This window comes from Ectothiorhodospiraceae bacterium BW-2 (genome assembly GCA_008375315.1).
GTDB lineage: Bacteria > Pseudomonadota > Gammaproteobacteria > Thiohalomonadales > Thiohalomonadaceae > BW-2.
In genome coordinates, this window is the sequence record CP032507.1 from 2,701,029 (window position 1) to 3,162,401 (window position 461,373).

Consider the following 461,373-nt stretch of genomic DNA (forward strand, 5'->3'; position numbering starts at 1 on the left):
CCGCTACCGCCGTGAGGAGCTGGCTATTATCGGGCTATCGAGCAGCGAAGATCAGCAGCTAATTGTGCAGATGCTCAAAATTGGCGCGAATGACTACATGAACAAGCCCTTTATACCGGAGGAGTTCTACTGTCGAGTCAATCAGAGCGTGAATATGATCCGTTATACTCGTCGTCTTAAAGAGAGTGCGGCTACCGACTACCTCACCCAAGTCTATAATCGGGCTAGTCTATTTGAGTTAGGGGAGGCACTCTATGCGAATGCGAAGCGTGGCGATATCTCGATCGCCACGGCGATGATCGATGCCGATCACTTTAAGTCGGTGAACGATACCTACGGCCACGATGCGGGGGATAGGGTGTTAATCTTGATGGCGCAGACGCTGAAGGCGACCCTGCGCACCTCCGATATTGTCGCTAGGTTCGGTGGTGAGGAGTTTGTGGCTATCGCGGTGATTAGGCAGCCGGATGAGGCGCGGATGGTTTTTGAGAAGGTGCGGCAGGCGATTGCTGCGATGAGCATCAGTTTGGATAATGAGACTAAGTTACAGATAACGGTAAGTATTGGGGTAACGACCGATCTACAACACTCACTAGAGCAGATGCTGCAGCTCGCGGATCAGGGGGTCTATCGCTCTAAGCAGTCGGGTCGCAATCGGGTGACGGTCATGCCGAGCTAGGTGAAGGGATGCTATGCTGTTTAAACGGCTGATTAGCTCTCTGTTCGGCACGAAAAAGCCGGCCCACATAAAGGTTGAAGTTAACCACACTATCGAGACCTTTCAACAGCTAAATCGGCAGCGACTGGAGCGGGCGTTGTCGATGCTCAAGCCGAGGCAGGCGATATTTATCGAACTCATTCCACTGCTATTTAACGCCAACCACGAAAACTGGCCCGGTTATGTCGGTCCCGATACCCCGATTGGGATCAGCGGCTTTGTGGCAGAGAAGCTGCTGTTAGATAAAATGGGTAATCTCTATGGGCAGGTTCGCTATAAACCGCCACCGCAGCGACCCATTTGGGCGCTCTATGTGATGGGTAGCGTCGGTACCCTAGCCCACGCGGCTGGCAGCGATTTTGACTTTTGGCTAGTTCACGATCCGCTACTAGAAGAGCCGGAGCTGGAGCTGTTGCAGCGAAAGGCGACCGCGATTGAGCAGTTTGCGGCCACACTCGATATCGAGGTGCACTTCTTTTTGACCAATCCAGATAAGATGCGTACCGGAGAGATGAATGAACTCAGTAGCGAAAGTAGTGGTTCAGCGCAGTTTCGGCTCCTAATTGATGAGTTCTATCGCACCATTTTGGTCGTCGCCGGAAAGTTACCCGCCTGGTGGCTAGTTCATCCCGATGATGAGGAGCGCTATGATGAGGTGGTAGATCGCTACCTACAGAGTAATCCCGACTATCGTGAGATGTTTGTCGATTTTGGGGCGCTACCGACCATTGGCCGAGAGGAGTTCTTTGGAGGAGTGATTTGGCAATTTGTTAAGGCGATCGGTTCGCCCTATAAATCGCTAATGAAGCTGTTTTTAATCGAATCCTATGTGGTCGGCTATGACACCACCCCTATTTTAAGTCGCCAATTCAAACAGAAGGTCTATCGGGGGGCGAGCAGTATGGATGAGGTCGATCCCTACTGTCTGTTGGCCAAACATCTGGAGCAGTATCTACAGCAAGATGGTGATGATCACCGGCTGATTATTCTGCGCCGCGCCTTCTACCTCAAAAATGGCTTAACCCTAAAGCGGGGGGCATCGATACCGGAGTGGAAGAAAAATCTCCATCGCCAGCTAATGGAGGAGTGGGGCTGGGGGGAGGAGGAGATCGCTGAGGTCGAAAACCGTAGCCTCTGGACACTGCGTCAGCTAGTCGATGAGCGCCACCTGATTAACCGTACCCTAGCCGACTGCTATACCAATTTAGCTCGCATTGTGCAGGAGAGCGGCAGCAGCCTATTTATTACCGAAGAGGATATGAGCCAGATTGGGCGTAAGCTGTTCGCTTTCTATGAACGCAAACGCAATAAAATCGAACTGATTCGCTTTAGCGTCGATCAGCCGCTGCTGCAGGAGAAGATCTCCATTCACGAGCAGAACGATGCAGAGATAGTTAGCTGGGGTTTCTACTCTGGCTATGTCGGTCAGCCCGATCTCGATAGTCCCCAGCTTATGTATCGTGCGACAACACTCGTTGAGGGGTTGGTTTGGTGCCATGTTAATTCGATTTGGCGATCGGAGACCCAAATAAATCTCTTTGTGAACCATGCGCCGATTAGCCAGAAACTGCTCCGCTTTATCGGCACCACATTAGAGCACTTCTTTCCGGTGACCAAGCTGAAAATTCCCGCCATTGAGCGCTTTGCCGATGATAATCGACTCTCGCGCCACTGTGGTCTGATTCATGTCGGTATCGCGCCGGCGACCGGATTTGATCCTAACTTGTGCCATGGCGGGGGGATGGGACGAGAGCCGCTCTGTTTTAGTGTGCGGCGGCAGTTTCTGCTTAAAAAGATCGACTGGATCTACTCGACCGACTATAGCGAGGTCTATCACTACCGCTACAGCGGTGCGGAGGGGTTGGCCGAGCTTATCTGTCACCACTTAAGCTGGTCTATCTCTGCAGCTGGAGCCCAAGTCGCGGCTATCAATTTGGTGAGCTTCGATGGGGAACGGGGCAAGGCGATTAAACTGCGGCTAGAGGAGCTGTTTGAGCAGCTAATCGACCTACAGTTGCAGTGGTACCACCGACAGCAGAGTAACTATCGCTTTTGGGTGCCGTTCGGTCGCCACTGGTACTGTTTTGAGTGGCAGGCTGGGGCCGATGAGCTGCGCTATCAGACACAGGAGGGGGATCTCGCCTTAATAGCTGCCCTAGCGACCCCCTCTCGGCCTACCCTCAGCCGTTTTGATCGCGAAGCGCTCTATCTCCACCCAGCTGCCGTCATCTACCAACAGCAGCAGCCTGATCTAGTCCAGCTATTTGCCATGTTAGAGGGGGAGGTGTGTGAGCTGTGGCTCTTAGATGAACTAGGGGGGCTAACTCGGTGGCAGCTCCCTAAACAGAGCTATCAGCACGAGGTACCGCAGTTCTACCACTTCCTCTGTTCAGCGGTCACGGCTGTTAACCACTATCCCTCAAAAACGGTACTGATACAGGAGGGGCTGTTTCGATTAATGCGGGATAGGCGTTATCGTTATCTGACTAAGGCGGTCAGTCTGCAGTCTAAAGTTAAGGGGCCTGTGGTGACGCTGCTACTCGGTACTACCGCCCAGGGGAAATTGAGCCAAGCGTTAAGGGTTGGCAAAGAGCGTTTTAGCGCAGGTAAACAGGGTAAGGGGTGGTTGGAGCAGGCGCGTCAAGCTGCTGTTTCGCGAGGGGGGACGGGGACGATTCAAGCGGTCTCTCTGAGTCAGTCGCTACAGCAGGCAACCGCTCGATCGCCTCTCTCGGTGGCTAAACTTGTTCATTATCGACAGAAGGTGATGGAGAAGTTGCTAAGTGGTCTTTAGCGGAAGCTGTCTCATCAAGGCGCTGGAGTAGCGTGGTGAGGGTCTGTAGCGCCTCTTGAAACTGGTAGTGGCTAATTTGACGCGCCAGCGTTGCCCCGAGTTGCGGTTGCTGTGTCAGAATCGATTGGCGGTAGTCGTTAAAGAGCGTTACCGCCTGAAAATCGTCCTGTTTGAGTCGCTCTAGTAGCGGTTGTAGCTGTTGGGATAGGGGCTGAGAAATCTGTTGAGAGAGCGCTGAGTCGGTGGTGGCTCGTGTCGTCTCAGGCTCGACATCGGTGTGATCGGTGTGAATAGCGTCGATACTGTTTAATAGCTGTTGGTGTCGTTGGCGGCAGTTGTCGAGTCGGTTTTTCAGCTCGTTCAGATCGAGCGCGGGCTGTTTGAGCGCCTGTTCTAGCGGTATGATCGCCTGCTGTAGGGCGCTTAACCCGAGGTTGGCCGCGACCCCTTTTAGATTGTGGGCCGATTTGGCCGCTAGCGTATAGTTCTCTTTGGCTACCTGTTGGGCTATTTTTGCTAAGGCGTGGCGCTGATGGTGGGCAAAGCTCTTAAGATGGGTCAGATAGCGGCTATAGTGTTGTCGCTGTAATAGGTGGTGGTTAGGATCGATCCCTTCGAGGCTAAATAGCTGTTCGGCTAAGAGTGCCTGACTCTCTGTCGATTCTGTCGGGGAGGGGCTGACTACCGCCGTTGCGGCGGGTTCTGTCTGCGGCACGGCGTAGCTTGAGAGCCACTTAAACAGCAGCGTGTAGAGCTGCGCTGGCCGTACCGGTTTGCCGATATAATCGTTCATACCGGCGCTAAGACACTGCTGGCGATCTTCTGCTGTCGCGTTGGCGGTGAGAGCTAGAATCGGCACTGTGGCGTAGTTTGGGAGTTGGCGCAGCGCTTGAGTCGCCTCTATACCATCCATGATCGGCATCTGCATATCCATTAAGATCAGAGCGTACTGCTGCTGTTTAGCGAGTGTGAGCGCTTCACGACCGTTATCGGCAATATCGAGCTTCAGATTGATCTCATGCAGTAGATCGCTAAGCACCTCCTGATTGGTTGGGTTATCTTCGGCTAACAGCAGGCGGCAGTGGGCATAGTGGTGCGATAGCTGGTACTCCTCATCGGTGTTGACGGTTATTTGAGACGGCAGCGGTGTGGTGGCGAAGGGCGAGGTGATCGAGGAAACCGAACGGGGGCTTCGCCGCGTTTTATAGGGTAACCACAGTGTAAAATAGAAGCAGCTACCCCGATTCGGGGTGCTATCGACGCCGATCTCGCCCCCCATGAGCTCGACTAGGCGGCGACAGATACTGAGCCCTAAGCCGGTGCCGCCATATTGGCGGGTGGTGGAGCTATCGGCCTGCTCGAAGGGTTGAAACAGCCGCTGTTGATCGGCAACTGAGATGCCGATGCCGGTATCGCAGACCGAAAATAGGAGCTGTAGCTGTTGAGAGCGCTGTTGTTGCTTGGCCACTTTTAGGGTGATGGTGCCGTGGGGGGTAAATTTGACCGCATTGGTAATGAAGTTAATTAATACCTGACTTAGTCGTAGTGTATCCCCATATAAAATGTCATCAAGTTCGGGATCGATGTCGATAATGAGTTGAAGATCGGTCTCGCCGATGCGAGAGAACACCATCACCTGCACCGATTTAATCAGATCGAGTAGCAAAAAAGGGTGTATCTCTAGCTCTAATTTGTCAGCTTCGATCTTTGAGATATCGAGAATATCGTTAATAATCGCGAGCAGATGCTCGGCGGCGTGCACAACCTTTCCTAGCTGTAGCTGCTGATTAGGGGAGGCGGCTCGTCGTAGCAGCAGGTGGCTGACGCCGATGATGGTGTTCATGGGGGTGCGAATTTCGTGGCTCATGTTGGCTAAAAAGGTGCTTTTGGCGCGGTTAGCGCTTTCGGCTGCCTCTTTAGCGCGGGCTAACTCGGCAGTTCGCTCTGCTACCCGCTCTTCGAGGTGGAGTTGAGTGGTATGGAGCTCGCGGGTTCGTTGATCAAACTGCTCTGCGAGCTGCTCTATCTCATCGTCACTCCCTATCGGGCTGCATCGATGATGGATGCCATCGGTAGAGGCGACCCGTTGACTGAGCAGTAGAATCGGTCGGGCGATACGGTAGCCGAGCCAAGAGGCGAACAGGAGCGCGATGAGGGTAATGAGTAGCCCGAGGAGCGCAATATCCTGTAGAGCGTTATAGACGGTGGCCATGTAGTGAGAGCGGGGAGCGGAGATCTCTAGCGAGAGCGCTAAGCTGTCAAATAGCGACTGTTTAGGATGAGATACCGTGTGGTAGGTGGTGAGGTAGTCGATATCGGCTTGAAAATTGTTGCGGTAGATAGTCTCCCCTCTAGTGATAACTCGGTGAGATAGGGTGGCGCTATCACTGAGAATAGGCTGAAAAATGCCGGCTAAATCGTACTCGACCACCAGTACTCCCTGACTGGTCTGGTAGTAGATAATCGGTACAAAGACCACCCAACTGCGGCGTTCGATATCGACACTCATCGCCGTTAGGGCGCTACTTAGGGTGGAGCGCAGCGCACTGGAGTCGCTATAGGTGGGGGCATTATCGAGACTGGAGTAGAGGGGACGGCCCTCATAGTCGAGTAGGGCAATCGCCTTCACATCTCGCTGTTCACTATAGTTGACCACGAGCTGCGGCAGATAGCCGCCGCGCCCTTCAGGATCGTTTAAGCCGTTAATGATAAAGGGGTTGGTGGCGAGTGTGGTCGCGCTCTCTAACAGATAGGTGAAGCGCTGTACAATAAGGTTGATATCTTGCGAAGCGTGGTTAATGAGCTCCCCTTCGAGATTGTGGGTTAATGTGGTCACTAGGCGGTAGCCGACCGCACTGCCGATGGTTAACATCGCCACGGCGACATAGAGTGAGAAGATCCAGGTGATACGGCGGCGTATCTTTTGATGACGAGGGGGGGAGGCGCTCATAGTGACAGAGATTTTGGCATCCACTCACCTTTGGTTAATCTTTAAAGCGGTCGGCTATCGTCTTAAACTCTGAGTAGCACTGCTCGAAGGCATCGACAAGCAGCGGATCAAATTGGGTACCTCTGCCTTGGCGGATAATCTTTGCCGCCTTATCATAGGGCATCGCCTCTTTATAGACCCGCTTGGTAATGAGAGCGTCAAAGACATCGGCGACCGCCATGAGACGGGCTGCGAGTGGAATGTGCTCTTTGGCGAGCCCTTCGGGGTAGCCCTTGCCATCCCAGCGCTCGTGGTGGTAGTGGGCAATATCCATCGCGACATGAAAGTGGGCGAGTGGGGCGTGGTTACGCACATCACGCAGCGCCATCCCGATAGCATCGCTGCCGAGGCGGGAGTGGGTCTTCATCACCTGCCACTCCTCGTCGGTCAGTGGCCCGGGTTTGAGCAGAATATGATCCGGAATCCCGACCTTGCCGATATCGTGCAGCGGGGCGGCCTTGGTAATGAGCTCTACCGCCTCATCGCTGAGACTATATTGGTAGTCGGTGCGGCTCTGTAGATGGCGGGCGAGCACATTGATATAGAATTGGGTGCGAATAATATGGTTGCCGGTCTCGTTATCACGGGTTTCGGCGAGACCGGCGAGTGCCCGAATACTGATATCTTGAATGAGCTGGTTTTCGGCGATCCTCTTCTCTACTTCGGCCTCAAGATAGTGGTTATAGTGCTCTAGCTCATCCCGTGTCCGTTTTAGCTCAATGTGGGTCGCGATGCGAGCGAGTACGATCGCAGGTTTAATCGGTTTGGTAATGTAATCGACCGCTCCTAGCTCTAAGCCGCGCTGCTCATCTTCGTTGCTCTCCATGGCGGTGATAAAGATCACCGGAATGTTGCGGGTAGTCGGCGACTGGTGTAGCTGTTCTAACACTTGGTAGCCATCCATGCCCGGCATCATAATATCGAGCAGGATTAGATCGGGTTTCGGATCTCGGTGGGCGATCTCTAGGGCGCGTCTGCCGTTGAGGGCTATCTGAACTCGATAGCGCTCTTCGACGATTTCGCCAAGGAGTGCCAGATTTTCCGGCATATCATCGACAATCAAAATGGTGGATCGGTTCTGGGTGGAGATAGGGTGTTGCATAATCAGTCTTATACTAAAGATTTGGGGCCAGCTGTGCTCAACCATAGGGGGGACTCTCTTGGTGAGAGTATAGGCTAATCGCCCCTACTGTGCTATAGCAGAGCGGCGTCTGTTTGTGGTAGATTGGTTCTCAGTTCGGTGGTTATGGGTTGGAAAAGATAATGGTGCGTTCACAACAGACAATTTTGGTGGTCGATGATACTCCGAATAATCTCGACCTGTTAGGCTCTATTTTGCGCCACGACTATCGGGTAAAGACGGCCCTTAATGGCGACACCGCCCTAAAGATTGCCCGTATGCAACCTAAACCCGATATGTTCTTGCTTGATGTGATGATGCCGGAGATGGATGGGTATCAGCTCTGCCGTCTGCTCAAGGCCGATCCCTCAACGGCGGCGATTCCGGTCATTTTTGTTACCGCTCGTAGCGACAGTGAGGGCGAGGAGCGCGGCTTCGCGTTAGGGGCGGTCGATTATATTACCAAACCGGTTAGCCCACCGCTGGTTAAGGCGAGGGTGGCGACCCATCTGGCACTCTACGATCAGCGTTGCGATCTGGAGCGGTTGGTGCAACAACGGACTGTCGAACTGACCGAAAGTCGGATGGAGATTATCAAACGCCTTGGCCGAGCTGCCGAGTTTAAAGATAACGAAACCGGCCTGCATGTTATCCGTATGAGCCACTATGCACGCATTATCGCCACCTGCATGGATCAGGCACCGGCGTGGGTAGAGCTGCTGTTCTTGGCGGCACCGATGCACGATATCGGCAAGATCGGCATTCCGGATCGGATTCTGCTCAAGCCGGGGAGACTCGATGCCGAGGAGTGGGCGGTGATGCGACGACACCCTGAGTATGGGGCCGGAATTATCGGCTCGCACCACTCTGAATTAATCCAAATTTCGCACGATATCGCCCTCACTCACCACGAAAAGTGGGATGGTAGCGGCTATCCACAGGGCCTAAAGGGGGAGGCGATTCCGTTAGCGGGCCGTATCTGCGCTGTGGCCGATGTCTTTGATGCTTTGACCACCAAACGCCCCTACAAAGAGGCGTGGCCGCTAGAGCGGGCGCTAGCTGTGATCGATGAGGGGCGAGGGAGCCACTTTGATCCGGCAGTGGTCGATGCTTTTCATCAGGGGCTAGAGCACTGTCTGCTAATACGGGAGCAGTATGCTGAACAGTCGTAGTGTTGCGCCGTGGTGGGCGCTGTGGCTGCTGTTAGGCGGTTCTGGCGGCGGGGCGTGGGCGTCACCGCTTGCATGGAGTGGTGCCGAGCAGGCCTATCTCGATAGCGCCGCCCCGATTCCGTTTGCGGTCGATCCTAACTGGTTACCGATCGAGGGGATTCACCCCGAAACGGGGGCCTATGAGGGGATCGCGGCGGAGATACTACAGCGCCTCTCCGTCCTGACCGGATTAACCTTTGAGCTAGTAACGACGCAGAGCTGGAGCGAATCGGTCGCGGCGGTGAAGGAGGGGCGGGCGCTACTGCTACCGGCCGTGAGCATCACCCCTGAGCGGCGTCAGTTTCTCCACTTCTCGGCACCGTTTTTAGAGCTAAAAAACGCGGCTATTATGCGCCAACAGGCCCCCTTTATCAGCACCATGCACGATCTGGCCGGCTCTAAAGTGGGGGTTAAACAGGGGAACTCGCTGCACCAATATCTAAGCCAATCTCATCCCGAACTGACGCTAGCACCACAGCAGGACTCGCTACAGGCGCTGCGGCGACTACAACGGGGGGAGCTCGATCTCTACATGGATACCCAGGAGGTGGCCAGCTACCTAATCAACCACCACCGTCTTGAGGGGTTAAAGATGGTGATGCAGCTCGACTTTCGGCGAGAGCTGCATCTAGGGCTCCACCACTCCCTCCCCCCAGAACTGCTCTCACTACTTAACAAGGCGCTAGCCGCTATCTCGCCAGATGAGCGCGGTGCCTTTTATAGCCGCTGGGTCAGCTTTCCTGGTAGTGGCGGTTACGACTACCGCCCCCTCTGGCGAGTCGTCACGGTGGCCGGTGCTGCGCTGCTATTCATATTGGGCTGGGTGTACCATCTACGGCGGACGCAGCGAGCGCTACAGCAGGAGATGGCGCGGCGGCACGAGAGCGAAGAGATGTTTCGCAATATGTTTGAAAATCATAGCTCAGTGATGTATCTGGTCGATACCGAATCGCTGCAAATTCTCGATGCTAACCGATCTGCGCAGCAGTTCTATGGCTATAGTCACGCAGAGTTTATCACCAAAAATCTGGCCGATCTGAATGTGATCTCGATGGAGGAGCTCTTTGCACTGCGCAAGGTCTATATCGACGATTTAGGTTGGAGTTATCAGCCGATTCAGCACACTTTAGCCTCGGGCGAGATACGAGATCTGGAGGTCTATACCAGCAAAATCGACTACAGCGGCAAATCGATCTACTTTACTACCCTGTATGATGTGACCGAAAAGCTGCGCTATGAGGCAGAATTAAAGAGCGCGAAGCGGGAGGCGGAGCGCTCTAATCAGGTAAAAAGTCAATTTCTGGCCAACATGAGTCATGAGATTCGTACGCCGATGAACGCTGTTATCGGTATGACCTATCTAGCGCTGCAACAGCCGTTACCACCGAAGGCGGAGCACTATCTACAGAAGGTACACCGAGCGGCTGAGTCGCTGCTACGAATTATTAACGATACTCTCGATGTTTCTAAAATCGAAGCGGGCAAGCTGACCATAGAGCGCACTCCATTTTCATTATTACAAGTGTTGCAAAACATAGAGAGTATGCTGGAGCTCCGTGCAGAGCAGCAGGGGATTACCTTTCGACTAGAGCTAGCGCCCTCGCTGCCCGATGCCTTAGAGGGGGATCCGCTGCGCCTAGAGCAGGTATTGCTCAATTTAGGCAGTAATGCGGTGAAGTTTACCGAGCAAGGGGGGGTGATGATTCGTGTTCGAACGCAGAGCATCGAGCCGCAGCGAGTCGTGTTACGCTTTTCGATTATCGATAGTGGCATCGGCATGACCCCCGAACAGCTAGGGCGGCTGTTTAAGCCCTTTAGTCAAGCCGATGGCTCGACGACCCGTCGATATGGCGGTACCGGCCTAGGATTGGCGATTAGCAAAAGCCTAATTGAGATGATGGGGGGGGCGATTTGGGTTCATAGCGAGCTGGGGGTAGGGAGTCGGTTCCACTTTACCCTACCGCTGATACCACTGGCTGAACTACCGCGTTCAGAACAGAGCGCGACGCCCAATCTTGGTAGCGCCTTTCAACTTTTGCATGGCAAGCGGGTATTATTGGTTGAGGATAATGAGATCAATCAGGAGTTAGTGAGCGAGCTATTACAACAGGTGGGAATTGAAGTCGGATTGACCAACCACGGGAGTGAGGCGCTACAGCTATTAAAACGAGAGCACCCCGATGCCATCTTAATGGATCTACAGATGCCGGTGATGGATGGGTATGAGACGACGGTAGCGATTCGTCAACAGCCACAGTGGCAGTCGCTACCGATTATCGCCATGACCGCTAATGTGATGCAGCGCGATCTAGATCGGGCCAGAGAGTGTGGGATGAACGATACGCTAGCTAAACCTATCGAGCCGCAGCGACTGATCTCGACCCTGCTGCGCTGGCTTGCGCCCGAGGCTACCGATCCTGCGACACCTCTGGTTAGGGAGGTGAGTGACAGTGACACCCCTCCCGACTGGGTAGCGGCGCTAACGCTGTTTGAGACGCAAACGGCGCTGGTCAATATGAAATATAAGTATCGACTCTACCACCGTCTGTTACAGCGCTTTTTACAACAGTTACAGCAGCTACTACAAGAGTTTGACCTGCTATGGCAACAGCAGTCGTGGGTATCGTTACGACTAAAGGTGCATAGCCTTAAAGGGGTGGTGGCGACTGTTGGCGTGGCGCGGCTGCAACCGATGCTGGCCGAACTGGAGCGGCAGCTAAGTGGCGACAAGGTCGAGAGTGGGGCAGTTGAATCGCTGTGGCAATCAGTGCGACAGCAGCTATTACCGTTAGTGAGCGAGCTTCAGCAGTTACCCTCGCAACCTGAGGCTGTCGAGCCTCCTGAGGAGCCGTCATTTGCTATGGATACGGCGTTAGAGCGGTTGCAGACGCTACTACAGCAGTATGATAGTGAGGCGATTGAGTTAGTGAATGGACTGCTCCCAAAGTTAGAGCGAACAGGCGAGGTGGCGCTAGCGAAGCAGTTAGCCGTGGCGGTTAATAGCTACCAATTTGAACAGGCTGATGAGATAGTGGCGCTGTGGCGTCGTCGTGGTGAATGGGTGAATGGGTTCTGACTAAAGAGGAGTTTCTGTTATGTTTGAGAGTGTGTTTTTTCAAATTGCGGTGATATTGGGTATGGCCGCAGTCGGTGGTCTGCTAGCGCAGCTTTTGCGCCAGCCGCTGATTGTCGCCTTTATTGCGGTGGGGATTATTCTCGGTCCCTCAGTGATGGGGATGGTGCAGCATAGCAGCGAAATTGAGCTTTTTGCTCGGCTCGGTATCGCGCTGCTGCTGTTTGTGGTGGGGCTGAAGCTGGATCTGCATATTATTCGCACCGTTGGACCGGTGGCGCTCGCTTCGGGGTTAGGGCAGGTGATATTTACCTCGGTCATTGGCTATCTCATTGCGCTCATGCTGGGGTTGTCGCCGGTAGCGGCGCTCTATGTGGCCGTGGCGCTGACCTTCTCTAGTACTATTATTATCGTTAAGCTGCTCTCTGATAAGCGGGAGGTCGATTCGCTCCATGGCCGCATTGCCGTCGGTTTTTTGATTGTGCAAGATATTGTGGTGGTGCTGGTGATGATTGGTCTGACCGCCTTCGGTGAAGCGGGCAGTGAGGTCCATCTTGGCTGGGAGGCGGTGCGAGTGGTGCTCAAAGGGGCGGTGATGCTGGTTGCAGTGGCGCTGTTAATGCGCTATGTGTTGCCGAAATTGCTGTTGCGGCTTGCCCACTCCTCCGAACTATTGATGCTATTTGCGATTGCGTGGGCGATGCTCGGCGCGACTGCTGGAGAGGCACTCGGTTTTAGTAAAGAGGTGGGAGCCTTTTTGGCTGGGATCTCCATCGCCTCGACTGCCTATCGGGAGCAGATTGCCGCTCGTCTAGTCAGTTTGCGCGATTTTTTGCTGCTCTTTTTCTTTATCGAGCTAGGGGCGACACTCGATCTCTCTATTCTTGGCTCTCAGGTGGGGGCGGCGGCCGTCTTCTCCCTGTTCGTATTAATTGGTAACCCTCTGATTGTAATGGTGATTATGGGGTATATGGGCTATCGTAAGCGCACCAGTTTTCTCGCCGGGTTAACGGTGGCGCAAATTAGTGAATTTTCGCTGATTTTGGCTGCGCTTGGCTTTAGTTTGGGCCATTTGACGCAGGAGAGTGTTGGTCTTATTACGCTAGTGGGGTTGGTGACCATCAGCGTCTCGACCTATATGATCCTCTACTCTCATCAGCTATATGAGCGGTTAGCGCCGTGGTTGTCGATGTTTGAACGGAAAGTGCCGTACCGTGAGCTAGATAGTTCGCCTGACGGGGTTGGGCAGGCTGAATTGATCGTGATCGGTCTTGGCCGTTATGGTGCGGCGGTGGCCGATAATCTTCAGCAACAGAACTGCTCTTTGCTAGCGGTCGATTTCGATCCGACGACGGTGGAGCGCTATCACAATCTCGGTTATCAGGTTCACTACGGGGATGCGGAAGACCCCGAATTTGTCGCTACCCTCCCGCTAGCGAATGCCCGTTGGGTTGTCAGTACAGTGCGGGAGCCGATAATTAACCGAATGTTGCTGCACGGATTACAGCAGCAGGGGTATCAAGGCAGTGTGGCGATCGCCTGCTCTGGTGAGCGAGATGCGGAGCAGTTTCGGCAGCAGGGGGTCGATTTAGTTCTGATTCCCTACTCTGACGCGGCCAAGGAGGCAGCGGATAAGCTGCTTCAAACCCAGTGAGTGTGGTAAGTTAACTGAGATGAGTAGAGGGGAATCAGAGTGCAACGGTTTAAAAATATTCTTTATGTCTATGAGCCCTCTGTCGCGCAGCAGTCGAGTATTGCCCGTGCAGTTGAACTAGCGCAACATAATCAGGCCCATCTGACTCTGTTAGCGGTGGTATCGGAACAGATAGCTGGGATTCGGATGGTTGCGGCCGAGGAGGGGAGACGCGATCTCAATGCGATACGGGTGGCGCAACAGTGTCAGCAGTTAGAGTCGTTGATGGCGGGGTATGATCAGCGGGGGAGTTTTGCCTACAAGGTGGTGGTCGGTACCCGCTTTTTAGAGGTGATTCGGGCGGTGTTAAGAGATAACTACGATTTGGTGATGAAACCGGCCGAAGACCCCGACTGGATGAATCGCCTCTTCGGCAGCGACGATATGCACCTGCTGCGCAAATGTCCGGTGCCGGTCTGGCTAATGAAATCGCAGGAGCGGCCAAGCTATGGTTCGGTGGTCGCGGCACTCGATTTTAACCCCTATCAGGAGGAGGAGGGTCAGCAGGCGCTTAACGATCTAATTTTGTCACTGTCGGGATCCATCGCCCTAAGCTACTCTGCCGAGTTCCATCTACTCCATAGCTGGGAGGCACCCGAGATGGGGCTGGTGCGACTGTGGGCTGACGATCCCGATTTAAGCGAAATGGTGATTCTAGAAGATGAGCGGCGACAGCACAAGGCGGGGATGGATCGAGTGGTTGAGCGACTTAACTCGCTAATAGGGGTGGAGGCTAGCCGCTATCTGGCACCGAAACAGCACCTACCTAAGGGCTCTGCCCGCAAGGTGATACCGTCGGTAGTGCAGATGCTTCAGGCTGATATTGTGGTGATGGGGACGGTGGCTCGCACTAACATTCCGGGATTTTTTATCGGTAATACCGCCGAGGCTGTCTTTGATCAACTACAGTGCTCGGTGCTAGCGATTAAACCCCCCGGGTTTGTGACGCCGGTGACGCTAGAGTAGGGCCGAAAATTGACCTACCCCCTTAGTTTTACCCGCTGCTGTCCCCATCTCCTAGCTCAGTTTTCGTGTTAACAGGAGTAACAGTATGGCGGATTGGCAGCCGTTTCTATCGTCTCACCCGGCAGTGAGTATGGGCGAATTAGCACATTTTAGTGGCAGTGAGAGCCCCCTTTGGGTCGATTTGTCCCATCTACAGTTGTGGCAACTACAGGGGGGCGATACCGAGCTCTTTCTACAGGGGCAGTTAAGCAGTAATGTGCAGAGTTTAGGCCCTGATCTCAGTCAACTGAGCAGCTATAGCACCCCGAAAGGGCGAATGTTAGCGATGATGCGTCTGCTGCGTACCCCCGATGGTTCGGTGTGGATGCTGCTGCCTGACTCGATAGCCGCGGCGACCCTAAAGAGGCTACAGATGTTTGTACTGCGCTCTGAGGTTAAGTTTAGCGACTATAGCGATCATCGGGTGCGGTTAGGGTTGAATGGCGAAGCGGCCGCGACGCTGTTACAGCGCCACTTCGGCACCCTGCCAGAGGAGGAGAATGGAGTGGCGCAGTTTGATAAGACGCAGCTACTACGACTCCCCTTTGCGCCCCACCGCTATCTACTCATCACGACGGCAGAGCAGGCGTTGGCTCTAATGCAGCAGCCGGACGCCGCCAATCTGCCCAGAGCCGAACGAGAGGCGTGGGAGTGGCTCGATATTAGCGCCGGCCTGCCGAGTCTCGATGCGGCAACGGTCGAGGCGTTTGTGCCCCAAATGGCCAATCTGCAACTGCTCGGTGGCGTTAGCTTTAAAAAGGGGTGCTATACCGGACAGGAGGTGGTCGCCCGTATGCAATATCTGGGCAAACTGAAGCGGAAGATGTATCGCCTGCATAGCGAGAGCGCTCAATGTCCAACTATTGGTAGCGAGCTCAACTCCCCCCACTCTAAAAGTGGTCAGTGGGTCGGTAAGGTGGTCAATGCTGCTCCAGCGCCGCAGGGGGGGGTCGATCTATTAGCCGTGGTCGAAATTGCAGCGATGGAGCAAGGGGGGGTAACCCTCGTCGAAGGGGGGAGCGAGGTGACGCTGCTGCCTCTTCCCTATTAGGCAGAAAGTAACCGTTCACGCTCCCTGCTAATTTTACCCCTCACCCCAACCCTCTCCCACTGGGAGAGGGAGATTAAGGAGGGAGAGTGAACGGTTACGGCAGAAAAGATAACCCTCATATATTTTATTATGTTCTTGCTTGTCTGCTGACGCTCAGTAACTCGATGGATATCGACGCCTAAACTGCCCCTACGGAGGATCGCCAGGCATGATAGGTACCGGCAATGGTGGCGATGTCTTCTGATGAACAAGGCCCGGGTTTCGTAGGGGCGGGTTTGAAACCCGCCCCTACACGCCGTGGATGACCGGAAGAGATGGTCGTCTAAAAAGCACGGTTTATACAGACTGGTCGTTAAATCGACTGCGCTGGCCCTAAATCGAGACTCTGCTCGCTCTCGGCTAGGAAGATAATCAGGTGATCCATCCGGCACTGCACTGCTATCTTTTTGCCGATAGCAATATTGTTATGGCTGGGGGTATTGAGAGTTAGTAGCGACCCCTCCTCTAACTGGAGCAGATAGCGTGACTCGGTACCATGAAAGCTTTTGCCGATGACAACAGCGGTAGGGTCGCTCTTGCTCCCTAGTTGCAGATCATCGGGACGAACCAGAAATGTGACCGACTTCCCCCCTAGCTCATTGGCGAGGTGGCGCTGGTTAAAGCGCAGCGTGCCTAACTCCGAAGTGAGGCTCTGGTTCACATGCAGCAGCCCCGGTAGCAGCGTAGCACTACCGAAAATATTGGCAACGGTACGGCTGTTAGGCGCGTGGTAGAGGTTATAGGGGCTATCCCACTGCAGTAGCTCACCATGATGGATCACACCCGCCATCGACGCGGTGGTTTTTAACGCATCGACATTGGTGGTGCCAAAGAGCACCGTTTTCTGGTATAGCTCCGCTAGCTGTTGCATATCTTGACCGAGCATAAGCTGTTCGGCTGGATTGGGCTGGTTAAAGGGCTCATCCCAGAGGATCAGGGGGTGGGGGGTGGCGAGCGCACGAGCGAGTTTGCTTCGTTGCAGACTATCCTCCTGTAGTTGATGGGGGTAGTGTTCACTATACCCTTGTAGATCGAGCTGCTCTAGCAGCAGTTGGCTTAGCTGAATCCGTTCCGTCCGTCTGCGTTGCAGTAGAGCTAGCTCGATGTTGGCCCGAATAGTCAGCTGAGGAAAGAGCGACTCTGCCGCCGGAATAAAGGTGGCTCGGCGCTTGCCAACCGGCCACTGATGCCGCTCAGAGGCGACATGGTCACCGGCGATAGTCAGCGTACCGCCCTGTATCGGTTCGAGGCCGATAATGGTGCGTAGTACCCTAGTGAGATAGCCACTATGACGACAGAAGAGTCCGGCAATCTGGCCACGGTTGACACTAAAGGAGAGGGGTTTAAGTGCCGGCCCCTCCGTTTCGGGAGTGAGTTGAAGCTGATCGAGTTTAAGTAGTCGTGGCTGTTGAGCCATCATAAGTCCCTCTTTTCGTTAGCGGTGCAAGATGCGAAACAGCGGCGCAAGTAGGGGCAGCAGTAGCAGGCCGGCTCCCAGCTGCATCACGATTGGCCAGAAGAGTTGGCTCGGCTCGTCGCTTAGCATGAGGCTGAAGCTATAGGTTGCTAGCGTTGGCCAGTCGGGGGGGAGCAGCAGGTAGCTTAAGGTGAGCTCTCTGAACAGCAGTATAGCACCGACCGAGGTAATGGTTAAAAGCGGGAGGGCGACTGCGGGCAGATAGAGGCGCCACAGCAGCAGGAGAGGGGAGACCCCGATGATGGCCGAAGCGGTGAGTGGATCGATCGGGAGATTTTGGTAGAGCAGCGTGTTGACCTTCTGCTGTAGATGGCGGTAGTAGAGGAGCAGATAGCTACCGAGAATCGCCATCCAGATGAGCCCCACCTGTAGTAGCAGGGAGGGGGGGGCACCGCTCAACCGTTCAGCCAGATCGAGGATCGGTTGACTCAGACTCGCTAGCAGCAGAGCGACAAAGAGGTGAGGCAGGCCGACAACAGGGGGGATATAGCGAGTTAGTTGTGTCTGTGGAGCGCGAATTCGGCTTAAAGAGATGAGAGCGGTCAGCGTTAGCACGATGAGCATCACCACCACCGGTGCGGCGCTGTGGAGCAGGAGTGGCAGCAGTGACGGCATCAGCGGCGGCAGGGGATGAGAGAGTCCCCAAGCGATGAGCAGTAGCAGGATCACCATCGCGATCAATCTAAATGGCAGGGGGACGGGGGTCTCTGATTGTGGAGTGGCGTGGCTTGCTAGTCGCTGTAGTGGTTGATGACTGAGCAGCGTGCGCAGTGACCAGAGCAGTAGCAGTGCGATGAGCAGTAGGATGAGGGCGGGAGGGAGCAGCAGTGAGAGCGGCCGCTCGCTTAGCCAGGATGCGGCTAGCGTGGTTGCCAGCGTTGGGGTGCCGGTGAGTGTGGGGGTGGCGTAGTCACTCAGCACTACCGCGATGATGAGCGCAATCCCTTGTAGCAGAGCGAGTTTGAGTTTGGGCCAGGTGAGTAGTTGCCACCGTTTGATGGGGGAGAGCTGGAGCTGCTCGGCCACCTCCGCTAGCGTTGGATTATTGCGCTGTAGCAGTAGCCGTGTCGGCAGATAGATAACGGGATAGAGGGTTAGGGTATAGGCCAGCGGGGTCAGCCAGCTATGGGTGCCGAACTGGCTCTGTAGTAGATAGGCGACCACAAACGAGGGGAGCGCTACCGGCAACAGTAGCAGGTAGTGGATCGCCTCAGGCGGGCGGTAGCGGTGTACCAGTAGCGCCAGCCCCACACCGATTATCGAACTCAATAGCGTCGTGGTGGTGATGAGTGCGAGGTGGTTAAAGGTAATCTGTTGCAGCGTCGTCCAGTCGATGGTCATAGGGTTGTCGCGTCGTATAATTTGGCAAAAGGGGTACGGATAGCGGGTTCAGTTGGCTATAATGGCCCTTTTGAGCCGAGGATTCAAAGTTCATGTTACTCGATATTACCCATGCCCGTTTAATGCATCTCGACTGGGAGATGGAACTGGAGGCGATGTTAAGCGGCAGAAAGCGGTTAAAATCGGTCTGTGGCTGGCATGAGTGTATTTTGGGGCAGTGGCTCTATCAGGAGGGGATACCTCGCTACGGTTCGATTTCCCATGTCGTCACTCTGGAGCAGGAGCATAAAAAGTTTCATGAGCTGGCGCAACAGGTGGTTAAATATTACCAGTCAGGTCACGGGGAGCGGGCGGCAGAGCTGTTTAAAGAGGTGCAGCGCCTGAGCAAAGAGATTATCTTTCTTTTGACGGTGATTGAGCGCCAAGTGGTGAAGCGGCGGCAGATGAGCTACATGGTGCGCCACCCGCTGAAGAGTCTTCAGCGCGTATTTCGTCGCCACTGAAGGTAAAGGCCTGTTTTCGGTACCAGCGGTAGGCGAGATAGCCACCGGCAGTGGCACAGCAGAGCGCTAGCAGCAGTGGCCCGCCAGCACCACCGAGCCCTAGCCCCAATTTAAGTCCCAACCCCTTTCCGGCCATATAGCCGCCACCGCCGCCAAAGCCTGCTGAGGCGACGACGCTGGTGTGGTGAGCCGCTCCCCAGCCGACAGTTGCCCCCCCTTTAGCCGAGGCCGACTCAACGGTATGAACTGCCGTCTGTGCCGCTTTCGAGAGTAACTTGGTCTCCTCGTCGGCGCGGCTATTGCGACTGTTCGTTAGCGGATGGCGCTTTAAGCTAGGCGTTGTGGTTGAGGGGGGGCGATTGGGGGACATAGCGACTCCATAAATTATCTAAGGGGTAGAGCGGTTGGATAACTGATCGGGTAATTAGGGTGTGACTATAGAGCAATGGGGGAGAGGAGAGAAGGGGTTAGGTTGATCAAGCACCCGAGACTCAGCCACACCAAGAGATAGACAGCGGCAAAATAGCTGCTATTATAATGGGATTTGTTTTCATTTGTCTCTATTACCCACTATCTCAGGAGGGGCTTCATCCATGTCTGAACAACTTACTCAACTCTCAAAACTTAAACCGGGGCAGCGGGGGCAGATTAGCGCCGTTGAGGGCGAGAAGGAGCTGCGCAGTCGCCTTGCCGCGATGGGGTTTCGCAAAGGGGCGAAGGTATCGGTAGGTCATAGCGCTCTGTTTGGTGATCCGCGTACCTATACGCTCGGTAGTTCCCACATCAGTCTGCGCAACAGCGAGGCGCAACATGTTCAAATTCAACTCAGCTAGAGAGGCACACACATGGAGAGCAGTACGACTAAGGGAACGCTACGGGTTGCGATGGTCGGCAACCCTAATACCGGACGCACCACCCTTTTTAATCGGCTGACCGGTGCCTCAGCTTCGACCGGTAACTACCCCCGAGTGACTGTTAATATCGAATCGCGCCATATTCAGTATCAAGGTTGGGATATAGAGCTGATTGATCTACCGGGAATTAACTCTCTAAGCTGCCGTACCGATGAGGAGCTAGCCGCGCGCCAGTTTCTGTTCGAAGAGCCGCTTGATCTGATTCTCAATGTTATCGATATGGGTAATATGGAGCGCAATCTGCTGCTCACCTCCCAACTCATTGAGATGGGTATTCCCCGTATCTACGCTCTGAATCTTAAATCGGAGGCGGCCCATAAAGGGGTGCGTATCGATACGACGGCGATGACTAAGATTCTCAACGGGCCGGTGGTAGAGATTGAGGGGCGTACCGGTGATGGTATCGAGACGCTGCTCAATGCGCTAACGAGTTGCGCCGATGCCGGTTGTCAAAACTGTAGCGTGGAGGCGTGTCGCGGCGGCAGCGTCAAAATTGGCTACGATGATCATCTGGAGGAGGCGATTGAGCGTATCGATGCCGCTATCGCTCGTCTCCACCCTAATGTGATGGATAGCTCTCAGTCGCGCTGGCTGGCGATTAAGCTGCTGGAGGGGGATAACACCCTGCTAAAGCAGGAGCAGGAGCATCGTGAGTTAATGGCCATGGTGGCTAATGAGCGGCAGCTACTGGAGGAGCAGCACGGCGAAGATGCCGAAATTATGCTCAATGATGGCCGCTACGGCTTTGTGAACGGACTATTGAAAGAGGTCAGCGAGCTCGATCTGGATGTTGCCCTAAATCGGATCGATGTCACGCGGGTGATCGATTCGGTACTGCTGCACCGCTACTTGGGGCTGCCGCTGTTCTTTTTTGTGATGTGGGTGATGTTTGAGGCGACATTTACTCTCGGCACCTACCCGATGGAGTGGATCGATGCGTTGGTCGGTTGGGTGAGTGCTGGCGTCGGTGCCATCCTGCCAGAAAGTCTCTTTAGAGATATGATGGTCGATGGGATTTTGGCCGGTGTCGGTGGGACGATTATCTTTTTGCCTAATATCGTGATTCTGTTCTTCTTTATCGCCTTTTTAAGTGAGTCGGGCTATCTGGCTCGTTCGGCGTTTCTTATCGATAGAGTGATGCACAGCTTCGGACTCCACGGTAAAGCCTTTATTCCGATGATTACCGGATTTGGCTGTAATGTACCGGCGATTATGGCCACCCGAACGATTGAAAATCGTAAAGATAGGCTGGTGGCGATGCTGGTCACCCCCTTTATGAGCTGTTCGGCAAGGCTGCCGGTCTTTATCCTCTTTAGTAGCGCCTTTTTTACCGAAAATGCCGGTGTGGTGCTGTTCGGGCTCTATAGTGCCAGTATTGTATTGGCGTTGCTGGTGGCGGTTGTGTTAAGTAAAACGGTGGTGAAGGGGGCGAATAGCGCCCCACTACTGATGGAGCTCCCCCCCTACCGTAAGCCGACCTATCAATCCATTATGATCCACATGGGCTCGAATGCGCTGGAGTTTCTGAAAAAGGTGGGGGGGATTATCGTTATCGGCTCGGTGATTATCTGGTTTTTAGAGACCTTCCCCCAAAATGTCCCGTTAAGTCAGGATTATGAGGCGCAAATTGTTCAGCTACAGAGTCAGTCGGCGAGTGAAGCTATCGAACAGCAGATTAACACGCTGCAGCAGCAGCAGCAGGCGGAGATCTATCACAACCGCTATTTAGGCCAGATAGGTCGGGTCGTTGAGCCGATTTTTGCACCACTAGGTTTTGATCTTAACGCCTCGATAGCACTGTTAACCGGCTTTGTCGCCAAAGAGGTGATTGTCGCTACCTTTGGGGTGCTTAATGCGAAGGGGGGAGAGGTCACCGAATCCGATGAGGGGTTAAGGGAGTCGATTGCCCAGTCGATGGATCCGGTATCAGCTATCGCTTTTATGGTCTTTGTGCTGCTCTATATGCCCTGTTTTGCGACTTTGGCGATTCTCTATCGCGAAACAGCCTCACTGCGCTGGACGCTCTTCTCGGTGGGGATGTCGATGGGGATCGCCTATCTGCTGGCGCTCTCGATTAGTGTTATTGGCGGACTCTATCTGTAGCGAGGAGGCGTGTCATTAGCTTTAAATGGATAGCAATTTTTTTGTGCTGGCCGATGACGCTTGCCCCTCTGCTGTTGTATGATGAGGGGCAGTAACGGTGGTATAGCTTGGCTCTACTGCGATTTTGTGATTTTTTCAGGAGTATAGTAATGAATTTAGCAACCTATTTGGCTTCAAGCACCAGTGGTATTGGTGTTTTTGGTGCGCTGGTGGGAGGCGCGGGTGCTGCGGCTAAGAATATTAAAGATAGTCGTGATGGCTTGGTAACACCGGTTGAAGCGGTGGTGGATACCTCTAAAGAGGCCGCAGGCGCTGGCGTGGCGACTGTTGTGAGTGCCGTTAGTGTCGGTGCTGCCGGGGTGGGGCTTGGCGCTTCGCTTGGCATTGCGGCAGTGACGGCTATCGGGGCTAAATATCTTTGGGATCGCTCCATGGAGCAGATCGAGAGTCGCTTCTTTAAGGGCGATATGGATCAGCTCGATCATATTGTGGCTAGCAGTGCCGATGAGGCGACTCGAAAAGGGCTGTCACTGTAACCCCTATTTGGGTCAGACCGCATGGATTCCCACTCGCTACTAGCCCCTAATCGACTCATCTTTTGTGAAAAGCGCTGGCAGCTAATCGCCTTTCTGCTTGCCGCTGCCGTGCTGCTCACCTTTTTTTGGGCCTTCTTTATTCTGGCCCACTATCTTGAGGAGTACAATATAGAGGACTACTCCATCAATATGGTCGATGGGGGGATGGGGGGAATGGTCAATATGGCCAACCGTTCGTCGATGTCGCTACAGGCGCTGGTCACGCCGGCGGTGGTGACGCTGGTGCGCCAAGATACCCCTAATATGCCACTCGCTTCGGGGGTGATTGTCCATCCGGAGGGGTTTATCCTTACCACCGCCCACTCTATCGATAAGATCGCTCGGATAGGGGTATTGGTACAGGCGGCAGATGGGGTTAAACGCTATAAGACCGAGGTGGTGAAAACCCACAAAACCCACGATTTGGCGCTGTTAAAAATTGTCACCAATGATAAGTTTCTGTTTCTTAAACTGGCGGATACGACTCAACTGACGGCCAATACCCAGCTACACGCTTTCGGTAAGAGCGCTAATGGAGTAGTCATGGCGCGCTCCGGTGTGCTACAGCAGCATGGCGTTAGCTTAACGGTGGGGCGGCAGACTATCTCTCATCTATTAACCACCACAGTCCCCTTTGTAGCTCAGCACTCTGGTGGGCCGATGGTTACCGAGAAGGCGCGTCTAGCTGGAGTGAATATTGTCGTGCAGCAGGGGGAGGGATTGGCAGGTTATACGATTCCCTCTCATGTGATTGTGGCTCACTTTAGTGATGTGTTGACCTTTCATGGCCTCAACCGACCGGTGCAGTCGAAGGTTGATCCTGCGCTACCTCAAGCGGATACTAACGGGGTCGCGGCTGCTTGGTGGCAACAGGCACGAGAACAGGAGGCGGCACCGGAGCAGCTACTCAATCGGGCGCTCAATCCCGACTTAGCGGCGATGAATGTGGCAGCTGCTGATAGTAAGCAGGTCGATAAAAATGCCCAAGTTAACCATATCGGCTCGGCAGGCGATGAGGTCACTCTGCTGGATCTGGAGCAGGAGAGCAGCTTTGAGCTTTGGGGTTATAAACTTGATGCCATGTTTGCCCTCTCTCTGCTCGGCGTTGCCGGCGGTATGTTAGGGGCGTTGATGCCGATGGGTGGGAGTCTGCTGGTAGTGACCGGCATGATGATGCTATTCGGTTATGGCCTCTATATGATTCGTCCGGCTATCTATGTGGTTAATCTCTTTACCTATGGTATTTCGGCGCACCACTACTGGAAGCGAGGACTGGTGATGCGGGAGCGACTGCTACCGCTGCTGCCGTGGATTCTGTTTGGCGTGGTTATCGGCTTCTTTATCGGGCACCACCTGTTTGATCATGTGGTCGGGATTATGTTAGGGGGGTTTGCGCTGGTGTTGGCCGCCCTCGCGCTCTACGATACCTACAATCGCTGCCCCCCTCAGCAGCCGGTAGTTGAGCTGCCAGACAGCAGTCGTGAGGCGAAGCTCGAACAGTTTATCAATAGCTCCGGTCTGACCACAGAGCGGGAGCAGCAACAGCGAGGTACTTGGCTAGATCACGCTATTATGGGGGGGCCGATGGGGCTGCTGACCGGTATCCTGAGTGTCGGTGGCGGCATTACCGAAGAGCACTACCAGCGCCGTCACGAGGGGCTGGCCAAAGAGAATGCGGTCGCTAATACGGTAGTGATGGTCTTTGTCGCCTCCTTAGTTGCCGCTTTGGTCTCTTTTAGCTATGGCAGCAGTATTGGTGCCTTCTCTTGGCAGACGCCGCTAACGCTGGCGATGATCTTAATCCCCTCTACCTATGCCGGGGCGCTGCTGGGCGTGCGCTGGTTTGGAGGGATCCCGCGTGAGATTCAGCGTTGGCTCTTCGCTTTGATTATGGTAATGATTGCGTTAACGATGTTCTTTGCGCAGTAGTCTATGGGATTAAGCCGTCACTATCGCTATCCTATCGGCAGGCTCGGGGTAGCTCTGCTGCTACTGCTAGCCCACTCGCTCTTTGCCGATGAAGATGGTCCGGCGAATGGGGGCGCTGGTAATGGTCAGGGGGTACGGCTCCATCCGACCAATCAGGAGATCGTCAATATCGCCCCCCCCGGCAGCGGTATCTTTATGGCGCGGGATATCGCCCTCTATGAGGGGCACTGGCAGGGGATGGATGTGATGCTGCTTGATGCCGAGCTACGGCAAAAATTGCTCTACCCTAAAGGGCTAAAAGGGGTGATTATTAATGAAGTGACCCTAAATGCTGCGCTATCGGGGATGTTGGGGGGCGATATTATTATTGCGATTGAGGGGGAACGGGTTCTCTCTTTAGAGGATTTTAAGCACCTGACCTATCAGTATCGTCAGCGAAACCATGTCGCGGTGACCGTGTTACGCAAGAGCGAGTTGCAAAATGGTGATCGATTTATTATGAATCGCCATATCTTCATTTTGCGGGCACGCAAAGAGGTGGGCATGGCGCAGATGGAGTCGGCGCCGATGATTGAGCCAGGCGATCCCCGTCCCCACCCTGATCGCGGCCCCTGCACCCGTTGCCATACTATCGGCGATGGCCGTTTTACTATGCCCGATCCCGATCTGATTATTTTACCGCCACCGGCTATCGATCCTATCGATATTCAGCGTAACAATCGTCCCCACAGTGATCGTGGCCCCTGTATCGCTTGTCACGCTGTCAATGGGCAGCAGCCAGCGACGGTGCCGGTACAGCCCCATATTCGAGCCAATTAGCTATTGTTAAGGAGTTAAGTGTGAGTATTGAGTCATCGAGCGAAAAAGATAGCCCCTGGGAGAGAGTAAAACAGAGCTGGGAGCAGCGCGTGCAGCCGCAGTTAGATCGCATTACGCCGCGCTGGAGAGAGGAGCAAGCGCCTAAACAGAGTCAGTTGCGTGAGGTTGAGGTTGAAGATTTGGCAACCGGGCTGAAAAATCTGCTGCTTGACGGCTCCAAAGAGGGGATTGGCTGGATAAAACAGCTAGGACGCTATACCGTCGTGGGTGCCCGATATGGGGTTAACGATACGGTTTCGCTCTATCATCAGGCGAGTGAGGCCCTGCTGCGTCGGGGAAAGTGTGGCGGGGTGTGCGCCGAGTGTGCGCCGGAGGAGCCGAAGAGTCAGGGGCCGCTCCCCTCCCAGAGTGATCGTGGTGGATAGAGGGAGCAATTAACAGATGGAACCCACCCCACTCACCTTTTGGGACTATGTGACGCTGGCGATTGCAGCGGTGGTCATTTTGCTCTATATCTATCTCCGTTTTAGCCGCTTTATGCGTCAAAGTCGAGCTGGCGTTAGCCGTTGTAGTCATGGTTGTTGCGCTCAAATTGGCGGCGGCTGTGGCTCTGGCTCTCATCGGGGTGAGGTCTGGGTCGATATTAACGCTTTAAAGTCGTCGTCCCCCTCAGGGCAGGATTGTCCCCGTAACCGGAGCTGATAGCGCGATTATGGAGCTATTGGCCAGCTGGTTATGGCAGCCGCTACTCAGTTTTATCTATCTGGAGCTAGGGGTGCTATTTCTGCTCGTGACCGGTTTTGCCGCTTGGCGCTATATGGGGTTGGCGTTTAGTGATCTGCTCCATCTGCGCCGCCACGAATCGCAGTTGCCAGCGAGCGATAACCCGCATCAACGCCATATTTCACAATCGAAAGGGTTTATGGCGGCTTTAGCCGCTACCGTTGGGGTAGGTAATTGGGCCGGGGTCAGTACCGCTATCCATCTCGGTGGTCCGGGGGCGCTGTTCTGGATCTGGGTCTCGGCGCTCGTGGGGATGAGTATGCGAATGTGCTCGGTCTGGTTGACGATGTACTATCAACCTAAAGATCCCGACTCGCCCCTGTTTGCCACCCCGATGAGCTATCTGGAAAAGTTCAGCGGCGGCCGTACTTGGCTACCGCTGACCTTTGCGGTACTGCTGCTAGTGCAGGGGCTCTTTAGCGCCTTTATCCAGTCGAACTCAGTGGCACATGCGATAGAGAATGAGGTGGGTGAGTCGCATCTGGTGGTGAGTCTGCTCCTGGCCACGCTGGTGGGTATCGTGATTTTGGGGGGTGTGCAGAAAATTGTCGCTGTGACCACCCAAATTGTCCCCTTGATGGTAGCTATCTACCTATTGGCCGGGCTCTATATTTTGCTTAGCGATCCGTTACTGACGCTAAATACGCTGGGCGAGGTGTTTACCTACGCCTTTACCCCCTACGCGGTTGGTGGCGGCGTAGCCGGTTATTCGGTGCTGGTTGCGATTCAGTTCGGTGTGGCGCGAGGGGTTTTCTCGCATAGTTCTGGTTTGGGGTTAGCGCCCTTTTTGCAGGCCTCTCATCAGGAACAGCGACATCGTAGTGCGCTATTAGCGGGGCAGGTGCCGGTGATCGATACGCTGATTATCTGCTCGGTGACCGGGTTGGTGGTGCTCTCTTATGGCGACTGGCAGGCTCTAAACGGTGCCTTTTTGACGGTGGAGTCGTTTGCCGTTACCTTTGGCAGTGAGGGACGACTGGTGTTGATTACGCTACTGCTCTTCTTCGCCTACACCACCTTGGTTACTTGGGCCTACTTTGCCGAGCGGAGTCTCCACTATTTGCGTATTGAGCGTGATACGGAGTTCCGCTGGCTCTTTATCCTCTGTGTCGCTATCGGCCCTTGGTTTCCGGTGACATTTATCTGGTCGCTAGGCGATCTGATTATCGGTGTGGCACTGCTACTGAATATGATCCCGCTGTTTTGGTTAACGCTACAGCATCAGCAGCAGATGCGGCGAGAGTTAACTGTTCGCTTTGGAAGATAGGCGCTTTTTGCGATACTCTTCCAGCATCTTTATTAGGCGCTCAAACGAAAACGGCTTAACAATAAAACCGTTTGCACCGGCACTAATAATTTGTCGTACCAGATCGGCTTTAGTCTCGCCGCTGACGATGACAACATGGCTCTCTGGGCTCTCTGCTCGCACCGCTTTTAAGACATCAAGACCGCTCATCTCTCCTGGCATGGAGATATCGAGTAGCAGGATATCGGGCCGATACTTTTGAAAAGCGGCGAGCGCTGATCTGCCATCTTTAGCGGTATCGGCAACTTCGCAGCTAAGTTTGCGGAGCATGTTATCGAGCAAGGAGCGCATGCTCTCCTCATCATCGGCTAAAACGATCTTAACTCCTTTGCCAATCTCTTCATTCATGACGATATAGTGCCTTTTGATTAAATAACCTCTCAATTATTGCTATTATCTTATCTATCGATAGTGATAGCAACAGGAGCGAAGATGAGTTGTGACGGCGAAGAGGGGGACAACAAGGGGACGGCGGTACGGCGGAGCGGGAGTCGTAGTGACTATCTCGCCTCAACACTACAACGGGTAAGTTATCTACAGCACGCCTTTGAGCAGCACGCCATCGTCAGTATTGCCGATGTGGCGGGGAATATTGTCTATGCGAATGAGAAGTTTTGCCAAATCAGTGGCTATCGTCGTGAAGAGCTGATGGGGCAGAACCACCGTATTGTTAAATCGGACGAACACCCCCCCGAATTTTTTCAACAGCTTTGGACGACCATTGTGAACGGGGAGATTTGGCACGGCGAGATAAAGAACCGTGCTAAAGATGGGAGCCCCTACTGGGTTAACGCCACCATCGTGCCGATTTTGGATGATAACGGCAGGCCGGAGCAATATATTGCGGTGCGTACCGATGTGACCGAGAATAAACTCAATGAGCAGCATCTACAGCGACAGCAGATGCAGATAGCGACTATTAATCAGGCGCAGTCGATGTTTATCTACAACCCTAATCCAGAGATTATCTTTAACGCACTCCTGCCCGATATGTTGCAGCTTACTTCGAGCCGTTTTGGCCTAATCGCCGAACTGTTTAACGATGGGTTAGAGGGGGAGCAGCTCTTAGTCTATGCGGTCAATGATGAGCAAGAGAGCCCTCAGAGACTCCCCTTGAGCGGGCTGTTGCAACAAGTGGTGGCTGAGTCTGGTGAGTGTGCGATTATCGATAACCATCTCTCTATCGACGAGCAAGCGGCGCTTCCGGACTGTTTCCCCCCCCTGACCAATTTTTTGGGCCTCCCGATCAAAAGCGGTGGCAAAAGAGTTGGTGCGATTGTGTTAGGGAATCACCCAGAGGGGTATGATGAGGAGTCGCTCACGCCGATTGAACCTTTGATCAATACCTGCGGTTACCTCTTTTTTGCTCTAAAGAGGGAGCGTGAACGGGTCGCCAAAGAGGTGGAGTTAGATCGAGCCAAACAGGCAGCTGAGGCGGCCAATGTTGCTAAAAGCCAGTTTCTGGCCACCATGAGCCACGAGCTTCGCACACCACTGACCACCATTCTCGGTTTTAGTGAGTCGCTACAGCAGACGCCGCTAACCGAACAGCAACGCGAGATGCTGCACAATGTCTATATATCAGGTACCTCACTACTCTCACTGATTAACGATATTCTCGATCTCTCTAAAATTGAGTCGGGTAACTTCACGATCGATCTGAACCCCTTTAATCTGCAACAGCTACTAAAGGATGTTATCGCCATCTTTACGGTACGGGCACAGCAGGAGCAGACACAACTGAGGCTACAGAGTGATGCGAACCACCCGGCGGCGAGTTGGCAGCTAGTGAGCGATGGTAATCGTCTGCGTCAGGTGCTGATTAACTTAGTCGGTAATGCCCTTAAGTTCAGCAAAGGGAACGAAGTGACCCTCTCACTACGCTATAGCGAGATAGTCGATAACCGAGTCGAGGTGGCGTTTAAGGTGATCGACACCGGGATAGGGATGTCGCCTGAGGTGATGGCGCGGCTATTTCGGCCATTTGAGCAGGCCGATAACTCGATTTCACGCCGCTTTGGAGGGACAGGGTTGGGGCTCTATATCTCACAGCAGTTGGTGAAGTTGATGGGGGGCTATATTGAGGTGAACAGTGTGGTGGGGGAGGGGAGCTGTTTTCAGTTTGTGCTGCCGATGGAGCTATATGAGCCAGTGGTCGAAAGGAGTCAAGGGAGGATGGACGAGTTGATACCGCCTCGTTTGCAGGGTCGAGTCTTAATTGTCGATGATACCCCCGAAATACGGCTACTGTTAGGAGGCATTCTCACCTCTATCGGAGTTGAGTTTGATAGCGCCGAAGAGGGTGAACAGGGATTTGGGAAGGCGATGAGCGGTAGCTACGATATGATTTTGATGGATATGCAGATGCCGGTGATGGATGGGATAGAGACGACCACCATGCTGCGTCAACTCGGCAACGATACCCCCATCTACGCCCTCACAGCCAATGTGATGCAGAGTCAACGGCAACAGTTTTTGGCAGCAGGGTGTGATGGCTTTCTCTCTAAACCGATTGAGCGCCGAGCCCTGTTCGCCGCTTTGAGCGAACATCTGCAACCGCGCGAACAGGAGGGTGGGGAGAGCCAGAGTCGCCGAGATGAGGGCGGGGATGATGCGGCGGCTGCCATGTTGGCCGAAGCTGGGGCGCTCTTTCTCAACTCCCTAGAGGATAAATTGAGCGCAATTAAGGCGGCGATTAGCGCCAACAGGTGGGAGGAGGCTGATAAGCAGGTGCATACGATTAAGGGAGGAGGCGGAACCTTTGGCTATCCCCGTTTAACCGCGCTAGCGCGAGAGTTGGAGCAGCAGTTGCGTCGTGAGAGAGTTAGTGTTAAGGGGGTTAGCTCAGCATTGGCGGCGCTATGCCGAGAGGGGGAGGCTATTTTGGCCGCTCGGTGTGCTAGAGTTGATCCCGAAACATAAAATAGACCGCCCCCATCAGACAGAGTCCAGCCCAGAGATAGTCGAGCTTAAGGGGCTCTTTCATATAGTAGAGCGAGAAAGGGACAAAGAGGCTAAGGGTAATCACCTCCTGAATAATTTTTAGCTGGGCAACGCTGAGTACCGTATAGCCGATACGGTTGGCCGGTACCTGTAGCAGATACTCAAACAGAGCGATGCCCCAGCTAATTAAGGCGGCGATAATCCACGGCTTGCTCCCTAGCTCCTTTAGATGGGCATACCAAGCGAAGGTCATAAAGACATTACTGCAAATGAGCAGAATGATCGTGGTCAGGATGGGGTGGTGAGCGAGCAAACTGGCTAGAGACTCTCTGTGAGGGGGCGGTTATGGCAGCCTGTTTTGTCCCTGTTGTGGCCATGGTGGAGTCAGAGGGAGCGCGAATGGGGCATGCACAATCTCATCAACTCGCGACTGTGGTAACACCACCGCTTGGTAGCGTTGGCCAAACTGCTCAATCGAGTGGACAAACCCCTGTAGATGGCGGTAGGAGCCCTGCTGAATATTGTGATAGACCTGGGTAATATCCTGATGGGCGCTGTTAGCCATCGCTTTATCGAGATCGTCGATATCGACCTCTTCAATCAGTGCGCCGACACGCAACGCCTCCAGTGTCGATTGCTCTCCCCGCTGAATGAGATCGCGGTAGAGGGTGGCTAAGTGGCGGTTCTGAAACTGGCCTGGGGCTAAATTGGCCGCAGGATCGGGAATTTGGTAGCGCTGTAATAGCATCAGCACCCTATCGGTGTGAATCTGTTCAGAGCGCGAAATCGCGGCAAAGATAGATAAACCCCACCGTTGATAGAGCTGTTGATAGACATCCCGAGCTAGTTTCTCCTCCTCTCGCATATAGCGCAGATCGCTCAACTCTTGTTGGGAGAGTGCGGCGGTAGTAGCGGCTGTTGCCGCGACCGGCTGGAAAGTGACCTCCGCGTTCAAAAAGGGGTTATTGATGCGAGTGAGTGATTCACTTATCGATTGATCTTCCTCCTTACTTAGGAGTAGGTGGGCAAAGGCGAGGCTAATGAGCACTACAATCGCCACGATAAAGTGGGGGATAAAGTCGCGCGGGGTGATGAGCATCGCTATTAGATCTTCTGCTCAAGAGCGACTAGCAGCTCAACGAGTCGATCTTTAGCCTGTTCGATTTGGCCATACTCATAGCGGGAGCGCATATAGAGCTGTTGGCGATCGAGCAGCTTTTCGACATGAAGATGGAGGTTACGATGGGCGTGGTCGAGCTGGTTCATCTCATTAAGGTGGGGGTATTTTTTTAATCCCTCCTCTTTCAACCATCTACCTAAATCGCACTCTTCACTGCGAATCGCCACACTTTGATCGAGTTGGCCTTGGTGGTTGATAATCGACTGCATAAAGGAGTCGAACCACTTTTCGTGAATGGTTCTGGCTTGCTGAATGAACTCACGATCCATAACGGGACTCTCCTAAGCGGGTTTATTAAGGAAGATTTAAGGTTAAAAGTTCCACTCTTTTACCGTGCGAGCGTGGTAGAAGCGGTAAGCAAGCAGCAGAACCAAGATGGTAGCATAGCCGAGAACATCGGTTGGATTCCAAGTGCGCACTAAAAGATAGTGGAGCACTGACAAAAAGGTGATAGCGTAGATCATGCTGTGGACTCGCTTCCAGTTTTTGCCCAGCTTCTTCATGGTGTCGTTGTTGGCTGATGTCGCTAGCGGAATGAGCAGTAGCCAAGCGAGAATACCTACGGTAATGTAGGGCAGTTTGACGGTATCGAGCAGGAACTCGCGCAAAATGAAGTTATCTTCACGCCAAATATAGACCATAAAGTGCAGTGTGGCGTAGAAGAAGGCAAACAGGCCGAACATTCTGCGCAGTTTAAGCAGGATATTCCAGCCAAATTGGCGTCGAATTGGGGTAACCGAGAGGGTGATAAGCAGAAAGACCAACGCGGCCTCACCGGTAATGCCGATAATCTCCCACGAGGGGTAGTCGCCAAAGTGGCCGCCGACAGCATACCAAATCATCTCGTAAAGAGGCGAGAGACAGAGGATGAAGGTAATAATCTTAATCAGTTGTAGTTTTGGATCTGTAGATTGCGCCGCCATAAGTTATCGCCATGGGTTATCGATTGGTTTATCCGAGTTAAGTTGCTACAGCGACGGATCATAACCGAATCGACAAGCCTTGCCAAATTTAGTTACCTTCGCGTTGTCAAATCGCCGTTCGGGTCGCGATTTGAGCGCAAGCAGGTAGTGTTTCTCCCTGAATCAATGGTAAACTAACCGCCTTGATCTTTAGGTCGGGTCAAGCTTCGTGATGGCTATCGGGGGGCTGGCTGGGCAATTGTGGTGGTAAAAAGGCGATTTTAAGAGACTTTTTGTGGCGCGAGCATTTATTTCACTGATTGTTATCATCGTACTGCTGATCTTTGCCTCGCAAAATATGGAGGAGGCGGAGATTCATGTCGTAACGGGCAAACCGATGGCGATCCCGATGATCCTAATTATCGCGGTTTCGTTTATCTGCGGCTATGCAGTGGCTATGTTTTCGTGCATCATTATCACGGCTCGTAAGCGCAAAAGCCGTGACGGTGACAACAAGCTACCTAGGCGTTATCCGCGCTAGGGGTCGGGTAGAGGGGGGAGATGAGTTGTCAGTTGTAGTTGTTTTGACTGGGGTGAATTAAGGGGTTATGAGATATTCCAAGTGTGTCCGCTGTGCTGGAATGGTGGGTTGGATTGGTCTGGTGGTCAATTTAACCTTGCTAATCCTTAAAGGCTTTGTCGGTGTGATTGCAGGTTCCCAAGCCTTGGTGGCGGACGCGATGTACTCGGCTAAGGATGTTGTCAGCTCCGTATTGGTGATTGTCGGACTCAAAGTCTCGAATCGACCGCTCGATCGAGAACACCCCTATGGCCATGGCAAGATAGAGTTTATTTTGTCGATGATTATCAGTATCGTCTTTTTAGCCGTGACGGCCTTTCTGTTTGTCCATGCGGTACAGGTGTTGATGGGGGATGGGGAGCACAAAGCGCCGCACCTAATTGCGCTATGGGTGGCGCTCATCTCCATTTTGGTCAATGTTTTCATGTATTTTTACACTCGCTGTGTCTCGATTGAGATTAACAGCCCGATGGTGCGAACGCTGTCGAAACACCACTACGCTGATGCGACCTCCTCAATCGCAGTGGCGGTGGGGATTATTGGCGCACACTACCTCAATATGCCGTGGATCGACACTTTAGTGGCGGTGTTTGAGACGCTCCACCTGATGTATCTGGGCAGTGAGGTCTTTCGTGAGTCGTACAAGGGGTTAATGGATAGCAGTGCGCCGGATGAGGTGCGTGACAAAATCCATACGCTAGTGAGGCGCGTTGACGGAGTTAAAGAGGTGGATGAGCTGCGTACCCGTCTGGTAGGCCAAGAGGTCTGCGTTGACCTATTGATTCAGGTCGATGCGGAGGAGACGGTCGAAAGTGCTGATCTGATTAGTGAGCGAATCGTTGAACGGCTGACAGCGCGAATACCCCATTTAGGCAGTGTGCAGGTGAAATTTACCGCACATGAGGTGACTCGCCACCATAGCGATGGATCCATTGATGAGACGAGTCGGGATAGAGGGCTACCTTCGGAGGGTGGGGCATGAGCCGCAATAGCGCCCTCTATCGGGCTGAAAATACGATTCTCTTCTGTCATCGCGGTTGGCGGCCAATAGCGCTGCTGCTGATTATGGCTATTGTCACCACTACCCTCTGGGCCTTCTACCTGTTGGGATATTCGTTGGATGATGTTCAGACCGATAACTATGCTATTAGCCACTTCCCGCCCCTGAAGCAGAGCATGGGAGGGATGCAGGTTGTGGTTAATAATCAGACTCTGGTCGCTCAGCTTGAACCCCTACAGGCTGCGGTGGCACCAGCGATTGCCCATATTCACAGCGATTTGACTCCGGTAGGGCAGCAGAAGTTGCCGCTGGTTCTCGCCTCAGGGGTCTTTGTTCATCCTAGTGGCTACTTGATAACCGCCGCCCATCCGCTGCAAAATCAATCTCCTCTTAAGGTCGATGTCAAGACTCGAAACGGCATCAAACGCTATGACGCCTCCATCGTTAAGCAGACGCTAGGATATAATCTAGCGATGCTTAAACTTGAGACTCAGGATCGCTTTCTCTTTTTGCCTCTAGCCGATACCGCTGAGCTGGGTACTGGGGTGCCACTCTACGCCTTTGGCTTGGGAATGCAGAGCACGATTATCGGCGCTCATGGCGTACTACAGCAGCGTGGCGTGGCGTTACGGGTAGGGCAGATGCCACTGTCACGCCTATTTCAGAGTGATGCTATCTATAGCTGGGAGCAGACCGGGGGAGCGCTGGTGAACAGCAGTGCCGAACTGGTCGGGATCAACCTCCCCATCGCTGATGCGGCGGGGCAGGTGAGTGGGTATGCGGTTCCCGCCCATGTGATCGCTGCTGAGTTTAGTCGCTATCTGCCGCCGGCTAAAAAAAAAAATAGCCCCCCTAAAACCGGAAGCGATGTCGCTGTGATCCCCTCGCCTCAAGCTGCGGCAGTTTGGCCAGTGCTAGGAGTGACTGTGGCTGCGACGACAGCAGTGGCCGATTCGGCACCGATTGCCGATAGCGAACACCAGTCGGGGTTTGTCGTTGCGGGCCACACACTGGAGTCGCTGGTTGGTTTAGGGTTGCTAGGGCTTCTCTCTGGGGTGACCGGTGGCATGGTGACGATGGGAGGGGGGATCATTCTAGTGAGTGGTATGTTTATCTTCTTCGGTTACGGCATGATGCTAATTCGTCCGGTCGCCTTTGTGACTAATGTCTTCACCTATGGGGCGGCATCAATTAAAAATCAGGCGGCCGGGCTGATTATGTGGCCAAAGGTGAAGCAGTTGACCCCTTGGGCAGTGGCGGGGGTGCTCTTAGGGCTGCTACTCGGGACTGAACTGGACGATACGGTCATTGGCTATCTGCTAGGTATCTTTGCGCTGCTTATTGCGGCTAAGACGCTGCATGAGGTGACGCAGCGTGATGATGAGGAGTTAGAGACTGTTATCGCCAACAGCGCAGCGCCATCGAAGCGGGGTGACCACTCTGCCTTGGAGGATGCGCTGCATCGTTCTGCGCCGGCTGCAGGTGAGCTTTCGCCTACGGTCAAAAATGGTCTTTTGGGGCTACCGATGGGGTTGGTCAGTGGACTGTTGGGGATTAGTGGTGGCGTTATTGAGGTGCCTCTACAACGCTACTATGCTCGCATTGCACTGCATAACGCCATTGCTAATAGTGCGGTGATGGTCTTTTGGGCGTCATTGACTGCTGCGGTTGTATCGCTCATCTATGGCAATAAAATAGGTGCTTTTGAGTGGGAGACCCCGTTTACTATCGCGCTGATTATGATCCCCACCTCCTATTTGGGAGGAATGTTGGGGGCGAGGTTGTTGTCACATATCTCCCCGGATAAGCTGAAGTGGCTCTTTGCTGGGTTGATGTTTGTGGTCGGCATTAAAATGTTATTTGCCCAGTAGGAGTTAGCTGAATGAATATTCACACGGATCTCTCCGATCTGATTGGGCTCTACCTCAGAGCCGGTTCTACGCTGCTGCAGCGATTAGCGGCAAGTATCGTTGATGGGTTTCACCAAATTTTTACTGTCGATGATGAGTTAAAATATAACTATTTTCGCGATAGAGGTATTGGTCATGCTAGAGGGCGGCGCTACCGCCAAGCGGCTGAGGTGTTAATCCAACTCTATAGGGTGCGGCCTGACGATAGCGAGATGGCGACCTATCTGGGGGTGAGCCTGTTAAAAGTTGGCGAGGGGCAGCAGGGTGTTGAGATTTTGCAGCGAATTCGTCAGCAGCAGCAACAAGGGGAGGATCTGAAGCGGATTAACACGATTCTGCTGGCCGCCTATCAACAGCTTGATGAGCGAGAAAACTACTTAATGTTGCTGATGGAGCAGGTAAAAGGGGAACCGCAAAAGCTGGAGCACTATCTAACCCTTGCAGAGGGCTACTGTTACTATGAGGCGTGGGTACAGGCGATTTCGGTCTATGAGAAGGCGCTGATTCTCGATAAAGATCACATCGCAACTCATGAAGGGCTGCTGCGCTGCTATCAGGCGCTAGAAGATCACGACGCTGAACAGCGCCAGCAACAGAAGTTATCTCAACTGCGAGGAGAGGGGGCTGTGGCCTCGAAAGAGGAGGCAGAGCCGCCGCTATCGCAACCGAATGATAAGATATTGCGGGAGTTACAACATTTGCAACTTACGCCCCGTGCGGTTGAGACAGAGACGGTGGTACGCTAGGCGCTGTTATGGCTGACTATGCCCCGAATCCTAACGAGCGGATAAGAGTGTCGCAACAGCGGTTGCGAGAGCTCTACCACGAGGAGGTTAATCGTCGTTTCCATGTGCCGAAGATGCCGGCGGTACGGACGATTATGGTGGTTTCGTTTTTGATGCTGCTCTTTTTAACCGCCACCTTCCTCTTTAAATATAACAGCTTTGTTACCATGCAGGAGGAGGTCTATGCCAAGTATGGCCACCTGCAAGGGGCGTTTCAGCGCCGCAGTAACCTGTTTGAGAATCTACTTAAGCTGACATTGAATCACGCCGCCTTAGAACATGCGGTCTTCTCCCATGTGGCGGATGTGCGCAAACAGATTATCAAAAAGTTACAGCTCCCCCCTGAGGTAGAGCAGTCGCTACAGCAGACATTGGTTTATAGCGACAATCCCCAGTTAACCGATATTGGTGATGCCCTCTCTGCGATGGAGAGTGGCGGATTAGAGGCGAGTATTGGTCGTCTGCTCGGGTTAGTGGAGAACTACCCCGATATTAAGTCGTCTGAAACTTATGCTCACATGATGTCTTCACTGGTGGAGATTGAGGATCGTATTGCTGATCGGCGGATGATCTATCAGGAGACGATTTTGATGTTTAATCGTGAAATCTCCCGTTTTCCTTGGTATATGTTGGCTAAATTGACCGAATTTGAGCGGTTTGACTACTTTCATGCTGAAGAGGGGGCTGATCGGCGTCCTGAGATCCACTCTGACCACTTTGAGATGCTACTACCAGTCGTGTCGAGTCATGGTGCCCATACCGGATCATCCAAAGAGGATAGAGCAGAGAGTAAGAGGCTACAAACCCTGATTCAGGCACCTCAAATGGATGAGCCCGAAGAGGCGCTAGCGGGCGCGATACCTCCCGACACCCGCGTCGAACCGAAGCCGCGAGGAGGAGACGAAGAGGGAGCGGTCGTGATCCAGATAGAAGATAACAGGGGAGAGTAGCGTTGTTCTGGACAGTTATCACCCGTATTGGCACACTATTTAGCTTTATCTATACCGTTAAACAGGTCAGTGATGAGCATCAGGATCGTCGGCAGATTGTAAAGCCGGAGAGAGTGTATGATACCAGAGAGGTCGCCCGAATTTTGGGCATAGAGCGCCAAGAGGTGATCAGCCTGCTGGAGTCGGGTCAAATTAAGGGGCGTCTGATTGGGCGCAATTTCCGTATTCCCGGTTACAACATATTGGAATATTTGAAAAAATGAAATTTGAACATTGCAGACAATGCCGTGATGAAGTGGTCTGGTGGGCCTTTTTCGTCAATATCGCCCAGATGATCTACAAAGGTTTACTGGGGGTAATGACAGGCAGTGCCGCTCTAATTGCCGATGCGATGCACTCTGGGGCTGATGTGGTTGCTAGTAGCGTAACGATGATGAGCCTGAAAATCTCCAATCGCCCAGCGGATGATCAACACCCCTACGGCTATGGCAATATTCAATTTATCTCCTCCTCTATCGTGGGAATTATTCTGATTTTAGGGGCGATCTATCTCATCTATGAGTCATTTATGGCGATTATGTTAGGTGACATCAGCTCCCCTAATGCTGCGGCCGTATTAGGCGCGGGGTTGTCGGCATTAACGAATGAGCTGATGTATCGCTATCAGAGCTGTGTCGGCAAGGAGAACAACAGTCCGGCGATTATTGCTAATGCTTGGGATAATCGCTCCGATGCGCTCTCCTCTGTGGCCGTGCTGGTGGGCATTGTGATTGCGGTGATGGGCTTTCCCATTGCCGATAACCTTGCCGCGATTGCGGTCGGTTTTATGGTTATTCGTATTGGGGTTGAGCTTAATACCGATGCCATTAATGGCTTGATGGACTCTTCAATGGAGATTGATGATCTGAAGCTAGTCTATGACGGTGTGAGTGAGATTGAGGGGGTGGAGGGGATCGCCTACCTGCGTGGCCGCAATATTGGTGAGGAGCTCTATGTTGAAATCAATATCAAAATTGATCGAAAATTGAGTGTTAAAGAGGCCGACCAGATTGGTGACTGGGTGGAGGAGAAGATTCGTTACGAGCTTGTCCATGTCAAAGATGTCTTGGTGCTCTACACACCCGTGGAGTTGGTTGGTCGCCGTAGCGACAAACCGTTGATTCCTTCACACGGGGGTTAAGCTATGCAGTCTAAGTTGGGAGTCGAACACGCTATTTTTGTGGTCGGGGTGCTGTTTTTTGTAGTGATTAGCGTGATAGCCCTAATCCCTGAATCGTTCCCATCGCCCCCCCCAGAGAGAGAGATAACGGCGACAACGGCTAACGAACAGCCTGCCAGTGCGATCGCTCCTGCCGCTACCAATGTGAACCGTTTTCTCTCGCCACAACAGTCGCAGGTGGTGCCAGCGCCGCAGCCACAGGGGTGGGCAGCTGCTCAACTACAGCCGACTCAGGCTGTTCAGGCTCAACCATACCATGGACGCATTCAGCAGCTACTTAATATGGGGCAGAATGGCTGGGGACAGCAGCATATTATGGTAAGTGATGGACTCAATGGCCAGATTGAGATATCGCTCGCACCGCAGTGGTACCTTCAGTTTCAGGGGTGTACTCTGGCAGAGGGGTTGATGGTTGAGGGCGAGGCGTTTAATTTCGATACCACGGGTGCGACTAATCTGCTCTATGCTAAAAATATTATCGTCAACGGAGTGCGTTGTCGGCTACGAACAGTCGATGGCCTAGCGTTATGGACTGATCAAATTGGCTAGATGGAGCTAAGTCGTCACAGATGGCAACAACGGGCGGGCGTGGTGCTCGTACTGCTGTTGATTGTTGGCTTTGTCGCCTTTTGGCAGATGGTGCTCACAGAGCAGCCGGAACGAGCACTGCATACCATATTTATGGGGCGTCTTCCTAAACCGACTGAGCCGGGGTTAATTGAAGGGGCTGGCGATTTGGTGATGCCCCAAGATCAGTTTCAACCGATGACAATTACCCACATTCCCAATATCACGATGCAGGAGCGGCTGCCTCACCCCTATGTTGGCCCCTGCATTAATTGCCATCTTATTACAGGGGGAGCAGAGCCAGGCTCCCAGTTTAAGACCCCCTACGGAGCTGTGATGGAGAGTTTAAGTAAAAATCTAATGAAGATGGGGCCACCGATTAAACCGGTCTCCAAACGCCCTCACCCCCCTGCGGGGCGCTGCATCAAATGCCACGATATCGTCGTCATGGTACCGGTCAAGAAGAGCCCCTTTATCTGGCAATAGCCAACTCTATTTTTTGTGTACGCCCGGCATGGGCATGAGCTAATGAGGTGAAAGTCCTCTGTAGGAAGGTCACCGTTATTCACTGAGGAGTGAAAAGACGATAACTACTAGCGAAAGGCAAGGGCTAATCCGCGAGGAGAGGTCTGAAGGAAGCCGGCCGCAAAACTGCGAGCTGATGAACAAGAACATCATCTGAGGCGTATTCTGGAGGCGAGATGGCACAAGACATCGAAGCCGTGTGATCTAACGGACAGCGTAAATGATGCAGCAGTGCAGAGAAAGTTCATGTTCTTATCCGGGGAGGTCTGCTTAACAAGCGATCGTGAAAAGACCTGTTGAGGTTCAGGTTTATCAATCTCGGCCCCTTTGAATCCATCGACGAAGGGAGAGCAAATAGATGGAAAGCGATAGCGCCTCATGGGGCAACCGATGAGGAGATTAAGCAGAAGTCAGCAGAGGCCATAGTAGCCAAACGCCTGCTGTAATGGGCAGGACAAGGTGAAGGGCTGAACATTTAGATAAAGGAGGAGCCATGAGCGACTTGAACGAACAAACGCCGACCGGCGGTGATGCGACTCAGCGTGGCGAAATGAAGCCAGCCTTTAGCTATAACCCGGATGGGTTAAGCTTCATCATGCTAAATGAACCGCCCTGTGCGGAGCCGCACGCAGGGTGGTGTGGGGAGGGCTGAAGAGATGTCAGCCCTTACCCGATCGCCTCGCCACGCCTTAACTCTCCCATGTTTGACGGGAAGGGGGATGGCGTGCGGGCTAAAAAATGCTTGTCAATGGGTGTTGCGGTCGCTATCATACTTGGGTGTAACGCTTTAAATGATTGTAATTACGAAACAAATTTTTTTACGAATGTAAATTGGTTGCATTTGATTGGCTTGTTCACTTTTTCGTTGTCTCCCCTTTCGAGCCACTCTCTGCTGGGGGGTAGGGGCAAAATTGTAAGATGAACAAGTCCTATTTAAGTAGTAAGGTTTTTAAGTTAGATGTTTTACCAAATGTGGGGGTAGATCTATGTTGGCAGGACAACAGAACGGTGCGGCAACCAATGCGATGTTGGGTAATTTGAATCGCCCCGAAATTGAGGCCGAGGCGATGCGTAATGCCGCGGGTGCCAAAATGGGGGCAGGCAATGCGGCAGGCGCTAAGGCGGGGGCGGCAGGAGGAGCTAAAGCGGGTGCCATGGGAGGCGCGATGCCGATGCCTGAGATGGAGATGGAGGCGGCTCGTAATGCTGCGGGTGCCAAAATGGGGGCAGGCGCTAAGGCGGGCACAGCCGGTGGAGCAAAAGGGGGAGCGATGGCCAAGGCGGCTGCCGCTAAAACGGCCGGTGCCACCGGAGTGAAGGGTGCCGCCGCCGCACCGGGTGGGGCGATGGCTGCCAAAGGGGGCGCGATGAGCAAAGGGGCGATGATTGCCAAGGGGGCAACGGTGAGCCCCATGGCGATGATCGATCCCTCTGCTGTGATAGGTAAGGGAGCGACTGTCTCGGCTGGTGCCACGGTGGGTGAAAGTGCCATCGTGGGTGAGGGCGCGACTGTCGGTAAGGGGGCCTCCATCGGTAAAGGGGTGACCTTGGGTGCCGATGCAACGGTTCGAGGGGGAGCCACTGTTTCTAAGGGGGCGGTTATTGGTCAAGATGCCACTATCGGAAAAATGGCGACTGTCTCCAAAGGGGCCGTTGTCGGCCAAGATGCAACAGTGATGAAGGGTGCCACTGTCGCTAAAGGGGCAGTGGTTAAGGATGGCGCAACCGTGATGGCCCAAAAAGGGGCCGCGACAGGCGCTATGAAAGGGGGAGCCGCTACAGGAGCTAAGGCGGGAGGGGTAGCTAAAGCCACCGTCGGAGCCAAAGCGGGTGCGGGTGGGGCGGCCAAGGCGGCTGCTGGAGCCAAAATGGCGACAGGTGCTAAAGGGGGCGCGGCTTGTATGGGCGGGGCAACTAAAGCGATGGGAGCCAAGGCCGCTATGGGAGGCGCAACTAAAATGGGGGGAGCCAAAATGGTCACCGCCGCAGCCACGATGTCAACAACGCCTAAGATGATGACAGTTGCCATGGCTAGCAACGGTAGCTCTGCTGTCGCTAATGGTACCGCTACCGCTTCCACAGCGGGTTGGAGTAGTAAAGGGCTTGGGCTAGGGCTAGGGATGGGTGTTTGGGGATTCGCTCTACTAGGGGGAGTCTCGGCACTGGCGGTCTATGGCTATGTGCGTAGCCGTAAAACCGAAGCGGAGCAGAGTTCGAAAGAGCAGGAGCACGCCTTTCAAGTCGAAGAGGCGCTCGATAGCGGCCTAGCCTAGCTCTCTGAGGAGAGCTAGGTGGTAGCCATCGATTAAGGCTTAACAGATTAAAGTTCAATAATAGTTTGAACCAATACAGGAGAAGATAAGTTATGGCCGTTGAGGTTGTTGTTCACACAGATCGCAGCATGCACTCCAGAATTATGTCGCTATTTAGCTACTTGGGGGTACTGGTGTTTGTGCCTCTGGTCTCAAATCGTAGCGATGAGTATGTCAATTTTCACGCGCGTCAAGGGCTGGTGATTTGGATCATCGGGATTGTGGCGATCTTTATGCTCTATATCCCCGGTCTGGGAAAGTTGGCCTTTGGCTTTTTGGCGTTGATGGTGATGATCTACTCCCTAATGGGAATTGTTTCGGTGATGCTGTTTCGTGCGTGGCGGTTACCGATTGTCTATAGGCTCTCAACTATGTTATAACTTGGCTTGGGCCGATAGGTCGGCCCGACTGGTTGTCTGCCCTAGTGTCTGGAGCTGCCCTCTGTTCGGGCAGCTCTTTTGTTGTCTGTAGCTACTTACTGTCCTTCGTTAACTGTTTATGAGTGTTGAAGATCACCATCGAAATGCCCTCTACCTGATTGCAGCTTTGTGCATGATCTTTATGACCATGATTTTGGCGCTGCAGCCTATCTATCTGCGCAGCGTGCTCAATATTCCGCTCGAAGATGCTGGCGCCATTAATGCTAATGTTCAGGTGCTGACCGAAATAATGGATCTGCTCGTTATCGGCTATCTAGGTTACCTCTCCGATATCTATGGCCGTACTAAAGTGGTCTTCTATGGTTTTATTTTGGCCGGCATTGCAGCACTCATTATCCCCTTTAGCCTTGAGGTGGGAGCCGTTATGGGGGTGAGTGGGTTAGCTATCTTCTACTTGATGCGGGTCTTTATGTCGCTCGGTACAACAGCGGTCTGGCCACAGTTAGCCGCTGCGGGGGGTGACTTCTCGACCCCACATAATCGGGCAAAGTTGATGGCAAATATGGCCTTTATGATGGCCTTTGGTGCAACACTGGTCTATGGTATTTTGATGCAACTCCCTAAGTATGCCGGCCTAACTGTCAGTATGCTGTTAATTCCTCTGGTCGCCTTTGTGGGGGCTTGGCTCTCACGCAAGATTTTGGTTGATGTCGCGACCCGCTATGAGGAGGAGGAGATTCCGTGGCGTAAGGTGTGGCAGTTGGTGAAGCGGGATCGGCGTCTTAGACTTACCTTTATGTCGGCGTTTGCTTCGCGCAACGATATGGTGCTTGTCGGCCTCTTTTTAATGCTCTGGTTTGTCTATTTCGCCGATGTGGTCGGTATGTCACACGAGGAGGCCGCCGCTAGGGGCGGGATGACGGTGGCGCTGATTGGCTTGGTGATTCTGCTCTCAATACCGTTTTGGGGGTGGTTTATTCAGCGTTATGGTCGGATTCCGGCGTTGGCGCTGGGGCTCTTCTTCTCTAGTAGCGGTTTTATGGCGATGTTTTTTGTGGTTAATCCCTATGACTGGGGGATATTTATTCCCGCTGTGCTGTTGGCGATTGGCCAAGCCGGTACCCTGTTAGCTCCTCAGGTTTTAACTGTCGATCTCTCCCCCTCCTCAATGAGAGGTACCGTGCTAGGGGCCTTCAATACCGTCGGGGGGATTGGGATCATCTTTTTTGTCCAAATCGGCGGCTTTCTGTTTGATCTCTTTGGCCCTTATGCACCGTTTGTCTTTACCGGCGTTGGAAATTTACTTATCATGCTCTACGCTATTACGCTGTTAAAGAGTGAACGAGAACCGGTGGAGACCGACTTGGATGCGCTGGTAGTTGATGATTCGCTCGATATGACTCAATCTAAATGATGACTCACAGGATACTGATATGCCGAATATAATCGTTGGACTACTGGCACTCTCCATGGGACTATGGGGGATGGCGGTATGGTGGTACTCGGTAGAGGAGTTTTTGCGTGGAGCGGTGCCGCTGCTCTTAATCCTGTTCGGATTGGTCGCGCTCATGGCGGGGGTGAGTCGGGTGAAGCGTTTCGATGATTCGGCGATTCGGAGGGAGCAGCAGCTGGATGACATCGATTTGATGCAACGCTCCTCCGCGAGAGAGGAGACGAACGATAGCTCTAAGATCGAAGGAGAGGATAGGTAGGGCACCATGATTGAACTGATGAATGAGAGCCGCAATGAGATCGACGAGGGGTTGAAGTGCGGCAAAGATAATCGCAAATATCTCTATATCATGGCTGCGCTGGCGATTATGATCTTGTCGGCGACCTACATCTACGAGTTTCACTACCTACCGGCCCGTCAAGCGGCGGCTCAGGGGATAACCCCGGTCAATGGATTGATGAACGCACCGGCAAATGGAGCCAATATCGCTGCCATGGCTCAACCTAGCACTGCTAATCAGATGCCTTTTATGGCGCAAAATGGCGTAGGTAACAGTTGGCCGCAAGGGGCCAATGTTGCAGCTCAACCCGGTACACCGCCGGTGATTGCGGCTAATGCCGTCCCTCCAGCCTCGCATCGACAAGATGGCCGAGCACAGATGGTCTGTAGTAGCTGCCATCTAGTACAGGGGGGCGGTACTCAAGGCCAAGGTAATAATGTAGCGGCCGTGATGCAGCCGATTGATCAAAATCGTCCAGCTAACCCTAATCCACAAGGGAATATGGCGCTGCAACAGCCGCAGCTCCCCCCTACTCAGCCCATGATGCCGCAGGGTGTGCAGCAAGGCAACCGGGTAGAAATTGAGGGACAGATTCCGTTTGCTCAAATCGTGCGTCGGGTGCGGCCGGGGATAGTCAACATTAACTCTGTGCGCACCCATAGCCCCTCTCAGGTGCAGCAGGATGGCGGAACGGCCCGTTTTGCTAACCCCTTTAGTGGTACTAGCGTCGAGAGCGTCGGCTCTGGGGTGATGGTTAGTATTGATGGCTTTATTGTGACTAACTACCATGTCATCAAAGATAGCGCCGGTATTGCAGTTACCGTGTTTAGTGATACTGGGACTCAGCGCTATAGTGCCGAGATTGTTAAGATTGATGAGCGGCGAGATATGGCGCTGTTAAAGATCCGTCCCGATACTTTAATGAAACCGATTCCGCTTGGGGATAGTTCACGAGTCGATATTGCCGATTCGGTATTGGCTATTGGAAGCCCATACGGCCTAGACCAGACGGTGAGTCGGGGTATTATCTCCGGTCTGCGCAAATCGGTGATGATCGAGAATGTGACCCATGAACAGCTACTTCAGACCGACGCGGCGATTAACCAAGGTAACTCGGGTGGTGCGTTGATCAATCGCGATGGTGAATTGATTGGGATCAATACCGCTATCTATACACCTAATGGTGCCTTCTCTGGAATCGGCTTTGCTATTCCAGTCAATAAGGTTAAAGAGTTTATTGCTGAGCATGTGCCGCCAGAGATGCAGGCAAGGGGAGGAGGGCGGCAACAACAGCAGGTAGTCGCTTGGCAGGGCGGCGGTGCAACCTTAGGACAGACGATTGCCGCTGTGGCCGCGCCACCGATTAGAGCCAATGCCACACCACCGGGAAGCCATAGTGATGGTCGTAACCAGATGGCCTGTACCACTTGCCATCAGATCGTCGGTGGGGCGAATCCGCCACAGGCTAATGGTGTTGCTTGGCCAGGTGCCATGGGGGGGGCGATGGGACAAAATGTAGCGGCTCAACAGGGGCCACCGATTACGGCTGATGCCCCGATTCCGGGGAACCACCGCCGCGATGGTCGCGATAAGGTCGATTGCGCCGTTTGTCACCAAATTAATGGCACCGGTCGCTGGAAGCCGGTCGCCTGGCCAGGTGCCATGGGGGGGGCGATGGGACAAAATGTAGCGGCTCAACAGGGGCCACCGATTACGGCTGATGCCCCGATTCCGGGGAACCACCGCCGCGATGGTCGCGATAAGGTCGATTGCGCTGTTTGTCACCAAATTAATGGCACCGGTCGCTGGAAGCCGGCCGCCTTTACTCAGGCACAGGGGGGAGCGGTACCGTTTCCCCTACCGATGGTGGTAGCGAATACGGTTGCGGCCCAAATCTACTTTGACGGAGCGGTATTGGAGCCCCTAACCCCCGTTATTATTCAACGAATTAATGCCCAAGTAGAGGATGGTGCCTTTGTGACGACGGTCTATCCCGATACCGCTGCCGCTAGAGCAGGTCTCCATGCCGGGGATATCATCTTTAAACTGAATGGCCGCTGGGTACTCAGTCCGGACGAGTTGATGGCCAGTACCGCGACCTATCAGGTGGGAGATAATCTCCGCCTAGGGGTCTATAGCGGAGGACAGCGGCGCAATCTCTACTTGGTCTATTCGGGGCAGCTACAGCAGCCTAGTCGCGGTGCAACAGCGACTTTAGCGCAGCAGCAGACGGGTGCTGGTAACGAGATGCGTTGGCTCGGTATGGAGTTAAAACCGGTGACTGATGCGCTAATTGTGAAAAATCCGCAGCTCATGGGTAAGCAGGGGGCATGGATCAGTGATGTGGATCGTAACTCGGTTGCTGAAGCGAATGGATTGCAAAAAGGTGATCTGCTGAAACGGATTAATGGTCAACCCGTCACCGATATGGCGACATTAGAGTCGGCGATTAACGGAGCTGATATATCGCAAGGAGTCCTGCTGCTGCTCGAACGCAACGGCCGCAACCTCTATTTGACACTACAGTAGGTAGAGCGGCGTGAATCGCGAACCCCGTTCTGAGAGAAGACATCGCCGTAAATCGACTCAAATAGGCCAACGAGTCTATCAACCAAAGCAACGGTCGAACACAGAAGCGCCAAAATATAGCACGATACCTGACGAGAAGAGAATGGAGACTGAACAGAGAGTGAGCGAGATTGAAGCACCCACTGAGAGGGCCATCAATCCGATGTTGAAGGGGATTCAAGCGAAAGAGCGGCAGGAGAGAGAGCTGCGAGAGCGTAAACGGCAGCTACCCCAGCGCAGTAATCTAGTTCCTGACTGGCAAAAACCGATTGCCGATGCAGCTCGTACCCTGTTAAAGCGTGCCGTTGCCGAGCCCCCTAAGATTGCGACGAGCAGTCGTAGTGCTGTCAGACAACAGCAGCTGCATAGTGCGATGTTAGTTAACCGTCGTCTCGAAGCGGTCACCCAAGCAACACCTGCGACGGTGAAACGGGAGCGTACTCCAGAGTCCGGTAACCCGTTTCGGTATCGCAAAGAGGGCGAATCGCAACAGCAGCAGAGTCGCCCACAGCAGCGCCGTCTTGAAGCGCAGGCGCTTTTTCTGCAGCGTCGTACTGTGGGGGAGGGGGACGGGAGCGAGAGACCCGAAGCTCATCCCGACAGCGAGCTTGATAGAGAGAGTTATCCTGTGCCTCAAAAGGGTGCGGAGGGTATCGACGCTGCTTTGGTGGCAACGGACGAATTATCTGCACCCGTCGCTGTTGCTGATGAGTTACCGTTGCTAAATGAAGAGGTGTCTATTGAGGAGGTGTGTATTGAAGAGCTCTCCTCTGATACCGCTGCGGTTTTAAAACCGGTAGAGGTTGATCCTGCGGCGATTGAGGCAGAACACGCTGAGCGAATGGCTTGGATGAGCCGCTATGCTGCGTTGGTTAAACAGCAGCAAGATGAGAATAAGCAGCAACAAAAAGGGGCTGAACAGGAGGAAAAGAGCGAGTTACCAGTGCAAGAGGGACAAGAGATAGTGGAGAAGAGAGAGTCAACAGAGAGTCCGCCCGAGGATCCCATAGAGGAGGAGAGTCTCTTGCTAGTTAATCAACCGCCGCACGAGGAGATCGAGCAAGAGCCAGAAGAGCCCGAAGAGCCGACGGAAGAGTATCACGAACCACAGCCTGAATATCGGGAGTTAACTCCTGACATTGAGCTGCTCTGTGATCATCTGCAGCAGTTCTATGGGCGGATCGAACGGTCTAGGGCTGAAAGTGGCATTGAAGTAGATAGAGGCGCTGAAACTGAGACTGAGCCTGAGATCGAGGGTGAGTTGGTAGAAGAGATCGAGATGACTGCTGATCAAGTTGAGAGGGAGGTAGAGATGGAGATGGAGAGTGACATAGACGATGAGGCTTTTAGTGATGCACTAGATAAGGTCGATTCGTTGCGACTCACCTCAATAGCAGAGCCTGAAGTCGAGAGTCAAGAGGTCAGGGTGACCTGCCAACCGATTGCGGTAGAGTCGGTCGGTAGTGGTATGTTGCAAATCGTCGGAAGTGTGGTAGCACCCTTTGCCGCAGCGAGCCACTATGCCGTCATGGGTGTGCGCTATTCGGTACAAGATAGCGCTGGGTTTGTTAAAAAGGCCGGTGGCCTGTTAAAAAAACGGAAGCAGACAAGTGCAACAGAGTGATCTTCTGATAGGTATCGATTTAGGTACCGCCAAAACTTCGTTAGTGACTAATCGCCAACACCAGGTGAGTTTTAGTTCCGTGGTAGGTTATCCGCGTGATCTAATTGGGGTACGACTGTTAGGTGAGTCACATATTGTCGGTAGCGATGCGCTAGGCAAGAGCTATCTTGACCTAGTCTATCCTCTGGAGAATGGACTACTCAAAGAGGGGGGAGAACGAGAGCGCGATGCGGCTCGACGCCTCTTTGTCCATATCGTTGAGCAGGCCGACATCAAAGAGGGGGAGCGGCTCTGTGCGGTGATAGGAGTCCCGGCGGGGGCTAGTAAGGTCAATCGGCGCATGGTGCTCGATCTTGCACGCGAACACTTCGATATTTCGTTAGTTATGTCGCAGCCGTTTCTCTCAGCGTATGCGATCGAAAAGCTGACAAATGCCATTGTGATCGATTTTGGAGCTGGAACGATAGATCTTTGTGCGATGAAGGGTCATGTACCGCGCTCGGGTGATCAGGTGAGTCTAATTCGGGCCGGCAACGAGATCGATGCAATCTTTGCCGAAAGCGTGGCGGTTCGCTATCCCCAAACTCAGATGAGTCAGTCGATGGCGCGTCAGATCAAGGAGCGGTTCAGCTTTGTTAAGCGGACTAATAGTGAACGGGTGATGGTTACTTTACGAGAGGAGGGACGACCGGTCGAGGTTGATGTGACCGATGAGTTGCGTCAGGCGTGTGAGTCGTTACTACCAGAGCTTCTGGAGCAGACCGAAAAGCTCATTGCCACTTTTAGCCCTGATGATCAGGCCGAAGCGGTAGCTAATGTTATCCTAACCGGTGGCGGGAGTCGGATCAGAGGGCTGGCCGATGCGATAGCCGATGGACTACAAGCCTATGGGGAGGTGGGGGTCACGACTATGGATGATGTGCTCTTTAATGGCTGTTTGGGGGCGCTTAAACTGGCTAGCGAACTTCCGCCCGACTATTGGGAGCAGATGGGCGAAGTGGCGTTGCGTTCTAACTAACCCCGCTCTCTAGGTGAGACTCTGCCGTGAATAAAACGGATACCCTTCCTGCCTGTGGGCGTAGCAACCGTCGCTATCTCTATATGATGGGGGTCGCGGCAGCGCTAATTTTGGCCTCTACCTATGTTTATGAATTTAAATATCTCCCCTATCAGGCTGACAAAACGGTGCTGGCGATCAACGATACCCGTTCCCCGTCTGTTCTCACCCCGAGCTCCCGACCGGTTGCGCTAGGAGTGGCTAGGGGAGGAGCAGAGCCATCGCCACAAGCGCCAGTTTATGTTGCTGGTGCTAAGTTGGTGCCGAACGATAACGGCGTTTTTGTCAGTGGAGTAGCGGCCAATTCCGTTGCCGCAGAGGCAGATATTCAAGCAGGCGATCTTATCTTTAAAGTTAACGGGCAAAGGGTCAACCATCCGCAACAGTTGTTACGCTTAGCTAGTGAGGGGGCGTTTGTCGGCGGGGATTCGGTTCGGGTTAGTCTCTATCGTCAGGGACGGCGTCTCAATCGCTACCTGCCGCTCGACCCCTTTCGTTAACTCTGCAACCGCGTGGTGATTTAGGTATGAGCGTGCTAGCAGAGCCTCTGTTACAGCAGCGATTTCTAGTCGCAGAAGAGAGTGATGCGCACAGTATGGCGGCGCAAATTATTCAGGGGGCGCTGATTACAGATAGCAGAGCTGAGATGGCTCCGTTTTGGCTAAATGAGCTGCCGACCGTTTCCATCGCGCTCGATAGTGGTTTGACACCGGGGAGTCTTTCGGTGGTGGTCGCCGTGGGGAGTGGGGCGAGTGCTATAACGAAGCAGCAAGAGCAGACGCTAGCGTCTAAGCGAGAAACGGTGGGCTGGTTAGAGGAGCTGCAGCAAGAGATGCAGGAGCTGATTCGAAGAGAATCGATTTGACTTGGTATAGCGTTTAACGCAACAGTAATTCGACTAAAACCGATATGAGGGAGAGATATGGAACAGCGTGATCTGTTTATTGGCATCGATCTGGGTACTTCCAGAAGTGCCATCATTACCAATCGTGGCACTCGGGCTAATTTTGTCTCTGCGGTGGGTTATCCGCGAGATCTGATTGGGGTACGCCTCCTAGGCGATAGCTTTGTCGTTGGCGATGAGGCGTGCGGTAAGAGCTATCTGGATGTGACCTATCCGCTTGAAGATGGTGTTTTTAAAGAGAGTGCGGATCGGGAGAGCGATGCGGCGCGTAAACTGATTGCCCACACAGTACAGATGGCTGATCCGAAAGAGGGGGAGCGAATTTGCGGCATTATCGGTGTGCCGGCCAATGCGAGTAATGTCAATAAAGAGATGGTGCTGCGCTTTGCGCGTGAGGTGATGGATGTGGCGCTGGTAGTCTCAGAGCCGTTTTTGGTCGCCTACGGGGTTGAGAAATTGGTGAATAGTATTGTGATCGATATCGGTGCTGGTACGACCGATATTTGTGCTCTAAAAGGGCAGCTACCGCAGCGGGATGATCAAGATAGTATGATTAAAGCGGGTGACTATATCGATAAACTGCTGATGGAGTCGATTCAGCGCCGCTATCCCGAAGTACAAGTGACCAAATATCTGGTGCGCCAACTCAAGGAGCGCTACGCCTTTGTCGGGGTGCCGGCCGAAAAGGTGGTGGTGACGCTGCGTCAAAACGGCAAGCCGGTCGAGGTCGATATTACCGAAGATATTCGTCTTGCCTGTGAGTCTATTATCTCGGAAGTGGTCGAACGGACTGCTAAATTGATAGCCTCGTTTGATCCCTCCTATCAAGAGCTGGCGGTGGCCAATATTATCCTTGCTGGGGGTGGGTCGCGCATTAGCGGTCTGTCACAGATGATTGGTGACGGTTTAGCCGAATTTGGTCGGGTCGGTATCAGTTTGGTGGATGATGTTATCTATGCCGGCTGTGAGGGGGCGATTAAACTCGCCTCGGAGCTTCCGCCGGAGTATTGGGAGCAGGTGGGAGAGACTAGCATCGGCTAGTTATGACAGCCATTGATAGCCTAATCGTTAGCCATTAACCAGAGTTGACAGGCGGCGCGACTCTGTCGCGCCCACTCTGGAAGCATCTCCTGCTTCTCCTCCGCGACTGCCTCGGCATAGCTGAGCATCACTTCAGGCGGGGCGCGGTGGTCGTGACTGACTCGGTGGAGGGCAATCTCAAGTGCCTGCTGCAGATCATCCGATGGGGTATCGCGGTGGCGGGAGAGAGCGTAGAGCGACCAAGCCATGGCGGGAAACCAACCAATTAGGGTAGTTTGTAGCAATAAACAGGCGACAGCAGAGAGAGGACGACCGAGCGTATAGAGCTGTAGCCAAGGGAGTAAGATAGCCAGAGCGATGCGCGTCGGCAGCGATAGCTTGACAAAGGTGAGTTGGTGAAGCTCGCGGCTCGGATTAAAGAGCCGCTTTAAATTGAAGCCTTTGATATCACTCTCGTCAAAAGGCTGAGACAGCGTACTCTACTCCACTTCGAAATCGTGTTTGCTAGCACCGCAGTCGGGACAGACGAAATCATCGGGAATATCTTCCCACGCTGTGCCGGGGGCGATACCGTGTTCTAGGTCGCCTTTTTCTTGATCATAGACATAGTTACAGAGCAGGCATTTGTGTCGCATGAAGTTAGGTCTCCTTTTAAAACCGTAGATGAGTCCCTAAGATAGGATGGCCGGAGGGGGATTTCAAGAGGGTTAAAAATAGAGCAGGGAGCAATTAACAGTTGCTTGATTTATACTCGAATATGTCTATAATTACGTGTTATGAGCAGTAGATACAGCATAGGTGAGTTTGCTAAGCGCATTGGGCGGTCAGTGCAAACCGTGCGGCGTTGGGAAAGAGAGGGGAAGTTGCAGTCCAAGCGCCTGCCATCGGGGCATCGGTATTTCGATGAGTCCGATGTTCGCCTGATGCTGGGCGGGGCGCCTAAGAGGCGAGATGTGGTGGTGTATTGCCGAGTCTCCAGTGCGGGACAAAAAGACGATCTTGCCTCCCAGGTCAAAGCGATGGAAACCTACTGTCTGGGCGCAGGGATTGCGGTCGATGAGTGGGTGCAAGAAATCGGCGGCGGGATGAACTTCAAGCGCAAGCGCTTTCTCGCTCTGGTCGATCGGATTCATCGTGGGGAAGTGCGCCTACTGCTGATTGCCCACAAGGATCGGTTGATGCGCTTTGGCTTCGATTTGTTGGCGCATATCGCAGCAGAAAATGGCTGTGAGATAGTCGTTGTGAACCAGGAGTCTCTCTCCCCTGAGCAAGAGATGGTTGAGGATTTACTGGCGATTGTGCATACCTTCAGTTGCCGACTGTATCGGATGCGCAAGTACAAGCAGCAGATCAAGGAGGATTTTCCCGATAGTCCCATTCAGTTACCAAAGGATGTGTGCGAATGAAGGTCACGCGAGTTTTGAACGCAAAACGCCCGAACAAGGGCAAAGTCGCCGCATTGCGCGAGCAGGCGCGTCGGCTTGGCCAAGTGCGTACCGAGGTCTGGCAGAGGTTTGGGTCGGTCGGTGGCGTGGGTCTCTCGGATCGCAAGATTCGCGATGGCTGGCTGAAGGAAGGTCGCGCCTTTCCGGTTTCCGCCAACGCTTGGAAAGAGACCCTACGCGATGCGAAGGGCAACATCACCGCCTGCATGGAAGCGGCCAAGGTTAAGGTTCGCCAATCTGTCTTTCGTCACACCCGGGACGAAGCCGAGCAAAAACGCCTGTTCACTGCCCTCAAGCGCAACGAATGGACGGGCGATTCTTATCTGCGCCGGCTCATGCGTAAGCACTGGCATCATGGCCATAACCATACCCATAACCAGATTATTGTCCGTTCAGATAATTACACTACCTTCCTCCTGGGTGGGTGCGTCTGGATCAAGATCCCCGGCCTTGTTAAAGGTCAGCGTATCGCCATTTTGCTCAATACCACGATCACGCCAACTGGCACTCTGCGCGTCATTATCAAAGACGATGACCGTATTGAGGTTCACACCACCGTTAATGTCGAAACCAAACAGGATTGCGGCAAGCGCACCCTCGGCATTGATAAAGGCTACTCCGAAGTGCTTGTGGATTCAGACGGCGATCACCACGGCCAGGAGCTCGGTCAAGTACTGACCGAACAATCCGATAAGCTAAAAGCCAAATATCAGCGCCGATCAAAACTGCGAGCGCTCGCCAACACGACCCGTAACCCGCATAAACGCGAGCACATTCGTCGCTTTAACCTTGGGCGCAAAAAGCTAAACCGGCAGATGGACAAAACCCATGCAAGCATCCGTGATGTGGTGTTTCAGTCGGTTCATAAGGTTGTTGATAAAGCCGCCGTGATTGCGGCGGAAGACCTCACCGCCCCGATGTCGGGCAAGTCCTTCGGCAAGAACGTCAATCGTCGGCTGGCAAGCTGGACGAAAGGCGTCATTGCCGAAGCACTTGATAGTGTTTCAAGCCGCAGAGGTTCTGCGGTCGTTCTGGTCAATCCTGCCTACACATCGCAAATTGATTCCCGCAACGGATGCCTACTCGGCAAACGCCAGGGGGATCGGTTTTACTGTTTCGACGGGGTTGTGTTGCAGGCAGACCAGAACGCTGCGCGAAACGTGCTGGCACGGTTGTCCGATCTTGACATCGATCGGTTCATGCCGTACCGACAGGTGAAGACGATCTTGCAAGCACGGACTGAGCGCCTCCGGTTGGGACTGCTCAACCAGGACTCCAGTTGCTCGCCCGTACGGGTGTTATCAACGGAGAGCGAATTACCGAAAAACTGCCATGAGCAACTTTGCTTAGGTTTTTAGGAACAGTAAAACATTGACATGAGTTCCAATACCACACATTCGACTGCAAGTGAGCTGGCCAAAGCCTTCATTGCCGAACTACTCGCCGAACTAAAAAAAGGGACGCTCATTCTGCCCACTCTGCCCGATGTGGTGGTGCGAATCCGTCAGGCGATTAATAATCCTGAGATTGCACTAAAGGAGATTGTTCAGGTTATCGGCAGCGATCCGGCGATTAGCGCGCGGCTAGTTCTGATTGCAAACAGCTCACTAATGCGAGGCTCGAAGCGGGTGGAGACGGTTGAACGGGCGGTTAATCGTCTAGGGCTGAAGATGGTGCGCGATGTGGTGACCGCTATCGTGATTGAGCAGCTATTTGAGCCGAAACACCCCGCGACCGCTAGGCGGTTGCGGGCGGTCTGGGAGCACAGTACGGCGGTTGCGGCGATCTCCTATATGGTGGCGAGTCGCTACACTCCCCACCTCTCAGCTGAAGAGGCGCTGCTCGCCGGCCTGATTCACGATATCGGTACGCTGCCAATTTTAACCCATGCCGAACAGCACCCACAGCTATTAAAAGACGAGCGAATCCTTGAGGCTGTGATTCGTAAATATCACACCTATTTAGGGCGGGTGATTTTGACCGCATGGGATTTCCCCGAACGGATTACGATCGCTGTGGCTGAGCACGAAATACTCGACCGCGAGAGTCGTGAAGGGCGACGAGCCGATCTGACCGATGTGGTGATTGTGGCCAATCTACAGAGCTATATCGGTACGGCTCATCCGCTAATGCAGCAGAACTGGAGCGGTGTCACTGCGTTTGGTCGTACCGGCATCGATCCTAATAGCAACCTACTTGATACCGCCGATCTAAACGAGGTCGTTGACGAAGCTAAAAGTCTGTTGCGCCACCGCGAGTGATTGCCGCCATCTACCCCATCCCTACCAACCGATAGCATAGCCGTAGCGGTCGAGAAGATAGTGACTGTTGACACTGTCGAGTCGGCCAAAGGTCAGATCGGGCTGTACATTGGTCACAATAAAGTCGGCGACCGCTCTATATTCGTAGAGCGAATTGCCCTTAGGATCAACATCGACCTCAATCCCATGAATTAGCGAGAAGCGATCTCCGGGTTTTAAACCACTCCGCATTCCTAGTTTTAGCACCACGCTGTTTTGATCCTGCACAATGAGGTGCGCCATAAGGGGGAGGCAGCTAGAGATAATTTGGGTCTGCTCTAGGTGGCTAGCGAGTAGCAGATCGCTCCCTTGTCCGGTTAAGGTACGATAGAAGCCGTGCTCTAACAGAGGAAAAACGGTATTGGCCTCGGTATCACTGATTTCAACGCCATTGATAAAGCTCTGTAGCAGCAGACCGGAGAAGCCATCATAGATATCGTATCGAACCGAGAGGTGGCGGTTATGCTCCCTAAATAGCCCCTTCGCCGGCTTAAGGCGAGTATCGAGCACCTCTCCCCCGACCACTAACTGGGCGTTAAACTCCCGCGCTAGAGACTGAATCTGCTGTCGGTTATCGACATCATCGACCCCATTAGGGGCCAAATTGCGTGGAGTTAGCCGCAAATGGAGCGCATCACGCACTAAAAACTGGCCAGTTTCGAGCAGCCGCTCCTTGAGTGCTCGACCGAAATGGAGCTGGTAGTCGGGCAGATCGGCAGAGCCGTGTTGTGGCTCCATACTAAAACCGGTCACCACAACGGCTTTCGGTAGCCTCGCTGAGCCCTTCTCTAGTCCGCGACAATCCTGTAGCGCCTTAATGGGGGGGATTAACTCAAGCTGAATCGCCTCTGCACCGTAGGTGGTGACGACCGTTGACGCGCAGCCGCTAAGGAGCAGCAGCGATAGCAGTAACAAGAGAGTCAGGGAACGGGGCATGGCGATGAACTCCAGTTTGCTCAAGATTTACTCAAAGAGCCTAATTAGGCGGGTTTTAGAGAGGATATCGTGCCAACTCCGCTGTTCGCGATCAACCCCTATCCACAAGAAACCGAGACCGAGCAGCGACCAGCTAACCAAGGCGGCGATAAATCGCATCGCGGCCATACTCCAGCTAAGCGGCTCACCATTGAGATTAACCACCTTAACCCGCCACGCCTTCATGCCCAGAGTCTGTCCGCCGTGGGTCCAAAACCCGCCGAGAAAGAGAAACGCCACCAGCAGTGTATAGAGAAAAAGCAGCGGATGGCCGGAGCCGGTTAGTTCAGGGCCAAGCAGCAGCAGTAGCAGCCAGTGGGCGATAAAGATCACCCCGAACAGCAGTAGGGAGTCGTAGAGCAGAATCGCCAGCAGCCGCCATAAACCACAGGTTGAGGGGGCGAAGGGGGGAGGGCTCATAGCAAAAGAGCGTGCGGTAATGGGGTAAGCTGAAACGGTCTCAAGGCGCTCTCCTGGCAAAAAATAGAGGTGGGTAGGCCTCTTGCAACGGCTCTCTACCCAAGATGGGGGCGATTATAGCCAATATTCGCGCTTTTGGGGTGCTACAGGGGCAATTTTATGGCAAAATCTGCCCCACTTCGAACAACCCGAAATGGATACGACACCTGCCATGTACGATGCCAAAGGCCTTCAACAACTTAACCGTGACCAACTGGTCAACCAGCATGCGCCACTGGTAAAAAAGATAGCCTACCACCTTATCGGTCGCCTGCCAGCTAGCGTTCAGGTCGATGATCTGATTCAGGCTGGCATGATGGGGCTACTCGACGCTGCGGTGCAGTACGATCAGTCGCAGGGGGCACAGTTTGAGACCTACGCCACTATTCGAGTGCGCGGGTCGATGCTAGATGAGTTGCGTCGCAACGACTGGGTACCCAAATCGGTGCATCGCAAGTCGCGGGAGTTGACCGAGGCGATTAACCGAGTCGAAGGGAGGCTCGGGCGAGACGCCTCAGATCGTGAAGTGGCGGCGGAGATGGGGCTGGCGCTGGAGGAATACCATAAGATTCTACAAGACCATACCAACTGCCGCATGACCAGTCTTGAGACTTTGACTGTCGATGAGGAGGGGGACGATCCGCTTGAGCGCCACGCCAGTAGTGACTTAACCCCCAGCGAACACCTAATAGATTTTCAGTTTCAGGAGGGGTTGGTCGATGCCATTGAACATCTGCCGGAGCGGGAGAAGCTCATTATGTCGCTCTACTACGAGCAGGACCTTAACCTCAAGGAGATTGGACTGATTCTGGAGGTGAGTGAGTCTCGAATCAGCCAGTTAATGAGTCAGGCCCATGGTAGGCTGCGTTCACGACTACGGGATCATATCCATTAGATCTTATGAATCTTGATGCCAATCTTTTCTCTATGGCAGTGGCGATAGGCGGCTATCTGCTCTATGGGGCGGTGCTACTAGCTTCGCTGTTCACAGCCCCTTGGCATAAGGTGCGTTCGCTGGAAAATCTCAATATTTTACTGCTCAGTACTGCGCTGCTCTCAGTGGTGTGGCAGTTAAAAATTGGGCTCCATCCCAGTCTCGGCTTTCATCTGTTAGGGGCGACCCTCTTTACGCTGATGTTCGGCTGGCAGTTTGCGTTAATGGCGCTAACGCTCATTTTGCTAGTGACCTTTGGGGTGAGCGATATGCTCTGGCCGGCTCTGGGCTGGAGTGGGCTGATTTCGGTCATTATCCCTATTCTGTTTAGCTATACGCTGCTAAAGGTCGCGCAGTCGCATCTGCCGCACAACTTTTTCATCTATGTGTTGTTAAACGGCTTTTTGTGTGGCGGCCTCTCGCTGCTGTTAGCGGTAGGTTCGACAGCTAGCCTGCTGCTCCTTACTGAGAGTTATAGCTGGGAGTTTCTCTCGACCAAATATCTCCCCTTTCTGCCGATGATGATGCTGGTTGAGGGGTTTTTCTCTGGGATGTTAATTACCAGTTTGGTCATTTTCCGCCCCGAATGGGTGAGTACTTTCGATGATAGACGCTATCTTTACGGTAAGTAGATAGTGTTCATTGAGCTCGCTATCTTGGTGGTTATTGTGGCGCTGGTGGTGTGGGCGATTCGTCCCCCGAGAAGATAGCTCTCTGTGTCGATCGTCGCCTCTCGCCTCTGGCTCTATGCACGGTTACTGCGACTTGATAAGCCGATTGGGATTCTATTGCTGTTATGGCCCACTATTTGGGCGCTACTCTTTGCCGCTGAAGGGAGCCCTTCACTCTCACTTTTACTGATCTTCACGGTGGGAGTGGTGTTGATGCGTTCAGCGGGGTGCGCGATGAACGACTTTGCCGATCGCCATATCGATGGCTCGGTAGAGCGGACGGTAGCTAGGCCGTTAGCTACCGGAGAGTTGCAACCTTTGGAGGCCGTGGCGCTCTTTATCGGCTTAAGTCTGGCGGCTTTTGCCTTGGTGTGGCAGTTAAATCAGCTAACTATCTGGCTCTCACTACCCGCGGTGCTGTTAGCTGGGCTCTACCCCTTTACCAAACGCTTTACCTATATGCCGCAGGCGGTGTTAGGGGTGGCGTTTGCTATGGCGGTGCCGATGGCGTTTGCAGCGACCCTAAATAGCGTTCCGCTAGCGGCGTGGTGGCTCTTTGCCGCTGTGGTTGCATGGGCTATCGCCTACGATACGATGTATGCGATGGCGGATCGACCAGATGATCTTAAAATTGGGGTCAAATCGAGCGCGATTCTGTTTGGTCGTTATGATCGGCTGTTAGTCGGGCTGTTTCAGGTGCTAGTTTGGGGACTGTTAACGCTCTCTGGTGCTCTGTTTGGGGCCACGCCGCTCTATTTTATGGCGTTAATGCTACTGTCACTCAGCTTGTTTGGCTACCAACAGTGGTTGATTCGGCAGCGTGAGCGAGCGGCCTGTCTGCGTGCTTTTTTGAATAACCACTACTACGGTTTGGGGGTTACGCTGGTGATTGTGGCCGACTACTCTCTAGGCCATCGCTGGTTAATATGAATCCGATAGAGCTTGGCCTCTTCTCTGGCCGTATTAATGCCATTTGTGCCGAAATGGGGGCCGTGTTGCAGCGTAGTGCCCTCTCCCCCAACATTCGTGATCGACTCGACTTCTCGTGTGCGCTGTTTGATGCAACCGGAGAGCTGCTGGGGCAAGCGGCCCATATTCCAGTTCACTTAGGGAGTATGGCCTATGCGATGCGAGATCTAGTTAGCCGCTGTGACTGGGAGATGGGGAGCATGGTGGTGCTGAACGATCCGTTTCAGGGGGGGACTCACCTGCCCGATGTGACGCTGATTGCGCCGCTCTTTATAGACCATCAATTAATCGCCTTTGTGGTCAATCGGGCACACCACGCCCATATCGGTGCCGTCACTCCCGGCTCGATGCCGCTCTCGACCACGCTGGAGGAGGAGGGGGTGTTACTCTCACCGCAGCGGCTGTTGCGAAACGGTGCTATCGATGAGCCGCTGTTTGAGTCGCTGATGGCCAAACTAGGTCACAATCAGCAGTCACGCGGCGATTTTCAGGCACAAGTGAGTGCCAATCGTATCGGCTTGCAGCGGCTGCAGCAGCGGGTCACACAGATGGGTTTGGCGGCCTTTGATGAGGCTGGGGTAGCCTTAAACCGCTATGGTGAACGGTTAGCGCGTCAGACGATAGCGGCAATGGCCGATGGCTGTTACCGCTTTAGCGATCAGCTCGATAGTGATGGGGTAGGCGATCAACCGCTGCGGCTACAGGTGGCGGTCACGATTGCCGGTGAACAGATGGAGGTCGATTTTAACGGGAGTGCGCCCGAGTGTCGCGGTAACTTAAATGCTCCGCTCTCAGTCGCGGCTGCCGGCGTTTACTATCTATTTCGCTGTCTCATGGCCACAGATACCCCCGCTTGTGGGGGGATTTTTCGTCCGGTGGCTATTAAAGCCCCCGCAGGATCACTACTCAATGCCAACGCACCGGCGGCGGTGGCGGCAGGTAATGTGGAGACGAGTACCCGAGTGGTCGATCTAGTGGCTGGGGCGCTGGCGCAGGTGGTGCCGGATAAGATGGCCGCTGCTAGCCATGGTAGTATGAATAATGTCGCGATGGGGAGTCGTCATCCTAGCTACCCCCCCTGGGACTACTACGAGACCCTTGGGGGGGGGATGGGGGCAGGTGCCACTGGAGGGGGGGTATCGGGGCGGCATACCCACATGACTAACACCCTCAACACCCCGATTGAAGTGGTCGAACAGAACTACCCGCTGCGGGTGAGTGAGTATCGACTGCGGCGCCACTCTGGCGGGGAGGGGGTTCGTCGTGGGGGGGACGGGGTGGTGCGCAGCTACACCTTTTTGCAACCGGCTGAGGTGACGCTACTGACCGAACGACGCCACTCCTCACCTTGGGGGTTACAGGGGGGAGGAGAGGGGTGTCGGGGAGAGAACGCGCTAAATGGTGAACTGCTACCAGATAAGTGCCAGTTAACGGTGCAGGCGGGGGATAAGTTGACCATTGCTACCCCCGGGGGTGGGGGGTGGGGCGTTTGTGACGCAAAAACTTAACCTATTTGCCATCATCTTGCCATAAAGTTGAGTTACCCTGCGGCCATGCGTGATATGCGGTTTTTTTAATTTAGCTAAAGGAAATGATTGATGTCTCAACTCCGTTCTAATCCCAACTCCCCCTTTAAACTACGGTCACTAAACCTTGCCATCATGGCCTCTCTATCTTTAGGTTTGATCGCCTGTAATAGTGACGATGATTCCCCAAAAACCGTCACTTCAGTCGCTTTCACCGAAACCTCCATTCCCACCGATAAAGCCGATTTGCTAAAGGGTGCGACTACCTCCAAAGCGGTTTATACCTATAGCGATGGTAGCACCGCTGAGTTTCCACTAAGCTACAACACCCTGTTCAAAAACACCGACAAGGTGGCCGGCAGCGCCAACGAAGCTGCGCGTCTGTATGATATGAACATGAAACCCTTGGTTGACTTACACGGCGATCCGGTGATCGCAGAGACCCCCGATGCCAATAGCCTACTCAATGTCGATGGTAAGCTATTTCTAGTCACCCACTACGAATATGACGGTATTCTTGCCGATGGCCAAAAGGCCTATAAAGTCGAAGATTGGTACTCGCGGATGCCGATGAGCATGACCTTAACCGATATCGCTCAAGGTAGCGACGGCAAACTCAGCCCAACTGCGCAAAAACCGATCGACTTCTCCGAAGTAAATGGTCTCTGGATTCCCTGTTTTGGCTCGCAGACACCGTGGAATACCCATTTTGGCTCAGAAGAGGACTACGATCTCTACTTCATCGATCCAACCGCCGGTGGCTATGGTGCCAGCACAGCTGCGGGTGTCAAAGCCATGAGTGAGATCTATTTCGGTAGCTCCAAACAGGCCAACCCCTACCACTACGGCTACATCACCGAAGTGGAGGTGAAGGGTGACAGCAGCTACGAAGTGAAAAAACACTACAACATCGGTCGCGGCACTTGGGAGATGGCGAAGGTCATGCCGGATCAGCGCACCATCTACTTTGGTGATGACGGTACCAATGTCTTAATGGCGATGTTTGTTGCGGATAAAGCAGCCGATCTATCCGCCGGTGCGATTTACGCGGCAAAATGGAATCAGACTAGCGATGCTAACGGCGGTGAGGCCGATTTGACATGGATTAAACTCGGTCACGGCACTTATGACGAAGCCAAAGCCCTTATCGACAGCGGCACTACCTTTTGGGATATCTTCGACATCACCACTCCAGAGGCCACACCTGATTGGGTAGCGCAAGGTTATAAAGAGATCCGCGCTGGACAGAGTAGTTCCGAATACATTCGCTTAAAAGCCGGTCAAGAGAAGGCTGCAATGTTCCTCGAAACCCGCCGTTACGCCGCCTATTTGGGTGCGACCACTGAGTTTAATAAAATGGAAGGTATCGCGCTTAACGAAAAAGACAAAAAGCTCTACATGGCAATGTCCTACATTGATAAAGGGATGAAAGCCGATGAGACCGCGCCAGCCGACCACATTCGAATCGCTAAAATCAACGCCGGCGGCACCTATGAAATCGGCATGGCGGCTGGTCAAAAAGATATCAGTGGCGCAGCGATTAACAGCGATTGGGTCGGTGTAACTATGTATGTACCTGAGGCCTTATTGGGTGAAGACATGGAGGCCGATGAATGGGGCAATGTCGCCGATCCTAACAAAGTGGCTAATCCTGATAATGTATTTTTCGCTGAAAAAATGCGTACTCTGTTCATCGGTGAAGACTCCGGTACCCACGCCAATAATATGGTATGGGCCTACAATGTCGATACCAAAAAGCTGACCCGTATCATGTATCTTGCCAGTGGAGCGGAATCGACCGGTCTGCAAGTGGTGGAGAATATGAATGGCCACGCCTATATCATGAGCAACAACCAGCATCAAGGCGATTGGGTGGGTGCCATGCCTGATGAGTTGAAAGCTGAGTTGGAAGCGGAAGCTAGAAAACAGTATGGCGTCAACCATCACGACACGCCTAACTACTATCTGGAAGCGCAAGTTGGCTATATCGGTGGTATGCCGGGGCTCTAACGCTGTCTAATAACCTAGCGAGTTGCTACAACTCGCTAGGTTTGCTATGTCTGTTAGGAGCTAAAATGCACGCGCTGCGCCCTTTTATCTACCCCATTTTAGGTATCGCCTTAGCGAGCTGCGGTGGCAGTGACGACGACGAAATCGCCCCCGTTACCCCCCCCTCCGCGTCCAAAAAAGCCCCCCTTATTGGCGAATATATCGATCGCATCACCTTTACCAATCCCTACGCCCACATTCCCGCCCAATGCTATATTGAGACCTCTGGCGGTACCCAAAACGCCTGCCTATTTTGTCACAGCAATGGTCTATTTAAACTCGGTTTGGGCAACAACAACCCGCAAGCCGGTTATGAACCGATTATCGGTAATCTGCAACTAGAATATGCCTTTGTCGCGCTGAACTATCCGCATCTGATTAACGGTAGCGTGATGCCGTGGCAGAACACCTTGCAGCCGGACAAGCTTCGCGCTGTGTTGACTGCGCAGGGCATCGATCCGACAAGCTGGCAGATGCAGGCCTATATTCGCGAAGATAACTGGACGGCGGCCTATCAGCAGCGCCCCGGCACTCCACTCGATTGGGAGAGTGGCGTAGAGAGCGACTGGCGCCTCTTTCCAGGCCTAGATCCCGCCGATCTACCCGCCGATAGCGATGGCTTTGTGCGCAGCAGTAAAGCGCAAAACGGCCATTTTCACGATGGGCAAGGCTATCAAACGGGTTGGCGGGCGGTTAATTTTATGCCTTATGGCATTTTCATCCCGCATAGCGGTAGCGTCTCTGGCATCTACCTGCGCTTGCCAACAATCTTTATGCAAAATGGGCAAGGGGAGTTTGACTTGGCTACTTATCAGGCCAATCTCGATTTAGTCGCCCGCGCTATTCAGGATCGTCTGCGCGATGAGGATAAAACCTATCAAGGCGCAGCGGCCAACATAGCACTACGGCGAGGCCTCTATCCGCTCGGTACCGAGATTGCCCACCCGTTGCACTATGTCGATGTTGCCGCTGATGGTACCCATCACGCCATCAGCCCCTTTCCTGGCACCCGCTCACGGCGAGTTAAGGAGATTCGCTATATGTATAAATACCAAAGTTTTGAGCCAGACAGCGTCACCCCTGGTAACAAAAACGAGGATGCTGCGGTGTATGCTCATCGTCAACAGGGTTGGATCGATAACGGTGCGGGTTGGTATCTGTCGGGCTTCATCGAAGCGGCCGACGGTGCGCTGCGCCCGCAAACCCCCAGCGAGCTGACCCAGTGTGTCGGTTGCCACAGCGGCAATGTCTATCAAGCGGGTGCGATCCATCCGCCGTTTAACTCCGGCACCGGTAATACCGTTGACAGCACTTGGAGCTTGCCGCGTCAGTGGCGCGATGGTGGCTGGGCGGAGATGGACTACTTCGGTTATCGCGCTAAGTCGCAAGTCGCTGCAGACGAGACGCCCGGCAACGCCACTCGAAGCGGCGATCCGCTCAATCGTGGCCACGGTCGCGGTGAATTTGCCTTTTTCCTAGATCATGTGGTGGGCGCGAGCCTGTACGGTGATATGCCAGCGGCAATGGAGAGCTTTTTTGCCACCAATATCCAGACCGGCAACGGCTATAGCGCAAATTGGCCGGCACTGGAGAGTGATAGCGCGGAGGGGCTGCTCGCCAGTCAACAGCTACGCCAAAGTTTGCTACGCGAAATGACCGCTCGCGGTGGCTATCTCGACGCCCAAGGGCGGATTCATGCTGAACTGCTCTATCCGCCGCCGGCAGCTAGCCTCGCTAGTGCGATGGGGTATCGTCAAGTGGTGGTAACGCAACGCTACGATTTTGGGAAAGATATGTTCCCAGATACCCCCTTCACCTTACGCTACTATCGCCGTGAGCAAGAGGCCTTTGCCCATCAGGATGGCCGTCCCTACCAGCTAGGTGAAGTGATCACCGATCGCCCGATCGATACCACCCCTGCTAGCTTTACCTATGGTTTTGGTATCGGCGAGACGCTGATTGATGAAGCGCTACCGTTTGAGCAGGGCGGAACCTACTACGACAACTATGTGCCGTTGTTAGAGTGAGATGGGGAGCCATTCACAGGCTCTGTGAACGCTAATGGCTCTTGCCGTAGCCACTTTTGAGTTGTAAAAAACGCTGCTTTTCCGCGTTAAACTTTTTAACAATCGCCTCGTGCTCTGCCTCCTTGTCGGCAATATAGCTGCGACGATTACTGATATCACCGCGCAAATTATCGATCTTCTTTTGCAGATTATCGTTCACCGGCTTGCCTTGGCGCTCTAAATTGGCGGCATCGCGGCGAGCCTCCTCTAGGCTCAGTTGCAGCTTATCGATAGTGTATTGGGCGCTGTCGATGTAGCCGCTAATCACGCTAATGTTGCGAGCCATCGCCTTATCGATGTCGTCTGCGGTTAGGTAGGTTGAGAGCAACATGTGATCAAAAGCGGCCTGCTCCCGCTGCAGACGCTCCTGCTCTGCCTGCCGCTGTGCCGCCTCCTGCTCTTGGCGCTGCTTTTCGGCGAGCTCTTCAGCGGTTAGCGCTCGGCTCTGCACCTCGGTGGTGATACCGCGCTCGTTCAGGGTACGGCTGCCGCTTTGACTATACTCTGGCGGTACATAATTACCGCACTCTCGCACGCCATCGTTGTTTGTCCAGCACTTAATAGCGGCGTTGGTATCGGCGAGGGGGAGAGTGAGTGATAACAGGAGAAGAAGAGGAGGGTATCTGTTCATAGTGGGGACTCACGGTTACAATAGGTTTAACGGATTTAAGCATAACGGGGGGGGATTTCGATGTCAATTCGACAGTGGCCCGCATCGGAGAGACCACGCGAGAAGTTGTTACAACGGGGGGCAGAGGCGCTGTCTGACGCCGAGCTGCTAGCGATCTTTCTGCGCACGGGGGTACGGGGTAAGAGTGCGGTCGAGCTAGCACGCGATATGTTAACCCACTTTGGCTCTCTGCGAGCGCTGTTGCAGGCCTCGTTGGAGCAGTTTTGTGAAGTGTATGGTCTGGGGGCGGCAAAATATTGTCAGCTACAGGCCTCTTTAGAGATGGCGCAGCGCCATCTGCAAGAGAGTATTCAACTCGGGGAGGGGTTTACTAGTCCGGCGATGGTGCGCCAATATTTAACGCATCGACTGCGCAGTAGCCAGCAGGAGCAGTTTTTGGTGCTCTTTCTTGATAACCACCATCGCCTACTAGCCGATGAGGTGATGTTTAAGGGGACGATTAATCAGGCGGCAGTCTATCCGCGAGAGGTGGTTAAGCGGGCGCTCGAACGCAATGCAGCGGCGCTCATTTTAGCCCATAACCACCCCTCGGGGATCGCCGATCCGAGTCAGGCCGATATCGATTTAACCCATCGGCTCAATTCGGTCTTAAGCGTGGTTGAAGTTCGAGTGTTAGATCACTTTATTGTCGGTGATGGCGAGGTGGTGTCGATGGCGGAGCGGGGGTTGATCGGGTAGGATGGGTATCACTATCACTAACACACAATGGGAGAGGATCTAGTGCAAAAAATCGACATTCTATTTGTCTGCATGGGGAATATCTGCCGCTCACCGCTAGCGCACGCTATTTTTGAAGAGGAGGTGCGGCAGCGAGGCTGGCAAGAACGGGTAGCGGTTGACTCTTGTGGTACCCACGCTTACCACATCGGCAACCGACCCGATCCCCGCTCGTGTGAGATTGCCGCCCGTCATGGTCTCACGCTCGATAACCAGCGAGCCCGCCAGGTGATGTTGGGGGATTTTGAGCGTTTTGATTACATCGTTGCGATGGATAACGATAACTATCACCACCTGCTGCAGCTAGCGCCGGAGTCGATGCGGCAACGGGTACATCGCCTGCTCGATTTTGTCACCGACAGCCCGATCCGAGAGGTGCCCGATCCCTACTATGGGGGGGCAGATGGGTTTAATAATGTCTATCAGCTAGTGACGGCGGGGGCGACAGCATTAGCCGATCATCTAGCTGAGCGGTTTAAACTTTAGTGGCTACTGTAAATTTTTAATTAGCTGGTCGATCTCTAGCTGCGCCTCTTCTAGTAGCTCTAGGGTAGCCCCACTACCGAGCCTGCTTAGACTGATTTTTTGATAGGCGGGGATCTGTTCTAACTGGCGCAAACTCTGCTCCCGATTAGCGTCGTTGATGCGACTATGGAGCCTAGCAATTAGAATCAGCTCAGATAGATCGACCCCCTCCTGAGGGTTGGTATAGTCGAGGTGGCTGCTCTTAGAGGGGATGTCGATATAGGCGCTATCGAAGCTCCAGAACTTGAGCAGCAGCGTCCCTAATGCCCCTTGATAGTGCTGCGCTAGATGGTGTAGCTCTTCGGCGCTCAGCGCGTGGGGGTGGCGCTCCAGATAGCCGACCAGTGGCAGCGTGCCGATGTTGTGTAGCATGCCGCCGAGCATCGCCTGATCGGGGCGAATGCCGATATTGAGTGAGGCGAGGACATGAGCAATCGCCCCGACCCGACAGCTACGCTGCCACGCCGACTTGACCAGTTGATTAATTTCAGCAGAGCGCTGGCGTTGCCAGGCATTTTTTAGCGTTAGGCTGGTGACCACATTGCGCGTCACCCCTAACCCTAGTTTGGTGATGGCCCCGCGACAGTCGGAGATGGTCTCGGCACCGCGATAGCTAGCGCTGTTGGCCATTTGGATGAGTCGAGTGGAGAGGGAGGGATCTAGCTGAATTAGCCGCGAGATAGTATCTAGATTACTCTTATCGTCATAGAGGCTTTTACGAATTCGAAAAGTGAGCTCTGGCAGAGTCGGCAGCTCGACTTCACCATGACGGAAGTCGCGCTGTAGCTGCTCTAAGAGCGCTTTAAGTGGCGATGTCATGGTTCAGTATCTGCATCAGCGAGCGAATTTCGTCATCGGCCTCCTCTAGGAGTTGAATCGTAGCATCGGCACCGAGTTTGCTGATACTGAGCTTATGGTAGGCTGGCATCCGTTGCAGCTTCTCTATGCTCGCCTCGCGCTCCTGTGGCTGTTTAATGCGCAGGTGGACGCGGGCGACAACGACAATATCGACTACCGAGATACGGCTCGAACCGGAGTCGTAGTAGGGGTTACGGCTTAGCTCAGGCACGGAGGTTAAGTCGGTATCAAACTGCCAGTGGGCGAGCATCTTCTGCCCTAACCGCCCCTGAAACTGGCGAATGAGCTGGTTCATGGCGAGGGTGTGCTCTAACAGCTCATCGGCATGGTGCTCAAAGTAGCCTAACAGCGGTAACATGCCGATATTGTGAATAATTCCGCCGAGCATCGCCCGATCAGCCCGCATACCGGGGGTAAATGAGCCGATAATTTGGCAGAGGGCACCGATATGGCAGCTTCGTTGCCACGACTGCGCGACCATCTGGGTTAGGCGCGGATCGCGCACGCTCTGATACGCCTTTTGCATCATTAAAGCGGTCACGATGTTGCGCGTCGCCTCTAGCCCGAGCAGGGTGAGCGCCCCTTTGCAGTCGGCTACTTTAGCGGTGCCCATAAAGCTGGCGCTATTGGCTAGTTTAATGAGCTGCGAGGCGACACTGCCATCGAGCTGCACGGTTCGGCCTAACTCCTCAATGGTTTTACCCTCATCGTAGAGCGCCTGACGGATATGGAACAGCACATCGGGCATGGAGGGGAGCTCAATTCGCCCCTGACAGAGCTCCTCCTGTAGCCGTGCGGTGTGGTAGTGGATTAGCTCTCTGCTTAACATAGCCGCTGGGTGTCGCTTAGAAGGGGAGCCCTGGCATCTTACCCTGTAGCTGGCGCATCATCTTCTGCATATTGCCCCCTTTGCGCATTTTGCGCATCGTCTTTTGCATCTGGGTGAACTGCTTTAACATCTGGTTAACATCCTGCACCTGGGTACCTGAGCCGGCGGCGATGCGTTTTTTGCGCGAGCCTTTGATAATGGCCGGAAAGCGGCGCTCCTGCGGGGTCATGGAGTTAATGATCGCCTCCATGCGGCGAAACTGCTGGTCGTTAACCATCCCTTTAGCCGCTGCGGGCATCTGGTTCATGCCCGGCAGCTTATCCATTAGCGCCCCGATACCGCCGAGGTTTTTTAGCTGCTGTAGCTGTTCGAGAAAATCTTCTAGGTCAAAATCTCTGCCTTTACGAAACTTCTCCTCCATCGCCTGAGCTTTTTGGCGATCAACCTTGCGCTCAACCTCTTCGACTAGCGAGAGGACATCCCCCATATCGAGCAGTCGCGAGGCGATACGATCAGGGTAGAAGGGCTCTAGCGCTACTACCTTTTCACCAACCCCCATAAACTTAATCGGTTTGCCGGTGATATGGCGTACCGATAGCGCCGCACCGCCGCGAGCATCGCCATCGGTTTTGGTCAGAACCACGCCGGTCAGTGGCAGGGCGTCACCGAAGGCGCGGGCGGTGTTGGCCGCATCTTGGCCGGTCATACTATCCACAACAAATAGCGTCTCGGTCGGGGCTGTCGCTTGATGGAGCTGTTGAATCTCCGCCATCATCGCCTCATCGATATGGAGGCGACCGGCGGTATCGATAATCACCACATCGAGGAGCTGCTTGCGGGCGCTCTTTAGTGCCGCCTTGGCGATATCGACCGGCTTTTGGTGGCTCTCGCTAGGAAAAAAGTTGAGCTCGGTCTCATTTGCCAGTCGCTTTAACTGCTCAATTGCCGCCGGACGATAGACATCGGTACTGACCACCATGACCGACTTTTTTTGCCGCTCTTTAAGCCAGAGACCGAGTTTGGCGACTGAGGTGGTTTTACCTGCCCCCTGTAGCCCCGCCATCAGTACCACGACGGGCGGTTGAGCGTTTAGATTAAGCTCGCTATTTTCAGAGCCCATAATCGTCACTAGCTCATCGTGGACTACCTTAATTAGCGCCTGACCTGGGGTGAGGCTCTGTAGCACATCTTTACCCACGGCTCGTTCACGCACCTGTTCAATAAAGACTTTGACCACCGGCAGGGCAACATCGGCCTCTAGCAGCGCTTTGCGCACTTCACGCAGCGTCTCTTTAATATTATCTTCAGTCAGACGACCGCTACCACGGAGTTTGCGTAGCGTCTCGTTAAGGCGCTCGGTTAACGAATCAAACATAACAGTAATCCTTGGGTTCGGGTTAGAGGGAGAAGGTATCTCCTCGCTGTAGATGGTGCAGCTCGCGCCCCTTAATCAACTGTCGGCACTCTTGCAGAATTTGTCGAGTTGAGCCGGGCTTGGTGTGGCTGAGGCAGATTGTAGTCGGTAAACGCAGTTTTTCCAAATCGAGCGCGAGTGTTTCGGGGCAGTAGTGCCTGGCCGAGTGGCACAATTGGCGATCTTTATTGGGGAAAGCGGTCTCAATAAAGAGTAGATCGAGCTTTTTGAGCCGGTTTAGCCGCTTCCAGAGGGTCTCATTGGTCGTGGTATCACCGCTAAAGGCGAAGTTGCCGCCGCTGCGCCTATCGTGCAGCAGGTAACCGACAGTCGGGACGACATGGTTGACCGGTATCGCCTCAATGGTAATATCCTCTAAGGTCGTGAGCTGGTTATCGGCAAGGGTATTAAAGGCGAGTACCGGTGCCTCTGGGGTCGGTAGCTTAGAGAAGTCGGGCCAGATAACCCAGTTAAATAGGTGCTGTTTGAGCGCCTGAATAGTTCGCTCAATTGCATAGACCTGTACTGGGGAGCAGACGCTGTCAAAAATAGTATCGATGAGCAGTGGGATAGAGAGGATATGATCTAAGTGAGAGTGGGTAATGAAGATATGCTCAATCGCCTGCATCTCAGCTACCGAGAGATCGCTCACTCCTGTGCCGGCATCAATTAAGATAGTTCGATTAATCAGGAAGGAGGTAGTGCGCTCATCATCGCCAATGCCACCACTGCAACCTAGAACACGAATCTCCATCTCGCTGCCTGTCTCTGCCTCTTGCTGTTTTTGATTATCGACCGAAATATGTTACTTGAACCAAGGGAGGCGACAATACCCGCGGTTGGGGTAAACATCAAGCAAAAAGCGTTATCTACGAGGTAACAGTGAACTAGGTCACACTTTCTGCCCCCTTTTGAGAAGGGGAGGGGGCTAAATTTGATCGGGGTCAAATCTAATGCTAGGCTTGATACAGTCAATACTAATATAGTAGCGAAGAGATGGGCGAGGCAGGAGTGAGTGAGTTGGATGGCGGGGGAGCGGAAAGCACCGTGTGGCATAACTTAAGCGCCCCGCGTGAGAGTTGGCCGCTACTACAGCCACTGGCAGAGCGGTTTGAGCTAACATTGACCGAAGCTGGCGCAGAGTGTGGCTTGGTGTGGCGTGATGGGGCGGTCGAATTGGCCTATCGAGAGCCGCAAGGGGAGCCTAACCGGCTAGGCATCGACTGGCAGCAGGGGCGACTGCGTTACCGTCTGCAGCAGCTAGGCCAGCGGCGGGAGCTGCTGTTACGGGCGGTGCAGGGGCGACGGTGTCAGCAACCGTTGCAGATTGTCGATATGACCGCCGGTCTCGGTAGCGATGCGCTGCTATTAGCGGTGGCCGGCCACCACTTAACGCTATTTGAGCGCTTTCTGCCGCTAGCGGTGCTGTTGGCCGATGCGATGCACCGCAGTCGTGCCGATACTCTGCTAGCCGAGGCGCTATCGCGAATGTCGCTCTACTATGGTGATAGCAGCCAGTTTGCCCCTCGGTTGATGAGGACGCAGATCGATGTGGTCTGTCTCGATCCGATGTTTCCGGCGCGACAAAAGAGCGCCAAAACCCGTAAGGAGCTCTCTTTGCTACAGCAGCTCTTAGGGCACGCTACTGAGGCAGATCAGGCGCAGCTACTCACACTGGCAAAAGAGGTGGCAGAGCGGCGAGTCGTGGTCAAACGGCCATTAAAGGCCGCTCCACTAGCGCAGAGCAAGCCCGATACCGCCCTGTGCGGTAGCCACTATCGTTACGACATCTATCTAAACTGAGGAGAATCCGCATGATTAAATGGTTACTACTACTCACGCTACTCTTAAACGCTGCGAATACGATGGCGCACCGTATCGCCCCGGCAGTCGCCGAGTTAGTGTGGTTAGAGGGTGAGCGAGTTGAGTTGTCACTCAGAGGCAACCTAGAGTCGATGGTGGCCGGTATCGCCCCTGAGCATAGCGACGACACGAATAGCTCTCCCCAAGCGGCTGACTATAACCGACTACGGACGCTCTCAACGGCGTTACTCGCTGAAGAGGCGTGGGATTGGCAGGGGTGGGATAGCTATTTAGGGATGAGCTGCGATGGTGCGCCGCTACAGTGGCAGCTACAGCAGGTGACGACCGAGGAGCAGTCCGATCTCGCTCTAGCCCGTCAAAGTCAGCTCCGTTTTGAGGGGCAGTGTCACGATAGGGCAACGGTTGAAGTTAACTGGCAGGGGGGCGATATCGCCTTTAAGTTGCATCGTCCACAGGGGGAGCTTGAAAGCGCTTGGTTAGTGGCCGGTAGCGAACCATACCAATTCACCGTACAAGGTGGCGAGGCTAGCGAGACTCAGAACACGGCGCTGACCTATACCGTGCTCGGCTTTACCCATATTTTACCGCTAGGGCTAGATCACATTCTGTTTGTGTTAGGGATCTTTTTACTGACCCTACGGTTAAGTTCGCTGCTGTGGCAGGTGACCGCCTTTACCCTCGCCCACTCGATTACTTTAGGGTTGACCATCTATGGCGTGATTGAGGTAAGTGCCGCCATTGTCGAGCCGCTAATTGCCGCCTCAATTATCTATATTGGCATTGAGAATACGCTCCATCGAGAGCTGCACCGAGCACGAATTGCCGTCATCTTTCTGTTTGGCCTACTGCACGGCATGGGCTTTGCTGGCGTGCTGCACGAGATTGGGCTGCCCGAATCGCAGTTTCTGCTAGCGTTGCTGACCTTTAATATCGGGGTGGAGCTGGGGCAGTTGGCGGTCATTGGGTTGGGGTTTATCACCGTGGGCTACTGGTTTGGACAGAGGGCGTGGTATCGTCAGCGGGTGGTGATTCCCGCCTCACTACTGATTGCCATGGTTGGGGGGTGGTGGCTGCTGGAGCGCACCGTATTGGCTTAATTGGGGGGGGAGGCCTAATTCACCTTTTATCGTGTTGTCACTATCGCTATAATCGTGGCTCATTTTTGCTTTCGGGAACCTAAATCAACATAAAACGAGGTAAATGAGAATGGCGGAGCTTTTTTCTGACGAGTGGATGAGACGATATGCAGAGGAGTGGAACAACGAGCCGGAGTTAGCGGGTAAACTGGCCGACATCGGCTTCTCCTCTAACATCGGCTACGGTTTTGATGGTGCCGATAAGCCAGCTGGCATCATTATGATTGAGAACGGCCAAGCCGTCGCTGCCGGTGCGTATCAGGGCGAGACCCTGAACTGGGATCTCCGCGCAAAAGAGGAGAACTGGGATAAGTGGATTAAAAAGGGGCTCGGCATGGCCGGTTTGGGAATGGCCTACGCCTCGCGCAAGCTCAAATTTGAGGTGGGTGACTATGCGGCGATGGTAAAAGATCCCCGCATGGCAGCGCCATTTATCAAAAGCTTCTCTGTGATGTCGAAAATTTAGTCGCGACAGAGCGAGCGTTACTAACTAACGGGGCGGTGACTCTGCCCCGTTTCTGTTGCTAGAGCCATTAACAGCAAGCAGGTGGCCAATTTATGACCGAACAGACCCTGTTTTGGTACGACTATGAGACTAGCGGTACCCACCCCGCGCTCGACAGGCCGCTGCAGGTGGCGGCAGTGCGAACTAATCTGGCGCTAGAACCGATTGAAGAGCCGCTATCGTTCTATGTTCGTCCCTCCCCCGACTACCTAATCCATCCGGAAGCGGCGCTGGTGACCGGGATCTCACCGCACCAACTGCTGGAGGAGGGGGTGAGTGAGGCTGAGCTAAGTCAGCGACTATTTGAAGAGCTAAGTCGTCCCGGAACCTGTAGCGTCGGTTATAACTCGATTCGGTTCGATGATGAATTTACCCGCTACCTCTTCTACCGCAATCTGCTACCTGTCTATGATCGTGAGTGGCAAAATGGCAACAGTCGTTGGGATTTAATTGATGTAGTACGCCTAGCGCACGACTTAAGGCCAGAGGGGATGCACTGGCCACAGCGTGAGAGTGGCCACGCCGATTTTCGACTAGAGGCGTTGAGCGCGGCGAACGGTATTAGCCATGAGCAGGCGCATGACGCCCTCGCTGATGTCTATGCCACCGTTGCACTAGCGAAACTGATTCGTGACCGACAGCCGAAGCTATTTGACTACTGCTTTGAGATTCGTCTAAAGAGCGAATTGAAAAAGCGGCTCAAGCCCGGCAGTGGTGAGCTGCTGCTCCATACCTCAGGCATGTATAACCGGCAAGAGGGGGCGACCACCGTCGTCATGCCGCTACTCTGGCACCCGTTAAATACCAATAGCGTGATCGTATGGGACTGTCGTTTCGACCCGCAACTCCTACTCGATCTGGAGCTAGAGGAGCTGCGACGGCGGCTCTATAGCCCTAAAGAGGCGCTTACCGATTCAGAGCCGCGGCCGGCGCTGAAAGAGTTACATGTCAATAAAGCCGCCGTGGTTGCGCCACTGAATACCCTACGAGATGACGACGCGGTTCGATTAGGGATCGATAGGGCGGCAGTCAAACAGCACCAACGACTACTGCTGCAGCAGCAGCGAACCGTTGAGCGGAAGCTGCGCTCGCTCTACCAGCAGCGCTACCAGCCAGAGGGGCAGTTTGATGTCGATCAGCAGCTCTATCACGGCTTTTTTGAGCGAGAGGATCTGCGCCAGATGGCGATACTGCGTCAGCTTACACCGGCAGAGTTAGCGCAAAGAAGCGTTCAGTTTCGCGATGAGCGCCTCACTGAGCTGCTATTTCGCTTTCGTGCCCGTAACTATCCCGACAGCTTAAGCGAGAGCGAAATGGCTCTCTGGAGAGCCCACTGTCGCCAGCGGTTACAGCACGATGGCGAAAATCCGCCGGGATTTAGCCACTATTTTGCACTATTACAGCAGCTACCCGCATCGGAGCTACGGCAAGAGCTGGCCGATTATGGCCAACAGCTACAGCATATATTGGCAGCTTAGTGCGGTAGAGTATCATTTTTGCGAGAAAGGGTTGAACTACTGAACATATTTAATATATGGTATCGGCTCTCGTACGGAGGGCAGGTCTTGTTGCCACCCCTTCGACGCTATAAATGGCAGCTACTAATCGCTATCGCTAAAGTAAGCTGTCGATCAAAATAGTCCATTTAGGAGGAGAAAATGGTGAGATATTTGGTGCTAAATGCGCCGGCGACAGCGTTGGCTGTCGTTCTAGGCCTCTTTTCAGTCGCCCCAGCGTCTGCCGATTCGGCTGCTGACGGGGCCGATATTGTCTTCGGTAAAAACTTTGTGTTTGATCGAAAATTGGGTAACTGCGTTGCCTGTCATGCCATGCCCGGCGTGCAGGATGACCCAGGCGCTGCGATGCCGGGAAATATTGGCCCCCCTCTGGTGGCGATGAAACAGCGTTTTAAAACAAAGGACGATCTCTATCAGCAGATATACGATCCTACCCAAGCAAATCCTAACTCAATTATGCCCCCTTTTGGCAAGCATGAGATTTTAACTCAAGAGCAATTAACTAAAGTCGTTGACTTTGTCTATTCCCTCTAATTTTTGATATTTACGGAGCATACAACATTATGAATCGTCGTATTTTTTTAAAAGGTAGCGTTGCCGGTGGTACTGTAGCCTTGGCAGCCGGTGCGGGTCTGATTACGCCAGGACAGCTATTGGCTGCGTGGCCAAAGTCGGCGTTTGAGGCTAAGTCGGTAGGCGATGCCCTGAACAGTGCCGCCGGTAGTAGCGCCTTCGGTGAGAGCAGCAGCGTCATTGTCAAAGCCCCCGATATTGCTGAAAACGGTGCGGTGGTACCGATTAATGTGAAGGTCGAAGGTGGCAATGTCGAGTCGATTTCGATTTTGGTTGAAGGCAATAACACGCCGTTAGTGGCCAATTTTAACTTAGCGGCTAATACTCAAGCCGATGTCTCCACTCGAATCAAAATGGGCAAAACCTCTAATGTGATGGCAGTAGCTAAGGTCGATGGCAAGCTGGTGAGTGCCAAAAAAGAGGTCAAAGTTACCATTGGTGGTTGTGGCGGTTAGGCCGATAGAGCTCACAATTTTGCATTACTCCAGTTTTTAGATTGAGGATATTTCAGTATGGCAGATTCAATTAAAGTTCGGGCGAAGGTTAAAGGTGATATTTGCGAAGTCAAGGCGCTTATTAAACACCCGATGGAGACCGGTTTGCGTAAAGATAGCAAGACCGGTAAGGTGATTCCGGCACACTTCATTCAGGAGGTTATCGTCACCCATAAGGGCGCTGAGGTGATGAGAGCGAATTGGGGGGGGGCTATCTCTCAAAATCCCTACCTCTCATTCAGCTTTTCCGGTGCGGCTAAGGGGGAGGAGTTGACGCTTACTTGGAATGATAACACCGGTGAGAGCGACTCAAGCACTGCTAAAATTGGATAGATAATCCGTGCTCTTCGGCATGAGCTAGAATAAAAATAGCCCGCCGAAGGGCAAAAATTAAACCAATAAAGAGATGTGAGGAGAACCACAATGCTGCGTCAACTAACGCAAATAACGACAGCGATCGCGCTCTGCTTAGGCGTAACTGCCATCAATGCAGCGGAGATCGATCCGGAAGCGGAGCGAATGAAGTTTGTCAACCACTATCAGGAGAAGTTTCCAACCGTTGAGTTTGCCGACTTTACCAACGGTGCCTATTCACTGCCACAGTACCGACACGGGCGCGAAAACTGGGAGGCGATTGAAGAGTTCCCCCCATACGACGAGGCGGTAGAGCAGGGTAAAGAGATGTTTGAGACCCCCTTTGCTAATGGCCAGACCTATGCGAGCTGTTTTGAGAACGGCGGTATCGCTATTCGGCAAAACTACCCTAAATTTAACCCCGAAACGGGTGATATCGAGACCCTAGAGGGGCAGATTAACGCCTGTCGGGTTAACAATGGCGAGGAGCCGTTAAAGTGGAAGAAGGGCGATATAGCCAAAATCTCCGCCTATATGGGCTCTACCTCGCACGGCAAGAAGATTAATATCGAGATCCCAGACGATCCGCGAGCCTTAGCCTGGTTTAAACGGGGTAAGGAGCACTACTACACCAAACGGGGACAGTTGAACCTTGCTTGCGCTAACTGCCATTTTGACTATGTCGGTGCTCAACTGCGCTCCGAAATTCTCAGTCCGGCGGTCGGTCAGTTGACCCACTTTCCGGTCTATCGCCAAAAGTGGAGAGAGTTAGGTACCGTGCATCGCCGTTTTGGCGGCTGTAACGAACAGGTGCGAGCTAAAGCCTACCCAGCGCAGAGTGATGAGTATAAGGCGCTGGAGTACTATTTAACCTACCTCTCCAACGGCTTAGAGGTGTCACAGTACCGTTACCGTAAATAGTTTTTGATCCTATCTACCTCATATTGTGATCGCCCGGTTAACCACCGGGCATTTTTTTGGTTATAATGGGTCTGTCTTTTTGGCTACAGGTAGTCTTAACGCTTGAATCTCTCCCCTTTTCTAAGCCGTTGGTACGATGGAAATTACCCTCGAACCGGTAGATAACGCCCGACTCGCCAACCTCTGTGGCCAGTTTGATGAACATTTGCGCCAAATTGAGCAACGCATGGGGGTAGAGATCAACCATCGGGGCAGCCTGTTTCGCATTATTGGCGAAGCTGACTCACAACGGTTGACCCACCAGCTACTACAACAGCTCTACCAACTAGCAGAAGATGAGGCGGTCACCCCGCAGCGGGTTCACCTCTACCTACAGCAGTCGGGAGTAGAGGCGGGATTTGCACCCGATCGCACCGAGGAGATTGTGATTCGTACCCGCCGTGGGGTGGTGCGCGGTCGGGGCATTAACCAGCAGCGCTACTTACAGCGAATCACCGCACACGATATTAACTTTGGTATCGGGCCAGCCGGTACCGGTAAAACCTATCTAGCGGTCGCCTGCGCCGTGGCCGCGTTAGAGAGCGATAGGGTAAGACGGATTATCTTGACACGACCTGCGGTTGAGGCGGGGGAGCGACTCGGTTTTCTTCCCGGCGACTTAGCGCAAAAGGTCGATCCCTATCTGCGCCCCCTCTATGATGCCCTCTATGAGATGCTCGGCTTTGAAAAGGTCGCCAAACTGATGGAGCGCCATGTCATCGAAGTCGCACCGCTAGCCTATATGCGGGGACGAACGCTAAATGAGGCCTTTATTATCCTAGATGAGGCGCAAAATACCACCGCTGAACAGATGAAGATGTTTTTGACTCGAATCGGCTTTGGCTCCTCTGCGGTCATTACCGGCGATTTGACCCAGGTGGATCTACCGCGCGGAGTCGGTTCGGGGCTGCGCCATGCGGCCGATATTTTGCAGGGGGTGAAGGGGATTGCCACCACCCGTTTTGAGGCCAAAGATGTCGTGCGCCACCCCTTAGTACAGAAGATTGTGAGTGCCTATGAAGAGGCCGAAGCAGGCGACCATGGCTAAAAACCAGACTCAGTGTCCGCTAACCCTCGATCTGCAGTGGGGGGAGGGGGTGGACGCGATGGAGGAGCCACTCCCGAGCGAAGTGGAGCTCTATCAGTGGCTACAACAGGCGTTAGAGCAGCTCGATTATCGTCGCGAAGCGGAGGTGACGCTGCGCATTGTGACCGCCGCTGAGATAGCCACCCTCAACCAGAACTATCGTGGGAAAACGGGGCCGACCAATATCCTCTCCTTCCCCTTTGAGCTAGCCGAATTGACCCAACTACCGCTGTTAGGCGATATAGTCGTTGCCGCTGAGATTGTGGCTAAAGAGGCGCGGCAGCAGCAGAAATCGCTGCCTGACCACTGGGCACACCTAGTGGTGCATGGGCTGTTGCACCTGCTCGGTTACGACCATCAACAGCCGGATGAGGCCGAGGTGATGGAGCAGCTAGAGATCGAAATTCTGACACAGTGGGGGATCGCTAACCCTTATGTTACTTAACTAATGATTCATGGGATTAACATAGAGCATCAATGTTATGAGTAGTGCGACACAGACCGATGAGAGTAGCCAGCACATCCCTTGGCTAGAACGAATCGGTAGTCTGTTAGGACTAAGCATCAAAGTTCGCGGACAGGAGAGCTTAAGGGAGATGCTGGAGGAGGCCGAGCAGGTCGATAACCCCGATCTACAGGCGCTAGAGATGATGCGCGGTGTACTCGATGTGGTTGAGATGCAGGCGCGGGATATCATGATTCCCCGCTCTCAGATGGCGGTTTTAGAGCGAGACCAATCGTTAGAGACGCTGCTCCCTATTGTGATTGAGACCGCCCACTCGCGATTTCCGGTCGTTGGCGATAATCGTGATGAGGTGATCGGTATTTTGCTCGCGAAAGATCTGCTCGGCTACCTAACCCGGCAGGAGAGTAGCGGCAGTTTTAACATAAAAGATCTCGTCCGACCGGCGATGATTATTCCCGAAAGTAAGCGCCTGAACACGCTTTTGCGCGAGTTTCGATATACCCGTAACCACATGGCGATTGTGGTCGATGAGTATGGTGGGGTGAGCGGGTTGATTACCATCGAAGATGTGTTAGAGCAGATTGTGGGTGACATTGAGGATGAGCACGATCTGGAGGAGGAGGATGACGAGCGCAATATCCAGCGCCTTGAGGGGGGCGAGGTGCTGGTAAGCGCCTTGACGCCAATTGACGATTTTAACAACTTTTTTGGGACTCAATACAGCGATGATGAGTTTAATACCATTGGTGGGGTGGTGATGAACCACTGTGGTCGAATGCCTAAAAAGGGGGAGAAGATTACCCTAAGGCCGCTCTCGGTAGTGGTGGAGGAGGCCGATAGGCGCCGAATCTACAAACTGAGGATCTGTCAGAGCGAACTAGAGCGATAGATAGATGGCGTGGCGGCGCCCCCTGTTAGGGCTACTCGCTGGAGCGGTAGCGCCGGCGGCCTTTGCACCGCTCGGGTGGTATCTCCTCCTGCCGCTCTCGTTAGCGCTGCTGTTCTGGTTGAGTTGGCCGCTATCGTCGGTTCGTCGAGCGGCGCTACTGGGCTGGGGGTATGGTTTGGGCTACTTTGGGGTCGGGATCTCGTGGATCTCAGTCGCCATTGTCGATATGGGCCAGACACCTTGGCCACTGGCGGCGCTACTCACACTGCTATTTGTCGCCTACTTGGCGCTCTTTCCGGCGCTGGCGCTAGCGCTCTTTATCGCGCTTAGAGGCTATTTGGCACTACAGCAGGCACCGATGCGGGCGCTGCTGCTACTGCTACCGCTGCTATGGACGGCGACGGAGTGGTTACGAGGCGAGCTCTTTACCGGATTCCCGTGGCTTAACCCCGGCTACATCGTCACCGACTCGGTATTGGCGGGTTGGGCACCGCTGTTGGGCAGTTATGGCGTGGGCGGGGGGGTGGTGCTACTGGCGGCGCTCTTAGCGCTACTGCTGCTTAGAACTACCGTAAAAACAGCGATGCTGGTCGCCCTCATGGTGGGGGGAATCTACCTCTCTGCGGCGCTGCTGCAACAACAGCAGTGGACAGAACCGGTGGGGGAGAGGATCTCAGTGGCGCTGATTCAGGGCAATGTCTCTCGCCAGAGTCGGTGGCAGGGCCACTCACTGTCGCAGCGACTGGCGCGCTATCGTGAGCTGACGGAGCCCTATTTTGGGCAAGCGGCGCTCATCATTTGGCCTGAAAATGCGATTCCGACCTACTATCGCCACCTAGAGGCAGATTTTTTTACCCCACTGGCAAAGAGAGCTAGCGCTAGCGGCTCGACCATCATTAGTGGCGGCATTCGCTATCGTCACGATGGCGAGGGGTATCACACCAGCCTGACGGTGGTGGGGAGGCCGGAGCAGAGCTACCATAAACGCCATTTAGTCCCCTTCGGTGAGTATCTGCCGCTAGAGTCGTGGTTGCGCGGGGCGATCAATTTTTTCAATATGCCCATGAGTAACTTCTCCCCAGGTCCAGAGCAGCAGTCGCCGTTACAGGTAGGCGAGTGGCGCTTGGCGGCGACTGTCTGCTATGAGGATCTCTTTGCCGCTGAGATGCGACCTCTCGTTAAAGAGGCGACCTTACTGGTTAACGGTAGTAATAATGGTTGGTATGGCGATTCGCTCGCACCGCATCAGCATCTACAGATTGCTAGAATGCGTAGCCTTGAGTTTCAACGCCCGACACTTAGGGCGACGACTAGCGGCATTTCAGCACTTATTGAGCGTGATGGCAAGGTGTTGGCGCGTAGCCAACAGTTTGTGGCCGCGACCCTCTCAGGCTCGGTACAACCGATGACAGGCCTGACCCCCTATCTGCGTTGGGGGGAGTGGCCGCTCGTTGGTTGGGCGGTGGTAGTGGCTATCGGATTAGGGTTATCGGCGGGGGGCAGCTCTCGACGCGAAGAGGGTAGCGCCTCGCTTCCCCCTTAGCAGATTCGTGGTAGCGGATCATCCTCCAGCTCATGTAGTAGCCTCTCACCGCCTAGTTCGGTCTGCAAGGTGAGGTGGGCGGGGGTGGCCACCACTTCGCCAATAATGGCACTCTGGGCCCCCAAACGGTGGCTGCGCCAGCGCTGGCAGAGCGCTTCGGCTTGTGCGGCAGCTATGACAGCAACCACCTTGCCCTCGTTCGCCAAATAGAGCGGATCGTAGCCGAGCATGTCACAGAGCGTGGTGACACTACCGTTAATGGGCAGCTGTCTCTCAAACAGACGCACTCCTAAGCCGGTTAAACGGCAGAGATCGTGGCAGAGGGTGGCGACCCCGCCCCGAGTCGGATCACGCAAAAACCGTAGCGACTCAAACTCAAGCGCCTGCTGGCACAGCGGGGTGATATTGGCGCTATCGGAGGCGAGTGGGCCGCTTAATCCGAACGCTTCGCGGGCTAACATGACCGCACTGCCATGATCGCCAATCGAGCCGTTAATAACCAGTCTGTCCCCGGGGGTGATGGCGGCGGGGCCGGGAAGCGGGCGAGAGCGCTGACCCACACCGGTGGTGGCCAGATAGAGGCCACTCCCTTCCCCTCGCGGCACCACTTTCGTATCGCCGGCGACGATGGTGATGTTAGCCTCTCGCGCTGCCGTGGCCATATCGTCAATAATCTGTCGTAGCAGAGCAATCTCTAACCCCTCCTCAATAAACAGATTGAGCGTCAGGGAGTGGGCAATAGCGCCAGCGACGGCCAGATCGTTCACCGTGCCGTGAATCGCCAGTGAGCCGATGGAGCCGCCGGGGAAGATGAGCGGCTTAACGGTAAAGCCATCGGTAGTAATCAGACTCTCACCCGACATTGTCGGCAGTGGCGCACTATCGAGCTCACACTGCGCTGCGCTTAGGGAGAGAGAGGGGAGGAGTAGCGCCTCAATTAGCTGACGCATTAAGCGCCCACCGTTACCGTGGGCGAGGGTGATACGGGGCGAGTCGATCATAGAGTATGTTCCCTCCATAACTGGGTGATCGTTTGACCATAGGCGATAGCGGCATCGTTAAATGGCAACTTTTGCGGCAGATAGAGGCTAAAACCGGCCTGCTGCACGCTAGCGCTGGCCAGAGTGGTTAAGAGGCTGTTCTGAAAGACGCCGCCACTGAAACCGATGGCGCTTATGCCGTGTTGGGTCTGGGCTAAGGTGGCTAGCGTGACTAGCTGCTGGGCTAGGGTCGTATGGCAACGAAGGGCGGCAACGGCGTCTGTATCGTCGCTCTGTTGCAGATAGTCGATAAGAGGCTGCCAATCGATCCGAAATCGGGGGCAGTTCGGTGCTGCTCCATCGGCCTCGGTGGCGATAGTGGGCAGAGTGAGGGGGGGGGCGAGCTGCCAACTTTGGTGCCACTGCGAGGGGGTGGCGCTATCGAGCAGCGTCATCGCCAGCGCCTCCAACATGGCGGGGGCTTGCCCCTCATAGCTGCTCTGGTAGTTAACGCCTAGGAGTGCGGCACAGCCATCGAGTAGGCGGCCGGTCGCGCTGGTGAGGGGGGCGTTCTGTTGGCGCTGCCAGAAGTGGAACAGCAGTTGTCGTTCGGCGTAGGGCTGCTCTTTAGGCCAAGGTCGGCGTGGTTTGGTAGGATTATCGCTATCGCCACACTGCCATAATAGACCTGCACCACTGCGCCACGGCTCCCGGGCTGCCTTATCCCCCCCGGGGAGTCGAAATTGACGCCAACTAGCCAGAGGCTGCCACTGATTGGGGCGACCTAGCAGCAGCTCGCCGCCCCAAAGGGTGCCGTCAGGCCCCAAACCGACACCATCCCAGGTAAAGATAGCCATCTTTTGGTTCAGCTCCAGTCCCTGCTGTAGCGCCTCGCCATAGAGTGCGGCGGCGTGGGCGTGGTGGTGCCAGACGGTGTGGTGGGGCAGGGGGTGGGCTTTGGCCCAGCGAAAGGTGTCAAATTGGCGGTGGCTATCGCTCACCAGCGCCTCGGCTCGAACTTGGTAGAGGCGCTGTAGATCATCGCCTAACTGCTGCAGCGTCTGCAGGCTGCGTAGGGTACCCATATCGCCAATGTGGGGCGAGATGACGACTCGCTCTCCCCAAGCGAGCGCTAGGGTGGTCTTACTCTGTGCCCCAAGCGCTAGGAGCGGGGTCGTTAGCGGTAGCGGGAGGGGTAACGCTAGCGGGGCGATCCCTCGGCCGACTCGAAGAGGCACGATCCGCTCCCCTAGGCGGCGATAGACCGAATCGTCCGCAGGACGGACAATCGGTCGGTTATGGTCTAAAAAGGCGTCGGCTATTGTGGCGAGTCGCGCTGTCGCCTCACTATTTTGGGTGATGACCGGCTCACCACTGAGATTGCCTGAGGTGGCGATGAGGGGTCGATTGAAGAGCGGTAGCAGCAGATGGTGTAGCGGGGAGTAGGGGAGCAGCGCTCCTATCTCACTTAGATCGGGGGCGATGGCGGCGGTCAGGGTAGAGTCGCGGCGCTTCGGTAGCAGCACAATCGGCCGCGCTGGGCTCGATAGTGCTACACGGCTAAGAGGATTGAGCTGTAGTTCAGCCTCTATGGCGTTTAGATCGGCAAACATCACCGCAAGGGGCTTATCTGGCCGCTGTTTGCGTTGCCGTAGTCGTTTAATGGCAGGCTCACAGGTGGCATCGCAGCAGAGGTGGTAGCCGCCAATCCCCTTAATGGCGACAATCTCCCCGGCAAGAAGGGCGGTGACGGCAGCGTTTAGAGCCGCCTCACCCTCTAGTGCCATCGAGTTACTAGAGTCAGCGCGACACCGGCGGAAGTGTAACCGAGGGCCGCAGTGGGCGCAGGCGATAGGTTCGGCATGGAAGCGGCGATCATAGGGGTTGAGATAGTCGGCCTCACACAGCGGGCAGAGGGGAAAGTCGGCCATTGAGGTGGTGGCGCGATCATAGGGGAGGCTAGTGATAATCGTATAGCGTGGGCCGCAGGCGGTACAGTTGATAAAGGGGTAGCGGTAGCGAGGGTTAGCGGGGGTAGTGAGTTCGGTGAGGCACGCCTCACAGGTGTCGATATCGGTGGGGAGATGGATATCGGCCTCAGCAGTGCGGCGACTAGGTAAGATGGTGAACTCGGCGTACCCTTGACGGGGGATCGGCTGTTGTGAGGTTAGCGTAGGCTTGGCGCGGGGGGGGGGCTGGGTGAGGAGGGCGGCGATAAATGGCTCGATCGCCGCTACCGCGCCTTCAATATGAATCTCCACGGTTCCCTGACAGTTCTGTACCCACCCTGTTAGCGCAAACTGCGCGGCTAGACGGTAGATAAAGGGGCGAAAACCGACCCCCTGTACTTCGCCGCTAACGATGAGATGGTAGGCGGCCCTTTGGCTAGGTGTGGGCTGGGGCTTAGCCACAACTTCGCTGATGAGTGAGAGCTGAGAGGAGCTGATCCATCATCTGATTGAGCGCGACATAGTGGCTCGGCGGCGCGGCGAGCATCTCTTTGGCAGTCTGAATGGCGGGGGCTGAAGGCGCCTCCGTTAGCTCATCGCCACAGTGCGTTATGAGTGCCTGTACCGACTCGGGGGTGATCTCGATATGGAACTGGAGTCCGAGCGCATAGTCGCCGATGAGAAAGGCTTGGTGGCGACAGAGGGCGGAGCTAGCGAGTCGTTGACTGTTTGGGGGGAGATCAAAGGTCTCACCGTGCCAGTGAAATGCGTTAAACTGCCTCGGTAGTGGCAGTCGGGAGGGGGGGGCGGTCACCTTAAACCAGCCGATCTCCTTCTCTGGATTAGGATAGACCGCCGCACCGAGGGCGTTCGCCATGAGCTGGGCACCGAGACAGATCCCCACGGTGGGGATCTGTAGGCTAATAGCGGTCGCAATAGCCGACTTTTCGGCCACTAGCCATGGGTAGAACTCTTCATCGTTGACGCTCATCGGCCCACCCATAATAATGAGCAGACTGAGACTCTCTACCTTCGGCAGTGGATCGCCGCGATAGAGGTGGCAGATCTGGCTCTGGTAGTGGTGTCTATTAAGCCACGGCTCAATGGAACCGGCCCCTTCAAAGGGGACATGCTGCAAAATTAGCGCCTGTTTGGGAGTTGGCATGATCTTTTCGCCTATGGGGTTAGAGAGGGGGGCGGGTGGGCCGACCACCAGATATGGCAGGCCCCCTCATCATTCACAACTATCACACATCGTTAATCCTCCAGTTCTATACGCTGTAAAATCATCTCATCCCCGCTTAACAGTCGGGTCTGCCAGTGACCGCAGTGGGGGCAGATCAGGCGGTTGGCGCGGGCGGTTACCTCAAGGCCACACGGCTCGCAGTAGAGGGTAATGGGCGAGGGGGTTATCACCAGCTCCGCCTCGGCGGCAGCGCTAGCGGCAGCGGCGATAGGGAAGGCGTGCTTTAGTAGCGCAGGCTCGATACCGGCTAATGGGCCGATGGTCAGCTCCACTCGTACAATGGTTTTGCCGGGGTAGTCGGCGGCTAGCTGCTCTAACTGCCGCACCAGCCCTTGACAGAGGGAGAGCTCATGCATGGGGCGGCGGGGTGTCGCTAGCGCTCAATACCTCATCGAGTAGTTCCCAGCTACTACGAGCCTCGGCGGCGGTCATCTTTTGGATGGCATAACCGACATGAATCATTACATAATCTCCCACGCTAACCGACTCATCTTGCAACATAAACAGGCTCACTTCGCGCTCAACCCCCTTCGCTTCACAGCGGGCGTTGTAGCCGTCGATAGCGATAATTTGCATCGGGATTCCAAGACACATCGGCTCTACTCCGGTTGGTGTTTGTAAACTTGGGGGTAGTATGGTGCGCGAGTGAGTTGGCTGTCAACAGGCCATGTTGACGATACGCTGATGGCTCTATAATACTTCACCACTCTCCCACGGCGAAGTCTGAAAATAGGCCTCAGCATGAGTCACCCAAATACCATGCTGCTCATAACTATAGGAGAGATTAGCCACAATTTGCGTAGTGCGCTGCGGCTGCAGGCTCTGCTGATAGTAGCGCAACCCTCGTGAGGGGGAGCTGTCGGAGAGTTTGACTTCGATTAGCTCCTCAATCACGCTATTGACCACAATGACAAAGTCGATCTCACGCCCCTCTTTATCGCGTAAGTAGCAGAGCTCACACCGATCACCCTCATAATCTTCCCGAAACTGCAGCCATTTCAGTAGATGCGTGGCGACTAAATTTTCAAAGATAGCTCCCTCATCACCCAGCACATCGCCATTATCGTAAAAGTAGATTTTAGGCGGCTTTTGAATCGCCCGGGCAATTTTTTGGCTATAGGGCTTAATCTGAAACAGCAGGTACATATTAGCCAGCGCTTCAATCCACGACTTGACGGTCTGCGGTGCCACCTGAATATCTGCGGCTAAATGGGAGATCACTACCTGACCACCGACACGCTGGCGCAACAGATCGGTTAACAGGCGCAGGCTCTGAATATTGCGAATCGACTCCAGATCACGAATATCCTCTTGCAGCACCCGATCAAACCGCTCCCGACGCCACCGTTTCGCTTCACGCAGATTGTTTAGCAGTAGCGGTTCAGGAAAGCCCCCCATCACCATAAGCCGCTTCAGGCGTGCCGTCGTATCCTCTAGCGGCGACTCATCCAGACTCATCGGATGGAGACGCCAGTAGTGGTATCGTCCCATAAGCGAATCTTCCCCCTGACGGTAGATATCCAGTCTCGCGGAGCCGGTGACTAAAATCGTATGGCGCTCGCCGCAGGTATCGTAGAGTCCTTTTAGCCACTGTTTCCAGTGGGGGTATTTATGCAGCTCATCAAACACCAGCAGGTGATCACTCTGTTGCCACTTTTTCTGCAAAATACGCTGCCGATCCTCATCACTATCCCAGTTAAGATAGCAGCCACCGGCGCTATGTTCGGCCAGAATCGCTTTAGCTAAAGTCGTCTTACCAACCTGGTGCGGGCCACCAATAAAGACCATTTTCCGGCTCAAATCGTGACGAACAAAGGGGGTTAAGTAACGCATTCGCCCATTTTAGAGCCTACTTAAAAACAGTCAAGGCTATTTTAGAACAGACTTTAAAACGGAAATGGGGTCAGGTCTTGCAATCTAGCATCCGTAACGCAATACCCAGATGCGTGATTGCAAGACCTGACCCTCACTCTCTGCTTCTACTTGGGATTTGCGACCGATTCAGTTACACTTGCTTCTGACATGACACTTCCTCTTTTGTGGCGATAAATGGTTTTCGTCAACAGATTTTACGCCTCAGAAGTGTGGGTGTCATGTCACTTGTAAAATCGGGCAAGCTGCCGGTTTATGGCTGTCCCTGACGAAACGATGAACAAGGCCCGCAGGGCTAATCGTTGGCGGCTAATTCCGGAGTATTGGATAATTGAAACTTTGGGGACTGCTAGCTCATTTATTAATGGCAGAGCCTATTCTTTACACGAATGGAAAAATAGCGACCTTTGATCTTGTGATTTGGAGAGGACAAAAGGCAATCTATCACTATCATATTTGGAAAATTGCGTGTAAAAATGGTTATAGCTAGTTCTACTTATTCTATTTGCTTGATGATATGACAGAAAAATTGAAACGCAGCTCCTCTAACGGTGGAACGATATTGCATGTCACTAAAGAAAAAACGGAGTCAACCAAGGCAGCTTTTCCAAAAGAAGAAGAACAAACCGCTATTGCTACCATTCTCTCCGATATGGACGATGAGATTCAGGCGCTGGAACAACGCCTGAGCAAAACCTGCCATGATGCAAGAACTGCTGATGGGAAAGACACGGTTGATACAAAGGAGTGATGCCGCATGAATATTCAAATAGATGTTGTGCGTATTAGCGGCTTTCGGGCTATATCAAATATCGAGTTAACCCTACCAAGAGTAACCGTATTACTTGGGCAAAATAATGCGGGAAAAACTTCAGTCATTAAAGCGATGCAGTTAGCGTTGGGTGACTACTCGCGCTACTTGTCTGATGAAGACTTTCATATTGGGAGTGATGAAAAATGCCAGGAAATTATCACGATTGATGTTCGATTTATTGCTATTGATGGCACAACCAGAGTCAATGAATTTACCGAGGCCTGGCAACAGGCGTTTGGTGACAAAATTCAGGCCGAAGCCGATGGAAAGCAATTTGTTGCGATTCGGACTATGGCTAAACCCGACAAAATCAAAGGCGGTTATATCGTTGAGCGTTTCGAGATGGATACCTGGCCAGAAAAAAACGAATGGCTAAATGTAAGATTCAGAAAAAAACTGAGCAAACGGCTGGACTCGATCCTATTTATTTCAATTGATGCCCAGAGAGATATTCATAATGAACTGAAAGAGAAAACCTCATTTATCGGTCGTGTTTTAGCAAGTGTTGAGTATGACGATAAGGATGTGGCTGAACTGGAACGGATGGTAGCCGATGTTAATAGAGAAGCCATCAATAAGAGTGAACCGCTTAAGCAATTGAAGAGTCATCTGGACAATCTGAATCAATCATTTGATGGCTGTGGCAAAACCGAGCTTACCCCGTTTCCGAAGAAGATTCGTGATCTTTCAAAGCGATTTAGTGTGAATTTTGGCGAATCAGATAAAAGCTCATTCTCAATGGAATATCACGGCATGGGTACCCGTAGCTGGGCATCTATGCTAGCGGTAAAAGCCTTTACCGAACTGTTGGCTAAGAATCACCAAGAGGAAGCCGAGCCGTTCTACCCAATTTTGGCCGCTGAAGAGCCAGAAGCACACCTGCATCCCAATGCGCAAAGAACCTTATATGCTCAACTTAGTGATATACCTGGACAAGCGATTATTAGTACCCATTCGCCTTATTTGATTGGGATATCAAATCTTAAAGATTTAAGAGGGTTGGTACGCACATCGAAAGCGCTTCATACAACTCAACTCATCGAAGGATTAGATCCTGAAGATATTAATATATTGCAGCGTGAAGTTATGCGATTTCGAGGTGAGCTTCTTTTTTCCAAAGCCTTAATACTTTTTGAGGGAGTTACCGAAGAACAGATTATACCGGCAATGTTTCAAGCGTATTTCGGAAAATCAAGTTTTTCACTTGGTATTAACTGTCTTAGCGTTGCTGGAAAGAATTATCCACCATTCATCAAGATGGCTATCAGTTTTGGTATTCCTGTCTGTATCATTAGTGATAATGATGGAAATACCCAAAACGAAATCAACGCACAGATGAGTAAAATACGACAAAATACATCATTGGATATCTCTGTGGATAACTTTTACTGCTCATTTCTTTCTAATGAAAATGATATTGAAGCTGAATTAATTTATGTGCTTGCCCTGCAAAGTGAAGTAATCGAGGCACTTGTAAAGACTGAAACTAGAGGAAATGAAAATTTTCGTTATATTGAAGCAAAAACCAATGAGCTGAATAAATTAAGCGATAAGGAGCTCGTTGAAAGAATGCGTGCGTCAAAGGCATCATATGCTGGTTTTTTAGCTGATGTTATTACTAGAAACCCAAATAATAAATTAATTGAATCACTTGTCCCTCAAGCAGCCATTGCTGTTTTTACTAAATTGCAGAAGTGGGTATAGCTATGTTGAGTTTATCGCCAAGCCAATCCCAAATTGTAAAGGCTCCTCTTGATAGAGCAATACAGATACTTGCCTCTGCTGGTTCTGGCAAGACTCGTGTATTAATTGAGCGGATCCGCTATATTTTGGATAACACCAAGAAAGACGGAGTAATAGCATTAACTTTTACCAATAAAGCGGCGGAAGAGATGAGTTCCCGCTTAGTTGACTGCGATCCAGCAGAAGATAGATCCTGGGTTGCTACAACTCACTCCGTTGCACAGCGTATTTTGGAGAAATATGGTCATACCATTGGGTTACCGGCTGAACTTCATATATACGATAGAGACAAGGATCGAATGGAACTCTTTATGCAGTCTTTACGCGAAGATGGTATTGATATAGATGAGCACCTAAATATCTCCGACTCAAAAGATCTAAAAAGCAGGGAAAGAAACCTGCAAGACTATCTGAATTATTTTTCGAGAATAAAACGGGAGTTGCTTACAGAACAAGATGTTGCCGAAGTATTTCCAATCAATAACATTTGGAAAATATTTCAGGACTACCAAAACTCTTTATTGAACAGTGGCGGAATCGACTATGATGATATTTTGGTGTATGCCCATAAAATATTATTAACCCATGAATGGGTTGCTAAAATATACCGTTCACAATTTAAGCATATCTGTGTAGATGAAGCTCAAGACCTAAACAAGGCTCAATATGAATTTATTAAGGCGTTTTGTGGTGATGTTATTCACAGTATTTTGATGGTAGGCGACCCTAATCAAATGATCTATGGATTTAACGGTTCGTCGAAGGAGTATCTTTGTACGAATTTTGTAGAAGACTTTTCACCACAACAGTATGAACTAAAGGAAAACTATCGAAGTGCTAAAGCCATTATTCGTGCCGCAAATAAGCTTAAATCCAACTCCCAATCTGAGACAAAATATGCTCTGGAGGGTGATGTAAATATTGCCGAATTTGAAACTGAGGAAGATGAAGCAGATTCAATTTCTTCAACTATTAGTCAACTATTGGATTTGGCAACTCATGACGAGATTGAAGGCACAATATCCCTCGATAAAATGGTAGTGATTGCCCGTAATCGATTCGTATTTAAACCACTAGAAAATAGCCTTAAAGAAAGAGGAATTCCCTATTTTCTAAGAAAAGGCGAGAAACAACTAGAGTTTTCAACAAAATTGGGTAAGGCACTTGATTATGCCGTGCGTATTAAGTTGAACCATAAAGATTGGGTTGATGGAAAAAAACTGTGTCAAGTGTTGAATATTTCTGAACCCGATAAGTGGACAACAGCGACTTTAGAATACCTCGCAACTCAGGTATCTTCAGTAAACCATGAAAATAATGAGCTATTGGCAAACCTTCTTTTTGCAATCAATAACTTGGATATTGAAGCCCCAAAGATCCCTAAATTAGTGAGGGATTTTAATGATTATTTGACTTCACTGGTTAATAACCAAAATGGTATCTCCAGTGACAAAATTGAAGAGATTAAGTTAAGTATTGAGGAACTTAAGGAATTTAATGGTCTGTGGACTAAGTTCCAGCTAAAAGGGTTGGGTCATTCATTGAGTGCATTTAGGAATGCATTGGCATTAGGCCAGCTTACAGACAGTACGACTGATAAGGGGCTGACCCTAAGCACGGTGCACACAATGAAAGGACTGGAGAAGGATATCGTATTCTTAATTGGCATGTGTGAAGGCGTTTTCCCTGATTATCGAGCCAGAACCCTCAAAGAAATCGATGAAGAACGGAACAATGCTTTTGTTGCTGTAACAAGGGCTAAGCGCTGGTTGTGTATCTCTTATCCAAAGCAGAGAGTGATGCCTTGGGGAGATATAAGATGTCAGGAAAAATCTCGTTTTATAAAGGAAATTGAGCGGTCAGTGATGTAGGACGGCGCGAGCGTATGACGCATGTCGGTGGTTGTCTCTATGTGTTCCAGCCAGTGTAATTTCACGCCATGATAGTCAATATCGTTGATCCATGTATAGTTTTGCTCAATGACATTATCCTGTTGCCGTATAATGATTTTCGTTGATTGTCGGATGTTAAAGCGAAGTCACCGTAACTAACAGCCGTAGCGATGATGGTGGTGGTACCCTAAGTGCGGTGGTTGTTAAGCCGTGACTTGCCCCGTCACTTACCGGTGGGGCGATAACCGGTAGGTGGCGATTAGGACTGCTCTGGGCTAACTGCAGCTCCAGTCACTGCTGCCCCATTTAGGGGATAATGAGGGTTAGTCCCTGATGGATAATATTGGGGTTCTCTAGCAGATGTTGATTGGCCTGATAGATCGACTGCCATAGTTTGCCATCGCCGTAGTGTCGTTGGGCAATGAGTGCTAGTGAGTCTTTATCTCGGGTTATATAGGTGCCGCGAGCATCGAGAGTGAGTGCTAAGAGTAGCTGCTGCTGCCGTATCTGTTGCACAATCTGTTCAAAATCGCGCTGTAAGATCGTATCGCCGCTCCCTGAGCCGGCTAGTTGCTGGCGCAGGGTATGAAACGGCTGTAGTAGCTCAGCACCGTTGGCCTGTAGCTGTTCGGCGCTGCTCTCTCCCCCTAGCACGCGAGGCAGTCTCTGTAACTGCTGGTGTGCTGCTATGGCGGCGTTACGCTCTTGAGCCGCCGTTCTGTGCTGCTTCTCGGCCTGCTCTTGAGCTTGCTGTAGTTGCTGCGTTAGCTGGCTATTGTGCTGCTCTATATCGGCTAGCTGTTGGGTTAGCTGGCTATTGTGCTGCTCTACATCGGCTAGCTGTTGGGTTAGCTGGCTATTGTGCTGCTCTACATCGGCTAGCTGTTGGGTTAGCTGGCTATTGTGCTGCTCTATATCGGTTAGCTGTTGGGTTAGCTGGCTCTTGTGCTGCTCTATATCGGCTAGCTGTTGGGTTAGCTGGCTCTTGTGCTGCTCTATATCGGCTAGCTGTTGGGTTAGCTGGCTCTTGTGCTGCTCTATATCGGCTAGCTGTTGGGTTAGCTGGCTATTGTGCTGCGCTAGCTCGGTGAGTTGCTGCTGTTGTTGGGCTAATTCGCCGCTAAGTCGGTTTTGGTGACTATTAGCTTCAGTTAACTGCTGGCGCAGTTTAGCGCTGCTATCGGTGGCGGTGGCTGCGGCGTCGGTCGCCTGTTGTGCAAGCTTTGCCTCTAAGGCCTCAATTTGGCGCTGTAGTGTGACTATTTGATCTGTTTGATCCGCTCTCTCCGCGACAGCAGGGGGGGCAGTGCAGTCGCTGTTCGGTAGCTTGTCGCTCTGTAGCTTAGTGATGGTGGCATTGGCCTCTTTCAGCCGACGAGTTAGCTCCTGATTCTCGATCTTAAGGGCACTTTGAGCCATGGCTGAGAGGTCGTTATCGAGGCTCTCATTCGCCTGTACGGTAACTGCGCCGAACCAAAGCGAGAGGGCGGTGGTGGCTAGTGTCAGGGGTAGGGTCTTCATGGATGAACTCCTTTGGTGGTAGGGTAGGCGTCGATTTTATACGCTATTGTCGAGTCGAGCCAGAGTAATGCACATCAAGATTGAGCGAGTCGCAGTAGTCGTTAAACTGCTGTAGCTGCGCCTCACTGCAACCGACCACTAGTTCGACGCTAAACATCGGTACGCCGCTGGTCGGAGCGTTATAGCTGTCGCTCTCCATCTGATCGATGGTGAGTCCCCGTTCAGAGAAGAAGCGGGCGAGATCGTTGATAATACCTGGGTGGTCGAGACACTCGACCGCGAGGGTGTGGCGCTGAGACCCCTGTTCGGTCTCCGGACGGGGGGTGGTTAGACGACACTGAAGTGTCAATTGGAGTCTATCGCTCTCGCTCTCTAGCTGCTGCTGTAGCTGCTGTAGGGCGTGATCCGCTCCCGAGGTGAGCATCATGACGGCAAATTCGCCGCCTAGCGAGATCATGCGGCTGTCGAGAATATTGATATTCGCTGCCCGAATCGGGCGGGTGAGTTGATCGATAAGGCCCGGGCGATCATGGCCTAGGGCGGTAATTACCAGCAGTTGATGGGGCAGTTGTGGACTCATCGGTTCTCTCCAAAGGGGTAGAGGGGTGGTCAAAAAATAACCAATCGGTCAGACATAGCGCTGCAATATGGGGTTGAGAAAGTTATCCCGCTATTTATCCACAGAAGTTGTGCACAACTTCAAGTTAGCGATATTGGCGCAGATACCACCACTCATAGAGGCGCTTGATCCAGTGCATCACTCGCATGGGGGGCAGGACGATGTTCCGCTTCGGGGTTCGTAGCACAAACATCCCTTCGCGGTTGGTATCGACAATACAGATAAGCTCTGGCTCAGGGGCGGCGCTAATCGGTTTGCCCTCTAGCTCGGCGAGCAGATTTTTGGCCGCCGCCTGCGCTTGCAGATCGGCCATGTGGGCCTGTTTCGGCATCCAGTCCGGACCGGGGAAGCTGCCCGAGTCACCGGCGACATAGAGCGTCTCCCAGCCGGGGACTTTGCCATACTGATCGGTCTGTAGTAACCCACCGGCAGAGCGGGGCAGTTCGGTCTGGTCAAACCAGCGATTACCGGTCATACCGGGCATAAACAGAATGAGATCGGCGCTAAACTCTCCCTGCTCATCGATCACTTTTCCCGGCTCAAAGGCCTTAATTTTGTTGCCAAAGCGCATCTCGATTTGGCGCTTTTTCATCTCGGTGACAATACCGTGATAGGCCTTTTCGCCCAGACGGATCCCCGGTTTGGGGGCCGGGCTGAAGAAGGTGAGCTTAAATTTGTCCCGTTTTTGCTGCTGCTTTAACAGTGTATCGAGTCCGAAGGCGAACTCAAACATCGGTCCGCCGCGCATCGCGGTCGGTTCGTTAGGGTTAGAGGCAAAGCCGATGGCGATACTACCTTGCGACATTGATGAGAGCTGCTGTTCGATTTTGACCGCCGCCTCGATGCCTTCACACGGGGTGATGGTGTGTTCGATACCGGGTATTTTCTTAATAAATTGACCGCCAGTGGCAATAATCACCCCATCGCAGTCGAGATCTCCAGTGGTGGTCGTTACCTGACGCCCCCGCTTCGCTAGGCCGGTGACGCTACCTGTATGGAGGGTAATTTTGTGCCGTCGTAGAAAGTTATCGAGCGGAATTTGGAGCTGCTCTGGACGGCGAATATGGCTTGGAATCCAGATAAGGCTTGGGAGATAGACAAACTCCGCCTTCGGCGCGACAAGGGTAATATTGAGCGCCGGATCGAGCCGACGCAGGGTTTTGACAGCGGTCAAGGCAGCAAAGCCCGAACCGAGTACGGCAATCGTTTTGGAAGCCATAACGCTCCTCCATGGTTAAAAAAAGCAAAGGCGATCCTGTCTATAAGACTGGCTACCCTCCATATCGCTACCAAATTCGGGGGGTAAAATCAGCAGCATTCACAATAGTGGCCGAGCTTCCGGTGGCGCGAATACTAAATAGCCCCCGATTTTTGACCATCTCTTCCGCTCCGGCATCAAGCCATTGAAACTTACGGTCGCTCTCCCGTAGCTCTTTGATAAGACGGTCGGTCTCTTACCTCATTCGTGATAGGGTGGTGGCCCAATTATAGTGCAGCTTAGGGACTTAAGTCACGAACCGATAGCACCTATTCATTGAAGGCCTTGTTCATCGCTAGGCCATTTTTTAACCCCTTTGACGCAACAGAGAGTCTGTTAATTGCTCTCTAATCCTTGTGATGAGAGGGAGAGATCAATTGATCGAGCCAGTATCGGGATTGTCGGCCATTTGGTCAAAAATTTTTCGCATCGCGCTGCTCGATTCACCGTCTGAGCCGTGCAGATCGGTCTCAAGATAGGCTTGACGATTCTGTTCCGATTCAAAATAGATTTTAAGGGCATTATCGCCCTCACCGTCGATAACGAAGGGGGCGTTATCGAGATCGGTAACATCGTTTAAAGTAATCGGATCAAGGGTATGAATTTTCATGGTTAAAGCGCCTCTTTGTCGCTCCAGATTGCAAATAGTGGATCGGATAGTTCGGTGGTTGCGTAGTGGGGATCCCCTGCGGGACGACTGAGACCACGCAATGAAAGGGTGTTAATCGGCCCCTGCCAACCGGCACGACGGAAGTAGTCTATCACTAGCCCGGGGCGTTCAAATTCGTGCATTTCGCTCCAAAGGGCGATCGCTTTGGCCGGAAACCAGCGGTTGGAGAAGGTGACGATAAAGCGCCCGCCCGGTGCTAAAATCTCTCTCACAGCGCTAAATACCGACACCGGATCGATTAGATACTCGACTGAAGCGCTACAGATGACCGCATCAAAACGACTCTTTGGCAGTGGCACGAGGGGGTGTTGATTTAAATCGTGTACTAGCCGTTCACTCAGACGAGGATTGGCATCGAGCTCATGTTGGTTCATTCCAACACCGATGACAGCGGCCAATTCGAGTCTTTGGGGTAGATGCGACTCCCAACTGGCCATCAGATCCACCACTTGGCTTTGGGAGGGGATCAGTTCGGCATAGAGCCGACTGAGCTGCTGGCGGGCGGTGGCATCGAGGTGGTGGACTAATCTATCGCGACGGTAGAACTCGCTATCACTACTCTCATCAACCCGTCTGAACGGCTCACCGCTGAGATAGTCGGTCGCAACCCCAGGATAGGGGAGCTGCATGCCTGGCCCGCGTAACATCTCTAGCAGGACATCGTTACAGCGCCCCCCGTGCTCATTTTGGCCCGGTAAGATGGCGTGAATTTGGGGGGTTAGCGACATCTTTGCCTGTGACAGAGGGTGGTTAAAGTCGAAACGGTAGTGGTTATCGCGCTGCTCAATTAAGCGGGTGGGGAACCTATTTTCGCTATAAATCCCCTCAATGCCGCTAATCATCCCTTGCGGATAGAAGCGACCGACTCGCGGCTCGATAGGTTGACCGTTGGCAAAGCGGCCACTAAAGTTTTGTGTAGGGATCTGCCTAATGTTATCGCTACTAAAGGGTTCGACTAGCTCACCGGCGTTAAAGAGGTGCGGGGAGCCGATGCCGACCGTTTGACCGAGAATATCGTCCGCAATCGCAGCCGGTAGCAGATCGAGATCACGCCAGACATTGAATTTTTCAAAGTGGTGTAGCGCTGTGTGGTGGCCGGTCTCATCCTCCCAACGAGCACTGAAGCTGATATGGGCTAATGAGCGGCTCTGGATCGTGTCGGCTGTACTCATCGGGCTCTCCTTAACAGGTAACGGGCCAAAATAAAAAATTAAACAATAGTTGTAAAAGAGATTAATAGTTGTACATTATGGGTAACGATTGTCTATTTTGCAACGACAGGATCACAAATTAATAACGGAGGATAGGCGTGGTGAGTGAGAGTGGGCTACTGTTTCCAATCAGGGTATTATCGCAGCGAACCGGAGTCGGGAGTTCGACGCTCAGGGCGTGGGAGCGGCGCTACGGCCTGCTGCAACCGAAACGAACCCCTAAGGGGCATCGCCTCTACAGTGAGGCCGATGTCGAGTGGGTAAAACAGGTGGTAGCGTCGTTAGAGGGGGGGCTATCGCTGGCGCTAATTGCGCAGCAGTTACAGCAGCCTGGTGAGTTCTCCCCACAATCGGACGCCTCTACCCAACTCGTTGCCACCCCCGTTTGGGACGACTATCAGCGACAGATGCGCCAAGCTGTCGCTCAGTTTGCCGTCGAGCGGCTCGATGCGCTATTTAACGAAGCGACAGCGCTCTACCCCCTAGAGATGGTGATCCAGCAGCTAATTGAGCCAATATTGTCTCAGTTAGGGCAGCAGTGGCAGCGACGACAACGAGAGAGGGAGGTGGCCGAAGAGCACCTCTTTAGTAGCTGGCTACGGGGACGGATTAGCGCCCGTTTTCACCATGCATATACTCAAGCCTCTGGCCCACGAGTGGTTGCCGCCTGTGTGGCGGGCTGTTTTCACGAAACCGGCCTGCTGTTATTTAGCCTAATGCTGCTCCATCGCGGCTATCGGGTGATCTATTTAGGCGCCGATCTGCCACTACACTCGCTACCACTACTGAGCCAACAGAGCGGCGCGAAAGCGGTGGTACTCTCGGTACAGACCCAGATGAACCCTGAAGTGAACGGAGAGTTAATGGCGCTACTGCCGCAACTCTCGATTCCGATTATGGTCGGCGGTGAGTCTTCCCAGTTCGATTGGTCGAGCGCTGAACAGCAGGGGGTGGTTGTGCTAGGCTGTGATCTACAGGTCGCCCTGCGGCTATTTTGTCATCGGATCGGGCTGCGTTAAGCGCTGTAGCAGCGGGGTGATATTTTGCAAAATCAGCGCCTGTGCAGCGGCGTTTGGGTGCAGTCCGTCGGCCTGCATGAGGCTATCCTCTAGCGCGATCCCCTCTAACATAAAGGGGAGTAGCGGTAGCTGATGCTGCTGTGCTAACTCTGAGTAGATATGACGAAACTGCTCTGTATAGCGACGGCCATAGTTAGGCGGTATTTGAATGCCGATTAATCCGACCCGGACATCGGCTGCTTGAGCTAAGATAATCATTTGGTTTAAATTGTGCTTCATGGCCTTTAAGGAGAGGCCTCGTAGGCCATCGTTAGCGCCGAGCTCTAGTAGCAGGTAGTCGGGCTGCTCTCTTTTTAGTAGCTGCGGTAGCCGATTTAGCCCGCCAGCGGTGGTTTCGCCACTGATACTGGCGTTAATAACCGTCATCTGGGGATAGCGCTGCTGTAACAGCGTCACCCACCCCTGTTGTGGCTTGAGGCCGTAGGCGGCACTGAGGCTATCGCCGAGTACTAGGAGCGTGGTGCTATTTGAAGCGCTACTAAAGAGCCCAATGATAAGGAGCAGAGTCGGCGCTAAAACAGAGCGCAGTGGTGAGTAGCGGCTAAGTAGCCATTGAATGAATTGAACGGGGTAGTGTGTGAGTAGTTCCATTATAGAGGCATCCGCAGTGAGTAAACGGGTGGCCACAGTGGCCGGTGAGTTGACGATATTGCACCGAATCGATCTACAGGTCAAACCGGCAGAGAGTGTCGCGATTGTCGGTGCCTCCGGTTCGGGAAAATCAACGCTGTTGGGGCTGCTAGCGGGTCTCGATGGGGTGAGTGAGGGGGAGATATGGCTTAACGGTGAACCCTTCTCTGCACTCGATGAGGATGGCCGGGCGGCAGTACGGGCTGAGTCGCTAGGATTTGTCTTTCAATCCTTTCAACTACTTTCGGGGCTGACGGCGCTAGAAAATGTGATGTTACCGCTAGAGTTAAAAGGCGAAGCTGAGGCTAAGACCGAAGCGGTTCACTGGTTAGAGCGGGTTGGACTGGCGTCGCGACTGAGCCACTATCCGAGTCAGCTCTCGGGGGGGGAGCAGCAGCGGGTAGCGATTGCCCGCGCCTTTGCCAATCGCCCTAAACTGCTTCTAGCCGATGAGCCGACCGGTAATCTCGACAGCGACACGGGGGCTAAAGTGATCGAGTTGCTCTTTGAGCTAAATCGTCAACAGCAGACCACGCTAATTTTGGTGACCCACGATGCCGTCCTAGCCGAACGGTGCCAACGACGGGTGACGATGGTGCAGGGGTGTTTGAGTGAGGAGGGGGTATGATGGCGTCACTGGCGCAGTCGTTTCGGCTCTCGCTTAGGCTGCTGCTACGGCAGTGGCGCGCCGGTGAGCTACGGCTACTACTGCTGGCGGTAGGGATTGCTGTGGCCACTACCGGCGCGATTAGCCAGTTAACTGATCGCTTACAACGCTCGATGGGAACCCAGTCTGCCGAGCTACTCGGTGCCGATCTGCTACTGCGCTCCCAACGCCCTATCTCTGAGGCGTGGCTAGCGCAAGCAGCACAGCAGGGGGTGGCGACTAACCGAGTGCTGGAGCTCCCCTCAATGGCGATTGCGGGCGATAAGATGCGGCTAGTTAGCCTCAAGGGAGTGACGCAAGACTACCCCCTACGAGGCGGCATACGCCTACAGCAGCAGCGCAACGGCGTCGAAAAGCTAGTTCGGGGTGCCCCTAAGCGCGGTGAGGTATGGGTCACCCCGGTACTGCTCGACTACCTAGCCTTAGAGGTTGGCGATCTGCTAGAGCTAGGCGATAGCCAGTTTACCATCACCGCACTCATCGCCTTTGAACCGGCCAGCTCAGGGGGGTTTGCCGGGTTTGCGCCACGGATTGTGATCAATCAGCAGGATCTGATTGGTGCCGGGCTTTTAATCGAGGGCAGCAGGGTGAGTTATACCACGCTGTTTGCCGCCGATGGGGCCACAATCGCCGCCTATCAACTGTGGCTAACGCCGCAGCTTAATCCCTCGCAACGGCTCATCGGTCTCAATGAGGGGCAGCCTCAGGTGGCGCGAACTATCGAGCGGGCCGAGAGCTATCTCAATATTGCCGCACTCATGGCGCTGCTCATGGCGGGGGTGGCGATTGCGCTCGCGGCACGGCGCTATAGCGAACGACACTTCGATACCGTCGCGGTACTACGAGCGCTGGGGGTGAAACAGCGGCCGATGATGCAGCTATTTTTCATCCAACTCCTACTGATCGGAGGGGTAGCCGCCCTGTTCGGATCCCTACTCGGTTATGGCGCTCAGACGCTGATGCTGATGATTTTGGGCGAGCTCACCCCCGCGTTGGCTCCGGCTCGTTGGCAGCCGCTGCTTCTGGGGGGATTGGGAGGGGTGGTGATTCTACTCGGCTTCTCACTACCTGCCCTATTGCGCTTAGGTCAGGTACCGGCGATGCGGGTACTACGGCGAGAGTTAACCCCGCTACCGATCTCAGGTTGGCTGGTCTATGGGGGAGGGGGGGTGCTCATTACGCTGCTAATGTGGTTCCACACAGCCGATCTGTCGTTAACCATCGTCATGGTGACGCTGACCCTGCTACTGCTGCTGCTCTTTGCGCTGCTCAGTGAGCGACTACTATGGCTAGCGCAAAAATGGCTACCACAGCGAGGGGGAGTTTGGCGGCTCGGTATGGCCTCTTTATGGCGTAACCGGCTACTAACGGTCGCCCAAATTGTCGCCTTCGGTCTTATTCTGGTAGCGGTGACGGTGATTAGCCTATTGCGGGGGGAGCTGTTACAGCAGTGGCAGCAGCAGCTACCGCAGCAGGCACCGAACCACTTTGTGATTAATATTCAACCGCATCAGCGCGAGGCTTTAGTGGAGAGCTTTCAGAGCGCAAAGCTCCCCTCGCCACGGCTCTATCAAGTGGTACGAGGGCGGTTAACCCATATTAACGGCCAACTCGCTAGTGGACAGCTACATGACGGGGAGCTACGACACAACTCTCTTAGGCGAGAGCTGAATATAACCGAGTCGGCTGAGTTGCCTGACGATAATGGGGTGATTGCCGGACAGTGGTGGGCTGATCGTGGCGATCACGGTCACGAAAAATGGATCTCAATTGAAGCAGAGATGGCGCAAGAGCTGGGGCTGAGATTGGGAGATAGCTTACGGTTCGATGTTGCCTCGGTGAGTCTTGAGGCCGTGATTGCTAACATTCGTAGCGTAAAATGGGATAACTTGCAGCCTAACTTCTACATTATCTTCTCCCCCGAGAGTTTAACCGGCCTACCCGCGACCTATATGGCCAGCTTTTGGCTACCCGATTCGATGGGGCGGTTTAAGTCGCAGCTCTTAGAGACGATGCCCAACCTTACCCTAATTAATGTCGATCAGGTACTCGGGCAGGTGCGGGCGATTATCACCCGCCTGACAGCGGCGATTGAGGTGGTGCTGCTGCTTATCTTTATCGCAGCCATGGTGGTGCTGTTTGCGGCGCTACAATCGACTATGGATGAGCGACAACGCCAAGGGGCGATTATGCGAACACTAGGGATTGATCGCTGTCGGCTGCGGCAGATTATCTCTACTGAATATATGGTGCTAGGGGCGCTAGCGGGGCTATTTGCCGCTATTGGGGGGATTCTGTTTACCGTCACCGTGCAGACACAGCTCCTACAGCTCGATTTTAACCCCCCATGGTTGCTGCTGCCGCTGTTGATGCTCTTGGGAGCGGGGGTGATTGGCTTGGCCGGATGGTTGGGCAACCGGCGGGTGGTTAACTTAAGTCCGTTGCAGATATTGCGCCAGCTAGGGTGAGCGTTAGCCTAGACTAGCGCTACTCTTTCATTAACTGTAGCAGCTCATCTGGAGAGACACGGCTACCCATATCGCCCCCTTCAATCAGATTGGAGGCCAAATCGCGCTTGCTTTGGTGCAGCTTGACGATCTTCTCCTCAATCGTCCCCTTAACGACCAGGCGATAGATAGTCACTGGCCGCTTCTGGCCGATGCGGTGGGCTCTGTCGGAGGCCTGATCTTCAACCGCGGGGTTCCACCAAGGATCCATGTGGATGACATAGTCGGCCGCAGTGAGATTGAGACCGACACCCCCCGCTTTTAGGCTAATGAGAAAGAGCTCCCCTTCGCCGGCCTGAAAGGCGGCAATACGATCCTTTCGCACTTTAGGAGCGGTGGAGCCATCGAGATATTGATAGCGGATATGACGCTCATCCAGATAGTGGCGAATGATGGCTAGATGATCGACAAATTGGCTAAAAACCAGCGCTTTATGGTGGTTTTCGAGCAGCTCCTCCAAAATGTCACCAAAGGCGCGTAGTTTAGGGCTGCCGAGAGGCGAGTTGGGGATGACCAGTTTAGGGTTACAGACGGCGCGACGCAGACGGGTAATTTGGGCCAAAATCTCTAACTGATGATGCCCCTCACCCGTGGCGGAGATCTGCTCTAACTGCTCGACCGCATTGCGTCGTAGCGCCTCATAGAAGGCGACCTCATCGGGCTCCATCTCGACCAATTGGGTAATTTCGGTGCGGGAGGGCAGCTCTTGTAACACCTCGGTTTTGGTGCGACGCAACATAAAAGGCTGTAGCAGCCGTCTTAAATTTTGGCGGGCAAGGGGGTCATTATCGCGCTCAATCGGGCCGGCAAAGCGCTGGTTAAAGCGCTCTTTAGAGCCGAGCAGACCGGGGTTAATAAACCGAAACAGATTCCATAGCTCCCCTAAGTGGTTTTCGACCGGCGTGCCGGTGGTAATCAGACGAAACTCCGCTTGCAGCGCCATTGCCGCTTTAGATCGTTTAGTAGCACTATTTTTAATCGCCTGCGCCTCATCGAGAATAGCGGTGTGGAACACTATCTCAGCTAAGGCCTTCCCCTCCTGTTGTAGCAGACCGTAGCTGACGATGAGCAGATCAAACGGCCCTAGCGAGCGTAACATCTCAGCGCGATCACTGGCCTGACTGTAGAGTTTGACATTGAGCGTTGGGGCAAATTTGGTCGCCTCATCGACCCAGTTATAGCAGACCGAGGTGGGGGCAACCACCAGTGCCGGCCCCTCTTTAGCGCGATGGAGTAACAGAGTTAACCCCTGTAGGGTCTTACCTAGCCCCATATCATCGGCTAGACAGCCGCCTACCCCCCAGTAGGCGAGACGGGCGAGCCAGATAAAGCCCTCTCGCTGGTAGTCACGCAGCTGCGCTTGCAAAGTGGAGGGGATCTCGGGGGTGTACTCCTCCAGCGTCTGCATCCTTTCAACGGTGTCGTGCCACTTTTGAGTCGCCTTGAGACTTTCAGCCTCATTGACTAGCTGCTGTAACATCCCGGCGGCGAGGGGGTGAACGAGGCGACCCTGTTTATGGGCGTCTGAAATCGACTCTAGCTCCTTTAATTGGCGTCGAAACTGCTCGGTGAGTGCTAGATAGTCGCCCTCTTTAAGCCGTAAAAAGCGGCTATTAGGGTGCTGTTGCAGTAGCTCCATTAGCTGCTGCATCGAGAGGACACTCTGCTCATCGAGCCGTAATTCACCATCGACGGCGAACCAGTTCTGCTGCTGCCGTATTGCCATCGAAAAGTGGCCACCGCCAACACGACGACGAATACGGTACTTCTCCCCTTCAGGCCAAGAGATAACGATATTATCGCTATCGATAGTGTGTAGCTGCTCTAGCAGCGTCAGCGCCTGCTCCGGTTCGATAAACTCCCAACTCCAGTGATTATGATCGTACTGCTGTAGCAGGGGTAGCTGCTGCTCAATCAGTGCCTTAGCCTGCTGCTGTTCGATATCGGGCTGTCGTAGCGCCTCTAACTGTTCGCCATCAATCTCGGTCACCACTGAGCGTTGACCGCTACCGGGGGCAAAGAGGGGGCCTCTGTCGCCAAAGGGGCGGATATTGATATCGAGTCGTACCCCCCCCTCGAAGGGCCGTAGCACTAAATGGAGCCGAGGATCGGCCTCCACCTGACGGGCAGCGCCACCGCCGCCGATATCGGAGTGGATGGTGACGAGAGTGGCGACCGAGTCGATAACGGGCCGAATCTGCGCCTCTAGTGCTAGCGGCAGCACCATCTTCTGGCCGATAATTTGGTAGAACCGCTTTAGCTGTGGCTTCAAAATAATCACCTTTAGCTGCGACTCTCCGCGCCAGAACTGAAAAATTGTCTCCTGTTCGAGAGCCTCATGCTGTGTGGTTGCGGTAATATCGGGCTCCAATCTTAGCTCCAGATGGGTGTCGCTGCGGTGGATATAGAGCTCTGGCTGGGCTACCTCTAGCTCTAGCGGTACCATCTCCCCGCCACTAGAGCCGTGGCTATTGCCCCGCTCATGGTAGAGATTGGGGTGGCGTGCTAGTAGTGGCAGCGCCCGCTCATAGTCGAATAGGTAAGAGGTTTCGCGATAGTAACCCCACCCCTCCACCTTCTCCTCAATGGTACGGCAGATCTCGTGGTCGAGTTCGGTGACATAGGGGAGCTGGTTCCTCTCCTCAAGGAGCCGTTTGGTGGCAATTTTACGCCCTTTGCTCCATTGACCGTTCTTATTCAACCGCTGCTCTTTAGCGTAGATTAACGCTAGTTTGCCGACAACGATCCAGGCCAATCGCTGGGCTTGAGGCGCCGGCGTCGCACCTCTATTGGCTGCCGTGTTGAGTGGGATGGCAAAATCGAGTAGCTGGTTGAAGGCTAACTGCCACGCCTCGATCGGTTTGACCCACTGCACAATCGTTTTACTCTGACTATCGAACGAGTTATCGTCCGCACTGATCACCTCAATGGTTGCCGTTATCTGATGATCGAGCCAAGGGTAGTGTGCGCTATCGAGCTCTAGCTGCTGCTGGCGCAGTTTCTCGGCTAAATCGGCCTCAATGAACGATAACGCCTCGTCAAGGTCGGGGTGGTGCCTCCTTTGCCAGTTAGCGACGATCACAGTAAAGAGTAGGTAGCAGCCGGTTCTAGTGTGACGGACTAACATCTGCTTGTCGGTGGAGAGATCAAATAACAGGTGGATGAGGTGCATAACATCGGTCTGTTTTTGTTCACCTAGCTTAATCGCCTGCTCCTTCCGCTGTTCTAACCATTGACGGTTATGAGTCTTGTTCTCAAACAGATGGAGCATCGCGTGGAAGAGGCCAGCGAGACCGGGCAGCAGTTGCGATTTGCGCTTGCCACTCTTGTGGCAATAGTGCCGTTCGGCCTGATCTAGCAGCTCCATCGCCAACGGTAGCTCACCTTCGATAAAGGCGAGGCAGCCGTTAAGCTCCAGCTCAAGATCGGGGGTTAGCTCTCTAATCGCCGCCGCCAGTAGCGGCTCTACGCTCCCCTGACGCAGCAAGGCCCGCTCATAGTGGAGGCGCATCAGCCCCTCATCTACCCAGCGCTGCGCCTCACTACCGCGACACTGCTCAAGATACCAGCGACAGCTATCTTCAGGTTTGAGCTGAAAGTGGTGCGTCTCCATGATCCAAGTATAGAGGAGGCGCTGTAACGGTTGTGGTGTGACGGGAATTAGCTGTATCGGGTCGATAGAGGGAAAGAGCCTAGAGACGAGATTGATACGAGTGAGATGGTTATTTAACACATTCGCTCTGACTAACTTATCAGACCAGTCGTGCCACTGTAGTAGCGTCTGCCATACCATCTCCAGTAGTTGTGAAAAATCAGGTTGTCCAATACTGTATCTCAATAAACTACGACTATCTTGCGTTAGCGAGTAGCGTTTTCCGATCTGCTGGGATAACATATCGAGCAAAATCAGGGCAAACAGATCGCTATTGTCGATATACCAGCGATCTTTTTTTATCACCAGCTTCTGCTCCTTAAGCTGCTGTAAAAACTCTTTAACACTGGAGGCCTGATAGCACTTGCCATCGGCAGTGACGACCTGTAACTCACGCAGCTTCTGTAGCACCACCGATTGGGTGGTACCATACAGATTAGCAGCGGTGATAATACGCAGCACCTCTAGTAACGCCGGTTCTAACTGTAGCTGTTCGGTGAGAGAGAGGGCGGGGGGAGACATAGTTGACCTCTAAAACTAGTTTTGGTGAAGGGGAGAGTTGACTTTTGCCGGTTGAGTCGGTAGCGGCCACTGATTGACAATGGTACAGAAGAGGCGAGCGGTCTGTTCGGCATCGTAGAGGGCCGAGTGGGCGCTATCGGCGTGCCAGCCGATACCGGCAGCGCGACACGCTTTAGAGAGTACCGTTTGACCGTAGGCGAGCCCCCCTAGCGTGGCGGTATCGAAGGTACTGAAGCTGTGAAACGGGACTTTTTTTATTTTGACCCGTTTAGCCGCCGCCTGAACAAAACTTAAGTCGAAAGTGGGGTTGTGGCCGACCAAGATCGCCCGTGTGCATGAGGTGCTTTTAACCTCCTGGTTAATGGCAGAGAAGATCTCCTGCATGACCTCGCTCTCCTCGCGGGCGAGCCGAAAGGGGTGGAAGGGATCGATGCCGTTAAATTTGAGCGCCGACTCATCCAGATTGGCACCGGGGAAGGGTTCGATATGGTAGGTTTTGCTCTCTTTAAGCTGGAGCTGGTACTGCTCATCCATCGCGATAATCACATAGGCGACCTCTAGTAGCGCATCGCGTCTGGGGTTAAAGCCGGCGGTCTCGACATCGATAATAACCGGCAGAAAGCTACGAAAACGGGCGGCAATGCCCTCTTTAGGTGAACTCATGCTATTTAGATAACTCGGGTTAGTGTGGCGTGGAGGATAACCGCCACTCGATCCTCTCCCCAGCGAGCAGCGGTACGATTTGCCCCGCCTCATAGGGGAGGTGTGGGGGCATCGACCACGGATCGCGGCAAAGGGTTAGGGTGTCGGTATTGGGGGGTAGCTGATAGAAATCGGCGCCATAGCGGCTAGCAAACCCCTCTAACTGCGACAAAATACCGAGATTGGCGAAAATTTGGGCGTAGATCTCAATCGCGGCGGCACCGGAGAAGATACCGGCACAGCCGCAGCTACTCTCTTTTCGCTGTTGCGCATGGGGGGCGCTGTCGCTACCTAAAAAGAGTCGTGGGCAGCCTGTCATCACCAGCTCGATTAACCGCCGACGGTGGCGCTCCCGTTTCAGTACCGGTAGGCAGTAGAGGTGGGGGCGCACCCCCCCCTGAAACAGGGCGTTACGGCTATAGAGCAGGTGCTGAGGGGTGAGGGTGGCGGCGACATTAGCGCCGGCCTCGGCAACAAAATCGGCCATCTCGGCGGTGGTAATATGCTCAATCGTCAGCTTTAAATCGGGAAGCTCATGTAGCAGCGGTTTAATAATCGACTCTAAAAACACCGCTTCGCGATCAAAGATATCGATATGGGGGTCGGTCACTTCGGCGTGAACTAGGAGGGGTAGTTGTAGCTCGGCCATGGCTCGCAGTTGCGGCATAATGTTGCCAATTTGGGTGACGCCGGCATCTGAATTGGTTGTCGCGCCGGCCGGGTAGAGTTTGACCCCTAAGATAGACTTAGCTGCAGCGGCCCGCTCTAGCTCCTCTAGCGGGGTGTTATCGGTCAGATAGAGGGTCATGAGCGGATTAAAGTGGGGGTATTGGTGCTCAGGAGCTAGCGCAAGCAGGCGCTGTCGGTAGGCAAGGGCCTCTTGAACGGTGGTGAGAGGGGGGGTGAGATTGGGCATCGCCACCACGCGGCCAAAGCGTTTGGCGTGGCAGGGGACGGTGGTGCTAAGTGCCGTACCATCACGAAAGTGGACATGCCAGTCGTCGGGACGGGTTAGGGTAATCGTATCACTCACTGGAGCCACCGCAGTAGATAGTAGAGTTGAAACCCCTCTGAGGAGCGGGAGGGGCCATAGACCAAGGCGGCAAAGCGCAGCCTCTTCTCATCGGCGTGGGCGAGCGCCTCTTCGGCAGAAGGGTAGATCTCCACCACATTCTCAGGAAAGCGCTGTTTAGTGCGCCCCCGCTTGGGGGCATAGACGACGGCATAGCGCTCATCGAGTCTATCCTCGATGCCAAGGTGGTCTTGGGATAGGGGCATGGGGTTACTTCTCTCGGGTTGCACGAAACTGAATAGTGGGCCAGCGCTCAATCGCGAGATCGAGGTTGACTCGGGTCGGGGCAATATAGGTGAGATCGCCGCTGCCATCAAGCGCTAGGTTATCGTGGGCCTTGGTCTTAAACTGCTCTAATAGTTTAAGATCGTCACACTCAACCCAGCGGGCCGTGGCGATAGTTACCGCCTCAAAGTGGCACTCTACCTTATACTCATCTTTTAGGCGTTGGGCGACGACATCAAACTGTAGCACCCCGACGGCCCCTAAGATTAAGTCGTTATTTTTTAGCGGGCGAAATAGCTGTGTCGCCCCCTCTTCTGAGAGCTGCTGTAACCCCTTTAAGAGCTGCTTATTTTTAAGGGGGTCTCTGAGCACCGCCCGCCGAAAGAGCTCTGGGGCAAAGTGGGGGATGCCGGTAAATTTGAGCTCCTCTCCCTGAGAGAAGCTGTCGCCAATTTGAATCGTGCCGTGGTTGTGCAGGCCGATAATATCGCCCGCCCACCCCTCTTCAACATGGCCTCGCTCTTGGGCGAGAAAGGTAATGGCTTGGGGAATTTTAATATCCCGATTGAGTCGTACCTGGCGCAGCTTCATTCCCGGTTCAAAGTGGCCGGAGCAGAGGCGCATAAAGGCGATACGATCACGATGCTGTGGATCCATATTGGCTTGAATTTTAAAGATAAAGCCGGTTAACTTCTCCTCACTAGGATCAACATCGCGTGTTAAGGTCGCACGGGGGCGGGGTGGGGGGGCGTTATCGACTAAAGTATCGAGAATCTCCTGGACGCCAAAATTGTTAATCGCCGATCCAAATAGGACCGGAGTGAGTTCGCCGCGCAGGTAGGCGTTAAGATCAAAGGTGTGGCTGGCCCCTTTAACCAGTTCAATCTCCCCTCGTAGCTCATCGGCTAGGGTGCCAATGAGCTCATCGAGACGGGGGTTATCGAGCCCCTTAATCACCTCGCCAATGGCGCGTTTACCGCCGTGTTGGGCGGAAAAGATGTGCACTTGGTCGCGATAGAGATCAAAGACTCCCTTAAAGTTTTTCCCCATGCCGATAGGCCAGGAGAGGGGGGCGCAGGCAATTTTTAGGATATCTTCTACCTCATCTAGTAGATCAATCGGCTCTCTCCCCTCACGATCGAGTTTATTAATGAAGGTAATAATCGGCGTATCTCGTAGGCGGCAGACCTCCATTAATTTAATCGTTCGATCCTCTACCCCTTTAGCGACATCGATAACCATAAGGGCCGAATCGACGGCGGTCAGGGTGCGGTAGGTATCTTCGGAGAAGTCTTCGTGGCCGGGAGTGTCGAGTAGATTGATAATCGCCTCTCGATAGGGGAACTGCATCACCGAGGAGGTGACCGAAATACCGCGCTCCTGCTCTAGTTTCATCCAGTCGGAGGTGGCGTGGCGTGCCGCTTTGCGCCCTTTGACCGTGCCGGCGAGCTGAATGGCCCCTCCAAATAGGAGCAGCTTCTCGGTCAGGGTGGTCTTGCCTGCATCGGGGTGGGAGATAATAGCAAAAGTTCGTCGTTTGGCGGCCTCTGCGGCGGCACTCAGGTCTGGCATGGCGATAGGAGTCTATGGCTGGTGGTTAAAAAGGGGGCAATTCTACTGGTTATGCGGATGAGTTACCACACTTAACCTCTTAACCTCTTTGCAGGTGTGATTCAAGCTGTATCAATCAGCCTTCAGACTGCGCTGAACTAGGCGGGTTTCGTGGGGGCGGGCGTTTGGCACAGAGGGCCTTGTCACCCCCACAAAAGTAACGCTACAATTCCAGCATGAACCACGACCCCCCCTTATCTGATCCCAAAACACTGCCGCAGCCAATGGTGCCGGATATTTAAGAGTAGGCGGGTGGGGAGAGAGGTGCAATAGGGGGCGTGGATGTAAGGGCGGGGGGAGTCTTGTTCATTTCCAACTAAGCGTGATTCAAACTGCGCTGTTGAGACGACCCATTCTACTTCCGGTAAGCCATGGCGTGTAGGGGCGGGTTTCAAACCCGCCCCTACGAAACCCGAAATTCCCCCAGCCACTATCCATCCGATGCCAGCTTTATCATCTCACTACTAGTCTATTTCGGGGTATTGACGATTCAGGATGTCTCGCCACTCGGAAAGCTAAAGGTGACTATCCCTAATCAGGTAGTTCGTTCGCTCTATATCGACCGCATTCAACAGCAGCTATTAAATGGCTATGAAGATAATAACCGTCAACAGGCGGTGGCAGAGCAGCTCTATACCGAGGCCGACTTTGAGCCCCTAGCTGACTTTATCGAACAGCGTTTTTATAGCGTGCTTGATAATCGTGATATGCGCTGGAGTAATGAGTTGACGCTCAAAACCACGCTACTACTACTGCTGACCAATGACCTCTACTACCTGCCGCGCTCAGAATTATCCTTAGGCGGTGGCTATAGTGACCTCCTATTTGAGATTCGCCCCGATAAACGGCAGGCACCGCTGTATGACCTGCTATTTGAACTGAAATATCTGTCGCTCAAAGATCTCAAATTGAGCGCAGAGCAGCTAAATGAGATGAGTCGGGAGCAGCTAGCTGAGTTGGCACCGGTAAAAACGCTACTGGATGAGGCAGAAGGGCAGTTAGCCTCGTATCAGCCGACATTAGAGCAACTTTTTCCGGCGGTGGCGTGGAAGATAAAATCGTTTGCGGTGGTGAGTCTTGGAACGCGACGGTTGGTGTGGCGTTAGGGGTGTCGGGTTACGCTGCGCTAACCCGACCTACGGTAGGCGCTTTTCTGGTTCCCATGCTCCGGCGTAGGAGTGCGGATATAGGGGTTGTTTTATTAAGCCTATGACAGGTAGAATGGCCGCTCTCCTGTTAATTACCCAAAGAGACCTACACTATGCCTGCCATCGTGCTCTATCTGCTGCTCATTCCCTTTACACTCTACGCTGAGTGGTTCACTCAACCGCTGAATGACACCGGCATCACTTGGGGTGGTAACTACTCATCCGGCAATAACACCACCTGTATCGGCGAAACCATCGACGAGCAAGACTGCTCCCACGGTCGCGATGCCGACCCTGCCACTAATGACGATAGCGACGGTCACGCCGGTTTCAACTTTACCAAAATCAGCGCCACAGGCGAAGAGCTACCCGCCGATGCGACTGAGTGGAGTTGTGTTAAAGATAATGTCACCGGTCTGATGTGGGAGGTCAAAACCGATGATGGCGGGATTCACGATAAAGATAATACCTATCGGTGGGGAGGGAAAACAGCGCTGATTCAGGAGGGAGTTGAGTTTGGTACTCGCTACGACGACTGGAACACCTTAGTCGATGGGGCTAATAACAGTAACTTCTGCGGCTATAGCGACTGGCGGGTGCCTTCGCGGGAGGAGCTGCGCTCGATTGTTAACTATAGCCGTACCAATCCTGCTATCGATACGGCCTATTTTCCCAATACGGCAAACAGCTTGTATTGGAGTTCGTCGCCGTACGCTAGCTACTCTGACTATGCGTGGCGACTCTACTTCAACAATGGCTACGATGGCCTCAACGATCGCGATCTTAGTTATCGCGTGCGGTTGGTGCGTGCCGGACAGTACTTTGGCAATTTGGGGGTGGAGGCAGAGGCCGCACAAGGAGGTAGTTGCCCTAATGGGTTGATAGCCACCGCCCCCGATAGCCGCTACAGCGATAATGGCGATGGCACCGTGACCGACCTGCAGACGGGGTTGATGTGGCAGCAGTGCATGGTCGGCCAAAGCGGTGGTGACTGTAGCAGCGGTAGCGCCACCTTTATGACTTGGGATGCGGCGCTACAAACGCCGCAAGCCTTAAACAGCAGTGGCGGTTTTGCTAGTTACACTGACTGGCGTCTGCCCAACATTACTGAGCTGGCCAGTTTGGCGGAGTTGGCTTGTTATAACCCTGCTATTAACCGAAACATCTTTCCCAATACTCCATACTCATCCAGTGATGGATATGGCATTACCTGGAGTTCGTCGCCGAACGCTTACAACTCTAACGTTGCGTGGCAACTCTACTTCAGCAATGGCAACGATCTCATCAGCGATCGCAATAATAGTTATCGCGTGCGGTTGGTGCGTGCCGGACAGTACTTTGGCAATTTGGATAGCGACGAAGACGGGGTAAGTGATACCGACGACAACTGTCCGGCAGTGGTGAATGCGAATCAGGCCAACCGCGACGGCGATAGCGCCGGCGATGCCTGCGATGCTTTTCCCGACGACCCCAATGAGATAGCCGATAGCGATGGCGATGGAGTAGGGGATAACAGCGACGCCTTCCCCAATGATAGCTCTGAAACGACCGACTCCGACAACGACGGCATCGGCGACAACAGCGACAACTGCCCCACAGTCGCTAACGCCAGCCAAGACCCAGTGGCCTGTAATGCGGCACCCATAGTTAACGCCGGTAGTGACCTCAGCGTCAACGAAAACAGCAGCGTCACCCTTAGCGGTACCGCCAGCGACCCCGATGGCACCCTAACCTCCATCCAATGGATCCAAACCAGCGGCAGCCCAACGGTAACCCTCACCGACGCCAACAGCGCCACCGCCAGCTTTACCGCGCCAGCTGTCACGAGCACTATCTCCCTTACCTTTAGCCTCACCGCCACCGATAACCTCGGTGCCAGCCGTAGCGACAGTATCACCCTCACCATTAACGACACCAACCGCGCCCCGACCCTCAGCGGCAGCCCCGCCACCGACCTCTACAGCGGTCAAAACTACCGCTTCACCCCAACAGCGAGCGATGCCGATGGCGACTCGCTCACCTTCAGTATTAGCAATAAACCGGCCTGGGCCAGCTTCGATACCAGCAGCGGCACACTGAGCGGCACTCCGACTACCTTATCAACATACAACAATATCACCATTCGCGTTAGCGACGGCTACCTTAGCGCCAGTTTACCCCCCTTTAACCTTACCGTGACCGTCCGCCCCGACCTGACCCCGCCACAACTGGAGATAGTCTCGCCAGAAGATGGGCGGCTCGATTATAGACGCATGGCAAACATTATAGCTGACGCCACAGATGAACAGAGTGGCATAGCCGAAGTTGAAGTACAGTTAATCGATATTACTGAACCCACCCCCTCCTACTGGGGGTTCGCCTTCGGCGACTATACTTGGATTGAGAGCGAATTTTGGCTACCGCTTACCTATGATAGCGCTCAGGAAAGGTGGGGTATGGCTAGTACCACCAATAATTTGACTAATAACCTCACCGATGGCCACACCTACAGCCTCGTCGCTCGCGCCACCGATAATGCCGGCAACACCACCGAACAGAGCCTCATCTTCGCCAAAGCGGGCACACAAGCCCATACCGAACTGAGCCTCAACCTCAATAGCCACTCGATCCTCTTTGGTGAAGCGCTCACCGTCAGCGGCCAACTCAAACGCCTGCCCGACATCGGCCTCAACCTAGCTGGCCGCACCATTCGCCTCACCCTCACCTCCCCAGCGGGAGACAATCTCACCTACGAGATCCAAACCCACAACGCCAGCGGCGAATACCTTTTTAACAACCTAGGCAGCGCCCTCACCACCCCTGGGCGCTACACCCTCACCATCCTCTCCCCCGAAACCCCACTCCTAGCATCGAGCCAACAGAGCGCCGACCTCGTCGTCGGGCAGGCGGCGGGATATGCCATCCTAGTGCAAGGGAGTCGTGACGACGACCCCACCAGCATTCCCGCCTACAACCGCACCGCCAACACCCTCTACCACACCCTCAAACGGCGCGGTTTTGAAGATAGCCACATCACCTACCTCAACGACACCCCCAACCAGAGCGGTATCGAAATCGATGCCACCCCCTCAGTTCCAACCACCCTAGAGGCGATTACCGCCCCCGCCCTTATCGAACAACTCAACGCCTCGCCGGCACCGCTGACCCTAATTCTAGTTGACCACGGCGGTCGGGACGAATTCTATATCCACGACCAAACACTCACCGCCAGCGCCCTTAACGACGCCCTGACCCAACTCGAAAACCAGCTCACCCCCGAAGCGCTTAGCCACCCGCGCACCATTATCTACGGTGCTTGCAAAAGCGGCAGCTTTATCAATGACCTCAGCCAACGCTCATCAGACGACAACGCCGGTCGCATTATCATCACCGCCTCAGCCGTTAACGAAGATAGCTATCGCGGTGAACGGGATGAGAACAACATCCAAGAGGGCGAAGCGTTCCTCGCCGCTCTATTTAACCAACTCGGACGCGGCAAGAGCTACCGCGAAGCATTTGAACTAGCGACCGAAGAGATAGAGAACTTTACCCAAACTAAAAACAGCAACCGTCTCAACCGCCCCTTGCCACCATTTCTCGACTTTGCTACCCAACACCCACACCTTGACGACATCGGCGATGGTCGCGGCGAAAACGAACTGCTCCGTCATGGACAAAGAGCCGCCAACTACTACCTTGGCGCTGGACTTATCGAAACCAACTCCGCCGAATTTCCAGCCGAAGTGGCCGCCACCGCCCCGCCCCAAATACTGAGCGATACCGCCATCACCCTCTGGGCCAGAGCCACCAACCCCACCGATGCCGAGGGCGCTTGGGTCGATATCCGCTCCCCGAGTCTGATTCTCGAACAGAGCGACAGCGGCCAACAACAACAAGTGGACATCCCGCGCCACCCACTCACCCCAACAGAGGAGGGGCGCTGGGAACTCACCCTCGACCCCAACAACCCCGCCTACAGCGAAGCGGGAATGTACGAAGTACGCTACACCATCAAAGATATCGATAACATCCTCTCCCCAGCCGTGAGCGCCATCTTCTACCGCCCATTAGCGGGCAACAACGCCCCCAGCGCCCCCACCCCCCACCCCGTTACCGAGGCCACCACCAGCCTGATCCTGCGCTGGAACGACACGACCGACCCCGAAGAGCACCTCTTTAGCTACTCGATTCGCATTAGCAGAGATAACCGCACCGACAGTGACGGGGCGCTACAGAGTCCCGTTTACCAACAACACCTTCTCACCACCCCGTTTGCACTCATAGATCAGAGTGCGGGGCTAGAAGATATCACCCCCTACTACTGGCAAGTCAGCGTAACCGACCAGTATGGCGCAACCAGCCACAGCCCCCTCCAAAACTTCACCCCCAACAACAGCAATGGCGTTCGTAGCCTGATAAGTGGCGACCTCTACCGTGACGACAACGGCAACTACACCCCGTTAGCCAGCGCCAACCTGCTGCTAGACCAAAACCAACTGACCCTCCTTAGCGACAGCTCAGGGCGCTTTGCCATCGAAACCGCCCCGCTGACCCAAAACCAGAGTGACACCTTCACCATCAACAGCGACACCACCATCACCTACCAACGGAACATTGAGCTGCAACCCGGGCAGAGCCAACGACTCTACCTCACCCTAAACCCGCCTACCGGCAACGATACCATCCTGCCGCAGATCACCCTTCATGGCGAGCGCACGATTACCCTCACTGCCGGAGAGAGCTTCACCGACCCCGGAGCTACCGCCAGCGATAACATCGACGGCGACCTAACCGCCAACCTCACCACTAGCGGCACAGTGAACCACAACGCCCCCGGAACCTACACCCTAACCTATGTCGTCACCGACAGCAGCGGCAATATCAGCTCAACCAGCCGCACCATCATCGTAGAAGCCGACCCCAACGCCACCGCAACAGCGGTTGATACCTCGACCGATACCGATGCCAATACCGCCACCGATACAGCGACCGATACTGCGACCGATACTGCGACCGATACCGCCACCGATACCGCCACCGATACCAACACCCCTAACAGACAAACCCTCAACCTGACTGAAGGCTGGAACCTCATCGCCCTCCACACCACCCCCGACGATAGCACCACCGTTGCCAACCACTTCACCGACAGCGCCATTGAGCGACTGTTTGCTTTTATTGATAATAGCTGGCAGTTCTATGATCGAGCTAGCAATAGCGGCTCACTCGGCATAATGCCACTCAATCAGCTACGCAATCGCGGCGTATGGGTTAAGATAGCCAACGGCGGCATGACCGGCGTCACCCTAAACGGCAGCAGCCAAAACCTCGATATCACCACCCTCAGCAGCGGCTGGAATCTAATGGGTGCCGGCAGCAGTGATATCACAGTCACCGACTTTGTCGCCCAATTCAGCAGCCAAGCTCTACAACCGCAGCGCCTGTTCGCATTTATCAATAACAGCTGGAGCTTTGCCGATGTGGCCGGCAGCAGTGGCTCACTCAACACCATCACCGCCGGACAGGGAGTATGGGTCTACCTACAGTAGGTCGGGTTAGCGCAGCGTAACCCGACGGTCTGCATTCCCACGCCGGAGTTTCTGGTTCTCACGGTCACCGTGGGAATCGATATTGGCACTTATTTTGGAGTAGGTCTACAAATTAAGGATCGCACATGGTAAACATCTCATATGGTTTAGGTCACTTTAAAACCCTCAGAGAGGAGGGTGGACTCTATTTTGATCGTACCGACCTGCTGCACGAATTAGAGGCGGCAGGACGGCAGCTACTATTTCTACGCCCGCGCCGCTTTGGCAAAACGCTGTGGCTAACGCTGCTAGAGAGCTACTATGACATTGACGCAGCCGAACAATTTGAGCCCCTGTTTGGCGATTTAGCGATAGGGCAAAACCCGACCCCGAATCGTAACCGCTACTTTATGCTGAAATGGAACTTTTCTGTCATCGATCCAAGTGGCGATTTAGCCCATATTAGCCGCTCTTTACATAACCATCTGAACAGCTCAATTGAACGCTTTTGCAACAGATATCGTCAATGGCTGAACCGGTCGGTTCAAATTGACCCGCAAGATGGGATACACAGTTTTGAGAATCTGTTAGGTGAGTTGGCGGCGTATGATACTCCGCTCTACCTGCTGATAGACGAATACGACAACTTTGCTAACGAGGTGTTAACCAGTCGTGAGCATGGCAGAAAGCGCTATAACGAACTGGTAAAAGGCGAAGGGGTGATTAAAACCGTCTTTAAAGCGGTTAAAGCGGCGACCGATGGCCTAGGCTTAGAGCGAGTCTTTATCACCGGCGTCTCACCGGTGGTGATGAGCGATATCACCAGCGGCTACAATGTGGCGAAAAACATCAGTCAGCGGCCACACTTTGCCAAACTCTGCGGTTTTACCGGTGAAGAGGTGATGCAGCTTAATCGCCAAATAGCGCTAGAGTGCGAGCTGCCAGAGGGTGCGGCAGAGGAGGCGATGTCGCTGATGCAGAACTTCTATAACGGCTACCGTTTTAGTGTTGATGATACCACCCGACTCTACAACCCGACACTCTGCCTCTACTTTTGGGATGAGTGGCAGCAGCTGTGTCGCTACCCTAATGAGCTGTTAGATGACAATTTAGCGATGGACAAAAACCGGCTACGCTATATCGCCGCACTACCGCATGGGGCTGAGGTAATTGAAGCAGCGCTCAATCCGCAGCAGTCGCTATGGGTAGCTAAGCTTGCACAAAATTTTGGCGTTAAAGCGATGCTAAACGATCCGCCTGATGCCAGCTTTATCATCTCACTGCTGGTCTATTTCGGGGTATTGACGATTCAGGATGTCTCGCCACTCGGAAAGCTAAAGGTGACTATCCCTAATCAGGTAGTTCGTTCGCTCTATATCGACCGGATTCAGCAGCAGCTGCTCAATGGCTATGAAGATAATAACCGGCAGCAGGCGGTGGCGGAGCAGCTCTATACCGAGGCTGACTTTGAACCCCTAGCCGACTTTATCGAACAGCGTTTTTATAGCGTGCTCGATAATCGTGATATGCGCTGGAGTAATGAGCTGACGCTCAAAACTACGCTACTGTTGCTGCTGACCAATGATCTCTACTACCTGCCGCGCTCGGAGCTCTCCTTAGGCGGCGGCTATAGTGACCTGCTATTTGAGATTCGCCCCGATAAACGGCAGGCACCGCTGTATGACCTGCTATTTGAGCTGAAATATCTGGCACTTAAAGATCTCAAATTAAGCGCAGAACAGCTATCTGATATGAGCCGAGAGCAGCTAGCTGAGTTGAAACCGGTAAAAACGCTACTGGATGAGGCAGAGCGGCAGTTGGCCACCTATCAGCCGACATTAGAGCAGCTCTTTCCGGCGGTGGAGTGGAAGATAAAATCGTTTGCGGTGGTGAGTCTTGGAATACGACGACTGGTATGGCGCGAGGGTTGTCGGGTTACGCTGCGCTAACCCGACCTACGGTAGGCGCTTTTTGTCTGGGTATTCTGGTTCTCTTGGTCACCGTGGGAATCCATACTGGCGTTATTTGAAGGTAGGTCTCCATTCCCACGCATGAGCGTGTCAACGAGTCAATTAAGGATCGTACATGATAAAGATTTCGTATGGTTTAGGTCACTTTAAAACCCTCAGAGAGGAGAACGGACTCTACTTTGATCGCACCAAGTCACTGCACGACTTAGAGGCCGCAGGACGGCAGCTCCTGTTTCTACGCCCGCGCCGCTTTGGCAAAACGCTGTGGCTAACGCTGCTAGAGAGCTACTACGATATCGGTGCCGCAGATCAATTTGAGACCCTGTTTGGCGACTTGGCGATAGGTCAAAATCCGACCCCGAACCGTAATCGCTACTTTATTTTAAGGTGGAACTTTTCGATGATTGATCCGGGAGGTGATTATCAGCAGCTAGTGAGCCGTATTCATCGCCACATTAATAACTCAATCAGCTTTTTTTCGGCCCGCTACCACGACTTTTTACCGGAAACGGTGCCGATCGACCCAACAGATGGGCTGGGCTCATTTGAACAGCTACTGAGTGTGGCGAAACGGTTTAATTTTCCGCTCTACCTGCTAATTGATGAGTACGATAACTTTGCTAATGAGGTGCTAACCAGTCGCGAGCAGGGTCGGCAGCGCTATAACGAGCTAGTTGAGAGTGAAGGGGTGATTAAAACGGTATTTAAAGCGGTCAAAGCAGCGACTGATGGCTTAGGCTTAGAGCGAGTCTTTATCACCGGCGTCTCACCGGTGGTGATGAGCGATATCACCAGCGGCTACAATGTGGCCGAAAATATCAGCCACTGGCCCGAATTTCATGCCCTGTGCGGCTTAACCGCTGAGGAGCTGCAGCCGGTGTGTCACCAAATAGCGCAACATTGCCAGCTACCTGAGAGCGCGGCAGACGAGGCGCTGGCGATGATGCGAAACTTCTATAACGGCTACCGCTTCTGTCGCGAAGAGGAGCAGCGACTCTATAACCCGACTCTCACCCTCTACTTTTTGAAACATTGGCAGCGGCGCTGCAGCTATCCTGCCGAGCTGTTAGATGACAATTTAGCGATGGACAAAAACCGCCTGCGCTATATCGCCTCACTACCCCATGGCGCGGAGGTGATTGAGGCGGCGCTCAATCCGCAGCAGCCACTACAGGTAGAAAAATTGGTACAGGATTTTGGCGTAGCAGCGATGCTCAAAGATCCATCCGATGCCAGCTTTATCATCTCACTGCTGGTCTATTTCGGGGTATTGACGATTCAGGATGTCTCGCCACTCGGAAAGCTAAAGGTGACTATCCCTAATCAGGTAGTTCGTTCGCTCTATATCGACCGCATTCAGCAGCAGCTATTAAATGGCTATGAAGATAATAACCGCCAACAGGCAGTGGCCGAGCAGCTCTATACCGAGGCTGACTTTGAGCCCCTAGCCGACTTTATCGAACAGCGTTTTTATAGCGTGCTTGATAATCGCGATATGCGCTGGAGTAATGAGCTGACGCTCAAAACTACGCTACTGTTGCTGCTGACCAATGATCTCTACTACCTGCCGCGCTCTGAGCTCTCCTTAGGCGGCGGTTATAGTGACCTTCTATTTGAAATTCGCCCTGATAAGCGGCAGGCACCGCTATATGATCTGCTATTTGAACTGAAATATCTGGCACTTAAAGATCTCCAATTGAGTGCAGAACAGCTGAATGAGATGAGTCGGGAGCAGCTAGCTGAGTTGGCACCGGTGAAAAAGCTGCTGGATGAGGCAGAAGGGCAGTTGGCCTCGTATCAACCGACATTAGAGCAGCTTTTTCCGGCGGTGGCGTGGAAGATAAAATCGTTTGCGGTGGTGAGTCTTGGAACGCGACGGTTGGTGTGGCGCTAGGGTTGTCGGGTTACGCTGCGCTAACCCGACGGTGAGTTGGATTTTTTTGCTCTCTGCTGCCACCGGCCAGTGACGCTCAATGGGGCAGACGCCGTGGAGCAGGCCGAGTCAGGATCATGTGCGGGCGATCATTGATACCGAAGTTACCCTTGTTCGCCTTTATTAACAATAGCTGGAGCTTTGCCGATGTGGTGGGTAGTCATGGCTCACTCAATACCATTGCCTCAGGGCAGGGTGTGTAGGTCTATCTACAGTAGGTTGGGCAAAGGGCAGTATGTCTAACGAAAAAGCAGCAGCGTCAGCTCTGCTGTTTGATTCAATTGGGTACTCTATACCCATAGAAGATAGAAGGAGAATTTAAAGTGAAAACTGAAAGAGTCGTCATTTTTTTAGATATTGATGGTGTTTTACAGCCTCTTGGCTCGGAAGATAGATTTGAGCATGATTTAGATGAGTTAAGGGAGACCTTAGCGAAAAAGTATGATAATTCAGACTATCTTAGTATGGATCGTTACGATCTTGGGGCTGTCTTCTTTGATTGGGATAAAAAAGCTGTTGAGAGATTGCGTAGATTGTGTATTGAAGCTCAGGCGGACATTGTTATTTCTTCAGATTGGCGTAGCTATAGTCCTCTCTCTAGGTTAAAAGATTATTTTAGATTGCACGATTTAGAACAGTATGTGGTGGATGTAACTACTGAAATAAAAAGTGGAAAAAGATATAAAGAGATTGCACTCTATTTAGAACAATACCCAAACATAAACCGATTTGTAATTATCGATGATCGCCATGTCACTGATTTTACTGAACATTATCCTGATAATTTTGTTAGATGTATTACTATTTTTGATGATGACTGTTTACAAAAGGCATTAAACATTTTATCTAAGCCGGTCGCTACTGGCCTATGCTAGATTGACACAGAGGATTCTGTGGATGACTTGCTAGCTAGGTTTGTGTTATACCTTGCCAAAGTTAGAGGCAGAGGAGCGATTTATGCGAACGGTAGTGATGAGGGCTGTTGGGGCGGCAGAGCAGGTATTGGACTATGTGGATAACTGGCCGGAGCCGCCCGAAGCGGCTGCCGGAGAGGTAACGGTGGCGCTGGCCGCCGCTGGAGTGGATCCGATTGATACTAAGAACCGTAGTCGGGGGCTCTTTTTTGGAGCTAAACCGTCGGCGATTCTTGGGGGTGATGGGGCCGGTGAGATGACTGCCGTATGCTAGAACTTCACTCTCCCCCCCCGTTTGCCTATGCTCATGCTAGCAACGCTTCAGTACAACGGCTGTTAGAGAGCTGTTTGCAACAGCTCAGTCCGCCGCAGGCGACTCAAACTATCGGTATCGCCTATTTTAGTGATAGCTTAACCGAATCGTTGGAGAGTCTGTTACAGCAGCTACGGCACCACTATCCAGAGCTACTCTGGCTCGGTACGGTCGGTATGGTGATCTGTGCGACCGGCGAGGAGTACTACGGCGAGAACCACGCGATGGCGTTAATGCTGTTAGAGATCGAACCGAGCCACTTCCACCCGTTGCCGCCCCCTGTGGATATGAACTACCCTTGGTCAGAGCCGACGCTGGCTTGGCTGCAACAGCATGAACAATATTTTGGCTTTATTCATGGCGATCCGATGGATAGACTGACGCTACGACTTATCAAGTCGTTGACTGCGGTGGCTGGGAATGGCTTTATTAATGGCGGGTTGAGCTCATCCCATCAGCACCACTACCAGATTTTTGCCGATGAGGTGCGCCAAGGGGGAATATCGGGGGTGCTGTTTGATGAGCAGGTTCCCCTCTGGACAACGCATACCCAAAGCTGCCTACCGGTTGGCACGAGCCATCGGATCACCCGAGCGAGTGGTAATCTGCTGCTAGAGTTAGATCAGATCCCAGCTGCCGAGGTGTTACAGAGTGAGGTAGATTTTAATCAGTTTAGCTCTGCGAGCGAGATTGGGGAGCAGGTGCACGCAGCTCTATTGCTGCCAGGCGATGAGAGTGGCGACTATTTGGTGCGTAATCTGTTAGCGCTCGATAGTGAGCGGGGGATTGTGGCGGTCGCGGAGAATATGGAGGCGTATCAGCGGATGCGCTTTTGTCGTCTCGATAGCGAGAGTGCTAAGCTCGACATGGAGCAGCGGTTACAGCAGCTAAAACAGCGTATTGGTGGTCGCCAAATTCGGGGCGGACTCTATATTAGCTGCCTAGGACGGGGACGAAACCAGTTTGGTGTCGGTGTGGAGCTGGCTCTCATTCAAGCGCAGTTGGGGGAGTTTCCGTTAATCGGATTTTTTGCTAATGGCGAGATCTACCGTAACCAGCTCTATGGCTATACCGGCGTCTTGACGCTGTTTGGATAGCGAAAAATTATTGTCAAGCGGGAGAGACTCTGTTATAACGCGCCTCTTTTTTACCAGATGTGACGGAGAATAAAGAGTATGCAGCCATCTGATCAGGAGACCGCTAGCAATCCGCCGCTGACTGCGCAGCAGAGCACCAGTCTAGGCGCCTATCAGGGATATGAGGGCGAGGAGTATATGAGCCGAGAGATGGAGGCTCACTTTCGTCAACTGCTGAACGACTGGAAGGGGCAGTTGATGGGGGAGGTGGATCGTACTGTCCACCACATGCAGGATGAGGCGGCCAACTTTCCCGATCCGAATGATCGCGCCACTCAAGAGTCTGAGTTTACTATTGAGCTACGCACTCGGGATCGGGAGCGGCGTCTGATTAAGAAGATCGATGAGTCGCTCTCTATGCTAGATACCCACGAGTATGGCTACTGCGAGTCGTGTGGGGTCGAGATTGGTGTGCGTCGCTTAGAGGCTCGCCCAACGGCGACGCTCTGTATTGAGTGCAAAACGCTAGATGAGTTGCGCGAGCGGCAGGGGCGTTAGCAGCGTGGGTTAGTTTAATAGAGTTGTCTGAAGAGCTGCTGGATATCGGTTTCAGCCTCCTCCAGAAGTTGTAGGCTCGCACCTGGGCCGAGTTTGCTAATGCTTAGTCTGTGGTAGGCGGGCATCATATCGAGATCTTTTAACAGAATATCGCGATTGCTCTCGCTCATCATCGCATGTATTTTGGCGATAAGGACTAGATCGGCTAGATCGGGGTATTCGCCGCCTGAATCGTAGAGTGGATTGGCGCAACGATTGGGAACATCGACAAAGATCGGGTCAAACTTCCAAAATTTGAGCAGCATGGCACCGAGCTGCCCCTTCTGCTGTTCAGATATTTTACGCAGCTTATTTTGGTCGATTAGCCGTGGGTGCTTCTCCAGATAGCGCACTAGCGGTAGGGTGCCGATGTTGTGAATCATCCCCGCTAACATCGCCGATTCGGCATCGACACTGGTACAGGAGTAGGCGAGAACATGGCAGATCGCCCCCACTTTACAGCTCTGGTACCAGGCCTGTTTTACCAAGCGGCTAATGACCGCATGGCGGTTGCGTTGATAGGCGTGTTTTAGCGCAATACTGGTGACTAGATTGCGGGTGAATTTTAGCCCTAGTTTGACAATGGCGCTACGACAGTCGGTGGTTTTGGTCGAGCCGCGAAAGTTGGCGCTGTTGGCGATATGGATTAGGCGCGTGGTGAGCGAGGCGTCGAGCTGAATGAGTCGAGCTGCGGAGTTAAAGTTGACCTCCTCTTCGTAGAGTCTGGTGCGAATACGAAAGGTGAGTTCGGGAATGGCGGGTAGATCGATCTCACCACGGTTAAAGTCGCGTTTTAGCTGTTCAATGAGTGATCCTGCCTCTTCGGTCATGGGGACTCCTTAGTGAGGGGGAAGTGAGGAAGATTAGTAGTCGCGTGTTAGATCCATACCGCGATAGAGTGAGGCGACCTGCTCGCCGTAGCCGTTAAAGGGGAGGGTATCGCGTTTAAAAAACTCGCCGATACGGCGCTCTCGGCGCTGGCTCCAGCGGGGGTGATCGACTTCGGGATTGACATTGGCATAAAAACCGTACTCATGGGGTGCCTGCTGATTCCAACTGGTGGGGGGCTGCTGTTCGGTTAGGGTGATTTTTACAATCGATTTGATACTCTTAAAGCCATACTTCCACGGCACCACTAGCCGAATTGGGGCACCATTTTGGCTCGGCATCGGTTTATCGTAGAGTCCGGTGGCTAGTATTGTGAGTGGGTGGGTCGCCTCATCAAGACGCAACCCTTCGCGGTAGGGCCATCTGAGGATAGGGCGTTTTTGACCCGGTAGCTGCTCTGGATCGTGCAGCGTTTCGAAGGCGACAAAGTTAGCTGCCGAGAGGGGCTTAACCTGCTGCAATAGCTGCCCTAGTTCAAACCCTATCCAAGGGATGACCATCGACCACCCTTCGACGCAGCGCAGGCGGTAGATGCGCTCCTCCTGAGTATTATTTCGGAGCAGATCGTCTATGGTAAACACCGCCGGCTGTTCGACTAGGCCATCGATAGTGATCGACCAAGGGTGTGGTTGTAGGTGGTGGGCGCGTTCTGCCGGATCGCTTTTTGAGCTACCTAGCTCATAGTAGTTGTTATAGGTGGTAATCGCCTCATAGCTGTTAGGCGCTTCATCGCTACTTAACGGGCTCGGGGGTCGATTCAAAAAGAGTTTGGGGTCGATAGCAGCGACCGCCGAAGCGCCACTTAACATGAGCGCTCCGGCGGCGGCGGTGCGTAAAAAGCGGCGGCGCTCTCTATAGATAGACTCGGGGGTGATGTCGGCAGAGGAGAGCGGTTCAGGGGGGAAGATAGGCATGCAGGGGCTCCTTGAGAGTGGCTGTTAGCCAGTTTGATTTACTATGCTATCTAGTAAAAAAGGCCACCCCTCTGAAGAGGCAGCCTTTGCGGGTGATTAAACTTTTGCTCTAGAGCAGCGGTACAATCATCAACGCGACGATGTTAATAATCTTAATTAACGGATTAATCGCCGGCCCTGCGGTATCTTTGTAGGGATCGCCGACGGTATCGCCGGTGACTGCGGCTTTATGGGCATCGGAGCCCTTACCGCCAAAGTTACCATCTTCGATATACTTTTTGGCGTTATCCCATGCCCCACCACCGGTAGTCATGGAGATAGCGACAAAGATACCGGTAATAATGGTACCTATCAGCAGGCCGCCGAGCGCTTTAATGCCGGCCCCTTCTCCCATAAGTGCCTCCATTCCGAAAGCGACCACAATCGGGGCTAATACCGGTAGCATGGAGGGGATAATCATCTCCTTAATTGCTGCGATAGTCAGCATATCGACCGCTTTACCGTAGTCGGGCTTGTCGCTGTAGTCCATAATGCCCGGTTTTTCACGGAACTGACGCCGAACTTCGTTCACAATACCGCCGGCAGCGCGACCGACCGCCTCCATCGACATCGCGCCGAAGAGGTAGGGGATAAGACCGCCGATAAAGAGACCAATCAGTACTGCCGGATCGTTGAGCTCAAAGCTGACCAGCTTACCGGCACTGGTGAGGCTGTTGGTAAAGTCGGCAAAGAGTACCAACGCGGCCAGTCCTGCTGAACCGATCGCGTACCCTTTGGTGACCGCTTTGGTCGTATTGCCGACCGCATCGAGTGGATCGGTGATATTACGGATCTTATCATCTAGCTCCGCCATTTCGGCGATACCACCGGCGTTATCGGTAATCGGCCCATAGGCATCGAGGGCGACGATAATGCCAGTCATCGATAGCATAGAGGTGGCGGCAATAGCGATACCGTAGAGGCCGGCTAGCTCATGAGCCCCCCAAATCGACAGACAGACGGCCAGCACCGGTGCGGTAGTCGATTTCATCGAGACGCCCAGACCGGCAATGACATTCGTTCCATCGCCAGTCGTCGAGGCCTCAGCGATATGGCGCACCGGGCTATACTCGGTCGCGGTATAGTACTCGGTGATAATGACCATTGCGGCGGTGAGCGCCAGACCGATCATCGCCGACCAGAAGAGGTTAATATTGGCCACCTCCATCCCGCTGATTAGCATAGTGTCGGGCATCGCAATCGCGGTGACGATATAGAAAGCGATAGCGGCTAGCACGCCAGAGACAATCAGGCCGCGATAGAGTGCCTTCATAATCTTGGTATCGCCCTCTTTAACGCTGACAAAGTAGGTGCCGATAATCGACGCAATGATCGAGACACCCCCTAAAATCAGCGGATAGATAACCGCCTGTAGCGCCTGTTCACCGGAGAGCATTAGCCCGCCGAGCAGCATCGTGGCCACGACAGTTACCGCATAGGTCTCAAAGAGATCGGCGGCCATACCGGCGCAGTCACCGACATTGTCACCGACATTATCGGCGATAACGGCCGGATTGCGTGGATCATCTTCGGGGATCCCCGCTTCGACCTTGCCGACGATATCGGCACCGACATCGGCCCCTTTAGTAAAGATACCGCCACCGAGACGGGCAAAGATGGAGATTAGCGAGCCACCGAAGGCGAGACCGACCAGTGCGTGGAGGGTATCGTTCATTGAGGTGCCGGAGAGGGTCAAAATGGCGTAGTAGCCGGCAACCCCTAACAGACCAAGACCGACCACCAACATACCGGTAATGGCGCCGCCTTTAAAGGCGACCTGCATGGCGGCGTTCATCCCCTGATTCGCAGCTTCAGCGGTACGCACATTGGCGCGAACCGAGATGTTCATGCCGATATAGCCAGCCGCACCAGAGAAGATAGCACCGATGGCAAAGCCTACTGCCGTCGCCATACCGAGCGAGAGGGCGATAACAATGAGTAGTACCACGCCGACAATCGCAATGGTGGTGTATTGGCGGTTAAGGTAGGCGCTCGCCCCCTCTTGTATCGCTTGGGCGATTTCGCGCATACGATCATTGCCGGTTGGCAGACTCAATATCCACTTAACCGATATGGCACCATAAGCTAGCGCCACACCGGCGCAGACTAGGGCAAAAAAGAGACCAAAAGTCATAGAATTTTCCTCAGTTTATAGTTCAAATTCTGGTAGCTTTTTAGCGACCAGTTCGTTTTTCATGGTGACATACTTTGGCATGCCGTTTTCATCGTAGGGCGGATAGGCCTCGCCTTTAATTAGCGGATAGAGGTACTCCTTACAGGCGGCGGTAATACCGTAGCCATCTTCAGTAATAAACTCCATCGGCATCATCTTTTCGACATTAGCGACCTCTGATAGCGGCGCTTTGCCGATCTCCCACTCGTATGGGCTGCTCGATTTGCGCACCACGGTGGGCATAATCGAGTTTTCACCGGCTAGCGCATACTCGACCGCCTTTTGACCTAGCGCATAGGCCTGCTCCACATCTGACTCGGAGGCGAGGTGGCGGGCAGCGCGTTGTAGATAGTCGGCGACAGCCCAGTGGAACTTGTAGCCGAGGTTATCTTTAATCATGTTGGCGACCACGGGGGCGGCACCACCGAGCTGGGCGTGGCCAAAGGAGTCACGAGTCCCTTGCTCGGCGAGAAATCTACCATCGGGCCAGTGGCACCCTTCGGAGACGACAATGGTGCAGTAGCCGTGCTCTTTCACTTTAGCCTCTACTGCGGCGAGGAACTTCTCTTGATTAAACTCAATTTCAGGGAAGAGGGTGACGACCGGAATGCCGTAATCTTCAACTAAGGCACCGGCTGCTGCAATCCAGCCGGCGTGACGCCCCATCACTTCGATAACGAAGATTTTAGTCGAAGTTTTGGCCATAGAGCGGACATCGTAGCTCGCCTCTAGGGTGGAGACGGCGATATATTTGGCCACCGAACCGAAGCCGGGGCAGTTATCGGTAATCGGCAGATCGTTATCGACCGTCTTTGGTACATGAACCGCTTGCACCGGAAAGCCCATCTTTTCAGATAGTTGTGAGACTTTGTAGCAGGTATCGGCCGAGTCGCCGCCGCCGTTATAGAAAAAGTAGCCGATATCGTGCGCTTTAAAGACCTCAATCAGGCGCTCATATTCGCGTTTGTTATCCTCTAAGCTTTTGAGCTTAAAACGGCAGGAGCCGAAGCCCCCTGAAGGGGTATGTTTGAGGGCGGCAACATCGTCGGCCGACTCTTGACTAGTATCGACTAGCTCCTCAGTCAGTGCGCCGATAATACCGTTACGGCCAGCATAGAGGGTGCCTATTTGGTCTGGATTGGCGCGGCAGGCCTCAATAACTCCTGCTGCCGAGGCGTTAATAACGGCGGTCACCCCGCCCGATTGTGCGTAGAAGGCATTTTTTGCCATAACTTTTCTGCTCCTTAAGTTGAGTTCGGTTAAGTGAAAAAAAAATATCGTGACCTGCTGTTCGCGGCCACGCGCCTAAAGCTCGCTAGGTTGTCTGAGATGGGGCGCTCCCCTCCTGCTCCTCCCGTTGCATCGCCTCATGATCGGCCTGTACCTGTAGTAGCGTGACTACGCACTCGGTCAGATCGTCATAGTCGGGTACGCCGGTGCCATACTGCTGGTGTACTCGGTAGAAGAATTGACAGCGGTAGCGCCCCTCAGCCACTTTCACGATAACAAAATGGGCCCCTTTACTGTCACTCCAGAAGAGAGTCGGGCAGTCGGTTAATGCGGTCGAGTGGGGATCGAGCCGCATTTCGGTTTCGGCGAACTGAATGTCGATCTCAGTGCCGTAACGCTGTTTGAGCGTATCGTTAACGATCCACATCTCATTTTTATTGAAATCGGCAATGGCAGGCATAGTTAGATTCCTGTTGGCTAAACAGATTTAGCATAAAGCTTGAGTGTGGTGGCGACTAATATAAAAAACCTATAGGGGTATTAAATAAATTAGCGTAAAGAGAGCTGCTGCCAGCCGCGCTCTAGCGCTATTTGGGTCAGTGTCGCATCGGCATCGACGGCGACCGGGTGGCTGACTCGCTCTAATAGCGGCAGATCGTTGTGGGAGTCGCTATAAAACCAGCTCCCCGCCAAGCTCTGCTGCTGTTCGCTCAGCCACTGCTGTAGCCGCTCTACCTTGCCGTGCTGAAAACAGGGCGTCCCCCACACCTCACCGGTATAGCGCCCCTCGACTCGCTCCGGTTCGGTGGCGATAAGATCCTCAACGCCATAGGCATTAGCGATAGGCTCGGTCACAAAGCGGTTGGTGGCGGTAATGATAATCACTCTATCGCCCTGCTGTCGATGGTGCTCTAGTCGCTGTCGCGCCTTAGGTAGCAGTTGGGGGGCTATCTTTTGTGCAAAAAACTGCTCACGCCACTGTTCTAGTTGTGCGAGTGGGTGTTGTGAGAGCGGTTTAAGGCTAAATCGAAGAAATTGGTAGATATCGAGCGTCCCTTCACGGTACTGGGCATAGAAGTGATCGTTTTGTTGGCCATAGTACTCTCGGTCAACAACGCCTCTCTCCACCAAAAACTCCCCCCATAGGTGATCGCTATCAGCGGCAATGAGGGTGTTATCGAGATCAAACAGGGCAAGTGGCATCTATTTTTTAGGCTCCTAAGTCTAGTTTCGCATTAGTCACTATCTTGATAACGATTGTCGGCATCACGGTTGCGTTGCTGGCGAATCTGCTCCGATTGGCGCTCAATCAGGTGGCGCATTAGCTGCTCCTGAGCGGTCTCATCTAGGTCGATAAACTCTATCCCCATCCGAAAGCGCTTATTCTCTGGCCGACAATAGACCACCTCCGCCACACACTCAATGGTGAGATAGGAGGGGAAAAAGAGCATGTAAGCGCTAAGTTGGGAGCCGGGCTTAACGCTACACTTAGCCATGCGCAGCGAGAGTCCGGTGGAGCTAATATTGACCTGATGGTTCGGCTCCATCGGCTGAGTAAACTGCTCGGCGGAGACGATACGGGTCAGGATGTTAATTTTTTTATCGATAATCGCTAAGTATTGGGCAATATCGGGGTTACTTTTGCGAATCTGCGCTAGCATGTGGTTCGATTGAAAACAGAACTCTCGGAGATTTTTTAGCTCTTTTTCGACCTGACCCTGACTTTCGCGCTCCTTCTCCGCCTTGGTGAGCGAGGTCAGACGCAGATAGATATTATCATCGATACGAAAACTGCGGCGGCGATCATCTTCTGCCATGGGGGGCAGTGCTCGGCTATAGCGTGGTCACGCCACTAGGGCTGCCGACGAGGACGACATCGGCGGGCCGTAGCGCAAAGAGACCGTTGGTGACAACGCCGGTAATATCGTTTAGCTGCCGCTCTAGTTCAGTCGGTGCCATGATCTCTAACCGGTGGACATCAAGAATCACATTGCCGTTATCGGTGATAACTCCCTCACGATAGACCGGCTGGCCGCCTAGTTTGACTAGCTGTCGCGCCACATAGCTGCGGGCCATCGGAATCACCTCTACCGGTAGGGGAAACTGGCCTAGCATCGACACCACTTTGGTCTCATCGACAATGCAGAGAAATTTTGTCGCTACCGCCGCGACGATCTTCTCCCGAGTCAGAGCCCCACCGCCCCCCTTGATGAGATGGGCGTGGTGGTTGGTTTCGTCGGCGCCGTCGATATAGACCGAGATCGCATCGACGCTATTGAGATCAAGCACTTCAATCCCATGGCTTCGTAGCCGCTTGGCGCTCGCCTCAGAGCTGGCCACGGCACCGTTAATTTTGTGTTTAATGGCGGCGAGCTCGTCAATAAACATATTGGCAGTTGAGCCGGTACCGATACCGATGATGGTATTGGGGACGACATACTCTAGCGCAGCCCGGGCCACGGCGCGTTTCATCTCATCTTGGGTCATAATCACTCCTGTTTGGTTCATCTTCTGTTATGATGGCTAATCGTTGCTGAGTCGTTCAGTAGAGTTTAGGCTATTATAGCCGATGCGCGAAGTAAAACAGTTTTTTGCAGCCAAGAGTCGCTCCGCCCTCTCCCCCTCCCGCTAGAGTATTGTGAAATAACCCTATGTTTGATGACTATATTCGTAAAATTTTGACCGCACGGGTCTATGATGTTGCGCAAGAGACCCCGCTCGATTGGGCTCCCAATTTGAGTCGCCGCTATCGTAACCAGATATGGTTTAAACGCGAAGATCTGCAACCGGTCTTCTCTTTTAAGCTGCGTGGTGCCTATAACCGTATGGTAAAGCTAACTGCGGCGCAGCGCCAGCCCGGGGTGATTACCTCATCGGCCGGTAATCACGCCCAAGGGGTGGCGCTATCGGCTCGCTATCTAGGCATTGATGCGCTGATTGTGATGCCGCAGACGACGCCAGAGATCAAAGTGAGTGCGGTAAGGCGCTACGGCGCACGGGTGACGCTCCACGGTAGCAGCTATAACGAGGCGTTCGACTACGCCCTCAAGTGTGCTAAAGAGAGTGGCAAAACCTATATCCCCCCCTATGACGATCCCGATGTGATTGCCGGACAGGGGACGATCGCGATGGAGCTGCTGCGCCAGCACCAAGACCCGTTAGATGCGATCTTTGTCCCGGTCGGCGGAGGGGGGCTGATCGCCGGTATCGCCGTCTATGTGAAGGCGATACGGCCCGACATTAAGATCATTGGGGTCGAGCCTGAAGATGCCGCCTCTCTCAGAGCTGCGCTGCTAGCTAACGAGCGGGTGGTACTCGATCAGGTAGGGCTCTTCGCCGATGGCGTCGCTGTTAAGCAGGTCGGAGAGGAGCCCTACCGCATCGCCCGCGAGTGTGTCGATGAGGTGATTACGGTCACCGCAGATGAAATTTGTGCGGCAATTAAAGATGTCTTTGAAGATACTCGCTCGGTTAGTGAACCGGCCGGGGCTCTCGCTGTGGCAGGTATGAAGCGCTATCTGCAGCAACATAACCTGACCGAGCAGAACCATATCGCCATCATTAGCGGGGCAAATATGAACTTCGATAGGCTGCGCCATGTGGCCGAAAGGGCGGAGCTTGGGGAGCGGCGCGAGGCGGTGCTGGCGGTGACGATTCCTGAAAAGCCGGGCAGTTTTCGCCACTTTTGCCAACTTTTGGGCAGTCGGGCGATTACCGAATTTAACTATCGTATGGCCGATTCCCGGCAGGCCCATATCTTCGTCGGTATTCAACTCACCGGAGCTGAGCAGGAGCTAAGTGAGCTGCTGCAACAGCTACAGCACAACGATCTGCCCGCCATCGATTTAAGCGATAACGAAGCGGCCAAACTCCATGTGCGCTATATGGTCGGCGGACGGGCTAAGGTCGATCATGAGCGGCTAATGCGGTTTGAGTTTCCCGAGCGCCCCGGCGCACTGCTCCACTTTTTGAACCGCACCGGAGGCCACTGGAATATCAGCCTGTTTCACTACCGCAACCATGGTGCCGCCTACGGTCGAGTCTTGGTGGGGATGCAGGTGCCGCCGGGGGATGAGGCTGCCTTTAGGGACTTTCTGGAGCAGGTGGGGTATCGCTGGTGGGATGAGGCGGCGAATCCGATCTATGGGCTGTTTTTGCAGTGAGGGTGGCGAGCCGGTTGAGCTGCGCTAGCGCACTCTCGAAATCGAAACTCTCTACCGCATCGATAAACGGGTCGTAGTCTGCACCAAAATAGCTCTGTAGCAGCGCCGTATGCCTCTCGACCGTCTTTAGGCTGGCGATGTTACTCATCTCTAGCTGCTGGGTCAATTCGGCGCGGAGAGGCTCAAAGGCGGTTAAATCGATGCGGGCACCACGCTCGGGTGTCGCGCTCCCCTGTGGCGGCGGTAGGTGGCGCAAGATAGCGTGAATAAGCTGATCTAGAACGGGGGTGAGGTCGGCTAGCGGCTGCTCTAGCAGCGGTAACTCTTTACCGCTTGTTATCGCCGTTTCGATAGTTGCCGCCATTTGGCTCAGCTCGCGAAGCCCAATTTGTGCGGCACTCCCCTTTAGCGTGTGGGCGATACGGCGGGCGCTCTCTCGGTCACCCTTTTGCAGCGTTTGAGTCAGTTCGGTCATAAAAGAGCGGTGGTTGCGGGCGAATTTATGTATCAATTTGAGTAGCAGCGCCTCCTTGCCCATGGTATGGCTCAACGCTATGCTGGCATCGATTCCTGGTAGCTGGCGCCAGTCGAGGCTAGGAGCCGACTCAGGCGATGGCGGGGCGGGGGGTGGGGCGGGAGCCTGGGAGGTTGGCCGTTTGGCAAGTTGTAGTAGCTGTTGCCATAACTCTGCCGGCACAATCGGTTTGGCAAGATAGCCGCTCATGCCGGCTTGCAGACAGCGTTGGCGATCTTCCGCTAGCGCATTGGCGGTCATCGCGATAATTGGCGTCTGCTTCCCTTGGGGGAGTTTGAGGATCTCAGTGGTTGCCGTTAAGCCATCCATCACCGGCATCTGTATATCCATTAAGATAGCGCTATAGCCTGCCGCCCCCTTTTGGGCCACCTTTTGCACCGCAACGGCACCATTTTCGGCCCAATCGACCCCAAAGCCGCCCTCTTGTAGCAGTTCGGTCGCTACATCGCGATTTATCTCATTATCCTCTACCAGTAGCAGGGTAGCCCCTTTGAGGGCGCTAAGCGCTTTTGGGTTCTCCTCTAGCGCTAGGGATGACTCTGTAGCGTGCAGCTCCTCCAGTGCCATCTTGCTTAGGCTAAACGGCAATGTCACCCAAAAGGTTGAACCCTTACCCAAAGCGCTGTGCACCCCTACCTTGCCCCGCATCAGCTCTACTAGTTGTTTCGATATCGCTAGCCCCAATCCGGTGCCGCCATGTTGACGGGTGGTACTCGGGTCGGCCTGTTCAAACTGCCGAAATAGCCGCCGCTGCTGTTCAGGGGAGATGCCGATACCGGTATCGCTAATCTCAAAACGGAGCTCTACCTGTTCGCTCGTACGGGTTAGGCTTGAGAGGGTGAGGCTGATTCGACCTTGATCGGTAAATTTAACCGCGTTAGTGCCAAAGTTAATTAAAATTTGTCCTAAACGGAGCGGATCCCCCACCAGTGCTCGCGGCACATCAGGGTTAATCCATACCTGTAGCTGTAGCTCTTTAGTCCGGCTCTGATCGTAGATGAGTGTCGTGACGCTCTCAATGACCTGATTGAGGTTAAACGACCGCTGCTCTAGCTCCAGTTTGCCCGCTTCGATTTTAGAGAGATCGAGAATATCGTTAATCAGCCCCAATAGGTGGCGCCCCGAGAGCTGAATCCGCTCCAAATAGTTACGCTGTTTGGGGGTTAAAGAGCTCTTTAGCGCTAAGTGGGTGGTGCCGATAATCGCATTCATCGGGGTGCGAATCTCATGGCTCATATTGGCCAGAAAGTCCGATTTAAGTTGCGCTGCCGATTCGGCCAGCGCTTTAGCTTCGGCAAGCTGCTCTAGCGCCTCATGTTCGGCGCTAATATCGTCAACGACCCACACCGTCCCCTTGTCGGGATCGTCAACGCTGACGGCAGCGCCGGCTAATCGTGCCCAAAAGCGGCTGCCGTCACGGCGCAGTAGCTGCTGCTCTCGCTTGTGGGTCTCTCCGTTCCAGATCAGCGTGTAGGAGGCCGTGTCGATCTGAGCCTCCTCTTCACTGGTGTACCAAATGCGTGTTTTTTGTCCCACCATCTCCCCCTCAGGCCAGCCGAATATCTCATGGAGGCGCTGGTTACAGCGGATTAACACCCGATGTTGAATAAGGGCGATGCCGGAGCTGGCGGTCTCAAAAATCGCCTGCTGCTCTTGGTAGGCTAGCAGCAGTGCATCGGCGGCCATGCGATCTTCGGTGATATCGTCAATCACCCAGACCGAACCCTTATCGGGGTGGTGGTGGTCGATGGCGCGGCCGGTGATACGAGTCCAAAAGCGGCTGCCGTTGTGGCGCACCATCTGGCGCTGACAGGCGAAGGCGTGGCCGGCCCAGATTTTGGGGTAGGCTTGCTGGCTAAACTGCTCATAGCCATCCTCGTCGGCAAACAGGACCCTGGTCGAGCGGTGAATCAGATCGCCCTCATGCCAGCCAAAGATGCCGTAGGTACGCTGATTGCAGCTAACGATGCGCCGATCGATCACCAGCATAATGCCGGAGTTGGCAGAGTCGAGGATCGCTTGCTGCTCGGCGGTGCGTTGAGTAACGACATCCTCTAAATGGTGACGGTGGCGCTCTAGCTCCTCCTGTAGCTCTATCCGTTGGGTAATATCCTCTTTAATGGCTAGGTAGTGGCTAATTTGGCCACTTTCGAGACGAACGGGTGAGATGCGGGCGTGTTCAATATACTCACTGCCATCTTTGCGTTGATTAATGAGCTCCCCTTGCCAGGTCATACCTAGTTGTAGTCGTGCCCACATCTCCCGATAGACCGATTGGGGAGTGCGCCCCGACTGTAGTATGCGCGGATTTTGGCCTAGCGCCTCCTCACGACTGTAGCCGGTCGCCTCGGTAAAGGCGGCGTTGACATACTCAATTTCGGCCTCCAGATTGGTGATCACGATGCTTTCGGAGCTCTGCTCTACCGCTAGATAGAGTCTATTGAGCTGATTTTGAACTCGCTTTTCAGCGCTAATATCGCGCCACATTGCTAACATATAGGTGTGTTGGCGCAGTGTGAGGGTGCCGATATTGACATGAACATCGATAACATGCCCCTCTTTGTGCCGATGCTGGGTGACAAATGAGCTGTGGCCATGTTGCTGCACCTCTGCGGCAATATGATCGAGCTGATCTTGAGTCAACTCAGCTTGAAACGCCGCAACTGCCTGACCGATGCGTTCGTGGCGGTGATAACCGAGCATGTTACAGCTAGCTGGATTGGCCTCAATAATGGTCATGCTCTTTGGATCGGCAAGCTCAATCGCATCGGGTGCCTGCTCTAAAATGGCTGACATTAGGGCGAGGTTATCCTCTAGCTGCTGCTGTTCTTGGTGTCGTTTAACGCTCTCTGCTAACCGCTTAGCAATCGCTTCGAGCAGGGTGATCTCTTCGGGAATAAACGCTGGCACCTCCCCCTCTGGCGGCGGCAGGCGATAGCTAACAGAGAGGGTGCAGTTGTGGTCGCTATCGCGGCAAAAGCGCTGATGAATCGTCGGACCATCGTACTTGCGGCCGTAGCGGCTATCGGCGCACTCGATTAGCGCAGCGCACTGTGCCGGATAGCGCATCGCCGCCGGCAGACGCTTGACGATGGCGCTAAACATCGATGCGAGTTCGGTATGCTCTTCGGTGATACGAAAAATATCGTATAGACAGGAGAGCTCCTTCATCCGTTCGGTCAGTTCGTACTCTGATTGTGTGAGTTGATGGTGCTGCTCAGAGAGCCGCTGTAGCATCTGGTTAAAGGCGATCGCTAGCTGGCCTAACTCACCGAGCCACTGCTCCGGTAGTGGCCGCTCTCGCTCTGTACCGATAGTGCGACTGGCCTGTATTAGCTGCTGTAGCGGGATAACCAGATGGTAGTGTAACCAGAGGCTGAGGGCGGTGGCCAGTAGCAGTAGCGTGGCGATGAGCGGTAGCTGAAACAGGAGTTCGTTATGGCGCAGCCGCTGCAATTCAGGTGCTAAATCGACCTTAAGGTAGATAAAGCCGTACTCTTGACCCTCGCTCTTATCTCCTAACGAGGGCGGCCAGCGCAGCGGTTGTCGTAGCTGTAGAGTCTCCCCGTTCAGCTCTAGCGAGGGGGTGGGGGGCGGCACCGTCAGAGTGAGGCGAGGGGAGGGGGGGATGTTAACTCTACCTCCATGCGGGGGTTCATTAACTGCACTACCGTCCCCGGTATGAGACGGGCGGTCAACTGCAACTCCTGCTGTACGATCTCGGGGTGTTGGGCAATAATAGTCTCAGCCATCTGGGCAAGATGCTCGACTCGCCCCTGCAATCGCTTGCTATTTTCGGTGATATAGTTTTCGGTATGGTGCTGCAGTGTCAATAAGATCACCACTAGGGCGCCGACTAGCAGTGTTAGTATTAGCCCTAGCGGTAGCAGGACAAAAATTGAGCGAAACTTAGGTTCTCTCCCCGGCCTATTTTTTTGGAGGGGGTGTCTCATTATCGTTATCTCTGGCGTATCTATTTTGTGACTGGTTAAACGGGGTGATTCAGGGGAGTGAATGATCGGGGTATATGGATACCTTGATTAACAATAGATCGCCCCTAACGGCGCGGCCTCTCTAGCACCGGTGACCGATGGTAAGTTACCGGCTCTGCCATGCACTCTCTGGCAGGCGAGCCAAGCAAACGCACTCGCTTCAATCCATTGCGGATCGAGTCCGTAGTGATCGCTGCTCTGTACGGGGCAGCTTAGCCGTTCGGTTAACTGCTGACGAAGTAGTGGGTTGGCAGCACCGCCACCACAGACGATGACCTCTTGGCAGTCGGGGGCATGGCGCTCTACTGCGGTAGCCACACTCTCAACGGTTAGTTGATAGAGTGTTCGCTGCACATCGACTGCCGCCTCCTGTTGCCACTGGGGGAGGAGCCAGTCGAGATTAAATAGCTCTCGGCCACAGCTCTTCGGCGGTGTGCGCTGGAAATAGGGCTCCTGACAGAGTCGTTGCAGCAGTTCGGGTATCAGGCGACCTTGATTGCCCCAGTGGCCATTGTGATCGTAGTGGTATGGCGATTCGGGGTGGTGGCGGCGATACCACTGATCGAGTAGCGTATTGGCTGGGCCGGTATCGAAACCGGTAATCGTACCCGCCGACTCAGCTGGGGGGAGCAGGGTTAAGTTGGCGATGCCACCTAAATTGAGTACGGCTCGGTGGCGCTGAGGGTGGTGCCATAGATATTGGTGGAAGGCGGGAACTAGGGGAGCCCCTTCGCCCCCTAAAGCGATATCGCGCCGGCGTAGATCGGCAACCACCGTGATGCCACAGCGAGTGGCAACCCGATTAGGATCGCCTAGTTGCAGTGTAAAGGGGTAGGGGGCTTGCGGATAGTGGGCGATCGTTTGACCGTGGAGGCCGATGGCGGCAATGTCGCTCGGCGAGAGTTGGGTTTGCTGTAATAGCGCTGTCACGGCGTCAGCGTAGCTCTCGCCGAGTAGAGCATCGGTTTGACCTAGTTCGGTTAGCGCGATCTTAGGCTGCTGAATGAGCTGCTCTAGCCGCTGGCGCAGTTCGGGGCCAAAGGGGGTGTGGTGGGTGGCTAAGAGCGCAAAACGGGGCTCGAATCGAGTTAGCGCTAGATCGATACCATCGACACTAGTGCCAGACATCACGCCTATATAGAGCGATTGGGTCAACAGGGTGGCCCTAAATAGTTAACATTCTCTCTAGCGCGATTTTGGCCTCAGCCGCCGTCGCGGCGGGGACTTGAATGGGGTTGACCACCACGCCTTCGACCAGATTCTCCAGTGTCCAGGCCAGATGTTGCGGGTCGATACGAAACATGGTGGAGCACATACAGATAGTCGGCGACATAAAGTGGATCGCCTTATTCTCTGCTGCAAAACGCTGATTGAGGCGGTTAACCAGATTTAGCTCGGTGCCGACTAGCCAGCGAGTGCCAGCGGGGGAGTCGGCGATGGTTTGAATAATCATTTCGGTCGAGCCGACCGCATCAGAGGCTTGACAGACCTCAAACGACGATTCAGGGTGAGAGATCACTTTGGCTTCGGGGTATTTGGCTCGAAACCGCTCAATATGTTGTGGCTGAAAGAGCTGATGCACCGAGCAGAACCCTTTCCAGAGGACTATTTTGGCCTGCTGAATCTGTTCTGGAGTGAGGCCGCCTAGCGGCTGATCAAAATCCCAAATAACCATCTGTTCTAAAGGGATTCCCATGCGGTAGCCGCTATTACGACCTAAGTGTTGATCGGGGAAGAATAGCACCTTCTCCCGCCGTTCAAACGACCACGCTAAGACCCGACTCGCATTGGAGGAGGTACAGACTACCCCCCCATGGCGACCGCAAAAGGCTTTTAGATCGGCTGCCGAGTTAATATAGGTTACGGGAGTGAGCTGCTCATCGGGGGTAAGATAGTCGCTTAACTCCTGCCAAGCGCGTTCAACTGCCGGTAGGTTGGCCATATCAGCCATGGAGCAGCCGGCCCCCATATCGGGCAAAATGGCGATCTGGCTATCGCGGGAGAGGATATCGGCTACTTCAGCCATAAAGTGGACGCCGCAGAAGATAATATACTCCGCCTCCGATTCAGCCGCCTGACGCGACAGCTTGAGTGAGTCGCCCGAGTAGTCGGCGAAGAGGAATACCTCATCGCGCTGGTAGTGGTGGCCGAGGATCACCACCCGACTGCCGAGGGTCGCTTTAGCCGTTGCAATCCGTTCGGCGCACTCACTGTCGGAGAGGGAGATATAGGCTTGAATCGGCAGTGGTGAGCTCATAGCGAGTTACTCCTTGCCGCTAGGGGGGCGCTGAATGCGGATACCGAGCTCGACTAACTGCTCGTTACTGACCGCAGCCGGCGCATCGGTCAGGAGGCAGGCGGCTGTTTGGGTTTTAGGGAAGGCCATTACATCGCGAATCGAGCGGGCACCGGTCATGAGCATCACTAGCCGATCAAGCCCAAAGGCGATGCCGCCATGGGGGGGGGCACCATACTGCAGGGCTTTTAGCAGAAAGCCGAACTTATCTTCCGCCTCTTCTGGCGTAATTCCTAAGGCGGTAAAGACCGTTTTTTGCACCTCAGGCTGGTAGATCCGCAGCGAGCCGCCACCGATTTCGGTGCCGTTAAGTACCATGTCGTAGGCGCGGGAGAGGGCGGCACCGGGATCGTGGCTCAATGTGTCGATATCCTCATCCCGTGGCGCCGTGAAGGGGTGGTGCAGTGCGTGCCAGCGGTTAGCCTTCTCATCCCACTCAAACATCGGAAAATCGACCACCCATAGCGGCTGCCAGCCGCGCTCGACTAGCTCTCTATCGTGGCCGAGTTTTTCACGCAGGGCACCGAGCGCCTCATTGACAATTTTGGCTCTATCGGCCCCAAAAAATATTAAATCGCCATCTTCAGCACCGACTCGCGCCATGATGGCGTTAATGACCTCATCGGGGAGGAATTTTAGAATCGGTGACTGTAGCCCCTCACGACCCTTAGCTAGCTCGCCCACTTTAATGTAGGCTAGCCCCTTAGCGCCGTAGATGGCGACAAATTTGGTGTAGTCGTCGATCTCTTTACGGCTTAGGCGGCTACCGGAGGGTAGGCGTAGCGCGGCGACGCGGCAGGCGGGGTCGTTCGCAGGTGCGGAGAAGACTTTAAACTCGACTTCACGCATTAAATCGGCAATTTCGACTAGCTGTAGCGGAATACGCAGATCGGGTTTATCGGAGCCGTAGCGAGCCATCGCCTCGGCATAACTTAGTCGGGGAAAGGGGTTAGGGAGATGTTCGTCCAGTACATGGAGGAAGATATGGCGAATCATCTCCTCCATTAGCCCCATAATATCCTCCTCATCGAGGAAGGTGGTCTCAATATCGAGCTGGGTAAATTCGGGTTGGCGATCAGCGCGTAGATCCTCATCACGAAAACAGCGTACCACCTGATAGTAGCGATCAATACCTGCTACCATGAGTAGCTGCTTAAAGAGTTGTGGCGACTGCGGCAGGGCGAAGAAGTTGCCGCGGGAGGTGCGGCTAGGAACGATGTAGTCTCTAGCCCCTTCGGGGGTCGCTTTGGTGAGCATGGGGGTTTCGACATCTAAAAAGCCGTGACTATCGAGATAGTGTCGTAGCTGACTGGTGAGCTGGGAGCGAATTTTGAGCCGTTGTAGCATCTGCGGACGGCGCAGATCGAGATAGCGGTAGCGCAGCCGTAGCTCCTCATTGACCTCATCGTCGTGAATATCGAGCATAAAGGGGGGCGTCTCGGAGCGGTTAAGGATGGTCAACTCCTTGCCGAGTACCTCAATGCGGCCAGTTTTTAGATCTAAGTTATCAGTCCCTTCGGGGCGGCGGCGAACGATCCCTTTTAGCTGTAGGACAAACTCATTACGAACCTGCTCTGCGGTGGCAAAGATATCGGGCGTATCGGGGTCATAGACGACTTGAGTCAATCCTTCACGATCTCGTAGATCGATAAATATCACCCCGCCATGGTCGCGGCGACGGTGGACCCATCCGGTGAGTTCGACTTCTTGACCAATCATGGTCTCATTGAGATCACCACAGTAGTGGCTACGCATCATGGGCTAAGATCCTTTTGGTAGTTGTGCAAAGCAGGTGGTTGATAGATTGCTATCGGGACAAAAAGTCCCGATAACGCAGTTCAAAGTGTGGCATTAGGCCGATAGGGTAGCCTAACTCGCAGCGGCAGCACAACCTCCGGCTGTCGCACACGGTTTGGAGGCCGGCTCTTTTTGCTCCTTTTTGGGCTCACTTTTGCCCTCGTTAGCAACCAGATTTTTCTTGTTGCCGCTCTTAAAGTCGGTCTCATACCAGCCACCTCCCTTGAGGCGAAAGCCGCTAGCGGAGATCAGTTTAGTCAGTGTCGCCTGTTGACACTCGGGGCAGTCGGTGAGCGGATCGTCACTCATCTTCTGTATCGCTTCCATCTCGTGGCCGCAACGGGTGCAGGCATATTCATAAATAGGCATCTTTATCTTTCACCTCGATAAATTGATATAGTGCAGCTATCTTACGGTATATTACCGGTGGCGATAATATCCATTCAGTAATAGGCCGCTACCGGCCTGGGTGGAACATAGGAGCATGGCTTTGAAAAAACAATCTCAATCGCAGGTGGTGGTGATTACCGGCTGCTCTAGCGGAATCGGTCTAGCCACGGCGCAGTTGCTGCATGAGCGAGGGCATCAGGTCTTCGCGACCGCTAGACGGGCGGACGATGTGGTGCGACTGCAGCAGCAGGGGTGGGCGTCACTGCTGCTCGATCTGGACGACTCGGCCTCTATTTCGTCGGCGCTACAGCAGATAGTACAGTATAGCGGTGGCCGAATTGATGTGCTGTTCAATAATGGTGCCTATGGGCAGCCGGGGGCGGTGGAAGATCTCCCCCGAGAGGTGCTGCAGCAGCAGTTTCAGACCAATCTGTTTGGCACCCATGAGTTGACTCGGCAGGTGATTCCGTTGATGCGCCAGCAGGGGTATGGTCGTATTATTTTCAATAGCTCGGTATTGGGGCTGATTGCACTGCCGTTTCGGGGGGCCTATAACGCGAGTAAATATGCCCTAGAGGGGCTGGCCGATACCTTGCGGTTGGAGCTCTACGGTAGCGGGATTGAGGTGAGTCTCATCGAACCGGGGCCGATTGAGAGCCGTTTTCGGGCCAATAGCTATGCCGCTTGGCAACGGACGATAGCGGGAGCGCCGTCACACTTTACTCCCGCTTACACTGGTATGATTCAACGGTTGACCAAAGAGGGGGCGGCGGCGCCATTTACCCTGCCAGCCGAGGCGGTCGCCCGCAAAGTCGTGCATGCGGTAGAGAGTCGTCGTCCAAAAGCACGCTACTTTGTTACCTTTCCGACTTGGCTGTTTGGTCTGTTACGGCGATTGTTGACCACCCGCCAGCTCGATTGGGTGCTGCGGCGGGTGTCGGCGGATGAGTTGGTAAGAGGAGAGAGTCGTGATGATTAGATGGGGAGAGTTTTGGGTCGCGTTAGGATTACTTATCGGGGGCAGTGGTGTTGGCGTTAGCGTCGCACAACAAGAGAGGGCCAACCCCTTTAGCCTCTTCTATCAGCAGGCGCAGCAGGGGGAGTATGCCGCAGCTGTTGCGACGGCAGAGCAGCTACTGCCGCTACTTAAACAGCAGCTAGGGGAGCACCACCCCGATACACTAGCGTTTCGGTTACAGGCGCTACAGATGGCGCTATTGAGTGAGAGCCGCTCGATCGATGAGCCGCTACAGCAGCTACAGCAGCTAATCGAGCTCTTACAACAGCAGCAGCAGCCCGAGCTACAGTTAGAGGCGATGCAGTTCTATGCCGATATTAGCTGGCAGCGACAGCGTGTTGAAGAGGCGCGGCAGGGGTATCGTGCCTTAACTGAGTGGTTGTTAACCCGGCAGCCGCCCTCGAAAGAGCTGCTCTACGCTAATCTCTGGCGTGAGGGGGAGGTGCTACTACAGAGCGTTGTGCCCCAGCAGGCTACTGAGCGCTGGGAGTCGGTCTGTGAGCAGCTCGAACCGACTATTAGCTGTCAACTGGAGTATGGTCAGTGGCTGTTGCAGCAGCAGCAGTTAGCGCCATTAGAGTCGCTGTTGCAGCAGCTTGAGTCTCTCTCGGCATGGGAGCAAGAGCCGCTACGGCAGTATCAACTGCTGCAGGCGCGTTACTGGCGCTCAGTCGGGGAGCTAGCAGCAGCAGAGCCACTACTACAAGCGATAGTGAGCGGCACTGAGCCGATGGCTAGTGAGACGATCCTGCACGGCTGGTTAGAGTGGCTGGAGGTGGTGTTAGCGCAAGGTCGGCTAGAGAGCGCCACCGAACTGGTTGCAGAGCTGCTACCGTTAGCCGGAGCGCTGCCTGAACCGTTGAGCCACTGGGAGCCGAGATTGGCCGATAATCTAGGGCAATATTATCAGCAGCTAGGGGCGTTTGAGCCGGCCGAGAGCTTCTATCGGCTCGCCTACCAGCGCTACACCGAGCAGCAGGGGGAGGGGGCACCGGCGACCCTCAGTAGTGGTAATAATTTAGCGCTGCTACTAGAGGAGGCGGGGCTGTATGATGAGGCCGAGCCGCTGCTCTCCCAAGGATTGCTATTGGCGCGGCAGAGTTTGGGTGATGAGCATCCTACCACTTTGGCCTATATGAATAATCTGGCCATGCTCTATGAGAGTCAGGGCAAATTTACCGACGCCGAGGCCCTTTATCAGAGCAGCATTGCGACGCTAGAGGAGAGTTTGGGGGGGGAGCACGATCAGACCCTCATTCGGATCAATAATCTCGCCTACCTCCATCTGTTGCAGGGCCATAACCGGCTGGCGGCTGATCTATTTGGGCAGATCTATGCTCAGTGGCAGGTGACGCTAGGTGAGTCTCACCCTAATACGCTAAAGGCGTTAAATAGCTGGGGGCGGGCGCTGTTTGGTGTCGGTGAGTCGGCGCTAGCGGCGCAGAAGTTGCAGCTAGCGCTACAGGGGCGGCAGCAGCAGTTAGGGGCTGGGCATCGAGATACGATTCGCTCTCGTATCGATCTGCTTCGGCTACAGCAGCAGCTCGATGCAGAACCGTTAGTCGCGCTAACTGAACAGCTACAGCTCGACTGTGAACAGAGTCTTAGTGAGGGGCACCCCTACTGCTTTGAGGCGCTGGGGTTGCGTATTGAGACGCTTACCGCAGCGGGTCTGATCGATGCGGCAGCGACATGGCACCAAATTCGCTATCAACGCCGCAACCAGTTTTTAGAGCGAATGTTGTGGGTGACGGGGGAGAATAGTCGTGAAGGCTATATTCGCCGTCATCGCGCCGAACTCGATAGCTACTACACCTTTTTGCTCGATTACCAGCGTCCCGATGCCGCGACGCAACTGTTACAGATGAGTCTAGATCGTAAGGGTTTACTGCTGGCTATCTCGGCGCAAATTCAGCAGGCGGGTCGCTTTAGTAACAATCCGGAGCTGGCTTCGCGAGTGGCGCGATTAATACAAGCGAGGAAAGATCTTGCCAGTTTAACCCTCTCTGGGCCGCAGGGGATGGCCGACCAGCAGCATCTACAGCTCCTGGAGGAGCTAGAGGTGGAGATTCAACGACTAGAGGCGGAGCTAGGGCGCTTTAGCCGCCTCTGGGCCGAACGGGCCGAGCCGCCGCAGTTAGTCCAGCTATGGCAGCAGCTCCCCCCAGAGACGGTGTTAATCGACTACACTCTCTACTATCGTGCCCAAGAGGCCTATCTGGTGGCGGTGGTCGTTCGGCGTGACGAGGACGGTACGATCGACAGCCAATGGGTCGATCTAGGCCGTTATCAACCGATAGCTGAGGCGGTGGTTGCCTTTCGCACCACGATTCAGGATGTCGATGCCTATGATGATGAGATTCTCGATGCCGGCTACCGCCTCTATCGCCAAATTTGGCAGCCCTTAGAGCCGCTGTTAGTCGGAACAGAGGCTAGCTATATCGTGCCTGATGGCCAGCTCAATATTCTCCCCTTTGCGGCGATTAATGATGCTGAGGATCGCTACTTAATTCAAAAATACAATTTGACACTGCTCACCTCTTTGCGCGATCTATTGCCAGATGAGCCGCAGCGGCGTGAGTTAGATATGCTCATTTTGGCCGGTCCCGACTATAACGCCGGCAGTGAATTGAGCGAAGCGCAGGTGGAGCAGCAGCGGCAGCAGCGAAATCGTGCTATCGCCTCTCGTAGCTTAGGCAGTCGCGCCGCTACGCTGGAGTCGAGCCGTTCGCTCATGCGTAGCTTACGCGGCCTCTCTCGTGGGATGCGTGGCTTACAGTTTACCCCGCTGCCCGGCGCTGAAAGTGAGGGCGAGCTAATCAATGAGCAGTTTAGTCGGGGAGTGGGGGAGGTAACGCTCTATACCGGTGCTGAGGCCTCCGAGGCTAAACTACAAGGGCTATCCCGTTCGCCGGCAATTCTCCATCTAGCGACCCACGGCTTCTTTTTGAAGATAGATGAGGCGATACGGGAGCGGGTGGTGACGACCCAGCGAGGGGGGGGGATCTCCTCACCGCCACCGGGCGATAATCCGCTGTTGCGGGCGGGCTTGGCCTTTGCTGGCGTTAACCATAACGCCCCCTTTTTAGGCGAGCTCAATACCGATAATGATGGTATTTTGACCGCGCTGGAGGTGTTAAATCTGCCACTAGAGGGGACAGAGCTGGCGGTACTGTCGGCCTGCGAAACAGGACTAGGCGAGATCCATGAGGGGGAGGGGGTGTATGGTCTGCGGCGCTCATTTTTAGAGGCGGGTACCGACAGTTTAATCACCTCATTGTGGGAGGTGAGCGATGCCGGCACCCAAGCGTTAATGTCGCGCTTTTATGAGCTGGTGTTTGAGGGGAGGGAGGTGCATCAGGCATTTCGCCAGACCCAGTTAGAGATGATCGACTCCTATCGCTGGGGCTACCCCTATATCTGGTCGGCGTTTATGATGACTGGGCTTTAGAGCTGTTTTGGGCACTTAACTGCTGCAACACCACTTCGGCGAGATCATTCGGATCATATTTTTGGATAAAGCGGTTGGCACCGGTCTTTTTGAGCATATCCATATTAAACTCACCACTAATGGAGGAGTGGAGCAGAATATAGATATCACTATATCGGGGCTGGCTGCGTAGGGCGGTGGTTAACATATAGCCATCCATCTCTGGCATCTCGATATCTGAGATAATCATCTTAATATGCTGCCTCGGATCGATGCCGGCCTGCTCCATCTGTTGCAGTAATGTTAGAGCTGCTTTGCCATCTTCGGCTGTCTCGCACTCGACCCCAATCTGCTCTAGGGCGCGTCGAATCTGGTTTCTAGCGACACTCGAATCATCGACCACTAGGACAGTATTACCGGCAACCGAGTGGTTAGCCGTGAGGGTCTCATTCACCGCGGTGCTAGCGTGAACGACTTGATCTAGCACCTTTTCGACATCGAGGATTTCGACCATCGCCCCATCGATAACGGTAACGGCGGTCACAAAACTCCCCTTGCCGATGCCACCGGGGTTAGGTCGTACCTCCTCCCAACGGGTATTGACGATTTTGTCAACCGAGCGAACCAAAAAGCCGTGTACCGAGCGGTTATATTCGGTAATGATGATATTCCCCTCCTCACGCTTTTTCAGTGGCGGACCGCCGACGGCGACCGAGAGATCCATAATCGGCATCGTAATACCGCGCAAAGTGGCGATGCCGAGTACCATCGGATGGGAGCCAGGGGTACGGGTGAGGTGGGTATAGGGAATCACCTCCTGCACTTTAAAGACATTAATGCCGAACTGCTGCCGACCGTCAAGACGAAACAGCAGCAGCTCTAATCGAGTACCGGCGAGTCGATTCGACTCAAGAACTGCACTGCTGCTACTAGCTGGCGATTGACTCATGGCGCTTGGTTTAAAACTTATAGCTGCTGCCTAAAAAGAGATTGGTGGAGAGAAACTCAGTCGCCTGATTAGCCCCCTCAATCACCGAAGCGGTACCGCTCCCCTGCTCAATAATGAGACCGAGGGTGAGAGAGGAGTTACGGGTGAAGCGGGTAATACTGCCGCTAAGACCGATACGATCAATGTCTTCAGTAAAGAGTCCCTCTAACTTGCTGTTATTGGAGTTATTGCTAAACAGACCGCTTCGTAGTGCCCAGCTATTGGTGAGGTAGTACTCCATCCCCAGTGCCAAATTGGTGACTGAGTCGCGGTCAGTGTTATCAAACTCGGTGGCAGAGGTGGCGCTAAAGTGGTTAAGATCGGCTGACAGCAGCAGCTTATCGGAGTAGAACCAAGCCGCACCGAGACCGAGATGGAGCGGTAGATCGCGTTTGGCGTCGATATGGGTGAGCACGGGGGCTTGGGTGGTGCCGTTGGCTAACGCACAGAGCCCGACTGCCTCCTCGCGGTCACTGCTACAGCTCTGTTGCTGGATCATTTCGCTGGAGAAGAGCAGCGGTTGGCGCAGCGTCATCCCGATTGAGAGCCGCTCAATGGGAGCCCACATCACCCCTAATACCGGCTCTATACCGCTCTCTTCCGACTCAATGTAGGTGTTGCTCCACTCAAAGCGAGTGTGGCCGTCATCAAATTGATCTTTTGTCGCCACCTTGCCGATCCACTGATTAAGGATAATTTGACTCTGGTGGAGGTAGAAGTAGAGAGTCATACCGACGGCGAGGCGATCGTTAATCTCCATCGCCAATGACGGGCCGATCTTATACTCATCGTTTTGGAAGTTGGAGTTAATAATCGCATCACTGGTGGTGGTGTTCGCGAGATTGGTGAAGAGCTGATCTTGATCGAGCTTGAGCGAGTCGGTCACCGCGTAGGAGAAGCCGAAGGTCCAACTCTGCATCGGTTGCACCATCCCAAAGAAGTTAGGTAGCAGCGAGGAGGTCTCGCGCTCGTAGTCGTTACTCAATAGCGCATTCTTATAGGTGGTGGTCGCGAGGGAGTAGGTGTTAACCGCGCCTGAGAGGGTGAGATCTTGCGAATAGACAATGCCAGCCGGGTTATAGTAGAGCCCTGAGACATCATCGCTAATACCGATGTAACTCCCCCCCATACCGGAGGCTCGTTCACCTAAGAGCGCATTATTGTAGTGGTTTATATCGCCATAGGCGTTGGGGGTAACGAGCGACAACAGCAGCACAATAGGGGCTATGGTATAGGGGAGGGGGGGTGGAACATGCTTTCTACTCACTAAGGTTAGGTGAAACAATCAGGGTAAAGCGGGGGCGCATTGTCACCCCCTCTATTTGATCCAGCCTCTGCTGCTGGCGCTGCTGTTGCAACGCTTCGAGCCGGACTGAGAAGCTCGGGTGGGTCTGATTTAGTATCGCTGCCTGATCCTCTTTATGGTGCGAGACCTTCTGGAGATAGCGCTCTAGCGCCTTAGGATCGTAACCGGCTAGGGTACTAAGTAACATCCCGCTCTGGTCGGCCTCTAACTCATCTTGCTGTTTTAAGCCGTTGCCGAACAGTAACCCAAACGCCTTATCGAGCGTCTGTTGCAGCGCGACTCGGGCGGTATCGCTAAAACCGCCGAGTAGCTGGCCGACCATACTGCCGGCATCGAGGGTGTTGCCGCGAATTTTCAGCTCTTTGACGATATGTTTATGGTTAATATGGGCGATTTCGTGCGCGAGTACAGCGGCGAGTTCCGCCTCATCCTCCATCTGTAGTAGAGCGCCGCGGGTGATGAAAATATAGCCTCCGGGGGCGGCATAGGCGTTAATCTCTTCGCTATCGACTAGCGCAACGCGATAGGTTAACTCACTGCGACCCCCATGCTCGGTCAAGTAGCGCCCCACCATGGTGAGGTAGCGGTTAATCTGCTGGCGCTGATCGAGCGGGTGACGACCTAAAATCAGCGCCGCTAACTGACGCCCAAAGGCGATTTCGGCCTTAACATCCTCCTCCAGCTCCTCAGCACTCGCCTCTAGCTGCTGCGAGGCGCGACCCCGAAAGGCGTGGCTCGGGGCGATAGCGCTCAACAGTAGGATAAACAGTAGCGTCATCCAGAGGGGGCGGCTACTTACCATGCTGGATCTGATCGATAAACTGTTGATATTCAGCGGCATCGAGCTTTAACTGCTCCATCTGCTGTAGATCGTCATAGTTGGCTGGGCGGTCAGTCTCCTCCTCAGAGTCGGCGCTTAATCCCCGAGCCGCCCCGGCTGTCGTAACCACGGAGGCACGGGTGCGGGCGCTCTGATTTAAATCGACGCTACTTTGGTCAAGGGGTGAGAGGTTATTGAGCGGTGGGTGGGAGGTGAACATAAATTTAGAGAGCCATCCTTGCTGCGATCCCGATGTCACCTCTATCCAGGCGGTCTGTCGGCTGACGACGGTGACCTCATCGCCGCGATTGAGGGTGGCAATCTTATTGGCATTAAAGGCGGGTTGAGCAAACAGGGGAGCCTGTTGACTCTGAATGTAGCCGGTTTCAGCCTGTAAAGTGGCGCTGAGTGTGAGTGCTGCGAGCAGCGTGTGAAGACGCATAGTCATCATCAAGACTCCTGTGTGGGACGGGAACTATTTGCTGGTTAAATTATACACCCCATCCCACCCCTTTTCAGGGGGATTTTGCAAGAAAGTGTGGCCGCGCTCCTGCATCAGTTGACTATAGGCGGGCAGAGGGAGCTGCTGGTAGGCCTCAATCGTCGCCTACCACTGCTTCTCTAGGTAAAATTTGAAGAGCAGAGGTGGGAGTGGGTCGCGATCGCCGTGGCTCGATTTAAGGTCTCGCTATCGCTGTCGGGAGGACAGAGTGGGGCGAAGATCATAATCGGGTGCGCTGACGATCCGGTTGAACGGATGAAGCACATCGAGGCGCAGCAGTTGGCGAAGGTCGATCCGCGACTCAAGGGGGGATATGATGAGCGAGTGAATCCATCCGATGCCGAACAGATCATCCTGCAAACGCTGGCCAATGCCCTAGTGGTGGCTGATGCTGCTCAGAGCTTTGGTGATGTGTGGCGGGGTGGAGAGAGAAATTATCAGTCCAGAAAGAGGATGATATTGAAACTTTTACCCAGCATTATCGGCGCTTAAAGTGGACAGTAAACGAGTTTGCAACCTAAATATCATCATCCGCTATTCAGCTATTGAGTCAAGAGGAGGCACACCATGCCGCTGACCGAAAAATTTTTTAACACCGCCGGCCCGCAGATAGCGACCGACCACTACACCATCGCACCGCTACAGCGGATTAACTGGGAGGAGATTAGCCATCTCATTGACCAAAAACGCTACTTCCTGCTCCACGCCCCGCGCCAAACCGGCAAAACCACCACCCTGTTGAGCATTGTTGAGGCGCTCAATAACGAAGGGCGCTATACCGCCCTCTATGTCAACCTAGAGCGGTCGCAGATAGCGCGCAATAATGCGGAGTTGGGAGACCGGCAGTTTTGCGATGCGCTGCTGCAATCGATTCGCGCAACAGCGCCCCACCTCATCGAGAGCACTGAGGCGCGGCAAGTGATTGCCGAAGCCGAAGCGATGCAGCGCTTTGGTGCGCTACTGAGCTGGTGGTCATCGGTGCACCCCAAACCGATTATCCTGCTGCTCGACGAAGTCGATGCCCTTATCGGTGATACCTTAGTGTCGTTATTGCGCCAACTGCGCGCCGGCTACACCCAGCGCCCGCAGGCTTTTCCGCAATCGGTACTGCTCTGTGGTGTGCGCGATATAAAAGATTATCGCATCCACCAAAGTGATGGCGACATCATCACCGGCGGCAGCGCCTTTAATGTTAAAGCCGAGTCGTTGACGATGGGTAATTTCACCGAAGTGGAGTGCCACGCCCTCTATCAACAACACACCGATGCTACCGGCCAGCCCTTTGCTGAGGCGATATTCCCTGAGCTGTGGCTCGATACCGCCGGCCAGCCGTGGCTGGTTAATGCCCTTGCTCACCAATTGACATGGAAAGAGTCCGCCCTGCGCGACCGCAGCCAGCCCATCACCCTTAACCACTATTTCGCCGCCCGTGAACGGCTGATTCAATCCCGCGCTACCCACCTTGACCAGCTCACCGACAAACTTAAAGAGCCACGAGTGCGCGGCGTGATTGCGCCGATTCTCTCCGGTGAGGGTGAGCCGGAGCAGCTACCGGTCGATGATGTCGATTATTGTGTCGATTTAGGGCTCATTCGCCGCCGCCCTAATCTGGCCATCAGCAACCGCATCTATCGCGAGATATTGCCGCGTGAACTCACCTACACCACCCAAGAGACCATCACCAATCAAGAGCAGAGCTGGTATCTCACCCCCGACCACCGCCTCGATATGATCAAACTGCTGCAAGCATTTCAGCCATTCTTTCGCGAACATAGCCAGAGCTGGATTCAACGCTTCGACTACCACGAAGCGGGGCCACAACTGCTGCTGCAAGCCTTTTTACAACGCATTATTAACGGCGGTGGGCGCATTAACCGCGAATATGCCCTCGGCCGCCGCCGCACTGACCTTATCATCGAATGGCCGGTCGATGAGGCAGTAGGGCTATTTGGCGAAGTGCAGCGCATTGTGATTGAGCTAAAAATCTTGCGTAGTAACCTAAAAAAGACCCTGCAACAAGGCATTGAACAGAGCCGCGCCTATGCCGATAGCTGTGGTGCCGCAGAGGTGCATCTGATTATCTTTAACCGCAACCCCAAAATAAGCTGGGGTAAGAAGATTTGGTATCGCGCCGCCGCCGCGCAGAATGGGGTGCATTGTTGGGGTTGTTAGGGCAACGAAATCCGACATTGGCCGCATCTTCATATTAATCTCTTTTGATCTAATATATTATTCGATTTTTAAGTTAAAGATAGCGGAGGCGTGATGGCGTTAAGCATCACCGATTGAGCTAGGAGGAGGCACACCATGCCACTGACCGAAAAGTTTTTTAACACCGCCGGCCCGCAAAAGGCGGAAATTAACTACACCATTAACCCGCTACAGCGGATTAACTGGGAGGAGATACGCCACCTTATCGACAGCCAGCGCTACTTCCTGCTCCACGCCCCGCGCCAAACCGGCAAAACCACCACCCTGTTGAGCATTGTTGAGGCGCTCAATAACGAAGGGCGCTATACCGCCCTCTATGCCAATATCGAAACGGCGCAAACCGCACGCAGCGATGTAGCTATGGGAGTCGAGGGGATCTGTCGCGCCATTGCCAATCAAGTGGAGCTCTATTGGGGTGAGCAGCGGCTAAAAACTTGGCTTAATAACGAAGGCAGCCAAGAGTCGCCCCATCAAAAATTACAGGCACTGTTACAGATGTGGGCGCGTCACCACCCCAAACCGATTATCCTGCTGCTCGACGAAGTCGATGCCCTTATCGGCGATACCTTAGTGTCGTTATTGCGCCAACTGCGCGCCGGCTACACCCAGCGCCCGCAGGCTTTTCCGCAATCGGTACTGCTCTGTGGTGTGCGCGATATAAAAGATTATCGCATCCACCAAAGCGACGGCGACATCATCACCGGCGGCAGCGCCTTTAATGTTAAAGCTAAGTCGCTCACCATGGGCAACTTCACTGAAACAGAGTGCCATGTCCTCTACCAACAACACACCGCTGCCACCGGCCAGCCCTTTGCGGAGGCGATATTTCCTGAACTGTGGCTCGATACCGCCGGCCAGCCGTGGCTGGTTAATGCGCTCGCGCACCAGCTTACTTGGGAAGAGGGAGTATTGCGCGACCGCAGCCAGCCCATCACCCTTAACCACTATTTTGCCGCCCGTGAACGGCTGATTCAATCCCGCGCTACCCACCTTGACCAGCTCACCGACAAACTTAAAGAGCCACGAGTGCGCGGCGTGATTGCGCCGATATTGGCGGCTGAAGATGAGTTAGAGATACAGGTGCCCATAGATGACCGGCAATACTGCGAAGATTTAGGTCTGGTTATCTCCCGCCCCTCACTACGAATTAGCAACCGTATCTACCAAGAGGTGATACCACGCGAACTCACTTGGATGACCCAAACCTCCATCACCAACCAAGAGCAGAGCTGGTATCTCGCCCCCGACCACCGCCTCGATATGATCAAACTGCTGCAAGCATTTCAGCAATTCTTTCGCGAACATAGCCAGAGCTGGATTCAACGCTTTGACTACCACGAAGCGGGGCCACAACTGCTGCTGCAAGCCTTTTTACAACGCATTATTAACGGCGGTGGGCGCATTAACCGCGAATATGCCCTCGGCCGCCGCCGCACTGACCTTATCATCGAATGGCCGGTCGATGAGGCGGTAGGGCTATTTGGCGAAGTGCAGCGCATTGTGATTGAGCTAAAAATCTTGCGTAGTCACCTAAAAAAGACCCTGCAACAAGGCATTGAACAGAGCCGCGCCTATGCCGATAGCTGTGGTGCCGCAGAGGTGCATCTGATTATCTTTAACCGCAACCCCAAAATAAGCTGGGGTAAGAAGATTTGGTATCGCGCCGCCGCCGCGCAGAATGGGGTGCATTGTTGGGGTTGTTAAGGCAACGAAATCCGACATTGGCCGCATCTTTATATTAATCTCTTTTGATCTAATATATTATTCGATTTTTAAGTTAAAGATAGCGGAGGCGTGATGGCGTTAAGCATCACCGATTGAGCTAGGAGGAGGCACACCATGCCACTGACCGAAAAGTTTTTTAACACCGCCGGCCCGCAGATAGCGACCGACCACTACACCATCGCACCGCTACAGCGGATTAACTGGGAGGAGATTAGCCATCTCATTGACCAAAAACGCTACTTCCTGCTCCACGCCCCGCGCCAAACCGGCAAAACCACCACCCTGTTGAGCATTGTTGAGGCGCTCAATAACGAAGGGCGCTATACCGCCCTCTATGCCAATATCGAAACGGCGCAAACCGCACGCAGCGATGTAGCTATGGGAGTCGAGGGGATCTGTCGCGCCATTGCCAATCAAGTGGAGCTCTATTGGGGTGAGCAGCGGCTAAAAACTTGGCTTAATAACGAAGGCAGCCAAGAGTCGCCCCATCAAAAATTACAGGCACTGTTACAGATGTGGGCGCGTCACCACCCCAAACCGATTATCCTGCTGCTCGACGAAGTCGATGCCCTTATCGGCGATACCTTAGTGTCGTTATTGCGCCAACTGCGCGCCGGCTACACCCAGCGCCCGCAGGCTTTTCCGCAATCGGTACTGCTCTGTGGTGTGCGCGATATAAAAGATTATCGCATCCACCAAAGCGACGGCGACATCATCACCGGCGGCAGCGCCTTTAATGTTAAAGCTAAGTCGCTCACCATGGGCAACTTCACTGAAACAGAGTGCCATGTCCTCTACCAACAACACACCGCTGCCACCGGCCAGCCCTTTGCGGAGGCGATATTTCCTGAACTGTGGCTCGATACCGCCGGCCAGCCGTGGCTGGTTAATGCGCTCGCGCACCAGCTTACTTGGGAAGAGGGAGTATTGCGCGACCGCAGCCAGCCCATCACCCTTAACCACTATTTTGCCGCCCGTGAACGGCTGATTCAATCCCGCGCTACCCACCTTGACCAGCTCACCGACAAACTTAAAGAGCCACGAGTGCGCGGCGTGATTGCGCCGATATTGGCGGCTGAAGATGAGTTAGAGATACAGGTGCCCATAGATGACCGGCAATACTGCGAAGATTTAGGTCTGGTTATCTCCCGCCCCTCACTACGAATTAGCAACCGTATCTACCAAGAGGTGATACCACGCGAACTCACTTGGATGACCCAAACCTCCATCACCAACCAAGAGCAGAGCTGGTATCTCGCCCCCGACCACCGCCTCGATATGATCAAACTGCTGCAAGCATTTCAGCAATTCTTTCGCGAACATAGCCAGAGCTGGATTCAACGCTTTGACTACCACGAAGCGGGGCCACAACTGCTGCTGCAAGCCTTTTTACAACGCATTATTAACGGCGGTGGGCGCATTAACCGCGAATATGCCCTCGGCCGCCGCCGCACTGACCTTATCATCGAATGGCCGGTCGATGAGGCGGTAGGGCTATTTGGCGAAGTGCAGCGCATTGTGATTGAGCTAAAAATCTTGCGTAGTCACCTAAAAAAGACCCTGCAACAAGGCATTGAACAGAGCCGCGCCTATGCCGATAGCTGTGGTGCCGCAGAGGTGCATCTGATTATCTTTAACCGCAACCCCAAAATAAGCTGGGGTAAGAAGATTTGGTATCGCGCCGCCGCCGCGCAGAATGGGGTGCATTGTTGGGGTTGTTAAGGCAACGAAATCCGACATTGGCCGCATCTTTATATTAATCTCTTTTGATCTAATATATTATTCGATTTTTAAGTTAAAGATAGCGGAGGCGTGATGGCGTTAAGCATCACCGATTGAGCTAGGAGGAGGCACACCATGCCACTGACCGAAAAGTTTTTTAACACCGCCGGCCCGCAGATAGCGACCGACCACTACACCATCGCACCGCTACAGCGGATTAACTGGGAGGAGATTAGCCATCTCATTGACCAAAAACGCTACTTCCTGCTCCACGCCCCGCGCCAAACCGGCAAAACCACCACCCTGTTGAGCATTGTTGAGGCGCTCAATAACGAAGGGCGCTATACCGCCCTCTATGCCAATATCGAAACGGCGCAAACCGCACGCAGCGATGTAGCTATGGGAGTCGAGGGGATCTGTCGCGCCATTGCCAATCAAATGGAGCTCTATTGGGGTGAGCAGCGGCTAAAAACTTGGCTTAATAACGAAGGCAGCCAAGAGTCGCCCCATCAAAAATTACAGGCACTGTTACAGATGTGGGCGCGTTATCACCCCAAACCGATTATCCTGCTGCTCGACGAAGTCGATGCCCTTATCGGTGATACCTTAGTGTCGTTATTGCGCCAACTGCGCGCCGGCTACACCCAGCGCCCGCAGGCTTTTCCGCAATCGGTACTGCTCTGTGGTGTGCGCGATATAAAAGATTATCGCATCCACCAAAGTGATGGCGACATCATCACCGGCGGCAGCGCCTTTAATGTTAAAGCCGAGTCGTTGACGATGGGTAATTTCACCGAAGTGGAGTGCCACGCCCTCTATCAACAACACACCGATGCTACCGGCCAGCCCTTTGCTGAGGCGATATTCCCTGAGCTGTGGCTCGATACCGCCGGCCAGCCGTGGCTGGTTAATGCCCTTGCTCACCAATTGACATGGAAAGAGTCCGCCCTGCGCGACCGCAGCCAGCCCATCACCCTTAACCACTATTTCGCCGCCCGTGAACGGCTGATTCAATCCCGCGCTACCCACCTTGACCAGCTCACCGACAAACTTAAAGAGCCACGAGTGCGCGGCGTGATTGCGCCGATTCTCTCCGGTGAGGGTGAGCCGGAGCAGCTACCGGTCGATGATGTCGATTATTGTGTCGATTTAGGGCTCATTCGCCGCCGCCCTAATCTGGCCATCAGCAACCGCATCTATCGCGAGATATTGCCGCGTGAACTCACCTACACCACCCAAGAGACCATCACCAATCAAGAGCAGAGCTGGTATCTCACCCCCGACCACCGCCTCGATATGATCAAACTGCTGCAAGCATTTCAGCAATTCTTTCGCGAACATAGCCAGAGCTGGATTCAACGCTTCGACTACCACGAAGCGGGGCCACAACTGCTGCTGCAAGCCTTTTTACAACGCATTATTAACGGCGGTGGGCGCATTAACCGCGAATATGCCCTCGGCCGCCGCCGCACTGACCTTATCATCGAATGGCCGGTCGATGAGGCGGTAGGGCTATTTGGCGAAGTGCAGCGCATTGTGATTGAGCTAAAAATCTTGCGTAGTCACCTAAAAAAGACCCTGCAACAAGGCATTGAACAGAGCCGCGCCTATGCCGATAGCTGTGGTGCCGCAGAGGTGCATCTGATTATCTTTAACCGCAACCCCAAAATAAGCTGGGGTAAGAAGATTTGGTATCGCGCCGCCGCAGGAGAGGGTGGGGTGCATTGTTGGGGCTGTTAGCGCAACGAAGGGCACTGGGCTCAGACTATAGTCCGTAGCTCTGTGACCATTAACAAAACACCCAACAGTAGCTGCCTATCGGCTTTAGAGAGGGCCAAATCTTCTGCAATGGCTCTCTCAACACGCCCAATCAGCTCGTCACTGTCGGTTTTACTCAATGTTTTAAACTCTGCCATTGTCGGCTTCACTCAGCTCCTGAGTCATTTGCTCGTATTGCTCTAGCAGTTAGGCAATTTCTATACGGCTACGGCGCGGTTTCTGCTTGGGGTTTGTGATCAATTCAGTTACACTCTCTTCCGATCTGACACTTCCTCTTTTGTGGCGATAAATGGTTTTGCTCAACAGATTTGACGCATCAGGGGTGTAGGTGTCATGTCTCTTGTAAAACCGAACAAGCTAACGCCGATAATGATGATGATAATGATGGGTTTAGTGATGCCGAAGAGCAATTTTATGGTACCAATCTGTTAGTCAAAGACTGCGCAAGTTTCATCTGCGGTAAGGGCAAGAGCTGGTTATACGGGATTCAACAACCATAACCGGGTCAATGGCTAAAAGAGCAAACTAATGGAGAAATTTTTTAACACCGAAGGGCCGATGAAGGCCGATATGCACTATCTTATTCCCTCATTTCAACGATTTGACTGGGAGGAGGTTCGGGTCTTGATTGAGCGGCAGAAATATTTTCTGCTCCACGCACCGCGCCAAACCGGTAAGACTACGGCACTGATGGAGATGGTGACAGCCCTCAATCAAGAGGGACGCTATCTGGCGCTCTATGTCAATATCGAAGCGGCGCAGACGGCACGCAATGATGCCGACAAGGGCAATCGAATTATTTGTGATATTTTACTGCAAAGTGGCGAACTCTTTTTTAGCGAACCGCTACCATGGAGTGAAGCCCGAGATAAACTGCGTCCGACAGAGCCGCAACAGCGACTAAATCAGCTACTTAGTTGGTGGGCAAAGCACAGCTCCAAACCCATTGTCCTGTTACTGGACGAAGTTGATGCACTCATCGGCGATACCCTAGTGTCACTGCTACGACAGCTACGCACCGGCTATATGCAACGCCCCGAAGCGTTTCCTCATAGTATTATTCTCTGTGGTGTGCGCGATTTAAAAGACTACCGCATTCACCAGAGCAATGGCGATATTATTACCGGCGGTAGTGCCTTTAATGTGAAGGCAGAGTCGCTGACACTGGGTAACTTTACCCCACAAGAGATACGAACACTCTATCAGCAACATACCGAGGCCACCGGCCAGTACTTCGATGAGGCTATTTTTGAACTGCTATGGCAAGACACCTATGGCCAGCCGTGGCTGGTCAATGCTATCGGTAACGAATTAACCTGGAAAGATCGTGCACTGCGCGATCGCAGCGTAGTGATTAACCTGCCTCACTATCTGGCAGCGCGGGAGCGACTGATACAGTCGCGGGCAGTGCACTTAGATCAGCTGGCCGATAAATTACGCGAAAACAGGGTGCGGCGGGTGATTGCGCCGATATTAGCAGGAGAACCGTCGCCACAACAACGACAGGATGATTTAGAGTATTGCGAAGATTTAGGTTTGATTCGGCGTAAGCCGCTGGAGATAAGTAATCGCATCTACCGCGAAATATTGCCACGAGAGTTAACCAGCGCCCTGCAAGATTCCATAACCAACCAGCAGCAGAGCTGGTATCTGACCGAAACAAACCGGCTCGACATGGTTAAACTGCTACAGGCGTTTCAACAGTTTTTTCGGGAGAACTCCGAAAGCTGGCTACAGCGCTTTGCCTACAAAGAGGCGGGGCCACAGCTACTGATGCAGGCGTTTTTACAGCGCATTATCAATGGCGGCGGACGCATTAACCGCGACTATGCGCTCGGACGGCGTCGTACCGACCTGCTCATCGAGTGGCCGGTGAGAGAACATAACGGTCAGTGGCAGGAGGTACAAATTGTGGTGATAGAGCTAAAGATTTTGCACGGATCACTGGAGAAGATAGTGGAGGAGGGGATAGCACAGACCCTCGACTACAGTGATAAGTGTGGCGCAGAGGAGAGCCATTTGGTGATTTTTGACCGCGATGCGACCACCTCGTGGGAGGAGAAGATTTGGCACTGGCCGTGCCGTTTGGTGAGTGTGTGGGGCTGTTAGCAGTGCATACATTGGTGTTCAAGATGAGCATTGGATATATTCAGAAAGTCAGCTGGTTGGAAGATTTAGCGGAACTAATCCGTTAGTTAAAGCGTACCCGGGCTTTATCTGCGGTAAAGGCAAGAGTTGGCTATACGGGATTCAACAGCCGTAACGAGGGAAGAGCTAAAAGAGCAAACTAATGGAAAAATTTTTTAATACCGAAGGGCCGATGATAGCAGCGGACCACTACCTTATCCCCTCTTTCGGGCGCATTGATTGGGAGGAAATGCAGACGCTAATTGATCGCAAACGCTACTTTCTGCTCCACGCACCGCGCCAAACCGGTAAGACTACGGCACTGATGGAGATGGTGACAGCCCTCAATCAAGAGGGACGCTATCTGGCGCTCTATGTCAATATCGAAGCGGCGCAGACGGCACGCAATGATGCCGACAAGGGCAATCGAATTATTTGTGATATTTTACTGCAAAGTGGCGAACTCTTTTTTAGCGAACCGCTACCATGGAGTGAAGCCCGAGATAAACTGCGTCCGACAGAGTCGCAACAGCGACTAAATCAGCTACTTAGTTGGTGGGCAAAGCACAGCTCCAAACCCATTGTCCTGTTACTGGACGAAGTTGATGCACTCATCGGCGATACCCTAGTGTCACTGCTACGACAGCTACGCACCGGCTATATGCAACGCCCCGAAGCGTTTCCTCATAGTATTATTCTTTGTGGTGTGCGCGATTTAAAAGACTACCGCATCCACCAAAGCAATGGCGATATTATTACCGGCGGTAGTGCCTTTAATGTGAAGGCTAAATCGCTGACACTGGGTAACTTTACCCCACAGGAGATACGAGCACTCTATCAGCAACATACGGATGCCACCGGGCAGCGCTTTGATGAGGCGATTTTTGAGACGCTATGGCAGGACACCTATGGCCAGCCGTGGTTAGTCAATGCCATGGGTAACGAATTAACCTGGGAGGATCGCAGCCTGCGGGATCGCAGCGTCATCATTACCACGCACCACTATCAGGCAGCGCGGGAGCGACTGATACAGTCGCGGGCGGTACACTTAGATCAATTGGCCGATAAACTACAGGAGGAGCGGGTTCGCGGGGTGATTGCGCCGATTCTAGCAGGAGAAGGTATGCCCGACCATTTACCGCAGGACGATCTGCTCTACTGTCACGATTTGGGTTTAATACGGATTAAACCAACGCTGCAGATTAGCAATCGCATCTATCAGGAAGTGATCCCGCGAGAGTTGACCTTTACCACCCAGGCGACGATAAGTAACCAGCAGCAGAGCTGGTATCTGACCGAAACAAACCGGCTCGATGTGGTTAAACTGCTACAGGCGTTTCAACAGTTTTTTCGGCAGAACTCCGAAATCTGGCTACAGCGTTTTGCCTACAAAGAGGCGGGGCCACAGCTACTGATGCAGGCATTTTTACAGCGCATTATCAATGGCGGCGGACGGATTAACCGCGAATATGCGCTCGGACGGCGTCGTACCGACCTGCTCATCGAGTGGCCGGTGAGAGAACATAACGGCCAGTGGGATGAAGTACAAATTGTGGTGATAGAGCTAAAGATTTTGCGCGGCTCACTGGAGAAGGTAGTGGAGGAGGGGATAGCACAGACCCTCGACTACAGTGATAAGTGTGGCGCAGAGGAGAGCCATTTGGTGATTTTTGACCGCGATGCGACCACCTCGTGGGAGGAGAAGATTTGGCACTGGCCGTGCCGTTTGGTGAGTGTGTGGGGCTGTTAGCAGTGCATACGAGAGAGGTTAATTAAAAGCAGGCTGATGGAGAAATTCTTTAACACCGAAGGGCCGATGAAGGCCGATATGCACTATCTTATTCCCTCATTTCAACGATTTGACTGGGAGGAGGTTCGGGTCTTGATTGAGCGGCAGAAATATTTTCTGCTCCACGCACCGCGCCAAACCGGTAAGACTACGGCACTGATGGAGATGGTGACAGCCCTCAATCAAGAGGGACGCTATCTGGCGCTCTATGTCAATATCGAAGCGGTGCAGACGGCACGCAATGATGCCGACAAGGGCAATCGAATTATTTGTGATATTTTACTGCAAAGTGGCGAACTCTTTTTTAGCGAACCGCTACCATGGAGTGAAGCCCGAGATAAACTGCGTCCGACAGAGCCGCAACAGCGACTAAATCAGCTACTTAGTTGGTGGGCAAAGCACAGCTCCAAACCCATTGTCCTGTTACTGGACGAAGTTGATGCACTCATCGGCGATACCCTAGTGTCACTGCTACGACAGCTACGCACCGGCTATATGCAACGCCCCGAAGCGTTTCCTCATAGTATTATTCTTTGTGGTGTGCGCGATTTAAAAGACTACCGCATCCACCAAAGCAATGGCGATATTATTACCGGCGGTAGTGCCTTTAATGTGAAGGCTGAATCGCTGACTTTGGGCAACTTTACTCCACAGGAGGTGCGGGCGCTCTATCAGCAACATACCGATGTTACCGGGCAGCGCTTTGATGAGGCCATTTTTGAACCGCTATGGCAAGACACCTATGGCCAGCCGTGGCTAGTCAATGCTATCGGTAACGAATTAACCTGGAAAGATCGTGCACTGCGCGATCGCAGCGTAGTGATTAACCTGCATCACTATCAGGCAGCGCGGGAGCGACTGATACAGTCGCGGGCGGTACACTTAGATCAATTGGCCGATAAACTACAGGAGGAGCGGGTTCGCGGGGTGATTGCGCCGATTCTAGCAGGAGAAGGTATGCCCGACCATTTACCGCAGGACGATCTGCTCTACTGTCACGATTTGGGTTTAATACGGATTAAACCAACGCTACAGATTAGCAATCGCATCTATCAGGAAGTGATCCCGCGAGAGTTGACCTTTACCACCCAGGCGACGATAAGTAACCAGCAGCAGAGCTGGTATCTGACCGAAACAAACCGGCTCGACATGGTTAAACTGCTACAGGCGTTTCAACAGTTTTTTCGGCAGAACTCCGAAATCTGGCTACAGCGTTTTGCCTACAAAGAGGCGGGGCCACAGCTACTGATGCAGGCGTTTTTACAGCGCATTATTAATGGCGGCGGACGGATTAACCGCGAATATGCGCTCGGACGGCGTCGTACCGACCTGCTCATTGAGTGGCCGGTGAGTGAACATAACGGCCAGTGGCAGGAGGTACAGATTGTGGTGATAGAGCTAAAGATTTTGCACGGATCACTGGAGAAGATAGTGGAGGAGGGGATAGCACAGACCCTCGACTACAGTGATAAGTGTGGCGCGGAGGAGAGCCATTTGGTGATTTTTGACCGCGATGCGACCACCTCGTGGGAGGAGAAGATTTGGCACTGGCCGTGCCGTTTGGTGAGTGTGTGGGGCTGTTAGCGGTAGATGGAGCTGAGTCAGTAGCGGAGGTGAACGATGCGGTTTACTCGCCTAGTTGCTCCGGCAGTCATGTTTGTCGATGATAGGGGTGGGTGATGAATCGGTGGTGGCTAGTTTCGGCGCGGGCTTTGATCAACACTGTGGAGAGCACCCAACAATGAATATTCGACAACGCAGTCGTGGTTTACTGCTCGGCCTCGCGGTCGGCGATGCCTTGGGACTGCCAGCGGAAGGTTTGACGGCGCGGCGGATTCGCAAGCACTGCGGCGGGCCGTGGCGGCACCGTTTCCTGTTCGGTCACGGTATGGGTAGCGACGATACCGAACACGCCAGTTTCGTCGCCCAGTCCTTGCTGGTCTGCGGCGCTGACGCACACGCTTTTGCCCATCGGCTGGGTTGGTGTCTGCGTGGCTGGTTCATCGGCTTGCCGGCCGGCATCGGCTTGGCGACGCTACGCGCCTGCCTCAAGCTGTGGCTGGGTTTTCCGCCTGCGCGCAGTGGCGTGTTTTCCGCCGGTAATGGCCCGGCGATGCGCGTCGCGCCCATTGGCCTGCGCTTCGCCCATGAACCCGACCAACTCGACGCCTGCGTTGCCGCGTCTACTCGTCTCACCCACACCGACCCCAAAGCCATGACCGGTGCGCTGGCGATTGCCCGCCTTAGCGCTTGGATTGTACGGGAGGATTTGCAAGCGCGTCCGGCGGCGACGGATTTTCTTGCGCTATTGCATGGCTGCGGTGACGACGCCGACTGGCAACGCTGCGTCAGCGCGATTGATGAGGGGCTGCAAAACCATCTCAGCGTCGCCGAATTCGCTGCCAGTCTCGGTTTGCACACCGGCGTCAGCGGCTACATGTATCACACCGTGCCGGTTGCCGTGTATGCTTGGTATCTGCACTATGGCGATTTTGCGCTGAGCTTGGAAAGCGTGCTCAATTGCGGCGGCGATACCGACACCGTCGGCGCGATTGTCGGCGCGCTAGCAGGCGCGGTAACGGGCGAGGCCGGTATTCCCGCGCCGTGGCGCGACGGTTTATGGGACTGGCCGCGTGGCGTAGCGTTTTTAACCCAACTCGCCGACGCCCTAGCTGATGTGGCGACAACGCGGCAGACACGGCCTGCGGTGCGCTATGTCTGGCCGGCGCTGCTAGTTCGCAACGCCGTGTTTATGGTGATTGTGCTGGCGCATGGGTTTTATCGGCTTATTCCATAAATATATCAATATATTCTGTTATTCTTCTTGATAAGCCAGCCTGATTCGATAATGATTCTGCTATGTCACATCAGCGTAATGAAGCTCGGGTGGGTCTGATTTAGTATCGCTGCCTGATCCTCTTTATGGCGAGACCTTCTGGAGATAGCGCTCTAGCGCCTTAGGATCGTAACCGGATCAAGACTCCTGTGTGGGACGGGAACTATTTGCTGGTTAAATTATATACCCCATCCCACCCCTCTTCAGGGGGATTTTGCAAGAAAGTGTGACAGCGCTCCTGCATCAGTTGACTATAGGCGGGCAGAGGGAGCTGCTGGTAGGCCTCAATCGCCGCCTGCCACTGCTGTTCTAGGTAGAGTTTAAAGCAGAGGTGGGAGTGGGTTGCGATCGCCGTGGCTCGATTTAGGGTCTCGCTATCGCTGTCGGGAGGACAGAGTGGGGCGAAGATCATAATCGGGTGCGCTTTCCCCTTAACTCTTACCATATCGATAACGGCGCAGGGGATAAAGCAGCTCAGTGCAAGATAGGTGGTCTCAGAGATAATAATGCGGCAGTGATAGGGCTTGGTTAGCCCCTCTAGGCGGGAGGCGAGATTAACGCTATCGCCAATAATGGTGTAGTCGAGCTTATGTTCCGAGCCGATATTACCCAAAATCGCTTCACCAGTATGGATCCCCATGCCGACATCGATAGTCGGCAGCCCCTTATCAAGCAGCGTCTGGTTCACCTGAATGAGCGCCTGCTCCATCTTTAGCGCCGCGCTAACGCACTCGGTAGCGTGGTGCTCAATCTGTAGCGGTGCCCCCCAGAAGGCCATGATCGCATCGCCAATATACTTATCGAGCGTCCCTTTGTGGCTGTAGGCGATCTCGGCCATCACCCCAAAGTAGGTATTGAGGAGCTCGACCACCCGCTGCGCCGGTAGAGACTCTGAGATAGAGGTAAAGGAGCGAATATCGGAGAAGAAAATAGTTAACTGCTCGCGGTTACTGAGCGTTATCTCCTGCCGTAGCTGCTCATCATCTAGAATCTGATTGAGTGCCGCCGGCGAGAGGTAGCGGCCAAAGGTGGCGCGAACTCGCTGCCGTTCACGAATTTCGCTAAACGACAGATAAGCAAAACTGCTAAAAAAGGTGAGTAAAATAGCAATAATCGGCGTGGTAATATTGACCACCCAGTGGTAAGCAAACAGCAGTAACCCCAGCGCTCCCCAAAGGCTAATTAGCATCAGTGGCAGCAGGGTGCGCCCGGCCATGCGCTGCTGTAACAGTACCGCAGCTAGGGTCACAATAATGAACAGTAGGCTGATAAGGTAGGTCGCACCCACCGGTAGATGGTGCAGAAGGCTATCTTGTAACAGATTGCTCAATAGCGAGACATGCAGCATCACCCCCGGTGTTTTGGGGGAGAGGGGGGTCGCCTTTAGATCTTGCAGTCCGATAGCGCTCGCGCCGATAAAGACATATTTGCCGGCGAACTGATCGGGCATCACTTTGATCTGATCTAGTTTGCCTTGATAGAGCTGCTGAATCGATGCAAATACCCCGCCGGCCGAGTAGGCGGTGACCTTTTTTAGCTGCTTTATCATCACCCGACCGTCGCGATCGAGTGGTAGTGGGGGGAGTGATGAGTTGAGGCCAATGCGCTGCGACTGCTTGATCACCACCGTATTGGTGGGGATGAGCGGGGCAAGGCCGAGAGAGGCGAAAAGGTTGCCCTGATAGAGGTGGAAGGGGCGAATGCGACGATAGATGCCGTCAGCGTCGGGTTCGACCTCCACAATACCTAGCCCCTTAGCTGCCTGATAGAGTTCGGGATAGGGGTAGAGGGCGCTATTATTGCCGCGATCACTAAATCCTTGGTAGGCGAAGGCGTGCTGTGCCACCAGATCTTGTGGGAGTGGGTGGTGCAGCGTGTGTTGATCCTGACCCTCTAGCTCCTCACGAATAAATTGTAGTGCGTGATAGGTGATGCCGCTACTGGCGGTTGCCGCCGCTAGGCGGGCGTCATCGCTAGAGAGCGATTCGTTTATGATCTGCTGATTTTCGGTAAAGAGGATATCGAAGATGATCGCCTTAGCTCCCCCCATGACGAGATAGTCGATAAGATCCCCATAGAGCGCTCTTGGCCAGGGGAAGCGGCCAACTAGCGGGTTCATCGTCTGTAGTGAGGCTTCATCAATCATAATTACCACGATATCGGGGTGGGCTTCGCTCTGCTGCTGATGGTAGAGGGTGCGCAGATCAAATGTTATATACTCCAGCCGATTGAGAGCGCCGGAGATATCGAGCAGCAGCGTAAGGCCAAATAGGGCAGTGATAATCGTTGTGGTGGCTAGGGGGCGCTGTTTGAAAAGTTGCCGCATCGTCTTATTGGTCGTGTTATCGAATGAGTTGGGTTAATTGGCGGTAGCGCTCTCGATCACTGTCGCTTAGGGAGCCTTGGCGCTGAAACAGCTCTAGTAGCTGATTATGCTCCTGTTTGAGCCGTTGGCGATCGAGTTTTGTTACCACTTCGTTAAACTCTAGCTCACGCGCTGCGCCACTCTCTATCAGTAGCGGGGGTTGGGCCAGTAGCTGTTGTAGATGGGGGGCCTCAGAGCGATCACGCCAGTGTTCGAGCAGCGATGCCGCTGAGGCGTCGGGGTGGTGGTGGATAAAGTCGATAATCTCTGCTAATAACGGCGCACCGATGAGATCAAGTTGATCAAGGTTATGATTTTCGCCGATAGTGTGGGCAAGCTGCGGCTGGTGGAGTAGTAGCCAGATAGCCCGTTTAACCAGACTCATCGGCTGGTGGGCCTCTGCTTGGTGCGGCGCGCGCCCGGCGCTGGTGTGGGGGTAGGGGCGGCTCGGGCGGTGGGTAGCCTGTGGCAGCGGCAGATCGGGGCGTTCGAGCAGGATCGCCATCTTAGCTGCATCGGCTTGAATTTTACTACCGCAGCGCTCTAGGAGTAGTTGGCTAAAGGGGGAGCGTTGCAGCTCGGCAAAGAGCGGCTTTAGGCGGGCGATATAGCGACTTCTCCCCTCAATTTGGCGTAGATCACACTTATCGCTCACCTGCTGTAGCAGAAACTCCGCTAGCGGTGTGGCCTGTTGTAGCTGCTGCTGTAGCGCCTCGACACCGTGCTGGCGCACAAAGCTATCGGGGTCTTCTCCTGCGGCTAGAAACAGAAATTGGATTTGGCGCTCTCCTTGTAGCTGTTTTAGACCGTACTCCAGCCCGCGCCAAGCGGCTTTGCGTCCCGCCTCATCGCCATCAAAGCAGAAGATAATATGCTCGCTCACTCGAAATAGCTGCTGTAGGTGGTGGTCAGTGACGGCGGTACCGAGGGTGGCCACCGCGTTATGGATCCCAAATTGCGCTAGTGCTACCACATCCATATAGCCCTCTACCACCATCACGCTCTCTAATTGGCGCTGCTGCTGTCGCGCCTCATAGAGGCCATAGAGCTCGCGTCCCTTACTAAAAATCGCCGTTTCGGGGGAGTTGAGATATTTTGGCTTGCTATCGTCTAGTACACGGCCCCCAAAGGCGATCACCCGACCGCGACGGTCGCGGATCGGGAAGATAATTCGCTCCCGAAAGCGGTCGTACCAGCTATTGCGATCAGTGTTATGAATAGTTAGCCCTAACTGTTCGAGATCGTGATGGGGATAGGAGAGTGCTTTGAGCAGATTATCCCATCCAGGCGGCGCGTAGCCGATAGCGTAGCGGCGACATATCTCCCCCGATAGACCGCGCTGTTGTAGATAGCTGACCGCTGTGGCCGCCTGAGTGTGGTGCCGTAGCTGCTGCTGAAAGTATTGGCTAGCCTGCGCCATTATTTGGTAGGGATCGATCGAGGTGGTCACCCCAGAGCTCGGGGTGGTCGAGAGCTTCTCCGGTTGTGGTAGGGTCATCCCCGCCATGGGCGCGAGCGTCTGTAGCGCCTCGATAAAGCTCATACCATCATACTCCATCAGAAAAGTGATGGCGCTACCGGAGGCTTTGCAGCCGAAGCAGTGGTAGAACTGTTTTTCGGGGTTGACGCTAAATGAGGGGCTCTTTTCGTTATGAAATGGGCAGCACGCACTATAGTTTCTACCGGCCCGTTTGAGTGGCACCCGAGCATCAATCACCTCAACGATATCGACCCGTTGAATCAGATCATCGATAAAGCTCTGTGGAATGCGCCCCGACACTTAGCCGCCCCTAGGAGGAGGGGTTGGAGGCGAGCTGTGATAGCAGTGGCTATCGGTAATAATGGTGTCGGCGGGAATATCCCACTCCCGTCTTGGTAGCTGGGCTACTTTTTGAAACTCAAAGGCGACGCCGATAAGTTTTGGACGCCCTAACGCCGACTGACGCGCACGATAGCTAAAGGTGCGATCATAGTACCCTTTCCCCATACCTAAACGGGTACCCTTGGGGTGGAAGCCGACTAGCGGCATGAGCACTAGATCGAGCCGTAGCTGCTCGCGTCGGTGGGGAAGATCGATGTGACAAGGCTCTAAGATGCCAAAACGGTTCGGTTGCAGCCGCGTTTGGGGGGTAAAGCGGCTAAAGCCGAGTTGACAGCGATGGGGGAGGGGGTAGAGGTGGGGGAGGTAGAGCTCTTTTCCGTGTTGCCATAGCTGTTCGATTAACGAAGTCAGCGCCGGTTCGCCATCGTTGGCAAGGTAGAGGGCAATTCGCTGACTGTAACGCAACGGAGGGTAGTGCCATAACCGGCGGCAGAGAGCCTGTTCGAGCTTGGCCCGTTGCGGAGGGGGGAGAGTTCGTCGCAGCTGGCGTAACTGTTGACGCAGCGAGCGCTCAAAGGCGTTGTGACTATTCATGGGGGAGCTAGATTAGGGTGGATACACCCAGACTGCCGCCACTACCATTGTCCTTGAACCCTTGGTTCAAGTGGGAATCGCATCCGTCTCATTAGGTTTTCCGGCTAGCGGACATACACACAGAGCCAGCGGTTGATCCCCAAGGTATAAAATAGGCTCAAGAAAATACCCGGTAGAAGAGCGTACAGCGCAGGCGTATCCATTGCTTGAACGACGGGGAGTAGTTTAGTTTTGTTTCAGCTCCTTTTCAATCTTTTTTGACAGTTTGACGATCGCCTCGGCCACTTCAGGACTGCTGCCGCTGCTGCGCCGCTCTAACAGCAGTTCGTGGGCAATGTTAAGCGCCGCGATGACCGCGATGCGTTCGGTGCCGACGATTTTGTCAGTATCGCGAATATGACGCATCCTATCATCTAGCATCGCCGCCGACTCTAGTAGCGCTAACCGCTCCTCTGGGGTACAGGCGATAGTGTAGCTTTTATCGAGGATATAGATCTGTTCTTGGTTTATCGGGGAGCTCATGATTCGGCCTCCATCTCCTTCAGACGGTTAATTATCGTCTCAACGCGGGCGCGAGCCTGCTCGGTTTTCTCGATCAGACCGGTCCGCTCCTTCAGTAGGGCGGCCTGACTCTCCCGTAGTGACTGGTTATCACTCTTTAGTTGACGCACCCGTTTAAGCAAAGCGTCAATCTGTTGTTCTAAATGCTGCAGTTCGTTCTGTTTCATGACCGTAAGTGGCAAAGTTGGAGCAGGGCTAGCCGGGTCACAGTCGTTGACGCTGAGGCGGTGGCTAACGCAGTAGTGGCGAGACTATAAGGGATTCGATCACTTTTGGTCAATGGCCATTTAGCTGAATTGTCAGCATATTACGCCGCTTTTTTTCCAAATTGGTTTAGAAGTGGCGGTGAATTGAGCCGCGGAGCAATTGAAATGTAGCGAATTTTACCTATCTACATTAGAATATGCTTTAATTCTAAATTTTAATAGAGCGGTAGCATACCGGGAGCGTCAAATGAATTCAGAGAGTTATTCTATGGGGGGGCGATGTAGCGCCTGTTCGTTACAGCGGGTCTGTCTGCCGGCAGGCTCCCCTCATGCGGCAGTTGCCGAGTTTGAAAAGTTGGTGGAGCAGCCGACAATGATAGAGAGTGGTGCTGAGCTATTTGCCCAAAATGAGCCGCTGCGGGCGATCTTTACCATTCGCTCCGGTGCGGTTAAGGCGGTGCGAGGTGGGGCGGAGGAGCAGCAGATTGTCGGTTTTGTGTTACCGGGGGAGCTGTTAGGATTTCATGCCATCCATACTGGCCGCCACCCCTTTCGAGCGGTGGCGATTGAGCCGGTCTATCTCTGCCGTATCGACTTTGGGCGGTTAATGCAGCTACTACACCAGTATCCAACCCTAGAGCAGCAGCTATTGATGCTGATTAGCCGCCAGTTAATGCAAGAGCAAAATACGATCCGTTCGCTGAGTCTAAAGTCGGCCGATGCTCGTCTAGCGGCACTGTTAATCGGTTTTTCTGATCACTATCGAATGCGAGGGTTTTCACCGTTCGACTTCTGGCTGCCGGTCTCAAGGCAGGAGATGAGTAGCTACCTCTCGTTAGCGGTAGAGACCGTTAGCCGTATCTTTAGTCGCTTTCAGCAGCAGGGCTATTTGAGGGTAAAGGGGCGGCGCATTGAGGCGCTCAATCTGACCGCCCTATCGGCGATGGCGGGGATTCCGATGGTGCTAGAGCCATCGCGCTCTACCGGAACCTTAGGCTAAATTTTCACTTAAAACGGCTTGGCAACGGCCAAAATGACTACGGTAATCAGAATGAGCACTGGAAACTCATTAAACCAGCGATAGAAGAGGTGGGATCGCTGGTTTTGATCGTCACGAAACTGGCGCACAATCTGACCGCACCAAAAGTGGTAGCCGATAAGTAGCGTCACCAAAACCAGTTTTAGGTGGAGCCACTCCATGTGGGCATAGGCGCTCCAAGCGTAACTCTGTAGTAGCCACAATCCTAATAGGGTCGCGACCACCATGCTAGGGGTCATAATGCCACGATAGAGCTTGCGCTCCATCACCTTAAAGCGCTCGTTACTCACCTCATCTTGACTCATGGCGTGATAGACAAATAGCCTCGGCAGATAGAAGAGAGCGGCAAACCAGGTAATGACCGCAACAATATGCATCGCTTTGATATAGAGCATCATCTTCTCCTTAAACATTTAATTGGGAAACATTTCATTGGCCAAGCGCGGACAGTCTATCACACCGAACTGTTGCTGAGGTGGGGGCTCTCTATTCGCTAGAGTGCAGTTCTGCTAATATGTGGGGGCATTGATAACACAATGGGGTCAAGTTGTAACCCACAACCCACCATAAGGAGTGAACGCATGGTAAGAGCAGGTATTGTTGGCGGCACCGGATATGCCGGGGTCGAGTTGCTGCGGCTGTTAGCGCAACATCCGCAGGTAGAGCTGGAGGTTATCACCTCTCGCTCCGAAGCGGGGATGAGGGTGGATGAGCTCTTTCCTAATCTGCGTAACTCGGTCGATCTAAAATTTACTGAGCCCGATACGGCCCGTCTAGGGCAGTGCGATGTGGTCTTTTTTGCCACCCCTAATGGGATTGCGATGCAGATGGCCCGACAGCTATTGCAGCAGGGGACGCGAATTATCGATCTGGCGGCCGACTTTCGGTTGCAAGATGTGGAGCTGTGGCAGCAGTGGTATGGCATGGAGCACGCCTCTCCCGAACTGATCTCAGAGGCCGTTTATGGCCTGCCGGAACTAAATCGCAGCCAAATTGCCACAGCCGTCCTAGTGGCCAACCCCGGCTGCTACCCTACCGCAATACTGCTCGGTCTGCTGCCGCTAGTAGAGACACGGCTCATCAACCTAGAACGAATTATCGCCGATGCCAAATCGGGCGTTAGCGGTGCCGGTCGTGGAGCGAGCGTTGGCACACTGTTTAGCGAGGTCGATGGTAGCTTTAAAGCCTATGCCGCCCGAGGGCATCGCCACCTGCCGGAGATTAGACAGATGTTAGAGAGCGTTGCTGGCGAGGAGATCGGCCTAACCTTCGTTCCCCATCTAGTGCCGATGGTGCGTGGCATTCATGCGACCCTCTATGCCGAGATGCCGGATGACTCGATCGATCTACAACATATGTACGCCAAGCGCTACGCCAATGAGCCGTTTGTCGATCTGATGCCGGTCGGCTCCCACCCCGAGACCCGTTCAGTGCGCGGCTCCAACTTCTGTCGTATCGCCCTGCATCGTCCCCAAAGTGGCGATATTGTGGTCATACTGTCGGTGATCGACAATCTGACCAAAGGGGCCGCGGGTCAGGCGGTACAGAATATGAACATCATGTTTGGTTTAGATGAAAAGAGCGGCATCGACTCGCTCGCTACTCTCCCCTAGAACCGGTGAGACTACCGCTGCTAATCTCTGCGCTGCTGTGTGGCTGGCTCGGCTACTTTATGGCGCAAATGTGGGACACCCGACAGCTAGAGGGGAAGCTTAATCCGCAGCAGCAGCTTAGCGAACTGAAGCAGCAGCTACGACGGCTGGAGCGCCAAAATCGGTCACTGCAACAGCAGCAGCAGATCGATCAGGCGGCGGCTGAACAGAGCGCGGTAGAGCTGCGACAGCAGCAGCAGCAGCTAAAGGCACTGCAGCAGGAGCTCGGTTTCTACCGTACCGTGACAGGCGCGGTGAGTCGGGGGGAGGGGATCGCGCTGCATCGGGTCGAATTGGCCTCGCTAGGCGGGGGGTGGTACCGTTTTCTAGCGCTGTTTAACCGTCGTCCTAATGATGGCAAAGCGGTTAGCGGCCAGTGGCGGTTAGAGCTGCTCGATAGTGAGGGGCGGGTAGGGGAGAGACTGAGCGCCGAGTTTGAGTTCGACTATTTCGGTACCCTTGATATGCGTTTCAAACTGGCCGAGGACTTTACACCACAACAGTTGGCGCTTACAGTAGCGCCCTCCGGTGAGGCCGAGCCGGAGCAGTTTCTATTTTATTGGGCCGAACTGGTTAACGGAGAAGAGGGGCGTGTGGAGTAACAGACAGACGAAAGGGAGACGAGCGACCCGTCTCGATACGCTAATAGGGAGAGATAGCGAACTCAGAGGTGACCTCCACTTTCGAGGGGGGGTGCAGATAGATGGCAAAGTGGTGGGCAATGTACGGGCACCTAACGGCTCTGGTGCCGTCTTAAGTCTCAGCGAGCAGGGCAAAATAGAGGGGGAGGTGACTGTCCCTAATATCGTGCTCAACGGCGAAGTGGTGGGCGATGTCTATGCCGAACACCAGCTTGAGCTACTGCCTCAGGCGCGGATTCGGGGCAGCGTCTATTACGGCTACATTGAGATAGCTAAAGGGGCGGAGGTGAACGGCAATTTGATTCGACTAGAGGAGGGGGGGGCAACGGGAGAGCGTGAGCTAACTCCCCCCTCTGTCGAGCAAGAGAGTGAGGCTAAAAGTTGACTAAATAGGTCGGAATACAGATAATAGCTGTGGAGCAAGTGTTTAACCAAACTGGAGTAGCGTATGAGTGCAACTGAACAACCATTAATTTTTACTGAAAGTGCAGCCACCAAAGTGAAGGGGCTGATTGAAGAGGAGGGGAACGACAACCTCAAATTGCGGGTCTATGTCACCGGTGGTGGCTGTTCTGGGTTTCAGTACGGCTTTACCTTTGACGAAAATGTTAACGATGGCGATACTGCGGTCGAGACCAACGGCGTAACGCTATTAATCGATCCGATGAGTTTTCAATATATGGTCGGTGCCGAAATCGACTTTAAAGAGGATCTCGAAGGGGCGCAGTTTGTGATTCGTAACCCGAATGCCACCACCACCTGCGGCTGTGGCTCCTCCTTCTCCCCCTAGTATGGCCACTGTGACTGTCACTATTAGAGCTGCGCTGAACTGAGAGCTAGCTCTGTTCCGGTTCCCATCCACTCGTTAGGTGGGAGCCGATTTCGATCGCTTAGCGGTAGGTGAGTGCCCAGACAATATGCTCGGCTACCATAGGATCGGCCCCGCTTAACCGGTGCTGTAGCGCCGCTACCACCGCTTCACTTTTTGGCCCATTGCCGAGTGCAACCGCCAGATTGCGTTGCCATAGACGATAACCGAGCCGCCGCAGCACCATCCCCTCACTTTTGGCCAAAAAGGTCGCCTCATCCCACAAAAAGAGCTCTAAGAGTGTGGCCTGATCGAGTCGATGTCGTGGTAAAAAGTCGTTAACGGCGGTGAGTTTAGCAAAGCGATTCCAAGGGCAGATGAGCTGACAATCGTCGCAGCCGACAATGCGGTTACCGAGCTGTGGTCGCAGCGAGAGGGGAATCGCGCCGTGATGCTCAATAGTTAAATAGGAGAGACAGCGGCGGGCATCGAGCCGATAGGGGGCAATAATCGCCCCTGTCGGGCAGATATCGACACAGCGCTGGCAGCGACCGCAGTGGTTGCTCGCTGGCTGATCTGGTTTAAGAGGGAGATCGGTCAGCAGCGTGCCGATAAAAAACCACGATCCGCGCTCTCTGTTTACCAAATTGGTATGTTTGCCGATCCAGCCTAGGCCGGCTAGCTGAGCTAACGGCTTCTCCATGACCGGGCCACTATCGACAAATATCCGATATCCAAACGGCCGCCACGCCTGTTGCAGCGCCTCGGCGAGCTGTTTTAGACGGCGGCGCAATACTTTATGGTAGTCGCGCCCTAAACTATAGCGGGAGAGATAGGCTCCCTCTGAACGCTGTAACTGCTGCCACATCTGCGCCTGTGGTTCTGGTAGATAGTCGAGCGTCACCATGATGGCACTCACCGTTCCCGGAACTAACTGCTGCGGCTGCCACCGTTTTGCACCGTGTTTGGCCATATAGGCCATCTCGCCATGAAACTGCGCGGCGAGCCACTGCTGTAGCCGCGCCCCCGCCTCTGCTAGTGTTAGTGGGGCGATGCCGACTAGACTGAGGCCGGCTTGTTGGCACTGCTGTTGCAAAGTCGCCTCGGGTGAGTGGGGGGGAGCGCTAATCATGGTGTCGTAGTTTACCCTAACCGAGGCGCAAATACCCTTCTCATCGCTACCTTGCCCCAATTTGGGTAGTGAAAATAGCCGCAAAAGTGATACAATTTGATTTTTAGAACAAACAGATTCTCTGGAGGTCTTGGATGATAAGCAGAACTCTACCCCAAACTCTCTGGCAGGCGCTATTACTGCTGCTGATAGTGGGCTCGGGACTCGGTGGCTCGGTGGCTGCAACGGCAGCTGAGGAGAGGTCGCTGGTCTATCTGGTATCAGATAGACGCATTCCGTTTTGGGATATTCTCGCCCGTGGTATCGAAAACGAGGCTGCGGCACTAGGCTATCGGCTAGCGGTCTATAGCGCCGAAAATAGCGCGAAAAGGGAGATGGAGAATAGCGTTAAGGCGATCCGTCAGGGGGTCGATGGCATTATCGTCTCGCCGACTAACTCATCGGCCTGCGTCACGATTCTAAAATTGGCTAAGGAGGCGGGTATTCCGGTGGTGATTGCCGATATTGGCACCGATGGGGGGGAGTATGTATCGTATATCTCTTCTGATAACCGTGGCGGAGCCTATCAGCTAGGGCAGATATTAGCCGCAAAGATGCAGCGCCTCGGCTGGCAAGAGGGGCGGGTCGGCATTATTGCTATTCCGCAAAAGAGGGCCAATGGCCAGGCGCGAACGGCTGGATTTATGCAGGCGCTCGCAGAGGCTGGAATTAAGGGCGGTGGACTGCGGCAGCAAGTCACCTTCTCTTATCAAGAGACCTACGACTACACTAGGGAGCTGATTCAACAGACCCCCGATCTGCGTGCTATCTGGCTGCAAGGATCAGATCGCTATCAGGGGGCGCTAGATGCGATTGCAGCGAGTGGCAAGGAGGGGGAGATTCTGTTAATTACTTTTGATGCTGAGCCTGAATTTCTAGACCTTATCCCCACAGGGAGGCTAGTCGGTGCCGGTATGCAGCAGCCGTTTTTAATGGGAGAGAGGGCGGTACAGATACTCAACCAGTATCGACAGGGGGAGAGGATAGAGAGCGAGATCAAGCTGCCGGTGCTGGCCATCTCTACGGAGAATATTGCCGAAAAGTTACCGCTTATCAAGCGTAATGTTTTGGGTATTGTGGCGGATAATTAGTGTCGATTTCTGATGGCTAGAGAGCGCCGGTCGCCCTCGCTCTATCTGAATCTAGCGATGACTATAATAGCTACCGTGGTGGCTATTATGGTGCTCTATTCAGTCTATCACTACGCTAATACCAAACAGGCGGTTGTCGCCTCGATGAAGCGCAGCTCATCGATGAGTATTGCGCTGTTGCAAAATAATCTCGCCCCGTTAATTGAGTCGTATGCCGTTAATGAGTACCAAAACCTGATATTTAATGAGCTAGAGCACAACCTCGACTACCTAGCCGTGGTGGTGGAAGATCTCAATATGGGGCAGATTATGGGGCAGGAGAGCGCCTATGTAAGCGGTAAAATTCGCCTCAGTGAGAGCGAGATAACTAGCTATAAACCGCAGTATCACCCCCTATTAGCTAGCAGTTTCTATAGCGATAGTGGTGATATTGTCGCTGAAAGCGGGGAGATTCTAGGGCAGATTACCCTCTATATGAGTGATGAGCTGCTCAAACGACAGCTACGCCAGACGCTGTTACAACATCTGGTGGTGGCGCTTGGTTTGAGCCTAATTCTGATTTTGGCGCTCTTTATCTCGATTCGCAACTTTGTATTGCGTCCGTTATCGATAATTGTCACCTCCCTCGGTGATTGTGACGAGAGCGGCATTCCACAGCACTCAATTCCATTACAAAAGTATCGTGAAATCGCCATTTTAGCTAAGGCGATTAACGCCATGCTCCAGACGATTCGACTCTCGAAACAGCAGTTAGAGGAGAACCATCAACAGCTAAAAGATGAGCGAGACCGATTTCAACTGGCGATTGAAGGAACTCAAGATGGCCTCTGGGACTGGGATCCGAAGAGCGACAAAGTCTTCTTCAGCCGCCAATGGAAACAGATGTTAGGCTATGCCGAAGAGGAGATAGGGGACTCTATTACCGAGTGGTCGGGACGAGTCCATCCTGAGGATAAGGCGGCGACGATGCAGGCGGTGCAGGCCCACCTTAAGGGTGAGAGTATGGTTTATGAGAATCGTCATCGACTGCGCTGTCGTGACGGCTCTTGGCGGTGGATTCTAGACCGAGGTAAAGCGCTGATTGATGAGGAGGGTAAGGTGGTGCGTATGGTCGGGTTTCATACCGACATTACCCGCGATATAGAACATCAGCAGGCGGCAGAGAGCGCTAATCGAGCCAAATCGCTCTTTTTAGCCACCATGAGCCACGAAATTCGTACCCCGATGACCGGGATTCTTGGCATGGCAGAGCTGTTACTTGAGACCGAGTTGTCACCACAGCAGCGGCAGCAGGTGGTACTGATTACCGAATCGGGACGGAATCTGCTCGCTATTATTAACGATATTCTCGACTTCTCTAAAATCAGCAGTGGCAAAATGGCGTTAGAGAGCCACCCCTTTAACCTACTTGAACTGGTGCGGCAGACGCTAGAGCTGTTTCAGTTTAGTACAGCTGCAAAGGGGATAGCGCTCGATTTGGTGCACAATTTTGAGCCGCAGGGGGGCTATAAACCGTTTGTGCGGGGCGACTCGACTCGTCTTAGGCAGGTGTTGGTTAATTTGATCGGCAATGCGATTAAATTCACCGAATCGGGTTCTGTGCGCTTAGAGTTACAGGTATTGAGCTGTCTTAACGAGCGATTGCGACTTGCGTTTGCGGTCGAAGATAGCGGCATAGGGATATCGACCGAGCAGCAGCAGCGGCTATTCGAACCCTTCATGCAAGCTAACCAAGATACTGCCCGTAAGTATGGCGGTTCCGGCTTAGGGCTATCGATCAGCCGCTCGCTAGTGGAGCTAATGGGAGGAGAGATTAGCCTCAACTCAGTGGTCGGTGTCGGAACCACTTTTAGCTTTATTATTACGCTCTCTAGCTGTGATAGCCAAGAGGTCGAGAGTGAACTTCCCCGCGAGGCAAGTCAGATCGAACCGATGCAGGGGCGGCTACTAGTAGTGGACGATATTAGCACCAATTTGATAGTGGCTGAGGGGATCCTCTCCACATTAGGTCTCACTGTTGTAACGGCTGCCAATGGTGAGGAGGCGATAGCGCTCTGGAAAACGGGTCAGTTTGATCTACTGCTACTCGACTGCCTAATGCCGATAATGGATGGCTATACGACCAGTCGAAAAATTCGTGAACTAGAGCAGGCGCCAAATCATATCCCGATCCTAGCGCTCACCGCCAACGCCTCTAGTGAAGATTATCAGCGCTGTATTGAAGCCGGTATGGATGGGGTGATTACCAAACCGTTTCGCAAAAACGATCTCTACCTAGCTCTACGGCGCTATCTATCGGGTAGAGAGCCTACAGCGACAGCCGTTGTTGCAACGGTCGAACCTGACTCTACCGAGCGGCAGCCGGCACTCGATACAGAACTTGACTTGACGCGGTTACAACAGCTAGTTCATGATGTTGGCAAGATGGCGCCGAGGGTGCTGAGTATCTCCATTGAGGGGCTTGAGGGGTTATTACAGCAGCTAGCACAGACAGCGCAGACGATGGATCGCAGCTCTTTAATTCGGCAGTTTCACTCCATGAAATCGACCGCTGCGATGGTCGGCGCTGTGCGGTTGAGTGAGACGGCGCGGCAGCTTGAACTGACGCTAAAGGAGCTACCGGCAGAGGAGTCGTTCAATCTACAGCCGTCGCTACAGCAGCTACAGCAGCAGTTTCAACAGGTCGTCGGAGAGATTCGACAGTGGATAGATCAATTAACAGGATGAGGGATTAAGTGACTAGAGTAGGGATCAATCGCGTGGGAAGGGGGGCGGCAGTCGCTGTTTGTCTATGGCTAGTGGCTGTACCGCTCGCGGCGAAAGAGCTGCTCCACAATGCAACGGGGATGCTTACCGACCATTTAGGCGGCGATTTTACCCTGCAAGGGGAGGAGGGGCCGGTGACTCTAAGCGACTATCGGGGTAAGGTGGTGATCCTCTATTTTGGTTACACCTCCTGCCCCGATGTCTGCCCGATGAGCCTGTCGATTATGCGCCGCACGATGCAGCAGCTTAGTGAAGATCAAGCTACGCAGGTGCAGGGGATCTTTGTGACAGTCGATCCTGAACGCGATAAGGGCGAGGCGCTGCAGCACTATGTGCGCTTTTTCTATCCGACCTTTATCGGCCTGCGTGGTAGCGAGAGCGAGCTTAAACCGATTGCTAGGCAGTGGGGCGTCGGCTACCAGAAGCAGGCGTCGGGCTCTGCGCTAGGTTATCTGTTAGCTCACACTGACTATCTCTATCTGTTAGATCAGCAGGGGGAGCTAGCGGGGCTGTTTCACTCTCTTAGTCAGCCCGAAGAGTTAATCGGAGTGATAGAGGCGTTATTGAAGTCTCCACCCCATAGCAACTAAGGCGATTTACTCGATCTCCTCGCTCGGCTGCCGACCGCAGTAGTTATTCTCTACGGCGATAACGGCCGCTTCAACGCGGGAGTGGACTTCGAGTTTGCGTAAAATCGATTTAACATGCAGTTTAACGGTGCCATCGGAGATACCGAGATTTTTGGCGATCATCTTATTACTCTGCCCCTCGGCCACTAGGCAGAGGATCTCCATTTCGCGGCGGGTGAGCTGCTCTGCTGGGTGGGTGGTGGCGGCGGCGCTAGCTTCAGCCGTCTGGTGTTCCCCCTGAAACAGCCGCGCGAGTAAGCCGGCGAGTTCGGGAGCAACGACACTCTTACCGGCGACGATATCTCTTAACGCTTTCACTAGCTCCATCGGCTCCATATCTTTGAGCAGGTAGCCGTTAGCCCCCTGTTGCAGGCAGGCAAGTAGATCGCGCTCCTCATTACTGGTGGTTAACATCACTATTGGGCGGGTAAAGCCGCAGGCTCGTAGCCCCGCTAACACCTCTAGCCCGCTCATCTCCGGCATACGCATATCGAGCAGAACCACATCGGGTTCGATCTCGCGGGCCTTCATAAAGCCTTCGCGACCATTGCCGGCGGTAGCGATAACATCGATATCGTGCCGCTCTAGCAGCGTCTCTAAACCGCTACGAAATAGGGTGTGATCATCGACAATGAGAACTTTAACAGTCATAAGTTAGCGGCTCTAAATTAATGCAAAATGTTGATTATTCTGTATTTGGCTATACTTGTGCGTGGTGAAGAAGAGGTGGATTCGGGTTCCCTCCCCCGGTTCGCTCTCAATCTTTAACTCTCCGCCTAGATAGCGTGCCCGCTCCTGCATAATCGATAGGCCGAGATTTTCACCCGGGTGATCGCTAATATTGTTAAGATCGATGCCGATGCCGTCATCCTCAATGAGGACAGTATAGTCGCTCTGGTTGTGGCTGCGAAGTAGGACGCGCACCGTATGGGCTTGGCTATGTTTGCGAATATTAGCTAGCGACTCCTGCACAATGCGTAAAATCTGTAGCTCCATATTGGCCGGTAGCTTTGCATCGTTCCACTCTCGCTGTAGCAGCACCCGCATCTGGGTCTGGGTACGGAAGTTGCTGATGAGATCTTCGAGCGCCGGCATGAGCCCCCGTTTATGCATCGGGGCACGAAAGTGGGCTAGTAGTTCACGCAGTTCAGAGTAGGCCTCATCTAATCCCCCCTTAATCTGTTGGATTTCGTGGTGAATATCTGCTAGCGCAATATGGTTAACGCTATCATCGAGCATACTAATCTGAAACCGCAGGCTAGCTAGGGTCTGCGCTAGTGAGTCGTGTAGCTCGTGCGCGAGGGCGTTGCGCTCTTTCATTATCGATAGCCGTTTTGACTCGTCATCGAGCCGCGCCTTCTCAATCGCCATCCCTAGATGCTGCCCGACGCTAGAGAAGAGGGCACTAATTTCGCTATCGAACTCAACCCCCTTGTCGGGATCGATAAAGAGGTTATAGATACCGAGCGCTCGCCCATGGTACTGTAGCGGCACGGCGATCATCTTATTGCCTTGATTGTTTAAAATGGGACTGCCGAGTATGCGCTGGCAGTTATTCAGATCGTGCTCTACCCCGGGTTCACCGCTACGGGAGACGCTACCGCAAAGACAGTGGTCGATCGCCAACTGCTGCTCATTTTGCAGCGTCTGCTTATCGATACCGAAACTGGAGACAATCTCCATCTTGCCGTTATCGTGAATCAGCCGTACCATGCCCGCTTTGGCGTTAATCATGTTACGCATGGTGTGGAGAAAGCGGGTGAGTAGATCGCTAGTGTCACGGGCGGTATTGATACTGGTGGCGACATCGTAGAGGAGTTGCAGCGATTTGGTCTTCTGTTCAAACTGGGCGGTCTGTTTTTTGACCGCACTTTCGAGATCGAGTGAGACCTGATCGACATGCTGCATCATTCGATTGACATGGGCCGCACCCGCGTGTAGCGCCCCCATGCTCTTAGCTGGCAACCTAGCGGTGGTGTTGCCTTGACGAATCTGCTCCGACCAGTGATGGAACTGTTCTGAGGGGAGAATGAGCTCCTCAATCAGTCGCACCGTCTGCCATAGCATGGTTAGGGTCAGCAGGGTTGTCGCAATTAACATCCACCATAAGCCGCCTTGATGGGGGGCAAACCAGTAGAGTAGGCTTAGCTGTAACAGCGATAGGCAGAGAGTCCCTCCGAGCAGAGTGGCGAAGCGTCTGCTGCTTGATAGATGGAGGCGCCCCCTTAGAATGAGGGGGGCGATATAGCGTGTTAGAGACTCGATTCGGTTCAAGTCAGTTTAGACGGTGCCACTACCGCAAGAGGTGGCATTAGGGTTTGGAGGGACGAAGTTAGGATCGTTGGGGTTTAGGAAGATAAAGTGATAGTCGCCCTCGCCGGGGTTGAGTTCATCGTAATCGATCTCCATCCCCTTAATGAGCGGGCCATACTCAGGGGCGAAGATCAGGGTCACATCGTGCATGGTAAAGACCATGTCATCCTCTTTAGCCTCATCAAAACCCATACCGTACTCAATCGAGCCATCAAGACCCTTTTTGGCAGCGATACGCAGCGCCATACTTTCGGCGTTGCTCTGACGGGCGGAAATTTTAATCTGCTTAGCAGCAGGAGCGGTAACGGTAATCATGGTTAAAGGTCAACTCTCACAGATGGTAGGGGATAGCCGACTCTGGCCAAGCCGACAGAATGAATTTATAGTAGTGTGCCGTAAGGGGGATTACAACCCCCGCTCATGGCTGTGACATTAACGGGAGAAGAGCAGAATGACGGGCAGTGAGATCAAAAAATTGCTACAGCGCCACTTTGTGGCACAGGTGCCATTTGTGTTAACTGAGAGTGAGGCGCAGCGTAACTACCTAGAACAACTTGCAGAGGAGATTCGACAACGCTACGCTGATCACGATGTCGAAATCGGTGTTCACCAAAATAGCTTCTATCCAGACAGAGGCACGAGTCACTACCTGTTGCGCCTTAATTTCTCCTGCCCAGATGCGAGTTACTATAGTCTGTATCAAAGAAAACTTAAGCACTACGGCTACGGTTACTACGGGCATAAGCAGGTTGCTGAAGTCAATATTCAGTTCTTTCTCCCAAGCGACCGCAGTAACAATGTCGATTTAGCTCCGGGAGAGCTCTACCTGAAGCTCAATAGTTTAATGCTGCGTTGGAGTGCTGATCGGCAACCGCTGTGGCTCTGTTTAGATAAAATTTACGAAAAATTAGAGCAGCAGCAGGGAGCGGTACAGAAGCAAGAGAAGGTGATGCAGCTACAGTTACAGGCGATAGAGGGGAAGGTAGAGCAGCTCGCTCGGCGCTATCGGCTCTACCACAATTTTAAGGTGATGTCGAAAAAGATCCGTATCGCACTCGCGACCGAAGATATCAGCGGCTATATCGAATTTGATATTAAGTGGAGTGAGTTTCAGCAGGCGATGCGTAAGATTGAGCAGGTGTTCGATGCCTTCTTCAGCCTACACCAGCTGAAGGTGGTCAATCAGATCCGCTTTAATAAAGTGTCAGTCAAACATTTGGTGAACACCCTGTCGCCGCCACCGGAACCAGAACCCAACGCGGAACAGATAGGAGCGATAGATGATTAAAATCGGTGTGACGGAGCTAGAGACGATTTTGCAGACAACCCCCGCGAGCCAAAATATTATGTTGGTTGGCCGCCACGGTATCGGCAAATCGCGCATTATTACCGACCACTTTCAGCGGCAAGGTGAGCGGGTGATTACCTTCTTTTTAGGACAGATGAGCGATCCGGGTGATCTGATAGGGTTAATGTATCGCGATGAGCAGAGCCACCGCTCCCGCTTTATGCCCCCCTACTGGTGGCCAGAGGGGGAGGAGTCGGTGGTGCTGTTTCTGGATGAGCTAAACCGAGCCCGGCCAGAGATTTTACAAGCGGTGATGGATTTAACCCTCAATCGCCGTTTAGCTGGCCGAGAGCTGCCATCGGGGAGCCGTATCCTCTCCGCTATCAATAACGGCGAGCTCTACCAGACGACCGATCTCGATCCTGCGCTGGTATCGCGCTTTAATCTCTATCAGTTTGAACCGACGCTGGAGGAGTGGCTCGACTGGGCGCATGGTGCCGCGATTCACACCTCGGTGATTCAGCTAATTCAGAGTCAGCACCACCTGCTCGATGGCTCGTTAGCTGAGATCGAACTTAGCGGTGATCTGTTAGAGAAACAGCCCGATCGCCGCGCATGGGAGCGGGTGAGCGACTACCTCAAGGTGGTGACAGAGATTGGCCCGACCCACATTAAAGCGCTTGCCGGTATTATCGGTGTTGGGGCAGCGCTGGAGCTGCAAAGGGTGTTACAGAGCCAGCTTGCCCTAAATAGTGAGGATATTTTAGAGCGCTTTAGCCGCCAACGAGGCAAAATAAAGGCGCTATCGCTGCCTCAGTTAGCCATACTCAACGAGCAGATCGCCCATCGTCTGAGTGAGGGGCATAAGAGTGACAAAACGGTGGCGAAGTGGCTTAAAAATCTACACGGCTATCTAAGCGAGCTACAGCAGCTAGAGCAGCGAGAAGCGGTCGCCCAGTTCGCCTCGCTCCTTGGCCGACCGAAATTTAAGCAGGTCGCCTCCCTAGTCATGATCGAGTCGGATGAGCTGATGGCGCTCTTAGCCGACTATATCGACACCATTCAACTCTAAGCCCCCTATGGCCAATAGCCAACCGAGTAGCGGGGCGCTACAGCGGCAGCTACAGCAGATTGCTGAGGCGTGGTTCATTACCGAACCACTACTCTTTGCCGTCTGGACACTGCACCAGTTGCAGCCCAATAGCAAGATAGAGACGCTTCGTAGCGGTGCGGGCCGAATCGAGTATAACCCAGACTACCTAGCCACTTTTGAGCTCCCACTGTTGAGGGAGATGCTGCGAGTGGAGCTGGTGCGATTACTGCTACAACACCCCTATAGTCGCCAGCCCGACCATGCTGAGCTGGCCTATTTAGCCAGTCATATCACTCTAAAAGAGGCGCTTCAGACGCCGTTGCTGCTGCCGAGCGCCTTTGAGCAGTTCGGCCACCATGAGTACGATAACCACTATTTTGAGTTCTACTACCAAAAACTGCTGACCGATGCCACTCTAAACCGAGGTAGTCGCCACTCTGCGCCACCGAGCCACTTAACGGCACCGAGCCTGGCGGTTATGGCGCAAAATAGTGAGCTGTGGGGGGAGAACGACTACTTCCAGCAGCTCATAGCGCAACAGGTGGAGCAGGCCGATATTGATCATCGCAGTTGGGGCACATTAAGCGCATCGCTACAGCAGCAGATTAAGGCGAATCAGCGGCCGAAGCTCAACTTTATCGATCAGCTAAAGCGGTTTCGATCCACACTGCTCTCGAACGAGAGGGTGGTGACCCGTATGCGACCGAACCGGCGCTACGACTTCCTCTATCCGGGCAGTCGGCGTGAGTTTACGACCAAACTGCTATTTGCGATGGATGTGAGTGGTTCAGTGACTGACCGAGAGCTCAATTTAGCGCTCTCAACGCTTAACCGACTCTTTCTTTATGGTATTCGCACTATCGATATTGTCACCTTTGATACCGAAATTCACGATCAGTGGCGAGGGGTGAAACGGCAGCGGCCCGAGTTGACGATAACCGGACGGGGAGGGACTTCGTTTCAGGTGGTGATCGACTATCTCAATCACAGCTCCCCCCCTTATGATGGCTGTATTATCTTTACCGATGGCTTCGCTCCGGTGCCGACTCGGCCACAACGGCGAACCCAACTACTGTGGCTGTTTAATAGCGCAGCTAACTACCGTCATCAGGTAGAGGCGTTAAAGGGGGTAGGGAGGGTGGCTTCTATTGAGCCGGTGAGGGTGTGAGTGGAGGCCAGGAGCGGAATCGAACCGCTGTACACGGCTTTGCAGGCCGCTGCATGACCACTCTGCCACCTGGCCACTCGTTTGACGGGGCGCATTATAGCTAAACCGGTGCCTAGTTACCAGAGCAATCTGCGGTTGTTATATGTATCATTTTGATTTATATATATATTTAATATAAGGAGCGCGATGATTCTATGGCTGAATACGGCGAATGATGCCATTTTTTGGCACAGTGTGGCAAACTAGGCCTCTGGGTTAATCGTAACCGTAATGGTGGTTTGGGAGTAAATCTATGAAAAAAAATGGTTTGTTGGCATGGGGAGCGGTGGTGGTGGTGTCGATCCTCTGCGGCTGCTCAGGGAGTCAGGTGAGATATGAGCCCCCCGTCACTCCCTCTGAGGCCGTATCAGAGCCAACTTCGGTCGAGCTGACGCCAACCCCCGATAGCGCGGTGGTAAAAGAGTCTGCACCGCAGCTCTATACGGTAGTCAGCGGAGATACGCTGTGGGATATTGCCAGCCGCTTTTTAACCGATCCTTGGCGCTGGCCGGAGGTGTGGCAAAGTAACCCCCAAATTGAGAATCCCCACCTTATCTTCCCCGGAGATCAGCTTAAGCTGTTGATGGAGGGGGGGCGAGCGGTGATTCGCAAAGTGGAGGGGGAGCAGGTTCGCTGCGTGGGCTACACCGAAGAGGGGCGCTGTATTGAACGCCTATCGCCACAAGTTCGGGAGTCCTCGCTCAAAGGGGCGATTACTACCATTCCTGCCAATGTTATCACCCCCTTCTTGCGCCAACCGCGAGTCATGTCGCCTAATAGCTTAGATGATGCCCCCTATGTCCTCTCTAGCGCCGATGAACACCTCATTGCCGGGACTGATAATCGTATCTATGCGCGAGGCATTCAGAGTAAAATGACCTCCGACTATCTAGTCGTTCGCCCCGGTACCATCTATCGTAATCCAGACGATAGTGACGATATTTTAGGCCAAGAGGCGCTCGTGGCGGCCGAGGCGCGGCTGGTTCGGTTTGGTGATCCGGCCACGCTCGACATTGTCGATGCTGAGCGGGAGGTATTAAATGGCGACCGGCTGATTCCGCTAGTAGAGCAGGGGCATCAAAATAACTATCTGCCCCATTCACCGCCGGAGGGGGTGCGTGCCCAGATTATGGCCGTGTTAGATGGGGATAGGTTGATTGGGCAGTACCACGTAGTGGCGCTCAATATCGGGCGAGAAGATCAGATTGAGAGTGGCCATGTGTTAGCCGCCTATGACTCGGGGCGCCAAGTGCGCGATTTTGCCACGGGGGAGTGGCTGAAGCTGCCAGATGAGCGCAGTGGGCTATTAATGGTGTTTCGGGTATTTGAACGGATGAGCTACGCGCTAGTGATGGAGGCGACACTGCCGATGCGGATAGGTGACCGAATTGGAGCGCCATAAGCCACAATGAGCTCGGAGCAGGCGCGGTTATGGTTTAAATTGGCGCGAGTGAGCGGGGTTGGCGCGATTCGACAGCAGCAGCTACTGCAACGCTATGGGTCGGTGGAGGCGATATTTGCCCAAGGGCCACACGATAGTAGCCTGACCGCAGCGCTGCGCCAAGCGTTAACCGAAGTCGATGAGGCGGCTGTCGATGACGATATGGCGTGGCTAGAGCAGAGTGAGCGCCACTTTCTTCTCACGGTAGCGGATGAGGCGTATCCGCCGCAGCTACGACAGCTAGAGGGGATGCCGCAACTACTCTACGGCATCGGACGGGTTGAGCTGCTGCAAAGCGCCCAAGTGGCGATGGTGGGGAGCCGCAATCCGAGTCATCAGGGGCAGGAGAGTGCCCACGCGTTTGCCCGCTACTTCGCCTCGGTCGGGCTGACGGTGACTAGCGGGTTAGCGCTAGGCATTGACGGGGCTAGCCATTGTGGTGCTCTCGATGGCGGTGGTGATACGATAGCGGTGATGGGAACTGGTATTGATCGCATCTACCCGGCCTCACATCGCGATTTAGCCCACCGCATTGCCGCCAATGGTAGCCTACTGGTGAGTGAGTTTCCGCCGGGGGTCGGCCCACTCGCTAGCAACTTTCCGCGCCGTAACCGGCTGCTTAGCGCCCTCTCTCTCGGAACTTTAGTGGTAGAGGCGGCGCTTAAAAGTGGTTCGCTCATCACCGCCCGCTATGCGAGTGAGCAGGGACGAGAGGTGTTTGCTATTCCCGGTTCGATTCACAATCCGCTCGCTAAAGGGTGCCATCAGCTGATTAAACAGGGGGCCAAACTAGTTGAGGGGGCGCAGGATATTATTGAGGAGATTGCGCCGCAACTACGACACTATCTAACCCAGTTAGATCAAGCCGATTCCCTCTCCGTGGCAAAAAAATTTACCGTCACCGAACAGCAGTTAATTCATGCGATAGGGGATGGGCCGACGCCGATGGATACAATCATTGCCCGGAGTGGATTGACTGCTGATCGGGTTTCCTCCATGCTGTTACAACTGGAACTGGAGGGGCATGTCTCATTCTCCCCTGCCGGATACTCGGTTTAGCGCCGACATTCGTTGGTGAATTACCACCGCAACTCTATAAGCTGCCGATTGATGAGGTCATTACATGAAGCAAGATATGTTCGATATCATTCTCTATCTATTTGAAAATTATATCTATGAGGATGAGGTTCTCGACTCCGAAGAGTTAGACGAAGAGCTGCTACGCGCCGGTTTTCAACCTCACCATATCGATAAAGCCTTTGACTGGATAGATAGTCTATCGGTCGCCGAACAGCTAGAGGGGCACGCTCTACCCTTTACCAGACCCCCTAGTTCAACCTCCATACGACACTATACCCCCGATGAGATGCGGTGGCTCGATCTCGAATGTCGCGGCTTTTTACTCTATCTGGAGCAGATGGGAGTGTTAGAACATACTAGCCGTGAACGGGTGATTGATCGGGTGATGGCGCTAGAGCGGGAGCCTATCGAGCTAGAGCAGCTAAAGTGGGTGGTACTTATGGTACTCTTTAACCAGCCAGGTAGTGAGGCGGCAGCGGCATGGATTGAAGAGGTGGTCATTGATGAGATCGCTCTCCACATCCACTAATCTCGCCTTTAACCCCGATTGAGAGTCGTCAGAAAGTACAGGATAGCAGCGTATGGGAAAGAGTCTGGTCATTGTTGAATCGCCGGCGAAGGCAAAAACGATCAAAAAATATCTAGGGGGTGACTATGAAGTACTCGCCTCTTATGGCCATATTCGCGATCTACTCCCTAAAGAGGGGGCGGTCGATCCGGCTAACAATTTTGCGATGAAGTATGAGTTAATTGAGCGTAACAGTCGCCATGTTGATGCCATTGTTAAGCAGCTACGCGGTGCCGATCAGCTCCTGCTAGCGACCGACCCCGATCGCGAAGGGGAGGCGATCTCATGGCACCTGTTGCAATATCTACAGAGCCGTCGTGGCTTAATGAAAGATAAGCCGGTAGGCCGAATTCAATTTAACGAAATCACCAAACGGGCGATTCAAGAGGCGGTAGAGCACCCCCGCCCGATTGCGATGGCGCTGGTCAATGCCCAGCAGGCGAGGCGAGCGCTCGACTATCTGGTCGGCTTTAATCTGTCGCCGCTACTGTGGCGTAAAATTCGCGGTGGCCTCTCGGCGGGGAGAGTGCAGTCACCGGCGCTGCGGTTAATTGTCGAACGAGAGGAGGAGATAGAGCGCTTTATCCCGCAAGAGTACTGGACGATTGAGGCGTTAGTCGCCCAACAGGGGCAGCCGGAGCCAGAGCCGTTTAAGGCGCGTTTAATTCAGCTAGAGGGTAACAAGCTGGATCAGTTTGATCTCAATCGGGCCGAGACGGCCCACAGTGCCGAGGCAAAAATTGCTGCCGCTGCCAATGGACGGCTACAGGTAGCTAAGGTCGAAAAAAAGCAGCGTAAACGCAACCCCGCCCCCCCTTTTACCACCTCAACGCTACAGCAGGAGGCGTCACGCAAGCTCGGTTTTGGCGCTCAGCGCACCATGCGGATCGCCCAGCAGCTCTATGAGGGTATCGATATCGGTGGCGAGACGGTAGGGCTGATTACCTATATGCGTACCGACTCGGTGAACCTCGCTAGTGAAGCGATTGAGGAGCTACGACAGTTTATTGTTAGCCGCTATGGCACCGCCACTCTCCCCCCACAGCCGCGACTTTTTAAAACCAAATCAAAAAACGCCCAAGAGGCGCACGAAGCGGTACGACCGACCTCTGCGATGAGAACACCACAACAGCTCGCCTCCCATCTAACCAAAGAGCAGCTACGACTCTATGAGCTGATCTGGAAACGGACGGTGGCCTGCCAGATGAAGTCGGCGACCCTGAATACCGTCGCTATCGATCTGATTGCCCAACAGATCGCCACTTTTCGGGCCAACGGTTCGGTGGTAGTCGATCCCGGTTTTATGACCGTCTATCAAGAGGGGCGGGACGACAGTAAAAACGATGAGGGTGAGAACCGTATTCTCCCGCCACTGCAAGAGGGAGAGTGGGTTGATCTAGTCAAACTATTGACCGAGCAGCACTTTACCGAACCGCCTCCGCGCTTCTCTGAAGCGACCTTGGTTAAGACGCTGGAGGAGTATGGCATTGGGCGCCCCTCGACCTACGCCTCGATTATTTCGACCCTACAGCAGCGCGACTATGTCGAAATGGATAAAAAGCGCTTTATTCCGACCGATGTCGGGCGCACGGTTAACCGCTTTTTAACCGAACACTTTACCCGCTATGTCGATTATGAGTTTACCGCCCGCCTAGAGGATGAGCTCGACGCCATCTCTCGGGGGGAGGAGGAGTGGATTCCGTTACTGCACCGCTTCTGGCAGCCGTTTCATACGCTAGTCGAGGATAAAGATCAGAGCGTTAGCCGCAAAGATGTCACTGAAGAGAGGCTAGAGGAGAGTTGCCCGGAGTGTGGGCAGTATTTAGTGAAAAAGTTGGGCAAAAGGGGGCGCTTTATCGGTTGTAGTGGCTATCCCGATTGTAGTTACACCCGTAACCTAGATGGGGAGTCGAGTCAGGAGCGGGCCGAACCGGAGCTAGTTGAGGGGCGAAACTGCCCTAAGTGCAACTCCCCCTTAGTCTATCGCATCGGCCGTTACGGTAAATTTATCGGCTGTAGCGGCTATCCGCAGTGTCGCCATATCGAGTCGCTAGAGCAGCCGCAGGATACCGGAGTCGAGTGTCCAAAGTGCCATAAGGGGACGCTACAGCAGCGCAAATCGCGTCGGGGGAAGCTCTTTTACTCCTGCGCGACCTACCCTGCGTGCGACTACGCAACCTGGGATCTACCACTCGCCGAGCCGTGCCCTGAGTGTGGCTGGCCGATATTGACCCTTAAAGTGACCAAACGACGCGGTGAGGAGAGGGTCTGCCCGCAAAAAGAGTGCGGTTATCGGGTCGCGGTGGCCGGTAGCGGTGAGACGACCGCCAGTGCAGAGCAAGAGCAATGAACAGTTAGGTAGAGTGTTAATGGAGCAGAGTGCAGCGGGGGCTTATGAGCAGATTCTGGAGCAGGCCTGTCAAGCAGGTTGCGAGCAGGTGCGATGGATGATTACCCAATTAGAGCAGCGGCAGCTTCCAGAGCTGTTTGCGCCACTGACTATCGAGCAGCAGCGGCAGATATTGGGGGAGTTAAAACAGATTATGAGAGTGTACGATTGAGACTCTGCCCCCCAGCGGGGGGCTAGCGCTTATTATTTATTTGGTATGCTCAATCAGAGCGTAGGCTGAGTGGTTGTGAATCGACTCAAAATTTTCTGACTCAACGATATAGCGGCTGATGCGCTGATCTTGATTGAGCTGCACCGAGACATCGCGCACCATATCTTCGACAAATTTGGGGTTATCATAAGCCCGTTCGGTGACATACTTCTCATCGGGGCGTTTTAACAGACCGTAGAGTTCACAGGAGGCCTGACTCTCGACCATATCGATAATATCCTCTATCCAGACAAACTCTTTTGTTGCCACGGTGACGGTGACATGGGAGCGCTGATTGTGGGCACCATAATCGGAGATCTTTTTCGAGCAGGGGCAGAGGCTAGTGACCGGTACCACCACCTTTACCATCAGGGTAGGGTTATCTGCGGTAATTTCGCCAATAAAGGTCACCTCGTAGTCGAGCAGACTCTGTACCCCCGATACCGGCGCGGCCTTATTGACAAAGTAGGGGAAGGTCATCTCAATGTGGCCTGATTCGGCCTCTAGCCTTTCGGTCATTTCGACGAGCATATCCTGAAACGATGTCACCGATAGCTCGCGTTCGTGGTTGTTTAAAATCTCCACAAAACGGGACATATGGGTGCCCTTAAAGTTGTGTGGCAGATTGACATACATATTGAAGTTGGCCACGGTGTGCTGTTCGCCGCCGGTGCGATCTTGGACCCTGACTGGGTGGCGAATATCTTTAATTCCCACTTTATCAATGGCGATGTGGCGGGTGTCTTCACTGTTTTGAACATCGGCGATGTTGTTACAATCGGCTTGATTCATACTCGATCCTGTCTGTTGGCTATATTCTCTATCCTAAATGCTGCAAAGTTCAGGCTAGGTTTAGAGGTCAATGTGGGGCTAGTTTAGTGGTTCGCAACCATCAATTTATCGATGGCAGCGCAAATACCTGCTCTGTCTAACTGGCACTGCTGTAGCAGCTCATCACGGCTACCCTGCTCTAGGAACTCATCGGGGTGGCCGAGGGGGATAAGGCGGTTACTCAGCTGCTGCTGTTGCAGCCACTCCATAACCGCACTGCCGGCACCGCCCTGAATGACGCCATCTTCGATAGTGATCCAAAAGGGGTGAGTGGCGGCGAGCTGTTGTAGCAGGGCCGTATCGAGCGGTTTGACAAAGCGCATATTGACCACAGTGGCGTCATAGTGCTGCGCTGCCGCAACGGCGCTATCGATAAATGGCCCAAAGACCAATATAGCGACCCTCTCTCCGTGGCGAATGAGCTCAGCTTGGCCGATAGGCAGTGAGGTTAGAGCGCTATCGATGGCAACATTCGGGCCGCTACCACGGGGATAGCGCACCGCAGCTGGCCCGTGAGGATAGTGGAGTCCGGTAGTCAGTAACTGACGGCACTCTTGTTCATTCGCCGGTGTCATAATGATGAGGTTGGGGATAGGGCGCAGCGCGGCGATATCGAAGCTGCCGATATGGGTCGGGCCATCGGGGCCGACAATGCCGGCGCGATCAATGGCAAACAGGATCGGTAACTTTTGCAACGCCACATCGTGAATCAGTTGATCATAGCCGCGCTGCAAAAAGGTGGAGTAGATAGCGACTACCGGCTTTAACCCCTCACAGGCGAGACCGGCGGCGAGGGTAACTGCGTGCTGTTCGGCAATGCCGACATCAAAATAGCGCTTAGGAAAGGTTTCGGAGAAGGCGACTAGCCCCGAACCTTCGCGCATCGCCGGTGTAATGGCCACTAGATCGGGCTCGGCGTGGCCGCTATCGACTAGCCATTGGCTAAAGATGGCGGTAAAGGTGGGGCGATTAGAGCGGCTAATGGGTTGGCCGGTTTCGATATCGAACGGCCCTAAGCCGTGGTAGCTACAGGGGTTATCTTCAGCCGGGGGGTAACCGCGCCCCTTTTGAGTGACCACATGTAGCAGTTGTGGGCCATCGATTTGAGCCATGTTGGTGAGTGTTTTGCGTAAATTGGTCAAATCGTGACCATCGACCGGGCCGATATAGTTAAAGCCGAGCTCTTCAAACAGCGTACCGGGCACCACCATCCCCTTTAAATGCTCTTCAGCCCGTTTAGCTAGCTCTAGTACCGGCGGCAGGTTGCTTAACACCCGTTTGCTGTTCTGCCGTACTGAGGTGTAGATCTGCCCCGATAGCAGCCGTGACAGATAGTTTGACATACCGCCAACATTCGGTGAAATCGACATCTCGTTATCGTTGAGAACGACCAGTAGATTAGCATCGAGATCACCGGCATGGTTTAGCGCCTCAAAGGCCATGCCCGCCCCCATGGCACCATCGCCGATAATCGCCACGACTTTACGATCCTCTTGGCGATGTTTGGCCGCTAGCGCCATCCCCAAGGCGGCGCTAATGGAGGTGCTGGAGTGGCCGGTGCCGAAGGTGTCGTACTCCGACTCCTCCCGCTTGGGAAAACCGGCCAGACCGTGTCGCTGTCGTAAACTCGCCATCTGTTCACGCCGTCCGCTGAGAATTTTGTGCGGATAACTCTGGTGGCCCACATCCCAGACGAGGCGATCATAGGGGGTGTTAAAGACGGTGTGGAGGGCGATGGTTAGCTCGATAGTGCCGAGTCCGGCGGCTAGATGCCCTCCGGTGCGGCTAACGCTCTCAATCATGAACTGTCGTAACTCTTGGGCGAGCTGTTTCAGTTCTTGGGGAGTGAGTTTGCGACAATCTTTTGGTGTATCAATGGTTTGCAGTAGCGGGTAGGGGGTGGAGTCGGTCATGCGGTTTCAGTATCGTGGTTAGATCAAGGAGGCCCTATGTTAGCAGCTTTTGGTGCGAATGGGGCTAAACATAATAGTGGGGCTAATAGGGGCGTTGGGCAATGTAGTCGGCTAGATCGCGCAGGGGGGCGGCGTGGTGATCGAACCCCTGTAGCGCTTGGTGCGCCTGCTGTTGTAGCGCTTTGAGTTCACTGTAGGCGGCATCGAGTCCGAGCAGCGCCGGATAGGTACTCTTTTGCGCTGCGGCATCAGAGCCTACTGGTTTGCCTAGGGTATCGCTATCGGCAGTGGCGTCGAGAATATCATCGCGCACCTGAAAAGCTAGCCCAATCGCGCGACTATAGTCGGCAAGCCGCTGCCGCTGTTGTGCGGTCGCTGCCGAGAGGGTAGCGGCCATGGCGATGGCGGCGTGGATTAGGGCACCGGTCTTATGGTGGTGAATCTGCTGTAGCTGGCTCAGGGAGACGCGCCGCTGTTCGGCCTCCATGTCGAGCATCTGCCCTCCGACCATGCCGTACTCACCGCTAGCATGAGCGAGTGTGGCTATGAGCTGTAGTGCTCTGTCGGGTTGTCGCTGGAGTGCCTGATCGCCGCTTAGTTGGCTAAAGGCTAGCGTCTGTAGCGCGTCTCCGGCTAATATCGCGACCGCCTCGCCGAACTGGATATGGCAGGCGGGTCGGCCGCGACGGATATCGTCATCATCCATGGCGGGGAGATCGTCATGAATTAGCGAATAGGCGTGAACCATCTCGATCGCTGCGGCAACCGGATCGAGCTGTGGCAGAGGGGTCTGAAACAGCTCGCCGGTAAGATAGACTAGCAGCCCACGAATCCGCTTGCCGCCATTGAGGGTGGCGTACTGCATCGCGGCTGAGAGGGTGGGTGCTGGCGGACGACTCTCGCCGTTTAATCGCTGCTGTAGTTGCTGCTCTAGCCGTTGACGGTAGCTCTCGGCTTTTTGCTGTAGCTGTGGGGTCATGGCCGCTGCTCAGGCTGTAGAAAGTCGCGTAGCTCCTCGCTGCCGCGCTGTTGCAGCAGAATTTGCACCCGCTGCTCCGCCTGTTGCAAAATCTGTTGGCAGTGGCGGCTTAGGGTAATGCCCCGTTCAAAATCGGCTAGAGCCTCCTCAAGTGGCTGATTGCCCTGCTCCATGCGTTGAACTAGCTGCTCTAGTTCAGCTAGATCCTTTTCAAACTGGTGGGCAAAGGTTTGGGTCTCATTTTGTTCAGTCATGATTGCTCTCAGTGAATAAATTGGGGTATGGTAGCGCAATTATTAAGAGGATGGAAAAGAGATGCAAAACAGAAAGGCTATTTTGACGACCGTGGTGCTGTGGGGTATGCCGTTTGCGCTCTCGGCGCTGGAGCTACAGACAGAGGCCGAACAGATGCGTTGGCAGGAGTTTGATAAAGGGCGTGACATTGTGACCGAAAGTGGCTGGCGCTACCGTGTTGGGGTAGGGGAGTCGTGGTCGCTTGGACGAGGGGTGAGGCTGGCGCTGTCGGGCGGTTTAATGACCGGTAAGGTCGATTATGATGGGGAGACCGATAGTGATCAACCGCAAGAGGCGCAGAGCGATACCCTCTATGAGGGGTGGCAGATGGGTAGTCAGCTCTTAGGCCCGTTATGGCAAGAGAGTTGGCGCTGGAGTGCGGCGCTAATCTACGAGCGTTGGGATCGCGATATTCAGGATGTGACGATTATTAACCCCGATAGCGAGCTGACCTATGGACAGGGCTATCTGGAGCACTATGACTCACTGATTGGTCGATTGGGGGTCAACTGGGCTCGTTCTGCTCTGCAGATAGAGGCGGGGGTGGAGTATCCTTTCTACATTGATGAGCTCTATGCCGGCTCCTCATTTTCAACCGATGAGTTGGCTTTAGTCGATACGGCGCTAGAGCCTGAAGCGAAGAGCGTCCCCTATCTACAGTTGGGCTACCAGATTAACTCCCGTTTGGCTCTTAAATTTGGGTATCGGGAGCGAAAGTGGGACGCCTCGGATAGAGCCTATGTCCGTACGGCAGCCGGTGAGATGGTATCGCTCAATAGCTCGGGTGACTTTGTCCCTTTTGTTAACGGCGGCGAGGCCGTGGCGGTGTCACAGCCGCAGAGTCAGGAGCGACTCATTTCACTCGGTGTCGTGATTCAGCTAACCGATTAGGGCCTTGTTCATCGCCCTACCCTTAAACTTTAGCCGTAGCGATGGCCCGTATCGGTGCTGGGTAACCTTCGATAGTGAGGGCAGGATTAGTCGGATCGAGATAGTCGGCTAGAGACTCAAACACCATCCAGCGGGTACGGCGCTGCTCTTCGGGGGTGGTCGGAGTGACATCGACTAACTCCACGCTATGGTAACCGCTCTGCCTAAGCCACTCTAACAGCATCGGTACTGAAGGTAGCGCATAGACATTGTGCATTTTAGCGTAGCGCTTTTTGGGTATCAGACACTCATCTACCGTACCCTCTATCACCAACCCCTCTAAAATGAGCTGCCCCCCAGGGCGCAGATAGCGCCCTAACTGGCGCAGGTGAGCTAGTGGATCGCGTTGGTGGTAGATAACCCCCATCGAAAATAGGGTATCGAAGCAGGGAATGGGAGTCGCAAGCTGTTCTAGTCGCAGCGGCAGCACCGTGTTCGCTCGATGGGCGATAAAGTGGTCGATAGCGCCAAACTGCATCAAATAGCGCAAAGTGGGATCGATACCTAGCACCTGTTTTGCCCCAGCGCCGACCATCCGCCAACCGTAGTAGCCGTTACCGCTGCCGACATCGAGAATTAATCGATCTTGCAGCGGATCGATAGCCTCGGCGAGGCGACGCCACTTCCAGTCGGAGCGCCACTCGGTATCGATAGCGATACCAAACAGCTCAAACGGCCCCTTGCGCCATGGTTGAAACTGCAACAGTAGCTGCTGTAGCTGACTCTGCTGCTCGACGCTTAGATCATCGGCTTGGCCGATGCGAATGGTGTCGCGATTTAGCTCAATCGTGGAGGGGGTGATAACCGGAAACTGGCGCAGAGTTCGTAACCACTGCGGAACATCGCCGTGGCGGGTCGGCTCAAGTGCCGAGGCCACCTGTTGTGGTAACCACTCAAGCCAAGGGGCTAAGGGGGAGTCGGCTAACCCGTGGTAGAGGGGGGTGTAGTCGAGGATTGGGCGCTCAGCTAGGGGCATGACATCAAAGGCAGAAGCTATTTAATCGCCACCAAAGCGGCAAAGTTAAAACACTGGTACCAGAGGTGGATTTGGCTAAATCCGGCCTGCTGTAACCGCTGATAGTGGGTGGTGAGGGGGTCGGGAAAGAGGACATTCTCCAGCGCGGCCCGTTTGCGGCTAATCTCCATGTTAGAGTAGCCGTTAGCCTGCTTAAAGGCGAGCTGCATCGACTCTTGCCACTGCTGCTCGGCGGGCTGCTCAAAGCAGATCTTCTCCGCTAGCATCAGAGCGCCACCGGGCAGTAGCTGGGTATAGATCTGATGGAGTAGCGCAAGGCGCTCAGCGGGGGGGATAAACTGCAAGGTAAAGTTGATCACCACGAGCGAGGCGTTAACTGGGGTAATATCGCGAATATCGCTGCAAATTAGGGTGATAGGGGCCTCTGGAGCCTGTCGTTGCAGATTTTGGCGGCAATTTTGCAACATCACTAGGGAGTTATCGACCCCAAATAGGTGGTAGTCGTGGTGGAGGGTGCGGCTGACCATAGAGAGGGTTGAGGCACCGAGTGAGCAGCCTAAATCGTAGCCGTAGCTCTTCGGCTGTAGATAGCGCGAGGCAAACAGCCCTAGCAGGGCGATAATATCGCCATAACCGGGCACAGAGCGGCGGATCATGTCGGGAAAGACCGCAGCTACCTGCTCATTAAATTGAAAATCGACCAGCATCGGTTGAGGCCGGCTGAAGAGTTGATCGCGTTTGGTTTGCATGGGGCAATTATACCCGTTGCAATAGAAAGAGAGAATCTTTGCTCGCACTAATCGTCGATGTTGTGAACTCTACCTTGGGGAGCATGGCTGGGCTGTCAGGGGGCTGTATTGGCTATTTTTTAGTTTATTTTTAGTCAATTAGGTTGAAACTAGAGTCGTCATGGCACGGGGTATAAAGAATCTTTATGAGTGGCCAAGATAGTTCTGCTTGGTAAAAGCGTTACGATGCGGTTATCTTATGCGCCCCATACAAGGGGGCAGCGCTGAGAAGTTACCAGCCTGCCAATTTTAAATAGTGACGAGCTGCAGTGCCGTCAACATTTAAGGTTTCACGAGCCGCGAAAGCGGTGCAACTGCAGTTGATAGAAAACAGGAGCATACATTATGCCTACATTTGTGCGTACTGATAAGTGCGATGGCTGCAAGGGTCAGGATAAGACCGCTTGCATGTACATTTGCCCACATGATCTGATGAAACTGGACAAAGATGGTTCAGAGACTGGCCATGCCATGAAGTCCTACAACCAGGAGCCAGAGCAGTGCTGGGAATGCTACTCTTGCGTTAAAATCTGCCCACAGAACGCCATCGAAGCGCGTCATTACGCTGATGTTGTCCCTCTCGGTGGTTCTGTGCAGCCGCTGCGTGGTTCTGACTCCATCATGTGGACTATCAAATTCCGCAACGGTACATTAAAGCGGTTTAAATTCCCCATCCGTACCACTCCCGAAGGTTCTATCGATCCTTACGGTAGCAAGCCGGAAGCCGATATGGCTAAGATTACCGAAAACGGTTTCTTTAACCATATGGAACAGAACGGCTACCGCTCCGGTAACCCTGACGAACTGATCGCCAAGTAAGAGGTATTTAGAACATGGCTGAATTTGGAAAACCTGAAGTCGTTGAAGAAGAAGTTGATGTCCTCCTCATCGGTGGTGGTATGGCTTGCTGTGGTGCAGCCTACGAAATTATGCCTTGGGCCAAGCAGGCAGAGGCTGAGCTAGGTCGCGAGCTAAAAATTAAACTGATTGATAAAGCAGCAATGGATCGCTCCGGTGCGGTTGCTCAAGGTCTCTCTGCTATCAACACCTACATCGGTTCCGAGCAGGATCCTGCTGACTATGCTCGCATGGTCTCTAACGATCTGATGGGGATTACCCGTGATGACCTCGCCTACGATCTTGGTCGTCATGTTGACGAGTCTGTCCATCTATTCGAAGAGTGGGGCCTACCTATCTGGAAAACAGATGAGAATGGTGAGCGCCACGACGGTTCTAAAGGCCTGACACCATTGAAAGATGGGGGTAAGCCGGTTCGTTCTGGTAAGTGGCAGATTATGATTAACGGTGAATCCTACAAGTGGATTGTGGCCGAAGCTGCTAAAAAAGCGCTAGGTACTGAGCGTATTCAAGAGCGAGTCTTTATCGTTAAGCTATTGAACGATAAGAATGACAAGAATAAGATTGCAGGCGCTGCCGGCTTCTCTGTTCGTGATAACAAAGTTCACATCTACAAGGCTAAGACTATCCTGCTAGCCGCCGGTGGTTGTGTTAACATCTTCCGTCCTCGCTCAGTCGGTGAAGGGACTGGTCGTGCTTGGTATCCGGTATGGAACGCCGGTTCTACCTACTCAATGGCTGCTGAGGCGGGCGCTGAGTTGACCATGATGGAGAACCGCTTCGTCCCGACCCGCTTTAAAGATGGTTACGGCCCTGTGGGCGCTTGGTTCCTGCTGTTCAAATCGAAAGCGACCAACGCCTATGGCGAAGCCTACATGGTTAAGAACAAGGATATGCTAGATGACTATCCTCCTTATGGTCAGGCAGCCGTTCCCGCCTCTTGCCTGCGTAACCACCTCATGCTCAAAGAGATGAAAGATGGTCACGGCCCAATCTGGATGGATACCGTCACCGCTCTGGCTAATCTGCGTGAGACCCTCTCACCGCGCGAAGTGAAGCACCTTGAAGCAGAAGCTTGGGAAGATTTCCTCGATATGTGTGTCGGTCAGTGCGGTATCTGGGTGGGTGAGAACATTGAGCCTGAGAAGAAGAACTCAGAGCTAATGCCGACCGAGCCCTATCTGCTAGGCTCACACTCAGGCTGCTGCGGTATCTGGACTTCAGGTCCTACCGATGTCGGCGCACCGACTGAAGAGACCGAAGCGGGTGTTCCTGATCACCTCCCTTCAGGCTGGAACTGGGGCTATCGTGGTATGACCACCGTTAGCGGCCTCTTTACAGCGGGTGATGGCGTAGGTGCCTCTGGTCACAAGTTCTCCTCTGGTTCACATGCTGAAGGCCGTATGGCAGCTAAGTCGATGGTTAAGTATGTGCTTGATAACAAGGACTACTCACCTGAGCTCGACACCTCAGTTGACGATCTAGTGGCTGAAATTATGCGTCCGGTTCAGACCTATCTGGAGCACAAGAACTACTCTACTGCGATTGATGTTAACCCTCACTACATCACTCCGAAGATGTTACAGTTCCGTCTGCAGAAGATCATGGATGAGTATGTGGCGGGTGTAGCGACTTACTACACCACTAACGAGCACATGATGGCTGTGGCCGAGCAGAAGCTGGAGATGCTGAAAGAGGACTCTCTGAAGCTGCGTGCTAAGGATCTGCACGAACTACTGCGTGCGTGGGAGAACTACCACCGCATTCTGACCGCCGAGGCGCACCTAAAGCACATCATGTTCCGTGAAGAGAGTCGCTATCCTGGCTTCTACTATCGCATGGACAAGAACTTCGTTGATGAAGAGAACTGGAAGTGCTTTGTAAACTCCATCTACGATAAAGAGACCAAACAGTGGACCTGCTTTAAGCGAGCTCACAAGGATCTGGTCGATAAGTCTAAGCTGTTCAAATAGTCTCTATTTAAGCTTTGACTAAAAGAGGCCGGATGCCGCGAGGTATCCGGCCTTTTTGTATGCAAATATAAATGGGTGAATGTATGTCCAAATCTCATGTAGATATTAGTGTTAACGACTCCCCCTTTAGCGAGAGCCCCGTGGTGCCGACGCTGCTAGCGAGAGATAAAAAGATCAGTTTTCGCTGTTATAAAGGCGTTAAATGTTTTAACGCCTGTTGCAGTAATATCGATATTACCCTGACTCCCTACGATATTATTCGGCTTAAAAATCGGCTTGATGTCGATTCAGGTCAGTTTCTGCAAGAGTACACCGTGCCGTTTGAATTTGAGAAAGATGGCATTGCCGGCGTTAAAATGAAGCCGGTTGAGGGGGGCACGGCTTGCCGTTTTATGACCGAGGAGGGGTGTTCGGTCTATGAAGATCGCCCCACCGCCTGCCGTTACTATCCGGTCGGGATGGTCTCGATGCGTAAACAGGATGAATACACCGATAGTAATGCCTATGCTCTAGTCGAGGAGGAGCACTGTTTAGGTCATCAAGAGGATCGTACGCTAACGATTGATGAGTATCGTGAAGAGCAGGGGCTATTCGACTACGATGAGTATAGTCGCGGTTGGCGGCAGCTAATATTAAAGAAAAAGTCCTCTGGAGCCACGATTGGTAAGCCATCATTAAGAAGTCGCCAGCTCTTCTTTATGGCCTGCTATAACATCGATCAATTTCGTACCTTTGTCGCCAGTGACGGTTTTCAACAGAGCTTCGATATCGAAGAGGAGCGGATGGCCAACATTCTGCTCGACGATGTGGCGTTAATGCTGTTTGGATTCGACTTTTTAAAGCATGTCCTCTTTGGCGAGGAGCAGATTAAGCTCAAAGAGGGGGTGATGGAGCAGCGCCTTGCCAAAGATAGGGCGATACTCGAGCAGCGGATCAATCAAAAGGTGGCTGAACGCAATGTCGATGCCGATATTGAGCCGTTTGATTTAAGTTAAATTAAATCTCGTTTTGGTGGCTGTGCTGTTACACTCTATTGGCTGGGTAGAGTCCTGCTTTCGAGAGAAGTTTGGCACCCCGCGCCAGCCGGGGCTGATAGCGACCGCTGAAGCGACCCTCGTGCTGCCTGCGCCCTACGGTAGCGCGGAGAGTGTGCGTGATCTGGAGCAGTTTAGCCACCTGTGGGTACTGTTTCTATTTCACCAAACCGCAGCGAAGGGGTGGCAACCGCTGGTGCGACCGCCCCGCTTGGGGGGGAATCGCAAAAGCGGTCTTTGGGCGACTAGGAGTATGTTTCGCCCCAATCCGATTGGTCTGTCGGTGGTGGAGTTAGTTGCGATTGAGATTACCAAAACGCAGGTCGAGTTGCAGATTCGGGGACAAGATATCATCGATAAGACGCCGATTATCGATATTAAGCCCTATCTGCCGTGGGTCGATGCGGTAACCGATGCCAAAGGTGGGGAGTATCAACGCCCTCCTACAGCGACGCTCTCAATTGAGTGGTCTCCTGCGGCGCTGCAACAGCTAGCGCAATTGAGCGACCGAGGCGAGTCGCTCCGACCGCTACTAGAGCAGGTTATCGCTCAAAATCCCCGTCCTGCTTACCAAGGGGATAGCCGAGAGTACGGTCTTTGGCTAGAGCAGTTTAACTTTCGTTGGCGAGTTGAGGAGGAGAGGGTGACAGTCATGGCGGTAGAGCGATGGGAGGGTTAACTTGGAACAGTTTTTTAGTCTAGTCTTCTCTTTTCCTACATTGATTTTTACTCTGCTGCTGCTATTTGCCTGCGGCTACTGGCTCTTGGCGGTTATCGGACTACTCGATATCGATATAGGAGGCTCTGAGCTGGGCGGGCTGGGGGGGGTGATGGTTACGCTAGGGTTAACGGGGGTACCGTTACCGCTTGTGCTGACGCTGCTGTTTCTGTGGGGCTGGGTGGTGAGTTTTCTACTCTGTTATACCTTTGCCGCTTTGCCGGCACTGATCTGCCTAATCGTTGCTATGAGTGCCGCACTGCCGTTGACGGTGGTGATAGTGAAACCGTTAGCGCCGCTGTTTCGAGCGCTGCACGCAGCCCCTGAGCCAAAGCAGTTTGTCGGCAACATTTGTACCGTTCGCAGTGGCCGTGTCGATGCTAGCTTCGGTGAAGCGGTCATTACTATGAATGGAGCGGAGATTGTGCTACAGGTTCGAAGTGAAGCACATCTGTTTCAGCGTGGCGATAAGGGGCTGATTTTTGAGCAAGAAGAGCCGAAAAATATCTACTGGATTGCACCGTTAGAGGAGTAGGTTAATTTGCCGATTACTAAGTCACTGGGTATTATATTTTTAGTCGTTTTTATTTTTTCAGTGCTGCTGTTTATACTCATATCCGATACAGTGATGGATAGAACGATAGGCGACATTGCGATTAAGGAGGAGACCCATACCTCGAAGCTGATTTTTCAGAGCCTCTACTCAGTGATGAGACGCGGATGGTCGCAGCAGGATATTGTTCAAATTGTAGGTAGCATACAGGAGACAATTCCCGATATTCGAGTTAACCTCTATCGCAGTGATGCTGTGGTTGAGCAGTATGGCGTAGCGCCGACAGAGTTTCATCCTCAGCAGTCAGATAGCCTCATTGAGCAGGTGTTCGCTTCTGGCCGGAGTCAACTGGTGGTCGAAAATGATCAGTTGCGTTTTGTGTACCCGATAATAGCTGAAGCAGTGTGCTTAGGTTGCCATGTGACCGTTGAGGTAGGAGATCGACTCGGTTTGATAGAGATATATCAATCGACTGCCAAGCTGCGGGTACCGTTAGAGTATGCGGTTTTAAATATCATCTACATTTTTTTAAGCGCTGCGATTTTGCTTGGGATATCGCTATTTGTCGCTGTCCATATTTTTCTGGTTAAACCGGTAAAACAGCTCGCTAGGGAGATAAATACCCTCTCTGAAAGTCACGATATCTCTCGCCGCCTTCCAGCGATGAAAACCGCTTTTTATGAGATTAAGTGGCTCCGTAAACAGTTTAATCTACTCCTAGGTCGAGTTGAGCTGTCGCTGCGGGAGTTAAGAGATCGCTCTGAGCGCGATCCCTTGACTGGGCTCTATAACCGCAGAAAATTTGATGAGCTGGCTCTACAGGAGTTGCATCGTAGTCAACACCACCAGCACTCATTTGCGCTATTGATGGTCGATTTAAACCGCTTTAAGCCGATTAATGATACTTATGGCCATGAGGCCGGCGATGAGCTGCTTTGTGCCGTCGCTAGTGCTATGAGTCATGCGCTGAGGATGGAGGAGGTGATCTCCCGCATCGGTGGTGATGAGTTCTTGATACTGGTGCCTGAGTGCGGCACCGAGGAGGCGACTGCATTGTCTGATAAGCTATCTGCCTGTATTGAGCAGATGGCGGTGAAATATAAGGGAGATCACTTATCGGTTGGGTGTAGCCTTGGCGTTGCTATCTATCCGCATGATGGCCTGACGATGGCTGAACTTATACGAAAAGCCGATCAGAGAATGTATCGAAATAAACGGGATCGATAGAACGATAGGGCAAGATCATTTTTTCTTTTTAACGACTATTTTGGGAGATGTGGAGATGTTAGATAGCTCAATTGCTATGCTGGTGATAACAACACTAGCGATTCTATTTGGGGTGCTCATTGTGATGCTACTGTTGATTAAGGCGTTCTATGTCAAAGTTAAGCAGGGGGAGGCATTGATTAAGAACGACACTAGCGCCACACCGAAGGTCTATTTTACCGGAGCGATGATACTACCGGTGATCCATAGTCGCGAAGTGATGAAGATTTCGGTCATTACCCTCGAAATCGACCGCCGAGCCAAAGATGGCCTGATCTGCAAAGATAATCTTCGTGCCGATATTACCGTCGCCTTCTATCTACGGGTGAATGAGACCGCCGCCGATGTACTAAAGGTAGCCAAGGCGGTCGGGGTAGAGCGAGCATCGAGTAAAGCGGCAGTGAATGAGCTCTTTAACGCCAAATTCTCGGAGGCGTTAAAGACCGTCGGCAAGAAGATGGAGTTTTTAGAGCTATTTGAGAACCGAATTCAGTTTCGGGATCAAATTATCGAAGTGATAGGTCAGGATCTGAACGGCTATGTGCTCGAAGATGTGGCGATCGACTATCTGGAACAGACGCCAAAAACCGCCCTCGATGCCAATAATATCCTCGATTCGTTCGGGATTCGTAAAATTACCGAAATTACCGCCGGCCAAAATATCGAAACCAATCGCTTAGAGCGTGACGAAGAGCTAGAGATGAAGCGCAAAAATGTCACCACCGAGGAGGCGATGCTAGAGCTAGAGCGACAGCAGGCCGATGCCATCGCACGGCAAAAGCGGGAGATAGGGACGATTCAGGCGCGAGAGGAGGCCGAGACCCAAAAAGTGATCGAAGAGGAGCGCCGCAAGGCGGGCGAAGCGAAACAGGAGACCGATGAGGCGCTACAGATTCGGGAGGAGAACAAACTGCGTCAAGTCGAAATTTCGCGTAAAAATCGTGAACGAGCCATCGCTATCGAAGAGGAGAAGGTGCTCAAAGCGCGGGCGATGGAGCAGGTTAGCCGCGAGCGCGAAGTCGAACTACAGCGAATTGAGGCCGAAAAGGCGCTAGAGATCGAACGAAAATTAATTGCCAGCACCCTTAGTGAACGGATTGCGGTCGAAAAGAGGGTCGCTGAAGAGGAGGAGCGGATTAAGGAGGTGCGTCAAATTTCCGAAGCCGAGCGAGCCAAACAGGTTCGACTGCTACAGGCCCAAGCCGAGGCGCAAGAGGCGTTAGAGAAGGAGGTACGCCAAGCGGAGGCCGATGCCCAAAAGGCGATCCATAGAGCCAAAGAGATAAACACCATCGCCCAAGCGGAGCTAGAGGCATCGGCTAAAGATGCCGAAGCGAAGATTAAACGGGCCGAGGGGACACAGGCGGAGCAGGCCGCGAGCGGTTTAGCCGCAGCGCGGGTACAGGAGGCGAAGGCACTAGCACTAGAGAAGGAGGGCCTTGCTAAGGCGGCGGCAGATGAGGCGATTGGCATGGCCGCTGTACGAGTGACCGTCGCCGAAATAGAGGCACAAGAGCGCCAAGGGTTAACTGAGGCGAAAGTGCTAGAGGCGAGAATGGCCGCCGAAGCGCAGGGGGAAGAGAGCAAAGGGCGAGCGCTCGCAACAGCCGAGCGAGAGCGGGGGCTAGCGAGTGCCGATGTCATTCGTGAAAAGGCGAAGGCCGAAGCCGAAGGGTTAGCGGAGAAGTTCGAGGCGATGGCGCAGATGAGCCCCGAAGCGCACCAATTTGAAGAGCTGCGAATGAAGCTCGAAATGGCCTTTGAGGAGACGATGGCGACGATTGAGGCCAATAAGAGTATCGCCGTTGAGCAAGCTGAGGTGTTAGCCAAAGCTCTTGAGGGGGCTAAAATCGAGATTGTCGGGGGGGATGGTGACTACTTTAACAACTTTGCTAAGGCGCTCTCGGTCGGCAACGCGATGAATGGTGCCCTCAGTAAGAGCCCGATGCTGCAAGCGGCGCTCAACCGTTTAGTCTCACTAGGGGAGAGGAGCTTAGAGTCATCATTAGAGTCATCAAAAGAGCGGCAAGAGTAAACTGCCATGAGCTTTGAGGCAGCAGCGAATCGAGCCGAGAGCGCGGTAGCCGCCGGTGGCGCTTATGAGATCGTTCGTAAACGGCTACTACAGCAGGCAGGAGAGCTACAGCAGCAGATTGAGGCACTCAACCGCGCCCGTCTAGCCGAGTTCGGCTCCACCGACATGAAGGTGGTTGGCCGAGCGCGAGTGCGTACCGACAACAGCGCGATCGCCCGCGATGTGGTGCGGGTGGGGGAGTATCTTCTGCTAGGGTGTAACCTCTATCTAGGGCTCAAGCAGCAGCTAGAGGTGGCAGATATTTTTCTGCTATTTCGGCTGTTAGAGCAGCCTGATGGGATTGAGCTAGAGCCGGTCGATATTCGCCACACCTTTTTACACGATGAGCGGTTTGTGAATGAGTTTAACGAGCTGCACACCTACTACCGTGATACCCATCTCAGTCAGTTAAGGGTGATAGATGGCCGGCTACTCGCTAGCTTTCAGATGGGGGAACGGTTAAGCGATATTCGAGTCTTTCGCTGGCAACTATCGGCCGATGGGAGAGAGATTACCTATATCGATAATCGTGGCGAGCGCGATATTGCGCTACCGCCGCCATACGATTTTGAGTGGTTAGTCGCCGGTCATGAGGCGCGGGTGGAGGGGCGATATCCCCATATCAATATTCTCGATACCCTATTTGTCGATACCCTTGGCGGCCAGTTAACGGTTAAAGTCGAAAACAATACCGCCTCAGGGGAGGGAATCTTCTCCGAACCGGTCGAAGATAGCCACCAGTCACTCGATGATGCCGAGTTTCACTACGCCGCAGTCGGGCAGCTCATTCTATTAAAAATTCGTCCCTATCAGGAGCCAAAATGGCGCTATCTGCTCTTTAATCGATTGACACAACAGGTTGTGCGCCTTGATGCGATTGGCCACTGCTGTCGGCAACTACCGGAGGATCACGGACTTATCTTCCCCGGCGGTCTCTATCTACAAAGCGGCGAGTACAAACAGTTCGATTTAGAGCTACCAAAGGGGCGAGAGCTGGTTTTTAAACGCATGATTCGCAGCCCTAACGGTGAAGATGTGCTCTACCTCTTCTACGAGCCCTATGCGGGGCTAGTGGCGCTCTACCCCTATAACTTAATCGATAAACAGCTACGCACCCCCCTCTATGCCCACGGCTATGGCCTATTTGAAGATGGCCGCATGGTGCTCTTCTCTGCCGAGGGGGAGCCGACCCGCGTCCATCCGATGCAGATTTGGCAGACGCCGTTTGTCTCTGATCTTTTTGCCAGTCGCCAACCGGTATCGCAGTCGCTCTACGGTAAGATAGGCAATGCGGAGTTAGTGCGCGGCATTTCGGAGCTATTAAGCGTGGTGAAACTGGCCACGCGGGATGAGGTTCGCGCCGCCCACTACCACGAGCTGATTAAGATCAGCTCGACCCTCTTTGATCGCTACTACTGGCTCGCAGAGGCGCAGCACCAGCCGATAGCCACCCTACTACACCAGCTACTTGAGAGTGCCGAGCTCATTCTCGATGAGTATGAGAAGGTCGAGACGATTCAAAAGAGCTCGCAAGCGGCGCTACAGCAGGCTAAGCATGAGCTAAAAACGCAGCTACGACAGCTAGAGCCGGAGGGGTGGCACACCCCACAGCCCTTCGTCGAGGGGTTAGCGGCACTGAGGCGGATGCGGGGCCATCTACTGACGATTCGCGGCTATCGCTATATCGATACCGATCAGATCGATCAACTCACCACCGAGCTGCAACAGGCGCAGCAGCAGTTAGCGACAGAGGCGGTCGATTTTCTGGCCAAAGAGGAGGCCCTAGCCCCCCTCTACAGTGAGCTAACACAGCTAAATCGCACCGCTGAGCAGAGCCGCAGTGGTGCCGAACTAACGCCGCTACTAGCGCGGCTAGCGCAGCTTGGGGAGGGGCTCGATCTGCTGACCGAAACCATGAGCGCCATGACCGAGGCCGACCCTAATGTAAGAGCGGCCATTATTGAGGCGATTTCGGCGCTATACGCCCAGCTCAATCAGAGCAGAGCGAGGATCGATAACCGGCACCAATCGTTAGGGCTAGCTGAGGCCGAAGCGCAGTTTGGTGCCCGTTTTAAACTCCTCTCCCAAAGTGTCACCAACGGCCTATCGATGGCCACGACACCTGATAGGAGCGATGAGCAGCTAGCGCGAATGATGGCGCAGCTACAGGAGCTGGAGAGTCAATTTGGCGACTTTGAGCGCTTTTTAGGCGATATTCTCGACAAGCGCGACGAAATTGTCGAGATCTTCGAGAGCCATAAGCAGCAGCTTATAGAACAGCGGCAGCGGCGAGCGCAGACGCTATTTGATGCCGCTGGCCGAATGTTAGCCACCCTTTTGCGCCGTAGTCAGAAGATAGCCGACGAAGATGAGCTTAACGCCCTATTTGCCGCCGATCCATTAGTGGAGAAGATTCGGCAGCTCATTGAGCAGCTACATGGACTTGATGACTCGGTGCGGGCTGAGGAGCTAGAGTCGCAGTTTAAAACGGGGCGGGATCAGGCGCTGCGTTCGCTACGGGATCGGCGTGATATCTACGAAGAGGGGGGAGCGGTTATCAAATTGGGGCCCCGACACAAATTTAGTGTCAACACCCAGCCGCTCGATTTAACGATTTTGCCGCGTGGGCAGCGGCTCTACTACCACCTAACCGGCACCGAGTTTTATGAAGCGGTCGGTGAGCCGATGCTAGATCAGGCCAAAGCCTACTGGCAGATGGCACTGCCGTCAGAGGATCACAACCTCTATCGTGGCGAGTATCTAGCCGGGCTCATGCTTAGCGCCGCAGAGCAGCAGCACCCCTTCACGCTAGTGCAGCTCTCTGAGTGGATAAATAGTCCGGCAGAGCTGTTGCAGCAGGTACGCCAATTTGCCGCCCCGCGCTATAAAGAGGGGTATGAGCGCGGTATTCACGACCACGATGCGGCGCTCATTCTTACCGCCTTGGTACCGAAACTGGTGGGGGCGGCGCAGTTACGCTTCGATCCAGAAGCACGAGCGATGGCACTACTCTACTGGGGCTCCCAACAGCGACTAGCGACCGAGCTACCGCTTAAAGCGCGAGCGGCGGCGCAGCTAAATCATCAGCTAGGCTATCGCGAAGCGCGACAGCAGCTACAGCAGCAGCTAGCGGGCGAATTAGAGGCGTTTTTGACAACCCGTTTACCCCAGTGTAGCCATGAAGTGGCACTGCGTGCCGCCGACTACCTGCTAACCGAGCTGTCGGTGGAGCAGCCGGAGTTTAGCCAGAGTCGTGAAGCGGTCGAGCTATTAGAGCGGCTACGATTAGAGCTAGGTGCCGCCTCCTCATGGCAGCTACTAGAGCAGCAGCTACGGCAGTGGCGGGAGGAGCCGCTAACCGCCTTTCAGTGGGTACGCTTCTGGTGCCGTGGTGTGGTAGAGCAACACCAGCTAAGTACGCTGGAGGAGGTGGTCGATGAGGTAGCGGCCGATCTCGTCTGTGCTCACCAGCTACGACTGCGGCCCCACAGCTTTGATCTCAGTTACCGCATTGAGGGGCTATTAGGGAGTCATGAGACTCTAACCGAGGGGCGGTTAGAGGGGCGGCTAGATCGATTTTTGCTCCGCTTTTCGCGCCACCAGCAGGTGATCTTGCCGGCGTGGAGCGGCTACCAAACGCTACGACAGCAGGTGATAGAGCAGCAGAAGCGCCGCCTGCGGCTGGCGCAGTACCAATCGAAACCGCTCGCCTCTTTTGTCCGTAACCGACTGATTAACGAAGCCTATCTGCCCATTATCGGTGATAATTTAGCCAAACAGATGGGAACTGTCGGCGAGGGGCGTCGTAGCGATCTTATGGGGCTACTGATGGTGATCTCCCCGCCCGGTTACGGTAAAACCACCTTGATGGAGTATGTTGCTAACCGACTTGGGCTGATCTTTATGAAGATTAACTGCCCCTCCATCGGGCACCAGATCGATGCGCTCGATCCGGCGCAGGCACCGAATGCCACCGCCGCCCAAGAGCTGGAGAAGCTCAACTTAGCACTAGAGATGGGCAACAATACCATGCTCTATCTGGACGATATTCAGCACACCAATCCGGAGTTTTTACAAAAATTTATCTCGCTATGCGATGCCACTCGCCGTATTGAGGGGGTGTGGCGTGGCGAGACGAAAAGCTACGATCTGCGCGGTAAGAAGTTCTGTGTGGTGATGGCGGGTAACCCCTATACCGAAAGCGGCGAGCTGTTTAAGATCCCCGATATGTTGGCCAATCGCGCCGACATCTACAATTTGGGGGATGTCTTAAGCGGTATGGATGAGATATTTGCCCTAAGCTATATCGAAAACTGCCTCACCTCTAATGCGGTATTAGCACCGTTAGCAAATCGTGAGATGGCCGACTTCTACCGCTTTATCGCCCTCATTCGGGGCGAAGAGGTCGCCGATAGTGACTTTAGCCACCCCTATAGCGGTGCTGAGATTGGGGAGATCGTCGCGACTTTAAAACGGCTCCAACAGGTGCAGCAGGTGGTGTTGCGGGTTAATCGAGCCTATATCAGCTCCGCTGCGCAGGATGAGCGCTATCGAACCGAACCGCCCTTTAAGCTCCAGGGGAGCTACCGCAATATGAACAAAATGGCCGAAAAGATCTCAGCGGTAATGAGCGATGAGGAGCTACAACAGCTCATTGCCGACCACTATCGGGGCGAAGCACAGCTACTGACGGGGGGAACAGAGGCTAATCTGCTCAAACTAGCCGAGCTTCAAGGTAGCCTCACTCTCGAACAGCAGCAGCGCTGGCAGGCGATTAAGGCGGAGTTTCAGCGTCAGCAGAGTCTAGGTGGCGAGGGGGAGGTGGGCGATAAGATCGTGGCGCAGCTCTACGATCTGGTCGAGCAGGTTAAACAGCTTCGTGAGCCGCTTAACCACACGGTAGCCCCACCGCTCGAACTCCCCCCCCCGAACTACACCATAGAGATCAACACCCCCCCTCCGGCGGGGGTCGAAGCGACTCTACAGGCGATGGTCGCTCTGCTGGAAAACACTCTGTTCCCACTGGTGAAGGCGATGGACGGCAAACTTAACCTAGATCTAAAAACCAACGCCTATTTGCAAAATATCTTGCGGCAGATGGAGCGGTTAAGGAGCGAGATCCATGGAAAACCAAAGGGGCCAGAGTCGATAGCCCCCTAACCGCCGCTACTGCTCAAAGACGATAGCCGCCACCTCCCTATAGTGTTTAGCGAAGTGGGCGGTGATGCCGTCACGAATGTAGTCGGGTAGCTCTTCGAAATCGCCGCGATTGGCCTCGGGGAAAATGAGCTCCACAATACCGATACGGCGGGCGGCAATCACCTTCTCCCGAATGCCGCCGACCGGTAGGACTTGGCCGGTGAGGGTTAGCTCGCCGGTCATCGCTAGTTTGCGAGCGATCTTGTCGCCTTTGGCTAGCGAGAGTAGTGCCGTGGCCATGGTGATACCGGCACTAGGGCCATCTTTGGGGGTCGCTCCTTCCGGCACATGGAGGTGGACAAAGGCCTCATTAAAGAACTTCTCATCGGCTCGATAGGTGTTGAGGTTAGCTGCAATATAGCTGTAGGCGATCTCGGCCGATTCGCGCATCACTTCGCCGAGCTTTCCGGTCAGTTTAAAGCCACGATTTTTGGTATGGACTTGGCTCGCCTCAATACTGAGCGTCGCTCCGCCCATCGCTGTCCAAGCGAGACCGGTGACCACACCGATCCCTTTAATCGGACTCTCTTTAGTGAAGGTAGGTTTGCCTAGATAGTGGGTTAAATTTTTATCGGCGATTTTAATCGGGGTCTCGCTCTCCTCGACTATCTCCCGCGCCGCTTTGCGGATAATTCGTCCTAGCTGCTTCTCCAGATTACGCACGCCGGCTTCGCGGGCGTAGCCTTCGATAATTTTCCGAATCGCGGTAGGGGTAATTTTAATCTCCTGTCTGGTAAGACCATTGCGCTCTAATTGTCGTGGCCAGAGGTGGTGTTTGGCGATCGCCAGCTTCTCTTCGGTAATATAGCCAGAGAGGCGAATGACCTCCATTCGATCCAGTAGTGGACCGGGAATGGTGTCGAGTTGATTAGCAGTGCAGACAAACAGCACCTTGGAGAGATCGAGCCGAATGTCGAGATAGTGATCTTGAAACTCGCTATTTTGCTCCGGATCGAGAACCTCTAGGAGCGCCGAGGCCGGATCACCATGGTAGGAGGCACCGATTTTGTCGATCTCATCGAGCATAATCACCGGATTATCGGTACCACACTGTTTGAGGGCGTGGACGATTTTGCCCGGTAGGGCACCGATGTAGGTACGGCGATGGCCCTTTATTTCGGCCTCATCGCGCATCCCTCCGACCGAGAAGCGGTAGAATTTGCGTCCTAGGGTGTTGGCGATGGAGCGGCCAACAGAGGTCTTACCCACGCCGGGGGGGCCGATGAGCAGAATAATCGACCCGGAGATCGACCCTTTTAGTTTACCGACGGCAAGAAACTCTAAGATGCGATCTTTCACATCTTCTAGCCCATCATGTTCACGGTTCAATACCCGCACAGCCCGTTTCAGATCGAGTCTATCTTGGCTAACATTGCCCCACGGCAGCGAGGTGATCCAGTCGAGGTAGTTGCGGGTGACATTAAACTCAGCTGAACCGGACTCTAGCATTGCTAGCTTATCGAGCTCCTCTTCGACGACCTTTTGCGCCTCTTCCGAGAGGGTGAGCCTCTCTAGTCGCTGTTGAAACTTCTCGATTTCGGCGGTGCGATCATCCTTCTCTAAGCCTAACTCTTTTTGGATCTCTTTTAGCTGCTCTTTGAGAAAGAAGCGGCGCTGGTGGGCATTCATATTCTCCTCTACCCGTTCGCGAATACGGCTCTGAATTTTGGCTAGCTCCAGCTCTTTTTTGAGTAGGACTAGCACCTTCTGCATTCGCTTATCGAGATCAAATCTATCTAACACCTGCTGTAGCTCGTCGGCGGAGGCGGAGGTGAGGGTGGCGGCAAAGTCGGAGAGGGGCGAGGGTTCGTTAGGGCCAAAACGGTTTAAGAAGAACTTCATCTCTTCGCTATAGAGCGGGTTAAGGTGCATGAGCTCTTTGAGGGTGTTAATAATCGCCATCGCATAGGCGCGAACCTCATCGCTCGGTTTCTGCTCTTTAGGGGGGTACTCGACTCGCACTCGGTAGGGGGGGGTGTCGTTGAGCCATTTGACGATCTTAAAACGGGTAATCCCTTCGGCGATAAACTGCATCTTACCATCAGAACGACTCGGGCGGTGGAGCCGTACTAGCGTCCCTACTTCGGCCATCTGTTCCGGGGAGGGGAGCGTTTCGTTATCGAGCTCCTCTTTAACTAATAGCAGACCGGCGCTTCGGTGTTCGGTTTCGCCTATCGCCTCAATGGTGCTCAGCCAAGGCTGCTCCTCCATCAGCAGTGGCGAGGCTTGGGCGGGGAAGAAGGGGCGCTCAAATAGGGGTAAGAGGTGGAGCTCTTCGGGGTAACGCGCCTCAGAGACGGTGATGGCGTTACTAAGCTCCTCTTGGGAGAGCACTTCGGCGTCGAGTAGTTCCTGTTCTGTTTCGTCTGACATAACTCTGTTCCCTCATCTATGGTAATCAATGGCCATCGTGTCGATGGGTCTCTCTCCTATGTTTTGGCGTGATGATGAGAGTTCAAATATAAATTAACGCCGTCTGCTGCGTCTGTTAGGCAAAATTGTCCTCTGGCGAGAGTGGTGACGGTGAGGGGGCTCGGTTTTTTTGGGGGGCGGTACTAGGTGCTGTTTACCGTGACCTATGAGATCGGCACGGCCTAGCTGTTGCAGCGCTTGACGAATGATCGGCCAGTTTTTGGGGTCGTGGTAGCGCAGCAGCGCCTTTTGTAGTCGCCTCTCGGTGAGCTTTTTGGCGCTATAGACGGTGTCGGGGTGATCGAGTTTTTTCAGTGGGTTGTAGCCGCTGTGATACATCGCGGTGGCGAGTGCTAGGGGGGCGGGTAGAAACGCCTGTACCTGATCGAGGCGAAAGCGATGCTGTTTAAGCCAGAGCGCTAGTGTGACCATCTGTTCGGTATCGCTGCCCGGGTGGGCGGCGATAAAGTAGGGGATGAGATACTGCTCTTTGCCCGCCTCTTTAGAGAAGCGATCGAATAGGCTCTTAAATCGGTAGTAGCTGCTTAAGCTCGGCTTCATCATTTTAGATAGCGTTGCACTCTCGCTATGCTCAGGGGCAATTTTTAGGTAGCCGCCGACATGGTAGGTCACTAGCTCTTTGATATAGGCGGGGCTAGTGACCGCCAGATCGTAGCGCACCCCGCTAGCGACCATCACCCGTTTAATGCCATCGATCGCTCGACTCGCGCGATAGAGCTCAATCAGTGCCGAGTGATCCGTGTTTAGGTTGGGACAGATGTCAGGATAGAGGCACGATAGTCGTCGGCATGAGGCCTCTATCTGCGGGGAGCGGCAGTGGAGGCGATACATATTGGCGGTCGGGCCGCCGATATCGGAGATGGTGCCGGTAAAGCCGGGCACCTCATCGCGAATGGTTTCAATCTCCCGCATAATGGAGCCTTGGGAGCGATTTTGGATAATGCGCCCCTCATGTTCGGTGATGGAGCAGAAGGTGCAGCCGCCAAAGCAGCCGCGCATGATATTAACCGAAAAGCGGATCATCTCGTAGGCGGGAATGCGGGCCTCTCCATAGCGGGGGTGGGGGCGGCGGGTGTAGGGGAGTTCATAGATCCTATCGAGCTCATCGGTGGTGAGCGGTATGGGGGGGGGATTGACTACTAGGAGTCGATTTTGGTGCGGTTGCAGCAGGCGACGGGCGTTATGGGGGTTGGTCTCTAGGTGGAGCCAACGCGAGGCTTGGGCGTAGAGGCGTCTATCGCTACGAACCTGCTCATAAGAGGGGAGCTGTAGTGCGATGTGAGGGTGGTGAGCTGCCGCCGGCCCCATGCTATCGGGGTCGTTTACTGTGTGAATTTGCCACTCATTGGGCGCTTTTTTACAGACATAGGCGCTGCCACGAAGGTCACGAATGGTATGGATAGGCTCTTTACGCGCTAAGCGATGGGTTAACTCCACCACCGCCCGCTCTGCATTGCCGTAGAGTAGTAGATCGGCGCGAGTATCGAGCAAAAGGGAGCGCCGAACCTTCTCCGACCAGTAGTCGAAGTGGGCAAAGCGGCGCAGACTCGCCTCAATGCCGCCAATGACAAGCGGTATCTCGGGGAACGCCTCTCGGCAGCGCTGGGCATAGACAAGGGTGGCTCTATCTGGGCGGGCATTGGCTGCGCCGTTGGGGGTATAGGCGTCATCACTACGGGGGAGACGATCGGCGGTATAGCGATTGACCATCGAATCCATGTTACCGGCGGTAATACCGAACCAGAGGGTCGGGGGGCCGAGCGTTTGAAAGGCGCTGCTATCTTGCCAGTTAGGTTGAGGAATCACGCCGACCCTAAAGCCGTGCGCTTCGAGGAGGCGGCCGATGAGGGCCGCCCCGAAGCTAGGGTGATCGACCAGAGCATCGCCTGAGATAATAATGACATCACAAGCCTCCCAGCCGAGCTGATCCAGCTCCTCCCGAGTGGTCGGTAGCACGGGGGCCGGTAGCAGCCGTTTAGCCCAGTAGGGGCGGTAGCTTGTAAAGAGATCGGGCGCTGTCAGTGGTGTGGTAGCCATCAATCACTAAAACGAGTTAAAGTCATAATCCATCTGTCGGCTCGGTTTTTGAATAAAGAAACCGACGATATAGTTGATTCCGGTAGCGTAGAGCCGAGAGAGAGTCTGCGGGTTTTCGACTGCGTTGGCAATGACTTGAATGTCGTATTGCTGCGCGTGTTGAACGATATTGTTAATCTGTTCGACCGCCTGAGGACTCTCTGCGAGTTGGTTAATCAGCCCTTGGGATATTTTGATATAGCACGAGTCGTAGTGTTGCAAAATAGTGAGATGGTTACTCTGTTCGCCAAATTGGTTGATCGCCAAGGCTATTTTGAGCTTCTCTAGCATGGTACGAAACTGCTTCACCTGCTTTAACTGCTCAGTCGCTACCTGCTCGCTTATCTCAAAGACCAGCTCCCAAGGTCGCAGTTGAGCGCTCTTGAGTCGGGGTAGCATCCAGTGGAACAGTTTGGTCTGATTGACTAGGCTCTGCTCAGAGAGTTTGATAAAGAGGCGAGGATACTGCTGTCGCTGGCGCTGCTCTTTAAGCACGAGTAGCGCGTGGGCTATCACCCAGCGATCGACGATCTCAGAGAGACCACAGTGGTGCACTGCGGCAAAAAACTCATTGGCAGCGACAAACTCCTGCTCCCCTCGTAGATCGGGCATCCGTAACATGACCTCATAGGTGGCGTGGGGATCGTCATTGAGGCTAATAATCGGCTGATAGACTAGCAGCAGTCGGTTATTTTGTAGCGCTTGGCGAATTTCGATGGCCAGCAGTTTCTCCTTTTCGCGCTGGGTGAGTTGATCGACATCGGGGGTATAGAGCTCATAGCGATTGCCGCCGGCGGCGGTGAGCTGCTCTAGTAATCTATCGGCTTCGCCAATGACCTGCTGGTAGTTCGACTCTTTGCCGTGATAGGGGGTGATGGCGATGGAGAAGGTGGTCTGGGTAGTACGCCCCTCTAAATCAAAAATGGTGTCACGACCGGTAGCTGTCAGCAGGGCGGCCACTTTTTCGCTGCGATGGGCATCGACCCCGGTCAGAGAGAGGATAAAGCCGCTAGCCCCGAATCGAGCTAGTAGCAGCGGTTCACTCTCCTCGGTGCGTAAAATAAGCTGTTTTATCGAGGAGGAGTCGAGCTCTTGGCTTAAAAAGTGGTAAATTTCACTCATTAAGGCCTCGATGGCCGAAAAGCCGAGTCGTTGGCGCAGATCGTTAAGATTGTCGGGGGAGATGAGCAGCAGATGCCCCGAGCGGTTCTGTTGGTGCACGATAGCGCGAAACTGCTCCACAAAGTATTGCTGAGTGTAGGCACCGGTGACGCTGTCGCGCTGTTTAGCCTCCTCTAGCCGTCGCACTAGCTCCTGACTATCCTCTTTGTTGTAGAGCACAATCTGAGTACAGGCCTCCCCTTCGTAAGAGATGCGAGAGAGGGAGAGTTGTAGCGGAAACGATTTGGTGGCCAGATCGATCCCTTCAGCCTCAAACAGCTCCTCTATCGGTCTGCCCTGCTGAAACTGACGCAGATAGCTTTTGAAGCTGTTTTGGGAGTCGGCATGGAGCATATCGAGAAAGGGGACACCGAGTAGATCATCGAAATCGTCGTAGCCAAACAGGGTAAGATAGCTGTCGTTAGCATAGATGTGCATCCCCTCATCAATATAGGCGATCGCCTCTTTCGATTGGTTGGCGAGAATTTGGGCCCGATGGTTCGACTCTTGCAGCAGCGTGCGGCAGTGGAGTAGCTCATTATGAAACCGAGTGGCGGCGCTCTCGCGCCGAAAGATATGGCTGGCTCGGGACGGATTGGCGATATCGATAATATCTTTGGCTCCCCCTTCGAGCAGATCATCGAGATTGATGCGCACTGTCGCCATATTCGCCACGATGACGATCCCTAGCTGGGGCTGCTGCTCTAACACTGTGCGCATCACGGCGATAGGCTCGAAGTGTTCGCACTCGGGAGTGAGCAGGAGTAGATCCCACGCCTTTTGCCGTAGCAGTGTGGTGAGCTGTGCAAACGAGTCAACGCTTTCGGTATGAATCGCCAGCCCCTGATTGCGTAGCTGGTTAGCTACCGCTTCACCATGGTTGGCAGAGTCGTCGATGACGACAATTTCCAGTATCTCTTCCAGAGCCATAATCTTTAATCGCCGTACTTTTGCTAGCTAAATGGGTAAGGGGACGGTTAACGGGGTCTTACCGCCGTCGCTGCCGGTGTCACGAACCAGTCGCGGCAAGAGGTAGCCGGGGAGTCGCTGGTGTAGTGTCGCCATAATCTGTTGGGCTTGTTGGTCACTGACCTCAAAATGGGCTACCCCCACCGCCCGATCAAGTTGGTTGAGATAGTAGGGGATTACACCGTGCTTGAATAGTATTTTACTCAAATCGGCCAAAATTTCGGCGCTATCGTTGATGCGGCGCAGCAGCACCGCTTGGTTAAATAGCGCCGCTCCCGTTTGGCGTAGTCGGGTTAACGCGGCACCGACAGCGGGATCGATTTCAGCCGGATGGTTGCAGTGGATGACAATGGCCAGCGGCAGCTCTAGGCTGGAGAGCCACTCGATATGGGCCTCACTCACCCCCTTTGGCCAAGCAACCGGCACTCGGGTGTGGAGCCGCAGCCGCTGAATAGAGGGGAGTGCGAGCAGGCGGTGGGTGAACTGTTGCAAAAAACCTCCGCTTAACATCAGAGGATCTCCCCCGCTAAAAATTAGCTCCTCTATCTCTGGGTGTTCGCCGAGATAGTCGATAATGGCGGCTAGCTGCTGCTGTTTCGGGTTCGCCTCGGGGTAGGGAAAGTGGCGTCGAAAACAGTAGCGGCAGTGGATCGGGCACTGACCCGTTAAGGTGAGCAGGGCGCGATGGCGATATTTATGGATAAGTCCCGGCACTACCATGTGGGAGAGCTCATCGACTGGATCTTGGCGGTCGCCCGGGGAGTGGTGCTGCTCTGCTGCTTGGGGCCAGATCTGTAGTAGCAGCGGATCGGTCGGGTCACCGCTAGCGATCCGTTCGGCAAAGGAGCGGCTGACTTTAAAGGGGAAGGGCGTCTCAGTCGCGCTCAGCCCCGAGAGCTGGCGTAGCTGTTGTAAACACTCTGGAGAGTGGATAAAAGGGGAGGCGGTCACAATGGCAGTTTTCTCTGTGGTGGCAAGTTGTGGGATAATAGGCGTTTTAATTGAAGCATACAAATTGAGGAAACGATAGTTATGGCCAACTACAGTACCAGTGAATTTCGCCGTGGACTGAAAATTATGCAAGATGGCGATCCCTGCACGATTGTCGACAACGAGTTTGTTAAGCCGGGCAAGGGGCAGGCCTTTAGTCGGGTCAAAATTCGTAACCTGAAAACCGGTCGGGTGGTCGAGCGAACCTTTAAGTCGGGCGATTCGGTAGAGGCTGCCGATGTGGTCGATAGCGAAATGCAGTATCTCTACAACGATGGTCAGATGTGGCACTTTATGGATCAGGAGAGCTTTGAGCAGATTGCCGCCGATGCGGCCATTGTCGGTGAGGAGAGGCTGTGGCTTAAAGATCAAGATATCTGCACCGTGACGCTCTGGAATGGGCAACCGATCTCGGTGACGCCACCTAATCATGTCATCTTGCGGGTGGCGGAGACTGAGCCGGGGGTGCGCGGCGATACCGCTACCGGAGCGACTAAACCGGCCACACTGGAGACGGGGGCCGTGATTCAGGTACCGCTGTTTGTCGAGATCGATGAGATGTTAAAGGTCGATACTCGCAGTGGCGAGTATATCTCCCGAGTACGCGATTAGCCTCCGTCCCCCTCGATGTGGCAACCCTCGGCTGATATCGCCCGACTGCGTCAGCGAGCTAGGCTGTTACACTCTCTGCGCCAATTTTTTGCCGAGCGGGAGGTGATGGAGGTCGATACCCCGGCGCTATCACAGTTTGCCACGGTCGATCCCCATATCGACTCCTTTGTTGTGACCGCGCCTGGTGGAGGGGAGAGGCGCTACCTTCACACCTCGCCTGAGTTTGCTATGAAGCGACTCTTAGCCGCCGGCAGCGGCGATATCTATCAACTAAGCCATGTCTTTCGGGTCGGGGAGAGTGGGCGCTACCATAACAGCGAATTTATGCTGTTAGAGTGGTATCGAACCGGCTGGCACTACCGGCAGTTAATTGATGAGGTGGGTGAGCTGCTACAGAGGGTGGGGCTGGTGGCTCTGGCGACAGTCGATACGCTCGACTATCGGCAGCTATTTATGGCTAAACTGACTATCGATCCTGTTGCCGCGACCGACCAGGAGCTACAACAGCTAGCAGAGGCGCTGAGCCCTAAGATCGATCTTACGGCGCTGCGGCTATCGAGATCGGGGTGGCTCGACTGGCTCTTTAGTCAACATATTCAGCCGCAGCTCGGAGGGGAGGGGAGGGCGGTCGCGCTCATTCGCTACCCCGCCTCTCAAGCCTCTTTAGCGCAGTTAGAGCCGAATGATTCTGCCGTGGCGCAGCGGTTTGAGATCTTCTATCGTGGTGTAGAGCTAGCCAACGGCTTTGGGGAGCTGACCGATGCGGTGCAGCAGCGGCAGCGATTTGAGGCGGAGTGGCGGCAGCGGCGAGATGAGGCGAAACCGCTCTACCCTATCGATCAACATCTTCTCGCAGCGCTAGCACAGGGGCTACCTGAGTGTAGCGGCGTGGCTGTCGGAGTCGATCGACTGCTGATGCAGCTCAGCGAGAGTGACCAGATAGATCAGGTGCTGTCGTTTGGTTGGCGGCGGGCCTGATGTGCGAGCATAAGCGGGTTATCGGGATCGACCCACGGCATAAACGGCTTATCTCGATCACTGTGGGTTAGTTGATAGACCAGCCCGATCCAGTTGCCGACCACCGCCGCGCCACTATCGTGCCAAGTGTTATTGAGTCTAGGGGTTAACAGCCGCTCCGGAAAGGGGGGCGGGGTCACGCCGCTAGCTAACGCCTGTTCGGTACGGTAGCGGTACTCATTGAGGATAGCCTGTGAGTAGTTATCGAAGTAGTCTTGCGGAAAGGGGGGGTAGTGGCTATTTTTGCCCTGCTGGTAGAGGATCACTTCGCGTTTATACTCTTTCAGTAGCGAGATGGTGTCATACTCAGGGTGGCCCTGAAACAGCACCAGCCGTAGGCCATCGCTACTGGTGGCGAGGTGGAGACAGCCGTCATCGCCGCTCACCAATAGCCGCAACCCCGCCTGCTGTAACTGCTCTGCCGAGATAGCATTCCAGCGCGAGTGGGGGACATCAAAGCGGCTATTAATATCGCATACCAGCGGATGGCTGGGATCGACAACCCGATGGGGAAAGACCCCCCACTTCTTCTGCATCTGGCGCACCCGCGTCTGCTGGTAGCGAAACTGCAACACCGCATGGGTCGCTAGACAGGAGCAGAGGGTTGAGGTGACATGGTGCCAAGCCCAGTCGGCGATCTCGATTAATGGGTGCCAGAACGGCTGCTGCTCCAGCTCTGCACCAACCACATTCGCACCGGTAATAATGAGCGCATCAAGCCCCTGTTGGCGAATCGTGGCAAAATGATCGTAGTAGGCGCTGATATAGGCTTTGGCCTCATCGCTGCGTGGCAGCTCATCAAGGGTAAACAGGTGGACATAGAACTGAGCAATCGGGTTACTCTCGCCGATGAGGCGCAGAAACTGGCGTTCAGTCGCTGCCAGTGCCGCATCGGGCATCATATTGAGTAACCCGATGTGGAGTTCGCGAATATCCTGATGTCGAGCCGCCTCCGGGGTCAGTACCCGTACCCCCTCCTGACGCAGCCGCTCAAAGGTAGGGAGGTGATTATGGGCAACCAGTGGCATTAGCAAACCTCCGCGATGGCTGACTCAAGCAGTTCGATAAAGTCGGCCTCATCTCGCACCTGGCCGACCTGCTCTGAGGTAACGGTGTAGCCGTGTGGTGCGGCAATCGCTTCATACTTAGGGATACGGGAGTGGAATAGGCGCGGAAATATCCAGCGGGTAAACTCATCGGGATCCATTTCGGCGGCAAACTGTAACTGCTGCTGCTCTAAATAGCTCGCTAGCTGCTGCTGCAGAAAGTCGGGGTTATAGTAGAGCGGTTTAGGATCGCTTTGGGCTCTTTCGATCAATTTTTGCGCCTCCGCCTCATTAGTCACCTCAATATAGAGGATGAGGGTATGATCAATCAGCGTCTTTAGCACCCGATCGTCATCGAGCTCACACAGACTGCCGCCGACATCGTTGACAAAGTGTTGGTAGCCGTAAATCTCCTGCCCTTTGCGAATAAAATCGGGCACATCGAGCATCGCATCCACCTCCGCTTGCCGATATCGAGCCTGATGCTCGATAAAGGTCTCTAGTTCCAGACCGCCGAGCTGTGGATTACCGGGTTTGCCAACATAGCTTAGCACCGGCCCTAAGTCGTGTACTTTGATATTGTTGCGAATCGAAATCCAGTCGCGGCGCAGCAGATCACACAAAAACGGCACCTGCATCGCCTGCCGCTTAATCATATCGATAATCGGCTCATCCAGATAGCGGGTACCGATACGGTAGTCGCCTGAGTAGTGGAACCAGTTGTGGCGGCGCAGCAGGGTCGAGAGGTGGGTCTTACCGACGCCCGACATACCGAGCAGGGTAATGCGCTTCTCTGGCCACTGTGTAAACTCTTGTGGGGTTAATTTCATCTCTCTCTCACAGTCGGTCAAGTGTGTAGGGAGATAGTGTAGCGTTAACCCTGCTCGCTTGCATCCCTGAATTGAGGTAAGATCTGCCACAATGTTTTTAGCCACTAACCCAAAGATAGTGAATTGAGTATGAGCCAGAAAAAAAATAGCCCCTTCCTTGAGCTGCTAATCACGATTGTGATTCCGTCGATCATCCTAATGAAGCTAAGTGGTGAGGAGGCGTTAGGGCCGGTATGGGCACTCATTGTGGCGCTATCGCTGCCGTTAGGGTGGGGGGGGTATGATCTGCTACGACACCGTCAATTTAACTTTTTTGCTATCTTAGGGCTCATTAGCGTGCTGTTGACCGGGGGGATCGGGCTGTTAAAGCTCGATAATGAGTGGCTGGCGGTTAAAGAGGCGGCGATTCCGGGCCTGATCGGCCTATTTGTGATCGCCTCTACCTTTACCCGCTACTCTGTGATTCGGCTGCTACTATTTAATCCGCAGCTCATTAATCTCCCCTTAGTGATGCAGCGGCTGGAGCAGCGCGGCAATCGAGAGCTATTTGAGCGGCGGTTAACGCGCTCGACTTGGTTTTTGGGGGGGACCTTTTTCTTCTCATCGGTAATGAACTATTTCTTAGCCACTTGGATTGTGACCAGCCCCTCAGGGAGCGAGGCCTTTAATGAGGAGTTAGGGCGGCTTACTCTGCTAAGTTATCCGATGATCGCGCTCCCCTCGATGGTGATGATGTTTATTATCCTCTGGTATATCGGCCGCTCGGTACGGCAGTTAGCCGGACTGAGTTTTACGCAGATGCTAAACGAGGAGCTGCAGGGAGAGTGAACGGTTACAGGACAGGCTGTTAAATGCTCTTACCCGGATTAAGGATCCCTGCCGGATCAAACTGTGCCTTAATTGCATGCATCAGCGCCAGTGTTGCAGGGGGGATTTCGCGGCTAACAAAGTCTCGTTTAACCAGACCGATCCCATGTTCACCCGATAGCGTTCCGCCGAGCTTAAGGGTCAGATCAAACAGCTCGTTCAGGGCGATCTTTGCCGCCTGCCGTTGGGCCGGATCGTCGGGATCGATTAACAGATTGACATGTAGATTACCATTGCCGGCGTGACCAAAGGTGACGATCTTAATCCCGTGGCGCTGCTGCATCGTTGTTAGCTGACGAAGTAGCGTTGGGATTTGACTCACAGGCACGACAATATCCTCGTTAATCTTTTTCGGGGCGACTTTGCGTAGCGCCGGTGAGAGCGCTTTGCGGGTACGCCAGATAGCCTCAGCTTCAACCGCTGTGGCGGCCTTTTTAACCTCCAGCGGCTGCGACGCTCTCACCGCTTGTTCTATGGTCAGTACCGCGTCAGATAGGGTGGCGGGGCTCCCCTCTACCTCGACTAATAGAATCGCCGCCGCTTGCGATGGCAGATCGGCTCGGCTGTAGTCGCGAATCATCTCAATCGCCTGCTGATCGATAAACTCTAGCGAGTAGGGGATAAGCGGTTGAGCCATAATTGCCGCCACAGCCTCGGCCGCCGCTTCAGGCGAAGCGAAGCTAATCTGCATTAGCTGTCGTGCCTGCGGCAGGGGATGGAGCTTTAGCGTCGCTTCGGTAATGACCGCCAAAGTCCCCTCGGAGCCGATGAGCAGACGGGTCAGATCGTAACCGACCACCCCCTTAGTCGTTTTGCTGCCAGTGGTAATCAGCTCGCCGGTGCCGGTGACAGCTCTTAGCGCGAGACTATTGTCGCGCGGGGTACCATATTTAACCGCTCGGGGGCCGGCGGCGTTACAGGCTAAATTGCCACCGATAGTACAGACAGCGGCGCTGGTCGGATCGGGTGGCCAGAAAAAACCGTCTGCGGCGGCCGCCTGCTGGAGTGCCTGATTGGTTACTCCCGGCTCAACGGTCACCATGCGGTTGGCGCTGTCGATCGCATCGAGCCGCTGCATCTTCTCAAATGAGAGCACTATACCACCGTGGATGGCCACCGCCCCCCCAGTGGTGCCGGTACCGTGCCCACGGCAGGTGAGCGGGATCTGTCGCTGATAGCACCAACGCACAGTGGCGATAACATCGGCTTCGCAGCTAGGTAGCACAACCGCCTCGGGGCGGTAGTGCAGTCGGCTATTATCATAGCTATAGGCGAGACAGTAGGTCGGATCGCTCTGTAGTACCGCCTTCGGGCTCAAAAGTGGCCGTAGCGTCTCCCAGGGGGGGGAGGAGGGGGGGGTCATGGGCTAAAGTGGCTATCGATGACGCTGCACAGCGCATGAATAATCAGTAGATGGTTCTCCTGAATGCGGGCGGTGGTGTTGGAGGGGACGCGCAGTTCGATATCGTTAGGGGTTAGCAGCGACGCCACCTTCCCCCCCTCTTTGCCGCTAAGGGCGATAATTTGTAGCTGCTGTTGTTGAGCGCTCTCAATGGCGGCGACAATATTATCGGAGTTACCACTGGTGGAGATAGCAAACAGCGTATCTTGCGGTTGGCCTAACGCCTCAATCTGTCGGGCAAAGATGTGGCGGTAGTGGTAGTCGTTGGCGATTGAGGTCACCACTGAACTATCGGTCGTTAGGGCGATGGCCGGTAGGGCGCGGCGCTCGGTCTCAAAGCGGTTAAGGAGTTCCGAGGCGAAGTGCTGGGCATCGGCAGCCGAGCCGCCATTGCCGCAGATAAGCAGCTTACCCCCCGACTCTAGCCGCTTAACTAGCACGGCAGCGGCGGCGGCGATCTTGGCCGCTAGCTGTTCTAAGGTGCGCTGTTTGGCAGCAATACTGGCCTCAAACTGCCGTCGGATTAGGGTATCGTTATCGTTATCGTTAGTCGTGTTCATAAATGGTTAATTGCTCTCATTTCATTCTAAGGTTAACTTGCCTCAAAGGCGTGCTGTATCCAGTTAAGATCACCCCCATCAATCGCGATGACATCAAAGCGACACGGCCGATTCATGGGGTGGTATTGTAGCCAAAACTTTGCGGCTCGAATCAACTTTTGCTGTTTGTTGCGGGTAACGGTGGCAGCGCTGGTGCCGTGTGAGAGGGTATGTCGGTAGCGCACTTCAATAAACAGTAGCTGTTCACCTAGCTCCATAATGAGATCAATTTCGCCGACTTTGCAGCGAAAGTTGCGTTGTAGTAGCCGACACCCCTGCTGCTGTAGGTAGGTCAGCGCCTGCTGTTCATAGTGGTCTCCCCGCTGTTGTGGTGCCGATCTCAAAACATCGCTCCATACTCATCTAGGCTACTTTCGGTTTCCGGTTCGGCGACCGCACTGCCATCGATAAAGGTAGCCCAGCGACTTTGACGCACGATTTTACCCTCCTCTGAGAGTCGCAGACGACCGGTGAGGCCGTTGTAGTGGTGGCGACGATTCTCACTCAGATAGGGGAGCTGTGGCAGCAGGCCATAGGCATCGGCTCCCATCGCGGCGAGTCGCCCTAACTGACCGCTATAGTGGCGCTTTAATAGCTGATAGATAGGCTCTTGTTGGATGTCAGGATCGATATTCCACGGCATATCTTCAAACAGAATGCCGTTGAGATCGCTATCTGCTTTAGGTTCACTCCGGCCAGCATAGATGTGGTTCGTCGCTAATAGTGGGATGGTATCGGCACGGTGAAACTTAAGTAGCGGCCAAATGAGCCGCCCCTCATCGGGCAGAGCGGTCAGGAAGATAACATCGATATCGTGTCGCAACCACGGCTCAAACTCTATTTGCAGGTTATAGCCGATAATGGCGCGGAAGATATCGAGCCGTTTATAGCTCTCATCAATACCTAACAGCGCCTTAATCGCGTCGCCATGGTTTTGACTATCGGGATCAAAGCGCTGCTCAGTGACGATCGTACCACCTAAGCGCTGCCACTCCTGTTGCAGTTCGGTGGCCATGCGATCCCCTAAGCTACTCTTTGGCAGTAGCAGCGCGGCACGGGTATGGCCATCAAACCAGGCGCGGCGGACTAGATTATCGGCCTCATCCTCCGGTAGTAGCGAGAACTGGTAGGTGTGTGGCGGTAGTTCTCGCTCAGTTGAGGCGTGGTTGAGTAGTAGCTGTGGCCGCTTACCCCCCTCGTCAGAGAGCTCGACAATGGCGTTAACCACCTCCCGATTCAGTGGTCCGATAATCGCCTCGGCACCGTTGTCGATGGCTTTGAAATAGGCATCGACACCTAGGTTGGGATCGCCGCCTGTATCGTAAAAGCGTATGGTGGCTGAGTTCGGCTCCTGCGGTTGCAGATAACGAAACAGAATCCCCTCACGAATGGCATTAGCCGCTTGGCTAAATCGGCCACTAAAGGGGAGGAGGACGGCGATATGGTTGACCGAGAGCGCGAGCTGCTGTTCGGTTGTGGTGAAAGTCTCAAGTAGCCTATCGGTTAGGGGGTGGTCGCGATAGTCGGCTCGCCACTGCTGTAGGGCGGTTGCTAGCTTTTGGGGTTGGTGACGCAGATCTTGATATATCTTTTGCAGCGCTAACCACCCCTGTAGGGTGGGTTCATGGTCGATAAGATAGTCGAGGGTATCTAGCTCCTCACGCATTAGCTCAGAGAGGTAGCCCCATAGCTGCCGCTGGTTAGCCTCAATCTCCTCTGGCAGGGTGAGATAGCGCTCGCGTTGAATGAGCTCTCGGGCCGCTTCGAGGGGATCAAACTGTCGCTTAAATAGCTCGCTACGAAGTTGATGGTAGGCCTGTCGTTCGGCGGCGGCGGTGGTAGGAGGCAGAGAGGCGGGATTGAGTTGCGATAAAATCTGCTCCGCCTCCTCCAGACTCTGTCGAGCCATCGCCTCGGCGGCGCGATCGAGCTGCTGCTGAAACGGCGTCGCACTACGATCTGCATCGGTAGCTGAGGCCGTTTGGGGGCGGTTAGAGGGGGTGTCGTAGGGGAGGGGATCGGGGCTAATCACCCGCTCGCCACTGGAACTGATACCGAGCGCTGGATTGGAGGAGGGCCGCTCAACTCGGTTGCCGCAGCCGAATATCAGTAGGGTAGCGATGAGAGTGACAGAGATAAAAAATTGCTGCATGAGGTGTAAATAGAGCTCCAGCTTGGCACAATGGGAGGCTCCATAGTATCGGCATGAGGAGTGAGCGTGTCAAACAGCAGTGTTAAGGTCGATGCGGCAACGGTCTATATTGTCGCCACCCCCATCGGTAATTTGGGTGATATTACCCTGCGGGCGCTAGAGGTGTTGCGGCAGGTCGATTGTATCGCCGCTGAAGATACCCGCCATAGCCTGCGACTGCTGCACCACTACGCTATTAACCGCCCGCTGCTAGCGCTGCACCAACACAACGAAAACAGTGCCGCGGCACAGCTACTTAAACGGCTCTTAGCCGGTGAGTCGGTGGCACTGATTAGTGATGCCGGTACCCCACTGATTAGTGACCCGGGGGTTCGGCTATTGCAGCAGCTACACCAGCACCGGCTAAAGGTGGTGCCGATCCCCGGCCCCTCGGCACTGACCACAGCGCTCTCAGTCGCCGCTATCGACACGACCCACTTCTGCTTTTACGGTTTTTTGGCGGCTAAAGCGGGGCAGCGCCGACAGCAGCTACAGCAACTGGCCGATAGGGAGGAGGCGCTGGTGTTCTACGAGTCGCCCCATCGTATTCTCGATAGCCTCACCGACATGGCCGACATTTTCGGCGCTAGCCGACTAGCCGTCGTGGCACGAGAGCTGACGAAACGGTATGAGACGGTACTGCACGGCTCACTCGAACAGCTACAGCAGCAGCTACGGCTCGATAGTGAGCAGCAGCGGGGAGAGTTTGTGATTCTCATTGCCGCCGCCGATAAGGTGGCCCAGAGTGAGGTGTTTACCCCACAGGAGTTGCAGCTAATGCAACTCCTCTTGGCGGAAAAAGTAGCGTTAAAACAGGCGGCAAGAGTTATGTCAGGCCATAGCGGCAAGAGTAAAAATCTCTGCTATCAACGGCTGTTAGCGCTGCAACAGTGAGTTGCGTGCCTGCCGAATACCACAGTGCGAGGATTAAATTTTAGTGAAAGCGGTTGTTTTCACCCCCGTTTTCGGAGAGAATCTAGCGCCCATTGAGGCACAGCATGGATGGCGTGTCCACCTGGAACATTAAATTTCGGTTTTTTTAGGGATTTAGTGCTGTTACTGTCAGGTGTGGTAACAGTTTTTCAATTTTCTGTTTTTGAGGAGAGACTATGCCAAGTCGTAGAGATTTAGCCAATGCGATTCGTGCCCTAAGTATGGATGCGGTGCAAAAGGCCAACTCGGGTCACCCCGGAGCCCCTATGGGAATGGCCGACATCGCTGAGGTGTTGTGGAATGGCCACCTAAAACACAATCCCGCCAATCCTGACTGGGCTGATCGTGATCGATTTATCCTCTCCAACGGTCACGGCTCAATGTTAATCTACTCTCTGCTCCATCTGAGCGGTTACGATTTGAGCATGGAGGATCTAAAAAACTTTCGTCAACTCCACTCCAAGACCCCAGGTCACCCTGAGTATGGCTACGCCCCAGGCGTTGAGACCACCACCGGCCCGTTAGGTCAAGGGATATCCAACGGCGTCGGTATGGCGCTAGCGGAGAAGATTCTGGCGGGTCAGTTTAACCAGCCGGGGCACTCAATTGTCGATCACTACACCTATGTCTTCCTAGGTGACGGCTGTCTAATGGAGGGGATCTCCCACGAAACCTGCTCCTTTGCCGGCACCATGAAGCTCGGCAAGCTCATCGCCTTTTGGGACGATAACGGCATCTCCATTGATGGCGACACCGAAGGGTGGTTTACCGATGATACCCCCGCACGGTTTGACGCCTATGGGTGGCAGGTGATTCGTGGTGTCGATGGCCACGATGCCGCCGCCATCGACGCCGCGATTGCGGAGGCGAGGCGCGATAGCGACCGACCGACCCTCATCTGCTGTAAGACCACCATCGGGTTTGGTTCGCCGAACAAGGCCGGTAGCCATGACTGCCACGGAGCGCCTTTAGGTGCCGATGAGATTGCCCTAACCCGTCAAGCGCTAGGCTGGGCGCATGAGCCGTTTGTGATCCCCGATGAGATCTATGTCGGCTGGGATGCGAAAGCGACTGGCGCAGCGGTTGAGCAGAGCTGGCAGCAGCGGTTTGACGCCTATAGAGCGGCTCATCCAGAGTTGGCAGCTGAGTTTGAGCGCCGCATGGCCGGTGAGCTACCCGCTGATTGGGACGAGAGAGCGAACGCCTTTATCCAGAGCGTGGCTGAGAAGGCAGAGAAGATGGCCACCCGTCAACACTCAAAAGCGTCCCTAGATGGCTTTGCGCCGCTACTGCCCGAATTGGTTGGCGGATCAGCCGATCTAACCCCCTCTAATAACACCTTCAATAGCTGCTCTAACTACATTAACGCCGACCACGGCAAGCCGCAGAATTTTGGGGGTAACTACCTCTCCTACGGTGTGCGTGAGTTCGGTATGTCAGCGATAATGAACGGCATGGCGCTACATGGGGGCGTGCGTCCTTATGGGGCGACCTTCCTGATGTTCTCTGAGTATGCGCGTAACGCACTGCGGATGGCGGCACTGATGAAGATTAACCCCATCTTCGTCTATACCCACGACTCTATCGGTCTGGGCGAAGATGGGCCGACCCACCAGCCGATTGAGCAGATCCCAACGCTGCGAATGATTCCCAACATGTCCAACTGGCGCCCCTGTGATGGGACTGAGACAGCGGTTGCTTGGAGAGCGGCAATTGAGCGCAAAGATGGCCCAAGCTGCCTCATCTTCACCCGTCAGGCTCTCACCCCGATGGCTCGCTCCGCAGCGCAGATCGCCAATATTGCCCGTGGTGGCTATGTCCTGCGCGACTGTGATGGCGCTCCCGAGGCGATTATTATCGCTACCGGTTCAGAGGTAGAGATCGCCATGCAGGCGGCCGAGTCACTGAGTGGTCACAACATTCGTGTCGTCTCCATGCCCTCGACCGATCTCTTTGACGCCCAGGATGCCGACTACAGAGAGTCGGTACTCCCCTCATCCTGTACCGCTCGGGTGGCGGTAGAGGCGGCTGTTACCGATGGTTGGTACAAATATGTCGGCTTAAACGGTAAGGTGGTCGGCATTAACCGTTTTGGTGAGTCGGCTCCGGCGGGGCTACTATTTAAAGAGTTTGGTTTTACCGCTGAGAGTGTTGCCGAAGCGGTTAAGAGTATTCTATAACGCTCATTCATCCCATTGTTTGTCCGCTGGCAGAGTGAGTTAACTCTGCCGCCCCTAGCCTTAACTAAATCAGGAGATTATTATTTATGGCAATTAAAGTAGGTATTAACGGTTTTGGTCGTATTGGTCGGATGGCTTTTCGTGCGATTGCAAGAGATTTTCCCGAACTAGAAGTGGTCGCCATTAACGATCTGCTCGAAGCCGACTATCTCTCCTATATGCTCAAATATGACTCGGTACACGGCAACTTTGCTGGCGAAATCTCAGTCGATGGCGATAACATGGTGGTCAATGGCAAGACCATTCGCCTCACTGCCGAGACCGATCCCTCTCATCTGAAGTGGAACGAAGTCGATGTCGATATCGTGCTAGAGTGTACCGGCTTCTTCCTGACCGAAGAGAGCTGCCAGAAGCATATCGATGCTGGCGCTAAAAAAGTGGTGCAGTCGGCACCGTCGAAAGATGCTACGCCGATGTTCGTCTATGGCGTTAACCACCACGAATACGCCGGTCAGACCATCGTCTCTGCCGCCTCCTGCACCACTAACTGCCTCGCTCCTGTTGCTAAAGTGCTGCACGATAATTGGGGGATTAAGCGCGGGCTGATGTCAACCGTTCATGCGGCGACAGCGACGCAAAAGACGGTGGATGGGCCATCTAAGAAGGATTGGCGTGGGGGTCGTGGTATTTTGGAAAATATCATCCCCTCCTCGACCGGTGCGGCTAAGGCGGTAGGCAAGGTGTTGCCGGCTCTTAACGGCAAACTGACCGGCATGGCCTTCCGCGTCCCGACCTCTGATGTCTCGGTGGTTGACCTAACCGTTGAGCTAGAGAAGGGGGCCTCTTACGATGAGATCTGTGCCGCTATGAAAGCCGCCTCCGAGCAGCCCGGCATTGGCGAAACGCTGGCCTATACTGACGAAAAGGTCGTCTCAACCGACTTTCGTGGTAACGGCTTCTCCTCTATCTTCGATGCCGGTGCCGGTATCGCGCTAGATGATACTTTCGTGAAGGTCGTCTCTTGGTATGATAACGAGATGGGTTACACCTGCAATATGCTCCGCTTTGTGATGCATGTCGCTAAAAACTAGTACTAAACGACTCTAGTTTGAACTCTCTACTCGGGGTAATTGACTCTCACCCCGAGGGAGAATAATTTGCCAAATTCAAACAGTTGACTATTGGCAAATTGTTTTTTGTTTAATGTTTATTAGGAGCTCTCCATGTCTTTCATCAAGCTGACTGATCTCGACCTAGCTGGAAAACGGGTACTCATTCGTGCCGATCTGAATGTACCGGTCAAAGAGGGGAGGGTCACCTCCGATGCCCGCATTACCGCCTCCATGCCGACTATTGAGCACTGCGTTAAAGCGGGAGCTAAGGTGATGCTCTTCTCCCACCGCGGTCGTCCGGAAGAGGGCAAAGTGGATGAAGAGAACTCAATGCAGCCGATTGCCGCTGATCTCTCGGCCAAAATGGGCAAAGAGGTGCGGCTGATTAAAGCGTACCTTGAGGGCGATTTTGAGGTTGCCGAAGGGGAGGTAGTCCTGTTAGAGAATGTCCGCTTTAATAGCGGCGAGGGTAAAGATAACGAAGAGTTAGCGAAGCGATATGCCGCCCTGTGCGATATCTTCGTCATGGACGCCTTTGGTACTGCCCACCGCGCCCAAGCCTCGACCCACGGCGTCGGTAAGTTTGCCCCTGTCGCCTGTGCCGGTCTGCTACTAGCCGAAGAGCTAGATGCGCTAGCTAAAGCGCTAGCACAGCCGGCTCGCCCGATGGTCGCGATTGTCGGCGGCTCTAAAGTGTCAACCAAATTGACCGTCTTAGAGGCGCTGTCGGAGAAGGTGGATCAACTGGTCGTCGGTGGCGGTATCGCCAACACCTTTTTGGCCGCTAGCGGAAAAAATGTCGGTCAATCGCTCTGTGAGCACGATCTGATCCCGACTGCTAAAGCACTCATTGAGAAGATGGAGGCACGGGGTGCCTCAATTCCTATCGCCGTCGATGTTGTCTGCGGTAAAGCGTTTAGTGAAGATGCCGAAGCGACCCTAAAAGAGGCGGATGAGGTGGCTGATGACGATATGATTTTCGACATCGGCCCCAAATCGGCGCAAGCACTAGCCGATATTATCGCCAAAGCGGGCACCATCGTCTGGAATGGCCCAGTTGGGGTGTTTGAGTTTGATCAATTTGGTGAGGGGACTCAAACCATCTCAATGGCGATTGCCAATGCTGACGGCTTTAGTCTTGCCGGCGGCGGTGACACCATTGCCGCGATTCAAAAGTATGGTATCTATGACAAAATCTCCTATATCTCTACCGCAGGCGGTGCCTTCCTAGAGTACCTAGAGGGCAAAACGCTACCGGCAGTCGCCATGCTTGAGGAGTGTGCTAACAAGGGTTAGGGAGAGAGCTTGTGCAGCGTCGTACCAAAATAATCGCCACTCTCGGGCCGGCGACCGACGATCCTAAAGTGATGGATCGAATTATCGAAGCGGGGGTCGATTTGGTGCGAATCAACTTCTCTCATGGCTCCCCCGAAGAGCATCTACAGCGGGCGGAGAAGATTCGTAACCGCGCTCAGGCGCACGGACGACAGCTCGGTGTCCTAGCCGATCTACAAGGGCCTAAAATTCGTATTGAGGCGTTTGCTAATAGCGGCTCGATTGAGCTGACCGAGGGGGATCGCTTTACTCTCGACAGCCGTCACGACAAGGCGAATGGGGCGGTCGATAGGGTAGGCGTTAACTATCCCCCATTACCCGCCGATGTGGTTCGCGGTGATACGCTGCTGCTCGATGATGGTCGAGTCGTACTATGGGTCGATGGCGTTGATGAGTTCGAGATTAGCTGCCGTGTCGTCGTCGGCGGCCTACTTAAGAGCTACAAAGGGATCAATCGCTTAGGCGGTGGCCTCTCGGCGGCGGCGCTAACCGAAAAAGATCGGGCCGATATTGCAGTTGCCGCAGAGATGAAGGCCGACTATGTCGCCGTCTCCTTTGCCCGTAGCGCCGATGATGTGATCGAAGCGCGGCAGTTACTGCTTGATGCTGGCGGCAAGAGTCGTATTGTCGCCAAAATAGAACGGGCCGAGGCGTTAGAGGTGATCGATGAGATTATTCGCGCCTCCGATGCCATTATGTTAGTGCGGGGGGAGTTAGGGGTTGAGGTCGGTGATGCGGCGCTGCCGCCGATTCAAAAACGGCTAATTCAGCGGGCGCGGCTGCTCAATCGGGTGGTGATTACCGCCACTCAGATGATGGAGTCGATGCAACGCAACCCTCTGCCGACTCGGGCGGAGGTGTTTGATGTCGCTAATGCGGTGCTCGATGGCACCGATGCGGTGATGCTCTGTGCCGAAACCGCCGTCGGACTCTATCCTGATCGGGCGATTGAGGCGATGCACCGAGTCTGTCTGGAGGCTGAAAAGCAGCCCGAGGCGGTCACTGAGAGCCATCAGCAGCGGATTCATAGCGACTGCCACTATGTCGATGAGGCGATTGCGATGGCGACAATGTACACCGCTAACCACCTTAATGTGAAAGCGATTGCGGCTATGACCGAATCGGGATCGACCCCGTTATGGATGTCTCGGATTAGCTCCGGTATCCCCATCTACGCCCTGACTCGACGAGTCAGTACCCGTCGTCGCGTGAGCCTCTATCGCGGGGTCTATCCGGTCAGTTTTGATCCGACCACCTATAGCGACCATGCTGAAGTTAATCGTGAAATTATCGATGAGCTGCTGCGTCGCGGTGCGGTGCGTGACGGCGATTTAGTGATTATTACCAAAGGTGATCTAATGGGTGTCAATGGTGGCACCAATGCGATGAAAATTGTTAAAGTGGGGGAGTTAAGCTAGCGGCTAGCGCCTCTTTTGGTTCAAATATCTGTTTTTAATCCAACCCTAAAATCGAAGGAGTTTATATGGCTCTCGTTTCAATGCGTCAACTTCTCGACCATGCTGCTGAAAACGGTTATGGTCTGCCTGCCTTTAATGTGAATAACATGGAGCAGGTTCATGCGATTATGATGGCTGCCGACGTGGTTGACAGCCCCGTTATTCTGCAAGGCTCCGCCGGTGCTCGCTCCTATGCGGGCGAGCCGTTTTTGCGCCACCTTATCTCGGCAGCAGTCGAGATGTATCCCCACATTCCGGTGGTGATGCATCAAGATCACGGCGCCTCCCCCGATGTCTGCCTGCGTTCGATTCAATCTGGCTTTTCGTCGGTGATGATGGATGGCTCACTCATGAGCGATGCGAAGACCCCCGCAACCTACGAATACAATGTGGAGGTAACTCGCAAGGTGGTTGAGATGGCCCATGCCGGCGGGGTGTCGGTTGAAGGGGAGCTCGGTTGCCTCGGTTCACTCGAAACAGGTGAGATGGGTGAAGAGGATGGGCACGGTGCTGAGGGTAAGCTCGATATGGATATGCTGCTGACCGACCCCGAGCAGGCAGCCGACTTTGTCAAGCAGACCGGTGTCGATGCGCTGGCGATTGCGATTGGGACCTCTCACGGTGCCTATAAGTTCACCAAGGAGCCGACTGGTGAGATCCTGCGGATTGACCGAATTAAAGAGATCCACGCCCGTATCCCCGATACCCATCTGGTGATGCACGGCTCCTCTTCGGTTCCGCAAGATTGGCTACAGATTATTAACAGCTATGGCGGCGACATGGGGCAGACCTATGGCGTACCGGTAGAAGAGATTGTTGAAGGCATCAAAAGTGGTGTGCGTAAAGTCAATATCGATACCGACTTGAGAATGGCCTCAACCGGTTCGATTCGTCGCCACTTAGCCGAAAATAGCAGCAATTTCGACCCGCGTAAGTTCCTGAAAGAGGCGACCAAAGCGATGAGCGAAATCTGTAAAGCCCGCTACGAAGCCTTTGGTACGGCGGGGATGGCCTCCAAAATCAAGCCAGTCTCACTTGAGGTGATGTTTGGCAGATATGCCTCCGGTGAGCTGGATCCGAAAATTAACTAAACTTAATTTTTAGTCCGCTTGAAAACGGCTCTTCGGAGCCGTTTTTTGATTGACTTCTCATCAAAGGGGGCTGTCCGTGAGTGATACATTAAATCCGCGCCAAAAGGAGGCCGTGCGCTATATCGATGGCCCACTACTGGTGTTGGCTGGTGCCGGTAGCGGTAAGACCCGCGTCATTACCCGCAAAATCGCTTGGCTAATCAATCAGTGTGACTATGCGCCGCACCATATCGCCGCCGTGACCTTTACCAATAAAGCGGCTAGAGAGATGAAGCAGCGGGTCGGGGAGCTGATGGCGGGCAAAAATAGTCGCGGTCTCAGAGTCTCTACCTTTCATACCTTAGGGCTCGATATGATTCGCCAGCAGCTAGGCGAACTCGGCTATAAAGCCGGTTTTTCGATCTTCGATACCGGTGATAGCGTGGCGTTAATTAAAGAGCTATTAAGACGCCACCAAGCGAATGAAGAGTTGGCGCAGGAGCTACAGCAGCAGTTTTCGAGCTGGAAAGGGGAGGCTCTAACGCAGGAGGCGCTCTACCGCCACCCCCCTGACGGAGTCGATAGCGCAATTATCGAGCTATTTGGTGACTATAATCGCCACCTAAAGGCGTTTAACGCGGTCGATTTTGATGATCTTATCGCCCTGCCGCTACAGCTACTGCAACAACATAGCGAGGTGCGGGAGAGGTGGCAGAACAGAATTCGCTACCTGCTAGTCGATGAGTATCAGGATACTAACTCGACCCAATACCAGTTAGTCCGCCTCCTAGTCGGGCCGAGGCAGAATTTGACCGTCGTTGGCGATGATGATCAGTCGATTTACGCTTGGCGCGGGGCGCAGCCGGAGAATCTATCGCTGCTAAAAGAGGACTTTCCCCGTCTAAGGGTGATCAAACTGGAGCAGAACTACCGTTCTATGGGGCGTATTTTAAAGGTCGCCAATGCCTTAATCGCCCATAATGTGCACCTATTTGAGAAAAAATTGTGGTCTGATAAGGGGCATGGCGAGCCGATTCAGGTGGTCGCGGCGGTCGATGGAGAGGATGAGGCGCTCCAGGTCGTGACCGATATTATGCACCAAACCGTGCGTTCTGCCTCTGGCTATCGCGATTTTGCGATTCTCTACCGTAGTAACCACCAATCGCGACTATTTGAGAAGGCGCTGCGAGAGCATCGTATCCCCTACCATCTAAGTGGCGGCACCTCTTTTTTCTCACTCATGGAGATAAAAGATGTGATGGCCTACCTACGGCTGCTGATCAACCCCGATGATGACACCGCCTTTTTGCGGGTGGTCAATACTCCCCGACGGGAGATCGGTGCGTCAACCCTGGAGAAGCTGGGTCACTATGCCGGTGAACGGGGGGTGACCCTCTTTACCGCCTGTTTTGAGCTGGGGTTAAAGCAGCAGTTAAGCGAACGGGCCTGGGGTCGGCTCGACACCTTTGCTAATTGGCTAGTGGCGTTGGGTGATGAGGCTAAGCGTGGGGAGCCGATGGTGGTCTTTGAGGCGCTATTAAAGGCGATCGACTACCAGAGCTGGTTAAATGATAGCGCCGCATCGCTCAAACAGGCCGAGAAGCGCTGGGCGAATGTGATGGAGCTACAGAGCTGGTTGCAGAAGATGGTTGATGAGGCCGAGGGGGAGGTGAAACTAAGCGACTTAGTGGCTCGATTAAGTCTGTTCGATATTTTAGAGCGGCAGAATGAGGAGAGCGATAGTGATGCGGTGCGCTTAATGACTCTCCACTCGGCAAAGGGGCTGGAGTTCCCCACGGTCTATCTGGTCGGCATGGAGGAGGAGAGTCTGCCCCACCGCAATAGTATTGAGGCCGATACTATAGAGGAGGAGCGGCGGCTCGCCTATGTCGGCATCACGAGGGCAGAGCGGCGGTTAGTGTTGAGCTATGCTAAAAAGCGCCGTCGGGGAGGGGAGATGGAGGTGCGTGAACCGAGCCGCTTTTTGGCCGAACTACCGGCTGAAGATCTACAGCGTTCAGGGGTTGGGGTCGAACGGACACCCGAGCAGCAGCAGGCGCACGGTTTAGCGCAGTTAGCCAATCTCCGTGCGATGGTAGGAGCTTAACCGATGGCAGAGGAGCTAGAGCCGTTCGCACAACTGGAGCGACAAAAACTTAACCTAGAGACGGCGGTTATCGGCTGGCACGACCTACAGCGCTTCTTTGCGGCAGGTAGGGTGCTACAGGTGGCCAAAACTCTCGATCTCATTGAGGTGGCGACCCAAATGGCGCTCGATAACTCGCCGATGTGGCAACAGTGGCTACAGCTAGGGCTAGTTCGCGCGGTGGCCGACTGCCAAGCGGCGACATGGTATCGCGACAATACGCTGCTCTGGGCGGTGGTGGTTAGGCCGTGGGTGTTGGTACAGAGGTATGAATGATGCCGATGTTAACGGTCGATAAAGAGGTTCAGCGGCTCGTTGCCACCATTCGGCGCGATTTTGAGGCCAATCGGCTACGGATCCCCTCTCTGCCCGATATTGCGCTACGGGTGCGGCAGGCGATTGAGCAGGAGAACCACTCTGCCCGCCATATCGCCGAAATTATTCAGTTTGATCCGGCCATAGCCGCCAGAGTGATACAGCTAGCTAACAGCGTCCTGTTTCGCGGCAGCCGTAAGATCGAAAACACCCTTGAGGCTGTCGCTCGTATCGGTCTAAATACTGTGCGCGATCTAACCATCAGCCTCTCGATGCAGCAGGTGATGGAGAGTTCTAATGAGCAGATCACCCTGAAAATGCGCCAGCTATGGCAGCACAGCGTCTATGTCGCCGCTATTAGCCGCGTCTTAGGGCGCATCGGCCCTGAGCTGGAGCCAGATAGGGCGCTATTAGCCGGACTGCTGCACGATATTGGCGCGATTCCGGTACTGATCTATGCCGAATCCTCTCCCGAGTTAATCTATCAACCCTCACTATTAGAGCAGTTGATAGAGAAGCTGCGGGGTCGTTTAGGGGTGATGCTGTTGCGTCGGTGGGAGTTTGCCGACTCAATTGCGATCATACCGATGGAGGTCGATCGCTGGCAGCGCAATCCAAGAGCGATGCCAGACTATGCCGATGTGGTGCTGTTAGCCAATATCTTTGCTAACTTTGGTCGCTCTAAGCGCTACAGTGGGCCGCCGCTACACACGCTGCCCGCTTTTAACAAGTTCCCGCTAGGGGCGTTAGGTGCCGAAGGGGGGGTCGAGATTTTGGAAGAGGCGAAGGATGAGATTAAAGCGGTGCTGCGGGTGTTGGGGGGAAGCTCGCTATAGTGTGGCGGTGAGTGGTCTATCGCTCAATGAGGCCGGCGATCTGATCGTCAATAGCCATCAAAATGGCGCTGTGGCCTCGTTCGCGGGTCGATTCGAGCGCTGTTTGAATCTTTTGCGGTATCCTAAGCTGCTGCTGCTCCATGTAGCGGGCGCTACCGAGTTTGATCTGCTGGTGGTTAATCTCTACCTCTATGCCGAGACTGAGATGATATTTCGACTCATGCTGCGCTGGCGGCTCTAATTCGTATCGTCTTGCCTGTTCTAAGATAGCCTTGGCTATCGAATGGGAGAACTTCTGTTCGGCAGCGGCGCTATATTGCAAAATCTTCTCTTTACTAAAGTGCTGCTCATCGGCAGAGACAATCGCGGCGATTTGTGGGGTATCGTCGCTGGGGTGGGGAGCCACTGCCATTTCGGTCTCAATACGCTGGGCCGGCAGTAACGCCTCCATTGGGGCGTGAGTTGGGGCCGTCGCTTTTTGTTGTCGTCGTTTAGATTGCAGATGCCACACTCCTGTGACGGAGGCGATTAGGACTAATCCGAACAGGTGAATCATTTTGCTAACTGTAACTCGGCCTTGTGTTTCATGATCGTCAGGTTTGCGATTGCTATTATGCCCCCCCCTCCAACCTCCCTCCGCTGGGGGGAGGGTTGGAGTGGTGGGGCTGAGATTAGGGACGCGCCACTAGATGGGTGGTGAGTAGGTAGCGTTCAAAGCCGCCGTAGAGAAGTTTGACATTCTCAAAGCCATCTAAACGCAGCGCTAAAGCGACTTGGGAGGCGAATGAGCCGCTGTTACAGTAGGCTAAAATCGGTTTGTCTCGTGGTAATTTATCCCGATTGGCATAGACTTGGCGCCATTCGATATTGACCGCATTAGGGATATGGGCCTTGGCATACTGTTCCGCATCACGAACATCGAGAATGTAAAATTTAGCATAATCTGCCTCGGGAATCTGTTCCGCTGTGATCTGTCCTGCTCCATAAGAGATAAAGTCGAAATACTCCTGCAAAGCATCACTCACGATCGGATCGGCTTCGGCGTAGAGTGGTGTTATCGGGGCAAGCAGTAAGTTGCCCACCAGTAAGGGTAAGTAAATTTTCACCATATTTTTCTCCTTAACTCTGTTTTTGTAAACGAAAATAGCAAAAGTGCTGCACTTTGCCACTCGGTGTCTGATGCGCTTCTCGTTGTGTCTCTAGTAGAGAGAAATCGGCACCTAGGGTTTGGGTCAGCTTTTCGGCATCGTAGCGCTCTACCGGCAGATGACTGCACTGCTCTGGCCCATCTGGGGCGAAGGTGGCGATAATCAAGTGGCCGTTAGGCTGTAGGGCTCTCTCTAGTACAGTCAGGTACTGTTTGCGCTCCTCTGCGGTGGTCAAAAAATGGAATACGGCTCGATCATGCCATAGTTGGTAGCGTTTAGGGGGGGTAAACGCGGTAATATCACTCTCTAACCAGGTCACTTGTTGCGTCTGTGCAGGAGTTAAGCGAGCTTTGGCGTGTGCTAAAGCCGCTGCTGCAATATCTAATACGCTAATATCCTGATAGCCTGCGGCTAGCAGTTTATCAACTAGATAGGAGGCACCACCGCCGACATCAATCAAAGGTTGGGTCTGTTTTATGCCTGTATTATGAATTAGATTCAGGGAGTATTCGGGCATAGTTTGATACCAGCTAACCTCGCCGGGCTGTTTTTGCTGATACACCGTCTCCCAGTGCGCTTTTCTCTCCACTCTGTCTGCTCCTTTTGGTATTCAATTTATTTGTTGAATAGTTGAGTATAGTCAGGGGAGGGGGGATGTCAAGCGCTTATTCTGCTGTGAATTGCTTCAGCTATTTCAGGCTCTTAGGGTAGTTGAGAGAGGAGGGGGTGGGGGGAGTTGCAGAGAGGGCGCAGTGGTCTGGCTATGCGATGGGTCGGTGCTTTGGAGATTAGGGGCGTGATGATTCTGGTGAAGGGGATGGGGGTGGGGGGAGTTAAGCTAAGTTTAAGTTAAGTTAAGTTAATGAATTTATTTGGTTAATTTTTTTGTCTCTTTTGGGTTAAAAAAATTGCTGTGGGGGGGTTGTGGTTTAGAACATTTCTGGTATTCTGGGGCCACTGTTCGAGTGGAGCAAAAAACAGTTCTTGATTTTTTATTTATTTGTCATTAGAATTTTCCACCGTAGATAGGTTATCTACAAGCGCGAAAGTTTTGCGTGCCATGGTTAGAGTCGAAGTCGAATCGCAAGGTTGTTCTCTGTTCAGGATGAACGTCGAGGCAATTTTTATGGCGCAAGCTGGGTTTCGATGGCTGAAACTGCCCATGTTGCCGGTGTTGACCGGCCATCCGGTTGGGACTGCTCAACCAGGACTCCAGTTGCTCGCCCGCAAGGGTGTTATCAACGGAGAGCGAATTACCAAAAACCGCCATGAGCAACTTTGCTTAGGTTTTTGGGAACAGTATAGTTATTCCACTGCTGCTCATTTAAAATTTGGTAAAAAATGGTAATTGAAAAAATCGTCAACTTTTTGACGGCGGGATTTTCCGCCAAGCCCATTCATAACCGTTTGATTCTTAAGCTGAAATTAAGGGTAGCGGTATGAGACCTTCCCCGTTTTGTAGGGGATTAAGACCCATACCCCCAGGTGGTTGTCATGAGGTTGTCCAGTATGAGACCTTCCCCGTTTTGTAGGGGATTAAGACCCTCCAGGTAATCCACTACTTCGCTTTTCTTCCGAGTATGAGACCTTCCCCGTTTTGTAGGGGATTAAGACTTATTTGTCCCTGCTATCTTGATCTATATCGGTATGAGACCTTCCCCGTTTTGTAGGGGATTAAGACTTATTTGTCCCTGCTATCTTGATCTATATCGGTATGAGACCTTCCCCGTTTTGTAGGGGATTAAGACGTTTCTATGCGCTGCACACGCCGCCAACCTGGGCGGTATGAGACCTTCCCCGTTTTGTAGGGGATTAAGACAACTAATCGCGCTCATACAGCGCACTGTGTTTTGGTATGAGACCTTCCCCGTTTTGTAGGGGATTAAGACTCGATTTCGCCCAATGATTTTTTGAGTGAATACCGTATGAGACCTTCCCCGTTTTGTAGGGGATTAAGACGTGCCACAGGCTGGCACCCTCGGGTCTGGCGTATCGTATGAGACCTTCCCCGTTTTGTAGGGGATTAAGACCCTTCCAACGACCCTCACCTTCGTTCTGCTACTGGGTATGAGACCTTCCCCGTTTTGTAGGGGATTAAGACGTCTCTACTATTTCAATCTTCTGCTCCCGGCACCAGTATGAGACCTTCCCCGTTTTGTAGGGGATTAAGACGTTAAAAAACGCGTAACCCCACGTAGTGGGCACCGTATGAGACCTTCCCCGTTTTGTAGGGGATTAAGACATGCCCGGGGAGTGTGATGTTGAAACCACATTGGTATGAGACCTTCCCCGTTTTGTAGGGGATTAAGACTCGAGAAAATCCTCGATGGTTAGTCGTGCTCCGATCGTATGAGACCTTCCCCGTTTTGTAGGGGATTAAGACGGTCGAGTTCAACGCTATTTCCCGTGGCTTCCTCGTATGAGACCTTCCCCGTTTTGTAGGGGATTAAGACCGCGATATCTTCAGATACCGCTGAAAAGTCTTCGTATGAGACCTTCCCCGTTTTGTAGGGGATTAAGACAATACATTTGTTTTTATGACGCTACCATTTTCGGTATGAGACCTTCCCCGTTTTGTAGGGGATTAAGACCATGGCAATAACTCCAATTTTTACAGTATTTCGAGGTATGAGACCTTCCCCGTTTTGTAGGGGATTAAGACGAAAAATCAGGCCAAAAGTCAACCCCAGTGGCGGGGTATGAGACCTTCCCCGTTTTGTAGGGGATTAAGACGCACCACTCCTCCTGTATGTCGAAGTAAAATGAATGTATGAGACCTTCCCCGTTTTGTAGGGGATTAAGACGGAAGGCCTCTATGAGCTCCTCGTCAAATATTGGCGGTATGAGACCTTCCCCGTTTTGTAGGGGATTAAGACTCGACCATAAGGTGATACTCCTCCGTTGCTGGCAGGGTATGAGACCTTCCCCGTTTTGTAGGGGATTAAGACCACTACTTTTCAGGTGTTTAGAAAACTCATTTTTGTATGAGACCTTCCCCGTTTTGTAGGGGATTAAGACATCACTTCCCGCCTACAATCTGTCAGGCGATACGGTATGAGACCTTCCCCGTTTTGTAGGGGATTAAGACGTGAGACATTACATCTCCATTGACGGCAGATAACGTATGAGACCTTCCCCGTTTTGTAGGGGATTAAGACGGGCCTCGTGAAGCGGCTTTAACAGAAAGGGAGGTATGAGACCTTCCCCGTTTTGTAGGGGATTAAGACCGGATTTCCGGTAGCCTCCTCGTACCACTCAAGGGTATGAGACCTTCCCCGTTTTGTAGGGGATTAAGACACCAAAGACATCGGGAAATGTTTGTCCAATAAATACTTAACCATTTAACCATTTAATAGCGACTCTACCCAACAACAACTCATTAATAATCAACGCCACAGCAGCAAGCTATCTTCCCTTTGATGTGACACGGCGCGACCGTTTAGCGCGGTACTAGATGCTGATCTACCCCTTACTGCGCAAATTCAATAGTTATCCCTCCTAACGCTGCTTCGCATGGTAGGGGAGGGCTAATTTTGCTACACTAATGGCCGTGATAGTCTATCAAGTCACTACAAGTAACCACTTTAAAAGTAGAGCAGAGTAGAGCAAGGTTTTACGCATGGCAAACACCAACTTTAAGCAAGATATTTTCGGTCAGTTTGCCCGTATTGGCAAAGCGCTGGGTAATAGTCACCGGCTCGAAATTCTCGAATTTTTAGCGCAGTGTGAATACAATGTAGAGAGTCTAGCACGACTCGGCGGTTTAAGCGTGGCCAACGCCTCGCAGCACTTGCAACACCTACGCCAAGCGGGCCTAGTCGCGACTCGAAAAGAGGGGCTGCATGTCTATTACCGCCTAGCCGACAGAGATATTATTGAGCTAATGCGAGTGTTGCGGCGAGTCGCCGAGCGCAATTTGGCCGAAGTCGATAGACTAGTCAATAGCTACCTAAAAACCAAAGATGAGCTAGAACCGATCCCAGCTAAAGAGCTACTACAGCGAGTGCGCGAAGGGTTGGTGACCGTACTAGATGTCCGACCGCCGGAGGAGTTTGCCGCTGGCCACCTACCGGGTGCCGTCAATGTCCCGCTTGATGAACTAGAGCGATTGTGGTCGAGCTTCAACCCTGAGCGGGAGATTGTCGCCTACTGTCGTGGCCCCTATTGCGTACTCGCCTACAGCGCAGTGGAGCGGCTGCGTGCGCACGGCCTGCAAGCACGACGGCTAGAAGATGGGTATCCTGAGTGGAAGGCGGCGGGGTTGCCGATCAGCTCCATTGCTCAATAGCGCTGTGCTGCGCTATGACCACGATCACGACTATAACTGTTCCTAAAAACCTACGCAAAGTTGCTCATGGCAGTTTTTCAGGGTCGGACAACCGTGCCAGCACATTTCGTGCAGCGTTCTGGTCTGCCTGTAACACAACCCCGTCGAAACAGTAAATGCCCGATATCGGGGCGGTGAGGTCTTTTGCCGCAATCACGGCGGCTTTATCAACAACCTTATGAACCGAATGGCGCGACCTTCCTTCAGCCAGCCATCACCAATCTGGCGATCCGAGAGACCCACGCCACCGACAGACCCAAACCTCTGCCAGACCTCGGTACGCACTTAGCCAAGCCGACGCGCCTGCTCGCGCAATGCGGCGACTTTGCCCTTATTCGGGCGTTTTGCGTTCAGAATTCGCGTGACCCTCATTCGCACACCTCCTTTGGTAACTGAATGGGCCTATCGGGAAAATCCTCCTTGATCTCCAACGCCAACTACAATGACAACTCCATCACCCCATCCATCTCTACCTGCGCCCCCTTAGGCAGCGAAGCAACCCCGATGGCCGCCCGCGCCGGATAGGGCTCGGTAAAATAGTCGGCCATCACTTGGTTCACTAGCGTAAAGTGGCCTAAATCGGTAAGAAAGATAGTCAGTTTCGCGATATCTTGTAGCGAACCGCCCGCCGCTTCAGTAACCGCCGCTAGGTTATCAAAGACTTGGCGAATTTGAGCCTCAATGTCACCGCTGTTTAGCGTCATAGTTGCCGGAACCAGCGGAATCTGCCCCGACAGATAGACCGTACTGCCGCAACGCACCGCTTGGGAGTAAGTACCGATGGCCTGTGGCGCTTTGTCGGTGTAGATAACTTCTTTCATCCTCATCTCCAGTCTAGTTAGCAATACTATAATATGATCCTGAGGGGGAGATTAACTGCCACGGCTAATCTTCAAGATATTATCGACTCGACGCAGGCGCCGCATGACAGCGGCTAGCTCCTCGCGGCCATGAACCGCTAGCGTTAGATTCATTGTAGCCGTAACGCCGTCACTCTTGTCGATATTAATATTGTCGATATTAATCCCTAAGGCCGAAATGGTAGCGGCAACGGTGGCTAAGACACCACGCTTATTAGTGACACTCACGCGCAGATCAGTCAGAAATAGCGAACCGGCAACCGAATCCCAAGTCACATCGACCCACTTTTGCGGATGTTTTTGGTAGGTGGCCAGATTATTGCACTGACAGGTATGGATCACCACGCCACGCCCCGAAGTAAGGTAGCCGAAGATAGGATCACCCGGGATCGGACGACAACATTTTGCGTAGGTTACAATGCTCCCCTCAGTGCCGTGAATCGCGAGAGCGCTTTTGGTATCAGCAGAGGGTGGCGTGAGCAGCTCAGAGTCAAGTTCAGACTTAGCAGGTTCAGATCCTCCCGACTCCCCCTCCCGCTGTAGCAGCTCTTTGGCGATAAGCGGCGCTAGATGATTGCCAAAGCCGATTTCGGCAAAGAGCTGTTCGCTCTGGTTGAGCTGCCATTTAGAGAGACGAGGCTCGATTAATTGAGCCTGCTCTAACTCTTTTAGGCTATGGTGCATCGCTTTTAGGGCTGAGTCGAGCAGCCGCCAACCTAGTTGAATCGCCTCATGGCGTTGAATGTTCTTCAGATAGTTGCGAATACTAGACCGCGCCTTGGCCGTGGCGACAAACTGAAGCCATGAGGGGTTGGGGTGAGCTTTAGGATCGGTAATAATCTCTACCCGTTGTCCATTATGGAGCGAGAGATGGAGCGGGGCGGGGCGGCCATCGATACGAGCAGCGATACAGTGATCGCCTACCCCAGTATGGACGCTATAGGCAAAATCGACCACAGTCGCCCCCCGTGGTAGAACCGTAATCTCCCCTTTGGGGGTAAAGAGATAGACCTGATCGGGAAAGAGATCGAGTTTGACATTTTCGAGAAACTCCTGCGGATCACCGGCGTTCTGCTGCATCTCCAACAGCTTCTGCATCCACTCCCGCACCCGCGATTCGGTGGCGTGAATCGCCTGCTCTCCCGATTTATAGAGCCAGTGGGAGACGATACCGTACTCGGCCTCCCGCTCCATCTCTTCGGTTCTAATCTGTACATTAATCGGGAAACCGTAGCTGCTCTGCAACGAAGTGTGTAGCGACTGATAGCCGTTAATTTTAGGAATAGCGATATAGTCTTTAAATTTTCCCGGTACCGGCTTAAACAGATTGTGAATGATCCCTAAGGCACGATAGCAGGCATCGACATTCGTGACAATAATCCGAACCCCGAATAGATCGGTCACCTCTTTAAAGGAGCAATGCTTATCACGCATCTTCCGATAGATGCTGTAGAGATGTTTGTCACGACCGATGACCGTCGCCTCTAGCCCCTCCTGTTGCAGTCGCTCCTCAATCGCGGAGATAATCTTCTTGAACAGCGGACGGCGGTTACCGCAGACGCGCCGCAGCACCTGCTCTAGTATCTCATAGCGGCGGGGGTGGTAGGCGGCGAAACCTAAGGTCTCTAGCTCAAGCCGAATTTGGTTAATGCCGAGTCTAAGGGCTATCGGGGCATATATCTCCAGCGTCTCTACCGCGATACGACGCCGTTTGTCGGGACGCATCACCGAAAGAGTACGCATATTGTGCAGCCTATCGGCAAGTTTGATAATGATGACTCGAACATCTTTTACCATCGCTAGCACCATTTTGCGAAAATTTTTCGCCTGCGCCTCTAGCTTAGAGTGTGACTGAATATTGTTTAGTTTGCTAACGCCATCAACAAGGTAGGCGACCTCCTCACCAAAGTCCTCTACCAGCTTATCTCTCGCTGTGGGGGTATCTTCAATCACATCGTGCAAGATACCGGCGATAACCGTCTGATAGTCGAGCCGTAGCTCGGCTAAAATTCGGGCAACGGCAAGTGGATGGTAGATATAGGGCTCACCACTGACTCGGCGCTGCCCCTCATGAGCTTCGGCACCAAATAGGTAGGCTTGATAGACCTCTGTTACCTGCTCTTTGGGCAGATAGCTCTCTAACAGATCGCAGAGGTCGCTCATCATAAACATGGCAAAAGGGCCGGTAGAGCGAGCTATCCGGTGGGATCGGCAAAGGTTCTGCGCCGTGGCGGGGCACTATAGCTGGCGGCGTCAATTTTGTTAGCGGCTATCTCCCGCAGCGCCATTACCGTCGCCTTGTCGTTCTCCCACGGCAGATCGGTATCGGCACCATTGCTCAATTGGCGAGCGCGTCTGGCCGCGACCAGCACCAATTGAAAACGGTTATCGACATACTTTAAACAATCCTCCACGGTAACCCGCGCCATACTTCTCTCCTTAATCTCGGTTCGTGTATCGCTATATAAACATATAGTGAAAGGGGGCATCATAGATCAGCTAGCCCATAGGCACCAGTGGTGCGGAGCAATTTTTTTGTCTCGTTAGCGTTGTTTATGTGGCAATCGAAAAAAATTGGAGCCGTTAACCGTTGAACTATCCCTTTTAAAGCACTATTAGGCGGTAGTTGATTGTTGATGAGTAAATGAGGTGCAGTATGAAGATGAATGTTGGTGGGATTGATCGGGGAGTACGGATTGTGGCGGGTGCCGCGCTTATCGGCTGGGCGCTGATGGGTGGGCCGATTTGGGCCTGGATTGGGGTGGTGCCGCTAGCGACCGGAGCGATCGGCTTTTGTGCCCTTTATCCACTCCTAGGGATCAATACCTGTCAGATCAAGGAGCAGTAAGCTACCTTCCCCATCCCCTCCCTCCCGCTAGGGGGGGCTGTTTCCTGTTAATCGCGCCTGATGGCAAGTTGCGTTTGATGCAACGAGGCCTGATCGCATAGACTATGCGGCTCCAACTGTTACAAATTAGCGGAGCTGACCATGCAAGCCAAAACACTCTACGATAAGTTATGGGATGACCATCTGGTGCGAACTGAAGCCGATGGCACCTCACTGCTCTATATCGATCGCCATCTGGTGCACGAAGTGACCTCACCACAGGCGTTTGAGGGTTTGCGTCTAGCAGGACGGCGGCCTTGGCGTACCGAGTCGGTCTTAGCCGTACCCGATCACAATGTGCCGACGACAGATCGCTCCTTGGGGGTGAGTGATCCTATCGCCAAACTTCAGCTCGATACCCTAGAGCGCAACTGTCGTGAGTTTGGCATCACCCGCTTTGCGATGGAGGATATTCGCCAAGGGATTGTTCATGTCATCGGCCCTGAGCAGGGGGCGACACTCCCTGGGATGAGTGTGGTGTGTGGCGACTCTCATACCTCGACCCATGGCGCTTTTGGAGCGCTAGCGCACGGAATAGGGACCTCTGAGGTGGAGCATGTGTTGGCTACGCAGTGTCTGGTACAGCGCAAGATGAAAAATATGCGCATTCGGGTCGATGGGCCGGTGCCGGAGGGGGTGGGCGCTAAAGATATCGTGTTGGCCATTATTGGCGTCACTGGCACCGCCGGGGGGACCGGTTATGCGATTGAGTTTGCCGGTCGTGCGATTGAGGAGCTATCGATTGAGGGCCGAATGACCCTCTGTAACATGGCGATTGAGGCCGGTGCCCGCGCCGGCATGGTGGCGGTCGATGAGAAGAGTATCGACTACTTCCGTGATCGCCCCTATGCCCCCAAAGGGGCGCTATGGGATCGCGCCGTCACCGCTTGGCGGCAGCTCCACTCCGATGAGGGGGCTGTGTTTGATCGGGAGCTAGTTATCGATGCCACCGCCCTAAAACCGCAGCTCACTTGGGGAACCTCCCCCGAAATGGTGGTGGCCATCGACCAAACCGTGCCCGATCCGACCGCTGAGGCCGATAGCGTTCGAGCCGAGGGGATGCGGCGTGCATTAGCCTACATGGGGTTAACGGCAGGCACCCCTATGCGTGATATTGCCGTCGATAGAGTCTTTATCGGCTCCTGTACGAACTCCCGTATCGAAGATCTGCGCGAGGCCGCGGCAGTCGCTAAAGGTTATCAAGTCGCCGCATCGGTTAAGCAGGCGCTGGTGGTGCCCGGGTCGGGGTTGGTCAAACAGCAGGCGGAGGCGGAGGGGCTCGATAGAGTCTTTATTGAGGCCGGTTTTCAGTGGCGTGAGCCTGGCTGCTCTATGTGTCTGGCGATGAATGCCGATAGACTCGAACCTGGGGAGCGCTGCGCTTCGACCTCAAATCGTAATTTTGAGGGGCGACAGGGGCAGGGGGGACGCACCCATCTTGTGAGTCCGGCGATGGCCGCCGCCGCTGCTATTCGTGGCCACTTTATCGATTTTCGGGAGATAACTCATGGATAAATTTCCACACCCCTTTACCGGCTTGGTCGCACCGTTAGATCGCAGTAATGTCGATACCGATGCGATTATTCCGAAGCAGTTTTTAAAGTCGATTCAGCGCAGCGGCTTTGGCCCTAATCTGTTTGATGAGTGGCGCTATCTCGACCACGGCGAGCCGGGGAGGGAGAGTCACTCGCGCCCGCTTAATCCCGACTTTGTTCTCAATCAGCCGCGCTACCAAGGGGCGACCGTGCTGCTGACGCGGGAGAACTTCGGCTGTGGTTCGTCACGCGAACACGCCCCATGGGCGCTATTAGATTACGGTTTTCGGGTGGTTATTGCCCCAAGCTTTGCCGATATCTTTTTTAACAACTGCTTTAAAAATGGTATCTTGCCGCTCGTGTTAACGCCAGAGCAGGTAACGCAGCTCTTTTGGCAGTGTGAGGCGGAGGTGGGGTATCGGCTGGTGGTCGATCTAAAGGCGCAGCAGCTAATCGCATCCGCTGGCGTTACCTTTCCCTTTGAGATCGATCCGTTTCGAAAACAGTCTCTGCTAGAGGGGCTAGACGATATCGGCTTAACGCTACAGCACCGAGAGGAGATCGCCGCCTATGAGGCAAAAAGGCAGCAGCAAGCACCGTGGCTATTTGGTTAAGTCGCCCGAATATAGTTTGAACTACTTGGAGCAAAAATGAGTCATAAAATTGCCATCCTGCCCGGTGACGGTATCGGCCAGGAGATTGTCGCTGAAGCGGTCAAGGTGCTGCAGGTACTGCAGCAGGAGTATGGTCTTAACCTTGAGACCGAAGAGGCACCGGTCGGCGGTACCGCCTATGATATCGCCGGCCACCCCCTGCCCGACTCGACCCTAAAGCTAGCGCAAGAGGCCGATGCGGTACTCTTAGGTGCGGTAGGGGGGTATCAGTGGGAGTCGCTGCCAATCGCGGTGCGACCAGAGAGGGGATTACTCGGGCTGCGAGCAGAGCTAGGGCTGTTTGCCAATCTGCGTCCAGCGATTCTCTACCCGCAGTTAGCCGACGCCTCGACCCTCAAAAATGAGATAGTCTCTGGACTCGATATCATGATTGTGCGCGAACTAACGGGGGGGATCTACTTTGGTCAGCCACGGGGGGTGCGCCACCTCGATAGCGGTGAGAGGCAGGGCTACAACACGCTAGTCTATAGCGAACATGAGATTCGCCGTATCGCCAAAGTCGCCTTTGAGATTGCCATGAAGCGCAATAAAAAGATCTGCTCGGTCGATAAGGCCAATGTGTTGGAGTGTACCGAGCTATGGCGCGAAGTGGTGAGTGAGGAGGCGAAGCGTTATCCTGACATCGAACTTAGCCATCTCTATGTCGATAACGCCGCCATGCAGCTAGTGCGGGCACCAAAACAGTTCGATGTCATGGTCACTACCAATATGTTTGGCGATATTCTGTCAGATTGTGCCGCGATGCTCACCGGTTCGATTGGGATGCTCCCCTCAGCCTCACTCGATGCGAACAGCAAGGGGATGTATGAGCCGATTCACGGCTCAGCGCCCGATATCGCCGGCAAAAATATCGCTAATCCACTCGCGACCATCCTCTCGGTCGCTATGTTGGTTAAATATAGTCTCAATCGTAGCGATCTCTGCGCTAAAATTGAGCAGGCGACCCGACAGGTGCTCGATAGTGGCAAACGCACTGCCGATATTATGGCACCGGGGTGTGAGCCGATCTCGACGACCCAGATGGGCGAGGCGGTCTGTGAGCAGCTGCGGCAATTGGCCGCACATTAGACACATTGTAGAAGCAACTTTCAGGAGATAAATATGAAAAAAGTGGGCCTCATTGGCTGGCGTGGCATGGTCGGTTCGGTGCTGATGCAGCGACTACAGCAGGAGGGTGATTTTGCCTCATTTGAGCCGATATTTTTTACCACTTCCCAGGTGGGTCAGGCCGGCCCCGACATTGGCCAACCTGTCGCCCCGCTAAAAGATGCCAATGAGATTAGCGAGCTACAGCAGATGGACGCTATCGTCACCTGCCAAGGGGGAGACTATACCGAAAAGGTCTATCAACCGCTACGAGAGAGCGGCTGGAGTGGCTACTGGATCGATGCCGCCTCGACACTGCGGATGAGAGATGAGGCGATTATCATCCTCGATCCAGTCAATCGAGCCGTGATTGATCGCGGTATGAGTGAGGGGGTTAAGAGCTATATTGGCGGTAACTGTACCGTTAGTCTCATGTTAATGGCCATTGGCGGCCTGTTTGAACAGGATCTCATTGAGTGGGTTACCCCGATGACCTATCAGGCCGCCTCTGGGGCGGGTGCTCGCAATATGCGCGAGTTGATTAGCCAGATGGGGGCGATTCACGCCAATGTGGCCGATAAACTCAACGATCCGGCCAGCGCCATTCTCGATATTGATCGCCAAGTCGCGGAGTTTATTCGCTCTGATGACTATCCGCTACAGCAGTGGCCGGTTCCTTTGGCCGGTTCGCTAATTCCGTGGCTCGACTCACAACTACCGAGTGGCCAGAGTCGTGAGGAGTGGAAGGCGGAGGTCGAGACCAATAAAATTTTGGGTCGTAGCGACAGGCCAGTGCCGATTGATGGGCTCTGTGTTCGGGTCGGCGCGATGCGTAGCCACTCTCAGGCGCTCACGATCAAGCTCAAGCAGGATGTGCCGTTAAGTGAGGTAGAGCAGTTAATCGCCGCCCATAACGATTGGGTGAGCGTGGTGCCGAACGATAAAGAGCTCTCCATGCGGCAGCTAACTCCCGCTGCGGTGACCGGTACGCTAACCGTGCCTGTCGGTAGGATGCGTAAACTGAGTATGGGGCCGGAGTACCTCTCCGCTTTTACCGTAGGGGATCAGTTACTATGGGGAGCGGCAGAGCCGCTGCGGCGGATGCTGCAGATTGTGGTGCAGGGGGGCTAGGCTAAAGAGTGGCTGATCGGAGTCCCTCCCCTAGCTAGGGGAGGGAGTTAAGAGCAAAAAACAGGACAGAATGGCATTTAGCCAAGATAGTTGGCTAAATCGTCCGAACCGCCGATATGTTGGCCATTAATGAAGATCTGCGGTACGGTATTGCGAGCTGTGATCGCCCGTACCGCCCGCTCACTGGTATCACTACCGAGCACAATCTCCTCAAAATCTTTACCACGCTCGCGTAGCATCTCTTTGGCCTTGGCGCAGAAGGGGCAGCCGGGCTTAGTAAAGATAGCGATATCGGCCGGTTTATCGGCGTTGGGGTTAATATAGGCCAGCATTGTATCGGCATCGGAGACCTTAAAGGGATCGCCCGGCTCGTTCGGCTCGACAAACATCTTCTCAACGATGCCATCTTTGACCAGCATCGAGTAGCGCCAGGAGCGTTTACCGAAACCGAGGGCGCTTTTATCAACCAGCATTCCCATTCCGTCAGAGAACTCGCCGTTACCATCGGCGAGCAGGGTGACATTTTCGGCCTGCTGATCCTTGCCCCAGGCGTGCATGACGAAGGCGTCGTTAACCGATAGACAGACAATCTCATCGACGCCGTTGCTGTGCAGCGCCGCCGCTAACTCGTTGTAACGCGGCAGATGGCTGGAGGAGCAGGTAGGGGTGTAGGCACCGGGGAGGCTAAATACCACCACGGTACGCCCCTTAAACAGCTCATCGGAGCTAACATCGGTTAACTGGCCATCACAAATCTGCTTAAATGTGACCTGTGGAACGGCTTGACCCTCTTTGTGTGACATAAATTTCTCCTGTCGTTTAGGTTAAAGGAATTTGAGATGTTAAGGTGTCTGCTCAATCTATGGGGCTAGTATAGGGGCGCTTTTTTCATAGGTAAAATCGTTTATGTTTATTAACTAGATTGGAATGAACAATCATTGGGCAATCTTTTAGGGGTTTTAAGGGAGAGCCGACATGGCAAAGCGGTATGGCGGTGAGTTGATCTATTGTGGGCAAGATCGCTATGGGGTGCTGGAGGTGGTCGATAACGGTATTGAGCGCTCACTCCACTTCGGCTCCCCGCCGGTACAGAGCTCGATGCTACTGCACGATCCCGACTACCCCTATTTGAGCTATATTCGGGCGATGTTGACCGCGCTACTCTTCTGTCCCGAACCGAAACGGGTACTGGTGATAGGCTTAGGCGGCGGAACGCTGGTGCGCTATTTGGTGAACTACTGTCGTGCTAAAGAGATCGATATCGTCGAGCTGCGTCCAGCCGTGGTCAGGCTCGCACAGAGCTACTTTATGCTCCCCGATGAGCCGCAGCTAACTCTCTATCAAGAGGATATTCGCCGTTATCAGCGCCGTCATCGACCTAAAGCGCACTACGATCTGATTTTGGTCGATGCCTTCAGTGAACAGGGGTTGGCGAGTGCGGTGGCCGAGAGCGACTTTTTTGCCTATCTTCACCAAGTGGCAAGGCCGGAAGCGGTGGTGGCGATGAATGTCTGGATCGAGCAGCGCTCGGCGCTTATGTGGCTCAAGGAGCAGCTCAACGCCTTTTTTGGCCACAATGCCTTAGCGCTATCGGTACCGGGCAAGGCGAACCAAATTCTGTTTGCCGCAGGGGAGGGCAATCAGCTAGAGGCGCAGCTAACAGAGCTTAAACCGCTAGCGCTGACTCTACAGCTCCAGAGTCGGGTGGAGTTTAGTCAGCTATTAAGGCGCTTGCAGCAGGAGAATCGTAAGCGCTGGTTGGGGCTGTTTGGTTAGTTGAGTTAGGGCAGGCTATGACGCATGGAGGATTTAGGATATTATACCTTGGTTGAGAACAGGTATTCATCTATCGTTGTATAGGCTATCGGATAAACAGTAACGGAGTAAAAAAGTGAGTGAAAATACGATTCTATTCGGGCTGCTGATTATTATTGTCATGCTAGCTATTGTGATTAAATACCTGCGTGAGGCTATGGCAACGCGCTACGGCTACGCCTCAGCTAAACCGGGTAGAGCACATCCGGTAAAGCGGCTTCGGGCAGATGATGAGCACCATAGCAGCACCACGGCAACGACAGCGGCGGCTGTCACCGGGGTGACCGCTGCTGTGGCCTTTGCCGCGATGGAGAGTGACGATTATATGTCGGACGAAACAGTGATAAACGATAGCGGGATAGAGATTAACCCAGCTAATGGCCTACCGATGGTTGATGGTGTAGGTAGCGTTGATATTGAGGGGAATCCTTACGGTTTCGATAGCAGCTTTAGTGATAGCGATAGCGATAGTGGCAGCGATATCTCCGGTTTTGATGATACCTTTTCATCCTCCTCTGACGACTGGTAGTCACAGCGGGTATTTTGGCGAGCCTTTATGGCTTAGCCAATTTAACCTAATGTTCTAACATAACCTATGGACTGATTGCCGAGTAACTATTCAGGGGTGAATTTCCATAAACTCTGGCCACTTTCCATTGTAGAGCAGTCGCAAAGCCTTAGCTGGGGATACCCCATTCTTCTGGCAGGTAGAGAGGTAGCTGCGAATTCTGGCAAACATCATAGCTCCCTCCTTTGAGCGGAAACATCCAGAGATTTTCTGCTGAACCTTGCTCATACGCAGATCGCGCTCTCCCTGATTGTTAGTAAACGGCACTTCAAGCTCCACCATGAAGCGCAGGACATCCTCCTCGTACGCCAACAGATGTTCCAGTAAGTTTCTGGATTTAGAACGCTTTAACCGTCCTCGCTGCCCTTTTTTTCGTTGAGACTCATCCGTAACCTTACGCCACCATAGCGTAAAAAGCCCCGAAAAATTTGTTTCACTACTCCCCTGATGAACCACAGAGGAGAACAGAGATGCTGAACCCCACCCTAGCAGCCGTATCACAGGCCTTTAAAGATTGGCGGGAGAACCCGGAAAAGAGCGCGCGAAGCCGAATTCCCGAGGCGCTGCAACAACAAACCGTAGCGTTAATAGGCCACTACCCGGTGAGCCACATACTCAAAGCGCTGCGCATCAATTACCGTCAACTCAGTAGCTGGAAGAAGAGCTGGGAGGAGAACAACACCATCCCGGGATTCATCGCGCTTGAACCGTCAGAGCCGACTAGCGAACCTCTTTTGGCTCTCAAATGGACGACCGAAACCACTACCGGTCGACCATTGAGTGTGGAGGGTGAGTTATCACCGGAACAATGGCGGCAACTACTGCCCCTGCTCAGCCAGATGGGAGCTAACTCATGATCTACCTCACAGAACAGACTCCGGTGATGATAGCGACAGCACCGGCTGATTTTCGCCGTGGCATCGACGGCTTTGTCGCGCTGTGCCAACACCAACTCGGCCAACAGCCGCGCTCAGGCACCGTATTCACCTTTATCAACCGCTCCAAAACGATGATTCGCCTGCTGGTCTATGAGAACAATGGTTACTGGCTGATGACCAAGCGCCTCTCCAAAGGCAAATACCGGGGTTGCCTCGCCCAGCAGAGCCGATAAGTGCGATTAAGGCACAACAACTACGCCAACTCCTCTCAAATTTGGTAAAATGGCACCATCTGGATGACACACCCAACCGGATTTTGAATCAGGGCACGATTCTGAAGCCTGACAGAAGGAGCGGTCAACTTAAACCCCGCAGCGGTACTTTCACTTCCGGCTTAATCGCGACACTGGAGAGTGGCCAACAAATCGTGCTCTACCAGACCGATATTGGCCATGCCGGAGAGTTGATCGATGAGATTCTGCGTCTGCGCCATTCCGGGTTAGCCAAACCCACTATCATGTGCGATGCGCTCAGTCGCAATCTGCCTACGGTGCTGGATGAAACACAGCGACACGATACATTCTGCAACAGCCACTGTAGGCGGGGGTTTGTGGATGTGGCAGAGCTGCATCCGGATAAAGTCCCGTGGGTGTTAGCGCTCTACGACCCGGTGTGGCACCACGATGCTCACTGCAAGAAGGAGAAGTACACCCCGGCAGAGCGGCTGGCTTACCATCAGCAGCACTCACTACCGCTGATGGCGCAGCTCAAACAGTGGGGCGAGGCGCAGATTGAGAGTGGCGATACCGAGCCTACTGCCTCCCCCTCCCTCTGTTTAAGTCTATCAGGCCGGCTCCGAGGCCGTCACGCTATGGTGGCGTAAGGTTACACTCGGTTTCCCAAATTATTTCGGCAGCGGTTGAGCAGAAGCTCATCAAGCTCGACCCGGGCGCTCCCGACTCCCGTAAATATGCGAGGTACATTCCCCATTGGGCTTAACCTTATTTCATTTTAACTGCAATGATAGCATCAACAAAATATATGTCATTGATATTAAATATCATTGTTATTTCATCGCAACCGGAACTAGCCACTATTTAGAGGCAAAAGGTCAAACATGAACGCCGATACAATCCCTGAGTGTCAAGATACCCTGAGACCACCCCTGATGAGAAATGAATGTAGAATCAGGGGGGCAACAGAGGAGATACACGATGCCCAAAGATACTACCGTTTTACCCTCCAACGAGGTTACCGACCCCGATGAAGAGAAGCGCTCCTACCGCAAATTTAGTGAGGAAGAGAAGCTTCGGATCCTAGCAGAAGCAGAGCAGTGCAAGGAGCCGGGTCAGCTAGGCGAGCTGCTGCGCAAAGAGCAGATCTACAGCTCCCATCTGACCAAATGGCGCCGACAACTGCAAGCACAGGGGCAGGCTGGCCTGAAAGGGAAACAGAGTGGTCGCAAACCGAGCCTAGACAAGCGAGATAAGGAGATAGAGCGTTTAAAGAAGGAAATTCAGCGTCTTAGCCAACGGTTACAGCAGACCGAAGGGGTGATTGCGCTCCAAAAAAAAGCCTTCAGCTTATTGGAGCAGATGAACACAGAGATAAGCTTATGAGATTAGTTGAAAAAGAGTGCCCCAGTTCGGTGAGCATAAGAGCCGCTTGCGATAGCCTAGCGCTCTCGCGTGCAGGCTACTACCGCCGACAGGCTCCGGTTGTCTCCCCCCGAGCGAGCCTTCCAAGACCCGTCGCAGCCAATGCGCTGAGTGAGGCAGAGAGGCAAGCCGTTCTGGGGCTTTTGAACAGCGAACGATTCTATGACCAACCTCCGGCAGAGATCTATGCTAGCCTGCTGGATGAAGGGAAATATTACTGTTCAATCAGTACGATGTATCGGATCCTTCGTGCTAATCAACAGACGGGAGAGCGGCGAGCTCAAAAACCGGCCAAATCACACGCTATCCCCCGATTACGGGCGACCCGCCCGAATGAGGTTTGGACATGGGATATCACTAAGCTTCCCACCACAGAGCAGGGTAACTTCTTGAATCTCTATGTGGTGATGGATCTCTACAGCCGTTTTATTGTGGCTTGGATGGTCTCAAGGAAGGAGAATAGTGAGCTCTCCAAGCTGTTAATCAGTGACGCAGCGGCTCGCTATCGGGTCGCGCTCAGTGGCTTAACACTGCATCAGGATAGAGGTGTGCCGATGACCGCCAGAGGCTATCTCGACTTGATGGCCGAACTGGGGATCACCTGCTCCCACAGCCGTCCACGAGTCAGTAACGACAATCCGTTTAGCGAGAGTCAATTTAAAACACTCAAGCAACAACCCGATTATCCTCAACGATTTACAGGAGTTGACCATGCCAGAATATGGTTTAGTGACTATGTTGACTGGTACTGTTTCCACCACCACCATCGAGGGATTGCGTGGTTCACTCCAGAGCAGGTATTTACCGGTCGTTACAAGGAGGTTAGCGAGCAGCGTGAACAGGCGCTGAAGCAGGCCTATCAGCAGCATCCGAAACGCTTTATTCATGGTGAGCCCAAGGTTAAGCAACCCCCTACTGAGGTATGGATTAACCCCGCTCTACCGGAGGAGGGGGTGGGGTCGCTGGAGGTCAACTATCCAACCCTGAATAGAGCGAAGGAGAGATGAGTGACGGTGCCGCTAGTGGGTCTATCGTCGATGGCTTTAGCCGGTTGTGGTGGCTGAATGACAGAGCGTTATCCATAGCCCGCCCCCCGGAGACCCCCTTATTATCGTAGGGGGGCGGGCTGTGGGTAACGCGGTGCAGGAGGGAGGTTCCTAGATTAGGGGTTGCAGTTCGCCTTGCAGCTCCCCCTTGCTGAAGGGCTTGGCTCTTGCGGCAAAGGGCCATGAGGGTCATGTTCGCTCCTTGTTGCGTCATGACTCAACATAGGCGAAATTTGCCGGTGAGGGCAGTGGCAATCACCGGCTAGATTTAGAGCTTTATTTTTTTAACAACTGGTCTCAAATTACTTGACAGCTTCCGCAATCGTCTCCAAAGTCTGGAGTTTCTGCATCACCCTGCGTGATGACGGGGTGGGTTATGGTGACTACCTGGAGCAGCTTACCTACCTCATCTTCCTCAAAATGGCCGACGAGTACAGCAAGCCACCCCATAGCCGTGATGTGGGGATACCCGAGCAGTACAACTGGGAGAGCCTGCGCCTGAAAAAAGGCGCGGAACTGGAAAGTCACTACATCACCCTGCTGAGAGAACTTGGCACCGGCAAGGGAATGCTGGGGCAGATATTCACCAAAGCCCAGAACAAGATACAAGACCCCGCCAAGCTCTCTCGCTTGATTGAGATGGTCAACGACACCTAATGGGTAATGATGGGAGCCGACACTAAAGGCACTATCAAGGCTAGAAAGTACATCCAATCTCACAGACACAGGTGATTTCGGCAGCAAGATTTAAGCCTATACGAGTAATGTTCTACTATCCAAATCGGACGCAGGCAAAAGGAATGCAAGAGACACTAGAAACCCTCTATAAAGGCATTGGCGGAGAGTACCATTGGGGGGTAATGCGTGGGACTATGTAAAGAACCGAACAGGATTTGATTTGAAAGCCTTGCTTGAGAGAATTGCAGAAGAAAATGCACACGAAGATGAGTGAAATTGTCAATAAAATATATTTGGGTGATTACCGCTCACGCCGGCGATTATTAAACGGGCGCACGATCTTGATATTCTCTACAGTTACGGTAAACAGCTACTGCGGCTGCCGCAGCAGATCGAAAAGTGGGTCGAACGGCGGATGGAGAGCCGTTAGTAAGGGCGGTAGGGGGTTAAGCCGCAGCGGCATTAAACTGCATTCGATGCAGCGCCGCATAGAGGCCATCTAGCTGTAGTAGCTGCTGATGGCTCCCCTGTTCAGCGATAACGCCTCTATCTAGCACAATAATGCGATCAGCGTTTTCAATGGTAGAGAGGCGGTGGGCGATTACCAGCGTCGTCCGCCCCTCCATTAACCTCTCTAGTGCTGCCTGAATATGGCGCTCTGATTCAGTATCGAGGGCAGAGGTCGCTTCATCTAGAATCAGAATGGGGGCATCTTTAAGTAGCGCTCTGGCAATAGCGAGCCGCTGCCGCTGGCCGCCGGAGAGCATGACCCCATTTTCGCCGACGATGGTATGAAACCCCTCCGGTAGCTGCTCGATAAACTCCAGCGCATGGGCCTGCTCGGTGGCGAGCCGTAGCTGCTGTTGGCTCACCTGTTCGAGCTGTCCATAGGCGATATTGTGGGCGATGGTATCGTTGAAGAGGGTGATATTCTGGCTTACTAGCGCAATATGTTGTCGCAGTGAGCTGAGGCTAAGGGCATTAATCGGAACACCATCAATCGTAATCTCCCCCTCGCTACAGAGATAGAAGCGCGGTAGGAGATTGACTAAGGTGGTCTTGCCGCCGCCGGAGCGGCCGACTAGGGCTACCCTCTCCCCGGGTTGAATATCGAGTTCAATCTCTTTAAGCACTTGGCGCTGCGGCTGATTCGGGTAGTTAAAACTGACCTTGCGGTAGCGAATCGCCCCCTGACAGCCACTTAGCTGCTGTTGACCCTGATCGGGCTCCGGTGGGGCATCGATAAAGTTAAAGATACTACGAGCACCGGCGACGCCGCGCTGTAGATTGGCGGTAATGCGGGTGAGGCGCTTCATCGGCGCTAACATTAACATCATGGCGCTAATAAAGGAGATAAAGCTACCGACACTTAAATCGGGTTGCCGTAGTGCAAAGGCGATCACTAGCGCCGCTGAGGTGGCCGAAATGAGCTGTACTACCGGCACCGAAGCGGCACTGGTGGCCAATAGCTTCATATTGAGGCGACGGTTATCCTCATTGGCCTGTTCAAAACGGTATCGCTCATAGGGTTGGCCGCCAAAACTCTTCACTTCGCGCTGCCCCTCAATTACCTCTTCGGCGATGTGGCTAACACTGCCCATCGACTCCTGAATACGGTGGCTATAGCGACGAAAACGGCGGTTAATGGCATTAATGGTAGCGGCGACAAAGGGGGTGCCGAGCATTAGAATAAGGGCTAACTGCCAGTCGATATAGAACATCCAGCCGAGTAGGCCGATAATGGTGAGCGTATCCCGAATCATGACGGTAATGATATCGGTGGCAGCGAGAGCTACCTGTTCGACATCGTAGATCAGTTTGGAGATGATCGTGCCGGCAGGGGAGGTGTCGTAGAAGGTGACCGGCAGGCGTAGCATCTGACTAAACATCTCTGTTCGTAGTGTTTTAATCACGGTTCTAGCAACCCAAGCCATATAGTACTCGGCCAGATAGCCGGCGATACCGCGCACCAAAAATAGCCCAATTAACACATACGGCGTCCAGTGGATAATCTCCTCATCGCGCTCGACAAAACTGCCATCGAGCATCGGCTTCATTAGTGCGGCAAAGCCGGTCTCGGTCGCGGCGACCAGAATTAGCCCGATAATGGCGATGAGAAAGAGCCGCCAGTGGGGCAGAATATAGCCGAGCAGGCGTCGATAGACCGTCCAAGTGCTCTGTGAACTTGACATCACGACTCCCCACTCTGGGTGGTGGCGAACAAAATTTGAGTTAACTGCAAGCGAGAGAGTACATCGAGCGCCGTCATTACCGCCTGATGGGGGGTCGCTCTGTCGGCATTAATAATCACTTTAGGCTGCTGTAGTGCCATCGAGGTCTGTTGCAGAGCGTTGTAGAGGGTGTGGGGTTTTGAGTTGCCAACCGCTTTGCCGTTAATAAAGTAGTCGCCGGCGGCATTAATGGAGAGCTGTAGCGTGATACCCTGCTCTGGCGGCTGCTCTTGAGCCGCCTGGGGTAGTTCGATGCTAAGCTGACTTTCGCGCTCAAAAGTGGTCGAGACCATAAAGAAGATGAGCAGCAGAAAGACGACATCAATCAGCGGGGTGAGGTTTAGTTCGACCTCCTCGGTGGGGCGGTGGCGAAATCTCATCGGCTCACCGGCCGTTCACCGTGAATCATCTCGACCAGTCGCAGCGCCTCCTCCTCCATTCTAAGGGCTAACATATCGACTCTATGGCGAAAATGGCGATAGAAGGCGAGGGATACAATCGCAACAGAGAGCCCTGTAGCGGTGGTAATCAGTGCCTCTGAGATGCCGCCTGCCAAGATGGTCGGATCGCCCACTCCGGCGGCGGTAATGGCGGCAAAGACCTTAATCATGCCGATCACGGTACCGAGTAGGCCGAGCAGCGGGGTAATGGAGGCGATCGTGCCGAGGGCGTTGAGATAGCGCTCCATCTCGCCGACAGCCTGTCGTCCCGCCTCCTCAATCACCTCTTTCATCACCTCTCGCTCGGCGGTGAGATGGGTTAAACCGGCAGCCAAGACTCGTCCGAGGGGGGAGGTAAGCGCTAGCTGTTCGATGTGTTGGTTAGTGAGCTTGCCCTCAATGTGGAGCTTCCAGAGGCCGTTAACCAGATTGGGGGGGGCGATTCGTCTCTGGCGTAGCACTAGCAGCCGTTCGATAATAATGGTCATGGCAAAGATGGAGCAGAGCAGAATCGGTACCATTAGCCAGCCACCGGCTATCATCAGTTCAAGCAATGTTATCTCCCTGTCGTTAAACTCAAGTTCGTCATCTTATCACTCTCTTATTGCTCTGGATGGTTAGGGGCATCCAGTCGCGCTATGATCTCTTCGCTCAAAAAGAGCGCCGGATCGACCCTGACGCCGTTGAGACTCACCGTCCAGTGGAGGTGGGGGCCGGTGACTCTGCCGGTCATACCGACAGTGGCGATTCGCTCTTTGGCGCTGATCTGGTCGCCAATGTCAACCTCAATCGAGTTCAGGTGGCAGATCATGGTGATTAACCCTTGACCGTGATCGATAAAGATCGTCTTACCGTTAAAAAAGTAGTCACCGATTTCGGTAATAACGCCATCGGCGGGGGCGAACACCGGTGTCCCTTCGGGGGCGGCGATATCCATACCGCTATGGGGGCGACGCGGTTGGCCATTAAAGAAGCGTTTGTGGCCAAAGTGGCCGCTGAGCCGCCCCTCGACGGGAAGGTGCAGTTCGGCACTGGTGTTGACTTCACGCCATTTGGCAAAGGCGGCGCGGCTCCGCTTTTGTTCGCTATAGATACGCTCCATATCCTGCTTATAGGGGGTCACTTGGCGGTTATTAGCGAGGGTAATATGGGATTCGGGGTAGGCCTTATCGACTACCTGTAGAGAGTGCTGTCGGGGGGCGGGACTCTCTGGATGGTGCGACTCGATAGTTAGACTACCGGGGGGGTAGTCGAGGGCGATACCGACTAACGCTTTATAGCGCCCCCCCCGCTCGGTCACCAGCAGTCGCTGTTCGGCGTGGTAGGCGCTCGGTAGCTCACTGTCGGCTGTCGCCGGGCCTAAATCGACTATAGCGATGCCGCCGGGGACAGCGCTATGGCGGGGAGAGGCGCTAGCGAGGGGGGAGCTTAAAAGTAGGGTTAACAGTAGCAGTAGCGGGGGGGTAACTCTCATGGCTAAACTGTCTCGGGGTTAAGTTCGATAATTTGGCTCAAAATTCTCCCTTGTTGTAGCTGGGTTACGATGAGCTCTCCTGTTGTTAGCTGCTCTGTATGGCGTAGCAGCGTGCCATCGCGCTGGCGATGGGTGGTGGAGTAGCCCCGTTCAAGGGTTGCAAGTGGACTGACACTGTGGAGTTGAGCTAGTAAGGTCTGAAAATGGTGGCGACTCTGCTGTAGCCGCCGTTCAAGCTGGTGCCCTAACCGCTGCGGCTGCCGCGCTAACTGTTGTTGTTGCTGCGCTAGTCGCTGCTCAATGAGTTGTCGTAGGCGGTAGTGGGTGCGATCGAGCCGCTGCTGCTGCTGAAACAGCCGCTGTAGCGGGGAGTGTCGTTGTAGTGCGGTGAGGGCCTGTTCTAGTCGCCATCGAGCCGTCGCTAGCTGCTGTCCTAGCGGCTGCTGTAGTCGCCACTCTAGTTGATCGAGCCGCTGCATCGTCTGCTGTAGCTGTGGCGGCGGGCGGGTAAAGGGCTGTTGCAGATAGTGCCACCGCTGCTGTCGCTGCTGCTGCTGCTGCTGTACCGTTCGCAGTAGCTGTTGTGTTAACCCGATTAGCCGCTGCTTTAGTTCGTTGCCATCGGGCGAGATCTGTTCGGCGGCGGCGGAGGGGGTGGCGGCTCGTAGATCGGCGACCCAGTCGGCGAGGGTGGTATCGATCTCATGGCCTACAGCGCTGACGGTGACAAGGTTACTATTAGCAATCGCTCTAACCACAGCTTCATCGTTAAAGAGCGCTAAATCTTCGGCCGAACCGCCACCACGGCCAATAATCAGCAGATCACACTCTTGGCGACGATTAGCGGTGGCGATCGCGGCTAAAATAGCCTCCTGCGCCCCGTCACCCTGGACTCGGGTGGGGTAGAGAATGAGCTCAATGGCGGCAAAGCGCTCTCTCATCACGGCGATAATATCGCGCACTGCCGCGCCATCGGCGGAGGTAATGATGCCAACCCGATGGGGAAAGGGGGGGAGTGGGCGTCTGCGTTCGGCGGCAAATAGCCCCTCAGCCTCTAGTTTAGCTTTTAACTGCTCAAAGCGGCGCTGTAGCTCACCGGTGCCGGCTCGGCGCAGCTCTAGTGCAGTTAGTTGAAACTCACCACGGGGCTCGTAAAGGGTCGGTTTAACCCACGCCTCCAGCTCCATGCCGTTGGTCGGCTCAAAGGTGAGGTGGGCGGCACGGTTACGAAAGAGGGTGCAGCGAATTTGGGTAAACTCATCTTTTAGAGTGAAGTAGCGGTGGCCGGAGCGGGCGAGCACCATGCCGCTAACTTCGCCACAGACCCAAAGGAGGCCGAGGCCTCCTTCAAGCACTACCCGCGCCTCCCGATTGAGCTGGGAGACGCTATAGAGGGTCGTCTCGTTCAAACTCTACTGTAGCGCCGTTTTAGTCGCGTCAGCGTGCCACTCGTAGATGACGAATTTGAAATCTTTTAAGTCACCATTTGGCTGATACTGCACTTTACCGATGGGGGTATCGAAGCTGTGGCTGCGAATGAAGTTGGCGATTTTAACGGTATCGAGGGTACCGGTTGCCTTAATCGAATCGGTAATAATCTGTACCGCAGCATAGGCAGGCATCACAAAGGGGCCGGTGGGGTCTTCGCCTTTAGCCTCGAACGCTTTGACCAGATCGCGGTTTTGCGGCAAAGTGGTAAAGTCGGCAGGTAGGGTGACATAGAGCCCTTCGGATGCCTCACCGGCGATGGCGCTGATGTCTCTATTGCCCACCCCCTCTGGCCCCATGAATTTGCCCTTAAAGCCCTGCTCGCGCGACTGGCGCAGAATGAGACCTAGTTCAGGATGGTAGCCGCCGTAATAGACAAAATCGACATTGCGGCTCTTCATTTTGGTAATGAGGGCTGAAAAATCTTTTTGATCTTTAGTCACCCCCTCGTAGAGCACAACATTAACTCCCATGCTCTCAACGGTCTGTTTGACCTCATCGGCAATCCCCTGACCATACTGCTGCTTATCGTGAATAATGGCCAACTGTTTGGGTTGAATCGAGTTGGCAATGTAGCGACCGGCGACCGGTCCTTGCTGGCTATCGAGGCCGATGGTGCGGAAAATCATCTCAAACCCGCGCTCGGTAATCGCCGGACTAGTCGATGCGGGGGTGATCATTAAGACCTGCTCATCTTCGTAGATATCGGAGGCCGGTTGGGTCGAACCGGAGCAGAGGTGGCCGACGACAAAGCGGATGTCTTCATTAATAACCTTGTTGGCGACAGCGACCGCCTGTTTCGGTTCGCAGACATCATCCATCAAGACCGCTTCGAGCTGCATACCGTTAACGCCCCCTTGGGCATTAATCCGCTCGATGGCCATTTTAGCGCCGCTCATCTGCATATCACCATACTGGGCAACAGGGCCGGTAATCGGACCGACAATGGCAATTTTGAGCACATCGGCGGCTAAGAGGGCAGTCGAGCTGCCAAGAAGCAGGGTACCGAGCAGGGTCGGTATCCCTTTTTTGCGGTTAAGTTTCATCATCCACCTCTTTATGGGTTAACTCTAATTTGTAACGGCGCTAAACATACTGGATTAGTGCCTCGCGGTTCAAGTAAATTGTTTATTGATGGTTGATTGGCGGCGACTATCATTTAGGGCAAGCGAGTTAAAAGTAGAGTTATAACAGGAGATTAGAGATCGTTGCCTCATGGGCACCCACAGGGGGGTGCCCCTACGCAAGCACAAATCGGGTCAACGGAAAGCAAATGACATTGATTTAGTCGAGCCTAATTCGTAGATCAAACTGCTTAAACGCTGCATAATATCTGGTATGGGTGGGGCTCCTGTGAAATTGCTTGTTTTTCAGGATGCTATTAACTTCCCGCCGCCCCCTTAAATTTTGGGCGCAGATAGTAACGGTTAGCGCAATAGTCTCAACTAGAGAGCAGGGTGTCAAAAAATGTTAGCGGAAGAGGATATCTCCTTTATTAAGAACCACATAGGGGGATGGTTAGCCGAGCAGTCACTAGGAAAGCCACCGGTTGTCTATGAGATTGAACTACGGGAACGGATGGTCCGAGTTGAGGAGGCGCTAAAGAATCAGGGTGAGGAGTTTAAAGCCCAGCGTGAGCTCATTCGTGACCTTATGCTTCAAATGGATAAGCGCTTTGAGCAGATGGCCGAAGAGAATAGACGGCTGTTTGAGCAGGAGGGGGGCCAGACCGATAAGCGATTTGAGTATGCGTTGACACAGACCGATAAGCGGTTTGAGCATGCGTTGGCCCAGGCCGATAAGCGGTTTGAGCAGATGGCTGAAGAGAATAGACTGCGGTTTGAGCAGGGGGAGGCCCAGGCCGATAAGCGCTTTGAGCAGATGGCCGAAGAGAATAGACGGCTGTTTGAGTATGCGTTGGCCCAGACCGATAAGCGGTTTGAGTATGCGTTGGCCCAGACCGATAAGCGGTTTGAGCATGCGTTGGCCCAGACCGATAAGCGCTTTGAGCAGATGGCCGAAGAGAATAGACGGCGGTTTGAGCAGGGGGAGGCCCAGACCGATAAGCGCTTTGAGCATACGTTGACACAGATCGATAAGCGCTTTGAGCAGATGGCCGAAGAGAATAGACGGCGGTTTGAGCAGGGGGAGGCCCAGACCGATAAGCGGTTTGAGCATGCGTTGACACAGATCGATAAGCGCTTTGAGCAGATGGCCGAAGAGAATAGACGGCGGTTTGAGCAGATCGATAAACGGCTCGATCTGCAACATAATGAGATTATGGCGATTCATCTGGAGATTAAGCAGCAGATGCGCTGGTTTTTTGCAACGACTGTCGCAGTGGGTGGCTTGGTTGTGGCGGTACTGCGGCTCTGGCCTGTTTGAATTGCAAAGATAGCCCCCTTTAGCGCCGTCACAAGAAGGCCACCATATTGATGACAGGGGTAGCCGTTGTGGCCACGATTGGCGTTATAATGGGCAACTTAGTTATCCTGTTTGTCCGAAATTATCAGCCGTGGGAGCGGATTCATTAGTAAAATCAGGTGATTGTTATCGGTTTTGGGGCAATCTTGCCGCTAACCGCTCTTAGCTGTCGCCTAGCGAATTGAATGGAATTGATCTTGGCAGCCAAAAAAGCAGTAACAAAACGACCCTCAGCAACCAATACGCCTCGGCGTAAAAAGAGTAGTGAGCCACAGCGGCAGCTACAGCTCGGCTCGCGCCTACGGGAGGTAGCGGCGATACTTTTGGCCGCCCTTGCGTTGTTTCTGCTATTAGCGCTAATTAGCTTCCATCCGAGCGATCCCGCCTTTACCCATAACCAGTCCAACGGCTCTTACCACAACTTTGGCGGTCAGATAGGCGCTTGGATTGCCGATGTGGTGCTGCACGGTTTTGGCATGGTAGCCTATCTACTGCCGCTGATGCTGGCCTATTTGACCTATACCATTTTGCGGGAGCGCAAACAGCTAGAGGGGAGTATCTTCTGGCTACTGATGCTAATTAAATGGGGCGGGTTACTGGTTATCATCTTTAGTGGCTGCGGTTTAGCTCACATGCACTATGTGGTGCCAGATCGCGATCTGATCCCAGATGCCGATGTCGCCGGTGGGGTGTTTGGTGATGTTGTGGCGACCCACATAGCGATCCCACTGCTAGGTTTTCTAGGCTCGACCCTAATTCTGTTGGCGCTGCTACTGACCGGCATTACCCTGCTAACTGGACTCTCTTGGCTCTGGTTGATGGAGGTGACCGGTATGCATACCCTACAGGGGGTCGCTTGGATGCGCCAGATAGGGGAGGGGGCATGGCAGCAGCTAGCCGATAGAGTCTCTCAGTGGCAGGAGCAGCGCCAGCTACGCCGAGCCGAGAAGGCGGCAGAGCGCGACTATGAATTGCGTCAGCTTGAGTATGAGTCGATGCCACTAGAGGAGGCACTAGAGGAGGCTGTTGATCTGTCCGAACCGGTGGAGAGGCGGCCAGTGATTATCCACTCTCGCCCCGATTCGATAGCGGATGATAAACCCGAGCCCGAGTCAACATTAGCGCCAGAGCCAGAACCAGAGCCGCCACCTAAGCCTGCGATGGCGAGTGCTATGGTCGCGTCGCTCTCTCAAGCGGCTGTTATCTTTAGCCACGCCGCGAAGGAGCGCGAGTTAGCGCCCGAACCGGAGCCGCCGTTAGCTGTGGCTGACGAACTTGAGAGTTTCGATAACTCGACTGTGGTGACGCGAGATCGAATTGAACCGACTCTGAATTGGGATGAGGATCTACTGGAGGAGGCGCTAAACGATGTAGAGCAGAGTCGGCCTCTGCCAAAGGTTAGCCTTAATAGCGCTGCGATCGAGAGCGTTAAGGAGGATGATATCGAAGAGTTAGAGCCGCCCCAGCCAAAACCAGCGCCTGCGCTAGAGCCCGTGCCAGTCTCCATGCCAGAACCTGAGCCAGAACCTGAGCCAGAACCGGAGCCAGAACCGGAGCCAGAACCGGAGCCAAAACCGGAGCCAGAACTGGAGCCAGAGGCTGCGCCCGTACCAGACTCAGAGCCTATGCCTGAACACGATTGGGAGCCACACGCCCCAAGTCTCCTCTCAGAAGAGGCGGCATGGGAGGAGGAGGATGAGGCGCAAGAGGATCAACTTCACGAGGCACCGACAGAGCCAGCGCCCAAACCGATCCACCACTTTCAGCGCAATGAGCGGTCGACACTCCCACCAGGGTACGGTTTAACCGCAGATAACCTGCCTAAACTGGAGCTACTCGATGAGCCGCCGGAGAATCGAATCTCCATCAACGAAGATGAGCTAGTGCGGATGTCGCGGCTGCTGGAGGATACGCTGAAAAACTACAAAATTGACGCCGAGGTACAATCAGTCAATCCCGGGCCGGTGGTGACCTGTTATGAGATTCAGCCCGCCCCCGGCGTGAAGGGGAGTCAAATTACCAACCGCGCTATCGATATCGCCCGTTCACTCTCGCAGGTGAGTGTGCGGGTGGTCGAAGTGATTGCCGGCAAGACGACAATTGGACTTGAGATCCCCAACAAAAATCGGGAGATGGTCTTTTTAAGCGAAACATTAAGCTCCCGTGAGTATCGAGAGAACCCCTCCCCGCTGACCATGGCGCTAGGCAAAGATATTGGCGGTAATCCGGTGGTAGCCGATCTGGCCAAAATGCCCCACCTGCTAGTAGCCGGCGCGACCGGTACCGGCAAATCGGTAGGAATCAACACAATGATATTGAGTATCCTCTACCGGACTACCCCAAAACAGGTGCGGCTGCTACTGATCGATCCGAAGGTAGTCGAGCTATCGGTCTATAACGATATTCCCCACCTGCTCGCTCCGGCAGTGACCGATATGAAAGATGCCGCTAACGCCCTACGCTGGTGTGTGGCCGAGATGGAGCGGCGCTATAAACTGATGGCCACCCTTAAGGTGAGAAATATCGCCGGCTACAATAAAATTATTAATGATGCCTTAGCTGCCGGGCAGAGCATTGCCGATCCACTCTTTCAACCCGATCCTGCCGGTATCGGTGCCCAGCAGCCCAAGGCACTAGAGCCACTACCCTTTATTGTGGTGATAGTCGATGAGCTGGCCGATATGATGATGGTGGTCGGTAAAAAGGTGGAGGAGCTGATTGCTCGCCTGACCCAAAAGGCGCGGGCGGCGGGAATCCACCTCATACTAGCCACCCAACGCCCCTCAGTCGATGTCTTAACCGGTCTGATTAAGGCCAATGTGCCGACCCGCCTCGCGTTTAAGGTCGCCTCTAAAATCGACTCCCGCACCGTGCTCGATCAGATGGGAGCCGAAACACTACTCGGCATGGGTGATATGCTCTATCTGCCGCCGGGGCAGGAGCCGATTCGAGCCCACGGCGCCTTTGTCAGTGATGATGAGGTCAAAAAAGTGGTAGAGGTACTGAAAACCACTGGCGCACCCGACTATGAAGATGCCATAGTCAACGGCTACGATGAGTCAGAGGGGGGCGAGGCGCTCTTTCCCGGAGATCCACTGGCCATAGAGGGGGCAGCAGGGGGAGATCGCGAACTCGATCCACTCTACGACCAAGCGGTGCAGATTGTTATCGAAACCCGCAGAGCGTCAGTCTCCGGTATTCAGCGCCGACTTCAGGTAGGGTACAACCGTGCGGCACGCATGGTTGATGATATGGAGGTGGCAGGGCTGGTGAGTTCGATAAAATCGAACGGCCAGCGCGACATACTGGTGCCGCCGCCGCAAAATTAGTGGAGGAAGAGACATGGCGTTATTAAATCGGTTTGCTATCAAAACCAGATTGAGTATCAGTGTCGTCGTGGCGATCGTCGGAATGGGAGTGGTGGCTGGGCTACTGCTCCACTCCAAACACTCGGCGTTAATGGCTGAAAAGCGCCTGACCACCCGCTATGTGGTCGAAGTCGCGATGTCGATAGTCAACGACTACGCCGCCCAAGCCGCGAGTGGGGCGCTCACTCAGCAGGCTGCCAAACAGAGCGCACTCGCACAGCTCAAACAGATCCGATACGGTGACGGGGACTACCTATGGGTTAACGATATGGCACCGGTGATGGTGATGCACCCGATCAAACCGGCACTCGATGGCAAACCGCTCGCTGACATTAAAGACTCGAATGGGAAACGGCTATTTATGGCGTTTGTGCAGGTGGTTAAGAGGCAGCAAGCCGGCTATGTTGACTACTATTGGCCTAAACCTGGCTTTGAGGAGCCGGTGGCCAAAGTCTCCTATGTCAGCGGCTTTCAGCCGTGGGGGTGGATTGTCGGCTCTGGTATCTATGTCGATGATGTTAATCAGACCTTTTGGCAAAATGTCTGGATGAGTCTGGTCGTTGTCGGGGTGATGATTACCGCGATTGTGGCCCTTAACCTAGCGACCATTCGCTCTATTCGTCAGGAGCTAGAGCGAGCGATGAGCTTCTCAGGTTCGATTGCAACTGGCGATTTGACCCAAAAAGTGGAGATCGATAGCGATGATGAGATAGCCCAAGTGCTCTATGCGCTGCAACAGATGCAGAACGAGCTACAGCGGGTGGTGCATGAGGTGAATCAGGGGAGCTGCCAGGTCGAACAGACGGCGATTGAGATTGCTAGCGGCAGTCACGAACTCTCCAATAGAACCCAAGCCCAGGCGAGTATGGTGGAGCAGACAGCCTCCTCTATGGAGCAGATGACAGGGTCAGTGCGGCAGACGGCCAACAGCACCTATCAAGCCAAAACGCTAGCCCACAACGCTCGTACCAATGCTGAGCAGGGGGTAGAGCTTATCGGCAGAGCCATTGAGGCGATGAGTGAGATTAGCCGCTCTTCAGAGAAGATCGCTGCTATTATTTCGGTGATTGACGAAATCGCCTTTCAGACCAATCTATTAGCGCTAAATGCGGCTGTCGAGGCGGCCCGTTCAGGGGAGCATGGGCGTGGATTTGCTGTCGTCGCCGGCGAGGTCAGGGCGTTAGCCCAGCGCAGCGCCGCAGCGGCGCGGGAGAGCAAGCAGCTCATTGAGGAGTCGGTCTGTCGCGTCAATAGCGGCACCGAAGTGGTGCAACAGATGCACCATAGCCTCAACACCATTGTCGAATCGGTGCTACAAGTTGGCGATATTATTACCGAAATCGCCGCCGCCGCGACCGAGCAGTCAAAAGGGATCGAGCAGGTAAATAGCGCCGTGACTCAGATGGATAGCGGCATTCAACAAAATGCAGCCATGGTCGAGCAGACTGCAGCAGCGGCAAAGATGTTGCAGCAGGAGGCGGAGCGCTTGGTTAAGTTGATGCACTTTTTTCGTACCGATAACGGGTAACAGAGGTAGCTACATGGCGCGTATTATCGCAATGATCATCGTGGTGTGGGTGACAACCATCGGCGCGGCCACGGCGGCTGAGAGTCGTCAGCGGTTAGAGCAGTTTCTTGACGATCTTACGACGCTGCGAGCCGAGATTGTGCAGACAGTACTCAACCCGAGAATGGAGCTGATTGAGGAGAGCCTTGGCCAGTTAATTCTCCACCGTCCGGGGCGCTTTCGGCTCGACTACTACCACCCCTACGAGCTAAGCTATATCGCCGATGGGGAGTCTATCTGGATCTACGATAAGGACTTAGAGCAGGTGAGCGTGAAGCCGCAACAGGATGCTCTCGGTAGCACACCGGCGCTACTCCTCTCCGGCCAAGAGCCGTTAAACCACTCGTTTACCGTTGAGGAGATTGGAGAGCAAAATGGCTTCTTCTGGCTCAATCTCTACCCTAAACAGAGCGACGCGAGTTTCAATACCATTCGGCTAGCGATTGAGGGTCAGACGCTACGAGCCATTGAGATGATCGACGGTTTTGGCCAGACAACCCGCCTGCTGCTACAAAAGGTGGAGCGCAATCCGGTGCTAGAGAGGCACCTGTTTCAGTTTCAACCGCCTGAGGGGGTCGATGTGATAGGCGAGGTACCGTAAATTGCTAACTCGTGGCCCGATGGCAGGAGCGGTGCTGTTCGCCGCCCTCATTAACTTAGGCGGGTGTCAATCCGCCGCCGACGATAGCACTGTGAACGACTCGCAGTTAGCCAGCGCACCCTCCCAAAGCATCGTTAAGGGGCCGTCTCACTGGTCTGGCAAAGTTAGCTATACCGATAGACTCTATCACAGCACAGCCCTGACCAAAGAGGAGCGCCAGCGCCCCTTGCAGGGGGTATCGCTGGAGCTACTCGATACCCAACTGCAACCTATCGCTACCACTCAGAGCGACAAAAATGGCCATTTTAGCTTGACTGTCGATAGCCATAGCCATAGCAGCGTCAGCCGTATTCGCTTTAAGGCGACCGCGATAACAGAGGGAGGCTATCAGTTAAACCTCTATAACAACGGCCAGCAGCTCTACCGCCACGACCACTATTTGAACGACAGCACTGGCGATAGCGAGATAGAACTGCGATTCGATGATCCCTCCCTCGCTGGCGGGATGAATATGCTCGATGTCTTAACCCAAGCGATGCAGTTTTTAGCCGCCCACCGCCCCGATAAACCGGCACTGCCTCCGCTCGATATCTACTGGCAGGCGGGAGAGAGTCGCGGCACCTACTTCTGTGACGAGTATGATGGTATTGACTGCGTGAATGGCCCCGGAATGTATGTTAGCGATAGTCGTAGCGATTCGGACAGCTATGACGATGATGTCCTCTGGCACGAATTTGGCCACTACATTGAATATGCACTGGGGATCTCCGACTCCCCCGGCGGCTACCACTTTGTTACCGATGAGGCGCTCGATCTGCGTTTAAGCTGGAGCGAGGGGTACGCCTCCTATGTGATGGCAGCGATTAAGCAGTGGCTAGTGGCGCAAACGCCCGAGGCGCTCTCGACGACTGCACACAATCGGGTGACCAACTATGTCGATACCCGTCTCTTTAACGGCTGGTCGTTCGATTTTGCCAATCGCGATCAAGGGCTCTGCAGCGGGGGTGACGACTGCTACCTCTACGCCTCCAACGAAGTGGCGGTGAGCCAAATTCTATGGCAACTCGATCAGGCCTACGGCACAGAGCAGCTCTGGCCACTCATTGACCAAGCGCTTCCAGCGGCTAAAGCAAAAGGGGAGTGGATCCACTTAGAGCGGCTGTGGGAGGCGGCGCTAGCACGCTTTGGCGAGCCTGAACGCCCAACCCTAGAGGCGATCTTTGCCGAGCGGTGGGTGTTTATGCAGCCCGATGCGTTTGAGAGTGACAATACGCTTGATGCCACCCTGCCGCTCAACGATTGTCGCGACACTGCGGTTAACCAGACCTGCCTTAGCCAAGCGCATACCCTCTACGGCGAGGGCGATATCGATGTGGTGCGGCTACAACTAGCCGATCATAGAACCTATCGGATCGAGACCTTTGATCTACGCAACGGTGCCGACACCCTAATAACGCTCTACAGTGAAGGGGGAGGGGAGCTATTAGAAGATGACGATAACGATAATCGTAACTATGTCACCTCCCCCCCCGATCAACTCAACGATGGCTCTAATTTGCGCTCCGGACTCACCTTTACTCCTAACCGCAGTGGTCTGTTCTATGTGAGCGTGCAATCCTCCCCTGAACAGGCGACTCTCGCCCCCTTTGCCGGTAAATATGGCAGCTACCGGCTTAGAGTGTCAGTCGTACGATGATAACAGGTGACTCTATGTCTCATACGCTTCCCCCTCGAACCATTCTCATTGTTGATGATAGTCAGCTCTACCTTAATGTATTAAATAAAATACTAGAAGATGAGTACCATATTAAACTGGCAAAAGATGGCCAAGAGGCGATTTCACAAGCAAAATCGGCTCCTATTCCCGATATGATTCTATTAGATATCGAACTGCCAGATATGGATGGATATCAAGTATTAAGCCACTTACAACAAGATGAGCAGACTCAGCAGATTCCGGTTATCTTCATTACCTCAAAGAGTGAAGAGAGTGATGAAGAGAGGGGGCTCAGGCGGGGCGCTGTTGACTATATTAGTAAACCTATCTCCAAAACCATCGTTCGGGCTAGAGTGAAGACACACCTGACTCTGCTCTCCTATCAGCAGCAGTTAGAGGAGCGGGTAAAACAGCGCACTGCGGAGCTAGAGCAGATGCAGAACTCACTACGAGAGGCGATGCAAAATCTGTTGACAGTGGAGGTCACCGCCGGCGTGTACTGGATTCAGATACCGGAGGCAGAGCTCTACATTTTGTGTGGTTGCCCAGGAGAGGTCGTTAAGCATTTAAAAAAGCAGGGGTTTATTAAGAGAGTCTCGCGCGAGGGGGTCGAGTATGAGAGTGGTCCGAATGTCATTTTGCTCTCCGATCTGCTAGTGCAAAATGGCAATATCTCAAATCTTGCCGAGTTTCCGGTGCTACAGATGCTCTATCGGCAGGGAATGATACTACCGGGGCACCCGAATAATCGTGGGGTGAAGCCGCTGCTAGTCGGATCGCGTGAGCAGGTCGAAGCGCAGCTAAGCTATATCCACTGTGGTAACTATGGTTTAACGACCCTTGAGGAGATGATGGCGTGTGGCGCGAGTAGGGAGGAGGCGGAACGCTACATGAAAATCAAGCTCCACTTCGCTTTTAACGCCATCCACCCTCCCGATAAATTTATCGATAGCCTCATCCTAGAGGGGGAGGCGCGCGAAATAAGAAACGGGGTCACTGTCGAGCGAATCGCGGCCAATGAGTTTCGGTTTCAGTACCGCGGCAAAGAGACCACCGTTAACCTCACTCTGCCTGCGGGCGTCGTCTATGAACAGCCCTATACCTTAGGTCGGCACCATGTGGAGCGCCACTACCTCTCGGTACTTCATTCGGGTGAGGGGGATGGCTGGGATGCCAATCGCCCTAGCATGAGCGCTATTTTAATCTTTCAGGGGCGTATCTTTCTGGTCGATGCCGGGCCTAATGTGATGAGCTCACTAACGGCGCTCGGAATCGATATTAGCGAAGTGGAGGGGATTTTTCATACCCACTGCCACGATGATCACTTTGCCGGACTTCCTGCCCTTATTCGTACCGATAGAAAGTTAACATATTTCGCCTCGCCACTGGTGCGGGCCTCGGTGGCGAAAAAATTTGCCGCGCTGGTCTCGTTAACCGAGAGGGAGTTTGAGCGCTTCTTTGAGGTGCGCGATCTCAATTTTAACCAGTGGAACGATTGTGACGGACTCGAAGTCATGCCCCTCTACTCGCCCCATCCGGTTGAGAATAATCTGTTTCTGTTTAAAGCCATCGATAGTGACGGCCAAGAGAAGAGTTATGCCCACTGGGCCGATCTATCGGCCTTTTCAGTACTGGATGCGATGTTGCAAAACTACCCCGAGTTGGGCCGTGACTATATAGAGCAGATTAAACAGCACTATCTAACCGCGGCAGATATAAAAAAGATCGATATCGGTGGGGGGTTAATTCATGGTATGGCGCAAGATTTTAAGGGGGATAACTCTAACAGGTTGCTACTAGCACACATCGATAGAGAGCTAACCCTGAATGAGTTGGAGATTGGATCGGCCTCCTATTTTGGGGTGCTAGATACCCTCATTGCCGGCGAGCAGGACTACCTGCGGGTTCGGGCCGCTTACTATGTCGGGACACTCTTCTCGAAAGTAAGTAAAAACCAACTGCGAATTTTATTGGACTGCCCTATTGTGGAGCTAAATGCTGGGACACTTATCGTTCGTTTAGATAGGGTGTGTGATCATATCTATATCGTCCTCTCTGGCACAGTAGCCTATATTGACGCCGCTAACAGAGTGCACAATACCCTAGCCTACGGCTCATTTATTGGCATCCAGACGCTGTTAAATGATAGCTGCCTTGATCGGGGTACCTATATTGCCGTCTCTCACTGTCGATTGTTATCGATATCGAGCCGGTTATTTAACTATTTTCTGGAGAAGAACCAGCTCCTAGACTCTATGCAGCAGATTATTACCAAAGTGAGCTTTTTACGCCGCACTTGGCTCTTTGGGGAGGAGATTACCTTTTTAACCCTAGAGTCGATGTTAGAGTATATCCAATATCACCAATGCGATAGAGGCGAGATCATTCACGCCAACCCAACGGATAGACTCTATCTTATTGAAACCGGTTCTGTTGAGTGGCTAAATAGTTTTGGTGAGGTGGAGTTTACTCTTCAGGCCGGCGAATTTTTTGGCGAAGCCCACTATGTCGATATTGTGCACTATCGTATGGCAGAGGGTGTCAAGCTAGTCTCGCTGCCGCTGGAGAAGATGCAGCAGATTCCCATTGTCTATTGGAAGATGCTGGAGACGATGAGTAAGCGAAATAAAGCGCTCTTCTCCTAGAGGGAGACGGGGTTGAACTCATCAGCCTCCCGACCCCATAACAGCCCCTATTAACCTTAATAACGATACAGGAGAGAGAGCCGGATGCGTCCTGCCCATATTCATACCATACTAGAACAGGAGTTTTTAAGCACCCGCGAGGGACACCACACCCCAGTCATGCTCTGGGGGCCGCCGGGGGTGGGGAAGTCGCAGATGGTGCAGCAGGTAGGGCAGCGGCACAACATCGGCGTTATCGATATACGCCTATCGCAGATGGAGCCGAGTGATCTGCGCGGTATTCCGTTTCGCTCCGGCGCGACTGTTGAGTGGGCTCCCCCAGCGCTGTTGCCCCATAGCGATCGTCACGGCGAGGAGGGGATCCTCTTTTTAGACGAGATCACCTCCGCCCCCCCTAGCGTCTCTGCTGCCGCCTACCAGCTCATTTTGGATCGCAAATTGGGGGAGTACCAAGTCCCCGATGGCTGGGCGATTATCGCCGCCGGTAACCGTCAGGGGGATCGCGGCGTGACCTATACCATGCCGGCCCCCCTAGCGAACCGCTTTGCCCACTTTGAGGTCGAAACCCATCTTGATGATTGGGTTAGCTGGGCCTATGCCCACCAAATTGATGAGGGGATTATCGCCTTTTTACGCTTTCGCCCCGAGCTACTGTTTGACTTTGATCCGGCGCATAATCCGATCGCCTTCCCTTCGCCCCGTTCGTGGGAGTTTGCCCATCGGGCGCTGCGCAAATTTGGTCAAATGCCGGCACTGCTGCTCGACTCACTCCAGGCGTGTGTGGGGCCGGCGGCGGGGATTGAAGTCCACGCTTTTATTAACAATCTCGATAAGTTACCCGATATCGACGCCATTTTACGCGGTGAACAGCTACCGATTCCGCGCGAGGTAGATCTACAGTACGCCATCGCCTCCGCCTTGGTGGGTCGGGCGATTCGTGCCCGCGATGAGGGCAAGGGGGGCGAGGTGTATGGCAAGGTATTGAACTACGCTTCGATGTTTCATGAGAAGGAGATGGGGATCATGCTAGTCTCCGATCTCCACCGTGCCGTCGGCCAAGAGCTCTTTAGTGTGGCTGAATTTGCCCCTTGGGCTAACCAAGTCGCCGCAGTGATGCTCTATGTATAGTAGCGCTGAGATAGCCGCTATTGAGATTAAACTGGCAGCCGCTAGGACGAGGCTAATTCTCGATAAGCCCTTCTTAGGGGCGCTGGTGCTGCGTCTGCCGCTAGTGCTTGCCGATAGCCACTGGTGCAAAACCACTGCGACCGATGCGAAAGCGCTCTACTACAACCCCGACTATATCGAACCGCTCAATTTAGCCCAAACCCAGTTTATATTGGCCCACGAAGCACTCCACTGTGCCCTGTCGCACTTTGCTCGCCGCCACCATCGGGATAAGTTTCGTTGGGATATCGCGTGTGACTTCGCCATCAACCAGCTACTCGTGGCTGAAGGGATGACCCTCACTAGCGATGCGATCCCCCCTAATCCCGAATTTGAGGGGTTGACGGCGGAGGAGATCTACCCGTTGCTAGATGAGGACGATAGACTCACCCCACACGACGATCACCTCTATGACCAAGAGAGTGAGAGCGACGGGGGCGCTCAAGAGGACGATGGGGGACAAGGCGACTCTAAACTGAGCGGTGGTCAAGGGGGGAAGGGGCAGCAGGATCAGGGTGGCGCCTCCAAGCCGAAGCCGCTCACGCCTAATGAGCAGGAGCAGCTAGCGGTACAGTGGTCGCAACGCATGGCGGGAGCGGCTCAAAATGCGCTGCAGTCGGGCAAACTAGGCGGGGCGCTGGCGCGAATGATTGACCACCTGCTACAGCCACAACTACCGTGGCGAAACCTGCTCGCCCGCTATATGACCGCGACCGCACGCAATGACTACAACTACTCCCGACCCTCTCGCCGAGAGGGAGAGGCGATTATGCCGAGCCTAAAGAGCCACGAGCTTAAGGTGGTGGTAGCACTCGATACTAGCGGTTCGGTGAGCGATGAGGAGATGCGCCAGTTTCTCTCGGAGGTCAATGCGATTAAAGCGCAAATGGCCGCTAGGGTGACGCTACTGGCCTGCGATGCCGAACTGGCCGACGATGGGCCATGGGTTTACGAGCCGTGGGAGGCGTTTAGCCTGCCGCGAGAGTTTATCGGCGGTGGTGGCACCGACTTTGAACCGGCGATTCGCTGGGCTGAGGAGCAGTCTCCTCAGCCCGATCTGCTGCTCTACTTTACCGACGCTCAGGGACATTTTCCTAGCCTTGAACCGCCATTTCCGGTTATCTGGTTAGTGAAGGGGAAGCAGCAGGTGCCTTGGGGGCAGCGGATTCAGCTAAATTAGTGAATGATCTCGAAAATACGCCGAAAATCCTTCTCCATACTCATTAAGATCGGAATATCGGTAAAGCTCTGAATCTCCCGCATCGCTAGCGGAGAGCTAGAGCAGAGTCCCGAAATGGCATCAGGCACCAGATCAAACTCCTCTTTTAACATCCGCAGCCCGCCATAGACCGCAGTGGAGTCGGGGGCGCAGAAGATAAGCCGAGAGAGCCGCTCCCGTACCGGAGGCGATTTGAGCAGCATCGCCGTCTCCCGCTGAAAGATACCGTCGGCAAACTCCATCACCAGATAGTTCTTCGGATTATTGCCATACATCATGTCGATATCGTGAAACATCTTCAGTAGCTGCTGCTGATCGAGCAGATAGGAGGAGGGGTGGCCAAAGTAGGTAAAATCGGCAATATGTTCAGCGCCACAATCGTTCATTAACAGAATATCTTTCAGGCTGGCCGTACCGGTCACCTTGGCGGCACGAACCCGCCGCCCCATCGAAGAGAGGGCGTAGCAGCAGGCTGCCGCCGCCTCGGTTTTGCCGCTGTTCATGGCGGTGCCGATACACAAAATCAGCCGCGCTCCCTCGCCCTGACGCTCCGATCTTGTCGGCTTAATGAGCAGATGGCTGCGGCTATTAATCACCTCGCCACTCTCCTGACAGGCGTAGCCGAGGAGCTTAACTCGGGTCGCCATGCCGATGAGCTGATTTTGCTGCGTCACCTCCCCGACCACTCCGCCGCGACTGAAGAGATCGACCGTATCGCGATAGTCAGCAGGTACCCGCCCCTCATACTGATCGGGGGCGTAGCGGTTCCCGAAGACAAAAATCGACCGAGTGCCGATATTGAGCGTATGCAGCCGCCCGGAGCGGCTCTCGATATTGCGATGGTGCCCTAGCGCCATCACCTCACCAAAGATGAGATCGCCCACCTCCGGTGTCTTATGGCAGTGGCTATCGTAGCGTTTAATGAGCGATTTGGGCACGGCATAGGCCGCACTCGGAACGATGCAGTTGGATTTAATCTTTTCCAAGCAGAGAATCCTCGAAAAAAGTCACAGAAGATGGCCGTTAAAAGAGCAGTAGGCTATGATAGCGGCCACGAATGGGGTGGAAAAATACACCGATTACTGCAGAGCGCCAAACAGTTTTTTGGAGAACGGCCCGAAAAGGGGTAGAGGCAAGCGAATGGGGGGTCTTTTTTTGCCCACAAGATAGGTTTAACAGAAGTAGGTAGCAGTGGAGTGACAACAGAGAACCGATTTTCGTTAATGGTTCATGGCGGGGCTGGTGAGCTGAGAAATCTGACCTCAGAGAGGCAAAAACGCCCCTACATTGAGAGCATCTGCCGAGTACTGGATCAGGGTCGAGAGATTTTGGCCCAAGGGGGTAGAGCGCTGGAAGCGGTTGAGGCGTGCGCGATTATGTTGGAGAATGATCCCCTCTTCAATGCTGGCCGAGGTTCGGTCCTCAATGAGGAGGGGAGGGTAGAGATGGATGCCGCCATTATGGACGGCGAGAGCCTGCAAGCCGGAGCCGTGGCCGGTGTGATCGGGGTGAAAAATCCAATTCAGCTCGCTAGCTTGGTCTTGAGCCGTTGCGAACATGTGATGCTCATTGGTGAGGGGGCGATGAAGTTTGGACAGCGCTTTGCCGTACCGACCGAGCCGGAGGCGTGGTTCTATACCCAAGAGCGAATCGAACAGTGGCAACGGGCACGAGAGAGCGATAGCATCGGTCTCGATCACGACGATGCCGCCTCCCTAATTCCAAAAGAGGGGGCCGACAAATATGGCACCATCGGCGTGGTTGCCCGCGATAACTACAGCGGCTTGGCGGCGGCGACCTCTACCGGTGGCATTGTCAATAAACGGTTTGGCCGCGTGGGCGACTCCCCGATTATCGGCGCTGGCGTCTATGCCGATAGTGAGAGCTGCGCTGTCTCCTGTACCGGATTTGGGGAAGATTTTTTACGCACCACGCTAGCTAAACGCATTGCCGACATTATCGACTTGACGGCTGTGAGCGCTCCTGAGGCGGCTAGCTCTGCCATCGACTACCTAGTTCGTCGGGTGAATGGCAGAGGCGGGGTGATTGTCATCGACCGCGAGGGTAACTGCGGTGCCGCACTCTCGACTCGGCGTATGATTCATGGCTGGATAGAGCATGGTGGCGACAATCAGTGTCGCTTTTAATTTTAAAGTTAGATTTAGATTTAGATTTAGACTGTTACTGTAAATTTTGAGGGAATCGATGAGCGAGAGTAAAACCGACTATCGCGCCTTAATGACTAAGGCACTATTAGAGATTAAACAGTTAAAGGCGCAGCTAGCCGAGAGTGAACTGCGGCAGCGGGAGCCGATTGCGGTCATTGGCCGTGCCTGTCGCTTTCCTGGGGGGAGCGATAGCCCCGAAAACTACTGGCAGATGCTCTCTAACGGCACCGATGCGATTGTAGAGACCCCCCCCGAACGCTGGTCGGTGGCGCAGTTTGTCGATCCTGATCCTGAGGCACCGGGCAAAATATGTACCGCTTTAGGGGGGTATATCGATCAATCGCCGGCGCTGTTTGATGCCGCCTTTTTCTCAATCTCACCGCGGGAGGCACAGAGCATGGATCCGCAGCAGCGACTCTTATTAGAGCTCTGCTGGGAGGCGCTAGAGGATGCGGCCATTGTGCCCGAGTCGCTGTTTCAGAGCCGTACTGGGGTCTTTATCGGCGTCAGTAGCCTCGATAACGCTACGCGTCTAATTGGCGATGCGTTAATGAGCGATATCGACGCCTACTACGGCACCGGCTGCGCCCTCGCGCCGATTGCAGGGCGCATCTCCTACCAGTTTGGTCTCACCGGCCCCAGCTTTATTGTCGATACCGCCTGCTCCTCCTCACTGCTATCACTCCATCTTGCTTGCGAAAGTCTGCGCCGTAGAGAGTGCGATTTGGCGCTTGGCAGCGGCGTGCAGCTACTGACCCACCCCGGCATCTCCATCGCCTTTACCAAAGCGCGTATGCTCTCGGTCGATGGCCACTGCAAGAGTTTTGACGCCGAAGCAAACGGCTATGTGCGCGGCGAAGGGGGCGGGGTGGCGGTACTAAAACGGCTCGCCGATGCCGAGCGCGACGGTGATACCCTTTTAGCCGTTATTCGCGGTTCAGCCGTCAATCAAGATGGCCCTAGCGGCGGGCTGACCGTACCGAGCGGCCCCTCTCAGGAGGCGGTGGTGAAGCAGGCGCTCGCGAGCGGTCATATCGATCCGGCTGAGGTAAACTATATCGAAGCGCACGGCACCGGTACCCCCCTAGGTGATCCGATTGAGATCGGGGGGCTAGGGGCGCTGTTTGGTCGCTATCGCTCCGCCGACTCGCCACTCTATATCGGCTCGGTAAAGACCAATATCGGCCATCTGGAGGCCGGAGCCGGTATCGCTAGTTTTCTGAAGGTGGTTGAGGCGCTGCAGCGGCAGCAGCTTCCGCCCCATCTTAATTTCAAGACCCCTAACCCATTGATTCGGTGGGCTGAACTCCCTGTCAAAATCCCGACCACCCTCACCCCATGGCAACCGGCGGTGGCGGGGGGGCGACGAACGGCCGGCATTAGCTCGTTCGGTTTTAGCGGTACCAATGTCCACTTAGTTGTCTCAGAGCCGCCACCGCAGCCGGCACCGGCCCCCTCTGAAGCGCCACTGCCGTGGCAGTTACTGCCGCTCGCGGCCAAGAGCCGAACTGCGCTACAGCAGTTAGCCGCTCGCTATCTCCAAAGGCTGCAACAGCCGCAGGCGAACTGGCCAGCCATCGCCCACTCGGCGGCGATGAGTCGCAGCCACTTTAACTACCGTTTAGGGGTCGCCGCCGCCGATGGTAGCAGTGCGATAGGGCTACTACAACAGGTCGCCGAGGGTCACTGGCCGCTCGAAGTGGCCCATGGTGAGGCGGTGGAGGGGGAGAGGCCACGGATCGCGTTTCTCTTTAGTGGTCAAGGATCGCAGTATCGCGGAATGGGGGCCGAGCTCTATCGGGCCGATACCCCCTTTCGGCAGACGCTAGATCGCTGCAATACGGTGCTACAGCCGCTGTTAGGTCGGCCACTGACCGAGCTGCTGTTTGAGGCGGAGGAGGGGGTGTTAGATCAGACCGGAGTCACCCAGCCCGCCCTCTATGCGCTGGAGGTCTCACTCGCGGCGCTGTGGCGTTGGTGCGGTATTGAGCCGGTGGCGCTGCTTGGCCATAGTGTCGGTGAGTATGCCGCTGCCGCAGTTGCGGGCGTCTTTACGATTGAGGAGGGGGCAAGATTGATTGCCGAGCGGGCGCGGCTGATGCAGGCGCTGCCAGAGGGGGGGGCGATGTGCGCTATTTTGACCGATCTTACCGCCATTGAGACGGCGATTGAGGCGGCGGGGTTGAGTTCGAAGCTGGTCGTTGCCACCCGCAACGGCCCTGCTAACAGCGTCATCTCCGGTGAGACGGCGGCCGTGAACCAACTCGCGCAGCAGTTTGAGGGCGCGGGGGTCGAGGTGCGTCCTCTTGCGGTCTCTCACGCCTTCCACTCGCCGTTAATGGAGCCGATATTGGCACCGTTTAGGGCAGTGGCGACCACGATTAGCTACCAGGCTCCCAAGATTGCGCTCTACTCTAATCTGACAGGTCGTGTTGCCGGTCGTGAGATAGCGACTGCCGACTACTGGGTAGATCATATTCGGCAGCCGGTCGATTTTGCAGGTGGAATGGGGGCGCTATTAGAGCAGGGGATAGATCTATTGATCGAAATCGGCCCAAAGCCGGTACTGTTAGGGATGGGGCGTGCGCTTGCCGAGAGGCGGGGGCTGAGGCTGGGGACGAGTTTAGATCGCTGGCGCCCCTCGCTGCGACGCAATCGGAGTGAGTGGTCGCAGTGGTTACATAGCGTTGCTGCCTGTTGGTGTCACGGGGCTGAGATCGCGTGGGAGCGACTCGGCAGTGGGCGAGCCTCGCTACCGACCTATCCGTTTCAGCGCCGTCGCTACTGGCATGAGGTCGAGCTTGATCGCAAAGGGGGGGATGCGTTTTATGGCGAGCAGGCGCTAGATCAGCCGCTACTGGAGCGGCGGTTACACTCCCCTCTCCTGAGTGAGCGGCTGTTTGAGAGTCGCTTTTCGCTCTCACGGCTCCCCTTTTTGGATGACCACCGTATTTTTGGCGAGTTGGTTGTCGCTGGGGCCTCCCATTTAGCGCTCATTTTAGGGGCGATGCAGGTTGAGAGCGGGCAGAGAGGGTGTCGGTTAGAGTCGGTGATGTTTCCGCAGGCGCTGGTGATTTTGCAGGGGGGCGAGCGGACGGTGCAGCTAGCGCTCACTCCACTGGCGGAGGGGGCGGGTCGCTACCGTTTTCGTTTGGTGAGCTTCTCGCTTGAGCGGCAAGATATGCGTGTTCACGCCCAAGGCGAGGTGGTGCCGATCGCTGATGAGACTGGTGAGGCTGGTGAGGCTGGTGGCTCTGTCGCGCCGGTCGCACGGGAGCCGATTTGGCAGCGCTGTCAGCAGGCCATCGCGGTCGAGTCGGTCTATCAGACTCAGGCAGAGCGCCACATTGTGGTCGGTGCAGGCTATCGTTGGCTAGAGCAGGTTCGGCTCGGCGAGGGGGAGGCGGTCGCTAGCTTCACTCCCCCGGCAGGGCTGGAGCGGGAGGTGGCTCGCTATCAGCTCCACCCGGGGTTAATCGACTCCTGCTTTGGGGTGTTGGTGATGACCCATCCGATGGCAGTTGAAGAGAGCTTTATTCCGTTTGCCCTAGAGGCGCTGGAGCTACAGCGTCCGCCACAGCAGGGGGAGAGGCTATGGACTCATGCACGGCTGCGGCGTGAGAGTCTCAGCGCCGAACGGTTGGTGGGCGATATTGAACTCTATAGTGACCAGGGGGAGCCTATCGCCCGCTTTATTGGCCTTGAGGGGCGGAAAGCGAGTCAAGCGGCGCTGCTCGCTTCGCTCGGTGGGGGGTTAGAGAACCACCTCTACCGACCGCAGTGGCAACCGCTATCGACAGCGGCCCCTACCTCTACGGCGGTGAGCGGCGAGTGGCTGTTAATTGCCGATAGTGGCGGCGTGGCGACAGCGCTAGCTGCAGCGCTGCGGCAGGGAGGGGCGAGTCGGGTTGTTATCGCCGAGGCCGAGTGTGATCGCTGGGAGGCGCTGCTCAAGCGGGATGACTCGGCTCCGTGGCAGGGGGTTGTACTGCTCTCGTCGCTCAATGAGCGCCAAGATGAGGGCAGCGAAGCGCAACAGCAGCGACTCTACGGCACCGCACTGACGCTACTACAGCAGCTACTACAGCACCCACGAGCGCAGCAGCTCTGGTGGGTGACCGAACAGGTGTGGCCGGTGAGCGGGAGCGAGAGTCGGCGACAGCCGTGGCAGGCGACGCTATGGGGGCTCGGTAAGAGCGCTCTGTTAGAGCAGAGTCAGCTAGCTGTTCGCATGGTCGATTTAGCCACCGCCTCTGCCGAGGCGCAGGCGCAGCAGCTCCTACAGGCGCTAGCGCACGCTGATGAGCCGCTGCTAGCATGGCGCGAGGGGCAGCTCTTTGGCCAACGAGTTGTCGCAGTGGAGCGCTCTACCCTCTCGCCGCCGCGTCGCTTTACCCCCGAACGCAGCTATCTCATTACTGGCGGGCTCGGCGGGTTAGGGCTGGCGCTGGCCGAGTGGTTAGTGGCTGAAGGGGTGACCTCCCTGCTACTAACAACCCGTAGCGAGCCGACTCGTGAACAGCTAACGCGACTCGAACAGCTACGAGAGCAGGGGGCTAGGGTGGCGCTGCTACGGGCCGATATTAGCCAGCTCGATCAGCTAGCCGACGCGCTAGAGCGGCTGCCGGGCGATCTACCGGCGTTGGTGGGCATCTTCCATCTTGCGGGGGTGGTTGACGATGGTGCGGTGGCGCAGCTAGCGTGGGCACAGGCTTACCGCCCCCTAGCGGCCAAGGTGGCCGCCACCCACCATCTGCTGCGCTTAACCGCTGCCATGCCGCTGGAGTTTATCGCCCTCTTCTCCTCAGTGACCTCACTCTTAGGGGGGGTCGGGCAGGCGAACTATGCCGCCGCTAACAGCTACCTCGATGCCGTGGCCGCAGCCTACCCTGAGCGGCCTATCGTCGCGCTCAACTGGGGGCCGTGGAGCGATATCGGCATGGCCGCTAGGTTAGCTGAGCGGGAGCTGCAGCGTATTCGAGAGCAGGGGGTGGCACTGATTGCTCCGCGTGAGGCGCTACAGCTCCTGCCGCAGCTCTTAGGTGGGGCCATACCGCAGCTAGCGATATTACCCTTCGACTGGCATCGATTTCAGGCGGCGCTACCGACGATGGTCGCGCCACTGCGCCCCGATGATCCCCTTCAGGCAGAGGGGGGGGCGCTGCTACGACAGCTACAGCCGCTTCCCCCCTCCCGGCGCCACTCAGAGCTGCTGCGCTATCTGAGCGCGATTGTGGTTGATGTACTGCGCCTAGAGCCTGAGAGCGAGATTAACCCACGCGAGCGACTGTTCGATCTCGGCATCGACTCGCTGATGGCGGTGGAGCTTAAAAATCGGCTCCAGCTCGATCTACAGCAACCGATTAGCTCAACGCTGCTGTTTGACTACCCCACGCTGGAGTCGCTAAACGACTATCTGCTCAAACAGCTACTCGCATCAGCGTTCGTGGCCGAACAGAATGAGAAGAGGGGTGAGACGACGACAGCGCTTGATCAGCTAAGCGAAGAGGAGGCCGAAGCGGCACTGCTAGCCGAGCTAGCGAAGTTAGAGTCAGAATAGATTGTGAGCCGACTTGTTACTATCTTTACATTTAGGGATTCTATAGACCATGACGGAAATATCACCCACTAAACGGGCGCTACTCGCTCTGCAGGAGATGCAGGCAAAGGTAGCTAAACTAGAGGCGCAACAGCGGGAGCCGATTGCGGTGGTAGCGATGGCGTGCCACCTTCCCGGTGGGGTTAACTCGCCGCAACAGTTAAGGACTCTCTTGCAGCAGCAGGGGGAGGGGATTGTTGAAATCCCCCCCGAGCGGTGGGATGTTGACGCCTACTACGATCCCGATCCTGACGTGGCAGGAAAGTCGTACACCCGTTACGGGGGTTTTTTGAGTGATATCGACCAGTTTGACCCCGCCTTCTTTGGTATCTCACCGCGAGAAGCGCACTCGATCGATCCACAGCAGCGGCTGCTGCTACAGACCGCATGGGAGGCGCTAGAGAATGGCGGCTTTGACCCTAACGCCCTCTATGGCAGCAACACCGGCGTCTATGTGGGGGTGAGTAATTTTGAGTATGGTGCCCATCTGATCTGGCCCGACGATGTGCGCCAAATCAGCGCCTACGCCGGTACGGGGGGCTCATTGGGGGTGACTGCCGGACGGCTCTCCTACACTTTCGGTTTTACCGGCCCGAGTCTTATTGTCGATACCGCCTGCTCCTCCTCTCTGATTACCACCCATCTGGCGATGCAGGCGCTACGGCTCGGTGAGTGCGATATGGCGCTCTCAGCTGGGGTGAACCTAATTCTAGGCCCCGAGACCCATATCAACTTCTGCAAGGCGCGTATGTTGAGCGCCGATGGTCGCTGCAAAACCTTCTCCGCTGCCGCTGATGGCTATGCTCGCGGTGAAGGGGTGGGGGTGTTGGTGTTAAAGCGGCTCGCCGATGCTGAGCGCGATGGCGATACGATTTTGGCGCTACTGCGCGGCTCGGCGGTTAATCAAGATGGCCCAAGTGGCGGCTTAACGGTACCGAACGGCCCCTCACAAGTTAAGGTGATTGAACAGGCGTTAGCCGCTGCGGCCTTAACCCCTGCGCAGATAGGCTATCTCGAAGCCCACGGCACCGGTACGGCGCTGGGCGATCCGATTGAGATGGGGGCGATAGGGAGCGTCTTTGCCGCAGCCGAGCGGGCGCAGCCGCTCTGGGTCGGCTCGATTAAGACCAATATCGGCCACTTAGAGTCGGCTGCCGGTATCGCCGGTCTAATGAAGGCGATTTTATCGCTACACCATGGTGAAATTTACAGCCATCGCCACTTTCACGAGCCGAGTCCCTATATCGACTGGGCGTCGCTGCCGGTGGTCATCCCGACCGAGTTAACCCCATGGTTAACCGAGGAGCGCTTCGCCGGGGTTAGCTCTTTTAGCTTTAGTGGCACCAACGCCCACCTTATCCTCTCCAACTATCGTGACGCTGATGATCAGGGTAGGGATCAGGGTGAGGGCGGGGCGCTCAAGCCCGTCGCTCCCCCCACCCAGCGACGACTACTGCCCCTATCGGCCAAAAGCGAGGCGGGGCTAATGGCGTTAGCAGAGCGCTACGCCACGGCGCTAGAGCAGCTCCCGTTGGCAAAGTGGCATCCATTTGTCGCCGCCGCCGCTCGGGGGCGAGGCCACTATAGCCACCGCTTAGCGCTGGTCGCCGACTCGCCGCAACAGGCGGCGCTGCGGCTACGGGAGGGGGGAGTCGAACAGGGGCGGGCGGGTGCCGCTTCGCGACGCCTAGCGCTACTCTTTACCGGTCAGGGGGCACAATACCCTGGTATGGGGCGGGAGCTCTATGAGAGTGAACCGCTGTTTCGACAGACGCTAGAGCGCTGTGACGCCATCGCCACACCGCTACTTGGGGTATCGCTGCTAGAGCTGCTCTATCAACGAGAGGTGGATGAGGGGCTGGAGGCTGAGTTTGCCCGTACCGATTTGACACAACCTCTGCTGTTTGCCATCGAGTACGCGCTAGCTCAACTCTGGCTCAGTTGGGAGATCGAAGTGGAAGCGGTCATGGGACACAGTGTCGGCGAGCTGGTGGCTGCGACGGTGGCCGGCCTCTGGTCGTTAGAACAGGGGATGAGGCTGGTCTGCCAGCGCGGTAAGTTGATGGCAGAGCGGTGTCAGCACGGGGCGATGATCGCAGTGACCCTAAGCGAAGCGGCGCTTAGCGAGCGGTTGCGCTCGTTCGATAGCCAACAGGTGACGCTAGCGACAATGAATGGCCCCGAGAGTGTCACCGTCGCCGGAGAGAGCCGAGCGGTAGCGGCACTGCAGCAGCAGCTAGAGCGTGACGGCATCGAGGTGAAGCGGCTACGGGTCTCCCACGCCTTCCATTCGCCACTGGTCGAACCGATGGTCGAACCTTTTCGTCACGCGGTGGAAGCGGTGACGATGCAGCCACTACAGCTAGCGCTAGTGAGTAATGTGAGTGGCACTTTTATCGATAACGATGAGGCGGCCTCTGCCGACTACTGGTGTCGCCATATTCGCCAGCCAGTCCAGTTTCAGCGCGGGATTAAGACGCTGCTCGATAGCGGCATCGATACTTTTATCGAGATAGGCCCTAAACCGCTGTTAACGGCGCTAGGCGAGTCAATTGCCGCCGCAAGGGGGGACGAGAGAGCGCTACTGTGGCTCCCCTCGCTGCGCTATAGCCGCCCCCCGTGGCAGCAGCTACTCCAGAGTCTGGCTCGACTCTACTGCCACGGTGTCGATCAGGCGGTGCGGGGGGTGGCTCCAGCGACGGCTCGCTATGCGGTGACACTGCCGACGATGGCCTTTATCACTGATCGTTACTGGCTAGAGTCGAGCTCCTCCCCCGCGCGTGCCGGCCACCCCCTCTTAGGGGAGCGAATCGACTCCCCGCTACTGCCAGAAGGGGCGCTCTTTCACAACTCGCTCTCCACCTTGACGGTTAGCTTTTTAGCCCACCACCAGATTTTTGGCCAAGTTGTGCTACCGGCAGCGGCCCATATCGAGATGGCACTGACGGCGGCGGTGGCGCTATTAGGTCAGGGGGCGGAGCTACAAGCGGTGACGATTGAGCAGGCACTGGTGCTCCCCCCCGAGGCGGAACTACCGCTACAGATGGTGGTTGAGCGTCAGCAAGATCACTACCGCTTTACCCTCTATGCCCAGCGGAGTCATCAGTGGCAGCGCCATACCAGTGGCGAACTCGTCCCAAAGAGCCAGCTCTCGCCACAACGAATCGACTTAGCGGCGCTACAGCAGCGCTGCCAACAGCCCTATCCGGTGGCGGAGTACTATCGCCTAACCCGCTCGGTCGGGATTGAACATGGCGAAGATTTTCAGGCGGTCACCGCGCTCTGGTTAGGGGAGGGGGAGGTGTTGGCGCAATTAGAGCTCCCGACGACGCTGAGCGCGACAGCGAGCGACTTTCAGCTCCATCCGGTGCTGTTAGATGCCGCCTTTCAGATGGTGGGGGTGCCGCTACTGGCCCGTCACACCCCCTTCCTGCCGGTAGGGCTAGAGCAGCTACGCTGCTATCGCCGTTTACCGACTAACCTCTGGTGCCGCGTTATCGCCCCGACCCCTGAGGGGGAGATTAGCCGCTTTGATGCCGATCTACAGCTACTCGATGAGAGCGGTGAGGTGGTGGCCGATGTGGTGGCGCTCCATTTTCAAAAGGTAGATCCCTCCGCTTTAGCCCTAACCGATACCCGCTACGATAGCTGGCTCTATCGTCTCGATTGGCCGATAGAGTCGCTGGTCTGTGGTAGTGCGGCGGCGCTGACCGGCCCTAAGGCGATAGCGGCTGAGCTAGCGCCGTTACAGCGGCAGCTACTCGACTCGTGCCGTTTCTACCGCCCCCTCTTTGAGCGGCTAGAGGCGTTGGCAGCCGCTTTAGTCTGCCAAGCGCTGCTCGATTGTGGGTGGCAGGCGGCGGTCGGTAGTCGTGGAACAGTGATCGAGCTAATAGCGCAGCTAGCGATTATTGAGAGTCAGCGAGCGCTATTTCGGCGCTCGCTGCAGATCCTAAGCGAGACGGGGATTTTGGCGTTAGAGGGGGAGCATTGGCAGCTATTAGAGCCACTGTTGCCGTTAAATCGGGCCGAGGTTGAGGCGCTACAGCACGATTTTATCGAGGCGGCAGCGGAGATTACCCTTACCCTTCGTTGTGGCCAGGCGTTAGCGCAGGTCTGGCGGGGAGAGATCGAGCCGCTACAGCTCCTCTTTCCAGAGGGCGACTTGGGGGTGACGACGCTGCTCTATCAGCACTCAGTCGGGGCGAAGGCGATTAATCAGCTCTTAGCTGCGGCGGTGAGACGCGCGATGGCCACGCTGCCGCTAAATCGGGCAGTGCGTATTGTCGAAATTGGCGGGGGGACTGGAGGCACCACAGTGCAGCTACTGCCGCAGCTCCCACCGCAGCGCTGCGACTACCTCTTTAGCGATATCTCCAGCCACTTTACCCGCCTCGCCGAGCAGCAGTTTGCTGGTGACTACCCCTTTGTTCGTTATGGGGTTATCGATATCGAACAGGGGGCTGATGCGGCGCTGCATGGGCAGTTCGATTTGGTCATTGCCGCCAATGTGGTCCACGCCACGGCCGATTTAGCGACCACTATCGACCACTGTCGGCAGCTACTCGCTCCGGATGGGGTGGTGATCTTGCTGGAGGCGGCCGCGAAACAGCGCTGGCTCGATCTCAGTTTTGGGATGACAGAGGGGTGGTGGCGTTTTGGTGGCCGTGATGCGATGCGCCACGACTACCCCTTACTAACCGCCGCACAGTGGCAGCAGCTGTTACCGCAGTGGGGGCTCAGCGAGGTGGCGCTACTCACCCCCGATCAGCTCGGTGAGGGGGAGTTTATTAAGCAGAGCGTGATTATGGCTCGCGGCGAGAGGGCGGCGGTAGCGCCGCTAGCAGGTCGTTGGCTGCTCTTAGGCGCAGCCGATGAGTGCGCGTTGTTTGCTAACCAGTTTGAGCAGGTAGAGTCGTTCACTGTCGCCGCCTGGCAGCAGCTAGATAGAGAGGCGCTACAGCCGTGGCAGGGGGCGTTACTCCTCTATCCGCTCTCACTCGACACCACTCAGCCACTCTCGACGCAGTGGCGGCAGCTCTGCCAGCCGCTGCTACAGTGGCTATCGCTAGCACCGACGATACCGCTAACGCTAGTGAGCCAGTACGATGCGACTCTGACCACGGCGCCGCTCTCCTCCCTGCTGCATGGGATTGTGCGTACAGTCGCGAATGAGCAGCCCCAGTGTCAGCTTCGTCTGCTTGAGTTGACGACCGAGATATCGCCCTCAGAGAGGGTGGCGATGGTGATGGAGGAGCTGCGAAACGGTGAGGGTGAGACGATCGTCACTATCGATAGTGACGGTCGCCATCTAGCACGACTACACGATGCCGATACGACCCACCGCGCCGTCGTGGCTATCGATGCTGAGGCGAGCTACCTAATCAGTGGCGGTTTAGGGGAGCTGGGGTTGGAGATGGCTCGCTATCTGGTGCAGCAGGGGGCGCGTTATCTGCTGCTCATCGGCCGCTCTCAACCGTCGTCAGAGGCAGAGGCGCTACTGAGCGAACTCCGGCAGCAGGGGGCTGAGCTTGAGATAGCTCAACTTGATATTAGCGATCAACACGCGCTGCAACAGCTACTGCAACAGCCTCGCCCGCCGTTAAAGGGGGTGATTCATGCGGCGGGTAATCTGGCAGATGGGGTGCTACAGCAGATGAGCTGGGCGCAGTTTGAGTCTCTTCTGCCCGCTAAAGTGGCGGGGGCTTGGGCGCTGCATCAGGCGACACTCGAACAACCGCTGGATCTCTTCATTCTACTCTCCTCCGTCGCCTCGATCTTTGCCCCGCCTGGGCAAGGCAACTATGCCGCCGCTAACGCCTTTTTGGATCAGTTAGCACGATTGCGGCAGCGCCAAGGGCTACCGGCGCTGGTGATTAACTGGGGTGCTTGGTCGGAGAAGGGGTTGGCGGTTCGTAAAGGCGATTTAGCTCAGATCGAAACGCAGGGGGTAGGGACGCTGACAACCGCAGCGGGGATGGCGATATTTGACCGCATCTATCGCTGGCAGGGGCAGGTCGTGGCGGTGCCGATTGAGTGGCCGAAGCTACTCCAGCTACAGCGTGAGCTGCCACTGCTAAACCACTACCGCCAGCGGCAGCAAAGAGCGGATGCTGAGGGAAGCGAGTTGCAAGGGGCGGTGTGGCTAGAGGAGTTAACACAGCTACCGTACAGTGAGCAGCGTGAACAGCTATTATTGGCGGTCAAGCAGCAGGTAGCGAAGGTACTTGGCAGCCGTGTCGAGAGTCTCGATATCGATACCGGTCTGTTCGATTTAGGGATGGACTCACTCACCTCGGTAGAGCTGCGCAATCAGCTACAGAGCCACTTTGGGCTCGATCTCCCCTCGACACTGCTGTTTAAATACCCCAATATCGCCGCTGTAAGTGACTATCTGCTAGGAGAGCTGTTCGATAACGACCCACCCGAGCCAACATCGGCGAGTGAGACCGACATCGCCACAATGAGTGATGCGGAGCTAGAGGCGTTAATTAACAGTGAGTTAGAGGATTTATAAGGGCTACTTAATGATGAATAGAGAGAGGGATAGAGCATAGTGATAGGTGCCGATATAACAGAGCAGTTAGCGCTCATTGAACGGGGGGCAGCGGAGATTCTGCCCCAAGAGGCGTTGGTTAAAAAGCTACAACGGGGCGAACCGTTAACGATTAAGGCCGGTTTTGATCCCACCGCGCCCGATCTCCATCTAGGCCATACGGTGCTAATTAACAAACTGCGCCAGTTTCAGCAGCTTGGCCATCGGGTTAAATTTTTAATTGGCGATTTTACCGCCACGATTGGCGATCCGACCGGAAAGAGTGCCACCCGGCCGACACTCACCGTAGCTGAGGTGGCGGAAAATAGCCAAACCTACCAGCGGCAGATCTTTAAAATTCTCGACCCAGAGCTGACCGAGATCTGTTTTAACTCCGCTTGGATGGGAAAGATGGATGCGGCCGGATTAATCGCCCTAGCCGCGCAACATACGGTGGCTCGAATGCTAGAGCGCGATGACTTTAGCAAGCGCTATCAAGCCGGGCAGCCGATTGCGATTCATGAGTTTCTCTATCCACTGGTGCAGGCCTATGACTCAGTTGCAATGAGGGCCGATGTCGAGCTTGGGGGAACCGACCAAAAGTTTAATCTGCTCGTCGGGCGACAGCTCCAAGAGAGTATGGGGCTAGAGCCACAGGTGGTACTCACCATGCCGCTATTAGAGGGGCTTGATGGGGTGCAGAAGATGTCCAAATCCCTCGGCAACTATATCGGCATCGATGAGCCGCCCGATGAGCAGTTTGGCAAATTGATGTCTATCTCCGATGAGTTGATGTGGCGCTACTTTGAGCTTCTCAGCTTTAAGCCGATGGCTGAGATCGAACAGCTACGCCATGAGATGGCGGCCGGTAAGAATCCACGCGATATTAAATTAATGCTAGGCGTCGAAATGGTTGACCGCTTTCACGGTGAGGGGGCAGGAGAGAGGGCACAGCAGAACTTTTTAAACCGATTTCAGAAGGGGCAGTTACCAGATGAGATCGAGTCGGTAACGCTCGATAGTGGCGGTGAGGGGGTGATGATCGCAGCACTGCTCAAAGCGGCAGGGCTAGTGCAATCGAGCGGCGAGGGGATACGGATGGTCAAACAGGGGGCGGTTAAACTCGATGGCGAAAGGGTGAGTGACAGCAAACGGCTGCTAGAGGCCGGTAGCGAGGCTATCGTTCAGGTCGGTAAGCGGCGTATTGCCAAGATTAAGGTCAACTAAGTGGTCGATGTTACCCTTATCGGCGGTGGTGTCGCCGGACTATGGCTGCTCAACCGCCTTAAACAGCAGGGCTATTCGGTGGTTCTGTGTGAACGAGGTGCGATTGGAGCAGGTCAAACCGGTTACTCTCAAGGCATCATTCATGGAGGGGTGAAATATGCTCTAAACGGTATCGTCAATGATGCCTCTGAGGCGATTGCAGCCATGCCGCAGCGCTGGCGGCAGGCGTTAGACGGTCAAGGTGAGATCGATTTAAGTGGCGTTAAGCTGTTAGCACCGCAGCAGCTACTCTGGTCATCGGCGGCGATCACCTCTCGTCTAGCCGGTTTTTTTGCCAGCCAATTGATGCGCAGCCGGATGGAGCGCCTGCCGCAAGCCGACTACCCCGCTATCTTTGCCCATGCCGACTTTAAGGGGCAGCTCTATCGGCTGCACGAGCCGGTACTCGACACCCACTCGCTATTAAGCGAACTAGTGAAACCCTACCGCACCTCCATCGTCACCGGTGCTGAGCTCCAGCTACAGCGATCTGCACATAGAGAGGGGGGGTGGCACTGTTCTCATGCGCAGACCCAAACGCAGTGGTCTAGTCGGGCGCTGGTCTTGACTGCGGGTGAGGGGAGCGGTGCTCTACTGCAGCAGTTACAGCAGCGACAGCCAGAGATGAAGCTGCGGCCGTTACAGATGGTGATGGTGCGTGGGGAGGCGCTCTCCCCCCTCTATGCCCACGCCCTCGGTGCCTCCGCCGCGCCGAAGTTGACCCTCACCACCCACTACGATAGCCAGGGGCGGACACTCTGGTATCTGGGGGGAGAGCTATCGGAGCAGGGGGTAACGAGACAGAGTGCGGCCCAGCTTCAGGTGGCAAAGCAGCAGCTCTCGGAGCTTATGCCGTGGCTCGAACAGCGTCAGTTACAGTGGGCGACTCTACCGATTAATCGGGCCGAGGGGATTCATCGTGACGGCTCTAGGCCGACCGAGCCCTTTATCGCCTGTTGTGATGAGGAGCGGTTAATGACCGCATGGCCGACTAAACTTGCCTTTGCGCCGTTACTGGCAGAGAGGGTGGAGGGCATCTTACAACGGTGGCGACTAGCGCCAGGCTGCGCCGATAACGATGCGCCTATCTTTGATAGCAAGGTCGATATCTCGCCACTGCCGTGGCAGAGAGAGTCGTTATGGTCTAACGGTAACATAAATATAGAGGGACAATAGATGTTTGAGTGGAGCGAGTGGCAGTTAGAGACCCAAGCGGTACGCGCCGGTCAGCAGTTAACCTGCGAAGGGGAGCAGAGTGAGCCTATTTTTCCGACCTCCAGCTTTCGATTTACATCGGCACAGCAGGCGGCAGATCGCTTTTCGGGGGTCGAGGCGGGGAATATCTACTCCCGTTTTACCAACCCGACTGTGCGTACCTTTGAGCAGCGACTAGCGGCGATGGAGGGGGGGGAGCGCTGCGTTGCCACCAGCTCCGGCATGGCGGCGATTCTGGCCACCTGCATGGGGTTATTGCAACAGGGTGATCATATTGTCGCCTCACAATCTGTCTTTGGTACCACCACCGTGCTGTTTAATAACTACATGGCTAAATTTGGCGTGACTACCACCTTTGTCAACTTGACCGATATTGACGCCTGGCAACAGGCGATCACTTCCCAAACTCGGCTGCTGTTCTTGGAGACCCCCTCCAATCCTGTCACCGACCTTGCCGATATTGCGCAGCTAGCTGAATTGGCCCAGCGGCACCACTGCTGGTTAGCGGTCGATAACTGTTTCTGTACGCCGGTGCTACAGCGTCCGCTAGCTCTCGGTGCTGATCTTGTGATCCACTCAGCCACCAAATATCTCGATGGGCAGGGGCGAGCCATCGGGGGGGCGGTGGTGGGGCGTGAGGAGCTGATGAAGGAGGTGTTCGCCTTTTTACGCACCGCAGGGCCGACGATGAGCCCCTTTAATGCTTGGATATTTCTAAAGGGGTTAGAGACGCTATCGCTGCGGATGGAGCGCCACTGTCACAACGCCCTACAGCTAGCGACATGGCTAGAGCAGCAGCCGGCCGTTGAACGGGTTAACTTTCCCGGTCTCACTAGCCACCCCCAACACCGGCTGGCGAAAGAGCAGCAGTCGGGGCCGGGGGGGCTGCTCTCCTTTACGGTCAAAGGGGGGCGAGCGGCGGCGTGGCAGGTTGTCGATGCGACTCGCATCTGCTCTATTACCGCCAATTTAGGTGACACAAAAACCACCATTACCCATCCGGCGACCACAACCCATGGCCGTTTAAGCGAAGAGCAGCGCCAAGCGGCGGGGATTGACGAGGGGCTATTGCGAATCTCGGTCGGGCTCGAAGCGGTGACCGATCTACAGGCCGACCTAGCACGGGGACTCGATGGACTATCCTAAACTGCTTGAGGCGCTACTAGAGTCGGAACCGGCTCAAAAAGTGGCGCAAACAGGGCAGCTATGGCAGCAGTGGCAAGCGGGAGGGTGGCGAGACGGAGAGGGTACCTCAGCGTTACCCCAATCGGTCACGGTGCCGGGGCGACCTGAACGCTTGGCCTTAGTCGCTTCGCGTGATCTACCGCGCCGCAAACCGACCACCCCAGAGGGGCGGGCGATCCTACTCCACTCGCTAGTTCACATTGAGTTTAATGCCATTAATCTAGCACTCGATGCCGCCTACCGCTTTCGGACACTCCCCGCAGCCTATCTGGCCGACTGGTTACAGGTGGCCGCCGAAGAGGCCTACCACTTTAGTCTGCTAAATAGCCACTTAAACCATTTAGGCTACCGCTATGGCGACTATCCGGCCCACAATGGCCTATGGGAGATGGCGTTAAAAACGGCAGATAGCCCGCTAGCGCGAATGGCACTGGTGCCGCGAACCTTAGAGGCAAGAGGGCTAGATGTCACCCCCACGATTCAAACCAAGCTGCGAGATAATGGTGATGCCAACGCCGCCTTATTGCTGGAAATCATCTTTCGCGATGAGATAGGCCATGTCGCGATCGGCAACCGCTGGTTTAACTACCTCTGTCAGCAGCAGGGGCTAGAACCTACGGCGACCTTTCTACAGCTCTTTGAACAGTATGGCGTCTCCCCACCCCGCCCCCCCTTCGCCCGTGAGGCGAGATATCAGGCCGGCTTTAGCGCCGCAGAGCTCGATTACCTAGAGTTTGGGGGAGCCACTACCGTTATTAAGGGCTAATAGGGTCGGGTTAACTAATAGAAAGCGCTCACCTCAGGCTCGGGTGCTAGCCATAGCAGGAGCACGACTATAGCCACCGCAAGCAGTAGCGTCAGCACCATACGCCAGAGCGGCGCAGGCGGATAGGTGCTGTAGCTATAGCGCCCCTCCCCTTTGCCTTTGACCATTGCGATGATTAGAGCCTCGCCCCGCAAACGGTAGAGAATAATCGCACCGATATGGAGCCCCACCAGTGCCATAATCAGATTAAAATTGAGGTGGTGTAGCTGGGTTAGCCGTTCGGCGATCTCGGCAGAGACGGCACCATACCACGGCCCCTCAAACAGAATATCGTCGTAGGCAAACAGCCCGCTTATCGCCTGTAGCAGCAACAGCAGTAGCATCGCGGCAACCGACCAGCCCCCTGCCGGATTGTGGCCTGGTGCATGGGGGGAGCGCCCCTTGAAGTAGTCGATAACCGCCTTAGGTGAGCGGATAAACTGGCTAAAGCGAGCATAATGGCTCCCCCAGAGCCCCCAAAAGAGCCGAAACAGTAGTAGCGTTAAGAGGGCGTAGCCACAGTAGCTGTGCCAGAGCATATTGCCCCTCTCCACCGTGATCCAAGCCCCAATGAGCAGCAGCAGCAGTAACCAGTGAAACAGACGCACGCCAATATCCCATACCGGATAGCGAGGGTGATTGAGATTGACAGAGGATGACGATGACACCATCTCGACTCCGTAAACTATGCCGACCGCTGGGGTTGGCGTAGCTGGTAGAGGCGGGTTAAGTGGTTAAATAGGGAGAGGGAGTTGAGATGGGCATAGATAAGCCCTAACGCTCGCTGCTTGCGCAGGGTTAGAAACTGCTCATCGGAGAGAGTATTGAGCGCCTCCTCATTCACCGCATAGAGTCCGGTCAGATTACGGTTCTGCGTCCCCTGCTTAAACTGTAGATTGAGGGGGCGTATTAGCTCTAGCTCCTGTAGCGTTTTGCAAAACTGTAGGGTTAACTGCTCCATCTGATGTAGCTCGGTGAGAAATTTGCGTACATTCTCCAGCAGCGGGCTCTCTTGACCCTCGTTATCAAACAGCGGCTGCCCCTCACTCTCATTGACCAGCTCGCTCTCCTCATCTAGGCAGATAGCATAGTTCTGCCCCTCAGCGCTGATCTCGGTCTGCGCTAACGAGAAGGGGTAGCGGCGCAAAATAGCCGGAATGTAGGGGGCGTTCCAGACTCCCTGCTCATCTAAAAACAGATTCTGCTCCTGCTCTAGGCCAAAAATTGTTGCTAACCGATACTGCTCACCGGCCTGAATCAGCACCACAGGGTAGGTGGTAGCGGCTTGGGGCAGTTCGTTCACCATCACGGTGGCGAGATTTAGCCCTTTGGCAAACTTGTAGTTAACTAACTGTTTTATTTTTGTTTTTTTATGTTGTTCCGTCGAAATGGGCACGATTTTTTTAAACATGAATAGACTCCTGAAATGGCTGTATAGCGTATGTTAATAGGGACTCGAAGCAGTGCTACGGCCCCTATTTTACCCACTTAGCTAGAGTCAGGGCAATGGAGTTGATTTGCCGCCAGAGTTAATCATGCTATGATTTAAGCCATGATTAGATGGATTAAACGCAAATTAGCGCTCTCCAGAGCCTCAGTGCTGCCTGTTGCTAGGCAGCCACAACGAGTGGCTGCAGCTCAGCTCAATATCGGCCTTGAGCAGATGGGAAAAAGCAGTGTTAAGGTGATGCAGAAGTTACATCAGGCGGGCTTTGAGGTCTCGATGGTTGGTGGCGGGGTGAGAGATCTACTGCTTCGCCAACGGCCTAAAGATTTCGATATTGTGACGAACGCTAGACCGGAACAGGTGCGTTCCCTGTTTCGTAATAGTCGGTTAATAGGGCGCCGATTCCGCTTAGCCCATGTCTATTTTGGCAACGATATCGTTGAAGTGGCGACCTATCGTGGCAGTGATGAGAGCGGTCAAAAACTTAATGATGAGGGGATGGTACTGCGTGACAATGTCTATGGCGATCTACAGAGTGATGCTTGGCGACGCGACTTTACGGTTAACGCCCTCTACTTTGAGTTCGCCTCGCAGAGTGTTATCGACTATACCGGCGGCCTAGAGGATCTGAATCAGCGCAAACTAGTGACGATCGGCGAGCCACTGCTGCGTTTTCGTGAAGATCCGGTGCGAATGATTCGGGCGGTCAGGTTTGCCGCGAAACTAGATCTCCAGCCGGATAGGGCGATTGACGCGGCGATTGAGCAGTCGGGTGCCTTGCTGCAAGGAGTCTCACCCTCTCGACTATTCGATGAGGCGGCAAAACTGTTTCTTACCGGACACGGTGAAGCGAGCTTTCGGCTGCTACGAACCTATGAGCTACTCCCGCTCCTCTATCCCCACCTCAATGAGACTCTACTGAGCGAGCCGATAACGGCGCGTTTTATCAAAGTGGCGCTGCAAAATAGCGATCGGCGTGTCGCGGAGGGGAGACCGGTCACCCCCGCCTTTCTGCTAGCGGCGCTGCTATGGCCGCAGGTAAATCGACTCATCGAAGGGGGAGATAGCTCCAGCGGGCAATATCTACAGCAGCTACAACAGATCGGAGATGAGGTGCTGACACAGCAGCAGAGATATACCGCCGGCCCTCGGCGCCACCTAATGATGGCACGCGATATTTGGGTGGTACAGCATCGGTTGATCTTAAAGCGGCAACCGGAGCGGACTTTGGCAAACCCCAGTTTTCGGGCCGCCTTCGATTTTCTGCAACTACGAGCGCTCGCCGGAGAGGAGGAACTACAGCCACTGGTCGAGTGGTGGGAGCAGTTTCAACTAGGTTCAGCGCCAGAGCGGCAGCAGATAGCTGTCGAGCCTTCTGATGAACGGCGTCGCCGTCGCCGTCGGCGCGGGCCGGGGCGAACCCTCACCGCACCACAACGCAGCGAGGCCTAGGGTGGTGACGGTCTATATCGGTCTAGGCAGCAATCTACAGCAGCCGTTGCAACAGATAGAGCGGGCGCTTAAAGCGCTGTCACAGCTACCGCAGACTCGCCTTAAAGCCGTCTCGAACCGCTACCGTAGCGCCCCGTTAGGCAATATGGCGCAACCTGACTACCTTAATGCCGTGGCCAAGCTTGAGACCCTGCTAGAGCCGCAACCATTACTGCAGCAGCTACAGCAGCTTGAGCGGCAGCAGGGGCGACAGCCTAGCTGCGAGCGATGGCAGGCGCGGACGCTTGATCTCGACCTACTGCTCTATGGCAACTTAGAGCAGCAACAGCCGCAGCTAACGCTCCCCCATCCAGGTCTCACCGAACGACCCTTTGTCGCGATCCCACTGCTAGAGCTCGATCCCGATCTAACCCTACCTAACGGGGTGCGGCTAGATCACTATCCAGCTGCAGCCAAACAGAGTGAACTACTATTGTGCCAAGATTGACTTTAAGCCACTTTCGCCAGCTACATCAGCAGGGGGAGCGCTTTGCGACGCTCACCGCCTATGATGCGACCCTAGCCCGCCTGTTTGAACAGCAGGGGGTAGAGCTGCTATTAGTCGGCGACTCGCTCGGTATGGTCGTGCAAGGGGAGGAGAGTACCGTCGCGGTCTCGATGGAGGCGATGCTCTACCATACCCGCATGGTGGTTCGCAGTACCGAAACGGCGCTTGTGATGGCCGATATGCCGTTTATGAGCTACCGTCATCCACAACAGGCGCTCAAAAATAGCGGGCGCTTACTAGCAGAGGGCGGCGCACAGCTAGTCAAATTAGAGCTGCACGCAGAACAGATCGACTTAGTGGCGACCCTCTCCAGAGCGGGGGTACCGGTCTGTGCCCACCTCGGACTACTGCCACAGCAAGTGCATCAACTAGGGGGGTATCGGGTACAGGGTCAAAATGCAGAGCAGGCCGCAGCACTACTCGACTCTGCCATAGCGTGTGAGCAGGCTGGTGCCTCAATGCTACTACTAGAGTGCGTATCGCAACAGGTGAGTCGCGCGGTATCAGAGCGGCTATCGATTCCAGTCATCGGCATCGGTGCGGGGCCGGCGTGCGCCTCTCAAGTACTCGTCTGTTACGATATGTTAGGCCTCACGCCAGGACGGCGGCCACGATTTGTCAAAAACTATATGGAGGGGGCCAGTAGCATAGCCGATGCGATCACCCGCTATGTGACCGAGGTCAAACAGGGACAGTTTCCGGCACCGGAGCACTGTTTTGCATAGCGTGACCAGCATAACCGAGCTGCGCCAGCGGCTGCATAGGTGGCGAGCACAGCAGCAGAGCATCGCTCTAGTACCGACGCTAGGCAATCTCCACCAAGGGCATTTGGCGCTAGTAGAGCGGGCGCAGCAGCGTGCCGATCGAGTGGTTGTCTCTGTGTTTGTCAATCCACTACAGTTTGGGCATAACGATGATCTAGCCCGCTATCCACGGACACCACAGCAAGACGAGCAGCAGCTAAGGCAGGCGGGGGTCGATCTGCTATTTATGCCGACGACTGAGGAGATCTATCCGGCCGGAGCGCAAGCCGTGACCGTCGTGGAGGTGCCTGAACTATCCGATATCTTATGTGGTGCCCAACGACCGGGTCACTTTCGCGGCGTCGCGACGGTAGTGACCAAACTGTTCAATATGGTGCAGCCCGACATAGCCCTCTTTGGCGAAAAGGATTGGCAGCAGCTAACCATTATTCGACGGTTAGTGGCTGATCTGAACCTCTCAGTTGAGATTATCGCTGTGCCGATAGTTCGTGATAGTGATGGCTTAGCCCTAAGCTCACGCAACAGCTACCTTAGCACGCGAGAACGGCAGCTCGCGCCAGAACTCTATCGCACCTTGCGCCTGATTGCCCACCGGCTATCCTTAGGGGAGGATAATCTGCTCGCACTGGAAGAGGAGGGGTTAAACCGACTGCGACAGGCCGGCTTTCAACCCGACTATGTGGCGATTCGCGCCGCCGAGAGCCTCGCTCTGCCGCAGTCGGTAGATAGGAAATTAGTTATTTTAGCAGCCGTTCGATTAGGGCAGACGCGCTTAATTGACAATCTGCTCTGGAACGCTATTTCGGTCTAGTGGCAACCCTTGTTATAATCCACGCCTTTATGAATAATCGGGAGCTATCCAATCTGAACCATGATCACCATGATGTTAAAAGCCAAACTGCACCGAGTGCAGGTGACTCACGCTGAACTCGATTATGAGGGCTCTTGTGCGATTGACAGCTCCCTGCTGGAGTTAGCAGGGATCCGAGAGTATGAGCAGATTGAAATTTACAATGTGACCAATGGAGAGCGTTTTACCACCTACGCCATTAGTGCTGAACCCCATTCGGGGACGATTTCGGTTAACGGTGCCGCCGCTCACAGAGCCCGCCCGGGCGATTTAGTGATTATTTGCGCCTATATCGGCCTTAACCATGAGGAGCTGCTGCGCCATAAGCCCAATTTAATCTATGTCGGTGACGGTAATCGGATCAAGCGCCGCGATCATACCATCGCCATGCAGGCTGCCTGATGGTTGACCATGAAGCGCGAAGGGCGAGCGCTCCATTAACTCAGCACAGTAGCTCGCTACCGCCGTGCGTTCGTGGTTAGCCCAGCGCTCAATGGGGTAGAGAAACTGCTCGTTATTAATATAGTGGCTAGAGCGGGTCAATACCGGCATAAAGCCGCGTGCGAGTTTGTGCTCCCCTTGGGCACCTGGCTCAAAAAACTGTAACTGCTGCTCAATGGCATACTCAATACCACGATAGTAGCAGGTCTCGAAGTGGAGGGCGCTATGGTGCTCAATCGCCCCCCAGTGACGGCCATAGAGGCGCTCATTATCGCGAAATAGCAGCGCTCCGGCGATCGGAGTGTGGTTGCGTTCAGCAAAGATAAGCACGACTTGAGAGCCGAGCGTGGCAGCTATTTCGGTAAAAAAACCGAAATTGAGCGTCGCCAAGCTCCACTTTTCCTCAAACGTCTGTTGATAGAAGCGGCTAAAGTGGTGCCAGTCGGCCTCACAGCTCTCATGGCCATGGACAATACGGAAACTGATATCGCTATTGGCCACTTTTTTGCGCTCCTGATGGATATTTTTGCGCTTTTTGTGGGTTAACTCCCCTAAAAAATGTTCAAAATGGGTGTAATTGGCATTCTCCCAGTGGAACTGAATATCGCTACGAGCAAAGAAGTGTTGCCGCTGCCACAACTCGTGCTCCTCATCTTGTTGAAACAGCAGATGGGCACTGGAGTAGTCTCCCTGTTGGAGTAGTTGGTGCAGTAGCTGTTCAAAGAGGGGCTGCACCTCAGCCAGTGGCAGCGAACTAATCACCCTCGGGCCAGTCACCGGCGTATAGGGGATAGCGCTAACCAATTTGGGATAGTAGCTGAGCCCCCGCTGGCCAAAAGCGTTAGCCCAAGCGTGATCAAACACCAGCTCGCCGTATGAGTTGTGCTTCTCGTATAGCGGCAGAGCGGCGACTAACTGCCTATCACGGTAGAGCGCTAGATGGCACGGTAGCCAGCCAAAATGTTCGCCGACGCAGTGGTTATGCTCTAGCGCTGCCAGAAATTGGTGCTGAATAAAGGGGTTACTACCACGAATAAGAGCATTCCAGCTCTGCTGGGGGATCTCATCAATCGAACTGTGCAGCCGTAGCTCCAGTTTGGACTCTGCTGCCGTATTGAGGGGGGAGGTGGCGTACATTAAATATAAACAATAAATATCGACCTAACGCCTCTGATAGCGATTCACTATTCACTTATCAGAGGCAGAGGCTGATAACTTCAAATTAATCGTTAGAGATGACGATTTTGGGGAACTTAGCGCTATAATCCTTCGCCTGTTGCGACAATTTAGCGGCGGTGCGGCGGGCGATCTCTTTATAGATCTCCGTCACACGCCCGTTCGGATCGGCAATAACAGTCGGCTTGCCGCTGTCGGCCTCTTGCCGAATCTGAATATCGAGTGGCAGTGCGCCGAGGAAGTTGACATGATAGTCATCGGCCATCTTAGTCCCACCCCCCTGACCGAAAATATGCTCCTCATGGCCACACTTAGAGCAGATATGGATACTCATATTTTCGACCACACCGAGGATCGGCACCTCGACCTTCTCGAACATTTTATAGGCCTTACGGGCGTCGAGCAGGGCGATATCCTGCGGCGTGGTGACAATCACCGCACCACTGACAGGCACTTTTTGCGCTAGGGTTAACTGGGTATCGCCGGTACCGGGGGGGAGATCGATAACCAGATAATCGACCTCACGCCACTGAGTATCGTTCAATAGCTGCTCTAAGGCTTGAGTTACCATCGGGCCACGCCAGATCATGGGTGTATCCTCATCAATCAGATACCCTATCGACATCGACTGTAGGCCGTGGCTCATCACCGGCTCCATCGTCTGGCCATCGCTCGATTCGGGTTTGGCATCGGCAACACCCAACATCCTAGGTTGACTAGGGCCGTAGATATCGGCATCCAAAATGGCCACACTCGCCCCTTCGGCGGCTAAAGCTAAGGCCAAATTGACCGAAGTAGTCGATTTGCCCACCCCCCCTTTACCGGAGGCGACGGCAATAATATTCTTCACCCCTTTAATGTGTTTTACCCCTTTTTGCGCAGCGTGGGAGACGATTGCGTTACTAATATCGATCTCGACACAACTGACCCCCTCGACAGCGCCCACACGCTGCTCCAAATCTTGCTTCAGCGTCTGCTGGTAGCCTTGTGAGGGGAAACCGAGCGCTACAGAAAAAGAGACCTTGCCATCAGCGGCGAGCTCCAGATGCTTAATGCAGCCGGCACTCATGAGATCCTTCTCCAGATAGGGGTCGATATACTGCTTGATTGCCGCTTCAACAGCCGCCTTTTCGATGTCGGACATAGTAGATTCCTGAGGTTTTGTCTAGTTGAGTGAAACTGTCAATTGCTGTAGCCAGCAGAGAGTGACACCACCCGCCGCTACTGGCATGATAGGGCACTTATTTGGTATGGTTAGCCACTTTTTCAACTTTTTTACACACTACCGGAGTGATCTGCTGCGATGAGTCGGGATAAGCGGCGTCATAAACGCTACCCCATTACCCTTGAGGTTGTGTTGTCTTTTAGTGGCCGTTCGCCGCTTCGCTGTCAGGCACGCGACTTCTGTGTCGGCGGGCTCTATGTCGATATCGATCAGGGGGTGTCAGGGGTTAAGCTAGGGGAGCCACTAACGGTCGAATTCGATACCCCTGAGGGGGGGCATTTTCTCGAAGCGGAGGTGGTACGCATCGTCGATCAGGGGCTAGGGATCCACTTTACGCGGCAAGATATGGCCGCGTTGGCCTTTATGCAGCGCTGCACCGCCTCCTCCCCCCCGAACCTAGCGGCAGCGGCACAGATAGCAGCGCAGCTAGAGGAGGGGGTAACGCTGCTATTTAAACGAGCGCTTGAGCAGGTGAGTGAGGCGCTGCTACAGCGTACCGATTCGCTCTCTGAGCAGGGGGAGCGCTACGAACTCTATCAACTAGCGCAACAGCTAGCGCAACCTAAACGGCAGCAGCGACTATTACAACAGCTAGAGCAGTTATGGCAGCAGCGATACGAACACCCCCTAAAAGAGAGCGTTAGTGAATCGGCCGAGCTCTCGTTAATCGATACCGAACAGTTTGAGCGCTGGTTACTGCTAGATAGGTGTGCGGCTGAACTGAGAGAGCGTTGTGAAGAGCCTAACCATCAGCTAGAGCTGAGCCTACGGCAGTTACCACGGTTTAATCGTGGTGAGCAGGAGCCGCCTTGGGCGATTAAACCACTACTACAGTGCTGGATTGATGGGCTTGAACCGCTCTGTCAGCAGCTAATAGCGGTGCGCCTGCTGCTCGATTTCTGGCGTGACGAGATGGCTTTGCCCTATCTGCGACTTCTACAACAGCTTACCCAGACGCTACAGCAGCACGGCATCGGCCCTGAACGCCCGCCCTCTATCGAACAGACGCTTTTTAGCCGTCACAGTCGTCGCAGTGAAGGGGAGAGAGAGAGAGAGAGGGAGAGTCGAGAGGTGATCGATAGCCCTCAAAAGAGCGCCGAGGAGTCGAGTGGCACGGCCCCCCCGCTAACCGCGCTGCGACACTACCTGCGCCATCTAAACAGCGCGATTGCCGCATCGCCATCGTCGCCACTAGCGGCAACCCCTCTTCGAATCAGCCGAGAGCGCCTGCTCGCCGCTGCGCATCAACTCCCTCCTGAGCGCCATACGGGGCGCTATGAGCAGCTACAGCAGATTCTGGCACAGCAGGGGGAGGGGCAGATAGAGCCAGAGCTAGCGGAGTCGATACAGTTAGCCGATACGCTGTTTAGCTATGTGCGTCGAGATCAACGCTACTCCCCATCGAGCCAGCGCTGGTTTGATCAGCTTGAACCCTCACTGTTTAAGGCACTGATACAGCGGCCCACCCTGCTAGAGAGCGAAAGTGATCTACTCAATACCCTCTGTCAGAGCCTAAATGAGTTAGCCTATCTGGTGCCAGAGCAGCGTAGAGCCGATTATGAACGAGTTGACCAGGTAGTGCGGCAGCAGTTTGAACAGCTACATGAGCGTATCGAGTGTGATGAGCAGGCACTACAACAGAGCTGCGATAAAATTAGCGCGTTAACCGAAGAGTATCAGCAACACTACCAACAGCAGCGCAGGGTACAAATTGAGGCGATGGAGCAGCAGCAGCGCCACTCTGTTGCCGAACAGAGAGTGGCGAGAGAGCTCGATCACCGTTTTGCCGCTCGCCAGCTACCGACGCTACTCGGAGAGATTATTGAGGCGGGTTGGTACCCATTACTGCGACAGGTTGTGCTGCGAGAGGGGGAGGAGAGCCCGCAGTACCAGATCTACCTAAAGGGGCTAGAGCAGCTCCTGCTCTTTCTCGACTACCCTCAAGACTACAATAGCGTACAGCAGCAGCGGGCGTTTAAGCTCTACGCTTGGTTTGAAAAGATGTTACGGCTAAATAGCACTCAACCGCACCGGCTGACAACCCTGCTATCGACCCTCTCCTTAGCGCTAGCGACATCGGCCAACTATCGTATCCAGCTACCACGAGAGCGAGTCGAGGCAAGGCTGCCTAAACTGCAACCTTCGGTAGAGAGCTGGCGTCCACAAGAGTTAACGGCCAAAAGGTGGCAACACTTTGTGCGTCAGGGGCAGAATTTAGGGGAGGGGGATCGAATCCTGTTTCAGCGCCAGCCCGATACCGCGGCGGAGCCGCTAGAGCTCGCATGGTCGGATCAGCAGCGGCAGCGCTATCTATTTATCGACCACTCAGGCCAAGCCGCACTCGACTGCTCTTTAGGGGAGTTAGCACAAAAGTTCCACCAAAAGACGGTGAGCCTCTTAGAGCGCAGCGGCTTAAAGATAAATGAGCGAGCCTCGCAACAGCTACTGCAAGATCTGCACCAGTCGGTGCTACAGCAGGCTAATCGGGACGAGTTGACCCTACTTTTAGGTCGTCGTGCCTTTTTACGCGAGCTAGAGCGGGCGATCTTTATCGTACTGCACCAGCAGCTAACCGCACTACTGCTCATCGTGAATGTTAACCAGTTTCGGCTGATTAATCAGCTCTATGGTAACGAGGGGGGCGATCAACTGCTGCGCCAACTTGCCACCGTGATGAGGGCACAGCTAGGTGACGCGTCGATAGCAGCCCGCATTAATGGTGATGAGTTTGCGCTGCTGCTACGGGCGGATTCAGTCGAGGAGGCGAGTCAGCAGGCAGTCGCGCTCACAACCGCTTTAGCGGGGAGCGTTTTTCTCTGGCAGGGGAGCCCCATCCCCTTTTCGCTGCGAGCCGGAGCGGTAGTGTTAAGCGAGGCGTTGATCTCAGCTAGCGAGCTAATTAACCTAGCGAATAAGGCCTGCCAGCGAGCATTAGAGCGGCGTGTTACGGTGATTATCATCGACATAGAGGAGTCGATAGCACTGCTGCAGCAGGGGAGTGTCCAGCAGTTAATGGGCCGTTTGACCGAGATGATGACACAGAATCGGCTACGCTTGCGGGCACAGGAGATTGCGCCGATAGATCGCGCCAGCGGCTATCTTAAACATTACGAAATTCTCCTCTCAGTGGTCGATGAGGATGAGACTCCGCTACCGCTGTTTGAGTTCATTCAGGCGGCGGAGAGCTTCGGCCGGATGCAGGAGGTTGATCGCTGGGTGGTGGAGGCGACCTTTCGTTGGTTAAATCAGCACCACCACCAGCTACGGCAGTGTGCTGGGGTATCGATTAACCTCTCTGGACAGAGCGTGGGAGAGAGCGCTTTTCTTGAGTTTGTCCAGCAGCAGCTAGCGGCGGCGCAATTTAGCCCGACACTGGTCTGTTTCGAGGTGACAGAGACCTCGGCTGTGACCAACATAGACGATGCGATCTATTTTATTAACTCGCTTAAAGCGAGCGGCTGTCGTTTCTCGTTAGACGATTTTGGTACTGGCTACGCCTCTTATGCCTATCTACAGCGACTTCCGGTGGATTATCTGAAGATTGATGGGGTATTTATTAAAACTATCGCTAGCTCTGAGCAGGACTATCTGTTAGTGAAGTCGATTAACGATATTGGCCATATTCTCGGCAAACGGACGGTAGCCGAATATGTTGAAAATAGCCAAATTCTTGACCGGCTCCAAACGCTAGGGGTCGATTATGGCCAGGGGTACCAAATCCATCGACCGGTACCGCTTGAGCAGCTAATGATCACGATCTAAAAACCGTCATGGCGATTTAACTGTACAGTTGACTAGCGCATAGTGGGGCTATTTTGGTATGGTTAGCGGCTTGCAGTTTGGGTAAACAGGCCAGTTTAAAATTTTAACTTAACAGGAAACCGTCACCACTATGCCAACCTCTTTGCGCAAAATCGTTGTTACCAGTGCTCTCCCTTATGCCAACGGGCCGATCCATTTAGGCCATTTAGTGGAGTATATTCAGACCGATATCTGGGTTCGGTTTCAGCGGTGTCGGGGTCACGAGTGCCACTATGTCTGCGCCGATGATGCTCACGGCACCCCCATTATGTTGCGTGCCCAGAGCGAAGGGGTAGAGCCAGAGACGCTGATTGAGCGGATAGCGCAGGAGCATAAAGCCGATTTTGCCGCCTTTGCCATCGGTTTTGATAACTACTACACCACCCATAGCGACGAGAATCGCTACTTTGCCGAGCTGATCTATACCCGCCTGAAGGAGGGGGGCTACATTAACCAGCGTACCATTACCCAAGCCTATGATGCCGACAAAGAGATGTTTTTGCCCGATAGGTTTGTGACGGGGGAGTGTCCGAAGTGTGGCGCAGCTAATCAGTATGGCGATTCGTGTGAACAGTGTGGTGCGACCTATACCCCGACCGAGTTAAAAAATCCGCGTTCAGTACTCTCCGGCTCCACACCCATTGAGCGAGAGTCGGAGCACTACTTTGTCGATCTCTCCCGCTTTGAGGCGACATTAAAGCAGTGGATTCGCGATAGTCAGCTACAAGGGGCGATTGCGAGTAAGCTCAATGAGTGGTTCGAGGCGGGACTCAGTGATTGGGATATCTCTCGTGACGCCCCCTACTGGGGGTTTAAGATCCCCGGTACCGATGACAAATATTTCTATGTCTGGCTCGATGCCCCGATAGGCTATATGGCCAGTTTTCAGAACTACTGCCGTCAACACAACCTTGAGTTTGATCGCTACTGGGGGGCCGATAGTCAGAGTGAGCTCTACCACTTTATCGGTAAGGATATCGCCTATTTTCACACCCTATTTTGGCCGGCGATGCTCTATGGCGGCGGTTTTCGGCTGCCAACGGCGGTCTATTGTCACGGCTTTTTAACGGTGAATGGCCAGAAGATGTCCAAATCGCGCGGCACCTTCATTATGGCTCGCAGCTACCTTAACCATCTGAATCCGGAGTATTTGCGCTACTACTTCGCCTCGAAATTGAGTGACGGTATCGACGATCTTGATCTCAATTTGGACGATTTTATCCAAAAGGTGAACTCCGATTTAGTCGGCAAAGTGGTGAATATTGCTAGCCGCTGCGCCGGATTTATTAGCAAACGCTTTGAGGGCCAACTCTCCGAGACTTTAGCCGATGAGGCGCTGTGGCAGCAAGGGGTTGGTGCCGGTGAGGAGATTGCCGCCTGCTATGAAGTGCGACAATATAGCAAAGCGATGCGACTGGTGATGCAGTTAGCCGATCGCGCCAATGGCTATATCGATGAACAGAAACCGTGGCTGGTGGCCAAAGAGGAGAGTCGGGCACTCGAACTACAACAGATCTGTACCATGGGGCTCAACCTCTTTTACCAATTAGTGATCTATCTAAAGCCGGTACTGCCGCTACTAGCCCATCAAGCCGAGCAGTTTTTGGCTACCGGGCCGCTGTGCTGGCAGCAGCTAGCACAGCCGCAGTTAGGGCGTAAAATTGAGCGTTATCAGCCTCTTATGCAACGAGTAGATCCCAAGGCGGTTGCGGCGATGGTGGAGCAGTCGCAGCCGTCAGAAGCCTCGACAGGGTTGAGCGATCTGGCACAGCGCATCAGTATCGACGAGTTTGCCAAAGTCGATCTGCGCGTGGCCAAAATTGTCGCGGCCGAAGCGGTCGAAGGGGCCGATAAGCTGCTACGGCTTCAGCTCGACTTAGGGCCGGAGCAGCGACAGGTCTTTGCCGGCATTAAGTCAGCCTACGCCCCAGACGATCTGATAGGGCGCCTAACCGTGATGGTGGCTAATCTACAGCCGCGCAAAATGCGCTTTGGCCTCTCTGAAGGGATGGTATTAGCGGCAGGAGGGGAGGCAGGGCTGTTTCTACTACAGCCCGATAAGGGTGCTGAACCCGGGATGCCTATTCGCTAACCGTATTTAAGAGCAGGGAGAGAGTTATGGGGGAAGAGGCGCGTAGTTATGTCAGACACAAGATCGATCTGGCGGCAATGACCACCTTTGCCGGTCAGTACTCTACTTTGTGTACCATTCGTGACTTCTGCATTGGGGGGCTATTTCTCGACTGCAAGGAGTTTGTTGGCAATCAACTCCCCGCTGAGGTGGGTATGGGATCGGCACTAATCGTCGAGTTTGACACCCCTGAGGGGGGGCTATTTCTGGAAGGGGAGATTGTCAGACTCAGCGAAGAGAGCGGTATTGGGGTTAAGGTCACCGAGCGTAATCTGGAGGCGATTCTGTTTTTGCAAGCAGAGGCCTCATCCCACGCCAATCGACAGCAGCAGGAGAGTCGCCGCGAGCTTATTCGCCGCGAGTGTGCTGGGGTTATTTCAGCCTTTTTGAGCTGGTTTTTCGAGTCTGCGCTACAGAAGATTGAAGACTATCTATTTGAGCTCTATAACCAAGCAGAGGGTAAGGAGAGAGAGCCCTTTCATGAGGCCTTTTTACTGCTGCAACAGAAGAGCTGGCAGGTACGCAACGCTCTGATGCGGCGAGTTGAGCAGCAGCTTTTGACCCTCTCTGAGAGCGATACGGCAGCGGGTTATCAACTCGCACTAGCGACGCTAGATAAACGGGATGTGGTAGATAATGTCTCCTTCAGTAACTGGATCTCTATTACCAATTTGGTCAATGAGATAGAGCATCGCAAAGGGGCGGACATTGTCATTATGGAGGCACGCCTGTCGGAGATAGCGGTTGTGCCGGTGACTCGGGAGAGTCATCCTGCCGGACCGTTAGCCATTATCAATATATTTGGCAATGTGTTGCAGGAGTTTTTTCCCAATCCTGAGGTCTCAAACAGTATCTTTAAGACCTTTGCCGCGCTGTTTCAGCGCCGTTACGGTGAGTTACTGAATGAACTTGGCCTCTGTCTCGATAAACACGGCATCTCTAAACACTGCGCCACCGACGATGAGCCAGCCCCTCTTGCAGGGGAGAAAACCGACCCGAAACTGGAGTTACCGCTAGCGCTAGAACCTATCCAGCAACGGGGTATCGACTCTCATCTGCATAAGATCAATGGTAGCTACACTTGGCCACAGTTACCGGAGGGGGATGAGGGGATAGAGGAGGAGATGGGACTGCCCCACCAGCTCGCACAGCAGCTCAAACGGGCGATACAACAGGCTAGAACGGCGCGGTTAAAACAGCTTCTCGCTCAAAAGTTGGAGAAGATTCTCTGTGGTCAGGCGATGCCTGCGATCGTGTTTGAATTTCTCAATTTAGGGTGGAAAAATCTGCTGCTAGCTATTTTGAAACGGGAGGGGGTATCGAGTACCAATTTTGTCACCTACTTAAAAGTATTGGAGCAGTTGAGCCTGTTTTTAAGCTATCAGAAGCCGTTTAATGAAGATCAACAGCAGCGAGCCAATAGACTACTGCACTGGCTTGAGCGGGTGTTTCCGGTGGCCGCAACCGATAGCGCAGCGGCAGAGCAGCTATTAGAGCGCCTGCGGCGACTATTGCAGAGAGAACCGGCTGCAAGGTATCAGCAGTTGTGGCATAGGATAGAGGCAATGCCTAAAGTGCGGCCTGAATCCTCTCTTAAACGACTAGCCCCTGAGGAGGGGAGTGACACCGAATTGTGGCAGAGTCTGGTAAAGCGTTGCCAACTACTGCATAAGGGGGAGGGGATGATAGCTAAAGTATCGGGGCATCCGATCTGCTTTAACCTGCTCTGGAAAGATGGCTATACCGAGCAGTTACTGTTTATCGATGGTGATCGTAGTCAGCTACTGCAATTAAGCATGGGCGAGCTAGCGCTCGGTATCTATACTCGAAAATATTATTGGATCTGACGATTGTGCAACAGTGGTATCTCATTCAAACGAAGCCGAGACGGGAGAGCTTAGCTGAGAAAAATCTGCAACAGCAGGGGTTTATGACCTATCTGCCGTGGTTACTAACTCGCAAACGGCTACGCGAGCGCTGGCGTGAGGTAATCGAGCCGCTCTTTCCTCGCTACCTATTTATTCAGCTCGATCTTGACACCGATAATTCGGCACCGATTCGCTCTACCTTCGGGGTGAGTCGAATGGTTCGTTTCGGGGATACTCCTGCCACGGTGCCCGATGTAGTGATTACATCGCTACAGCAGCGTGAGCAGGAGGGGATCATTCGCTTAACCGATCAGACCCGCTTCAAAAAAGGGGATAAGCTGCGTATCGCCGAGGGGCCAATGAAGGAGTTAGAGGCGATATTTCAGTGCCAGCGTGGCGAGGATCGAGCCATCGTACTCATCACTGTGCTAGGCGAGCTGCGGCAGGTCAATATCGATATTAACCATCTAGTATTGTAACTAGGGGTTAATACCACACCGCATAACCACACCCTGTAGCAGCTCCACAGAGCGGGTAGTAGTGCGTGGTGATGGTGTTCGTGGCACAGGCGGAGTAGCCGCAGCTAGTGGTGGTTGTTAAGGTCGCCGGAACGGTGGTTGCGCCATTGACATAGTAGTGAGAGCAACCGACTAGAAAGGGGGTGGTAACTAGGGCGATGGCTAATAGTGGGTAGCGGATGGAGGAAAGTCGCATTTTAAGGCTCCTTGAGAGTTAGGTGAAGGTCATCGTTAATCACTGCTGAGCGATTAGACAACAATTACTAGCGAAAGACAAGAGCTAATCGGGTGTGATTCAAGCTGTGCTTTTTAGGAGGCTATTTCATCACAGTAGGGGCGGGTATCAAGCTCGTCCCTCCCTTAAATAGAAATCGCGAGCTTGACAGAACGATGAACAAGGCCGTGCTCGGCTATCGGCAAGACGGAAGATACCCAATAATTTCTGTAGTCACCTATAGCACTGTCGCGTGCTTTTCGGTACATTAGCGGCCCTTACGAATGGAGAGTGGTGGTGACAAATGGATGAACTGATTACCTTGACCGAAGATGGCCGAGAGCAGATGCCGCTCTCGGCCTATACCGAACACGCCTATCTCGACTACTCCATGTATGTGATTATGGATCGGGCGCTCCCTTTTATCGGCGATGGTTTAAAACCGGTACAGCGGCGTATCGTCTATGCGATGTCGGAGTTAGGGCTAAAGGCGAGTAGTAAATATAAAAAATCGGCCCGTACCGTCGGTGATGTACTAGGTAAGTACCATCCACACGGTGACTCAGCCTGCTATGAGGCGATGGTGTTGATGGCGCAGCCGTTTAGCTATCGCTATCCGCTCATTGATGGTCAAGGGAACTGGGGTGCCCCAGATGATCCTAAATCGTTTGCGGCGATGCGCTATACCGAGTCGAAGCTGACCCGATTGAGCGAGATTCTGCTCAGTGAGCTCGGTCAAGGGACGGTGGAGTGGGGTGATAACTTTGACGGTAGCCTTAAAGAGCCGCTCTTTCTGCCGGCAAGAGCCCCCCACCTGCTACTCAATGGCGCAGCGGGTATTGCAGTGGGGATGGCGACCGATATCCCGCCCCATAACCTAGTTGAGGTAGTGCGAGCGACTATCCACCTACTACTACATCCTGAGGCGACCTTAAATGACCTAATGGCCCACCTCCCCGGGCCAGACTATCCGACCGAAGCGGAGATTATCTCGCCTCCCGATGAGTTAGAGAAGATCTATCGCAGCGGGGGGGGCTCGGTCAGAATGCGAGCGCGGTGGCAGCAGGAGAAGGGGGGCGATATTGTGATTGATGCCCTGCCGCACCAAGTCTCCGGGGCACGCATTATGGAGCAGATTGCCCAACAGATGCGGGCTAAAAAGTTACCGATGGTCGATGATCTGCGTGATGAGTCGGATCACGAACACCCGACCCGCCTAGTCGTTGTGCTGCGCTCGAATCGCATTGATGCCGAACAGGTGATGAACCACCTATTCGCCACCACGGATCTAGAACGCAGCTATCGGGTCAACATGAATATGATTGGACTCGACCGCCGACCGCAGGTGAAAAATCTACCGCAGATATTGAACGAGTGGCTCACCTTTCGGGTACAGACAGTGCGCCGCCGCCTAGAGCATCGGCTAGAGAAGATTAATCAGCGCCTCCACCTACTAGAGGGGCTGCTCATCGCCTATCTTAATATTGATGAGGTGATTGCGATTATTCGCAGTAGCGATGAGCCGAAAGCAGCGCTCATCGCCCACTTTAAGCTGACCGAGGCGCAGGCGAACTTTATTTTAGAGACGAAACTGCGCCAATTAGCCCGTATTGAGGAGATGGAGCTACGAGGCGAGCAGCAGGCGCTAGAGTCGGAGCGAGCTCAAATCGAGCAGATTCTTGGTTCCAAACAGCGAATGCAGACCCTGATACGCAAAGAGCTAGAGGCAGTTATCGACGAGTATGGCGATGAGCGCCGCTCCCCGATCGTCTCGCGTCAGGCGGCTAAAGCGATGGATGAGAGCGATAGGGTGCCTAGCGAAGCGGTGACAGTCGTCCTATCGGCCAAAGGGTGGGTAAGAGCCGCGAAAGGGCACGATACCGACCCGACGCAGCTCAGTTATAAAGCGGGTGATCACTACCGCAGCCATGCGCTAGGCAAGAGTCATCAGCAGGCCATCTTCTTCGACTCCTCCGGCCGTAGCTACACCCTAATGGCGCATACGCTCCCCTCTGCAAGGGGTCAAGGAGAGCCGCTGAGTGGTCGAATTAACCCCCCCTCCGGCGTCACCTTTGAGGCGGTGATTATGGACGGCGATGAGGGGGAGTGGCTACTGTTGAGCGATAGCGGTTACGGCTTTATTACCCCCTTTAGTGAGCTGCTCAGTCGCAACAAGAGCGGTAAGAGCGTGATCAATCTAGGCGGACAGGGGCGGCTGCTGTCGCCGCTGCGGCTAGAGAGCGCCACGACCCATCTAGCGCTGCTCAGTAGTGAGGGTAGGCTACTTATCCTCCCTGTAGAGGAGGTGCCGCGTCTTAACCGAGGGAAGGGGAATAGACTGCTCGCGATTCCTACCATGGCCCATGCAAGTGGCGAAGAGCGCCTACTCGCCGCACAGCTCATCTCCTTACCGCAACAAGGGGTCGTGGTGGGTGCGGGTAAACGGCGCTTAACGCTAAAGGGGGAGGAGCTGCACCACTACCTAGGTGAGAGAGGACGGCGGGGTACCAAACTGCCGCGTGGCTTTCAGCGGGTAGAGAGTATGGAGCCATTAACAGTTCTAGGATAAACAGCACTGGCCCCTGATGAGATAGTGCTTGCCTGATTAAAGCTGCGGCAACGGCGGCGATTCTCTGCTATGCTACGCCCCTTTGAGCCAACCCTAACCCTATCCGAAGAGACTTATGGCACTGGACGACACTTATCAACCGCAACAGCTTGAGCGGGCAGCCCAAGATTATTGGCAACAAAATCAATCTTTTATTGCAGAAGATAACCCCGAACGGGAGAAATATTACTGCCTATCGATGTTTCCCTACCCCTCGGGAAAGCTGCATATAGGCCATGTCCGCAACTACACCATTGGCGATGTCGTGAGCCGTTACCAGCGGATGCTGGGCAAAAATGTGCTACAGCCGATGGGGTGGGATGCCTTTGGCCTGCCGGCGGAGAATGCGGCGATTCAGAACCAAGTTCCCCCAGCGCAGTGGACCTATGCCAATATCGACTACATGAAGCAGCAGCTTAAGCGGCTAGGTTTTGGCTATGATTGGAGCCGCGAGCTAGCCACCTGCCACCCCGACTACTATCAATGGGAGCAGTGGCTCTTTACCCGACTGTTTAAAAAGGGGTTAGTGGTTAAAAAAACGGCGCCGGTCAACTGGTGCCCCCACGATGTCACCGTACTGGCTAACGAGCAGGTGATCGATGGCCGCTGCTGGCGCTGCGATACGGTGGTGGAGCGGCGCGAAATTCCGCAATACTTCATGCGCATTACCGCCTATGCCGAGGAGCTACTGGCCGATCTACAGCAGCTAGAACAGTGGCCAGAGCAGGTACGCACCATGCAGCAGAACTGGATTGGCCGTTCGGAGGGGGTTGAGTTAAGCTTTTTGGTCAATGGCGAGCCGCTAAAGGTCTTTACCACCCGTCCCGATACCCTCATGGGGGTCACCTATGTCGCCGTAGCCCCCGAACACCCGTTAGCCGAACAGGTGGCCCGAGACGATCCCGCTCTGGCCGAGTTTATTCACTCATGTCAGCAGATGGAGACATCAGAGGCGGCGCTGGAGACGATGGAGAAGCGTGGCTACCCGACCGGACTCCAAGCCGACCACCCTTTAACTGGCGAGAGTGTGCCTGTCTATGCGGCTAATTTTGTCCTGATGGGCTATGGTGAAGGGGCGGTGATGGCGGTACCGGGCCACGACCAGCGCGACTGGGAGTTTGCTCAGAAGTATGGCCTTGAGATTAAACAGGTGATTGAACCGCTCGATGGTAGTGAGATCGATCTGAACCGTGTTGCCTATACGGATAAGGGGCGTCTGATCAACTCGGGTGAGTTTAGCGGCCTAACCTTTCAGCCAGCGTTAGAGGCGATAGCCGCTAAACTGGAGGCGATGGGGCGAGGGCGAAAGAGTGTTAACTACCGTCTGCGTGACTGGGGCGTGTCGCGACAGCGCTACTGGGGCTGCCCGATCCCGATTATTAACTGCCCTAAGTGTGGCGCAGTGCCGGTGCCCGATGAGCAGCTACCGGTGGTGCTGCCGGAGGAGATTGAGTTTAGCGGCGTCGGTTCGCCGCTTAAACAGATGCCGCAGTTTTACCAAACTAGCTGCCCTCAGTGTGGTGGGGCGGCGGAGCGTGAGAGCGACACCTTTGATACCTTTATGGAGTCATCGTGGTACTACGCCCGCTACACCTGTCGCGACCAGAGGGGGGCGATGCTCGATGAGCGGGCTAACTACTGGCTGCCGGTTGATCAATATATTGGCGGCATTGAACATGCGATCCTCCACCTGCTCTACGCCCGCTTCTACCATAAACTGCTACGAGATGAGGGGATGGTGAGCTGTGATGAGCCCTTTAGCGCCCTGTTGACACAGGGGATGGTGTTAAAGGATGGCTCTAAAATGTCTAAATCGAAGGGCAATACCGTCGATCCACAAGAGCTCATTGATCGCTACGGTGCCGATACGGTAAGGCTATTTACGATGTTTGCCGCCCCACCGGAGCAGTCGCTAGAGTGGAAGGAGTCTGGGGTTGAGGGGGCGCACCGCTTTTTGCGCCGCGTGTGGCAGTTTGCCGCTGACCATGAGCCGGCATTGCAATCGTCAGCTCCGCTGCTAGAGCCACTTCCGGAGCCGTTGCAGCGCATTCGGCGCGAGGTGCATGAGGTGCTGCAGACGGCGCTGCGCGACTTCGATAAGTATCAGTTTAATACTGTGGTCGCCGGCTGTATGAAGATCCTTAATAGTCTCGGTCAGTGCCAAGGGGAGGGAGAGGCAGCCGCTGCGGTGCGGCAGGAGGGGTTTGCTATCTTGCTACGCCTGCTCTCGCCGATAGCCCCCCACCTCTGCCATACGCTGTGGCGTGAGTTGGGGTATGGTGAGGATATTTTACAAGCGGCGTGGCCAAAGGTTGATGAAAAAGCGCTAGTTAGGAGTCATATGATGTTGGTTGTTCAGGTCAACGGTAAGGTGCGAGATCAAATTGAGATCTCTGCCGATGCGACAAAAGAGACGATTGAGGCGCAAGCGTTAGCCTCTGCTAACATTAGTAAATTTATTGAGGGAAAGAGTGTGCGTAAAGTGATTGTGGTACCAAATAAACTGGTTAATGTGGTCGCGAATTGAGATGCCCGAACTGAGTCATATTCGTAACTTTTCGATTATCGCCCACATAGATCACGGTAAATCGACCCTCTCTGATCGCTTTATTCAGATCTGTGGCGGCTTGAGTGCGCGGGAGATGGCCGAACAGGTGCTCGATTCGATGGATCTGGAGCGGGAACGGGGGATCACTATTAAAGCTCAGAGTGTCTCGCTCGACTATCCGGCCAAAGATGGCCAGATCTACCGGCTCAATTTTATTGATACCCCCGGCCATGTTGACTTCTCTTATGAGGTCTCTCGCTCACTCGCCGCCTGTGAGGGGGCGCTATTGGTCGTTGATGCCTCACAGGGGGTCGAAGCGCAGACGGTAGCTAACTGCTATACCGCGCTTGAGCAGGGGCTAGAGGTAGTCCCGGTATTGAATAAGATCGACCTACCGGCAGCCGATGCCGATCGAGTGATCGGTGAGATTGAGGATATTGTCGGTATTGAGGCGAGCGATGCGGTACGAGTTAGCGCTAAATCGGGGATTGGGGTCGATGAGCTGCTCGAAGAGTTGGTGAAAAAGATCCCCTCCCCTGAAGGGGATCGTGATGCGCCACTTAAGGCGCTCATTATCGACTCTTGGTTCGATAACTATCTTGGCGTGGTATCGTTAGTGCGGGTGGTGCAGGGGAGGCTAAAAAAACGGGGTAAAATTCAGGTGATGTCAACTGGCCGTAACTGGCAGGCCGATAGAGTGGGCATCTTTACCCCTAAGATGAGCGACCGAGATCAGCTCGAAGCGGGCGATGTCGGTTTTATTGTCGCCGGGATTAAGGAGATTGACGGGGCACCGGTTGGAGATACCATCACCAGCACAGAGACTCCGGCAGATAGGGCGTTGCCGGGTTTTAAACCGGCGCAGCCGCGGGTCTTTGCCGGCCTCTTTCCTATTAGTAGCGATCAGTACGAAGATCTGCGCGAGGCGCTAGCGAAACTGCGGTTAAATGACGCCTCACTCTTCTATGAACCGGAGACATCAAAGGCACTCGGGTTTGGCTTTCGTTGCGGCTTTCTCGGTATGCTGCACATGGAGATTGTGCAGGAGCGGTTAGAGCGAGAGTATGAGCTGAATCTGATCACGACCGCTCCGACCGTTATCTATGAGGTCGAGACCACTAAAGGCGAAGTGCTTAATATCGATAACCCCGCCTCGCTGCCGGCGATTAATACCATTAGTGAGATTCGCGAACCGATTATTGAGGCTAACATTCTGCTGCCACAGAGCTACCTAGGCAATGTGATCACGCTTTGTGAGGAGAAGCGCGGTGTGCAGCAGAATTTGCAATACATGGGTTCACAGGTTTCGCTGACCTATGAGCTGCCTCTGAGTGAGGTGGTGCTCGACTTTTTTGACCGCTTAAAGTCGTGCAGTCGCGGCTTCGCCTCGCTCGACTACCACTTTCGCCGCTTTCAAGCGGCTAATCTGGTTAAGCTTGATGTCTTAATTAACGGCGAAGTGGTCGATGCCCTAGCGCTCATTGTCCATAAAGAGATGGCACAAGTTCGTGGGCGCGAGCTAGCAGAGAAGATGCGGGAACTGATCCCCCGACAGATGTTTGATGTCGCGATTCAGGCGGCTATTGGCAGCCACATTATCGCCCGCACTAATGTGAAGGCGCTGCGCAAAAATGTCACCGCTAAGTGTTATGGCGGCGATGTGACCCGAAAGCGCAAGCTGCTAGAGAAGCAGAAAGCGGGCAAAAAGCGGATGAAGCAGCTCGGCTCGGTCGAGATTCCACAAGAGGCCTTCTTTGCCGTGCTACATGTTGGCAAGAGCGACAGTTGATAGCGATTGATACCAAGGATAGTAGTAGTGATGAACTTCGATTTTCCCGCCTTTTTAGTCCTATTTACCGCCATGACGGGGCTAATCTGGCTATTAGATGTCAAGGTATGGGCACCGAAACGGCGTCAGCGCAGTAGCGCGACGGGACAGCCGCTGAAGGAGCCGGCGCTAGTTGAGATGTCGCGCTCCTTTTTTCCGGTGATACTGATTGTATTACTCATTCGCTCCTTTGTTGCCGAGCCGTTTCGCATCCCCTCCGGCTCGATGATGCCGACTCTGCTAGTGGGTGACTTTATCTTAGTTAATAAATTTGCCTATGGTATAAGATTACCAGTTTTAAATCAGAAAATTATCGATATAGGTGACCCAAAAGTGGGCGATATTATTGTGTTTCGCTATCCCGAAGATCCCACGATTGACTATATTAAACGGGTGGTCGGGGTGGCGGGGGATAGGGTCGCCTACCGCAATAAACAGCTCTATGTTAACGGTGAACTTTTGCCACAGGAGAGCCTCGGGCGCTATATCGGCAGAGGGGGCGGGGCGATGATGACAGGCGCCTGGCACCAGCGGGAGATGATTAACGGGAAGGAGCACGATATTTTAGTGATGCCCTCACCGCCGATCTTTAACTTTGAGACTGTCGTGCCGGCCGATAGCTACTTTGTGATGGGCGATAATCGCGATAACAGCCGCGATAGCCGTTTTTGGGGGGTTGTTCCGGATGAGAACCTAATTGGTAAGGCGTTTATGATCTGGATGAACTGGGATAGCGCTAGCGATGATATTATTAACATAAAACGGATAGGAAAATGGGTCGATTAGCCATGTTAGAGAGAAGATCGTTGCCCGCCTCAAATCGGGGCGGAAGTCTTATTGGAATAGTGTTTATTCTGTTTGGCATTTGGGTCATGCTTACCTTCGGCTTTAAGCTCGGGCCGGCCTATATCGGCAATATGGAGGTTAAATCGGTACTACAGCAGCTAGAGGATGATCTGCGCTGGCAGACCCAACACTCACTTAGGGGCCGTTTTCTCCATCTAGTCAAAGACTCTAGTGTCTATACTAACGAGCTTAAAGCAGACAATGTCGAGGTTGAGCGGGTGGCTGACAAGTTTCGTATTAGCGTCAGTTACGATGCTGTGATCCCGATTATGGGTAACCTCTCTTTTCTGATTCAGTTTCGGGAGCAGGGTGAGGTGACCCGGCGTTAATGGTGGCCGAGACTGCCCGCCTTGAGGCGGCTCTAGGGTATCGGTTTCAGCAGCCAGAGCGGTTAATCGAGGCGCTGACCCACCGTAGCGCCGGTCGTCACCATAATGAGCGGCTGGAGTTTTTAGGCGACTCTATCCTCAGCTTTGTGATAGCCGATATGCTCTACCACCGTTTTCAGACTGTCGATGAGGGGCAGCTAAGCCGTCTGCGCTCCACCCTAGTTAAGGGGGAGACTCTGGCCACGCTAGCGCAACAGATCGAGCTAGGCGACTATATCTACCTCGGCAGTGGGGAGCTAAAGAGTGGCGGTAAGCGGCGCAAATCGATTCTGGCCGATAGTTTTGAAGCGCTGTTAGGGGCGATCTACCTCGACTCTAATGAGGCGACGGTGCGGCAGGTGATAGCTCGGCTGATGGCTAGGCAGTTAGAGCAACTTAGCCCCAATATGGCCCTCAAGGATAGCAAGACCCGTCTGCAAGAGTTTCTGCAAGGGCGGGGATTAGGGCTGCCCGACTATCAGGTGGCCAACATTAGCGGCAAGGCGCACTGCCAGCAGTTTACCGTCAGTTGCCATATTGAGAACTTTGACCGTACCGAAACGGCTGTCGCAAGCAGCCGTCGTAAAGCGGAACAGCAGGCGGCAACCCAATGGATTGAGTGGTTAACAACCGCAGGAGAGAGCTTGTGAACGAACCGTTTAGAGCCGGCTATGTCGCGATTGTCGGACGCCCTAATGTGGGTAAATCGACGCTAATGAACCACCTAATCGGGCAAAAACTGAGCATTACCTCCCGTAAACCGCAGACCACCCGCCACCGTATTATCGGCATTCAGACCCTCGCGGCGGGGCAGCTAATCTATGTCGATACCCCCGGAATCCACCGTCAGGGGAGAAAGGCGATGAATCGCTATCTGAACCGAACCGCTGCCCTCTCACTCGATGGGGTCGATCTCATTCTATTTGTCGTCGAGGCGGGGCAGTGGCAGGAGGATGATCAGCAGGTGTTAGGCTATCTGCAACAGCAGTCGCAGCCAGTCATTGCCGTAGTGAACAAAATTGACCAGCTACCTCGGCGCGAGGCGCTGCTACCGCTGCTTGAGCAGCTAACACAGCGGGGGGAGTTTATCGAAGTGGTACCGGTGGCGGCGCTGAAACAGACCAATTTAGAGCGGCTACAGCAGCGGGTGCTCTCCTATCTGCCCCTTAGCGAGCCTATCTATCCCGACGATCAGCTCACCGATCGTAGTGAACGCTTTTTGGCCGCCGAGATTGTGCGGGAGAAGCTGACCCGACAGCTAGGCAATGAGCTCCCCTACGCGCTGACGGTTGAAATTGAACAATTTACTATCGATAAGGGGCTGCTACGCATCGCCGCCCTCATCTGGGTGGAGCGAGAGGGGCAGAAGCGGATTATTATTGGCAAGGGGGGAGAGCGGCTGAAGCTCGTTGGCGCTCAGGCGCGAGCCGATATGGAGCAGCTATTTGGCCATAAAATCTATCTACAACTATGGGTTAAAATTAAACAGGGGTGGTCTGATAGTGAACGGTTACTCGGACAGCTCGGTTATGGAGAGCCGTAGTGGCGGTGGAGGGGAGCGCCTCTGCCGCCGTGGTGCTCCACCGTCGCCCGTGGCGAGAGCGGGATCTGCTGCTCGACTGCTTTAGCGCCGATGCCGGACGACTGCGGCTACTTGCCCGTGGGGCAGCGACGGGGGAGCGCTCGGCACTATTACAGCCGGCGATACCGCTACTGCTCTCCTGGCGCGGGCAGCGGGAGTTAAAAACATTAACCGCCGTGGAGGCGGGAGAGGGGCGAGCGCTAGCGCTCTCGGCAGAGCAGCTCTGGCTCACCTACTATCTGCATGAGCTGCTACTGCGACTGCTGCCGCTGGAGGTGCCGCTGCCGTTACTGTTTCACCACTACTGGCAGACGCTACAGCGCCTCAGTGGGGGGGAGGCAGTGGAGTGGCCGCTACGGCAGTTTGAGGCCGCGCTGTTAGCTGAGCTGGGGGTCGAGTGGCTGTTCGATGGGGAGGGGCATAGGGTTGAGGCGCAGCGCTATTACCGTTACGATGGTGTCGCCTTATGGCCGGTGGCGGGTGCGAGAGCTAGGGGAGGCGTTACGGTAGAGGGGCGCTGGATAGCGGCATTGGCGCAGTCGCAGCGGCCACCCGCCTCGGGACTTGCCGAGCTAAAACGCTTTATGCGACAGGTCATTGACCACTGGTTGGATGGACGGCCACTGCGTAGCCGGTTACTCTATCGGCAGATGGTAGTGAGACAGGGGATTAGAGATAGGGCAACAGAGTGTTAACAGAGAGAGCAACGATTTTATTAGGGGTCAATATCGACCATATCGCCACGCTGCGGCAGGCGCGGGGTACCCGCTATCCCGATCCGGTTGAGGCAGCGCTGGATGCCCAACGCGCCGGTGCCGATGCGATTACGCTCCATCTACGAGAAGATAGGCGTCATATTCAGGTGCGCGATGTGGAGCTCATTCAGCAGCTCATAGCGGTGCGTATGAATTTGGAGATGGCGATTACCGAGGAGATGGTCAGTTTTGCCGAGCAGCATCGACCCAACGACTGCTGCCTAGTACCGGAGAAGCGGCAGGAGTTAACCACTGAGGGGGGGCTCGATGTGGCAGGCCAACCTGAGCGAGTTAAAGAGGCTGTCGAGCGCCTGACTGCCGCTGGGATTCGGGTATCGCTCTTTATCGATGCCGACCCGCACCAACTTGAGGCGGCAGCGGCCTGCGGTGCGCCGGTGATCGAGCTTCATACCGGCCACTATGCCGATGCAACGACACCACAGCATGAACTAGAGCGGCTCCGTTACGCCGCCTGGTTAGGGGAGGGGCTCGGGTTAACGGTCAATGCCGGGCATGGGCTGCACTACCACAATACCGCCGCGATTGCCGCAATAGCGCAAATTCGGGAGCTAAATATTGGCCACGCCATTGTGGCTAGAGCCCTCTTTTGTGGTCTGTCGCAAGCGGTGACGGAGATGAGAGAGCTCATGCAGCAGGCGCGATTCGGAGGGCGTGATGGTAGAGTTTAGTGGCGATGAGGCGCAGGTTTTGGCACGAATTGTCGATACCTTGCCCGCCTTTCCGGCCAGTGTTCAGGCGATTTTGGAGCTAACGGGCGATATTAATATCGACCCGCGTAAACTGATTGAGGTCATTGAACACGATCCGGTGTTAACCCTCAAAATATTGCGACTGGTCAACTCGGCGGCGTTCGGACTGCGCCAGCGGATGAGTAGTATTAAACAGGCCTTTGTCTATGTCGGCATTAATACGGTTAAAAACCTCGCCATTTCGGTCGCTGCTATGGGGACGATGCCGCATACCAACATGGGTAGCTGTCGTATGGAACTCTTTTTGGAGCACTGCGTGACCACCGCTGCGGTAGCACGACTCTTTGCTCGCCATCGAGGTGTGACCGAGAGTGATTTAAGCGACTACTTTGTTGCCGGTCTGCTGCACGATATCGGCATGATTATTTTGGCGCGCTGGCAGAACGATAGCTACGCGACGCTACTAGAGCAGGCGCGTAGCCAGCAGCTACCGATAGTGCTGCTGGAGCGACAGTATTTAAAATATGATCACCCCCAAATTGCCTCCCTAGTGCTGTCGCGCTGGCAACTGCCAGAACAGATTGTGACAGCGGTCGCGACCCACCACTCACCGCTAGAGCGGCAGCTCACACAGCTCGATATGGTGCTCTTTGTAGCCAACCAGGTCAGTAAACTGCTGATGTCGGAGGCGGGCCACCCCTTCTCAAAGATCGAGGCGCTACCTGAGCCGATGCAGGCTTGGTTAGGGTGTGAGCTGTCCGAAGTTCCGGCACTGCTTGGAAAGCTGGAGGCCGAGATTGAGGTGACCCGGCAATTTTTGCAATAGAGTGGCTTAAGCTTAAACTAGATAGATAGTCGAACGATGAAAATTACTTTACGAGGCACCCGAGGCTCGATCCCCGTACCTGGGGCAGAGAGCTATATCTATGGCGGTAACACCACCTGTATTGAAGTGGTGGCTCAAAGCGGTGAACGGGTGATTATTGACGCCGGTTCCGGTATTCGGCCCCTAGGGAATCAGATGGTGAACCAAGAGGGGCCGTCACACTGCCATATCTTTCTCACCCACACCCACTGGGATCATATTCAGGGGCTCCCCTTTTTTGTGCCGCTCTTTATTCCCGGGTTTACTATCGATCTGTTCGGGCCGGTCGATCCGGTTTATAACAATTCACTACGACATGTATTAAGCCGACAGATGGAGTACTGCTACTTTCCGGTACTGGAGAGCGAATTAAAGGCCAAGATTCGCTATACCGATCTACAAGATGGGGTTAGCTACCAGATCGGTTCGCTAACCGTGCAGCCGATCTTAACCAACCATCCTGTGGTCAATTTTGGTTACCTTATCACCGAAGGGGAGCGACGATTCTTCTTCACCGGTGATCATGAGCCGCCACAAAACCTCTATCAGCGCGGTGAGGAGGGGTACGAGGAGTATCAGCGTCTGATTGATGAGCGGCTAGCGCTCTTAGATGGGCCGATGCAGGGGGTCGATCTCGTGGTGGCTGACTCTATGTTTACCCGTGAGGAGTATTTTTCTAAACGCATGGGGTGGGGACATAGCTACTACGACTGGTGGATTGAGCGGGTCGAGCGGCTCAATATCGAGCTAATTATGTTAACGCACCACGATCCCGAACGGACAGATAGGGCGCTAGATGCCATCTTTAGCGAACTACAGGAGAGCTATCCGCACCTTATTGGTCGGTTTGCTATCGCGACTGAGGGGATGGTGTTTGAGCTTTAGCCGGATAACTTAATAATTTAATCATTTAGAGGAGTCACAGTGAATGGAGTGGTATCAAATTACCCTACTGGCGCTGTTGCAGGGGGTGACCGAATTTTTGCCCATCTCTAGCTCGGCCCATCTGATTCTGCTGCCGTGGCTAACGGGCTGGGCTGATCAGGGGTTGGCGTTTGATGTCGCAGTCCATTTAGGAACGCTGTTGGCGGTAGTTGGCTACTTTCGCCGAGAGGTTGTCGTTCTCATGCAAGATTGTTGGGCTTCAATCATGCAGCGCCGAGTGGTAGGCGAGAGCCGGTTGGCGTGGGCGGTACTGCTCGGTACCATTCCGGTCGGGCTAGCGGGGCTGCTATTTAAAGAGATCGTTGAGAGCGAACTGCGCACGCCACAGGTGATTATTGTGACCACAATTCTATTTGGGCTACTACTCTGGTGGGCCGATCGCTATGGTCGCGGCGAGCGGGACGAATCGAGCTTAACTTGGCGAGATATTGCCATTATCGGTCTCGCTCAGGCGGTGGCGCTGATTCCGGGAACCTCTCGTTCTGGTATCACCATGACCGCAGCGCTGATGTTGGGGCTAAGTCGGAGCGCGGCGGCACGATTTTCGTTTCTGCTCTCGATTCCGGTGATTGTGCTGGCCGGCGGATTAAATGGGCTCGATCTAATCCAGCAGTCGGAGCCGGTCGATTGGTTCAGCCTAGGGCTAGGCACGGTGCTAGCGGCACTGAGTGCCTATGCTGCGATTCATACTTTTTTAAAGTTATTAGAACAGATCGGCATGGTGCCGTTTGTGATCTATCGGCTGCTACTCGGTGGCCTGCTGTTGTGGCTCTATGGCCTCTGAGTCGATCAGTCCGCTAAGGTGGGCCGGGGTATGGTTAACTATCGGTTGGACGATGGTGCTGTTGGTGATCTATCTGTCGCTAGCGGGGAGGCCGCCGCAGCCGCTTAGCTTCCACTACAGTGATAAGCTGATGCATTTGAGCGGATATGCTACGCTGATGGCTTGGTTTGGGATGATTCACCGCCGCGCCTCTAGTCGCTGGCGCTATGTGGCGCTCTTTATTGCAATCGGCGTTGTGCTGGAGTTTCTACAGCAGTGGGGTGGGGTGCGCTATTTTGAGTTAACCGATATGGCTGCTAATACAGTAGGGGTGCTACTCGGCTGGCTCTGGTGCCGCCTCCCTAGTGGGGAGCTTCTCTATCGGCTGGAGCAGAGGGGGCGCTCAAGGGTATGGTTTAACCGAGGAGGGGGCGATGTCTAATAGCGATCTGCTTTGGGTTGGGCTGGAGTTAATGGTACTGGGCATGGGTGTTGTGGTGCTCTTCTTAATGCTGCTGATCGCTGTGTTAAGGCTCAATAGCCGCTTTTGGCGCCAATATGCTAATAAAATGGAGGCACCTTCCCCCCACTTAATGGCGGTCATAGCTGCCGCTATTCATCACCACCGTCAACGAGAGTAAGGAGTCGCTATGTCTCTCCCCCCGTTAGCCATCACCGAGGTTGTATTACGAGATGCCCACCAGTCGCTATTAGCGACCCGTATGCGACTGCAAGATATGTTACCGATAGCCGATAAGCTCGATAGCGTAGGTTACTGGTCGATCGAGAGCTGGGGCGGGGCGACCTTCGATGCGGCTATTCGCTATTTAGGTGAAGATCCGTGGCAGCGACTGCGGGCGTTAAAAAGTGCCATGCCGAAGACGCCGCAGCAGATGCTGCTGCGGGGGCAGAATCTACTCGGCTATCGCCACTATGCCGATGATGTGGTCGAGCGATTTGTCCACCATGCCGCTCGCAACGGTGTCGATATTTTCCGTATTTTTGATGCGCTCAACGATCTGCGCAACCTAAAAACGGCGATTGAGGCGACCCTAAAAGCGGGTAAACACCCCCAAGGCACGATCTGCTATACCGTTAGTCCCGTCCATACACTAGAGCAGTTTGTGACTCAAGGGCAGGAGCTACAGCAGATGGGGTGCCACTCGATTGCGATTAAGGATATGGCGGGGCTATTGACCCCCTATAACGCCTATGAGCTAGTGAGTCGGCTAAAGGAGCGGGTTGATCTACCGCTTGCGCTCCATAGCCATGCCACGACCGGCCTCAGTACCGCCACCGCTTTGAAAGCGGCTGAGGCGGGGGTCGATATTCTCGACTGCGCTATCTCCTCCATGTCGCAGACCTATGGCCACTCTGCCACTGAATCGGTGGTGGCGATGCTGCAGCAGAGTGACCGCGAGACAGGGCTTGATCTTAAACAGCTAGAGCAGATTGCCGCTTGGTTTCGGCAGGTACGGCAGCGCTATCAGGCGTTTGAGGGGAGTCTGCGCGGGGTGGATAGTCGAATTCTGGTCTCCCAGGTGCCAGGCGGGATGTTAACCAATCTGGAGAGTCAGTTACGGCAACAGCAGGCGCAACATCGGCTCGATGAGGTGTTAGCCGACATTCCCAAGGTACGCCGTGAGTTAGGCTATCCGCCGCTAGTGACCCCGACTTCGCAAATTGTCGCTACCCAAGCGGTGATGAATGTCCTTGCGGGGGAGCGCTACCGCACCATTAGTCGCGAAACGGCGGCGCTGTTGCGGGGGGAGTACGGTGCTACGCCAGCGACTGTCGATACGGCGCTACAGCAGCGAGTCTGTCAGCAGGGGGAGGTCGTGATTCACTCTCGCCCTGCCGACAGCCTCCCCCCTGAATTGGCGTCGCTGACCGCTGAGCTAGCCGAACTAGCGCGGCAGCATCAGTTTGAGCTATCGTCGTCGCCCGATGAGGATACGCTCATCTATGCTCAGTTTCCGCAGGTGGGGCTAAAGTTTCTGCAACAGCGCCACCTTCCCGACGCTTTTGAGCCAGAGCCAACACCAACACCGGCACCAACACCGGCACCAACAGCTACAACGGCCACAGCTGCCACCTACGAAGTGACCGTGGAGGGGAGAAATTATCGGGTGAAGGTCTCTGAGGTCGGAGAGATAGAGAGAGTGACCCCGCTCAAAGAGACAACCCTACCTAGAGAGGTAGTGACTGCACCGATGGCGGGGCGGGTGGTGAAAATTATGGTGCAGGAGGGGGCGAGAGTCGCGAGTGGTGAGACGCTGCTGATTTTAGAGGCGATGAAGATGGAGACAGAGCTTGCCGCCTCGACTGATGGGGTGGTCGATAAGATTTTGGTCACGGCCGGTGAGGAGGTAGCGGTTAGGAGCCCGCTGCTACAGTTGCAGCCATGCTAGAGCGGTTAATCGCCCTGTGGCATGCCACCGGCCTAGCTCACATCGGTTGGGGCGAGCTAATAATGGTAGCGGTGGGGCTAGGGTTGATCTATTTAGCGATTGGGCGTCGTTATGAGCCGCTGCTGCTGCTACCGATAGGTTTTGGGGCGGTATTGGCCAATACGCCGTTAGCGGCGATCGCCGAGCCGGGGCAGTTTTTAGGTCAAATTTACCATCTAGGTGTCGCCTCAGGGCTCTTTCCATTGCTGATTTTTATGGGGGTAGGGGCGTTAACCGACTTCTCGGCGCTCATTGCCCGACCGGTGACGCTACTACTAGGGGCTGCGGCACAGTTTGGTATCTTCGCTACCCTCTTAGGTGCGCTGCTGCTGAACTATCTGCCCGGTTTTTCGTTCTCTCTGGAGCAGGCGGCGGCAGTGGCCATGATTGGCGGGGCCGATGGACCGACGGCGATCTTTCTCGCCTCCAGATTAGCGCCAGAGCTACTAGGGGCGATTGCGGTAGCGGCCTACTCCTACATGGCGCTAGTGCCGCTGCTACAGCCGCCGGTGATGCGGCTATTAACGACCGAGGCGGAGCGGATGACGCCGATGCGAGAGCTACGAGAGGTCACCTCTCAGGAGCGGATTCTGTTTCCGCTGCTACTGCTACTGTTAACGCTACTCTTTCTGCCGGCGGCGGTGCCACTGATTGGTATGCTCTCCTTTGGGAATCTGCTGCGAGAGGCGGGTGTGGTTGAGCGGTTAAGTCGCGCGGCGCAAAATGAGATTATCAATAGCGTCACCCTGCTGCTAGGGCTGGCGGTGGGGTCGAGATTGAGCGCAGATACCTTTTTAACGCTACAGACTTTAGGCATTTTGGCGTTAGGCGCGATAGCGTTTACTATTGGTACGGCTAGTGGGATCTTAATGGGCAAGCTGATGTATCGCCTGACTGGTGGGGCGATTAATCCGCTTATCGGCGCCGCTGGCGTTTCGGCGGTCCCGATGTCAGCGCGGGTGGTCAACCGTGTCGGTCTGGAGAGTAACCGCCACAATGTGCTGCTAATGCATGCGATGGGGCCAAATGTGGCTGGGGTTATTGGATCAGCGGCCACGGCTGGCATCTTATTGACACTGGTGTGAGGTGAGCCACTGGCGGGCGGTGGTGGTAATGAGAGCGATGGCCGGATGGGTGATTTTGCGCTCTATCGAGATGGCGTAGTAGTGCTCTTCAACCTCGGTGGTTTGACCGAGGGTGACTGCGTCGAACTGCTGCTCTACCTCAGTCGCTATGACGGTGGGGGTGATAAAGATGCCGTTGCCGGCGCGACCGAACGCCTTCATCAGAGCGCTGTCGTCAAACTCGGCCACAATTTGCGGCAACAGATGGTGGCGCTCAAACCACTCTGTCAGGCGGCTACGAATAGCGGTTGACTTCCCGGGGAGCATCATGGGTTGGCGATCAAGGAGTTGCGGGAATGGAGTACTAAGCTGTTGCGCGAGTGCTGGGGTCGCCATAAACGAAATACCGCTATGGCCTAGCGGATGGGTATAGCCACGAATACTGACACTGCTCGGCAGAGGGGAGTCGGCAATCACTAGATCGAGTCGGTGTAGCGCGAGTTCGGCGAGTAGCGGCTCGACTGAACCTTCGCGGCAGATGAGCTTAATCGGTTTATCGAACGCGAAGGCGGGGGCTAATAGGCGGTAGGCGATCGATTTGGGCACCACATCGGCAATGCCGACCCGAAATGGCAGTCGCGTTTGGGAGGGCGGGTGGCGCAATATCTGCTCTAGTTCGCTGCCGAGGGAGAAGATCTCGTTGGCATAGCCGAGGGCAAAGCGACCGGAGTCGGTCAACTGTAACTGGCGTCCGGTTCGGGTAAATAGCGGCTCCCCGAGCTGCTCCTCTAGCAGACTAATTTGACCACTAATTGTCTGTGGGGTCAGGTGGAGTCGCTCACTAGCGCGGCTAATTGTCCCGTCGCGAGCGACACACCAAAAGTAGTAGAGATGTTTGTAGTTAATCATAATTCGTCTTTTCCGAACTGTTCATCAGTTATATTCGAGTTTATTTATGCCGTGAGTTCCATTATGCTCTCAATCAAATCGTAATGGTATGGCGCGGTGGTCGTCTCTATTGAACTCTCGTCGTGCCACTACCATTGTGAAAGGTGTCGTTTAACCCTTACCTCATGTTGATTATTAATTAAGGAGTGAGTTATGAACTGGCCTAATGCCTCTTCTGAAACCCTACAATCGACCGCGCAGCCGCAGGGCTCGCTGGTCTCAACTAACAAGGTTTTGCGCAATACCTACTCGTTGCTCTCAATGACACTGCTATTTAGTGCTCTGGTCGCTGGGGTATCGATGGCGCTTAACCTACCCCACCCGGGTATCATTATCACCCTAATCGGCTATTTTGGTCTGCTGTTCGCGACAACTAAGTTTCGTAACAGCTCGCTCGGGATTCTGTTTGTCTTTGCGCTAACCGGCTTTATGGGATATACCTTAGGGCCGATCCTCAACAGCTATCTGTCGCTGCCGAATGGGGCTGAGATTGTGATGATGGCGATGGGGGGCACTGGCATTATCTTTTTGGGTCTCTCTGGCTATGCGCTAGTCAGTCGTCGTGACTTTAGCTTTATGGGCAGCTTCCTGATGGTGGGAATTCTGGTCGCCTTTATCGCCGGTCTAGCCGCCTTCTTCTTCGAGATGCCGGGGCTATCGCTAGCGGTCTCCGCCATGTTTGTGCTGCTGATGGCGGGGCTCATCCTCTATGAGACTAGCAATATTATTCACGGAGGCGAGACCAACTATATTATGGCGACCGTCACCCTCTATGTCTCTATCTACAATCTCTTCACCAGTCTGCTCCATCTGCTCGGCTTCATGGCCGCAGATGACTAGGTAAAAGAGTTTACTTCTCCTTTGGGTTCAAACTGAACCTTTTTAGCCGGCTGCCCGTTAGGGTATGCCGGCTCGTTTTATTTTGTCTGCATCCGCTCAATCATCGTTGCAGCATGGTTGAGTGTCTCCTCGGTCATCTCTAGCCCACCCGACATACGGGCGATCTCGCTAATGCGTTGGGTCTCATTGAGTGGCGTGACGCGGGTCTCGGTGTGGGTATCGCTCTGTAGCTTGCTGATCTGGTAGTGGAGGTGGCCACTGGCGGCCACTTGGGGTTGATGGGTGACGCAGATCACTTGGCACCGCTCTCCTAACCGTCGCAGCAGTTGGCCGACCATAGCGGCGGTCTGTCCGCCGATGCCGACATCAATCTCATCGAAAATCATGGTCGGAATTCGACTCTGATCTGCGCTATTGACCTGAATGGCTAGGCTGATGCGAGAGAGCTCGCCCCCTGAGGCGACCCGTTCTAGTGGCCGCAGCGGCTGTCCCGGATTGAGGCTGATTTGAAAGCTGATCTCCTCATTGCCGTAGGCGCAAGGGGCGGTTTGGGGCTGGAGTAGAATCTGCAACTCCCCCTTACTCATGCCTAGATTGCGCATGGTTTTGGTGACAATCGCCGCTAGCTCTTGTGCCCCCTGCTGCCGTATGACCGTTAACTGTTGCGCTAGCTGTTGATAGTCCACAAGCGCCTGTGCGATTTGAGTATCGAGCTGTTGGCTCAACTCGTCTTGATTCTGTAGCTGTTGCAGCTCCTGCTGTAGCTGCTGTAGCCGCTCTGGCAGCTCATGGGGGGCGATGCGCTGTTTGCGGGCGAGCTGTTGAATATCGGCAAGTCGCTGCTCTAATTGCTGCTGCCGCTCTGGATCGAGCTCTAGCCGGTCGCTATAGTGGCGCAGTTCGTTAATCGCTTCGGTTAGCTGAATAGAGGCTGAATCGAGCAGTTCGGCACAGCTTTGCAGTGCGGGATCGAGCTCGGCTAGGCCGGCGATATCCTCACTCACCCTCACTAAAGTGGAGTTAATCGCCGCCTGCTCGCTCTCCTCTAGCAAGAAGAGCGCCTGTTGGCAGCTACTGACAATCTCCTGTAGATGGCTGAGGCGACGGTGATCCTGTTCAATCTGCTCTAACTCGCCTGGCTGTAGATTGAGTTGCTGTAGTTCATTGGTCTGAAAAAGGAGCAGATCGAGTCTATCTTGGCGCTGCTGCTGGCGCTGTTGTAGCTGCTGCTGCTGTTGGAGTAATCGATGCCAGTGGTGGTAGCTCTGCTGCACCTGCTGTAACAGTGTGGGTTGATGGCAGTAGAGATCGAGCTGTTGGCGCTGCACCGCCGCTTTGAGTAGATTTTGATGGGCGTGCTGGCCGTGGAGCTCAATCAGATGCTCTCCTAGTTCGCGAATATGACGCAGCGGGACGGCTTGGCCATTAATATAGGCGCGGGAGCGACCATCACGATTGATGGTGCGCCGAATGATGCACTCTCCCCCCTCCTCATCGAGTTCGCGCTCAGCTAGCCACTGGTGGATAAGTGGCAGATTATCGATATCGAAATTGGCGGAGATATCGGCTCGCTGCTCTTTAGCGGCGATATCGTGGCTGTCGGCGCGATCGCCTAGGGTGAGGCCGAGGGCATCGAGCAGAATCGATTTGCCAGCACCCGTCTCACCGCTCAAGACGGTCATGCCACGGTGAAACTCCAGCGTTAACTCTGAGACGATGGCGTAGTGACGAATATGGAGACGACGAAGCATAGTGGATTACTCCGAAGGTAGTATCGTTAGGGTAAAACCGATGGCGGCGGCACTGCTATCGGCAATATCTAGTCCAATATCGACGGTGGTTCGGGGCGGAAACAGCGCCTCTACAGGTGCGGTAAGATAGTGTGCCGAGGTGAAGGTGCGTGCGGCAATCTGATGGCTAGAGATATCGTGCAGTCGTAGCTGTAGCCGCGGCCACGGCTGGGAAAAATCGGCCAAATTATGGAGACGAGCGCTAATGCGTAGCCCATTTTGATAGAGGGGGTGGCTGGTAATGGTGCTCTCTAGCAGCTTAAGCTGTTGTAGATCTTGTTGGGGCGGCAGGGAGCAGTGAACATGGTGACAGATCGTCTGTAGCAGCGCTCGCCCCTGGGGGTGGTGTAACAGCGGTTGCCATTGCCAGTAGAGGAGCTGTGCTACCAAAGTCGTTAATAGTAGTAGCAGTAGCAGTCGCTGCCCTATACGCTGTAACCGGCTCGGTGTCGCCGCGTGACGGATCCGCTGTCGTTGACGATAGCGGATCGGCTTGGGGGGGGAGGAGGGGGCAGGATTGGCAGTCCACTGCGGCTCTGTTACCAAGGTAAAGGGGTGGTGGGGGATAATCGGGGTCAAACTAGGTGGCGGGGAGGCCGGATCGGGTTTGGGCTGGTGGCTATCTTGTAGTAGCTGGGCGATATCCTCCTCATCGATCGGCAAAAAGAGCCGCTCCGGTGGTGGCGTTGAGTGGGCGGGAGTAATGTCGGGGACGATTTGGGTTAAGGTTGGCCGTTTTAGCGGCTCGCCCTCTGGGGTGACTAGAGCATCAATGGAGTTAAAGGTTGTCAGACACTGGCCACAGCGCACCTCTCCACGGGAGAGAACGACCTGCTCTAGGGGGAGACGAAATAGGGTGTGGCAGCTAGGACAACGGGTCTGCATGGTGAAAAGTCGCTGTAGTTCTCAAATCGTTTCGGGTTATGATAGGCACTAGGGATATGATTCAAGTTGCTTGAGCTGCCTGCCGACTGGAGCGGTATGGATAACGCACAGATGTGCCAGCTAAGGCAGTTAAATTAATATCGAGACTATATCAAAAACGGAAGGTGGATAATGAGTTTACGCCAAAAATTTTCTTGGTTTGCTGTCGTGATGGGAGCAGGGTTTCTGCTGTTGATTGTGCTGGTGTTTCTGGTGATGGTCGATGCTAACCGCCTCAATGACCAAATTGAGTACCACTCCGTGCCCCTTCTGACCAAAACGCATGAGCTGCGCTTTCATGTGGTACAGGTGCAGCAGTGGTTAACCGATATTAGTGCGACTCGGGGGCAGGATGGTCTCAATGACGGCTTTGAGGTGGCCGCAGAGCACGCTACTCTTGTCAGAGGGATACTCGATGAGCTTTCGGAACTCGATAGCGATAATCGCAACAGCTATGGCCAGATTCGACAACAGTTCGAGAGTTACTATCAGGCAGGGCAGAAGATGGCTCAGGCATATATTGCGCAGGGACCGGCTGGTGGTAACTCAATGATGGCCAGTTTTGATGCTGAGGCGAGTCGAATTACAACCCAAGTCGAGCAGCTACTGCAGAGCTCTAACAGCCTAACTGGGAGCCAGTTGAAGGAGCTAGAGAGCGTTTTAGGGGGAATTAACTGGATTATGATCATTGGCGCGGTGATTCTATTGGGAGTGTTTGGTTATCTGCTTAATATCGTGCTTGATCTGTTAGGCGGCATCGGTAAGGTCGCCGCTGAAATCGGTTCAGTTGCCGAGGGCAATTTGAGTTCGCACCCGATCTGTGTCGGTAGGCGCCATCAGCACGATGAGCTAGGTCAGCTCTGTCAAGATTTAACCGCGATGAAGAGCAGGCTCGGTCAGCTACTACAGGGGATGATAAGCGGTACGATTCAACTAGTCGATGCCTCGGCGAACCTCTCTACGCTCTCGGGTAGCTTTATGAATACCATCTCCGAGCAGCGCAATGAGACCGACATGGTAGCGACAGCGGTGACCGAGTTGACCGCAAGCAGCAGTGAGGTGGCACAGCAGGCCTCTCAGGCAGCAGAGTCGGCCTCCCTTGCCGATGCCCAGGCCGCCTCTGGTCGTAAAGTAGTGAGTGATACACTGAAGGTCATTGAGAGGATGTCCAATACGATCAGCTCTACCGCCGAGCTAATTCAGCAGGTAAATCGTGATAGCGAAAATATCGGTACGATTTTGGAGACGATTCGGGCGATTGCCGATCAGACCAATCTGTTAGCGCTCAATGCCGCGATTGAGGCGGCGCGTGCCGGGGAGCAGGGGCGTGGTTTTGCCGTTGTTGCCGATGAGGTGCGGACCCTCGCATCGCGAACTCAGGAGGCGACCGGTGAGATTCAGCAGATGATCGAGAAGCTGCAAAACGGTACCGAAAGTGCCGTAGAGGCGATGACCTCTAGTCGGCAACTGACCGATCAGAGTGTTGAGCAGGCCAATCGTGCCGGCGAGAGCTTAGAGCAGATTACCGAAGCGGTGAATGCGATTACCGATATGAGTACCCACATCGCAGCCGCAGCTAGAGAGCAGAGCTCGGTAGCCGAAGATGTCAGTCGTAGCGTGAATGCCATTAGCGATAAAAATAGCCACAATGCCGATAGTAGCTCGCGCGTGACTGAGATGGCCGAACAGCTACAGCAGATGGCGGCACGACTACAGCAAAATAGCGCCCACTTTCAGTTCGATAAGTAGCGTCGCCCCTCGATGCGAACCCAGCCATTGAGTTCAGTGGCTGGGGCAAGATCGATAGTGGAGCGATAGGCTGACGCAACCGTCTCGGCCTGCTCGGACAGAATACCGGAGAGCACCAACCACCCCCCGGGTCTAATTTTGGCACTGAGCTGGGGGGCGAACTCAATGAGGGGGGTGGCTAGAATATTGGCGATAACGCCATCGACTCGCTCTCCCAGCGGCACCCTCTCACCGCAGGTGGCGACAAGTTGAGCCGGTGTGATACCGTTATCATCCCGATTGCGGCAGGTCGCGGCCACCGCTTGGGGATCGATATCGATAGCATCGATATGGCCTGCCCCTAGTTTAGCGGCGGCGATAGCTAAAATCCCCGAACCGCAGCCAAAATCGATCCAGTGCTTTGCGCTTAGCTCAGCGGCGTGGCTATCGAGCCACTCCAGACAGAGGCGAGTGGTGGCGTGGGTTCCGGTACCAAAGGCGATACCGGGATCGAGAAGAATATTGACAGCCTCCGGTTGTGGTGGTGGGGTATGCCAACTGGGGACGATCCAGAGTCGCCGACCAAATCGCATCGGTTCAAACCCCTCCATCCAGCTACGCTCCCACACCTGATCGGCTAGCGGTACAATTTGGTACTCCGGTAGCGCCAGTGAGAGGGCGAGCTGGTCTAGCTGGGCTCTAAGCGGCGCATCGGCTTCAAATAGCGCCGTCACTTGGGTCGTCTGCCACAGCGGCGTGGTGCCGAGCGGCGGCTCATAGAGCGGCTCATCTTTACCGTCTCGTAGCGTTACCGCTAGCGCACCGAGCTCAAATAGTCGCGCCTCCCACAGCTCGGCCTCAAGGGCGTGACTTAATAGAGTAAGCTGTTGCCAGCTAGCCATCCTATCGCTCCAGCCTCTTCTCTAAGTAGTGGATATTGGTTCCCCCCTGAAGAAACTGGCAGTCGCGCAGCAGCTCCCGATGGAGCGGGATATTGGTCTTAATCCCTTCGATAATCGTCTCTTGTAGGGCGGTCCGCATACGGGCGATAGCGACATCGCGATTCTCACCGTGGGTAATAATTTTACCGATCATCGAGTCGTAGTGGGGAGGGACAGTGTAGCTCTCATAGATATGCGAATCGACCCGCACCCCTGGCCCGCCGGGCATATGGGCCGAGGTGATCTTGCCGGGGGAGGGCATAAACTTCTCTGGATCTTCGGCGTTAATACGGCACTCAATCGCGTGCCCCTGTAGCTGAATATCGCTCTGGCGATAGGCGAGCGGCTCGCCGGCAGCAATTCGGATCTGCTCTTTCACAATATCGACGCCGGTGATCATTTCAGTGACCGGATGCTCGACCTGAATTCGAGTATTCATCTCGATAAAGTAGAACTGACCCTCTTCGTAGAGAAACTCAAAGGTACCCGCGCCACGGTAGCCGATATCGACACACGCTTTAGCGCAACGGGCCCCAATTTCGGCCCGTAGTTCGGGGGAGATACCAGGGGCAGGGGCCTCCTCTAGCACCTTTTGGTGACGGCGCTGCATCGAGCAGTCGCGCTCACCGAGATGGATCGCATGGCCATAGGTATCGGCCAGCACCTGAACTTCGATATGGCGCGGGTTTTGGAGAAACTTCTCCATATAGACCATCTCGTTACCAAAAAAGGAGCCCGCCTCAGAGCGGGTTAGGGCGATGGCATCGAGTAGGTTCGATTCGGAGTGGACGACCCGCATTCCCCGTCCTCCCCCCCCACCTGCGGCCTTGATAATAATCGGATAGCCGATTTTATGTGCTAAGGCCAGATTGGTCGCATCCTCCTTACCTAACGGGCCATTGGAGCCGGGAACGGTCGGCACACCGGCCTGCTTCATCGCCTCAATGGCGGAGACCTTATCCCCCATCAATCGAATAGTGTCGGGACGAGGGCCGATAAAGGTAAAACCGCTCTGTTCGACCCGTTCGGCAAAGTCAGCATTTTCCGATAAAAAGCCGTAGCCAGGATGGATAGCCATCGCATCGGTCACCTCAGCGGCACTAATTAGCGCGGGGATATTAAGATAGCTCTCGGCAGAGGCCGCCGGACCGACACAGACCGACTCATCGGCTAAGCGCACATGTTTTAAGTCGCGATCGGCCATGGAGTGGATTGCGACCGTCTTTATCCCCATTTCGCTACAGGCGCGTAGGATACGCAGCGCAATTTCACCCCGATTGGCGATCACTATTTTATCGAACATTGCCTTAAGCTCCTACTCAATAACAAACAGTGGCTGACCAAACTCGACCGGTTCGCCGTTATCGACCAAAATATCCTTAACGACGCCCGACTTATCGGCTTCGATTTGGTTCATAATCTTCATCGCCTCAATAATACACAGAGTCTCCCCCGCCTCCACCTGGCGGCCGATCTCAGTAAACGGCTTACTACTAGGCGAGGAGGAGCGGTAGAAGGTACCGACAATCGGCGAGGTGATAAGATGGCCTGTGGGAATAGCGACCTCATCGTTACGGTTCGAAGTGCTCTCTGGCGCTAGTGCGGCAGGCGCGGCGAAAGGGGGAGGAGCCGGTGCGATAGGCGCAGGTTGGGCATAGCGGCAGATTCGCACCGACTCCTCCCCCTCTTTAATCTCGATTTCGGCGACACCGGAGTCGTCCAACAGTTCAATCAGCTTTTTTATTTTACGAATATCCACAGGTATTACCCTCTAAGTTTAAATCTCATAGTCGTGTGGCCCGCCCCGTCAAAAGCGAAGGAGGGGGCAGGTTAGGTCGCCGCCGGCACAGTTTCCAGCCGATGTATCATGGCCGATAGTGCTAGCTGATAGCCATACCCCCCTAAACCCACTATGACGCCGGCGGCAATATCGGAGCAGTAGGAGTGGTGGCGAAAGGGTTCTCTGGCATGAATATTAGAGAGGTGTATTTCGATAAAGGGGATCGAGACACCACTTAGCGCATCACGCAGGGCGATACTGGTATGGCTAAAGGCAGCCGGATTAATAATAATGCCAGCAATCTGCTCCTCTCTGGCCTGATGAATACGCTCAATCAGCGCCGTTTCACTATTACTCTGTAGATGGTGTAGTCGATAGCCAGCGGTAGTTGCTTGCTGTTGCAGCGTGGCGACGATGGAATCGAGCCTCTCGACACCGTAGTGGCTCGGTTCACGGGTTCCTAATAGGTTAAGGTTAGGGCCATTTAACAGCAGTAGGGTAGGGGGGATTGGTAGAGTATTCACAACGAGCGGCATTGGGTAGGTTAACAGAACAAGAACAGATCAATACAAAAACGCGGCCATTATGCTGATAATGGCCGCGATTGTCCACGATTTTGTCGAGTAGTGCAGCTAATTTAGCACTATCTGCGTTATCTGGGTGGCAGGCGGGTTAACGCACCTTCACCTGAATCTGTTCGCCGCTGTCGGGATCGGTCAGATGGACAGCACAGGCGATGCAGGGATCAAAGCTATGGATAGTGCGCAGAATCTCCAGCGGTTGATGAATATCGGCCATTTTATGACCGGCCAGCGCCGCCTCATAGGGGCCGATAGTCCCCTGATGGTCGCGAGGACCGGCGTTCCAAGTGCTTGGGACGACAGCCTGATAGTTATCTATCACCCCATCTTTAATCACAATCCAGTGGCCTAGGGCACCTCGGGGGGCCTCCATATAGCCGGCACCACGCGACTCCTTAGGCCAAGTGGAGGGCTCCCAACGACTCTCATTAAAAGTCTTTAGATCGCCGCTGCGGATATTAGCCAGTAACTGATCGAACCACCCCTGCATCTGCTCGACCAAAATCTTACTCTCTAAAGTACGGGCTGCCGTGCGCCCCATGGTAGAGTAGAGCGCCTCTAGCGGCAGATCGAGTTTTTGCAGCGCAAATCCTGCTAGCTCACGAGTCGGCTCATGGCCGGTCGCGTAGAGCATTAGCACCCGTGCTAACGGGCCGACCTCAACCGCGTGTCCCTTCCAACGGGGCGACTTAAGCCAAGAGTAGCGGTTATCGACATCGAGATGGTCATAAGGGGGTTTAGGGCCGCTGTAGTTAAACTCGGTCTCACCCTCATAGGGGTGGAGGCCACGCCCCTCCCCACCGCGGTAGCGATACCAAGAGTGATCGACAAACTCTTGAATCTGCTCTCGATCATTCAAATCTACCGCATGAATTGCCGATAGATCACGGTTGAGAATCGCACCACGGGGGATTAAAAAGCCGGAAGTATCGCTAAATGAGGTAGCCGGAAAGTCACCATAGGTTAAAAAGTTACCGACCCCCTCGCCCTGTTTGAACCAATCTTTATAAAAGCTGGCAATCGCTAAAGTATCGGGGAGATAGACCTGCTCGACAAAGTCACGCATCTCACCAATAATCTGCTGTACCTGCTGTAGGCCAGCCATATTGAGCGAGGTAGCGCCGGTGCCCGCAGCCCCTCCCCGAATCTCGGCTTCGATGCTAATCGCACAGGGAACGCCGCCGACCAAGAAGTTGGGGTGGGGATTTTTACCGCCGAAGATGGTATGCAGTTTGGCCACATTGCGCTGCCATGTGAGCGCCTCTAGATAGTGGGCTACCGCCATCAGATTGGCCTCCGGCGGCAGTTTGTAGCCGGGGTGGCCCCAGTAGCCGTTAGCAAAGATGCCGAGTTGGCCCGATTCGACCAGATCCTTAACCCGTTTTTGAATATCGGCAAAGTAGCCGGGGGAGGATTTAGCATAGCGGCTAATCGACTGCGCCAGCTCTGAAGTCGCTTTCGGATCGGCCTTGAGTGCCGAGACCACATCGACCCAATCGAGGGCGTGCAGATGGTAGAAGTGCATCACATGGTCGTGGATATACTGTCCGGCGATCATCAGGTTGCGAATGAGCTCGGCGTTATGGGGCAGTTCGATTTTTAAGGCGTCCTCAACCGAACGGACTGAGGCGATGCCGTGTACTAGCGTACAGACGCCACAAATTCGCTGCGCAAAGGCCCACGCGTCACGAGGATCGCGACCACGCAAGATAATTTCGATACCTCGCACCATGGTGCCGCTGCTAGAGGCGCGGGTAATAGTGCCCTCTTCGGTTTCGGCCTCAATGCGTAGATGGCCCTCAATACGGGTAACGGGATCGACGACAATCCGTTCGCTCATGGCTGCTCTCCTTTCTGTTGTGCCAGGAACTGTTCAATTTCGGTGATCTGTTCGCTGCTAATATCGCTCTCTTCACCATGGGCGAGAGCGGCACAGCTAGCGGCCATGCGGCAATTTTGTACCACTTTAGGGATAGCCCCCCCTTTCGGGGTCACAGCGATGGCTGCCGCTGCGGCGCGAGCGATAAAGTAGCCCGCCTGCTCCTGCCAATCCCCCTCCGCACCACAGCGGGTATGGCGATCAACAACCAGCGATTGAGCTAACTGTCGTACCGCTTGGAGTTCGTTATCGCCGCCGCCCCCCTGCATGACCGCCAGAATCTGTTCTAGGCGGGAGTCTTCGCAGAAGTTACGGTAGGGGATAATCAGAGTGGCGGCTAGCTGTCGCTGTATCGATGGCGGCAGCGAGGCTGTCTGTTCAATGACCGTGGCGCTCATGATCTCTCCTCCTGTAGATGTTCGGCGATCATCTCTGTCAGACCCCAAACCGGTAGATCGATATTGTTCTCCTCCAGCCCCTCTTCGAGCTGAATGCGGCAGTTAGCGCAGGCGGTAACGAGTACTTCAATATCAAGCTCTTCGATCTGGCGCTTCTTGCGCTTAAACGCCTTCATTTTCAAAGGCTCAGCCCGCTCGTTAGCACTGACGCCGCCGCCGGCGCCGCAGCACCAGTTCATGGTACCGTGGTCGGCCATTTCGACAAAGTTCTCCGCCACCTCGGCTAGTAGCCTGCGAGGCTGCTCGACCACGCCACCCCGACGAGCGATCTGGCACGGGTCGTGATAGGTGAGACGGCTACTCTCCTTATCAGCGATTTTGATCAATTTTTGTGCTCTGAGTTCATCTAAAATTTCCAAAATGTGCTTAACCTCAAAGCGGTAGGGGCGGCCAATCAGATTAGGCCCCTCCCAACGAATGGCGCTAAAGGCGTGACCACACTCGGGGCTAATCACCGTGCCGACTTTGAGATCTTCAGCCGCCTTCACCACTCGGCTCACCAGTTCACGGGCGATATCGGATGAGCCAATTTGAATGCCGGAGTTGGTCGCCTCAAAGGCGGTCGAGGAGAGAGTCCAGCTCTTGCCTGCCTGATGGAATATCTTCGCCACCGCTTCGAGATACTCGGGGTAGTTCATAATCTCCATTGAGGAGAGCAGCAGCATATAGTCGCTCCCCTCTTGATCAAACGGCACCTCAAAGCCGACGGCAGCCTCGATATGTTTTGCTTGCGCTTTAACCGCCGGTAGTTTGACCCCCATCGGGCTACCGAGTTCGACCGCACGGGTCGCAGCGCCGATAATCCCCTCTGGAGCGTGGCCGGCAGCGGCCATCCCTTCACGCATTTTGCGAATCATGTAGGCGATATCGTTACCGGCCGGACAGACCATAGAGCAGCGGCCACACATAGAGCAGCTATCATAGACTAGCGGAGCCCACTCGGCCAGCTCATCATCGGTAATCGGTTTCGATAATCCAAGCTTAGTACCCACTTTACCGAGTAGGGTGTACTCCTGCTGCCAGAGTCGGCGCAAGGGTTCGAGTTTATAGATCGGGGTGTACTTCTCCTCCCCGGTCTCAGTATAGAAGAGACACGCCTCGGCACAGAGGCCGCAGTGAATACAGCTAGAGAAGTAGCTAGCTATCGGTCCATCAATAACGGCGCGAAACTCGCGCACCCCCTTTTCGAGTGAAGCGCTCATGAGGCCACCCCCTTGCGTCCGAAGTTATCGCCGGTGTACCAGCGGGCAATAAAGATAGTAAAAGCGTGAGCCAGTTTGGTAAATGGCAGCAGCACCAGTAGTAGCTCGGCACTTAAAATATGCAGCGTTAACATCTGCGGATAGGGGAGCAGCATATGGTGGTAGGCGAGATAGCCGGTAAGTAGCGGCAGAAAGGTGACCACCCAAGCGACATAGTCCCCCAACGTTGACAGCATCCTTTTGACCGGATTATGAATACGGTCAATCAGTAGCACGATCATAGAGACCAGCGCCAGCACAGTCAGAATATCGATGACCATCGTCGGCAGTGCCGGCCAGCCGAAGCCGAATAGATGGCGGAAGATCTCAATGTGGGGCATGGCAAAAAAGATTGTGGCTAGCAGTCCGATATGGAACAGATAACCGGCACCGTAGGTGATCGCGGTCTGGCTATTGAGCGCCGGCATAGAGCTAAAGCGGCTCCAGATAGTCTTCACTCCTGAGCCGTGCGAGATGGGTCGAGCCGGAGCCAGATCGGTTTTGCGGCTTAGCACCACAATTTCGATAATACGGATAATCACTCCGGCGATAAATATCAGCACAGCCCACTCAAAGCCCGGCCCTCTGGCCCAGAGCAGTAGTTCGGTCGGTTCGGCTAACATGGTTTACTTCTCCAGTTCATGAATTGAGACAGTTTCGTGATCGGTACGCGCCTGCTGTCGTTGCTGGTGGCTGTGGTAGGCGGTAGCGGCACCGGCAACGGCGCCGACAGCGAGCGCCACTCCCGCCATCGACTCATTGGCAATCGGTACCGAGAGCGCCTTGTAGAAGCTGCCTGCATCCCAAAAACCGGGCTCTGAGCAGCCGATACAGCCGTGGCCCGACTCAATCGGAAAGCTAGTACCATCGTTCCACTTTAGCGTCGCACAGGCGTTATAGGTGGTCGGCCCCTTACAGCCGAGTTTATAGAGACACCAGCCGAGTCGGGCACCCTTATCATCAAAAGTTTCGGCAAATTTGCCCTGATCGTAGAAGGTGCGCCGATAACAGCGATCGTGAACCGTATCGCCATAAAAGGCTTTAGGGCGATTGAGGCGATCAAGCTCCGGCAGGGTACCAAAGGTGAGGTAGTGGACGATAATACCGGTCATCACTAATGGAATGGGAGGGCAGCCGGGAACATTAACTAGCGGCTTGCGCTCTATCGCTCCCAAATTCATTAGCTCCTCAACCCCCATCGCACCGGTCGGGTTAGGCTTGGCCTGCGGTAGGCCACCGTAGGCGGCACAAGTGCCGATACTAATCACTGCCGCAGCCCCTCTGACGGTCTCTTGTAACATCTGTAGATTACTGATACCGGCGATGGTGGAGTAAACCCCCTCATCGCCATAGGGGATGGAACCATCGACTAAGAGGAGATATTCGCCGTCAAATTGCGCCATCGCCTCCTCTCGCGCCGCCTCTGCTTGATGGCCTGCAGCTGCCTGTAGCGTATGGTGGTAGTCGAGCGAAATTTGGTCGAAAATTAGCCCTTCAATGGAGGGAAAGTGGGAGCGGAGTATCGATTCGGTACAGCCGGTGCACTCCTGAAACGACATCCAGATCACCGAGGGGCGTCTAGTGCTGCCTAGCGCGTGGGCCACTCGCGGTGCGAATGCCGGTGAGAGCGCTAGCGCCGAGGTGATCGCTGTACAGAATTTCAAAAATCCGCGCCGAGATATCCCCTGTTGTTGCATACGCTCTGTCAGGGTTGGTCGGGCGGCATTAGCAGTCTGTTTCATCATTAACTCCTTCGTCTGCTGCCTGGGGTAGTTCGGTCTTAATTCGCTGGCGCAGTAGCTGTTGCGCTAGAGCTATCTCACTTCTGTCGGTAGCGACAATCGCCGGTAACGGGGTGACTTCTAGCTGCTCAGCTAGCAGCTCCCCCTCTTCGTTATAGTGGCTCAACCACCAGATGCCGGCGATGGCGGTCTCATAAATGTCGGAGCGGCCACAGCTATTGAGGGTAATGGTTACTTCACCGTGACCAAGAATGTAGCGTAACTTCTCCCGTTCAGCGATCGAAAGGGGGAGGGTGCGTAGATCGATAGCGCCACTTTCGCCATGACTGAGATAGTGCTGTTGTCGTTCAGTCAGTTCCATCAAAATCGCCTCAGCGTTGTGGCCGAGCTCAAACTCAGGCCAAGGCTCCTGTTCGATGGTAATGGCATCAAGCGAGCTCATCGTACCACACCTGTGTTAGCTGTTGCGCCTGCTGACAGATAGTCGGTAATGCGGTTTGAACGGCGGGGGTGAGCGCCTCACCCCACCCAATCGATTCAGGCTCGACGGCTAACAGCGCACGCCGTGTGGGTAGATCACCGCTCAGTTTACCCATGTAGATCAGATCACGCAGACCGACCTCGTGGACTGTCGGGCGGTGTTGATGCTCTAAAAAGTGATCCATCGCCTCCCCCTGTAGCAGACGGTGGCTGCCGGGGGGAGATCCGATTCGAGCCGCGTCAATGACCACCACTCCCGCTGCCGAGGCTATCTCGGCGGCAAGTGGAAAGCTAATCGTACCACCATCAATACAGCGCAGCCATGGCGGCAGAGGTGAGCGCTGCAGATAGCGGATAGCATGACAGCCAATCCCCTCATCGCTTAGCAGCGAGTTACCTATGCCCAAAATCAACATCACCCTAATGTTCCCTATTCCCAATCGTTCCGATGTGTGTGAACAGATATTGCCAATAGATTAGAAGGTCAACGGCAAACTGTCAAAGATTATTGTCGGGGAGGGGGGAGGCTGTCAGCACCATTTGCGTTGGCATTAGCGTGATGGTTGGAGTAAAATTCCGGTTCTAAATTTTACCATTATAGTTAAGAGAGAACCGAAGGAGAGAGTAATATGGCGATTTTACGCAATCTGTTGGCATTAATCGGGCTAGTGGCACTGCTACTGGGGGGGTACCTCTATAGCCAGTATAACCAGCTTTTGGGGGAGTTTGATCCTGACGCTGCTAAAGTCTATGCTGAGCTGGTAGATAAACTACGGCATAGCAAAGATGCGGCGACCGCGACGATCTGGAAGGTGCCGGTAGCCGAGGGGCTAAGTGCTGAAGATGTCGAAGAGACCATGCGTATGGTAGCTAATGAGAAGAACATGAGCAATGTCGGCGAGCTACCCATCTATAAAGACATTGAGGCTAAAACGGGTGAGACCTACCGTTTTGCCAAGATCTATATGTTCTGTAACTCGCTAATCGCCAAAAAGATGATCGACTATAACGACGACTATTCGGCCTATCTCCCCTGCCGAATTACCCTACTAGAAGATCAACAGGGTAAGCTGTGGCTCATTGCGCTCAATATGGATTTAATGATCTATGGCGGGGCGCCACTGCCGCCGGAGCTGAAGCGGGAGGCCGAGCAGGTTAAGACCCTTATTTTGGAGATTATGGAGCGCGGCGCTAAAGGGGAGTGGTAGAGCGGACTATTTTGGGCAGTCGATCTTTAACGCTATCTTCTGGCGCAGTTTTCGAGCCTTGATGTGGTTTAAGATCGCTTGACGCCAGAGGAGACGCAGCCCTAAAAAACCGGCCGCAGCAGAGCAGATACCACAGATGAAGCAGCCGAGTAGAAACGGCTGCCACATCGCTCCCATACTGTAAAAGAGCCACTCCCAACTCAGTTCAAACTGAAACGGTTTCGGCTCTAGGCCGAGTAGCAGTGCCCCTAGCTTGTAGGCGAAAAAGAACATCGCCGGCATAGTAATCGGGTTACTGATCCAGACGAACACGATGGTAATCGGCATATTGATGCGCAACACAATCGCCACCAGTGCCGCTAGCACCATCTGAAACGGTATTGGAATCCAAGCGATAAAGAGCCCAGTGGCAACAGCACCCGCTGCCGAGCGACGGTTAAGGTGCCATAGTTTAGGATCGGCTAGCCATGGCGCTAAGTGGCGAAGTTGTTGGTGGTTACGAATGGTATCATTGTTCGGCATCATTCGTTTGATAAACAGTCTAGGCATGGTGGTGGTGGTGGTAGTGGTGGTTGCTCTCCTCTGGTCGCCTTAGTGTAGTCTTACCTTATCGGTTGACCAAATAGTTTTTTGCTCTTTTTCATCCCAGTGATTTAGGGCAGGCGTACCAGTCCTGCCCCCCGAGATAACAACAGATAGGGGCGAACGGACAATGTCGGTTGTATGATAACAGCAGCGCTATTTTTGGTCGGCGTGCTTTTGGGTCACAGCTTGCCGTGGTGGCCGAAACTTGACCCTAGGTGGTGGCTAACAGAGTTGGGGTTGCTGCTGCTGTTATGGCTCGGTCTGACGCTCTCTCAGCGGTGTCGTTTTGGGCGTTATGGGGTGATGCTGCTGCTCGGCTTGGGGTGGGTTGGGTGGCATATTTCGTTGCAGTTAACGCAGCAGTTGCCGCCTCAGTGGCTGGGGGAGACGGTGATTATCGAGGGGAGAGTCGATTCCCTAGTCGAAGATCACGGCTATCGTCAGCGCTGGATAGTGGCGCTTGAGTCGATAGAGCAGAACTCTTGGCAGGGGCGGATCCGTTTAAGTTGGTATGCGCGTGAGGGGGAGGTTGGGCCTCAGGTTAGAGCCAACGAGCGCTGGCGGATGGCGGTACGGTTGAAACCGCCTCGGGGCATGGCTAATCCGGGTGGTTTTGATTATGAGCGTTGGCTTTGGCAACAGGGGGTGGTGGCGACCGGCTATGTGCGGGATCGGGAGTTTACCCCGCAGCGGTTGGCGGCGGCAGAGGCGGGCTCACTCCTAGCCTTTAGAGAGCGGCTACTACAGCGGTTGCAGGCGGTGATGCCCTCTTCGGAGAGTGCGGCGCTGCTGCCGGCGCTAGCGCTAGGGGAGCGTTCGGCGATGAGTGATAGCCAGTGGCAGCTACTCATTGCGACTGGAACTAGCCATCTGCTGGCGATCTCTGGCCTCCATATTGGTGCGGTGGCGACCTCGGTCATCGTGTTGGTGAGCTGGTTGTGGCGTCTCTCTCCGCACTGGTTGACGCCGCCTCTAGCACCGCGACGGCTAGCGCTGATCTTGGGGGCGTTAGCGGCGATCAGTTATGCGGCGCTAGCCGGCTTTTCGATCCCGACCCAGCGAGCGCTCTTTATGCTGCTGCTGGTCGCACTGGCGTGGTGGTGGCAGCGACCGCTATTAAAGCGCCACTGGTTGACTGTGACGGCTGTGGGGCTGGTGATTATCGATCCCTACGCGCCACTTAGTGTCGGTTATTGGCTATCGCTCACTGCGGTGGCGCTTATTTTATTGGCGCTAAAACAGCGCTATCGACGCTATCAACGCCGCGCTGCGCCGCTTGTGAACCCATTGCTGGCGATGGTGCGACTACAGTGGTGGCTCTTTTGGGGGATGGTGCCGCTGCTACTGCTGCTGTTTGGTCAGCTATCGCTACTCGCGCCACTGGCTAACAGTTTTGCTGTGCCGTGGGTCACGCTGCTAATTGTGCCGCCGCTGTTATTGGCACTACTGCTGTTACTGATTGGCGGGGAGGGGCTCGCTGCTTGGCTGCTACTCTGGTCAGATCGGCAGTTAGAGTGGTTGCTACAGACGCTGCGGGGATTGGCGCAATGGCTCGAACCGTGGCAGCACGGCGCTCTACCGTGGCCGCTGCTGCTGCTGTCGTTGATTGGGGTGGTGTGGCTGTTGTTGCCAAGGGGCTGGCCGGCGCGTTGGTTAGGGGCGCTGCTGTTGTTACCGCTACTGAGCTACACCCCTTCACGACCCGATTATGGCTCGGCGACGGTGACGGTACTCGATGTGGGGCAGGGGCTAGCGGTGGTGGTCGAGACAGAGCGCCATCTGTTGATCTACGATACCGGCCCTAGATTTCGTTCTGGATTTAATAGCGGTTCGGCGATTATTCTGCCCTATCTACAGTGGCGAGGCCATCAGCGAGTCGATCGGCTGATTCTCAGCCACGGCGATAGCGATCATGTTGGCGGTGCGGCAGCGCTACTACAGCAGCTACCGGTAGCTGAGGTGGTGGGCTCTGATGATGTTAGAGGGCTAGGGCACAATGTTCGTCGCTGTCTGGCTAAAGAGCAGTGGCACTACGATGGGGTGGCGTTCACCATACTTGCGCCGCAGCGGGAGGATGATCGGTTATCGGAGAATAATCGCTCTTGTGTGTTGCTGATTGAGGCGGCAGGGGGGGAGAGGGGGCTACTGACCGGCGATATCGAACAGCAGATGGAGCAGCGATTAGTCGAGCGTTATGGGGAGCGGCTACAGGCAAACATGATGTTAGCACCACACCACGGTAGTCGTACCTCCTCTACAACAGACTTTATTGAGCAGGTTCGACCCGAGTGGGTGGTTTTTCCGAGCGGTTTTCGCAATCGTTACGGTTTTCCCCATGCTGATGTGGTGCAGCGCTATCGCGCCGTAGGGAGTCAGATGGTGGTCACCGCCGAGTCGGGGGCGGTGACCTTCTGTCTCGGGGCGCACTGCCCCGACTCTAAACCGGAGCGCTATCGGCAGCAGCAGCCGCGTTACTGGCGCAGGGAGTAAAATTAACCGTCGCTCTCCTCTCCGCGCTCTTTTTGGATTCGCTCGTAGATCTCCTCCCGATGTACCGATACCTCCTTGGGGGCGTTAACACCGATTCTGACCTGATTTCCCTTGATCCCCAGTACCGTGACGGTGACATCGTCACCAATCACCAAGGTTTCACCAACGCGACGGGTCAATATTAACATCCTATAGTCCTCTTTCGATTATTGTCATCCTAATATAGCGGCCGGTTTGAGCAGCAAGCTGGTTGTTGCAGCCGTTATAGAGCCATTATTTGGCAAAGCGGTCGATAAATCAACCAACGCGCGAGACATCACGCACAGCACCGCGAGAGGCTGAAGTCGTGAGCGCGGCGTACGCCTTTAGTGCTGAGGAGATCTGACGGCGACGAGCTGAAGCTGGCTGCCAAGGGGTAGCTCGCGCGCTCATCGTCTGATGGCGCTGCGCAAGCACACTCTCATCAAGGCGTACATTAATAGTGCGGTTAGGGATATCGATATCGATACTATCGCCCTCTTCAATGAGAGCAATCGCCCCCCCTTCGGCGGCCTCAGGGGAGACATGGCCGATAGAGAGGCCGGAGGTGCCGCCGGAGAAGCGGCCATCGGTCAAGAGGGCACACGCCTTGCCGAGCCCTTTCGACTTTAGATAGGAGGTCGGGTAGAGCATCTCCTGCATCCCCGGGCCACCGCGCGGCCCCTCGTAGCGAATAACCACCACATCGCCGGCGACGATTTGATCGCCTAAAATCGCCTCTACCGCACTATCCTGACTCTCAAAAATGCGTGCTCGGCCACTAAATTTAAGATTCGACTCATCGACACCGGCTGTTTTTACCACACACCCCTCAAGGGCGATATTGCCGTAGAGTACCGCTAAGCCGCCATCTTGGCTGTAGGCGTGCTCTTTGGCACGAATACACCCCCGTTCACGATCGCTATCGAGGCTAGGGTAGCGGTTGGATTGACTAAAGGGCTCGGTGGTCAGGACGCCTCCGGGGGCGGCGCGGTAGAAGTCGAGCCGCTTGTTATCAGCGGTTAACCGAATATCCCACAGCGCTAGCGCCTCTTCGAGGCTCTGGGCATGGACGGTATGGACATCCCTATGGAGCAAGCCGGCGCGATCGAGTTCGCCTAGAATGGCCATCACCCCGCCGGCGCGATGGACATCTTCCATGTGGTACTGCTGGGTGCTCGGGGCGACTTTGCATAGATGGGGAACTTGGCGCGAGAGGCGGTCGATATCGGCCATGGTAAAGTCAACCCCCCCCTCCTGCGCGGCGGCTAAGAGGTGCAGGATGGTATTGGTCGAGCCCCCCATGGCGATATCGAGCGACATCGCATTCTCAAACGCCTTAAAGTTAGCGATGGAGCGAGGGAGTACCGACTCATCCCCCCTCTCATAGTAGCGTTTGGCCAGTGCAACCACAATGTGCCCCGCCTCCAGAAAGAGCCGCTTGCGGTCGCTATGGGTCGCAACGATGGAGCCGTTACCGGGAAGTGACAGCCCTAGCGCTTCGGTCAGACAGTTCATCGAGTTAGCAGTAAACATTCCCGAGCAGGAGCCGCAGGTGGGGCAGGCGGAGCGTTCGAGGGTTGCCACGGTCTCATCACTCTGTTCAGGGTTGGCCGCTGAGACCATCGCATCGACTAAATCGAGCGCGACCTCTTGGCCGTTAATAACCGCTCTACCCGCCTCCATCGGCCCACCGGAGACAAAGATGGCCGGAATATTGAGTCGCATGGCGGCATTGAGCATGCCGGGGGTGATTTTGTCGCAATTGGAGATGCAGACTAACGCATCGGCGCAGTGGGCGTTGACCATATACTCCACTGCATCGGCGATAATCTCCCGTGAGGGGAGGGAGTAGAGCATACCATCATGCCCCATAGCGATGCCGTCATCGACGGCGATAGTATTAAACTCTTTGGCGACCCCGCCCGCTTTCTCTATCTCTCGACAGACCAGTTGCCCTAAATCTTTTAGGTGAACATGGCCGGGAACGAACTGGGTAAAGGAGTTAGCGACGGCGATAATCGGTTTATTGAAATCATCATCACTCATACCGGTCGCACGCCAGAGTGAGCGAGCGCCGGCCATATTACGACCTTGGGTAGAGGTATGGGAACGGTAGGTAGGCATAGTCGGTTGCTCCTTGCTTTAACAGATTGGTAACTTAAGTGGGGGTTGGGCTAGGATTTTGGCACGCTCTGGCTGTGGTGACAAAGTTTTTAGCGCTTAGTCAGGATCGGGGTAGCGCTCCCGTACCGCGATAAACAGGGCTAGATTCTCTTTCAGTAGCTGAACTAGTTTCGGATCGAAGTGCTCTCCCGCCTCACGGGTAATTAACTCCATGGTTTTATCGATACTCCACGGCTCTTTATAGCAGCGCTTGCTCTGTAGGGCGTCAAACACATCAGCTAGAGCGGTAATGCGGGCGGTAAGCTCGATCTCTTCGCTCTTTAGTCCGAGCGGGTAGCCCTTACCATTCCACTTTTCGTGGTGTTGGCGGGCGATAGTGGCGGCAAGACGAATAGCATCTCGTTTGGAGCGGCCGAGCAGTTCGCCACCGATTTCGGCGTGTCGCTGCATAATAGTCCACTCCTCACTGTCGAGCTTACCGGGTTTATGCAAAATAGCGTCAGGGATACCGATTTTGCCAAAGTCGTGTAGTGGCGCGGCGATGAGTACCCGCCGACATAACTGCTCATCGAGCCCGACTAGACGCGCGAGTAGTTCGCTGTAAGCGGCGACACGATAGACATGGTTACCGGTCTCTTTGGAGCGGCGCTCAATCGCCTCCCCTAACATATAGACAATTTCGCTTTGAGTCTGCTCTACCTCTTCACGCAGCACGATATTTTGGTAGGCGATGCTAGCGTTGTGGCAAAAGAGCTTTACTAGCTCATAGTCGATATTGCTTAAACGGTGCGGGGTAGTGAGGTAGAGGACTCCCTCTCGTCCATTAGCGGGACTGAAGTAGGCGGTGTAGTGGTGTTCTGTCAGTATGTCGTGTTTATGCTGCAAACAGGCATCGATAGCGTTAATAATGTCGTCATCAAAGACATCGTGTGGATCGCGGTTCATATAGGCCTCATAGTCACCTGTGGCGGCCGTAATGCGATTCTGTTCATCGTCACACTCCATAGCAAAGCAGCCGGTGTGAACAAAGAGGCTGTTTTTATCGAGGTAGAGTACCGCAACTAGCTGTTGTAGCACCCCCTGAATAAACTCCGGCAGATGCTGCGGTCGGAACAGCTCTCTGGAGGCGTTAATGACGCGGTGCAGCCCCTGCCGGTTCGCCTCTAGCGCCATAATATCCTGATAGGAGCGCAGCCCAGCCATAACGGTGGTATAGAGCTTTTGTGATGAGAGCTCGGTCTTCTCTTTATAGTCGTTAATATCGTAGTCACGAATAATAGAGCGCTCCGGGGCCTGTCCCGGCTGGCCGGTACGCAGCACTAGCCGAGTGGTGCGGTTTTGTAGATCGTGACGAATGTGACGCACTAAATCGAGTCCGGCATGATCGGTCTCCATCACCACATCGATAAGTGCCAGCGCGATATCCTGCTCCTGCTGTAGCAGCGTTAGCGCTTCAGCGGCGGAGTAGGCGTGCAGAAAGTGGAGTGGCCGGCCATTAAACTCAAAGTTTTTCAGCGCTAAAGTGGTGACATCGTGCACACTGCTGTCATCATCGACCAGTAGCAGCTTCCAGCCGGGCACGACAGAGCGGCTCGGTGAAGGGGGGCGGGTGGCCGCCTCCTCTTCGTTATCGTTAGAAAACATTATCTCATCCTCCTCCGGATTCATACTCATTCTCTCTTTTCGGGTAGTTGTATTTGGAATCGGCTATAACTGCCGACTTGACTGCTCACAGTGATAGAACCTTGTAGCGTACTAGTAACTAGATTATAGACGATATGTAGCCCTAATCCGCTACCCCCGCTGTGGCGACGGGTGGTAAAAAAGGGGTCAAACAGGTGCTGCTGCACGGTTTCATCCATACCGTGGCCATTATCGAGATACTCAATCGTGAGATGAGCGTCGCTGCGGTAGGCGTCTATTGTAATAGTGCCCGTCTCATCTTCGTTAAAGGCGTGGATGAGTGAATTTAGTATCAGGTTGCTAATCATTTGGTAGATGGCCCCAGGATGGGTATAGAGGCTGAGATCAGCGGCAATCTGGTTTTCAACCGTTATCAGACGCCGTTTTAGTTTGGGGCGCAGGCTGAGGGTGATCTCATCAATATAGTGTCGTAGTCCGAGTTGACGCCACTGATCGCTGCCTTGATCCACAGCGACCTGTTTAAAGCTACGAATCAGCTCGGCAGCGCGTTGCAGGTTGCTCTGTAAAATATGGCACGCCTGCTCAGCATGGCTAATAAATTGGCTGAAGTCGCCCTTTTTGAGGCTGTTGTGATCAAATTGGTGGCGAATTTGAGCGACCTCTTCGTTTAGGCTCGTGGTGGCGGTTAGGCCGACCCCGATAGGGGTATTGATTTCGTGGGCGATGCCAGCAACTAGATTGCCAAGAGAGGCCATCTTCTCCGACTGCACTAGCTGCTGCTGCGCAGTCTGGAGGTGGTTAATAGTCTGCTGTAGATCTGCATTGCTCTGTTGCAACTCAAAAGTGCGTTTGGTCACTAATCGCTCCAGATCGGCGGTAAGCTCCTCTAGCTCCTCTTTTGCCACCATGGTTTCGTGCTGTTCCGCTAGGAGCTGTTGTTGGGTTTTAGCTGTTTGCAGGAGAATGGAGATCGCCAATAGCAGTGTCACAGGAAAGAGGCCGAACGCGACTAGCAGCGTGATATAGATACTGTTACGGTTACTCTCGGTCAGTCGCTGCTGGGTCGTATTGATGTGGTGTCGGGTGGTCTCAAACAGATTGTTAAAGGCTTGTGTCAGGCGGTATTGATCCCGAATCACATCATAAACCCCGGTTCTTAACGCCTCAGGAGTCGCCTCCTCCTCTAATAGCCGCACTACCCGATCCTGATTGAAAGAGGCGCGGCGCACGGTCGAGAGGAGTTGGTTAAAGGCGTGCTGTTGCGACTCGACGAGAGTGAGCGCTTCAAACTGCTCCCTTAGCTGAATAAAGTTGGAGGCGAGATAGCGATAGCGAGTGAGATACTCCTCCCGCACAAAGGGATCGTTATTCGTGGTGATAAACATCATGATAAAGACTCGCTCTAGGCCGATATCACGCATCTGCAAAATAGTCTGGCTAACATGATCTTGGTGAACAAAGAGCTGTTCGAGCTGACGATTACTGCGTTCGAGGTGGAAAATACCGTAGCCGGTAACCACAATCGCACTAGTAAAGAGGATTGAAAAGAGCAGTGCTGCCGGTAGGGTGGGGCGAGATAGTCTCATGGCTGTTGTTGTAGCCAGTGGGCCATTAGTTCGAGTAGGCGGGGGAGTTCGGTCTCGGTGATATGGTGCAGTAGCGGTCCATTGGGCACCAGACGCAGATTGGGGCCGTGCTGGCAGTGGCCGAGGCAGGCGATCCGCTCCATTGTAACCTGGGGGTAGTGGTGCTGTAGTAACGGCTCTAGTTGTGTCGCGACAACCTCTGCACCGCGAGCGTGGCAGGAGGGGGAGTGGCGACGCCGTTTGGTACAGATAAGCAGTGTAGGCTGGCTCATTTTAGGGGCCTCTATTCTCCGCATCGTGGGGTTTATTGTCATGGTAAGGCTTTTTTTGTGCCCTTTAATCTGCCACTATAAGCGCAATTTTGCAAACAGTTGGTCTATTAATCGAACGGAGTAAAGGGTAACACCATGAAATTGGCAATGATTGGACTGGGTCGAATGGGTGGCAACATGGCGCTGCGCTTAGCTCGCGCAGGGCATGAGGTGCTCGCTTATGCGCGTAGCCGTGAGACCGCCGAAGCGCTAGCGGCTGAGGAGGCTAATATCAGCATCTGCGATAACTTTCAGCAGTTGGTGAACGATTTTCCCTCACCACGAGTCGTCTGGTTAATGATTCCCTACGAGGCGGTCGATGAGACGATAGAGCAGCTCATTGATGCCGGACTGGATCGCGGTGATGTGATTATTGATGGGGGCAACTCTAACTATAAAGCGTCGCAGCGACGCGCTGAGAGGTTGCAACGACTTGATATCCATTTTATTGATGCCGGAACCTCAGGGGGGGTCTGGGGGTTGGAGAACGGTTACTCAATGATGTGTGGCGGCACGAAAGAGGCGTTCGCCCTGATTGAGCCGGTGGTGAAATCGCTCGCTCCGGCAGAGGATAAGGGGTGGGGGCATGTCGGCCCGGCCGGTGCCGGCCACTATACCAAGATGATCCACAATGGCATTGAGTACGGCATGATGCAGGCGCTGGCGGAGGGGCTGGAGCTGTTGGATGCGAAACAGGAGTTTGAGCTCGACCTATTGCAGATAGCTAAGCTGTGGCAGCACGGCAGTGTGGTGCGCTCTTGGCTGCTCGACCTAACTGCCGATGCGTTGCAACGCGATCCCCACTTAGAGCAGATTAGTGACTGGGTGGCCGACTCTGGTGAGGGGCGTTGGACTGTGCAGGAGTCGATTGATGCCGCCGTACCGGCACCGGTCTTATCGCTGGCGCTAATGATGCGGTTTCGCTCCCGTCAGGAGAGCTCGCTGGCAGGGCGGGCACTGGCGGCGATGCGAGCGGGGTTTGGGGGACACGCGACTAAACCGGCAGAGCCTGAGAGTCACAGGAGTTAAAGATGGCCACTGATGCGAACTGCCACTGTGGCTCGGGGGCGGCGCAGCTACCACCACCGGCTAATTTAGTTATCTTTGGGGCGACCGGCGACTTAACTAAGCGCAAGCTCATGCCGGCGTTGTTACGAATGTTGCGCTGCGGTCTGCTCCACCCCGATAGCCAGATTGTCGGCGTGGTACGAGGTCAGGTCGATAGCTGGCGAGAGAGTATCGCTCAGGCGCTGTTAGACTACTCCCCAGCACCGAAACCGACCCGCGCTGAGGTAGAACAGCTACAGGCGATGTTAGTCCCGGTCGAGGGGGCATTGGAGGAGAGGGCGACCTATCAACAGTTGGCTGAGTCACTGAAGATCTATCACGATGCCCAACCGGCACTCTTCTACTGCGCTATTCCGCCGCAGTGGTATGAGACGGTGATCAATCAACTCGGGGAGGCTGGACTCGCCGATGAGCAGTATGGCTATCGTCGCATTGTGATCGAGAAGCCGTTTGGTCACGATCTCAAATCGGCTTTCACTCTGAACCGAATTTTGTGGCAATACTTTAAAGAGACGCAAATCTACCGTATCGACCACTATCTGGGCAAAGAGAGTGTGCAAAATCTGTTTGTGTTCCGCTTTGCAAACTCGATTCTGGAGCCCCTATGGAACCGTAACTATATCGACCATATCCAGATTTCAGCCGCCGAGACACTCGGTGTGGAGTATCGCGCCCCCTACTATGAGAAGGCAGGAGCCCTGCGGGATATGATTCAGAGCCATCTGATGCAGGTGATGACGCTAGTGGCGATGGAACCGCCAGTCGCCTTTAGCGCCGACGATATTCGGGCCGAGAAGGTGAAGGTATTACGGGCGATTAGAGCGCTTACGCCAGAGGATGTGCCCAAACAGACCTTAGCGGCGCAATACGCCTCAGGGGTCGATAGTGACGGTCATCCGATTCGGGCCTACTGTACCGAAGAGGGGGTAGCGGCCGATTCGGTGACCGATACCTTTGCGGCGGTTAAGTTCTATATCGATAACTGGCGCTGGCGCGGAGTGCCGTTTGTGCTCTGGAGTGGTAAGCGGCTGCCGAAAAGGGTCTCAGAGGTGGTGATTCGATTTAAGCAGCCGGCACACAACCTCTTTGGCGAGAGTAATCGGCTCGCTACCCATCCTAATACCCTTATCTTTCGGTTGCAGCCCGATGAGGGGATGACGCTGCGAATGAACGCTAAACTACCCGGCTTAACGACCGATATGCAGCGACTGGAGATGCGAGCCCCCTATCAGAGTGATGAGAACCATATCTACGATGCGTATGAGATTCTACTTCACGATGTGCTGCTCGGAGAGGCGACCCTCTTCTCCCACGCTGAAGAGGTCGAGAACTCGTGGCGAATGGTCGAGCCGATTATGCAGCACTGGTCACAACACTTCTCTATTAATCGCTATCGAGCGGCGACTTGGGATATTCCCGGTATGGATCAGCTATTAAATGACTGTATTAATGGCTGGTATCGCCCAGTCTAGTTTCAATACTGAGTGTGAGTCTATCGCTATCATGCAACAACGACATAAATATTTTTGGCATATCGCCACCCATCCTACCGACTGGGCGCGGCTTATTGCGACCAAAATGGCTGAGACTGCCCTAGAGGCGATCCGTGCTCGGGGGATCTGCCATCTGGTACTTCCTGGGGGGACGACCCCAAAACCGATCGTCGAAGCGCTACTCGACAGAGAGCTGCCGTGGGAGCGGTTTGAGTTCTATCTGACCGATGAGCGTTGCGTTCGTAAAGGGAGTGCTGAGCGCAATGATCAACTCTTTACCTACATGCTTGAGCAGCAGCCGGCCTTTAGTCCCGACCAGTTCCATCCGATGATGGCGGAGCGGGGGCCAAAAAACGGGGCTGCGGCGATGCGGCGTAAACTCTTTTCAGTGGTACCGTTTGATCTGGTTGTCACCGGTCTAGGGGAGGATGGCCACACCGCCAGCCTCTTTCCTGACGATAGCGCAGCGCTAGAGAGCAAAGATAGTGTGGTGGCGATCTATGATGCCCCTAAACCGCCCCCTAATCGCATCTCTTTGGGGCTATTTCGGCTCCGTAGCGCCCGAGAACGGATCGTGATCGCCCGAGGTGCCGGTAAGCGGGAGATTATTCGCCGCATTCGTGCCGGAGAGCGCTTTCCGGTCACCGAGATTCGACCTAACCACTGGTTTGTTGATCACGAAGCGCTACCGCTGCAGCCGCCAGAGCCGAACCCTAACGACCCGCTAGTTTAAGGCCATCAAAAATAGCATCGAGATCAAAATCTTTCAGCGCTAGCGGATCGTTGCTCTTAAGATCGGCGCTAGCTTGCTGGGTGTGGGGGGTGCGCCTGACCGACTTAAGGTTCAGATGGATCGTTTCGGGGCGAATGCCGTACTCGACTCCCGGCACTGGGCTACTCTCGACCACCGATAGCAGCTTGCTCTTTAGAGTGTTGATATCGTCATCGTTCATGAGCTGACCCTCAGCTAGAAAGTCGGCGAAGCTAGGGTCTCGTTTGGAGGCGGCAAATAGAGTTCGCTGTAGCTGCTCCTCTAGCTCCTTTTCGATGCGGTTAAAGCGAGCGGCGACTCTACGCCCCATATCATCAGCCGAGAGGCGACGCTCAAAGGTGACGGTCACATAGCGCCACTCGTTAGGGGTATAGAAGCAGATGGTGGTCTCTAGCGGTTGAGCCAGTGGTACCCAGTAGGCGATCTGGTTGCCAAATAGCGCCCGAAACGGTAGTTCGTGTGGTAGGCAGGCGCGTTCATTGCGCAAGATGGCGAACCCCTCTTGCAGTTTGGCAGCGATAATTGCTCGTGGTATCGCAGCGACGACCAGCGCGGTGACGGTGGCATGGGCAATCACTACCGCCTGCATCTCGTGGTTGTCGATCCACTCCCCCCCTAGCATCGTTAACAGTAGATAGTCGAGTGTGGCCGCCATGAGTGGCAGAATAAAGTCGATGAGATAGCGCACCTTCTCCGGTATCATAAGCTCGTCACTCCGTTGGTTAGGATGAATTATTTGGGGTACAATGGCCGCCCCGTCCGGAGGTCAAACTGTCAGCCACCGGAGGGGGGAGTATAATCGCCCAAGGGGCAACGAATAAAGAGGGGAGAGTAAGAATGACCGTTAGAGTAAAATTTTTTGCCTCGCTGAGGGAGCAGGTCGGTTGCGAAGGGGCAACGGTAGAGATTGGCGAGAGCGCTACGGTGGCTGATATCTGGTTAATGGCCTCGGGGGGGCGGCCTATGCCGGCTCACACCCTCACTTCGCGCAATCAGGACTACTGCTCGCTGCACGACAGGGTAGAGAGTGGCGATGAGATCGCCTTCTTTCCACCTGTCACCGGAGGGTGATCGCAAAAGTTGAGTTTAATCGAATCGAACAGGGAGTTGTGACCGTGGCCCACCTACCACACTCTGGCGTACAGCGCTGGTTTGACGGCGTGAGAGATCGTACCGATGAGTTTGTTGACCGACTACTAGAGCGGCGTCTGACACTCGGTGTCACCGGCTTTAGTCGTAGCGGCAAATCGACCTTTTTAACTAGTTTTATCCACCAGCTACGCCACTTTCAAAATGCCCAACTAACGGCACTACCACCCGATACCCGTCATCGCCTCATTGGCGTGGAGCTGATCGATGTGAAGGGTAACGGTCTGCCCCGTTTTCCCTATGACCAAGGCATTCGGGCGCTAAGCGACGATCCGCCGCGCTGGCCCGATCCGACCGAGGGGATTAGTACCCTCATGTTGGAGCTGCGCTGCCGCCCCCGTGGCGGGGTGATGTCGGCGTTAGGGCGGCGTTACGAAAGACTCTATATCGAAATTACCGACTACCCGGGCGAGTGGCTGCTCGATCTGCCGTTGTTGGGGGTCGATTATCTGGGGTGGTGCGAGCAGTGTCAGTCGCTCTTTAGTCAGCAGCCACGGCAGACGCTATTGGGCTCGCTCTATGATGATTTGGCTCGACTTGATCCTTTAGCGCCGTTCGATGAGCACGACATTGAGCGCCACTATCGTAGCTATTTGGCCTTCTTAAAGCGCTGTCGGGCGGAGAATCTGAATGTGATTCAGCCCGGGCGCTTTTTGTTGGAGGATAAGACCAGTCGAGAGTCGCTCTTCCCCTTTGTGCCGCTGTTAGAGCTGCACCGCTACGGAGCAGAGGAGTTAGCTCGCGTGCCGAGTCAGAGTCTGCTCGGGGTGATGCAGCAGCGCTATCAACACTACTGTGAGCATTGGGTCAAACCGTTCTATCGCGACCACTTTAGTCGTGTGAGCCGCCATCTAGTGCTGGTCGATGTGCTGCAGGCGCTCAATGGTGGCGAGGGGCATTTGGAGGATATGCAGCTAGGACTCACTCAGGTGCTAGGTAGCTTTGATTATGGCCAAAATAGTCTGATTCGGCGGCTGTTCGCCCCTGTGGTCGAAAAGGTGATCTTTGTCGCCTCCAAAATTGATCAAGTGCTGCCCGATCAGCACGAAAATATTCGGGTGCTAACCGGCACAATGGTACATGAGGCCTACCGTCGCGCTAGCTATGAACAGGTCGAACTCCATACCGAGGCGGTGTCGGCGGTACGGACGACCACCAAAGCCACTCATCAACAGCGGCAGATGTTAATGGGGCAAGTTGAGGGGGGAGTGGCGGGCTATTTAAGCCATCCTGATATTCCGGACCATATCCCCTCCGCAGCAGAGTGGCAGCAGTTTGAGGGGTGGGTGCTGCGACGACTGCTCCCCCCATCAGGATTGAAGCTGCTACAGGGCGGGACGCTGCCGCATATTCGTCTCGATAGTGTTATTCGTGAGCTGATTGGAGATAAACTGTAATGGCTGTCAACCACGATCCTTACTTTATTCCCATCGATAACCAACTGTTGCAGCGACCGGAACCTGTCAGCGGTGACAGTGGGCTGGAGCTACTCTTAACGCCCCGAGGCGAAGAGCCGCTGACCCGATTGGAACCGATGCGCAACCACTTTATAAAACCGCTGCTACTGACGCTGCTACTGACACTGCTCGGCTGGGGCGGGGTGGAGCTCTCTCTCGTGCTCACCTCACTCTATCAATGGAGCCACTATGCGGCTATGGCGGTGATGGGGCTACTGCTGCTACTCACCCTGCTCACCCTGCTCTCTCTTAGTCGCTTTCGGCAACAGGCGCGGGAGCTACAGCAGCTACAGCAGCTCCGAGCGACGGCAACTGAGCTGCGCCAAAGCCGGGGATATGGCGAGGCCACCGCTTATCTAAAAAGGCTCGATAGCTTCTACCACGGCAAGCCGCACTATAGCTATTGGCAGACGACCCTAGCGGAGATGCCCGACTATAACAATAATGTCGAGACGATTAACCATCTTTCGGGTCACTATCTAGCCGAGCTCGATCGCCGCGCCCTAAAGCGGATTAATAGCTACAGTCGCCAAGTCGGGGTGGCGGTGGCGTTAAGCCCCTTGGCGCTGTTTGATGTGCTAATTGCGCTGTGGCGCTCGCTGGTGATGGTCGATGAGGTGGCGCAAATCTATGGGGTACGACCCTCGGCAGTCGGGCGCTACCGCTTAGGTAAAATGATGCTCGGCTATCTGCTTTTTACCAGTATTACCGAACTTTTAGGCGATTTTTGGGAGGAGGCTGTCTCGAATCAGCTACTCGGTACTCTGTCGCCTAAACTGATGCAGGGGGCGAGTGTCGGACTCTATACGCTGATTATCGGTATGCGGGCGATGGAGTTGATGCGCCCGATCCCCTTTAACGATGAGGATCGTCCCAAAGTAGGGAGTCTGTTTAAGCGGCTAGTCGAGTGGCTGCGTGGTCGTCGTGGGAGTAAGGAGGGGGGGAGGTTATGAGAGTCTGTATCGTCTCCGATAGCCACGATAACCGCCCGATGCTGACAGCGGCGGTCGAGGCGTCGATCGCTTGGGGGGCTAAGATGGTGTTCCACTGCGGCGATGTGGTCGCACCGACGGCACTACGACCCCTGCTACCGCTAAAGATTCCGGTGCATGTCATTCACGGTAACAATAGGGGCGATACTTACGCGATGTTTATGCTCAGTCAGGAGCCGGGGAGCCATATCCACTACCACGGCCAAGATGCCGGCTTAGAGATTGCCGGTAAGCGTATCTTTCTCGTTCACTACCCCCACTACGCCGAAGCGTTGGCGCTCACCGGTAAGTGGGATATCGTCTGCTGTGGCCATGATCACCGCGCCAAAATAGAGACTATCGAGCATAGTCGGGGGCAGACGCTGCTGCTTAATCCCGGCACGACAGCCGGTATCGGCCCGAAAGCGAGCTACATTCGGGGTGATTTGGCCACCATGGCGTTTGAGATTATTGAACTTAATCGAGATTAATCGAGCTTACTTGAGCCTATTCACTGTTTGGTGCTTAAATTTAATTTGCATGCAAAGAAAAAAAATCCCGATTTTGACTGGAAATAGAGCCAATTAGGGGGTAAAGTAAGCGCTTATTAATTTGTTAACGAAAGAGTAGGTGGTGTTGTGTCTCAAGGGTGGTCTAAGCGCGTTGCTGAAGCGGTTGCTTTTCGCCATTTGCTCCATAGTCAGCCCGAGTTGACTTGGCAGGAGCATCGCACTGCCGCATTAATCCGCCAACAGTTAACCAAATTGGGCATCGCTTGGCGTCCCTGCGCTACCACAGGCACAGTGGCGACGCTGGCACCTGCCGCCTCAGGGACTCATGTCGCGCTACGGGGCGATATTGATGCCTTACCGCTACAGGAGCAGACCAAGCTCCCCTACCAATCCCAAACCCCCGGGACGATGCACGCCTGTGGCCACGATGGCCATACCGCTACCCTATTGGCGACGGCGATGGGGCTAAAACAGCACGAATCGAGCCTACCGGGGCCGGTATCGCTGCTGTTTCAGCCGGCAGAGGAGGGGGGGCATGGAGCTAAAAAGATGATCGATGAGGGGGCGCTACAGGGGGTTGAGTTGATTTTTGGCTGGCACAACTGGCCGGCGATCCCTTTTGGGCAGGCTCTCTGCCCCGATGGGGTGGTGATGGCCGGTAACGGCACCTTTCATATCGAAATTCGCGGCCACGGCGGGCACTCTAGTCAGCCCGAACTGTGCCGCGATCCGGTCTTGGCCGCTGCGGCCATGACGCTCAATTTACAGCAGATTGTTAGCCGCCGTCTGGCACCGCAGCAGTCGGTTGTCGTCTCGGTCACCTCAATTGATGCTCGTAGCGGGGTGACGATTGTGCCCGATAGCGCTAAGGTTGAGGGGAGCTTTCGGGTCTCGAATCGTGCGGCTCGGGAGATCACCGAGCAGGCGATTGTCGAGATCGCCACCTCGACCGCGCAGAGTTATGGCGTGGTCGCAGAGGCGACTATCGGTAGCCGTTATGAGGCGACTATTAACCACGCCGTTGCTGCCGCTCAGATGCGTTGTCAGCTACAGCAGGTGTTGGGTGAGGCGTGGCAGAGCTCTCTTGCAACGCCTGTGATGGCCTCAGAAGATTTTAGCGACTATCTGCAGCAGATCCCGGGTGCCTTTGCCCTTATCGGTAGTGATGATGGTGAGAGTCACCATCAGGCAGCCTGTCACAATACCGGTTACGATTTTAATGATCGTCTCATCGATCCCGTTGCTAGAGTCTTGATGCGGTTGGCGGGGCTAGAGACGATAGTGTGATGTTGTTAGGTGAGTCAGTTTTAATAGTGTGTGAGTTAGTGAGTCGAGGGAGAGAGTGAATGGTGCTTAATGATGACATTTTTACCACTTGGGAGTCCGATATTCGTGCCTACTGTCGCGCGGTGCCGACGGTGTTTCAATCCTCCTCGAATGCGGTGATGATCGATGAGAACGGTAAGCGCTATATCGATTTCTTTGCCGGTGCCGGAGTGCTTAACTTTGGCCACAATAACCCCGCGATGAAGGCGGCGATGATCGAGTTTTTGCAGGCCGATGGCGTAGCTCATAGTCTCGATATGTACACCACTACTAAGCGCGATTTTATCGAGAAGTTCGCCGAAACGATCCTTAAACCGCGCAATATGAACTATAAAATGCAGTTTACCGGCCCTACCGGCACGAATGCGGTTGAGGCGGCGCTCAAGCTGGCGCGGCGAGTGACACAGCGCGAAACGGTGGTCGCTTTTACCCAAGCGTTTCACGGTATGACCCTCGGTTCCCTCGCCTGCACCTCTAACCACTATTTTCGTAACGCCTCTGGAGTCGCGTTAGAGGGGGTGCTGCGACACCCTTTCGGCTGCGAACGAAAGTGTGCTAGCTGCGATATGGGGTGTGGCATGGCCGCGTTAGAGCAGCTTAGGGCACAATTTAACGATCCCTCCTCTGGCATTGAGCCACCGGCGGCCTTTCTGCTAGAGACAATTCAGGCCGAAGGGGGGGTGAGAGTCGCCAGTCGGCAGTGGCTCCACGCGGTGCAGCAGTTAGCAGAGGATAGCGGTGCGCTATTGATTATCGACGATATTCAGGTCGGCTGTGGTCGTACCGGCAGCTACTTTAGCTTTGATGGCATGGGGCTTGACCCCGATATTATCGTGCTAGCGAAGGGGCTGGGTGGCTTTGGAACGCCGCTGGCGATGACGCTCAATAAGCCCGAATACGATAAGTTATGGCACCCAGGTGAGCACACCGGCACCTTTCGTGGCCAGGGGCTATCGTTTGTCGCCGGTCGGGTGGCGCTGGGCTACTTCGATAACAGCGAGCTGATGGAGCAGGTCGCCGATAAGGGGGCGACAATGCGCCACTGTCTTGACAGTGTTGCCGCTCATCACACCGGGTTAGAGGTGCGCGGCAGAGGGATGATTCAGGCGGTAGAGTTTGCCGAAGGGGCGGTGACCAAAGCGATTGCTAAGCGCTGCTTCGAGAGTGGGTTGATAATTGGTGCCTGCGGCGGGCGGGGCAATATTCTCAAATTTATTCCACCTTTAACGATTCCGGCGGCTGAACTACAGCAGGGGTTGGATATTTTTGCCGCCGCTGTAGCGGCTGAACTGTCAGGAGCAGAGCTGTGTTAGAGCGCGATGATTTAGTCTTTCCGTTTGAGGAGTATAAGCGCCGTCTGGATGAGTTGCGGGCACGAATGGAGCAGCGGTTGCTAGAGGTGGTCATCGTCTCCGATCCGGAGAACCTCTACTACCTAACCGGCCATAAAACCACCGGTTACTCCTTCTTTCAGGCGCTGGTGGTGCCGCTAGAGGGGGAGCCATTTATGGTGATTCGGCGGTTGGAGGCCTCCAATGTCTATGAGCGAACTTGGGTTGAAATCGTCCGCCCCTTTGCCGATACCGAAGATGCGATTCAGATGCTAGTCGCTAGTATGAAAGAGATGGGGCTGGCTAATAAGCGGATCGGTTTTGAGCGCAATAGCTACTTTCTACCCGCCTATCAGCAAGATTCGCTCCAGTACTCTCTCACAAGCGGTCAGTTAAACGACTGTTTCGGGATTGTGGAGGAGGGGCGGATTATCAAATCGAAGTTCGAAATCGAGATTATGCGTCAGGCAGCTAAAGCGACCGAGGCGGGGATGAAGGCCGGTATTGCGGCCACCTGTGCCGGCGTGACGGAGAACGATATTGCCGCCGATATCGCCTCGGCCATGTTTAAAGCGGGTGGCGAGCCACCGGCGGTCATGCCCTATGTCACCTCAGGGCCGCGCACCATGATAGGCCACGCGACTTGGGAGGGGCGTAAAGTCTTGCCCGGAGAGCATGTCTTTTTGGAGGTGGGCGGCTGCTACCGTCAATACCACACCGCGATGATGAGGACAGTCATTTTAGGGGAGTTAGATGACAAAATGGCCTATGCCCAAGAGCGGAGCCAAAAGGCGCTCATTAAGGCCAAAGAGCTGATTCGCCCCGGCATTAGCGTCTCCGATCTCGATAATCTGGTTCGACAGACAATTACCGTCGATGATGATCACGGCATTTTGATCACCCGCTCTGGCTACTCTATCGGCATCGCCTTTCCGCCGAGTTGGGATGAGGGCTATATTCTCAGTCTTGCCCACGGCAACCCGACGGTACTGCGCGAGGGGATGACCTTCCACCTAATTCCTTGGGTCTGGGGGGTTGAGGGTAAAAAGACCTGTGGGATATCTGATACGCTTCGAGTCACCGCCGATGGGTGCGAATCGTTCTTTAGTATGACCGAGGAGTTTACCATTAAGTCCGATCAGGGGCCGAAAGCGGCTCCGGTTAAGGGGGAGATCGCGGTGGAAGCGGCATCTAACCTAGAAGCAAAAGCTAGCAAGCCACCCAAAAAATAGTTACCAAATAGAGTAGAGCAGGAGCAATTTATGTCGAGTGGAGTCCTACAGTCGATTAACCCCTTCGATGGCAGTGTTGTCTATGAGTGTCCGCAAGATAGTTCAGCGCAGCTAGAGGCCAAAATTGAGCTCGCCTTAGCGACCTATCGTCACTCGTGGCGCGATACCTCATTTGCTGAACGGGCCGAGCTGATGCAAAAAGTGGCGCAGGTGATGCGTGATAGTATCGACTACTTTGCCTTGCCAATGGTAGAGGAGATGGGTAAACCGATTAAAGAGGCGCGAGCAGAGGTGATGAAGTCGGTCTGGTGTGCCGAACACTACGCCGCACATGCACAGAGCTATCTAGCGCGAGAGGAGATCGCCTCCGATGCCGCTCTAAGCTATGTCCACTATCTACCGTTAGGGCCTATTTTGGGGGTATTACCGTGGAACGCCCCCTTCTGGCTAGCGTTTCGCTTTGCCGCACCGGCCTTGATGGCGGGCAATACCTGTTTGATGAAACACGACTCCCATGTGCCGCTCTGTGCCGAACGCATCGCTGAGGCGTTTACCCAAGCGGGAGTGGCTGAGGGGGTCTTTACCAATCTGGCTGTGACCAGCCGTTCAGTCGAAGCGATTATTCGCCATCCAGCGGTGAGGGGGGTGTCGTTTACCGGTTCAGATCGAGTTGGCGCTAACATTGCCGCCACGGCGGCCTCAGAGATCAAGCCGTGCGTTTTAGAGCTAGGCGGCTCCGATCCGACACTGGTATTAGCCGATGCCGATCTAGAGCGGGCTGCCGATACGATTGTCCTCTCTCGTATTATTAACGCCGGCCAATCGTGTATTGCCGCTAAACGGATATTGGTCGAGCAGGCGGTCTATGAGCCGATGCTAGCGCGACTCCACAGTCGTTTTGCCAAGCTCAAACTCGGTGATCCTAAGCTAGAGAGTACCGATGTCGGCCCAATTGCTCGTGCCGAGCTACGGCAGGGACTCCATCGTCAAGTGGTTAGCTCTATTGAGGCGGGTGCCCGTTTACTGCTCGGTGGCGAGATGCCGATCGGCGAGGCGCTCTTCTATCCGATCACGATGCTAGCCGATGTGACACCCGATATGGTGGTGAGCTGTGAAGAGACATTTGGCCCCATTGCTGTCGTTACTCCAGTGGCCGATGCGAAAGAGGGGTTGCGGCTAGCCAATGATACCCCCTATGGTCTCGGTGCTAGTATTTGGTGCGCTAAGGTGGCCGAAGGGGAGCAGATGGCCGCCCAGATCGAGAGCGGTCAAGTGGCAGTCAATGGCATTGTCAAAACCGACCCCCGCCTCCCTAGTGGCGGTGTTAAGCGCTCCGGTTATGGGCGTGAGTTAGGGCCGCACGGTATAAAGATGTTTGTTAACGCTCAACAGATCTGGTTAGGGGCGAACTAAGATAGATAACTTAGTGGTTCAAAATTTGCTGTAAAAACTGCTGGGTGCGATCAACTTGGGGGGTGCTAAAGAAGGCCTCGGGCTCGTTTTGCTCCACAATCTCACCCCCATCCATAAAGATCACCCGATCGGCGACCCTTTTGGCAAAGCCCATCTCATGGGTGACGCAGAGCATCGTCATCCCCTCATCGGCTAACTCTATCATGACATCGAGTACCTCTTTAATCATCTCCGGATCGAGTGCTGAGGTCGGTTCGTCGAAGAGCATAATTTTTGGATTCATACAGAGTGAGCGGGCAATTGCCACCCGCTGCTGCTGACCACCGGAGAGTTGACCGGGGTATTTATAGGCCTGATCGTGGATCTGAACCCGCTCTAGGTAGCTCATCGCTAGCGTTTCAGCCTCCTGCTTAGGCCGTTTTTGAACCCAAATCGGGGCTAAACAGAGATTCTCCATAATCGTTAGATGGGGAAAGAGGTTAAAGTGCTGAAACACCATGCCGACATCGCGCCTTATGGCATCGATATTTTTGACATCTTCAATCATCTCAATCCCATCGACAATTAGTGAGCCGGTCTGAAACTCCTCTAGCCGATTAATGCAGCGAATGAGGGTCGATTTACCCGAGCCGGAGGGGCCGCAAATAACGATGCGCTCCCCTTTATGGACGGTGAGATCGATATTTTTTAGCACATGAAAATTACCATACCACTTATTGAGTTGTTGGATAATAATGACCTCTTCTGGGGTCGTGTGATCATTGGGTTGAAACTGTATCATCTTCTCTATTCCTGTCAATTTTAATGGTGATCGGTCTTAAGTTTGCGTTCAATAGAGCGGGCAATGGTTGACATGCCAAAACAGACGCACCAAAAAACCAGTGCTACAAATAGATACCCTTCGGTAGCGTGGCCACCGAGCCAGTTGGAGTTACTGAGCGCGGTCTGGGTCGTGCTTAACACCTCAAAAATGCCGATAATCAGTAGATAGGTGGTATTTTTAAATAGCATGATAAAGGTGGCGAGAATATTAGGAATTGATATTTTCAATACCTGCGGCAGAATGATAAGCAGCATCTTCTGCCAGTAGCTTAGACCGAGCGCATCAGCTGCCTCATACTGCCCTTTAGGGATGGCGTTAAAACCGCTGCGATAGACCTCGGCCATATAGCCCGACATAAACAGAATCAGCACAATCCAGACTCGCAGCAGCTTATCGACAGTCGTCCCCTCCGGAAAGAAGAGCGGCAGCATGACCGAACCCATAAAAAAGAGCGCTAAAATCGGCACTCCGCGAAAAAATTCGATAAGAATCACACTCACACTGCGAGCGAGCGGCATCTCTGAACGCCGTCCTAAGGCCCAGAGAAACCCCAGCGGAAAGGCGACGATAATACTGGCCGCTGCTAACCCATCTTTCGATTTGCTAGATCGAATAGTGCAAAAAATCAAATAGTTGAGACGAATTCAATGGGTAGTATGGCACTACATCTATGATTTTTCACGATGCAGAATGCAGAACGCGTGTTGACTGAGCCGAATTTAGATCAGCGTCATCTTTGTCGGATGGACCGAATAGTCGAGTCCCAGCGCATCCAGAACTGGACGTTGATGGGGTTCGATGCGGGTGGTTTTGCGCAGATGAATGGTGCGATTATCTTCACGCTTGACGGTGACACTCACCCGCTGACGATTGGCAAACAGCTGTCGCAGGGATGTCCAGCTCGCATGAATGTCGTGTGCTTTGAGTTGATGTCGCAGCGTATGCACGAGATGGTAACCGAGCAGGGTGATGAAGAGGTGGCCCTCGAGGCGATCGGCTGTATGGTGATAGACGGGGCGCATCCCCAGTTCGCTTTTCAGGCTGCGAAAGACCGCTTCGAGGTCGGTGAGCAGGATATAGGTCTGCCACAGCTTGGCAGCATCCCAATCGAGTAAATCGGTGCGCAGACAGTAGACGCCGGGATGGCTGGCCGCTGAGTCGGCGGCATCGTTGAGAGACCAGGTGATGGCCGTGGCTTTGCCCTCTTGTTCGCTGACGCTAATGGTATAGCGGGCGGCTGCACGGGAATACTTCTGTTTGAGCCGACCAATCCGCTCATGGATTTTCTCGCTGCTTTTGGTGCAACGGGGTTTAGATAGTCCCTCATTAAGGGCGGTTAACCCCGCTTCAAAGCGTTGCGCAATGCTATCCAGAATCGCCTGCTCTTTCAGTTCTCGCGCTTCGGAGTGGCAGTAGAGTTTGACTTCCCCCCGCTCGCCATCCTCAACCCGCTGCGCGCGTACGCAATTGCCGGGGCTCTCTTTGATCAGCGTGGCCTGGGTCTCATCAAACTCTCGATGGGGTTGACGGCTCACGACAATATAGTGGTAACCGGCACCTTTCAGCCACTGTAGATTCTTCTCACTGGCAATGCCGGCATCCATAATAACAGTACTGTGTGGCGAGGCTTCCAGCTCAGTGAGCAGACCCTCCAGGGTGGAGGGTTCGCTGACATTACCGGCAAAGTGGCGTGAACAGCGCGGAAAGCCACTGCTATCGAGTACCAGACCGAGGGTAACGAGCGGGCAGTCACTGCGCCGCTCCTTGGAGCGCCCACGCTGTGCCAGTTCGGAGTCGGGCGCTCCTTCAAAGAAGGTATTGGTCAAGTCATAGAGGGCGATAGTCTCCTTCAGATCGAAAAGCGTCTGCTCCCGCTGCCAGAGATGGGCCTCCAGTGCCGCTTTGTGTTTCCAGAGCAGGTCGCTGGCTTGATAGAGGCGATCATGCCCCATGGCGTCAAAGTCATAACCGATGAGCTCGCCCAGTCCACTCTGCTGCTGGAGCCAGTGATAGGTGGCCCACTCGCTGGCAGGAGAAGCCATGCGCCCAACGATATTGCCAATGGCTGCGGCCAGTTCATGACGGTTAAAGCCAAGCTCTTGCAGTTTATCAATCAGTTTCAGCTGTTGCAGCGCATGCAGAGCCAACTGTTCAATGCCAACCTGACGAGGCCGGCTTAGCTCCAGAGAGTCCATATCGACCGATTGCCAGGTGTGCGGCGGTAACGGTTCGCCGTAACCGGTTTGCTGTAGTTTGTTGCTCAACTGCTGGGCGGTCTGCTCCAGGGCGGTTGGCAGTGCCAGGGTGAGAAAATCGCCCTGTGCGTTCAACAGTTGCTCAATGCGGGCGGTCAGAAGCGGCCATTGCGCCGACTCTACACTAAAGTGGCGACCCAAATTGAGCAGGGTCTGTTGCTTGACCTTGCCGGCCACACGGGTGGATTCCACCAGTCGATAGGTGAAGTAGGGCTCACCGGAGCCGTGGCTTTTAATCGTAGTGCGACGAATATACATACTGACAGTGTAGCTGCAAAATGGGGGATTGCAAGCCTATCCGTCACATTATGGCACTACGATTTATTTTCAAAACTCAAGTAATTGATTTAATTAAAATCGCATATCGGGTTCCCGATATATTTTGGGGATTTTGGTCGGATTTGACGAAAGATGGGCTAACAGAATATTGAGTGAAAAACCGCCCCAATAGTCGGTTGAGACCGGCTCTAGCCCTAGGTAGCTACCATCAAGAATCGCAATTGAGAGAAAGGGTAGCAGCAGAAACAGTGGAATAAAGAGCCTCTCCCGCAGCCCCTTATTGACCTTGTAGGCGAGAATGACGGTGCCAAACAGCAGCAGTAGCGACAGATCTATTCGCCACAGCTCACTGTCGGGGTAGCTGCCATAAAAGAACTGCTGCGACCATGCCCTGACAAAGACCCAACAGGCCCCCTCATCGGTACAGGCGGCTTGACTCTCCCCCTGCCAGTTAGCGGAGAGAAAGAGCCAATCGACCATGCTCGGCACGATTTTAATTAAAATAGCCCCAATTAGCAGCGTGGTTAGGGTATTGAGCCATGACGAGAAGAGGTTATGGCGCATCCAAGCCAGCGGCCCCACACTGGTGAGGGGGGCGGGCTGGGCGGGGGAGGGGGTAAAGGTTTGCATCGAAGTTTCTCCCCTAGTTATTTAGTCACAATGGCAACCTGTCGATTAAACAGGTTCATAATCAATGAGATAAGCATATTAAAGACAAAATAGACCGCCATCGTCATCGAGACGATCTCAATCGCCTGTCCAGTCTGATTGAGCGTAGTGCCGACAAAGACTGTAAAGAGATCAGGGTAGCCAATAGCGGTAGCTAGGGTCGAGTTTTTGACTAAGCTCTGATACTCACTATTGAGCACCGGCATAATCACCCGCATCGCCTGCGGTACGATAATGAGATGCATAATCTGCCGCTCCTTCATACCGACACTACGGGCCGCCTCAGTCTGACCGTGAGGAACCGACTGAATGCCAGCTCGTACCGCTTCGGCGATAAAGGCACCGGTGTACATCGTTAGGGCAAGCGTTAATGCCATTAATTCGGGGATTAGGGTAATCCCCCCCTGAAAATTAAATCCGCGCAGTTCAGGATAGGACCAGTGAAACGGTAGGCCGCTAATTAACAGCGCTAACAGTGGTAATCCGAGTAGGAGCCCGAGCGAACTCCAAAGTAGCGGGAACTGCTCCCCTGTCCTCTCCTGCCGCTGTTTGGCCCATCGGCGCAGCACAACTATCGCGATAATGGCGCTAAGTAGCGCACCATAGACCAGCCCCGCCCCCGCCTCGGGAACCAGTTCGGGTAGGTAGAGCCCTCTGACATTGAGAAATATCGCCTCACCGAGTGCCAGACTCTGGCGTGGGCCGGGGAGGGTGGTCAGTACCGCAAAGTACCAAAAGAAGATCTGTAGTAGCAACGGAATATTACGAAAAATTTCGATATAGACCAGCGCTAGTTTGCGAATGAGCCAATTGGGTGAGAAGTGGGCTATTCCCATAATGAAGCCGACCAGCGTGGCCAATAAGATGCTGATAATCGAGACTAGTAGCGTATTTAGTAGTCCAACGATAAAGGTTTTACCGTAGGTATCTGTCGCATCGTAGGGGATGAGCGACATTAAGATATCGAAGCCGGCGGTTCCCCACAAAAAGTCGAAACCGCTCTGAATCCCCCGCGCCTCCATATTGGTCAAGGCGTTAGAGATGATGGTGTAAAAGAGGTAACCGAGCGCAGAGACTAACAGCACCTGATAGAAAATCGCTCTCACCTGCGGGTTATTGAGGTAACTGGCGATACCCCGAGAGCGACTAGGTTGCATAGATTCAGCCATAGGCAGAGACTCCACTTGCAGTCGCGCTCCGCGACGGGAGCGGAGCGCGACAGGGTTAGATTAACGCATTGCAGGCGAGTAGAGGATACCGCCTTGATTCCACTGCGCGTTTAGACCACGAGAGATTTTTAGCGGTGAGCTAGCACCGACATTGCGATCAAACGACTCGGCGTAGTTACCGACTTGGGTAATAATGTTGTAAGCCCAATCCTCTTTTAGCCCCAATTTACTACCTAAATCGCCCTCGCTACCGAGCAGACGCTTCTGGCCGGGTTTACCGTTGTTGCGCAGTGCAGCTGCATTTTTGGAGGTGACCCCCTGATACTCGCCCTCAATCATGGCGTTAACACTCCACTTGACGATATTAAACCAAGCATCATCCCCCTGACGCACGACTGGACCTAATGGCTCTTTAGAGATCACCTCGGGCAGTACGATCGCCTCGGCAGGATTTTTTAGACCGATACGCAGCGCATAGAGTTGGGACTGATCGGAGACCAGAAAGTCGCACCGTCCCGACTCAAAACCGCTGCGGGTCTGATCGGAGGTATCGAAGGTGACCACGGTGTACTTCATGCTGTTTTCGCGAAAATAGTCGGCAATCGCTAACTCAGTTGAGGTACCGGCCTGAATACAGGCCGCCGCGCCATCGAGCTCAGTGGCGCTCTTAACCCCTAGGCTCTTTTGGACCATAAACCCGGTGCCGTCATAGTAGATAGTGCCGGCGAAGTTAAGTCCGAGTGAGGTATCACGGGTATGAGTCCAAGTGGTATTGCGCGAGAGCAGATCGATCTCCCCCGACTGTAGCGCAGTAAAGCGCTCTTTGGCGGTGAGTGGCTTATATTGTACCTTATCGGCATCACCTAGTACCGCAGCGGCGACACTACGACAGACATCGACATCAAGTCCGCTCCAGCCCCCCTTCTCATCTTTTTGAGAAAATCCAGCTAGCCCTGTGCTAACACCACAGGAGAGGTAGCCCTTTTTCTGGACATCTTCCAGCGTGCCGGCATAAGTGGTTGACGCAAAAGTAGTTAGTGCCGCTATGGCAGTGGCAATCATGGTTCTCTTCACATTAAAACTCCTCAACTTAAATGGGGGTAACGCTACCGTGACCTGCTGCTGACATTTGTCACCGAGTCGTTACCGATGGTTCTGTGACATGACAGAGAGGTTAAAACTAACCCCATTAGGGCGATATGGCAAGCTAAAATGCAATTTTAAGGGGGAGTGGGCTCTGTGAACAGTGGCGCTATTTTCCCTGCTGCTGCTGTAGCTGCTGCTTAATGCCGATTAACCCCCCGTCGATATAGCTAGCATGAAAACCGCGCTCATTGAGCAAAAAGGCGGCCGATGCGCTGCGTTTACCATTGTCGCAGAGGGTAATGATCGTCTGTTCCGAGTCGAGCTCCCTTGCCCGTATGCGCAGCAGATAGATGGGAATGTTGAGACTCCCTTTAAGATTAAAGCGGCTAAACTCGCTCTCAGTGCGGACATCAATCAGCTGTCCCCCCCCCTCAGCCAGTCGCTGTCGAGCTTCGGCAAAGGTGATGGCGCTTAGGGTTGGAGTCTTTAATAGCTCCTCAAAGTCAGCTTTGGCCAAGCGCATACAGCTCCCGCTCTGCTGCATGGTGACGGTGGCATTACGGGGGTTATTGGAGATCATCGCCTCCTCGCCAAAGCCCTGTCCTGCCTTCAGCTCTGCCAGTTTAATCACCTTGCCACTTTTGGCTTGGTGGGTGACCAGACAGCTACCCGCTTTGATATAGTAGTAGTAGTCGCTCTCATCCCCTTGGTGGATAATCACCTCGCCGGCGTCGAAATTGACCGGCTCCATGCGGGTCAAGACTAGCTGGATATTACTAGGCGGAATGCGCTGAAATAGCTGTGACTGTAACAGATTTCCCATCCAGTCGCCCTCCTCTTCGGCCTCAATGTCGGCGACATTGTAGCTCTCGCCGCTCTGCTCCCAGCTAAGGAGTAGATCAAGATAGCCATTATCGACCACAAAATAGCTCACCTCCTCTTCAGTAATCGCAGTACAGGTGCGCGGGGTGTGAGGATCGAGCGGCAGGCGTGAGGCGGGAGTGCCGCCGACTAAGCGATCTTTGCCACCATTGGCTTTTAACAGCAGTACGGTACCGCGATGGATATAGATACTGCGTTGATCGTTATCGCCCCGTTTGAACAGTGGGGTATCTTTTGCTGCCTGCTCGATGTGAATTTTGCTGATCAAATCTTGCAAGTTGCTCTCAGAGAGCTGATTAAGCGGAGTGAATTGACGAAAAAAGTGGCGGTCAAAGGTGATCATCGATAGCTACTATGGTGGGGTGGGGTGGGGGTTATATAATCGACTCTCCAAAGCTCTCTTGGCAGCGCTGGCGAATATCGTCTAGCGAAGGGGTGTGGTTTTGGGTGCCGTGGTGCTCTACCTTCAAAGCCCCCATCACTGCCGCTAGCTCTCCTATCTGTTGCCAGTCAAGACGGTGATCGATACCGTAGAGGAGGCCGGCACGATAGGCGTCGCCACAGCCGGTTGGATCGTTAATCTCATTGGTCAGCGCGGCGGGAATGAGGAGAGAGTCGCCATTGTGGTAGATCTCAGCGCCTTCTGCCCCCTTAGTCACCACCAGCGTCGTGACCCGAGCGGCAATATCGGCTAGTGAGTCGCCACACTTCTGTTGCAGTAGCTGCGACTCGTAGTCATTGAGGGCAATCCACTCGGCCTGATCGATAAAATGGTTTAGCTCTTTGCCATCGAACATCGGCATCCCTTGACCGGGATCGAAGATAAAGGGGATCTCTGCCTCGTTAAACTGCTGAGCATGTTCGAGCATCCCCTCGCGGCCATCAGGCGAGACGATACCGAGGGTAATGGCGCTATCTGAGGCATCACTAATTCGATTGTAGTGGGAGAAACTCATCGCCCCGGGGTGGAAGGCGGTAATCTGGTTATCATCGATATCGGTGGTAATGAACGCTTGGGCGGTATAGGCGGTCGGTAGTTCACGAATATAGCGCTGATCGATACCGCACCGCTTCAGGTGTTCAGCGTAAGAGATAAAATCGACACCGACAGTGGCCATGATATAGGGCTCTTCGCCCAGCAGTTTTAGGTTATAGCCGATATTGCCGGCACAACCGCCGTTTTCACGCCGCAGTTTAGGTACCAGAAATGAGACATTCAGTATATGCACACTCTCTGACAAGATGTGGTTTTTGAACTGATCCTCAAACACCATGATGGTGTCGTAGGCGACTGAACCGCAAATGAGTGCTGGCATAGGGGGAGCTCCTTTTAAAATTAAAATTAAAATTAAAATTTATCTAGTAGTAGAAGTGACCAGACAAGGATAACACTCATCTGGGCTAAAAAGCAGGCGGCAGAGCCAATATCCTTCGCTCGACCTGACAGGGGGTGGTGTTCGGTACTGATCCTATCCACCACTGTCTCTAGGGCTGAATTTAATAGCTCCGTTATTAGCACCAGTAGTAATGGCAGCAGCAGCGCTATTCGCTCTAGGGCGCTCTCTGTGATCCAGAACGCGGCAGGGAAGAGTAGTGCACCGGCCATTAGCTCCAGCCGAAATGACTCCTCATGACGCACTGCCGCCCGAAATCCGGCCCAAGAGTAGCGGGCGGCATCTTGCAGACGAGCTAGTCCTTTGGGGGCGGGTTTATTTATCTCAGATGCCATATCGCTCGCGATAGGCCTCGACCATCGGTCGGTACTCAGCTATATCGGGGCTGTGCTCTAAAAAGCTCAGCAGATCAGACAGAGTAGCGATGCTAACTACCTGCACTCCGAACTGCTGCTCTACCTCCTGTATGGCAGAGAGCTCCCCTTGACCTCGCTCCTGCCTATCGAAGGCAATGATGATACTCTTCGGTATTGCACCTGCGTGGCGAATAATCTCTATCGACTCCCTAATCGCGGTACCGGCAGTCATGACATCATCGATAATGGTCACCTCTCCTTGTAGCTGTGCGCCGACTAGCGAGCCCCCTTCGCCGTGATCCTTAGCCTCTTTGCGATTAAAACAGGTCTGAACAGAGCGCTGATAGTGGGTATCTAGTGCAATGGCGGTGGCGGTGGCGAGCGGAATGCCTTTGTAGGCAGGCCCGAACAGCGTAGTCGGCTTTAAATCGGCCGCTTCGATAGCCGCCGCATAGAACTGCCCTAGGCGATTGAGTTGGTGGCCGCTATTCAATAGCCCGGTATTCAAAAAGTAGGGGCTTATGCGACCCGATTTGAGGGAAAATTCACCAAATCTGAGTACGCAGTTCTCGAACGCAAAGCGAATAAACTGCTCTTTATAGTTGTCGGACATCATCTTACTCCATTAACTGTAGATAGTCTCTGTGGTTAATTTAGGCCTCAGCTAGGGGCAATTTTTGCAGTAGCTGCTGCATCGCTCTGCCACGATGGCTGAGTCGATTCTTCTGCTCCGGCGAGAGTTCGGCGGCAGTACACTGATACTGCTCGACCCAAAAGATCGGATCGTAACCAAAGCCGTTCTCCCCCTGTGGTTGTAGAGTAATGCTCCCCTCCCAGCTCTCTTGACAGATAATCGGGGTCGGGTCGTGTTCGTGTTTTAAAAAGACCAATACACACTGAAAGCGGGCACTTCGTTCACTCAGATCGATCACCCCCTCTAGCTCTCGCAGCAGTTTAGCGACATTATCGCTATCACTCGCCCCCTCTCCGGCGTAACGGGCCGAGTAGATGCCGGGCGAGTTACCTAAAAAATCGACCTCAAGGCCCGAATCGTCAGCTAGCGCCGCCTCTCCGGTCTGTGCCGAGGCGTTTCGCGCCTTAATAATGGCGTTTTCGACAAAGCTAAGACCGCTCTCTAGCGCTTCGCTAACCCCTAGATCAGTTTGGGGAATAACTTGATATCCCCGTGGCTGTAATAGTTGGTTAAATTCACGCACTTTGCCACGGTTACCGCTAGCAAGTACAATGTTAGCCATCGTTAATCCTCCTCCAGAACCTGCTGCTGCTGCTGTAGTAGCTGTTGTATGCCACCCTCTGCTAAATCGAGTAGGCGGTTAAGTTCATGACGGTGAAAGGCGTGCCCTTCAGCCGTACCCTGTATCTCTATAAATGCGCCACCACTATTCATGACTACATTCATGTCGGTCTCGGCGGCCGCATCTTCGCGGTAGTCGAGATCGAGAACCGCCTCCCCCCGATAGATGCCGACAGATACCGAGGCGAGCTGCCCAAATAATGGCGATCGCTTGAGGCGATAACGCTTTTCTAATACCGTAATGGCATCAGCGAGCGCCACATAGCTGCCGGTAATCGCGGCGGTGCGAGTACCGCCATCGGCCTGAATGACATCACAATCGAGGGTAATGGTACGCTCCCCTAGTGCCTGTAGGTCGAGTACCGAACGCAGTGAACGACCGATGAGTCGCTGAATCTCTAGCGTTCTGCCACTGCTATTATTGGCGCTCTCGCGTCGTCCGCGCTGGCCGGTGGCCCGCGGTAGCATCCCATATTCGGCGGTTAACCAGCCCTGATTTTTACCGCGTAGAAAGTGGGGGACTCGATCCTCAATGGTGGCGGTGCAGATCACCTGAGTCTCACCAAATTCGACCAGTACCGACCCCTCGGCATGTTTGGTAAAGTGGCGGGTAAAGTTTACCGAACGAAGTTCATCATTGGCTCGGCCGTCTGGACGAATAGTGGCTGTCATCTAAGCTTCAACTCTCCATTTAAGATTTATCGGGGGGGTAGTCTAACTGATCTCCATACTCTTCTAAAACCTGTTGAATATGATTTATGGCGTGCTGCAGGCTCTGATCGGCAGAAGGGGAGGGGGAAGGCTCTCTCATCGGGGAGGGTTGGGTGGCGGAGCGCGGCGCGGTATGTGTCTGACTGTGGCGAATAAATTCAAGTGATATCAAAGTAATATTATCGGTATTGGGGTAGCTTGCCCGCTCTGCTTCTTCGGCAAGCGCTTCGCTAGCGGCAGTAATGGGGTGTCGCTGTAGTAACTGAATCAATTTAGGAGGTGTTAAACTGTTCCACAGGCCATCGGTGCAGAGTAGTAACCGATCACCCGACTGCAGCCTCTCGCCGCACCCTATCTCAATGTCAGAGGGGGAGAGGGTACAGCCGATGCAGCGGGTTAGGGCGTTGCGTTGGGGGTGATCCTTTAGCTGCTCTCGGTTCAGTTTACCTTGACGGTAGAGATATTCGATATAGGAGTGATCTTGAGTTTGGTGCAAAATCTTACCCTGTCGCACCAGATAGAAGCGGCTGTCACCGACATGAGCCCACCAGACCCGATTGCGCTCAATCAGCGCCATCACCGCCGTTGCGCCGGGAATATGGGCCATTTTATGCTTTTCGTATAGGGTAATAATCGCTTGGTGGGCGGCGCGGAGTACCGTCTCAAAAAAGGCTGCCGGACTGCGCACTTCGCCTCGGGTATGGCGGTAGGCCGTCTCTGCTTTCTGCACGATCAGTTTCGCCGCCTCTTTGCCGTGGGGACGCCCCCCCATCCCATCTGAAACGACCAGCAGCAGGCCATGCTGATTGCGCACCACCAGCGAGCTATCTTGGTTTTGGGTGCGATTGCCGAGTCGATTCAATTCGCTAAAACGGTACTCCATAACTTCTCTTTCGATCTATCTATTTGCGCCAAAAGTAGTCGTTAATCTTCTCCATCAGCGTCTCCGGCTCAGGTTCGGGGAGATCGCGATGAATGGCATCCAAAAGTTGGGCAACGCTCTGAGGCCGTAAGGTTGGATCGATCTCCAACGCCCAGTCGATCGCCTGTAGCAACCCTTGGGTATAGCGGCGGCGAAACGCCTTAGCGACCGGCTTCATTTTATCCTCCATTCGTCTATCGGCGGCATTAGGCGGAGCATCGCCGGTGAGACAGGCCCGCATCGTCGCGCCAATGGAGTAGATGTCGCTCCAAGGGCCAACATAGCCGCCACGAATCGACTGCTCATACGACGAGAAGCCAGGCGTGATCACCTGACCTGGCTGATATTGGCGGGTCTGTTTCATCTCATGGACCGCACCAAAATCGAGCAGAATCGGCGTGCCTCCCGCTCGCAGGTAGATATTGCCCGGTTTAATATCGAGATGGAGTAGCCCCTTCGAGTGGATTAAGTTAAGGCCATCGAGCAGCGGTAAAAATACCGTTCGAATGAACTGCTCGCTCAAGCCCCCTTTATGGCGGTTAATGTACTCCTGCAACGAAACCCCCTTCTCATAATCCATCACCATATAGACGGTGCCGCCGGCACGAAAGAAGTTGACTACATTGACGATATTGGCGTGCTTTAGGCTAGCAAGGAAGTTAGCCTCCTGAAAAAAGAGTCGTCGTCCGTGGGTAAAGGCGTCGTAGAGGGCGTCATCGAGCACCACAATCGAGCCATCTTCGTTGCGCCTAGCTAGCGAGTGGGGCATAAACTCTTTAATGACAACCTCGTTATCGGCTAGCTCGTCTCGGGCAAGATAGACGAAACTAAACCCGCCCCCGCCGATAGTGTGCAAGATGGTATATTGGTCCAGACGATGGCCCGCTGGCAGAGCGTATGAGCGATCATTTGACATGGCGTCAGTTCAGATTCATCCTAGGCGTGTAACCTCTTGGCGTTTGGTCTCTAATTTAAGGTAGGCAGCAGGGGCATATCCCCCCTTTAGCCGCCCTAGGTCGCTATTATAGACCGACTGGCAGCGTCTGAGGCAATAAAATCTGTCCCGATAAGATCGGGTACATACAGTGAGGAGAGAGTAGAGTGATACGCAGCATGACCGCCTTCGCCCGCAGCGACTATCGAGGGGAGTTAGGTGAGCTAACCCTAGAGCTGAGGGGAGTTAACCACCGATTTTTGGAGTTAAATTTACGCCTACCAGAGGAGTTGCGCCAGTTAGAACCGCCATTGCGCCAGCAGTTACAGCAGCAGCTCGGGCGGGGGAAAATTGATCTATTTTTGAAATATCAGCCCCCTACCACCACTCAACAGCTCGCGATTGACGAAGCTCTCGCCGCAGAGTTGGCTCGATTAAGCCATCAAATTGATAAATTGATCTACAATCCGGCACCAATTTCGTCACTAGAGCTACTTCAGTGGCCTGGCGTATTGCAGGGCGGCAGACTCGATAAAGAGGCGTTAGAGCAGCAGCTATTTCGGTTACTGCAGCAGGCGCTGCAAGAGTTCATCACCACCAGAGAGGCAGAAGGGGAGCGACTACAGCAGGTCATTTTGTGCCGCTGTGACGAGATGGCCACAGTGGTGGAGCAGCTAGAGCAGCGCCTACCTGAAGTGGTACAGCTAGCTCGGCAACGGCTAAAGCAGCGGCTACAGGAGCTAGTAAGCCAGCAGCCCGATGAGGGGAGGCTAGAGCAGGAGATGGCGCTAGTCATGCAGCGGCTCGATATCGATGAGGAGCTACAGCGGCTAAAATCGCATCTAACCGAACTGCACTCAATTCTAGTGCGCAACCAGCCAGTGGGGCGACGGCTCGACTTTCTGTTACAGGAGTTAAACCGAGAGGCGAATACCATCGGCTCTAAATCGGCCGATCTACAAACGACTCAGGCTTCAGTGGAGCTAAAGGTGATTATTGAGCAGGTAAGGGAGCAGATTCAGAATATCGAATAGTTTTTAAGCCCCTTCAAGAGCAATTAACAGTCTCTTAAATGTCCGTTACAGCGAACAAGACCTAAGGAGAAACTAACCATGTGATCACTGACCGTTGGCAGATGGGACAATACCTGTTTTAACAGGCTTTAGGAGGTTTTAATAGCAAGGTGGCCGATATTGCTGTGGGTTATATGATTGCCCTAGCACGGGAGATTTTAATTAGTCTGGAGATGAGATGAAACCGATAGTTATAGCGTTATTATTGGGTGGAATGCAGAGCGTCAGCGCGGTTGAGGTGGCAGCGAGGTTAACGGATCGAGAGATTATCGAATCGTTAGGCGATTTAAAGAGCGATATTGCGGTGGTTCATCAGCGTATTGATGCGGTGAATCAGCGTTTTGATGCGGTAAATCAGCGTTTTGATGCAGTGAATCAGCGTTTTGATGCGGTGAATCAGCGTTTTGATGCGATGGAGAAGCAGACAGCAGAGCGTTTTGACGCGATGGAGAAGCAGACAGCAGAGCGTTTTGATGCGATGGAGAAGCAGACAGCAGAGCGTTTTGACGCGATGGAGAAGCAGACCAACGCCCGTTTTGATGCGGTGAATCAGCGCATTGATTCGTTAGAGAAACAGACAGCAGAGCGTTTTGATGCGATGGAGAAGCAGACCAACGCCCGTTTTGATGCGGTGAATCAGCGCTTTGACCAAATGGATGGCCAGTTAGATAAGATATGGAACCTCATGCTAGTGATGATTGCAGGTATCTTTGGATTGATTGGTTTTATTGTGTGGGATCGCAAAACGGCGCTTAGGCCATTAGAGCAGCGGTTAGACCGAATAGAGTTGGAGTTGCAGCAAGATTTTGAGATACAGCATCAACAGGGTTCAAAGATGGCTCGTTTAGTAGGTGCGCTGAAAGAGCTAGCGCAGAGTGATCCGAAACTGCAAGGGGTGTTGCGCAGTTTTTCGCTGTTGTAGGTGGAAGAGCAGAACGGATTACCGGCTCCGGCGCTACACTATCAATGCTAGCGCTCTATGTAGGCCAGCGCCCGTTCAATCCGCCTAAGCGTCGCCTCTTTGCCGACTAGCCGTAGGGTGAGATCGAGATCGGGGGAGGGTTGACCGGCGGTCACGGCCATTCTAAGTGGCATTGCCACTTTACCAAACCCGACACCCAGTGCGGTGACGGTGGCGCTAATGGCAGCGTGGATCGATTCTTGCTGCCACTCGGTCAGCTGCGATAGCGCCTCTTTAACGGCGGTGAGAGGCTCAACGGCAGCCGCTTTTAGGCTCTTTTGGGCTGCGGCTAGTGTGTACTCCGGTTCATCACGATAGAAAAAGGCCGACATAGCGACAAGTTCAGGTAGGGTCTGTGCCCGTTCTCGCTGAATGGCTAGAATGTGGTGCAGTTTCTCATCTAGCGGGGGGGTGATCTGTAGTGGCTGCCAAAAGGGTTGGCTCAACTCGGCTAGGCGGGAGAGATCGGCTTGGCGTAGCTTCTGTTGGTTGATATGGCGTAGCTTGTCGCTATTAAAACTGGAGGCCGATTTGTTGACTTGGTTAATATCAAAAAGGGCGATCATCTCCTCTAATGAGAATAGCTCTTGATCGCCATGTGACCAGCCGAGGCGAACTAGGTAGTTCAGTAGTGCTTCGGGGAGGTAGCCCTCAGCGGCGTACTGCATCACACTAACGGCACCGTGGCGCTTGGAGAGTCTGGCTCCATCATCGCCTAAGATCATCGGCAGGTGAGCATAGGTGGGGTTCTCCCAGCCTAGAGCCGCTGCCATATTCATCTGTCGGGGGGTGTTATTGAGGTGATCATCACCGCGAATGACATCGGTAATCCCCATATCGTGATCATCGACCACGACACTGAGGTTGTAGGTGGGGGAGCCATCGCTGCGGCGAATGATCAGATCGTCAAGCTCGCTATTATTAAAAACCACTCGCCCCCGCACCCTATCGTTGACCACCACTGTGCCGTGCTGGGGGTTAGCGAACCGTACCACATGGGGCTCAGTAGCAGAGATAGCTCGGTGGCGGCAGTGGCCATCGTAGCGCGGCTTCTGTTTGGCGGCTAGCTGCTGCTCCCGTAGCTGCTCTAGCCGTTCGCGACTACAGTGGCAGCGGTAGGCCTGATCGCTATCGAGTAGCTGATCGATAATGGCGTGATAGCGCTCAAAGCGATCGGTTTGATAGACGGGGGGGGCATCTGAGTGGAGTCCGAGCCAGGCCATGCCGTCGAGAATCGCCCGCACCGATTCGGGGGTTGAGCGCTCCAGATCGGTATCTTCAATGCGTAGCACAAACGATCCACCATGTTGACGGGCGTGGAGCCAAGAGAAGAGGGCGGTTCTAGCACCGCCGACATGGAGGTAGCCGGTAGGGCTAGGGGCAAAGCGGGTCTTGATAGTCATATCACTTCCTTTTGAGAGTCAGTTAGGGGAGTAGAATATCGAAACAGCCCCCACCGAGAGGACCGCCGTTGCTGAGGCGAATCTCCCCTACGCGACTGCCGTTGCGGTGTAGTTCGGCCACAATCGAACTGAAGTAGAGACCGAGGCCAGTGTTGCCGCTGTAGAAGTCGATGGCGGTCTGTCCTTGGGAGTCGTTAATCGCCAGCATCGCTGGAGGGAAACCGTTACCATCATCTTCGATTCGTAGCCGTAGTCTCTCCCCCTCCATTGCTGCACTGAGTACGACTTGAGTGCGGGTGTAGCGTAAGGCGTTGGTAAAGACATTGTTAATGACCCCACTGATTAGCATCGGATCGAAATACCAGTTCAGCTCCTCATCGCAGTCGAGACGGGCGCTAATATTATAGCTACGAATGATCGTGTCGTTCTCGGCAAGACACTCGTCGAGAAAGTCGGCGACATAGATTTCGTTAATCACGGGACGGTAGTGGCCATTCTCAATCCGATAGAGTGAGAGTAGCTGCATGAGGTTGTCATTGACCCGAGCGGCCTCATAGCGCAGGGTCGCTATTTCGCGCTCGGTGATGGGGTAGCAGCCATCGGGGGTGCGCCGTTCGACAAGGGTATCAATGGAGGAGAGCACCATACCGAGAGAGTTTTTCATATCATGGACGCTTGAGGCCAAAATGGCCGGAAAGACATCATTTTGCCGTTTCATGAGGGGAGTACCTTTTTTAGTATGCGTTTTAGTTGCGACTGTAACATCGGTAGTTTCGGGTGTTGGGGAGCCCGTTGTTGTAAAGTTTGTAGGCAGCGACGCACTAGTTCGATATTTTGGGGTTGGCGCTGGAGCTTATCTTCAGCATGAAACACCACTTGGAGGGTATTGATATTAATCGTGATATTATCGGGCATCTTCTCTAAAGCTCCCCTAAAATGGAGTAGGGCTCCACTCATATTCCCCTTGCGAGCCATCGCTACCCCATGGTTATTGAGCTCGATAATCCGCTGTCGGATCCGTTCGACCAGTCGCTGCCCCTCTTCGCGCATATTGTACTTAACAAACAGCGCTTTCACCTCTTCGAGTACCGCCTCATCATCGTGGTGATTTTCAGCAATCTGCTCTAAAATTCGAATCCCCTCGGTGTGGCGTTCTAGCGCCAATTCAGTATCGGCTAGATAGAGCATAAACTCAGCATCTAAGCCGCTGCGCCCCTTCACCTCCTGCTCTAGCTGCTGTAGTAGCTCGATAGCCTCCTCATGACGCTTTTCACTCTGTTTTTGAGTCGCTTTAACCAGTTTTAGGTAGAGATTATCCTCCTCACGAAACTCCTTTCGCGCTTGGCTCATCGTCTCTCTAGCGCCGAGCATATCCCCCATGCGGGTCTGAACGGTGGCGAGGCGAGCGTAGTGGCTAACATGGTGGTGGATGGAGTGGGTGGCATAGTTAATCACCGCTCTGGCGGCGGAGAGAGCGACATCGAGGTGGCCATTATGGAGTGCCGCACGGGCGAGTCGTTCTTGACGCGAGACATTTTTGGGCGAGAGGCTGGTCGCCTCCTGTAACACCCCCTCAGCCTCACCTATTCGATTTTGGCGCCAGCGAATTTGAGCTAGTAGATCGTAAGCGGCCACCATGCTCGGATTTTGATGCAGTAGCCGTTGCAGTAGCTCTTCGGCTAGCTGGAGCTCCCCTTGTAATAGGTGGGCCTCGGCCTTACCTAGCATCGCCCACGGCAGAGGGCGCTGATTGATTAGCTGCTGGTAGATGCTAATCGCTTCGGCGACTCGGTCGAGCTTCATTAACATCTCGGTCTGGTAGCGCTGGAGTAGAGTCTGGTAGTGAGGGAGTTGCCGTTCTAGCTGCTTCGATAGGGTGATTGCCTGCTCTAACTCTCCTTGCTGTTGCAGCTCATAGAGGGGGCGGAGCTTCTCTATGCGTTGCAGTTGGCGTAGTAGTCGCTTGCGCAGTAGCTGTTTATTGAATGGTTTAGCCAGATAGTCATCGGGACGAAACTCAACCGCCCCCATGACCATATCCATCGCATTTTCGACCGTGACCATAATAAAAAGCGTTAGTTCAGAGATAAGGTTTTTGCTCCGGACCTCCTCTAATAGCTGCTGACCATCTTTGCCGCTACCTAAGTTGTAGTCACAATAGACGACATCGTAGTGGCGGTGGGTGAGCTGCTCTAGCGCCTGTTTCCCATCGTGAGCGATATCGATATCGTTAGCGCCAATGGAGCGCAGCAGTTGGCGCAGATATTGGCGAAATTGATCAAAGTCATCGATCACCAGATACTTCTGGTTGGCAATGAGCTCTCTGTCATCACTATCCACAGCGATTATCTTGGTTCGATTCGATTCGGTTACAGGTTATCTAGTATCGCCCGTTTGACGGCATCGAGCTCAGCGGCGACGGTGATCATCTTCGAACCGCTCTGCTTAATGGCGATATCGGGATCTTTTAGACCGTGGCCAGTTAGGGTGCAGACAATTTTACTCCCCTGTGCAATCTTCCCCTGCTGAATATCGGCCATCGCGCCGGCGAGTGAGGTCGCGGAGGCCGGTTCACAGAAGATACCCTCCTTGTCGGCTAAGAGTTTTTGAGCCGCTAAAATCTGCTCATCGCTACACTCATCGAACCACCCCTTTGACTCCTGCTGTACCCTCCACGCCTTCTCCCAGCTCTGTGGGTGGCCAATGCGAATGGCGGTGGCAACCGTTTCAGGATTATCGACCATCTCCCCTCGTAGAAAAGGGGCGGAACCGCTAGCCTGATAGCCGACCATGATAGGGACTGAGTTGACAATCCCGTGGTCACGATACTCGGTATAGCCCATCCAGTGGGCGGAGATATTACCGGCATTGCCCACCGGAATGCAGTGGTAATCGGGGGCGGTACCTAACTCTTCGACAATCTCAAACGCTGCGGTCTTCTGCCCCTGTAGTCGAAAGGGGTTAATCGAGTTAACGATGGTGACAGGTGAGTGGTCGGCGACCTCTTTCACTAGCCGCATACCGTCATCAAAATTCCCCTCGATTTGAATTACCACCGAGCCGTGCATCATCGCTTGAGCTAGTTTACCCATCGCAATCTTACCTTCGGGGATGAGCACAAAGGCGGTAATGCCGGCACGAGAGGCATAGGCGGCCGCTGCGGCAGAGGTATTACCGGTTGAGGCGCAGATAATCGCTTGCGAGCCCTCTTCAACCGCCTTGGTGACCGCCATGGTCATGCCGCGATCTTTAAATGAGCCGGTAGGGTTGAGCCCCTCATATTTAATATAGATGTCGATATCTTTGCCGAGGTGGGCTGGAATATTATGCAGGCGAATGAGGGGGGTATTGCCCTCACCGAGTGAGATAATGCGGGTATCATCATGCACCGGCAGACGGTCACGGTAGCGATCAATTAATCCGGTGTAGCGGGGGCGAAAAGACATAGCGCTCTCCTTATCTGTTGGCGATAGTTTTGCGGTGGGTTGGGTCGGTGTGGCTGGCCTACTTTAGGCTCTCCATCCGAATGCGTACCGCCCTGCCGGTCACACTAGGTAGAGCCTCAATGGCGTAGAGCGCTTGATTCATCTGCCGCTCTTTGACTTTGTGGGTCAGCATAATCAGCGGTAGGGTGCTCTCGCCGTGCCAAGCCGCTTTTTGAATCATCGCCTCAATCGAGATGCCGTTATCGGCTAAGATGCGGGTGATTTCGGCTAACACACCGTGGTGATCTTGCACCATCATCCGTAGATAGTAGCTAGTTTCGACCTCTTCCATACTGATAACTGGCGTGGTGTCGAGGGCAGCGGGCTGAAACGCCAGCGCCGGTACACGGCTGCCGCCCGACTCATCTTGTAGATCACGCGCGACATCAATAATATCGGCCACCACGGCTGAGGCGGTGGCTTCGGCACCGGCTCCAGCACCATAATAGAGGGTCGGCCCGACCGCATCACCATACACCAGTACTGCGTTCATAACGCCATCAACATTGGCCAGTAGCCGCCGTTCGGGGATGAGGGTTGGGTGGACGCGCAACTCGAATCCAGCCGGCGTGCGACGGGTGATTCCTAGATGTTTAATGCGGTAGCCGAGCTCTTCGGCATACTGCACATCTTCGCGAGTAATGTGGCTAATGCCTTCGGTATAGGCTTTATCAAACTGTAGCGTAATGCCAAAGGCGACTGAGGCGAGAATGGTCAATTTATGGGCCGCATCGATCCCCTCAATATCAAAAGTGGGATCGGTTTCGGCGTAACCGAGTCGCTGCGCCTCGGCCAGTACATCGTTAAAGTCACGACCGGCGTTACGCATTTCGGTCAAAATAAAGTTACCGGTACCATTAATAATGCCCGCTAGCCAAGCGATCTGGTTAGCCGCGAGCCCTTCGCGAATCGCTTTGATAATCGGGATACCGCCGGCGACAGCGGCCTCATAGGCGACAATCACCCCATTTTTCTGCGCTTCGGCAAAAATCTCATTCCCGTGTTTGGCGATTAACGCTTTATTGGCGGTTACGACATGCTTTCTATTGCTAATCGCTCGCATCACTAGCTCTCGGGCGAGAGTATCTCCGCCAATGAGCTCTACGACTATATTGACCTCAGGGTGGTTGACCACCTCAAACGGATCGCTAGTTAGTGTGATGCCCTCAGTTTTGCAGATACGCGGTTTGTGAATATCTCGTGCCGAGGCGATAGTCATTTCGACTCTATGCCCTACGCGACGGTTGATCTCCACCTGATTACGGGTTAGGACATTGACCGTCCCTCCTCCCACAGTTCCCAATCCTAATATGCCCAGCTTTACGCTACTCAAAATCTTCTCTCCAAATCTCTAACATCACCTAAAAAATACAACTAACAGCGACTAGCCACTGCCCACTAAAAAAAAGCATCGCGTTTAAACATATCTCGAATGCCCCGAATCGCCTGACGGGTACGGTGCTCATTCTCAATCAGACTAAAGCGGACATGGCTATCGCCGTAGTCACCAAAACCGATGCCTGGTGAGACGGCAACTTTCGCCTCCTGCAGCAGTTTTTTGGCAAACTCCAGTGAACCGAGTTCGCGGTAGGGGGCAGGAATGGCCGCCCAGACAAACATAGTCGCCTTTGGCTTCTCCACCTGCCAGCCGATGCTGTTCAGGCCATCGCACAACACATCGCGCCGCTTTTGGTACATAAGGCGAATTTCAGCGACACACGATTGATCGCCATCAAGCGCCGTAATCGCCGCCACCTGAATCGGGGTAAACATCCCGTAATCGAGATACGACTTCATCCGTTGCAACGCACTGACCAACATCGGATTGCCGACCATAAATCCAACCCGCCAACCGGGCATATTATAGGTTTTGGAGAGGGAGTAGAACTCCACCGCCACCTCTTTCGCCCCTTCAACCTGCATAATTGACGGACACTGGTAGCCATCGAAGGTGATCTCAGCGTAGGCGATATCCTGCACAATCCAAATCTGGTGTTCGCGAGCGATAGCGACCACCTTCTCAAAAAAAGCCAACTCAGCCACTGCCGCTGTCGGATTGCCGGGAAAGTTGAGCACCAGCATCTTCGGTTTCGGCCACGAGTCTTTAATCGCCTTCTCCAGCTCGGCAAAAAAATCGACCTCAGGAGTGAGCGGTACATGGCGAATATCGGCACCGGCAATCACAAACCCGTAGGGGTGGATAGGGTAGGCGGGGTTAGGTACCAGTACCGCATCTCCCGGCCCGACGGTAGCTAACGCCAGATGGGCCAGCCCCTCTTTAGAGCCGATAGTGACAATCGCCTCGGTTTCAGGATCGATATCGACATCAAACTTGCGCTTGTACCAGTGACTGATCGCCTTACGCAGGCGCGGAATGCCGCGAGAGAGCGAGTAGCGGTGGGTATCATTGCGCTGCGCCGCCTCACACAGCTTATCGACAATGTGCGTTGGTGTGGGTTGATCTGGATTACCCATGCCGAAATCGATAATGTCCTCTCCCGCCGCTCGCGCCTTGGCCTTAAGTTCATTAACGATATTAAATACATAAGGGGGGAGTCGTCTAATGCGGGGAAACTCTTCAATCAAAGTGATACTTCCTAATTGTAGCGTGAGAAGGGGCGATCTCGGCTTGGCAGCCACCCATCTAGCTGCCATAATCGAAATCCTTGTAGCCTATTTTACCCAAAATTATGCAAATTACCCAAGAGATAAATCGCCACTATTACGCTATTAGTCACTACAGCGACGCCGCTATTACCCTTGCCGCACCACCCGATGAGGGGCGGCTAGTCGTGCGGCAGAGTTTCGTTTTGACCCCCCACGCACTACAACCAGCGTGGCCTGTCACTGACATCGCCCAAATCGATACCGCCGTGCTGCAGCAGCTAGTCGATAACTATCCGAGCGATATTCTACTCATCGGCTGTGGCACTGCGAGCCGCTTTCTCCATCCGCAACTGTTGCTGCCGCTACAGCAGCAGGGGATTGGGGTTGAGATGATGACCAATCGTGCCGCGTGCCAAACCTTTAACACCTTAGTTGGCGATGAGCGCCGAGTCTGTGCGGCAGTAATGTTGCCAGAACTGATTAGCGTTAACTGAGGGGGTTGAGGGTGTATTAGTTATATAAATCAACAATTTAATAACAAAATAGGTTGTTAAATTACCACACGCTATTGCCATCATCTGCCAAAATCAATATAATTTGCGCTCTCAAAATTAGCCGGCATAGCTCAGCAGGTAGAGCAACTGACTTGTAATCAGTAGGTCCCGCGTTCGATTCGTGGTGCCGGCACCAAATAAATCAAAGGCTTGCAGGGTTTTTCCTGCAAGCCTTTTTTGGTTTTTGGGGTTCTGGTGACCCTAGAAAATAAAACTCTACTCCGGCATTAAGTGGCTTGAGCACCTGTCGCGACACTACAGCGCGGATCAGAGCGCTTTTGTCGCAGTAACCCACGATAGTGCCGCTTGTCATGAGTTATATGCTCGCCCGTATGCGGATCTATAAATCGTTTAAATTACATTAGATAATGTCTTATGTAATGCGATACATAATCACACAGTAACAACTCAAGTAGCGCCTTATTTCAGATGGCGCGTGGCAGAGTATGGCTCGGCATCGAGGCGCTAGTGACAGTGGTTAGCCGATTCAATCTTGCTCCAAGTTGGCAGAGTAGAGTAGCCGTGAATATCGCCTTCAGTCATTCGTGGATTAAGCCGCTTAAAAGTTGCATAATATCCAGCATCGGTGGGGGCTCCTGTGAAGTTGCCTGTTTTTCATGACCTTAACTTCCCGTTCCCCTTAAATTTTGGGCGCAGATAGCAAACTATTTAGCAAGGTGTAAAAAATGTTAGCGGAAGAGGATATCTCCTTTATCAAAAACCACTTAGGGGGATGGTTATCCGAGCAGTCACTAGGAAAGCCGCCGGTTGTCTATGAGATTGAACTACGGGAACGGATGGTTCGAGTTGAAGAGGCGCTAAAAAATCAGGGTGAGGAGCTTAAAGCCCAGCGCGAGCTCATTCGTGATCTCATGCACCAAATTGATAAGCGATTTGAGCAGGTCGATAAGCGATTTGAGCAGATTGATAAGCGATTTGAGCAGATTGATAAGCGATTTGAGCAGATTGATAAGCGATTTGAGCAGATGTTGGCACAGACCGATAAGCGATTCGAGGAGATGTTGGCACAGACTGATAAGCGATTTGAGCAAGTCGATAAGCGATTCGAGGAGATGTTGGCACAGACTGATAAGCGATTTGAGCAAGTCGATAAGCGATTCGAGGAGATATTGGCACAGACTGATAAACGATTTGATCAGGTCGATAAGCGATTCGAGGAGATATTGGCACAGACTGATAAGCGATTTGATCATGTCGATAAGCGATTCGAGGAGATATTGGCACAGACTAATAAGCGATTTGATCAGGTCGATAAGCGATTCGAGGAGATATTGGCACAGACTAATAAGCGATTTGATCAGGTCGATAAGCGATTCGAGGAGATGTTGCTACAGACCGATAAGCGATTTGAGCAGATGGCTGAAGATAATGGACGGAAATTTGAGCAAATTGATAAGCGTTTTGAACAGATGGCCGAAGAGAATAGACGGCAATTTGAGCAGGTCAATAAGCGGCTCGATCTACAACATAATGAAATTATGACGATCCATCTGGAGATGAAGCAGCAGATGCGCTGGTTTTTTGCCACAACGGTAGCGGTAGGTGGTCTGGTGGTAGCGGTACTGCGGCTCTGGCCTATTTGATTGATACCAACGCCGGCGGGTGGTCGTTTACCCTAACCGAGGCACAAATACCCTTCTCATCGCTATCGAGTCGGGGTATCATCTCCTACTGTTCAATATCTACCACACTTAAATAAAAAGGGGTATGCGTGAGTCGAGTTGCTGCAATTCAGATGGCGTCGGGAACCAATATCGGTGCCAATCTGCTCGAAAGTGAGCGCCTGATTGCCAAAGCGGCGGCCTTGGGGGCTGAGCTGGTGGTACTGCCTGAAAATTTCTCGATGATGGGGATGCAGGAGCAGGATAAACTTAAGGTTAAAGAGCGACCGGGAGAGGGGATGGTGCAGCACTTTCTGGCCGAACAGGCGGCTAAACACGCTGTTTGGTTGGTCGGGGGGACGGTGTCGATTGAGTCGTCACAGGCCAATAGGGTCTTTGCCGCTACACCACTCTATAATAGTCACGGCGAGCTAGTCTGCCGCTACGATAAAATTCATCTGTTCGATATCCACCTGCCCGAGACTGGCGAACGCTATAACGAGTCGGAGGCGATAGAGCCGGGGGAGCGTATTGTGGTGGTCGATACCCCATTTGGGCGTCTGGGCATCGCTGTCTGCTACGATCTGCGCTTTCCGGGGCTGTTTCGACGCATGATTGATGAGGAGGTGGAGCTGATCGCACTGCCAGCGGCCTTCACGGCGATGACTGGTAAGGCGCACTGGGAGGTGCTGGTGCGGGCGCGGGCGATTGAGAATTTAAGCTATATGATCGCCTCGGCACAGGGGGGGTACCATGTGAATGGTCGTGAGACCCATGGGGACTCAATGATAGTCGATCCTTGGGGAGTGGTGCTAGATCGGCTGCCGCGCGGTAGTGGGGTGGTGGTGGCCGATGTCGATATGGAGAGGCTGCGAGAGATTCGGCGCAACTTTCCGGTGCTAGAGCATCGTAAGCTCTCCTGTAGTCTCCCTTCACACCACTATCAGATCTCCCCCTCCCGTAGCTGACGCAGGTAGCGAAATAGCTCCCTCGCCGCTTTAGGGGCCGCCTGTCGCTGCTGCTCCTTTTTAGCGTGGTTGATTAGCTGTCGTAGCGGTTGTAGGTTAACCGGACGACCTAGCTCCTCTACTAGCTGTTGCAGCTCACGATTTAAGTTATCACTTGTTACTAGCCGCTCTCGCCACTGCTCTAGCCAGTGGTGGGCGTGGCTGTTCTGCTGCTGTTGGTGGGTTAGCTGCTCTAGTGCAGCGGCAAGGGTGGCGACGCTGTCGGGATCGGCGCGTCGTAGTAGCTTGCCGATAAACTGGCGTTGGCGTTTTATGGCCGAGTGGCTGTGGATCTGCTGTGCTGCGAGTACCGCTTGGAGTAGCTCCTCGGGTAGGGGGAGCTGTTGTAAACGGTTCAGTGGCAGTTGAATGAGCTCTTCACCCAATGCTTGTCGCTGGTGCGCTTGGCGTTTTAGTTCACTCTTACTCGGCCAGAGTAGAGCGTTGTCGCTATCTTCGTCGTTCAAATCGGGGTTACTCCGGTTCATCAAAACGGCGCTTAATTAGTTCGGAGAGCGCCTCGACCGCCTGCTGCTCATCTTCACCTAGCGCTTTAAGCACGATATCGCTGCCAAAGGTGGCTCCAAGCATCATAATGGCCATAATGCTCTTAGCATTGACGGCGCGGTTAAGGTAGTGTAGTTCGATCTCGGCTTGGTACTTTTGGGCGGTGGTCGCTAGTTTGGCCGCAGCGCGGGCGTGAAGGCCGAGACGATTAGATAGCTGTAGGGGTTGTTCAACCATGTTGTAGCTCACATAGCTCGGGGTTGCAGGCTAAAATACCGTTCTGCCCCCCTTTAATCGCTTGGGTGGTAATGTCGTCGATAGAGAGTTGGGGGTAGTTGTAGATCTTTAATAGCATCGGTAGGTTGAGTCCAGAGATGATCCGTACGTGGGGGAGGTGGAGTAGTCTGCAGGCCATATTTCCTGGGGTAGCGCCGTAGATGTCGGTAATAATTAGCGTATCACGATCAGGGTCGTGGTTACGCATGACCGCCTCGACTCGGTTAATAAGGTGATCTACTTTTTCGTGTGGTAGTACCGAAATCACCTCGGTCTCTAGCGGCAGGGTGCCGAAGGTGTCGCTGGCCATCTGTAGCATCTGCTGGCCGATTTGGTGATGGGTAATCAGAATCAGACGGATACTCATTCTAGCTCCCGATGGTGTAGTTGTACCGGATAGTCCCCTTGGCGAAAGTGGTCGGCTAACCGTTCGGCCATATAGACCGAACGGTGCTGACCCCCGGTGCAGCCGATGGCAATGGTCAAATAGCTGCGCCGATCTTGGGCAAAACGGGGGATCCACTGTTGAATAAAGTGGCAGATATCGTTAAACATCTGCTCGACATCGCTATTTTGCTGTAGATAGTCGCTAACGGGACGATCGCGACCGGTGAGGGGACGCAGTTTGGCCTCCCAGTGGGGATTAATCAGGCAGCGGACATCGAATACGAAGTCGGCCTCCTGTGGGATGCCGAATTTGAAACCGAATGAGCCGAACATGATCGCCATCTGTTTACCCTCTACCTGCCCCGCTGCTTTAATGACCATGTGCCGTAGTTGATAGACGCTGGTTGAGGAGGTGTCAAACTGGTGGTGAGCCATCTGTAGCAGCGGCTGGAGGAGTAGCCGTTCCTGACTAATCGCCTCCTCTAGCGAGGTGTTGTCATCTGAGAGGGGGTGGCGACGACGAGACTCGCTGTAGCGTTTTATGAGCACCGCATCATTCGCGTCGAGAAAGATGAGGATGAGCGAGTAGTCTTGCTGTAGCTGATGAAAGGCGCTACGAAAACTTTGGGTATCGTGGTGCAGGGTACGAATATCGATGCCGATAGCGGCGCGACAGGGTCGGCTGGTGCCGTGACCACTGGTAATGCAGTGGGCAATAAAGGGCTCAATTAGGGCAACGGGAAGATTATCGATACAGTAGAAATCGTGATCTTCTAGTGCCTTAAGTGCAATCGATTTACCTGAACCGGAGGTGCCACTAATAACAATAAGTTCCATTAAGAGTTACTCAGTAGATTCGGTGCGGCCATTCTATCTCAACTTGGGGTAAAAATCTGTCTAATCAGGTTCTCAATCAATAGCGGTGAGGCATTGTGATAGCCGGGCAGGGGCAGGGTGGCGTGCGGTAGCGGCGGGCCGAGAGTGTTATCTTGCTCTAGGCGCAGGTAGGGGAGGTTGATAGTTGGGTCAGCGCCGGTGGGCTTAAGTGAGATCCGGCACTCAATGGTGCTCTGGCGTTGCAGGGTATGGCTGCCGTAGAGTTGAGTCAGATTAAACAGACCACAGTCGCGAACGATCATCACGCCGTAGCCGTTATCAGGGGCGAAGCCGGTGAGCTGTTGGTTTGTATCGGTGTAGAGAAAGAGATCATCGGCGACGAGTCGATGTCCTCGGTCGAGTAGCTGTAGTGACAGTGTGCTCTTGCCACTAGCCGGAGGGCCATCAATAATCGTACCGTGGTTAAACAGAACTAATAGCTGTCCCTGATAGAGGGGGGGGAGGTTCAGTGATCTGGCTCCTGCAGCCGCTGTAGCTGCTGTACAATCAACTGTTGCAGCGCTTCGGCGCTCTCAAGTTGCCGAAGCTCGGTGGCGATAGCCTTATCCCTAAGGAGGGTCGCGAGCGCTGAGAGTAGCTGTAGATGGTGGGTTGCCGACTTCTCTGGAACCGCAATGGCAAAGATTAGATCGACCGGTTGTCGATCAGAGGCGTCGAAGTCGATCGCTTCACTGAGAGTAATGACCGCCAGAATCGGGTGGTCGAGAATCGGCAGGCGGGCATGGGGAATGGCAATGCCATGCCCTAGACCGGTTGAACCGAGGCGCTCTCTAACTAGCAGCGCCTCGTAGGTGAGCATCGATAGCGACTCATCGGCGTCAGTACCGATGAGGGGCTCAATGGCATCGTAGAGTAGCCCAGCGGCGCACTCAAGGAGCCGCTTTTTGCTGCTAAGACTGATACGGGGCCGAATGTGGCGAACCGAGAGTAGCTGTTGCAGATCGATGCTCATAGCTAAGACCAGAGGGCGCTATTCAGAGAGCGGTTGATCTTTTAAGGCACCATTATTGCGGTGGTGGTTAGTCACCTTCTCCTTGTGTTTGCGGATTTGGCGGTCGAGTTTGTCAGCTAGGCCATCGATGGCGGCGTACATATCCTCATGCTCGTGGTTGGCAAAGAGTTGGTTGCCGGTAATGTTAATCGTGGCTTCAGCCTTTTGGCGCTGCTTCTCTACGCTGAGAATGACATGCGCGTTGGTAACCTGATCAAAATGACGCTCCAGACGCTCAAGTTTACTACCGACATATTCCCGTAATGGGTCAGTAATTTCTACATGGTGTCCTGTCAGGTTAAGTTGCATAGGTTGCTCCTTGGTTTTCTTACTGTGTAACCTTCGGCGAGCCGAAGGGGTGTTCCTATGTCAGCCGCTTGCGCTCACTAGAGGAGGCAATGCCCATCGCTTCACGATATTTGGCGATGGTTCGGCGGGCGACGTTTATACCACGTTTTTTCAAAATTGTGGCAACTTTCTCGTCGCTCAGGGGCTTTTTTACCGGCTCCTTGGCGATGATCTCTTTAATCATGGCGCGAATGGCGGTTGAGGAGGCCTCACCACCACAGGTTGTGCGGACATGGCTGGAAAAGAAGTACTTTAGTTCAAAAATACCGCGGGGGGTATGGATATATTTGCGATTGGTGGTACGGGAGATGGTCGATTCGTGCATCTCCAGCTCTTGGGCAATATCGGCTAAAATCATCGGTTTCATGCCGACCTCACCCTGTTCTAAAAACGCTTTTTGGTGGTGGACAATCCGTTCGGCTACTTTGAGCAGGGTATCGTTACGACTCTGTAGGCTTTTAATAAACCAGTGTGCCTCCTGTAGATGGGAGCGCATGGTGGAGAGATCGCCCTCACTCATGCTGCGCATTAGCTCGACATAGTGGTGGTTAACGCGCAGTTTGGGGGCATTATCGGGGTTAATGGCGACGCGCCACTGCTGTTCAACTTTGCGTACAAATAGATCTGGGGTGATATAGTCGTGACGGCTATCGTGAAACGGTGTTCCGGGGCGGGGGCTCTGTTGTTGAATTAAAGTGATAATCGCGGCTAACTCCTGATCGTCAATCTTCATGCGCCTTTTGATCTGTTGATAGTCTCTGGCGGCGAGTTTGTCAAAAAAATAGCGCACTAATTTGATAGCTCCAGCTCGTAGCGGCGATTCGGGTAGCCGCCGTAGCTGAATTAACAGACACTCTTGCAGATCGAGTGCGGCAACGCCGGCTGGGTCGAACTGTTGTACGAGGTGGAGGATTGCGATAAGCTCCTCTCGCTGTAGCTCCGGTAACATGGGCAGCAGGGTCTCTTGTAGCTGCTCTAGTGAGAGTGATAGTAGCCCATCGCTGTTGACCGCATCGATAATCGCCTCGGCAATGAGTCTATCACTGTCGCTTAGGCGGTAGAGCTGGAGCTGCTCTAACAGGTAGGCCTGGAGTGAGAGGGGGGACTCATCGGCATACTCTTGGGTAAACGCCTCATCGCTAGCGGGGGCCGTTGGGGTGGGGGTGGCGATATCGAAGCTATCCTCCCACTGACTATCGGTAGGGAGATCGTCCGGTATCTCGCTCTGCTGCTCTAGTGTTAGCTCTCTCTCACTGTTCTCATCGCTGTCACTCTGCGCCTCGGGGAGCGGTTGGTCGCTATCCTCTTCGTACTCCTGCTCTAGCATTAGGTTGGCATCAAGCGCCTGCTGGATCTCTTGCTGTAGCTCAAGTGAAGAGAGCTGCAACAGCCGAATTGCCTGCTGCATCTGCGGGGTCATGGAGAGATGCTGTCCGAGCTTTGCCTGTAGTGTCTGTCTCATCGGTGAGCGTCCTAATCCTTGACGATTGTTAGTCTGAAAACGGCAGTGGTAGCCCTAACGCCCTCTATTGCCGCTATCTCTAGTTTAGATGGCAAATTGGGCTCCTAAATAGGTCTGTTGTACGGTTGAGTTCGCTAGTAGCTCTGTGGGGGTGCCTGCGGCAACCACCCGTCCCTCGCCGACAATATAGCCCCGCTCGCAGATAGAGAGGGTCTCGCGTACATTATGGTCGGTAATGAGGATGCCGATATTGTTCCGTTGTAGCTGTCGAATCATCGCCTGAATATCGGCGACCGAGATAGGATCGACCCCAGCAAAGGGCTCATCTAGCAGAATAAAACGGGGGTTAGAGGCGAGTGCGCGGGCAATTTCGACTCGTCTGCGCTCGCCGCCGGAGAGGCTCATGCCGAGTGAGTGGCGAATATGGATAATATTGAACTCCTCTAGCAGTCGCTCTAACTCCTCTGCCTGCGCCTCTCTATTGAGATCACTACGAAGCTCTAAAATGGCGTTAATATTCTCTTCGGTGCTCAATTTGCGAAAGATGGAGGCCTCTTGGGGCAGGTAGCCGATACCAAGACGGGCGCGGCGATGGATCGGCAGGTGGGTAATCGGGTAGTCATTGAGGAGGATGCGGCCCGCATCGCAGCCGATTAGACCGACTATCATATAAAAGCTGGTGGTCTTACCGGCACCATTAGAGCCGAGCAGGCCGACAATTTCGCCACTATTGAGGGTGAGTGAGACATCGTGCACGACCGTCCGTTTTTTATAGCGCTTGCAGATGTTTTCTGCGCTTAGGGTGTGGCGCGATGGAGTCACTCTGCCTCCCTTGGTTGTAAAATGACATGAACCCGCTGCTTACTCGAACCACCGCTACTCGCCTCTACTCGGTTTTGATGAATGAGGTAGCGAATGGCGTTACCGCTGAATTGATCACCGCTGTGGGTTAGGCGGGCGTTGCCCTGAAAGTCGAGGGTTGCTTGCGTTGCATCGTAACGAATGGTGTTCGCTTGCGCCTCTAACGGGGTTGGGGTGAGCTGCTGTAGATGGGTTGGGGTGCCGTGGGTGGTGACCGAGGCGATAGCGCGATCTGTGGTGACAATCTCTAAGCGATCGGCTTTGAGGGTTAGATCGCCCTGTTGCAGCACGACTTGACCTTGATAGAGGCTAATGCCACTGCTCTCATCAATCGTTAAGGTATCGGATTGAATCGAAATAGGCTCGTTACTGGTATTAAATAGGGTCGTGCGCTCTGCCGCCGTCAGAGGCAGTGGAGTGAGGGCTAGTAGCAGCAGCATGTGAGGGAGGTGTCTTATCATAGAGTTTAGGGTTGATAGAGGGCGGTGACACCGTTAAATAGGTGCAGTTGCTGAGTCTGTAGGGCTAGTTCGAGTCCGCCAGCCCGAATCGTTAGCTGGGGGTGGTGCAGGGTGACCGGTTCGGGAGCGCTCAGTTGCCGCAGGGCCATATCGATCGATAGCGTCTCTGTCTGTAGTCGGTACCCTTGAGGCCATTCGGAGAAGGGGCCGTAGAGCTCAACTTGCTGCTGTAGCAGTAGTTGGCCACTGTCGTATAACAGCCCGCCATTGGCCTGTAGCTGCCACTGCGCCTCGTTACTGTAGAGATTGAGTCGAGGTTGCAGTAGTTCACTGAGCTGCCGTTCGGGGTAGTGGATGAGGCGGGTCGCCTGTAGCCTCTCCCGTGGGGTGCCGTTAGCGCTACTCTGAGAGAGTGTTGGTTGCTCTATACGGTAGTCGATCGGGGCGGTGGCGCTAGGTGTAGCGGGGGGGAGCGCTCTTTGCGATTGAATGTAGCGTCCGCCCCATAGCAGCCCAAGTGCTAGTAGTAGCAGCGATAGTAGTCGTGGCATTAGGCGAGGTAGTCGTCGATGAGGGCACTAAACTGCCCCTGAGCGTGCATAATCAGTTCGCACAGATCGCGTGCAGCACCCGCGCCCCCCGGGTTTGGCGTTATCCAGTGTGCCTGCTGCTTGACTAGGGGGTGGGCATCGGCTACCGCGACTGAGAGTCCAACCCGCGTCATAATCGGCAGATCGATAAGATCGTCACCGACATAGGCGACCTGAGTCGGGGTGAGCTGTAGCTGCTGTAACATCTGCTCATAGGCGGGTCGCTTCTGCTGCTGCCCCTGATAGAGATGGTTGATATTGAGGCTCTCCATACGAACTTTGACGACATTCGATTGGCGGGCGGTAATAATGCCGATGGTCACTCCCGTGCGCTGTAGCATCGTCATGCCAAGGCCATCACGGGAGTGAAACGCCTTGTACTCTTGGCCATCATCGCCGATAAATAGGCGGCCATCGGTTAACACGCCGTCAACATCAAAGATAACCAGTTTTATCGCTTTGGCCTGTTGATAGATCGCTTGCATGGAACTCCTCATCGCTGTTTGAGCCATTATAGTCGTAGTGGCGGCGGAAAATCACGCCCTGAGCGCCAATTTCGGCCCGATCTACTGGGGAGGCTGGGGCGATTCATGGCAGAGAGTGACCGCAAGTCGGCTATCAAGTATCTGTTTTATATGGTTAATCTGCTCGGAATTAAGTGCCAAATTATCGGCTGTCGAGAGGGTGAAGATATCCTCTACCCGCTCCCCTAGGGTGGTAATGCGGGCGCTGTGGAGACGATAGTCGTCACAGGTGATCACTTGGGCTATTTGGGAGAGCAGCCCTGGACGATCAGAGGAGATAATCTCTAGCATGGTGCGCCGGTTTTCGTTGTGGTAGAGGGTGATTTGGGTGGGAGTGGTAAAGCACTTCAGTTGCCGTGGTATCAGCCGTTGGCGATCGGTATCGGGGGTGAACTTGCCGTTGAGCATCTGCATTAATATCTCCCGTACCTGCTGCTGTTCGTCGCTGGCGATATACTCTCCGCAGCGGTTCAGTACCGTGTAGGTATCGAGGGCGTGGTTATCGGAGGAGGAGAGGATACGGGCATCGACAATATTGAGTCCGAGCTGATCGAGTGTCGCGGTCACATCGGCAAACAGGTTGTTGCGCAGAGGGGTGTAGATAAAAATCTCCGTTCCGCCTCGTAGGCTATTGTTACGCACCGCCACGACTGACAAGATCCCCTGCTGTAACGCCTGTAGCTGCCAGATAATCTCTTCGCTGGTGTAGCGCAGCAGGTAGTCGCTACCGAGTCGTTCGATCAGTAGTTCGACGTCGGTCTGTGGCCACTGGTGTGATTCGATATAGTGTATCACCTCGTCACGGCGCTGTCGCAGCAGCTCCTGTTGGCTGAGTGGATCGGTTAGGCCGCGCTGTAGCGCCTTGGTGGTTTCGCTGTAGAGCTCCCACAGTAGCGACGCTTTCCAGCTAGTCCATATCGAAGGGCTGGTGGCACGAATATCGGCTACTGTCAGCAGATAGAGGTAGTCGAGCCTATCTTGGCGGCCGACAAATTTGGCAAAGTCGTTAATGACCACCGGATCGGAGATATCTTTGCGCTGTGCCGTGAGGGAGAGTTTGAGATGGCTAGCCACTAGCCAGCTAACGAGTCGGGTATCAAATTCGCTGAGAAGATGGTCGCGACAGAAGCGTTCAGCATCGAGCGCACCTAGCTCGGAGTGATCGCCACCGCGCCCTTTAGCGATATCGTGATAGAGGGCGGCGACATAGATCAGCTCTGGCTTAGGTAGGTTGCGCATCATGTTGCTGCACTGTGGTAGTTCGAGCTGGTGCTTGTCGCTGGTGAGTCGGCGCAGATTATAGAGTAGCCGCAGGGTATGTTCATCAACGGTATAGGCGTGAAACAGATCGTGCTGCATCTGGCCACTAATTTGACCAAATTCGGGTAGATAGCGCCCTAACACGCCGTAGCGGTGCATCTTGGTAAAGACAAAGTTAATTCCGCTAGGTTGGCGTAAAATCTCCATAAATAGCGATTTGCAGCGCATATCTTGCCGAAAGCTCTCATCAATTAGGTGCAGATGGCTTCGGACAGAGCGAATAGTCGTGGCGCGTACCCCTTTGGCATCATCGCGCTGGGCGAGCAGCAGAAACATCTCTAGCAGCGCGTAGGGGTAGGTGGCAAAGGTCTGCGGGTGGGTGATCTCCAGATAGTTGTTTCGTAGCTGAAAGCGGCGATTCAGGGGGATAATGGTCGGCTGCTCTGCCTGTTGGCGTGGGTAGATGATATTTTCTAAAAAGAGCTGGAGCAGCATCTCGTTCAGCCGCTCTAGCTCCTGCACGGTGCAGAAGTAGTCGTTGGTAAAGTACTCTACCGCTAAATGGCGCCTATCACTCTGATAGCCGAACTGCTCGGCTAAGGTGCGCTGGTAGTCGAACAGCAGCCGATCTTCGCGGCGCTGGGCGAGGAGATGGAGTGCATAGCGAATCTTCCATAAGAACCTTTCGCCCGAGAGCAGGTGTTGATACTCCTCTGCGGTGAGGAACTGGTGTGCGACCAGATCAGAGAGCTTATCGGCCCCGAAGTGGCGTTTAGCGACCCAGCCGACCATCTGAATATCTCGTAGCCCACCCGGCCCCTCTTTAATGTTCGGTTCTAGGTTGTAGGCGGTGTCGTTGTAGTGTTTATGGCGCCGCCGCTGCTCCTCCATCTTAGCGCTAAAGTAGTCGGGGCAGCTCCAGAGCAAGTCGGGGCTAATCGACTGCTTTAGCTGTTGTAGCACGCTCTTATCGCCGCAAAGGTATCGCGCCTCAATTAGGTTGGTCATGACAGTCACATCGCTGGCCGCTTGGTGCCGACACTCCTCAAGGGTGCGGACGCTGTGACCAATATCCAGACCGATATCCCACAGTAGGGTGATCAGCTGCTCCATGGTGGCCGATTCGGCCTCGGTCAGGGGTTGCTGATGGAGTAGCAGAATATCGATATCGGAGTGGGGATGGAGCTCTCCGCGGCCATATCCCCCGACGGCGATGAGGCTAAATGGCTGCTGTAGTGGCTGGCTGACATGGTGCCATAGATGGATGAAGAGCTGATCCACCACCTTAGCTTGGCCGCAGACTAGCGCCTCAATGGGGTATCGCTGTTCGATAAAGTGCTGTTTAAGGGCGTCGTTCGCGCGGCTTAGATAGCTGCGATAGAGCTTAATGGTCGGTTTTATCTCGAACTGTAGTGGCTCTGAGAGGGCGAGAATCTCTGCGTATAGCTGCGCGACATCGCTGTTAGCTGTGGGGATCATAGGGTTAGCGGCGCCTCCTGCTCACCTTGACGCAGGGTTAAAATTTCGTTGCCGTGGTCGGTAATTAAAATCGTATGCTCCCACTGGGCCGAGAGTGAACGGTCGCGGGTGAGTACCGTCCACTTATCCTTATGCAGCTTGATCCCCGGCTTACCGGCGTTGACCATCGGTTCAATGGTAAAGGTCATGCCTGGTTTAATCTTGACCCCCTCCCCCGGTTTGCCGTAGTGGAGTACCTGCGGATCTTCGTGAAACTCCTGGCCGATACCGTGGCCGCAATACTCCCGTACGATGGAGTAGTGGTAGCTCTCAGCTAGACGCTGGACTGCGTAGCCGATATCGCCGAGGGTATGACCAGGTAGTGCCTCACGAATACCGGCGAACATCGCCATGCGAGCGACCTGCATCAACCGCGAGGCGCGAATCGAGGGCTCGCCGATGGCAAACATCCGGCTAGTATCGCCATGATATCCCCCCTTAATCACGGTAATATCGAGATTAATGATATCGCCCTGCTTTAACTTTTTTTGATCGGGAATACCGTGACAGACCACATGGTTAACCGAGGTACAGGTAGCGGCGGGAAACCCCCTATAGTTTAGGGGAGCTGGAATCGCCTGTTGAGTGTTGACAATGTAGTCGTGGCAGAGACGATCAATCTCGGCGGTGGTGATACCGGGCTGCATATAGGGTTCAATCATCTCCAGCACTTCGGCGGCTAAGCGGCAGGCCGTCCGCATTTTGGCGATTTCGTCGCGGTTTTTTAAGCGAATATTTAACGGTTTTTTACTCATGAGGCAGGGTGATGAAGTTAAGGTTTAGGGTTGATGACATAACACAGGGGCCTATTTTGCCAGAAGTGAGGCAAACTGTGGCGCAAAAGAGCTAAATTGCCCCGAATTTACCGATATCAAGTTGTTGTCGCGCGGGTGATATGGTATAAAGCGCCCCGCTGTTTCGATCCGAAATCGGAATCAAGGCGACCTATTCCACACACATACCGGCGCGACTACCGGGTGCCTTCGGGTTGGTAGTTGGGGTATGTGGCGGTTCTAAAACCCAAAATTCTTAGGAGTTTTTTATGTCAAATGTCACAATGCGGCAGATGTTGGAGGCCGGTATTCACTTCGGCCACCAAGCCCGTTACTGGAATCCTCAAATGAGTAGCTATATCTTTGGGGAGCGCAACAAAATTCACATTATCAATTTGGAGCAGAGCCTGCCGCTCTACAACGAAGCGATTAACTTTATCTCCAAAAAGGCGTCCCAAAAGGGCAAAATCCTGCTAGTCGGTACCAAACGCCAAGCGCGTGACCATGTTCGTAGTGAGGCGGAGCGAGCCGGTATGCCCTATGTTAACCACCGCTGGCTCGGTGGGATGTTGACCAACTATAAAACCGTGCGCCAGTCGATTAAACGGCTAAAGGATCTAGAGCTGATGGATGCCGATGGCACCCTCGACCGCCTACCGAAAAAAGAGGCGATTTTGCGCCGTCGCGAACTCGATAAGCTGCAACGCAGTCTCGGTGGCATCAAAGATATGGGCTCGCTGCCCGATGCGCTATTCATTATTGATGTCGGCCATGAGAAGATCGCCGTCAGTGAGGCCAATAAGCTCGGCATTCCGGTGATTGGTGTGGTCGATACCAATAACTCTCCCGATGGCGTTGACTATGTCATTCCTGGTAATGACGATGCGCTCAGAGCGATTGAGCTCTATACCAAAGGGGTTGCCGATGCGGTGCTAGAGGGTAAACTAGCTAGCAACCAAGCGGTGGCTATCGCCGATGAGTTTGTCGAGGTGACCGAGGAGAACGAGGTCGTCGCAGAAGAGGCGTAACCGTTACCGACATCGAGGTTTAGCTTTAGTTTAAACCACAATTTTTTGTGAACTAGATTGAATATTGAATAGAGGATAGGTTCAGGATGGCAATTACTGCGGCACAGGTTAAGGATCTTCGCGAGCGCACTGGCGCCGGTATGATGGAGTGCAAAAAGGCGCTCACCGAAACAGGGGGCGACATTGAGGCGGCGATTGAGCACATGCGCAAAAGTGGTCTGGCCAAAGCCGATAAGAAGGCGGGTCGAACCGCGGCAGAGGGGGTCATATTGGTATGCAGCTCTGACGATAACCACACTGCGGTGATGGTCGAGGTCAACTGCGAAACCGATTTTGTCACCAAAGGGGACGATTTTCAGACATTTGCCAACAGCGTCGCTAAACTAGCGCTAGCCGAAAAGTGCGCCACCATTGAGGCGCTACTAGCGGCCAAAATGGCCGATGGCCAGAGTGTGGCCGAGGCGACTAAAGCGCTAATTGCCAAGATTGGTGAAAATATGCAGGTGCGCCGAGTTGTGCTATTAGAGAACCGTGACGGGCATGTCGCCCACTATCTGCACGGCTCTCGCATTGGCGTTATGGTCGCCATGACTGGAGGGGATAACGAACTAGCGCGAGATATTGCGATGCATATTGCCGCTAGTCGTCCCGAGGCGATTAGCGCCGACGATATCGACTCAGCCCTGATTGAAAAAGAGAAGGAGATCTTCTCTGCTCAAGCAGCCGAAAGTGGCAAACCGGCCGACATTATTGAGAAGATGGTGTCGGGTCGAATTCAGAAATTCCTAAAAGAGGTGACGCTGCTAGGACAACCGTTTGTCAAAGACCCCGACCAGAGCGTTGAAAAACTGCTCAAATCGCGCGGTGCGACGGTGACAAGCTTCAGTCGCCTAGAGGTTGGCGAAGGGATTGAGAAGAAGCAGGAGAACTTTGCCGACGAAGTCATGAGTCAAATCAAAGGATAGTCTGCCATGAGCCCTCCCCCCCTAATTGGTCGTCGCATTCTACTTAAATTGAGTGGAGAGGCTCTGATGGGGTCTCAGGGGTATGGTATCGACCCTGCCGTACTGCAACGAGTAAGCGCCGAAGTGGCGGCAGTGATTCGTGATGGCGTAGAGATAGCCCTAGTCATTGGTGGCGGCAATATCTTTCGTGGCGTCGGTCTCGCCGCTAGCGGTATGAATCGAGTGAGCGCAGATCAGATGGGGATGCTCGCGACCGTGATTAATGCCCTAGCGTTTGCCGATGCGCTAAAGCAGCAAGGGATCGATGCTCGGGTGATGTCGGCGCTCAGTATGGAGCAGGTGTGCGAAACCTATACTCAGCGCCGAGCTATCGAACATCTACAGCAGGGGCGAGCGGTTATCTTTGCCGCAGGTACCGGCAACCCCTTTTTTACTACCGATTCGGCAGCAACGCTGCGTGCGATTGAGATCGAGGCCGATTGGGTATTTAAAGCGACCAAAGTCGATGGAGTCTATGATAGCGACCCGGTGAAAAATCCCGAGGCTAAACTCTATCGCCAACTCACTTTTGACGAAGTGATTGCCAACCGCCTCGGGGTGATGGACTTGACCGCCATGCTACTCTGTCGCGAGCACACGATGCCGCTTAAGGTATTTAATATGACCCGTGAAGGGGGATTGACGGCTATTTTAGCCGGTGCTGATGAAGGCACCACCGTCACCGCATAACCCAGGATAGAAGAGATGATTAACGACATTCTTAAAGATGCCGAAGAGCGAATGGGCAAGAGCCTTGAGACGCTTAAAGTGGAGTTAAGTAAAATTCGTACCGGAAGAGCCAACGCCTCACTGTTAGATCACATTACCGTTGACTACTACGGCTCGACAGTTCCGATCGGACAGGCGGCTAATATCCATGTTGAGGACTCACGCACTCTCACCGTCACACCGTGGGAGAAGGGGATGGTCTCAGTCGTCGAAAAGGCGATTCTCACCTCCGATTTAGGGCTCAATCCGGCCACCTCCGGTAATGTGATTCGAGTTCCGATGCCGCCACTGACCGAAGAGCGTCGGCGCGACCTAATTAAAGTGGTCAAAGGGGAGGGGGAGAAGGGTAAAGTGGCGATACGAAATGTACGCCGTGATGCGAACTCCGATTTTAAAGAGCTCTTAAAAGAGAAGTCGGTGAGCGAAGATGAGGCGCGTGGCGCTGAAGATTCGATACAGAAACTGACCGATAAGTTCGTGCTTAAGGTCGATGAGATAGTTGAGCAGAAAGAGAAGGATCTGCTCGAAATCTGATCTGACCAGATCAGCTAGGCTATGTCGTCGTCACGACCGCAACATATCGCTATCATTATGGATGGCAATGGTCGCTGGGCTAAAAAGCGGCTACTGCCCCGCTTCGCTGGCCATAAGGCGGGTGTCGAAACGGTGCGGGGGGTGGTCAAAAGCTGCATAGAGCAGCAGATCCCCGTCTTAACTCTATTCGCCTTTAGTAGCGAGAACTGGCGTCGCCCAGCAGAAGAGGTCGGTCTGTTAATGGAGCTGTTTATGAGCGCCCTAGATAGAGAGGTCACTAAGCTGCACCGTAACGGCGTTAAACTACAGATTATTGGCGACTTAGCGCGCTTTAATCCGCAGTTACGACAACGGATAGCGGCAGCGCACCAATTAACGACCCATAATGATCGACTGCAACTCAATATCGCTGCTAACTATGGCGGGCGTTGGGATATTGTGCAAGCGTGCCGCCATCTCGCCTCCGAGGTTGCGGCCGGTAGGCTCGATGCCGAAGCGATTAGCGAGTCGCTGTTAGCGCAGCAGCTCACCCTATCTGAGTTACCCGAGCCCGATCTCTTTATTCGTACCGGTGGCGAGCAGCGGGTGAGTAACTTTCTGCTATGGCAACTCGCCTATACCGAACTCTACTTTACCGATAAGTTGTGGCCCGATTTCAATGTCGCCGAATTTCAGACCGCACTCGACTCCTTCAGTCTGCGACAGCGCCGTTTTGGTCGTACCGGCGATCAAGTGACTGCTGGAGATCATGCTTAAACAGCGCCTATTGACAGCCGCTGTGCTGATGCCGCTGGCATTGTGGGCGGTGCTGGCGCTACCAGCGGCACCGTTTGCACTGCTAATCGGCATCGTGGCGCTCATCGGCTTTTGGGAGTGGAGCGCCCTGCTGACCCCCAAGAGGGGGGGACGGCGACTCTACCTGCTGCTAGCGCTGCTAGCGATGGCGGGGCTCTGGTTTTGGCCCGACCAGCAGCTGGTGCAAGATACCCTGCCGTGGCTAGGGCTATTTTGGTTTGCACTGGGGGTAAAGCTGGTGGCTCGTTATCCGGCCATTGCCACTCTCTGGCGTACCCACCTGCCGCTACGGGGCCTAGTCGGAGCGCTCATGCTGCTGCCGACCTGGTATGTACTGCTGCTGTTGCAGCAGCAAGATCCTAAACTGCTAATAGCGCTACTGCTCATCGTTTGGGCGGTCGATATCGGAGCCTACTTTAGTGGCCGCCGTTGGGGCCGCACTAAACTGGCACCAGCGATCTCCCCCGGTAAGAGCTGGGAGGGCGTCTTGGGGGGGGCGGTATTGACAGTCGTTGTTGCGACGGGGATTAAGCTCTGGCTCTCTCAGTCGTGGCTATTTCTCATGGTGGCGCTATTGACCGCCATGGTGTCGATTGTTGGCGATCTGGCCGAGAGTCTGTTTAAGCGCACGGCCGATATGAAAGATAGCGGCTCGATTCTGCCGGGCCATGGGGGGGTGTTAGATCGTATCGACAGCTTGACAACCGCCGCGCCTCTATTTTGGATTTTAATGTTTTACAACTAATGCGTCAGTTAACTATTCTCGGAGCGACCGGCTCCATCGGCCAAAGTACCCTCAGTGTGGTGCGTCAGCATCGTGAAAGGTTTGCTATTTATGGTTTAAGTGCCTATAACCGAGTCGAGCCGATGGTGGCACTCTGTCTCGAATTTGACCCTAAAATAGCGGTAATGGCCGATAGCGGTGCGGCCGAGGCGTTAGCGCAAAGGTTGCAGCAGCTAGGGTGTGAGACCCGAGTCGAGGCGGGGGAGGCGGGGTTAGCCCAGATCGCCTGCGCTGAGAGTGTCGATGATGTGATGGCGGCGATTGTCGGTGCAGCGGGGCTAAAGGCGACTTTGGCAGCTATTCGGGCCGGAAAGCGGCTGCTGCTAGCTAATAAAGAGTCGCTGGTGATGGCAGGCGAGCTCTTTATGGCGGAACTACAGCAGCACGGGGCTAAGTTGCTGCCTATCGATAGTGAGCATAATGCCATCTATCAGTCGTTACCGGCCAATTTTGGTGGTGAGCTAGCGGCGGTAGGGGTTGAGCGGGTGGTTTTAACCGCCTCGGGCGGCCCGTTTCGACAGCGTAGTGCTGCCGAGATGGTCGATATTACCCCAGAGGAGGCGATAGCTCATCCGAACTGGCGTATGGGACAGAAGATTTCGGTCGATTCGGCCACGATGATGAATAAGGGGTTAGAGGTGATAGAGGCTCACTGGCTCTTTAATGCCTCCGCCGAGCAGATTGAGGTGGTGATCCATCCGCAGAGCGTCATCCACTCCATGGTCGCCTATAGCGATGGCTCGGTATTAGCACAGTTAGGTAACCCCGATATGCGTACTCCGATTGCCCATGCATTAGGCTACCCAGAGCGAATCTGCTCAGGTGTCGCCCCGCTCGATCTGGCCAAAATCGGCCATTTTGAGTTCTACCGTCCCGATTTTGAGCGCTTTCCGGCGCTGCGACTCGCCTATGAGGCGCTGCGCGCCGGTGGTACCGCCGCGACGGTGCTCAATGCGGCGAATGAGGTCGCTGTGGCGGCCTTTTTAGAGGGGCGCATTGGCTTTACCGACATTCCTCGTCAAGTAGAGCAGGCGCTGACGGCCCATACGGTAGCGGCGGTGGAGTCGATTGAGCAGCTATTGCAACTAGATAGCGACATTCGGAGCGAAGTTTGGGGGCAGATAGCGTATGCTTGAGCTATTATCAACCGTCATTAACTTTATTCTAGTCCTAGGGTTACTGATCACCATCCATGAGTATGGCCACTTCTGGGTGGCGCGTCGTTGTGGAGTGAAGGTGTTGCGCTTTTCGGTCGGCTTTGGTCAGCCACTGTGGCGGCGGGTCGGTGCCGATGGGGTGGAGTATGTGATTGCGGCGATTCCACTCGGGGGCTATGTCAAAATGGTCGATGAGCGCGAGGCGGAGGTGGCAACCGCCGATCTCCCCTACGCCTTTAATCGCCGTCCACTGCGACAGCGGGTAGCGATTGTCGCAGCCGGCCCCATCGCTAACCTACTGCTAGCGGTGCTTAGCTACTGGTTAATGTTTATGCACGGGGTCGAAGGAACTGTGCCCGAGCTAGCCGAACCGCCACCCGATACCCCGGCATGGTATGCGGGGATTGAGGCTGGCGATCTGATTGTGGCCGTGGGGGAGGAGAGCGTGCCGACTTGGCAGGCGGCGTTAGAGAAGATCTTACCGGCAGCACTGCTGCGCGAGCCGTTGCAGCTCACCCTAGAGCGAGGGGGAGTCGGGCAGGTGGTAGAGTTGCCGCTACACCGCCTAACGACTGAGGTAAAACCGGAGCTATTTCAGACCCTGACCGGTATCGCCCCCGCACCGATGTCCCTCCCCCCCGTCATCGGTGAAGTGGTGAGTGGCTCGGCGGCAGAGAGAGCCGGTATGCGTGCTGGTGATCGTATCGAACAGATTAATCAGCTAGCGATTCATAGCTGGAGTGAGGCGGTCGAGCAGATAAAACAGCATCCAGAGCAGCCCCTAACGCTGGTGCTACGGCGTGAGGGGGAGAGCGTGGCACTAGAGGTGACACCCGAAGCGCAGCACCATCAGGGCGAGAAGATTGGCCGACTAGGGGTGAGTCTTCAGGTCGATTCGGCCGATATCGCCCGCTATCGGGCGGTGTGGCAGTATGGGGTGTTCGATGGCTTGGTCGCTGCGGTTGAGAAGAGCTGGGAGATGTCGATATTGACCCTAAAAGTGTTAGGGCGGATGGTCACCGGATCGGTCTCGGTAGAGAATCTAAGCGGTCCGATTACCATCGCTCGTTATGCGAAACACTCAGCCGATGCCGGTTTAAGTCAACTACTGGGGTTTATTGCGATTGTCAGTCTGAGTCTGGGGATTCTCAATCTACTACCGATCCCAGTGTTAGATGGGGGGCATCTGTTCTTCTATCTACTGGAGTGGTTACGCGGGGCTCCGTTATCGGAGCGTGTTGAAATGGTCGGTCAGCAGGTCGGTATCTCGCTGCTGGCGCTGTTAATGATGGTGGCGGTCTATAACGATATGGTGCGACTCGGATGGGGCTAGTTTTTCGCCTAGGGCTACTGGCCCTGCTCTGGTGCTTTACCACGGTAGCTGCCGCCTTTACCCCCTTCATGGTCGAGGATATTCGGGTCGAGGGGCTACAGCGCATTTCGGTTGGTACAGTGTTTAACTATCTCGATATTGAGCCCGATACCGAGGTGACCCCAGCTAAGATAGAACAGGCGGTTGAACGGCTCTATCAGACCGGCTTTTTTTACGATGTCGCCTTTGAACGGGATGAGAACACGCTAGTGGTCGTGCTAGATGAACGCCCCTCGATCGCCACCATTACCCTAGAGGGCAATGAGGATATCGATAGTAACCAGCTACTCGACAGCCTCAAATTGATCGGTTTTCGTGAGGGGCGTTCATTTAACCGTTCGCTACTCGATAAAGTGGTGCTGGAGCTCAAACAGCAATATATGACTCTTGGCAAATATAATAGCCAAATTAACCCGCTAGTCGAACGGCTGCCACGCAATCGGGTCGCGATTACCTTAACGATCAATGAGGGGCGCGAGGCGTCGATTAATCGCCTGAAACTATTAGGCAATAATGCTTACGATGATGAGCTGCTGTTAGGACTACTAGAGTCGGGGGAGCGGCCACTACTCGGTTTCGGTAGCAATGATCAATATTCGCGCCAGAAGCTAGCCGGTGATTTAGAGAAGATTCGCAGCTACTATATGGATCGAGGCTATATCAATTTTGCCATCGACTCGACTCAGGTGAGCATTACCCCAGAGCGGGAGGATGTCTATATCACCGTCAATTTGAGCGAAGGGGAGCCCTATCGCATCAAAGCGATCAATATTGCCGGCGACACCATTGTGCCAGAAGCGGAACTACGGCCGCTGCTACAACTTAAAGCGGGTGATCTCTTCTCTCGCAGCGCCCTCTCCGCCTCTAGCCGGCAGATTGCGGAAAAGTTAGGCGATAACGGCTACGCCTTTGCCAGCGTCAATCCGGTACCGCAGCTCGATGATGAGCAGCGCGAGGTGACACTCACCTTTTTAGTCGATCCCGGTAAGCGAGTCTATGTGCGGCGGATTAATCTCTATGGACACCACCGCACCCGCGATGAGGTATTACGACGCGAATTGCGTCAAATGGAGGCGGGCTGGATATCCACTGCCCGAGTCAAACGCTCTAAGACCCGCCTAGATAGATTAGGATTTTTTGATGAGGTGAGTGTCAATACCGCCCGAGTTCCCGGCAGGCAAGATCAGGCGGATATCGATATTCGAGTGATGGAGAAAGATGCCTTTGGCAACTTAAGTGCTGGGGTCGGTTATAGTAACGCCCAAGGGGTGTTATTAAACGCTAGCGTCACTCAAGATAACTTTCTCGGTAGCGGCAAGAGCTTTACCGTTAAGGTCGATAATAGTCAATCGAATACCGTCTATAGCTTCAGCACCACCGATCCCTACTTTACCATCGATGGTATTAGTCAGACGCTAATGCTCTCCTACCGTAAGACCGATGGCAGCGAGAGCGATATCTCCGACTACGATCTGCGTACCTGGTCACTCGGGCCGAGTTACGGTATTCCGGTGAGTGAATATAATACTTTTCGCACAGGAGTCACCTTTGAAAATACCGAATTGACGCCGAATGACTATACCCTAGAGGAGATTTTGGCGTTTTGTGACGATATCTCTAGCCGAGAACAGTGCGATTTTAAGACCTGGCGCTGGCGCAACAGCTTTGCCCATGACACCCGAAACCGTAAAATTTTCCCCAATGGTGGGGGGTTGAGTCAAATATCAACGGCACTAGCACTGCCACTCAATCAGGATACACTCCAGTTCTACACAGTCGAGCTGACGCAGCGCAACTACTTTCAAGTCTATCATGAGATTACCTTGGTAAGTCATGGTGAGATTAGTTATGCCGACTACTATGGTGATCGCAATATGCTACCGCCGTTTGAGCGGTTTCACGCCGGTGGGGTGGGAACGGTGCGCGGTTTCAGAAATAATAGTCTCGGTACCGAGGGGACTTTCGATAGCCAAGGGGACTCGTTAGGGGGCGATACCCGACTCCTGACGGGGTTAGAGCTACTCTTTCCTCCCCCTTTTGATGAGCAGTCGAACTCGATGCGACTTGGGCTATTTATCGATGGTGGTAATGTCTATGAGCGCAGTTACGGCATCGATTTAGAGAAGATGCGCTTTTCGACCGGCGTATCGCTATCGTGGTTAACGCCGGTCGGACCGCTGAAGTTCAGCTACGGAGTGCCACTACGGGATAAGAGGGGAGATGAGCTCGAATCGTTCCAGTTCTCTATCGGCATTCCCTAATAATGAATGGTGAATCTAGTCAATATAGTTTAAGTGTAACTTGGAGGGTGTGATATGAAAATGAACCAAGCTATCGGCTCGATAGCCGTGGTAGTGTGGCTAACTGTAACCGGTACCGCCTTCGGCGCAGAGCCGACTCGGGTCGCCTTTGTCAATACACCAGAGCTAGCGGAGCGCTCACCTCAGGCTAAAGAGGCGATTTTTAAGCTAGAGCAGGAGTTCTCTGGGCGCAAAAATGAGCTAGAGAAGCGCTTTAACCGCATTAAAGAGCTCGATAATCGCCTCATTCGTGACGGGGCGATTATGAGTTTAAGCGAAAAGGATAGCCTAGAGCAGGAGCTACGCCGCCTACAGCGCGACTTTAAGCGCGATAGAGACGCCTTTGAGGAGGACTTTCTACTGCGCCAAAAAGAGGAGCTAGCTAAAATGCAGCGCGAGATTGCCGCGGTGGTGATCGAAGTGGCCAAAGAGCAGGGGTTCGATCTGGTACTGGAGGCGGGCGTGGTCTATGCTAGCCCGAAGGCCGACATTACCGATAGAGTGATTCAGGCACTGCAAAAAGCCTCCCCCCAACCTTAAGCGATCCGTTGTGCCGATATTGACGCTAGCCGAGGTAGCGCAGCAGCTAGATGCAGAGCTGTTGGGGGAGGGGGCCTTGCCGGTTGACCATTTAGCGCCACTCAATAGCGCCGCCGCCGGTGCGCTCACCTTCTGCGTTAGTGCTAAATTTCGACGCCAACTGCGTCAAAATCGGGCCACTGCGGTGCTACTCACGGCGGAGCTAGCGCAAGATAACCCCAACGCCTCACTCATCGTCGTCGATCCCTACCTCAGTTATGCCCGCATTAGCCAACGCTTCTTGCCACCGATGCCGGCGGCCACCATCGACGCTTCGGCCCAGATTGCCCCCTCAGCTCGCCTAGGCGAGGGGGTGGCTATCGGTCCGAATGTGGTCATTGAGGAGGGGGTCGAACTAGGTGCTAGGTGCGTGGTGGGGGCCGGCGGTTTCATTGGCGCTAACTGCCGCCTAGGTGATAACTGCCACCTCTACCCCCGCGTCACCCTCTACCGCGACTGCAAGGTGGGGCGGGGGGCGACTATCCATAGCGGGGCGGTGATTGGCGCTGATGGCTTCGGCTTTGCCCATCATGGCACCGGCTGGACTAAAATTGCCCAGCTCGGTGGGGTGACGCTGGGTGATGAGATCGAAATCGGTGCCAACACCACCATCGATCGCGGCGCGATGGCGGATACTCTCATCGGTGATGGGGTTAAGATCGATAACCAAGTACAGATTGCCCACAATGTCACCATTGGCGATCACACCGCGATTGCCGGTTGTGTCGGAATCGCCGGTAGCGCCACCATTGGTCGCCACTGTGCGATTGGGGGGGGAGCTGGCATTTTGGGCCACCTGCAGATATGTGATGGGGTCACGATTACCGCGACCTCGCTGGTGACCGGCTCCATTCGCCAGCCCGGGGTTTACTCCTCCGGCACCCCACTACAGCCATCGGCTGAGTGGCAGAAAAATTTTGTCCGCTTTAAACAGCTTAACGCGATGGCGCAGCGACTGAACCGGTTAGAGCAGTTGCTGCCACCCTCTCCCCCCGATTCCGAACCGAACCAAGGATAACCACTATGAACCCACTCGATATTCAACAGATATTGCAATACCTACCCCACCGCTACCCCTTTTTATTAATTGATCGGGTGGTTGACTATGAACCGGGACAGTGGCTACACGCCTATAAAAATATCTCAATCAATGAGCCCTTCTTTCCGGGCCACTTTCCCGCGCGGCCGATCTTTCCGGGGGTACTTATCACCGAGGCGCTAGCACAGGCGACCGGTATTTTAGCCTTTAAAACCTCCGGTAATCGCCCCTCTGACGACTCACTCTACTTCTTTGCCGGCATCGATAACTGCCGCTTTAAGCTGCCGGTGGTACCAGGTGATCAGCTCCATCTGCATGTGACTCTACTAAAGCAGAAGCGAACCATCTGGAAATTTAGTGCCGAGGCTAAAGTAGATGAGAAGTTGGTCGCCAGTGCCGACATTATGTGTGCCGAGCAGTCGGTGGGCTAATGGCGGAGATTCACCGAACAGCAGTGATCGACCCGTCGGCTAATATCGCCGAAGGGGTACGCATTGGCCCCTATACCATTATCGGGGCTGGGGTGACACTAGGGGCTAGGTGTGATATTGGCCCCCATGTTGTCATCAGTGGTCCAACGGTGATGGGGTGTGATAATCGAGTGTTTCAGTTCGCCTCCATCGGAGCCGAACCACAAGATAAAACCTATCGCGGTGAGGCGACTAGACTGGTGATAGGGGATCGCAATACCATTCGTGAAGCGGCGACGATTAATCGGGGGACAGTGAAGGGGGGAGGGGAGACCCGCATCGGTAACGACAATCTGCTGATGGCCTATATCCATATCGCCCACGACTGTCAGATTGGTCACCATACCATCTTCTCCAATAACGCCTCGTTAGCGGGCCATGTCACGGTAGATGATCATGCCATCTTGAGCGGCTTTACACTAGTCCACCAATTTTGCGCCATTGGCGCACACGCCTTTACCGCAATGGGCAGTGCCGTTACTCGCGATGTTCCGCCCTACCTATTGGTTGCCGGCAATGTGGCCGAACCGCACGGTATTAACAGCGAAGGGTTAAAACGACGCGGTTTTAAAGGCGAGACGATAAGGGCGCTTAAACGAGCCTATAAACGCCTCTACCGCTCTGGCTTGCCGCTAAAAGAGGCCCTGACCGAACTAGAGACGATGGTGGCTGAGTGTGCAGAGATCGCACCACTAGTGCAGTTTATTCAGCAGTCACAGCGGGGGATTATTCGGTAGATCGTAACTACCTACCCCTATCCTGACCATGAGTAATGATATTCAAGCCCCTAGCATCTTTGGATATGGCTCAACTTGGATAAGAGCTGATTTTCATCTCCATACTAATGCAGATAAAGAATTTAAATATACAGACAACGAGGATGACTATTTTTCAAACTATGTAAAAGGCTTGGAAAAGGCTGACATCAGAATCGGGGTGATTACCAATCACAACAAGTTTGATGAGAGTGACTATCAAGCTCTCAGAAAGATGGCAAAGAGGAGAGATATTTGCCTGCTTCCTGGGGTCGAACTTGCTGTCGATGATGGCTCAAACGGCGTTCACACCTTAATAGTTTTTGGTGATCAATGGCTAGAAAACGGTAACGATTACATATCGCCCATCATTACCACCCTTTTCTGCGGGAAAACTGAATCAGAGTACCAGAATGAAAATGGAAGAAGCGACAAAAATATACTACATGTGGTTGAAGAGTTGGAGAAAACAGGCCGTGACTACTTCCTTATTTTTGCCCATGTAGCACAGAGAAGTGGATTGTGGCATGCAATGGGCGACTTTAAAGATAAAAGATATGAAACGGTGCGTTGCAGAACGCTTGGATTTCAGCAGGTTAGAACGGACGACAAATCAGATAGGGTTTGCAGAACCCAAATAAAAAGCTGGTTTGGCGATTGGTATCCGGCCGAAGTGGAAGGCTCTGATTGTAAATCGATAGCTGAGATCGGCAGCGGAAGATCGTGCTATCTCAAGCTAGGCGCTCTCTCATTTGATGCGGTGAAATTTGCATTGATTGACAACAAAAACCGGATCTCGCAAGAGCCTATACACCACAAACACTCACATATTCGTTCAATTCGCTTTACGGGTAACACACTTAAAGATCAAGAGCTATATTTTTCTCCCGAACTAAATACACTCATTGGAATCAGAGGCAGTGGAAAGTCCTCTGTGCTGGAAGTCATTCGCTATGCACTAGAAATTCCATTTGGCGAAAAAACGGGTGATCAGGAGTATAAGCGTAAACTTGTTGAATTTACCCTTGGCAGCGGCGGTAAAGTTGAAATCGATGCGATTGATCGCTGTGGCCGACAGTACACCATACGCAGAGTTTGGCAAGAAAACTATTCCGAGGTATTGATTGATGGAAAATTACAGCCAGGTGTGTCAATTCGAGGAACTGTATTGCGTAAACCGATCTATTTTGGACAAAAAGATCTGTCCAATACCGGCGAAGGTTTTGAAAAGGATCTGGTAGATAAGCTGCTTGGCTCAAAGCTAGATGATGTGCGACAAAACATATTTCATAAAAAACAAGCGGTTGCCGAAGCTGTCGATCGCCTACTGAACAGTAGTCATGTTCATGAGCAAATGGCAGAGCAAGAGACTATTAGACAGGACTCGGAGCATCGCCTGAACTTCTACAAAGAGCATGGCATAGAAGAAAAGCTTCAGAAACGGCTGGACTTTGATAGTGATGTTCGCATGATGAGCCGAGGAGTTCAACTGGCTGCGAATTTTGTCTCCGATCTGGAAAGTCTATTAGCTCAACACGAAGATGATCTCCGCAATTTCTGCGGTTATCAGTCAAAACATAACGATGAACTGTTTAAGAGGTTCTACCAGCAATACGACTCCTATATCTCATTGATTGACTCTGTAAAGAGATGGCTCACTAGCGAAAGAACCACAAAGCAGGCATTGCTTGACAGCCAAAGCGAGTTATCTGAAATTCGTAAAGGGATGGTAGAAGAGTTTGCTGAAATTGAACGAAAGCTGGCGGAGGAGTTAAAAGGTAACGGAAGTCAAAACATCAGTTCGGATGAGTTTTTGATGTTAAAAAAGAGATTGACCATAGCGACTCAGATGATATCTGCGTTGAAAAAACAGAGTGATCAAAATAGAAACCTTCAGCAGCGACTGTGGGTCGAATTGCAGCATTTAAACGCTCTCTGGCTACAGGAGTTCAATTTAATTAAGGACGAATTGGATAACATTGGAACAGCTAGTTCCTCTCTCTCCATCTTATCTGGTTACAAAGAGGATAAGGCCGCCTTTTTGTCTTTTATGAAGGATATATTTAAGGGGAGTGGTATTCGTGAAACTACCTATCATGGCCTTGTGGAACAGTATGTTGACTTTGTGGCTATCTACAAAGATCTAGAGAATGCCAAACAGTTATGCGGGAGTAATCCACAAAGCCTCACAGAGCTGTTTTTGAAGCACCTTAAAACGCTGCTTACTTACCAAACCCCAAATAAATTTACGATTATCTACAGAGGCAAAGAGTTGCAGCACCACTCTTTGGGACAGCGTGCTTCCGCATTAATTCTTTTTGTTCTCAGTCAGAAGGAGAACGATGTCATCATTATTGACCAACCGGAAGATGATCTCGATAACCAGACGATCTACGAAGATGTCATTAAGTTGATTCGGAAAATGAAACCTGAAGTTCAGTTTATTTTCGCTACTCACAATCCGAATATTCCTGTGCTAGGGGATGCTGAGTTAGTGCATGCCTGTTCGTTTATGGACGACAAAGAGTCTGTTTATAGCGGAAGTGTCGATAATCATGAAACTCAAAAAACAATCGTTAAGATCATGGAAGGCGGCAAAGAAGCATTTGACCGTCGTAAGGAGATTTATCAAATATGGAAATCATAGAATTACTACAGATCATCTCTCAAGGTGAGGATAGCCGAAATCAATTCAAAAAAAACTTAAATAACCCTGATTCGTTGGTTCAGGAGCTTATTGCTTTCAGTAATTCACTGGGGGGGAGGCTCTTCATCGGTGTTGATGAGAGTGCGGATAAAAAGGGTGACATTATTGGGCTCTCCTCTGAAGATATCCATCGGATTAACCAACTTCTTTCGAATGTCGCCAGTCAACATATTAAACCAGCGATTAACCCGCTGACGGAAATCGTCACAATCGATGGGAAACGAATTCTTATAATTGATGTGGCTAAGGGTATGAATAAGCCATACCAGGACAAAAATGGGACAATTTGGGTAAAAAGTGGATCTGATAAACGAAAGGCTACCTCAAGGGAGGAGCTACAACGATTGTTTCAAAGCGCCAGCCTCGTTCATGCCGATGAAGTAGTGGTTCAGAACTCAACAATCAATGATATTGATTTAGAACTATTTGATAAATTCTTTGAAAAAGAGTTTGAAGAAAAATTAGCAGCTCAGGAGCTTCCAGTAACACAGATTCTTGAAAATATGAATCTTGCCAGAAAGGGTGAATTCAATCTTGCCTGCTTTTTACTATTTGGAAAAAACAACAAATTTAAGTTGCCAACATGTCTTGTGAAATGTGTCTGTTACCCCGGTGACTGTATCGACGAAGAAAACTATATAGAAAGCCAAGACAATACTGGAACTATTCTGGATATTTACAAAGAGACAACTATTTTTCTAGCGAGAAATATAAAAAGCATCCAAGGAGATCAGGGCGTCAACTCAATTGGAGTTAAGGAGATTCCTAATATTGTTTTTGAAGAACTGGTGACGAATGCATTGATTCATAGGGACTATTTCGTTTCAGCTCCCATTCGCATATTTATCTTCTCTGATCGTATCGAAATCATTAGCCCAGGTCACTTACCAAATAATTTGACAGTTGAAAATATTAAGGCAGGAAATTCAAATATTCGAAATCCAATTCTCACTTCATTCGCAACCAAATTACTTCCTTATAGAGGGTTAGGCAATGGGATTAGACGGGCATTAAAGGCCTATCCGGACATTGATTTCATTGATGATCGTGAAGGTAATCTATTCAAATGTATTATTAAACGAGTAGCGCTATAGGGCTACCCCCCTAAATAGGCCGCTCGCACCGACTCATCGTGCAATAGCTCGTGCCCGGTGCCGCTATTAACTACCACGCCATTTTCGAGTACATAGCCGCGATCGGCAATCTTTAGCGCTCGGTGGGCATTTTGCTCTACCAAAAAGATAGTGGTTCCCTCATCACGAATCGTTCGAATAATATCGAAAATTTGGCTAATCATTATTGGTGCGAGACCTAGCGACGGCTCATCCATTAATAGCAGCTTAGGTTGTGCCATCAGCGCTCTGCCTATGGCTAGCATCTGCTGTTCTCCCCCTGACAGGGTACCGCCGCGCTGCTGCTGACGCTCTTGCAGGCGAGGGAAGAGTTGATAGATGTGCGCCATACCGTCCCGATTCTCCTCCGGTGTGCGGTGAAAACCACCCATCATCAGGTTTTCTGCCACCGTGAGGCCGGGAAAGATGCGCCTCCCCTCGGGCACGATACCGATCTCACGCCCCATAATTTGGGTGGTCGGCAGGCGGTGAATAGGCCGATTTTTGTACAGAATCTCCCCCTGACTTGGGGAGGGATCGCCACAAATCGACATCAGCAGCGTACTCTTACCGGCACCATTCGCACCTACGAGGGTGACAATCTCCCCCGCGTCAATCTCAAGACTGACCCCTTTAAGCGCTTCGATTTTACCGTAGTGGGTATGAATATTGGTTAACCGTAACACTACCCATCATCCCCTAAGTAGGCGCGAATCACCTCCGGATGTTGTTGAATCGCGGCGGGGTTACCTGCGGCAATCGGTATGCCGCGATCTAGCACCAAAATCTGTTCTGAGATAGTCATCACCAGCTTCATATCGTGTTCGATAATGAGCACCGTGACTCGATGCTCATCGCGTAGATAGCGAATGAGTTGTGTTAACTCGGCCGTTTCGCTAGGGTTAAGCCCCGCAGCCGGCTCATCGAGCAGTAGTAGCTGTGGTCGAGTCACCATACAGCGGGCGATTTCGAGTTTACGCTGCTGACCATAGGCCAAATTGCCCGCTTCACGATGGACAACGCCGCTAAGCTGCATAATGTTAAGCCACTTGAGGGCATGCTCAATCGCCTCCTGCTCTTTGCGTCGATAGTGGCGAGTCTGTAGCAGTCCCGAGAGTAGATGGGTATTGAGGTGGGTATGTTGGGCTACTAGCAGATTCTCCAGCACTGTCATCGCACTAAAGAGGCGAATATTTTGAAAAGTACGCACCAGCCCCCGACGAGCAATCACATGGCTAGGTTTAGTGGTGATCACCTCACCTTTGAATCGTATCGTACCGCAGCTAGGGCGATAGAAACCGCTAATGCAGTTAAAGGCGGTGGTTTTGCCGGCACCATTAGGGCCGATAATCGCCATAATCTGCCCCTCATTGAGCGAAAAGGTGACATCGCTAACGGCTAGTAGCCCCCCAAAACGCATCGCTAGATTGTTCACCTGTAGGAGCGGGGGCGGAGGGTTCATCGCACGGCCACCTCAATCGTTGGGCGCTTGCTAGGTAGCAGCCCCTGTGGACGCCAGACCATCATCAGCACCATGACCAGGCCGAAAAGCAGCATTCGGTACTGGTCAAACTCTCTTGCTATCTCCGGCAGGACGGTAAGCGCAATTGCCGCTAGCAGCACTCCGATTTGGGAGCCCATACCGCCTAGCACCACAATCGCCAGTACGATGGCCGACTCGATAAAGGTAAACGATTCGGGGTTAATAAATCCCTGTCTTGCCGCAAAAAAGCAGCCGGCAAAACCGGCAAACATCGCCCCAAGGGTAAAGGCGGAGAGTTTAATTGAGGTAGGATTAAGCCCTAGTGAGCGACAGGCAATCTCATCCTCCCGCAGCGCCTCCCATGCCCGACCGATCGGCATTCTTACCAGTCGATGGATGGTATAGAGGGTGATAAGTACCAAAAGGAGCGCCAGCAGATAGAGAAAGATAACCTTATACTCGCTACTATACTCAAGGCCAAAAAACTCATGAAACGGCGTATTGCCCTCACTAGCGCGGCGACTAAACTCCAGCCCAAATAGCGTCGGTTTCTCAATGCCACCGATGCCGTCGGGGCCGCCGGTGAGACTATCCCAATTATTTAACACCAGTCGGATAATCTCACCAAAGCCTAAAGTGACAATCGCCAGATAGTCGCCACGCAGCCGCAATACCGGAAAACCGAGTAGAAAGCCAAATAGCGCCGCCAGTGCGCCAGCAATCGGCAGCGCTAGCCAGAATGAGACCCCAAAGTAGAGCGAGAGGAGGGCGTAACTGTAGGCTCCGACGGCGTAGAAGGCGACATAGCCTAAATCGAGCAGGCCGGCATAACCGACCACAATATTGAGCCCTAGCCCCATCATAATATAGATCATCGCCAACGAGGCCAGATCGATATGGCCCCGAGAGGCAAATAGCGGCCAAATGAGTGCCACGGCAAGCATAAGTGAGACGACCAAGCGACGGTTAGGAGCCAGTTTCAGCGCCGGCATCCACTTTGGTAGCTGTTTGGCAAAACCGAGTGAGCGTACCAGCTCAGCACGCAGTAGTTGGGCGACAAAGACGATCACCATGGCGATGAGGACGCCACGCCCCTCCCAGTGGAGCAGAATCTGCCCCGGTTCGGTGACAATTTGGGCGCCTAAAATAGGAATAGCCAAAATAGCGGTGAGCAGTGTCGCCATCAAGGCGTGCTTGACCCTCTGTGCCATCGGTTACACCTTCTCTACATCGGGCTTACCGAGCAGACCGGTCGGTCGAAATAGCAAAATGAGCACCAGCAGACTAAAGGCGACCACATCTTTATACTCGGTGGTTAGATAGGCGGAGGTGAAGCTTTCGGTCAAACCCAACACAATCCCCCCAAGCATAGCGCCAGGAATACTGCCGATCCCCCCCAAAACGGCCGCAGTAAACGCCTTTAATCCGGCAATAAAGCCGATATAGGCATTCACCACACCGTAGTAGAGGACAACTAGCAGACCGGCGACGGCGGCAAGCGCCGCTCCAATCACAAAGGTCATAGCAATCACTCTATCGGTATCAATACCGAGCATATTGGCCATCTTTCTATCTTCCGAGACGGCACGAGAGGCGCGGCCGAGCTTAGTGCGACCGATAAATTGGGTTAAAGCCGTCATAAAGATAAGAGTGGTAGTCCAGATAACCACCTGCATATAGGAGAGATAGACCTGAAAGCTATCGCTGCCACCAAACTGCCACCCGCCGCTAATGAGGGGTTGAATCGCGATATCGCGACTCCCTTGCGCGAGCTGGACATAGTTTTGCAAAAAGATCGACATCCCGATAGCAGAGATGAGGGGCACCAAGCGGTGGCGTCCCCGCAGCGGACGATAAGCGGCCCGCTCTACCGTCCAACCATAGGCACTGGTAATCAAAATAGTAATCAGTAGCGTCACGAGCAACACAAAGGGCAGGGCCGTGATTCCCACCATCGCCAACAGGGCGATAGCAATGACTGAAATATAGGCACCAAGCATATAGATCTCGCCATGGGCGAAGTTAATCATGCCGATAATGCCATAGACCATGGTATAGCCGATAGCGATAAAGGCGTAGATGCTCCCTAGGGTTAACCCATTGATTATTTGCTGAATAAATTGCAGTAAGGTATCAGACACACTCCCCCCCAATAGCAGCTAGTTAGGTCACTGAGGGGCTATGGTAGCATGGCGGAGCGTTAACGGCGAGATCAATGACGGATACCCACACCTGTTTTAAGGAGCCACAGGCTGATGCTATAGAGGAGGACAATAAAGGCAATAATAACCAGGTAGGCGGTAGTGAGATCGATATCACTAATCCCGAGCATCCCGTAGCGCAGGGTGTTAATCATGTAGAGGATGGGGTTTAGTAGCGAGATATCGCGCCAAATCTCCGGTAACATGGCCACCGAGTAGAAGATACCACCTAAATAGGTCAAAGGCGTAAGGACAAAGGTGGGGATGAGTGTGATATCGTCAAAAGTTTTGGCATAAACGGCATTAATAAAGCCGCCGAGAGCAAATAGAATCGCGGTTAAGGTAGCGACGCTAAGAGAGACCCACAAGTTATGTAGCTGTAGATCGGTAAAGAGGGTAGCCACACCGGTGACCAGTAGGCCGATAACTAAGCCGCGAGCCACCCCCCCTGAGATATAACCGAGCAGAATCAGCGAATGGGGTACCGGCGAGATGAGCAGCTCTTCGATATAGCGACCAAACTTAGAGCTATAGAAGCTGGAGACGACATTAGAGTAGGCGTTAGTAATAATGGTCATCATAATAAGACCGGGGACGATGTAGTCCATATAGCTATGGCCATCAATCGGAGCGAGTTGATCCCCAATCATCTTGCCAAAGATCATAAAGTAGAGTGCGGTGGTAATGAGTGGCGGAATAAGTGTCTGAATCCAGATGCGGCGAAAGCGACGAATCTCCTTAGTCACAATGGTGAAGAAGGCAATTTGGTAAGTGCGCCAGCTATTAGAGATTTCGAGCTGAGGCGAGAGGGGGGTATCGGAAGTCAAGGATATTGCTCCTGTTAGGGTCGGTTAATTGCTTTTCTTTTCGACTAAATCAAGAAACAGCTCTTCTAGTCGATTAGACTTATTACGCATCGACATCACTTCAATACCGAGTTGGCTGAAGTCTTCGAATAGATGGTTCATACTCTGGCTGCGGTTAATTTCGATCTCTAGCGTGTGGTTATCGATCTGTTTGACCGGATAGCCGCAGGGGAGTTGTGGGATTTTGGAGATATCAGAGCGCAGATCAAAGATAAAGGTCTCTCTATCGAGTGTGGCGATGAGTGATTTAATCGAAGTGTGGGTCACTATCTCACCTTGATCAATGATGGCGACATTTTTGCAAAGCTGCTCCGCCTCTTCAAGGTAGTGGGTAGTGAGAATAATGGTAGTTCCCATCTGATTCACCTGTTGCAAAAAACTCCACATCGAACGGCGTAGTTCGATATCGACTCCGGCGGTCGGCTCATCCAGAATAAGCAGTTTCGGCTGGTGTATCATCGCTCTGGCTATCATTAAGCGCCGCTTCATGCCACCGGAGAGAGTGCGAGCCATATTGCGCCGCTTCTCCCATAGTCCTAAAGATTCGAGCGCCCATTGACAGCGTCGCCTCGCTTCAGCAACTTTAACGCCGTAAAAGCCGGCCTGATTGAGGACAATCTCCTCAATGGGCTCAAACTGGTTAAAGTTAAACTCTTGTGGTACCAGACCGAGAAGTCGCTTGGTGAGCATCGTTTCAGTCTGGGTGTCGTGTCCAAAGATTTTGATTTGGCCGCCACTGCGGTTAACCAACGACATAATAATGCCGATAGTGGTCGATTTACCGGCACCATTAGGGCCGAGTAGCGCAAAAAAATCGCCCGGCTCAACCTCTAGATCGATCCCTTTGAGAGCTTCAAAACCGTTACTGTAGCGTTTGTACAGTTGACGAATCTCCAGTGCGGGAATAGTCATTTCTGCTCCCTTATAGCGCGATTTTTTCTAATTCGAGGCCGCTCTGTTGCAGACGCTGGCTATCGGTAATGACGGCGGTGTGGCTATTCGATGGGGTTAGGTAGGTCGCGGCAACCCGTTTTAGATCGGCGTCACGAACCTCTAAAATTCGTTGCCGAAAGCGGTTGCGCTGCTCCGGTGTGCGGCCATGGAGCGAGGCATGAAAACTGCTACGAGCCTCTCCCGCCGGAGAGCCCGGTTTATCGATACTGCTAATCACTCCCAAAATCGCCTCCTCTAGCAGACGCCACTCGTGGTCTTTGCCCAGTAGCCACTCAATTGAGCGGTCAAAATCGCTCAAGCTCTCTGCAAGACGGGGATCGCGATAGGAGTAGAAGCGGAAGCTACCGCTATCACTATCGAAGGAGGCTCCCCCTCCATAGGCCCCTCCCTGCTCTCGAATCGCTCGATGGAGATAGTTATTACGCAAAAAGGGGGCTAGTACCGTTAGCGCGGCCGAATCGTCGTGCTCTACCGGTACGGTGGGGTAGGCTTTGGCGCAGAAGTTGACTTGGGTAGAGGTTGTCCATCCTTGGGCAACTCGCCCTGAGGGTTGCGGTAGCTGCAGATGGGAGTGGTTGCTAGGGGTAAAGGGGGTGGGCCATATAGAGTTAAGCTCAGTCACAACCTCTTGATGTAGCTCCTCTTCAGCGATTAAGAGGAGTTCTCTGGGTGCCTGTAACAGTCGCTGTTGTAGCTGTTGCAGCTCGGCGGCGAGTGACTCTAACGCCGTGCGATCATCGAGCTCTTTGTCGAGCGCTTTGAGTGCTTTAATGCCTAAAAGGCCGCTCCAGCGATGGTTTTGCGATGTGACCGGGGTGAGGGTGCTTGCCGCAGCAGCCATCGCTAGGGCGTGGCCACTACCGGTGACCCGTTGCTCTTGGGAGATCCGCTCTTGGGCAATGAGCTCCCGAATGCGCTCAAATTCGTCAAAGCGGCTCTCTAACAGTGTCTGCTGCAACAGCTCTGAAAGGGGGGAGTGGTTGCGTTTTAGCGCCTTGCCTGAGAGGGTGAAGAAGCCGCGATAGCCGTGCTGGTTGTCGATCTCTGCCCGTAGAGAGACCGATGCGCCGATACCACCCGTGACGGCCGCTTGCAGCGCTTGGGTGTCGAGATAGCTGCGGCCATGGCTGCCGAGCTCGCCTAATAGATCGGTCAAAAGTGGCAGTAGCTGTCGCTGCCGCTCACTCAGTTCTGGTAGCGGGATCACTAGCTGCTCATAGACCAGACCATTGGTGCCACGGCTAAACCAGGTGGCAGGATAGCCGCCGGCGGTGAGCCGTTGTCCGACGGGGATATCGAGTGAGGCGGGGATATCTTCTAAGCCGACTTTGGGCAGAATATCGACATCCTCCACCTCATTTTGGCGTTCAGCCAGCTTAAGTGCTTGGGTGACAATCTGCTGCCGATCACTCTCGCTGAGTTGGGCGCTAATCGCTGCTAAACGCTGCTTTTCAGCGCTCTCTAACTCGCCGCTTAACCCCTTATCGGGACGCATAACCAGACGGACTCGGTGGGGATTGTCGATCAGTTGGCGAATGAGCCCCCTCACATAGTCGGGGTCGGCAATTTTTTGCCGTAGTGAGTCGAGAATCGGATCGATATCGAGTAGAGCGACCGGATCGGCGCCGTGCATCGTGCCCCCTAAGATATTGACAATTAACTGGAGGCCGTAGGGGAGGCCATCACCGCTAATTTCGCGCTGTGAGAGCTCTAGCTGGTGTAGTACCGACTCGACCATGCCACTCTCTACCCCGTCATCGACCAACCGCTGTAGCGTATCGAGAATGAGCCTCTCAACCGCTTCGGCATGCTCCGGCTCGCTCCCCTCTAAGCCACAGGCGAAGAACATCTCTCGACTAGAGTCGGAGAGCCCGCACAGCGGTGAGGGGGCGAGGCCATAGTCGCTAGTCTCCAGTACCTGACGCAGCGGCGAGGCGCTATTATCGAGCAAGATACCGCTTAGTAGGTTAGCCTCCAGTACCTCCTCTGCCGAGGTACAGCGCCCCATTAGCCAGCCGAGAACGATATGGCTCTTTTGGCTAGTCGGCTCTTCGCTATCGAAGGCGTAGCGATCTTCAGTCTGGCGCGGGGTGCTGTAGCGCTGCTCATCGGGCACCGATTTAGGCGTACGACTCTCCTGAAACTGCTGCAAGGCGTTATCGTGAAAGCGCTGCTGTAGCTCGGCGGCAGGAATATCGCCGTAGGTCATGAAGATAGCGTTACTGGGGTGGTAGTGGGTGGCGTGAAACTGTTTTAAATCTTCCCAGCTCAGATCGGGAATATGGGCCGGATCGCCACCACTATTATGGTGATAGGTAATCGTGGGAAAGAGCTCTCGCGTTAGGCTCTGCCACAGGGCTGAGACTGGCGAGCTCATCGCCCCTTTCATTTCGTTAAAGACGACCCCTTTAAAGGTGAGCTCACTGTGAGGATCATCCATCGTCGCAAACTCAAGCCGGTGCCCCTCTTGGGCAAAGTCGAGCTGATTTAGATGGGGGAAAAAGGCAGCATCAAGGTAGATATCGAGCAGATTGAAGTAGTCTTTACGGTTGCGGCTAGCGAAGGGGTAGGCAGTCCAGTCGCTAGCGGTAAAGGCGTTCATAAAGGTATTGAGCGAGCGGCGAATCATCATAAAAAAGGGATCGCGCACGGGGTATTTACGACTACCGCACAGTGAGGTGTGCTCCAAAATATGGGCTACGCCGGTCGAGTCTTGCGGTACGGTGCGAAAGCCGACCAAAAAGGTGTTTTGATCATCTTTCGCTGCTAGATGAAAATGGCGCGCGGCGGTGGTGATATGCTGGTACTCCTCGATCTGGAGATTGAGGGAGGGGATAGCTTGGGTACGAATAGCCTTAAAGGCGGCGTGTGGGGTAGTCATAATCTCTCAGCTCAAAGTGGTGATAAAGGGTTAAAGGGGTAAGGAGGATATCAGGCGACTGGACGGCAGTAGCACAGGTAGTTGACACTGATATCACGGCCGAGACGGTAGCGTTTGGTCAACGGGTTGTAGCTCATTCCGATAAGTTCGGTCAGCTCAATTCCGGCTTGGCGGCACCAACGCTCTAGCTCGGCTGGACGGATAAAGTGCTGATAGTCGTGAGTCCCCTTCGGCAGCAGCTTGAGTAGGTACTCGGCCCCGACAATCGCAAATAGGTATGATTTAGGGTTGCGGTTAATGGTGGAGAAGACGAGGTGGCCATCGGGTTTAACCAGTTGGCGACAGGCGGCGATGACTGAGGCGGGATCGGGAACATGCTCTAACATCTCAAGGCAGGTGATGAGATCGTACTGGCCCGGCTCCTCAAGAGCGAGCGACTCTACCGTCATCTGACGATAGGTCACCGAAGTGCCCGACTCTAACTGGTGTAGCTTAGCGACCTCTAGCGGTGCTCGGCCCATATCGATACCGGTGACGATGGCCCCTCGCTGCGCCATCGACTCAGAGAGGATACCGCCGCCACAGCCGATATCGGCAACCCGTTTACCAGCGAGCCCGACTCGCTGGTCAATATAGTTCAGCCGCAACGGATTGATATCGTGCAGCGGTTTAAATTCACTATTGGGATCCCACCAGCGGGAGGCGAGTTGTTCAAATTTATCGATTTCGTTGGCATCGACATTAGCCGATGCGCGACTCTCTGCGCTCATTGGTTTGCGCTCCTCATGTTAACTATTTTCCATCAATTTTTGCTGCCATACTCTAACACGAGCCAACAGATCCGCAAGATCGATGCGGGTCAGTTGGCGCTGATTCAATAGCTGCTCGCCATTAACCCAGAGATCGGTCACCTGCGATCGATCAGTGGCATAGAGCAGTTGCGATACGGGATGATAGCAGGGTTGCGACTCAATGGTATTGAGATCGATAGCAATGATATCGGCTGCTTTGCCGATCTCCAGTGAACCTATCTGCTCGGCCAACCCTAAGGCGCGGGCGGCGTTAAAGGTCGCCATCTCCAGCATATCAAACGCCGGTGCGGCAGCGGCACTGCCGCTGACCCCTTTGGCCAGTAGCGCCGCGCTCTGTAGTTCGCCAAACATATCGAGATTATTATTACTGGCACTGCCATCGGTGCCGAGGGCAAGGTTGACTCCCTGTTGGCGTAGCTGCTCTAGCGGCGTAAAGCCGCTGGCTAGTTTTAGATTCGACTCGGGGCAGTGGATAATATGCACCCCAGCTGCCGCGACTAGCTCCGTTTCATGGGGGTCGAGTTGAGTCATGTGAACCGCTACGGTGCGTTGATTAATGATACCTAACTCATTGAGTCGGGCGATGGGGCGCTGACCATAGTGTTGCAGACTTTGCTCGATCTCATCGGCGGTTTCGTGCAGGTGGATATGGATGGGTAGCTGATGGTCGGCTGAGAGTTGGGCGATCTGTGCAAACGGCTCGTTAGAGACGGTATAGGGGCCATGGGGGGCAAGCGCGGTCGTGATGAGTGGGTTGCCGGCTAACTGTTGATAGAGCGCCACCCCCTTATCGAGATAGTCGCGACTGTTTTTGGCCCAACGGGTCGGAAAGTCGATCACAATTAACCCGACGACCGCCCGCATCTTGAGGCGACTGGCGGTGGCGGCAATCTCTTCTGAAAAGAAGTACATATCGTTAAAGCAGGTGGTGCCACCGCGAATCATCTCGGCGATAGCGAGCTCGGTACCGTCACGCACAAAGTCGGGGGTGACCCACTTCGCCTCTGCCGGCCAGATATGCTGCGTAAGCCACGCCATAAGTGGTAGATCATCGGCTAGGCCGCGCATGAGACTCATCGGTACATGGGTATGGCTATTAACCAGCCCCGGTAGTAGCAGGTGGGAGCGACGGTTCACTGTCGTGGTCGCTCGATAGCGGTTAGCAACCTCTTGATAGGGCAGTAGGTCAACAATTTTGCCTTGATGGATGGCAATCGCGTAGTCGTGCCATAAGGTGTTGGCAGGTCTTATGGGCAGCACTGTGCCGGCTTCAATAATCAGATCAATTGTTTGTGTCATCGTTAACAGTAGAGCGCTCCCATGGCAAATAGTTCGGTTAATATGAGGCGGGTGGCACTATCGTCAAGCAGTGGCCGCAGTTGTGTCGCATCGAGCTGGCGCTGATTGGCGATATGACGAAACGGTTCAATAGAGCGCTGTGGGATCGCAAAGGCCTCGCCGCCGACATAGAACCAGAACTGCCCTTTATCGTGATCGTGGCGATAGATAAAACGGTAGTGTTCGCTGCGGTAGAGCGGGGTGGTGCCGTTTAACCACTGTTTTAGCGTGGTTAAATCGGGCCTCTCATCGAGTAGTGGTAGTTCGTGGCCAGTGGGTGGTTCACTCAGATAGCGCCCTAACCAGTGGCCGATCGTCGCGTTATCGAGCGGAATGTGGCGGATTAACTCGGCCATAGCGCTAATGGTTGTCTCATCGAGTCGCCCCGGCTCCTGCTGGGGTGTCAGATCGGGATCGCGATAAAAGTGATCGGTTGGCTGATTGGCAATCTGCTCGCCATAGTAGCCGGCCAGCAGATGACCGATGGCGGGGGCGCGAAACCCGACCGAGGCCGACAGCCCCGGCTGTAGCGTGACACCATGATGGGCGACGCCGGTGGGGATATAGATCATATCGCCTGGATTAAGGATGTAACGCTGCTGCGGTTCAAAGTGGCGCAAGATACGCACCGGCAGATCCTCAATATAGTCGGGTTTTGGAGTGAGATTAAGCTCCCACCGCCGTTGGCCACTTAATTGAATAATAAAGACATCGTAGTTATCGATATGGGGGCCAACCCCGCCATCAAGAGCGCTATAGCTGACCATCACATCATCGAGACGCCAGTTAGGAATAAAGTTAAACCGCTCCAACAGCGCTGCAAAGTCGGGCACATGTTGGTTCGCCTCCTGAATAAGCAGCGTCCAGCGGCTCTCTGGTAGGGTGGTAAAATCGGCGTCACTAAAGGGGCCGTGGCGCAGTTGCCAACTCTGATCGCCTAACTGCGTAATTAGCCGTGACTCGACCCCCTCATCAAGCGCTAAACCGGCCAGCTCCTCCGGCGTGAGTGGAGGAGTGAAATCAGAGAGGGCAGCGGCATAAAAGACGGGTGCCTTCTGCCAGTGATTGGCCATAAAATCGGTCGCAGAATAGCCGCCTGGAAGTGTCAATGTGTTAGCAATAACCTCAGTCATCGTGCTAGTGTTGCCATAGCTGTTGCTGCCGGTATCGTTCTGGCTCTGGTCTAGTGTTCTCATGCGGCGGAGTATAGCATAGTGAGGCAATCTTTGGTCGAGTCAGAGAGGGCGCGGGTGTGATCCACATCGTGCTTTTGCCCCGTGTTTGAATTTAACCCGTTGCGGCCCATATATTGCCAGTAGTTTCAGCTTAACCTTTGAGGTATTGTGCGATGAGAATGGATAAATTGACCGCGAAATTTCAGGCGGCGCTAGCCGATGCCCAGAGTCTAGCCATCGGTCGCGACCATCAGTTCATTGAACCGATACACCTCATGCAGGCGATGATGGATCAGGAGGGGGGCACGGTGCGCCACCTGTTAAATAGCGCTGGAGTACAGCTTAACTCACTGCGTTCGCAGCTCGGTGAGGCGTTAGAGCAGCTACCGACCGTCTCCGGTTCGATGGGGGATGTGCATGTCTCTAACGAGAGCTCCCGCCTGCTGAATATGACCGATAAACTGGCGCAGCAGCGCAAGGATGCCTATATTTCCAGCGAACTATTTCTGCTCGCTGCCGTTGATGATCAGGGCAAACTAGGCGATCTACTACGGCGTAACGGCGCAACCAAAGCGGCGATTGAACAGGCAATAGAGACGATGCGCGGCGGTCAGAGTGTCAACGATCCGAATGCTGAGGAGCAGCGCCAAGCGCTAGAGAAATATACGATTGATCTGACCGAACGAGCAGAGCAGGGTAAACTCGATCCGGTGATTGGCCGCGATGATGAGATTCGCCGCGCGATACAGGTGTTACAGCGGCGCACTAAAAACAATCCGGTTCTCATTGGCGAACCGGGGGTAGGTAAAACCGCGATTGTCGAAGGGTTAGCGCAGCGCATTGTCAATGGCGAAGTACCGGAGGGGATGCGTCATAAACGGCTGTTAGCACTCGATATGGGCTCTCTCATTGCCGGGGCTAAATTTCGCGGTGAGTTTGAGGAGCGGTTAAAAGCGGTATTAAACGATCTCTCCAAGCAGGAGGGAGCGGTCATTCTCTTTATCGACGAAATTCACACCATGGTCGGTGCCGGTAAAGCAGAGGGATCGATGGATGCTGGCAATATGCTCAAACCGGCACTAGCACGAGGGGAGCTACACTGCATCGGCGCGACGACACTCGATGAGTATCGGCAATATATCGAAAAAGATGCCGCATTAGAGCGACGGTTTCAGAAAGTGGTCATTGAGGAGCCGACCGTTGAAGATACCATCGCCATTTTGCGTGGCCTAAAAGAGAAGTATGAGGTTCATCACGGGGTTGAGATTACCGATCCGGCGATTGTGGCGGCAGCGACACTATCGCACCGCTATATTACCGGTCGGCAGCTACCCGATAAGGCGATCGATCTAGTCGATGAGGCAGCCTCCAGAATTCGGATGGAGATAGACTCGATGCCGGAGGATATGGATAGGCTCGATCGGCGGCTAATTCAGCTTAAAATTGAGCGCGAAGCGTTGGCCAAAGAGTCCGATAACGCCTCCAAAAAACGCCTTAGCGATCTGGAGCAGGAGATTGGCAAACTAGAGCAGGAGTATGCCGACCTAAACGAAATCTGGAAAGCGGAGAAGGCCTCACTGCAAGGCACGCAGCAGATTAAAGAGGAGCTAGAGAGGGCACGATTAGAGCTTGAAACGGCACGACGGGCGGGCGATCTGGCCAGAATGTCGGAGCTACAGTATGGCCGTATTCCCGATTTGGAAAAATCGCTACAGATGGCCGACGATCAACAGCTACTAGAGACCAAACTGCTGCGCAATCGGGTACGGGATGAGGAGATCGCCGAAGTCGTCTCAAAATGGACTGGTATTCCGGTCGCTAAGATGCTCGAAGGGGAGCGCGATAAACTGCTGCGCATGGAGCAGGCGCTCCATAAACGGGTCATTGGACAGGATGAGGCGGTCAATGCAGTCGCCGATGCAATTCGGCGCTCCCGTTCGGGGCTAGCCGATCCGAACCGTCCTAACGGCTCCTTTCTCTTTCTCGGCCCGACGGGGGTGGGGAAGACCGAACTTTGTAAAGCACTAGCAGCCTTTCTGTTCGATACGGAAGAGGCGATGGTACGAATCGATATGTCGGAGTTTATGGAGAAGCACTCAGTCTCCCGCCTTGTCGGTGCCCCTCCGGGCTATGTCGGCTATGAGGAGGGGGGCTATCTTACCGAGGCGGTACGGCGCAAACCCTACTCGGTCGTGCTACTCGATGAGGTCGAAAAGGCGCACCCCGATGTGTTTAACATTCTACTACAGGTGCTCGATGATGGCCGCTTGACCGATGGCCATGGCCGCACGGTCGATTTTCGTAACACGGTGATTGTGATGACCTCAAATCTCGGTTCACACCTAATTCAGGAGATGGCGGGGGATGAGCACTATACGCAGATGAAATCGGCGGTACTAGAGGTCGTTGGACAGCACTTTCGGCCCGAATTTATTAACCGAGTCGATGAGGTGGTGGTCTTCCATCCACTGCTAAAAGAGCAGATTCACGCCATTACCCGAATTCAAATTGAGATTTTGCGCCAGCGGCTGCACGAGCACGGTATCGGACTAGAGTTGACTGAAGCGGCGCTAGATCAGCTCGGTGAGGCCGGCTTTGATCCTGTCTATGGTGCCCGTCCCCTAAAACGGGCGATTCAGCAGCAGCTTGAAAATAGCCTAGCTAAAGAGCTGCTACAGGGGCGCTTTATGAGTGGCGATACGATTAAGATCTCAGTCGAAGAGGGGGGATTACGCTTCGACTGACAGGGGGGTTACGGTGAGGAGGGGAGCCAGAGGGTGAGAATCTGCTGAATATCGGCCGCCGAGACCGGTTTATTGAGATGATCGTTCATACCCGCGCGCAGACTCTTATCGCGATCCCCCTCCATCGCGTTGGCCGTCATGGCGATCACCACAATCTCATGGTTAAGTACACTTGATGAGGGCGAGCGAATCGCCGCCGTCGCTTGATAGCCGTCCATGATCGGCATTTGACAATCCATAAAGACTAGATCAAAGGGGGTTTGGCTTAGCTTCTCTAACGCCTCAGCACCATTTTCGGCTATCTCAACGGTTAGCCCTAGCGTCTCTAAAATCCCCCTCGCAACCATCTGATTGACCAAGTTATCCTCTACCACCAACACATCGCCCTTAAGGCAGGCGCGAACCTCTGCGATGGGGGGGGAGACCGCTGGCGGGGGGGGGGGCGCCCTGAGAACCTGTTTTAGCGCAATGGTGAACCAGAAGGTGCTACCGACATTAGGCTGACTCTCAACACCAATGTTACCCCCCATCAGCAGCACCAACTGTTTACTAATGCTTAGTCCTAGTCCGGTACCACCATATTTACGAGTGGTAGAGCCATCGGCTTGGGTAAAGCGCTGAAATAGCTGCGCCTGCTGCTCTTTGGTCAGACCGATACCGCTATCGCTGATCGAGAAGCGGATCCTCACCTGTGTCGGGGTGTGCTGTTCAATACGGTAGTCGATAGTGACCGAGCCTTGAGAGGTGAACTTAATCGCGTTACCGATAAGGTTGGTCAAAATTTGCCGAATGCGGCCAGGATCTCCTAAAAAGTAGTTCGGGGCGCTCTTAGAGGGGGCGTTAAAGGTTAACCCCTTCTCGTTTGCCTTGTGGCGCAGGGTTGAGCTAATCTCATCAATAAGGGCATTGAGATCGAACTCTATCTCCTCAATCGTTAGCCGACCGGCCTCGATTTTACTAAAGTCGAGAATATCGTTAATAATCGCTAGCAGCGCTTGGGCGCTCTGTCGGATAGTCTTCGCCTGCTGTAGCTGTTGCGGATCGAGTGGGGTGGTGAGCAGTAGATCGGTCATGCCGATCACGCCATTCATCGGGGTGCGAATCTCATGACTCATATTGGCTAAAAATTCGCTTTTGGCGCGATTAGCCGCCTCAGCATCGTAGCGGGCCTGTAGCAGATGTTCGGCGGTCTGTTTTTGAATCGCCAAGGTTTGTAGGTGGCTATTAAAGCCGCTGACCAGATCGGCCATCACATCGCGAGTAGGGGGGATGGGGAGCGGTGCAGGGGGCTGTTCCGGATGCTGTTTTAGTTGCTGAAACCCAGAGGAGACCCCTTGCACCGGCGTGATAATCTGTTTATGAAATCGTAGCAGAATTAAGGCGATAACCACTAAACCGATGCTAAGTAGCGTCATGCCAACCTGACGCAGTAGCTGTACCGGTTCGAGTAGCTGCTCGCGCGGCTGAATGAGCGCTAAATAGCTGTTAATAGAGGGCAACGGCAGGGGAGTGAGAATCACCGCTTCGCCATCAAGGGTTAACTCGTGCCCCCCCTGATCGCGGGTACGAATCAGCTCAAATAGGGATGGGTTGAGTGCGGTTCCCTGTAGGCTCTCCTTGCTGGAGTGGAATATTAGCTGGCCACGGCTATCGAGCAGCAGTAGCTGTAGTGTCTGTCCGAACTGGGCATCTCGTAGGTAGTCGCGAATCATCGCATCATTCAGATTAATCACTAAGAGCCCAACCACATCGGACTGGCCGGTAATGGGGGAGAAGTGGCGGATCTCGCGGGTGATCACCACCACCCTCTGATGGCCCGAGGAGGTGTTGATATTGGGATGAATACCGTGCCACAGCGGCTGTTTGATCGCCTGCTCGGTGATCTGAAACAGTTGTTGTAGCCGTTCGGTATCAATTAAATCGCTGTGGAGTAGGGTATCGCCGACATGAAAGTGGCGCCCTTGACGGGAAAAAAGATCAATCGAGACCAGCCCTTTGAGCCGAATATAGCTATTTAAGATATATCCGACTTGAGCTTGGGTATTGAGGGCGTTAAAGGGGCTGCTCTGCACCGAATCGGCATGGCGCAGCGCCTGGCCGATGGTCTCGTTACCGGCGATATTGGCGGCTAGATCCTCGATTTGGGAGGCGTAGAGATTGAGGTAGGCCTTAAAGTCGGTGGCTAGCCGCAGATTATACTCTCCGGCCTGATCGATAACGATGCGGCTAGCAAAGTGAAACGCACTTACGCCAAATAGAATGAGTGGAATCACCCCCGCCGCTAGTAGGTAGCCGAGCAGACGGCGGGTGAGGCTTGATGTCATGGCAGGGTGTGGCTGGTAAGCAGACGAGTTTCGATCATCACTTCGTTAGCAACAGGCTCGCCCTGTAGCCGCTGCACGGCTAGTTTTATCCCTTGATAGCCCTGCTCTGCCGCCTGCTGATCGACCGTCGCGGCGAGCCGACCTTGGCGAATTTCGGTTATCGCCTCCTCTAGGGCGTCATAGGCGGCTACTTTGACCTCGGTTAGGCCGCTCTCTTGCAGCCAGGTAATCGCCCCGAGCGCCATCATATCGTTAGCAGCAAAGAGCAGTTTAATCTCAGGATGGTCGGCAAAGAGCCGTTTGGTCACCTCATACCCCTCATCAATTTTCCAGTTGGCGCTCTCGCTCGCGACTAAGCTTACGAGTGGGTTATCGGCAAAGGCGCGTTTGGCACCGAGCATCCGTTGGTGGGCATTATTGGCGCTACGAATCCCCTCCAAAATCGCCGCTTGTGTCGGCTCTGTGACCTGATCGGCGATATATTTGGCCGACTGATAGGCCGCCTGCTGGTTATCGACACTAATGAAGGGGATAGGCGCCATACCGCTAGCGGCGATCTGCGCCGCATCGAGGCGATTATCGATATTCACAATCACCACCCCCTGATCGGCGGCCTGTTTTAGAACTGGAATGAGCCGCTGTGAGTCGCCCGGAGCGATCACGATGGCATCTATCTGCTGCTGGATCAGATCTAGGACGATCTGAATCTGCTGCTCAATAGAGGTCTCCTGAGCGGCTGTTTTGACATGGAGCTGAATCGTCAGCTCTCGCTCTGCCCGCCGCGCCCCCTGCTCCATCGCGACAAAGAAGGGGTTGGTCAAGGTCTTCATCACTAGGGCGATTTGGGGACGACTCTCCGGCTGTTGCGGTGAGGCCTGCGGTGGGTGGCTCTCTGTCGTGGTTAGAGTGGGGCTGTTACTCTCACCGCAGCTAACTAGGAGCAGCAGCGGTAACAGCAGTGGAGCGAGAGCGAGTCTGATCGTGGTTCTCATGGGGTTTATCCTTAGTCGGTGATGGTCTATTGATGGATAGGATCTGCGCCGAGCGTACCGTGCAGTCGTTGTAGATAGGCCTCTGAGGCGACAGTATCTATCATCTGTTGCGATCGCTGCAACTGTTGCAGTAGGTAGTCGCGGCTCTCCAGATCGGAGAGTGGCTGTTCAGCGAATTTCTGCTCCAGATAGTGGTGGTTGAGCTGCCATAGGGCGATATCGCGCTGCTGTTTAAGCTGGAGTCGCCTCTGGTACCAGTCGCTCGCTAGCAGCGCTTCGCGACTAAAGAGTTGGCGAAAGGGGGGCGACTCGATCGTCATCCCCTGATAGTTACCATAGGCCATGATGTGGAGTAGTGCTTTAAGGGGCGGGCAGGCGTCCTCAATGGTGCCATCTTCGAAGTAGGCTTGGGCGACCCGCTGCTGCGCTTCGACAATATTGTTAATGCCATCGATATAGGCCTCCCTATCTTGGCTCTCTGGTTGCAGCAGCGACTCATCAACGGTTAACATCGGCGAGTCGAAGATTTTGCCAAAATATTTAAACACAAAGTCACTGGTAATACGATAGCCGAGGCGGCTGGCGAGAATGGTCTGCCCTTCGTGTTCAAAATCGTTTAACTTCTCCAGATAGCCGTTGTCGATGAGATAGTCGGGCTCCCGCTCTGACGGCGGAATACGGCACCAAATTTCGGGAATTAGCATACTAATATCGTGGTCAATACGGCGGCGGTGGCCGATATAGCCTGCGGCTGTGGTAAAGCCGGCGTGGCCGCAGAGGATATAGGCGACGAGGGCGTTATTGAGATCTGCGGTAGCCGAGAGGTTATTAAACGGCCCCTTGGTGAGCGCCCCCTCAGAGCCTGCCCCAGTCGTGGAGGGCGATTTGCCGGTAAGACTACAGATGAGTTCGGCAAATAGCTCCGGCAGCTCCTGATAGTGGATCGGGTTATAGACCGCTAGAGGCCGAATGCCCCGTTTGCGGTCAATTGGATTGTTGCGCCGCCCCTGTAGTACCGCATCGACTGGAAATAGGACCGGCTGCTCCGGTGTGAGTGAGCGGGAGAGTCGGGTGCCGATTTTAGCGAGATAGAGTGACCGAGGCTTGGCCAGATCGGGGCGATACTGTAGATAGCGCATATTGGGGCTCGGCTTGCCGTTAACGATGCGCGGGTGGGCAGAGGAGACAAAGTAACACCCCTCACTATCGTCGGCTGCCTGTCGAATGAGCTGCTGCATCGGCGGGGTATAGTCATCGAAGCTGACAACATCATCGATTAGCTTCTTAGCATCGGTCGGGGTGAGCGGCTCAAAATTGGAGATGAAGTTGTTATTTTCGGCCAGATCGTGCTCTGTCTGCTTATCGAACCCACGATGAATCGCATCATCAGGGCGCTGAAATAGGCGTGTTTCGCAGTTGTGAATAAGTTTAATACTGCTATGCCTGTCGCTATCGAGATTGAGCTGGCCACTAAGGTAGCTCTGCGGAATGACGGTTGAGACAGAGATATCATCCTCCATCTGCACCTTTTCCGCAGCGACAAAATCTTGTCGTAGCTTATAGATGCGCCAAGTGCCGTCACTATGGGTGCCAAGGCGTAGATAGCTGGTGGCGAGGGTGCGGCCATTAAACTTTAGCTCATGGCCCGGCATCCCGTTTATCTCATCGACGGTAAAGTGTTTGCGCCAGTCGCCCTTCCATTCGGCCTTATAGAACCGTTTGATAATGAAGATGATCGCCAAAATTCGCTGCGGAATTTCGCGTAGCCAAGCGTTGTACTCGGCGCTATAGATAGTCTCGGATGGGGTGAGTAGTTTGATGACCGAACCGAGACTACGGGAGGTGTCGAGTAGCGATCGCTCATCCTCAAAGGAGGGGTCGAGAAAACGGTGGCGATAGTCGTGATTTAAAATCTCATCGATACGGGCAAAATCTGCGTGAATATCGCCAACGATAATCGGCCCTGAGAGCATCGAGTCCTGAATCGATTTGGAGATCTCCGACTTTCCGCCGCCAGAGACAGTGCTAGGTTTGTGGCAGAAGGTTCCCTCACCAAGGGTGCCAATGAGGCGCCAGCTAGGGGCGTGAGGGTGTTTGTGTAGCTCGACCCGAAAGCCGGTTGGGTAGATATAGGTCTCATTAGCCCGCAGTTTTAGCCGCTGTTTTAACCCCTTTTGGTACCAGTTGATCTCCATTTTGGCCATATCGATGCGGGCGTTTTCGGGGAGGTAGAGGATATCGCTGTAGTGGCGATCGCGGGCGTACCCCTCCGGCTCAACGGTAATGTTATCCTCAAGCTGCTCGCAGAGAGTGGTAAAGGTGTGCTCGGAGCTGAGATCGTCGCGTAGATCCGGCATGTAGATCTCACCCAAATTGAAGCGGGGGAAGGCGAGCGCTCCGCCGGCGTGCTCCTCTTCGCTGCCACCGAAGAGGTTGGCCGAGTAGCTAATTTGCGACTTAATCTCTTTTTTACTATAGCCGTAGTAGTTGTCGGCAATGAGGGTGACTACCACGCCACGACTATCGCGGCAGACAATTTTAAAGGCGTTACCGTCGTTATAGAGCTCGCCCGGCTTTTGCCAGCACATCCCGTCACGGCGCTGGCGTTCGGTCGCCTCATCGTAGTGAGGGAGCCCTAGCTGCTCTTTAGTCAGGCCGGTGAGATGGGGGGCGAGAATGATACAGCCGGTGTGGCCAGTCCAGTGGTCGATATCGAGCGCGGCGTCGTTTTCTGGCAGAAAGGGGTCGCCGCCGTTGCCAAAGATCGACTCTACAAAATCGAGGTTAGAGACTAAGCTGCCGGGGGCAAAGAAGCGAATTTCGAGGCTCTTTTGCGGCAAGATACCCTCAACTTCGGGGCGAACCACCGGTCGCAGTAACATGGAGACCCAGAGGTGGGCTGGCGCATCGGTACCGCTCGATAGGGGCAGTAGCATCAGCTCATCGGGGGGTTGCAGGGCTCGGGTTAATAGCTCGCTATAGGCTTTGACGGGAACGGCTTTCTTATCGGCCGGAACTGGCAGTGGCCCTTCGACAATATGGAACACCCCTTGCGTGGTGCGGCGATCACTTTTAGGGTTATGTAGCACCCCTTGGCGAATGCGGTACGACTCTAAAAGTGGCGATTTATAGTGATTTTGATCGGTCGGTAGCGAGAGCTCCCGCGCTAGCCCAGCTTTAATCAGGGTAAAGGTATCGCCCGGCAGTTCAATTTGGAGAGGGATACCGTGTTCATCAAGATAGCTGCTGAGAAAGTTCTGAATGCGTTGGTCGGCTGGGCAGCGATAACCGGAGCTAGCGAGCAGACGGCGGTGCTGACCATAATTTTTGAGTAGATTATCGATAATATCGAGAAACTCGACATCATCGCCAAGGTGGCATGGATGGCCTAGCGCGGCTAGCTGTAAACATATTAGCTTTAAGTTATTCTCTCGTGTATTGGCATCAAGACACGGATTGGCTGTGTTGGTGGACATCAATAGTTCCTTAGGTCTGTTTTGCAAAGTCGATACTCTACACCAATCCGAGCGATAGATTAACCCTGTGGAGGGGGGAGGCCTAGCTGCTCGGCCACAGCAAAGAGAAAACTGTCTATCTTATCGGCAAGGGTGTTGGTCAGAATTGCGATATCGCTATCTGCTGCGTTGGCGGCTAACTGTAGCGCTTTCGCATCGCGGTGGAGCTCTTTGGCGTAGAGAAACCCCGCCACACCGGCAAAGCTGTGGCTAATCGTGGCGATATCGTGTCGGTTTGACTCGGCGACTGCGCAACGCAGCTTGGCGGGAGTTCCGCTGTGGTGTCGTAGTAGCTTGGTAAGCAGCTGATTAATAAAGGCTGTACGGCGATTGAAGTGGTGCAGCAGCGCCTCTCTATCGATAAAGGGATCGATTGGCCACGCCCTATCGGCATCATACTCATCAATCTTATCAACCTTATCAACCTTATCAACAGTTGCCGCAGGGGAGAGGGGCGCGGTGGCTGGCCGATGTTGCAAAATCAGCCGCACTAAATCGTCGCGCAGCACCGGTTTGGGGAGGTGAGCAACCATGCCGCTATTCAGACACGCTTGGCGATCTTCGGCCATGGCGTGGGCGGTGACACCGATGACCGGTAGCTTGGGGTAGGCCTGTTGTAGCTCTCGACTCAGTTGGTGGCCATCCATAATCGGCATCTGAATATCACTTAGGACTAATTGCCAATGGTCGGGGCCGTGGTGTTGAATGAGCTCTAACGCCCTTTGACCCTGCTCTGCAAGGGTGACAGCTGCCCCCTCCTGCCGTAACATATCGTCTAGCACTAGGCGGTTAACCTCGTTATCCTCCACCACTAAGATATGTAGCCCTCGCAGCGGTTGGGAGGGTAGGGGGGCGAGCACGGGTGGCGTGTCGCTACTCCCGTTACCGTCACCACTGTCGGCACGAGTGAGCGGTAGTTCGATTCGAAAGCAGCTCCCCTCACCAACACGGCTAGTTACCGTCATCTCTCCTTGCATCAGTTCAATGAGGTTTTTGGTAATGGTCAGCCCAAGACCCGTCCCCCCAAAACGGCGGGTAATGCTGCCATCGGCCTGTTCAAAAGCGCGGAATATCAACTCTAGCTCTGTTTTGCTCATGCCGATGCCGCTATCTTCAACCACAAAACAGAGCCCTTTAGGCTGTGGGGTGATGCTCAATGCAACTCGACCCCGTTCGGTAAACTTAATCGCATTAGCGAGTAGGTTGAGCAGAATTTGGGTTATTCGCAGCGGATCGCCAATCCAGTCGGGGGGGAGGGTCGGATCGAGCGTTATCGTCAACTGTAGCCTTTTGCTCTCTGCCTCCCTATGGCAGCTAAGGTGCAGATGTTGCACCACCTGCTCAAGGGAGAAGTGGGTAGCGGTCAGTTGCAGCTTGCCCGCTTCGATTTTAGAAAAATCGAGAATATCGTTCACAATCGCTAGTAGGAGCTCTCCAGAACGGTAGAGCTGTTCAAATCGCCGCCGGTTGTGCTCCTGAGCCTGAGTATGGTTCCCTTTTATGCCGATCTGGGCGAGTCCGAGAATACCATTGAGTGGGGTACGAATTTCGTGGCTCATATTGGCTAAAAACTCACTCTTTAGCCGAGCATACTCTTGGGCCTGCTGTAACGCCTCTTGCAACTGCTGTCGATTCTGCTCTAGTTCGGCAGTTCGGGCACCCACCCGCTGCTCTAATGAGGCGTTGAGTTGGCGTAGCTGTTCGGCGTTGTGTTCGCGCTGCTGTTCGATCTCCTTGCGGCTAGAGATATCGCGGCAGAAGCCGTAGAAGAGACCGCCCGATTCGGGGTGGTAGGCGAGGCTGATCTCGACCGGCCAGAGCTGCCCCGAGCTCTTTTTGTGCCAGGTCTCAAATACTGTCCAGCCCCCATTCAGCACTTGGTGGATTCGTTGACGAATCTTCTCCTGATCATCACAAGCATCGAGATCTTGTATCTGGAGCTGCTGTAGTTCAGAGAGGGTGTAGCCCGACTGCTGGCAGTAGCGGCGGTTACCCTCTCGAATCGAACCATCGGCATCGACTATTAAAAAGCCGTCGCTCATCGTTTCGAGGATCTGCTGTAGCAGCCTTTCTCGCTGTCTTAGGTAGTCGGCCTGTTGATGGTGCTCAATAATGGTACTTAAAACCGCAGCGATGCTATCGAGAAAGATCTCCCGTTGCGGATCGGGGGTGAAATCGATCGGCAGATAGAGCACCATCACCCCTAATAGCTTCTCCCCGGCAAGTAGCGGAATATTGTAGTGGCCATGGTCGCTCATCCCCTCAAAGCGAGTCTCGTGGCGCTCATCGACGCAGTTAGCAAACTGCCACTGCCTAGTTGCGGCGGCTCGACCACAGAGGCAGTGACCAAAGGGGACTTTGGCACAGAGGGTGCTGATTTTGTCTGAGAGGCGGTTACCGGCGACTAGAACTAATTCGTTGTGATCGTTATCGGCGATAAAGATAGCGCCGAAGGGGAGTAGCGATAGCCACGAAACCGATAGTAGTCGATTCAGCGCCTGTTGCAAAATATCGTTAAGCGAGGCGTGTTGAAAGGTGAGCTGCTGAATGGCATGCAGAATCTGCTGCTGGGAGTGGTTAATTTCGGCCCGTTCGAGGCTCTGTTGCAAAGAGGTTAGATCGCGCCAGACGCAGTAGAGTAGCGGCCGTTGCTCCAGCTCGATGCAGCTTAGGGTCACCTCAGCGGTAAAGGTGGAGCCGTCGCGTCGTTGATGAACCCAGTGGAAGCGGTGACACCCCCGCTCTAGGGCGAGCTGGTTCATAGCGAGTGCTTTATCGACGGAGTGTTCGCCATCGGGTTGATAGGGGGGCGATAGCGCTGCCGGCGGGGTATTGATTAGCTCGCTTTTGTGGGCGTAGCCGAGAATCTCAACTGCGGCGCTATTGCAATCGATAAAGAGGTTGTTTTCGAGCAACCAAGCCGGATCAGGCAGCAGATTAATCAGCCCGGTTAGCTGTTGCCGAGTGGTTGTCAACGGTGCCTTCATCTGTCAAAAAGCAGAGGCGCTAGCCTCTCTAGGGCAGCATCAAAATCGAACCGATTTAGCTGTGCGCTGATCTCCATTAACGGCGATTCCAGTTCGGTCTCTGTGAACTGAGAGAGCAGTGTGGCCGCCAGTTCGAGCGCATCGGTGAGGTTACCCTGACTATAGTCTCGTAGCTGCTCTAGTTGAGGGAGAAGTGCAGCCCATTCAGCCGATGACAGGGGGCGCTGTCGCACCAGCGCTGGTGTTGAGGGGGGGCTCTTCGCTGTGCGCTCTGAGTCTAACTCTCCCTCTCTATAGCGTTGCAGCGGCAGCGCGACATGAAAAAGCGCCCCCTGCTGTGGAGCCTGCTCGGCCCAAATCTTCCCCCCCATCAGCTCAAGTAACTGCTTAGAGAGCGCCAAACCGAGCCCAATTCCGCCATGGCTACGGGTGCTGGAGTTATCGAGTTGACTAAATAGCTGGAATAGGTGCTCAATTTCGTCCTGTTTAATGCCGATACCGTTATCTTCAACCGTAAAGTGGAGCGTCACTGTCGTCTGATCGCAGTGGAGATGAGAGACTTTGAGGGTAATGGTGCCGCTAGCGGGGGTAAACTTCACCGCATTGGTGCCGAGGTTGAGCAGAATCTGTTCAATACGCGCAACATCACCAATGAAGGCATCAGGAGTCTGGCTATCGAGCTGTTGTTGTAGTCGTTGATGCTTCTCTAATGCCCGCGGCAGCAACTTCTGCTCGACATCAGCCATGAGCTGTCGTAGCGAAAAGGGGTGGGGTATTAGCTCCAGACTTTGCGTATCGAGCCTAGCGTAGTCGAGTACACTGTTGACGATACCAAGTAGCTGATGGGCAGAGTTGATAATGATATCGAGCTTACCCCGCTGCTCCGAGGTTAATTTTTGATCGTAACGCAGCAGTTCGGTCATGCCGATAATACCGTTAAGAGGGGTGCGTAGTTCGTGACTCATCACCGCGAGAAAGCGGCTTTTGGCAATATTGGCCGATTCGGCGGAGAGTTTTGCCTCAATCAGTGAGTTGGTGCTACTCTCTAGCTCCCGCGCCATGGTGTTAAAGTTACTTGAGAGGGTATCGATTTCGTCGATCCCCACCAGTGCTAGCTGCTCCGATTTAAAGTTAGCCTGTAGCGTTTGGGTCAACAGGGAGAGCTGCTCAATCGGGGTGGCGATCAGTTGGGTTAAACGGTGCGACTTGTGTAGTAGGTAGAGAAAAAAGAGGATATAGAACAGAATCATAGCGCCAATCGCTAGATAGCCAATGGTGTTACTTAGCTCTTTTAAGCGGGTAATGGGGGCAAAGACCTTCTCGGTCTCAATGAGCGAGATGAGTCGCCAGCCGGTCTCAGAGACGATCTCTTGGCTGACCAGATAGTCGGTCCCTCTAATCGGAAAGGTCGCGATATGGCCCTGGCTATCAAAGAGCGCTTTAAAAGGCGCGGCGTAGTCACTCTGATGGAGGGTGAAGATGTTGTAATCTTTGGGCTTTTCGATGGTCTCTAATATCGCTTCGCTATAGGTGTGACCTCGTAGTTCAGTGAGCCCTAAAATCGTCTCGGCGCGATCTTGCATCGCTAAAATGGTGCCTTTGTTATCGACCATAAACACCACGCCACTCCACGGTAGATGGATATCGAGAATATGCTGTACAAAGGCATCGATAGTGACATCAAGCCCGCTCACCCCCTCCAGAAAGTCGCCGCGATAGATAGGGGCGATGAGCGACACCATCCACCCCTGTCCGGCAGGATCGAGATAGGCGCCCGTCCATACCGGCTTTCGTTCTGGGTTATGGTCGGCATCGGCTTCGTAGTAGAAGTTGTAGCTGCTGATATCGATAGCGGAGCCGTATTGACCTGGGGCATCTGGCATATAGGGGTAGATACGATTAAGGTTATCGTGGGTATTTAGGTAGGCTTGGGTAATGATGGGGCTGATATCGACAATCGCTTTGAGCAGTGGATCGAGGCTTTCGCTGCAACGAAGTTTACGCTCTATGGCAGCGTCAACGACTGTGGTGGCGGAGAGGTGGATCGAGGCTCCCCCATTATCGACCACTTTATAGTGGGAACCATTAGGGTGGCGGGCAAATAGCGCCTCACCGTTGGGAAGGTAGCAGCGATCTTCGGCTGCGAAGAAGTGTTGGTGATCACGCTGCATCATTAGCGAGAGCCGGTTCGCTTCGCGCAACTGGGCATTGATAGCGGCCACTTCGCGGGAGGTGATCTCCTGAATATTGTGCCGAGCCTCGTTTAGCAGTGTTGATTGATTTTGATCAGCGATATAGGCGTTAATGCCGAAATAGAGCAGCAGCAGTACCACCTCTATGGTAAAGATGGGAACTAGCGAGCTGCTAAGATAGTTACGATAGATAAGAGAGTTTATGCTTTTGCTATCCATTTAGGTGGGCTCTGCTAGGGGCTATTTTGGAAAGGGGGAACTAGGTTCACCCGACTATTAAATATTATCAGAATAACGCTATTTTGCAACTTTAAGATATCGGCCTTGTTCACCATCTCCCCCCCTCTCCTGCCGGGTAAAATTGAACAATAATGATAAAAGCGCTATAATTTGAACTTTAAATTGGTACAAAACGGGATATCCACCACCATGGCTGCACTGACATTTCGCCAAAAGGCGATTTTAACCATAACATTGTGCCAGATCGCGCTGTTGCTACTGCTGCTCTATATCCTGCTCGGGGCGCTCGATTCGAGTAACCGCTACCACCTTGAACGAGAGGTGCAGATGAGCGCTGAGCAGTTGGCGATATCGGTGACCGATGCGGTGTTAAGTCGTGATCAGGCGCGACTTGAGTGGGTAAGCGCTGAGATGGTAGCGCGGCTGCCGCTGGCCTACATCGCTATTTTTGATGCTCGCAATGAGCTGCTAGCTAACCAAGAGTCTCCCTTGATTAGCGACAATATCCTCAAAGCCGAAGTGGCGGTGAGTGTGGATAATAGTCGTCTTGGCAGAGTTGAGGTGGGGCTCGATAGCTCGGCAACGACAACCTTTTTGGCTCAAACGCACCTACTAGTCTATGGCATTGCCCTGATAGGGTTGTTGGTTATGAGCGCACTGTTACTGACCATTAGCCATCGCATCGTCACTCAGCTTAAAGCCTTTGTCGAAACGGCACAGCGAATTGCCGCAGGGGAGGAGGGGGTCGCTTTTCCGCTATCAGATGACTTTGAGCTGTGCCAAACCGCCACAGCGCTCAATCAGATGTCGGAGCAGCTACCGCGGGATAACCTGCTGCGCCGCGAAGCAGAGCAGGCGCTAAGGGAGAGAGAGCAGCAGCTACTCTATGCACTACAGGCGACCGGTGAGGGGGTGTGGGACTGGAATAGCTGTACAAAGTATGTGAGCCATAATCAGCGCTGGTGTGAGCTGCTGGGGATAGATGATCGCTACCTTGAACATGAGTTGGGCTTTTTTGTGGCCCATATTCACGAAGCGGATCGAGAGAGGGTCTGGGACGCCGTGGCGGCGGCGATCGAGTCGGGAAGGGAGTACTATAGCCGACACCGACTGCTGCGGGGGGATGGGGCAACGATTTGGGTCGAGGATCGGGGGCAAGTGGTGGAGCGACACGGTGAGTGCGTGCGTATGGTCGGTAGCATTCGCGACATTACCCACAATCAGATGATGGAGCAGGAGCTTAAACATGAGCGCAGTCTGCTGCGAACCATTCTCGATACCAGCCCTGTCGGCATTGTCATTACCATCGGTCAGCGGGTGAAGTTTATGAATCGTCAGTTGATGACCCACTTTCCGCTAAAATTAGAGCAGACGCTTGATAAGCTGTTTGTCGATCCCCACCAGCTAGCCGCCTTCAATATCGCCATGACTGAAGAGGATAGAGCCCGCGATATGTCGGTGCAGCTCTATAATAGTCAAGGGCAGATTCGGGAGCTGATTCTCAACGGTTATACCATCCCCTATCAGTCGCAGTTGGCGGTACTCGGCTGGCTAGTCGATATTACGCCTATTAGGGAGGGTGAAGCGGAGCTTATGCAGGCCCGAGATCTAGCCGAGGCGGCGACGCGGGCTAAATCGGAGTTTTTGGCCAATATGAGCCACGAAATCCGCACACCGATGAATGCGATTTTAGGGATGAGCTACCTGTTACAGCGTACCGTGCTCGATTCGGTGCAGCGGGAGCAGCTAGAGAAGCTACACACCTCCGCAGAGCAGATGTTGGCGCTATTAAACGATATTCTCGACTTCTCTAAAATTGAAGCGGGACGACTGACGCTAGAGGAGAGCGAGTTTAATCTGCTGGCGCTGTTCGAGAACCTAGCCGATATGATGAGCCATCAGGCCGATCAAAAAGATCTAGAACTCCTGTTTGAGCTCGATCCCCACCCCCTCTATCTACGCGGAGATTCACTCCGCTTAGGGCAGGTGCTGCTCAATTTAATCAATAATGCCATTAAATTCACCACTGAGGGTGAGGTGGTGGTGGGGCTGAAGATGCTGGAGCAGAACGATAGTGAGGTGGTGGTTCATTTTAGTGTCAAAGATAGCGGGATCGGCATTAGTGAGTCGCAGCAGCGGCGGCTGTTTCAGTCGTTTAGTCAGGCCGATGGCTCGACCACCCGACGCTTTGGCGGCACGGGATTGGGGCTGGCTATTAGTCAACGCATTGTGGAGCTGATGGGGGGAGATATTTGGCTCGAATCGGAGTCAGGGGTCGGCTCTGCATTCCACTTTACTGCCCGTTTCAAACCCGCTAACCACGATAGGCACGAGATGGGTTTTAGCTATGAACCGCTATCGCTGCTGCTACTAGAGCCGAATCGACGAGCCCGCACCTACTTTACCGAACGGCTACAGCAGGCCGGCCATACGGTTACCGCAGTGGAGAGCTGTGCTACGCTTGCGCAGCTGCTACAAACGCACTCGGCTAGCGCGTGGCAGCGCTTAATCGTCGCCTGTGAGGCCGATAACCGTTGTCAACAGCCGCCTTGGCGACTATCGAGCGATTTACCACCGATTCTCCTTTTAAGTCGCGGCGAGTGTCTGCTCTCAGAAGAGGCGTTGCAATCGGTCGTACTACAGCTAGCTAAACCGATTCACCCGCAAAAGCTGCTCTATGCTGTCAGCCATCTACAGTCGCAGACCCCATGGGACGAGAGTGCGAGTGAGGGTGATACTCTCGATCAAAGCAGGGCCAAACTAGCCGGTGCCCACCTGCTAGTGGCAGAGGATAACCCAATGAATCAAGAGATATTGACCAGCTTTATGCATCAGATCGGGGTGCGGGTTACTTTGGTCAATAATGGCCAAGAGGCGCTACAACAGCTACAGCAACAGTCATTTGATGGCGTATTAATGGACTGTATGATGCCGGTGATGGATGGCTATGAGGCGGCGGCCGCGATTCGTCAACAGCCGCAGTTCGAACAGCTACCGGTGATCGCGGTGACAGCTAACGCGATGGAGCAAGATATTCAGCGTGCGCTTGCGGCGGGAATGAATGCCCAGCTCTCTAAACCGTATGATCCTGCTCAGCTCTACCACATTTTAGCCGCGTGGATCACTCCAGCTGAGCCGTCGTCAGCGAGTGCGCTCGCACAGTTAACCCCCTCAGATTTAGGCGGGGCAGAGCCGAAGACGCCACAGCTCAAACAGATCGATACCGCCACTGGGCTACGCTATATTCAAGGCGATCAGCGACTCTATCAGGCGGTGTTAAAGCGGTTTTATGAGATGTATGCCGACTTTGGGCAAGAGATAATAGCCAGTTTGCAAGGTGATAAGGGGAGCGAGGAGCGTTTGCGTCGGCTCCATACCCTAAAGGGGATGGCAAGCCAAATAGGTGCAATTAAGCTAGCCGAACTAGCCAGAGCCGCCGAGGTAAGCTGCCGTGATAACGAGGAGGAGGGGGAGGTGCAGCGCCATATTGCGGCGCTGCAACAACCACTTGCGGCGGTATTAACCGACATTACCCAGCTACTCAAGGGTGCAAGAGAGCTCTCGCCAACGGTTGCGTTTGATCTCCCCTCTATGTTTGAACAGCTAGCCCAGTTGCGGCAGCTATTATTGGAGGCCGATACGGCCGCTTGCGATACCATTGCCACACTAGCCCCGCAACTAGGGGAGGGGAGGGGAGCGGTGAGCGTCGGTTACAGACGGCTGCAACGGGCGATATCGCAATTTGATTTTGAGCAGGCGCTCGAATTGACAACTATCTTGACTGAGCAGCTTAGGGAGAGTGACCTCAATGGATAAGCCAATGATTTTAGTGGTGGATGATACACCGGATAATATTAATCTAATTAGCGGTATGTTGCGGCGTGACTACCGAGTTAAAGCGGCAACCTGTGGTGAGCGGGCGTTAGCGATTGCTGCCGCATCGCCCATGCCAGATCTCATTTTGCTCGATATTATGATGCCAAAGATGGATGGCTATGAGGTCTGTCGTCGTCTAAAACAGAATCCGCTAACCTCAATGATTCCAGTGATCTTTGTCACCGCTCTAAACGAAGCGAATGATGAGCGGCGCGGTTTTGAACTAGGGGCAGTGGACTATATTACCAAGCCGATTAGCGCTCCAGTGTTAGAGGCGCGGGTGCAGAACCATCTGGTGCTGCATAACCAGCAACGAGAGCTAGAGCGACAGGTACAACAGCGCACCCGCCAGCTACATCAGAGTCGATTACAGATTATTCGTCGCCTTGGGCGAGCCGCCGAGTTTAAAGATAACGAGACGGGTATGCATGTTATCCGTATGAGCCACTATGCCCGACTCATCGCCGAGGCTAGTGGCGCGAACAGCCACTGGGTGACGCTACTTTTTAATGCCGCACCGATGCACGATATCGGTAAAATTGGTATCCCCGATACCATTTTGACCAAAAATAGCGCCTTTAATGAGGAGGAGAGGGCGATAATGCAGCGTCATCCCGAAATTGGTGCCGAGATTATTGGTGATTGTGAAGGCTCGGAGCTGTTAGCGCTCTCGCGTGAGGTCGCCTTAACCCACCATGAGTGGTGGGATGGTCACGGCTATCCTGCCGGTTTAAGCGGAGAGGATATCCCGCTATCGGGGCGCATCGTGGCGGTTGCCGATGTTTTTGATGCCCTAACCTCGTTACGGCCCTATAAAGGGGCTTGGTCGGAGGAGCGGGCGATAAGCTATATTCGTGACCATGGTGGCACACAGTTTGACCCTGAGATAGTGGGGTACTTTGACGATGTTTTGCCACAAATTTTAGAGATAAAACATAGTTATAGTGACAGTTTGGAGTCGATAGGATGATAGACGAACTCTCAGCTAAGAGCGGTGATATTGAAGGGGGGCTGTTGCGCTCATTTATGGTAGTCGGAGCTAAGAAAGAGCTGCGGCTGACCATTCGTAATGTGCTACACCAATTAGGAGCCACTTCGATTGATTTTTATACCAATTTTAGTGAGGCGGTATCGAAATTAAAACGACTCTCCTACGACTTTATTCTTAGCGACTGGTATCTAGGTGATTCGGGTGAGACGGGGTTAGATCTGCTGCGTTTTAGTAAGGTATCGTCTCTAATCACCCATCCTAATCGCCACATGATCGATAAAACAGAATCAGATAGCGCTAAGGAGAGGGAGAAGAGCCAGCGTCTCCAACAAAAATCGACTATTTTAGTGGTTGATGATGTGGCGGAAAATTTACAGATATTTTCCGGTATGTTGCGTGATCACTATCAGGTCAAGGCGGCGCTGTCGGGGGAGAAGGCGCTACAGGTGGTGGCGAATCATCCCGATATTGATCTCATTTTGCTCGATATTATGATGCCAAACATGGATGGCATGGAGGTCTGTCGGCGGCTGAAAGCGGGTGAGCGGTATAGCGAAATCCCGATCATCTTCTTAACCGCCAAAAATGAGGTGGAGGATGTGACCGCCGGCCTGCATGCCGGAGCGGTGGATTATATCACTAAACCGGTGAATCCGGCTATTTTGCAAGCGCGAGTCAGCAATTCAGAGTCACCGCCAAACCAGCATCACTACATAGCCTTGCTTTCTTGGCGACAATACCCCCCCTCTTCTCAACATTTCCTTGTTGAAAAGTCAACTATTTCAAATTGTACAGCGGTGTTGAGTGAGCTTGTCTCCAGTGTGTAATGAGGGTTATCCCGAATTTCGGAGCGGGGATCTCCATCGTCTTTTAATTGATGAGTCGAATCTGGCAGGGGCGCCCGGTGAGTTGGGCTAATTTCGTTACCGACAGTTTTCGTTCAGTCATAACGGCAATCATCTTTCCCCAGATGCGCTTTAAGGTCATCTTCCCCTGCATAACACTTTGAAATGTCTTGCTAAATACCAGTAACTGATTGATGATGTGAGCTATTTGCAAGCACTGGTAGTAATTCTTGGTCGCCAGATAACTCACCCGTGAAAATTTGTGCTCTAATGCATATCCATGATTTTTTTGGGTATTAAAGCCTTCGTTCTCTATTTTCCAGCGTAAGCGTCCGGTACGGCTCAATTCCGGTGCCGTATTCCAGTTGATGGGATAGGAGCTAATGTGAACGAACCGATTTTCAATTATCTGCCCCTCTTTGTCGGTGGTTGTCTCTATGCATTCCAGCCAGTGTAGTTTCACGCCATGATAGTCAATATCGTTAATCCATGTATAGTTTTGCTCAATGACATTATCCTGTTGCCGTAGAATGATTTTTCGTTGATTGCCGGATGTTAACTGGCACAAGGATTTAACCTCTTCCCAAACAGATGGCAGATTGCCATCCTTGAAGGTGACTATCCAGCCCCAACCATACTCTGAGCAAATTTCGAAGAATCCCTGATAAGGATAGAGTCCATCGGCAACCAGACAGATGGGTAGACGCGGAAACGCCGATTTCAACTTTTTTGCTAGGCGTTTGAATGCCTTACGCTCACAATCCTGTTTGTCATAGTTGCCCTCTTCGGGGTTTTCCAGCCACTCTGTGGCAATGGAGATGGCGAAGCCGTTAGCGGTAATCAGTTTGGCCTCTAAAACCATGTTATGCCAGCTACTTTTACCGCTGCTGTAGTCTTTGTGCAGCGCCTGTTCATGGGGACACTCTGTAAAACTATGAATCCCGCTCGCATCCACCGCAATGACAAACCATTCACCAAACAGCCGTTGATTGTGGAATATCTTCTTTTTCAACAGCGCCCTAACCATGGATTGAGTCAGTTTTTGCAGTTGATCCTCCGTGAGTTGTCGCATGACATTATCGACGGTATCCATATGAGGTAGCGGCATTTTGAACAACCGCTGGTAGTTTTTGCGAAAGCGTTTCTCTTCGCGCAGATTATTCATTTCATTACGAGAACCGGCTTTAAAGAGAAACATGGCAATGCAGGCCGTAATAAGAGCCGCCAAATCATAATTAGTAGATGTCCGGCACTCATCCAGCTCTCTCATCTGCTCAAAGAGAGCAGGAAAGAAGTGTGTGATGGTCAGGTGGAGTTGATAGACGACATCTTTGCGCTGTAATTTACGTTTATTCCGATTCTTTTTTTAGACCGGACGGATTGGTTCGAAGCTGATTTTCGTGCAGTTGACATGCGGTTACCTCTCAAAATTGGAGATATATGGGCTATTTTTGCTGGAAAAAATAATTTTTTTGCCAATGTAAGTTTATGAAGTTAGTCGGTTATGGAGCTGCCCCTGAATTGCTGGCGCGAGTCAAGACTCATGTGGCGTTAGGGCTCTCTAGGCGAGAGCTGCACAATACGATTGACACCTTGGTTGAGAATGTCCAGCTCAATGAAGAGTTAGAGCAGATAAAAAATACGAATCTAAAGCGTCCCCTCGCTAGTGTGCTACAGCTAGCTGAGTCGCTGCAGAGTAATCCGGCAGTCGGTTTTGAGCCGAAAGAGAGTATCGGTCTCATTCACAACGCCGCCTACGAGATGCTAGGGCTAATTAACCAATCGCAGGATCTGCTGCTGATTGAGCGGGGAGAGTATCAGTTTCAACCAGAGCAGATCAGTTTAACCGAAATTACCTTTAAGGCGGTCTTTCAGGTAAGGCGCACTTTACAGCGTGAACAGGGGGGAGAGCAGGCTAAAGTCGAGTTTCAGGCTCCCGATGAGCGCATTATGGGGTGGGGGGAGTCGCTGCTCTGTTACTCGATGATAGAGAATCTGCTGTGGAATGGCCTAGTGTTAAGTGGTAGCTCGAACCAAGTGAAGGTGGAGATCGCTAAGAGCGAAGAGAGCAAGATCGTGTTGAATGTCTCGTTCCCTGCCCAGCTATCGGATAGAGAGCAGCAGGCGCTATTTGAGAGATCGGCAGGTGCGATGAGTCTCGGTATCGGGCGTCGTGGCGGGGCCTATATCGCCTGTAAGATGGCGCAGCTACACCAAGGGGAGCTCACCTTCAGTCAAGAGGGGGGGAGTGGGCGATTTGAGTTGGCGTTGCCGCAAGATCGCTCTACTGACATGCGTATGTCGTTAGACCGTTCCGTCGGCAATTGATCGTTATCATCGTAGAGGGCAGGCCCCTGTGCCTGCCCTCTTTAATTTTAGCTGCTTAAAACAGTTTCGGTGGAGTTTTAGAAACGGCGGCGCTGCTGCTGCGGCTTAGAGCCTTTAGGCAGTGCTTGGTTAACTTTGATAGCGCGACCACTAATCTGCTTGCCATTTAGGGCTTTAATAGCACCATCGGCTTCAGAGTTATTGGGCATCTCAATAAAACCAAATCCTTTGGAGCGGCCGGTTTGTCTATCCATGATAACCGTCGCACTGGCGACCTCACCAAATTCGGTAAACATATCCTGAAGCTCTTCATCAGAGATACTGTACGCCAGATTGCCTATGTAAATATTCATGTATGCATTTTCCTAAATAAAAGATCGTGACCTGATAAAACTAACGCGCACACGCAAAAATCCAGAGTCACAAATTTGTTGCGGGTGATTAGCCGGACATGGCCAATAGGGGTGATTCGCTACCGAAGCGGTGACAGAATCGAAACTGGAGAGGGTGGGTCTCATCTATCCTCTTAAATCAATGAAGGTGGCCTAAACATTAGTGATTCGGGCTCAATGGCGATACAATAGCACTTTCGAGCTGCAATGCAAACGGTTTTACCAACATATATTTTTTTAGGGGTCACAACGGTGGTGTCATCTTCAGTCAGAATTACGCTTATCGGGGTTATTGCTCTCCTCTGGGGGTGTCAACAGGGGGCGCAACCTGAGGCGGTTGATGGGGCCGCGCCGCCACCGGTGGCCGTCACGCTGCTACAGGTTAAGGCCGACGATATCGATGTTGAGTATGAGTTTGTCGGCCAAGTCGATGCGTCGCTTGAGGTGGAGGTTCGCAGTCGGGTCGCGGCGGTGGTTGAGCAGATTCACTTTAGCGAAGGGGGGAGGGTGGAGGCCGGAGAGCTGCTATTTACCCTCGATGATGCGCCGTTTCAGGCCGCCCTTGAGCAGACGCTAGCTGCCCTAGAGAGCGCAAAAGCCCAAAAATTATCGGCTCAAGCGCAGCTAAATAAGGCTAGGCGCGATCTGAATCGGGTCGCTCCGCTCACCTCACAGCAGGTGTTGAGTCAAAATCAGCAAGATGATGCCACCTCGGCGGTCGAAATGGCTACCGCGCAGCTAGCGGTAGCCGAAGCGGCGATTAAACAGGCGGAGGCTAATTTGCAAACGGCGCGAATCAATCTCGACTATACCCGCATCAAAGCGCCGGTCAGTGGCACCATTGGCCGTCTGCAGCAGGATAGAGGGACGCTAGTCCAAGCGGGTGGAGCGACACTGCTAGTGACGATAGCTCAAATCGATCCGATCCATATCAATTTTGGTATTCCAGAAAATAGCTGGGTAACGCTACAGCAGCAGCTACAGAGCGGCGAGCTACAGCTACACACTGAGGGCTTCTCGGTGCGGGTAAAGGGGGAGGAGAGCCTCGCTACTAGCGGTAAGCTCGATTTTCAGGACTATAAGATCGACGCGAAAAGCGGTAACTTCGCGATGCGGGCGACACTGCCTAACTCCACCTATCAGCTCTTTCCGGGGCAGTTTGTGCGGGTTGTGTTGCAGGGGGGATATCGTGGCGCCGCGCTGGCGGTGCCACAACGAGCGGTACTCGATGGCCCGGGGGGGAAATATCTCTATCTGGCCGTCTCAGGTGAGGGGGGTGGCCTTATCGCCGAACAGCGACCGATTACCCTAGGAGAGTGGGTCGATGCCGACCAGGGGGGGGAGAACTACTGGATAGTCACCTCAGGCTTAGCACCGGGGGATCGAGTCGTGGTGGATGGCGTGGCGCGAATCTTCTATCCGGGGGCACCTCTGGCGGCTACCGCTGAACTTCATGAGGGTGGGGCGAAGTTATGATCGCCCGTTTTTTTATCGATCGCCCCACCTTTGCCTTTGTGCTCTCGATTTTTATTATGCTAGCAGGGTTAGCGGCGCTTAAAGTATTGCCGATTGCGCAATATCCCGAGATCGCCCCGCCGGTGGTGCAGGTGACGGCGATCTATCCTGGTGCCTCAGCCGACGTGGTCGAACAGAGTGTCGCCGCGCCGCTAGAGAGTGCGATTAACGGCGTTGAGGGGATGATCTATATCGCCTCGACCTCTACCTCTAATGGGACGGTGACGATTTCGGTGACCTTTGATATAGGTACCGATATCGATAAGGCAGCGCAAAGTGTCAATAATCGGGTTAAGCAGGTTGAGGCGCGACTGCCGCCGGAGGTGCGCCGCCAAGGGGTGGTCGTGGAGAAGGGGAGCTCCTCCTTTTTGCAGGTGGTCGCCTTCTACTCCGATAATGGGCGCTATGATGACATCTATGTCTCTAACTATGTCAAATTGACCCTTCTTGATGCGCTCAAGCGGATCCCGGGCACCACTAATGTGCAGATATTTGGTGCGAAAGATTATGCGATGCGGGTCTGGATTCAGCCCGATCGCATGACCCGCTACGGCATAACGGTAGAGGATATTGCCGCCGCAATCAATGAGCAAAACGCCCAATTTGCCGCCGGTCGTATCGGTGAGAATCCGATTCGAGACGATCAGCAGCTAGTTTACAGTCTGACCACGGCAGGACGGATAAGCAGCGTGGCCGAATTTGAAGAGATCATTCTACGCACCAATCCCGATGGCAGCAGCCTACGGCTAAAGCAGGTGGCTCGCATTGAGCTTGGTTCAAAGGACTATAACTTTAACGGCCAGTATAACGGCAACTCAGCTGCGCTCGTCGGTATCTTTTTGCAACCGGGGGCCAACGCCCTAGCCGTTGCCGATGAGGTTAAACAGACCCTTAAGCAGTTAGCCGCGAGCTTTCCCCCCGAACTTCGTTACGCTATCGCTTACGATACTACCCGTTTTGTCGAGGTCTCGATTCGGGAGGTGGTGAAAACTTTGGCCGAAGCGATGTTACTGGTCTTTTTGGTGGTCTATCTCTTTTTGCAGAACTGGCGGGCGACCATTATTCCAACGCTAGCGGTACCGGTATCGCTGCTAGGCACCTTTGCCGGTTTGGTGGCGCTAGGCTACTCAATTAACACCTTAACGCTGTTCGGTATGGTGCTCTCTATTGGCATAGTGGTCGATGATGCGATTGTGGTGCTGGAGAATATTGAGCGCATTATGCACGAAGAGGGCAAAGCGCCCCATGAGGCGGCGGTTCAGGCGATGGAGGAGGTGAGCGGGCCGATTATCGCCATCGTGCTGGTGCTGGTGGCGGTCTTTGTGCCCATCGCCTTTTTGGGCGGGTTAGCCGGGGAGCTCTATCGTCAGTTCGCCGTGACAATTGCCATTTCGGTCTCTCTCTCCGGTGTCGTCGCACTGACGCTCACCCCCTCTCTTTGTGTCTATATTCTGCGCCATGAGCATAAAGAGAACCATCTGCTGTTTCGGCTCTTTAACCGCCTCTTTGCGTTAGCTACCCGTGGCTATCTCGCTGGGGTGAGCTTTATGCTCAAGCGGGTTATAGTGGCGCTGCTGCTGTTTGGAGCGATGGTGGGACTCACCGCCCATCTGTGGATCACGACCCCTAGCTCACTGGTGCCGGAGGAGGATCAGGGGTTCTATATCGCCGCTGTCTATCTGCCCGACGGCGCGTCGCTCGCCCGTACCGATGAGGTAGTGAAAGAGGTGATTGCCGCTGTTCAGTCCAACCCTAATAACCAAGATGTGGTCTCCTTTGCCGGATTCGACTTTCTGGGGGGGGGCTATAAAAACAGCGCCGCAACGCTGTTTGTGACCCAAAAGCACTGGGATGAGCGCGATGTTTCGACGCAGTCGCTGGTGGGCGATCTGTTCATGAAGAGCGCCCACATTAATGAAGCACTGGTGCTGG

General features: G+C 54.0%; 384 protein-coding genes, 2 tRNA genes, 1 other RNA gene, 10 pseudogenes and 1 CRISPR repeat array (2 of these 398 running past the window's edge). Of the genes and pseudogenes, 223 read left to right on the forward strand and 174 right to left on the reverse strand.

The features are described from left to right. A protein-coding gene (locus D5085_13000; protein QEP43954.1) for a diguanylate cyclase crosses the window boundary here: on the forward strand, positions 1 to 679 show its 3' portion. It extends 605 nt beyond the left edge of the window; 679 of the gene's 1,284 nt are visible here — the last part of the coding sequence; its start codon lies beyond the left edge, outside the window; its stop codon occupies positions 677 to 679. 13 nt (positions 680 to 692) lie between these two features. Next, positions 693 to 3,512, forward strand: coding sequence for a hypothetical protein (locus D5085_13005; GenBank protein QEP43955.1), 2,820 nt, complete (start codon positions 693 to 695; stop codon positions 3,510 to 3,512). Here the strand turns inward: D5085_13005 and D5085_13010 are convergent. Then, complete coding sequence (locus D5085_13010) at positions 3,457 to 6,486, reverse strand: response regulator (GenBank protein ID QEP43956.1); 3,030 nt, start codon at positions 6,484 to 6,486, stop codon at positions 3,457 to 3,459. The two genes, D5085_13005 and D5085_13010, sit on opposite strands and share 56 nt — an antisense overlap. A 10-nt stretch (positions 6,487 to 6,496) precedes the next feature. After that, positions 6,497 to 7,603: a two-component system response regulator gene (locus tag D5085_13015; GenBank protein ID QEP45158.1), complete on the reverse strand. Its 1,107-nt coding sequence runs from the start codon at positions 7,601 to 7,603 to the stop codon at positions 6,497 to 6,499. A 161-nt stretch (positions 7,604 to 7,764) separates the two neighbouring features. Here D5085_13015 and D5085_13020 point away from each other — a divergent pair, with 161 nt between their 5' ends. The 5 genes from D5085_13020 to D5085_13040 all read left to right on the forward strand — a co-directional run bounded on the left by D5085_13020 (position 7,765) and on the right by D5085_13040 (position 15,654). Continuing rightward, complete coding sequence (locus D5085_13020) at positions 7,765 to 8,793, forward strand: two-component system response regulator (GenBank protein ID QEP43957.1); 1,029 nt, start codon at positions 7,765 to 7,767, stop codon at positions 8,791 to 8,793. Beyond that, positions 8,777 to 11,908 carry a response regulator gene (locus D5085_13025; protein QEP43958.1) on the forward strand — a complete coding sequence of 1,044 codons (3,132 nt, stop codon included), beginning with the start codon at positions 8,777 to 8,779 and terminating at the stop codon, positions 11,906 to 11,908. The genes D5085_13020 and D5085_13025 overlap by 17 nt, the downstream gene beginning before the upstream one ends. A 19-nt stretch (positions 11,909 to 11,927) precedes the next feature. Continuing rightward, positions 11,928 to 13,559, forward strand: a complete 1,632-nt coding sequence (locus D5085_13030; GenBank protein QEP43959.1) for a sodium:proton exchanger — start codon at positions 11,928 to 11,930, stop codon at positions 13,557 to 13,559. Between the two features lie 39 nt (positions 13,560 to 13,598). Continuing rightward, complete coding sequence (locus tag D5085_13035) at positions 13,599 to 14,564, forward strand: universal stress protein (GenBank protein ID QEP43960.1); 966 nt, start codon at positions 13,599 to 13,601, stop codon at positions 14,562 to 14,564. An 85-nt stretch (positions 14,565 to 14,649) separates the two neighbouring features. Further along, positions 14,650 to 15,654, forward strand: a complete 1,005-nt coding sequence (locus tag D5085_13040) for a folate-binding protein (protein ID QEP43961.1) — start codon at positions 14,650 to 14,652, stop codon at positions 15,652 to 15,654. A gap of 352 nt (positions 15,655 to 16,006) precedes the next feature. Here D5085_13040 and D5085_13045 read toward each other — a convergent pair whose 3' ends face one another. Then, a complete protein-coding gene (locus D5085_13045) occupies positions 16,007 to 17,113 on the reverse strand; it encodes an ATP-binding cassette domain-containing protein (GenBank protein ID QEP43962.1) in 1,107 nt (368 codons plus the stop codon). A 15-nt stretch (positions 17,114 to 17,128) separates the two neighbouring features. After that, positions 17,129 to 18,511 (reverse strand): ABC transporter permease subunit, encoded by a 1,383-nt coding sequence (locus D5085_13050; GenBank protein ID QEP43963.1) that lies wholly within the window; start codon positions 18,509 to 18,511, stop codon positions 17,129 to 17,131. Positions 18,512 to 18,603: 92 nt separating this feature from the next. Between D5085_13050 and D5085_13055 the strand changes: the two genes are divergently transcribed. The 9 genes from D5085_13055 (at position 18,604) to D5085_13095 (ending at position 27,404) form a co-directional block, all read left to right on the forward strand. After that, the gene (locus D5085_13055) at positions 18,604 to 19,014 is read left to right on the forward strand and encodes a hypothetical protein (GenBank protein ID QEP43964.1); all 411 of its coding nucleotides are present in this window, start codon (positions 18,604 to 18,606) and stop codon (positions 19,012 to 19,014) included. 593 nt (positions 19,015 to 19,607) lie between these two features. Further along, positions 19,608 to 19,847, forward strand: a complete 240-nt coding sequence (locus D5085_13060) for a ferrous iron transport protein A (protein ID QEP43965.1) — start codon at positions 19,608 to 19,610, stop codon at positions 19,845 to 19,847. A gap of 12 nt (positions 19,848 to 19,859) precedes the next feature. Next, on the forward strand, positions 19,860 to 22,031 hold the full coding sequence (gene feoB / locus D5085_13065; protein ID QEP43966.1) for a ferrous iron transport protein B: 2,172 nt from the start codon (positions 19,860 to 19,862) through the stop codon (positions 22,029 to 22,031). Positions 22,032 to 22,180: 149 nt separating this feature from the next. After that, complete coding sequence (locus tag D5085_13070) at positions 22,181 to 22,567, forward strand: magnetic particle protein (GenBank protein ID QEP43967.1); 387 nt, start codon at positions 22,181 to 22,183, stop codon at positions 22,565 to 22,567. Positions 22,568 to 22,588: 21 nt separating this feature from the next. Next, positions 22,589 to 24,535 carry a hypothetical protein gene (locus D5085_13075; protein ID QEP43968.1) on the forward strand — a complete coding sequence of 649 codons (1,947 nt, stop codon included), beginning with the start codon at positions 22,589 to 22,591 and terminating at the stop codon, positions 24,533 to 24,535. A 3-nt stretch (positions 24,536 to 24,538) separates the two neighbouring features. Next, a complete protein-coding gene (locus D5085_13080; protein ID QEP43969.1) occupies positions 24,539 to 25,354 on the forward strand; it encodes a PDZ domain-containing protein in 816 nt (271 codons plus the stop codon). 20 nt (positions 25,355 to 25,374) lie between these two features. Next, positions 25,375 to 25,779, forward strand: a complete 405-nt coding sequence (locus D5085_13085; GenBank protein QEP43970.1) for a hypothetical protein — start codon at positions 25,375 to 25,377, stop codon at positions 25,777 to 25,779. Between the two features lie 16 nt (positions 25,780 to 25,795). Continuing rightward, positions 25,796 to 26,056, forward strand: a complete 261-nt coding sequence (locus D5085_13090; GenBank protein ID QEP43971.1) for a hypothetical protein — start codon at positions 25,796 to 25,798, stop codon at positions 26,054 to 26,056. A 10-nt stretch (positions 26,057 to 26,066) separates the two neighbouring features. Continuing rightward, positions 26,067 to 27,404 carry a sodium:alanine symporter family protein gene (locus tag D5085_13095; protein ID QEP43972.1) on the forward strand — a complete coding sequence of 446 codons (1,338 nt, stop codon included), beginning with the start codon at positions 26,067 to 26,069 and terminating at the stop codon, positions 27,402 to 27,404. Here the strand turns inward: D5085_13095 and D5085_13100 are convergent. Beyond that, the gene (locus tag D5085_13100) at positions 27,381 to 27,791 is read right to left on the reverse strand and encodes a response regulator (protein ID QEP43973.1); all 411 of its coding nucleotides are present in this window, start codon (positions 27,789 to 27,791) and stop codon (positions 27,381 to 27,383) included. The genes D5085_13095 and D5085_13100 overlap by 24 nt on opposite strands. Positions 27,792 to 27,875: 84 nt before the next feature. Here D5085_13100 and D5085_13105 point away from each other — a divergent pair, with 84 nt between their 5' ends. Beyond that, on the forward strand, positions 27,876 to 30,365 hold the full coding sequence (locus tag D5085_13105) for a response regulator (GenBank protein QEP43974.1): 2,490 nt from the start codon (positions 27,876 to 27,878) through the stop codon (positions 30,363 to 30,365). Here D5085_13105 and D5085_13110 read toward each other — a convergent pair. The 4 genes from D5085_13110 to D5085_13125 all read right to left on the reverse strand — a co-directional run bounded on the left by D5085_13110 (position 30,343) and on the right by D5085_13125 (position 32,489). Beyond that, positions 30,343 to 30,639, reverse strand: coding sequence for a hypothetical protein (locus D5085_13110; protein ID QEP45159.1), 297 nt, complete (start codon positions 30,637 to 30,639; stop codon positions 30,343 to 30,345). The genes D5085_13105 and D5085_13110 overlap by 23 nt on opposite strands. 90 nt (positions 30,640 to 30,729) lie before the next feature. Further along, positions 30,730 to 31,485, reverse strand: coding sequence for a DUF2202 domain-containing protein (locus D5085_13115; GenBank protein QEP43975.1), 756 nt, complete (start codon positions 31,483 to 31,485; stop codon positions 30,730 to 30,732). A 5-nt stretch (positions 31,486 to 31,490) separates the two neighbouring features. Beyond that, positions 31,491 to 31,835, reverse strand: a complete 345-nt coding sequence (locus tag D5085_13120) for a hypothetical protein (protein ID QEP43976.1) — start codon at positions 31,833 to 31,835, stop codon at positions 31,491 to 31,493. 42 nt (positions 31,836 to 31,877) lie between these two features. Further along, positions 31,878 to 32,489, reverse strand: a complete 612-nt coding sequence (locus tag D5085_13125) for a sulfoxide reductase heme-binding subunit YedZ (protein ID QEP43977.1) — start codon at positions 32,487 to 32,489, stop codon at positions 31,878 to 31,880. 274 nt (positions 32,490 to 32,763) lie between these two features. On the opposite strand from D5085_13125, the gene D5085_13130 reads away from it, so the two are divergent. The 19 genes from D5085_13130 (at position 32,764) to D5085_13220 (ending at position 51,623) form a co-directional block, all read left to right on the forward strand. Continuing rightward, the gene (locus tag D5085_13130) at positions 32,764 to 33,009 is read left to right on the forward strand and encodes a hypothetical protein (GenBank protein QEP43978.1); all 246 of its coding nucleotides are present in this window, start codon (positions 32,764 to 32,766) and stop codon (positions 33,007 to 33,009) included. 67 nt (positions 33,010 to 33,076) lie between these two features. Further along, a complete protein-coding gene (gene mamM / locus D5085_13135; GenBank protein QEP43979.1) occupies positions 33,077 to 34,030 on the forward strand; it encodes a magnetosome biogenesis CDF transporter MamM in 954 nt (317 codons plus the stop codon). Continuing rightward, on the forward strand, positions 34,027 to 35,919 hold the full coding sequence (locus tag D5085_13140) for a hypothetical protein (GenBank protein QEP43980.1): 1,893 nt from the start codon (positions 34,027 to 34,029) through the stop codon (positions 35,917 to 35,919). The genes mamM and D5085_13140 overlap by 4 nt, the downstream gene beginning before the upstream one ends. 11 nt (positions 35,920 to 35,930) lie before the next feature. Next, the gene (locus tag D5085_13145) at positions 35,931 to 36,704 is read left to right on the forward strand and encodes a hypothetical protein (protein QEP43981.1); all 774 of its coding nucleotides are present in this window, start codon (positions 35,931 to 35,933) and stop codon (positions 36,702 to 36,704) included. Positions 36,705 to 36,712: 8 nt separating this feature from the next. Beyond that, positions 36,713 to 37,693 (forward strand): LemA family protein, encoded by a 981-nt coding sequence (locus D5085_13150; protein ID QEP43982.1) that lies wholly within the window; start codon positions 36,713 to 36,715, stop codon positions 37,691 to 37,693. Between the two features lie 2 nt (positions 37,694 to 37,695). Beyond that, on the forward strand, positions 37,696 to 37,956 hold the full coding sequence (locus tag D5085_13155) for a DNA-binding protein (GenBank protein QEP43983.1): 261 nt from the start codon (positions 37,696 to 37,698) through the stop codon (positions 37,954 to 37,956). Then, positions 37,953 to 38,873 carry a magnetosome biogenesis CDF transporter MamB gene (gene mamB / locus D5085_13160; protein QEP43984.1) on the forward strand — a complete coding sequence of 307 codons (921 nt, stop codon included), beginning with the start codon at positions 37,953 to 37,955 and terminating at the stop codon, positions 38,871 to 38,873. The genes D5085_13155 and mamB overlap by 4 nt, the downstream gene beginning before the upstream one ends. Positions 38,874 to 38,876: 3 nt before the next feature. Beyond that, the gene (locus D5085_13165; protein QEP43985.1) at positions 38,877 to 39,461 is read left to right on the forward strand and encodes a hypothetical protein; all 585 of its coding nucleotides are present in this window, start codon (positions 38,877 to 38,879) and stop codon (positions 39,459 to 39,461) included. Positions 39,462 to 39,500: 39 nt separating this feature from the next. After that, positions 39,501 to 39,965, forward strand: coding sequence for a hypothetical protein (locus tag D5085_13170; protein ID QEP43986.1), 465 nt, complete (start codon positions 39,501 to 39,503; stop codon positions 39,963 to 39,965). 1,025 nt (positions 39,966 to 40,990) lie between these two features. Next, positions 40,991 to 42,277 (forward strand): hypothetical protein, encoded by a 1,287-nt coding sequence (locus D5085_13175; protein QEP43987.1) that lies wholly within the window; start codon positions 40,991 to 40,993, stop codon positions 42,275 to 42,277. Positions 42,278 to 42,405: 128 nt separating this feature from the next. After that, the gene (locus D5085_13180; protein QEP45160.1) at positions 42,406 to 42,696 is read left to right on the forward strand and encodes a hypothetical protein; all 291 of its coding nucleotides are present in this window, start codon (positions 42,406 to 42,408) and stop codon (positions 42,694 to 42,696) included. Positions 42,697 to 42,814: 118 nt separating this feature from the next. Next, positions 42,815 to 44,110 (forward strand): MFS transporter, encoded by a 1,296-nt coding sequence (locus D5085_13185; GenBank protein QEP43988.1) that lies wholly within the window; start codon positions 42,815 to 42,817, stop codon positions 44,108 to 44,110. Positions 44,111 to 44,129: 19 nt separating this feature from the next. Next, positions 44,130 to 44,408 (forward strand): hypothetical protein, encoded by a 279-nt coding sequence (locus D5085_13190; protein ID QEP43989.1) that lies wholly within the window; start codon positions 44,130 to 44,132, stop codon positions 44,406 to 44,408. 6 nt (positions 44,409 to 44,414) lie between these two features. Next, entirely contained in the window at positions 44,415 to 46,958 is a 2,544-nt protein-coding gene (locus D5085_13195) for a PDZ domain-containing protein (GenBank protein QEP43990.1), read from the forward strand. Between the two features lie 142 nt (positions 46,959 to 47,100). Next, positions 47,101 to 48,621: a hypothetical protein gene (locus D5085_13200; GenBank protein QEP43991.1), complete on the forward strand. Its 1,521-nt coding sequence runs from the start codon at positions 47,101 to 47,103 to the stop codon at positions 48,619 to 48,621. Beyond that, positions 48,608 to 49,639 carry a hypothetical protein gene (locus D5085_13205; GenBank protein QEP43992.1) on the forward strand — a complete coding sequence of 344 codons (1,032 nt, stop codon included), beginning with the start codon at positions 48,608 to 48,610 and terminating at the stop codon, positions 49,637 to 49,639. The genes D5085_13200 and D5085_13205 overlap by 14 nt, the downstream gene beginning before the upstream one ends. Before the next feature lie 26 nt (positions 49,640 to 49,665). Then, entirely contained in the window at positions 49,666 to 50,178 is a 513-nt protein-coding gene (locus tag D5085_13210) for a PDZ domain-containing protein (protein QEP43993.1), read from the forward strand. 26 nt (positions 50,179 to 50,204) lie between these two features. Beyond that, a complete protein-coding gene (locus D5085_13215; GenBank protein QEP43994.1) occupies positions 50,205 to 50,543 on the forward strand; it encodes a hypothetical protein in 339 nt (112 codons plus the stop codon). Between the two features lie 57 nt (positions 50,544 to 50,600). Continuing rightward, positions 50,601 to 51,623: a hypothetical protein gene (locus tag D5085_13220; GenBank protein ID QEP43995.1), complete on the forward strand. Its 1,023-nt coding sequence runs from the start codon at positions 50,601 to 50,603 to the stop codon at positions 51,621 to 51,623. A gap of 212 nt (positions 51,624 to 51,835) precedes the next feature. On the opposite strand, the pseudogene D5085_13225 reads toward D5085_13220, so the two are convergent. Continuing rightward, positions 51,836 to 51,994, reverse strand: a pseudogene (locus tag D5085_13225) (YqaE/Pmp3 family membrane protein). Between the two features lie 108 nt (positions 51,995 to 52,102). Further along, positions 52,103 to 52,258, reverse strand: coding sequence for a rubredoxin (locus D5085_13230; GenBank protein QEP43996.1), 156 nt, complete (start codon positions 52,256 to 52,258; stop codon positions 52,103 to 52,105). A gap of 141 nt (positions 52,259 to 52,399) precedes the next feature. On the opposite strand from D5085_13230, the gene D5085_13235 reads away from it, so the two are divergent. Genes D5085_13235 through D5085_13245 form a run of 3 tightly spaced genes read left to right on the forward strand, consistent with a single transcriptional unit; the run spans position 52,400 to position 55,329 of the window. Next, positions 52,400 to 53,029: an IS607 family transposase gene (locus tag D5085_13235; GenBank protein ID QEP43997.1), complete on the forward strand. Its 630-nt coding sequence runs from the start codon at positions 52,400 to 52,402 to the stop codon at positions 53,027 to 53,029. Then, the gene (locus D5085_13240) at positions 53,026 to 54,426 is read left to right on the forward strand and encodes a transposase (GenBank protein QEP43998.1); all 1,401 of its coding nucleotides are present in this window, start codon (positions 53,026 to 53,028) and stop codon (positions 54,424 to 54,426) included. Before D5085_13235 ends, D5085_13240 begins: the two co-directional genes overlap by 4 nt. Before the next feature lie 18 nt (positions 54,427 to 54,444). Continuing rightward, positions 54,445 to 55,329: an HDOD domain-containing protein gene (locus D5085_13245; protein QEP43999.1), complete on the forward strand. Its 885-nt coding sequence runs from the start codon at positions 54,445 to 54,447 to the stop codon at positions 55,327 to 55,329. A 21-nt stretch (positions 55,330 to 55,350) separates the two neighbouring features. On the opposite strand, the gene D5085_13250 is transcribed toward D5085_13245, so the two are convergent. Both D5085_13250 and D5085_13255 read right to left on the reverse strand, forming a co-directional pair. Beyond that, the gene (locus D5085_13250) at positions 55,351 to 56,304 is read right to left on the reverse strand and encodes a hypothetical protein (protein QEP44000.1); all 954 of its coding nucleotides are present in this window, start codon (positions 56,302 to 56,304) and stop codon (positions 55,351 to 55,353) included. 27 nt (positions 56,305 to 56,331) lie between these two features. After that, positions 56,332 to 56,763, reverse strand: coding sequence for an RDD family protein (locus tag D5085_13255; GenBank protein ID QEP45161.1), 432 nt, complete (start codon positions 56,761 to 56,763; stop codon positions 56,332 to 56,334). A gap of 211 nt (positions 56,764 to 56,974) precedes the next feature. Here D5085_13255 and D5085_13260 point away from each other — a divergent pair, with 211 nt between their 5' ends. From D5085_13260 to D5085_13285, 6 genes are all read left to right on the forward strand, one after another. Further along, a complete protein-coding gene (locus tag D5085_13260) occupies positions 56,975 to 57,697 on the forward strand; it encodes an RNA polymerase sigma factor FliA (protein QEP45162.1) in 723 nt (240 codons plus the stop codon). 5 nt (positions 57,698 to 57,702) lie between these two features. Next, positions 57,703 to 58,368, forward strand: coding sequence for a hypothetical protein (locus D5085_13265; GenBank protein ID QEP44001.1), 666 nt, complete (start codon positions 57,703 to 57,705; stop codon positions 58,366 to 58,368). A 90-nt stretch (positions 58,369 to 58,458) separates the two neighbouring features. Further along, entirely contained in the window at positions 58,459 to 59,337 is an 879-nt protein-coding gene (locus D5085_13270; GenBank protein QEP45163.1) for a 4-hydroxybenzoate octaprenyltransferase, read from the forward strand. Further along, positions 59,334 to 60,884 carry a hydantoinase B/oxoprolinase family protein gene (locus D5085_13275; protein ID QEP44002.1) on the forward strand — a complete coding sequence of 517 codons (1,551 nt, stop codon included), beginning with the start codon at positions 59,334 to 59,336 and terminating at the stop codon, positions 60,882 to 60,884. The genes D5085_13270 and D5085_13275 overlap by 4 nt, the downstream gene beginning before the upstream one ends. 90 nt (positions 60,885 to 60,974) lie before the next feature. Then, on the forward strand, positions 60,975 to 62,912 hold the full coding sequence (locus tag D5085_13280) for a DUF839 domain-containing protein (protein QEP44003.1): 1,938 nt from the start codon (positions 60,975 to 60,977) through the stop codon (positions 62,910 to 62,912). Positions 62,913 to 62,977: 65 nt separating this feature from the next. Further along, positions 62,978 to 64,978: a hypothetical protein gene (locus D5085_13285; protein ID QEP44004.1), complete on the forward strand. Its 2,001-nt coding sequence runs from the start codon at positions 62,978 to 62,980 to the stop codon at positions 64,976 to 64,978. Positions 64,979 to 65,009: 31 nt separating this feature from the next. Here D5085_13285 and D5085_13290 read toward each other — a convergent pair whose 3' ends face one another. Next, a complete protein-coding gene (locus tag D5085_13290; protein QEP44005.1) occupies positions 65,010 to 65,552 on the reverse strand; it encodes a hypothetical protein in 543 nt (180 codons plus the stop codon). Positions 65,553 to 65,708: 156 nt separating this feature from the next. Here D5085_13290 and D5085_13295 point away from each other — a divergent pair, with 156 nt between their 5' ends. Together D5085_13295 and D5085_13300 are read left to right on the forward strand one after the other, a co-directional pair. Next, positions 65,709 to 66,386: a JAB domain-containing protein gene (locus tag D5085_13295; GenBank protein ID QEP44006.1), complete on the forward strand. Its 678-nt coding sequence runs from the start codon at positions 65,709 to 65,711 to the stop codon at positions 66,384 to 66,386. A gap of 42 nt (positions 66,387 to 66,428) precedes the next feature. Next, a complete protein-coding gene (locus D5085_13300) occupies positions 66,429 to 66,911 on the forward strand; it encodes a low molecular weight phosphotyrosine protein phosphatase (GenBank protein QEP45164.1) in 483 nt (160 codons plus the stop codon). Positions 66,912 to 66,914: 3 nt separating this feature from the next. On the opposite strand, the gene D5085_13305 is transcribed toward D5085_13300, so the two are convergent. Genes D5085_13305 through D5085_13320 form a run of 4 tightly spaced genes read right to left on the reverse strand, consistent with a single transcriptional unit; the run spans position 66,915 to position 70,805 of the window. Then, complete coding sequence (locus tag D5085_13305) at positions 66,915 to 67,769, reverse strand: HDOD domain-containing protein (protein QEP44007.1); 855 nt, start codon at positions 67,767 to 67,769, stop codon at positions 66,915 to 66,917. Continuing rightward, positions 67,753 to 68,637 carry an HDOD domain-containing protein gene (locus D5085_13310; GenBank protein ID QEP44008.1) on the reverse strand — a complete coding sequence of 295 codons (885 nt, stop codon included), beginning with the start codon at positions 68,635 to 68,637 and terminating at the stop codon, positions 67,753 to 67,755. Before D5085_13310 ends, D5085_13305 begins: the two co-directional genes overlap by 17 nt. 16 nt (positions 68,638 to 68,653) lie before the next feature. Beyond that, a complete protein-coding gene (locus tag D5085_13315) occupies positions 68,654 to 70,012 on the reverse strand; it encodes a signal recognition particle protein (GenBank protein ID QEP44009.1) in 1,359 nt (452 codons plus the stop codon). Between the two features lie 22 nt (positions 70,013 to 70,034). Then, a complete protein-coding gene (locus D5085_13320) occupies positions 70,035 to 70,805 on the reverse strand; it encodes a 3',5'-cyclic-nucleotide phosphodiesterase (GenBank protein QEP44010.1) in 771 nt (256 codons plus the stop codon). Positions 70,806 to 71,047: 242 nt separating this feature from the next. On the opposite strand from D5085_13320, the gene D5085_13325 reads away from it, so the two are divergent. The 12 genes from D5085_13325 (at position 71,048) to D5085_13380 (ending at position 81,399) form a co-directional block, all read left to right on the forward strand. Continuing rightward, complete coding sequence (locus D5085_13325) at positions 71,048 to 71,854, forward strand: hypothetical protein (GenBank protein QEP44011.1); 807 nt, start codon at positions 71,048 to 71,050, stop codon at positions 71,852 to 71,854. Positions 71,855 to 71,865: 11 nt separating this feature from the next. Then, positions 71,866 to 72,972, forward strand: coding sequence for a HupE/UreJ family protein (locus D5085_13330; GenBank protein ID QEP44012.1), 1,107 nt, complete (start codon positions 71,866 to 71,868; stop codon positions 72,970 to 72,972). Between the two features lie 109 nt (positions 72,973 to 73,081). Next, complete coding sequence (locus D5085_13335; protein ID QEP44013.1) at positions 73,082 to 73,477, forward strand: SCP-2 sterol transfer family protein; 396 nt, start codon at positions 73,082 to 73,084, stop codon at positions 73,475 to 73,477. A 92-nt stretch (positions 73,478 to 73,569) separates the two neighbouring features. Continuing rightward, positions 73,570 to 74,994, forward strand: coding sequence for an exodeoxyribonuclease I (locus tag D5085_13340; protein ID QEP44014.1), 1,425 nt, complete (start codon positions 73,570 to 73,572; stop codon positions 74,992 to 74,994). A 180-nt stretch (positions 74,995 to 75,174) separates the two neighbouring features. Further along, the gene (gene soxX, locus D5085_13345) at positions 75,175 to 75,567 is read left to right on the forward strand and encodes a sulfur oxidation c-type cytochrome SoxX (GenBank protein QEP44015.1); all 393 of its coding nucleotides are present in this window, start codon (positions 75,175 to 75,177) and stop codon (positions 75,565 to 75,567) included. Positions 75,568 to 75,596: 29 nt separating this feature from the next. Next, on the forward strand, positions 75,597 to 76,061 hold the full coding sequence (gene soxY, locus D5085_13350; GenBank protein ID QEP44016.1) for a thiosulfate oxidation carrier protein SoxY: 465 nt from the start codon (positions 75,597 to 75,599) through the stop codon (positions 76,059 to 76,061). A 57-nt stretch (positions 76,062 to 76,118) separates the two neighbouring features. Further along, positions 76,119 to 76,433, forward strand: coding sequence for a thiosulfate oxidation carrier complex protein SoxZ (soxZ, locus tag D5085_13355; protein QEP44017.1), 315 nt, complete (start codon positions 76,119 to 76,121; stop codon positions 76,431 to 76,433). Positions 76,434 to 76,523: 90 nt separating this feature from the next. Further along, on the forward strand, positions 76,524 to 77,375 hold the full coding sequence (gene soxA, locus D5085_13360) for a sulfur oxidation c-type cytochrome SoxA (GenBank protein ID QEP44018.1): 852 nt from the start codon (positions 76,524 to 76,526) through the stop codon (positions 77,373 to 77,375). Positions 77,376 to 77,511: 136 nt separating this feature from the next. Next, positions 77,512 to 78,462 (forward strand): PhoH family protein, encoded by a 951-nt coding sequence (locus tag D5085_13365; protein ID QEP44019.1) that lies wholly within the window; start codon positions 77,512 to 77,514, stop codon positions 78,460 to 78,462. After that, positions 78,455 to 78,946: an rRNA maturation RNase YbeY gene (gene ybeY, locus D5085_13370; GenBank protein ID QEP44020.1), complete on the forward strand. Its 492-nt coding sequence runs from the start codon at positions 78,455 to 78,457 to the stop codon at positions 78,944 to 78,946. The genes D5085_13365 and ybeY overlap by 8 nt, the downstream gene beginning before the upstream one ends. A gap of 37 nt (positions 78,947 to 78,983) precedes the next feature. After that, a complete protein-coding gene (locus tag D5085_13375) occupies positions 78,984 to 79,856 on the forward strand; it encodes a CBS domain-containing protein (protein QEP44021.1) in 873 nt (290 codons plus the stop codon). Between the two features lie 4 nt (positions 79,857 to 79,860). Then, positions 79,861 to 81,399: an apolipoprotein N-acyltransferase gene (locus tag D5085_13380; GenBank protein QEP44022.1), complete on the forward strand. Its 1,539-nt coding sequence runs from the start codon at positions 79,861 to 79,863 to the stop codon at positions 81,397 to 81,399. Here D5085_13380 and hypE read toward each other — a convergent pair. From hypE to D5085_13410, 6 genes are all read right to left on the reverse strand, one after another. Next, entirely contained in the window at positions 81,396 to 82,397 is a 1,002-nt protein-coding gene (gene hypE / locus D5085_13385; protein ID QEP45165.1) for a hydrogenase expression/formation protein HypE, read from the reverse strand. The two genes, D5085_13380 and hypE, sit on opposite strands and share 4 nt — an antisense overlap. Beyond that, positions 82,397 to 84,790, reverse strand: a complete 2,394-nt coding sequence (gene hypF / locus D5085_13390; GenBank protein QEP44023.1) for a carbamoyltransferase HypF — start codon at positions 84,788 to 84,790, stop codon at positions 82,397 to 82,399. Before hypF ends, hypE begins: the two co-directional genes overlap by 1 nt. Then, a complete protein-coding gene (locus D5085_13395) occupies positions 84,783 to 85,493 on the reverse strand; it encodes an amidotransferase (protein ID QEP44024.1) in 711 nt (236 codons plus the stop codon). The genes hypF and D5085_13395 overlap by 8 nt, the downstream gene beginning before the upstream one ends. A 92-nt stretch (positions 85,494 to 85,585) precedes the next feature. Further along, positions 85,586 to 85,930, reverse strand: coding sequence for a hydrogenase maturation nickel metallochaperone HypA (locus D5085_13400; protein QEP44025.1), 345 nt, complete (start codon positions 85,928 to 85,930; stop codon positions 85,586 to 85,588). Next, complete coding sequence (locus D5085_13405) at positions 85,923 to 86,168, reverse strand: HypC/HybG/HupF family hydrogenase formation chaperone (protein QEP44026.1); 246 nt, start codon at positions 86,166 to 86,168, stop codon at positions 85,923 to 85,925. Before D5085_13405 ends, D5085_13400 begins: the two co-directional genes overlap by 8 nt. A 96-nt stretch (positions 86,169 to 86,264) precedes the next feature. Further along, positions 86,265 to 87,407 (reverse strand): ATP-binding protein, encoded by a 1,143-nt coding sequence (locus D5085_13410; GenBank protein ID QEP44027.1) that lies wholly within the window; start codon positions 87,405 to 87,407, stop codon positions 86,265 to 86,267. Between the two features lie 646 nt (positions 87,408 to 88,053). On the opposite strand from D5085_13410, the pseudogene D5085_13415 reads away from it, so the two are divergent. The 3 genes and pseudogenes from D5085_13415 (at position 88,054) to D5085_13425 (ending at position 91,874) form a co-directional block, all read left to right on the forward strand. Then, positions 88,054 to 88,207 (forward strand): annotated as a pseudogene (locus D5085_13415) (restriction endonuclease subunit S). Beyond that, a complete protein-coding gene (locus D5085_13420; GenBank protein QEP44028.1) occupies positions 88,204 to 89,964 on the forward strand; it encodes a DUF2813 domain-containing protein in 1,761 nt (586 codons plus the stop codon). Before D5085_13415 ends, D5085_13420 begins: the two are co-directional and overlap by 4 nt. Before the next feature lie 5 nt (positions 89,965 to 89,969). Next, positions 89,970 to 91,874: an ATP-dependent helicase gene (locus D5085_13425; protein ID QEP45166.1), complete on the forward strand. Its 1,905-nt coding sequence runs from the start codon at positions 89,970 to 89,972 to the stop codon at positions 91,872 to 91,874. Between the two features lie 327 nt (positions 91,875 to 92,201). Here D5085_13425 and D5085_13430 read toward each other — a convergent pair whose 3' ends face one another. The 5 genes from D5085_13430 to D5085_13450 form a co-directional block, all read right to left on the reverse strand. Further along, positions 92,202 to 93,416, reverse strand: a complete 1,215-nt coding sequence (locus D5085_13430; GenBank protein ID QEP44029.1) for a hypothetical protein — start codon at positions 93,414 to 93,416, stop codon at positions 92,202 to 92,204. 43 nt (positions 93,417 to 93,459) lie between these two features. Beyond that, positions 93,460 to 93,996 (reverse strand): glycine cleavage system protein R, encoded by a 537-nt coding sequence (locus D5085_13435; protein QEP44030.1) that lies wholly within the window; start codon positions 93,994 to 93,996, stop codon positions 93,460 to 93,462. A 124-nt stretch (positions 93,997 to 94,120) separates the two neighbouring features. Further along, positions 94,121 to 95,254 carry an NAD(P)/FAD-dependent oxidoreductase gene (locus tag D5085_13440; protein ID QEP44031.1) on the reverse strand — a complete coding sequence of 378 codons (1,134 nt, stop codon included), beginning with the start codon at positions 95,252 to 95,254 and terminating at the stop codon, positions 94,121 to 94,123. A 412-nt stretch (positions 95,255 to 95,666) separates the two neighbouring features. Continuing rightward, a complete protein-coding gene (locus D5085_13445; GenBank protein ID QEP44032.1) occupies positions 95,667 to 95,903 on the reverse strand; it encodes a hypothetical protein in 237 nt (78 codons plus the stop codon). A 2-nt stretch (positions 95,904 to 95,905) separates the two neighbouring features. Beyond that, positions 95,906 to 97,135 (reverse strand): methyltransferase domain-containing protein, encoded by a 1,230-nt coding sequence (locus tag D5085_13450; protein QEP44033.1) that lies wholly within the window; start codon positions 97,133 to 97,135, stop codon positions 95,906 to 95,908. 137 nt (positions 97,136 to 97,272) lie between these two features. Between D5085_13450 and D5085_13455 the strand changes: the two genes are divergently transcribed. Continuing rightward, complete coding sequence (locus D5085_13455) at positions 97,273 to 98,193, forward strand: MerR family transcriptional regulator (GenBank protein QEP44034.1); 921 nt, start codon at positions 97,273 to 97,275, stop codon at positions 98,191 to 98,193. Here the strand turns inward: D5085_13455 and D5085_13460 are convergent. Next, positions 98,164 to 98,844 carry an arylesterase gene (locus D5085_13460; GenBank protein QEP44035.1) on the reverse strand — a complete coding sequence of 227 codons (681 nt, stop codon included), beginning with the start codon at positions 98,842 to 98,844 and terminating at the stop codon, positions 98,164 to 98,166. The two genes, D5085_13455 and D5085_13460, sit on opposite strands and share 30 nt — an antisense overlap. On the opposite strand from D5085_13460, the gene D5085_13465 reads away from it, so the two are divergent. Beyond that, a complete protein-coding gene (locus D5085_13465) occupies positions 98,831 to 99,511 on the forward strand; it encodes an ATP-binding cassette domain-containing protein (GenBank protein ID QEP44036.1) in 681 nt (226 codons plus the stop codon). The two genes, D5085_13460 and D5085_13465, sit on opposite strands and share 14 nt — an antisense overlap. Then, positions 99,508 to 102,018, forward strand: a complete 2,511-nt coding sequence (locus D5085_13470) for an FtsX-like permease family protein (GenBank protein ID QEP44037.1) — start codon at positions 99,508 to 99,510, stop codon at positions 102,016 to 102,018. Before D5085_13465 ends, D5085_13470 begins: the two co-directional genes overlap by 4 nt. 19 nt (positions 102,019 to 102,037) lie before the next feature. Here the strand turns inward: D5085_13470 and D5085_13475 are convergent, their stop codons facing one another. Genes D5085_13475 through D5085_13495 form a run of 5 tightly spaced genes read right to left on the reverse strand, consistent with a single transcriptional unit; the run spans position 102,038 to position 109,802 of the window. Further along, a complete protein-coding gene (locus D5085_13475) occupies positions 102,038 to 106,231 on the reverse strand; it encodes a DEAD/DEAH box helicase (GenBank protein ID QEP44038.1) in 4,194 nt (1,397 codons plus the stop codon). A 15-nt stretch (positions 106,232 to 106,246) separates the two neighbouring features. Next, a complete protein-coding gene (locus D5085_13480) occupies positions 106,247 to 106,894 on the reverse strand; it encodes a ribonuclease T (GenBank protein QEP44039.1) in 648 nt (215 codons plus the stop codon). 19 nt (positions 106,895 to 106,913) lie between these two features. Further along, a complete protein-coding gene (locus D5085_13485) occupies positions 106,914 to 107,966 on the reverse strand; it encodes a dihydroorotase (protein ID QEP44040.1) in 1,053 nt (350 codons plus the stop codon). Then, positions 107,963 to 108,211, reverse strand: a complete 249-nt coding sequence (locus D5085_13490; GenBank protein QEP44041.1) for a hypothetical protein — start codon at positions 108,209 to 108,211, stop codon at positions 107,963 to 107,965. Before D5085_13490 ends, D5085_13485 begins: the two co-directional genes overlap by 4 nt. 4 nt (positions 108,212 to 108,215) lie before the next feature. Further along, a complete protein-coding gene (locus D5085_13495; protein QEP44042.1) occupies positions 108,216 to 109,802 on the reverse strand; it encodes a peptide chain release factor 3 in 1,587 nt (528 codons plus the stop codon). A gap of 410 nt (positions 109,803 to 110,212) precedes the next feature. Here D5085_13495 and D5085_13500 point away from each other — a divergent pair, with 410 nt between their 5' ends. From D5085_13500 to dksA, 8 genes are all read left to right on the forward strand, one after another. Next, on the forward strand, positions 110,213 to 110,947 hold the full coding sequence (locus D5085_13500; GenBank protein QEP44043.1) for a hypothetical protein: 735 nt from the start codon (positions 110,213 to 110,215) through the stop codon (positions 110,945 to 110,947). 155 nt (positions 110,948 to 111,102) lie between these two features. Beyond that, entirely contained in the window at positions 111,103 to 116,517 is a 5,415-nt protein-coding gene (locus D5085_13505; protein ID QEP44044.1) for a DUF1566 domain-containing protein, read from the forward strand. Between the two features lie 125 nt (positions 116,518 to 116,642). Beyond that, on the forward strand, positions 116,643 to 118,445 hold the full coding sequence (locus D5085_13510; GenBank protein QEP44045.1) for an AAA family ATPase: 1,803 nt from the start codon (positions 116,643 to 116,645) through the stop codon (positions 118,443 to 118,445). A 139-nt stretch (positions 118,446 to 118,584) separates the two neighbouring features. Then, positions 118,585 to 120,360 carry an AAA family ATPase gene (locus tag D5085_13515; GenBank protein ID QEP45167.1) on the forward strand — a complete coding sequence of 592 codons (1,776 nt, stop codon included), beginning with the start codon at positions 118,585 to 118,587 and terminating at the stop codon, positions 120,358 to 120,360. Positions 120,361 to 120,722: 362 nt separating this feature from the next. After that, the gene (locus tag D5085_13520) at positions 120,723 to 121,274 is read left to right on the forward strand and encodes a hypothetical protein (protein QEP44046.1); all 552 of its coding nucleotides are present in this window, start codon (positions 120,723 to 120,725) and stop codon (positions 121,272 to 121,274) included. A gap of 82 nt (positions 121,275 to 121,356) precedes the next feature. Then, positions 121,357 to 121,587: a hypothetical protein gene (locus tag D5085_13525; protein QEP44047.1), complete on the forward strand. Its 231-nt coding sequence runs from the start codon at positions 121,357 to 121,359 to the stop codon at positions 121,585 to 121,587. Next, entirely contained in the window at positions 121,581 to 122,723 is a 1,143-nt protein-coding gene (locus tag D5085_13530; protein QEP44048.1) for a hypothetical protein, read from the forward strand. Before D5085_13525 ends, D5085_13530 begins: the two co-directional genes overlap by 7 nt. Before the next feature lie 78 nt (positions 122,724 to 122,801). After that, positions 122,802 to 123,260 (forward strand): RNA polymerase-binding protein DksA, encoded by a 459-nt coding sequence (gene dksA / locus D5085_13535; GenBank protein QEP44049.1) that lies wholly within the window; start codon positions 122,802 to 122,804, stop codon positions 123,258 to 123,260. A gap of 14 nt (positions 123,261 to 123,274) precedes the next feature. On the opposite strand, the gene D5085_13540 is transcribed toward dksA, so the two are convergent. From D5085_13540 to rpiA, 8 genes are all read right to left on the reverse strand, one after another. After that, positions 123,275 to 124,129 (reverse strand): HDOD domain-containing protein, encoded by an 855-nt coding sequence (locus D5085_13540; protein ID QEP44050.1) that lies wholly within the window; start codon positions 124,127 to 124,129, stop codon positions 123,275 to 123,277. A 33-nt stretch (positions 124,130 to 124,162) separates the two neighbouring features. Next, positions 124,163 to 125,101 carry a protein-methionine-sulfoxide reductase catalytic subunit MsrP gene (gene msrP, locus D5085_13545; protein ID QEP44051.1) on the reverse strand — a complete coding sequence of 313 codons (939 nt, stop codon included), beginning with the start codon at positions 125,099 to 125,101 and terminating at the stop codon, positions 124,163 to 124,165. 109 nt (positions 125,102 to 125,210) lie between these two features. Next, entirely contained in the window at positions 125,211 to 127,274 is a 2,064-nt protein-coding gene (locus tag D5085_13550; protein ID QEP44052.1) for a sodium-translocating pyrophosphatase, read from the reverse strand. A gap of 15 nt (positions 127,275 to 127,289) precedes the next feature. Continuing rightward, complete coding sequence (locus tag D5085_13555) at positions 127,290 to 128,543, reverse strand: 6-phosphofructokinase (protein QEP44053.1); 1,254 nt, start codon at positions 128,541 to 128,543, stop codon at positions 127,290 to 127,292. 85 nt (positions 128,544 to 128,628) lie between these two features. Continuing rightward, positions 128,629 to 129,003, reverse strand: coding sequence for a hypothetical protein (locus tag D5085_13560; protein ID QEP44054.1), 375 nt, complete (start codon positions 129,001 to 129,003; stop codon positions 128,629 to 128,631). Positions 129,004 to 129,092: 89 nt separating this feature from the next. Then, positions 129,093 to 129,746 carry an HAD family hydrolase gene (locus D5085_13565; protein QEP44055.1) on the reverse strand — a complete coding sequence of 218 codons (654 nt, stop codon included), beginning with the start codon at positions 129,744 to 129,746 and terminating at the stop codon, positions 129,093 to 129,095. A 32-nt stretch (positions 129,747 to 129,778) separates the two neighbouring features. Continuing rightward, the gene (locus D5085_13570; GenBank protein QEP44056.1) at positions 129,779 to 130,360 is read right to left on the reverse strand and encodes a PilZ domain-containing protein; all 582 of its coding nucleotides are present in this window, start codon (positions 130,358 to 130,360) and stop codon (positions 129,779 to 129,781) included. A 16-nt stretch (positions 130,361 to 130,376) separates the two neighbouring features. After that, a complete protein-coding gene (rpiA, locus tag D5085_13575; protein ID QEP44057.1) occupies positions 130,377 to 131,030 on the reverse strand; it encodes a ribose-5-phosphate isomerase RpiA in 654 nt (217 codons plus the stop codon). A gap of 164 nt (positions 131,031 to 131,194) precedes the next feature. Here rpiA and ilvA point away from each other — a divergent pair, with 164 nt between their 5' ends. Continuing rightward, on the forward strand, positions 131,195 to 132,706 hold the full coding sequence (ilvA, locus tag D5085_13580) for a threonine ammonia-lyase, biosynthetic (protein ID QEP44058.1): 1,512 nt from the start codon (positions 131,195 to 131,197) through the stop codon (positions 132,704 to 132,706). Here ilvA and D5085_13585 read toward each other — a convergent pair. From D5085_13585 to D5085_13610, 6 genes are all read right to left on the reverse strand, one after another. Then, entirely contained in the window at positions 132,627 to 136,841 is a 4,215-nt protein-coding gene (locus D5085_13585; protein ID QEP44059.1) for a PAS domain S-box protein, read from the reverse strand. The genes ilvA and D5085_13585 overlap by 80 nt on opposite strands. A gap of 2 nt (positions 136,842 to 136,843) precedes the next feature. Continuing rightward, on the reverse strand, positions 136,844 to 137,194 hold the full coding sequence (locus D5085_13590) for a hypothetical protein (GenBank protein QEP44060.1): 351 nt from the start codon (positions 137,192 to 137,194) through the stop codon (positions 136,844 to 136,846). A gap of 87 nt (positions 137,195 to 137,281) precedes the next feature. Beyond that, positions 137,282 to 138,388, reverse strand: a complete 1,107-nt coding sequence (locus D5085_13595; protein ID QEP44061.1) for an anhydro-N-acetylmuramic acid kinase — start codon at positions 138,386 to 138,388, stop codon at positions 137,282 to 137,284. A gap of 10 nt (positions 138,389 to 138,398) precedes the next feature. Beyond that, complete coding sequence (gene nadA, locus D5085_13600) at positions 138,399 to 139,490, reverse strand: quinolinate synthase NadA (protein ID QEP44062.1); 1,092 nt, start codon at positions 139,488 to 139,490, stop codon at positions 138,399 to 138,401. A gap of 6 nt (positions 139,491 to 139,496) precedes the next feature. Next, the gene (aspS, locus tag D5085_13605; protein QEP45168.1) at positions 139,497 to 141,284 is read right to left on the reverse strand and encodes an aspartate--tRNA ligase; all 1,788 of its coding nucleotides are present in this window, start codon (positions 141,282 to 141,284) and stop codon (positions 139,497 to 139,499) included. A 114-nt stretch (positions 141,285 to 141,398) separates the two neighbouring features. Continuing rightward, positions 141,399 to 141,695, reverse strand: a complete 297-nt coding sequence (locus tag D5085_13610) for a zinc ribbon domain-containing protein (protein ID QEP44063.1) — start codon at positions 141,693 to 141,695, stop codon at positions 141,399 to 141,401. A 115-nt stretch (positions 141,696 to 141,810) separates the two neighbouring features. Between D5085_13610 and D5085_13615 the strand changes: the two genes are divergently transcribed. Continuing rightward, positions 141,811 to 142,695 carry an SDR family NAD(P)-dependent oxidoreductase gene (locus D5085_13615; GenBank protein QEP44064.1) on the forward strand — a complete coding sequence of 295 codons (885 nt, stop codon included), beginning with the start codon at positions 141,811 to 141,813 and terminating at the stop codon, positions 142,693 to 142,695. Continuing rightward, entirely contained in the window at positions 142,688 to 146,185 is a 3,498-nt protein-coding gene (locus D5085_13620) for a CHAT domain-containing protein (protein ID QEP44065.1), read from the forward strand. The genes D5085_13615 and D5085_13620 overlap by 8 nt, the downstream gene beginning before the upstream one ends. On the opposite strand, the gene D5085_13625 is transcribed toward D5085_13620, so the two are convergent. From D5085_13625 to D5085_13640, 4 genes are read right to left on the reverse strand one after another with little or no spacing between them, the layout of a single operon-like run. Further along, positions 146,166 to 147,113 carry a chemotaxis signal transduction protein CheV gene (locus D5085_13625; protein ID QEP44066.1) on the reverse strand — a complete coding sequence of 316 codons (948 nt, stop codon included), beginning with the start codon at positions 147,111 to 147,113 and terminating at the stop codon, positions 146,166 to 146,168. The two genes, D5085_13620 and D5085_13625, sit on opposite strands and share 20 nt — an antisense overlap. Before the next feature lie 10 nt (positions 147,114 to 147,123). Beyond that, positions 147,124 to 148,437 (reverse strand): hypothetical protein, encoded by a 1,314-nt coding sequence (locus tag D5085_13630; GenBank protein QEP44067.1) that lies wholly within the window; start codon positions 148,435 to 148,437, stop codon positions 147,124 to 147,126. Continuing rightward, positions 148,412 to 149,299, reverse strand: a complete 888-nt coding sequence (locus D5085_13635) for a peptidase M48 Ste24p (protein ID QEP44068.1) — start codon at positions 149,297 to 149,299, stop codon at positions 148,412 to 148,414. Before D5085_13635 ends, D5085_13630 begins: the two co-directional genes overlap by 26 nt. After that, on the reverse strand, positions 149,250 to 149,729 hold the full coding sequence (locus tag D5085_13640; protein ID QEP44069.1) for an SH3 domain-containing protein: 480 nt from the start codon (positions 149,727 to 149,729) through the stop codon (positions 149,250 to 149,252). The genes D5085_13635 and D5085_13640 overlap by 50 nt, the downstream gene beginning before the upstream one ends. A gap of 216 nt (positions 149,730 to 149,945) precedes the next feature. Here D5085_13640 and D5085_13645 point away from each other — a divergent pair, with 216 nt between their 5' ends. The 10 genes from D5085_13645 (at position 149,946) to D5085_13690 (ending at position 163,930) form a co-directional block, all read left to right on the forward strand. Then, entirely contained in the window at positions 149,946 to 150,272 is a 327-nt protein-coding gene (locus D5085_13645) for a hypothetical protein (protein ID QEP44070.1), read from the forward strand. Between the two features lie 75 nt (positions 150,273 to 150,347). Beyond that, a complete protein-coding gene (locus D5085_13650; GenBank protein ID QEP44071.1) occupies positions 150,348 to 151,952 on the forward strand; it encodes an ATP-binding protein in 1,605 nt (534 codons plus the stop codon). A 135-nt stretch (positions 151,953 to 152,087) separates the two neighbouring features. Further along, positions 152,088 to 153,695: an ATP-binding protein gene (locus D5085_13655; GenBank protein ID QEP44072.1), complete on the forward strand. Its 1,608-nt coding sequence runs from the start codon at positions 152,088 to 152,090 to the stop codon at positions 153,693 to 153,695. Between the two features lie 135 nt (positions 153,696 to 153,830). Beyond that, a complete protein-coding gene (locus D5085_13660; GenBank protein QEP44073.1) occupies positions 153,831 to 155,438 on the forward strand; it encodes an ATP-binding protein in 1,608 nt (535 codons plus the stop codon). Positions 155,439 to 155,573: 135 nt separating this feature from the next. Beyond that, complete coding sequence (locus tag D5085_13665) at positions 155,574 to 157,178, forward strand: ATP-binding protein (GenBank protein ID QEP44074.1); 1,605 nt, start codon at positions 155,574 to 155,576, stop codon at positions 157,176 to 157,178. A gap of 347 nt (positions 157,179 to 157,525) precedes the next feature. Further along, positions 157,526 to 157,717, forward strand: coding sequence for a hypothetical protein (locus D5085_13670; protein ID QEP44075.1), 192 nt, complete (start codon positions 157,526 to 157,528; stop codon positions 157,715 to 157,717). A gap of 28 nt (positions 157,718 to 157,745) precedes the next feature. After that, on the forward strand, positions 157,746 to 159,326 hold the full coding sequence (locus D5085_13675; GenBank protein QEP44076.1) for an ATP-binding protein: 1,581 nt from the start codon (positions 157,746 to 157,748) through the stop codon (positions 159,324 to 159,326). Positions 159,327 to 159,507: 181 nt separating this feature from the next. Then, a complete protein-coding gene (locus D5085_13680) occupies positions 159,508 to 161,094 on the forward strand; it encodes an ATP-binding protein (protein ID QEP44077.1) in 1,587 nt (528 codons plus the stop codon). Positions 161,095 to 161,130: 36 nt separating this feature from the next. Next, positions 161,131 to 162,717 (forward strand): ATP-binding protein, encoded by a 1,587-nt coding sequence (locus D5085_13685; protein ID QEP44078.1) that lies wholly within the window; start codon positions 161,131 to 161,133, stop codon positions 162,715 to 162,717. A gap of 157 nt (positions 162,718 to 162,874) precedes the next feature. Next, positions 162,875 to 163,930 carry an ADP-ribosylglycohydrolase family protein gene (locus D5085_13690; GenBank protein ID QEP45169.1) on the forward strand — a complete coding sequence of 352 codons (1,056 nt, stop codon included), beginning with the start codon at positions 162,875 to 162,877 and terminating at the stop codon, positions 163,928 to 163,930. Positions 163,931 to 164,132: 202 nt separating this feature from the next. Here the strand turns inward: D5085_13690 and D5085_13695 are convergent, their stop codons facing one another. The 6 genes from D5085_13695 to D5085_13720 form a co-directional block, all read right to left on the reverse strand. Further along, positions 164,133 to 166,295 carry an adenylate/guanylate cyclase domain-containing protein gene (locus tag D5085_13695; protein QEP44079.1) on the reverse strand — a complete coding sequence of 721 codons (2,163 nt, stop codon included), beginning with the start codon at positions 166,293 to 166,295 and terminating at the stop codon, positions 164,133 to 164,135. Positions 166,296 to 166,311: 16 nt separating this feature from the next. After that, the gene (locus D5085_13700; protein QEP44080.1) at positions 166,312 to 168,114 is read right to left on the reverse strand and encodes a DNA primase; all 1,803 of its coding nucleotides are present in this window, start codon (positions 168,112 to 168,114) and stop codon (positions 166,312 to 166,314) included. After that, on the reverse strand, positions 168,115 to 168,750 hold the full coding sequence (locus D5085_13705; GenBank protein ID QEP44081.1) for a 5-formyltetrahydrofolate cyclo-ligase: 636 nt from the start codon (positions 168,748 to 168,750) through the stop codon (positions 168,115 to 168,117). 20 nt (positions 168,751 to 168,770) lie between these two features. After that, a non-coding RNA gene (ssrS, locus tag D5085_13710) (6S RNA) lies at positions 168,771 to 168,949 on the reverse strand. Positions 168,950 to 168,975: 26 nt separating this feature from the next. Next, on the reverse strand, positions 168,976 to 169,272 hold the full coding sequence (locus tag D5085_13715) for a cell division protein ZapA (GenBank protein QEP44082.1): 297 nt from the start codon (positions 169,270 to 169,272) through the stop codon (positions 168,976 to 168,978). Next, the gene (locus D5085_13720) at positions 169,269 to 169,478 is read right to left on the reverse strand and encodes a TIGR02449 family protein (protein ID QEP44083.1); all 210 of its coding nucleotides are present in this window, start codon (positions 169,476 to 169,478) and stop codon (positions 169,269 to 169,271) included. The genes D5085_13715 and D5085_13720 overlap by 4 nt, the downstream gene beginning before the upstream one ends. Before the next feature lie 286 nt (positions 169,479 to 169,764). On the opposite strand from D5085_13720, the gene D5085_13725 reads away from it, so the two are divergent. After that, positions 169,765 to 170,517, forward strand: coding sequence for a transcriptional regulator FNR (locus D5085_13725; GenBank protein QEP44084.1), 753 nt, complete (start codon positions 169,765 to 169,767; stop codon positions 170,515 to 170,517). 8 nt (positions 170,518 to 170,525) lie between these two features. On the opposite strand, the gene hemJ is transcribed toward D5085_13725, so the two are convergent. After that, positions 170,526 to 170,951, reverse strand: coding sequence for a protoporphyrinogen oxidase HemJ (gene hemJ, locus D5085_13730; protein ID QEP44085.1), 426 nt, complete (start codon positions 170,949 to 170,951; stop codon positions 170,526 to 170,528). 186 nt (positions 170,952 to 171,137) lie between these two features. On the opposite strand from hemJ, the gene D5085_13735 reads away from it, so the two are divergent. From D5085_13735 to erpA, 4 genes are all read left to right on the forward strand, one after another. Next, positions 171,138 to 172,169, forward strand: coding sequence for an N-acetyl-gamma-glutamyl-phosphate reductase (locus tag D5085_13735; protein QEP44086.1), 1,032 nt, complete (start codon positions 171,138 to 171,140; stop codon positions 172,167 to 172,169). A 5-nt stretch (positions 172,170 to 172,174) separates the two neighbouring features. After that, positions 172,175 to 172,810: a hypothetical protein gene (locus D5085_13740; protein ID QEP44087.1), complete on the forward strand. Its 636-nt coding sequence runs from the start codon at positions 172,175 to 172,177 to the stop codon at positions 172,808 to 172,810. Then, positions 172,737 to 173,234 carry a polymer-forming cytoskeletal protein gene (locus tag D5085_13745; protein QEP44088.1) on the forward strand — a complete coding sequence of 166 codons (498 nt, stop codon included), beginning with the start codon at positions 172,737 to 172,739 and terminating at the stop codon, positions 173,232 to 173,234. The genes D5085_13740 and D5085_13745 overlap by 74 nt, the downstream gene beginning before the upstream one ends. A 63-nt stretch (positions 173,235 to 173,297) precedes the next feature. Further along, entirely contained in the window at positions 173,298 to 173,639 is a 342-nt protein-coding gene (gene erpA, locus D5085_13750) for an iron-sulfur cluster insertion protein ErpA (protein ID QEP44089.1), read from the forward strand. A 100-nt stretch (positions 173,640 to 173,739) separates the two neighbouring features. Here erpA and queG read toward each other — a convergent pair whose 3' ends face one another. Next, on the reverse strand, positions 173,740 to 174,789 hold the full coding sequence (gene queG / locus D5085_13755) for a tRNA epoxyqueuosine(34) reductase QueG (GenBank protein ID QEP44090.1): 1,050 nt from the start codon (positions 174,787 to 174,789) through the stop codon (positions 173,740 to 173,742). 134 nt (positions 174,790 to 174,923) lie between these two features. Here queG and D5085_13760 point away from each other — a divergent pair, with 134 nt between their 5' ends. From D5085_13760 to D5085_13770, 3 genes are all read left to right on the forward strand, one after another. Beyond that, positions 174,924 to 175,919, forward strand: a complete 996-nt coding sequence (locus D5085_13760) for a sugar ABC transporter substrate-binding protein (protein ID QEP44091.1) — start codon at positions 174,924 to 174,926, stop codon at positions 175,917 to 175,919. Between the two features lie 12 nt (positions 175,920 to 175,931). Continuing rightward, complete coding sequence (locus D5085_13765) at positions 175,932 to 178,646, forward strand: response regulator (GenBank protein ID QEP44092.1); 2,715 nt, start codon at positions 175,932 to 175,934, stop codon at positions 178,644 to 178,646. A gap of 119 nt (positions 178,647 to 178,765) precedes the next feature. Beyond that, a complete protein-coding gene (locus D5085_13770; GenBank protein QEP44093.1) occupies positions 178,766 to 179,275 on the forward strand; it encodes an SCO family protein in 510 nt (169 codons plus the stop codon). A gap of 6 nt (positions 179,276 to 179,281) precedes the next feature. On the opposite strand, the gene D5085_13775 is transcribed toward D5085_13770, so the two are convergent. From D5085_13775 to D5085_13785, 3 genes are all read right to left on the reverse strand, one after another. Next, positions 179,282 to 179,965 carry a response regulator gene (locus tag D5085_13775; GenBank protein ID QEP44094.1) on the reverse strand — a complete coding sequence of 228 codons (684 nt, stop codon included), beginning with the start codon at positions 179,963 to 179,965 and terminating at the stop codon, positions 179,282 to 179,284. 12 nt (positions 179,966 to 179,977) lie between these two features. After that, entirely contained in the window at positions 179,978 to 181,414 is a 1,437-nt protein-coding gene (locus tag D5085_13780; GenBank protein ID QEP44095.1) for a histidine kinase, read from the reverse strand. A gap of 180 nt (positions 181,415 to 181,594) precedes the next feature. After that, on the reverse strand, positions 181,595 to 181,942 hold the full coding sequence (locus tag D5085_13785; protein ID QEP44096.1) for an iron-sulfur cluster assembly accessory protein: 348 nt from the start codon (positions 181,940 to 181,942) through the stop codon (positions 181,595 to 181,597). A 136-nt stretch (positions 181,943 to 182,078) separates the two neighbouring features. On the opposite strand from D5085_13785, the gene D5085_13790 reads away from it, so the two are divergent. Genes D5085_13790 through D5085_13800 form a run of 3 tightly spaced genes read left to right on the forward strand, consistent with a single transcriptional unit; the run spans position 182,079 to position 185,176 of the window. Further along, entirely contained in the window at positions 182,079 to 182,915 is an 837-nt protein-coding gene (locus D5085_13790; protein ID QEP44097.1) for a hypothetical protein, read from the forward strand. Continuing rightward, positions 182,908 to 183,987: an AAA family ATPase gene (locus D5085_13795; GenBank protein QEP44098.1), complete on the forward strand. Its 1,080-nt coding sequence runs from the start codon at positions 182,908 to 182,910 to the stop codon at positions 183,985 to 183,987. Before D5085_13790 ends, D5085_13795 begins: the two co-directional genes overlap by 8 nt. Positions 183,988 to 183,994: 7 nt before the next feature. After that, the gene (locus tag D5085_13800) at positions 183,995 to 185,176 is read left to right on the forward strand and encodes a hypothetical protein (protein QEP44099.1); all 1,182 of its coding nucleotides are present in this window, start codon (positions 183,995 to 183,997) and stop codon (positions 185,174 to 185,176) included. 1 nt (position 185,177) lies between these two features. Here D5085_13800 and D5085_13805 read toward each other — a convergent pair. Continuing rightward, positions 185,178 to 185,251 (reverse strand) — tRNA-Cys (locus tag D5085_13805). 217 nt (positions 185,252 to 185,468) lie between these two features. Between D5085_13805 and D5085_13810 the strand changes: the two genes are divergently transcribed. The 5 genes from D5085_13810 to D5085_13830 all read left to right on the forward strand — a co-directional run bounded on the left by D5085_13810 (position 185,469) and on the right by D5085_13830 (position 190,865). Then, a complete protein-coding gene (locus D5085_13810) occupies positions 185,469 to 186,617 on the forward strand; it encodes a LysM peptidoglycan-binding domain-containing protein (protein ID QEP44100.1) in 1,149 nt (382 codons plus the stop codon). A gap of 6 nt (positions 186,618 to 186,623) precedes the next feature. Continuing rightward, positions 186,624 to 187,715 (forward strand): DNA-protecting protein DprA, encoded by a 1,092-nt coding sequence (gene dprA, locus D5085_13815; GenBank protein QEP44101.1) that lies wholly within the window; start codon positions 186,624 to 186,626, stop codon positions 187,713 to 187,715. 64 nt (positions 187,716 to 187,779) lie between these two features. Continuing rightward, on the forward strand, positions 187,780 to 188,265 hold the full coding sequence (locus D5085_13820) for a DUF494 domain-containing protein (GenBank protein QEP44102.1): 486 nt from the start codon (positions 187,780 to 187,782) through the stop codon (positions 188,263 to 188,265). Positions 188,266 to 188,317: 52 nt separating this feature from the next. Beyond that, complete coding sequence (topA, locus tag D5085_13825) at positions 188,318 to 190,654, forward strand: type I DNA topoisomerase (protein ID QEP44103.1); 2,337 nt, start codon at positions 188,318 to 188,320, stop codon at positions 190,652 to 190,654. Between the two features lie 19 nt (positions 190,655 to 190,673). Further along, entirely contained in the window at positions 190,674 to 190,865 is a 192-nt protein-coding gene (locus D5085_13830; GenBank protein ID QEP44104.1) for a hypothetical protein, read from the forward strand. A gap of 36 nt (positions 190,866 to 190,901) precedes the next feature. Here the strand turns inward: D5085_13830 and D5085_13835 are convergent, their stop codons facing one another. From D5085_13835 to D5085_13850, 4 genes are all read right to left on the reverse strand, one after another. Continuing rightward, positions 190,902 to 191,696: a GTP cyclohydrolase I FolE2 gene (locus tag D5085_13835; GenBank protein ID QEP44105.1), complete on the reverse strand. Its 795-nt coding sequence runs from the start codon at positions 191,694 to 191,696 to the stop codon at positions 190,902 to 190,904. Positions 191,697 to 191,779: 83 nt separating this feature from the next. Continuing rightward, positions 191,780 to 193,648 (reverse strand): 1-deoxy-D-xylulose-5-phosphate synthase, encoded by a 1,869-nt coding sequence (locus D5085_13840; protein ID QEP44106.1) that lies wholly within the window; start codon positions 193,646 to 193,648, stop codon positions 191,780 to 191,782. A gap of 82 nt (positions 193,649 to 193,730) precedes the next feature. Further along, entirely contained in the window at positions 193,731 to 194,627 is an 897-nt protein-coding gene (locus D5085_13845; GenBank protein ID QEP44107.1) for a geranyl transferase, read from the reverse strand. Beyond that, entirely contained in the window at positions 194,624 to 194,881 is a 258-nt protein-coding gene (locus tag D5085_13850) for an exodeoxyribonuclease VII small subunit (GenBank protein QEP44108.1), read from the reverse strand. Before D5085_13850 ends, D5085_13845 begins: the two co-directional genes overlap by 4 nt. Before the next feature lie 61 nt (positions 194,882 to 194,942). Here D5085_13850 and D5085_13855 point away from each other — a divergent pair, with 61 nt between their 5' ends. Beyond that, complete coding sequence (locus D5085_13855) at positions 194,943 to 195,812, forward strand: hypothetical protein (protein ID QEP44109.1); 870 nt, start codon at positions 194,943 to 194,945, stop codon at positions 195,810 to 195,812. Positions 195,813 to 195,834: 22 nt separating this feature from the next. Here D5085_13855 and cmoB read toward each other — a convergent pair whose 3' ends face one another. Both cmoB and cmoA read right to left on the reverse strand, forming a co-directional pair. Continuing rightward, positions 195,835 to 196,827, reverse strand: coding sequence for a tRNA 5-methoxyuridine(34)/uridine 5-oxyacetic acid(34) synthase CmoB (cmoB, locus tag D5085_13860; protein QEP44110.1), 993 nt, complete (start codon positions 196,825 to 196,827; stop codon positions 195,835 to 195,837). Positions 196,828 to 196,844: 17 nt separating this feature from the next. Beyond that, the gene (gene cmoA / locus D5085_13865) at positions 196,845 to 197,576 is read right to left on the reverse strand and encodes a carboxy-S-adenosyl-L-methionine synthase CmoA (protein ID QEP44111.1); all 732 of its coding nucleotides are present in this window, start codon (positions 197,574 to 197,576) and stop codon (positions 196,845 to 196,847) included. A gap of 384 nt (positions 197,577 to 197,960) precedes the next feature. Between cmoA and aprB the strand changes: the two genes are divergently transcribed. From aprB to D5085_13905, 8 genes are all read left to right on the forward strand, one after another. Next, positions 197,961 to 198,434 (forward strand): adenylyl-sulfate reductase subunit beta, encoded by a 474-nt coding sequence (aprB, locus tag D5085_13870; GenBank protein ID QEP44112.1) that lies wholly within the window; start codon positions 197,961 to 197,963, stop codon positions 198,432 to 198,434. A 14-nt stretch (positions 198,435 to 198,448) separates the two neighbouring features. Next, positions 198,449 to 200,446 carry an adenylyl-sulfate reductase subunit alpha gene (locus tag D5085_13875; protein ID QEP44113.1) on the forward strand — a complete coding sequence of 666 codons (1,998 nt, stop codon included), beginning with the start codon at positions 198,449 to 198,451 and terminating at the stop codon, positions 200,444 to 200,446. An 83-nt stretch (positions 200,447 to 200,529) separates the two neighbouring features. Beyond that, on the forward strand, positions 200,530 to 201,441 hold the full coding sequence (locus D5085_13880; protein ID QEP44114.1) for a YkgJ family cysteine cluster protein: 912 nt from the start codon (positions 200,530 to 200,532) through the stop codon (positions 201,439 to 201,441). A 13-nt stretch (positions 201,442 to 201,454) separates the two neighbouring features. Further along, the gene (gene tsaA, locus D5085_13885) at positions 201,455 to 202,159 is read left to right on the forward strand and encodes a tRNA (N6-threonylcarbamoyladenosine(37)-N6)-methyltransferase TrmO (protein ID QEP44115.1); all 705 of its coding nucleotides are present in this window, start codon (positions 201,455 to 201,457) and stop codon (positions 202,157 to 202,159) included. A 1-nt stretch (position 202,160) separates the two neighbouring features. After that, a complete protein-coding gene (locus D5085_13890; GenBank protein QEP44116.1) occupies positions 202,161 to 202,733 on the forward strand; it encodes a DUF1449 family protein in 573 nt (190 codons plus the stop codon). Between the two features lie 6 nt (positions 202,734 to 202,739). After that, a complete protein-coding gene (locus tag D5085_13895; GenBank protein QEP44117.1) occupies positions 202,740 to 203,978 on the forward strand; it encodes a GGDEF domain-containing protein in 1,239 nt (412 codons plus the stop codon). Between the two features lie 55 nt (positions 203,979 to 204,033). Then, the gene (locus D5085_13900; protein ID QEP44118.1) at positions 204,034 to 206,052 is read left to right on the forward strand and encodes a hypothetical protein; all 2,019 of its coding nucleotides are present in this window, start codon (positions 204,034 to 204,036) and stop codon (positions 206,050 to 206,052) included. A 6-nt stretch (positions 206,053 to 206,058) separates the two neighbouring features. Beyond that, a complete protein-coding gene (locus D5085_13905; GenBank protein ID QEP44119.1) occupies positions 206,059 to 211,251 on the forward strand; it encodes an AAA family ATPase in 5,193 nt (1,730 codons plus the stop codon). Between the two features lie 6 nt (positions 211,252 to 211,257). On the opposite strand, the gene lon is transcribed toward D5085_13905, so the two are convergent. The 4 genes from lon to D5085_13925 form a co-directional block, all read right to left on the reverse strand. Continuing rightward, complete coding sequence (lon, locus tag D5085_13910; GenBank protein QEP44120.1) at positions 211,258 to 213,663, reverse strand: endopeptidase La; 2,406 nt, start codon at positions 213,661 to 213,663, stop codon at positions 211,258 to 211,260. A gap of 93 nt (positions 213,664 to 213,756) precedes the next feature. Beyond that, positions 213,757 to 215,760 carry a YgiQ family radical SAM protein gene (locus tag D5085_13915; protein QEP44121.1) on the reverse strand — a complete coding sequence of 668 codons (2,004 nt, stop codon included), beginning with the start codon at positions 215,758 to 215,760 and terminating at the stop codon, positions 213,757 to 213,759. A gap of 6 nt (positions 215,761 to 215,766) precedes the next feature. Further along, positions 215,767 to 217,890, reverse strand: a complete 2,124-nt coding sequence (locus D5085_13920) for a sensor domain-containing phosphodiesterase (GenBank protein ID QEP44122.1) — start codon at positions 217,888 to 217,890, stop codon at positions 215,767 to 215,769. A 27-nt stretch (positions 217,891 to 217,917) separates the two neighbouring features. Next, positions 217,918 to 219,351 carry a KamA family radical SAM protein gene (locus D5085_13925; protein QEP44123.1) on the reverse strand — a complete coding sequence of 478 codons (1,434 nt, stop codon included), beginning with the start codon at positions 219,349 to 219,351 and terminating at the stop codon, positions 217,918 to 217,920. On the opposite strand from D5085_13925, the gene efp reads away from it, so the two are divergent. Next, positions 218,962 to 219,531: an elongation factor P gene (efp, locus tag D5085_13930; protein ID QEP45170.1), complete on the forward strand. Its 570-nt coding sequence runs from the start codon at positions 218,962 to 218,964 to the stop codon at positions 219,529 to 219,531. The two genes, D5085_13925 and efp, sit on opposite strands and share 390 nt — an antisense overlap. Before the next feature lie 15 nt (positions 219,532 to 219,546). Continuing rightward, the gene (gene genX, locus D5085_13935; protein ID QEP44124.1) at positions 219,547 to 220,509 is read left to right on the forward strand and encodes an EF-P lysine aminoacylase GenX; all 963 of its coding nucleotides are present in this window, start codon (positions 219,547 to 219,549) and stop codon (positions 220,507 to 220,509) included. On the opposite strand, the gene D5085_13940 is transcribed toward genX, so the two are convergent. Both D5085_13940 and D5085_13945 read right to left on the reverse strand, forming a co-directional pair. Continuing rightward, complete coding sequence (locus D5085_13940) at positions 220,476 to 221,576, reverse strand: homoserine O-succinyltransferase (GenBank protein ID QEP44125.1); 1,101 nt, start codon at positions 221,574 to 221,576, stop codon at positions 220,476 to 220,478. The genes genX and D5085_13940 overlap by 34 nt on opposite strands. Next, the gene (locus D5085_13945) at positions 221,576 to 222,424 is read right to left on the reverse strand and encodes an ATPase (protein ID QEP44126.1); all 849 of its coding nucleotides are present in this window, start codon (positions 222,422 to 222,424) and stop codon (positions 221,576 to 221,578) included. Before D5085_13945 ends, D5085_13940 begins: the two co-directional genes overlap by 1 nt. 129 nt (positions 222,425 to 222,553) lie before the next feature. Here D5085_13945 and D5085_13950 point away from each other — a divergent pair, with 129 nt between their 5' ends. After that, the gene (locus D5085_13950) at positions 222,554 to 223,252 is read left to right on the forward strand and encodes an MFS transporter (GenBank protein QEP44127.1); all 699 of its coding nucleotides are present in this window, start codon (positions 222,554 to 222,556) and stop codon (positions 223,250 to 223,252) included. A 19-nt stretch (positions 223,253 to 223,271) separates the two neighbouring features. On the opposite strand, the gene D5085_13955 is transcribed toward D5085_13950, so the two are convergent. Genes D5085_13955 through D5085_13970 form a run of 4 tightly spaced genes read right to left on the reverse strand, consistent with a single transcriptional unit; the run spans position 223,272 to position 227,444 of the window. After that, a complete protein-coding gene (locus D5085_13955) occupies positions 223,272 to 224,654 on the reverse strand; it encodes an FAD-binding protein (GenBank protein ID QEP44128.1) in 1,383 nt (460 codons plus the stop codon). Then, positions 224,651 to 225,253, reverse strand: coding sequence for a phosphoheptose isomerase (locus tag D5085_13960; protein QEP44129.1), 603 nt, complete (start codon positions 225,251 to 225,253; stop codon positions 224,651 to 224,653). Before D5085_13960 ends, D5085_13955 begins: the two co-directional genes overlap by 4 nt. A gap of 32 nt (positions 225,254 to 225,285) precedes the next feature. Further along, entirely contained in the window at positions 225,286 to 225,636 is a 351-nt protein-coding gene (locus tag D5085_13965) for a YraN family protein (protein ID QEP44130.1), read from the reverse strand. Continuing rightward, positions 225,633 to 227,444, reverse strand: coding sequence for a hypothetical protein (locus D5085_13970; GenBank protein ID QEP44131.1), 1,812 nt, complete (start codon positions 227,442 to 227,444; stop codon positions 225,633 to 225,635). Before D5085_13970 ends, D5085_13965 begins: the two co-directional genes overlap by 4 nt. Before the next feature lie 66 nt (positions 227,445 to 227,510). Between D5085_13970 and rsmI the strand changes: the two genes are divergently transcribed. The 9 genes from rsmI (at position 227,511) to D5085_14015 (ending at position 238,867) form a co-directional block, all read left to right on the forward strand. After that, positions 227,511 to 228,377 (forward strand): 16S rRNA (cytidine(1402)-2'-O)-methyltransferase, encoded by an 867-nt coding sequence (gene rsmI / locus D5085_13975; GenBank protein QEP44132.1) that lies wholly within the window; start codon positions 227,511 to 227,513, stop codon positions 228,375 to 228,377. Positions 228,378 to 228,592: 215 nt separating this feature from the next. After that, positions 228,593 to 230,596, forward strand: coding sequence for a transketolase (gene tkt / locus D5085_13980; GenBank protein ID QEP44133.1), 2,004 nt, complete (start codon positions 228,593 to 228,595; stop codon positions 230,594 to 230,596). An 86-nt stretch (positions 230,597 to 230,682) separates the two neighbouring features. Further along, the gene (gap, locus tag D5085_13985) at positions 230,683 to 231,687 is read left to right on the forward strand and encodes a type I glyceraldehyde-3-phosphate dehydrogenase (protein QEP44134.1); all 1,005 of its coding nucleotides are present in this window, start codon (positions 230,683 to 230,685) and stop codon (positions 231,685 to 231,687) included. Positions 231,688 to 231,819: 132 nt separating this feature from the next. Next, a complete protein-coding gene (locus D5085_13990; protein ID QEP44135.1) occupies positions 231,820 to 233,004 on the forward strand; it encodes a phosphoglycerate kinase in 1,185 nt (394 codons plus the stop codon). 11 nt (positions 233,005 to 233,015) lie between these two features. Beyond that, the gene (gene pyk / locus D5085_13995; protein ID QEP44136.1) at positions 233,016 to 234,461 is read left to right on the forward strand and encodes a pyruvate kinase; all 1,446 of its coding nucleotides are present in this window, start codon (positions 233,016 to 233,018) and stop codon (positions 234,459 to 234,461) included. 65 nt (positions 234,462 to 234,526) lie between these two features. After that, the gene (locus tag D5085_14000) at positions 234,527 to 235,591 is read left to right on the forward strand and encodes a fructose-bisphosphate aldolase class II (GenBank protein ID QEP44137.1); all 1,065 of its coding nucleotides are present in this window, start codon (positions 234,527 to 234,529) and stop codon (positions 235,589 to 235,591) included. Positions 235,592 to 235,667: 76 nt separating this feature from the next. After that, positions 235,668 to 237,677 carry a DNA helicase Rep gene (gene rep, locus D5085_14005; protein QEP44138.1) on the forward strand — a complete coding sequence of 670 codons (2,010 nt, stop codon included), beginning with the start codon at positions 235,668 to 235,670 and terminating at the stop codon, positions 237,675 to 237,677. Between the two features lie 3 nt (positions 237,678 to 237,680). Next, positions 237,681 to 237,992: a DUF2288 domain-containing protein gene (locus D5085_14010; protein QEP44139.1), complete on the forward strand. Its 312-nt coding sequence runs from the start codon at positions 237,681 to 237,683 to the stop codon at positions 237,990 to 237,992. Continuing rightward, positions 237,989 to 238,867, forward strand: a complete 879-nt coding sequence (locus tag D5085_14015) for an HDOD domain-containing protein (protein QEP44140.1) — start codon at positions 237,989 to 237,991, stop codon at positions 238,865 to 238,867. The genes D5085_14010 and D5085_14015 overlap by 4 nt, the downstream gene beginning before the upstream one ends. 16 nt (positions 238,868 to 238,883) lie before the next feature. Here D5085_14015 and D5085_14020 read toward each other — a convergent pair whose 3' ends face one another. From D5085_14020 to D5085_14030, 3 genes are all read right to left on the reverse strand, one after another. Further along, positions 238,884 to 239,318 carry a hypothetical protein gene (locus D5085_14020; protein ID QEP44141.1) on the reverse strand — a complete coding sequence of 145 codons (435 nt, stop codon included), beginning with the start codon at positions 239,316 to 239,318 and terminating at the stop codon, positions 238,884 to 238,886. Between the two features lie 220 nt (positions 239,319 to 239,538). Then, positions 239,539 to 239,976 (reverse strand): rhodanese-like domain-containing protein, encoded by a 438-nt coding sequence (locus tag D5085_14025; GenBank protein ID QEP44142.1) that lies wholly within the window; start codon positions 239,974 to 239,976, stop codon positions 239,539 to 239,541. Between the two features lie 10 nt (positions 239,977 to 239,986). After that, positions 239,987 to 240,532, reverse strand: a complete 546-nt coding sequence (locus D5085_14030; protein ID QEP45171.1) for a class I SAM-dependent methyltransferase — start codon at positions 240,530 to 240,532, stop codon at positions 239,987 to 239,989. A 543-nt stretch (positions 240,533 to 241,075) separates the two neighbouring features. Between D5085_14030 and D5085_14035 the strand changes: the two are divergent. Next, a pseudogene (locus D5085_14035) lies at positions 241,076 to 241,267 on the forward strand (hypothetical protein). 185 nt (positions 241,268 to 241,452) lie between these two features. Next, positions 241,453 to 243,312: direct repeats of the CRISPR family, unit length 36 nt; unit sequence GTATGAGACCTTCCCCGTTTTGTAGGGGATTAAGAC. 322 nt (positions 243,313 to 243,634) lie between these two features. Further along, positions 243,635 to 244,303: an ArsR family transcriptional regulator gene (locus D5085_14040; protein QEP44143.1), complete on the forward strand. Its 669-nt coding sequence runs from the start codon at positions 243,635 to 243,637 to the stop codon at positions 244,301 to 244,303. Between the two features lie 228 nt (positions 244,304 to 244,531). Here the strand turns inward: D5085_14040 and D5085_14045 are convergent. The 4 genes and pseudogenes from D5085_14045 to D5085_14060 form a co-directional block, all read right to left on the reverse strand. Beyond that, positions 244,532 to 244,714 (reverse strand): annotated as a pseudogene (locus tag D5085_14045) (transposase). Between the two features lie 65 nt (positions 244,715 to 244,779). Then, a complete protein-coding gene (locus D5085_14050) occupies positions 244,780 to 245,169 on the reverse strand; it encodes a RidA family protein (GenBank protein QEP44144.1) in 390 nt (129 codons plus the stop codon). A gap of 45 nt (positions 245,170 to 245,214) precedes the next feature. Further along, on the reverse strand, positions 245,215 to 247,368 hold the full coding sequence (locus D5085_14055; GenBank protein QEP45172.1) for a bifunctional (p)ppGpp synthetase/guanosine-3',5'-bis(diphosphate) 3'-pyrophosphohydrolase: 2,154 nt from the start codon (positions 247,366 to 247,368) through the stop codon (positions 245,215 to 245,217). Between the two features lie 29 nt (positions 247,369 to 247,397). Beyond that, positions 247,398 to 247,631: a DNA-directed RNA polymerase subunit omega gene (locus D5085_14060; protein ID QEP44145.1), complete on the reverse strand. Its 234-nt coding sequence runs from the start codon at positions 247,629 to 247,631 to the stop codon at positions 247,398 to 247,400. A 227-nt stretch (positions 247,632 to 247,858) separates the two neighbouring features. Between D5085_14060 and D5085_14065 the strand changes: the two genes are divergently transcribed. The 5 genes from D5085_14065 (at position 247,859) to asd (ending at position 252,515) form a co-directional block, all read left to right on the forward strand. Beyond that, positions 247,859 to 248,050, forward strand: coding sequence for a DUF2892 domain-containing protein (locus D5085_14065; protein QEP44146.1), 192 nt, complete (start codon positions 247,859 to 247,861; stop codon positions 248,048 to 248,050). A 141-nt stretch (positions 248,051 to 248,191) separates the two neighbouring features. Beyond that, on the forward strand, positions 248,192 to 249,604 hold the full coding sequence (gene leuC, locus D5085_14070; GenBank protein ID QEP44147.1) for a 3-isopropylmalate dehydratase large subunit: 1,413 nt from the start codon (positions 248,192 to 248,194) through the stop codon (positions 249,602 to 249,604). After that, positions 249,597 to 250,238, forward strand: a complete 642-nt coding sequence (gene leuD, locus D5085_14075; GenBank protein ID QEP44148.1) for a 3-isopropylmalate dehydratase small subunit — start codon at positions 249,597 to 249,599, stop codon at positions 250,236 to 250,238. Before leuC ends, leuD begins: the two co-directional genes overlap by 8 nt. A gap of 36 nt (positions 250,239 to 250,274) precedes the next feature. Beyond that, positions 250,275 to 251,366: a 3-isopropylmalate dehydrogenase gene (leuB, locus tag D5085_14080; GenBank protein QEP44149.1), complete on the forward strand. Its 1,092-nt coding sequence runs from the start codon at positions 250,275 to 250,277 to the stop codon at positions 251,364 to 251,366. A gap of 33 nt (positions 251,367 to 251,399) precedes the next feature. Further along, entirely contained in the window at positions 251,400 to 252,515 is a 1,116-nt protein-coding gene (gene asd, locus D5085_14085; protein ID QEP44150.1) for an aspartate-semialdehyde dehydrogenase, read from the forward strand. A gap of 77 nt (positions 252,516 to 252,592) precedes the next feature. Here asd and D5085_14090 read toward each other — a convergent pair whose 3' ends face one another. Next, entirely contained in the window at positions 252,593 to 253,318 is a 726-nt protein-coding gene (locus tag D5085_14090; GenBank protein QEP44151.1) for a glutathione peroxidase, read from the reverse strand. Between the two features lie 172 nt (positions 253,319 to 253,490). On the opposite strand from D5085_14090, the gene D5085_14095 reads away from it, so the two are divergent. Both D5085_14095 and D5085_14100 read left to right on the forward strand, forming a co-directional pair. Further along, on the forward strand, positions 253,491 to 254,291 hold the full coding sequence (locus D5085_14095; protein QEP44152.1) for a hypothetical protein: 801 nt from the start codon (positions 253,491 to 253,493) through the stop codon (positions 254,289 to 254,291). Between the two features lie 115 nt (positions 254,292 to 254,406). Next, entirely contained in the window at positions 254,407 to 254,859 is a 453-nt protein-coding gene (locus D5085_14100; GenBank protein QEP44153.1) for a hypothetical protein, read from the forward strand. A gap of 90 nt (positions 254,860 to 254,949) precedes the next feature. Here D5085_14100 and D5085_14105 read toward each other — a convergent pair. Next, a pseudogene (locus tag D5085_14105) lies at positions 254,950 to 255,285 on the reverse strand (IS66 family transposase). Between the two features lie 83 nt (positions 255,286 to 255,368). Here D5085_14105 and D5085_14110 point away from each other — a divergent pair. The 8 genes and pseudogenes from D5085_14110 to D5085_14145 all read left to right on the forward strand — a co-directional run bounded on the left by D5085_14110 (position 255,369) and on the right by D5085_14145 (position 259,432). Further along, on the forward strand, positions 255,369 to 255,755 hold the full coding sequence (locus D5085_14110) for a helix-turn-helix domain-containing protein (GenBank protein QEP44154.1): 387 nt from the start codon (positions 255,369 to 255,371) through the stop codon (positions 255,753 to 255,755). After that, on the forward strand, positions 255,752 to 256,009 hold the full coding sequence (locus tag D5085_14115; GenBank protein QEP44155.1) for a transposase: 258 nt from the start codon (positions 255,752 to 255,754) through the stop codon (positions 256,007 to 256,009). The genes D5085_14110 and D5085_14115 overlap by 4 nt, the downstream gene beginning before the upstream one ends. Further along, positions 255,943 to 256,659 (forward strand): hypothetical protein, encoded by a 717-nt coding sequence (locus tag D5085_14120; protein QEP44156.1) that lies wholly within the window; start codon positions 255,943 to 255,945, stop codon positions 256,657 to 256,659. Before D5085_14115 ends, D5085_14120 begins: the two co-directional genes overlap by 67 nt. Before the next feature lie 5 nt (positions 256,660 to 256,664). Beyond that, a pseudogene (locus D5085_14125) lies at positions 256,665 to 256,775 on the forward strand (carbon storage regulator CsrA). A 176-nt stretch (positions 256,776 to 256,951) separates the two neighbouring features. After that, positions 256,952 to 257,395 (forward strand): hypothetical protein, encoded by a 444-nt coding sequence (locus D5085_14130; protein ID QEP44157.1) that lies wholly within the window; start codon positions 256,952 to 256,954, stop codon positions 257,393 to 257,395. Then, complete coding sequence (locus tag D5085_14135) at positions 257,392 to 258,441, forward strand: IS3 family transposase (GenBank protein ID QEP44158.1); 1,050 nt, start codon at positions 257,392 to 257,394, stop codon at positions 258,439 to 258,441. Before D5085_14130 ends, D5085_14135 begins: the two co-directional genes overlap by 4 nt. Positions 258,442 to 258,786: 345 nt before the next feature. Continuing rightward, positions 258,787 to 259,134 (forward strand): annotated as a pseudogene (locus D5085_14140) (SAM-dependent DNA methyltransferase). Positions 259,135 to 259,244: 110 nt separating this feature from the next. Next, positions 259,245 to 259,432 (forward strand): annotated as a pseudogene (locus D5085_14145) (ApaLI family restriction endonuclease). 172 nt (positions 259,433 to 259,604) lie between these two features. Here D5085_14145 and msbA read toward each other — a convergent pair. Genes msbA through D5085_14175 form a run of 6 tightly spaced genes read right to left on the reverse strand, consistent with a single transcriptional unit; the run spans position 259,605 to position 265,837 of the window. Further along, the gene (gene msbA / locus D5085_14150; protein QEP44159.1) at positions 259,605 to 261,350 is read right to left on the reverse strand and encodes a lipid A export permease/ATP-binding protein MsbA; all 1,746 of its coding nucleotides are present in this window, start codon (positions 261,348 to 261,350) and stop codon (positions 259,605 to 259,607) included. Next, positions 261,350 to 261,769 (reverse strand): biopolymer transporter ExbD, encoded by a 420-nt coding sequence (locus D5085_14155; protein ID QEP44160.1) that lies wholly within the window; start codon positions 261,767 to 261,769, stop codon positions 261,350 to 261,352. The genes msbA and D5085_14155 overlap by 1 nt, the downstream gene beginning before the upstream one ends. Continuing rightward, complete coding sequence (locus D5085_14160; GenBank protein ID QEP44161.1) at positions 261,766 to 262,383, reverse strand: MotA/TolQ/ExbB proton channel family protein; 618 nt, start codon at positions 262,381 to 262,383, stop codon at positions 261,766 to 261,768. The genes D5085_14155 and D5085_14160 overlap by 4 nt, the downstream gene beginning before the upstream one ends. 47 nt (positions 262,384 to 262,430) lie before the next feature. Then, the gene (locus D5085_14165) at positions 262,431 to 263,303 is read right to left on the reverse strand and encodes a M23 family peptidase (GenBank protein ID QEP44162.1); all 873 of its coding nucleotides are present in this window, start codon (positions 263,301 to 263,303) and stop codon (positions 262,431 to 262,433) included. A gap of 2 nt (positions 263,304 to 263,305) precedes the next feature. Then, complete coding sequence (gene xseA / locus D5085_14170) at positions 263,306 to 264,712, reverse strand: exodeoxyribonuclease VII large subunit (protein ID QEP44163.1); 1,407 nt, start codon at positions 264,710 to 264,712, stop codon at positions 263,306 to 263,308. Between the two features lie 3 nt (positions 264,713 to 264,715). Continuing rightward, on the reverse strand, positions 264,716 to 265,837 hold the full coding sequence (locus D5085_14175) for a branched-chain amino acid ABC transporter substrate-binding protein (GenBank protein ID QEP44164.1): 1,122 nt from the start codon (positions 265,835 to 265,837) through the stop codon (positions 264,716 to 264,718). A 421-nt stretch (positions 265,838 to 266,258) separates the two neighbouring features. Here D5085_14175 and D5085_14180 point away from each other — a divergent pair, with 421 nt between their 5' ends. From D5085_14180 to D5085_14215, 8 genes are all read left to right on the forward strand, one after another. Beyond that, positions 266,259 to 267,176 carry a hypothetical protein gene (locus tag D5085_14180; protein ID QEP44165.1) on the forward strand — a complete coding sequence of 306 codons (918 nt, stop codon included), beginning with the start codon at positions 266,259 to 266,261 and terminating at the stop codon, positions 267,174 to 267,176. Between the two features lie 224 nt (positions 267,177 to 267,400). Next, positions 267,401 to 270,544 carry a DNA translocase FtsK gene (locus D5085_14185; protein QEP44166.1) on the forward strand — a complete coding sequence of 1,048 codons (3,144 nt, stop codon included), beginning with the start codon at positions 267,401 to 267,403 and terminating at the stop codon, positions 270,542 to 270,544. A 13-nt stretch (positions 270,545 to 270,557) separates the two neighbouring features. Further along, positions 270,558 to 272,111, forward strand: a complete 1,554-nt coding sequence (locus D5085_14190; protein QEP44167.1) for a HAMP domain-containing protein — start codon at positions 270,558 to 270,560, stop codon at positions 272,109 to 272,111. Positions 272,112 to 272,124: 13 nt separating this feature from the next. After that, positions 272,125 to 272,751, forward strand: coding sequence for an outer membrane lipoprotein carrier protein LolA (lolA, locus tag D5085_14195; protein ID QEP44168.1), 627 nt, complete (start codon positions 272,125 to 272,127; stop codon positions 272,749 to 272,751). A gap of 1 nt (position 272,752) precedes the next feature. Continuing rightward, positions 272,753 to 274,447 carry a hypothetical protein gene (locus D5085_14200; GenBank protein QEP44169.1) on the forward strand — a complete coding sequence of 565 codons (1,695 nt, stop codon included), beginning with the start codon at positions 272,753 to 272,755 and terminating at the stop codon, positions 274,445 to 274,447. Next, positions 274,444 to 277,113, forward strand: a complete 2,670-nt coding sequence (locus D5085_14205) for a response regulator (protein QEP44170.1) — start codon at positions 274,444 to 274,446, stop codon at positions 277,111 to 277,113. Before D5085_14200 ends, D5085_14205 begins: the two co-directional genes overlap by 4 nt. A gap of 84 nt (positions 277,114 to 277,197) precedes the next feature. Then, positions 277,198 to 278,241, forward strand: coding sequence for a MoxR family ATPase (locus D5085_14210; GenBank protein QEP44171.1), 1,044 nt, complete (start codon positions 277,198 to 277,200; stop codon positions 278,239 to 278,241). Beyond that, positions 278,234 to 279,460, forward strand: a complete 1,227-nt coding sequence (locus D5085_14215; GenBank protein QEP44172.1) for a hypothetical protein — start codon at positions 278,234 to 278,236, stop codon at positions 279,458 to 279,460. Before D5085_14210 ends, D5085_14215 begins: the two co-directional genes overlap by 8 nt. On the opposite strand, the gene D5085_14220 is transcribed toward D5085_14215, so the two are convergent. Beyond that, positions 279,457 to 280,485, reverse strand: coding sequence for a hypothetical protein (locus tag D5085_14220; protein ID QEP44173.1), 1,029 nt, complete (start codon positions 280,483 to 280,485; stop codon positions 279,457 to 279,459). The two genes, D5085_14215 and D5085_14220, sit on opposite strands and share 4 nt — an antisense overlap. Positions 280,486 to 280,722: 237 nt before the next feature. Here D5085_14220 and D5085_14225 point away from each other — a divergent pair, with 237 nt between their 5' ends. Genes D5085_14225 through D5085_14255 form a run of 7 tightly spaced genes read left to right on the forward strand, consistent with a single transcriptional unit; the run spans position 280,723 to position 298,233 of the window. Beyond that, complete coding sequence (locus D5085_14225) at positions 280,723 to 281,646, forward strand: isoaspartyl peptidase/L-asparaginase (GenBank protein QEP44174.1); 924 nt, start codon at positions 280,723 to 280,725, stop codon at positions 281,644 to 281,646. A 58-nt stretch (positions 281,647 to 281,704) separates the two neighbouring features. Next, a complete protein-coding gene (locus D5085_14230) occupies positions 281,705 to 287,227 on the forward strand; it encodes an SDR family NAD(P)-dependent oxidoreductase (protein ID QEP44175.1) in 5,523 nt (1,840 codons plus the stop codon). Between the two features lie 49 nt (positions 287,228 to 287,276). Then, positions 287,277 to 293,783, forward strand: coding sequence for an SDR family NAD(P)-dependent oxidoreductase (locus tag D5085_14235; GenBank protein QEP44176.1), 6,507 nt, complete (start codon positions 287,277 to 287,279; stop codon positions 293,781 to 293,783). Positions 293,784 to 293,837: 54 nt separating this feature from the next. Next, on the forward strand, positions 293,838 to 295,028 hold the full coding sequence (locus tag D5085_14240; protein QEP45173.1) for a tyrosine--tRNA ligase: 1,191 nt from the start codon (positions 293,838 to 293,840) through the stop codon (positions 295,026 to 295,028). Next, positions 295,029 to 296,243 (forward strand): FAD-dependent oxidoreductase, encoded by a 1,215-nt coding sequence (locus tag D5085_14245; GenBank protein ID QEP44177.1) that lies wholly within the window; start codon positions 295,029 to 295,031, stop codon positions 296,241 to 296,243. Beyond that, a complete protein-coding gene (locus D5085_14250) occupies positions 296,244 to 297,428 on the forward strand; it encodes an O-succinylhomoserine sulfhydrylase (GenBank protein ID QEP44178.1) in 1,185 nt (394 codons plus the stop codon). Beyond that, on the forward strand, positions 297,415 to 298,233 hold the full coding sequence (locus D5085_14255; protein QEP44179.1) for a DUF455 family protein: 819 nt from the start codon (positions 297,415 to 297,417) through the stop codon (positions 298,231 to 298,233). Before D5085_14250 ends, D5085_14255 begins: the two co-directional genes overlap by 14 nt. Positions 298,234 to 298,247: 14 nt before the next feature. On the opposite strand, the gene D5085_14260 is transcribed toward D5085_14255, so the two are convergent. Further along, positions 298,248 to 298,943: a hypothetical protein gene (locus tag D5085_14260; GenBank protein QEP44180.1), complete on the reverse strand. Its 696-nt coding sequence runs from the start codon at positions 298,941 to 298,943 to the stop codon at positions 298,248 to 298,250. Between the two features lie 14 nt (positions 298,944 to 298,957). Continuing rightward, on the reverse strand, positions 298,958 to 299,683 hold the full coding sequence (locus D5085_14265) for a peptidase (GenBank protein QEP44181.1): 726 nt from the start codon (positions 299,681 to 299,683) through the stop codon (positions 298,958 to 298,960). Between the two features lie 141 nt (positions 299,684 to 299,824). Between D5085_14265 and pcnB the strand changes: the two genes are divergently transcribed. From pcnB to D5085_14290, 5 genes are read left to right on the forward strand one after another with little or no spacing between them, the layout of a single operon-like run. After that, the gene (gene pcnB, locus D5085_14270) at positions 299,825 to 301,171 is read left to right on the forward strand and encodes a polynucleotide adenylyltransferase PcnB (GenBank protein ID QEP44182.1); all 1,347 of its coding nucleotides are present in this window, start codon (positions 299,825 to 299,827) and stop codon (positions 301,169 to 301,171) included. After that, complete coding sequence (gene folK, locus D5085_14275) at positions 301,098 to 301,658, forward strand: 2-amino-4-hydroxy-6-hydroxymethyldihydropteridine diphosphokinase (GenBank protein ID QEP44183.1); 561 nt, start codon at positions 301,098 to 301,100, stop codon at positions 301,656 to 301,658. The genes pcnB and folK overlap by 74 nt, the downstream gene beginning before the upstream one ends. Then, positions 301,646 to 302,443, forward strand: a complete 798-nt coding sequence (panB, locus tag D5085_14280) for a 3-methyl-2-oxobutanoate hydroxymethyltransferase (GenBank protein QEP44184.1) — start codon at positions 301,646 to 301,648, stop codon at positions 302,441 to 302,443. The genes folK and panB overlap by 13 nt, the downstream gene beginning before the upstream one ends. Next, positions 302,436 to 303,293 (forward strand): pantoate--beta-alanine ligase, encoded by an 858-nt coding sequence (locus tag D5085_14285; protein QEP44185.1) that lies wholly within the window; start codon positions 302,436 to 302,438, stop codon positions 303,291 to 303,293. The genes panB and D5085_14285 overlap by 8 nt, the downstream gene beginning before the upstream one ends. 60 nt (positions 303,294 to 303,353) lie before the next feature. Continuing rightward, on the forward strand, positions 303,354 to 303,734 hold the full coding sequence (locus tag D5085_14290; protein ID QEP44186.1) for an aspartate 1-decarboxylase: 381 nt from the start codon (positions 303,354 to 303,356) through the stop codon (positions 303,732 to 303,734). Here D5085_14290 and D5085_14295 read toward each other — a convergent pair. Further along, on the reverse strand, positions 303,666 to 304,868 hold the full coding sequence (locus tag D5085_14295; GenBank protein QEP45174.1) for a GNAT family N-acetyltransferase: 1,203 nt from the start codon (positions 304,866 to 304,868) through the stop codon (positions 303,666 to 303,668). The genes D5085_14290 and D5085_14295 overlap by 69 nt on opposite strands. 127 nt (positions 304,869 to 304,995) lie before the next feature. Beyond that, positions 304,996 to 306,093, reverse strand: coding sequence for an iron-sulfur cluster carrier protein ApbC (gene apbC / locus D5085_14300; protein ID QEP44187.1), 1,098 nt, complete (start codon positions 306,091 to 306,093; stop codon positions 304,996 to 304,998). 159 nt (positions 306,094 to 306,252) lie between these two features. On the opposite strand from apbC, the gene D5085_14305 reads away from it, so the two are divergent. The 4 genes from D5085_14305 (at position 306,253) to rfaH (ending at position 314,453) form a co-directional block, all read left to right on the forward strand. Continuing rightward, on the forward strand, positions 306,253 to 309,936 hold the full coding sequence (locus D5085_14305; GenBank protein ID QEP44188.1) for a DUF1631 family protein: 3,684 nt from the start codon (positions 306,253 to 306,255) through the stop codon (positions 309,934 to 309,936). Between the two features lie 130 nt (positions 309,937 to 310,066). Then, entirely contained in the window at positions 310,067 to 312,067 is a 2,001-nt protein-coding gene (locus D5085_14310; protein QEP44189.1) for a methionine--tRNA ligase, read from the forward strand. 26 nt (positions 312,068 to 312,093) lie between these two features. Continuing rightward, positions 312,094 to 313,953 carry a DUF1631 family protein gene (locus D5085_14315; protein QEP44190.1) on the forward strand — a complete coding sequence of 620 codons (1,860 nt, stop codon included), beginning with the start codon at positions 312,094 to 312,096 and terminating at the stop codon, positions 313,951 to 313,953. After that, positions 313,896 to 314,453, forward strand: a complete 558-nt coding sequence (gene rfaH, locus D5085_14320) for a transcription/translation regulatory transformer protein RfaH (GenBank protein QEP44191.1) — start codon at positions 313,896 to 313,898, stop codon at positions 314,451 to 314,453. Before D5085_14315 ends, rfaH begins: the two co-directional genes overlap by 58 nt. Positions 314,454 to 314,460: 7 nt before the next feature. Here the strand turns inward: rfaH and D5085_14325 are convergent, their stop codons facing one another. Next, on the reverse strand, positions 314,461 to 314,688 hold the full coding sequence (locus tag D5085_14325) for a hypothetical protein (GenBank protein ID QEP44192.1): 228 nt from the start codon (positions 314,686 to 314,688) through the stop codon (positions 314,461 to 314,463). Positions 314,689 to 315,010: 322 nt separating this feature from the next. Between D5085_14325 and parC the strand changes: the two genes are divergently transcribed. The 16 genes from parC (at position 315,011) to D5085_14405 (ending at position 332,059) form a co-directional block, all read left to right on the forward strand. Beyond that, positions 315,011 to 317,275, forward strand: coding sequence for a DNA topoisomerase IV subunit A (gene parC, locus D5085_14330; GenBank protein ID QEP44193.1), 2,265 nt, complete (start codon positions 315,011 to 315,013; stop codon positions 317,273 to 317,275). A 121-nt stretch (positions 317,276 to 317,396) separates the two neighbouring features. Then, a complete protein-coding gene (locus D5085_14335) occupies positions 317,397 to 319,841 on the forward strand; it encodes a leucine--tRNA ligase (GenBank protein ID QEP45175.1) in 2,445 nt (814 codons plus the stop codon). A gap of 1 nt (position 319,842) precedes the next feature. Beyond that, positions 319,843 to 321,651 (forward strand): elongation factor 4, encoded by a 1,809-nt coding sequence (locus D5085_14340; GenBank protein QEP44194.1) that lies wholly within the window; start codon positions 319,843 to 319,845, stop codon positions 321,649 to 321,651. 30 nt (positions 321,652 to 321,681) lie between these two features. Further along, on the forward strand, positions 321,682 to 322,476 hold the full coding sequence (gene lepB / locus D5085_14345) for a signal peptidase I (GenBank protein QEP44195.1): 795 nt from the start codon (positions 321,682 to 321,684) through the stop codon (positions 322,474 to 322,476). Further along, on the forward strand, positions 322,464 to 322,865 hold the full coding sequence (locus tag D5085_14350) for a DUF4845 domain-containing protein (GenBank protein QEP44196.1): 402 nt from the start codon (positions 322,464 to 322,466) through the stop codon (positions 322,863 to 322,865). Before lepB ends, D5085_14350 begins: the two co-directional genes overlap by 13 nt. Next, entirely contained in the window at positions 322,865 to 323,554 is a 690-nt protein-coding gene (locus tag D5085_14355) for a ribonuclease III (protein ID QEP45176.1), read from the forward strand. Before D5085_14350 ends, D5085_14355 begins: the two co-directional genes overlap by 1 nt. Then, the gene (locus D5085_14360) at positions 323,524 to 324,447 is read left to right on the forward strand and encodes a GTPase Era (GenBank protein QEP44197.1); all 924 of its coding nucleotides are present in this window, start codon (positions 323,524 to 323,526) and stop codon (positions 324,445 to 324,447) included. Before D5085_14355 ends, D5085_14360 begins: the two co-directional genes overlap by 31 nt. Then, complete coding sequence (gene recO / locus D5085_14365; protein ID QEP44198.1) at positions 324,447 to 325,181, forward strand: DNA repair protein RecO; 735 nt, start codon at positions 324,447 to 324,449, stop codon at positions 325,179 to 325,181. The genes D5085_14360 and recO overlap by 1 nt, the downstream gene beginning before the upstream one ends. Beyond that, the gene (locus tag D5085_14370; GenBank protein QEP44199.1) at positions 325,175 to 325,930 is read left to right on the forward strand and encodes a pyridoxine 5'-phosphate synthase; all 756 of its coding nucleotides are present in this window, start codon (positions 325,175 to 325,177) and stop codon (positions 325,928 to 325,930) included. The genes recO and D5085_14370 overlap by 7 nt, the downstream gene beginning before the upstream one ends. Beyond that, positions 325,917 to 326,777, forward strand: a complete 861-nt coding sequence (locus D5085_14375) for an HDOD domain-containing protein (GenBank protein ID QEP44200.1) — start codon at positions 325,917 to 325,919, stop codon at positions 326,775 to 326,777. The genes D5085_14370 and D5085_14375 overlap by 14 nt, the downstream gene beginning before the upstream one ends. Positions 326,778 to 326,813: 36 nt before the next feature. Next, positions 326,814 to 327,701: an MBL fold metallo-hydrolase gene (locus D5085_14380; GenBank protein ID QEP44201.1), complete on the forward strand. Its 888-nt coding sequence runs from the start codon at positions 326,814 to 326,816 to the stop codon at positions 327,699 to 327,701. Between the two features lie 43 nt (positions 327,702 to 327,744). Continuing rightward, positions 327,745 to 328,545: an undecaprenyl-diphosphate phosphatase gene (locus tag D5085_14385; protein ID QEP44202.1), complete on the forward strand. Its 801-nt coding sequence runs from the start codon at positions 327,745 to 327,747 to the stop codon at positions 328,543 to 328,545. Next, entirely contained in the window at positions 328,535 to 328,966 is a 432-nt protein-coding gene (locus tag D5085_14390; GenBank protein QEP44203.1) for a VanZ family protein, read from the forward strand. Before D5085_14385 ends, D5085_14390 begins: the two co-directional genes overlap by 11 nt. Then, on the forward strand, positions 328,959 to 329,165 hold the full coding sequence (locus tag D5085_14395) for an oxaloacetate decarboxylase subunit gamma (GenBank protein QEP44204.1): 207 nt from the start codon (positions 328,959 to 328,961) through the stop codon (positions 329,163 to 329,165). Before D5085_14390 ends, D5085_14395 begins: the two co-directional genes overlap by 8 nt. Before the next feature lie 9 nt (positions 329,166 to 329,174). Further along, positions 329,175 to 330,935: an oxaloacetate decarboxylase subunit alpha gene (gene oadA / locus D5085_14400; protein ID QEP44205.1), complete on the forward strand. Its 1,761-nt coding sequence runs from the start codon at positions 329,175 to 329,177 to the stop codon at positions 330,933 to 330,935. Then, the gene (locus D5085_14405) at positions 330,929 to 332,059 is read left to right on the forward strand and encodes a sodium ion-translocating decarboxylase subunit beta (GenBank protein ID QEP44206.1); all 1,131 of its coding nucleotides are present in this window, start codon (positions 330,929 to 330,931) and stop codon (positions 332,057 to 332,059) included. Before oadA ends, D5085_14405 begins: the two co-directional genes overlap by 7 nt. On the opposite strand, the gene nhaR is transcribed toward D5085_14405, so the two are convergent. Further along, entirely contained in the window at positions 332,042 to 332,947 is a 906-nt protein-coding gene (nhaR, locus tag D5085_14410) for a transcriptional activator NhaR (protein QEP44207.1), read from the reverse strand. The genes D5085_14405 and nhaR overlap by 18 nt on opposite strands. A 192-nt stretch (positions 332,948 to 333,139) precedes the next feature. Here nhaR and D5085_14415 point away from each other — a divergent pair, with 192 nt between their 5' ends. After that, positions 333,140 to 333,826: a Bax inhibitor-1/YccA family protein gene (locus tag D5085_14415; GenBank protein ID QEP44208.1), complete on the forward strand. Its 687-nt coding sequence runs from the start codon at positions 333,140 to 333,142 to the stop codon at positions 333,824 to 333,826. Between the two features lie 77 nt (positions 333,827 to 333,903). Here D5085_14415 and recN read toward each other — a convergent pair whose 3' ends face one another. Together recN and D5085_14425 are read right to left on the reverse strand one after the other, a co-directional pair. After that, the gene (recN, locus tag D5085_14420; protein ID QEP44209.1) at positions 333,904 to 335,577 is read right to left on the reverse strand and encodes a DNA repair protein RecN; all 1,674 of its coding nucleotides are present in this window, start codon (positions 335,575 to 335,577) and stop codon (positions 333,904 to 333,906) included. Positions 335,578 to 335,583: 6 nt separating this feature from the next. Next, positions 335,584 to 336,501 carry a DUF3426 domain-containing protein gene (locus tag D5085_14425; protein ID QEP44210.1) on the reverse strand — a complete coding sequence of 306 codons (918 nt, stop codon included), beginning with the start codon at positions 336,499 to 336,501 and terminating at the stop codon, positions 335,584 to 335,586. Between the two features lie 171 nt (positions 336,502 to 336,672). Here D5085_14425 and D5085_14430 point away from each other — a divergent pair, with 171 nt between their 5' ends. Then, positions 336,673 to 338,289: a methyl-accepting chemotaxis protein gene (locus tag D5085_14430; protein QEP44211.1), complete on the forward strand. Its 1,617-nt coding sequence runs from the start codon at positions 336,673 to 336,675 to the stop codon at positions 338,287 to 338,289. Here D5085_14430 and D5085_14435 read toward each other — a convergent pair. The 11 genes from D5085_14435 to D5085_14485 form a co-directional block, all read right to left on the reverse strand. Next, positions 338,274 to 339,170: a 50S ribosomal protein L11 methyltransferase gene (locus tag D5085_14435; protein QEP44212.1), complete on the reverse strand. Its 897-nt coding sequence runs from the start codon at positions 339,168 to 339,170 to the stop codon at positions 338,274 to 338,276. The genes D5085_14430 and D5085_14435 overlap by 16 nt on opposite strands. 1 nt (position 339,171) lies before the next feature. Then, positions 339,172 to 340,512 (reverse strand): acetyl-CoA carboxylase biotin carboxylase subunit, encoded by a 1,341-nt coding sequence (gene accC, locus D5085_14440; GenBank protein QEP44213.1) that lies wholly within the window; start codon positions 340,510 to 340,512, stop codon positions 339,172 to 339,174. 12 nt (positions 340,513 to 340,524) lie between these two features. Further along, positions 340,525 to 340,968: an acetyl-CoA carboxylase biotin carboxyl carrier protein gene (locus D5085_14445; protein QEP44214.1), complete on the reverse strand. Its 444-nt coding sequence runs from the start codon at positions 340,966 to 340,968 to the stop codon at positions 340,525 to 340,527. A 71-nt stretch (positions 340,969 to 341,039) separates the two neighbouring features. Continuing rightward, positions 341,040 to 341,525 (reverse strand): type II 3-dehydroquinate dehydratase, encoded by a 486-nt coding sequence (gene aroQ, locus D5085_14450; protein ID QEP44215.1) that lies wholly within the window; start codon positions 341,523 to 341,525, stop codon positions 341,040 to 341,042. A 136-nt stretch (positions 341,526 to 341,661) separates the two neighbouring features. Next, a complete protein-coding gene (locus D5085_14455) occupies positions 341,662 to 343,410 on the reverse strand; it encodes a nickel-dependent hydrogenase large subunit (protein ID QEP44216.1) in 1,749 nt (582 codons plus the stop codon). After that, positions 343,407 to 343,847, reverse strand: coding sequence for a hypothetical protein (locus tag D5085_14460; GenBank protein QEP44217.1), 441 nt, complete (start codon positions 343,845 to 343,847; stop codon positions 343,407 to 343,409). Before D5085_14460 ends, D5085_14455 begins: the two co-directional genes overlap by 4 nt. Next, complete coding sequence (locus D5085_14465; GenBank protein QEP44218.1) at positions 343,844 to 345,109, reverse strand: (Fe-S)-binding protein; 1,266 nt, start codon at positions 345,107 to 345,109, stop codon at positions 343,844 to 343,846. The genes D5085_14460 and D5085_14465 overlap by 4 nt, the downstream gene beginning before the upstream one ends. Beyond that, entirely contained in the window at positions 345,106 to 345,771 is a 666-nt protein-coding gene (locus D5085_14470; protein QEP44219.1) for a hypothetical protein, read from the reverse strand. Before D5085_14470 ends, D5085_14465 begins: the two co-directional genes overlap by 4 nt. A 3-nt stretch (positions 345,772 to 345,774) precedes the next feature. Continuing rightward, positions 345,775 to 346,890 carry a twin-arginine translocation signal domain-containing protein gene (locus D5085_14475; GenBank protein QEP44220.1) on the reverse strand — a complete coding sequence of 372 codons (1,116 nt, stop codon included), beginning with the start codon at positions 346,888 to 346,890 and terminating at the stop codon, positions 345,775 to 345,777. Then, positions 346,874 to 347,332: a hydrogenase expression/formation protein gene (locus tag D5085_14480; protein QEP44221.1), complete on the reverse strand. Its 459-nt coding sequence runs from the start codon at positions 347,330 to 347,332 to the stop codon at positions 346,874 to 346,876. The genes D5085_14475 and D5085_14480 overlap by 17 nt, the downstream gene beginning before the upstream one ends. Beyond that, a complete protein-coding gene (locus D5085_14485) occupies positions 347,319 to 347,786 on the reverse strand; it encodes a hydrogenase maturation protease (protein QEP44222.1) in 468 nt (155 codons plus the stop codon). Before D5085_14485 ends, D5085_14480 begins: the two co-directional genes overlap by 14 nt. Before the next feature lie 213 nt (positions 347,787 to 347,999). On the opposite strand from D5085_14485, the gene D5085_14490 reads away from it, so the two are divergent. Continuing rightward, positions 348,000 to 348,578, forward strand: a complete 579-nt coding sequence (locus D5085_14490; GenBank protein ID QEP44223.1) for a DUF302 domain-containing protein — start codon at positions 348,000 to 348,002, stop codon at positions 348,576 to 348,578. Positions 348,579 to 348,584: 6 nt separating this feature from the next. Here the strand turns inward: D5085_14490 and D5085_14495 are convergent, their stop codons facing one another. Next, on the reverse strand, positions 348,585 to 349,127 hold the full coding sequence (locus D5085_14495) for a DUF2062 domain-containing protein (protein QEP44224.1): 543 nt from the start codon (positions 349,125 to 349,127) through the stop codon (positions 348,585 to 348,587). Between the two features lie 174 nt (positions 349,128 to 349,301). Between D5085_14495 and D5085_14500 the strand changes: the two genes are divergently transcribed. Further along, positions 349,302 to 351,653: a DNA internalization-related competence protein ComEC/Rec2 gene (locus D5085_14500; protein ID QEP44225.1), complete on the forward strand. Its 2,352-nt coding sequence runs from the start codon at positions 349,302 to 349,304 to the stop codon at positions 351,651 to 351,653. Between the two features lie 2 nt (positions 351,654 to 351,655). Here D5085_14500 and csrA read toward each other — a convergent pair whose 3' ends face one another. The 5 genes from csrA to D5085_14525 all read right to left on the reverse strand — a co-directional run bounded on the left by csrA (position 351,656) and on the right by D5085_14525 (position 357,300). Continuing rightward, a complete protein-coding gene (gene csrA, locus D5085_14505) occupies positions 351,656 to 351,841 on the reverse strand; it encodes a carbon storage regulator (protein QEP44226.1) in 186 nt (61 codons plus the stop codon). A gap of 109 nt (positions 351,842 to 351,950) precedes the next feature. Continuing rightward, positions 351,951 to 353,798, reverse strand: coding sequence for a dihydroxy-acid dehydratase (locus tag D5085_14510; GenBank protein QEP44227.1), 1,848 nt, complete (start codon positions 353,796 to 353,798; stop codon positions 351,951 to 351,953). 96 nt (positions 353,799 to 353,894) lie between these two features. Further along, positions 353,895 to 355,472, reverse strand: coding sequence for a DUF3369 domain-containing protein (locus tag D5085_14515; protein QEP44228.1), 1,578 nt, complete (start codon positions 355,470 to 355,472; stop codon positions 353,895 to 353,897). Further along, positions 355,469 to 357,028: a hypothetical protein gene (locus D5085_14520; GenBank protein ID QEP44229.1), complete on the reverse strand. Its 1,560-nt coding sequence runs from the start codon at positions 357,026 to 357,028 to the stop codon at positions 355,469 to 355,471. Before D5085_14520 ends, D5085_14515 begins: the two co-directional genes overlap by 4 nt. After that, complete coding sequence (locus tag D5085_14525; GenBank protein ID QEP44230.1) at positions 357,025 to 357,300, reverse strand: (2Fe-2S) ferredoxin domain-containing protein; 276 nt, start codon at positions 357,298 to 357,300, stop codon at positions 357,025 to 357,027. Before D5085_14525 ends, D5085_14520 begins: the two co-directional genes overlap by 4 nt. Before the next feature lie 135 nt (positions 357,301 to 357,435). On the opposite strand from D5085_14525, the gene gnd reads away from it, so the two are divergent. Genes gnd through pgl form a run of 3 tightly spaced genes read left to right on the forward strand, consistent with a single transcriptional unit; the run spans position 357,436 to position 360,633 of the window. After that, the gene (gene gnd, locus D5085_14530) at positions 357,436 to 358,368 is read left to right on the forward strand and encodes a decarboxylating 6-phosphogluconate dehydrogenase (GenBank protein ID QEP44231.1); all 933 of its coding nucleotides are present in this window, start codon (positions 357,436 to 357,438) and stop codon (positions 358,366 to 358,368) included. A 2-nt stretch (positions 358,369 to 358,370) separates the two neighbouring features. Further along, positions 358,371 to 359,879, forward strand: coding sequence for a glucose-6-phosphate dehydrogenase (zwf, locus tag D5085_14535; protein ID QEP44232.1), 1,509 nt, complete (start codon positions 358,371 to 358,373; stop codon positions 359,877 to 359,879). Next, the gene (pgl, locus tag D5085_14540; protein ID QEP44233.1) at positions 359,845 to 360,633 is read left to right on the forward strand and encodes a 6-phosphogluconolactonase; all 789 of its coding nucleotides are present in this window, start codon (positions 359,845 to 359,847) and stop codon (positions 360,631 to 360,633) included. The genes zwf and pgl overlap by 35 nt, the downstream gene beginning before the upstream one ends. Here pgl and D5085_14545 read toward each other — a convergent pair. Further along, positions 360,614 to 361,375: a hypothetical protein gene (locus D5085_14545; protein ID QEP44234.1), complete on the reverse strand. Its 762-nt coding sequence runs from the start codon at positions 361,373 to 361,375 to the stop codon at positions 360,614 to 360,616. The two genes, pgl and D5085_14545, sit on opposite strands and share 20 nt — an antisense overlap. Before the next feature lie 134 nt (positions 361,376 to 361,509). Here D5085_14545 and D5085_14550 point away from each other — a divergent pair, with 134 nt between their 5' ends. The 8 genes from D5085_14550 to D5085_14585 all read left to right on the forward strand — a co-directional run bounded on the left by D5085_14550 (position 361,510) and on the right by D5085_14585 (position 370,063). Beyond that, positions 361,510 to 361,743: a MoaD/ThiS family protein gene (locus D5085_14550; protein ID QEP44235.1), complete on the forward strand. Its 234-nt coding sequence runs from the start codon at positions 361,510 to 361,512 to the stop codon at positions 361,741 to 361,743. Next, complete coding sequence (locus D5085_14555; GenBank protein QEP44236.1) at positions 361,740 to 363,218, forward strand: YcjX family protein; 1,479 nt, start codon at positions 361,740 to 361,742, stop codon at positions 363,216 to 363,218. The genes D5085_14550 and D5085_14555 overlap by 4 nt, the downstream gene beginning before the upstream one ends. After that, positions 363,218 to 364,231, forward strand: a complete 1,014-nt coding sequence (locus D5085_14560) for a DUF697 domain-containing protein (GenBank protein QEP44237.1) — start codon at positions 363,218 to 363,220, stop codon at positions 364,229 to 364,231. Before D5085_14555 ends, D5085_14560 begins: the two co-directional genes overlap by 1 nt. Continuing rightward, positions 364,228 to 364,740, forward strand: coding sequence for a metallophosphoesterase (locus D5085_14565; GenBank protein ID QEP44238.1), 513 nt, complete (start codon positions 364,228 to 364,230; stop codon positions 364,738 to 364,740). Before D5085_14560 ends, D5085_14565 begins: the two co-directional genes overlap by 4 nt. A 147-nt stretch (positions 364,741 to 364,887) precedes the next feature. Next, on the forward strand, positions 364,888 to 366,048 hold the full coding sequence (locus D5085_14570; GenBank protein QEP44239.1) for an amidohydrolase: 1,161 nt from the start codon (positions 364,888 to 364,890) through the stop codon (positions 366,046 to 366,048). 59 nt (positions 366,049 to 366,107) lie between these two features. Next, on the forward strand, positions 366,108 to 367,400 hold the full coding sequence (locus tag D5085_14575) for an aspartate aminotransferase family protein (GenBank protein ID QEP44240.1): 1,293 nt from the start codon (positions 366,108 to 366,110) through the stop codon (positions 367,398 to 367,400). After that, positions 367,394 to 368,650, forward strand: coding sequence for an aminopeptidase P family protein (locus D5085_14580; GenBank protein QEP44241.1), 1,257 nt, complete (start codon positions 367,394 to 367,396; stop codon positions 368,648 to 368,650). Before D5085_14575 ends, D5085_14580 begins: the two co-directional genes overlap by 7 nt. A 30-nt stretch (positions 368,651 to 368,680) precedes the next feature. After that, positions 368,681 to 370,063, forward strand: coding sequence for an NAD-dependent succinate-semialdehyde dehydrogenase (locus D5085_14585; protein QEP44242.1), 1,383 nt, complete (start codon positions 368,681 to 368,683; stop codon positions 370,061 to 370,063). A gap of 10 nt (positions 370,064 to 370,073) precedes the next feature. On the opposite strand, the gene D5085_14590 is transcribed toward D5085_14585, so the two are convergent. The 14 genes and pseudogenes from D5085_14590 to D5085_14655 form a co-directional block, all read right to left on the reverse strand. Next, on the reverse strand, positions 370,074 to 370,844 hold the full coding sequence (locus D5085_14590) for an amino acid ABC transporter ATP-binding protein (GenBank protein QEP44243.1): 771 nt from the start codon (positions 370,842 to 370,844) through the stop codon (positions 370,074 to 370,076). A gap of 20 nt (positions 370,845 to 370,864) precedes the next feature. Then, positions 370,865 to 371,535, reverse strand: a pseudogene (locus D5085_14595) (amino acid ABC transporter permease). Between the two features lie 70 nt (positions 371,536 to 371,605). Further along, positions 371,606 to 373,399 carry an IS1634 family transposase gene (locus D5085_14600; protein QEP44244.1) on the reverse strand — a complete coding sequence of 598 codons (1,794 nt, stop codon included), beginning with the start codon at positions 373,397 to 373,399 and terminating at the stop codon, positions 371,606 to 371,608. A 93-nt stretch (positions 373,400 to 373,492) separates the two neighbouring features. Next, the gene (locus D5085_14605; GenBank protein QEP44245.1) at positions 373,493 to 374,050 is read right to left on the reverse strand and encodes a hypothetical protein; all 558 of its coding nucleotides are present in this window, start codon (positions 374,048 to 374,050) and stop codon (positions 373,493 to 373,495) included. Between the two features lie 17 nt (positions 374,051 to 374,067). Next, positions 374,068 to 375,246, reverse strand: coding sequence for an amino acid ABC transporter permease (locus D5085_14610; GenBank protein ID QEP45177.1), 1,179 nt, complete (start codon positions 375,244 to 375,246; stop codon positions 374,068 to 374,070). A 72-nt stretch (positions 375,247 to 375,318) separates the two neighbouring features. After that, complete coding sequence (locus D5085_14615) at positions 375,319 to 376,320, reverse strand: amino acid ABC transporter substrate-binding protein (protein ID QEP44246.1); 1,002 nt, start codon at positions 376,318 to 376,320, stop codon at positions 375,319 to 375,321. A 190-nt stretch (positions 376,321 to 376,510) separates the two neighbouring features. Next, entirely contained in the window at positions 376,511 to 377,569 is a 1,059-nt protein-coding gene (locus D5085_14620; GenBank protein QEP44247.1) for a hypothetical protein, read from the reverse strand. A 31-nt stretch (positions 377,570 to 377,600) separates the two neighbouring features. Continuing rightward, positions 377,601 to 378,542: a carbohydrate kinase family protein gene (locus D5085_14625; GenBank protein QEP44248.1), complete on the reverse strand. Its 942-nt coding sequence runs from the start codon at positions 378,540 to 378,542 to the stop codon at positions 377,601 to 377,603. Positions 378,543 to 378,574: 32 nt separating this feature from the next. After that, positions 378,575 to 378,955, reverse strand: coding sequence for a diacylglycerol kinase (locus D5085_14630; GenBank protein ID QEP44249.1), 381 nt, complete (start codon positions 378,953 to 378,955; stop codon positions 378,575 to 378,577). Continuing rightward, a complete protein-coding gene (locus D5085_14635) occupies positions 378,945 to 379,589 on the reverse strand; it encodes an orotate phosphoribosyltransferase (protein ID QEP44250.1) in 645 nt (214 codons plus the stop codon). Before D5085_14635 ends, D5085_14630 begins: the two co-directional genes overlap by 11 nt. Positions 379,590 to 379,629: 40 nt before the next feature. Beyond that, entirely contained in the window at positions 379,630 to 380,232 is a 603-nt protein-coding gene (rdgB, locus tag D5085_14640; protein ID QEP44251.1) for an RdgB/HAM1 family non-canonical purine NTP pyrophosphatase, read from the reverse strand. A 2-nt stretch (positions 380,233 to 380,234) separates the two neighbouring features. Further along, a complete protein-coding gene (locus D5085_14645) occupies positions 380,235 to 380,951 on the reverse strand; it encodes a ribonuclease PH (GenBank protein QEP45178.1) in 717 nt (238 codons plus the stop codon). A gap of 31 nt (positions 380,952 to 380,982) precedes the next feature. After that, positions 380,983 to 381,885 (reverse strand): serine/threonine-protein phosphatase, encoded by a 903-nt coding sequence (locus tag D5085_14650; protein QEP44252.1) that lies wholly within the window; start codon positions 381,883 to 381,885, stop codon positions 380,983 to 380,985. 19 nt (positions 381,886 to 381,904) lie between these two features. Continuing rightward, positions 381,905 to 382,840, reverse strand: a complete 936-nt coding sequence (locus D5085_14655) for a serine/threonine protein kinase (GenBank protein QEP44253.1) — start codon at positions 382,838 to 382,840, stop codon at positions 381,905 to 381,907. A gap of 185 nt (positions 382,841 to 383,025) precedes the next feature. Between D5085_14655 and D5085_14660 the strand changes: the two genes are divergently transcribed. Both D5085_14660 and D5085_14665 read left to right on the forward strand, forming a co-directional pair. Beyond that, on the forward strand, positions 383,026 to 383,892 hold the full coding sequence (locus tag D5085_14660; GenBank protein QEP44254.1) for a YicC family protein: 867 nt from the start codon (positions 383,026 to 383,028) through the stop codon (positions 383,890 to 383,892). A 217-nt stretch (positions 383,893 to 384,109) separates the two neighbouring features. Then, positions 384,110 to 384,853 (forward strand): hypothetical protein, encoded by a 744-nt coding sequence (locus D5085_14665; GenBank protein QEP44255.1) that lies wholly within the window; start codon positions 384,110 to 384,112, stop codon positions 384,851 to 384,853. A 47-nt stretch (positions 384,854 to 384,900) separates the two neighbouring features. Here D5085_14665 and D5085_14670 read toward each other — a convergent pair whose 3' ends face one another. The 6 genes from D5085_14670 to D5085_14695 form a co-directional block, all read right to left on the reverse strand. Further along, positions 384,901 to 386,295: a glutamate--tRNA ligase gene (locus D5085_14670; GenBank protein QEP44256.1), complete on the reverse strand. Its 1,395-nt coding sequence runs from the start codon at positions 386,293 to 386,295 to the stop codon at positions 384,901 to 384,903. A gap of 22 nt (positions 386,296 to 386,317) precedes the next feature. Further along, positions 386,318 to 387,013 (reverse strand): sensor histidine kinase, encoded by a 696-nt coding sequence (locus tag D5085_14675; GenBank protein ID QEP44257.1) that lies wholly within the window; start codon positions 387,011 to 387,013, stop codon positions 386,318 to 386,320. Further along, positions 387,010 to 388,635: a response regulator gene (locus D5085_14680; protein QEP44258.1), complete on the reverse strand. Its 1,626-nt coding sequence runs from the start codon at positions 388,633 to 388,635 to the stop codon at positions 387,010 to 387,012. Before D5085_14680 ends, D5085_14675 begins: the two co-directional genes overlap by 4 nt. Positions 388,636 to 388,664: 29 nt before the next feature. Next, complete coding sequence (locus D5085_14685) at positions 388,665 to 389,741, reverse strand: threonine synthase (GenBank protein ID QEP44259.1); 1,077 nt, start codon at positions 389,739 to 389,741, stop codon at positions 388,665 to 388,667. A 58-nt stretch (positions 389,742 to 389,799) separates the two neighbouring features. Continuing rightward, positions 389,800 to 391,113: a homoserine dehydrogenase gene (locus tag D5085_14690; GenBank protein ID QEP44260.1), complete on the reverse strand. Its 1,314-nt coding sequence runs from the start codon at positions 391,111 to 391,113 to the stop codon at positions 389,800 to 389,802. A 65-nt stretch (positions 391,114 to 391,178) separates the two neighbouring features. Beyond that, complete coding sequence (locus D5085_14695) at positions 391,179 to 392,366, reverse strand: alanine transaminase (GenBank protein QEP45179.1); 1,188 nt, start codon at positions 392,364 to 392,366, stop codon at positions 391,179 to 391,181. 104 nt (positions 392,367 to 392,470) lie between these two features. Here D5085_14695 and D5085_14700 point away from each other — a divergent pair, with 104 nt between their 5' ends. From D5085_14700 to D5085_14715, 4 genes and pseudogenes are all read left to right on the forward strand, one after another. Continuing rightward, a complete protein-coding gene (locus tag D5085_14700; protein ID QEP44261.1) occupies positions 392,471 to 392,881 on the forward strand; it encodes a hypothetical protein in 411 nt (136 codons plus the stop codon). Between the two features lie 120 nt (positions 392,882 to 393,001). After that, positions 393,002 to 393,077 (forward strand) — tRNA-Thr (locus tag D5085_14705). A gap of 550 nt (positions 393,078 to 393,627) precedes the next feature. Beyond that, positions 393,628 to 394,017: pseudogene (locus D5085_14710) on the forward strand (hypothetical protein). A 656-nt stretch (positions 394,018 to 394,673) separates the two neighbouring features. Continuing rightward, the gene (locus D5085_14715; protein ID QEP44262.1) at positions 394,674 to 395,531 is read left to right on the forward strand and encodes a carbon-nitrogen hydrolase family protein; all 858 of its coding nucleotides are present in this window, start codon (positions 394,674 to 394,676) and stop codon (positions 395,529 to 395,531) included. On the opposite strand, the gene D5085_14720 is transcribed toward D5085_14715, so the two are convergent. From D5085_14720 to map, 14 genes are all read right to left on the reverse strand, one after another. Then, a complete protein-coding gene (locus D5085_14720) occupies positions 395,507 to 396,058 on the reverse strand; it encodes a DUF615 domain-containing protein (GenBank protein ID QEP44263.1) in 552 nt (183 codons plus the stop codon). The genes D5085_14715 and D5085_14720 overlap by 25 nt on opposite strands. Next, complete coding sequence (locus D5085_14725; protein QEP44264.1) at positions 396,045 to 396,314, reverse strand: HPr family phosphocarrier protein; 270 nt, start codon at positions 396,312 to 396,314, stop codon at positions 396,045 to 396,047. Before D5085_14725 ends, D5085_14720 begins: the two co-directional genes overlap by 14 nt. Continuing rightward, complete coding sequence (locus D5085_14730) at positions 396,307 to 396,720, reverse strand: PTS fructose transporter subunit IIA (protein ID QEP44265.1); 414 nt, start codon at positions 396,718 to 396,720, stop codon at positions 396,307 to 396,309. Before D5085_14730 ends, D5085_14725 begins: the two co-directional genes overlap by 8 nt. Beyond that, positions 396,717 to 397,577, reverse strand: coding sequence for an RNase adapter RapZ (gene rapZ, locus D5085_14735; GenBank protein QEP44266.1), 861 nt, complete (start codon positions 397,575 to 397,577; stop codon positions 396,717 to 396,719). Before rapZ ends, D5085_14730 begins: the two co-directional genes overlap by 4 nt. A gap of 38 nt (positions 397,578 to 397,615) precedes the next feature. Then, positions 397,616 to 398,086, reverse strand: a complete 471-nt coding sequence (locus D5085_14740) for a hypothetical protein (GenBank protein ID QEP44267.1) — start codon at positions 398,084 to 398,086, stop codon at positions 397,616 to 397,618. After that, positions 398,083 to 398,589 carry a PTS sugar transporter subunit IIA gene (locus tag D5085_14745; GenBank protein QEP44268.1) on the reverse strand — a complete coding sequence of 169 codons (507 nt, stop codon included), beginning with the start codon at positions 398,587 to 398,589 and terminating at the stop codon, positions 398,083 to 398,085. Before D5085_14745 ends, D5085_14740 begins: the two co-directional genes overlap by 4 nt. An 18-nt stretch (positions 398,590 to 398,607) precedes the next feature. Next, the gene (raiA, locus tag D5085_14750) at positions 398,608 to 398,937 is read right to left on the reverse strand and encodes a ribosome-associated translation inhibitor RaiA (GenBank protein ID QEP44269.1); all 330 of its coding nucleotides are present in this window, start codon (positions 398,935 to 398,937) and stop codon (positions 398,608 to 398,610) included. A gap of 55 nt (positions 398,938 to 398,992) precedes the next feature. After that, a complete protein-coding gene (locus D5085_14755) occupies positions 398,993 to 400,438 on the reverse strand; it encodes an RNA polymerase factor sigma-54 (GenBank protein QEP44270.1) in 1,446 nt (481 codons plus the stop codon). Positions 400,439 to 400,522: 84 nt separating this feature from the next. Then, positions 400,523 to 401,260, reverse strand: coding sequence for an LPS export ABC transporter ATP-binding protein (gene lptB, locus D5085_14760; GenBank protein QEP44271.1), 738 nt, complete (start codon positions 401,258 to 401,260; stop codon positions 400,523 to 400,525). Continuing rightward, the gene (gene lptA / locus D5085_14765; GenBank protein ID QEP44272.1) at positions 401,257 to 401,760 is read right to left on the reverse strand and encodes a lipopolysaccharide transport periplasmic protein LptA; all 504 of its coding nucleotides are present in this window, start codon (positions 401,758 to 401,760) and stop codon (positions 401,257 to 401,259) included. The genes lptB and lptA overlap by 4 nt, the downstream gene beginning before the upstream one ends. A gap of 5 nt (positions 401,761 to 401,765) precedes the next feature. After that, a complete protein-coding gene (lptC, locus tag D5085_14770) occupies positions 401,766 to 402,311 on the reverse strand; it encodes an LPS export ABC transporter periplasmic protein LptC (protein ID QEP44273.1) in 546 nt (181 codons plus the stop codon). Beyond that, positions 402,311 to 402,847, reverse strand: coding sequence for a 3-deoxy-manno-octulosonate-8-phosphatase KdsC (gene kdsC / locus D5085_14775; protein QEP44274.1), 537 nt, complete (start codon positions 402,845 to 402,847; stop codon positions 402,311 to 402,313). Before kdsC ends, lptC begins: the two co-directional genes overlap by 1 nt. 69 nt (positions 402,848 to 402,916) lie before the next feature. Next, the gene (gene glnD, locus D5085_14780) at positions 402,917 to 405,613 is read right to left on the reverse strand and encodes a [protein-PII] uridylyltransferase (protein ID QEP44275.1); all 2,697 of its coding nucleotides are present in this window, start codon (positions 405,611 to 405,613) and stop codon (positions 402,917 to 402,919) included. Continuing rightward, the gene (map, locus tag D5085_14785) at positions 405,610 to 406,407 is read right to left on the reverse strand and encodes a type I methionyl aminopeptidase (protein ID QEP44276.1); all 798 of its coding nucleotides are present in this window, start codon (positions 406,405 to 406,407) and stop codon (positions 405,610 to 405,612) included. Before map ends, glnD begins: the two co-directional genes overlap by 4 nt. 287 nt (positions 406,408 to 406,694) lie before the next feature. Between map and rpsB the strand changes: the two genes are divergently transcribed. The 15 genes from rpsB (at position 406,695) to D5085_14860 (ending at position 422,772) form a co-directional block, all read left to right on the forward strand. Beyond that, positions 406,695 to 407,453 (forward strand): 30S ribosomal protein S2, encoded by a 759-nt coding sequence (gene rpsB, locus D5085_14790; protein ID QEP44277.1) that lies wholly within the window; start codon positions 406,695 to 406,697, stop codon positions 407,451 to 407,453. Between the two features lie 86 nt (positions 407,454 to 407,539). Next, the gene (locus D5085_14795) at positions 407,540 to 408,418 is read left to right on the forward strand and encodes an elongation factor Ts (GenBank protein ID QEP44278.1); all 879 of its coding nucleotides are present in this window, start codon (positions 407,540 to 407,542) and stop codon (positions 408,416 to 408,418) included. Between the two features lie 6 nt (positions 408,419 to 408,424). Continuing rightward, complete coding sequence (locus tag D5085_14800; protein ID QEP44279.1) at positions 408,425 to 409,147, forward strand: UMP kinase; 723 nt, start codon at positions 408,425 to 408,427, stop codon at positions 409,145 to 409,147. A gap of 15 nt (positions 409,148 to 409,162) precedes the next feature. Next, positions 409,163 to 409,720, forward strand: a complete 558-nt coding sequence (locus D5085_14805; GenBank protein QEP44280.1) for a ribosome recycling factor — start codon at positions 409,163 to 409,165, stop codon at positions 409,718 to 409,720. 21 nt (positions 409,721 to 409,741) lie between these two features. Next, on the forward strand, positions 409,742 to 410,476 hold the full coding sequence (locus tag D5085_14810) for an isoprenyl transferase (protein ID QEP44281.1): 735 nt from the start codon (positions 409,742 to 409,744) through the stop codon (positions 410,474 to 410,476). Then, positions 410,469 to 411,260 (forward strand): phosphatidate cytidylyltransferase, encoded by a 792-nt coding sequence (locus tag D5085_14815; GenBank protein QEP44282.1) that lies wholly within the window; start codon positions 410,469 to 410,471, stop codon positions 411,258 to 411,260. The genes D5085_14810 and D5085_14815 overlap by 8 nt, the downstream gene beginning before the upstream one ends. Next, a complete protein-coding gene (locus D5085_14820) occupies positions 411,260 to 412,435 on the forward strand; it encodes a 1-deoxy-D-xylulose-5-phosphate reductoisomerase (GenBank protein QEP44283.1) in 1,176 nt (391 codons plus the stop codon). Before D5085_14815 ends, D5085_14820 begins: the two co-directional genes overlap by 1 nt. Beyond that, a complete protein-coding gene (gene rseP, locus D5085_14825) occupies positions 412,428 to 413,789 on the forward strand; it encodes an RIP metalloprotease RseP (protein ID QEP44284.1) in 1,362 nt (453 codons plus the stop codon). Before D5085_14820 ends, rseP begins: the two co-directional genes overlap by 8 nt. Further along, positions 413,780 to 416,089, forward strand: a complete 2,310-nt coding sequence (gene bamA, locus D5085_14830) for an outer membrane protein assembly factor BamA (GenBank protein ID QEP44285.1) — start codon at positions 413,780 to 413,782, stop codon at positions 416,087 to 416,089. Before rseP ends, bamA begins: the two co-directional genes overlap by 10 nt. Before the next feature lie 54 nt (positions 416,090 to 416,143). After that, positions 416,144 to 416,668 (forward strand): OmpH family outer membrane protein, encoded by a 525-nt coding sequence (locus D5085_14835; protein ID QEP44286.1) that lies wholly within the window; start codon positions 416,144 to 416,146, stop codon positions 416,666 to 416,668. Positions 416,669 to 416,678: 10 nt separating this feature from the next. Then, entirely contained in the window at positions 416,679 to 417,725 is a 1,047-nt protein-coding gene (lpxD, locus tag D5085_14840) for a UDP-3-O-(3-hydroxymyristoyl)glucosamine N-acyltransferase (protein QEP44287.1), read from the forward strand. A 5-nt stretch (positions 417,726 to 417,730) separates the two neighbouring features. Continuing rightward, the gene (gene fabZ / locus D5085_14845) at positions 417,731 to 418,177 is read left to right on the forward strand and encodes a 3-hydroxyacyl-[acyl-carrier-protein] dehydratase FabZ (protein QEP44288.1); all 447 of its coding nucleotides are present in this window, start codon (positions 417,731 to 417,733) and stop codon (positions 418,175 to 418,177) included. Further along, a complete protein-coding gene (locus D5085_14850) occupies positions 418,177 to 418,953 on the forward strand; it encodes an acyl-ACP--UDP-N-acetylglucosamine O-acyltransferase (protein ID QEP44289.1) in 777 nt (258 codons plus the stop codon). The genes fabZ and D5085_14850 overlap by 1 nt, the downstream gene beginning before the upstream one ends. A 28-nt stretch (positions 418,954 to 418,981) precedes the next feature. Then, entirely contained in the window at positions 418,982 to 421,618 is a 2,637-nt protein-coding gene (locus D5085_14855; GenBank protein ID QEP44290.1) for a histidinol-phosphatase, read from the forward strand. After that, positions 421,606 to 422,772 carry an ATP-dependent DNA helicase RecG gene (locus D5085_14860; GenBank protein ID QEP44291.1) on the forward strand — a complete coding sequence of 389 codons (1,167 nt, stop codon included), beginning with the start codon at positions 421,606 to 421,608 and terminating at the stop codon, positions 422,770 to 422,772. The genes D5085_14855 and D5085_14860 overlap by 13 nt, the downstream gene beginning before the upstream one ends. Positions 422,773 to 422,774: 2 nt before the next feature. Here the strand turns inward: D5085_14860 and D5085_14865 are convergent, their stop codons facing one another. From D5085_14865 to D5085_14910, 10 genes are all read right to left on the reverse strand, one after another. Continuing rightward, positions 422,775 to 423,476 carry an ABC transporter ATP-binding protein gene (locus D5085_14865; GenBank protein ID QEP44292.1) on the reverse strand — a complete coding sequence of 234 codons (702 nt, stop codon included), beginning with the start codon at positions 423,474 to 423,476 and terminating at the stop codon, positions 422,775 to 422,777. Further along, a complete protein-coding gene (gene livG, locus D5085_14870) occupies positions 423,476 to 424,252 on the reverse strand; it encodes a high-affinity branched-chain amino acid ABC transporter ATP-binding protein LivG (GenBank protein QEP44293.1) in 777 nt (258 codons plus the stop codon). Before livG ends, D5085_14865 begins: the two co-directional genes overlap by 1 nt. Beyond that, a complete protein-coding gene (locus tag D5085_14875) occupies positions 424,249 to 425,484 on the reverse strand; it encodes a high-affinity branched-chain amino acid ABC transporter permease LivM (GenBank protein QEP44294.1) in 1,236 nt (411 codons plus the stop codon). Before D5085_14875 ends, livG begins: the two co-directional genes overlap by 4 nt. A 3-nt stretch (positions 425,485 to 425,487) precedes the next feature. Further along, positions 425,488 to 426,414, reverse strand: a complete 927-nt coding sequence (gene livH / locus D5085_14880; GenBank protein ID QEP44295.1) for a high-affinity branched-chain amino acid ABC transporter permease LivH — start codon at positions 426,412 to 426,414, stop codon at positions 425,488 to 425,490. Positions 426,415 to 426,485: 71 nt separating this feature from the next. Further along, entirely contained in the window at positions 426,486 to 427,265 is a 780-nt protein-coding gene (locus D5085_14885; GenBank protein QEP45180.1) for an ABC transporter permease, read from the reverse strand. 60 nt (positions 427,266 to 427,325) lie between these two features. After that, positions 427,326 to 428,252 (reverse strand): ABC transporter ATP-binding protein, encoded by a 927-nt coding sequence (locus D5085_14890; GenBank protein QEP44296.1) that lies wholly within the window; start codon positions 428,250 to 428,252, stop codon positions 427,326 to 427,328. Positions 428,253 to 428,262: 10 nt separating this feature from the next. Continuing rightward, positions 428,263 to 431,175, reverse strand: coding sequence for a peptidase M16 (locus D5085_14895; GenBank protein QEP44297.1), 2,913 nt, complete (start codon positions 431,173 to 431,175; stop codon positions 428,263 to 428,265). A 50-nt stretch (positions 431,176 to 431,225) separates the two neighbouring features. Then, positions 431,226 to 431,945, reverse strand: a complete 720-nt coding sequence (ubiG, locus tag D5085_14900; protein ID QEP44298.1) for a bifunctional 2-polyprenyl-6-hydroxyphenol methylase/3-demethylubiquinol 3-O-methyltransferase UbiG — start codon at positions 431,943 to 431,945, stop codon at positions 431,226 to 431,228. A gap of 18 nt (positions 431,946 to 431,963) precedes the next feature. Next, entirely contained in the window at positions 431,964 to 433,286 is a 1,323-nt protein-coding gene (locus D5085_14905) for a TRZ/ATZ family hydrolase (protein QEP44299.1), read from the reverse strand. A gap of 2 nt (positions 433,287 to 433,288) precedes the next feature. After that, the gene (locus D5085_14910) at positions 433,289 to 434,521 is read right to left on the reverse strand and encodes a cupin domain-containing protein (protein ID QEP44300.1); all 1,233 of its coding nucleotides are present in this window, start codon (positions 434,519 to 434,521) and stop codon (positions 433,289 to 433,291) included. Between the two features lie 152 nt (positions 434,522 to 434,673). Between D5085_14910 and clpB the strand changes: the two genes are divergently transcribed. Continuing rightward, positions 434,674 to 437,244: an ATP-dependent chaperone ClpB gene (gene clpB / locus D5085_14915; protein ID QEP44301.1), complete on the forward strand. Its 2,571-nt coding sequence runs from the start codon at positions 434,674 to 434,676 to the stop codon at positions 437,242 to 437,244. Between the two features lie 8 nt (positions 437,245 to 437,252). Here clpB and D5085_14920 read toward each other — a convergent pair whose 3' ends face one another. The 5 genes from D5085_14920 to D5085_14940 are packed head-to-tail and all read right to left on the reverse strand — an operon-like array spanning position 437,253 to position 449,473. Further along, positions 437,253 to 439,568 carry a response regulator gene (locus D5085_14920; GenBank protein ID QEP44302.1) on the reverse strand — a complete coding sequence of 772 codons (2,316 nt, stop codon included), beginning with the start codon at positions 439,566 to 439,568 and terminating at the stop codon, positions 437,253 to 437,255. Then, a complete protein-coding gene (locus tag D5085_14925) occupies positions 439,565 to 440,560 on the reverse strand; it encodes a sugar ABC transporter substrate-binding protein (protein QEP44303.1) in 996 nt (331 codons plus the stop codon). Before D5085_14925 ends, D5085_14920 begins: the two co-directional genes overlap by 4 nt. 26 nt (positions 440,561 to 440,586) lie before the next feature. Continuing rightward, entirely contained in the window at positions 440,587 to 444,036 is a 3,450-nt protein-coding gene (locus D5085_14930; protein ID QEP44304.1) for a hypothetical protein, read from the reverse strand. Positions 444,037 to 444,095: 59 nt separating this feature from the next. Continuing rightward, positions 444,096 to 447,062, reverse strand: a complete 2,967-nt coding sequence (locus D5085_14935; GenBank protein ID QEP44305.1) for a PAS domain S-box protein — start codon at positions 447,060 to 447,062, stop codon at positions 444,096 to 444,098. After that, positions 447,059 to 449,473: a hypothetical protein gene (locus D5085_14940; GenBank protein ID QEP44306.1), complete on the reverse strand. Its 2,415-nt coding sequence runs from the start codon at positions 449,471 to 449,473 to the stop codon at positions 447,059 to 447,061. The genes D5085_14935 and D5085_14940 overlap by 4 nt, the downstream gene beginning before the upstream one ends. A 171-nt stretch (positions 449,474 to 449,644) precedes the next feature. Here D5085_14940 and D5085_14945 point away from each other — a divergent pair, with 171 nt between their 5' ends. From D5085_14945 to D5085_14955, 3 genes are all read left to right on the forward strand, one after another. After that, positions 449,645 to 453,310, forward strand: a complete 3,666-nt coding sequence (locus tag D5085_14945; protein ID QEP44307.1) for a response regulator — start codon at positions 449,645 to 449,647, stop codon at positions 453,308 to 453,310. Further along, positions 453,303 to 454,340, forward strand: coding sequence for a response regulator (locus tag D5085_14950; protein QEP44308.1), 1,038 nt, complete (start codon positions 453,303 to 453,305; stop codon positions 454,338 to 454,340). Before D5085_14945 ends, D5085_14950 begins: the two co-directional genes overlap by 8 nt. A gap of 290 nt (positions 454,341 to 454,630) precedes the next feature. Beyond that, a complete protein-coding gene (locus D5085_14955; GenBank protein ID QEP45181.1) occupies positions 454,631 to 455,188 on the forward strand; it encodes a response regulator in 558 nt (185 codons plus the stop codon). Between the two features lie 43 nt (positions 455,189 to 455,231). Here D5085_14955 and D5085_14960 read toward each other — a convergent pair whose 3' ends face one another. Further along, positions 455,232 to 456,476: a hypothetical protein gene (locus tag D5085_14960; protein QEP44309.1), complete on the reverse strand. Its 1,245-nt coding sequence runs from the start codon at positions 456,474 to 456,476 to the stop codon at positions 455,232 to 455,234. 251 nt (positions 456,477 to 456,727) lie between these two features. On the opposite strand from D5085_14960, the gene D5085_14965 reads away from it, so the two are divergent. Next, positions 456,728 to 457,534, forward strand: a complete 807-nt coding sequence (locus D5085_14965) for a sensor histidine kinase (GenBank protein ID QEP44310.1) — start codon at positions 456,728 to 456,730, stop codon at positions 457,532 to 457,534. Between the two features lie 77 nt (positions 457,535 to 457,611). Here D5085_14965 and D5085_14970 read toward each other — a convergent pair whose 3' ends face one another. Continuing rightward, complete coding sequence (locus D5085_14970) at positions 457,612 to 457,887, reverse strand: RNA-binding protein (protein QEP44311.1); 276 nt, start codon at positions 457,885 to 457,887, stop codon at positions 457,612 to 457,614. A 246-nt stretch (positions 457,888 to 458,133) separates the two neighbouring features. Between D5085_14970 and D5085_14975 the strand changes: the two genes are divergently transcribed. Continuing rightward, complete coding sequence (locus D5085_14975; protein QEP44312.1) at positions 458,134 to 459,402, forward strand: efflux RND transporter periplasmic adaptor subunit; 1,269 nt, start codon at positions 458,134 to 458,136, stop codon at positions 459,400 to 459,402. Beyond that, positions 459,399 to 461,373: the 5' portion of a multidrug efflux RND transporter permease subunit gene (locus tag D5085_14980; protein QEP44313.1), read on the forward strand. It continues 1,115 nt past the right edge of the window; the window shows 1,975 of its 3,090 coding nt (coding positions 1–1,975); it begins with the start codon at positions 459,399 to 459,401; its stop codon lies beyond the right edge, outside the window. The genes D5085_14975 and D5085_14980 overlap by 4 nt, the downstream gene beginning before the upstream one ends.

Excerpts from the sequence above, each read along its gene's own strand:
- D5085_13495 (QEP44042.1), bottom strand. The coding sequence starts at position 109,802 with ATGCCAGACCTGAGTGCCGCCGCAGAGGCCGCCAAACGACGAACTTTT.
- D5085_14405 (QEP44206.1), top strand. The coding sequence starts at position 330,929 with ATGCTAGAGCGGTTAATCGCCCTGTGGCATGCCACCGGCCTAGCTCAC.
- D5085_14860 (QEP44291.1), top strand. The coding sequence starts at position 421,606 with ATGGAAATCATAGAATTACTACAGATCATCTCTCAAGGTGAGGATAGC.
- D5085_13925 (QEP44123.1), bottom strand. The coding sequence starts at position 219,351 with ATGATTAGGTGGCGTCACCGAGATCGGTTGCCCATTCCAGAGCGTCAC.
- aprB (QEP44112.1), top strand. The coding sequence starts at position 197,961 with ATGCCTACATTTGTGCGTACTGATAAGTGCGATGGCTGCAAGGGTCAG.
- D5085_13565 (QEP44055.1), bottom strand. The coding sequence starts at position 129,746 with ATGCCACTTGCCCTGTTTGATCTCGATAACACCCTCATTGCCGCTGAT.
- D5085_13280 (QEP44003.1), top strand. The coding sequence starts at position 60,975 with ATGTCTCAACTCCGTTCTAATCCCAACTCCCCCTTTAAACTACGGTCA.
- D5085_14260 (QEP44180.1), bottom strand. The coding sequence starts at position 298,943 with ATGGTGTCATCGTCATCCTCTGTCAATCTCAATCACCCTCGCTATCCG.
- D5085_13475 (QEP44038.1), bottom strand. The coding sequence starts at position 106,231 with ATGTCTCCCCCCGCCCTCTCTCTCACCGAACAGCTACAGTTAGAACCG.
- D5085_13555 (QEP44053.1), bottom strand. The coding sequence starts at position 128,543 with ATGGCAAAAAATGCCTTCTACGCACAATCGGGCGGGGTGACCGCCGTT.
- D5085_13240 (QEP43998.1), top strand. The coding sequence starts at position 53,026 with ATGAAGGTCACGCGAGTTTTGAACGCAAAACGCCCGAACAAGGGCAAA.
- D5085_14930 (QEP44304.1), bottom strand. The coding sequence starts at position 444,036 with ATGTCCACCAACACAGCCAATCCGTGTCTTGATGCCAATACACGAGAG.
- D5085_14090 (QEP44151.1), bottom strand. The coding sequence starts at position 253,318 with ATGTCACACAAAGAGGGTCAAGCCGTTCCACAGGTCACATTTAAGCAG.
- parC (QEP44193.1), top strand. The coding sequence starts at position 315,011 with ATGGATGAACTGATTACCTTGACCGAAGATGGCCGAGAGCAGATGCCG.
- D5085_14755 (QEP44270.1), bottom strand. The coding sequence starts at position 400,438 with ATGAGACAGACACTACAGGCAAAGCTCGGACAGCATCTCTCCATGACC.
- D5085_14685 (QEP44259.1), bottom strand. The coding sequence starts at position 389,741 with ATGTCTTTTCGCCCCCGCTACACCGGATTAATTGATCGCTACCGTGAC.
- D5085_13525 (QEP44047.1), top strand. The coding sequence starts at position 121,357 with ATGCGAACGGTAGTGATGAGGGCTGTTGGGGCGGCAGAGCAGGTATTG.
- kdsC (QEP44274.1), bottom strand. The coding sequence starts at position 402,847 with ATGAGGAGTTCCATGCAAGCGATCTATCAACAGGCCAAAGCGATAAAA.
- D5085_14470 (QEP44219.1), bottom strand. The coding sequence starts at position 345,771 with ATGTTAGCCGAACCGACCGAACTACTGCTCTGGGCCAGAGGGCCGGGC.
- D5085_14905 (QEP44299.1), bottom strand. The coding sequence starts at position 433,286 with ATGACACAAACAATTGATCTGATTATTGAAGCCGGCACAGTGCTGCCC.
- ybeY (QEP44020.1), top strand. The coding sequence starts at position 78,455 with ATGGCTAAAAACCAGACTCAGTGTCCGCTAACCCTCGATCTGCAGTGG.
- D5085_13680 (QEP44077.1), top strand. The coding sequence starts at position 159,508 with ATGGAAAAATTTTTTAATACCGAAGGGCCGATGATAGCAGCGGACCAC.
- D5085_13125 (QEP43977.1), bottom strand. The coding sequence starts at position 32,489 with ATGGCGGCGCAATCTACAGATCCAAAACTACAACTGATTAAGATTATT.
- D5085_13785 (QEP44096.1), bottom strand. The coding sequence starts at position 181,942 with ATGATTACCGTTACCGCTCCTGCTGCTAAGCAGATTAAAATTTCCGCC.
- D5085_13030 (QEP43959.1), top strand. The coding sequence starts at position 11,928 with ATGTTTGAGAGTGTGTTTTTTCAAATTGCGGTGATATTGGGTATGGCC.
- D5085_13540 (QEP44050.1), bottom strand. The coding sequence starts at position 124,129 with ATGACCGAAGAGGCAGGATCACTCATTGAACAGCTAAAACGCGACTTT.
- soxX (QEP44015.1), top strand. The coding sequence starts at position 75,175 with ATGGTGAGATATTTGGTGCTAAATGCGCCGGCGACAGCGTTGGCTGTC.
- D5085_13530 (QEP44048.1), top strand. The coding sequence starts at position 121,581 with ATGCTAGAACTTCACTCTCCCCCCCCGTTTGCCTATGCTCATGCTAGC.
- D5085_14480 (QEP44221.1), bottom strand. The coding sequence starts at position 347,332 with ATGAGCTCGCTTGATGCCATTACCATCGAACAGGAGCCTTGGCCTGAG.
- D5085_14395 (QEP44204.1), top strand. The coding sequence starts at position 328,959 with ATGTCTAATAGCGATCTGCTTTGGGTTGGGCTGGAGTTAATGGTACTG.
- D5085_13020 (QEP43957.1), top strand. The coding sequence starts at position 7,765 with ATGGTGCGTTCACAACAGACAATTTTGGTGGTCGATGATACTCCGAAT.
- D5085_13490 (QEP44041.1), bottom strand. The coding sequence starts at position 108,211 with ATGCCCCTATCCCAAGACCACCTTGGCATCGAGGATAGACTCGATGAG.
- D5085_13610 (QEP44063.1), bottom strand. The coding sequence starts at position 141,695 with ATGCCTATTTATGAATATGCCTGCACCCGTTGCGGCCACGAGATGGAA.
- D5085_14820 (QEP44283.1), top strand. The coding sequence starts at position 411,260 with ATGCGTCAGTTAACTATTCTCGGAGCGACCGGCTCCATCGGCCAAAGT.
- mamB (QEP43984.1), top strand. The coding sequence starts at position 37,953 with ATGAAATTTGAACATTGCAGACAATGCCGTGATGAAGTGGTCTGGTGG.
- gnd (QEP44231.1), top strand. The coding sequence starts at position 357,436 with ATGAAATTGGCAATGATTGGACTGGGTCGAATGGGTGGCAACATGGCG.
- soxA (QEP44018.1), top strand. The coding sequence starts at position 76,524 with ATGCTGCGTCAACTAACGCAAATAACGACAGCGATCGCGCTCTGCTTA.
- D5085_13045 (QEP43962.1), bottom strand. The coding sequence starts at position 17,113 with ATGATGGCTCAACAGCCACGACTACTTAAACTCGATCAGCTTCAACTC.
- lptC (QEP44273.1), bottom strand. The coding sequence starts at position 402,311 with ATGCCACGACTACTATCGCTGCTACTACTAGCACTTGGGCTGCTATGG.
- D5085_13830 (QEP44104.1), top strand. The coding sequence starts at position 190,674 with ATGGAGCAGAGTGCAGCGGGGGCTTATGAGCAGATTCTGGAGCAGGCC.
- D5085_13725 (QEP44084.1), top strand. The coding sequence starts at position 169,765 with ATGAATTCAGAGAGTTATTCTATGGGGGGGCGATGTAGCGCCTGTTCG.
- D5085_13285 (QEP44004.1), top strand. The coding sequence starts at position 62,978 with ATGCACGCGCTGCGCCCTTTTATCTACCCCATTTTAGGTATCGCCTTA.
- D5085_13175 (QEP43987.1), top strand. The coding sequence starts at position 40,991 with ATGTTGGCAGGACAACAGAACGGTGCGGCAACCAATGCGATGTTGGGT.
- D5085_14305 (QEP44188.1), top strand. The coding sequence starts at position 306,253 with ATGAGTCGGGATAAGCGGCGTCATAAACGCTACCCCATTACCCTTGAG.
- D5085_13245 (QEP43999.1), top strand. The coding sequence starts at position 54,445 with ATGAGTTCCAATACCACACATTCGACTGCAAGTGAGCTGGCCAAAGCC.
- D5085_14625 (QEP44248.1), bottom strand. The coding sequence starts at position 378,542 with ATGCCAGCACTCATTTGCGGTTCAGTCGCCTACGACACCATCATGGTG.
- D5085_14805 (QEP44280.1), top strand. The coding sequence starts at position 409,163 with ATGATTAACGACATTCTTAAAGATGCCGAAGAGCGAATGGGCAAGAGC.
- aroQ (QEP44215.1), bottom strand. The coding sequence starts at position 341,525 with ATGCCGCTCGTTGTGAATACTCTACCAATCCCCCCTACCCTACTGCTG.
- D5085_14575 (QEP44240.1), top strand. The coding sequence starts at position 366,108 with ATGGTGCTTAATGATGACATTTTTACCACTTGGGAGTCCGATATTCGT.
- D5085_13325 (QEP44011.1), top strand. The coding sequence starts at position 71,048 with ATGGGCGAGGCAGGAGTGAGTGAGTTGGATGGCGGGGGAGCGGAAAGC.
- D5085_13275 (QEP44002.1), top strand. The coding sequence starts at position 59,334 with ATGAATCCGATAGAGCTTGGCCTCTTCTCTGGCCGTATTAATGCCATT.
- D5085_13660 (QEP44073.1), top strand. The coding sequence starts at position 153,831 with ATGCCACTGACCGAAAAGTTTTTTAACACCGCCGGCCCGCAGATAGCG.
- D5085_13840 (QEP44106.1), bottom strand. The coding sequence starts at position 193,648 with ATGACCGACTCCACCCCCTACCCGCTACTGCAAACCATTGATACACCA.
- D5085_14810 (QEP44281.1), top strand. The coding sequence starts at position 409,742 with ATGTCGTCGTCACGACCGCAACATATCGCTATCATTATGGATGGCAAT.
- D5085_14095 (QEP44152.1), top strand. The coding sequence starts at position 253,491 with ATGGCAAAGCGGTATGGCGGTGAGTTGATCTATTGTGGGCAAGATCGC.
- accC (QEP44213.1), bottom strand. The coding sequence starts at position 340,512 with ATGTTCGATAAAATAGTGATCGCCAATCGGGGTGAAATTGCGCTGCGT.
- D5085_13635 (QEP44068.1), bottom strand. The coding sequence starts at position 149,299 with ATGCCGCTGAATATCAACAGTTTATCGATCAGATCCAGCATGGTAAGT.
- D5085_13220 (QEP43995.1), top strand. The coding sequence starts at position 50,601 with ATGGAACAGCGTGATCTGTTTATTGGCATCGATCTGGGTACTTCCAGA.
- D5085_13905 (QEP44119.1), top strand. The coding sequence starts at position 206,059 with ATGAGCTTTGAGGCAGCAGCGAATCGAGCCGAGAGCGCGGTAGCCGCC.
- D5085_13835 (QEP44105.1), bottom strand. The coding sequence starts at position 191,696 with ATGAATCAAGCCGATTGTAACAACATCGCCGATGTTCAAAACAGTGAA.
- D5085_14950 (QEP44308.1), top strand. The coding sequence starts at position 453,303 with ATGGATAAGCCAATGATTTTAGTGGTGGATGATACACCGGATAATATT.
- D5085_13945 (QEP44126.1), bottom strand. The coding sequence starts at position 222,424 with ATGAAATTAACCCCACAAGAGTTTACACAGTGGCCAGAGAAGCGCATT.
- D5085_14475 (QEP44220.1), bottom strand. The coding sequence starts at position 346,890 with ATGAAACAGACTGCTAATGCCGCCCGACCAACCCTGACAGAGCGTATG.
- D5085_14250 (QEP44178.1), top strand. The coding sequence starts at position 296,244 with ATGTTTGAGTGGAGCGAGTGGCAGTTAGAGACCCAAGCGGTACGCGCC.
- D5085_14525 (QEP44230.1), bottom strand. The coding sequence starts at position 357,300 with ATGAGCCAGCCTACACTGCTTATCTGTACCAAACGGCGTCGCCACTCC.
- D5085_13055 (QEP43964.1), top strand. The coding sequence starts at position 18,604 with ATGTTACTCGATATTACCCATGCCCGTTTAATGCATCTCGACTGGGAG.
- D5085_14390 (QEP44203.1), top strand. The coding sequence starts at position 328,535 with ATGGCCTCTGAGTCGATCAGTCCGCTAAGGTGGGCCGGGGTATGGTTA.
- D5085_14020 (QEP44141.1), bottom strand. The coding sequence starts at position 239,318 with ATGGAGGCGTTACTGCCGGCCCAGCGTATTGAGACCGAAATGGCAGTG.
- D5085_13080 (QEP43969.1), top strand. The coding sequence starts at position 24,539 with ATGGGATTAAGCCGTCACTATCGCTATCCTATCGGCAGGCTCGGGGTA.
- D5085_14040 (QEP44143.1), top strand. The coding sequence starts at position 243,635 with ATGGCAAACACCAACTTTAAGCAAGATATTTTCGGTCAGTTTGCCCGT.
- D5085_14610 (QEP45177.1), bottom strand. The coding sequence starts at position 375,246 with ATGCAACCTAGTCGCTCTCGGGGTATCGCCAGTTACCTCAATAACCCG.
- soxZ (QEP44017.1), top strand. The coding sequence starts at position 76,119 with ATGGCAGATTCAATTAAAGTTCGGGCGAAGGTTAAAGGTGATATTTGC.
- D5085_14975 (QEP44312.1), top strand. The coding sequence starts at position 458,134 with ATGCAAACGGTTTTACCAACATATATTTTTTTAGGGGTCACAACGGTG.
- D5085_13145 (QEP43981.1), top strand. The coding sequence starts at position 35,931 with ATGAATATTCACACGGATCTCTCCGATCTGATTGGGCTCTACCTCAGA.
- D5085_14850 (QEP44289.1), top strand. The coding sequence starts at position 418,177 with ATGGCGGAGATTCACCGAACAGCAGTGATCGACCCGTCGGCTAATATC.
- fabZ (QEP44288.1), top strand. The coding sequence starts at position 417,731 with ATGAACCCACTCGATATTCAACAGATATTGCAATACCTACCCCACCGC.
- D5085_13955 (QEP44128.1), bottom strand. The coding sequence starts at position 224,654 with ATGACCCCCCCCTCCTCCCCCCCCTGGGAGACGCTACGGCCACTTTTG.
- D5085_13260 (QEP45162.1), top strand. The coding sequence starts at position 56,975 with ATGTACGATGCCAAAGGCCTTCAACAACTTAACCGTGACCAACTGGTC.
- D5085_14630 (QEP44249.1), bottom strand. The coding sequence starts at position 378,955 with ATGGCATCTGAGATAAATAAACCCGCCCCCAAAGGACTAGCTCGTCTG.
- D5085_14490 (QEP44223.1), top strand. The coding sequence starts at position 348,000 with ATGGCGATTTTACGCAATCTGTTGGCATTAATCGGGCTAGTGGCACTG.
- D5085_13110 (QEP45159.1), bottom strand. The coding sequence starts at position 30,639 with ATGACCTTCGCTTGGTATGCCCATCTAAAGGAGCTAGGGAGCAAGCCG.
- D5085_14890 (QEP44296.1), bottom strand. The coding sequence starts at position 428,252 with ATGACTATTCCCGCACTGGAGATTCGTCAACTGTACAAACGCTACAGT.
- D5085_14500 (QEP44225.1), top strand. The coding sequence starts at position 349,302 with ATGATAACAGCAGCGCTATTTTTGGTCGGCGTGCTTTTGGGTCACAGC.
- D5085_14970 (QEP44311.1), bottom strand. The coding sequence starts at position 457,887 with ATGAATATTTACATAGGCAATCTGGCGTACAGTATCTCTGATGAAGAG.
- D5085_14545 (QEP44234.1), bottom strand. The coding sequence starts at position 361,375 with ATGATACCGGAGAAGGTGCGCTATCTCATCGACTTTATTCTGCCACTC.
- D5085_14620 (QEP44247.1), bottom strand. The coding sequence starts at position 377,569 with ATGATCACCTTTGACCGCCACTTTTTTCGTCAATTCACTCCGCTTAAT.
- D5085_13480 (QEP44039.1), bottom strand. The coding sequence starts at position 106,894 with ATGAGTTCACCTAAAGAGGGCATTGCCGCCCGTTTTCGTAGCTTTCTG.
- D5085_13050 (QEP43963.1), bottom strand. The coding sequence starts at position 18,511 with ATGACCATCGACTGGACGACGCTGCAACAGATTACCTTTAACCACCTC.
- D5085_13720 (QEP44083.1), bottom strand. The coding sequence starts at position 169,478 with ATGAAACAGAACGAACTGCAGCATTTAGAACAACAGATTGACGCTTTG.
- D5085_13625 (QEP44066.1), bottom strand. The coding sequence starts at position 147,113 with ATGAGTCAATCGCCAGCTAGTAGCAGCAGTGCAGTTCTTGAGTCGAAT.
- D5085_14065 (QEP44146.1), top strand. The coding sequence starts at position 247,859 with ATGAAGATGAATGTTGGTGGGATTGATCGGGGAGTACGGATTGTGGCG.
- D5085_13500 (QEP44043.1), top strand. The coding sequence starts at position 110,213 with ATGGCGTGTAGGGGCGGGTTTCAAACCCGCCCCTACGAAACCCGAAAT.
- lptA (QEP44272.1), bottom strand. The coding sequence starts at position 401,760 with ATGATAAGACACCTCCCTCACATGCTGCTGCTACTAGCCCTCACTCCA.
- D5085_13320 (QEP44010.1), bottom strand. The coding sequence starts at position 70,805 with ATGGAGATTCGTGTTCTAGGTTGCAGTGGTGGCATTGGCGATGATGAG.
- D5085_13875 (QEP44113.1), top strand. The coding sequence starts at position 198,449 with ATGGCTGAATTTGGAAAACCTGAAGTCGTTGAAGAAGAAGTTGATGTC.
- cmoB (QEP44110.1), bottom strand. The coding sequence starts at position 196,827 with ATGCCCCTAGCTGAGCGCCCAATCCTCGACTACACCCCCCTCTACCAC.
- D5085_13380 (QEP44022.1), top strand. The coding sequence starts at position 79,861 with ATGGCGTGGCGGCGCCCCCTGTTAGGGCTACTCGCTGGAGCGGTAGCG.
- pcnB (QEP44182.1), top strand. The coding sequence starts at position 299,825 with ATGATTAGATGGATTAAACGCAAATTAGCGCTCTCCAGAGCCTCAGTG.
- leuC (QEP44147.1), top strand. The coding sequence starts at position 248,192 with ATGCAAGCCAAAACACTCTACGATAAGTTATGGGATGACCATCTGGTG.
- D5085_13790 (QEP44097.1), top strand. The coding sequence starts at position 182,079 with ATGACGGGCAGTGAGATCAAAAAATTGCTACAGCGCCACTTTGTGGCA.
- D5085_13510 (QEP44045.1), top strand. The coding sequence starts at position 116,643 with ATGGTAAACATCTCATATGGTTTAGGTCACTTTAAAACCCTCAGAGAG.
- D5085_14215 (QEP44172.1), top strand. The coding sequence starts at position 278,234 with ATGTATAGTAGCGCTGAGATAGCCGCTATTGAGATTAAACTGGCAGCC.
- D5085_14135 (QEP44158.1), top strand. The coding sequence starts at position 257,392 with ATGAGATTAGTTGAAAAAGAGTGCCCCAGTTCGGTGAGCATAAGAGCC.
- D5085_13265 (QEP44001.1), top strand. The coding sequence starts at position 57,703 with ATGAATCTTGATGCCAATCTTTTCTCTATGGCAGTGGCGATAGGCGGC.
- D5085_13195 (QEP43990.1), top strand. The coding sequence starts at position 44,415 with ATGATTGAACTGATGAATGAGAGCCGCAATGAGATCGACGAGGGGTTG.
- D5085_13550 (QEP44052.1), bottom strand. The coding sequence starts at position 127,274 with ATGACTTTTGGTCTCTTTTTTGCCCTAGTCTGCGCCGGTGTGGCGCTA.
- D5085_14230 (QEP44175.1), top strand. The coding sequence starts at position 281,705 with ATGAGCGAGAGTAAAACCGACTATCGCGCCTTAATGACTAAGGCACTA.
- D5085_13395 (QEP44024.1), bottom strand. The coding sequence starts at position 85,493 with ATGCCAACTCCCAAACAGGCGCTAATTTTGCAGCATGTCCCCTTTGAA.
- D5085_13365 (QEP44019.1), top strand. The coding sequence starts at position 77,512 with ATGGAAATTACCCTCGAACCGGTAGATAACGCCCGACTCGCCAACCTC.
- apbC (QEP44187.1), bottom strand. The coding sequence starts at position 306,093 with ATGTCCGACATCGAAAAGGCGGCTGTTGAAGCGGCAATCAAGCAGTAT.
- recN (QEP44209.1), bottom strand. The coding sequence starts at position 335,577 with ATGCTTCGTCGTCTCCATATTCGTCACTACGCCATCGTCTCAGAGTTA.
- leuD (QEP44148.1), top strand. The coding sequence starts at position 249,597 with ATGGATAAATTTCCACACCCCTTTACCGGCTTGGTCGCACCGTTAGAT.
- D5085_13165 (QEP43985.1), top strand. The coding sequence starts at position 38,877 with ATGCAGTCTAAGTTGGGAGTCGAACACGCTATTTTTGTGGTCGGGGTG.
- D5085_14800 (QEP44279.1), top strand. The coding sequence starts at position 408,425 with ATGAGCCCTCCCCCCCTAATTGGTCGTCGCATTCTACTTAAATTGAGT.
- D5085_13105 (QEP43974.1), top strand. The coding sequence starts at position 27,876 with ATGAGTTGTGACGGCGAAGAGGGGGACAACAAGGGGACGGCGGTACGG.
- leuB (QEP44149.1), top strand. The coding sequence starts at position 250,275 with ATGAGTCATAAAATTGCCATCCTGCCCGGTGACGGTATCGGCCAGGAG.
- rpiA (QEP44057.1), bottom strand. The coding sequence starts at position 131,030 with ATGACCCAAGATGAGATGAAACGCGCCGTGGCCCGGGCTGCGCTAGAG.
- D5085_14265 (QEP44181.1), bottom strand. The coding sequence starts at position 299,683 with ATGTTTAAAAAAATCGTGCCCATTTCGACGGAACAACATAAAAAAACA.
- D5085_13075 (QEP43968.1), top strand. The coding sequence starts at position 22,589 with ATGGATTCCCACTCGCTACTAGCCCCTAATCGACTCATCTTTTGTGAA.
- soxY (QEP44016.1), top strand. The coding sequence starts at position 75,597 with ATGAATCGTCGTATTTTTTTAAAAGGTAGCGTTGCCGGTGGTACTGTA.
- D5085_14605 (QEP44245.1), bottom strand. The coding sequence starts at position 374,050 with ATGCAAACCTTTACCCCCTCCCCCGCCCAGCCCGCCCCCCTCACCAGT.
- D5085_14835 (QEP44286.1), top strand. The coding sequence starts at position 416,144 with ATGAAAATGAACCAAGCTATCGGCTCGATAGCCGTGGTAGTGTGGCTA.
- D5085_14255 (QEP44179.1), top strand. The coding sequence starts at position 297,415 with ATGGACTATCCTAAACTGCTTGAGGCGCTACTAGAGTCGGAACCGGCT.
- D5085_13940 (QEP44125.1), bottom strand. The coding sequence starts at position 221,576 with ATGCCACTGGTTGCCCATAATCACCTCCCTACCTTTGAGCGGCTGCGT.
- D5085_13445 (QEP44032.1), bottom strand. The coding sequence starts at position 95,903 with ATGAAAATTCATACCCTTGATCCGATTACTTTAAACGATGTTACCGAT.
- D5085_14600 (QEP44244.1), bottom strand. The coding sequence starts at position 373,399 with ATGTATATTCGTCGCACTACGATTAAAAGCCACGGCTCCGGTGAGCCC.
- D5085_14550 (QEP44235.1), top strand. The coding sequence starts at position 361,510 with ATGACCGTTAGAGTAAAATTTTTTGCCTCGCTGAGGGAGCAGGTCGGT.
- D5085_13655 (QEP44072.1), top strand. The coding sequence starts at position 152,088 with ATGCCACTGACCGAAAAGTTTTTTAACACCGCCGGCCCGCAAAAGGCG.
- D5085_13015 (QEP45158.1), bottom strand. The coding sequence starts at position 7,603 with ATGCAACACCCTATCTCCACCCAGAACCGATCCACCATTTTGATTGTC.
- D5085_13230 (QEP43996.1), bottom strand. The coding sequence starts at position 52,258 with ATGCGACACAAATGCCTGCTCTGTAACTATGTCTATGATCAAGAAAAA.
- D5085_13505 (QEP44044.1), top strand. The coding sequence starts at position 111,103 with ATGCCTGCCATCGTGCTCTATCTGCTGCTCATTCCCTTTACACTCTAC.
- D5085_13990 (QEP44135.1), top strand. The coding sequence starts at position 231,820 with ATGTCTTTCATCAAGCTGACTGATCTCGACCTAGCTGGAAAACGGGTA.
- D5085_13640 (QEP44069.1), bottom strand. The coding sequence starts at position 149,729 with ATGATGACTATGCGTCTTCACACGCTGCTCGCAGCACTCACACTCAGC.
- D5085_13040 (QEP43961.1), top strand. The coding sequence starts at position 14,650 with ATGGCGGATTGGCAGCCGTTTCTATCGTCTCACCCGGCAGTGAGTATG.
- D5085_14795 (QEP44278.1), top strand. The coding sequence starts at position 407,540 with ATGGCAATTACTGCGGCACAGGTTAAGGATCTTCGCGAGCGCACTGGC.
- D5085_13690 (QEP45169.1), top strand. The coding sequence starts at position 162,875 with ATGAATATTCGACAACGCAGTCGTGGTTTACTGCTCGGCCTCGCGGTC.
- D5085_14030 (QEP45171.1), bottom strand. The coding sequence starts at position 240,532 with ATGCCCGAATACTCCCTGAATCTAATTCATAATACAGGCATAAAACAG.
- D5085_14015 (QEP44140.1), top strand. The coding sequence starts at position 237,989 with ATGATGCCGATGTTAACGGTCGATAAAGAGGTTCAGCGGCTCGTTGCC.
- D5085_14155 (QEP44160.1), bottom strand. The coding sequence starts at position 261,769 with ATGAGATTTCGCCACCGCCCCACCGAGGAGGTCGAACTAAACCTCACC.
- D5085_13675 (QEP44076.1), top strand. The coding sequence starts at position 157,746 with ATGGAGAAATTTTTTAACACCGAAGGGCCGATGAAGGCCGATATGCAC.
- zwf (QEP44232.1), top strand. The coding sequence starts at position 358,371 with ATGGCCACTGATGCGAACTGCCACTGTGGCTCGGGGGCGGCGCAGCTA.
- D5085_13765 (QEP44092.1), top strand. The coding sequence starts at position 175,932 with ATGGCTAGAGAGCGCCGGTCGCCCTCGCTCTATCTGAATCTAGCGATG.
- D5085_13560 (QEP44054.1), bottom strand. The coding sequence starts at position 129,003 with ATGCCTGCCATTGCCGATTTCAATAAAAATGAGATGTGGATCGTTAAC.
- D5085_14455 (QEP44216.1), bottom strand. The coding sequence starts at position 343,410 with ATGAGCGAACGGATTGTCGTCGATCCCGTTACCCGTATTGAGGGCCAT.
- nhaR (QEP44207.1), bottom strand. The coding sequence starts at position 332,947 with ATGATTAACTACAAACATCTCTACTACTTTTGGTGTGTCGCTCGCGAC.
- D5085_14225 (QEP44174.1), top strand. The coding sequence starts at position 280,723 with ATGGTTCATGGCGGGGCTGGTGAGCTGAGAAATCTGACCTCAGAGAGG.
- D5085_13960 (QEP44129.1), bottom strand. The coding sequence starts at position 225,253 with ATGAACACGACTAACGATAACGATAACGATACCCTAATCCGACGGCAG.
- gap (QEP44134.1), top strand. The coding sequence starts at position 230,683 with ATGGCAATTAAAGTAGGTATTAACGGTTTTGGTCGTATTGGTCGGATG.
- D5085_14700 (QEP44261.1), top strand. The coding sequence starts at position 392,471 with ATGCAAATTACCCAAGAGATAAATCGCCACTATTACGCTATTAGTCAC.
- D5085_13780 (QEP44095.1), bottom strand. The coding sequence starts at position 181,414 with ATGTTAATTGCGACAACCCTGCTGACCCTAACCATGCTATGGCAGACG.
- dksA (QEP44049.1), top strand. The coding sequence starts at position 122,802 with ATGCAGCCATCTGATCAGGAGACCGCTAGCAATCCGCCGCTGACTGCG.
- D5085_14290 (QEP44186.1), top strand. The coding sequence starts at position 303,354 with ATGATCACCATGATGTTAAAAGCCAAACTGCACCGAGTGCAGGTGACT.
- D5085_13070 (QEP43967.1), top strand. The coding sequence starts at position 22,181 with ATGAATTTAGCAACCTATTTGGCTTCAAGCACCAGTGGTATTGGTGTT.
- D5085_13405 (QEP44026.1), bottom strand. The coding sequence starts at position 86,168 with ATGTGTCTTGGAATCCCGATGCAAATTATCGCTATCGACGGCTACAAC.
- D5085_13335 (QEP44013.1), top strand. The coding sequence starts at position 73,082 with ATGGCGGAGCTTTTTTCTGACGAGTGGATGAGACGATATGCAGAGGAG.
- D5085_14050 (QEP44144.1), bottom strand. The coding sequence starts at position 245,169 with ATGAGGATGAAAGAAGTTATCTACACCGACAAAGCGCCACAGGCCATC.
- D5085_13140 (QEP43980.1), top strand. The coding sequence starts at position 34,027 with ATGAGCCGCAATAGCGCCCTCTATCGGGCTGAAAATACGATTCTCTTC.
- D5085_14355 (QEP45176.1), top strand. The coding sequence starts at position 322,865 with ATGGTGGCCGAGACTGCCCGCCTTGAGGCGGCTCTAGGGTATCGGTTT.
- D5085_13420 (QEP44028.1), top strand. The coding sequence starts at position 88,204 with ATGAATATTCAAATAGATGTTGTGCGTATTAGCGGCTTTCGGGCTATA.
- D5085_13440 (QEP44031.1), bottom strand. The coding sequence starts at position 95,254 with ATGGCTTCCAAAACGATTGCCGTACTCGGTTCGGGCTTTGCTGCCTTG.
- D5085_13295 (QEP44006.1), top strand. The coding sequence starts at position 65,709 with ATGTCAATTCGACAGTGGCCCGCATCGGAGAGACCACGCGAGAAGTTG.
- D5085_13095 (QEP43972.1), top strand. The coding sequence starts at position 26,067 with ATGGAGCTATTGGCCAGCTGGTTATGGCAGCCGCTACTCAGTTTTATC.
- D5085_13310 (QEP44008.1), bottom strand. The coding sequence starts at position 68,637 with ATGTTAAGCAGAGAGCTAATCCACTACCACACCGCACGGCTACAGGAG.
- D5085_14650 (QEP44252.1), bottom strand. The coding sequence starts at position 381,885 with ATGGAGTACCGTTTTAGCGAATTGAATCGACTCGGCAATCGCACCCAA.
- D5085_13735 (QEP44086.1), top strand. The coding sequence starts at position 171,138 with ATGGTAAGAGCAGGTATTGTTGGCGGCACCGGATATGCCGGGGTCGAG.
- D5085_13215 (QEP43994.1), top strand. The coding sequence starts at position 50,205 with ATGAGCGTGCTAGCAGAGCCTCTGTTACAGCAGCGATTTCTAGTCGCA.
- D5085_13410 (QEP44027.1), bottom strand. The coding sequence starts at position 87,407 with ATGCGTTACTTAACCCCCTTTGTTCGTCACGATTTGAGCCGGAAAATG.
- D5085_14180 (QEP44165.1), top strand. The coding sequence starts at position 266,259 with ATGTTAGCGGAAGAGGATATCTCCTTTATTAAGAACCACATAGGGGGA.
- D5085_14310 (QEP44189.1), top strand. The coding sequence starts at position 310,067 with ATGCCAACCTCTTTGCGCAAAATCGTTGTTACCAGTGCTCTCCCTTAT.
- D5085_13620 (QEP44065.1), top strand. The coding sequence starts at position 142,688 with ATGATTAGATGGGGAGAGTTTTGGGTCGCGTTAGGATTACTTATCGGG.
- D5085_14465 (QEP44218.1), bottom strand. The coding sequence starts at position 345,109 with ATGAGCGCTTCACTCGAAAAGGGGGTGCGCGAGTTTCGCGCCGTTATT.
- D5085_14205 (QEP44170.1), top strand. The coding sequence starts at position 274,444 with ATGATAACAGGTGACTCTATGTCTCATACGCTTCCCCCTCGAACCATT.
- D5085_13460 (QEP44035.1), bottom strand. The coding sequence starts at position 98,844 with ATGGAACTACTCACACACTACCCCGTTCAATTCATTCAATGGCTACTT.
- D5085_13810 (QEP44100.1), top strand. The coding sequence starts at position 185,469 with ATGAAAAAAAATGGTTTGTTGGCATGGGGAGCGGTGGTGGTGGTGTCG.
- livG (QEP44293.1), bottom strand. The coding sequence starts at position 424,252 with ATGAACCCTCCGCCCCCGCTCCTACAGGTGAACAATCTAGCGATGCGT.
- D5085_14415 (QEP44208.1), top strand. The coding sequence starts at position 333,140 with ATGAACTGGCCTAATGCCTCTTCTGAAACCCTACAATCGACCGCGCAG.
- D5085_13430 (QEP44029.1), bottom strand. The coding sequence starts at position 93,416 with ATGAAGACCCTACCCCTGACACTAGCCACCACCGCCCTCTCGCTTTGG.
- D5085_13850 (QEP44108.1), bottom strand. The coding sequence starts at position 194,881 with ATGACTGAACAAAATGAGACCCAAACCTTTGCCCACCAGTTTGAAAAG.
- D5085_13775 (QEP44094.1), bottom strand. The coding sequence starts at position 179,965 with ATGACTGTTAAAGTTCTCATTGTCGATGATCACACCCTATTTCGTAGC.
- D5085_14655 (QEP44253.1), bottom strand. The coding sequence starts at position 382,840 with ATGTCAAATGATCGCTCATACGCTCTGCCAGCGGGCCATCGTCTGGAC.
- D5085_13400 (QEP44025.1), bottom strand. The coding sequence starts at position 85,930 with ATGCATGAGCTCTCCCTCTGTCAAGGGCTGGTGCGGCAGTTAGAGCAG.
- D5085_14460 (QEP44217.1), bottom strand. The coding sequence starts at position 343,847 with ATGAGCGCCACGGTCATTGAACAGACAGCCTCGCTGCCGCCATCGATA.
- nadA (QEP44062.1), bottom strand. The coding sequence starts at position 139,490 with ATGAGCTCACCACTGCCGATTCAAGCCTATATCTCCCTCTCCGACAGT.
- D5085_14875 (QEP44294.1), bottom strand. The coding sequence starts at position 425,484 with ATGGCACAGAGGGTCAAGCACGCCTTGATGGCGACACTGCTCACCGCT.
- D5085_13845 (QEP44107.1), bottom strand. The coding sequence starts at position 194,627 with ATGACCCCACAGCTACAGCAAAAAGCCGAGAGCTACCGTCAACGGCTA.
- D5085_14380 (QEP44201.1), top strand. The coding sequence starts at position 326,814 with ATGAAAATTACTTTACGAGGCACCCGAGGCTCGATCCCCGTACCTGGG.
- D5085_14520 (QEP44229.1), bottom strand. The coding sequence starts at position 357,028 with ATGAGACTATCTCGCCCCACCCTACCGGCAGCACTGCTCTTTTCAATC.
- D5085_13795 (QEP44098.1), top strand. The coding sequence starts at position 182,908 with ATGATTAAAATCGGTGTGACGGAGCTAGAGACGATTTTGCAGACAACC.
- oadA (QEP44205.1), top strand. The coding sequence starts at position 329,175 with ATGTCTCTCCCCCCGTTAGCCATCACCGAGGTTGTATTACGAGATGCC.
- D5085_14910 (QEP44300.1), bottom strand. The coding sequence starts at position 434,521 with ATGAGAACACTAGACCAGAGCCAGAACGATACCGGCAGCAACAGCTAT.
- msrP (QEP44051.1), bottom strand. The coding sequence starts at position 125,101 with ATGCCTATCTTCCCCCCTGAACCGCTCTCCTCTGCCGACATCACCCCC.
- D5085_14115 (QEP44155.1), top strand. The coding sequence starts at position 255,752 with ATGATCTACCTCACAGAACAGACTCCGGTGATGATAGCGACAGCACCG.
- D5085_14340 (QEP44194.1), top strand. The coding sequence starts at position 319,843 with ATGCCCGAACTGAGTCATATTCGTAACTTTTCGATTATCGCCCACATA.
- D5085_13025 (QEP43958.1), top strand. The coding sequence starts at position 8,777 with ATGCTGAACAGTCGTAGTGTTGCGCCGTGGTGGGCGCTGTGGCTGCTG.
- D5085_14565 (QEP44238.1), top strand. The coding sequence starts at position 364,228 with ATGAGAGTCTGTATCGTCTCCGATAGCCACGATAACCGCCCGATGCTG.
- D5085_13820 (QEP44102.1), top strand. The coding sequence starts at position 187,780 with ATGAAGCAAGATATGTTCGATATCATTCTCTATCTATTTGAAAATTAT.
- D5085_13060 (QEP43965.1), top strand. The coding sequence starts at position 19,608 with ATGTCTGAACAACTTACTCAACTCTCAAAACTTAAACCGGGGCAGCGG.
- rapZ (QEP44266.1), bottom strand. The coding sequence starts at position 397,577 with ATGGAACTTATTGTTATTAGTGGCACCTCCGGTTCAGGTAAATCGATT.
- cmoA (QEP44111.1), bottom strand. The coding sequence starts at position 197,576 with ATGCAAACCAAACGCGATCAACTCTTCAGCCGGCCTCAACCGATGCTG.
- D5085_13715 (QEP44082.1), bottom strand. The coding sequence starts at position 169,272 with ATGAGCTCCCCGATAAACCAAGAACAGATCTATATCCTCGATAAAAGC.
- D5085_13255 (QEP45161.1), bottom strand. The coding sequence starts at position 56,763 with ATGAGCCCTCCCCCCTTCGCCCCCTCAACCTGTGGTTTATGGCGGCTG.
- D5085_14935 (QEP44305.1), bottom strand. The coding sequence starts at position 447,062 with ATGAAGGCACCGTTGACAACCACTCGGCAACAGCTAACCGGGCTGATT.
- ilvA (QEP44058.1), top strand. The coding sequence starts at position 131,195 with ATGTTTGATGACTATATTCGTAAAATTTTGACCGCACGGGTCTATGAT.
- D5085_14385 (QEP44202.1), top strand. The coding sequence starts at position 327,745 with ATGGAGTGGTATCAAATTACCCTACTGGCGCTGTTGCAGGGGGTGACC.
- D5085_13340 (QEP44014.1), top strand. The coding sequence starts at position 73,570 with ATGACCGAACAGACCCTGTTTTGGTACGACTATGAGACTAGCGGTACC.
- bamA (QEP44285.1), top strand. The coding sequence starts at position 413,780 with ATGGGGCTAGTTTTTCGCCTAGGGCTACTGGCCCTGCTCTGGTGCTTT.
- D5085_14110 (QEP44154.1), top strand. The coding sequence starts at position 255,369 with ATGCTGAACCCCACCCTAGCAGCCGTATCACAGGCCTTTAAAGATTGG.
- D5085_13470 (QEP44037.1), top strand. The coding sequence starts at position 99,508 with ATGATGGCGTCACTGGCGCAGTCGTTTCGGCTCTCGCTTAGGCTGCTG.
- glnD (QEP44275.1), bottom strand. The coding sequence starts at position 405,613 with ATGATCCCCACAGCTAACAGCGATGTCGCGCAGCTATACGCAGAGATT.
- D5085_14665 (QEP44255.1), top strand. The coding sequence starts at position 384,110 with ATGAAACCGATAGTTATAGCGTTATTATTGGGTGGAATGCAGAGCGTC.
- D5085_14025 (QEP44142.1), bottom strand. The coding sequence starts at position 239,976 with ATGGTGAAAATTTACTTACCCTTACTGGTGGGCAACTTACTGCTTGCC.
- D5085_13950 (QEP44127.1), top strand. The coding sequence starts at position 222,554 with ATGAGCCAGAAAAAAAATAGCCCCTTCCTTGAGCTGCTAATCACGATT.
- csrA (QEP44226.1), bottom strand. The coding sequence starts at position 351,841 with ATGTTAATATTGACCCGTCGCGTTGGTGAAACCTTGGTGATTGGTGAC.
- D5085_14000 (QEP44137.1), top strand. The coding sequence starts at position 234,527 with ATGGCTCTCGTTTCAATGCGTCAACTTCTCGACCATGCTGCTGAAAAC.
- queG (QEP44090.1), bottom strand. The coding sequence starts at position 174,789 with ATGATTAGCGCTCCCCCCCACTCACCCGAGGCGACTTTGCAACAGCAG.
- D5085_14960 (QEP44309.1), bottom strand. The coding sequence starts at position 456,476 with ATGAGAGAGCTGGATGAGTGCCGGACATCTACTAATTATGATTTGGCG.
- D5085_13615 (QEP44064.1), top strand. The coding sequence starts at position 141,811 with ATGGCTTTGAAAAAACAATCTCAATCGCAGGTGGTGGTGATTACCGGC.
- D5085_14510 (QEP44227.1), bottom strand. The coding sequence starts at position 353,798 with ATGCCTACCTACCGTTCCCATACCTCTACCCAAGGTCGTAATATGGCC.
- tkt (QEP44133.1), top strand. The coding sequence starts at position 228,593 with ATGCCAAGTCGTAGAGATTTAGCCAATGCGATTCGTGCCCTAAGTATG.
- lepB (QEP44195.1), top strand. The coding sequence starts at position 321,682 with ATGAACTTCGATTTTCCCGCCTTTTTAGTCCTATTTACCGCCATGACG.
- D5085_14315 (QEP44190.1), top strand. The coding sequence starts at position 312,094 with ATGGGGGAAGAGGCGCGTAGTTATGTCAGACACAAGATCGATCTGGCG.
- D5085_14435 (QEP44212.1), bottom strand. The coding sequence starts at position 339,170 with ATGGCTAGCTGGCAACAGCTTACTCTATTAAGTCACGCCCTTGAGGCC.
- D5085_13100 (QEP43973.1), bottom strand. The coding sequence starts at position 27,791 with ATGAATGAAGAGATTGGCAAAGGAGTTAAGATCGTTTTAGCCGATGAT.
- topA (QEP44103.1), top strand. The coding sequence starts at position 188,318 with ATGGGAAAGAGTCTGGTCATTGTTGAATCGCCGGCGAAGGCAAAAACG.
- rseP (QEP44284.1), top strand. The coding sequence starts at position 412,428 with ATGCTTGAGCTATTATCAACCGTCATTAACTTTATTCTAGTCCTAGGG.
- D5085_13250 (QEP44000.1), bottom strand. The coding sequence starts at position 56,304 with ATGCCCCGTTCCCTGACTCTCTTGTTACTGCTATCGCTGCTGCTCCTT.
- D5085_13590 (QEP44060.1), bottom strand. The coding sequence starts at position 137,194 with ATGAGACACCCCCTCCAAAAAAATAGGCCGGGGAGAGAACCTAAGTTT.
- D5085_13705 (QEP44081.1), bottom strand. The coding sequence starts at position 168,750 with ATGAATAGTCACAACGCCTTTGAGCGCTCGCTGCGTCAACAGTTACGC.
- D5085_13005 (QEP43955.1), top strand. The coding sequence starts at position 693 with ATGCTGTTTAAACGGCTGATTAGCTCTCTGTTCGGCACGAAAAAGCCG.
- D5085_14175 (QEP44164.1), bottom strand. The coding sequence starts at position 265,837 with ATGAAACTTAACCGCAAAAAAGGGATACCGACCCTGCTCGGTACCCTG.
- D5085_13090 (QEP43971.1), top strand. The coding sequence starts at position 25,796 with ATGGAACCCACCCCACTCACCTTTTGGGACTATGTGACGCTGGCGATT.
- D5085_14815 (QEP44282.1), top strand. The coding sequence starts at position 410,469 with ATGCTTAAACAGCGCCTATTGACAGCCGCTGTGCTGATGCCGCTGGCA.
- D5085_14210 (QEP44171.1), top strand. The coding sequence starts at position 277,198 with ATGCGTCCTGCCCATATTCATACCATACTAGAACAGGAGTTTTTAAGC.
- D5085_14920 (QEP44302.1), bottom strand. The coding sequence starts at position 439,568 with ATGACATCAAGCCTCACCCGCCGTCTGCTCGGCTACCTACTAGCGGCG.
- D5085_14955 (QEP45181.1), top strand. The coding sequence starts at position 454,631 with ATGATCGATAAAACAGAATCAGATAGCGCTAAGGAGAGGGAGAAGAGC.
- D5085_14350 (QEP44196.1), top strand. The coding sequence starts at position 322,464 with ATGGGTCGATTAGCCATGTTAGAGAGAAGATCGTTGCCCGCCTCAAAT.
- D5085_13915 (QEP44121.1), bottom strand. The coding sequence starts at position 215,760 with ATGGCTACCACACCACTGACAGCGCCCGATCTCTTTACAAGCTACCGC.
- D5085_13435 (QEP44030.1), bottom strand. The coding sequence starts at position 93,996 with ATGAGTCCACAACTGCCCCATCAACTGCTGGTAATTACCGCCCTAGGC.
- D5085_14675 (QEP44257.1), bottom strand. The coding sequence starts at position 387,013 with ATGAAACGGCAAAATGATGTCTTTCCGGCCATTTTGGCCTCAAGCGTC.
- D5085_14855 (QEP44290.1), top strand. The coding sequence starts at position 418,982 with ATGAGTAATGATATTCAAGCCCCTAGCATCTTTGGATATGGCTCAACT.
- D5085_13150 (QEP43982.1), top strand. The coding sequence starts at position 36,713 with ATGGCTGACTATGCCCCGAATCCTAACGAGCGGATAAGAGTGTCGCAA.
- D5085_14745 (QEP44268.1), bottom strand. The coding sequence starts at position 398,589 with ATGAGCATCGATCTGCAACAGCTACTCTCGGTTCGCCACATTCGGCCC.
- hemJ (QEP44085.1), bottom strand. The coding sequence starts at position 170,951 with ATGCTCTATATCAAAGCGATGCATATTGTTGCGGTCATTACCTGGTTT.
- dprA (QEP44101.1), top strand. The coding sequence starts at position 186,624 with ATGAGCTCGGAGCAGGCGCGGTTATGGTTTAAATTGGCGCGAGTGAGC.
- D5085_13760 (QEP44091.1), top strand. The coding sequence starts at position 174,924 with ATGATAAGCAGAACTCTACCCCAAACTCTCTGGCAGGCGCTATTACTG.
- D5085_13180 (QEP45160.1), top strand. The coding sequence starts at position 42,406 with ATGCACTCCAGAATTATGTCGCTATTTAGCTACTTGGGGGTACTGGTG.
- D5085_14940 (QEP44306.1), bottom strand. The coding sequence starts at position 449,473 with ATGGATAGCAAAAGCATAAACTCTCTTATCTATCGTAACTATCTTAGC.
- D5085_14055 (QEP45172.1), bottom strand. The coding sequence starts at position 247,368 with ATGATGAGCGACCTCTGCGATCTGTTAGAGAGCTATCTGCCCAAAGAG.
- lolA (QEP44168.1), top strand. The coding sequence starts at position 272,125 with ATGGCGCGTATTATCGCAATGATCATCGTGGTGTGGGTGACAACCATC.
- D5085_13920 (QEP44122.1), bottom strand. The coding sequence starts at position 217,890 with ATGGCTCTGGAAGAGATACTGGAAATTGTCGTCATCGACGACTCTGCC.
- D5085_13120 (QEP43976.1), bottom strand. The coding sequence starts at position 31,835 with ATGGATCGTGAGTTCATTCAGCAAGCCAGAACCATTCACGAAAAGTGG.
- D5085_14010 (QEP44139.1), top strand. The coding sequence starts at position 237,681 with ATGGCAGAGGAGCTAGAGCCGTTCGCACAACTGGAGCGACAAAAACTT.
- D5085_13190 (QEP43989.1), top strand. The coding sequence starts at position 44,130 with ATGCCGAATATAATCGTTGGACTACTGGCACTCTCCATGGGACTATGG.
- efp (QEP45170.1), top strand. The coding sequence starts at position 218,962 with ATGGCCAACTACAGTACCAGTGAATTTCGCCGTGGACTGAAAATTATG.
- D5085_14485 (QEP44222.1), bottom strand. The coding sequence starts at position 347,786 with ATGTTGATTTTGGGCATAGGTAACTCGCTGCTAAGCGATGAGGGGATT.
- D5085_14615 (QEP44246.1), bottom strand. The coding sequence starts at position 376,320 with ATGATTGCCACTGCCATAGCGGCACTAACTACTTTTGCGTCAACCACT.
- folK (QEP44183.1), top strand. The coding sequence starts at position 301,098 with ATGAACGGCGTCGCCGTCGCCGTCGGCGCGGGCCGGGGCGAACCCTCA.
- D5085_14670 (QEP44256.1), bottom strand. The coding sequence starts at position 386,295 with ATGACTATCAAGACCCGCTTTGCCCCTAGCCCTACCGGCTACCTCCAT.
- D5085_13570 (QEP44056.1), bottom strand. The coding sequence starts at position 130,360 with ATGGCAGAAGATGATCGCCGCCGCAGTTTTCGTATCGATGATAATATC.
- D5085_14185 (QEP44166.1), top strand. The coding sequence starts at position 267,401 with ATGGAATTGATCTTGGCAGCCAAAAAAGCAGTAACAAAACGACCCTCA.
- pgl (QEP44233.1), top strand. The coding sequence starts at position 359,845 with ATGACTGTATTAATGGCTGGTATCGCCCAGTCTAGTTTCAATACTGAG.
- D5085_14725 (QEP44264.1), bottom strand. The coding sequence starts at position 396,314 with ATGGTTGAACAACCCCTACAGCTATCTAATCGTCTCGGCCTTCACGCC.
- D5085_14495 (QEP44224.1), bottom strand. The coding sequence starts at position 349,127 with ATGCCTAGACTGTTTATCAAACGAATGATGCCGAACAATGATACCATT.
- asd (QEP44150.1), top strand. The coding sequence starts at position 251,400 with ATGAAAAAAGTGGGCCTCATTGGCTGGCGTGGCATGGTCGGTTCGGTG.
- D5085_14585 (QEP44242.1), top strand. The coding sequence starts at position 368,681 with ATGTCGAGTGGAGTCCTACAGTCGATTAACCCCTTCGATGGCAGTGTT.
- D5085_13880 (QEP44114.1), top strand. The coding sequence starts at position 200,530 with ATGTCCAAATCTCATGTAGATATTAGTGTTAACGACTCCCCCTTTAGC.
- D5085_14235 (QEP44176.1), top strand. The coding sequence starts at position 287,277 with ATGACGGAAATATCACCCACTAAACGGGCGCTACTCGCTCTGCAGGAG.
- D5085_13650 (QEP44071.1), top strand. The coding sequence starts at position 150,348 with ATGCCGCTGACCGAAAAATTTTTTAACACCGCCGGCCCGCAGATAGCG.
- D5085_13450 (QEP44033.1), bottom strand. The coding sequence starts at position 97,135 with ATGAGTACAGCCGACACGATCCAGAGCCGCTCATTAGCCCATATCAGC.
- D5085_13770 (QEP44093.1), top strand. The coding sequence starts at position 178,766 with ATGCTTACCGACCATTTAGGCGGCGATTTTACCCTGCAAGGGGAGGAG.
- D5085_13235 (QEP43997.1), top strand. The coding sequence starts at position 52,400 with ATGAGCAGTAGATACAGCATAGGTGAGTTTGCTAAGCGCATTGGGCGG.
- D5085_14375 (QEP44200.1), top strand. The coding sequence starts at position 325,917 with ATGGTAGAGTTTAGTGGCGATGAGGCGCAGGTTTTGGCACGAATTGTC.
- D5085_14730 (QEP44265.1), bottom strand. The coding sequence starts at position 396,720 with ATGAGTATCCGTCTGATTCTGATTACCCATCACCAAATCGGCCAGCAG.
- D5085_13665 (QEP44074.1), top strand. The coding sequence starts at position 155,574 with ATGCCACTGACCGAAAAGTTTTTTAACACCGCCGGCCCGCAGATAGCG.
- aspS (QEP45168.1), bottom strand. The coding sequence starts at position 141,284 with ATGCGTAGCCACTACTGTGGTGATCTCAATGAGACCATGATTGGTCAA.
- D5085_13970 (QEP44131.1), bottom strand. The coding sequence starts at position 227,444 with ATGCAGCAATTTTTTATCTCTGTCACTCTCATCGCTACCCTACTGATA.
- D5085_14925 (QEP44303.1), bottom strand. The coding sequence starts at position 440,560 with ATGAGAACCACGATCAGACTCGCTCTCGCTCCACTGCTGTTACCGCTG.
- D5085_13695 (QEP44079.1), bottom strand. The coding sequence starts at position 166,295 with ATGCGGCAACTTTTCAAACAGCGCCCCCTAGCCACCACAACGATTATC.
- mamM (QEP43979.1), top strand. The coding sequence starts at position 33,077 with ATGAGATATTCCAAGTGTGTCCGCTGTGCTGGAATGGTGGGTTGGATT.
- D5085_13315 (QEP44009.1), bottom strand. The coding sequence starts at position 70,012 with ATGTTTGATTCGTTAACCGAGCGCCTTAACGAGACGCTACGCAAACTC.
- D5085_14430 (QEP44211.1), top strand. The coding sequence starts at position 336,673 with ATGAGTTTACGCCAAAAATTTTCTTGGTTTGCTGTCGTGATGGGAGCA.
- D5085_13685 (QEP44078.1), top strand. The coding sequence starts at position 161,131 with ATGGAGAAATTCTTTAACACCGAAGGGCCGATGAAGGCCGATATGCAC.
- D5085_13900 (QEP44118.1), top strand. The coding sequence starts at position 204,034 with ATGTTAGATAGCTCAATTGCTATGCTGGTGATAACAACACTAGCGATT.
- D5085_14560 (QEP44237.1), top strand. The coding sequence starts at position 363,218 with ATGGCTGTCAACCACGATCCTTACTTTATTCCCATCGATAACCAACTG.
- clpB (QEP44301.1), top strand. The coding sequence starts at position 434,674 with ATGAGAATGGATAAATTGACCGCGAAATTTCAGGCGGCGCTAGCCGAT.
- D5085_14720 (QEP44263.1), bottom strand. The coding sequence starts at position 396,058 with ATGAACCGGAGTAACCCCGATTTGAACGACGAAGATAGCGACAACGCT.
- D5085_13185 (QEP43988.1), top strand. The coding sequence starts at position 42,815 with ATGAGTGTTGAAGATCACCATCGAAATGCCCTCTACCTGATTGCAGCT.
- D5085_13800 (QEP44099.1), top strand. The coding sequence starts at position 183,995 with ATGGCCAATAGCCAACCGAGTAGCGGGGCGCTACAGCGGCAGCTACAG.
- D5085_14130 (QEP44157.1), top strand. The coding sequence starts at position 256,952 with ATGAATGTAGAATCAGGGGGGCAACAGAGGAGATACACGATGCCCAAA.
- D5085_13375 (QEP44021.1), top strand. The coding sequence starts at position 78,984 with ATGAGTAGTGCGACACAGACCGATGAGAGTAGCCAGCACATCCCTTGG.
- rdgB (QEP44251.1), bottom strand. The coding sequence starts at position 380,232 with ATGGCTAACATTGTACTTGCTAGCGGTAACCGTGGCAAAGTGCGTGAA.
- erpA (QEP44089.1), top strand. The coding sequence starts at position 173,298 with ATGAGTGCAACTGAACAACCATTAATTTTTACTGAAAGTGCAGCCACC.
- D5085_14325 (QEP44192.1), bottom strand. The coding sequence starts at position 314,688 with ATGCGACTTTCCTCCATCCGCTACCCACTATTAGCCATCGCCCTAGTT.
- D5085_14635 (QEP44250.1), bottom strand. The coding sequence starts at position 379,589 with ATGTCCGACAACTATAAAGAGCAGTTTATTCGCTTTGCGTTCGAGAAC.
- D5085_14165 (QEP44162.1), bottom strand. The coding sequence starts at position 263,303 with ATGAGAGTTACCCCCCCGCTACTGCTACTGTTAACCCTACTTTTAAGC.
- D5085_14895 (QEP44297.1), bottom strand. The coding sequence starts at position 431,175 with ATGACTACCCCACACGCCGCCTTTAAGGCTATTCGTACCCAAGCTATC.
- D5085_13115 (QEP43975.1), bottom strand. The coding sequence starts at position 31,485 with ATGCTCATCACCCCGCGCGACTTTATCCCCCACTTTATCGTGGCGATT.
- D5085_13305 (QEP44007.1), bottom strand. The coding sequence starts at position 67,769 with ATGACATCGCCACTTAAAGCGCTCTTAGAGCAGCTACAGCGCGACTTC.
- D5085_14060 (QEP44145.1), bottom strand. The coding sequence starts at position 247,631 with ATGGCGCGGGTTACCGTGGAGGATTGTTTAAAGTATGTCGATAACCGT.
- D5085_14590 (QEP44243.1), bottom strand. The coding sequence starts at position 370,844 with ATGATACAGTTTCAACCCAATGATCACACGACCCCAGAAGAGGTCATT.
- ubiG (QEP44298.1), bottom strand. The coding sequence starts at position 431,945 with ATGAGCGCAGAGAGTCGCGCATCGGCTAATGTCGATGCCAACGAAATC.
- lon (QEP44120.1), bottom strand. The coding sequence starts at position 213,663 with ATGTCAGACGAAACAGAACAGGAACTACTCGACGCCGAAGTGCTCTCC.
- genX (QEP44124.1), top strand. The coding sequence starts at position 219,547 with ATGTGGCAACCCTCGGCTGATATCGCCCGACTGCGTCAGCGAGCTAGG.
- raiA (QEP44269.1), bottom strand. The coding sequence starts at position 398,937 with ATGCAACTTAACCTGACAGGACACCATGTAGAAATTACTGACCCATTA.
- D5085_14425 (QEP44210.1), bottom strand. The coding sequence starts at position 336,501 with ATGCAGACCCGTTGTCCTAGCTGCCACACCCTATTTCGTCTCCCCCTA.
- map (QEP44276.1), bottom strand. The coding sequence starts at position 406,407 with ATGAGTAAAAAACCGTTAAATATTCGCTTAAAAAACCGCGACGAAATC.
- feoB (QEP43966.1), top strand. The coding sequence starts at position 19,860 with ATGGAGAGCAGTACGACTAAGGGAACGCTACGGGTTGCGATGGTCGGC.
- D5085_14190 (QEP44167.1), top strand. The coding sequence starts at position 270,558 with ATGGCGTTATTAAATCGGTTTGCTATCAAAACCAGATTGAGTATCAGT.
- D5085_13330 (QEP44012.1), top strand. The coding sequence starts at position 71,866 with ATGATTAAATGGTTACTACTACTCACGCTACTCTTAAACGCTGCGAAT.
- msbA (QEP44159.1), bottom strand. The coding sequence starts at position 261,350 with ATGTCAAGTTCACAGAGCACTTGGACGGTCTATCGACGCCTGCTCGGC.
- D5085_14515 (QEP44228.1), bottom strand. The coding sequence starts at position 355,472 with ATGAGTATGAATCCGGAGGAGGATGAGATAATGTTTTCTAACGATAAC.
- rpsB (QEP44277.1), top strand. The coding sequence starts at position 406,695 with ATGTCAAATGTCACAATGCGGCAGATGTTGGAGGCCGGTATTCACTTC.
- D5085_13200 (QEP43991.1), top strand. The coding sequence starts at position 47,101 with ATGGAGACTGAACAGAGAGTGAGCGAGATTGAAGCACCCACTGAGAGG.
- D5085_13855 (QEP44109.1), top strand. The coding sequence starts at position 194,943 with ATGCAAAACAGAAAGGCTATTTTGACGACCGTGGTGCTGTGGGGTATG.